Source organism: Streptomyces sp. NPDC026246 (genome assembly GCF_055567995.1).
Window position 1 is genome coordinate 57,672 of sequence record NZ_JBVHPJ010000006.1, and the last position, 376,680, is coordinate 434,351.

The 376,680-nt window shown below is 72.8% G+C and carries 305 protein-coding genes, 4 pseudogenes and 2 riboswitches (1 of these 311 cut by a window edge); of the genes and pseudogenes, 146 read left to right on the top strand and 163 right to left on the bottom strand.

The genetic code is table 11. The features are described from left to right. The 5 genes from argC to ACZ4M5_RS16845 form a co-directional block, all read left to right on the top strand. Nucleotides 1-196, top strand: the end of a protein-coding gene (gene argC / locus ACZ4M5_RS16825; protein WP_467737426.1) for an N-acetyl-gamma-glutamyl-phosphate reductase. Its footprint begins 833 nt before the window's first position; only the last 196 of its 1,029 coding nucleotides appear in the window; its start codon lies off the left edge, out of view; the stop codon is at nucleotides 194-196. After that, nucleotides 193-1,344: a bifunctional glutamate N-acetyltransferase/amino-acid acetyltransferase ArgJ gene (gene argJ, locus ACZ4M5_RS16830; protein WP_467737428.1), complete on the top strand. Its 1,152-nt coding sequence runs from the start codon at nucleotides 193-195 to the stop codon at nucleotides 1,342-1,344. The genes argC and argJ overlap by 4 nt, the downstream gene beginning before the upstream one ends. After that, nucleotides 1,341-2,258 carry an acetylglutamate kinase gene (gene argB, locus ACZ4M5_RS16835; RefSeq protein WP_467737430.1) on the top strand — a complete coding sequence of 306 codons (918 nt, stop codon included), beginning with the start codon at nucleotides 1,341-1,343 and terminating at the stop codon, nucleotides 2,256-2,258. Before argJ ends, argB begins: the two co-directional genes overlap by 4 nt. Then, nucleotides 2,255-3,472: an acetylornithine transaminase gene (locus ACZ4M5_RS16840; protein ID WP_467737432.1), complete on the top strand. Its 1,218-nt coding sequence runs from the start codon at nucleotides 2,255-2,257 to the stop codon at nucleotides 3,470-3,472. Before argB ends, ACZ4M5_RS16840 begins: the two co-directional genes overlap by 4 nt. A gap of 351 nt (nucleotides 3,473-3,823) precedes the next feature. After that, nucleotides 3,824-4,489 (top strand): LmbU family transcriptional regulator, encoded by a 666-nt coding sequence (locus ACZ4M5_RS16845; RefSeq protein WP_467738019.1) that lies wholly within the window; start codon nucleotides 3,824-3,826, stop codon nucleotides 4,487-4,489. A 27-nt stretch (nucleotides 4,490-4,516) separates the two neighbouring features. Here the strand turns inward: ACZ4M5_RS16845 and ACZ4M5_RS16850 are convergent, their stop codons facing one another. Next, entirely contained in the window at nucleotides 4,517-5,161 is a 645-nt protein-coding gene (locus ACZ4M5_RS16850; RefSeq protein ID WP_467737434.1) for an FMN-binding negative transcriptional regulator, read from the bottom strand. A 222-nt stretch (nucleotides 5,162-5,383) separates the two neighbouring features. Here ACZ4M5_RS16850 and ACZ4M5_RS16855 point away from each other — a divergent pair, with 222 nt between their 5' ends. Next, nucleotides 5,384-6,733, top strand: coding sequence for a lysine N(6)-hydroxylase/L-ornithine N(5)-oxygenase family protein (locus ACZ4M5_RS16855; protein WP_467737436.1), 1,350 nt, complete (start codon nucleotides 5,384-5,386; stop codon nucleotides 6,731-6,733). A gap of 139 nt (nucleotides 6,734-6,872) precedes the next feature. Here the strand turns inward: ACZ4M5_RS16855 and ACZ4M5_RS16860 are convergent, their stop codons facing one another. The 14 genes from ACZ4M5_RS16860 to ACZ4M5_RS16925 all read right to left on the bottom strand — a co-directional run bounded on the left by ACZ4M5_RS16860 (nucleotide 6,873) and on the right by ACZ4M5_RS16925 (nucleotide 21,166). Beyond that, nucleotides 6,873-7,169: a hypothetical protein gene (locus ACZ4M5_RS16860; protein WP_467737438.1), complete on the bottom strand. Its 297-nt coding sequence runs from the start codon at nucleotides 7,167-7,169 to the stop codon at nucleotides 6,873-6,875. An 86-nt stretch (nucleotides 7,170-7,255) separates the two neighbouring features. After that, on the bottom strand, nucleotides 7,256-7,711 hold the full coding sequence (locus ACZ4M5_RS16865; protein ID WP_467737440.1) for a nuclear transport factor 2 family protein: 456 nt from the start codon (nucleotides 7,709-7,711) through the stop codon (nucleotides 7,256-7,258). A 39-nt stretch (nucleotides 7,712-7,750) separates the two neighbouring features. After that, entirely contained in the window at nucleotides 7,751-8,701 is a 951-nt protein-coding gene (locus ACZ4M5_RS16870; protein WP_467737442.1) for an aromatase/cyclase, read from the bottom strand. 54 nt (nucleotides 8,702-8,755) lie between these two features. After that, nucleotides 8,756-10,465: an FAD-dependent monooxygenase gene (locus tag ACZ4M5_RS16875; RefSeq protein ID WP_467737444.1), complete on the bottom strand. Its 1,710-nt coding sequence runs from the start codon at nucleotides 10,463-10,465 to the stop codon at nucleotides 8,756-8,758. Continuing rightward, nucleotides 10,465-10,752 (bottom strand): antibiotic biosynthesis monooxygenase family protein, encoded by a 288-nt coding sequence (locus ACZ4M5_RS16880; protein ID WP_467737446.1) that lies wholly within the window; start codon nucleotides 10,750-10,752, stop codon nucleotides 10,465-10,467. The genes ACZ4M5_RS16875 and ACZ4M5_RS16880 overlap by 1 nt, the downstream gene beginning before the upstream one ends. A 39-nt stretch (nucleotides 10,753-10,791) precedes the next feature. Continuing rightward, complete coding sequence (locus ACZ4M5_RS16885) at nucleotides 10,792-12,378, bottom strand: class I adenylate-forming enzyme family protein (protein ID WP_467737448.1); 1,587 nt, start codon at nucleotides 12,376-12,378, stop codon at nucleotides 10,792-10,794. Nucleotides 12,379-12,642: 264 nt separating this feature from the next. Then, nucleotides 12,643-13,464, bottom strand: coding sequence for an AfsR/SARP family transcriptional regulator (locus ACZ4M5_RS16890; protein WP_467737450.1), 822 nt, complete (start codon nucleotides 13,462-13,464; stop codon nucleotides 12,643-12,645). Nucleotides 13,465-13,654: 190 nt separating this feature from the next. After that, the gene (locus ACZ4M5_RS16895; RefSeq protein WP_467737452.1) at nucleotides 13,655-14,488 is read right to left on the bottom strand and encodes a 4'-phosphopantetheinyl transferase family protein; all 834 of its coding nucleotides are present in this window, start codon (nucleotides 14,486-14,488) and stop codon (nucleotides 13,655-13,657) included. Then, the gene (locus ACZ4M5_RS16900) at nucleotides 14,485-16,218 is read right to left on the bottom strand and encodes a beta-ketoacyl [acyl carrier protein] synthase domain-containing protein (protein WP_467737454.1); all 1,734 of its coding nucleotides are present in this window, start codon (nucleotides 16,216-16,218) and stop codon (nucleotides 14,485-14,487) included. Before ACZ4M5_RS16900 ends, ACZ4M5_RS16895 begins: the two co-directional genes overlap by 4 nt. A gap of 15 nt (nucleotides 16,219-16,233) precedes the next feature. Continuing rightward, nucleotides 16,234-16,995 carry an acyl carrier protein gene (locus ACZ4M5_RS16905; RefSeq protein WP_467737456.1) on the bottom strand — a complete coding sequence of 254 codons (762 nt, stop codon included), beginning with the start codon at nucleotides 16,993-16,995 and terminating at the stop codon, nucleotides 16,234-16,236. 141 nt (nucleotides 16,996-17,136) lie between these two features. After that, nucleotides 17,137-17,799, bottom strand: coding sequence for a ScbR family autoregulator-binding transcription factor (locus ACZ4M5_RS16910; protein WP_467737458.1), 663 nt, complete (start codon nucleotides 17,797-17,799; stop codon nucleotides 17,137-17,139). 49 nt (nucleotides 17,800-17,848) lie between these two features. After that, complete coding sequence (locus ACZ4M5_RS16915; RefSeq protein WP_369193150.1) at nucleotides 17,849-18,676, bottom strand: AfsR/SARP family transcriptional regulator; 828 nt, start codon at nucleotides 18,674-18,676, stop codon at nucleotides 17,849-17,851. Nucleotides 18,677-18,903: 227 nt separating this feature from the next. Beyond that, nucleotides 18,904-19,497, bottom strand: a complete 594-nt coding sequence (locus ACZ4M5_RS16920; RefSeq protein WP_467737461.1) for a ScbR family autoregulator-binding transcription factor — start codon at nucleotides 19,495-19,497, stop codon at nucleotides 18,904-18,906. A gap of 76 nt (nucleotides 19,498-19,573) precedes the next feature. Continuing rightward, the gene (locus tag ACZ4M5_RS16925) at nucleotides 19,574-21,166 is read right to left on the bottom strand and encodes an acyl-CoA carboxylase subunit beta (protein ID WP_467737463.1); all 1,593 of its coding nucleotides are present in this window, start codon (nucleotides 21,164-21,166) and stop codon (nucleotides 19,574-19,576) included. Nucleotides 21,167-21,829: 663 nt separating this feature from the next. Here ACZ4M5_RS16925 and ACZ4M5_RS16930 point away from each other — a divergent pair. Next, nucleotides 21,830-22,819 carry a ScbA/BarX family gamma-butyrolactone biosynthesis protein gene (locus tag ACZ4M5_RS16930; RefSeq protein WP_467737465.1) on the top strand — a complete coding sequence of 330 codons (990 nt, stop codon included), beginning with the start codon at nucleotides 21,830-21,832 and terminating at the stop codon, nucleotides 22,817-22,819. Nucleotides 22,820-22,918: 99 nt separating this feature from the next. Here the strand turns inward: ACZ4M5_RS16930 and ACZ4M5_RS16935 are convergent, their stop codons facing one another. Continuing rightward, nucleotides 22,919-23,773: an NAD(P)H-binding protein gene (locus tag ACZ4M5_RS16935; RefSeq protein WP_467738021.1), complete on the bottom strand. Its 855-nt coding sequence runs from the start codon at nucleotides 23,771-23,773 to the stop codon at nucleotides 22,919-22,921. Nucleotides 23,774-23,943: 170 nt separating this feature from the next. Between ACZ4M5_RS16935 and ACZ4M5_RS16940 the strand changes: the two genes are divergently transcribed. Further along, nucleotides 23,944-24,612, top strand: coding sequence for a ScbR family autoregulator-binding transcription factor (locus ACZ4M5_RS16940; RefSeq protein WP_467737467.1), 669 nt, complete (start codon nucleotides 23,944-23,946; stop codon nucleotides 24,610-24,612). Between the two features lie 157 nt (nucleotides 24,613-24,769). Here the strand turns inward: ACZ4M5_RS16940 and ACZ4M5_RS16945 are convergent, their stop codons facing one another. Then, the gene (locus ACZ4M5_RS16945) at nucleotides 24,770-26,305 is read right to left on the bottom strand and encodes an FAD-dependent monooxygenase (RefSeq protein WP_467737469.1); all 1,536 of its coding nucleotides are present in this window, start codon (nucleotides 26,303-26,305) and stop codon (nucleotides 24,770-24,772) included. A gap of 426 nt (nucleotides 26,306-26,731) precedes the next feature. Here ACZ4M5_RS16945 and ACZ4M5_RS16950 point away from each other — a divergent pair, with 426 nt between their 5' ends. The 4 genes from ACZ4M5_RS16950 (at nucleotide 26,732) to ACZ4M5_RS16965 (ending at nucleotide 30,392) form a co-directional block, all read left to right on the top strand. After that, a complete protein-coding gene (locus tag ACZ4M5_RS16950) occupies nucleotides 26,732-27,436 on the top strand; it encodes a S1 family peptidase (protein ID WP_467737471.1) in 705 nt (234 codons plus the stop codon). Between the two features lie 225 nt (nucleotides 27,437-27,661). Further along, nucleotides 27,662-28,591: a permease gene (locus tag ACZ4M5_RS16955; RefSeq protein ID WP_467738023.1), complete on the top strand. Its 930-nt coding sequence runs from the start codon at nucleotides 27,662-27,664 to the stop codon at nucleotides 28,589-28,591. Next, nucleotides 28,588-29,337: a TIGR03943 family putative permease subunit gene (locus ACZ4M5_RS16960; protein WP_467737473.1), complete on the top strand. Its 750-nt coding sequence runs from the start codon at nucleotides 28,588-28,590 to the stop codon at nucleotides 29,335-29,337. The genes ACZ4M5_RS16955 and ACZ4M5_RS16960 overlap by 4 nt, the downstream gene beginning before the upstream one ends. 113 nt (nucleotides 29,338-29,450) lie before the next feature. Continuing rightward, nucleotides 29,451-30,392, top strand: a complete 942-nt coding sequence (locus ACZ4M5_RS16965; RefSeq protein WP_467737475.1) for an SDR family oxidoreductase — start codon at nucleotides 29,451-29,453, stop codon at nucleotides 30,390-30,392. A gap of 37 nt (nucleotides 30,393-30,429) precedes the next feature. Here ACZ4M5_RS16965 and ACZ4M5_RS16970 read toward each other — a convergent pair whose 3' ends face one another. The 3 genes from ACZ4M5_RS16970 to ACZ4M5_RS16980 form a co-directional block, all read right to left on the bottom strand. Next, nucleotides 30,430-30,555, bottom strand: coding sequence for a hypothetical protein (locus ACZ4M5_RS16970; protein ID WP_467737477.1), 126 nt, complete (start codon nucleotides 30,553-30,555; stop codon nucleotides 30,430-30,432). Between the two features lie 161 nt (nucleotides 30,556-30,716). Then, nucleotides 30,717-31,922, bottom strand: a complete 1,206-nt coding sequence (locus tag ACZ4M5_RS16975) for a S8 family peptidase (RefSeq protein WP_467737479.1) — start codon at nucleotides 31,920-31,922, stop codon at nucleotides 30,717-30,719. 450 nt (nucleotides 31,923-32,372) lie between these two features. Further along, entirely contained in the window at nucleotides 32,373-33,992 is a 1,620-nt protein-coding gene (locus tag ACZ4M5_RS16980; RefSeq protein WP_467737481.1) for a ricin-type beta-trefoil lectin domain protein, read from the bottom strand. A 334-nt stretch (nucleotides 33,993-34,326) separates the two neighbouring features. Here ACZ4M5_RS16980 and ACZ4M5_RS16985 point away from each other — a divergent pair, with 334 nt between their 5' ends. The 3 genes from ACZ4M5_RS16985 to ACZ4M5_RS16995 are packed head-to-tail and all read left to right on the top strand — an operon-like array spanning nucleotide 34,327 to nucleotide 39,589. Further along, nucleotides 34,327-37,269 (top strand): PQQ-dependent sugar dehydrogenase, encoded by a 2,943-nt coding sequence (locus ACZ4M5_RS16985; RefSeq protein WP_467737483.1) that lies wholly within the window; start codon nucleotides 34,327-34,329, stop codon nucleotides 37,267-37,269. A 16-nt stretch (nucleotides 37,270-37,285) separates the two neighbouring features. Further along, nucleotides 37,286-39,064 carry a ThuA domain-containing protein gene (locus ACZ4M5_RS16990; RefSeq protein WP_467737485.1) on the top strand — a complete coding sequence of 593 codons (1,779 nt, stop codon included), beginning with the start codon at nucleotides 37,286-37,288 and terminating at the stop codon, nucleotides 39,062-39,064. Nucleotides 39,065-39,106: 42 nt separating this feature from the next. Then, nucleotides 39,107-39,589: a GNAT family N-acetyltransferase gene (locus ACZ4M5_RS16995; RefSeq protein ID WP_467737487.1), complete on the top strand. Its 483-nt coding sequence runs from the start codon at nucleotides 39,107-39,109 to the stop codon at nucleotides 39,587-39,589. Between the two features lies 1 nt (nucleotide 39,590). Here the strand turns inward: ACZ4M5_RS16995 and ACZ4M5_RS17000 are convergent, their stop codons facing one another. The 9 genes from ACZ4M5_RS17000 to ACZ4M5_RS17040 form a co-directional block, all read right to left on the bottom strand. Continuing rightward, on the bottom strand, nucleotides 39,591-41,003 hold the full coding sequence (locus ACZ4M5_RS17000) for a DEAD/DEAH box helicase (protein ID WP_467737489.1): 1,413 nt from the start codon (nucleotides 41,001-41,003) through the stop codon (nucleotides 39,591-39,593). Between the two features lie 162 nt (nucleotides 41,004-41,165). Next, entirely contained in the window at nucleotides 41,166-41,978 is an 813-nt protein-coding gene (locus ACZ4M5_RS17005; protein ID WP_467737491.1) for an SDR family NAD(P)-dependent oxidoreductase, read from the bottom strand. 75 nt (nucleotides 41,979-42,053) lie between these two features. Next, complete coding sequence (locus tag ACZ4M5_RS17010) at nucleotides 42,054-42,317, bottom strand: hypothetical protein (protein WP_467737493.1); 264 nt, start codon at nucleotides 42,315-42,317, stop codon at nucleotides 42,054-42,056. A 126-nt stretch (nucleotides 42,318-42,443) separates the two neighbouring features. After that, a complete protein-coding gene (locus tag ACZ4M5_RS17015; RefSeq protein WP_467737495.1) occupies nucleotides 42,444-43,691 on the bottom strand; it encodes a DUF2254 family protein in 1,248 nt (415 codons plus the stop codon). A 144-nt stretch (nucleotides 43,692-43,835) separates the two neighbouring features. Next, nucleotides 43,836-44,909: an NlpC/P60 family protein gene (locus tag ACZ4M5_RS17020; RefSeq protein WP_467737497.1), complete on the bottom strand. Its 1,074-nt coding sequence runs from the start codon at nucleotides 44,907-44,909 to the stop codon at nucleotides 43,836-43,838. A gap of 17 nt (nucleotides 44,910-44,926) precedes the next feature. Next, a complete protein-coding gene (locus tag ACZ4M5_RS17025) occupies nucleotides 44,927-45,409 on the bottom strand; it encodes a poly-gamma-glutamate biosynthesis protein PgsC/CapC (protein ID WP_369193132.1) in 483 nt (160 codons plus the stop codon). 72 nt (nucleotides 45,410-45,481) lie between these two features. After that, nucleotides 45,482-47,212, bottom strand: coding sequence for a poly-gamma-glutamate synthase PgsB (gene pgsB, locus ACZ4M5_RS17030; RefSeq protein ID WP_467737500.1), 1,731 nt, complete (start codon nucleotides 47,210-47,212; stop codon nucleotides 45,482-45,484). Between the two features lie 6 nt (nucleotides 47,213-47,218). Further along, a complete protein-coding gene (locus ACZ4M5_RS17035) occupies nucleotides 47,219-49,486 on the bottom strand; it encodes a HAMP domain-containing protein (RefSeq protein ID WP_467738025.1) in 2,268 nt (755 codons plus the stop codon). A gap of 209 nt (nucleotides 49,487-49,695) precedes the next feature. Next, nucleotides 49,696-50,862 (bottom strand): CapA family protein, encoded by a 1,167-nt coding sequence (locus tag ACZ4M5_RS17040; protein WP_467737502.1) that lies wholly within the window; start codon nucleotides 50,860-50,862, stop codon nucleotides 49,696-49,698. A 137-nt stretch (nucleotides 50,863-50,999) separates the two neighbouring features. Here ACZ4M5_RS17040 and ACZ4M5_RS17045 point away from each other — a divergent pair, with 137 nt between their 5' ends. The 3 genes from ACZ4M5_RS17045 to ACZ4M5_RS17055 all read left to right on the top strand — a co-directional run bounded on the left by ACZ4M5_RS17045 (nucleotide 51,000) and on the right by ACZ4M5_RS17055 (nucleotide 55,178). Continuing rightward, nucleotides 51,000-51,878 (top strand): hypothetical protein, encoded by an 879-nt coding sequence (locus ACZ4M5_RS17045; protein ID WP_467737504.1) that lies wholly within the window; start codon nucleotides 51,000-51,002, stop codon nucleotides 51,876-51,878. A gap of 328 nt (nucleotides 51,879-52,206) precedes the next feature. Next, nucleotides 52,207-52,827 carry an SRPBCC family protein gene (locus ACZ4M5_RS17050; RefSeq protein ID WP_467737506.1) on the top strand — a complete coding sequence of 207 codons (621 nt, stop codon included), beginning with the start codon at nucleotides 52,207-52,209 and terminating at the stop codon, nucleotides 52,825-52,827. 38 nt (nucleotides 52,828-52,865) lie between these two features. Then, nucleotides 52,866-55,178: an FdhF/YdeP family oxidoreductase gene (locus ACZ4M5_RS17055; protein WP_467737508.1), complete on the top strand. Its 2,313-nt coding sequence runs from the start codon at nucleotides 52,866-52,868 to the stop codon at nucleotides 55,176-55,178. A gap of 28 nt (nucleotides 55,179-55,206) precedes the next feature. Here ACZ4M5_RS17055 and ACZ4M5_RS17060 read toward each other — a convergent pair whose 3' ends face one another. The 3 genes from ACZ4M5_RS17060 to ACZ4M5_RS17070 all read right to left on the bottom strand — a co-directional run bounded on the left by ACZ4M5_RS17060 (nucleotide 55,207) and on the right by ACZ4M5_RS17070 (nucleotide 57,331). Then, nucleotides 55,207-55,911, bottom strand: coding sequence for a class I SAM-dependent methyltransferase (locus ACZ4M5_RS17060; protein WP_467737510.1), 705 nt, complete (start codon nucleotides 55,909-55,911; stop codon nucleotides 55,207-55,209). Nucleotides 55,912-55,982: 71 nt separating this feature from the next. Next, entirely contained in the window at nucleotides 55,983-56,618 is a 636-nt protein-coding gene (locus ACZ4M5_RS17065) for a TIGR04282 family arsenosugar biosynthesis glycosyltransferase (protein WP_467737512.1), read from the bottom strand. After that, the gene (locus ACZ4M5_RS17070; protein WP_467738027.1) at nucleotides 56,615-57,331 is read right to left on the bottom strand and encodes a glycosyltransferase family 2 protein; all 717 of its coding nucleotides are present in this window, start codon (nucleotides 57,329-57,331) and stop codon (nucleotides 56,615-56,617) included. Before ACZ4M5_RS17070 ends, ACZ4M5_RS17065 begins: the two co-directional genes overlap by 4 nt. Before the next feature lie 145 nt (nucleotides 57,332-57,476). On the opposite strand from ACZ4M5_RS17070, the gene ACZ4M5_RS17075 reads away from it, so the two are divergent. Beyond that, complete coding sequence (locus ACZ4M5_RS17075; RefSeq protein WP_467737514.1) at nucleotides 57,477-58,199, top strand: response regulator transcription factor; 723 nt, start codon at nucleotides 57,477-57,479, stop codon at nucleotides 58,197-58,199. Continuing rightward, on the top strand, nucleotides 58,189-59,301 hold the full coding sequence (locus ACZ4M5_RS17080; protein WP_467737516.1) for a sensor histidine kinase: 1,113 nt from the start codon (nucleotides 58,189-58,191) through the stop codon (nucleotides 59,299-59,301). The genes ACZ4M5_RS17075 and ACZ4M5_RS17080 overlap by 11 nt, the downstream gene beginning before the upstream one ends. 59 nt (nucleotides 59,302-59,360) lie before the next feature. On the opposite strand, the gene ACZ4M5_RS17085 is transcribed toward ACZ4M5_RS17080, so the two are convergent. The 3 genes from ACZ4M5_RS17085 to ACZ4M5_RS17095 are packed head-to-tail and all read right to left on the bottom strand — an operon-like array spanning nucleotide 59,361 to nucleotide 62,042. Beyond that, nucleotides 59,361-60,413, bottom strand: coding sequence for an NAD-dependent epimerase/dehydratase family protein (locus tag ACZ4M5_RS17085; protein WP_467737518.1), 1,053 nt, complete (start codon nucleotides 60,411-60,413; stop codon nucleotides 59,361-59,363). Between the two features lie 52 nt (nucleotides 60,414-60,465). Beyond that, on the bottom strand, nucleotides 60,466-60,909 hold the full coding sequence (locus ACZ4M5_RS17090; protein WP_467737520.1) for a hypothetical protein: 444 nt from the start codon (nucleotides 60,907-60,909) through the stop codon (nucleotides 60,466-60,468). Further along, nucleotides 60,906-62,042, bottom strand: a complete 1,137-nt coding sequence (locus ACZ4M5_RS17095; RefSeq protein WP_467737522.1) for a molybdopterin-dependent oxidoreductase — start codon at nucleotides 62,040-62,042, stop codon at nucleotides 60,906-60,908. Before ACZ4M5_RS17095 ends, ACZ4M5_RS17090 begins: the two co-directional genes overlap by 4 nt. Nucleotides 62,043-62,218: 176 nt before the next feature. On the opposite strand from ACZ4M5_RS17095, the gene ACZ4M5_RS17100 reads away from it, so the two are divergent. The 3 genes from ACZ4M5_RS17100 (at nucleotide 62,219) to ACZ4M5_RS17110 (ending at nucleotide 66,197) form a co-directional block, all read left to right on the top strand. Then, entirely contained in the window at nucleotides 62,219-63,565 is a 1,347-nt protein-coding gene (locus ACZ4M5_RS17100; protein WP_467737524.1) for a hypothetical protein, read from the top strand. Nucleotides 63,566-63,791: 226 nt separating this feature from the next. Continuing rightward, nucleotides 63,792-64,970 carry a Cmx/CmrA family chloramphenicol efflux MFS transporter gene (locus tag ACZ4M5_RS17105; RefSeq protein ID WP_467737526.1) on the top strand — a complete coding sequence of 393 codons (1,179 nt, stop codon included), beginning with the start codon at nucleotides 63,792-63,794 and terminating at the stop codon, nucleotides 64,968-64,970. Nucleotides 64,971-65,645: 675 nt separating this feature from the next. Beyond that, entirely contained in the window at nucleotides 65,646-66,197 is a 552-nt protein-coding gene (locus ACZ4M5_RS17110; RefSeq protein ID WP_467737528.1) for a YceI family protein, read from the top strand. Nucleotides 66,198-66,306: 109 nt separating this feature from the next. Here ACZ4M5_RS17110 and ACZ4M5_RS17115 read toward each other — a convergent pair whose 3' ends face one another. Both ACZ4M5_RS17115 and ACZ4M5_RS17120 read right to left on the bottom strand, forming a co-directional pair. Beyond that, the gene (locus ACZ4M5_RS17115) at nucleotides 66,307-66,639 is read right to left on the bottom strand and encodes a glyoxalase superfamily protein (protein ID WP_467737530.1); all 333 of its coding nucleotides are present in this window, start codon (nucleotides 66,637-66,639) and stop codon (nucleotides 66,307-66,309) included. Nucleotides 66,640-66,700: 61 nt separating this feature from the next. After that, complete coding sequence (locus ACZ4M5_RS17120; protein ID WP_467737532.1) at nucleotides 66,701-67,534, bottom strand: hypothetical protein; 834 nt, start codon at nucleotides 67,532-67,534, stop codon at nucleotides 66,701-66,703. A 388-nt stretch (nucleotides 67,535-67,922) separates the two neighbouring features. Between ACZ4M5_RS17120 and ACZ4M5_RS17125 the strand changes: the two genes are divergently transcribed. After that, entirely contained in the window at nucleotides 67,923-68,258 is a 336-nt protein-coding gene (locus tag ACZ4M5_RS17125) for a hypothetical protein (RefSeq protein ID WP_467737534.1), read from the top strand. A 65-nt stretch (nucleotides 68,259-68,323) separates the two neighbouring features. Here the strand turns inward: ACZ4M5_RS17125 and ACZ4M5_RS17130 are convergent, their stop codons facing one another. Then, entirely contained in the window at nucleotides 68,324-69,238 is a 915-nt protein-coding gene (locus ACZ4M5_RS17130) for a transglutaminase domain-containing protein (protein ID WP_467737536.1), read from the bottom strand. Nucleotides 69,239-69,392: 154 nt separating this feature from the next. On the opposite strand from ACZ4M5_RS17130, the pseudogene ACZ4M5_RS17135 reads away from it, so the two are divergent. Both ACZ4M5_RS17135 and ACZ4M5_RS17140 read left to right on the top strand, forming a co-directional pair. Beyond that, nucleotides 69,393-70,910, top strand: a pseudogene (locus ACZ4M5_RS17135) (DUF4246 domain-containing protein); the annotation flags it as partial. Nucleotides 70,911-70,966: 56 nt separating this feature from the next. Further along, nucleotides 70,967-71,353 carry a hypothetical protein gene (locus ACZ4M5_RS17140; protein WP_467737538.1) on the top strand — a complete coding sequence of 129 codons (387 nt, stop codon included), beginning with the start codon at nucleotides 70,967-70,969 and terminating at the stop codon, nucleotides 71,351-71,353. A gap of 45 nt (nucleotides 71,354-71,398) precedes the next feature. Here the strand turns inward: ACZ4M5_RS17140 and ACZ4M5_RS17145 are convergent, their stop codons facing one another. After that, the gene (locus ACZ4M5_RS17145; protein ID WP_467737540.1) at nucleotides 71,399-72,088 is read right to left on the bottom strand and encodes a hemerythrin domain-containing protein; all 690 of its coding nucleotides are present in this window, start codon (nucleotides 72,086-72,088) and stop codon (nucleotides 71,399-71,401) included. A gap of 173 nt (nucleotides 72,089-72,261) precedes the next feature. On the opposite strand from ACZ4M5_RS17145, the gene ACZ4M5_RS17150 reads away from it, so the two are divergent. Beyond that, nucleotides 72,262-73,671 (top strand): FAD-binding oxidoreductase, encoded by a 1,410-nt coding sequence (locus tag ACZ4M5_RS17150; RefSeq protein ID WP_467737542.1) that lies wholly within the window; start codon nucleotides 72,262-72,264, stop codon nucleotides 73,669-73,671. Between the two features lie 79 nt (nucleotides 73,672-73,750). Here the strand turns inward: ACZ4M5_RS17150 and ACZ4M5_RS17155 are convergent, their stop codons facing one another. Beyond that, a complete protein-coding gene (locus ACZ4M5_RS17155; RefSeq protein ID WP_467737544.1) occupies nucleotides 73,751-74,191 on the bottom strand; it encodes a MarR family winged helix-turn-helix transcriptional regulator in 441 nt (146 codons plus the stop codon). 103 nt (nucleotides 74,192-74,294) lie between these two features. After that, nucleotides 74,295-74,732 (bottom strand): hypothetical protein, encoded by a 438-nt coding sequence (locus tag ACZ4M5_RS17160; protein ID WP_467737546.1) that lies wholly within the window; start codon nucleotides 74,730-74,732, stop codon nucleotides 74,295-74,297. 375 nt (nucleotides 74,733-75,107) lie between these two features. Between ACZ4M5_RS17160 and ACZ4M5_RS17165 the strand changes: the two genes are divergently transcribed. The 4 genes from ACZ4M5_RS17165 (at nucleotide 75,108) to ACZ4M5_RS17180 (ending at nucleotide 80,448) form a co-directional block, all read left to right on the top strand. After that, a complete protein-coding gene (locus ACZ4M5_RS17165) occupies nucleotides 75,108-76,022 on the top strand; it encodes an AurF N-oxygenase family protein (RefSeq protein WP_467737548.1) in 915 nt (304 codons plus the stop codon). 35 nt (nucleotides 76,023-76,057) lie between these two features. After that, the gene (locus tag ACZ4M5_RS17170; RefSeq protein WP_467737550.1) at nucleotides 76,058-77,707 is read left to right on the top strand and encodes an FAD-dependent oxidoreductase; all 1,650 of its coding nucleotides are present in this window, start codon (nucleotides 76,058-76,060) and stop codon (nucleotides 77,705-77,707) included. Between the two features lie 183 nt (nucleotides 77,708-77,890). Further along, complete coding sequence (locus ACZ4M5_RS17175; protein WP_467737551.1) at nucleotides 77,891-79,648, top strand: aminotransferase class I/II-fold pyridoxal phosphate-dependent enzyme; 1,758 nt, start codon at nucleotides 77,891-77,893, stop codon at nucleotides 79,646-79,648. After that, nucleotides 79,645-80,448, top strand: coding sequence for a phosphatidate cytidylyltransferase (locus ACZ4M5_RS17180; RefSeq protein ID WP_467737553.1), 804 nt, complete (start codon nucleotides 79,645-79,647; stop codon nucleotides 80,446-80,448). Before ACZ4M5_RS17175 ends, ACZ4M5_RS17180 begins: the two co-directional genes overlap by 4 nt. 88 nt (nucleotides 80,449-80,536) lie before the next feature. Here the strand turns inward: ACZ4M5_RS17180 and ACZ4M5_RS17185 are convergent, their stop codons facing one another. Together ACZ4M5_RS17185 and ACZ4M5_RS17190 are read right to left on the bottom strand one after the other, a co-directional pair. After that, complete coding sequence (locus ACZ4M5_RS17185; RefSeq protein ID WP_467737555.1) at nucleotides 80,537-81,172, bottom strand: HAD-IA family hydrolase; 636 nt, start codon at nucleotides 81,170-81,172, stop codon at nucleotides 80,537-80,539. A 28-nt stretch (nucleotides 81,173-81,200) separates the two neighbouring features. Continuing rightward, nucleotides 81,201-81,734: a 2'-5' RNA ligase family protein gene (locus tag ACZ4M5_RS17190; protein ID WP_467737557.1), complete on the bottom strand. Its 534-nt coding sequence runs from the start codon at nucleotides 81,732-81,734 to the stop codon at nucleotides 81,201-81,203. Between the two features lie 215 nt (nucleotides 81,735-81,949). Here ACZ4M5_RS17190 and ACZ4M5_RS17195 point away from each other — a divergent pair, with 215 nt between their 5' ends. Both ACZ4M5_RS17195 and ACZ4M5_RS17200 read left to right on the top strand, forming a co-directional pair. Further along, nucleotides 81,950-83,011 (top strand): fatty acid desaturase family protein, encoded by a 1,062-nt coding sequence (locus ACZ4M5_RS17195; RefSeq protein ID WP_467737559.1) that lies wholly within the window; start codon nucleotides 81,950-81,952, stop codon nucleotides 83,009-83,011. A gap of 125 nt (nucleotides 83,012-83,136) precedes the next feature. Continuing rightward, nucleotides 83,137-84,006 (top strand): AraC family transcriptional regulator, encoded by an 870-nt coding sequence (locus ACZ4M5_RS17200; protein ID WP_467737561.1) that lies wholly within the window; start codon nucleotides 83,137-83,139, stop codon nucleotides 84,004-84,006. A gap of 78 nt (nucleotides 84,007-84,084) precedes the next feature. Here ACZ4M5_RS17200 and ACZ4M5_RS17205 read toward each other — a convergent pair whose 3' ends face one another. Then, entirely contained in the window at nucleotides 84,085-84,213 is a 129-nt protein-coding gene (locus tag ACZ4M5_RS17205) for a hypothetical protein (protein ID WP_467737563.1), read from the bottom strand. Nucleotides 84,214-84,310: 97 nt separating this feature from the next. Here ACZ4M5_RS17205 and ACZ4M5_RS17210 point away from each other — a divergent pair, with 97 nt between their 5' ends. After that, entirely contained in the window at nucleotides 84,311-84,964 is a 654-nt protein-coding gene (locus tag ACZ4M5_RS17210) for a CatB-related O-acetyltransferase (RefSeq protein WP_467737565.1), read from the top strand. Nucleotides 84,965-85,072: 108 nt separating this feature from the next. Here ACZ4M5_RS17210 and ACZ4M5_RS17215 read toward each other — a convergent pair whose 3' ends face one another. Then, nucleotides 85,073-85,291 carry a hypothetical protein gene (locus ACZ4M5_RS17215; protein WP_467737567.1) on the bottom strand — a complete coding sequence of 73 codons (219 nt, stop codon included), beginning with the start codon at nucleotides 85,289-85,291 and terminating at the stop codon, nucleotides 85,073-85,075. A 306-nt stretch (nucleotides 85,292-85,597) separates the two neighbouring features. On the opposite strand from ACZ4M5_RS17215, the gene ACZ4M5_RS17220 reads away from it, so the two are divergent. Then, nucleotides 85,598-88,639: a 3-keto-alpha-glucoside-1,2-lyase-like domain-containing protein gene (locus ACZ4M5_RS17220; RefSeq protein WP_467737569.1), complete on the top strand. Its 3,042-nt coding sequence runs from the start codon at nucleotides 85,598-85,600 to the stop codon at nucleotides 88,637-88,639. Nucleotides 88,640-88,760: 121 nt separating this feature from the next. Continuing rightward, nucleotides 88,761-89,165, top strand: a complete 405-nt coding sequence (locus ACZ4M5_RS17225; RefSeq protein WP_467737571.1) for a thiol-disulfide oxidoreductase DCC family protein — start codon at nucleotides 88,761-88,763, stop codon at nucleotides 89,163-89,165. A 90-nt stretch (nucleotides 89,166-89,255) separates the two neighbouring features. On the opposite strand, the gene ACZ4M5_RS17230 is transcribed toward ACZ4M5_RS17225, so the two are convergent. Beyond that, nucleotides 89,256-90,416 carry a mannose-binding protein gene (locus tag ACZ4M5_RS17230; protein ID WP_467737573.1) on the bottom strand — a complete coding sequence of 387 codons (1,161 nt, stop codon included), beginning with the start codon at nucleotides 90,414-90,416 and terminating at the stop codon, nucleotides 89,256-89,258. A gap of 543 nt (nucleotides 90,417-90,959) precedes the next feature. Here ACZ4M5_RS17230 and ACZ4M5_RS17235 point away from each other — a divergent pair. The 4 genes from ACZ4M5_RS17235 (at nucleotide 90,960) to ACZ4M5_RS17250 (ending at nucleotide 97,643) form a co-directional block, all read left to right on the top strand. Then, nucleotides 90,960-91,721: a type VII secretion system-associated protein gene (locus ACZ4M5_RS17235; protein WP_467738029.1), complete on the top strand. Its 762-nt coding sequence runs from the start codon at nucleotides 90,960-90,962 to the stop codon at nucleotides 91,719-91,721. A 374-nt stretch (nucleotides 91,722-92,095) separates the two neighbouring features. Next, nucleotides 92,096-92,941 (top strand): ricin-type beta-trefoil lectin domain protein, encoded by an 846-nt coding sequence (locus ACZ4M5_RS17240; RefSeq protein ID WP_467737575.1) that lies wholly within the window; start codon nucleotides 92,096-92,098, stop codon nucleotides 92,939-92,941. Nucleotides 92,942-93,084: 143 nt separating this feature from the next. Next, nucleotides 93,085-96,402 carry a right-handed parallel beta-helix repeat-containing protein gene (locus ACZ4M5_RS17245; RefSeq protein ID WP_467737577.1) on the top strand — a complete coding sequence of 1,106 codons (3,318 nt, stop codon included), beginning with the start codon at nucleotides 93,085-93,087 and terminating at the stop codon, nucleotides 96,400-96,402. Next, complete coding sequence (locus ACZ4M5_RS17250) at nucleotides 96,399-97,643, top strand: S8 family serine peptidase (protein WP_467737579.1); 1,245 nt, start codon at nucleotides 96,399-96,401, stop codon at nucleotides 97,641-97,643. The genes ACZ4M5_RS17245 and ACZ4M5_RS17250 overlap by 4 nt, the downstream gene beginning before the upstream one ends. A 100-nt stretch (nucleotides 97,644-97,743) precedes the next feature. Here the strand turns inward: ACZ4M5_RS17250 and eccCa are convergent, their stop codons facing one another. Then, nucleotides 97,744-101,745, bottom strand: a complete 4,002-nt coding sequence (eccCa, locus tag ACZ4M5_RS17255; RefSeq protein ID WP_467737580.1) for a type VII secretion protein EccCa — start codon at nucleotides 101,743-101,745, stop codon at nucleotides 97,744-97,746. A 453-nt stretch (nucleotides 101,746-102,198) separates the two neighbouring features. Here eccCa and eccD point away from each other — a divergent pair, with 453 nt between their 5' ends. The 11 genes from eccD (at nucleotide 102,199) to ACZ4M5_RS17310 (ending at nucleotide 131,866) form a co-directional block, all read left to right on the top strand. Next, a complete protein-coding gene (gene eccD, locus ACZ4M5_RS17260) occupies nucleotides 102,199-103,599 on the top strand; it encodes a type VII secretion integral membrane protein EccD (protein WP_467737581.1) in 1,401 nt (466 codons plus the stop codon). A 44-nt stretch (nucleotides 103,600-103,643) separates the two neighbouring features. After that, on the top strand, nucleotides 103,644-105,218 hold the full coding sequence (gene eccB / locus ACZ4M5_RS17265; protein ID WP_467737583.1) for a type VII secretion protein EccB: 1,575 nt from the start codon (nucleotides 103,644-103,646) through the stop codon (nucleotides 105,216-105,218). Between the two features lie 545 nt (nucleotides 105,219-105,763). Further along, a complete protein-coding gene (locus tag ACZ4M5_RS17270; protein WP_333935841.1) occupies nucleotides 105,764-106,099 on the top strand; it encodes a hypothetical protein in 336 nt (111 codons plus the stop codon). An 88-nt stretch (nucleotides 106,100-106,187) separates the two neighbouring features. Next, nucleotides 106,188-106,496 (top strand): WXG100 family type VII secretion target, encoded by a 309-nt coding sequence (locus ACZ4M5_RS17275; protein WP_467737586.1) that lies wholly within the window; start codon nucleotides 106,188-106,190, stop codon nucleotides 106,494-106,496. 105 nt (nucleotides 106,497-106,601) lie between these two features. After that, a complete protein-coding gene (locus ACZ4M5_RS17280) occupies nucleotides 106,602-107,072 on the top strand; it encodes a type VII secretion system-associated protein (RefSeq protein WP_467737588.1) in 471 nt (156 codons plus the stop codon). Between the two features lie 133 nt (nucleotides 107,073-107,205). Continuing rightward, nucleotides 107,206-110,910: an AAWKG family protein gene (locus ACZ4M5_RS17285; RefSeq protein WP_467737590.1), complete on the top strand. Its 3,705-nt coding sequence runs from the start codon at nucleotides 107,206-107,208 to the stop codon at nucleotides 110,908-110,910. 146 nt (nucleotides 110,911-111,056) lie between these two features. Then, the gene (locus ACZ4M5_RS17290; protein ID WP_467737592.1) at nucleotides 111,057-111,509 is read left to right on the top strand and encodes a YbaB/EbfC family nucleoid-associated protein; all 453 of its coding nucleotides are present in this window, start codon (nucleotides 111,057-111,059) and stop codon (nucleotides 111,507-111,509) included. Between the two features lies 1 nt (nucleotide 111,510). Beyond that, nucleotides 111,511-111,888 carry a hypothetical protein gene (locus ACZ4M5_RS17295; RefSeq protein WP_467737594.1) on the top strand — a complete coding sequence of 126 codons (378 nt, stop codon included), beginning with the start codon at nucleotides 111,511-111,513 and terminating at the stop codon, nucleotides 111,886-111,888. A gap of 81 nt (nucleotides 111,889-111,969) precedes the next feature. Next, nucleotides 111,970-129,366, top strand: coding sequence for a WXG100-like domain-containing protein (locus ACZ4M5_RS17300; RefSeq protein ID WP_467737596.1), 17,397 nt, complete (start codon nucleotides 111,970-111,972; stop codon nucleotides 129,364-129,366). Between the two features lie 160 nt (nucleotides 129,367-129,526). Continuing rightward, nucleotides 129,527-129,820, top strand: coding sequence for a helix-turn-helix transcriptional regulator (locus tag ACZ4M5_RS17305; RefSeq protein WP_467737598.1), 294 nt, complete (start codon nucleotides 129,527-129,529; stop codon nucleotides 129,818-129,820). 267 nt (nucleotides 129,821-130,087) lie between these two features. Then, nucleotides 130,088-131,866 (top strand): S8 family peptidase, encoded by a 1,779-nt coding sequence (locus ACZ4M5_RS17310; protein WP_467738031.1) that lies wholly within the window; start codon nucleotides 130,088-130,090, stop codon nucleotides 131,864-131,866. Between the two features lie 133 nt (nucleotides 131,867-131,999). Here ACZ4M5_RS17310 and ACZ4M5_RS17315 read toward each other — a convergent pair whose 3' ends face one another. From ACZ4M5_RS17315 to ACZ4M5_RS17330, 4 genes are all read right to left on the bottom strand, one after another. Then, nucleotides 132,000-133,439: a GH1 family beta-glucosidase gene (locus ACZ4M5_RS17315; protein WP_467737600.1), complete on the bottom strand. Its 1,440-nt coding sequence runs from the start codon at nucleotides 133,437-133,439 to the stop codon at nucleotides 132,000-132,002. 61 nt (nucleotides 133,440-133,500) lie between these two features. Next, nucleotides 133,501-134,424: a carbohydrate ABC transporter permease gene (locus ACZ4M5_RS17320; RefSeq protein ID WP_451880338.1), complete on the bottom strand. Its 924-nt coding sequence runs from the start codon at nucleotides 134,422-134,424 to the stop codon at nucleotides 133,501-133,503. Between the two features lie 12 nt (nucleotides 134,425-134,436). Continuing rightward, nucleotides 134,437-135,423: a carbohydrate ABC transporter permease gene (locus tag ACZ4M5_RS17325; protein WP_467737602.1), complete on the bottom strand. Its 987-nt coding sequence runs from the start codon at nucleotides 135,421-135,423 to the stop codon at nucleotides 134,437-134,439. Nucleotides 135,424-135,511: 88 nt separating this feature from the next. Continuing rightward, nucleotides 135,512-136,822 carry an ABC transporter substrate-binding protein gene (locus ACZ4M5_RS17330; RefSeq protein WP_467737604.1) on the bottom strand — a complete coding sequence of 437 codons (1,311 nt, stop codon included), beginning with the start codon at nucleotides 136,820-136,822 and terminating at the stop codon, nucleotides 135,512-135,514. A 325-nt stretch (nucleotides 136,823-137,147) separates the two neighbouring features. Here ACZ4M5_RS17330 and ACZ4M5_RS17335 point away from each other — a divergent pair, with 325 nt between their 5' ends. Further along, the gene (locus tag ACZ4M5_RS17335) at nucleotides 137,148-138,161 is read left to right on the top strand and encodes a LacI family DNA-binding transcriptional regulator (protein ID WP_467737606.1); all 1,014 of its coding nucleotides are present in this window, start codon (nucleotides 137,148-137,150) and stop codon (nucleotides 138,159-138,161) included. 62 nt (nucleotides 138,162-138,223) lie between these two features. On the opposite strand, the gene ACZ4M5_RS17340 is transcribed toward ACZ4M5_RS17335, so the two are convergent. Beyond that, on the bottom strand, nucleotides 138,224-139,183 hold the full coding sequence (locus ACZ4M5_RS17340) for an SDR family NAD(P)-dependent oxidoreductase (RefSeq protein WP_467737608.1): 960 nt from the start codon (nucleotides 139,181-139,183) through the stop codon (nucleotides 138,224-138,226). Between the two features lie 137 nt (nucleotides 139,184-139,320). On the opposite strand from ACZ4M5_RS17340, the gene ACZ4M5_RS17345 reads away from it, so the two are divergent. Continuing rightward, nucleotides 139,321-139,914, top strand: a complete 594-nt coding sequence (locus ACZ4M5_RS17345; RefSeq protein WP_467737610.1) for a TetR/AcrR family transcriptional regulator — start codon at nucleotides 139,321-139,323, stop codon at nucleotides 139,912-139,914. 10 nt (nucleotides 139,915-139,924) lie between these two features. Here the strand turns inward: ACZ4M5_RS17345 and ACZ4M5_RS17350 are convergent, their stop codons facing one another. The 9 genes from ACZ4M5_RS17350 to paaA all read right to left on the bottom strand — a co-directional run bounded on the left by ACZ4M5_RS17350 (nucleotide 139,925) and on the right by paaA (nucleotide 147,722). Then, entirely contained in the window at nucleotides 139,925-141,184 is a 1,260-nt protein-coding gene (locus tag ACZ4M5_RS17350; protein ID WP_467737612.1) for a kynureninase, read from the bottom strand. Continuing rightward, nucleotides 141,181-142,029: an alpha/beta hydrolase family protein gene (locus ACZ4M5_RS17355; protein ID WP_467737614.1), complete on the bottom strand. Its 849-nt coding sequence runs from the start codon at nucleotides 142,027-142,029 to the stop codon at nucleotides 141,181-141,183. Before ACZ4M5_RS17355 ends, ACZ4M5_RS17350 begins: the two co-directional genes overlap by 4 nt. Beyond that, nucleotides 142,019-142,864, bottom strand: coding sequence for a tryptophan 2,3-dioxygenase (locus tag ACZ4M5_RS17360; protein WP_467737616.1), 846 nt, complete (start codon nucleotides 142,862-142,864; stop codon nucleotides 142,019-142,021). The genes ACZ4M5_RS17355 and ACZ4M5_RS17360 overlap by 11 nt, the downstream gene beginning before the upstream one ends. 46 nt (nucleotides 142,865-142,910) lie before the next feature. Continuing rightward, complete coding sequence (locus ACZ4M5_RS17365) at nucleotides 142,911-143,687, bottom strand: SDR family oxidoreductase (RefSeq protein ID WP_467737618.1); 777 nt, start codon at nucleotides 143,685-143,687, stop codon at nucleotides 142,911-142,913. Between the two features lie 44 nt (nucleotides 143,688-143,731). Beyond that, complete coding sequence (locus ACZ4M5_RS17370; protein ID WP_467737620.1) at nucleotides 143,732-144,763, bottom strand: 2Fe-2S iron-sulfur cluster-binding protein; 1,032 nt, start codon at nucleotides 144,761-144,763, stop codon at nucleotides 143,732-143,734. Between the two features lie 191 nt (nucleotides 144,764-144,954). After that, entirely contained in the window at nucleotides 144,955-145,467 is a 513-nt protein-coding gene (paaD, locus tag ACZ4M5_RS17375; RefSeq protein ID WP_467737622.1) for a 1,2-phenylacetyl-CoA epoxidase subunit PaaD, read from the bottom strand. Continuing rightward, nucleotides 145,464-146,258 carry a 1,2-phenylacetyl-CoA epoxidase subunit PaaC gene (paaC, locus tag ACZ4M5_RS17380; RefSeq protein WP_467738033.1) on the bottom strand — a complete coding sequence of 265 codons (795 nt, stop codon included), beginning with the start codon at nucleotides 146,256-146,258 and terminating at the stop codon, nucleotides 145,464-145,466. The genes paaD and paaC overlap by 4 nt, the downstream gene beginning before the upstream one ends. 16 nt (nucleotides 146,259-146,274) lie before the next feature. Next, nucleotides 146,275-146,586 carry a 1,2-phenylacetyl-CoA epoxidase subunit B gene (locus ACZ4M5_RS17385; RefSeq protein ID WP_467737624.1) on the bottom strand — a complete coding sequence of 104 codons (312 nt, stop codon included), beginning with the start codon at nucleotides 146,584-146,586 and terminating at the stop codon, nucleotides 146,275-146,277. Further along, entirely contained in the window at nucleotides 146,583-147,722 is a 1,140-nt protein-coding gene (gene paaA / locus ACZ4M5_RS17390; RefSeq protein ID WP_467737626.1) for a 1,2-phenylacetyl-CoA epoxidase subunit PaaA, read from the bottom strand. Before paaA ends, ACZ4M5_RS17385 begins: the two co-directional genes overlap by 4 nt. A 346-nt stretch (nucleotides 147,723-148,068) precedes the next feature. On the opposite strand from paaA, the gene ACZ4M5_RS17395 reads away from it, so the two are divergent. The 3 genes from ACZ4M5_RS17395 (at nucleotide 148,069) to ACZ4M5_RS17405 (ending at nucleotide 151,113) form a co-directional block, all read left to right on the top strand. Beyond that, nucleotides 148,069-148,317: an acyl carrier protein gene (locus tag ACZ4M5_RS17395; protein WP_369193069.1), complete on the top strand. Its 249-nt coding sequence runs from the start codon at nucleotides 148,069-148,071 to the stop codon at nucleotides 148,315-148,317. Then, nucleotides 148,317-149,801: a class I adenylate-forming enzyme family protein gene (locus ACZ4M5_RS17400; RefSeq protein ID WP_467737629.1), complete on the top strand. Its 1,485-nt coding sequence runs from the start codon at nucleotides 148,317-148,319 to the stop codon at nucleotides 149,799-149,801. Before ACZ4M5_RS17395 ends, ACZ4M5_RS17400 begins: the two co-directional genes overlap by 1 nt. 601 nt (nucleotides 149,802-150,402) lie before the next feature. Continuing rightward, the gene (locus tag ACZ4M5_RS17405) at nucleotides 150,403-151,113 is read left to right on the top strand and encodes a 4'-phosphopantetheinyl transferase (protein WP_467737631.1); all 711 of its coding nucleotides are present in this window, start codon (nucleotides 150,403-150,405) and stop codon (nucleotides 151,111-151,113) included. A gap of 79 nt (nucleotides 151,114-151,192) precedes the next feature. Here the strand turns inward: ACZ4M5_RS17405 and ACZ4M5_RS17410 are convergent, their stop codons facing one another. The 4 genes from ACZ4M5_RS17410 to ACZ4M5_RS17425 all read right to left on the bottom strand — a co-directional run bounded on the left by ACZ4M5_RS17410 (nucleotide 151,193) and on the right by ACZ4M5_RS17425 (nucleotide 165,236). Then, a complete protein-coding gene (locus ACZ4M5_RS17410) occupies nucleotides 151,193-151,387 on the bottom strand; it encodes an antitoxin (protein WP_398107259.1) in 195 nt (64 codons plus the stop codon). 95 nt (nucleotides 151,388-151,482) lie between these two features. Beyond that, a complete protein-coding gene (ccrA, locus tag ACZ4M5_RS17415) occupies nucleotides 151,483-152,712 on the bottom strand; it encodes a crotonyl-CoA carboxylase/reductase (RefSeq protein WP_467737634.1) in 1,230 nt (409 codons plus the stop codon). Nucleotides 152,713-152,734: 22 nt separating this feature from the next. Further along, on the bottom strand, nucleotides 152,735-156,619 hold the full coding sequence (locus ACZ4M5_RS17420) for a type I polyketide synthase (protein ID WP_467737636.1): 3,885 nt from the start codon (nucleotides 156,617-156,619) through the stop codon (nucleotides 152,735-152,737). Then, nucleotides 156,612-165,236 (bottom strand): amino acid adenylation domain-containing protein, encoded by an 8,625-nt coding sequence (locus ACZ4M5_RS17425; RefSeq protein ID WP_467737638.1) that lies wholly within the window; start codon nucleotides 165,234-165,236, stop codon nucleotides 156,612-156,614. Before ACZ4M5_RS17425 ends, ACZ4M5_RS17420 begins: the two co-directional genes overlap by 8 nt. Before the next feature lie 469 nt (nucleotides 165,237-165,705). On the opposite strand from ACZ4M5_RS17425, the gene ACZ4M5_RS17430 reads away from it, so the two are divergent. Together ACZ4M5_RS17430 and ACZ4M5_RS17435 are read left to right on the top strand one after the other, a co-directional pair. After that, on the top strand, nucleotides 165,706-167,001 hold the full coding sequence (locus tag ACZ4M5_RS17430; protein WP_467737640.1) for a phthiocerol/phthiodiolone dimycocerosyl transferase family protein: 1,296 nt from the start codon (nucleotides 165,706-165,708) through the stop codon (nucleotides 166,999-167,001). Between the two features lie 64 nt (nucleotides 167,002-167,065). Beyond that, on the top strand, nucleotides 167,066-167,584 hold the full coding sequence (locus tag ACZ4M5_RS17435) for an RNA polymerase sigma factor (RefSeq protein ID WP_467738035.1): 519 nt from the start codon (nucleotides 167,066-167,068) through the stop codon (nucleotides 167,582-167,584). Nucleotides 167,585-167,768: 184 nt separating this feature from the next. On the opposite strand, the gene ACZ4M5_RS17440 is transcribed toward ACZ4M5_RS17435, so the two are convergent. Next, on the bottom strand, nucleotides 167,769-168,662 hold the full coding sequence (locus ACZ4M5_RS17440) for a PAS domain-containing protein (RefSeq protein ID WP_467737642.1): 894 nt from the start codon (nucleotides 168,660-168,662) through the stop codon (nucleotides 167,769-167,771). A gap of 470 nt (nucleotides 168,663-169,132) precedes the next feature. Between ACZ4M5_RS17440 and ACZ4M5_RS17445 the strand changes: the two genes are divergently transcribed. Further along, nucleotides 169,133-170,419 carry a helix-turn-helix domain-containing protein gene (locus ACZ4M5_RS17445; RefSeq protein WP_467737644.1) on the top strand — a complete coding sequence of 429 codons (1,287 nt, stop codon included), beginning with the start codon at nucleotides 169,133-169,135 and terminating at the stop codon, nucleotides 170,417-170,419. Between the two features lie 83 nt (nucleotides 170,420-170,502). Here the strand turns inward: ACZ4M5_RS17445 and ACZ4M5_RS17450 are convergent, their stop codons facing one another. Beyond that, nucleotides 170,503-171,699, bottom strand: a complete 1,197-nt coding sequence (locus tag ACZ4M5_RS17450; RefSeq protein WP_467737646.1) for a cytochrome P450 — start codon at nucleotides 171,697-171,699, stop codon at nucleotides 170,503-170,505. Between the two features lie 154 nt (nucleotides 171,700-171,853). On the opposite strand from ACZ4M5_RS17450, the gene ACZ4M5_RS17455 reads away from it, so the two are divergent. From ACZ4M5_RS17455 to ACZ4M5_RS17475, 5 genes are all read left to right on the top strand, one after another. After that, entirely contained in the window at nucleotides 171,854-173,359 is a 1,506-nt protein-coding gene (locus ACZ4M5_RS17455; RefSeq protein WP_467737648.1) for an FAD-dependent oxidoreductase, read from the top strand. Nucleotides 173,360-173,459: 100 nt separating this feature from the next. Beyond that, nucleotides 173,460-174,146 (top strand): adenosylcobinamide amidohydrolase, encoded by a 687-nt coding sequence (locus tag ACZ4M5_RS17460; protein WP_467737650.1) that lies wholly within the window; start codon nucleotides 173,460-173,462, stop codon nucleotides 174,144-174,146. A 77-nt stretch (nucleotides 174,147-174,223) separates the two neighbouring features. Further along, on the top strand, nucleotides 174,224-174,730 hold the full coding sequence (locus ACZ4M5_RS17465) for a GNAT family N-acetyltransferase (protein ID WP_467737652.1): 507 nt from the start codon (nucleotides 174,224-174,226) through the stop codon (nucleotides 174,728-174,730). Nucleotides 174,731-175,088: 358 nt separating this feature from the next. Next, entirely contained in the window at nucleotides 175,089-176,174 is a 1,086-nt protein-coding gene (locus ACZ4M5_RS17470; RefSeq protein WP_467737654.1) for a right-handed parallel beta-helix repeat-containing protein, read from the top strand. 91 nt (nucleotides 176,175-176,265) lie between these two features. After that, entirely contained in the window at nucleotides 176,266-177,294 is a 1,029-nt protein-coding gene (locus ACZ4M5_RS17475; protein WP_467737656.1) for a methyltransferase, read from the top strand. A gap of 123 nt (nucleotides 177,295-177,417) precedes the next feature. Here ACZ4M5_RS17475 and ACZ4M5_RS17480 read toward each other — a convergent pair whose 3' ends face one another. The 8 genes from ACZ4M5_RS17480 to ACZ4M5_RS17515 all read right to left on the bottom strand — a co-directional run bounded on the left by ACZ4M5_RS17480 (nucleotide 177,418) and on the right by ACZ4M5_RS17515 (nucleotide 184,705). Then, nucleotides 177,418-177,750 (bottom strand): TcmI family type II polyketide cyclase, encoded by a 333-nt coding sequence (locus tag ACZ4M5_RS17480; RefSeq protein WP_467737658.1) that lies wholly within the window; start codon nucleotides 177,748-177,750, stop codon nucleotides 177,418-177,420. A gap of 27 nt (nucleotides 177,751-177,777) precedes the next feature. Then, nucleotides 177,778-178,248, bottom strand: a complete 471-nt coding sequence (locus ACZ4M5_RS17485; protein WP_467737660.1) for an SRPBCC family protein — start codon at nucleotides 178,246-178,248, stop codon at nucleotides 177,778-177,780. A 1-nt stretch (nucleotide 178,249) separates the two neighbouring features. Next, a complete protein-coding gene (locus ACZ4M5_RS17490) occupies nucleotides 178,250-178,504 on the bottom strand; it encodes an acyl carrier protein (RefSeq protein ID WP_467737662.1) in 255 nt (84 codons plus the stop codon). 33 nt (nucleotides 178,505-178,537) lie between these two features. After that, nucleotides 178,538-179,791 (bottom strand): ketosynthase chain-length factor, encoded by a 1,254-nt coding sequence (locus tag ACZ4M5_RS17495; protein WP_467737664.1) that lies wholly within the window; start codon nucleotides 179,789-179,791, stop codon nucleotides 178,538-178,540. Continuing rightward, entirely contained in the window at nucleotides 179,788-181,056 is a 1,269-nt protein-coding gene (locus ACZ4M5_RS17500) for a beta-ketoacyl-[acyl-carrier-protein] synthase family protein (protein WP_467737666.1), read from the bottom strand. The genes ACZ4M5_RS17495 and ACZ4M5_RS17500 overlap by 4 nt, the downstream gene beginning before the upstream one ends. Beyond that, nucleotides 181,053-181,496 carry a cupin domain-containing protein gene (locus ACZ4M5_RS17505; RefSeq protein WP_467737668.1) on the bottom strand — a complete coding sequence of 148 codons (444 nt, stop codon included), beginning with the start codon at nucleotides 181,494-181,496 and terminating at the stop codon, nucleotides 181,053-181,055. Before ACZ4M5_RS17505 ends, ACZ4M5_RS17500 begins: the two co-directional genes overlap by 4 nt. Nucleotides 181,497-181,564: 68 nt before the next feature. Continuing rightward, the gene (locus ACZ4M5_RS17510; RefSeq protein WP_467737670.1) at nucleotides 181,565-182,710 is read right to left on the bottom strand and encodes a SchA/CurD-like domain-containing protein; all 1,146 of its coding nucleotides are present in this window, start codon (nucleotides 182,708-182,710) and stop codon (nucleotides 181,565-181,567) included. A 336-nt stretch (nucleotides 182,711-183,046) separates the two neighbouring features. Beyond that, nucleotides 183,047-184,705 (bottom strand): FAD-dependent oxidoreductase, encoded by a 1,659-nt coding sequence (locus ACZ4M5_RS17515; RefSeq protein WP_467738037.1) that lies wholly within the window; start codon nucleotides 184,703-184,705, stop codon nucleotides 183,047-183,049. A 196-nt stretch (nucleotides 184,706-184,901) separates the two neighbouring features. Between ACZ4M5_RS17515 and ACZ4M5_RS17520 the strand changes: the two genes are divergently transcribed. From ACZ4M5_RS17520 to ACZ4M5_RS17535, 4 genes are all read left to right on the top strand, one after another. Next, complete coding sequence (locus ACZ4M5_RS17520) at nucleotides 184,902-185,846, top strand: RNA polymerase sigma-70 factor (RefSeq protein WP_467737672.1); 945 nt, start codon at nucleotides 184,902-184,904, stop codon at nucleotides 185,844-185,846. Between the two features lie 101 nt (nucleotides 185,847-185,947). Further along, complete coding sequence (locus ACZ4M5_RS17525) at nucleotides 185,948-187,156, top strand: NAD(P)/FAD-dependent oxidoreductase (protein ID WP_467737674.1); 1,209 nt, start codon at nucleotides 185,948-185,950, stop codon at nucleotides 187,154-187,156. A 332-nt stretch (nucleotides 187,157-187,488) separates the two neighbouring features. Further along, nucleotides 187,489-188,178 (top strand): polyprenyl diphosphate synthase, encoded by a 690-nt coding sequence (gene uppS / locus ACZ4M5_RS17530; RefSeq protein ID WP_467738039.1) that lies wholly within the window; start codon nucleotides 187,489-187,491, stop codon nucleotides 188,176-188,178. An 86-nt stretch (nucleotides 188,179-188,264) separates the two neighbouring features. Next, complete coding sequence (locus ACZ4M5_RS17535) at nucleotides 188,265-189,674, top strand: oxygenase MpaB family protein (protein WP_467738040.1); 1,410 nt, start codon at nucleotides 188,265-188,267, stop codon at nucleotides 189,672-189,674. Nucleotides 189,675-189,682: 8 nt separating this feature from the next. Here ACZ4M5_RS17535 and ACZ4M5_RS17540 read toward each other — a convergent pair whose 3' ends face one another. Beyond that, nucleotides 189,683-189,835, bottom strand: a complete 153-nt coding sequence (locus tag ACZ4M5_RS17540) for a hypothetical protein (RefSeq protein WP_467737676.1) — start codon at nucleotides 189,833-189,835, stop codon at nucleotides 189,683-189,685. A gap of 378 nt (nucleotides 189,836-190,213) precedes the next feature. On the opposite strand from ACZ4M5_RS17540, the gene ACZ4M5_RS17545 reads away from it, so the two are divergent. After that, nucleotides 190,214-190,588 carry a response regulator transcription factor gene (locus tag ACZ4M5_RS17545; RefSeq protein ID WP_467737678.1) on the top strand — a complete coding sequence of 125 codons (375 nt, stop codon included), beginning with the start codon at nucleotides 190,214-190,216 and terminating at the stop codon, nucleotides 190,586-190,588. 18 nt (nucleotides 190,589-190,606) lie between these two features. Here ACZ4M5_RS17545 and ACZ4M5_RS17550 read toward each other — a convergent pair whose 3' ends face one another. Then, nucleotides 190,607-191,839 carry a sensor histidine kinase gene (locus ACZ4M5_RS17550; RefSeq protein ID WP_467737680.1) on the bottom strand — a complete coding sequence of 411 codons (1,233 nt, stop codon included), beginning with the start codon at nucleotides 191,837-191,839 and terminating at the stop codon, nucleotides 190,607-190,609. 262 nt (nucleotides 191,840-192,101) lie between these two features. Here ACZ4M5_RS17550 and ACZ4M5_RS17555 point away from each other — a divergent pair, with 262 nt between their 5' ends. From ACZ4M5_RS17555 to ACZ4M5_RS17565, 3 genes are all read left to right on the top strand, one after another. Then, nucleotides 192,102-193,178, top strand: a complete 1,077-nt coding sequence (locus ACZ4M5_RS17555; protein ID WP_467737682.1) for a HEAT repeat domain-containing protein — start codon at nucleotides 192,102-192,104, stop codon at nucleotides 193,176-193,178. Further along, on the top strand, nucleotides 193,175-194,704 hold the full coding sequence (locus ACZ4M5_RS17560; protein ID WP_467737684.1) for a glycosyltransferase family 2 protein: 1,530 nt from the start codon (nucleotides 193,175-193,177) through the stop codon (nucleotides 194,702-194,704). The genes ACZ4M5_RS17555 and ACZ4M5_RS17560 overlap by 4 nt, the downstream gene beginning before the upstream one ends. A gap of 68 nt (nucleotides 194,705-194,772) precedes the next feature. Next, complete coding sequence (locus ACZ4M5_RS17565; protein ID WP_467737686.1) at nucleotides 194,773-195,207, top strand: VOC family protein; 435 nt, start codon at nucleotides 194,773-194,775, stop codon at nucleotides 195,205-195,207. Nucleotides 195,208-195,282: 75 nt separating this feature from the next. On the opposite strand, the gene ACZ4M5_RS17570 is transcribed toward ACZ4M5_RS17565, so the two are convergent. The 5 genes from ACZ4M5_RS17570 to ACZ4M5_RS17590 all read right to left on the bottom strand — a co-directional run bounded on the left by ACZ4M5_RS17570 (nucleotide 195,283) and on the right by ACZ4M5_RS17590 (nucleotide 201,644). After that, entirely contained in the window at nucleotides 195,283-196,707 is a 1,425-nt protein-coding gene (locus ACZ4M5_RS17570; RefSeq protein WP_467737688.1) for a cellulose binding domain-containing protein, read from the bottom strand. Nucleotides 196,708-196,837: 130 nt separating this feature from the next. Continuing rightward, complete coding sequence (locus tag ACZ4M5_RS17575) at nucleotides 196,838-198,382, bottom strand: beta-N-acetylhexosaminidase (protein WP_467737690.1); 1,545 nt, start codon at nucleotides 198,380-198,382, stop codon at nucleotides 196,838-196,840. A gap of 39 nt (nucleotides 198,383-198,421) precedes the next feature. Then, entirely contained in the window at nucleotides 198,422-199,309 is an 888-nt protein-coding gene (locus ACZ4M5_RS17580) for a carbohydrate ABC transporter permease (protein WP_467737692.1), read from the bottom strand. Further along, nucleotides 199,306-200,292 carry a carbohydrate ABC transporter permease gene (locus ACZ4M5_RS17585; RefSeq protein WP_467737694.1) on the bottom strand — a complete coding sequence of 329 codons (987 nt, stop codon included), beginning with the start codon at nucleotides 200,290-200,292 and terminating at the stop codon, nucleotides 199,306-199,308. The genes ACZ4M5_RS17580 and ACZ4M5_RS17585 overlap by 4 nt, the downstream gene beginning before the upstream one ends. An 86-nt stretch (nucleotides 200,293-200,378) precedes the next feature. Then, nucleotides 200,379-201,644 (bottom strand): extracellular solute-binding protein, encoded by a 1,266-nt coding sequence (locus ACZ4M5_RS17590; RefSeq protein WP_467737696.1) that lies wholly within the window; start codon nucleotides 201,642-201,644, stop codon nucleotides 200,379-200,381. 257 nt (nucleotides 201,645-201,901) lie between these two features. On the opposite strand from ACZ4M5_RS17590, the gene ACZ4M5_RS17595 reads away from it, so the two are divergent. Together ACZ4M5_RS17595 and ACZ4M5_RS17600 are read left to right on the top strand one after the other, a co-directional pair. After that, nucleotides 201,902-202,744, top strand: a complete 843-nt coding sequence (locus ACZ4M5_RS17595; RefSeq protein WP_467737698.1) for a GntR family transcriptional regulator — start codon at nucleotides 201,902-201,904, stop codon at nucleotides 202,742-202,744. 208 nt (nucleotides 202,745-202,952) lie between these two features. Next, nucleotides 202,953-203,726, top strand: coding sequence for a polysaccharide deacetylase family protein (locus ACZ4M5_RS17600; RefSeq protein ID WP_467737700.1), 774 nt, complete (start codon nucleotides 202,953-202,955; stop codon nucleotides 203,724-203,726). 13 nt (nucleotides 203,727-203,739) lie between these two features. Here the strand turns inward: ACZ4M5_RS17600 and ACZ4M5_RS17605 are convergent, their stop codons facing one another. The 5 genes and pseudogenes from ACZ4M5_RS17605 to ACZ4M5_RS17625 form a co-directional block, all read right to left on the bottom strand. Beyond that, the gene (locus ACZ4M5_RS17605) at nucleotides 203,740-204,336 is read right to left on the bottom strand and encodes a hypothetical protein (RefSeq protein WP_467737702.1); all 597 of its coding nucleotides are present in this window, start codon (nucleotides 204,334-204,336) and stop codon (nucleotides 203,740-203,742) included. Between the two features lie 271 nt (nucleotides 204,337-204,607). Then, nucleotides 204,608-204,961, bottom strand: a complete 354-nt coding sequence (locus ACZ4M5_RS17610) for a hypothetical protein (RefSeq protein ID WP_467737704.1) — start codon at nucleotides 204,959-204,961, stop codon at nucleotides 204,608-204,610. A gap of 97 nt (nucleotides 204,962-205,058) precedes the next feature. Further along, nucleotides 205,059-205,577: a GNAT family N-acetyltransferase gene (locus ACZ4M5_RS17615; protein ID WP_467737706.1), complete on the bottom strand. Its 519-nt coding sequence runs from the start codon at nucleotides 205,575-205,577 to the stop codon at nucleotides 205,059-205,061. Then, nucleotides 205,574-206,059, bottom strand: a pseudogene (locus ACZ4M5_RS17620) (dimethylarginine dimethylaminohydrolase family protein); the annotation flags it as partial. The gene ACZ4M5_RS17615 and the pseudogene ACZ4M5_RS17620, both read right to left, overlap by 4 nt. Before the next feature lie 463 nt (nucleotides 206,060-206,522). Beyond that, complete coding sequence (locus ACZ4M5_RS17625) at nucleotides 206,523-207,176, bottom strand: winged helix-turn-helix transcriptional regulator (protein ID WP_467737708.1); 654 nt, start codon at nucleotides 207,174-207,176, stop codon at nucleotides 206,523-206,525. A 70-nt stretch (nucleotides 207,177-207,246) separates the two neighbouring features. On the opposite strand from ACZ4M5_RS17625, the gene ACZ4M5_RS17630 reads away from it, so the two are divergent. After that, nucleotides 207,247-207,729 carry a PaaI family thioesterase gene (locus tag ACZ4M5_RS17630; protein ID WP_467737710.1) on the top strand — a complete coding sequence of 161 codons (483 nt, stop codon included), beginning with the start codon at nucleotides 207,247-207,249 and terminating at the stop codon, nucleotides 207,727-207,729. Between the two features lie 72 nt (nucleotides 207,730-207,801). On the opposite strand, the gene ACZ4M5_RS17635 is transcribed toward ACZ4M5_RS17630, so the two are convergent. Next, on the bottom strand, nucleotides 207,802-208,572 hold the full coding sequence (locus ACZ4M5_RS17635) for an FAD binding domain-containing protein (protein WP_467737711.1): 771 nt from the start codon (nucleotides 208,570-208,572) through the stop codon (nucleotides 207,802-207,804). 373 nt (nucleotides 208,573-208,945) lie between these two features. On the opposite strand from ACZ4M5_RS17635, the gene ACZ4M5_RS17640 reads away from it, so the two are divergent. The 13 genes from ACZ4M5_RS17640 to ACZ4M5_RS17700 all read left to right on the top strand — a co-directional run bounded on the left by ACZ4M5_RS17640 (nucleotide 208,946) and on the right by ACZ4M5_RS17700 (nucleotide 222,754). After that, the gene (locus ACZ4M5_RS17640) at nucleotides 208,946-209,656 is read left to right on the top strand and encodes a FadR/GntR family transcriptional regulator (protein ID WP_467737713.1); all 711 of its coding nucleotides are present in this window, start codon (nucleotides 208,946-208,948) and stop codon (nucleotides 209,654-209,656) included. A 139-nt stretch (nucleotides 209,657-209,795) separates the two neighbouring features. Continuing rightward, complete coding sequence (locus ACZ4M5_RS17645) at nucleotides 209,796-211,298, top strand: hypothetical protein (protein ID WP_467737715.1); 1,503 nt, start codon at nucleotides 209,796-209,798, stop codon at nucleotides 211,296-211,298. Continuing rightward, a complete protein-coding gene (locus ACZ4M5_RS17650) occupies nucleotides 211,295-213,160 on the top strand; it encodes a GMC family oxidoreductase N-terminal domain-containing protein (RefSeq protein ID WP_467737717.1) in 1,866 nt (621 codons plus the stop codon). Before ACZ4M5_RS17645 ends, ACZ4M5_RS17650 begins: the two co-directional genes overlap by 4 nt. A 158-nt stretch (nucleotides 213,161-213,318) precedes the next feature. After that, nucleotides 213,319-213,594, top strand: a complete 276-nt coding sequence (locus ACZ4M5_RS17655; protein WP_467738043.1) for an SHOCT domain-containing protein — start codon at nucleotides 213,319-213,321, stop codon at nucleotides 213,592-213,594. A 76-nt stretch (nucleotides 213,595-213,670) separates the two neighbouring features. Then, nucleotides 213,671-214,501 carry an ATP-grasp domain-containing protein gene (locus ACZ4M5_RS17660; RefSeq protein WP_467737719.1) on the top strand — a complete coding sequence of 277 codons (831 nt, stop codon included), beginning with the start codon at nucleotides 213,671-213,673 and terminating at the stop codon, nucleotides 214,499-214,501. Nucleotides 214,502-214,869: 368 nt separating this feature from the next. After that, nucleotides 214,870-215,970, top strand: a complete 1,101-nt coding sequence (locus tag ACZ4M5_RS17665) for an ATP-binding protein (RefSeq protein ID WP_467737721.1) — start codon at nucleotides 214,870-214,872, stop codon at nucleotides 215,968-215,970. Between the two features lie 20 nt (nucleotides 215,971-215,990). Next, nucleotides 215,991-216,818: a roadblock/LC7 domain-containing protein gene (locus tag ACZ4M5_RS17670; RefSeq protein ID WP_467738045.1), complete on the top strand. Its 828-nt coding sequence runs from the start codon at nucleotides 215,991-215,993 to the stop codon at nucleotides 216,816-216,818. Next, nucleotides 216,811-217,197, top strand: coding sequence for a DUF742 domain-containing protein (locus ACZ4M5_RS17675; protein WP_333933033.1), 387 nt, complete (start codon nucleotides 216,811-216,813; stop codon nucleotides 217,195-217,197). The genes ACZ4M5_RS17670 and ACZ4M5_RS17675 overlap by 8 nt, the downstream gene beginning before the upstream one ends. Before the next feature lie 5 nt (nucleotides 217,198-217,202). Then, nucleotides 217,203-217,763, top strand: a complete 561-nt coding sequence (locus ACZ4M5_RS17680; protein WP_398107313.1) for a GTP-binding protein — start codon at nucleotides 217,203-217,205, stop codon at nucleotides 217,761-217,763. A gap of 10 nt (nucleotides 217,764-217,773) precedes the next feature. Beyond that, nucleotides 217,774-219,147: a cytochrome P450 family protein gene (locus ACZ4M5_RS17685; RefSeq protein WP_467737723.1), complete on the top strand. Its 1,374-nt coding sequence runs from the start codon at nucleotides 217,774-217,776 to the stop codon at nucleotides 219,145-219,147. A gap of 89 nt (nucleotides 219,148-219,236) precedes the next feature. Continuing rightward, the gene (locus ACZ4M5_RS17690) at nucleotides 219,237-220,484 is read left to right on the top strand and encodes a cytochrome P450 (protein ID WP_467737725.1); all 1,248 of its coding nucleotides are present in this window, start codon (nucleotides 219,237-219,239) and stop codon (nucleotides 220,482-220,484) included. Then, the gene (locus tag ACZ4M5_RS17695; protein WP_467737727.1) at nucleotides 220,481-221,296 is read left to right on the top strand and encodes an enoyl-CoA hydratase/isomerase family protein; all 816 of its coding nucleotides are present in this window, start codon (nucleotides 220,481-220,483) and stop codon (nucleotides 221,294-221,296) included. The genes ACZ4M5_RS17690 and ACZ4M5_RS17695 overlap by 4 nt, the downstream gene beginning before the upstream one ends. Nucleotides 221,297-221,515: 219 nt before the next feature. Then, entirely contained in the window at nucleotides 221,516-222,754 is a 1,239-nt protein-coding gene (locus ACZ4M5_RS17700; protein WP_467737729.1) for a serine hydrolase domain-containing protein, read from the top strand. A 24-nt stretch (nucleotides 222,755-222,778) separates the two neighbouring features. Here ACZ4M5_RS17700 and ACZ4M5_RS17705 read toward each other — a convergent pair whose 3' ends face one another. The 3 genes from ACZ4M5_RS17705 to ACZ4M5_RS17715 all read right to left on the bottom strand — a co-directional run bounded on the left by ACZ4M5_RS17705 (nucleotide 222,779) and on the right by ACZ4M5_RS17715 (nucleotide 226,185). Then, the gene (locus ACZ4M5_RS17705; protein WP_467737731.1) at nucleotides 222,779-222,991 is read right to left on the bottom strand and encodes a hypothetical protein; all 213 of its coding nucleotides are present in this window, start codon (nucleotides 222,989-222,991) and stop codon (nucleotides 222,779-222,781) included. A 635-nt stretch (nucleotides 222,992-223,626) separates the two neighbouring features. Then, a complete protein-coding gene (locus ACZ4M5_RS17710; protein ID WP_467737733.1) occupies nucleotides 223,627-225,543 on the bottom strand; it encodes an RICIN domain-containing protein in 1,917 nt (638 codons plus the stop codon). 237 nt (nucleotides 225,544-225,780) lie between these two features. Next, on the bottom strand, nucleotides 225,781-226,185 hold the full coding sequence (locus ACZ4M5_RS17715; RefSeq protein WP_467737735.1) for a (2Fe-2S) ferredoxin domain-containing protein: 405 nt from the start codon (nucleotides 226,183-226,185) through the stop codon (nucleotides 225,781-225,783). Nucleotides 226,186-226,224: 39 nt separating this feature from the next. Continuing rightward, a riboswitch (cobalamin riboswitch) is annotated at nucleotides 226,225-226,416 on the bottom strand. A gap of 79 nt (nucleotides 226,417-226,495) precedes the next feature. Then, nucleotides 226,496-226,673: riboswitch (cobalamin riboswitch) on the top strand. A 206-nt stretch (nucleotides 226,674-226,879) separates the two neighbouring features. Between ACZ4M5_RS17715 and ACZ4M5_RS17720 the strand changes: the two genes are divergently transcribed. Beyond that, nucleotides 226,880-227,701 carry a class I SAM-dependent methyltransferase gene (locus ACZ4M5_RS17720; RefSeq protein WP_467737737.1) on the top strand — a complete coding sequence of 274 codons (822 nt, stop codon included), beginning with the start codon at nucleotides 226,880-226,882 and terminating at the stop codon, nucleotides 227,699-227,701. Between the two features lie 69 nt (nucleotides 227,702-227,770). Here ACZ4M5_RS17720 and ACZ4M5_RS17725 read toward each other — a convergent pair whose 3' ends face one another. From ACZ4M5_RS17725 to kdpF, 3 genes are read right to left on the bottom strand one after another with little or no spacing between them, the layout of a single operon-like run. Further along, on the bottom strand, nucleotides 227,771-228,403 hold the full coding sequence (locus ACZ4M5_RS17725; RefSeq protein ID WP_467737739.1) for a potassium-transporting ATPase subunit C: 633 nt from the start codon (nucleotides 228,401-228,403) through the stop codon (nucleotides 227,771-227,773). Nucleotides 228,404-228,408: 5 nt separating this feature from the next. Beyond that, nucleotides 228,409-232,029, bottom strand: coding sequence for a potassium-transporting ATPase subunit KdpB (gene kdpB / locus ACZ4M5_RS17730; RefSeq protein WP_467737741.1), 3,621 nt, complete (start codon nucleotides 232,027-232,029; stop codon nucleotides 228,409-228,411). Beyond that, nucleotides 232,030-232,119: a K(+)-transporting ATPase subunit F gene (kdpF, locus tag ACZ4M5_RS17735; protein ID WP_016434100.1), complete on the bottom strand. Its 90-nt coding sequence runs from the start codon at nucleotides 232,117-232,119 to the stop codon at nucleotides 232,030-232,032. A 407-nt stretch (nucleotides 232,120-232,526) separates the two neighbouring features. Between kdpF and ACZ4M5_RS17740 the strand changes: the two genes are divergently transcribed. From ACZ4M5_RS17740 to ACZ4M5_RS17765, 6 genes are all read left to right on the top strand, one after another. Further along, nucleotides 232,527-232,766, top strand: a complete 240-nt coding sequence (locus ACZ4M5_RS17740) for a hypothetical protein (RefSeq protein ID WP_467737743.1) — start codon at nucleotides 232,527-232,529, stop codon at nucleotides 232,764-232,766. 232 nt (nucleotides 232,767-232,998) lie between these two features. Further along, the gene (locus ACZ4M5_RS17745; protein ID WP_467738047.1) at nucleotides 232,999-234,336 is read left to right on the top strand and encodes a chloride channel protein; all 1,338 of its coding nucleotides are present in this window, start codon (nucleotides 232,999-233,001) and stop codon (nucleotides 234,334-234,336) included. A gap of 176 nt (nucleotides 234,337-234,512) precedes the next feature. Further along, complete coding sequence (locus ACZ4M5_RS17750) at nucleotides 234,513-235,352, top strand: SDR family oxidoreductase (protein ID WP_467737745.1); 840 nt, start codon at nucleotides 234,513-234,515, stop codon at nucleotides 235,350-235,352. Between the two features lie 28 nt (nucleotides 235,353-235,380). Continuing rightward, nucleotides 235,381-236,877 carry a cytochrome ubiquinol oxidase subunit I gene (locus ACZ4M5_RS17755; protein ID WP_467737747.1) on the top strand — a complete coding sequence of 499 codons (1,497 nt, stop codon included), beginning with the start codon at nucleotides 235,381-235,383 and terminating at the stop codon, nucleotides 236,875-236,877. After that, a complete protein-coding gene (locus ACZ4M5_RS17760) occupies nucleotides 236,874-237,002 on the top strand; it encodes a hypothetical protein (RefSeq protein ID WP_467737749.1) in 129 nt (42 codons plus the stop codon). The genes ACZ4M5_RS17755 and ACZ4M5_RS17760 overlap by 4 nt, the downstream gene beginning before the upstream one ends. Next, nucleotides 236,957-237,487 (top strand): hypothetical protein, encoded by a 531-nt coding sequence (locus ACZ4M5_RS17765; RefSeq protein ID WP_467737751.1) that lies wholly within the window; start codon nucleotides 236,957-236,959, stop codon nucleotides 237,485-237,487. Before ACZ4M5_RS17760 ends, ACZ4M5_RS17765 begins: the two co-directional genes overlap by 46 nt. Nucleotides 237,488-237,499: 12 nt before the next feature. Here ACZ4M5_RS17765 and ACZ4M5_RS17770 read toward each other — a convergent pair whose 3' ends face one another. After that, a complete protein-coding gene (locus tag ACZ4M5_RS17770; protein WP_467737753.1) occupies nucleotides 237,500-239,338 on the bottom strand; it encodes a glycoside hydrolase family 15 protein in 1,839 nt (612 codons plus the stop codon). Between the two features lie 528 nt (nucleotides 239,339-239,866). Here ACZ4M5_RS17770 and ACZ4M5_RS17775 point away from each other — a divergent pair. Then, a complete protein-coding gene (locus ACZ4M5_RS17775) occupies nucleotides 239,867-240,625 on the top strand; it encodes a YhjD/YihY/BrkB family envelope integrity protein (RefSeq protein ID WP_467737755.1) in 759 nt (252 codons plus the stop codon). Between the two features lie 246 nt (nucleotides 240,626-240,871). Here the strand turns inward: ACZ4M5_RS17775 and ACZ4M5_RS17780 are convergent, their stop codons facing one another. Both ACZ4M5_RS17780 and ACZ4M5_RS17785 read right to left on the bottom strand, forming a co-directional pair. Then, on the bottom strand, nucleotides 240,872-241,252 hold the full coding sequence (locus ACZ4M5_RS17780) for an amphi-Trp domain-containing protein (protein WP_467737757.1): 381 nt from the start codon (nucleotides 241,250-241,252) through the stop codon (nucleotides 240,872-240,874). Nucleotides 241,253-241,413: 161 nt separating this feature from the next. Next, on the bottom strand, nucleotides 241,414-242,388 hold the full coding sequence (locus ACZ4M5_RS17785; RefSeq protein ID WP_467737759.1) for a helix-turn-helix transcriptional regulator: 975 nt from the start codon (nucleotides 242,386-242,388) through the stop codon (nucleotides 241,414-241,416). A gap of 57 nt (nucleotides 242,389-242,445) precedes the next feature. Between ACZ4M5_RS17785 and ACZ4M5_RS17790 the strand changes: the two genes are divergently transcribed. Beyond that, nucleotides 242,446-242,886 carry a RidA family protein gene (locus ACZ4M5_RS17790; protein ID WP_467737761.1) on the top strand — a complete coding sequence of 147 codons (441 nt, stop codon included), beginning with the start codon at nucleotides 242,446-242,448 and terminating at the stop codon, nucleotides 242,884-242,886. Between the two features lie 64 nt (nucleotides 242,887-242,950). Here the strand turns inward: ACZ4M5_RS17790 and ACZ4M5_RS17795 are convergent, their stop codons facing one another. Next, complete coding sequence (locus tag ACZ4M5_RS17795; RefSeq protein ID WP_467737763.1) at nucleotides 242,951-244,390, bottom strand: Gfo/Idh/MocA family protein; 1,440 nt, start codon at nucleotides 244,388-244,390, stop codon at nucleotides 242,951-242,953. A 245-nt stretch (nucleotides 244,391-244,635) separates the two neighbouring features. Between ACZ4M5_RS17795 and ACZ4M5_RS17800 the strand changes: the two genes are divergently transcribed. Continuing rightward, nucleotides 244,636-245,676: a vWA domain-containing protein gene (locus tag ACZ4M5_RS17800; protein WP_467737765.1), complete on the top strand. Its 1,041-nt coding sequence runs from the start codon at nucleotides 244,636-244,638 to the stop codon at nucleotides 245,674-245,676. Nucleotides 245,677-245,757: 81 nt separating this feature from the next. Here ACZ4M5_RS17800 and ACZ4M5_RS17805 read toward each other — a convergent pair whose 3' ends face one another. Further along, nucleotides 245,758-246,810: an enoyl-CoA hydratase/isomerase family protein gene (locus tag ACZ4M5_RS17805; RefSeq protein ID WP_467737767.1), complete on the bottom strand. Its 1,053-nt coding sequence runs from the start codon at nucleotides 246,808-246,810 to the stop codon at nucleotides 245,758-245,760. A gap of 260 nt (nucleotides 246,811-247,070) precedes the next feature. On the opposite strand from ACZ4M5_RS17805, the gene ACZ4M5_RS17810 reads away from it, so the two are divergent. Next, on the top strand, nucleotides 247,071-247,235 hold the full coding sequence (locus ACZ4M5_RS17810) for a hypothetical protein (protein WP_467737769.1): 165 nt from the start codon (nucleotides 247,071-247,073) through the stop codon (nucleotides 247,233-247,235). Nucleotides 247,236-247,306: 71 nt separating this feature from the next. On the opposite strand, the gene ACZ4M5_RS17815 is transcribed toward ACZ4M5_RS17810, so the two are convergent. Continuing rightward, complete coding sequence (locus ACZ4M5_RS17815; RefSeq protein ID WP_467738049.1) at nucleotides 247,307-248,002, bottom strand: GAF and ANTAR domain-containing protein; 696 nt, start codon at nucleotides 248,000-248,002, stop codon at nucleotides 247,307-247,309. Between the two features lie 159 nt (nucleotides 248,003-248,161). Then, complete coding sequence (locus tag ACZ4M5_RS17820; protein WP_467737771.1) at nucleotides 248,162-249,190, bottom strand: LacI family DNA-binding transcriptional regulator; 1,029 nt, start codon at nucleotides 249,188-249,190, stop codon at nucleotides 248,162-248,164. 116 nt (nucleotides 249,191-249,306) lie between these two features. Here ACZ4M5_RS17820 and ACZ4M5_RS17825 point away from each other — a divergent pair, with 116 nt between their 5' ends. From ACZ4M5_RS17825 to ACZ4M5_RS17835, 3 genes are all read left to right on the top strand, one after another. Next, nucleotides 249,307-250,158 carry a phytanoyl-CoA dioxygenase family protein gene (locus tag ACZ4M5_RS17825; RefSeq protein ID WP_467737773.1) on the top strand — a complete coding sequence of 284 codons (852 nt, stop codon included), beginning with the start codon at nucleotides 249,307-249,309 and terminating at the stop codon, nucleotides 250,156-250,158. Beyond that, nucleotides 250,151-251,566, top strand: a complete 1,416-nt coding sequence (locus ACZ4M5_RS17830) for a sugar porter family MFS transporter (protein ID WP_467737775.1) — start codon at nucleotides 250,151-250,153, stop codon at nucleotides 251,564-251,566. Before ACZ4M5_RS17825 ends, ACZ4M5_RS17830 begins: the two co-directional genes overlap by 8 nt. 523 nt (nucleotides 251,567-252,089) lie before the next feature. Further along, nucleotides 252,090-252,989 (top strand): NAD-dependent protein deacetylase, encoded by a 900-nt coding sequence (locus ACZ4M5_RS17835; RefSeq protein WP_467737777.1) that lies wholly within the window; start codon nucleotides 252,090-252,092, stop codon nucleotides 252,987-252,989. Between the two features lie 1,198 nt (nucleotides 252,990-254,187). Here ACZ4M5_RS17835 and ACZ4M5_RS17840 read toward each other — a convergent pair. Then, nucleotides 254,188-255,144 (bottom strand): annotated as a pseudogene (locus tag ACZ4M5_RS17840) (glycosyltransferase family 2 protein); the annotation flags it as partial. Nucleotides 255,145-255,396: 252 nt separating this feature from the next. Beyond that, the gene (locus ACZ4M5_RS17845; RefSeq protein WP_467737779.1) at nucleotides 255,397-255,909 is read right to left on the bottom strand and encodes an ATP-binding protein; all 513 of its coding nucleotides are present in this window, start codon (nucleotides 255,907-255,909) and stop codon (nucleotides 255,397-255,399) included. 169 nt (nucleotides 255,910-256,078) lie between these two features. Between ACZ4M5_RS17845 and ACZ4M5_RS17850 the strand changes: the two genes are divergently transcribed. After that, nucleotides 256,079-256,444, top strand: a complete 366-nt coding sequence (locus tag ACZ4M5_RS17850) for an STAS domain-containing protein (protein ID WP_467737781.1) — start codon at nucleotides 256,079-256,081, stop codon at nucleotides 256,442-256,444. Between the two features lie 658 nt (nucleotides 256,445-257,102). Further along, nucleotides 257,103-258,290, top strand: coding sequence for a beta-ketoacyl-[acyl-carrier-protein] synthase family protein (locus ACZ4M5_RS17855; RefSeq protein ID WP_467737783.1), 1,188 nt, complete (start codon nucleotides 257,103-257,105; stop codon nucleotides 258,288-258,290). A gap of 594 nt (nucleotides 258,291-258,884) precedes the next feature. Here the strand turns inward: ACZ4M5_RS17855 and ACZ4M5_RS17860 are convergent. Next, entirely contained in the window at nucleotides 258,885-261,065 is a 2,181-nt protein-coding gene (locus ACZ4M5_RS17860) for a SpoIIE family protein phosphatase (RefSeq protein ID WP_467737785.1), read from the bottom strand. A 328-nt stretch (nucleotides 261,066-261,393) separates the two neighbouring features. Between ACZ4M5_RS17860 and ACZ4M5_RS17865 the strand changes: the two genes are divergently transcribed. Continuing rightward, nucleotides 261,394-261,969, top strand: coding sequence for a DUF6328 family protein (locus tag ACZ4M5_RS17865; RefSeq protein ID WP_467737787.1), 576 nt, complete (start codon nucleotides 261,394-261,396; stop codon nucleotides 261,967-261,969). Nucleotides 261,970-262,095: 126 nt separating this feature from the next. Further along, nucleotides 262,096-263,281: pseudogene (locus ACZ4M5_RS17870) on the top strand (serine hydrolase domain-containing protein). A gap of 139 nt (nucleotides 263,282-263,420) precedes the next feature. Here the strand turns inward: ACZ4M5_RS17870 and ACZ4M5_RS17875 are convergent. From ACZ4M5_RS17875 to ACZ4M5_RS17885, 3 genes are all read right to left on the bottom strand, one after another. Beyond that, nucleotides 263,421-263,591: a hypothetical protein gene (locus tag ACZ4M5_RS17875; protein WP_333933081.1), complete on the bottom strand. Its 171-nt coding sequence runs from the start codon at nucleotides 263,589-263,591 to the stop codon at nucleotides 263,421-263,423. Between the two features lie 140 nt (nucleotides 263,592-263,731). After that, nucleotides 263,732-264,826 carry a barstar family protein gene (locus tag ACZ4M5_RS17880; RefSeq protein ID WP_467737789.1) on the bottom strand — a complete coding sequence of 365 codons (1,095 nt, stop codon included), beginning with the start codon at nucleotides 264,824-264,826 and terminating at the stop codon, nucleotides 263,732-263,734. 77 nt (nucleotides 264,827-264,903) lie between these two features. Beyond that, complete coding sequence (locus ACZ4M5_RS17885) at nucleotides 264,904-266,382, bottom strand: tannase/feruloyl esterase family alpha/beta hydrolase (RefSeq protein ID WP_467737791.1); 1,479 nt, start codon at nucleotides 266,380-266,382, stop codon at nucleotides 264,904-264,906. A gap of 404 nt (nucleotides 266,383-266,786) precedes the next feature. Between ACZ4M5_RS17885 and ACZ4M5_RS17890 the strand changes: the two genes are divergently transcribed. From ACZ4M5_RS17890 to metX, 3 genes are all read left to right on the top strand, one after another. Then, entirely contained in the window at nucleotides 266,787-268,280 is a 1,494-nt protein-coding gene (locus ACZ4M5_RS17890; protein WP_467737793.1) for an extracellular catalytic domain type 1 short-chain-length polyhydroxyalkanoate depolymerase, read from the top strand. Nucleotides 268,281-268,650: 370 nt separating this feature from the next. Next, a complete protein-coding gene (locus ACZ4M5_RS17895) occupies nucleotides 268,651-270,012 on the top strand; it encodes a bifunctional o-acetylhomoserine/o-acetylserine sulfhydrylase (protein ID WP_467737795.1) in 1,362 nt (453 codons plus the stop codon). Between the two features lie 5 nt (nucleotides 270,013-270,017). Then, nucleotides 270,018-271,160: a homoserine O-acetyltransferase MetX gene (metX, locus tag ACZ4M5_RS17900; RefSeq protein ID WP_467737797.1), complete on the top strand. Its 1,143-nt coding sequence runs from the start codon at nucleotides 270,018-270,020 to the stop codon at nucleotides 271,158-271,160. A 64-nt stretch (nucleotides 271,161-271,224) separates the two neighbouring features. On the opposite strand, the gene ACZ4M5_RS17905 is transcribed toward metX, so the two are convergent. From ACZ4M5_RS17905 to ACZ4M5_RS17950, 10 genes are all read right to left on the bottom strand, one after another. Beyond that, nucleotides 271,225-272,091, bottom strand: a complete 867-nt coding sequence (locus ACZ4M5_RS17905) for a glutathione S-transferase C-terminal domain-containing protein (RefSeq protein WP_467737799.1) — start codon at nucleotides 272,089-272,091, stop codon at nucleotides 271,225-271,227. Nucleotides 272,092-272,268: 177 nt separating this feature from the next. Continuing rightward, nucleotides 272,269-272,418 carry a hypothetical protein gene (locus tag ACZ4M5_RS17910; RefSeq protein WP_467737801.1) on the bottom strand — a complete coding sequence of 50 codons (150 nt, stop codon included), beginning with the start codon at nucleotides 272,416-272,418 and terminating at the stop codon, nucleotides 272,269-272,271. 135 nt (nucleotides 272,419-272,553) lie between these two features. Beyond that, nucleotides 272,554-273,711: an LLM class flavin-dependent oxidoreductase gene (locus tag ACZ4M5_RS17915; RefSeq protein ID WP_467737803.1), complete on the bottom strand. Its 1,158-nt coding sequence runs from the start codon at nucleotides 273,709-273,711 to the stop codon at nucleotides 272,554-272,556. A 148-nt stretch (nucleotides 273,712-273,859) separates the two neighbouring features. Then, complete coding sequence (gene ssuE / locus ACZ4M5_RS17920; RefSeq protein ID WP_467737805.1) at nucleotides 273,860-274,417, bottom strand: NADPH-dependent FMN reductase; 558 nt, start codon at nucleotides 274,415-274,417, stop codon at nucleotides 273,860-273,862. 81 nt (nucleotides 274,418-274,498) lie between these two features. Beyond that, complete coding sequence (locus tag ACZ4M5_RS17925; protein WP_467737807.1) at nucleotides 274,499-275,488, bottom strand: ABC transporter substrate-binding protein; 990 nt, start codon at nucleotides 275,486-275,488, stop codon at nucleotides 274,499-274,501. Nucleotides 275,489-275,546: 58 nt separating this feature from the next. After that, nucleotides 275,547-276,311, bottom strand: a complete 765-nt coding sequence (locus tag ACZ4M5_RS17930; protein WP_467737809.1) for an amino acid ABC transporter ATP-binding protein — start codon at nucleotides 276,309-276,311, stop codon at nucleotides 275,547-275,549. Next, nucleotides 276,308-277,339 (bottom strand): amino acid ABC transporter permease, encoded by a 1,032-nt coding sequence (locus tag ACZ4M5_RS17935; protein WP_467737811.1) that lies wholly within the window; start codon nucleotides 277,337-277,339, stop codon nucleotides 276,308-276,310. The genes ACZ4M5_RS17930 and ACZ4M5_RS17935 overlap by 4 nt, the downstream gene beginning before the upstream one ends. An 18-nt stretch (nucleotides 277,340-277,357) precedes the next feature. Next, complete coding sequence (locus ACZ4M5_RS17940; RefSeq protein ID WP_467737813.1) at nucleotides 277,358-278,302, bottom strand: ABC transporter substrate-binding protein; 945 nt, start codon at nucleotides 278,300-278,302, stop codon at nucleotides 277,358-277,360. Continuing rightward, nucleotides 278,299-278,835, bottom strand: a complete 537-nt coding sequence (locus ACZ4M5_RS17945; protein ID WP_467737815.1) for a GNAT family N-acetyltransferase — start codon at nucleotides 278,833-278,835, stop codon at nucleotides 278,299-278,301. The genes ACZ4M5_RS17940 and ACZ4M5_RS17945 overlap by 4 nt, the downstream gene beginning before the upstream one ends. Continuing rightward, nucleotides 278,832-279,959 (bottom strand): LLM class flavin-dependent oxidoreductase, encoded by a 1,128-nt coding sequence (locus ACZ4M5_RS17950; protein ID WP_467737817.1) that lies wholly within the window; start codon nucleotides 279,957-279,959, stop codon nucleotides 278,832-278,834. The genes ACZ4M5_RS17945 and ACZ4M5_RS17950 overlap by 4 nt, the downstream gene beginning before the upstream one ends. 611 nt (nucleotides 279,960-280,570) lie before the next feature. Between ACZ4M5_RS17950 and ACZ4M5_RS17955 the strand changes: the two genes are divergently transcribed. The 9 genes from ACZ4M5_RS17955 (at nucleotide 280,571) to ykgO (ending at nucleotide 288,045) form a co-directional block, all read left to right on the top strand. After that, complete coding sequence (locus ACZ4M5_RS17955; RefSeq protein ID WP_467737819.1) at nucleotides 280,571-281,578, top strand: amino acid ABC transporter permease; 1,008 nt, start codon at nucleotides 280,571-280,573, stop codon at nucleotides 281,576-281,578. Next, nucleotides 281,575-283,548, top strand: coding sequence for an FAD/NAD(P)-binding protein (locus ACZ4M5_RS17960; protein WP_467737821.1), 1,974 nt, complete (start codon nucleotides 281,575-281,577; stop codon nucleotides 283,546-283,548). The genes ACZ4M5_RS17955 and ACZ4M5_RS17960 overlap by 4 nt, the downstream gene beginning before the upstream one ends. Nucleotides 283,549-283,791: 243 nt before the next feature. Continuing rightward, nucleotides 283,792-284,358 carry a winged helix-turn-helix domain-containing protein gene (locus ACZ4M5_RS17965; protein ID WP_467737823.1) on the top strand — a complete coding sequence of 189 codons (567 nt, stop codon included), beginning with the start codon at nucleotides 283,792-283,794 and terminating at the stop codon, nucleotides 284,356-284,358. A gap of 12 nt (nucleotides 284,359-284,370) precedes the next feature. After that, entirely contained in the window at nucleotides 284,371-285,600 is a 1,230-nt protein-coding gene (locus tag ACZ4M5_RS17970; RefSeq protein ID WP_467737825.1) for an acyl-CoA dehydrogenase family protein, read from the top strand. Nucleotides 285,601-285,777: 177 nt separating this feature from the next. Further along, nucleotides 285,778-285,879, top strand: a complete 102-nt coding sequence (locus ACZ4M5_RS17975) for a putative leader peptide (protein WP_467737827.1) — start codon at nucleotides 285,778-285,780, stop codon at nucleotides 285,877-285,879. Nucleotides 285,880-286,118: 239 nt separating this feature from the next. Continuing rightward, on the top strand, nucleotides 286,119-287,225 hold the full coding sequence (locus ACZ4M5_RS17980) for an aliphatic sulfonate ABC transporter substrate-binding protein (RefSeq protein ID WP_467737829.1): 1,107 nt from the start codon (nucleotides 286,119-286,121) through the stop codon (nucleotides 287,223-287,225). Nucleotides 287,226-287,418: 193 nt separating this feature from the next. Then, a complete protein-coding gene (rpmG, locus tag ACZ4M5_RS17985) occupies nucleotides 287,419-287,583 on the top strand; it encodes a 50S ribosomal protein L33 (protein ID WP_383499512.1) in 165 nt (54 codons plus the stop codon). A gap of 53 nt (nucleotides 287,584-287,636) precedes the next feature. Next, nucleotides 287,637-287,894: a type B 50S ribosomal protein L31 gene (locus ACZ4M5_RS17990; RefSeq protein ID WP_398107362.1), complete on the top strand. Its 258-nt coding sequence runs from the start codon at nucleotides 287,637-287,639 to the stop codon at nucleotides 287,892-287,894. Nucleotides 287,895-287,922: 28 nt separating this feature from the next. Continuing rightward, the gene (gene ykgO / locus ACZ4M5_RS17995) at nucleotides 287,923-288,045 is read left to right on the top strand and encodes a type B 50S ribosomal protein L36 (RefSeq protein WP_398107363.1); all 123 of its coding nucleotides are present in this window, start codon (nucleotides 287,923-287,925) and stop codon (nucleotides 288,043-288,045) included. An 81-nt stretch (nucleotides 288,046-288,126) separates the two neighbouring features. On the opposite strand, the gene ACZ4M5_RS18000 is transcribed toward ykgO, so the two are convergent. Next, nucleotides 288,127-290,220, bottom strand: coding sequence for a SpoIIE family protein phosphatase (locus ACZ4M5_RS18000; protein WP_467737833.1), 2,094 nt, complete (start codon nucleotides 290,218-290,220; stop codon nucleotides 288,127-288,129). 327 nt (nucleotides 290,221-290,547) lie between these two features. Here ACZ4M5_RS18000 and ACZ4M5_RS18005 point away from each other — a divergent pair, with 327 nt between their 5' ends. Then, complete coding sequence (locus ACZ4M5_RS18005) at nucleotides 290,548-292,671, top strand: SpoIIE family protein phosphatase (RefSeq protein WP_467737835.1); 2,124 nt, start codon at nucleotides 290,548-290,550, stop codon at nucleotides 292,669-292,671. A 22-nt stretch (nucleotides 292,672-292,693) separates the two neighbouring features. On the opposite strand, the gene ACZ4M5_RS18010 is transcribed toward ACZ4M5_RS18005, so the two are convergent. The 3 genes from ACZ4M5_RS18010 to tap all read right to left on the bottom strand — a co-directional run bounded on the left by ACZ4M5_RS18010 (nucleotide 292,694) and on the right by tap (nucleotide 296,010). Further along, nucleotides 292,694-293,104 (bottom strand): MmpS family transport accessory protein, encoded by a 411-nt coding sequence (locus tag ACZ4M5_RS18010; RefSeq protein ID WP_467737837.1) that lies wholly within the window; start codon nucleotides 293,102-293,104, stop codon nucleotides 292,694-292,696. A 77-nt stretch (nucleotides 293,105-293,181) separates the two neighbouring features. Continuing rightward, nucleotides 293,182-293,739, bottom strand: a complete 558-nt coding sequence (tpg, locus tag ACZ4M5_RS18015; protein WP_467737839.1) for a telomere-protecting terminal protein Tpg — start codon at nucleotides 293,737-293,739, stop codon at nucleotides 293,182-293,184. Nucleotides 293,740-293,745: 6 nt separating this feature from the next. Next, nucleotides 293,746-296,010 (bottom strand): telomere-associated protein Tap, encoded by a 2,265-nt coding sequence (gene tap / locus ACZ4M5_RS18020; protein ID WP_467737841.1) that lies wholly within the window; start codon nucleotides 296,008-296,010, stop codon nucleotides 293,746-293,748. Between the two features lie 213 nt (nucleotides 296,011-296,223). On the opposite strand from tap, the gene ACZ4M5_RS18025 reads away from it, so the two are divergent. Beyond that, nucleotides 296,224-296,667: an ATP-binding protein gene (locus tag ACZ4M5_RS18025; RefSeq protein WP_467737843.1), complete on the top strand. Its 444-nt coding sequence runs from the start codon at nucleotides 296,224-296,226 to the stop codon at nucleotides 296,665-296,667. Between the two features lie 42 nt (nucleotides 296,668-296,709). Next, the gene (locus ACZ4M5_RS18030; protein ID WP_467737845.1) at nucleotides 296,710-297,075 is read left to right on the top strand and encodes a hypothetical protein; all 366 of its coding nucleotides are present in this window, start codon (nucleotides 296,710-296,712) and stop codon (nucleotides 297,073-297,075) included. An 85-nt stretch (nucleotides 297,076-297,160) separates the two neighbouring features. Here the strand turns inward: ACZ4M5_RS18030 and ppk2 are convergent, their stop codons facing one another. From ppk2 to ACZ4M5_RS18110, 16 genes are all read right to left on the bottom strand, one after another. Further along, nucleotides 297,161-298,129, bottom strand: a complete 969-nt coding sequence (ppk2, locus tag ACZ4M5_RS18035) for a polyphosphate kinase 2 (RefSeq protein WP_467737847.1) — start codon at nucleotides 298,127-298,129, stop codon at nucleotides 297,161-297,163. A 36-nt stretch (nucleotides 298,130-298,165) separates the two neighbouring features. Then, nucleotides 298,166-298,408 (bottom strand): DUF6411 family protein, encoded by a 243-nt coding sequence (locus ACZ4M5_RS18040; protein ID WP_467737849.1) that lies wholly within the window; start codon nucleotides 298,406-298,408, stop codon nucleotides 298,166-298,168. Nucleotides 298,409-298,583: 175 nt separating this feature from the next. Then, nucleotides 298,584-299,870 (bottom strand): ABC transporter substrate-binding protein, encoded by a 1,287-nt coding sequence (locus ACZ4M5_RS18045; RefSeq protein WP_467737851.1) that lies wholly within the window; start codon nucleotides 299,868-299,870, stop codon nucleotides 298,584-298,586. Further along, nucleotides 299,867-301,006: a branched-chain amino acid ABC transporter permease gene (locus ACZ4M5_RS18050; protein ID WP_467737854.1), complete on the bottom strand. Its 1,140-nt coding sequence runs from the start codon at nucleotides 301,004-301,006 to the stop codon at nucleotides 299,867-299,869. The genes ACZ4M5_RS18045 and ACZ4M5_RS18050 overlap by 4 nt, the downstream gene beginning before the upstream one ends. Further along, entirely contained in the window at nucleotides 300,999-301,898 is a 900-nt protein-coding gene (locus ACZ4M5_RS18055) for a branched-chain amino acid ABC transporter permease (RefSeq protein ID WP_467737856.1), read from the bottom strand. Before ACZ4M5_RS18055 ends, ACZ4M5_RS18050 begins: the two co-directional genes overlap by 8 nt. After that, nucleotides 301,895-302,695, bottom strand: coding sequence for an ABC transporter ATP-binding protein (locus ACZ4M5_RS18060; protein ID WP_467737858.1), 801 nt, complete (start codon nucleotides 302,693-302,695; stop codon nucleotides 301,895-301,897). Before ACZ4M5_RS18060 ends, ACZ4M5_RS18055 begins: the two co-directional genes overlap by 4 nt. Beyond that, the gene (locus ACZ4M5_RS18065; protein ID WP_467737860.1) at nucleotides 302,692-303,528 is read right to left on the bottom strand and encodes an ABC transporter ATP-binding protein; all 837 of its coding nucleotides are present in this window, start codon (nucleotides 303,526-303,528) and stop codon (nucleotides 302,692-302,694) included. Before ACZ4M5_RS18065 ends, ACZ4M5_RS18060 begins: the two co-directional genes overlap by 4 nt. A gap of 187 nt (nucleotides 303,529-303,715) precedes the next feature. Continuing rightward, on the bottom strand, nucleotides 303,716-305,044 hold the full coding sequence (locus tag ACZ4M5_RS18070; protein WP_467737862.1) for a PucR family transcriptional regulator: 1,329 nt from the start codon (nucleotides 305,042-305,044) through the stop codon (nucleotides 303,716-303,718). Nucleotides 305,045-305,310: 266 nt separating this feature from the next. Next, nucleotides 305,311-306,963: a LuxR C-terminal-related transcriptional regulator gene (locus ACZ4M5_RS18075; RefSeq protein WP_467737864.1), complete on the bottom strand. Its 1,653-nt coding sequence runs from the start codon at nucleotides 306,961-306,963 to the stop codon at nucleotides 305,311-305,313. Nucleotides 306,964-307,205: 242 nt separating this feature from the next. Beyond that, the gene (gene bdeA, locus ACZ4M5_RS18080) at nucleotides 307,206-308,135 is read right to left on the bottom strand and encodes a bis(hydroxyethyl) terephthalate hydrolase (RefSeq protein ID WP_467737866.1); all 930 of its coding nucleotides are present in this window, start codon (nucleotides 308,133-308,135) and stop codon (nucleotides 307,206-307,208) included. A 334-nt stretch (nucleotides 308,136-308,469) separates the two neighbouring features. Beyond that, nucleotides 308,470-310,656 (bottom strand): SpoIIE family protein phosphatase, encoded by a 2,187-nt coding sequence (locus tag ACZ4M5_RS18085; RefSeq protein WP_467737868.1) that lies wholly within the window; start codon nucleotides 310,654-310,656, stop codon nucleotides 308,470-308,472. Between the two features lie 215 nt (nucleotides 310,657-310,871). Continuing rightward, nucleotides 310,872-311,819 carry an anti-sigma factor RsbA family regulatory protein gene (locus ACZ4M5_RS18090; RefSeq protein ID WP_467737870.1) on the bottom strand — a complete coding sequence of 316 codons (948 nt, stop codon included), beginning with the start codon at nucleotides 311,817-311,819 and terminating at the stop codon, nucleotides 310,872-310,874. After that, nucleotides 311,816-312,694, bottom strand: a complete 879-nt coding sequence (locus tag ACZ4M5_RS18095) for an MEDS domain-containing protein (protein WP_467737872.1) — start codon at nucleotides 312,692-312,694, stop codon at nucleotides 311,816-311,818. Before ACZ4M5_RS18095 ends, ACZ4M5_RS18090 begins: the two co-directional genes overlap by 4 nt. 146 nt (nucleotides 312,695-312,840) lie before the next feature. Continuing rightward, the gene (locus ACZ4M5_RS18100; protein WP_467737874.1) at nucleotides 312,841-313,260 is read right to left on the bottom strand and encodes an STAS domain-containing protein; all 420 of its coding nucleotides are present in this window, start codon (nucleotides 313,258-313,260) and stop codon (nucleotides 312,841-312,843) included. Nucleotides 313,261-313,366: 106 nt separating this feature from the next. Next, complete coding sequence (locus tag ACZ4M5_RS18105) at nucleotides 313,367-313,675, bottom strand: STAS domain-containing protein (RefSeq protein ID WP_467737876.1); 309 nt, start codon at nucleotides 313,673-313,675, stop codon at nucleotides 313,367-313,369. Beyond that, a complete protein-coding gene (locus tag ACZ4M5_RS18110; protein WP_467737878.1) occupies nucleotides 313,675-317,841 on the bottom strand; it encodes a SpoIIE family protein phosphatase in 4,167 nt (1,388 codons plus the stop codon). Before ACZ4M5_RS18110 ends, ACZ4M5_RS18105 begins: the two co-directional genes overlap by 1 nt. 416 nt (nucleotides 317,842-318,257) lie before the next feature. Here ACZ4M5_RS18110 and ACZ4M5_RS18115 point away from each other — a divergent pair, with 416 nt between their 5' ends. Both ACZ4M5_RS18115 and ACZ4M5_RS18120 read left to right on the top strand, forming a co-directional pair. Beyond that, nucleotides 318,258-318,764, top strand: coding sequence for an ATP-binding protein (locus ACZ4M5_RS18115; RefSeq protein WP_467737880.1), 507 nt, complete (start codon nucleotides 318,258-318,260; stop codon nucleotides 318,762-318,764). A gap of 92 nt (nucleotides 318,765-318,856) precedes the next feature. After that, the gene (locus ACZ4M5_RS18120; protein ID WP_467737882.1) at nucleotides 318,857-319,255 is read left to right on the top strand and encodes an STAS domain-containing protein; all 399 of its coding nucleotides are present in this window, start codon (nucleotides 318,857-318,859) and stop codon (nucleotides 319,253-319,255) included. Nucleotides 319,256-319,285: 30 nt separating this feature from the next. Here ACZ4M5_RS18120 and ACZ4M5_RS18125 read toward each other — a convergent pair whose 3' ends face one another. After that, entirely contained in the window at nucleotides 319,286-320,314 is a 1,029-nt protein-coding gene (locus ACZ4M5_RS18125) for a saccharopine dehydrogenase family protein (RefSeq protein ID WP_467737884.1), read from the bottom strand. A 109-nt stretch (nucleotides 320,315-320,423) separates the two neighbouring features. Here ACZ4M5_RS18125 and ACZ4M5_RS18130 point away from each other — a divergent pair, with 109 nt between their 5' ends. Next, entirely contained in the window at nucleotides 320,424-321,440 is a 1,017-nt protein-coding gene (locus ACZ4M5_RS18130; RefSeq protein WP_467737886.1) for a helix-turn-helix domain-containing protein, read from the top strand. 120 nt (nucleotides 321,441-321,560) lie between these two features. Here ACZ4M5_RS18130 and ACZ4M5_RS18135 read toward each other — a convergent pair whose 3' ends face one another. After that, on the bottom strand, nucleotides 321,561-322,766 hold the full coding sequence (locus ACZ4M5_RS18135) for a glycoside hydrolase family 64 protein (RefSeq protein WP_467737888.1): 1,206 nt from the start codon (nucleotides 322,764-322,766) through the stop codon (nucleotides 321,561-321,563). A 156-nt stretch (nucleotides 322,767-322,922) separates the two neighbouring features. Beyond that, nucleotides 322,923-323,558, bottom strand: a complete 636-nt coding sequence (locus tag ACZ4M5_RS18140; RefSeq protein ID WP_467737890.1) for a DUF998 domain-containing protein — start codon at nucleotides 323,556-323,558, stop codon at nucleotides 322,923-322,925. 141 nt (nucleotides 323,559-323,699) lie between these two features. On the opposite strand from ACZ4M5_RS18140, the gene ACZ4M5_RS18145 reads away from it, so the two are divergent. The 5 genes from ACZ4M5_RS18145 (at nucleotide 323,700) to ACZ4M5_RS18165 (ending at nucleotide 328,104) form a co-directional block, all read left to right on the top strand. Next, nucleotides 323,700-324,698 carry an inorganic phosphate transporter gene (locus tag ACZ4M5_RS18145; RefSeq protein ID WP_467737892.1) on the top strand — a complete coding sequence of 333 codons (999 nt, stop codon included), beginning with the start codon at nucleotides 323,700-323,702 and terminating at the stop codon, nucleotides 324,696-324,698. 45 nt (nucleotides 324,699-324,743) lie between these two features. Further along, nucleotides 324,744-325,586 carry a DUF817 domain-containing protein gene (locus tag ACZ4M5_RS18150; protein WP_467737894.1) on the top strand — a complete coding sequence of 281 codons (843 nt, stop codon included), beginning with the start codon at nucleotides 324,744-324,746 and terminating at the stop codon, nucleotides 325,584-325,586. Between the two features lie 78 nt (nucleotides 325,587-325,664). Beyond that, nucleotides 325,665-326,495 carry a PP2C family protein-serine/threonine phosphatase gene (locus ACZ4M5_RS18155; RefSeq protein ID WP_467737896.1) on the top strand — a complete coding sequence of 277 codons (831 nt, stop codon included), beginning with the start codon at nucleotides 325,665-325,667 and terminating at the stop codon, nucleotides 326,493-326,495. A 51-nt stretch (nucleotides 326,496-326,546) separates the two neighbouring features. Further along, complete coding sequence (locus tag ACZ4M5_RS18160; protein WP_467737898.1) at nucleotides 326,547-327,560, top strand: MASE1 domain-containing protein; 1,014 nt, start codon at nucleotides 326,547-326,549, stop codon at nucleotides 327,558-327,560. A 46-nt stretch (nucleotides 327,561-327,606) separates the two neighbouring features. After that, the gene (locus ACZ4M5_RS18165) at nucleotides 327,607-328,104 is read left to right on the top strand and encodes a molybdenum cofactor biosysynthesis protein (protein WP_467737900.1); all 498 of its coding nucleotides are present in this window, start codon (nucleotides 327,607-327,609) and stop codon (nucleotides 328,102-328,104) included. A 44-nt stretch (nucleotides 328,105-328,148) separates the two neighbouring features. Here the strand turns inward: ACZ4M5_RS18165 and ACZ4M5_RS18170 are convergent, their stop codons facing one another. The 3 genes from ACZ4M5_RS18170 to ACZ4M5_RS18180 all read right to left on the bottom strand — a co-directional run bounded on the left by ACZ4M5_RS18170 (nucleotide 328,149) and on the right by ACZ4M5_RS18180 (nucleotide 331,345). Next, entirely contained in the window at nucleotides 328,149-328,808 is a 660-nt protein-coding gene (locus ACZ4M5_RS18170) for a YceI family protein (protein WP_467737902.1), read from the bottom strand. Between the two features lie 177 nt (nucleotides 328,809-328,985). After that, nucleotides 328,986-329,831 (bottom strand): transferase, encoded by an 846-nt coding sequence (locus tag ACZ4M5_RS18175; protein ID WP_467737904.1) that lies wholly within the window; start codon nucleotides 329,829-329,831, stop codon nucleotides 328,986-328,988. A 248-nt stretch (nucleotides 329,832-330,079) separates the two neighbouring features. Then, nucleotides 330,080-331,345 (bottom strand): glycosyltransferase family 4 protein, encoded by a 1,266-nt coding sequence (locus ACZ4M5_RS18180; RefSeq protein WP_467737906.1) that lies wholly within the window; start codon nucleotides 331,343-331,345, stop codon nucleotides 330,080-330,082. A 218-nt stretch (nucleotides 331,346-331,563) separates the two neighbouring features. On the opposite strand from ACZ4M5_RS18180, the gene ACZ4M5_RS18185 reads away from it, so the two are divergent. Beyond that, nucleotides 331,564-333,264 (top strand): VanW family protein, encoded by a 1,701-nt coding sequence (locus ACZ4M5_RS18185; protein ID WP_467737908.1) that lies wholly within the window; start codon nucleotides 331,564-331,566, stop codon nucleotides 333,262-333,264. Nucleotides 333,265-333,388: 124 nt separating this feature from the next. Beyond that, nucleotides 333,389-334,786, top strand: a complete 1,398-nt coding sequence (locus tag ACZ4M5_RS18190) for a Tat pathway signal sequence domain protein (RefSeq protein ID WP_467737910.1) — start codon at nucleotides 333,389-333,391, stop codon at nucleotides 334,784-334,786. Nucleotides 334,787-334,864: 78 nt separating this feature from the next. On the opposite strand, the gene katG is transcribed toward ACZ4M5_RS18190, so the two are convergent. From katG to ACZ4M5_RS18205, 3 genes are all read right to left on the bottom strand, one after another. Further along, complete coding sequence (katG, locus tag ACZ4M5_RS18195; protein ID WP_467737912.1) at nucleotides 334,865-337,090, bottom strand: catalase/peroxidase HPI; 2,226 nt, start codon at nucleotides 337,088-337,090, stop codon at nucleotides 334,865-334,867. 68 nt (nucleotides 337,091-337,158) lie between these two features. Beyond that, nucleotides 337,159-337,596, bottom strand: a complete 438-nt coding sequence (locus tag ACZ4M5_RS18200) for a Fur family transcriptional regulator (RefSeq protein ID WP_369192931.1) — start codon at nucleotides 337,594-337,596, stop codon at nucleotides 337,159-337,161. A 181-nt stretch (nucleotides 337,597-337,777) separates the two neighbouring features. Further along, a complete protein-coding gene (locus ACZ4M5_RS18205) occupies nucleotides 337,778-338,656 on the bottom strand; it encodes a hypothetical protein (protein ID WP_467737914.1) in 879 nt (292 codons plus the stop codon). A 168-nt stretch (nucleotides 338,657-338,824) separates the two neighbouring features. Between ACZ4M5_RS18205 and ACZ4M5_RS18210 the strand changes: the two genes are divergently transcribed. Further along, nucleotides 338,825-340,270 carry a glyceraldehyde-3-phosphate dehydrogenase gene (locus ACZ4M5_RS18210; protein WP_398107404.1) on the top strand — a complete coding sequence of 482 codons (1,446 nt, stop codon included), beginning with the start codon at nucleotides 338,825-338,827 and terminating at the stop codon, nucleotides 340,268-340,270. 80 nt (nucleotides 340,271-340,350) lie between these two features. Here the strand turns inward: ACZ4M5_RS18210 and ACZ4M5_RS18215 are convergent, their stop codons facing one another. The 4 genes from ACZ4M5_RS18215 to ACZ4M5_RS18230 form a co-directional block, all read right to left on the bottom strand. Continuing rightward, complete coding sequence (locus tag ACZ4M5_RS18215; RefSeq protein ID WP_467737916.1) at nucleotides 340,351-340,524, bottom strand: CsbD family protein; 174 nt, start codon at nucleotides 340,522-340,524, stop codon at nucleotides 340,351-340,353. A gap of 105 nt (nucleotides 340,525-340,629) precedes the next feature. After that, a complete protein-coding gene (locus ACZ4M5_RS18220; protein WP_467738051.1) occupies nucleotides 340,630-342,303 on the bottom strand; it encodes a hypothetical protein in 1,674 nt (557 codons plus the stop codon). 169 nt (nucleotides 342,304-342,472) lie between these two features. Continuing rightward, the gene (locus ACZ4M5_RS18225) at nucleotides 342,473-342,964 is read right to left on the bottom strand and encodes a hypothetical protein (RefSeq protein ID WP_467737918.1); all 492 of its coding nucleotides are present in this window, start codon (nucleotides 342,962-342,964) and stop codon (nucleotides 342,473-342,475) included. Beyond that, complete coding sequence (locus ACZ4M5_RS18230; protein ID WP_467737920.1) at nucleotides 342,961-345,372, bottom strand: molybdopterin oxidoreductase family protein; 2,412 nt, start codon at nucleotides 345,370-345,372, stop codon at nucleotides 342,961-342,963. The genes ACZ4M5_RS18225 and ACZ4M5_RS18230 overlap by 4 nt, the downstream gene beginning before the upstream one ends. A 233-nt stretch (nucleotides 345,373-345,605) precedes the next feature. On the opposite strand from ACZ4M5_RS18230, the gene ACZ4M5_RS18235 reads away from it, so the two are divergent. Beyond that, a complete protein-coding gene (locus tag ACZ4M5_RS18235) occupies nucleotides 345,606-346,433 on the top strand; it encodes an SAM-dependent methyltransferase (protein ID WP_467737922.1) in 828 nt (275 codons plus the stop codon). Nucleotides 346,434-346,509: 76 nt separating this feature from the next. On the opposite strand, the gene ACZ4M5_RS18240 is transcribed toward ACZ4M5_RS18235, so the two are convergent. Then, on the bottom strand, nucleotides 346,510-347,424 hold the full coding sequence (locus tag ACZ4M5_RS18240; RefSeq protein WP_467737924.1) for a helix-turn-helix domain-containing protein: 915 nt from the start codon (nucleotides 347,422-347,424) through the stop codon (nucleotides 346,510-346,512). A 141-nt stretch (nucleotides 347,425-347,565) separates the two neighbouring features. Next, on the bottom strand, nucleotides 347,566-347,796 hold the full coding sequence (locus tag ACZ4M5_RS18245) for a DUF397 domain-containing protein (RefSeq protein ID WP_467737926.1): 231 nt from the start codon (nucleotides 347,794-347,796) through the stop codon (nucleotides 347,566-347,568). Nucleotides 347,797-348,168: 372 nt separating this feature from the next. On the opposite strand from ACZ4M5_RS18245, the gene ACZ4M5_RS18250 reads away from it, so the two are divergent. The 5 genes from ACZ4M5_RS18250 (at nucleotide 348,169) to ACZ4M5_RS18270 (ending at nucleotide 354,220) form a co-directional block, all read left to right on the top strand. After that, nucleotides 348,169-348,663: an ATP-binding protein gene (locus ACZ4M5_RS18250; protein WP_467737928.1), complete on the top strand. Its 495-nt coding sequence runs from the start codon at nucleotides 348,169-348,171 to the stop codon at nucleotides 348,661-348,663. 28 nt (nucleotides 348,664-348,691) lie between these two features. Continuing rightward, on the top strand, nucleotides 348,692-349,237 hold the full coding sequence (locus ACZ4M5_RS18255; RefSeq protein WP_467737930.1) for a hypothetical protein: 546 nt from the start codon (nucleotides 348,692-348,694) through the stop codon (nucleotides 349,235-349,237). Nucleotides 349,238-349,356: 119 nt separating this feature from the next. Then, a complete protein-coding gene (locus ACZ4M5_RS18260; RefSeq protein ID WP_467737932.1) occupies nucleotides 349,357-352,089 on the top strand; it encodes a SpoIIE family protein phosphatase in 2,733 nt (910 codons plus the stop codon). Between the two features lie 128 nt (nucleotides 352,090-352,217). Then, nucleotides 352,218-353,582 carry an FAD-dependent oxidoreductase gene (locus ACZ4M5_RS18265; RefSeq protein WP_467737934.1) on the top strand — a complete coding sequence of 455 codons (1,365 nt, stop codon included), beginning with the start codon at nucleotides 352,218-352,220 and terminating at the stop codon, nucleotides 353,580-353,582. Between the two features lie 143 nt (nucleotides 353,583-353,725). Further along, a complete protein-coding gene (locus tag ACZ4M5_RS18270) occupies nucleotides 353,726-354,220 on the top strand; it encodes a lamin tail domain-containing protein (protein WP_467737936.1) in 495 nt (164 codons plus the stop codon). A gap of 264 nt (nucleotides 354,221-354,484) precedes the next feature. Here the strand turns inward: ACZ4M5_RS18270 and ACZ4M5_RS18275 are convergent, their stop codons facing one another. Genes ACZ4M5_RS18275 through ACZ4M5_RS18290 form a run of 4 tightly spaced genes read right to left on the bottom strand, consistent with a single transcriptional unit; the run spans nucleotide 354,485 to nucleotide 356,822 of the window. After that, nucleotides 354,485-354,859 (bottom strand): roadblock/LC7 domain-containing protein, encoded by a 375-nt coding sequence (locus tag ACZ4M5_RS18275; RefSeq protein ID WP_467737938.1) that lies wholly within the window; start codon nucleotides 354,857-354,859, stop codon nucleotides 354,485-354,487. Nucleotides 354,860-354,916: 57 nt separating this feature from the next. Further along, nucleotides 354,917-355,468 (bottom strand): roadblock/LC7 domain-containing protein, encoded by a 552-nt coding sequence (locus ACZ4M5_RS18280; protein ID WP_467737940.1) that lies wholly within the window; start codon nucleotides 355,466-355,468, stop codon nucleotides 354,917-354,919. Between the two features lie 38 nt (nucleotides 355,469-355,506). Further along, complete coding sequence (locus ACZ4M5_RS18285; RefSeq protein WP_467737942.1) at nucleotides 355,507-356,427, bottom strand: hypothetical protein; 921 nt, start codon at nucleotides 356,425-356,427, stop codon at nucleotides 355,507-355,509. Further along, nucleotides 356,424-356,822 (bottom strand): hypothetical protein, encoded by a 399-nt coding sequence (locus tag ACZ4M5_RS18290; protein WP_467737944.1) that lies wholly within the window; start codon nucleotides 356,820-356,822, stop codon nucleotides 356,424-356,426. Before ACZ4M5_RS18290 ends, ACZ4M5_RS18285 begins: the two co-directional genes overlap by 4 nt. A gap of 249 nt (nucleotides 356,823-357,071) precedes the next feature. Between ACZ4M5_RS18290 and ACZ4M5_RS18295 the strand changes: the two genes are divergently transcribed. Then, nucleotides 357,072-357,731: a CBS domain-containing protein gene (locus ACZ4M5_RS18295; RefSeq protein ID WP_467737946.1), complete on the top strand. Its 660-nt coding sequence runs from the start codon at nucleotides 357,072-357,074 to the stop codon at nucleotides 357,729-357,731. A 72-nt stretch (nucleotides 357,732-357,803) separates the two neighbouring features. On the opposite strand, the gene ACZ4M5_RS18300 is transcribed toward ACZ4M5_RS18295, so the two are convergent. Continuing rightward, on the bottom strand, nucleotides 357,804-359,396 hold the full coding sequence (locus ACZ4M5_RS18300) for an MDR family MFS transporter (protein ID WP_467738053.1): 1,593 nt from the start codon (nucleotides 359,394-359,396) through the stop codon (nucleotides 357,804-357,806). 75 nt (nucleotides 359,397-359,471) lie between these two features. After that, nucleotides 359,472-360,170, bottom strand: coding sequence for a TetR/AcrR family transcriptional regulator (locus ACZ4M5_RS18305; RefSeq protein ID WP_467737948.1), 699 nt, complete (start codon nucleotides 360,168-360,170; stop codon nucleotides 359,472-359,474). A 257-nt stretch (nucleotides 360,171-360,427) separates the two neighbouring features. Between ACZ4M5_RS18305 and ACZ4M5_RS18310 the strand changes: the two genes are divergently transcribed. Beyond that, nucleotides 360,428-362,062 (top strand): ABC-F family ATP-binding cassette domain-containing protein, encoded by a 1,635-nt coding sequence (locus ACZ4M5_RS18310; protein WP_467737950.1) that lies wholly within the window; start codon nucleotides 360,428-360,430, stop codon nucleotides 362,060-362,062. 178 nt (nucleotides 362,063-362,240) lie between these two features. Next, nucleotides 362,241-362,885 (top strand): BlaI/MecI/CopY family transcriptional regulator, encoded by a 645-nt coding sequence (locus ACZ4M5_RS18315; protein ID WP_467738055.1) that lies wholly within the window; start codon nucleotides 362,241-362,243, stop codon nucleotides 362,883-362,885. A gap of 213 nt (nucleotides 362,886-363,098) precedes the next feature. Here ACZ4M5_RS18315 and ACZ4M5_RS18320 read toward each other — a convergent pair whose 3' ends face one another. Then, nucleotides 363,099-363,539: a GNAT family N-acetyltransferase gene (locus ACZ4M5_RS18320; RefSeq protein ID WP_467737952.1), complete on the bottom strand. Its 441-nt coding sequence runs from the start codon at nucleotides 363,537-363,539 to the stop codon at nucleotides 363,099-363,101. 189 nt (nucleotides 363,540-363,728) lie between these two features. Between ACZ4M5_RS18320 and ACZ4M5_RS18325 the strand changes: the two genes are divergently transcribed. The 3 genes from ACZ4M5_RS18325 (at nucleotide 363,729) to ACZ4M5_RS18335 (ending at nucleotide 366,047) form a co-directional block, all read left to right on the top strand. Beyond that, the gene (locus ACZ4M5_RS18325) at nucleotides 363,729-364,598 is read left to right on the top strand and encodes a restriction endonuclease (RefSeq protein ID WP_467737954.1); all 870 of its coding nucleotides are present in this window, start codon (nucleotides 363,729-363,731) and stop codon (nucleotides 364,596-364,598) included. 97 nt (nucleotides 364,599-364,695) lie between these two features. Then, a complete protein-coding gene (locus tag ACZ4M5_RS18330) occupies nucleotides 364,696-365,391 on the top strand; it encodes a GAF and ANTAR domain-containing protein (RefSeq protein WP_467737956.1) in 696 nt (231 codons plus the stop codon). Nucleotides 365,392-365,522: 131 nt separating this feature from the next. Continuing rightward, the gene (locus tag ACZ4M5_RS18335; RefSeq protein ID WP_467737958.1) at nucleotides 365,523-366,047 is read left to right on the top strand and encodes an ATP-binding protein; all 525 of its coding nucleotides are present in this window, start codon (nucleotides 365,523-365,525) and stop codon (nucleotides 366,045-366,047) included. A gap of 24 nt (nucleotides 366,048-366,071) precedes the next feature. Here ACZ4M5_RS18335 and ACZ4M5_RS18340 read toward each other — a convergent pair whose 3' ends face one another. Next, a complete protein-coding gene (locus tag ACZ4M5_RS18340; protein WP_467737960.1) occupies nucleotides 366,072-366,686 on the bottom strand; it encodes a dihydrofolate reductase family protein in 615 nt (204 codons plus the stop codon). A gap of 206 nt (nucleotides 366,687-366,892) precedes the next feature. Here ACZ4M5_RS18340 and ACZ4M5_RS18345 point away from each other — a divergent pair, with 206 nt between their 5' ends. Both ACZ4M5_RS18345 and ACZ4M5_RS18350 read left to right on the top strand, forming a co-directional pair. Continuing rightward, nucleotides 366,893-367,702: a ribonuclease BN gene (locus ACZ4M5_RS18345; RefSeq protein WP_467737962.1), complete on the top strand. Its 810-nt coding sequence runs from the start codon at nucleotides 366,893-366,895 to the stop codon at nucleotides 367,700-367,702. A gap of 46 nt (nucleotides 367,703-367,748) precedes the next feature. Beyond that, entirely contained in the window at nucleotides 367,749-368,408 is a 660-nt protein-coding gene (locus ACZ4M5_RS18350; protein ID WP_467737964.1) for a LysE family translocator, read from the top strand. Between the two features lie 35 nt (nucleotides 368,409-368,443). Here ACZ4M5_RS18350 and ACZ4M5_RS18355 read toward each other — a convergent pair whose 3' ends face one another. The 3 genes from ACZ4M5_RS18355 to ACZ4M5_RS18365 all read right to left on the bottom strand — a co-directional run. Continuing rightward, nucleotides 368,444-370,162, bottom strand: a complete 1,719-nt coding sequence (locus ACZ4M5_RS18355; RefSeq protein WP_467737966.1) for a PP2C family protein-serine/threonine phosphatase — start codon at nucleotides 370,160-370,162, stop codon at nucleotides 368,444-368,446. A 212-nt stretch (nucleotides 370,163-370,374) separates the two neighbouring features. Then, on the bottom strand, nucleotides 370,375-372,993 hold the full coding sequence (locus ACZ4M5_RS18360) for a SpoIIE family protein phosphatase (protein WP_467738057.1): 2,619 nt from the start codon (nucleotides 372,991-372,993) through the stop codon (nucleotides 370,375-370,377). 103 nt (nucleotides 372,994-373,096) lie between these two features. Beyond that, nucleotides 373,097-376,680, bottom strand: a 3,584-nt coding sequence (locus tag ACZ4M5_RS18365) for a HAMP domain-containing protein (protein ID WP_467737968.1), incomplete at its 5' end; no start/stop codon positions are given.

Genomic DNA, 376,680 nt, shown 5'->3' on the forward strand with positions numbered 1-376,680 from the left:
GAGCACCGCGGCCGTGTACGGGTCGAACACCGCGCAGGTCCAGGTGACCCTCGACCCGGCGCTCGGCCGGATCATCGCCATCAGCGCCCTCGACAACCTGACCAAGGGCACCGCGGGCGGGGCCGTGCAGAGCATGAACATCGCCCTGGGCCTGCCCGAGCATCTGGGACTGTCCACGATCGGAGTCGCACCGTGAGCGTCACCGCAGCACGAGGTTTCACCGCGGCGGGCGTCGCCGCCGGCATCAAACCCGACGGAGCCCTGGACACGGCTCTCGTCGTCGGCACCGGGCCGCGTTGCGCGGCGGCGGGCGTGTTCACCGTCAACCGCGTGCAGGCGGCGCCGGTCCGGTGGTCCCGGCAGGTCCTCGCCGACGGCTCGCTGCGCGCGGTCGTGCTCAACTCCGGCGGTGCCAACGCCTGCACCGGGCCACAGGGCTTCCAGGACACGTGTGCCACCGCCGAGCGGGCCGCCGGGCGGCTCGGCCTGGACGCCTCCGAGGTGGCGGTCTGCTCCACGGGCCTGATCGGCGTGCCGCTGCCCATGGACCGGCTGTTGCCCGGCGTCGACGAGGCGGCTCTCCGGTTGTCGGTGTCCGGCGGTGAGGACGCGGCCCGGGCCGTCATGACCACCGACACCGTGCCCAAGACGGCCGCCCTGACCCGGGACGGCTGGACCGTGGGCGGCATGGCCAAGGGTGCCGGGATGCTCGCGCCGGGGCTGGCCACCATGCTGGCCGTGATCACCACGGACGCCGACGTCGAGGCCGGTGTGCTGGACCGGGCGCTGCGGGAGGCCACCCGGGTCACCTTCGACCGGGTCGACTCCGACGGCTGCATGTCCACCAACGACACCGTGCTCCTGCTGGCTTCCGGCGCCTCGGCCGTCACTCCCGCGTACGAGGTGTTCGCGGCGGCCCTGCGCGACGTGTGCGCCGATCTGGCCGCCCAGCTCGTCGGCGACGCCGAGGGCGCGAGCAAGGAGATCCACATCGAGGTCGTGGGTGCCGCCGGCGAGGACGACGCGGTCGAGGCGGGCCGCTCCGTGGCGCGCAACAACCTCCTCAAGTGCGCCGTGCACGGGGAGGACCCCAACTGGGGCCGCGTCCTGTCCGCCGTCGGCACCACCTCGGCCGCCTTCGACCCCGATCGGCTGAGCGTCGCCATCAACGACGTGTGGGTCTGCAAGAACGGCGGGGTCGGCGAGGACCGCGCACGGGTCGACATGAGCGGCCGCACCGTCCGCATCACCGTGGACCTCGCCGCCGGTCCGCACAGCGCCGTGATCCGGACCAACGACCTCACCGCCGACTACGTCCACGAGAACAGCGAGTACTCCTCATGAGCGCTTCACCGCCCGTGCAGCCGGTCCCCTCCTTCGTCGAGGCGCTGCCGTTCATGGCGCGTCATCGCGGCAAGACGGTCGTCATCAAGTTCGGTGGCAACGCCATGGTCGACGACGACCTGAAGTCGGCCTTCGCCATGGACGTGCTGTACCTGCTGCACGCGGGGCTGCGCCCGGTCGTGGTGCACGGCGGCGGCCCGCAGATCAGCGCGCAACTCGGCCGCCTGGGGCTGGAGTCGCGGTTCGAGAACGGGCTGCGGGTCACCACCGAGGAGACCATGGACGTGGTGCGCATGGTGCTCGCCGGGCAGGTGCAGCGCGAACTGGTCGGCCTGCTCAACGTGCACGGTCCGCACGCGGTGGGCCTCACGGGTGAGGACGCCCGTCTGATGACCGCCGTCAAGCGCTATGCCGACAAGGACGGCACGCCCGTCGACATCGGCCGGGTGGGCGAGGTCGCCCGGGTGGACGCCGGGATCGTGCGGGACCTGATCGAGCACGGCCGCATCCCGGTCATCTCCTCCATCGCCCGGCCCGAGGACCCCAAGGACGCCGCCGAGGGCGGGGTGTTCAACGTCAACGCCGACACCGCCGCCGCGGCCGTCGCGGCCGCCCTCGGCGCCGAGATGCTGCTGATCCTCACCGACGTCGGGGGTCTGTACCGGGACTGGCCGCACAGCGACGAGGTGATCGGCCGGCTGACCGCCGGTGAACTGGCCGCGCTGCTGCCGGGGCTGGCGTCCGGGATGATCCCCAAGATGGAGGGCTGCCTGCACGCGGTGAACAACGGGGTGGGCAGCGCCCGCGTCGTCGACGGCCGGGTCGAACACGCCCTGCTCCTGGAGCTGTTCACCGGCGGCACCGGCACCGTCGTCGTCCCCGACGACGCCGGCGCCGAGGGGGCGACGGCATGAGCGGCGGCGCGGCTCCGGGCGGAGCCAACGCGGCGCTGACCCGCCGCTGGCGGGGCGCCCTCATGGACAACTTCGGCACCCCCCGGCTCCCGCTGGTCCGGGGCCGGGGCACCCGGGTGTGGGACGCGGAGGGCAGGGAGTACCTCGACTTCGTCGGCGGCATCGCGGTCAACGCGCTCGGCCACGCGCACCCCGCGGTCGTCCGGGCCGTGGGCGAGCAGATCGCCTCACTCGGGCACGTGTCGAACCTGTTCATCGCCGAGCCGACCGTGCGCCTGGCCGAACGCCTGCTGCGGCTCGCCGGGCGCGAAGGGCGGGTGTACTTCTCCAACTCGGGCGCCGAGGCCACCGAGGCCGCCTTCAAGATCGGCCGGCTGACGGGCCGCCCGCACATGGTCGCCGCCACCGGCGGCTTCCACGGCCGCACGATGGGCGCGCTGGCCCTGACCGGCCAGGAGGCCAAGCAGCGGCCGTTCCGGCCCCTGCCCGGCGACGTCACCCACGTGCCGTACGGGGACGCCGACGCGCTGCGCGCCGCCGTCGGACCACACACCGCGCTGGTGGTGCTGGAGCCCGTCCAGGGCGAGACCGGTGTGATCGTGCCGCCACCGGGTTATCTGCGGGCCGCGCGCGAGATCACCGCGGCGACCGGCACCCTGCTCGTACTGGACGAGATCCAGACCGGCGTCGGCCGTACCGGGCGCTGGTTCGCGGCCGAGGCCGAGGGCGTCGAGGCGGACGTCGTCACCCTGGCCAAGGGCCTGGGCGGCGGGCTGCCGATCGGCGCGACACTCGCCTTCGGCGCCGCCGCGGCCTTGCTGACGCCCGGCACGCACGGCTCCACCTTCAGCGGGAACCCCGTGGTGTGCGCGGCGGCCCTGGCGGTCCTCGACACGATCGAGGAGGCAGGCCTCCTCGGGGCCGTGACCCGTGCCGGCGAGCGGTTGCGGCGGGGCCTGCGGGCGCCGGTCCATCCGCTGGTGCGGGAGGTCCGTGGTGCGGGTCTGCTGCTGGGTGTCGTGCTCGGTGACGGCGTCGCGGCGCGGGTGCAGCGCGCGGCGCAGGACCGGGGCCTGCTGGTGAACGCGGTGGCACCGGACGTCATCCGGCTCGCGCCGCCGCTGACCGTGACCGACGGTGAGGTGGACGCCTGCGCCGACGGCCTCCGGGCAGCGCTGTCCGACGTTCTCGAGGAGACCCCGACCGCGGCTTGAGGACGGCCCGAACGGCATCCGAGCCGGGCACGGTCCCGCACGCCGGGACCGTGCCCGGCACGTCGCCGTCCGGCCCCCGGACCGGCCCTGTGCAGGGCTGATGAGAGGAACGGCACGGGCGCGGCGCCCCTGCCACAGAGACATCCGGGTGTGCAACCGTTCGAGTGCCGCTCCAGCCAAGGAGGCGAGAATTCTGGCCAGTCGAGTGCACCTTCCCCTGGAGGCATGATGACGCGTCAGGCCGGTCGGACCGCCCCGCAGCCGCACAGCGGCCAGGCAACCGCCCTCCCGCCCCGGCAGCCGCGAACAGCGGCGGCCGGGCCGCGCGGGGGCCAGGTGCTGACGACCAAGGTGGGCCTGCAGATGCCTTCCCGCATGGCCTACGAGGAGTGGGAGCGGGCCGGACGCCAGCTCGCCGACGTCCTCGATTCGTCCTCCTGGTGGCTGGGCGACTGGCTGGTCTACGGCAAGGACCACTACACCGACCGCTACCAGCGCGGCATCCGCACCGCCGGGCTGTCGTACCAGACCCTGCGCAACTACGCCTGGGTGTCCCGGCGTTTCGAGCTCGGCCGGCGCCGGGCCGCCCTGAGCTTCCAGCACCACGCGGAGCTGGCCTCCCTGACGGTCGAGGAGCAGGACCGGTGGCTGGACCGTGCCGAGCGGGAACAGTGGACCACGCGGCAGTTGCGCACCGCCGTCCGCGCCGAGCGCCACGGCGGTCGGCGGCCGGACGGGTCCGCCGAGCCGATCCGGCGCCTGGAGGTGCGCGGCAGCCGGCTCCAGCGCTGGCACGCCGCCGCCGAGCAGCTCGGTGTCGACTTCGAGCAGTGGGTGACGACCGCGCTGGACAGCGCCGCCGCGAGCACCCTCGAGGACCTCGGCGTCCTCGAGGAGCGCGTGGAGCGCGTGGAGCGTGTCGGGCCCTCGGGCGTGCAGGTCCTGCGCGCGCCGGCCGCCGGCGGCTCCGCCGACGGGTGTGCGGGGCGGACCCGGCCGGTGGCCGTCGGCGCCTGAGCCCCGGGCATCCGGGACCGCGGCGCGTCAGGGCAGCCGGCTCATGAGCTCGGCGGTCTGCCGCTTGTGGGTGCACCCGCTCTGCCCGAAGGACTCCCGTACCCGCTCGCGCACGTCGCCCGGCTGCTCCTGACTGAGTTTGAACATGCCGTCGGCGCCGGTCACCGTGAAGCGGAAGGCCCCCACGGCGGGCACGATCTTGCGGAAGTAGCCGAGCGAGCCGGTCATGTCCCAGCCGTCGCCGAACGCCCCCTCGAAGGCGCGCACGGTGGACTGCACCACGCCCAGCGTCTCCTCGGTCGTCGTGATCTTCTCCACCGCGCCGCGGACGTGCACCGCGGTGAAGTTCCAGGTGGGGGCGGCCAGCGTCTTCCGGTACACCGTCGGTGAGACGTAGGAGTGCGGGCCGGTGAACGTCAGCAGCAGCACGCCGCCGTCGTCCAGCGCCGCCCAGTGCGGGTTGGCCCGGTTCATGTGGCCGAGCAGCGTGGCGCCCCGCAGGTCGCCGGACCAGTCGGCCGACGTCTCGGGGTCGAAGATGACGGGCAGGTGCGTGGCGAACGGGCCGTCGCCGGGACCGCCGTTGGACACGGCGAGTGCCAGGGGGTTGTTGCGGACCAGGTCCACCATCCATGAACTGCCCGGTTCGCGGTAGAAGTCGGGAACGAACATCCGGAGCCACCCTTTCCTGAAAGGCTTCTTCCGTCGGATTTCGAGAATCCGGGCCGACCGTAACGATGTCCCGCCGGCAGGACAACGCTTCCGAAAGCGCCGCCGCTCCAGCGAGACTCGAGCCGTCCTCCAGTTGCCTTCGAGATGTCGCCCGAGCCACACTGCACAGCGATGCCTCGGGCCGCCGGCCGAGTTTTCCAGACGCAATCGGGAGAATTTTCTATGGGCATAACGGGTAGCCGTGACCAAGAGATCTACGACCTGGTCGGAATCGGGTTCGGCCCGTCCAACCTGTCGCTCGCGATCGCCCTGGAGGAGCACGGGGCGAGCGCTCCGCAACAGCCCGTCCGCTTCCATTTCTTCGAACGCCAGCCGTCATTCGGCTGGCACCGGAACATGCTGCTGCCGTCGACGACGATGCAGATTTCGTTCCTCAAGGATCTGGCCACCTTCCGGAACCCGCTGTCCCGGTTCAGTTTCGTCTCCTATCTGCACGCCCAGAACCGGCTCGTGCAGTTCGTGAACAACCAGGACTTCTATCCGACCCGCCAGGAATTCCACCAGTACCTGGAGTGGGCGGCCGACGCGTTCTGCGACCGGGTCGACTACGGCACCGAGGTCACCTCGATCCGTCCGGTCGCCGACGGGTCGGCAGCGCCCGAACTGCTGCGCGTCGAGGTGCGCACCGGCGACGGCGCGACCCGCACGGTCACCGCGCGCAACGTGGTCGTCTCCACGGGCCTGGTGCCGCGCCTGCCGCAGGGCGTGACGGCCGACGACCGGGTCTGGCACAGCTCGGAGTTCCTCGGCAGGTTCCGCGCGCACGACCCCCGGGACCTCAACAGCGTGGCGGTGGTCGGGGCCGGCCAGAGCGCGGCCGAGATCGCCCGGTTCCTCCACGACGAGCTGCCGCACGCCGAGGTCAGCGCGATCATCCCCTCGTACGGCTACTCCGTCGCCGACGACACCCCCTTCGCCAACCAGGTGTTCGACCCCGGCGCGGTGGACGCGTACTACTTCGGCACCGAGCAGGGTCGCGAGGCGTTCTGGCGCTACCACCGCAACACCAACTACTCGGTGGTCGACGCCGACGTCATCCGGGCCCTGTACCAGCGGGTGTACGACGAGGAGGTGCGCGGTGTGCGGCGGCTGCACGTCCGCAACCTGACCCGGGTGTCGGAGGTGAAGCGGCGCGAGAACGAGACCAGGGTGACGCTGTGCTCGGTGCTGGACGAGCACACCGAGGAACTCGCCGTGGACGCGCTCGTGTTCGCCAGCGGTTACGACGGTCTGGACCCGGCCCGTCTGCTCGGTGACTTCGACCGGCACTTCCTGCGTGACGCGTCCGGCCGGCACCGGGTGGAGCGTGACTACCGCCTCGTCTCCTCCTCGGCTCTGGCGTGCGGCGTCTATCTGCAGGGCGGGACCGAGCACACCCACGGCCTGTCGTCGGCGCTGCTGTCGAACATCGCGGTGCGCAGCGGGGAGATCGCCGATTCGGTCGTCCTGCGGCGCGCGGAGCGGGAACTGGGGCACAGCCAGCCACTGGAGGAAGCGTCCCCGGTCGCGTGAGACGGACGACAGTGTCGTACGCGGCGGCTCCGGTGCTGATCACAGCGCCGGGGCCGCGCTCGTCCCCGGCGGCGGCCGGTCCGCGTGCCCGGGGCGTCGCGCGGGGACCGGTGTCAACTCATCGACGTGTCGGCCGAGTTCACCGCTCCGTCGCGACGTCGTCGCCGCCGGGCGGGGGCTCGGTGCCGTACACCGCGAGGAACGCGGTCAGGGCGCACACGCCCGCGTCCGCGCCGAGGGCGGCCAGCGGCACGTCCCGTCCGAGCCGACGCACCAGCATGCGGTGCGCCCGCAGCGCGGCGGCCGCCAGTTCGCCCGCCGGGCGCGGGCCGCGGCCGGTGCCCTGACCGGTCATCGCCAGCGCCTCCGCCCTCGCCCCGGAGGCGATCGGGTCCGTGCCCGGGTGCGCTGCCCGGTGTGTTCCGACGTCCGGCATGGCTGCCTCCTCGCTGTCCGCTGTCGCTGTACACAGTTCCGGTACGTGCCCGCTCCCGTGACCGGGGTGCGGTGGGTGCGTGCGGTTCAGTCCAGGTCGTCACGGGTCACCCGGCGGTGCGCGATGCGCCAGCGGCTGCCGGCGCGCACCAGGACGTCCTCCACGACGCACACCGCCAGCACGCGGGACGCGCCGCCGGGCGCGGTGACGTACGCCAGGGCCGAGCAGCGGGTGTGCAGCGACCCGTCGGCCCGGGGCCGTACGTCGAGCCTGCCGACGAAGTGGTCCAGGCGTCCGCCGGCCCGTCGCTGCCGTTGCGCCCCGGCGCGCGCCCAGCGGCACAGCTCGGCGCGCGCGGGCGCCGGGCCGGGGCGGCCGGGCAGTTCGAGGACGGCGTCCTCGGTGAAGGTGTCCGCCCAGCGCTCGGTGTCGTGCGTGTCGAGGATCCGCATCTCGCGGTGGTAGAAGTGCTGCGCCTGCGCGTACAGGGCGGCGAAGCGGCGCTCGGGGAAGGTGGCGGTGTCTGTCAGCTCGACGGTCATGGCGTGCTGCCTCCGCGTGGGTCTCGGCTCCGGCCGCTCTCACCCCTGCCGGGTCAGCCGTTCGGCGTGCTGCCTGGCCAGGTGGAGGGTCGCGGTGGAGTTGCGCCCGAGGGCCTCGCGCACGTGGCGGCGGGCCTGTGCGAGGTCCGCGCCCTGGCCCAGGACCCGTTCCACGGCCTCCTCGCGCAGCACGACGCTGTGCTGTGCGACGGCCGTCACCCCGTCCGCGTCGGGGACGATGTTCCACTCCCCCGTGTGCGCTGCCATCAGTGCGGGCGTGGCGGTCTGCTTGTAGACGATGCGCCCGGCGTGCGGGAAACAGATGCGCACCGACTCGGTGGTGTGCGCGGCCCCGTCCGCCGTCAGGGTGTCCATCGACATGAGCTGCACCCCGGGGACGTCCTCGGTCACCTCCAGCCGTCGCACGTGCGGCACCAGCGCCGGCCACTGGTCGACCCGGTGGAGGAAGTCGTAGACGTGCTCGGCCGGCGCCTCGATGCGCACGGCGTCCTCGAAGGACAGCAGCAGGTCGTCCAGGAGCCGCCACCGCTCGGCGAGCGAGCCGATGCTCGCCATCTGCGCCTCGGCGTTGGCGGCGAGGCGCTGTTCCACCCAGGCCGCGTCGCCGGGGGCGTGCACGGTGTAGTCGTGGCGCAGCGTCAGCAGGCTGGACTGGTCCGGCCGTTCCTCGACGATCCACAGCCCGTTCATCGCCGTCACCGGGAGCTGGGGGTGGGTCTGCCGGAACTCCACGCTCCGCGTCCCGGGGTCCAGGGCGCGCTCGGAGATCCACGACCTGACCCGGCCGTCGGCCGTCGCCCACATCCGCAGCCGTTCGGCGGCGCCGTCGAACTCCAGCCGCTCGACGTGCACGTTCTCGGGGAAGAACAACGGCCACTGCCGCGCGTCCGCGATCAGCCCGTAGACGACCCCGGCCGGGGCGTCCACCTGGGCCGAGTGCGAGGTGCGGTGCATCTGCTCAGCCGACACCTTCGGTACCTCTTCTCTTCGTGTCCTTCGAGTACTTCGGCGCGAGGGCGGGGGTCAGGACGCGGCCGGTCCGCCGCGCACGCCGAGGGTCCGGACCGTGGCGGGGACGGGGTGCCGGGCGTCGGGACCGAGCGGGGCCAGCGCCCGGTCCAGCGCGGCCCGGGTGAGGTGCTCGCCGCGTGCCGCGACGTAGCCGTCGGGGCGTACCAGCAGCCAGGAGCCCGGCGCGAGGCCGAGCGCGGACCGCAGCCGGGCGTCGGGATCGGCCAGCGGGGCGGGTCCGTCGGTGCGGCTCCCGGTCACCGTCCGCACCGACAGCCACGCGCCGTACCGGACGGCCGCGTCGAGGCTCACGGCGGCGCTCCCGTCGTCCGCTCCGGGGCCGCCCGCGACGTGCAGCAGCGTCCAGCGCGGGTCGCGCAGTTCCTCGCGCAGGGCACGGCAGCCCGGCGAGGAGGGGTGGTGCACCTCGGCGTCGGTGACGCGCCGGCCGGGCGCGGGCCCGGGGGCCGGGACGGTCGCGGACGGCGCCGCGTTGCCGGTGCCCGTCAGGTGCCGGCGCTGCGCGGCGGTGGTCAGACGGGAGCCGGGGTACGCGATGCGCAGGCCGGACATGCCGCCCAGGACCTTGCGCTGGACGGCGCGGCGCAGCGCGGGCACGGAGCGCACGACACCGAGGACGACGGGCAGCGCGGCCGACGCGCACAGGTTCTTCAGCTGGACGAGGAAGGTCGCGGTCCGGGTGGAGCCCAGCAGGGCCTCACCGATCGGCACCCGTTCCTCGCTGTAGGTGTCCAGCAGGCCGCGGCCGGCGTGGCCGTGGTCGACCTGGGCGAGTTTCCAGGCGAGGTTGTACGCCTCCTGCACCCCCGTGTTCATCCCCTGCCCGGAAGCGGGGCTGTGCACGTGGGCGGCGTCGCCCGCGACGAACACGCGGCCGTCCTGCATCCGCCGGACCATGCGCTGCTGGAAGGTGAACACGGACGTCCACTCGGGCTCGCCGACCCGGACCGCGCGCCCCAGGCCCTTGGACAGCTTCGCCGCGAGGTGTGCGGTGCCGCCCTCGGGCACGGGTGCGGTGTCCAGCAGCCGCCAGTGCCCGTCGCGGGCGTAGGGCACCATCATCAGGGCGTGCCCGCCGGTGTGGGTCCAGTAGATCGTGTCGGGCGGCAGGTCGCTCGCCACGGGTGCGTCGGCGAGCATCCACGTCTCGCTGGACTCGCCGACCAGTTCCAGGCCGAGTTGTTTGCGCACGGTGCTGTGGCCGCCGTCGCAACCGACCAGCCACGAGGTCCGCACGCTCTCGTGCGCGCCGTCGGCCCGGCGCAGGCGGACGCTCACCCCGTCCTCGTCCTGCTCGAAGCCGGTCAGCCGCACACCCCACTCGATGGTGACGCCGAGGCGGGCGACGGCCCGGCGCAGGACGGCCTCGGTGTCGGTCTGCGGGACGATCAGGGTGTACGGGTAGGACGTCGGCATCGTCGCGTAGTCGGCCTCCAGCCGCACCAGGCGCCGTCCGCCGGAGTACATCGTGAAGGCGCGGTTGCGCCGCCCCCGCGCCAGCAGGTCGTCGACCAGGCCCATCTGCGCGAACGTCTCCAGGGTCCGGGGATGCACGGCCACGGCCCGGCTGGTCGGCGCGGGCCCGGGTGCGGCGTCGACCAGCCGTACCGGCACGCCCCTGCGGGCGAGTTCGTGCGCGGCGGTCAGGCCGACGGGACCCGCGCCGGCGACGAGGGCCCGCGGCCGGTCACGGCCGGGCATCAGGCACTCTCCTCGACGATCTCGTACAGGGCCGGGTCGGGGGTGGCCAGCGGGCCGAGGCCCTTGACCAGGGACTGGAACTCCTCGCTGCGCACGGCCCTGCGGTGGGCCCCGGCGTCCTTCCACACGGCGAGTTCGAGGAAGACGTTGGGCTCACCGGCGTGACGCAGCGTCAGGTGGCTGACGTAGCCGGGCTGGGCGGACATGTAGGAGGTGAGCCGGCCCTTGACGGCGAGGAAGGCGTCGATGTCGCCGTGCACGGTCAGCTTGTTGACGAAGGTCACCATGGTCTGCTCCTCGGGGAGGGGGTGGGGCGATGGCCGGGATCAGCAGCTGGCCTGCTGCGCGAGCCTGCGGCGCACCAGGCGCCGGGCGGGCTTTCCGTTGGGGGTGCGGGGCACGGCGTCGAGCGCCTCGGTCAGGCGGATCCGCTCGTAGTGGGCGAGGTGCTCGTTGGCACGGGCGGTGACCGAGTCGAGGACGTCGAGGACCTCGTGGGTGTCGCCGGATCCGGGGGTGTCGCGGAGCACGACGCCCGCCCAGACGAGCCCGCCGTGGATGTCGTCGGGCCAGTCGGCGACCAGGCAGTCGGCGACCCGTGGATCGGTGGCGAGGATCTCCTCGATCCGGCTGGGCGAGACGATCTCGTTGTCGTACTTGAAGATGTCGTCGGCCCGGTCGACCAGCCGCAGCGCTCCGTCACCGTCGACGTAGCCGATGTCGCCGGTGGAGAACCAGCCGTCCGCGTCGGTGCGGACGGGGGTGTCCTCACCGAGGTAGCCGGCCATCAACTGCGGCCCCTGGACCTGGACCTCCCCGGTGGACCAGACGTCGACCGGGCGGCGGGTGGCCGGGTCGACCAGGCGGCACCGGGTTCCGGGCACCGGGACGCCGACCGCTCCGGGCCGGTCCAGGCCGGGCCGCTGGCAGTGGGTGAGCGGGGACAGCTCGGCCATGCCGTAGCCCTGGATCACCGGTACCCGCAGCAGGTCGCGCAGGGTGGCGGCGGCGTCGGGGCGCAGCCGCGAGCCGCCCGAGAGGACGGCGGTGAGCCGGGAGCCGCCCCGGGCCTGCGGCGGCGTGCCGGGCAGGCGGTCGTCGGCGGCCAGGGCGTGCAGTCGGGCGGGCATCCCGTAGTAGTGGGTGGCGCCGGTGCCCGCGGCCACGGCCAGCGAGACCAGCGGGTCGGGGTCGGCGCACAGCACCTGGCAGGCGCCCGCGGACAGGGCCGAGTTGAGGTGCATCACGTGGTACAGCGGCAGGTGGTTCACGGTGACCGAGTCGCTGCCCAGCAGGTGGGCGAGCGCGGTCTGCCGCGCGTTGGCGACCACGTTGCGGTGGGTGAGCCGCACTCCCTTGGGGCGACCGGTGGTTCCCGTGGTGAACTGCACGCAGGCGACGTCGTCCAGGTCGGCGGGCGCCCGGCCGCTGAGGGCGGGCGCCTCCTCCGCGGCGGTGTGCAGTCCCACACAGCCGGGCGGCACCAGTGCCGCCGGGGAGTCCGTCACGGCGATGGTGCCGAGCGAGGGCAGCAGGCGCCGCATCTTGGCCAGCGAGCCCGCGGTCGCCGCCGGGACCAGCGCCAGCTCGGCGCCGGAGGCGGCGCACACGTGCCGCAGTCCGTCCTCCCCCATCAGGGGATTGACGAGGACCACCGTCGCGCCGGCGCCGATCACGCCGTAGTAGGCGGCGGCGAAGACGGGGTCGAGGACGTTGGCCACGGCGACCCGGGCGCCGGGCCGGCCGCCGGTGGCCCGCGCCACGAACCCGGCGATCCGCCCGGCCCGGGCGGCCAGTTCGCCGAAGGTCACGGCCTCGTGGGCGGTGCGCAGGGCGAGGTGGTGCGGATGACGCTCGGCTGCCGTGCGCAGCAGCCCGTCCACCGGAAGCTCGGGGTAGGTGAAGTCGGGCACGGCTCGTTCTCCTCCGGGGCTCGGCGGGGGCGGCGCGTGCACCGCTCGGCACCACACACGTTCTGCCGAAGCACTTGAGGAATGTTCGAAGAGCGCTCGATCCGTGCCGGGGACCGCTGGTCCGAAAGACCGATCGGGACCACGGGCCCCCGGCCATCGGCCGGCCCCATCCGACGCCGGACCCGCGCCCGTCCTGCGGATCCGGCGTCCCCGGGGCCCGCACCGCGGTGCCGGGCCGCGCCCGGGGTCAGGCCGCGCCCGGGGTCAGGCGGCGAACAGGTTGAAGGTGGAGGTGCGGCGCTCTCCGCAGACCTGGTCGAGCGCCGGGTCGACGGTGAGCATCGCCTGGTGCAGCCGCTGCAGCTGCGGCGAGGGCTCGACGCCCAGTTCCTCGATCAGGCGGCCGCGCAGCCGGCGGTAGACGTCCAGCGCGGTGGCCTGCCGGCCCGAGCGGTACAGCGCCACCATGGCCTGCGAGTGCAGACCCTCGTGCTGCGGATGACGGGCCACCAGGTCCGTCAGCTCCGCGATGAGTTCGGCGTGCCGGCCGAGCCGGAGGTCGGCGTCGATACGGCGTTCCACGGTGCCCAGGCGGCTCTCCTCGAGCCGCAGCACCTCGATCTCCAGGATCGGCCCCACCCGGACGTCCACCAGCGCCGGTCCCTGCCACATGGCCAGCGCGTCCCGGAACAGCCCGGCGGCCCGCGCGTCGTCGCCGTCCTCGAACGCGCTCTGACCGGCCGTCGCCAGTTGCTCGTAGCGGTGCACGTCGACGCTCTCGGGCGGGATCTGGAGCAGGTACCCGCCGTGCCGGGTGGCCAGCACCTCCTTGGCGGTGCCCGGGGCGTCCGGCCCCATGGCGGTACCGAGGCGGCGGCGCAGTTGCAGGATGTACGTCTGCATGGTCGTCATGGCGCTCTGGGGCATGTCGGTGCCCCAGATCTCCTCCATGAGCGTGGGCACGGTCATGACTCTGCCCGGGTAGAAGGCGAGCAGGGCGAGGAGCTGCCTCGGCTTGCCCGCGGTCGGGACGATCGACATCCCGTTGACGTCGGCGCTCAATGGACCCAGAACCTGTATCTCCACAGTTTCCTCCCCGTACCGGTTGAGTGGGTGGTTCCACTCGTGGCTGGAAGCCGTCGGCCGTGTAGCACGCTAGCCGTGTTCGGGGGGCACCCCCCGTAATCTCCACCCGCGTTCGAGCGACCTTCCACAGGTGGCCTTCCGACCTGGGGCCGGCCCGTTCGAACAGCCGGGCGCGACCCTCGGCCGTCTCTCACACCGGTACGGCCACGGGCCCGGGCAGGGGCACCAGCCGCGGCGCGGCGCGGCCCCAGGGGAAGCCGTGGTGGAGCTGGAGGGCGGGCGGCGCCCCGGGGCCGGCCAGCACGGCCACGGCGGCCACCACGTCGGGCACCGGCTCCAGTTCCACGAATCGCCACCAGCGTTCGTGGTCGTTGCCGGGCGGCCGGAATCCGGTCACCCCGCGGTCCTCGGCGAGCGTGAAGGAGAACGAGTCGAAGGGCAGCCCGAGGCCCAGTCCGCGCGCCTTGGAGTACGCCTCCTTCAGGGTCCACAACCGCAGTGCCCTCCGGTCGCGCGGCCGGCCCGGCGCGGCCCGGGCCACCCAGTGGCGCTCCTCCGCGGCGAAGGTCTCCACGATGGTGTCCAGGCCCTTGTCGCCCCGGTCGAGCCGCTCCACGTCGACGCCGATGCGGTGGCGCCGCACCACGCCGACCAGGTTGTGGCCCCGGGAGTGGGAGAGGTTGAAGTCCAGTTCACGTCCGCCCCGGGGCAGTCCCTCCGGCGGCTTCTGCAGGAACGGCCGGCCGCGCGAGGAGCGCCAGATCACCGCCTCGGGCTCCGGCACCCCGCTCTCCAGTGCCAGCACCCGCCGGACGAGGGTGTGGGCGACGAGGTACTGCCGCCGGTCCCGCTCGAAGAGAAACCTTCCTGCAATCTCCTGTTCGTGCTCGTCCAGCCAGTGCGTGGCCAGGGTGGCAGCGATGCCGGGGGCCAGTTCCTCGTTGGGGCAGAACCACAGCTTCACCGTCTCGTCCGGCCCCGGCAGGTCAGGGGGGTGCTGCGACGCCATGGGGGCGGGGGTCATCCGGTGCGCTCCCCCGCCGCGTCCAGCCACAGGGCCCGCCGCAGGAACACCGACGGCGGGGGCACCGCCGGCCCGCCCGCGGCCGTGCCCTCAAGCGCGGCCCAGTCGGGGTCGACGCCGCTCAGCCACAGCCGGGTGAGCTGCTCGATCCGCCCGCTGCGCCACAGCGCCGCCAGGTAGTCACGGGTCTCGGGGGCCCGACCCAGGTGCAGTGGATCGGCGCCGTCGCGCAGATCGGCATGGCGCAGGTTCCCGCCGGCCTCGCCGGTGTCGGCGAACGGGCGGAGCGCGGCGAGCAGTTCGGGCACGTCGGCGGCCAGGACCGCGATCCGGCAGGGCAGGGCGGCCCGCCCGGCCCGCAGGTGCCGCGCGACCTGGGCGAGCAGCGGGGCGCCGGCGTCCTGCCCGTGTGACTCCAGCCAGTCGGCCAGCCGGGCGGCGCCGGCCACGAGGTGTGCCGGGGTGGGCGCGGACAGCAGGACGAGCTGCTCCGTGCCGTCCGCCTCGGCCGTCGCCGCGGCGGGCGTGGGCAGGAACTCCTCGACGACCGCCCCGGCGGCGAGCCCGTGTCCGTCCTCCACGTCGACCGCGGCGGCGCGCGGCAGGTCGCGCCCGTACTCGTCCCGGGCCCGCTGCCACGGCACCGGCTCCTCCCCCGGCCGGGCCGGGGCGATCACCCCGTGCCGCGCCTGGAGCGCGGCGGCGGTCAGGCCCGCGATGCCCAGGGCCGCGCCGGCGTCACCGACCTGCCGCGCGAGCGTGTCGCGGGTGACGCGCAGCCGGAAGCCACCGGCCCCGCGGGGGATGTCGGCACCCGTGGGGTGGCGGGGGGCGGCGGGCCGGTAGCCGCTGAAGGTGTCGCGGACGACGGCGTGCACCCGGTCCCCGTCGCGCAGCGCCCGGTCGAGCCGCTTGAGCACCACGGCGCCCACTCCCTCCCCGGCGCCGTCACCGGCCCGCGAGGGATGCAGCAGCAGTTCGGCGCCCCCGGCCACGGCCGCGGCGCACTCGCCGCGCTCCAGCGACGCGACCGCCAGGTGGACGGCGGTGAGGGCCGAGCAGGCGCCGGTGTCGACGGCTTGCCCGGGCCCGCTCAGGCCCAGCAACGCCGCGAGTCTGCCGGGCAGGCTCCCGTGGGAGCCGGGCATCTCGCGCAGACCGCGCCCCCAGCCCTCGGCGGCGAGCAGCGCGTAGTCGGCGGAGCCGACGCCGGCGAAGAAGCCGACCGCCCGCGGCACGCCGCCGGGGCCGGTCAGGGCGTCCAGCCGGGCCCCGGTGCAGCCCGCGTCCTCCAGGGCCAGCCAGGCGCTCTCCAGCAGCAGCCGGGCCTGGGGGTCGAGCAGGGCGCCCTCGCGGGAGGTCAGGCCGAAGAACCCGGCGTCGAACTGCGTGACGCCGTCCAGGAAGTGGCCGCGCTGCCCCGGCGCGAGCACGGGCGGGCCGGGCCGGTCGGCGGGTACGCCGCCGGCGGTGTCGCGGCCGGCGCTCAGGTTCTCGAACAAGGCCTGCGGGTCGTCGGCCAGGGGATAGCGCCCGGCGAGGCCGACGACGGCGTACCGGCCGTCCGTGACGGGCGGGCCGTGGGACGCCGGCACGTCGGTGCGCGGCCGCTCGGGCGGCTTCCCGGCCGCCGCGGGCGTCGGTACCGCCGCGCCGCCGAGCAGCCGGGTGGCCTGCGCACGGTCCAGCGTGCCGGCCTTGAAGCGGGTGAGTATCTCGCGTTCGTCCATGGGTGTTCTGTCCGTTCAGGGCGCGGGGCGCAGCAGGCCGAGCGCGTCGTCGACGGAGATCCGGTCCTCGCGCACCGCGTCGAGGAGCGCTTCGAGACCCATGACGCCGCCGGGCGGGGCAGCTTCGGGCGGCGCCGTCGGGGCGGGCAGGGCCACCGGGGCGGGCCGGCGGGTCGCGGTGCCCGCGGAGGTGGCGGAGACGACGTGAGCGGCCAGGGCGGCCAGGTCGGGGTGGTCGTAGAGGGTGACGGCGCGCTCGTGCAGGGCGTAGATGTCGTTGATCGTCGACACGAACTGCGCGCCCACGATGGAGTCCACGCCCAGCACGTTGAAGGGAGCACCGGGTTCGATGTCCCAGGGGTCGCAGCACAGGATGCGGGCGAGTTCCTCGCGCAGCACGTCCAGCACCGCTCCGGCGGCCGGCAAGGGTGCCATGGCCGGGGCGGGCGCGGCCGGGGCGGGCGCGGCCGGGTGGGTGACGGGCTGCTCGAAGGGCGCGTCGCCGGGCAGGCCCCGCTCCCGGGCGACGTGCCGGGCCAGTTCGAGCAGCGTGGGGTGGTCGAAGAGCGCGTCCGGTTTGACCGCCGTGCCGTAGCGGGCGTTGACGGTGGCGACGAACTCGACGGTGAGCAGCGAGTCCAGGCCGAGTGACCTGAAGGTCTGCGTGACGTCGATCCGTTCGCTCTTCAGACGCAGCACGGTGGCGAGCATGACCACGAGGTCCTGCATCAGATCGGTGGACACCTCGTCGGGGGGTGTCGCGCTGTGGTCGGGCATGGCTTGACTCCAAGGGTCCGTCCGTCCCGGCCGGCCGACGACGGAAGCAGGGAAGAGGGCAGTGGGGCCGCGGACCCGGCGCCGCGCGAGGTGCGCCGCGCGTGCCTGTCCGGTCCGCGAGGAAGGGATGCCGCCCGCCGCTCAGGCGACCGGAGTGAGCTGGGCGGCCAACGCCGAGGCGCGGACGTCGTAGCGGCCGGTGTGTCCGGCGGGGACCAGGGCCGCCAGCAGCGGATCCCACAACGCCGCGACCCTGCGCCGCAGTTCGGGACGCGAGATCCCGGTGCCGGACAGCACGCCGATGCCGGACAGCACGCCGATGCCGCACACCGCCGCCGACGTCAACGTCTCGGGGCCGTCCGGACGGAGGTGCTCGTGCAGATGGCCCGCCTCGCGGGCGAGGTCGACGAGCTGCAGCACCTCGGTGATCCACACCTGGTGGAAGTCGGTGACGGGCGGTTGCCGCCCGCTGCGTTCGCTGGTGATGCGGAAGCTGGCACGGATCACCGGGTCCTCGTGGAGCACCCAGGCCAGCCAGTGCGTCAGGTCGATCAGTGTCTGTACCGGCGCCGCCCCGGCCTCCCGCCGCCCCTGGACGAAGTCGCGCAGCAGGACCCGTCCCTGCTCCTGCACGGCGTCGGCCAGTCCTTCCTTGGAGGCGAAGTGGAAGTACAGCGCCCCCTTGGTCAGTCCGGCCTCGTGCGCGATCTGTCCCAGTGTGGCGCTGGCGTAGCCGTTGCGGTCGAACGCGTGCGCACCTGCCCGGACGAGCCGGTGCCGCGTCCGTAGTGACCTGGCCTGCATCGCGGGCCCCTCTCCTGGACTGCGGAGCTGATGGCGGCCGGCTGCGGGTTCAGCCGACCCGGCTGAGCCGCTCGCCGCCGGCCGGCGCGAGCAGCGCCGACTCGGGCCCGGCCATGAGGATCGAGCGCTGCATCCGGCGTAGGCCAGCGGAAGGTTCCAGACCCAACTCCCGTACCAGGGCGGTGCGCAGCCGTGCGTAGACGTCGAGAGCCTCGCTGCGGCGGCCGGAGCGGTGCAGCGCCAGCATGAGCTGCCCGTGCAGGGTCTCGTGGGTGCGGTAGCGGCTGACCAGGACGGTCAGCTCGCCGAGCAGTTCGCGGTGGCGGCCCAGCCGCAGGTCGGCCTCGATGCGCTGGTCGAGGGCGCACAGCCGGGTCTCCTCCAGCCGCCGCGTCTCCATCTCCAGCTGCGCGCCGGTGTGCACGTCGGCGAGCGCGGAGCCTGTCCACAAGGACAGGGCGTCGCGCAACTGCCGGGCCGCGCCGGTGAAGTCGCCCGCGTCCATGGCCCGGTACCCGGTCCCGGCCAGCCGCTCGAACTCGCGGACGTCGCTGGCGCCGCCCCGGGTGTGGAGCAGATAGCCCCCCGGCGAGGTGACGAGCACGTCCTTGGCGGTGCGCGCCGGGGCGCCCTCTGCGTCACGGGCGACGGCGGCCGAGATCATTTCCCGCAGCTGCAGTACGTAGGTCTGCAGCGTGGTGCGCGCGCTGCGCGGCGGCTGCCCGCCCCACAGTTCTTCGATCAGCGTGGCGACGGGCACCACCTGGTCGGCGTGCAGGGCGAGCAGCGCCAGAACCTGACGCGGTTTGGGTGCCGTCGGGGTGACCGAGACCCCGTTCTCCCTGACGTCGAGTGCGCCCAGTACTGCGATGTCCATGTCGTCTCCCCTGTCCCGCTACCGGGCTCCCAGTAAAAAACGGGGCGGATGGTTTGTCAATACCAAACCATCCGCGCTGTTTTTTTCTTCGAACGCACTCCAGCGACACTCGACAGCCGCTTGAGCTGGCCTTTCCTTGGCGAGATGAACGGACAGCCCATGGACAGCCACCGCTTCGGACCTGCACTTCCGCACGAAGATCCGAATAGCAGACCGCGTGGACTGTTTCAGGAGAGGCCTCGGCCCTGCCCCGTCAGCCGAGGCAGGAGGAGGTCCCACAGCCGGGTGACCGTCTCCTGTGACAGCCACGCCCGGTCGGTGCCGCCCAGCACCTCGAGGCCGACGGTGGCGGCCACGACGGCGACGACGGCGTCGTCGGCCGACACCCCCTCGCCGAGGTGGCCGTCCTCCTCGGCCTGCCGCAGCACCTGCTCCACCCAGCGCTGCCATTCGAGCCGCAGCACCGGCCCCCGGCCTCCGAGCGGATCGTCGGAGAGCCCGAACCCGGCCCGCACGACGACGTCGTGCCCGATCCGGCTCATCAACTGGTGGGTGCCCTCGACCAGCGCCTGCAGCGGGCCGGCGCCCCGGGCTCCGGCGTCCTGCACGATCTGGCGCACGGCCTCGAGCGCCTGCGCCATGACGGCCTGCGTGAGCGCCTGCTTGTTCGGGAAGTGGAAGTGCAGGGCGCCATTGCTCACCCCTGCTTGCCGGCTGATCGTCGTCAGCGAGGCACGGGCGACGCCCTCCTGCGCGAACACTTCGGCTCCGGCACGGATCAGAGCCTGGCGGGTACGGGCCGCTCGCTCCTGCTTGACCATCAATCGTCTCCTGCCTCCGGGGCACGGGCGGCACTCCGGGGCGGAGGGCCTGCCGTGCACCGCGTCGTTCGTCGGTTCACTGGGGCGGGTTGCCGTGCTTGCGGGAGGGCAGGTCGGCGTGCTTGGCCCGCAGCATCGCGAGGGCGCCGACGAGGACCCCGCGGGTCTCCGCGGGGTCGATGACGTCGTCGACCAGGCCGCGTTCGGCCGCGTAATAGGGGTGCATCAGCTCGGACTTGTACTCCTTGACCACCTTCTGGCGCATGGCCTCGGGATCGTCCGCCTCGGCGATCCGGCGCCGGAACACCACGTCGGCCGCGCCTTCGGCACCCATCACGGCGACCTCGTTGGCCGGCCAGGCGTAGGTGAGGTCGGCGCCGACGGACTGGCTGTCCATGACGATGTAGGCGCCGCCGTAGGCCTTGCGCAGGATCAGCGAGACGCGGGGCACGGTGGCGTTGCAGTAGGCGTACAGCAGCTTCGCGCCGTGCCGGATGATCCCACCGTGCTCCTGGCCGACGCCGGGCAGGAAGCCGGGCACGTCCACCAGCGTCACGAGCGGAACGTTGAAGGAGTCGCACCACTGCACGAAGCGGGCCGCCTTCTCGGAGGCCTCGATGTCCAGCACCCCGGCGAGCACCTGCGGCTGGTTGGCGACGATGCCCACCACCTGCCCGTCGAGCCGCGCCAGCGCGCAGACGACGTTGCGCGCCCAGCGCTCGTGGATCTCCAGGTACTCGCCCTCGTCGACGATCTCCTCGATCACCTTGCACATGTCGTAGGGCTGGTGACCGTCGGCAGGCACCAGCTCCGTCAGCGCCTCGCACCGGCGGTCCGCGGGGTCCGCGCAGGGCACCGGCGGCGGGGCGGTCCGGTTGTTCTGCGGGAGCAGGGACAGCAGGTAGCGGACCTCGGCGATGCAGGTCTCTTCGTCGTCGTAGGCGAAGTGGCAGACGCCGGAGGTCTCGGCGTGGACGTCGGCGCCGCCCAGGCCGTTCTGGGTGATCTCCTCGCCGGTGACCGCCTTGACCACGTCGGGGCCGGTGATGAACATCTGCGAGGTGTCGCGGACCATGAACACGAAGTCGGTCAGGGCGGGGCTGTAGGCCGCACCGCCCGCACACGGACCGAGCATGACGCTGATCTGCGGGATGACGCCCGAGGCCCTGGTGTTGCGCTGGAAGATGCCGCCGTAGCCGGCCAGCGCCGAGACGCCCTCCTGGATACGGGCGCCCGCGCCGTCGTTCAGCGAGACCAGCGGCGCACCGGCCGCGATGGCCATGTCCATGATCTTGTGGATCTTCGTGGCGTGGGCCTCGCCCAGCGCGCCGCCGAAGATGCGGAAGTCGTGGGCGTAGACGAAGACCGTGCGGCCCTCCACCGTGCCCCAGCCCGTGATCACACCGTCGGTGTAGGGCTTCTTCGTCTCCAGCCCGAAGCCCGTCGCCCGGTGCCGGCGCAGCTGCTCGACCTCGCGGAAGGACTCCGGGTCCAGGAGAAGTTCGATGCGCTCACGCGCGGTCAGCTTGCCCTTGGCGTGCTGCGCCTCGGTCGCCTTCTCGCTCGGTCCGGCCACCGCCTGCGCACGGATCTCGTGCAGTTCGGCCACGCGTCCGCGCGCGTCGGCCGGCCCCGGCCTGCTCGGTACGGGGGCAGTCCTCGTCACCATGTTCGGTCCCTCCCCGGGACAGGCCGAAGCGGCCCCCGCCCGGCTCTCGGAAATCTTAACAAACCGAATGCGCGGTTTCTCTTCGACGGTCGTTTCGCCGAGCAGGTCCCCCCGTGAGTGCCGACCATTGGTCGTCACCCGGCCCGCCGGCCGGGCCCACCGGGCGCCCGGACCGCCTGCGAGCTCCCTCTCCACGGCCGCGAAAACCCCCGCGACGTGGAGAAACGCCGCAGTCGCAGCAGTCGGCCGCACCTCTCCCGCCCATTCGCGACCCACGCGAAGCGGCACCTCGACCCACTCCCTCGACGGACCCATCCCAAGGGCTGAAGGACAGGCTGAACCAGGCCGCTCAAGAACAGCTCCGAACACGCTCGAGAGGCGCCCTCCCCTTCCGCCCGCATCGGACCGACTGGCCGAAAACATGCGGCGGGCGCGTCGGCCGTGACTCCTCCTCCTCAACGCGGTTCTGTGACACCCCTGTTCACGGAGTTGCGAGCTCCGCACGACCCAAGGAAGGAAGCGCATCGAGAACAAGCCGTTCACCAGGCTCCGTAGCCGGAATGGTTCGTACCGCTAGAAACTAAACCGGGTGGTATGTATCTTCGCAGACCTGAGCGGCCCTCCACAGCAACGTCACATCCATGCGGCCCACGGGGAGAACACATGTCCGCGAGCACGTTCCACGTCGCACACCCGGCACCCGGCACCCGATCCGGCGAGGGCGACGGCACGACGCCGGTGTGCGTCTTCGTCCCGCGCTTCCCGTCCCTGACCACCACCGTGCCGAAGGAACTGGTGCACCGCGCCAGCGTCTGCGAGGTCATGCTCACCGACTGGGCGCGCGTCGACGACGAGCACTTCACCCTCGCCGCCCAGTGGCCGCGCGGACACAGCTTCTTCATGAAGGTGGACGGCTGCCACGACCCGCTGATCGCCGCCGAAACCATCCGCCAGGCCGGTATTCTTCTGGCACACGCCGAGTTCGGCGTCCCGCTCGGCCACCATTTCCTGGTGAGCGACCTGAGCGTCCACGTCGAGCCCGAGCACCTGCGCGTCGAGCGGACCCCCGCCACGCTGGAACTCCAGGCGACCTGCTCGGACGTGAAGCGGCGCGGCGGCAACCTGCTGGGCTTCCGCATCGCGGTGCAGATCCGCCGCGACGGCCGGCTCGCCGCCACCGGCGGCGGTTCGCTCACCTGCATAACGCCCCGGGTCTACCAGCGGCTGCGCGCCGGCCGCCTGGGCGCGGACGGCATGCCGCAGGTCATCCAGCTCACCGCACCGGAGGCCCCGCAGGTCGTGGGGCGCACCTCACCCACGGACGTCGTGCTCTCCCCGATCGGGGAGGCCAACCGCTGGCAGCTCCGCGTGGACACCCGCCACCCCGTGCTGTTCGACCACATGGTCGACCACGTGCCCGGCATGGTGCTGATGGAGGCGGCCCGCCAGGCGGCCACCGCGACCCTGGGCCGCACCGCCCTTCCCCTGGACGTCATCAGCGAGTTCACCCGCTACGTCGAACTGGACGCTCCCTGCACCGTCGAGGCGCAGCACCTGCGCACCGCGCAGGACGGGGAGTCCGTGCTGGTGACCGCCCATCAGGGCGGTGAGCAGGTGTTCCGCTGCACGGTCCGCCTGCCGGCCACCGACTGAGGCGACCCGGCCGCGCAGCCCGCCCCGGTCGCCCCGGGGACGGAGCCGGCGAGCCCGGCCGCCGCGTCCCCCCAGGCCTTCGCCCTCCTTCACCCTCCCTCACCCGGGAGTCGGGGCGAAGGCCTCCAGGTGGTCCCGGGCCCATGCGCGAAACGTCGTCGCCGGGCGTCCGAGCAGCGCGGCGAGCGCTCCGTCCACCCGGGCCTTGGCGCCCGCGCGCTGGCGTTCCGCGCTGGCCAGCAACGCCTCGACGACCGGCTGCGGATAGCGCAGCCCCAGCCCGGCCCGGGCCTGCTGCAGGCTGAGTTCCTCGAACCTGAGCGGCACGCCGAGCAGCCGGCCGAGCTGGCGCGCCTGCTCCACCGGCGCGATGGCCTCGGGGCCGGTCAGCGTGTAGGCGCGTCCCTCGTGCCCCTTCTCGGTGAGGACGCGCACCGCGGCCCCTGCGACGTCCCGGGGGTCCACACACGGGCTGACGGATGTCCCGTTCAGCGCGCGCACGACACCCTCGCCGCGCACCGACGCAGCCCAGGACAGGCAGTTGGACATGAACGCCCGGGGCCGCAGCAGCGTCCACTCCAGACCGCAGCCGCGCAGCGCCTCCTCACTGGCCCGCTGCCAGCGAGTGATCAGGTCCTGGGCGCGGTCGTCGAGCACGGCCGCGGCCGACAGCTTCACCACCCGCTGCACGCCGGCCCCGCGCGCCGCCCGGAGGAAGCGCTCGTCGTGCCGCCCCTCGACGGCGGCGGTGACCAGGAAGGCCGTCCGGACCCCGGCCAGCGCCCGCTCCAGCGAGCGGGTGTCCGAGTAGTCCCCGGCGACCGTCTCGATCCGCGGGTCCACGGCGGCGACGCGCCCGGGGTCCCTCGCCATGGCCCGCACCCGTACCTCGGCCGGCAGGCGGCGCAGCAGCTCCCGCCCCACCGTGCCGGTGGCCCCCGTCACCAGGATCATCGCGAGTTCCCCCTCGTCGCGTACGTCCTCGTCGCATAGGTGGACGGCTTTGCGGAGTCTTTCCACCCGGTGTCGTCCAGGGGGCTGCGCGAAGCCGGTTCAGCTGTAATATACATACTGGACGGTTTTTTCTCAGGGGTCTCCGGGCTCATCGAATGGAGGAGGCCGAAGTGGCGAAGCAGGACCGGGCGATCCGGACGCGGCAGACGATCCTGTCGGCGGCGGCGAAGGTCTTCGAGGAACGCGGGTACCAGGCGGCGACGATCAGCGAGATCATCACCATGGCGGGGGTCACGAAGGGGGCGCTGTACTTCCACTTCCCCTCCAAGGAGCACCTGGCCGAAGGAGTGCTGACCGAGCAGGACCAGACCCTGCCCATCCCCGACCGCCCCTTCAAGGTCCAGCAGCTCGTGGACACAGTGGTGCTGCACGCGCACCGTCTGCAGACCGACCCCATGGTGCGCGCCGGGGTCCGTCTCACCCTCGACCAGCAGGCGCAGGGGCTGGACCGCAGCGGCCCCTTCGTGCGCTGGAGCGAGGTCGGCAACGAACTGCTGGAGAAGGCCCAGGCGCAGGGCGAGTTGCTCGACCACGTCAACCCGGGCGAGACCGCCGACGTGCTGGTGGGGTCCTTCGCCGGCATACAGGCCATGTCCCAGGCGGTGTGCGAGTACCAGGACCTGCCCGGCCGGGTCAGCTCCCTGCTGCGGCACGTCCTGCCCAGCGCGGTGATCCCCTCCGTGCTGGCCTCCGTGGACATCACCGAGGACCGCGGCGCCCGGGTGCACGCGGAGCTGCTGGCCCGCGCCGCCCGGCACGAGGCCGCACCCGTCGGCTGACGGCCGGGGGCGGCCCCTCTGCCCCCGGCCCGCAGCGCACGGCTCGCCCGCCCGGAACGGCAGCCGCAGCCCGGAGGTGGTGCGGCGCAGCACCGCCCGCCTCCGGCCCCGACGACCCGGCGCCGAGACCGTCCCGCCGGGCACCGGGCGGCGGCCTTCAGCCGAAGGCCGGGGCGAGCGCACCGGTCCCCGTCCCGCGTCCTGCCGTCCCCGCGGCCAGACCGAAGTAGTCGGTCAGGGCGGCCCGCAGGGCGCCGCCGCCCGCCGCCCAGGCGATGTAGCCGTCGGGCCGCACCAGCAGCGCCTCACAGGGCAGTCCCGGAGCCGGCTCCGCGTGCACCACACGCAGCATCCCGGCCCATCCGCGCGCCTGCCCGGCGTACGTGTCACCGGCCGCGCCCAGGAGCAGCAGCAGCGGCCGGCCCGCGATCAGCAGGTCGATCACATCCGTCCGCCCCTGCCGGGTGGTCAGGCCCACGTTGTGCAGAAACCTTCCCTCCCAGGGTGAGGCGTCCCGGGCCCGCGCGGGCAGCACCGTGTCCTGGGCACTGACCATCGACGCCAGTGCGCCGCCCGCTCCCTGGCCGCCCAGGAGTTCGCCGAACAGGGCCCGCAGCGGGTCGAGTTCGGCAGCGGGACGCATCAGGGCCAGCTGCGCGCGCGTGTGGTCGATGACCCGCTGGGCGGCGGGCCGCCGCTCCCGGTCGTAGCTGTCCAGCAGCCCCTCGCCGGCCGTGCCGCGCACCGTCAGCGCCAGCTTCCAGCCCAGGTCGATCGCGTCCAGCAGGCCCGTGCTCAGCCCCTGCCCGCCGATCGGGAAATGCACGTGCGCCGCGTCACCCGCCAGCAGGATCCTGCCCTTGCGGTAGGAGCGGGACAGCCGCGCGAAGTCGCTGAACCTGCTCAGCCACTTCGGCGCCCGCATCGGCACGTCCCGCGCGACGATCCGGGACACCTCACTGCGCAACTCCTGCAGGGTCGGCGGCCGGTGCCGCTCGTCGTGGGCACCGGCACAGTCGAGGGTCCGCAGCCGGGTACCGCCGCCCGGGAGGTGCTTGGCGACGATCCAGCCGCGCCGGGTGCGCCGCCACCCCTCCTCCAGTTGTCCGGGCTCCTCCAGCAGGACGTCACCCGCCAGCGCGGACACCGTCGCCGGATACGTCCTGCAGGCGAACCCGGCCTGCTCGCGCACGACGCTGCGCGCCCCGTCCGCTCCCACCAGGTACTCCGCCGTGCACGTCACCGTGCCGTCGGGGCCGTCGGCCGTCACGCGCACCCCGTCCGGGCCCTGCCGCAGCCCGGTCACCTTGTGCCCACGCAGGACGAGGGCCCCGGCGGCCCGCGCACGTTCCTCGAAGTGGTGCTCCAGTTCCTGCTGCGTCCGCTTCAGCACGGGTTCCGGCTCGGCCGCCGGGGCCGAGATCCCCAGCCCCGCCATGCCCGCGAAGTGGAACGCGCTGCTCGCCCGCTCCGCCCCGTCGGCGGAGTGCGAGAGCCCCTCCAGATACCCGCGCCGGACGAGGCACTGGACCGTCCGGGCGTGCAAGGTCGTCGCCCTGGGCCGCCCGGACACCGCGGTGCCGGCCTCCACGACCACGGTGGACACCCCGTAGCCCGCCAGTTCGCACGCCAGCACCATCCCCACCGGCCCGCCGCCGGCGATCACCACCTGCGCCTGTATGCAGTCCGCCATTTCCAGATCTCCCCCTGTCGTCGACGGAACCCGAACACGCGAAGCGACCACCCGGGGGCCCCGGCCCAGGGGTGAACGTCGATCCCGCTCAGTCGCACGAGCATCGCGAAATATACCGGTCGGCCGGTTCTATGTAACGCCTACGGACCACGGAACTACGCAGAGATGCGACGTGCCGGACGTCCGACGGACCCGGCGTCCGGCCCTGGTCCGCAGGCAGGGGCGGTCATAACACCGCGTTATCACCAAGTGCTGCTACCGCCGTTCAACGATCCTCCGTGATTCTGGGCCACGTCCATGACGAACCGGTGCCTCACGAGGGCGAGTTCGTCATGACGGCCCCCCGAGTGGGGCCGACGACCCCCACACCCACACGCGCACCCGGCGTGTCCACTGAATCGAGGAACCTTGCGCATATCAAGGCTCATGCCCGCCTTCGCCGCCGCAGCGGTCAGCGTCCTCGCACTCCTCTCCCCGAACGCCGCCGCGGCACAGGCTCCGGTGCCTCCTGTCACCAAGGCTCCGCAGCCCATCATCGGTGGCTCCTACGCCAGCAGCGGCCCCTGGGCCGCGCGGCTGTTCTCGAACGGCAGGGAGACCTGTTCGGCGACGATCATCGCCCCGACGTGGATCCTCACGGCCAAGCACTGTGTCACCGGAGGCGGGCTGTCGTTCCGCATCGGCAGCCTGGACCAGCACAGCGGCGGCACCCTCGCCAACGGCGTCCAGACCTACACCCACAGTGCGGACCTGGCGCTCGTCCGCCTCGACCGTTCCGTGTCGGCGACCTACGCGCGACTGGGTCAGCCCGGCACCGTGCGGGTGGGCCAGAGCGTGCAGGTGTACGGCTGGGGCGCCACGTCCCAGTGCGGCTCCGAGGCCACCTGCCAGTCGCGCTACCTCAAGGTCGCCAACGTCACGGTCACCGGGGGCTGCTCGGACGCCTACGGCGGCTCCGCCATCTGCGCCCGCCGGGGCGACGGCATCACCGCCGGCGGCGACTCGGGCGGTCCGATGATGGCCAACGGGGTCCAGGTCGGGGTGGCCTCCACCAGTGACCGCCAGACGACCACGGCCTACACCAACGTGACGGCGTACCGCTCCTGGATCCAGTCGGTCGCGGGCGTCTGAGCCGTACCGCCAGCCCGTCTGCCCTTCGGGTCCCGCATCACGTCGTGGTGCGGGACCCGTCCGCGTTCCCGAGCGGCGGGCCGCTATATTCGAGCCCGCATTCGACATCCGACGTACAGGGCTGGCGTGCACAGAGCAGAGGAACGTACCGAGGAGACCGAAGCGGGCGCCGTGACCGCTGAGGTCAAGGCCTTGGAGGAGCAGCTCTGGTCGGGCTTGCTCACGCTGCTGGGAGCGGTCGTCCTGCTCAACGTGGTGCTCCTCGTGGGCCGTGGCCGGCTGGACGCACCGGCCGTGCAGGCCTGGCGGACGGTGGCCCTCGCCGTCACCGTGCAGGCGATGCCCTTCCTGCTGCTGGGGACGGCCCTGTCGGGCGCCATCAACGCCTTCGTGCCGGCGCGGGTGTTCAGCCGTCTGCTGCCGAAGCGGCCCGCGCTCGCCGTACCGGTCGCCGCGAGTGCCGGGGTCGTGCTGCCCGGGTGCGAGTGCGCCTCGGTGCCGGTCGCGAACAGTCTGATCGGGCGGGGTGTCACCCCGGCCGCCGCGTTCGCGTTCCTGCTCTCGGCCCCGGCCGTCAATCCGGTGGTGCTGACCGCCACGGCGATCGCCTTCCCCGGCGACCCCGCCATGGTGCTGGCCCGGCTGCTCGCCTCGCTCGCGACCGCCGCCGCGATGGGCTGGCTGTGGCTCCGGTTCGGCCGGGACTCGTGGCTGCGGCCCCGTGTGCGGCACACCGGGCACCGGCCGGGGCACAGCCGCTGGACGGAGTTCCGCCGCGGCTTCCAGCATGACTTCCTGCACGCCGGCGGCTTCCTGGTGCTGGGTGCGATGGCGGCGGCCACCTTCAACGTGACGGTCCCGCGCTCGGTACTCGAGGCGTTCTCCGGCTCCCCCTGGCTGTCCGTGCTCTTCCTGGCCGGGCTCGCGGTCGTGCTGTCGGTGTGCTCCGAAGCCGACGCGTTCGTCGCGGCCTCACTCACCGGCTTCTCCCCCGTCGCCCGCTTGGCGTTCATGGTGGTCGGGCCCATGGTCGACCTGAAGCTCTTCGCCCTGCAGGCGGGGACGTTCGGGCGGGCTTTCGCGGTCCGCTTCTGCGCCGTCACCACGGTGGTGGCGATGGTGAGCAGCGTTCTGATCGGAGCGGTACTGCTGTGAAACGGCTCTTCCAGGTGCTGCTGCTCGTCCTGAGCGGCCTCGGCCTGCTGCACGCCTCGCTCCTCACCGACCTCTACCTCAGATACGTCAAGGAGGGGATGCGGCCGTTCCTGATCGCATCCGGTTGCCTGCTCGTCCTGCTGGGAGCGGCGGAAGCGGTGTCGTACGCGAGGCGGGGCAGGGACGCCGGGGCGGACGAGGAACATACGGAGGCAGACGGTCACGACCACTCCGGCATGCCCCGTGTCGCCTGGCTGCTGCTCCTCCCGGCACTGAGCCTGCTCCTCCACGCCCCTCCGGCCCTCGGCGCGTACACCGCCGCCCGGGAATCCCCGCGGGCGGTGCAGGAACGGGACGACTTCGAACCGCTGCCCGCGGTCTCGCCGGTTCCCCTGACCCTCACGGAGTTCACCAGCCGCGTGCAGCAGGACCGCGATCAGGGCATCAAGGGGCGCACCGTCCGGATGACCGGGTTCGTCACCCCCGCCGGCGGAGGTGGCGACTGGTACCTGACCCGGCTCGTCCTCAACTGCTGTGCCGCGGACGCCCAGACCGTGAAGGTGCGGATCCACGGGGCACCGGACCTGCCCGCGGACACGTGGGTGAACGTCACGGGGACCTGGCACCCCGGCGGAACCCTGGGCACGAAGTCCGCCCCGGTCGCGCTGGACGCCCACGCCGTCCGGAGGGTCCCCCGCCCGGCCAACGCCTACACCGACGCACTGCCGCTGCCGACCACCAGGTGACCCCCCTCCGGCGAACGGGCTAGAGATCGCGAACGCATCCGCATCGGCGGGTATGACGGAAGGGGTTCGAGGGCGCCGTCGGCGGGGCGGCGCGGTGACGGGAACGAGGACGTATGAGTGAGGTCCCCGGATCGGGACGGTTCGAAGGGCGGGCCGGCCCGCCCCTGGCAGGACGGGTCGCCGTCGTGACCGGAGCCGCAAGGGGTGTCGGCGCGGCCCTCGCGCGGCGTCTGTCGGACGCGGGGATGCAGGTCGCGCTGATAGGGCGCGAGGAGGCCACCCTCCGCCGGGCGGCCGACGAGCTGCCCGGCCGGAGCCTGTGCGTCGAGACCGACGTCACCGACCGGGACGCCCTCGACCACGCCGCTCGCGAGATCAGCGACCGGCTGGGGCCGGCGAGCGTCGTGGTGGCCAACGCGGGCATCGCCACGGGCGGGCCCTTCCTGCACACACCGGCCGACCTGTGGCAGCGGGTCATCGACGTCAATCTCACCGGGTCGGCGAACACCGCGCGTGCCTTCCTCCCCCAACTCATGGAGACGCGCGGCTACTTCCTGCAGATCGCCTCCACCGCCGCCTTCGGCTCGTCCCCGTTGATGAGCGCCTACTGCGCCTCCAAAGCCGGGGTCGAGTCGTTCGCCCTGGCGCTGCGCGGCGAGGTGGAGCCGGACGGGGTCGGTGTCGGCATCGCCTACCTGCACTGGACCGGCACCGACATGATCAACGGCATCGACGATCACCCGGTGCTGCAGGCGTTGCGCCGCAACCAGCCCCGCTTCGCGCGCAAGGTGCACAGCACCGCCGAGGTCTCCCGCTGGCTGACCTCCGGCATCACACGGCGCGCCCGCCACGTCTACGCACCCCCGTGGCTGCGCTGGTGCCAGCCCTTGCGGCCGGCCTTCCCGGCCCTTGTCTCCCTCCTGGCCCGCCAGGAACTGCGCCGGCAGCCACCGAGCCGGCTCGCCGGACAGACCGGAGTCCTCGGCGCGGGCGGCCAGGCCGACGTGGACGCCTACCGGTCGACCACACACCCCTCCCCACCCGACCGACCCTGACCGACCGGGACCCCGGACCTGTCCCGGCCCGGGGGCATCACTTCGCCAGGGCGGCCAGCGCATTTGGACCCGCCCGGATGAGGCGGTCCGACCCGACCTGCAGGCCGAATTCCCTCTCCCTGGCGATGTGGTCGAGTTGCTGGAGAGCGTCGTCGCGGGTCATGGGTGTCTTCTCGGCCGGCGTCCGGAAGGGGACGGTTCGCACACCCGCCGCCCCGGCCGCACTGCGTTTCGGCGGCGGCGTGCGGTGGAGGTTCGCTCCGGTCACAGCGGTGCCCGCCGCGCCCCGGTGGAGGCAGCGCGGCGGGCGTCGGTCGCCTGCGACTACTGGACGATCTTGAGCAGCTTGTTCGGGGTGCCCTGCGAGGGGTTGGAGATCTTGTCGGGGACCGCGCCGTCGGTGAGCGCCTTGGCGACCTGGTCCGGCGTGGCGTCCTGGTGGCCGGCCAGGTAGACGGCCGCGGCGCCGACCACGTGCGGTGTGGCCATGGACGTACCCGAGATGGTCTTGGTGCCCTCGTCGCTGTCGTTCCACGCGGAGGTGATGTCCGAGCCGGGGGCGTAGACGTCCACCGCCGAGCCGAAGTTGGAGAAGTCGGACTGCTTGTCGTCCTTGGTGGAGGAGGCCACCGTGATGGCTTCCGCGACCCGGGCCGGGGAGCCCTGCCCGGCGTCGGCGGACTCGTTGCCGGCGGCGACGCCGAACGTGACACCGGCCGCGATGGCCTTCTTGACCGCTTCGTCGAGGGCCGGGTCGGCGCCACCGCCCAGGCTCATGTTCGCCACGGACGGGCCCTGGTGATTCTTGGCGACCCAGTCGATACCGGCGATGACCTGCTCGGTCGTCCCCGAGCCGTTGTCGTCGAGCACCCGGACGGCGACGATCTTGGCCTTCTTGGCGACGCCGTGGGCCGTGCCGGCGATGGTGCCGGCGACGTGGGTGCCGTGCCCGTTGCCGTCATCGGCGTCGTTGTCGTTGTCGTTGTCGACGGCGTCGAAGCCCGAAGTGGCACGCCCCGCGAGGTCCTTGTGCGTGATCCGCACGCCGGTGTCGATGACGTACGCGGTCACGCCCTCACCCGCGCCGTCGGGGTAGGTGTACTTGCTGTCGCCGGCCGTGTCCGCCTGGTCCAGGCGGTCGAGGCCCCAGGAGGGCGGGTTGTCCTGGGTGGCGTCGATGCTGAACTTCTTGACCTGGACGACCTTGGCGACCGCGGGGTCGGCGGCGAGACGCCCGGCCTCGGCCGAGGAGAGGCCGCCGGCGGAGAAGCCGTTGATGGCGGTCGTGTACGTGCGCCGCAGTGTGCCGCCGTATTCCTCGGCGAGCGCGGACTTGTCCGCCTTTTCGTCCAGCGTGACGATGAAGCTGCCGGGTACGGCACCCTTGGCGCCGAGGCCGTACACGGTGCCCTCGGCAGGAGTGGGCTCGGGCGCCGACTGGGCGTGTGCCGTGCCGAGGGTCGTCAGGGTGGTGACGACGGCCGTGGCGGTGAGGAGCTGCATTCTGCGTGTGAATGCGCGAGATGCCATGTGAGGGTTCTCCTCGTCAGGTGGTGTGGGGGGTGTGGGAGTTCGGACCGAACCTGCGCCGGGTCCGCCTCGAACCTGACTGATTGATGTGCGCAGATCAAGGCCTTCCGACGGATCAGTGCCGTAACAGCAGGTCAGCGGGGCGTGAATCAGCCACCCACCGCGCACACCTGTTCCTCACACACCCGCCCCGCATGCGGGCGTCGTGTCGAGGATGTGTGCCCATGTGTCCGGCGCCGATGTGACCGCACGAAATCCGGGTAGACACCGCCGAATTCACAGCAAGCGATTGCCGGGCGAAAGCTTCGGCGGACCTGGAATTGGTGCAGACCGCACGGCGGGACGGGAACCCGGCCGATTCAAAACCCCTAGAAACAAGGGCCTTTTGATGAGTCGGGATTCATCTGTTGTGCGAGGCAACAAGTGAAGGACGCTGTACGGGGACCGCGGTCAGGAAGAGCCCGCGCGCCACCGCTGTCCGGTGTCCCAGCCCGCCCTGTGCAACGACAACCGGTCCCCAGGCCCGCCGTTGGAGGTGACGGCCGTGTCGAAGGCGATGGCAGGGCGGATCAGGCCGTTGCCGTCCACGACGAACACGAGGTTGCGGCCGTTGGGGCCCTCCACCGAGTCGCAGGTCCAGATGCCGACGCCGCGATGGGTGTCTCCACGGCTGTCCAGGCAGTAGCCGGGGTCGGCGGCCGACTGCAGCACCCCGCGGGCCGCGTCGACGCGCCAGCGCTGCGTGCGTGCGCCGGAGCAGGGAGCCGTGACCACGTCCGTGCCGTTGGAGAAGCCACCGCCGACGTCCAGGCACAACCCCGACGCCACATTCACGACCTGGGCGAAGGTGCCCGAGGGTGGATGCGTGGAAGGGGCCTTCGGCCGCGGACTCGCACTCTTCGTCGGCGACTTGCCGGGCGCCGGGGACGTCGGCCTTCGGGGAACGGACGGAGAGGGCGAACGCGAAGGGGAAGGAGACGGGGAAGGCGACGACGTGGACGGCGACGCCGACACGGTGGCCGTCACCGTCACCGCAACCGGGGGCACATCCGCCCGGGCCCGCGCCGAACTCACCGGATCCTGTGCCGGCGATCCGTCCTGCACCATCAGGAACGCCACCACGGACAAGGTGGCCACCCCGATCGTCGCGGAGACCAGCGCTGTCCGCCGACGATCCGGAGCCACGGCCCTTCTGTGCTGCCCCTCACCGACGCCCGCTCCCCCGGCCTGGTTTCCTCCCGTGACGGCGTCCGGCACCGCCCGTCCGCCGCTCGTGTACGCCGCGCCGCCCCAGGGCAGCAGCCCTTCCGCCAGGGCGGCGCGCGGTGCGTCACGCAGGGCGGACAGCTCTTCGCAGGCCGTCGTGCAGTGCGGACAGCGCGTCATGTGCGCCTGCAGGTCCGCGCTGTCGCGAGGGCTGTCCGGGCGTACGGACTCCTCGATGAGGCGGCCGAAGTCCGGGCAGTCCGGGTCGTCGGAGGCGGCGAGACGCGCACGCAGGCAGACTCGGGCCAGCCGGCGCAGTGCGCGGTCCGTGCCGTGGGTGACGTCCTCACGGGTCAGGCCGAGCAACACGGCGGTGTCGCCGGGCTGTTCCCGCTCCACGATTCCGTACCAGATCAGGCCCTGGTCGCGGGCCGGCAGTGACTGGAAGGCGGCGAGCATCGGGGGCAGCGGGCCCGAGGGGCCGACCGTGTTCAGGACGAGCAGCAGGCCCGCGTCGAGACCGGCCGCCCGCGCGTCCTCCGCCCAGGCCCCGGCCGTCCTGGTGACCAGGAGGAGGAGTTGGTGGCGCCACGGCAGCCCGGGTTCGATGCCGCGAGCGACCTGACGGGCCGCGAGTGTGAAGGCCTGGGCCGCCAGTTGCCGGGCCGTGGACTCGTTGGGGGTGCACAGCCGGGCGTAGGCGAGCACGTGGTGATGATGGCGGGCGCGCAGTTCGCGCAGCGCCGGATACGCCGTCGCCGTGTCGGCGCGCAGCAGCTCGGTCAGCCGCGCGTCGGGCACACCCGCGAGCGTCCCGTAACCGGGTTCGGCACCGCCACCCATTCCGTCGTCGGCCCCAGCCATCGCGCAGCCTCCCGGCACCCTTGCGAACCGCGCGGAGAGCGTACCTACCGGCGGGTATGACGGCTCATAGTGGAGGAAGAGCGGCCGCGAGGAAAGAGTTTCTGCGGGTAACTCAGAGGCCGCCGGCGTGGAGGGGCGGCCCGCACATCGATCTTCCGTCACATCCCGGGCACCGCTGCCGCTGACCCGGCTCACGGAAGACGGCCGCAGCGCCCTCGGGCATGCCCGCTCGATCCACTTTGTCCTGATCATGGAAAAAGTGTCGAGAGTGGACGCGAAAGGGGTTACGCCTTCGATGCCGGGCCGCTAACTTCCCTTGCGACCGGTCATGCGCATGCAATGGCTCGACGGCGCGACGGCGCGCGCCTGTGCTCCCACGGCAGTCCCGACCTCGGCCTGCCGTCACCCCACCCCACGGGAGACGTCTGTGCGCTCAAAAGTGGTCAGACCCGGACTCGTCCGTTCGCTCGTGACGGCCTTGGCGTGTGCCGTCAGCTGCCTCGTCCCCGGGGCGGCGGTCGCCTCCCCCGGACAACACGAGGCGGCACCCCGCGCTGCGGCCGCGGCCGCGGAGTTCCAACAGGTCACGCTCGCCAAGGGTGTGGCCGAGATGGGCGAGCCGATGACGCTCGCCGTGCTGCCGGACCGCTCGGTCCTGCACACCTCCAGGGACGGCACCGTCCGGCTCACGGACGCGGCCGGCACCACGAAGGTGGCCGGCAAGCTGGAGGTGTACAGCCATGACGAGGAGGGCCTGCAAGGCGTCGCGGTCGACCCGGGTTTCGCGTCCAACCGGTTCGTCTACCTCTACTACGCACCGAAGCTGAGCACCCCGGGCGGCGACGCCCCCTCCGACGGGTCGGCGGCGGACTTCGCACCCTTCGACGGCGTCAACCGGCTGTCGCGGTTCGTCCTCGGCAGCACCGGCACGCTCGACCTGGCGAGAGAGAAGAGGATCCTCGACGTTCCCGCGTCCCGGGGCATCTGCTGCCATGTCGGCGGGGACATCGACTTCGACGCACAGGGCAACCTCTACCTTTCCACCGGCGACGACACCAACCCCTTCGCCTCGGACGGCTTCACCCCCATCGACGAGCGCGCCTCGCGCAACCCCGCCTACGACGCCCAGCGTTCGGCGGGCAACACCAACGACCTGCGCGGCAAGGTACTGCGCATCAAGGTCGCCGCCGACGGGTCCTACACCGTGCCGCCGGGCAACCTCTTCCCCGCGGGCACGGCCAGAACCCGGCCCGAGATCTACGCGATGGGCTTTCGCAACCCCTTCCGGATGAGCGTCGACAAGGCCACCGGAGTCGTCCACCTCGGTGACTACGGACCCGATTCGGGCACCGCCAGCGCCTCCCGCGGCCCGGCCGGCCAGGTCGAGTTCAACCGCATCACCAAGGCGGGCAACTACGGCTGGCCGTACTGCACCGGCAGGAACGACGCCTACGTCGACCACGACTTCGCGAACGGCACCGCGGGCGCCAGGTTCGACTGCGCCGCGCCGAAGAACACCTCGCCGCGCAACACCGGGCTCACCGACCTGCCGCCCGCGCAGCCCGCCTGGATCCCCTACGACGGCGGCTCCGTACCGGAGTTCGGCACCGGCTCCGAATCGCCCATGGGCGGCCCCGTCTACCGCTACGACGCCGCCTCCACCTCCCAGGTCAAGTTCCCCCAGGAGTACGACGGCGACTTCTTCGCCGGTGAGTTCGGCCGCCGCTGGATCAAGCGCATCGAGACCGGCGCCGAGGGCAGCGTGCAGTCCATCAGCGGCTTCCCCTGGACCGGCACCCAGGTGATGGACATGGCCTTCGGACCGGACGGCGCCCTGTACGTCCTCGACTACGGCACCGGCTACTTCAACGGCGACGCGAACTCCGCGCTCTACCGCATCGAGCACGTCACGGACGGCCACGCCCCGGTGGCCCAGGCCACGTCCGACGTCACCTCCGGCAAGGCCCCGCTGACGGTCTCGTTCTCCTCCGCCGGGAGCTCCGACGCCGACGGTGACGCCCTGAGCCACGCGTGGACCTTCGGCGACGGCGCCACCTCCACGGCGGCCAACCCCTCACACACGTACACCGCGAACGGCCGGTACACGGCCACCCTGAAGGTGACGGACACGACCGGCAAGTCCGCGACCGCGTCGGTGCAGATCACCGTGGGCAACACCGCCCCGACGGTACGGCTCGACCTCCCCGCCGACGGAAGCATCCACGACTTCGGCGACGCCATCCCGTTCAAGGTGACGGTCACCGATCCCGAGGACGGCACGATCGACTGCACCAAGGTCGAGGTGACGTTCATCGTCGGTCACGACAGCCACGGCCACCCCCAGACCTCGGCGACCGGATGCTCGGGCACCCTGCGCACCCTCGCGGACGGGGAACACGACCCCAACGCCAACATCTTCGGCGTCGTCGACGCCGAGTACACGGACAAGGGCGCGAACGGCCAGCCCGCGCTGACCACCCACGACCAGCACGTCACCCAGCCCAGCCACCGGCAGGCCGAACACTACGGCGACTCCTCGGGCGTGCAGGTGGTCAGTCACACCCCCGCGCACGGCGGCAGGACGGTCGGCCACATCGACAACGGCGACTGGATCTCCTTCAAGCCCTACGCCCTCACCGGCGCCACGCGGTTCACCGCCCGTGTCTCCTCGGCAGGCTCCGGCGGCACCATCGAGGTCCGCGCGGGGTCCCCGACAGGCACCCTGCTCGGCACGGCGAGCGTGCCGGTGACCGGCGGGTGGGAGACGTTCCAGGACGTGACCGCCGCACTGGGCAACCAGCCCGCCGGGACCACCACGCTCCACCTCGTCTTCAAGGGCGGCGCCGGTTCGCTGTTCGACGTGGACGAGTTCGCCTTCACCACCGCCGGCTCCGACCGCACGGGCGAGGTGCGGGGTGTGGGCGGCAAGTGCCTGGACGTCGACAACGCCCAGAGCGCCGACGGCACCAAGGTGCAGCTGTGGACCTGCAACGCAAGCACCGCCCAGCGATGGACCCTGCCCGGCGACGGCACCCTGCGCGCCCTCGGCAGATGCCTGGACATCTCCGGAGCGGCCACAGCCGACGGCACCAAGATCCAGCTCTGGACCTGCAACGGCACCGGCGCACAGCAATGGACCCCCCACACCGACGGCACCCTGCGCAACCCCTCCTCCGGCAAATGCCTCGACGCGTCCGGCGGCACCTGGAACGACGGCACACCCGTCCACCTGTGGACCTGCCACACCGGCCCCAACCAGAAGTGGACCCTTCCGTAGAAAGGAGGCGATCCCCATGCGCTCCCCCCTCACACCGCTGCTCGGTCTCCTCACCGGCGCCGCCCTGTGCCTGACGTCCCCGTCCGTCGCCCTGCCCGGGCCCGCCGACGATCCCCGCGCCACCGCGAAGCCCGTGTCGGCCACCCACCCGGCGGCCGGCACGGCGGCCGCCGACCCCGCCTACAGGATCCTGGTGTTCTCCAAAACCGCGGGCTTCCGGCACTCCTCCATCGACGAGGGCGTCGCGGCGCTGCGGGACCTCGGTGCGGCCAACAACTTCACCGTCGACGCCACCGAGGACGCCGGGGCCTTCACCACCGGCAACCTCGCCCAGTACAAGGCGGTCGCCTTCCTGTCGACCACGGGCGACGTGCTCAACGGCACCCAGCAGAGCGCGTTCGAGAGCTACGTCAAGGGCGGTGGCGGGTACGTCGGCATCCACGCCGCGGCCGACACCGAGTACGACTGGCCCTTCTACGCGGGGCTGGCCGGCGCGCTCTTCCACTCCCACCCCGCCGTCCAGTCCGCCACCGTCGAGGTCGAGGACCGGGCCCACGACGCCACCGCCCACCTCGGCGGCACCTGGCAACGCACCGACGAGTGGTACAACTACCGCACCAATCCGCGGACTTCGGCCCACGTGCTCGCCTCGCTCGACGAGTCGAGCTACTCCGGCGGCACCATGCAGGGCGACCACCCGATCGCCTGGTGCAAGGACTACCAGGGAGGCCGCGCCTTCTACACCGGCGGCGGCCACACCGACGAGTCGTACGCCGAGCCGGCGTTCCGCCGCCATCTGCTCGGCGGCGTCCGCTGGGCCGCCGGGATGACCGAGGCCGACTGCCGTCCCGAGACCGGCTACACCTCCCTGTTCGACGGTTCGGGCACCGCGGGCTGGAAGCAGGCCGGCCCCGGTGGCTTCACGCTCGCCGACGGCACCCTCACCTCGCACGGCGGGCTCGGCATGCTGTGGCACACCGAAGAGATCAGTGGGGACTACTCCCTGAAGCTCGACTGGCGCGCCGACGGCGACGACAACTCCGGCGTCCTCATCGGCTTCCCCGCGTCGGACGACCCGTGGTCGGCGGTGGACAACGGCTACGAGATCCAGATCGACGCCACCGACGAGGCGGCACGCACCACCGGAGCGGTCTACGGTTTCAAGTCCGCGGACCTGCCGGCTCGCGACGCGGCACTGAACCCCCCGGGCGAGTGGAACACCTACGAGCTGCGGGTCACCGGGGAGCGGCTGGAGATCTTCCTCAACGGCCGCAAGATCAACGACTTCACCAACACCGAACCGGCGCGCAGTCTCCGGCAGGGGCACATCGGCCTGCAGAACCACGGGGACGGGGACTCGGTGTCCTTCCGCAACGTCCGCCTCAAGCAGGGCGGCGGAACCCAGCCCGGGCCGCGCACGGGTGAGGTGCGGGGTGTGGGCGGCAAGTGCCTGGACGTCGACAACGCCCAGAGCGCCGACGGCACCAAGGTGCAGCTGTGGACCTGCAACGCAAGCACCGCCCAGCGATGGACCCTGCCCGGCGACGGCACCCTGCGCGCCCTCGGCAGATGCCTGGACATCTCCGGAGCGGCCACAGCCGACGGCACCAAGATCCAGCTCTGGACCTGCAACGGCACCGGCGCACAGCAATGGACCCCCCACACCGACGGCACCCTGCGCAACCCCTCCTCCGGCAAATGCCTCGACGCGTCCGGCGGCACCTGGAACGACGGCACACCCGTCCACCTGTGGACCTGCCACACCGGCCCCAACCAGAAGTGGACCCTTCCCTGACACCCCCGGAAGGGCATTGCGGGAACTCGTAGGATGCCCTTCATGAATCCGGCCCGCGCTCCCCGGCATGGCACGCCCGTCGTACGCCGGGCCGTCGCCCGCGACGCCAAGCGGCTCACCCGGCTCGTGCGGGGCTCGCACGCCTACGAGGGCCACTACGCGGCGATGGTCGCGGGCTACCGCGTGGGAGCCGACTACATCGAGACCCATCAGGTGTTCGTGGCCGTCGACGCCGACGACCCGGCCGGCCGGGTGCTGGGGTTCTACTCGCTGCTCCTGCTGCCGCCCGAGCTGGACCTGCTCTTCGTCGACAACGGGGCGCAGGGCCGGGGCATCGGGCGGCTGCTCGTCGCGCACATGAAGTCACGGGCGCGTGCGGCGGGGCTGGACCGCGTACGGGTCGTGTCGCATCCTCCGGCGGAGGGCTTCTACCTCAGCAGCGGGGCGCGGCTCACCGGAACCGTCCCGGCGAACCCGCCCGCGGTGCCCTGGGACCGGCCGGAGCTGCAGTTCCTGATCCGCTGAGTCAGCCGCCGCGGCGCACCCGGGCGGCCTTGCGGGCCTCCGCGAGCTTGCGGGCCTCGCTGCTCTTGCGGGACGGTCTGCCGCCGGAGCCGCCGTTCGGGTCCTTGGCGCTGCCCAGGCCCCGGAACGGAAGGTTGTGGTTCTTGGGGCGCGGTGCGGCCGGTCCACCGTCGAGGGGCAGGCCGGAGGGGGTCCTGGCGCCGGTGATCCGGCTCAGCTCCGCCTCGCCGGACCGTACCTTCGTGACCACAGGGGTGACGTCCGCGTCCGTGATGACCTGGCTCGTCTCCCGGCGCTGTCCCGGCAGGACGAGGGTCACGACGGTGCCGGAGCGGCCCGCTCGCGCCGTGCGGCCGGCGCGGTGCAGGTAGTCCTTCGGGTCGGTGGCCGGGTCGACGTTGACGACGAGATCGAGGTCGTCGACGTGCAGGCCCCGGGCGGCGACGTTCGTCGCCACCAGCGCGGTGACCTGGCCTTCCTTGAACTGCGCCAGGGTCCGGGTGCGCTGCGGCTGGGACTTCCCGCTGTGCAGGGCGGCCGCGGCCACGCCACTGGCCCGCAAGTGGCGCGTGAGCAGGTCGACGCCGTGCTTGGTGTCCAGGAACAGCAGGACACGGCCGTCCCGGGCGGCGATCTCCGTGGCCACGGCGTACCTGTCGGGCCCGTGCACGACGAAGAGGTGGTGCTCGACGGCCGGCACGGAACCGGACGAAGGGTCCACCGCGTGCACGGCGGGGTCGCGCAGGCGGCGGCGCACCAGGTCGTCGACGTCCCGGTCCAGCGTGGCGGAGAACAGCATGGTCTGCCCCGCGGAGACCACCTGGTCCAGGATCTCGTCCACCTGCGGCAGGAACCCCAGGTCACACATCTGGTCGGCCTCGTCCAGGACCACGATGCGCACGCGTCCCAGCCGGCAGCCCTTGCGTTCGACGAGGTCGTGCAGCCGGCCCGGCGTGGCGACGACGATCTCGGCACCCTCCCGCAGCGCGGCGGCCTGGCGCCCGATGGAGACTCCCCCGACCACGGTGGCGAGCCGCAACCGCAGCGCCTCGGCGTGGGGCGTGAGCGCCTCGGCGACCTGTTGCGCCAGTTCCCTGGTGGGGACCAGCACGAGCGCCAGCGGCTCCTTGGGCTGTGCGCGCCGCCCGGCCGTGCGGGTCAGCAGGGCCAGACCGAAGGCGAGCGTCTTGCCGGATCCCGTGCGTCCCCTGCCCAGGACGTCCCGGCCCGCGAGCGCGTCCGGCAGCGCGGCGGCCTGGATGGGGTAGGGCACGGTCACGCCCTGCTCGTCGAGCGTGCGCAGGATCGGGGCGGGGAGGCCGAAGCGGGCGAAGGACGTCACCTCGGCAGCCGCGCCGGGCCCGGCGGAATCGTCGTCGTGGGACCGGACCGCACTGCGTGCTGAATCGCTCAAGGAGAGCCTTCCTCGGGGAGGGACCGTACCCGGGAAGGCGCGGCAGGGGATGTGATCACCGGCCGGGACACCGATCGGAGCGGTGGACGGCGACGCGGCAAACAGCCGACGGTAGCACGGCGGGCGGTCCGGCCCGTGGCCGACCGGTGGGGGCGGGCGGGGTCAGCCCCGGGGCCCTGTGCCCTCCTCGGTCCCGCTCTCCGGCTCGGCCATCCGCCGGTGCGCCGCGGCCTTGACCCCGTCGGGCAGCACCTTCCCGGCCAGCCCCTGCACCTTGGTCTTCAGGGACCCGGTCACGACCTTCTTGTCACCCCGCACGATCGCCTCGAAGGCCTGCTCGGCGACCTGGGCGGGGTCGTCCTTCTTCATGGTGCCGATCTCGGTGTCGTCCGCCATGCCCGCCCGGTCGAAGAAGTCGGTGTCGGTCGGCCCGGGCATGAACGAGGTGATCGTGACGCCCGTGTCCTTCACCTCCTCCGCCAGCGCCTGGGCGAAGGACTGCACGAACGACTTGGAGGCGTTGTAGACGGGCTGGAAGGCGCCGGGCATCGTCGAGGCGACGGACGAGGTGAACGCGATGCGGCCCGCGTCGCGCGTCACCATGGCCCGCAGCAGCGGCTTGGCCAGTCGCACGGTCGCGGTGACGTTGAGATCGATGACTTCCTGATCGTCGGCGAGGTCGGTGTCGACGAAGGCGCCGCCGCGGCCCACACCCGCGTTGAGGACGGCGACGTCGACGGTCAGCCCGTCGAGTGCGTCCAGCAGCGCGTACCGCCCTTCGGGCGTCCGGAGGTCGGCGCGCACCGCCCGTACCTCCGCGCCCGACTCGCGGAGGGTCTTCGCGGCGGGTTCCAGTCGTTCGTCCTCGGCGTTCACCACCAGGTCATAGCCGTGAGCCGCGAACTGCCGGGCCAGTTCGCGGCCGATCCCGCTGGACGCCCCGGTGATCAGGGCGAGTGGCCGTGTGTCAGTCATGGCGGACGAGTAGCCCGCACGGCGCGGTTGAAAGCGCGCCGTGCCCGTTCTTCCCCTGGCGTGCGCGGCGAGCCACTACCGCGCCCGCCGGGAGGGGCGGTTCGACCGTCGGCGGACGGTGACGAAGCAGGCGAGGACGCCGAGCGCCCAGGCGATGAGGAGGGCACCCCACAGGGGCATGGTCACCAGCGGGATCAGCAGACGGATCTGCACGTGCGAGCGGTTCTCGAAGATGAAGACCAGGGCGATCGCGGTGATCACGGCGAAGGGAATGAGGCGACGGGCTCCGGAGCTGGACGAGTGGGCCTGGTGTTCCGTGTCCTTGGTGGTCCGGGTCATGAGGTGCCTCTCGATCGGGTGGGCCCCCTCCCAGCATCCCCATCGGGCGCGCGGCACGCCACCGAGGTCATGCCGCAGACGGGCGGGCCGGCCTGCGCGATGCCGGGACGCTCCGGACGGCGGGCCTCAGGTCCAGATGAACGAGTACGTCGTTCTGCCGGTCCGGTCCACCCATCGCAGCCGGTCGTCCACGGGCTCGCGCCTGTCGTCGGGCGTCAGCTCCAGCAGCCTGCGCAGGAGGTCGCGGGTTCTGCGCAGGACCATCGGGGCTCCGGTGGCGGCGAGGACGACGTCGTCGACGGCGAGCCGGACGTAGTCGTCCCAGCCGGGGACCGGGACATCCACCCGGGTCCGCCCGGTGGAGTCGTCGAACCGCCCCACGTCGAGGTCGCTGCCCGCGAGACGGACCAGCAGGCCCTCGATCCGGTCCAGGGCCTCGACCGCCGTCGCCGGGTCGTTGATCGCCGGCGACAGGGCGCGGAGGGCGATGTCGACGAGCAGTCTGAACGGCAGTCCGGGATCCTGGGTGAAGATCCGCTCGACTCCGGTCAGGAGGGCTCCGCGCACTGCGCTCTCCCCCGCGCCGCCCCCGGTGACCTCCGCGATCACCGTCCCCTCCGACAGGGTCGCGCCCGGGGCGACCTGGAACGCCACCGAGAAGTCGTGCCTGCGAGCCGATGCCACGAGTGCCGGCATGTCGATCGTCTGCAGCACGGCGGGCGGCCCCGCCCAGCGGACCGGCGTCCCCGAGCCGGCCATGAGGGGCGGCGGTGCCGCGCCGGCGGCCCTCGTGAACGGACGGGCATAGAGGGTCTCGTACAGCCGGTGCGCCCGGACGGCGATCGCCGAGAGGGAATGCCCCAGCTGGATGGAGTCGAAGGCTCTCATCTGGAGGGTGCGCATCAGGGCGAGAGCCACCAGCGTGAGGATCATGGCCGCGCCCGGGACGAAAGCGGAGACCCTCCGCTGTGATCCGACGGCCAGGCCCGCGGTGATGCAGAAGACGAACACGCCGATCGTGAAGGCGAAGGTCCGCCACACCACCGGTTCGTGGCGGAACAGGCTGAGCCGGGGCGTGAACGTGCTCGCGGAGAACTGCACGACCAGGAACAGCACCGAGTAGATGATGCTGACCAGGCTGATGACCCCGAAACCCAGGGTGAACAGCACGCTGACCACACGGCCCACGTCCGCCCGGGGCCCGGCGGTGACCAGCGGGGCGAGCAGCCCCAGACCCGCGCCGAGCACGGCACAGAGCAGTTGCGACAGGTTTCTGCGGACCGGGGGCGTCAGCCTGCGGGGCGACATGAGCCGCTGCTCGCGCGGTCGCGGCCGGGAACCTCCGAGGGAGATGCCTCCCGTACGTTCGGGCATTCAGCCGTCCTCTGAGACGTCCAAGCATCGGAACATGCCCGGGCTGCTCAGGTGAGACCCGCCCGGCCGCGCGACATGCCCATTGCAGCACCGGGAGCGCACGAGCGCATGCGGGCCGGTCCGGGGCGGGGACCCCGGACCGGTTCAGAGCCGCTTGGCGCTGCGCAGGGTCTTGGCGTAGTAGCCGTTGCCGTCGAGCCGGGACACGCCGCCGACGTCGCCGATGGTCGGCCCGTTGACCTCCTCGCGGCTCGACACGAAGATCAGGTGACCTTCGGTGTCGTGGCCGAGTACCATGCCGACGTGGTCCAGTCGCTGGCCGGTGCGGGTGTCCAGCTTGAAGAAGGCGAGGTCGCCCGGCTGGAGCTGGTCGATGGCGGCGGGCCGGTCCTTGGCGGAGACGCCGGTGAGCGGCAGGATGTCGACGCCCTGCTTGGAACGGGCCATGCCGTTGGCGGTGCGGGGCAGGCCGTTGCCGGAGGTGTCGGAGGACATCAGGGGGTAGCGGGCCCGGTAGCCCAGCACCATGCGGATGAAGCCGGAGCAGTCGATGGACTTGGCCCGCATGGACTCCGGCTGTCCGACGACGCCGTCGCGGAAGGGGTAGGGCACCTGGAGGTAGTCGTAGAAGTCGGACTGCTCCAGTCTCAGGTCGCCGCCCTCGGCCCCGCTGGTGTTGAGCGGGCCGAAGTTGGCGTCACCGGCGTAGACGGTGCCCCTCTCGTCCTTCTTCTCCTGTGCGCCCGCCACGTACTGGAAGGCGAACGCGAAGATGTCGTCCTCCTTGCTGTCCTCGTACTCGGCGTACCAGTCCTTGAACCACTTCTTCTCCTGGGCGCCCTTGGCCCAGGGCTCCGGCATCAGCCGCACCCAGTCCGTCGTGCTGACCTTGGACGCGGTGGAGGCCGGTTCCTGGAAGGTGCGGGCCGGGCCGGTCAGCGTCGCGGTGCGCGCGCCGTCCGTGAACACGGCCTTGATCTGGCCGTCGGACCCGCGCAGCACGGACCGCGCCGGGTTCTCCAGTCGGGACCAGGTCGCCTTGCCGGTCTCCTTGGTGCCGGTGCTGCGGCCGCCCTCCAGGACACCGACGTTGCGCACCTCGGTGACGCCCTGGTCGTCCTGCTTGCGCAGCTCCAGCGTGAGGTAGCCGGAAGTGCCGACGAGCGCCAGCAGCACCGCGCCGGTGACGACGGGCCTCGACTTCTTCTTCCCTGCCATCGTTTGCTCCTCGGTTCTCAGACGGTCGGCATGACGCCGAGCAGCAGGCCGGCGGCGACGACGATGTAGGCCATGAGGGACACGGTGCCGGTGGCCAGCAGCGTGGCCCCCTTGGGCTGGCGCACCATCTGGTAGGCGATCAGGCCCGGCACGATGAAGCCGAGCGTCTGGTTGCCGTACATCAGCGGGAACTCGAGCGAGAGCACGATCATCACCGTGGCCTGCAGCAGCACACCCAGCAGCACCACCGCGGCGAACAGCCGCTTGCCGTAGAGGATCACCAGCCGCTGCATGATCTTGGTGCCGCCGTAGGTCAGCGCGGTGACGCCCACGACCATGGCCGCGCGCTGGAGGTCTTCGATGAGGGTGAGCGCCAGCCAGCCGGGCGTGATCATGCCGCCGGGCGACAGGTTGGTCGTGAGATAGCACAGCAGCGAGAAGAACAGGCCTATGGCGATGCCCAGGGCGGCCATCTCGGGGGTCAGGGCGGCGGTGGTCAACGGGGTCTCCGGACGAAGGGGTGCGGTGGTCGTGGGCGGGTGGGCGGCGTACGGGGCCACCTCTCCGCGGGGTCAGGCGCGCGGCTGGTGTCCCTCGCCGTCGTCCGGGTGCGGGCGCGGCCGGCGGCGGTGTGCGTCGGGGTGCGGGTGCGCTCCCCCCGGCCGGGCCGGGGCGCTGAACCAGCCGGAGCCCTGCGCGTCCTGCGCCCGGCCGCCGTCGGCGGCGGCGTGCGCGCCGGGGCCGTTGGTGTGCTCCTGGGCGGGGGGCGCGACCTGACCGTGGTGCTGTGCCGGTGGGTACGACGAGGCCGCCGGGCCGTGGTCCTGCGCGGTGCCGTACGCGCCGCCGCCTGCGGCGCGGCCGTCGCCGTACTGCCATGACGCGCCGTCGTGGGCGGACGAGGCCGAGTGGCCGTGCTGCCCCGCCGTGCCGGCATACGTGTGCGCGGTGCCGCCGTACGACGCCGTCGGCTGTGCGGGGATGCGGATCACCGGGATCTCCTGGGTCTGCGACGCCTGGTACCGCTCCTCGTACGCGGTGGGGTACGAGGCGAACGGGTCCAGGCGCTGGGCCTGCTGCGGGGCGCTGGCGACCGCGTCCGGGGCCTCCTCCACCGCGCTCTCGTCGGCCGGGAGTTCGGCCAGGTGCTCCAGTAGTTCCTCGCCCTGCCCGTGGATGTTGCCGATGGCGACCAGGGAGGAGCCGTCGGACATGCGGCCGAGCAGGGTCGGCATGAACTCCTCGGCCGAGCGCCGCTCGCCGCCGAGGTCGACCGCGCGGTCGCGCCAGTCGGCGGGGATGGCGTCGATGGCGCTCTTGGCCGGGTGGCCGATGACGAAGACGTTGTCCGGCTGGAGGTCGGGGATGATCTCGCCCATCTGCCCGTTGCGCTCCACCCGGTCGGGACGGCAGTTGATGACGACGTTCAGCGGGCGGCGGATCGCTCCGAGGTCGAGCAGCTGGTTGATGTTCATCAGCGTCGACTCCGGGTCGTTGGCCGCGAAGACGTTGGCGAAGGCGAGCCGCTTGCCGTCGGGCGCGACATAGCGTTCGACCGAGAGCACACCCGGGTCCGGCGGGGCGTCGTACATGCCCTGGAGCGCGACCTTGCGCTCGACGCCGAGCAGGTCGGCCACGACCAGGGCGATCGCCACGTTCTCCTTGAAGGTGAACCAGCTGAAGCCGCGCAGCTCCTCGTCGGTGACCGTCTCCGGGTCGGCGTAGATCAGCCGGCAGTTCCGGGCGTCCGCCTCCTCCTGGAGGATGTGGAAGCGCTCCTTCTCGGCCGTGACGCAGATGCCGTTCTCCGGCATCGAGCGGCACAGCGAGCGCGCGACGTCGTCCAGGGTCGGTCCCATCTCGGCGAGGTGGTCCTCACGGACGTTGCACAGCACGCCGATCGTGGACCGGATCAGCTTGCTCTGGTTGACCTCCTGGAGCGCGGGCATGACGGCCATGCACTCGATGACGAGCGCGTCGGGGCGATAGGTGGCGGCCCGGCGGACGATGCCGATCTGCTCGACGACGTTGGCGATGCCGAACTTGCGGTAGACCGGCTCCTCCGTGGCGTCGGGGTGGATGAAGCGCGCCGCGGTACCGGTCGTCTTGGCCACGGTGACCAGGTCACCGCCGCGCAGGGCGCCGGCGCACAGCCGGGTGATGGACGACTTGCCGCGGATGCCGTTGACCAGCACGCGCGAGGGGATGGTGTGCAGGGCGGCGTAGTGCCTGCGCTGTTCGACGACGCCCGCGACGAACAGGCAGATCCCGCCGATGAGCAGGACGAAGTAGAGGTAGAGCACAGCCGGTCACCTTCCTCGGGCGCCGAGCGGGGGCTCGGCACTGCGGCGGGCCTGGTTCTGCCTGCGGGCCTGCAACTGCTGGCGGACCAGTTCGAGGCTGCGGACGACGGCCCCCACCTCGTCGTGATAGCGGGGGTAGAGCACGGTCTTGAGGTCACCGTCGGCCAGCTTCTCGGCGCTGTCGGCGAGGGCGCGCAGGGGGCGGACGACGACCAGGTGGATCCAGCCCAGGCAGACCACGATCAGGGCGAGCCCGAGCATCCCGGCGAGCACGCTGCGGTCCTCGCGCTCGTAGGGGGTGATCTCGAAGTGCTTGGCGTTCTGCCAGCTGACGACGGTCCAGCCGATGTCCGCGGCGACACCGCCGCCGGAGAAGGGCGCCGCGGCGGCGACGGTGACGGAGCGTCCCTCGCGGATGAGCAGCCCGTTCTCCACGGGGCCCGCGCCGGCCCTGACCCCGCCGGCCCGTACGAGGTCGGTGAGGGAGTCGCGCGGCAGGTCCTCGAAGGCGAGGAAGCCGTCGCTGGCGGCGATGGTCCTGGCCTCGGCGTCGACCACCCGGACCTCGCCGAGTCCGGGCCGGGCGAGCAGCGAGTTCAGGAACTCCACCCGGATCTCGCCGACGAGCGTCAGGTCCTTGTGCTCCGGCAGGGGTGCCCCGGCCTGGACGACGGGCTTCTTGCCGCCCTCGCCGGTGACGCGGACGAGCGGGGCCTCCCGGCCCTTCGTCCCGGCGTCCTCGTCCCAGCCGCCGTGCGGCTCGGCTCCGGCGCGCGCGACGACGTCACCACCGCGGCCGACGACGTACAGGGAGCCGTAGCGCGTGTGCTTGCGCACGGCGTCGTCGAGCACGTCGGTGGTGGCGTCGGGGTCGTCCGGGTCGATGAGGCGGGTCATGGAGGTGAGGTCGGCCTGGGCCTCGTTCAGGGCGCGGCGGACCCGGTCGGCGACGAGGTCGGAGCGGTCGCGCTGGTCGTTCACCATGGTGCTGGGCACGCTCACCGAGGCGTCCGTGCGGTTGAGCAGCAGGCCCACCGGCACACACCACAGGAGCAGCAGGACGGCCGTGACGGCCAGCGACACCCGCAGTCCGAACCGGCCCCGGCGGCCCTTGCCGCCGGCGGCGGCGGGGCCGGTGCCCATGTCGGACAGCTGTCCGCGCAGTCGTTCCAGGGCGGCGCCGACGCGGGCGGCCTCGCCCCAGCGGGGCACGGCGACGGGCCGGGTCAGGTCGCCGCGGGCCAGGCGGCGGGACTCCAGGAACAGCGCCAGCAGGGGCCGCTGCACGGCTCGCCACAGCAGGGCCGCGGCCAGCAGACCGACGACCACGAGGACGCCGGCCGCGACCAGCCCGTACAGTTCCCGTTCCTGTCCGACGGCCTGTTCCTGCACGACGGGCAGCATGGCCACCACGGTCAGTCCGAGTCCCGCGCCGACGCTGCGGCGCTGCTCGGGGTCGGCGGAGGCGAGGGAGGCGTAACCGGCGGTGGCGACACGGCCGTTGTAGGAGTCGCCGAGCAGGGTGCCGCTGACACCCGGGTACCCGTGGGAGCCGGGCTCGCGGGCACTGACCGGGTTCTGCTCGGTTCTCGCGGCGGCCTGCTCCGACAGCCTGGTCATCTGCTTCTGCAGGAAGGTCAGTTCGTCGCGTTCGGCGTCCGAGTTGAGCGCCTCGGCCTGCTCGAAGCCTTCCGTGGCGAGGACTTCGCCGCCACGGGCCACGACGGCCATCGACCGGAACGGGCCCAGGTTGATCGCGGGCACGGACAGGCTGTTGGAGGCGACGAGCAGCTGTTGCGGTCCGTCCTTGCGGTCCAGCAGCGCCATGGTCATCAGCCGTACGTCGCCGGTCTCCAGGCGCACCATGCGCGGGGTCAGGGCGTGCCGGCCGGTGAGGACCTCCTTGTCCAGCCAGCCCAGAGGAATCGTTTCACCCCTGGCTGCCAGGACCTTGCCGCTCTCGAGGTCCAGCACGGTGGTGCCGGTCCACTTCTGGTAGGTCCGGCTCAGGTCGGACAGCACGCGCTCCGGGTCGGTGGGCTTGCCCTCGTTCAGCACGGCCGCGGTGCGGTTCAGGTCGGTGACCCGCTCGTCGATGGACGCGCGCAGGGCGATCGCGCCGTCCTCCGCGAAGTGCTGCTGCGAGCCCAGCACCGCCTTGGGTACGGCGGGCTCACCGGCCGGGCCGAGCACCTTCGCGGTCAGCCCGGCCAGGGCGATGATCAGCAGGCACAGCAACGCGATCGGCGGTCGTACGCCGCCCAGCAGCGGCATGTCCGCGCGTCTGCGCAAGCGCCGCCGGCCGCCCCGTCCGGGACGCGGGGCGCCTTGGGTTGAAGTCACCGGTGGTTTCCTTCGCCTCTTCACTACTCGGGCGCTCGCGGGAGCCACCGCTGACGCGGGGGTGAGACGCCGTCGCCTTAATGGACCTTCGACACGCGCGAGGGTTGGGTTCCTCGCGCGAAATCCGCCTGTGTCGCTGGTCACGTCCCCAGGGAGAGCTGCCGGAGGCCGTCGCCGCCGGGGGCGCCCCGGTTGTGGAGGAAGCCGCGGGTGCGGTCGGCCGCCAGCCGGTAGCGGGCGAGCCGCTCCTCGGACAGGTCACCCGGGTCGTCCAAGGCGCCCTGCACGTCCACCACCCGGTGATCGGCGACCGCGCCCTCGGGTGCCTTCTCCCCCGCCTCCAGCTCCGGCGGGATGTCGACCAGCGTGGTCCGGTAGCGGGCGCTGACGTTCCAGCCGTCGGCCGTCTCCTTGAACTCGAACCAGCCGATCGCGCCCTCTTCGGTGAGGCCGGTCGGCGAGGAGTGCCGGGCCACCTGGTTGCCGAGGCTGTAGGCGATCCAGGTGCCGTTGACCTTCTGGATGGGCTGCACCACGTGGGAGTGGTGGCCGATCACCAGGTCGACCCCGGTCTCCTTGGTGATCCGCTCGGCGAGCTCCAACTGCGGCACGCTCGGTTCGTTGTAGTGCTCCAGGCCCCAGTGGACCGTGAGGATGACGACCTCGGCGCCCTTCTGCCGGGCGCGGGTCTCGGCCTTCTTGATGGCGTCGGTGCTCAGCCGGTTGAAGGCCCAGCGCTCCTTCTCGGGTGTGGGGTTGAGGAAGGACTCCCAGGAGAAGGCGAGGTGGGCGACCTTGACGCCGTTGACGTCGCGGATGTTGATCTGCTTCGCTTCCTCGGGTGTGCGCGCGGACCCGGTGTGACCGAGACCCACCTTGTCCATCGCGTCCAGGGTGCGCTTCACGGCCTTGAGGCCGTGGTCGTAGGTGTGATTGGAGGCCGTCGAGCAGGTGTCGTACCCCACGTCCTTCAGGGACGTGAGGATCTGCGGCGGAACGAGGAACTCGGGGTACCCCTCGAAGGGGCCCTTGGGAGTGCCGACCGGCGTCTCCATGTGACAGATGGCCAGATCGGCCTTGCTGACGACCGGCTTCACCCCGGCCATCAGCGGTCCGAAGTCCAGCCCCGCCCGACCCTTGCCGGTCTTCTCGGCGTCCTTGGCCGCCTGTTCGACCAGCTCGGGGTGGATGAGCACGTCACCGGCGGCGGCGACGGTGAAGGAGCGGCCGCCCGGCTTCACCTGGGCCCCGGACGGCTCGGAGGTGCAGGAGGCGACGAGGCCGGCCAAAGCACCCAGAACCGCCACCGAGCGACCTATACGGAGAGACTTACGGAATGTCACCGCGACATACTCACACGTCACGCACACCTCAATCGATCTCTGCCATCACAAGAACATCACGTTTCGCTCGCATTTTCGCCCCAGCGGTTTTGATCCTCGCGATGGCGGCATGTGACTCGACCTCGTCCGACGACACGGAACCCTCGGCTCCGCGAGCTCGGGAACTCGTCGACCTCAGCAGCCGGATCCTGGACTACACCGCCGGCTTCGAACCCGGCGCCGCCTACACGCCGCCCGCGGACGACGAGCGTGCGCGGCTGGCGAAGGGGGTGGGGCGCCTGCTCGACGGCGACGCCGCGGCGGCGCAGCGCCTGCTCGCCCCGCTCGGCCTCGGCGTCACCCGCCTCACCGACACCGACACCGGGCGCCGCTACGACGAGATCGCCGCCACCCGGTCCTCGGGGGACGCCGCGGGCTGGGGCCGCCTGTACGTGACCGCGGACTCGGCGCTGCGCTGGAACGTGCAGGTGCCGCACCCCGTGTCCGACCGCGCCACCGAGGAGCTGGGCGTCCGGCTGCTGGAGGAGACGCCGTCCGGTGCGCTGGTCCTGGCCGGTGCGCACCGCCGGGCGGGCCGCGCGGGCGAGGCGGACGTCGCGCACAGCGAGGACAGCGCCTTCCACACGGTCGTCGACGAGTTGCAGAAGCGCGGGGTGCCGGGTCTCCAGCTGCACGGCTTCGCGCAGACCTCCGATCGCCCGTACGAGGCCATCGTCTCCGGGGGCGTGGCCCAGAAGGCGTCCGACGAGGCCTCGGCACTGGCGGACCGGCTGGAGGCGGACGGTCTGCGGGTGTGCCGCGGCTGGTCGGCACGATGCCCGCTGGAGGGCACCCGGAACGTCCAGGGCCGCTCGGCCGAACGCCACCACGCCCCCTTCCTGCACGTGGAGCTGTCACCCGACGCCCGCGACGACGGCCCGGACTCCGCCGAGACGGCCCGGGCACTCGCCGACCTGCTGAGCACGTGGTCCCGCGACTGAGGCGGGCGGTGCCGGCTGCCCGGGCACGGCCGACAGCGGTCCCCGGCGCGGCCCGGCCGGCCACGGTCCTGGTGACCGGCTGAGCAGGGCCGCTACGACGGGCTCCGGCCCCGGCGGGTCTCCCGGCCAGGTCGGGTCACAGTGAGTGGCGGCCGGCCGCGCAGGGGGTGAAGCTGGAGGTGACGCTCTCGTCACCGGGACCGTACGGGGCGCCGGCGCACCGGGGTGACTCGATGCGCGCGATGGGGGAACCGGAACAGAAGCCCCGACCCACGAGCGGAGGCCGGGTGCCCGGACGCCCGGTTCCCGCACCGGAAGAGAGACCACGATGGCGCACGAAGACGACGGCGGGCAGGCCGTGCCGAACACGCCGGGGACGCGCACCGACGACGGAAGCGTCAAGCGCCGCCGTCCGCTGCGCGAGCGGCACGTCGAAGAGACGGTCGAGCTCGCGGTACCGGTCCGCACGGCCTACAACCAGTGGACGCAGTTCAAGACCTTCCCGCGCTTCTCGGCCGTGGTGCGCGACGTCGAGCAGCTCAGGCCCACCGTCACCGCGTGGACCCTCGGCTACGGCCCCCTGCGCCACCGCTTCATGGTCGAGACCGTGGAACAGGACCCCGACTCCTACCTGGCCTGGCGCGGCCTGGAGCAGCATCCCACCCATCAGGGCGAGGTCGAGTTCAGGCCGACGGAGTCCGGCGGCACCGCGCTCACGGTCCGGATGCTCCTCGAACCGCGGGGGGCCGCGCGGGTGCTCACTCGCTCCTCCCGGGTCGTCGGCCTGACCGCCCGGCTGGTGCGCGGGGAACTGTTGCACTTCAAGGACTTCCTCGAGGGACTGGGCCAGGAGGGCGGCGCCTGGCGCGGCACCATCCGCAACGGCCGCGTCCAGCACGACACCCCGGAACCGCCCAGGAGCCGTGTCGCCCAGTGGCCCGTCGGCTGACCCGCGTACCGGACACGGCGAGAGAAAGGCGCACAGCGATGCAGAACCCGCCCGGCGAGGAGCAGGAGACCTCCCTCTCCGTGACACCGCCGAAGAAGTGGGCGGCCGGAGTTCCCGCGGTCGTGCACGCACTGGAGTACTCCCTGGAGCAGACCTCGCCGCGCAAGACCGGGGTGGATCTGCTGACCATGAACCAGGTGGGAGGGATCGACTGCCCCGGCTGCGCGTGGGCGGACCCCGCCCCGGGCCGGCGCCATCGCAACGAGTACTGCGAGAACGGCGCCAAGCACATCAACGACGAGGCCACGACGCGCCGGATCACCGCCGACTTCTTCCGCGAGCACAGCGTGAGCGATCTGGCCGCCCGGTCCGACATGTGGCTCAACCAGCAGGGCCGGCTCACCGAGCCGATGATCAAGCGGCCCGGATCGGACCACTACGAGCCCATCGGCTGGAGCGACGCCCTGGGGATCCTCGCGCGGGAGCTGCGGGGACTGGACTCTCCCGACGAGGCCGTCTTCTACACCTCCGGCCGCGCCAGCAACGAGGCGGCTTTCGTCCTCCAGCTCTTCGCCCGGGCCTTCGGCACCAACAACCTGCCCGACTGCAGCAACATGTGCCACGAGTCCAGCGGCTTCGCCCTGAGCGAGACCCTGGGCGTCGGCAAGGGCACCGTGAGCCTGGAGGACCTCCATCACGCGGACCTGATCTTCCTGGTCGGCCAGAACCCGGGCAGCAACCACCCGCGGCAGCTCAGCGCCCTGGAGGAGGCCAAGCGCAACGGCGGCCGCATCGTGGCGGTGAACCCGCTGCCGGAGGCGGGGCTGCGGCGCTTCAAGAACCCGCAGAAGCCGAGCGGGATCGTCGGACGCGGCACGCAGATCGCCGACGCCTTCCTGCACATCAAGCCGGGTGGCGACCTCGCCCTGTTCCAGGCCCTGAACCTGCTGCTGCTGGAGGCGGAGGACGCCCGTCCCGGCACGGTCCTCGACCACGACTTCATCGAGGCCCACACCTCGGGCTTCGAGGAGTTCGCCCGGCACGCCCGCGGCGTCGACTGGGACGACGTGCGCACGGCGACGGGACTGACCCGCGAGGAGATCGAGAAGGTCCGCGACGAGGTCCTGAGGAGTGAACGGGTCATCGTCTGCTGGGCGATGGGCATCACCCAGCACAAGCACGGTGTGCCCACGATCCGGGAGATCGTCAACTTCCTCATGCTGCGCGGCAATCTGGGACGTGCCGGGACGGGCGCGTGCCCGGTGCGCGGCCACAGCAACGTCCAGGGCGACCGCACGATGGGCATCTGGGAGCAGATGCCGGACACTTTCCTGGACGCCCTGCAGAAGGAGTTCGGCTTCGACCCGCCGCGCCCGCACGGCCTGGACTCGGTGGACTCGATCAAGGCGATGCTGGAGGGCCGCGTCAAGGTCTTCCTCGCGCTGGCCGGGAACTTCGTGCGCGCCGCGCCCGACAGCGAGGTCACCGAGAAGGCGATGCGCTCGTGCCGGCTGACCGCCCACATCTCCACCAAGCTGAACCGCTCGCACACCGTCTGCGGTGACACCGCGCTGATCCTGCCGACCCTGGGACGGACCGAGCGCGACGTCCAGGCCGACGGCGAGCAGTTCGTCACCGTGGAGAACTCCATGAGCGAGGTGCACACGTCGCAGGGGCGCCTCGAACCGGCCTCGCGCATGCTGCTGAGCGAGGTCGCCATCCTGTGCCGGCTCGCCCGGCTGACCCTCGACGGCAAGGGGGACATCCCCTGGACCAAGTTCGAGGGCGACTACCACACCATCCGCGACAGCATCTCCCGGGTCGTGCCGGGCTTCCACGACTTCAACGCCCGGGTGACCCGCCCGGGCGGCTTCCAGCTGCCCAACCCGGTCAACGAGGGCGTGTTCAAGACCAAGGTGGGCAAGGCTCTGTTCACGTGCAACGAGCCGGTGGTCCCCCGGGCTCCCGAGGGGCACCTGCTGCTGCAGACCCTGCGCTCGCACGACCAGTGGAACACCGTCCCGTACACGAACAACGACCGCTACCGCGGCATCCACGGCAGCCGTCACGTCGTCCTGGTCAACCCGGCCGACCTGCGTGAGCTGGGTCTCGCCCAGGGCGACCGGGTGGACCTGGTGAGCGTCTGGGAGGACGGCTCCGAGCGCCGGGCCGAGAACTTCGAGGTCGTGCCCTACCCGGCCGCCAAGGGCTCGGCCGCCGCCTACTACCCGGAGACGAACGTCCTGGTGCCGCTCGACAGCGTCGCCGACATCAGCAACCAGCCGGCGTCGAAGGGCATCGTGGTCCGTCTCGAACCGACGAGCGACCGGAGCAGGCCCGCACCGGTCTGACCGCAGTGAGGCACCCTGGCGTCCGGAATCACGGGGCCGTCCCCTGCGCGGCAGCGGGGGTGTTGCGCAGGGCCAGGAAGCAACGCCCCCCAAAAGTCCACCGGTCGACGGCGGTCCAGCCGGCGGCACGGGCCGCGTCGTGCAGGGCGACGACCCCCAGGCGCGCCCACGCGAAGGGCCGCCCGTAGCGGCCCCGGCCGTCCTCGATCCGCACCAGCAGACGTTCGTCGACGTCCTGGCCGAGCGCTTCGGCGAGGAGGAGCCCGCCGGGAGCCGTGACCCGGCCGATCCGGGCCAGCAACGTGACGGGGTCGCCGGCGATCCCCGCGTTGCCGTCCAGGAGCAGGGCCGTCGACCACCGCCCCTCACCGGGCACGCGCTCGAAGACGGAACGCCGTACGGCAGCGCCGCCCAGCCGGCGTGTGCGGGCGACGGCGGCGGGGCTGACGTCGATGCCGAGTGCCGGTACGCCCCGGCCGGTGAGAGCAGCCACGAGCCGCCCGGGTCCGCAGCCGATGTCCAGGACGGGACCTCGGCAGCGGCGCAGGACACTCAGGTCCGCCGCGTCCGGTGGTGCACACCAGCGCTCGACGTCCAGCGGCAGCAGGCGCTCCCCGCCGGCGGCGGCGTCGGTGAGGGAGCGCAGGAAGAGCGGACCGCGGCCGGCGTGGAGGGCGGCGTCGTAGGGGTCGTCGACCCACGGCCGGCGCTGTGCCGGTGGGACGGTCGTCACGGTCCTCGGGTGTCCCCGCCCGGCGAGGGGCGCCGGCTGCCCGGGACGCAGGGTCGGGGCGTCCGGGCCGGTCACCGGACGGCCCGGGGCAGCGCGCGCAGTGCGGCGGTGAAGTGCGAGTCCGGGGGACAGAGGGTGCCGACGTGATGCGCGTCCTCGGCGGTGTCGACGTCCCGGAGCACGGGCAGGTCCCGTACGACGAGGCCCGCGTCGAGGAGGCGTCGCCGCTGAAGGGCTCCGGTGTGGGGCGTGGACATGGGCACTCCCCGGACCAGGTGACCGGCCCGCGCCGGCGTTCTGAGTCCCAGGGCCCAGAAGCCGCCGTCGGCCGCCGGTCCGAACCAGGCGTCGGTGCCGTCCCAGGTGATGCCGGTGAGCAGGTCGGACGTCAGCTGGGGTGTGTCCATGCCCACCAGGACCGCCGGACCGGACCGGCATCCGGTCAACGCGGCGGCGATCCGCTCGTCCAGGGGCCCGCGGGCCTGCGGGACGACGTCGAAACCGGCCGGCAGCCACGGCCCCGGCGCGCCGTCGAGGACGAGCACCCGGCGCGCCGCGGGGACGCGGGTGATCGTGTGCAGGGTGTCGGCCAGCGCCGCTTCGGCCAGAGCGGCGGCCTGACCGGGGGTGAAGGCCGGGGTGAGCCGGGTCTTGACGCGGCCCGGCAGGGGCTCCTTGGCGATCACCAGCAGGGTCGGCGGGTTCACCGTGCTCCTCCCCCGTCGCGCGACGTGGGAGCCGTGGGGCGTTCGTCGAGGACGCGGCGCATGTCCCGGACGGCGTGCCAGGTGCCGCGCCAGGTTCCGGTGACCTTGGAGCGCCCGGTGCGCGGGTGGTACGGGACGTCCGTCTCGCGCACGCGCCAGCCGGCGTCGGCCGCGCGGACGACCATCTGCAGGGGGTATCCGGAGCGCCGGTCGGTCAGGTCCAGCGCCAGCAGCTCGGTGCGACGGGCCGCGCGCATGGGACCCAGGTCGTGCAGGGGCAGGCCGGTGCGGCGGCGGATCAGGCGGGCGAGTTCGGCGTTGGCCAGGCGGGCGTGCGGTGGCCAGGCGCGGAAGGTGGTCGGGCGCCGTCGGCCGAGGACCAGGTCGGCGCCGCCCGTGGTGAGCGGGGCGACCAGCGCGGGCAGCAGCGCCGGGTCGAGGGAGGCGTCGCAGTCGCAGAAGCAGACGACGTCGGCGGTGGCCGCGGCCAGCCCGGCGTGGCAGGCGGCGCCGAACCCGCGGCGTGGTTCGCCGACCACGTGGGCTCCGTGGGCCCGGGCGGTCTCCGCGGAGCGGTCGGTGCTGCCGTTGTCGACCACGATCGCGCGCCAGTGGCGGGGGATCCGGCTCAGCACCCAGGGCAGGGCCGCCGCCTCGTTCAGACAGGGCAGCACCACGTCGACAGGGTCGGTGGAGGTCGGGGATTCGTCGATCACGTGACTCACCCTACGAACGCAAAAGGGGCATAAAGGATCTCGCGGCCTTACGGATCGCTGACGTCCGGTCCTGCTTACCGTTTGCTGACGTCTGTGCCCGGCCCGCGACACGTGTGGCCGCTCCGGTGCCAGACTCGTAGCCGTGAAACGTGTACTGGTCGTCGACGACGACCCGACCATCGTGGAAGTCGTCGCCTCGTACCTGACCCGGGCGGGCCTGGCCGTCACCGTGGCCACGGACGGGCCCGCGGCGGTCGCGGCCGTCGCCGCCGAACTGCCGGACCTGGTGGTGCTCGACCTGATGCTTCCCGGCATGGACGGCTTCGAGGTGTGCCGCCGTATCCGCGGGCGCGGCCCGGTGCCCGTCATCATGCTGACCGCACGCGGTGACGAGGAGGACCGCATCCTCGGCCTGGAGATCGGGGCGGACGACTACGTCACCAAGCCTTTCAGCCCCCGCGAACTCGTTCTGCGCGTGCAGTCCGTGCTGCGCAGGGCCGCGACCGCGCACACCACGGACCGGGACGGCGGCGCCGCCCACGAGATGCGGGCCGGTTCGCTCGTCCTGGATCCGTCGGCCCGCCGCGCCCGTCTGCGAGGGCGTGAACTCGCCCTGACGTTGCGCGAGTTCGACCTGCTGGAGTACTTCCTGCGCCATCCCGGGCAGGCCACGAGCCGCGAGGACCTCATGCACCGCGTGTGGGGGTGGGAGTTCGGGGATCTGTCCACGGTCACCGTCCACGTGCGGCGGCTGCGGGCGAAGATCGAGGACGATCCGGCACGGCCGCGGCTGATCAGCACGGTGTGGGGCGTCGGCTACCGCTTCGACGCGGATCCGGCGGGAGGGGCTCACGATGTGGCATGACACGATGCTGATCGTCCTGTACGCGACGATCGGCGCGGTGGGCGCCGGTGTGCTGGGCACGCTGGTGCTGAGGCTGCTGCGCAACCGGTCCCTGACGGTGTCGCTCGCCGTCGTCGCCGGTGTCACGGTCGTGGCGATGCTCTCCGGAACGATGCTCGTGGCCTGGGCGATGCTGCTGTCCGACCACGACCTGTGGGTCGTGACGACGGTCTGCTCGATCGCCGCCGTCGTCTCGCTGGTCGTCGCCCTCGTCCTGGGCCGGAGTGTCGTGCGCGGCAGCCGGGCGCTGGCCCGGGCCACCCGCGCGCTCGGTGAGGAGGGCGTCTTCACCCCGCCGGCTGCCGCGCCCACCGCGGAACTCGCCGAACTGGGCCGGGAACTGGCCGAGACCAGCGCGAAGCTCAGCGCCTCGCGTGAACGGGAACGCGCCCTGGAGGAGTCCCGCCGTGAGTTGGTCGCCTGGATCTCGCACGATCTGCGCACGCCGCTGGCGGGCCTCCAGGCGATGACCGAGGCGCTGGAGGACGGCATGGTCGCCGACCCGCACGTGTACCACGCCCGGATGCGCGCGGAGGTGGGGCGCCTCAGCGAGATGGTCGGCGACCTCTTCGAGCTCTCCCGCATCCAGGCCGGGGTGCTGACGCTGAGCACGACCCGGATGTCGGTGTACGACCTCGTCGACGACGCGCTGGCCGGAGCGGGCGCCTTGGCCGAGGAGCACGGCGTGCGGCTGGTGGGCGACGGCGTCGAGCCCGTTCCCGTCGAGGTGGACGGCCGTGAGATGACCCGGGTGCTGACCAATCTCCTGGTCAACGCGATCCACCGCACCCCCGCCGACGGTACGGTCGCCGTCTCGGCCCGGCGGGAGTCCGGTGACGTCGTCCTGGCGGTGACCGATGCCTGCGGCGGGATCCCGCCCGAGGATCTGCCCCGGGTCTTCGACACCGGCTGGCGCGGAACCGACGCCCGTACGCCACCGGCCGGGGCGGGTCTCGGTCTGGCCATCGTGCGCGGCATCGTCGAAGCCCACCGGGGCCGCGCGGCGGTGCACAACATCCCCGGCGGCTGCCGCTTCGAGGTGCGTCTGCCCGCCACCGCCTGAGGTCGCCCCTCCACCGGCCGCAAGGCCGGGGGCGGGGCTCCCCCGGTCCGGACGACCGGTCAGTCGCCGCGCAGCGGTGCCGTGGCGAACTCGGTCATCCCCTGGGCGAACGGCACGTTCGGCTTCCACCGCAGTTCCTCGCGCAGCCGGCGGGAGGAGGCGGTGATGTGCCGGACATCGCCCAGCCGGTACTCGCCCGTCACCATGGGGGTGCTTCCGCCCCGGGCGGCGGCCAGAGCGGCGGCGGCCTCACCCACCGTGTGCGGCTCTCCGCTGCCGACGTTGTAGGCCCGCGCCGTTCCCTCCGGCAGGGAGCGCAGTCCCGCGAGGGCCGCCAGGTTCGCCTCGGCGACGTCCCGGACGTGGACGAAGTCCCGCAGTTGTCCGCCGTCCTCGAACACGCGCGGCGGCTGTCCCCTCTCCAGCGCGGACCGGAACAGCGACGCGACCCCGGCGTAGGGGGTGTCCCGGGGCATCCCCGGCCCGTACACGTTGTGGTAGCGCAGGGCGGCCACGCGTCCGCCGGTCGCCCGGGCCCAGGAGGCGGCGAGGTGCTCCTGGGCCAGTTTGGTCGCCGCGTAGACGTTGCGGGGGTCGGTGGGCGCGTCCTCGGTGACCGGGCCGGGGGCGAGCCGGGCGCCGCACCGCGGGCAGGGCGGTTCGAACCGGCCCGCCTCCAGGTCGCTCACCACCCGGGGGCCCGGCCGGACCTGGCCGTGGCGCGGGCAGGTGTAGCGGCCCTCGCCGTACACGACCATGGAACCGGCCAGGACCAGGTGCGCAACGCCGGCCGCGGTCATCTCGGCCAGGAGCACGGCCGTCCCGAGATCGTTGCAGGCGACGTAGTCCGGGGCGTCGGAGACGTCCTTGCCCAGCCCGACCATCGCGGCCTGATGCAGGACGGCGTCGACTCCGGCGAGCGCGTCCGCGACGGCCTCCGCGTCGCGGACGTCGGCGCGGCGGAAGTCGACCCCGTCGGGAACCGCCGGTGGGGCGTGGTGGGCGGCGGGGAGCAGGGCGTCGAGCACGCGCACGTCGTGGCCGTTGCGCAGCAGAGCGTCGACGATGTGCGAGCCGATGAAACCCGCACCGCCGGTGACCAGGATGTTCATGCCGCGACCGTACGGCTGCGGGGCGCCGTACGGGGCAAGCGGGCGCGGTGCGTCAGGAGTTCGTAAGGCTTGTGCCGCCGGCGTCTCCGCGTCGTGTCCCCTGCCGGCCGCGACGCACCTTGCGGACCGGCACGAGTACCGCGGTCACCACGGCCACGCTCAGCAGGGTGAGCAGCCAGTTGCGTGCGTAGTCCAGCGGGAGCACCGAGGGGTTGCCGCGGGGCCCGGGACGGAGCAGCGGCGGCAGGGCGACCGCGGTCAGCGCGCCGGCCACCAGCAGGCCGCCGCGGACGGCCCCACGGGCCGGGCCGCGCACCGCTATCACGCCGATCAGCAGCACCGCGGGCGCGATCAGCGCGTCGTGCAGCAGCACCGCACCCGCCAGCCACACCACCACGCCGCTCAGGTCGCGCACTTCCAGCAACAGGGACACACCCGTGCACAGCAGGGCCAGGCCGAGCAGGCCGGTGACCACTCGCACCAGTCGCGTCGTCATGCCCCCAGCACCTCCAGCCGGCCGACCCACTTGGTCTGCAGGACGCCCGGCCGGTTCGGTGCGATCAGCCGCGCCGGGAAGCCGTGGTCGGGGGCGAGTTCCTCGCCGTCGAGGCGCAGGGCGAGCAGGGTCAGCGGATCGCGCGCGTGCGCGACGTCCAGCTCGGACACCCGGTATCCCCCACGGGTCTGCAGGGAGATCACGCGGACGCGAGCGTGGGCGGGCGCACCCGCCCGCTCCAGCAGGTCGGCGATCCGCACACCGCCCCAGTGCGCCGACTTGCTCCAGCCTTCCACGCACGCGATGGGCAACTCGGCCTCGTACTGCGGCAGTCCGCGCAGGCCGGACAGCGTGAGGACGTAGGGGCGGGGACCGTCGACCGTGAGCCGGTAGCCGTCCGCGGCGATCGTCCCCACGCCGGCCGCCGCGGCGGTCCGGTTGACCGGAAGTCCCTGCGGGCCCTTGTCCGGGTGACGTGGAGCGAGGAGGTCGAGGCCCTTGAGGGGTGTGAAGGACTGGCCGACGGTCGTCACCGTCACCGCGCCGGCCGCCAGACCCACCGCGGTCAGCAACGAGCGCCGGTCCCACACGTCCTCCGCGGGAAGAGCGAGCGTGCCGGCCGACCGCCGGCTCCAATGGTCCCTGATCTCCGGCGCCTTGACCGCGATGTGCAGGACCAGGGATCCGGTGACCACCCAGGCCAGGGCGTAGTGCACGGGGACGAACGAGAACGGCCACGGGTACCACTGGGCCGTGTTGAGCAGGCCGGTCGCCACCTCCAGGACGGCGGCCCCCACCAGCAGTGCGACCGACAGGCGTTCCAGCGCGTGGCGCGGCGAACGGACGGGCGGCCAGGCGAACAACTTCGGGTACACGGTCCACAGCTTGGCGAGCAGCAGCGGGACGGCGGCGATGCCGGAAGCGACGTGCAGGCCCTGGGTGACCCGGTACCCCCAGATGGGACGGCTGGGGAATCCGGACGGCCACGTCGGAGGGTGCTGCATGAAGTGGCTGATCAGCCCGGTGACGAAGCACAGCGCGAAGGCGGCCGCGAGCCACCGGCCGATCACGGTGGCCGTACGGGGGTCGTGGAGCCTGCCGTGGAACCGGGGTGGGAGCAAGCGTGGTGTCATGTCTCCCATCCCACTGCCTGCTCGCGGGCGCCGGAACCATCAAACCCTTACGGGGCGGGGACGTCTACGCGCGGCGCGGTGACGGGCGAACCGGGCCCGGACGGGTGTCTTACGGACCTCTGACGTCCGCCGGTGAGACGGCCCCGCGCGACACACGTCGATCTAGCGTGGCACCGGTGAACCGCGCCTCTCTTCGTGATCTGTGCTCCGCCGCGCTCGCTGCCGGTCTGGTGACCGCGGCGATCCTCGTCGGACGTCACATCGACGACTTCCGTGACTCGCTGAGAGTCGGCTGGCCGCCGCTGCTGGCCGACTTCGACCCGCACGTCGGCCCGGGCACCCCCGCGGCCGTCCTCCTGGCGGTCGCCGGCGTCGCGTACGGGCCGCGGGTGTCGGCGGGCCTGCCGTGGCGGGCCCTGACCCTGGGCGCCTGGCTGACGTCCATGGCCTGGATCTGGTCCCTGGCACTGATCGACGGCCCGCACACGGGGGTCGCCGTGCGCCTCACGACCCGCCACGAGTACCTGCGGGTCATCGACCGCTTCCACGACATCCCGGCGGCGCTGGGCGGCTTCACCCAGCACATCCTGCTGGACTCCCCGGACAACTGGCCCGCCCACGTCGCGGGCCATCCGCCCGCCGCCACCGTGACCTTCGTCCTGCTGGACCGGGTGGGTCTGCACGGCGGCGGCTGGGCCGGGGCGTGGTGCATCACCGTGGGCGCCAGTGCCTGTGCGGCGGTCCTGATCGCCGTGCGCGCACTCGCCTCGGAGACACTGGCCCGTCGAGCGGCACCCTTCGTGGTCCTCGCCCCGGCCGCCGTATGGATGGGCACGTCGGCCGACGCCTACTTCGCGGGGGTGGCGGCGTGGGCCGTCGCCCTGCTCGCCGTGGCCGTCACCAGGCGCTCGTGCGGGGTGGCCGCCGTCTCCGGGCTGCTGTTCGGCCTCACCTGCTACCTCTCCTACGGCTTGACCCTGTTCGCCCCGATCGCCGCGAGCGTGCTGTTCCTGGGGCGTCGGGGTCTGCGGGCCCGGCCCGTGCTGGGGCTGGCCCTCGCGGCGGGCGCGGCGGTCGTCCCCACGCTGTTCACCCTGGCCGGCTTCGACTGGTGGGAGGCGTACCGGCTGCTCGTCACGCGGTACTACCAGGGGGCGGGAGGGGTCCGCCCGTACGGCTACTGGGTGTGGGCCAACCTCGCCTGCACGGTCGTCATCACCGGTCTCGCCACCTCCGCGGGTCTGGCCCGCGCCGCCGGGATGCCCGCGCGGCTCCGGCGGGGCGCGCCTGCACCCCACGACGAGGCCCGGGCACGACTGGCGCTCCTCGTCGGCGCCGCGTGCCTCGCCATCCTCGTCGCCGACCTGTCCGGCATGAGCAAGGCGGAGACCGAACGCATCTGGCTGCCGTTCGCGATGTGGCTGTTGCCGGCATGTGCCTACCTGCCGAGGGCGCGGGGCTGGCTGTGCGCACAGGTGCTCGTCGCTCTGACCGTCAACCACCTGCTGTCCACCGGCTGGTGACGCCCGACCGGGATGCCACGAGCGGCATCGGTCCGGTAGCGTGCGGGTCATGTCGAGTCCTGAGTCGGACGAGGTGGGGGCTCACGGTCACGCCGTCAGCCCCCTGAACCACTGATTCCGTAACGCTGCCGTCGCGCCGCTCCGTGTGGCGGGACGCGTGCGCGGTGGGGGCTGGCCGCGGTGACGAGATGACCTCTCGCGCTTCTCCTCACCTCGGAGCCACTCGATGCCTCTCCCCCTGTACCTCCTTGCCGTGGCCGTCTTCGCCATGGGCACCTCGGAGTTCATGCTCGCCGGCCTCCTGCCGGACATCGCCTCGGATCTCGGCGTCTCGGTCGGGACAGCGGGCTCCCTCACCTCGGCCTTCGCGATCGGCATGATCGTCGGCGCCCCGCTCGTGGCCGTGCTCGCCCGCGGATGGCCCCCGCGGGCCGGCCTTCTCGGGTTCGTCCTCGTCTTCACGGCAGCCCACGCCGTGGGTGCCGTCACCACCGGCTTCCCCGTCCTGTTCGCCACCCGGGTCGTCGCGGCCGTCGCGAATGCCGGGTTCCTCGCCGTGGCCCTGACGGCGGCCGTCGCGCTCGTCCCACCTGCCCGGAAGGGACGCGCGCTGGCGGTGCTGCTGTCCGGCACGACGCTGGCCACGGTCGCCGGTGTCCCGGGCGGGTCCGCGCTCGGCGCTCTGCTCGGCTGGCGTGCGACGTTCTGGGCCGTGGCCGTTCTCTGCCTCCCCGCCGCCCTCGGCATCCTCCGGGGCGTCCCGGCCGGACGTGATGAGGCGGGGGCTGCGGGACGGCCCGCGCTGCGCGCGGAACTCGCCCAGCTCACGAGGCCGCCGCTGGTCCTGGTGATGCTGCTCGGCGCGCTGGTGAACGCGGCCACCTTCGCAAGCCTCACCTTCCTCGCCCCCGTCGTCACCGATAGCGCCGGACTGGACGAGTGGTGGATCTCCGTGGCCCTGGTGGTCTTCGGCGCCGGCTCGTTCGCCGGCGTCACCGTCGCCGGCCGGCTGTCCGACCGGCGTCCGGGCCGGGTCGTCGCTCTCGGCGGCCCGTTGCTGTTCGTCGGCTGGCCGTCCCTGGCGCTGCTCGCCGACGTGCCGATCGCCCTGTTCCTCCTGCTGTTCGTGCAGGGCGCCCTGTCGTTCGCCCTGGGCGGCACGCTCATCGCGCGGGTCCTCCACGAGGCGGCAGGAGCCCCCACCATGGCCGGCTCCTACGCGACGGCGGCGCTCAACGTGGGTGCCGCGGCCGGTCCCGTCGCGGCTGCGGCCGCCCTCGGTTCCCCGGCCGGGGAGTCGGGGCCCCTGTGGATGAGCGGACTGCTGGTAGCGGTCGCGCTGCTCGTCGCGTTCCCCGCCCTCCCCATCATCACGGCCGGCCGGAGCGGCGAGGTCCCCGGGTGACGGCCTTCGCGGTGAACGGACGGTGCGGGCACCGTCCTCGCCGAAGTCGGCCCGCGCGGTGCCGGCGACGTGGGGCGTCATGCCGGTCGTCCGGTCCAGGAAGAGCAGACGTCCCGCTGCCGCGGCCCTTCCGCGGGCGACATGCGTCACCCGCGCCCCCTGGGAACTCAGACGTCGGAATCCACAGTCGCCAGTTGAAGGCGGCCCAGCCAGGCGGCACGGGAGGCGGTGCCCCGCACGGCACGGACAAGGGTGCAAAAGGTGGCGGAGAGGGCGGCGGAGTGCCCCCGGCGCAGCAGCCCGACCACCCCTGAGCCCGCCGCACGACCCGGCCGAACGGCCCCGCCCGGGGCCGTTCGGCGCGTCACGACCCGCCGGGCCGCTCGCGGACCTGCTCACCAGCCCCGGCCGAGGACGCAGAACTCGTCCCCCTCGGGTCGACCTCACCGCCTCCGGATCCATACGCGGGCCGTCCCACGGAGCCCGATCCGGTCGCGCGACGCTCGGCCGGACCGACCCGGCTGCCCCCCGCGGAGTCGGCGATCGCCGGTCAGGGTGCAATCGCCCGCGGCCGTGCGCGTTGGGCGGGACGGGAATCGCATGGCGGCCTAGCGTGGGCCGGTAACGATTTCGGCGGTCCGCCGCCGGATCCGGACCCCAGGGAGGTTCCCCACCATGACTGTCCCGATCCCCGACCTCACCGGCGACTACGTCCTCGACCCGGCCCACACCCGGATCGGCTTCGTCGCCCGCCACGCCATGGTCACCAAGGTGCGCGGCGCCTTCCACGAGTTCGAGGGCACCGCCCACCTGGACGGCGCCGACCCGGCCCGGTCCAGCGGCCAGGTGGTCATCAAGGCGCAGAGCATCGACACCGGCGTGGAGCAGCGCGACCAGCACCTGCGTACCAACGACTTCCTGGACGCCCCCAACTTCCCCGACATCACCTTCCGCACCACCGAGGTCGAGCAGCGGTCCGACACCGAGTACCGGGTCACCGGCGAGCTCACCATCAAGGACCTGACCAAGCCGGTCACCATCGACTTCGAGTACACCGGCAACGCCGTCGACCCGTTCGGCAATCTGCGCGTCGGCCTGGAGGGCTCGCTGACCATCTCGCGCAAGGAGTTCGGCGTGACCTGGAACGCGGCCCTGGAGGGCGGCGGCGTACTCGTCGGCGACAAGATCGTCCTGGAGTTCGACATCTCCGCGATCAGGCAGGGTTAGCGACAGCGCGGGCCCCGCCGGCACACCTGCCCCGGCGTGCGGAGCGACCACGCGGCGCGGTCCCGGGAACCGGGCCGCGTCCCCACGTCCGTGCGCCGCCCGCGGTCCGTCATCCGGTGGGCGTGCCGATCCGCAGCCGGTTGCCGTCGGGGTCCCGCAGCTCGATCTCACGCGCCCACGCCGCGTCGCTCACCGTCACACCGAACTCTCGGGCGAGGGTGTCGACATCCCGCACGCGGAGGTAGACCAGCGTGCCGGGCCGGGCGTCGCCGCGGTGCTCCGACAGGAACAGCCGCATCCCGCCCCGGGCCACCTCGACGAACGCGGGGAGTCCCGGCTCGAAGCGGTGCTCCCACTGGTGGGAGAAGCCGAGCCGCGCGTACCGGGCGACCGCCGCCGCGGCGTCCTCGACGCGCAGAATGGGGATGACTTCCTCGTCCATGGCGCCATCGTCGCAGACCCGTCGGGACGCCCCCGCCTCGCAGGGCGCCTGCCGCTGCCCGTCACGTACCCGCTGTCCTCGCCGAGCGCTCTTGAGCACGAATACCAGGCAGTCGGGCACACTCCTCGGCTCCGGCCAGGCTCCCGTCCAGGGCCAGGAGCGAGAGGAGTTGCACGGGCCGGCCGGCCCTGGCCGCGGCCTCCGCTTTGTGATGGCCGTCGAGGAGGAAGTGCGTCAGCCCCCAGTGCCGGTGATGGTCGTCCGGCATGCCGACGGCGGGTTCGCACACGTCCAGTGTCGACACCGCGACAGCAGTCGGTACGTGCCCCCGCATCATGAGCGTGACGTACTCCTCAACGCGCTCCCTCTCGTTCCAGGTCGGCGGAACCATGGGCACGACGAACTCGTAGAGGTGCGCGGAGGGGTCGACCGCGGTTTCGAAAGTCCGGTAGTACGGCGTGTGCGGATACTCGGGCAAGCCCCAGAACCGGTCCAGCCCCCACGTGGTCACCTGTTCCCCGCTGAAGTAGTCCCCGTCCTGCCCGGGGACCACAAGACGGGGGTTCACGCGGAGCAGCATCGGAAGGTACTTCCCCTGCGGCAACAAGGCCGCGAACACATCGATCACGCCGCTGTCGACCGGGTCGGACAGTGTCCCGGCGAGCCGCTGCCTCACGCGCTCCGACGACAACGTCTGCCGTGCGGTGTCCAGTCGGCGGAACAGCAGAGGGCACGTTCCGCACCAGGCGCTGAGTTCGAAGGCCGGCGCGCCGTCGACCACCAGCAAGCGGCGTCCCGGGCCGGCACCGCTCCCCCGCCGCTCCTCCTCGAAGCGCAATCGCGCCTCCGCGGCGGGAACACCGAGGGCGAGCTGCCGGCCGAAATTGATCACCATGGGTCGACAGTAGTGGGCTCTACGCGGTGGCTCCCGTCGTTGGAGGTCCCTGTGACAAGCGTTTTCCCGCACGGCGCAGTACTGTGTGCGCGGTTACTCACGATCGTTCCTGTCGCTCTGCCTTCGTACGACCGTCGCGAAATGACCGGTTGGAGCGCAGAGGTCGAGCATCGCAGCGTCGGCCGGCGCGATCGGGAGGCTTCGGCGGGCAGCGGTGGCGTGGTGTGCCACTCCGTCTGCCGGTCGGTGGGCACCGCCTTGGTTGATCGAATGGGGGCCAGCTATGCCTTGGGGGCGGCGACGGAAAGAGTCTGCACCCGCACCACGAGCAGAGACGGACGACCTGGCGTTCGAACTCGCCCGGGCCGACTTCCAGATCCTCACCCGGGTGATCGAGCACGCCGGACAACGTCTGGAGACGGACGGCGGCGCGGACGCGCAGACGATCCGCAACGCCAGCGGGGCGGAGCTGCTCCCCGTCCTCCACGCCCGGGCCGAGGCCGCGTCGGCATCCGGCGCCGAGGGCGTCCCGATGCTGGTCGGCGAGATCCGTCATGTGGAAGCCGCGGTGATCAACCTGCAGTCCTACGGCGGCCACGAGACCGTACTGTGCGAAGGGCACAGCCTGTTGGAGCGGCTGGCCGCGCTCGCCCGGGAGGCGCGCACCGGGCGGACCGTGGACGGCGTGCTGAGACTTTCCCATCCGCAAGCCCCGTGCGGGTGACGCTGACGCGGGGAGGTGAAGGGCCCGGACCGTCCGCTGCGCTGCCACCGTCGGCAGCCGCGGTCTCAGCTCCGAGCCCTTGCGGCCCAGCGTCCGAGGACCGGCTCGGCCAGCAGCCTGGCCGGGGAACAGAGGGTCTGGCCGTGCTGGGCGAAGAGCGCGTCGCGTGAGTCGAAACGACCAAGGTCTGCCAGGACATGGGCGGACAGGTCGCAGCCCTTCACGGTGACGTCATCGCCGGTCCTGCTCCCGGGGGCCCCGGGTGCGGTACCGCCGGTGGCCGCCCCGGTCGGGCAGACGGTGACCCCGTCCCAGTCGACGGCCGTCCGGGACAGCGCCTCGAACAGCGTCTCCGGTCCACTGTTGGTGAAACCGCCGTCGGCCCGCCTGCTCGAACGGCTCAGGTCACCGAAGATCTCGGACGCCGTCAGCCACCCCTGGCGCATCCCTCCGTCCTCACCTGTACCGTCCGGAGCCGCCCCGTCCTCCGCCTCGTCCTCCGCCTCGTCCTCCGCCCCGACGAGGAACTCCGGCCAGGCCAGCACGACACGATCGGGCACGATCCGCCGCATGCGCGGGAAACGCGGGTACCAGAACGCCCCGTCCACCAGCAGGCCCCGCACCCGGGTCGCGGTCCCGCTGGCCCTGGCGACCGCCTCCAGGACCGCGAGCCGCTGGCTGCACGAGCCTCGGCCCCGGCCGAGCACCTCGGACACCGGTCGCTCGTCCTGCACGGAGTAGACGGGACGCACCGCGCCGGTGATCACACCGTGCGCTCGCCGGAGCATGTCGATCCGGGCACCGGCCCCGGAGCCGACTTCTCGCTCCGGGCGCGGTGTCGCCGTGTCGATGCAGCGGAGCAGTGTGGCGACACGGTCATCCGTCCAGTCGAGAATGGCCGTCGGCGCCGTGCTCCCGGTCACGTCCCGTGGGGCGTCGATGGGCGCGCGTCTTCTCGGTGTCAGCAGCGAACTGGTCATGGCAGTGGTTCCTCCCCCGCCGGGTGAGCAGCACGCCGGCCCGACTCATACCGGCAGAGCTTTTGAACGCGTTCAACTCGTTGGGCGGGCTGCGAGTCCGGCGATGTCAGTGCGCTGACGTAGTCTTCCCGCCACCTCACACCGACCCGGAGGACCGAAGAACGTGTCCAGCTCGTCCCCGTTCCCGCTGCCCTTCCACGCATCCCGTTCCCTGGCGTTCGCACGGCCCCGGACGGTACGGGAGCTGCAGATGATGGAGTGCAGCGCTCACATCCGGGCGAAACCGGGGTGGGTCGGCAAGACGAACGATCCGGGCATCGTCGCGCAGTGGACGCGGGAAGCGGTCGCCCAGGGGCTGACCGAAGCGCAGGTCGGTTTCGTCATCGCGGAACTCGCGCACTACGCCGCGCTGCGCGACGAGCGAACGGGCATCGAAGTGGCCGCCGTGGACGGGGTGTGGCAGTCGGACACACTGATAGACGACGCCCTCCGAGCGCGTCTGCGCGACGCCGTCAGGGTGGTGGAGGACGTTCCCGAGGCAGAGCTGGACTGGCATCCGGGATCGGACGAGCAGGTGCTGGACCTCGTGCATCCTTCGCTGTTCTGCCTGGTGAAGGGTGTGAGCCCCGCACCGGAGCGGGCTTGGCGGAACCCGACGGACCGCTACTCTAAGCACGAGTTCTCCGAACGCTTCCAATGGCTGCCCACGGACGTCGACGTCAGTGACGAGGGTGACGTCACCTTCCGCTCCTACGTCAACAACGTGCACCCCGAGAAGCACCGGGAACTGGCCGCCGTCCTGCCGGAGTTGTTCGCCCGGATGCGACCGCTGTGGGAGAACGTGCTCACCGACCTGCGGCATCCGCGCCCCCTGCGGATCGAAGCCGATCCGTACGGTTGGTACGACTCGGAGCCCGTGTATCCGGACAAGGCTTCCTACCGTGACGAAGCGGCCTACACGGAGGCCTACCGTGCGTGGCAGCTCGCCCTTGACGCATGGTGGGAGAACCGCCGTCCGGTCGTTCCGGACGCCCCCTCCTTCACACCGCCCGCGGTGCCCGACGAGTCCGCACGAGTGGACCTGCGCGGTCGTCGCCTCCAGGTCATCGTCAAGCTCGCCACGCTGCATCTCACCCCGGAGAAGCCCGAGTATCCCGGCGGCTCCTGGCATGTGGAGGGGATGCTGAACGAACGGATCGTCTCGACCGGCATCTACTACTGGGACAGCGAGAACATCACCGAGAGCCGGCTGAGTTTCCGCACGGCACTCGACGACCCGGACTACGAGCAGAACGACGACAACGGCCTGCGCGAGGTCTACGGCCTGGAGGACGAGGACGCGCTGAACCAGGTGCTCGGATCGGCGCCGACCCCGGCCGGCCGCTGCCTGGCGTTTCCGAACATCCTGCAGCACCGCGTCGGCTCGTTCCGCCTGAAGGACCCCGCACGGCCGGGTCACCGCAAAATTCTCGCGTTCTTCCTGGTCGATCCGTCGGAGAGGATCGCCTCTACGTCCGACGTGCCCCCGCAGCAGCCGTGGTCCGGCACCTCCACCATGACGCTCGACCAGGCCAAGGCCTTTCGCGAAGAACTCATGCGGGAACGCAAGTTCTTCGTCGACGAACACAACGAGCAGCTCTACGAGCGGGAGTTCTCCCTCTGCGAGCACTGAGCTCTCCCGCGAGACCGCGTACGCCCTACGAGCTGGTCGCATGCGACGATCAGGCCGTGAAGACACCCGACCTGGCAGCCGTGACAGGGCTCTTGACCGACGCCCTGTCCGTGGTGGCGGCCGATGCTCCGACCCAGACCGCCTGGCTCGACCGGCACCGTGTGGACGCGGACGAGATCGCCCTCGACTTCGAGCACGCCTTCAGGGTGTCCGGCCGGCTGGCGGAGCACCGGCAGATCAGCGAGTCCGTCGTCGACGCACTCCGGGAGATCGACGCGGTGTTCGCCGGCATGAGCGGCCAACAACACGCCGAGCGGTGGACGCGGAGCGCGCTGGGAGATGACGTTGGGTGGAGCCTGGTACGGCAATTGGCCCGTCACGCCCTCACCGGGATGACCGGCGGGTGGGAAAGGCCGCTGCCGTCCCTCCAGGTGATCCGGTGAGCTCACAGGGCGGCTCGTTCGCAGCACACCGCCCGGCTGCCCCGTTCACGGTCCGTGGGGCAGGGCCCCTGCCTCGGGGACATCGAGGTCGCTGTAGAGCCTCTGGCGCTGGGCGGATGTGAGGGTGCTGCTGAGGTGCGCCAGCGTGCTGCCGGCCGGGCCGGGAGCGGCCTTCAGGACACCGCGCATGATCGCGGCGCGCGTGGCCGGCGGCAGGGCGGGCAGCATCTTGCGCAGGTCGGCCGCGGACTGCTCGGGCGTACGGGAGGCCTGGAACGCCGCGAAGACGGCTCCGAGCTCGTCGTCGTCGACGGCCTGCCACAGCGCGGGCATGGCGACGGTCTCTTCCAGGTGGAGATGCGCGAGGTAGGCGCTGATCATTTCGTTGAGCGCCAGATAGAGCTGGTGCTGCGCTTCCGGCAGCGCCTCGGACGGTGTCGCGGGGAGCGCGCGGGCGCGCTCGTCCAGGCCCGTGAAAGTGGCGTCGAGACGGATGTGCTCGGCGTCCAGGGCGTCGGCCGCCTCCGGCGCGCAGGCACGCAGGAGCTCGTGGATGTAGGCGTCCTCGTGATCGGCGTGCTCCCGGAGTTCCCCGGTCATCGCCAGGCACTGCTCCGCCAGGTCGGCCGCGACGCCGACCTGGGTGATGTCGGCCGCCCCCAGCTCGGTCGCGAGGGCGAACAGCCGGGCGCGCTGTCCCAGGTGCACGTTTCGGTAGAGGTCGATCTTCGGCATGGCCGGTCCTTGCTTGACTGTTCCACTGACGACATCATGTTGCGATAGCGACAACTTGTTGTCAATAGAAGGCGAGCCGGCCGGGAGCTCCCACGCCGCGATGCGCCGGCCACCGCCCCGGCTTAGGTTGGGACACGGAGCAGCTCGCACCCACGCCGGGAGAGGTGAGACCCATGGCGAGCGAGCACACACAGGAACACGCGCATGAGCACGCACTGACCGAACGGCTCCGCTCCTCGCTCCGCGGCGAGGTGATCGACCGCAGCCATCCCGGTTACGACGAGGCGCGCACCGTGTGGAACGGGTTGATCGACCGCCGGCCCGCTGTGGTGGCCAGGTGCAGTGGGACAGCCGACGTGGTCGCGGCGGTGGCGGCCGCACGCGAGCACCGGCCGGTCGTGAGCATCCGCGGCGGCGGGCACCAGGTCGCCGGCAGCGCCGTGTGCGACGACGGCCTGGTGATCGACCTGTCACACATGAAGGGCGTGCACGTCGACCCGTCGGCCCGCACGGCGCGCGCCCAGGCCGGTGTGACGTGGGGCGAACTGGACCGTGAGACGCAGCTGCACGAATTGTTCACGCCTGGTGGGGAGATCTCGGCGACGGGGGTCGCGGGCCTCACGCTCGGCGGCGGTTTCGGCTTCGTGATGCGGACGTTCGGATTGAGCTGCGACAGCGTCCGTTCGATGGAGATCGTCACCGCGGACGGCACGGTGCGCACCGTGGACCGGGAGGAAGAACCCGACCTCTACTGGGCGTTGCGCGGCGGAGGACGCGGCCTCGGGGTCGTGACGTCCTTCGAGTTCGGGCTCCACGCCCTCGGCCCGGAGGTGGCAGGGGTGCTGGTCCTCCACCCGTACGAGCATGCCGAGGACGTGCTGCGGGCCTGGCGGGACGCCACGTACACCGCGCCCGGGACGGTCACGCCGGAGCTGCTGCTCTGGAGTGTCCCCGCCGACCCCGCGATCCCCCAGGAGCTGCACCGGACGAACTGCGTGATGGTGGGCGCCGTGTACGGCGGGCCTCCGGGTGACGGGGCCACCGCCGCGCTGGCGCCGCAGCGGCAACTGGGGCCACCGCTGATGGACTTGAGCGGGACTCTGCCGTACGTCATGCTCCAGGGCGCGAACACCTGGCGGTTCCCCGACGGCGAACGCTACTTCATGAAGTCCCACTTCATGGAGGAGCTGACGGACGAGGCCATCCGGACGCTGCTCGACTGGGACTCCCGCCGGCCCACTCCGGAGAGCCTGATCGTCGTTCGGACCCTCGGCGGTGCTGTGGCCGACGTGGATCCGGACGACAGCGCGTTCGCGCACCGGTCGGCACGCTTCAACGTCAGCATCGACGCGGGCTGGCAGGACCCGGCGATGGACGAGGCGGCGATCGGGTGGGCGCGCTCGGCCTGGGACGCGATGAAGCCGTTCTCCAGCGGGGGCGCGTACGTCAACTTCGCCGGGCTCGGCGAGGACGCCGGCGACCTGCGCGGCGCGGTCTTCGGCTCGCACGAGGGGCGCCTCGAGGGCATCCGTGCGGCGTACGACCCGGAGGGCCTGTTCGCACCGGCGGCGCGCATGCCGTGATCGGCACCGGCCGCACGCCTGCCGTGGACGCCAACTCCGGGCCCCCGGCGGTCACTTCCGCGGCGCGCCGGAGTCTCGGTCAGCGGGCAGGGTCGGCATCGTCGCGCAGGTACTGGTTGACGGTGCGCAGGACGGCCCGAGCGGTCGCGAGGTCCTCGGGCTCGATCAGCGCGGTCAGCGGCTCGTGCGCCTCCGCCTCCCTCCGCGTGATGCGTTCGAGCACCTGCCGTCCCGTCGCGGTCACCGTCAGCAGGGGCGACGTCTTGTGGTCGGGGTTCGTCCCGCCCGCCACCAAGGCGTCGTCCAGCAGCTCGTTGACGACCCGCTGGACGGCCTGCCGGGAGATGCCGAGCCGGCGGGCGGCCTGCGGGGCGGTCATCGGCCCGCCGGACAGCACGCTGAGCAGCTGCCACCGCGCCTGGGTCTGGCCTTCGGCCGCCGCGATGGCCTCCCCGTTCCTGCGCAGCCGCCCCGCGGCCTCGAACACGTCCGCGACCAGCAGCGGGAACTCGCGCACCATGGACTCTCCAGCTCGACAACGAACTGCCGCTTCGCAACGGCATTGTCACTTCGGTCCATGTCTACCACGCCGGAACGCCGCCGCGGCGTGCGAGCGCGTGCGCTCAGCAGGAACTGCTGCAGGACGACGAACTGCTGCTGCACGAGGACGAGCTGCTGCCGCACGACGAGGAACTGCTGCCGCACGACGAGGAACCGGAGCCACAGGACGAGGAACTGCCGCACGAGGAGCCGCCACCCGAGCAACCACCGGACGAGCCGTCGCCGGACGAGCCGTCGCCGCCACCCGGCGCCCACCAGGACCAGTCGTCGACCGGGCTCCCGGCGCCGTGCGCCGTCGACGCGCCGTACGTACCGCCTGCGGCACCGGCACCACTGCCGGTCGGCCACGCTCCACGCCGCGCCGCGGCGCCGGAGCCGTGCGCCGCCGCCCGTGCACCCAGGTCGTCCCAGGCGCGGTGCCACGCCCGGCGCACCAGCCAGGTCACCAGCGTGACGAGCACCAGGACGAACCCACCCACCCACATGAATGCGATCAACACAGCGTCCCCCTTACGCCGGGCCGCGCCCGGATTGCCCGCAGTATGCCCGGCACGGGGGTGACCGGTACCGCTTCTTGAGCAAGTCCAGAGCTTCGGCGCAGCCCGCCTCCGCGCCACGGGCCGGCGCCTGAGGCGTTCCGGAGGAACCACTTCTTACCGAGGGGTAGGCCGAGCGCCGCCCCTTGTTATACATTCCGTCTAACAAGAGGGCCCGGCGGTGGAACCCGCCGCGCGTCACCTCGTGGCCGCGTCACGCCCGGCGGCACCTCCGCGGACCCGGCGGAGCGGCCCTGGCGCACCGGACGGCCCTCACATCCCGATCGCATGCGCCACAGACGGAGACGGACCGTCACTCGAGACTGAGGAGTTGAGAGCATGGCAAGCAGCACGGCCCGGCCCCGAGTCGAGGGCGACACCCGGACCGGCGGAGTCGCCGGCCGGCTGCTCGACTCGGCCGCGACCCTGTCCTACGACCCCGCGACCGAGGTGGACTGGGAGACACCGCTCGACAAGGACTTCCACGGCGCCAGCCCGGAGTGGAGCACCCTGTACGGCACGTCGTACTGGAACGAGCTCTCCGAGGCGCAGCGCAAGGAGCTGACCCGGCAGGAAGCCGCCTCCGTGGCCAGCACCGGCATCTGGTTCGAGATGATCCTCCAGCAGCTGATCCTCCGGGACGTCTACGCCAAGGACCCGACCGACGAGACGGTCCAGTGGGCGCTCACCGAGATCGCGGACGAGTGCCGGCACTCGATCATGTTCGCCCGTGGCGCCCGGAAGCTCGGGGCGCCGGCCTACCGGCCCCGCCGCCTGGCGCTCGAACTGGGCCGCGCCTTCAAGACGTTGGCGTTCGGCGAGGCCGCCTACGCGGCCATCCTCGTCGCCGAGGAAGTCCTCGACGTCATGCAGCGCGACTGGATGCGGGACGAGCGGGTCGTGCCGTTCGTGAGGACCATCAACAACATCCATGTGGTCGAGGAGTCCCGCCACATGAAGTTCGCCCGCGAGGAGACCCGGCGGCATCTGGCGAAGGCCGGGCCGGTCCGCCGGCACGTCCACGCGTTCGTGATCGCCGTGGCGGCGTACGTCATCGTCACGAGCATGGTGAACGAGTCCGTCTACGCCAACGCCGGACTCGACCCCGAGCGCGCACGCGCCGAGGCACGCGCCAACGAGCACCACAAGGCGATGATGCGCTCCAGCTGCGCCGGCCTGATGGAGTTCCTCGCCTCGGCGGGGCTGCTGACCAAGCCGGCGCTGGCCTTCTACCGGCGTGCGCACCTGATCTGACCGACCCACCGGCAGCGTTCGAGCAGAGCGGACCCATGACCTACGCCATCACCCAGACCTGCTGCGCCGATGCCACCTGCGTCGCCGTCTGCCCGGTCAACTGCATCCACCCCACCCCCCAGGAGCGGGCGTTCGGCAGCACCGAGATGCTGTACGTGGACCCCAGGGCCTGCATCGACTGCGGCGCGTGCGCCGACGCGTGCCCGGTGGACGCCGTCTTCCCCGTGGACCGGCTGACCGGCCCCCAGAAGGCGTACGCAGACATCAACGCCGCCTACTTCGCCGAGGCACCGGCACCCGAACTCCCCGCGGGGAGCCCCAACTTCCACGTCTGGGACAGGCCCGTCTTCGACCGGGTCCTGCCGGCGGACTTCCGGCCGTTGCGTGTCGCCGTCGTCGGCACGGGGCCGGCCGGCATGTACACCGCCCAGGACCTACTGCTGCACACCGACGCCGAGGTCACCCTCGTCGACCGGCTGCCGGTCGCGGGCGGGCTCGTACGGTTCGGCGTCGCCCCCGACCATCCGACGACCCGGCAGATCGGCGACACCTTCGCCCGCTTCCACGCCCACCCGCGGGTGCGGATGCTGCTGGGGCTGGAGGTCGGCGCACACGTGTCGGCGCAGGAACTCGCCGCCCACCACGACGCGGTGGTGTACGCGGTGGGGGCGTCGGCCGATCGTCGGCTCGGTCTCCCCGGGGAGGATCTGGCGGGCAGCCTGTCCGCCACGACGTTCGTCGCCTGGTACAACGCTCACCCGGACGTCGCCCCCGACGCGGTCGACCTGTCCGCCGAGCGCGTGGTCGTGGTGGGCAACGGCAACGTCGCCCTGGACGTGGCCCGCATCCTGGTCGGCGACCCCGAACAGCTCGCCGGTACCGACATCGCCGACCACGCGCTGCGCGCTCTGCGCGACTCCTCCGTGCGCGAGGTCGTCGTCCTGGGCCGCCGGGGCCCGGAGAACGCCGCCTGCACGCGGCCGGAACTGCTCGCCCTGACACACCTGCCCGGTGTGGACCTGATCGTCGACGACCACGACCCACGGATCGGCCGTGCCATCGACGCCGCCGGCCCGCACGAGATCGCCGCGGTGCTGCGGGAGGTGCGGCGCGAAGAGGTCGACTGGTCGCGGGCGCCCGGTGCGGGCCGACGTATCGTGCTGCGCTTCCATTCCGCGCCCACGGAGATCGTGGGAAGCGACGAGGCGGCGGTGCGGGCCGTGCGCGTCACCGGCGCACGCGGGCAGGCCCTGGTGCCGGCCACGTCCGTGCTGCGGGCCATCGGCTACCGGGGCACGCCGGTACCCGGTCTGCCGTTCGACGAGGCGACGGGCACCGTTCCGCACGACGAGGGCCGGGTCGCCGGTGTGCCGGGCGCCTACGTCGTCGGATGGATCAAGCGCGGTTCGTCCGGGGGCATCGGCGCCAACCGGGCGTGCGCCGCCGAGACGGTCGGCAGCCTGCTCGCCGACGCCGTCGCCGGCGTCCTCGTGCCGCCCGCCCACTCGGCGAGATCCTTCCAGCGGCTGGCCCGCCGCCGGGCCCCGCGTCTCGTCGACGCGCGGGGCATGGCGGCCATCGACCGGGCCGAGCGCCAGCGCGGCGGAGCGGACGGCAGACCCCGCAGGAAGCTGGCCACGGTGACCGAACTGGTCACGGCGTCACGACGTGGACGGGTCTTCTGACGACCGGGAGGGCTCACTCCCGCGCAGCACGCCCAGGACCTGAACACGCAGACGGCTTCCGGCCATGCGAGCGGCTCACCGCCTGAGTACGCGTACTCAGGCGGTCCGAGCTGTCCTACCCTGCTCCACGAAGATCGGCCGACGTCACACTGAACCGCCTTGGTCCCGACCGAAGAGGTTCCGATGAGCCGTCCCCTCACCCTGCGCTCCGCAGACGCCGACGACATGGTGTGGATCCATGAACTCCGGCACCGCGTCTACGCGGAGGAGCTCGGACAGCATCCGCGCAACAGCGAGGGGCGGCTGGTCGACGGGTTGGACGGTGACAACGTCTACCTGGTCGCGGCGCGCGGCGCGGACCGTGCCGGGTTCGTGAGCGTGACGCCGCCGTGGGTGGGACGGTACGGGCTGGACAAGTACCTGACCCGGGCCGAACTCCCGCTCCTGGACGGGCCCGGCGTCTTCGAGGTGCGGCTGCTCACCGTCGAACCGCAGGCCCGCCTCGGCGCGTCGGGCGTCCTGCTGATGTACGCGGCGCTGCGCTGGATCGCCTCCCGGGGCGGACGGCACGTGGTGGCCATGGGCCGCTCCGACCTGATCGGCATGTACCGGGCGGCGGGCCTGCGGCCGGCCGGCCGCACCGTCCGCAGCGGCGCGGTCGACTTCGAGGTGCTCACGGCGGAGGTGCCGGAGCTGTCCCGCCGGGCGACAGGACGGCACGCGGCGGCCCTCGCGCGCCTGGCGGCCGACGTGGACTGGCGGCTGGACACGCCGTTCGCGCCCGGCCCCGACGGCTGTGAGCACGGCGGGGCCTCGTTCGCCGCGATCGGGGCGGACTTCCGCACGCTCGAGCGGCGTCGCGAGGTGGTCACGGCCGATGTGCTCGACGCCTGGTTCCCACCGGCCCCCGCGGCACACGCCGTGCTCACCGAGGACGCCGGCTGGATCGCCCGCACCTCTCCCCCGACCGGTGCGGAGGGCTTGCTCGCGGAGCTCGCCTCGGTCCGCGACCTGCCCGCGCAGACGCTCGCCGTCGGCTCCGGCTCCTCCGACCTGATCTTCCGCGCCTTCGGCCGGTGGCTGACGCCGGCGAGCCGGGTCCTGCTGATGGACCCGGGCTACGGCGAGTACGCCCACGTCACGGAGCGGGTGATCGGCTGCCGCGTGGACCGGTTCCGGCTGCGGCGCGAGGACGACTGGCGTATCGATCCGCGGAGGTTGTCGGCGGTCGTCGCGGACGGCTCGTACGACCTGGTGGTCGTGGTCAACCCGAACAACCCGACCGGCCGCCACGCACCGGCCGGCGAGCTGGCCGCGGTGATCGCGGCGGCACCCGCCGCCACCCGGTGGTGGATCGACGAGGCGTATCTCGGGTACGTCGACCCCACCGAGTCCCTCGCCCCGCTCGCCGCGCGGGACCCGCGTGTGGTGGTCTGCACCTCGATGTCGAAGACGTACGCCCTGTCCGGCGTGCGGGCCGCGTACCTGGTGGCCGAACCGGGCACGGCGGCGGAGCTGCGCCGGTGGACGCCACCGTGGGCGGTGAGCCTGCCGGCCCAGCTCGCTGCGGTGGCGGCGCTGCGCGATCCGGGCTACTACGCCGGTCGGTTGCGGCGCACGCACGCGTTACGTGCGCGTCTCGCGGCGGACCTGGCCGCTGTGGACGACTCGGTCACGGTCGAGGAGTCGGTGGCCAACTTCCTCACACTCACCCTGCCTCGGTGCGGGCCGAGCGCCGCGTCCCTGGTCGCGGAGTGCCGACGGCACGGTGTGTACCTGCGGGACCTGTCACCGCTCTCGCCGGCGTACGAGGGCCGCACGGTGCGTGTCGCGGTCCGCGACACCGGCGAGAACGCCCGCATCGTGGGCGCCTACCGGGCCGCCCTCGGCGAACTGCCCCCGCTTGAACGCACGTTGTCGGCTGTCGGGGCCGGGCGGTGACCTCGGTGGCCGCGCTGGCGCCGTGGCTGGGCGGTGCTCTGCTGGTCAGTGGCGTGGCGGTGGGGGCGTCGCGGCGACGGGAGCTGGTCACCCGGTGGTGTGCATGGGCGGTGGGTGTGCCGGTGGTGACGGCCGCGTTCTGGTGGGGGCGGCCCGGGATCGCGCTGCTCGCCGGAGTCGTCGCGGTGGTCGTGGTGCTGGAGTTCGGGGCGCTGGCCCGGCTCCCCCGCCCCGACCGGGCGGTGCTGGCGACGGCGGTGCCGGCTCTGATCGTCACCGCCGCGTGGGCGCCCGGCCAGGTCGGCCGGGTGGCGGGTGCCGGGGCGCTCGCCCTGGTCGCCGTGCTCCTGGTGAGTGGCGACGCGGACGACGGGCTGCGACGGCTCGGCACGGGTCTGCTCGGCCTGCTCTGGCTGGGGGTGCTGGCCGGCCTGGCGCCGCTGGGCGCGCTCGGTCTGGCGCTCTTCGCCGCGGTGTCGATCGCCGACGTGGTCGCGTACTTCGCCGGGCAGCGGTTGGGCGGGCCGCTGCTGTCGCGGTTGTCCCCGGCCAAGCGGTGGAGCGGCACGCTGTGCGGCGCGGCCGCGGGGCTTGCCGTACTCGCCCTGCTGTCGGCGTGGAGCTGGCAGGCGGCGGTGGCGGTGGCCGTGGGCGGCCCGGCGGGCGACCTGGTGGAGTCCCTCGTCAAGCGCGGCGCCGGGGTCAAGGACTCCGGTCGATGGCTGGCGGGAGCCGGAGGACTCCTGGACCGCATCGACTCCCTGATGGGCGCGCTGGCGGTGGCGATCGTCCTGGGGTGAGGGCGCCCGCGGCCGGGGAGGGGGCAGGACGTCGGTACGCGAGTCCGTCACGGGCGGGCAGCACGGCCGCACCCGCCCGGCTGCCGCTTCACCGGCCTATCAGCCCGGCGAGGGCCGTCTCCAGGTCCTCGACCGTGCGGTACAGCACGGTTGTCATCCCCAGCGCGCGTGCCGCGGCCACGTTCTCCTCCCGGTCGTCGACGAACAGGCAGCGGTCGGGGCGAACCCCGGCCCTCTCCGCCGCCATCTCGTAGATGCGCCGGTCCGGCTTCACGACTCCGACGAGCGAACTGTTGATCACGCCGTCCGCGAGGTCGGCAAGCCCGAGCAGCGCCAAGTCCTCGTCGAGCCACACCGTCGCGTTGGTGACGAGTACGAGCGGGCACAGCCTCCGCGCCCGGCGGAGGAGGCGTACGACCGCCTCGTCAGCCCAGAAGCCGGCTTCCGTGAACGCCTTGGCCAAGGCACGTGCCTCGCCCGCCGGCACCCGGGACGCGAGGGCCTGATCGATCGACCGCGCCCACTGCTCCCTGGTGATCTGCCCGAGCAACAGGGGCGTGTCGTTCTCCGGAGCGAAACCGATGGCCTCCGTAGTGCCCTCCGGCAACCCGGCAGCCACCTCCAGGCGCGTCACCTCGGTGGTGTCGTAGAAGCGCAGGACTCCGTCGAGGTCGCACAGGACGGCTTCGAAGGGCGGATCGAGGACTTCCTCAGCGGTCTTCACGCCCTCTGCCTTCCTCCCGGGCGGCGGATCAGCCATGGGGATCGAGAACCTCCAGGGCACCGGTCAGGGTGTCATAGCTGCGCAGGGTCGTGAGTTGCAGCGGCGAGGGTGGGGCCGGCAGCAGTGCGGGGATCCGCCGGTCGGCGAAGGCGCCGGCGCGCCTCGTCCGGCCGAGGGTGATGTGCGGGGCCCATCGCCCCGGCTGGTGAAAGGGGTTGAGCGTGTCGGCGGGGCTGTCCGCGGCCACCGCCTCCCACACCCGGCGGTGCAGTGCGACCAGGGCTGCGTCGAGCTCCAGCTCCCAGGCGAGCACCGAGGTGGGCCGTTCGAAGCGGACGACACCGGCGCACCGCGCGAGCAGCGGCAACGTGGCGGCGACCTCGGTCAGCTCCCAGCGGATGGGGGCGGTCAGCTCCGGGCAGGTGGCCAGGCTGATGTGCGGGCTGTTGGTCGGTGAGCGGTGGCGCGCCTGGCTGGGCAGCCCCGCGTCCGCGAGCCGGCGCCAGGCCTCCCGGACCGCTCGCTCCGCACCCTCGTCCAGCAGCAACTCGACCGTGCGCACGGTCGCAGCCTATCGATCGTGGGGGCCGGGTCCCGACGGCGGTCCCGCGGACCGAGCCCGTAGGAATCCTCGACCGCGCCGGAAGGCCGACCGCGTCCCGCCGCGGTGCACACCTGCGCTGCGGCTCTCCCCCAGGGGGAGGGTGGTGCTACCTACACCTTGATCAGGGGGAGCACTCCATTCTGCGGGCGGGAAATCGCCCGGACACTGAGGGCATGAAGAATTCCCTTGTCCTTCCGGTCGATCCGTCGGCGTCAGCCGGCCGAAGCGCGCAGCGGGGTGGGAGCGACTTCTCGGAACTGTCACGGCAGATAACCGAGGCCGGACTTCTCCGGCGGCGTCCGCTGTACTATTCGGTGCGCTTCGGGCTGGTCGCTGCCGCTCTCGCGGGCAGCGTCGGCGCGTTCGTGGCCCTGGGGGACAGCTGGGTCCAGCTGGTCGTCGCCGTCGCCCTGGCCGCCGTTTTCGGGCAGCTGGGGCTGGCCGCGCACGACCTGGCCCACCGGCAGGTCTTCTCACGTCGCCGGCCCAGCGAAGCGGGCGGACTGTTCGTGGCCAACCTGCTGCTGGGCATGAGCTACGGGTGGTGGATGAACAAGCACACCCGGCACCACGCCAACCCCAACCACGAGGGCAAGGATCCGGACGTCTCGCCGGACATCCTCGTGTGGTCGCACCGGCAGGCGCGCGAGGCGAAGGGATTGGCGGGCTTCGTCGGGAAGTACCAGGCCGCGCTCTTCTTCCCGTTGCTGACCCTGGAAGGGCTCAATCTCAGTTTCAACAGCTTCCGGTCCCTGGCGAGCCCGTCGATGAAGAAGCCGGTGCTGGAGGGAACTCTGCTCGTGGCTCATTTCGCGGCGTATTTCGGCGGCCTCTTCGTGGTCCTCTCCCCGGTCAAGGCGCTCGTTTTCATCGCGGTCCACCAAGGCCTGTTCGGGGTGTATCTCGGCTCGGTGTTCGCTCCCAATCACAAGGGCATGCCGATGATCGCGGAGGGAACCCGGCTGGACTTCCTGCGCCGCCAGGTGCTGACCTCCCGCAACGTGCGGGGCGGTGCGCTGATCGACGTCTTCATGGGCGGGCTCAACTACCAGATCGAGCACCACCTCTTCCCCAGCATGCCGACGCCTGCCCTGGCCCGGGCACAGCTCATCACCGAGCGGTACTGCGCCGAACTGGGCGTCCCCTACCACCAGACCGGGCTGATCGAGTCGTACGGCATCGCGCTGCGGCATCTCAGGAGTGTCGGCGAGCCGCTGCGCGCCCGGGAGGGCTGACGCGTCCGCGATGCGGTTCGGCAGGACACCGAGCGTCTCGGGCCGGGCATCCGATCGAACCCGTCCTCGGCGATCAGGCGCGGGCCCCCTGCCCGCTGCCAAGGTGGGAGGCGAAAGGAGGCCTCATGATCTCGGCACTCAACCAGCTCGTCGACCTCGTCGAGGAGCACCTCTCCGAGGAACTCGACGTCGGCCGGCTGGCCGGGTCGCTCGGCACCACCGAGTACCACCTGCGCCGGATGTTCTCGTCCCTGGCCGGAATGCCGCTGTCGGAGTACGTGCGGCGGCGGCGCATGACACTGGCCGCCGCCGAGGTGGTCCGGGGCGAGGGGGACCTGCTGGGCATCGCCGTCCGGTACGGCTACGGCTCGAGCGAGGCGTTCGGCCGCGCGTTCCGGGCGGTCCACGGCGTGGGCCCGGGCGAGGTGCGCCGAGACGGAGGCCCCCTGCGCACGCAACCGCAGCTCAGGTTCCGCCTGACCGTCGAAGGGAGTACTCCCATGGAGACCCGCCTCGTCGACCGCCCCGCATTCCGGCTGGTCGGACACGCCGTCCGTGTGCCGCTCATCCACCGGGGTGTCAACCCGCACATCCAGGAGCACATCGCCTCACTGCCCATGTCGGAGCACCAGCGGCTGAAGGACCTCGGCAACACCGCGCCCGAAGGCTTGTTGCAGGTCAGCGACGACGTCGATCCCGACGGCCGGGAGGGCACCGAACTGACCTACCTGCACGGAGTCGCCGTCAGCCGGGACACCCCGGTGCCGGAAGGGCTCGACGTCATCGAGGTGCCGGCCGGCAGATGGGCGGTCTTCCGCACCAGCGGGCCACATCCGCAGGCCCTGCAGTCGACCTGGGCGGCCACCGCCACCGAGTGGTTCCCCTCCAACCCGTGGCGCCTGCGGCCGGGACCGTCGGTCGTCTCCGTGCTCGACCGCGCGGACGACTTCACCACCGCCACCTGCGAGTTGTGGCTTCCCGTCGAGCCGGGGTGACGCGCGTCCGGGTGCCGCGGGCGGTGGGGCGTCGCGACCGCCGCGGGCCCGGACACCCTGTCCCCGGCGCGCCTCCGCTCAGCCGGTGAGTGCGGAGGGTCCGCCTGCGGCGCGTTCGGCGCGCACCGCGTCCAGGACCTGGGCGCGGACGCGAGCGATGCGGACGCCCGGGCGGCGGCCCACCGGCGTGCCCGGTGGGTCGGTCATCGGCGGCCCGTATCCGGTTTGTTCGGCGTGAAGGGGTGTGCCAGCATCCCAAGGCGACACCTGTCGCTCTTGGCTGCCGAGAGGAACCACCTTCCCGATGCCGCTGGTCCCCGCCGATCCCACCGTGCTCCACCCCATGCCCGAGCATCCGCGGGTGGTGCTGCTCAAGCCGCTGGTGACGTCGCCGCTGATCGAGGTCGGCGACTTCTCCTACTACGACGATCCGGACGACGCCACGGCGTTCGAGCGGCGCAACGTGCTCTACCACTACGGTCCCGAGCGCCTCGTCATCGGCAAGTACTGCGCGCTGGGCACCGGCACGCGGTTCATCATGAACGGCGCCAACCACCGCATGGACGGCCCGTCGACCTTCCCGTTCCCCACGATGGGGGGTTCCTGGGCGGAGCACTTCGACCTGATCACCGGTCTGCCCGGGCGGGGCGACACGGTGGTGGGCAACGACGTGTGGTTCGGTCACGGCAGCACGGTCATGCCCGGCGTGCGCATCGGTCACGGCGCGATCATCGCCGCGGGCGCCGTGGTCACGGCCGACGTCCCCGACTACGGCATCGTCGGCGGCAATCCGGCCCGACTCATCCGCACCCGCTACGACGCCGCCGACGTCGCCCGCCTCCTCGCCGTGGCCTGGTGGGACTGGCCCGTGCAGGACGTCACCGCGCAGGTACGGGCGATCATGTCGGGCACCATCGCCGACCTGGAGGACGCCGCGGCACGGATCGGCCGGGCCTGAGTCCGGGTCTCCTCTCCGCAACACCGGCTCCCGGCCCCTTCAGGGATCCGGAGACACACGGCTCGCGCCGCGGATCGGCGCCCACCCGCGGTGCACCTCACCCGCAGCTCAGAACAGCCTTCCCTGCATGACCTGTCGAGGAGGGCGCGCGTCGGGCCGGCCGGTCCCCGCGCGAGCCGGCGCGGGGTCCTCGCCGAACAGGGGCGCCGTACCGCACTCGTCCAGCTCGGCCGGGATCCGCGTGTCCACCTCCGGGCGCGGTGGCGCCTCACGGTCGAAGTCGTCCGGGGTCATGCACACCCAGTCGCGGCCGCCTTCTTCGGTCACGTGTCGTCACCGCCTCTCCCCCGGGCCCACTCCCGGAACGCTTCCCGGGTCCCAGTGCACCCTCTCATGATCAGTTCCACCGTCGCGGGCTTCTGAACACCCCGGTCCCGCGCGGCGGCGGACAGCCGTGGTGGTGACGGGTCGTCAAGTGCGTTATGTGGTCCGCCCGGCCTACTTTGAACACATCGATGACAAAGTCTGGACATGACAAGCGAAAGTCTCTTACCTTTGCGGCGCAACCGCGCTCCACCCCCGTGAACGACCGGAACGATCCGGCACGGTCCGGTCCCCAGCACAGGAGGACCAATGCGCCAACGACCCTTCCCACGCGCCCGAAGACACTTCCTCGCGCTGCTCACGTCCACCCTCCTCGCCGGTGGCGCCCTCGCCACCCCGGCGGCCGCGGCGGATCCCGCCCCGACGGTCACCGAGGACTCGCCGGCGGCCGCCGCCGACATCCCACCGCAGGAGCCGGGCGTCACGCTGCGCGTCTACGACGTCCAGACCTCGCTCGGCAAGCTGTGCACTCTCAAGCCGGGACAGACCCCCAACCACGACAAACTGATGCCCACGGTCGACTGGTCCACGGCAGCCGACTTCGGTGGGTTCGAGGACCGGTTCGTCTCCGAGGCGACCGGCTACCTGGTCGCCCCGCGCGACGGATCGTACGTGTTCCGGCTCACCAGCGACGACGGCTCTCGCCTGTCGCTCGACGGGTCGACGGTGATCGACCACGACGGTCTGCACGGCGCCGAACCGAAGGACGGCACCGTCCACCTCACCGCCGGACCCCACCCCCTGCGCGTCGATCACTTCGAACGCGACGGCGGGCAGCAGGTGCAGCTGTCCTGGAAACCGCCGGGCGAGAGCGAGTTCACCGTCGTGCCGCGCGAGGCCCTGAGCACCGACGCCGGTGTGGTCCGGGTGACGGCGCCGGGGCGCAAGGAGTGCGAGGCGAACGGCGACTCCCCGGGCGACGGGCTGCCCCTCACCTCCGTGCGCCCCGACCTCGACCTCACCGATCTGCGGCCCGAGGGTTTCGAGCCGCAGGTCAGTGGCATGGACTGGCTGCCCGACGGACGGCTGGCCCTCAGCACCTGGGGTGGCAGTGACAACGTTGCCGGTGAGGTGTACCTGCTCGACAACGTCACGGGCCGGACCAGCCGCGACAAGGTCACCGTCAAGAAGGTCGCCGAGGGACTGCGCGAGCCCATGGGCATCAAGTACGTCGACGGGTCCCTGTACGTCTCGCAGAAGCACGAGCTGACGCGGCTGGTGGACGACGACGGCGACGACGTCACGGACACCTACCGCACGGTCGCCACCTGGCCCTACGGGGGCAACTTCCACGAGTTCGCGTTCGGCCTGCTGTACCGCGAGGGCTATTTCTACGTGAACCTGTCCGTCGCCATCGACTACGGCGGCGCGACCACCACCCCGCAGCCGGCCCCCGACCGCGGAACCACGTACAAGATCAGCAAGAAGACGGGCCGGATCAGCCCGGTCGCGGGTGGGCTGCGCACGCCGAACGGGATCGGATGGGGCCCGGAGGGCGGCCTGTTCACCACCGACAACCAGGGCGGCTGGCTCCCGTCCTCGAAGCTGGTCCAGATCAAACAGGGCCGCTTCTTCAATCACTACACCGAGCCCGCCGGACCCTTCGAGTCCTCCCCCGTCACCGCGCCGGTGCTCTGGCTGCCGCAGAACGAGATCGCCAACTCGCCCTCGACGCCGCTGTTGTTGAAGAAGGGGCGGTTCGCGGGCCAGATGCTGATCGGCGACGTCACCTACGGCGGCCTCCAGCGTGCCTACCTGGAGAAGGTCAAGGGCCAGTACCAGGGCGCGGTGTTCCGCTACACCCAGGGTCTGGAGGCCGGCGTCAACCGCCTCACCCTCGGACCCGACGGCGCGATCTACGCCGGCGGGCTCGGCGCCGACGGCAACTGGGGCCAGGAGGGCAAACTCCGCTTCGGACTGCAGAAGCTGACACCCAACGGCGGCAACACCTTCGACATCAAGTCCATGCGCGCCGTCCCGGGCGGCTTCGACCTGACGTACACCCAGCCGGTGTCCGAGCAGACCGCCGCACAACTCGCCGCGCGCTACCGCATCGAGCAGTGGCGCTACACCCCGACCAAGGACTACGGCGGCCCGAAGATCGCCGAGGAACAGCTCGCCGTACGCTCCGCGACACTCTCCGACGACGGCCGGACCGTCCGGCTGCGCACCGACGGGCTCAAGCCCGGCTACGTGGTGCACGTGCGTTCCCCGCGCCCCTTCACCTCGGCCTCCGGTGAGGCCCTGTGGAGCACCGAGGCCTGGTACACGCTCAACGCCCTGCCCGGAAAGCAGCCGCCGCCCGCCACCCTGTACGAGGCGGAGGAGGCCCGGCTGACCGGTGCGGCCGGGATCAACACCGACCACTCCGGCTACTCGGGCAGCGGTTTCGTCGACCGGTACGCCACCGAGGGCAAGGCCGCCACGACGTTCGACGTGACCGTCCCGAAGAGCGGCACGTACGACGTGAACCTCCGCTACTCCAACGGCCCTGACCCATTCGCGGGCACCAAGTCCCTGTCCCTCCACGCCGACGGCAGGAAGGTCCGGCAGACCCTGCTCCCGTCCACCGGGGACTGGGACTCCTGGTCCACCCGGACCGAGCAGGTGAAGCTGCGCGCCGGCCGCACCTCCCTCTCCTACCGGTTCGACGCCGGCGACACCGGCCATGTGAACCTCGACCTGATCACCGTGCGACCGCACGGCGCCGAGGTGACGCTCTTCGACGGGACGGCCGGGTCGCAGGCCCAGTGGCAGCACACGGACGGGCGCAGGACTGCCTGGCCGCTGAGCGAGGAGAAGTCGATGGAGGTGTGCTGCGGCGACATCCGCAGCAAGGACGCCTACCAGGACTTCGCCCTGCACGCGGAGTTCCGCGTCCCCCAGCTGCCACCGGACGTCACCGGCCAGGACCGGGGAAACAGCGGAATCTTCCTGCAGGACCGCTACGAGCTGCAGATCCTCGACTCCTACGGCGACACCTCGCCCGCCGACAACGAGGCCGGAGCCATCTATCTGAAGAAGGCACCCGACGCCAACATGGCGAAGGCGCCGGAGACGTGGCAGACGTACGACGTGGTCTTCCGTGCGGCCCGTTTCGACGAGGAGGGAAAGAAGACCGCCGACGCACGGGTGACGGTGGTGTGGAACGGCAGGAAGATCCACGACGACCTCGTGCTCGACGGGCCGACCGCCTCCGGCCGGGCCGAGACGCCCGCGGCGGGAGCGATACGCCTGCAGGACCACGGCAACAAGGTACGTTTCCGCAACATCCAGGTGCGTCCCCTGTAGTGCGTCCTGTGTGACCCCCTGCGGTGTGCCGTCATCGGCGGGCATCCGCGGGGTGGACGGCCGGGGGCCGGTGGCGGCGGCCACCGGCCCCCGGCTTGTCCGGGTGAGGGACGATGGAGGGGTGCGAAGGCAACCAGTACTGATCTTCGACGGGGACTGCGGTTTCTGCACCTCGTCCGTGGGCGTCGTCCAGCGCCTGGTGCGGCCCCGGTGCGGGATCGTGGCATGGCAGCAGGCGGATCTCGACTCGCTCGGCGTCACCGCGGAGCAGGCCCGCCACGAGGCTCTGTGGGTGACGCCCACCGGGCGGGTGTACGGCGGCGCCCAGGCGGTGGCGAAGATCTTGCTCAGCGCCGGTGGAGCGTGGTCCGTCGCAGGAGCCGTCCTCACCCTGCCGCCCGTGCGGTGGATCGCCCACGGCGTCTACCGTCTCGTGGCAGGGAACCGCATGCGGCTGCCGGGCGGGACCGCGGCGTGCGCGGTGCCCGGAGCGAGGGTGCCCGGAGCGAAGGCGCCCCGGACGTAGTACCGCGTCGTCGCCACCGACTCCGGCGGCAGGTGTCGAGGTCAGGTGTCAGGCGTCAGGCGTCAGGCGTCAGGTGTCAGGTGTCAGGTGTCAGGTCGACCAGATGACTCCGCCGTTGTGCACGATGACCACCTTGCCGTCCGCTCGCAGCACCAGCTGCGCGCCCTCGTGGCCGTGGGTGCGGGCGGCCCAGATGGGACGGTCGTCAGCGTTGTGGATGACGAGGTTGCCGTCCTGCTGGAAGATCGCCCGGTGGTTCTCGCCGAAAGTCATGGACGCCCAGATGGGCTTGCCCTTCTCGTTGTAGACGACGAGGTTGCCGTCGGGCTGCATGATCATGCGGATGCGGTTGGTGGTCCAGGCCTGGTTGACCTCCAGGACGCTGACCGCCGAGACGGTCGCGGTTCCCCAGTCGGGCTTGGGCGCGGCCTTCGGCTTCGGTTTCGGCTTGGGCTCGGGCTTCTTCGTGGGCGAGTTGCTCGGGCTCGGCTTCGGCGGGACCGCCACCGGCTGGGGCGCGGCGGCGACCGGAGCGGCGCTCTTCTCCGGCTTCTTCCTGGGCGACGCGCTGGGCTTCTCGGCCACGTAGTCGTCCAGGGCGGCGGGGGCCGACTCCGGCTTCAGGACCGTGTCCGCGTCACCCGCCGTCACCGTCCTGGACGCGTTGCGGCCGTCCTCGTCTCTCCCGCCGCCGGTCAGCAGCAGCGGTACGGCCACCAGCACGGCACCGAGGACCGCTGCTCCGGCCAGGACCGGTTTGCGGGGCCGGCCCGTCCGGACGCCGGTGCCGGTCGTGGGGGCGGGATGCACCGCGGCGGCGGCAGCCGCGACGCCGATGCGTGTGACGGGGGCCTCCGGCGCCGTCGATGCCGCCGATGCCTGGGACGACGTGGCTGATGCCGGTGCGGAAGCAGCGGTCTCCGGCGCAGGGGTGCCCGTCCGGGGTTCCGCGGTCGGGTCGGGCGCGCCAGGGACCGCGGTGCCCTCAGGACCGGCCTCGGGCTCGGCCTCGGGAGCGGCCTCGGGAGCGGCCTCGGGAGCGGCCGTGCTCGGTTCGGTGGTGGCCGGCCTCTCCTCAAGGGCGGCGGGGCGTTCTGCCGAAGCGGCACCCGGCCGCCCCTCGGACGCGGTGGTCCGGCCCGGGCCCTCGGCCGTCGGTGCGGAGGTGCCGGACGGGGAGCCGGTCTCCTCTCCGCCGGGGCCGGCGGCCTTCTCCGCTTTCGCGCCAGGGGTGTGGTGCTGGGGGGACATGCGGTTACTCCTCCTCGGTGGCGGAGCTCTCGGTGGTGGGCGGGGGCCCGCGCGGCGGCCGGACGCGGTGAACGCCGCGACGCCGGGCGCGGGTTCGGCAGTGCCACGCCATGGTGTGCCTTCGGCTCGTCCGCGTCGCCGGGTGTTCCGGCACCCCGGCGCCCCGCGCCCCGGCACCGGGAGCCGGCACAACGCCGTTCTGAGCCAACCGGGTTGGCCGCACGCCTGCGGACGGACGTCCCGGCGGGACCGAACCGTACGCCGACGAGTCCGACGACAAGGCCAACGTAACGCGTCTGTGGGACGACGGCCGCGCCACCGTCGCAACACCCCGAGTCGCTTTGTCCGTCGGCGTCTCGCTGCTCCCGGAACGTTCTCCACCCGGGCAGCAAACGGGCACGCCACAGGCTTATACGGAGCTTGCTCGGGCACCTACGGACCAGGCCGGTGTGGCATCCTGAGGACCCCGGCCGACCGGCGTCGGCGTGTGTCCATGCCGTTCGGCATCCAAGTATGCGTAGGGACCCAAGAGTTCAGGTGGAGATACGGCCCCGAGAACGGCAAGCGGCCCTGCCGGGCGCCCTGCCCGAGACACCTGACACACCCGAGACGATCGAGACACCCGAGATACCCGACGCCGTGCGCGCCGCCGCCCGTCGGGCTCCGGGGCACTGGATCGGCGTGGTGGACCCGGACTGGGCACCCGAGCGGACGCCGCCGGAGTGGGCGGTGCTCGGGGAATGGCGGTCGGACGACAGCGGGGACGTCACCGAGTTCCGCGCCAACCCCGCCTACCGCCCCTCCGCGAGGATGCTCGGCTGGCCGGAGCCCACGGATCCGGTGGACGCGGCGGCGCAGCGGGCCGCCACCGGCTACGGGCCGGTGGAGGACGCCTTGGCGGCACTCGCCGCAGCGGAGGTCTCCGTGCTGCGCGGGCCGGACGGCGGGCCGCTCGTCGCCGCCGGGCAGGACGGGGCGCCCGTGGTGCTGTTGTTCACCTCACCGGCGCACGCGTTCATGTCCCCGGCACTTCACCACGACACACTGACGGTGGAGGAACTGGCGCCTTCCCTGCCCGACCCCGGCACCGTGCTGCTGGTCAACGCAGGGGCGGCGGCACCGCTGTTGGTCCCGGCTGACAGCGTCCCCGGCTCCGCAGCCGGTACGGGAGACGAGCCCGGCGCCGACGTCACGGGCTCGCCTCTCCCGGCCGGCACCCCCGCCGCCGGCCCTGCCGTCCCCGCAGGCTTCCCGGGTGACGGCTTACCCGCACCCTGGCCCCACACCACAGGGAGGACCCCGTGACGCGACCGGCCCAGCAACCCCCCACCACCCCGGGCACCCCTGCGCAGGCCCGTTCCCAGGACGAGACCGCCCCCGCCGAGGCTGCCCCCGCCGCCACCGGGTCGGGCCCGTCGCGGGCCGGGGGGACCGCACGGCCCGAGCCCTCCCCAGCCGGGAATGCGACCGGTCCCGAGGGCGGAACCCCCGCCGGCGCCACGGCCGCGGCGGCCCCCACTGCCCGGACCGACAGCGAGGCCCCGACCGCAACGGATCCCGCCGCCCGGGCCGACAGCGAAGCCCCGACCGCAACGGATCCCGCCGCCCGGACCGAGAGCGAGGCCGGACCCGGGGCCGCCGCAGCGGCCGAGAGCCGCCGCCCCGCCCTCGTAAGGACCATGACCCGAACCGCGATCGACCGGCCGCAGCAGCAGGCCGTTCCGGTCGGACGGCCCGGCAAGGCGGTGCTGGCCGGAGCGGCGATCGTCGGCGCACTGCTGGTGTCGGTGCCGTTCCTGGTGCTCGGCGGGAACGACGACGGTGGTGAGCGCAAGCAGGCGGCCGGAGCGGGAACCGTGCTCGGCGACGACGGCCAGGAGGCGCCCGGCGAGTTCGTGGCGGCCTCCCCCCGCGACAGCCCTTCCGGTGAACCGGAGAAGTCGACCGCCAAGGCGGGGAAGCCGGCAACCCGGACCACCCCGGCTACGCGCACCGGCGAGCACGACGGCGGCAAGACGCCGAAGAAAGACTCCACGGCGACGGCCGAGCCCGAGGCGCCGGCCGAAGGCCGGCGGAAGGGCACAGACCGGTCCGGCGACGACAAGGACCGGCCGGCCAAGGCCGGTTCGGGCATCAGCCTCGGCTCCCCCGTCTCGCTGCACAGTCACCTCTCCGGCCGCTGCGTCGACGTACCCGACGGCGACTTCAGCGACGGCAAGCAGCTGTGGGTGTGGGACTGCAACGGCAGCCCCGCGCAGGCATGGCGGTTCGCCTCGGACGGCACCGTACGCATCGGCGGCAAGTGCCTGGACGTGGCCGGGGCCGACTACGGCGACGGCACCCCCATCCAGATCGCCTGGTGCAACGGCAACGCCGCGCAGCAGTTCACGCTGAACGGCAGCCACGACCTGGTCAACACGGTGGTCGGCAAGTGCGTCGACATCAAGGACAACAACCGGGGCAACGGGGCCGGGCTGCAGCTGTGGACCTGCGCCGGGACCGACAACCAGAAGTGGAGCGTCTGACCGGACAGGCAACGGAGTGGGCGTACCGCTCCGCGAACTCGCCCGCGCGGGGCGAGGCATCATGACCCCGTCGGCCCGCCGACACGCGCCCCCGTCGAGCGGGGCGCACGCTGAAGACCACGCCACGGCAAGGAGGTTGGTGCGTGTCGCGCCAGGTACTGACGGTCGGTCCGGGAGACGGGGACCGCTACCGGACGATCGGTGAGGCGCTCTCGGCTGCCCGGACCGGCGCGATCATCAGCGTCCGGCCCGGGACCTACGCGGAGAACCTGGTGATCCACACCCGGGTCACCCTCACCGCGGCCGAAGGCCGGGGCACCGTGGAGATCAGGCCGCGCTCGGGCAGCGTGCTCGCGTTGCGCGCCGACGCGGTGATGCTCTCCGAACTGACGTTGCGCGGCGGTGACGCCGAGGAACCGGCCGTGGACGTACGGCGCGGGCAGGCCGCGCTGGACGGCTGTGAGATCGTCGGCGCCGCATGGACCGCACTGCTGGCCGGAGGCACCGGCTCGCTCGCGTTGCGGGACTGCCGGGTGAGCAACGGGCAAGGGGCGGGCATCGTGGTCACCTCGACCACGCCGACCACGGTGGAGTCCTGCACCTTCGAGCACCTGGGGACCAGCGGCCTCGTCCTCGCCGAGCAGGGCGAGGCACGCGTGCGAGGTTGCACCGTGCGCGACGCCCGCGGCAACGGCCTGCTCGCCAACGGCGAGTCACGCGGCACCGTCGAGGACTGCGACATCTCCTCCACCGACAAGCCCTCCCTGGCCCTGGAGCAGAACTGCTCCCTCTCGGTCGTCCGCACCGTCCTGCACGACACCAGCACCGGCGTGCACCTGAGCAGCGCGGGCCGCACGACGCTGGAGGACGTACGGGTCACGGGCGCCTCCGGGAACGGGATCACGCTGGCCGCCGGGACCGACCCGGTGCTGCGGCGCTGCCGGGTCTCCCGTGCCCGGGGCCACGGTGTGCTGGTCACCGACCGGGCCCGGGGCACCTTCGAGGACTGCTGGGTGGACGGCGCCGGAGGTGCGGCCCTGCGGGTCGCCGGGGCGGCCTCGCCGGCCCTCACCGGCTTCACCGTCCGCGACTGCGAGGAGACGGGTCTGCTGCTGGAGGAGGACTCGGCACCGGAACTGGACCGCCTCGAAGTGATCGGCGGAGCGCCGGCGGTCCTGGTGCGCGGCGGCGCCAACCCGCTGCTGCGCCGGGCCCGGCTGGTGGAGCCGACCGGTGACGGCGTGGCGGCCGTCAAGGACGCCCGTGGGCGGGCCGAGGACTGCGAGATACTCCGGCCGAGGGGCGCGGGGGTGCGCGTCGCCTCGGGCAGCACCCTGTATCTGGCCGGAGGCGGAGTGTCCGACGCCGCCGCCGGCGGCCTGGCCGTCGAGGACGGCGGGAACGTCACCGCCCGCGACTTCCGCATCGAGGTGACCGGCGAGGACGGCGTGGTGGTGGCCGCCGGCGGCGAACTGACCGCCAACCGCACCGCGGTGCACGCCGCTCAGGGGCACGGCTTCCTGCTCCGGGAGGGGGCGCTCGCCTCCCTCAGCGGCTGCGAGGCGACCGGCGGGGCGCAGGACGGCTTCCGGGTGGAGTCCACGGCGCCCGTCTCGCTGGTGAACTGCCTGGCCCGGGAGAACGGGGGCGGCGGGCTGGTGCAGACGGCCCCCGGTGAACGCCTCGCCGTGGAGGGGCTGAACAGCACCGGCAACGGCAAGCGGGACGCCTGGGGCACCGGAAACGCCGAGAACACCGATCCGGCCGGCTCCGGCGCGGCGGACGCGCCCCCACCGGACCGCGCCGACGGGCCGCTCGGCGCCCTCAACGCGCTGATCGGTCTGGAGAACGTCAAGCAGCAGGTGCGCACCCTGGTCAACCTGACGCAGCTCGCCCAGCGCCGGGAGAAGCTGGGCATGCCCGCCCCGCCGATGAGCCGCCACCTGGTCTTCGCCGGGCCGCCCGGCACCGGCAAGACGACCGTCGCCCGGCTCTACGGGTCCATCCTGGCCGAGCTGGGGTCGCTGCGCAGCGGGCACCTGGTGGAGGTGTCCCGTGCCGACCTGGTCGCGCAGGTCGTCGGCGGGACAGCGATCAAGACCACCGAGACCTTCCAACGGGCTCTCGGCGGTGTGCTGTTCATCGACGAGGCGTACACGCTCACCTCGGACAGCGGCAACGGCGGCGCCGACTTCGGCCGTGAGGCGGTGGACACGCTGCTGAAGCTGATGGAGGACCACCGCGACGACGTGGTGGTGGTGGCCGCCGGCTACTCGCGTGAGATGGAGTCCTTCCTCACCTTCAACCCCGGCCTGGCCTCCCGCTTCTCGCGCACGGTCGAGTTCGAGAACTACTCGGTGCCCGAACTGGTCGCGATCATGGAGAACATGTGCGCGCAGCACCAGTACGAGCTGGGCGAGGGCACCGCGCAGGCACTGGCCGCGCACTTCGAGGCGATGCCGCGGGACGCCGGTTTCGGCAACGGCCGTGCGGCGCGCGGCGTGTTCGAGGAGATGGTGGACCGGCAGGCGGTCCGGCTCGCCTCCCAGCAGCAGGTCAGTGAGCACGATCTGCGGCTGCTGCTGCCGGAGGACGTCTCCGCCACGGCCGCCGCCGAGGCGGGCGGCACGTCCCCGGCCGGGGACGACCCGCTGACCCGCCTCGGCGACATGATCGGACTGGCCGAGGTCAAGCGGGACGTGGCGGACCTCGTCAATCTCATCACCACCGCCCGGCACCGGGCGGCCGCCGGACTGCCCGTGCCGTCCCTCAGCCACCACCTGGTGTTCACCGGCCCGCCCGGCACCGGCAAGACGACGGTGGCCCGCCTCTACGGCGAGATCCTCTCCCAGCTCGGCATCCTGCAGCGGGGTCAGCTGGTCGAGGCGGCCCGCGCCGACCTGGTCGGGCGGTACATCGGCCACACCGCGCAGCTCACCCGTGAGGCCTTCGAACGGGCCCGTGGAGGCGTGCTGTTCATCGACGAGGCCTACACCCTCACGCCGCGCGGTGAGGGCAACGACTTCGGACAGGAGGCGGTGGACACCCTGCTGAAGCTGATGGAGGACCACCGTGACGAGGTGGTCGTCATCGTCGCCGGCTACACCGACGAGATGGAACGCTTCCTGGCCTCCAACCCGGGTCTGTCCTCCCGGTTCCCGCGCCGGGTCGCCTTCGCCGACTACTCCTCCGAGGAACTGGTCACCATCGTGCGCACACAGGCCGCGCACATGGGCTACGAGTGCGGTCCCGGCACCGGGCCGCTGCTCAAGGAGTACTTCGACGCGCTGCCCCGGGACCGCTCCTTCGGCAACGCGCGGCTGGCCCGCCAGATGGTCGAGTCGATGGTCACCCGGCAGGCCGGACGGCTCAGTTCGCTGGCCGCGCCCACCCTCGACGACCTGCGCATCCTCCTGCCGGAGGACGTCACCGCCGCGACCGCGAAGGCGGCTCCCCGATGAAGCCCTCCGTCCGTGCCGCCGTCCGCCTGCTGTCCGGTGCCGGCCTCGCCGCCGCCCTGCTGCTGCCCCCGGCCGGTACCGCGCTCGCCGCGCAGCCGCCCCTGCGGCCCGCGGCCGACGGGAAGGGGCAGCAGCTGCCCGGCATGCCCTCCGCGCTCGATCCGGACGCCGGGCAGGAGGCCTGCACCCCCGCCTCCGACACGACGGCGAAGAAGCAGGACTGGTCCCGTCAGCGGCTGGATCTCGAACGGGTGCACCGCCACAGCACCGGCGCCGGCGTGACCGTCGCCCTGATCGACACGGGGGTCGACACCGAGGCCGCCGGGCTGGGCGGACGGGTCACCGCCCAGGGCGCGGCCGGCGACGACTGCGTGGGACACGGCACCTTCCTGGCCGGGCTCATCGCGGGCACCGGCGGGACGACGCCGAGTCTCGCGGGAGTCGCACCCGGCGCGAGGATCCTCGCGCTGCGGGGCACCGACGCGCGCGGCCGGGCGGAGCCCGCGCTGGTGGTGGACGCGCTGCGCCGGGCTGTCGCGGCGCGGGCCGACGTGATCGCGGTGACGGTCGCCCTGCCCCGCCGCGACCCCGGGCTGACCCGCGCGGTGGCCGACGCCCGCGACGCCGGTGCGGTGGTGGTCGCGGCCGCCACCCCGGACCCGCCGTCCCGCGGCGGCGACGAGATCCCGGCACGCACCTACTATCCGGCCGGTGAGCCGGGTGTCCTGTCCGTCGCGGACATGCTGCCCAGCGGGGCCCGCCCGGACGGGTCCCCGCGCACCGGCGGCATCGACCTGGCCGCCCCCGGCGCGGGCGTGGTGTCCGGCGGTCCGCGCGGCGACGGCCACTACCTCGGCGGCGGCGCCGCGGTGGCGACCGCCTACGCCGCCGGGGCCGCCGCGGTGGTCCGCGCCACCCACCCCGACGCCTCCCCCGAGGCCGTCACCCGCCGTCTGACCGCCACCGCCTACCCGGCCGACCTCCCCCAGCTGGATCCGTACGCCGCCGTCACCACCGTCCTGGAGGGCTCCCCCGGGGAGACGCGTGCCGAGGGCGGGTCCGCACCCGTGGCGGTGCGGGACACGTCAGCGGCGGACGGTGTCACCCACCGCGCCACCCTGTTCGTCCTTCTCGGCTCAGCCGGCGTCCTCTGCGTCCTGTGGGCCGCCTTCGCCTACCCGCGCGCCCGCGCCCGGGGCTGGCGCCCGGCGGAGGCGGGTACCGGGACGGAGCAGCACTGAGCTGACGTCGGGGCACGCGCGAGCGGCCACCGGCGGAACGGGAGCGGGGGCCACCTGAGTGGCCCCCGCTCCCGTTCCGCCGGGCGTTCCTCCGGTCCCGTCAGGCGTCCGGCCCCCGGCCGTCCTCCACCAGCGCCGTCTGCATCAGGCGCTCGCGGCGGCGGGCGATGTGCAGGGCACGGCCCGGGGGGAGGTTGCGCGGTTTGGCGTTGCCGAACAGGCGGCCCTCGGTGGGCGGGCAGGAAAGGAGGACGGCGGGGTTGTTGGCCTCGTCGAGGCGGCGCAGCAGGCCGTCGCCCAGGCCGCGGCCGGCCCCCATGGCACTGCGCGCGACCACGAGGTGCAGTCCCATCTCGAAGCCGAGTGTCAGGTGTTCGAAGAGCGGCTCGAAGGGGCTCTGGAAGGAGTTGGTGGACACCATGTCGTAGTCGTCGACCAGGATGAACAGGCGCGGGCCGGTCCACCAGTCGCACCGGCGCATGCGGGCCGGTGCGATGTCGGCGCCCGGGATGCGGGTCTTCATGGCGCGGGCGGCGCCCTCCACGGTCTCCTTGAGGTTGTCCAGGGAGATCACGTGCCCGATGCGGTACTCCTCGGGGACGGTGTCCACCAGCGTGCGGCGGTAGTCGACCACGATGATCTTCGCCTCGTTGGGGGCGTAGCGGGCGGTGATGCCCGCGGAGACCCGGCGCAGCAGGTTGGTCTTGCCGCTCTCGGTGTCACCGACCACGATCAGGTGCGGGGTGCGGCTGAAGTCGTGCCAGACCGGCTCCAGAGCGTCCTGGTCGATGCCGAGCGGGAGGCGCATGCCGCCGCCCTCGGTGGCCTCGGGGGCGGGCAGATCGGAGAGCGGGAGCCGGTGCGGCAGCATCCGGACCTGGGGCGCGGACGGGCCCGGCCAGTGGCGTGACACCTCGGACACCAGGTGGGCGACCCCGTCGCCGAGGTCGTCGAGGGAGCCGCTGCCGTCAAGGCGGGGCAGACCGGCGAGGAAGTGCATCTTGGTGTCGGCCGTGATGCCGCGGCCCCCGCTGCGCGGCACCGAACGGGCCTTGCGGGTGTCGACCTCGGAGTCCATGGGGTCGCCCATGCGCAGTTCGAGGCGGGTGGCGGCCTGGTCGCGGACCTGGGCGGACAGCTCCACCCAGCGGGTGGTGGTGATCAGCAGGTGGATGCCGTAGTTGAGGCCGCGCGCGGCGAGTTCGTTGAACTTCGGGATGAGGTCGTCGTAGTCCTGGCGGACGGTGGACCAGCCGTCGACCACCATGAAGACGTCGCCGAAGGGCTCGTCGGGGAACTCCCCGGCGGCCCGGCGGCGCCGGTAGGACTGCATCGAGTCGAGGGTGTGGTCGACGAAGAACTGCTCGCGGCGGGCCAGCAGCGTCATCACCTCGGCGACCGCCCGGTGCACGCGCTCGGGGTTGAGCCGCGCCGCCACGCCGCCGACGTGCGGCAGGCGGGCCAGCTGGGAGAGGCCGCCGCCGCCGAAGTCGAGGCAGTAGAACTGGACTTCGGCCGGGGTGTGGGTGAGGGCGAGGGCCCCGATCAGGGTGCGGACGAGAGTGGACTTGCCGCTCTGCGAACCACCGGCGACGGCGACGTGCCCGCCGGCCCCGGACAGGTCCACGATCAGCGGGTCGCGGCGCTGCTCGAACGGCTTGTCCACCAGGCCGACCGGGACGCGCAGCCGGCCGGTGCCCGGCCAGCCGCCGGCGGTGAGGCCACGCTCGGGGTCCGGGGCGATGCCGGGCAGCAGGGCGTCGAGCGGGGACGGCTCGTCCAGCGGGGGCAGCCACACCTGGTGGGCGGCGGGGCCGGAGTCGCGCAGCCGGTCCAGGGCCACGTCGAGGAGGGTCTCCTCCTCGCCGGTCTCCTTGGTCTCGGGTTCCGGTTCGGGTGCCGCCTCCAGGGTGCGCGGCACGACCCAGCCACTGGTCCAGGGCACGACCTGACTGGCCACCCGGGCCTGCACCACCGCGCCGGTGCGGCGGTGGTAGGTGCCGGAGGAGTAGGCCGCGCGGAAGCGGGTCAGTGCCTCCACGCCGGACTTCAGGTAACCGCTGCCGGGCTGGGCGGGCAGCTGGTAGGCGTCCGGCACGCCGAGCACGCCGCGGCTCTCCATGGCGGAGAAGGTGCGCAGGCCGATGCGGTACGACAGGTGGCTCTCCAGCTGGTGCATGCGGCCCTCGTCCAGACGCTGCGAGGCCAGCAGCAGGTGCACCCCGAGGGAGCGGCCGAGGCGGCCGATCATGACGAAGAGGTCCATGAACTCGCGGTGCGCGGAGAGCAGTTCGCTGAACTCGTCGACCACGACGAACAGGCTGGGCAGGGGGGTGAGGTCGGCGCCTGCGGCGCGGGCCCGCTCGTACTCCAGGGCGGAGGTGTGGTTCCCGGCGGCCCGCAGCAGCTCCTGGCGGCGCATGAGTTCGCCGTGCAGGGCGTCCTGCATGCGTTCGACGAGGGCCACTTCGTCGGCGAGGTTGGTGATGACGGCGGAGGTGTGCGGGAGTTCCTCCAGGCCGAGGAAGGTGGCGCCGCCCTTGAAGTCGACGAGGACGAAGTTGAGCGTCTCCGAGGAGTTGGTCAGGGCCAGGCCGAGGACGAGGGTGCGCAGCAGTTCGCTCTTGCCGGAGCCGGTGGCGCCGATGAGCATGCCGTGCGGGCCCATGCCGCCCTGCGCGGACTCCTTGATGTCGAGTTCCACGGGGCGGCCGTCCACGCCGACCGCGACGGGCACCCGGAGCCGGGCGGAACCGGTGTGCCGGGCGAAGAGGGTCTGCGGGTCGTGGCGGTGCAGGTCGGGGATGCCGAGCAGGGTGGTCAGTTCGACGTCGGTGTCCAGGGGCTGCGCGATGTCGGTGCCGAGGCTGATGCGACGGGCGGTGAGGAGCCGGGCGAGGGACTCCGCGCCGAGCGGGCCGAGCCGGTCGGGGCGGCCGAGTGGCACGGAGCGTTCCTTGCGGCTGCGGTCGGTGCGCACCAGGTTCACCCGGTCCGGCCCGACGGTCAGCCGCAGGGTGTTGCGGCCGGGACGCCAGCGCAGGGCACCGGAGACGTCGAGGACCACCGCGTTGCGGTAGCCGTGCCCTTCCCAGCGGTGGCCTTCGGGGACGGTGACGCCGTCCAGGACGACGACCGTGTAGGGCTCGTCGCGTCCGGGGCGGGCGTCGGGATCGAAGCCGGGGCGCTCGGCGAACTCGGCCCCGAGCAGGTCGTCCAGTTCCGTGAGGTCGGCGGTGATCCGGCGGACCTGGCCGGCGCCGTCCTCCTCGTGCGGGTGCAGGGCGTGCGGCAGCCACTTGGCCCATTCCCAGTCGGCCCGGCGCTCGTCGCTGACGCAGACCGCGAGCCACAGCTCCTCGGGGGCGTGGAACACCGCGAGGTGGCCCAGTGCGGCGCGCACCAGGGAGCGGACGGCGTCGTGTGCGGTGTCCCCGGCCGGGGAAGCGGTCGCCTCCGGCCGGGCGGGCGGGTCGTCGGGGCTCTCCTCGGGGCGCAGCAGGATCCGGGCGGAGGAACGCAGGTAGAGGCCGAGGGGCTGGTCGGGGATGGTGGAGTAGGCCCGGATGAAGCGGCGCAGGGCGTGCGCGCAGAGGGGTTCGAGGTCTTCCACGGGCCGGGTGGAGACCGGCTGCAGGGTGAGTGCGAGCTGCTGTTCGCCGACCGCGAGCCGGACCTCGCCGAAGTCCTCGTCGGCGGGCCTGCGTTCCCACAGGCGGGAGGTGCGGGCCAGGGAGCGCAGCGAGGCCGGCTCCGGGTGGCGCCAGGCGAGGGCCCGCTGCTGTTCGACGATGGTGGCACGCACGCGCTTGCGGATCTGCGCCAGGTAGCGGAGGTAGTCGCGGCGTTCGCCCCTGAGGCGTTGCTTGCGCTCGCTGGAGCGGCGCATCAGCTGGCCCAGGAGCATGGCTCCGGCCGAGAGCGCCATGACGCCCATCGCCAGGTAGATGAAGACCCCGTTGCCGCCGCCGGGGCGCAGGAACATCAGCATCATCGACACCGACATCAGCGCCATCGGCAGATAGGTCCATATCGCCGAGGTGTCCGGAACCGTCTCGGCGAGGACCGGGGGTTCCTGGAGGGTCAATTGCCCTTCGGGCATCTCCGGTCCGCGTCTGCGGGCAGGCCGGCGAAACAGCACCACGCTCAAGGGACGAAACCTCCGGGTTCGCTGGGCTTTCCGGCCCGCACCGAATACCCGCCACGCGTGGTGGCGGGAAGTGTCCCACCGGGTGGACGCGTGCGGTCCCGGGCAACGGCGAAATCCGGGGCGGTCGTGTTCCGGGGGGTGGGGGCGGGCAACTCCTGGGCCGATCTGCTCCGTACCGGGCGTGTCCGATCCGCAGCACAATCCGGCGGGCGTCGGCAGTAGTCTGCATTCACCGCACGCCACCTGTCCACGCGAGAGGGGTAGTTACCGGACGCATGGACACAATTCCAGTGCTCTGGCCTGTCGTTGGTGGCCGCATATACCTTACGTACTCTTCATCCGTTCCCCCTTTCCCGGGGGCACGTCTCCCTGCCACACATCCCACGGAAGACGAGAGTTCAGCTGATGACCGACAGTGCGGTGGCCGAACTGTGCCGCCTGACCGTACGCGCGCCGAGCGTCTCCGTCGATCTGGCCGTGCCCGCCGATGTGCCGGTCGCCGATCTGCTGCCCACCCTGCTGCGCTACGTCGGCGAGGAGGCCGAGGAGGCCGGTCTCGACCACGCCGGCTGGGTGCTCCAGCAGCTCGGTGGCGCCCCGCTCGACGAGGAGACCACCCTCGCCCGCTCCGGGCTCACCGACGGGGATGTGCTCTACCTGCGTCCCCACACCGAGGCGCTGCCGGAGGCCAGGCTCGACGACCTGGTCGACGGGATAGCCGACACGGCGGGCCGCCGGCTGCACGACTGGCACCCGGGCGCGGCACGCGGTCTGCTCGTGGGCACCGCGGTGGCGACCGTCCTGACCGCGCTGCTGCTGGTGTTCTGGCCCGGGGTGAGCTCCTCCTCGAGGCCCGCGTACGCGGGTGTGACCGGGTTGCTGCTGCTCGCCGGGGCGGGTACGGCCAGCCGCGCGGTCGGGGACCGGCTCTCGGCCGGTGCGCTGGGCCTGCTGGTGGCGCCCTGCCTGGCGCTGGCCGGCTGGGTGCTGCCCGGCGGTGACCTGACGGGGCCGGACGCCGCACGGGTCGTCGGGGCACGGCTGCTCGCGGCGGGCGCCGCGAGCGCGGGCGGGGCCGTGCTCGCGCTGGCCGCCACCGCGGTCGGTGCCCCTGCGCTGGTGGCCACGGCGGTGGTGTCGGTGGCCGCCGCGGTCGCCGGGGCGCTGATCGGCTACACCGGTCTGGACGTACCGGCCACGGCGGCGCTGGTGGCGACGGTGGTCGCGCTGGGTGCCGGGGCGGTGGCGCCCTTCGCCTTCAAGCTGGCGGGGATGCGGATGCCGGCGCTGCCGTCGTCCGCCAGCCAGCTCCAGGAGGGCATCGAGCCCTACGCGGGCGCCGAGGTCGCCGAGCGCACGGAACTGGCCGGGCGCTGGGTCACCGCGCTGTTCGCCGCCACCGGCGTCGTCTGCGCGGCCGCCCTGGCCGTGCTGGCCGAACGTCCGGACCTGCCCGAGGTGCTGACCTGCCTGGCGCTGAGCATGCTGCTCCTCCTGCACTGCCGGGGCCTGGTGCACATCGCACAGCGGCTGACCCTGGCGGTCCCCGGGGTGTGGGGCCTGCTGCTGCTGGCCCGCGCCTGGGCGGTCGACAGCGGCGGCGGCGGGCGCACGGTGGTCTGCGCTGTTCTGCTCGCCGCCGCGGCGGGCCTGGTGGTGGCGGCCTGGGTCGTGCCCGGCCGGCGCGTCCTGCCGTACTGGGGCCGGGCGGCGGAGCTGGCGCACACCGGGTTCGCGGTGGCGTTGCTGCCGCTCGCCCTGTGGGTGGCGGGCCTGTTCGGCTGGCTGCGCGGCCTGTTCGGCTGAGAGTCCGCGAAGCCGGTCCATCGAGTACGAGGTGAGGAGAGGCTGTGCAGTCCAAACGCGACCAGGTGCAGGCCCACGGATTCATGATGGGCAGGCTCAGCTCGGGCCTGCTGACGGCCGACCCGGACGCCCCGGAGAGCCCGCTGGGACGCACCACGCGGGGTGTGGTCTTCGGCGTGCTGGTCACCGTCCTGGTCGGTGCGGGCGCCACCGTCTACGGTCTGCTGCGGCCCGGCGGCAACGACGGCTGGCGCGACGGCGAGCACCTGGTGGTCAACCGCGACACCGGCGCCCGCTACCTGTGGACCGGCACCGACGGGGTGCTGCATCCGGTGCGCAACTACGCGTCGGCGCGGCTGATCGGCGGGGCGGACCTGGAGACGGACGACGTGGGCACCGCTTCGCTGCGCGACACCCCGGTGGGAGCGCCCGTCGGCATCCCCGGCGCCCCGGACACCGTGCCGGACCCGGGCCGACTGGACGACGGTGCCTGGCACATGTGCGTCACCGGCCCGCAGGGGGCGCTGCCCAGCACGGAGGGCGCCACGGCCGACACCGGCGTGGACAAGCCGGGGGCCACCACGGTGGTCGCCGGGGCGCCCGTGAACTCCCAGGGGATGGGCGGGGACCGCGGGGTGCTGGTGCGCGGCCCGGACGGCACGGAGTACCTGGTGTGGCGGGGCAGCAGACTGCCGCTGGACCACGCCTCCGACGCGCGCAACGCCCTCGGGTACGGCTCGGAGCGGCCCATGCGGGTCTCCGCGGCCTTCCTGGACGCGCTGGCCCCCGGGCCCGCCCTGAAGCCGCCCGAGGTGCCCGGACGCGGCGAGGAGGGCCCCGAGCTCGGCGGTGAGCCCGGCCGGGTCGGCCAGGTGTTCAAGGTGAGCGTGCCCGGGGGCGGCAGCACCTACCACCTGCTCCGCAGGGACGGCCTGGTGCCGCTGACGCGGCTGGGAGCCGCTCTGGTGCTGGGCGACCCGGCCACCCAGAAGGAGGCCTACCGGGGGAAGTCGCCCGACGTGCGCACGGTGGGCGCCGACATCCTGCGCGAACACCGGGCCCGGGACGCCGGCCCGGCCGGGTCGGCCCAGCTGCCGGACGCGCCGCCGACCGTGCAGTCCACGCCGCGGGGATCGGCGCTGTGCGCCAAGGTGGACGGCGGCGACGGCGGAGCCCGGATCAGCTCCGTGCTGGCGCCGCTGGCCTCGCTCGCCCCGGTGGCGGTGCCGCAGGGCGCCGGCGAGCCGCTGGAACCGGCCTGCGCCCCGCCGGACGCCGCGGTCGTCCGCCCCGGGCACGGCGCCCTGGTCAGGGCGCTGCACGCCAGCGGCGCGGCCCACGCGGGCACCACCTACCTCGTGGCGGACAACGGCGTGAAGTACCGGGTCACCTCCAAGGAGGCGCTGTCCGCGCTCGGTTACGGGGCCGGGGACATCGACTCGGTGCCGGCGCCGCTGCTCGCCTCCTTCCCCACCGGCGCGGACCTGGACCCGGCCGCCGCCTCGGGCGCCGCCGAGGTGAGGGTCACGGCCCCCGAGTGCGGCACCGCCGCGGCGGAGCGCGAGGACGCCGGGGACGGGCCGGCGGACAAGTCCGGCACAGTCGGCACCGCGCAGTGATCCGGACAAGGAACCCGTACGGACCGAACAAAGGGAAATGGGGCGGCAGCGGGGGCGAATTCCAGCCGAATTGAATCCGGACGGCGTACGGCCGGCACCGTCGGCGGCCGCAGCGGAACGCGGGAAAGCACCGGTGTCCGGCCCCGCGACCGCCGTAAGCCGGCGCGATGAATTGCAACCGGCCGGCGCGGTACCTCAAATGAAGCTCAAGAATTCCCCGGAGGTGATGCCTGGAATGACCGCGCCCCACGCGGACATTCCAGGAATCACACCGCCGCGGTGACCGTTTGCCGTTCTCTCGTGCCCGCTTCGTGCCCGCTTCGCGAGCCGCTTGCGCGAATGTGCCGTCGGGCACTCGCCCCCCGGTGAGGCGGATACCTTCACCCTGCCGAAACCCTCCGGCAACTCCACTGGTATGTAGGGTCCTTGACGAACGGGACCGAAGCTCAAAACCATTCCTGCACGCGTTGCGCGGAACGCGGGGTTCTCTCTAGCCTCAGCGAGCAACCAGACGACAGGACTTGCTGAGACGAAGGGAGCGCGACATGGCGGACAGTGCCGCGAGGAAAGCGGATTACGCCAAGGGCTTGGGGGGCGTCTCGTCCCTGGAGTCGGCCCGGAGCCAGGTCGAGAAGATCCAGAACAACGTGGCCGAGCTGGCCGCGCGTTCGGGCGTCGGCGGTGACGAGGGGCAGGCCCTCCTCAAGCTCTTCCGGAGCTGGAACGCCGAGGCGCAGAAGGTCGTCGTGCAGATCAGCAAGATGATCGACGCGCTGCAGGAGAACGTGACCTCCGCCAACCGTCTGGCGCAGGAGAACCAGGACCTGACCGAGGTCCTCAACAGCAAGACCACCCAGGGCGTCTTCGAAGCGCTGCGCTGACTTCCCCCCTTCCGGCATCGGCCCTCGTGGCGCGGCCGGACCCCGTGAGCCTTCCGGGCCTGGCGCCCGGCCCCCGAGAGGAGACGTCATGGCCGACGGCATCATCGACGTGCAGTACCCCGTGGTCCAGCGGGCCATCGAGGATCTGAAGGACCAGACCCAGCAGATCATCAACACCCTCAACACCCTCGAGGACGAGCTGAAGCCGCTCGTCAGCTCCTGGGAGGGTTCCGACCGGCAGATGTACGTCCAGGTCCAGGCGGAGTGGGACCAGGCGACCAAGAACATGGCCATGCTGCTCGGCGACAGCGGTCAGCTGATCCAGAGCATCCACGACAACCACTCCCGCGACGAGCGGCGCAGCGCCGACAACTGGGGCAACGTCCGGGCCAGGTAGCACCCCCGGCCACTCACCGGTACGGCCGTCCGCCCGCCGGCGCCGGCGGGCCGTACCGGTGCCGCTCGTCACCCCGTCCGGTACCAAGCCGCAGGAGGACGTCCCATGGCCGGTGAGAAGGCCGACGTCAAGCACTTCGACCTCAAGCAGATGGAGAACTTCCGCGACAACGAGGTGCAGCCGGTGTACACCGCCGCCAAGAAGCACCGCGAGGAGGGCGACGGGTCACACATCCGCCCGCTCGGCGAGCTCATCGACGGGCACACCACGCCGGACAACCTCGCCCAGGACAAGCAGCTCCTGCGCATCGGCAAGATGGTCACCGAACCGCTGGTGTCGGGCCCCAAGCTCATCGAGGACGTGCGCGCCGCGGCCGAGTCGATCGACAAACTGCTCGGCGACCAGATGGAGCTGTTCAAGGAGCTGAAGGAGGCCCTCGGCGACACCATCGACGAGGCCAACAAGACCAAGGACAAGAACCTCAGCGCCATCGACGCGCAGACGCTGCTCATGACCTTCGAAGAGGTCGACTCCCTCACCGCCGGCAGCTCCGGCGGGAACAACGACGACACCTGACATCGCGCCGCACGTGCCCGCCCCGCCCCGGAGCGGCCGGCACACCCGCACCGCGGCCGCACCCGGCTGCTCACCGGCATGAGAACGCCGTGCACCGGCACGCAGGACAGGCACCGACCAGAAAGGGCGCCCGGTGGCCGATCGGTACGATCCCAACTCCGTTGCGAACCTCGACAAGTTCGACAGCGCCGGTGACCCGTCGTCCGACACCTGGGCCACCCTGGTCACCCACATCACCGGGTATCCCGTGCCGGACCGGGGCACGGTCTTCGACACCCTGCGCTCCGACCACGGCGGCAAGCTCTTCCGGATGGACATCAAGGACCGCAGCCTCGGCCTGCTCGTCAAGGACTCCGGTTTCCTGACCAACACCGGCGAGGACTACGACATCTGGTTCTTCGACCGCGGGAAGAAGACCCGGATCAAGCAGGCCCGTATCGTCTTCGAGGGCCGGGTCAAGGCCGGGGACGAGGTGATCTTCGCCTCCCCCGGATCCGACAACGTGCACGACGCCCAGGTCCGTGAGGGCAACGAGTTCACGGACTACAACAAGGACAAGATGAGCACGATCCCGCTGGCCCGGTACATGAACGGGCCACGGGCGGCGCTGCTCGCCCTGCTGAGCGGCAGCACCCAGGACGCCCGGTTCAGCAACCTGGGCGTCGGCGGCGGCGACGTGGTGGACCTCGACTCGTTCGACACCACCGGTGAGTCCTTCGACTACGCCGCCAAGTTCTTCAAGGACCACGCCGTGGTGCTCAAGGACTGGGAGGACCGGTTCGGCCGCGACGACGCGAGCTGGAAGGGCGAGGCCGCCGAGGTCTTCCGGAGCCTGCTGAAGAAGATCCGCGAGAACTACGACAACTACGTCGAGACCTTCAACGCCAGCCCCGGCTCGGGCAGCGAGACAGGCACCGGCAACACGGTCTACTCCCGCGCGCTGTCCCTGGGCCGCAAGTACCTGGAGGACGCGGCCGACACCCTGCTCAAGGCGTGGCTGGACTGGGCCAAGTCGCCCTACTACGACCCGCACCAGGTGCTGCGCTACGTGCTGGACGACCTCGCCCAATGGGTGGACGCCAACAACGTCGCCAAGACCGACATCAAGGTCTCCACCTCCCGCTACGGCAGCTCCACCTACCACACCCCGCAGGCCGGCTTCCTCCAGGAGCACCCGGAGTACGGCGACCTCAACGACATCGCCAACTGGGCGAAGGTCGGCGACAAGGCCGTCAGGATCTGGAGCCAGGGCGTCGACGAGTACCTGGGCAAACCCGCGGCCCAGGTGCAGTCCTCCCTCAACAACCACTTCCTCGACCTGGGCAAGGACTTCTCCGAGAACCTGCCCGAGCCGAAGTCGACCACCACCGCCGCCGACGACTACGAGAAGCGGAAGCTGCAGGAGGAGAAGGAGGAGATCGACAAGCAGAACGAGGAGAACCGCAGGTACCAGGACGAACTGCGGGCGGAGCAGGAGAAGCAGCGCGAGGAGGACCGGCGGTACCAGGAGGAGCTGCGCAAGGAGCAGAACCAGCAGCGCGAGGAGGACAAGAAGTACCAGGACGAGCTGCGCGCCGAGCAGAAGCGCGAGCAGGACGAGGCCAAGAAGTACCAGGACGAACTCCGCGCCGAGCAGGAGCGGGAGCAGGACGAAGCCAGGAAGTACCAGGACGAACTCCGCGCCGAGCAGAACCAGCAGCGTGACGAGGACAGGAAGTACGCGGACGAGCTCCGCGAAGAACAGAAGCGCGAGCAGGACGAGGCCAGGCGCGAGGCCGAGGAGCAGCGCACGGCCCTGGAGGAGAACCTGGGCGGCCTCAACGACCCGCGGGGCGCGCTGAACGAGCAGAACCTCGGCAGTCTCGACGACCTGCTCGGCCAGAACGTCCCGGTCACCGAGAGTCCCGGCGACCTGAACAGCACCGGCGGCGGCGATCAGAGCTCGACCGGCGACATTCCCCCCGTCACCGCGTCCCTGGGCAACCTGGGCGCGCTGAACAACGGCCCGTCCGGCAGGACCGACGGCGCGGCCGACGACGAGGTCACCCGGAGCCTCGGCAGCCTCGGCGGACTGAACAACGGTCCGGGCACGTCCCTGCGGACCCCGACCGGGGGCAGCACCCAGCTCGACGACGGCAAGCTCACCACCGGCTTCCCCGACGGCAGCGGCACCTCGTTCGACCCGGACACCGGGGTGCTCACCACCACCCACCCGGACGGCAGCGTCACCACGGCCGACCTGGGCGACGGCACGAGAGTCACCAACCCCGACGGCTCGGTCACGTCCCTGGGTGACGACGGCAGGCTGACCACGACCTTCCCCGACGGCACCACCCAGACCGTCGACCCCGCCACCGGCCGCACGACCACGACCGCACCGGACGGCACCACCACGACGACGGACCTGGGCAGCCTCGACGGCCTGAACAGCCGCGACGGGGTGCTCGACACCCCGACCGGAGGCAGCACGCAGCTCACCGGCGGCGGCGACCTGACCACCGACTTCCGCGACGGTGGACGCACGTCCTTCGACCCGGACACCGGGGTGCTCACCACCACCCACCCGGACGGCAGCGTCACCACGGCCGACCTGGGCGACGGCACGAGAGTCACCAACTCCGACGGCTCGGTCACGTCCCTGGGTGACGACGGCAGGCTGACCACGACCTTCCCCGACGGCACCACCCAGACCGTCGACCCCGCCACCGGCCGCACGACCACGACCGCACCGGACGGCACCACCACCACCGAGAACCTCGGACCATGGGGGAGCCTCAACGGCCAGAATCAGCAAGGGAATCCTGGCGACCTGGGCAACCTCGGCGACCTCAACGGGAACCTCACGACCGAGTCGATCGGCGACCTGGGCGACCTGGGCGACCTCGGCAATATCCACGCAGACCCGTCCGGCCTGGAGACCCCGACCGGCGGTCACACCTCGCTCGAGGACGACGGCGACTTCGCCACCACGTTCCGCGACGGCAGTGAAAGCGTCTTCGACCCCGACAACGGCATGCTCACCACCACTCGGCCGGACGGCTCCAGCACGACCGCCGACCTCACCCACGGGGCGAGGGTCACCAACCCGGACGGCTCCGTCACCGCCCTGGACAACGGCCAGTTGACCACGACCTTCCCGGACGGCAGCACCCAGGTCATCGACCCGGACACCGGCATCGCCACGGTCACCGACCCGCAGGGACGCACCGAGACGGTGAACCTGCACGACCTCGACACGCCGCCGTTGCCGGACCGTTCCGACATCCTCGACGGTCTGGACGAACTGAACGGAGCAGGCGGCGGCTCCACGGTCTCCCGGGACGTTCCGTTGTCCGAACCGGGAGGGGGAGTTGGCAGCGGGCCGACCGCGAGCATTGCCGCTCCGGGCGGCTTCTCCGTCCCGGGCTCCTTCTCTCCCGGCGGGTCCGGGGTGGCTCAGCTGTCGGACGGAACTGCCGCCCCGCCCGCACCGGCCCCCATGGCCGGCACCCCGGGCAGCCCCGGCATGCCCGGCAGTCCCGGCATGCCCATGGGCGGCACGGGCGGCATGGGCGCGGGGGGTGAGCGGGGCAACGGCGAACGGGTGCGGGCCGTCCTCGTCGACGCGGCGGAGGAGAGCGAACGGCGCAATCGCCGGCGGCGGAGCCCGTGGAACCGCCAGGAGGACGGCGACACCTTCCTCGCCCCCGCTTCCCGGGTGGCGACCACCGGCGGCGGGTCCCCGGAGGAGGACGCGGAGCCCGGCCGCAGGCCGACCACGTCCGCCGACTACCTGGAGGAGGACGCGGACGTGTGGGGCACCGACGAGGGCGGCACACCGGCCGTCATCGGCCGGTGACCGGCGCGACGTGACGGACACGGGGTGACGGGCGCGGAGCGGGATCCGGCTTGGCGCCGGGACCGCCACCGGGCAAGATCAACACAGTCGAGGGACCGGACAGCCGGCCGGATGAACGGACCCCGCGGAAGAAGGGAGGGGCGAGCGTGACGGAACCGCTGGAGAAGCGCCTGGAACAGGCGATGGCAGAACTCCAGGCCGCCCAGGAGGCGTTGGCCCGCACCGAACGCGAGTTGCGCGAGACGTCGTTCGCGGTGCTCTCCTCCGACCGTGCGGTGCGGGCGACGGTCGGACCGCAGGGTGAGCTGACCGGGCTCGAGTTCCTGGAGAACAAGTACCGCGACATGTCGTCGCAGGAGCTGGCCGCCAGTGTCCTGGAGGCGGCGGGCGCGGCGCGCCTGCGGATGAACCGGCATGTGATGAAGGCGATGGCTCCCTTCACGGAGCCCAGCAGCAACGTGCCGGAGCTGAAGGGTTTCGAGGTCGACTGGGAGCGGATCTTCGGCCCCGAGGTGCTGCGCGACGACGAGGAGCCGGCGCGCGGCGGCGAGCAGGGGCCCGCTTGGCGGGACGCGCTCGACGAGGACGGGGAGGACTGACGTGGGACAGCGGTACTACGTGGATCCGCACCGCATCGAGGCCCTGGCCGGGCAGTTGGAGGAGATCGGCTCCCTGGCCCGGAGCATGACCGAGGAGTTCCTCGACGAGCTGGCGCCCACGGTCGGCTGGCCCGGCACGGACGGGGAGTTCGCCGAGAAGGCCAGGCCGCAGGAGCAGAAGGAACGGCAGACGACCAAGGACACGATGATGTCCATCCGTGACGCCCTGGTGGGCATCACCGACGCCACGGTCAGCCAGGTCCGGATGATGAAGGACACCCGCGACCGCAACATCGAGGACATCGAGCAGCGCAACAGCCGGATCGAGACCGACGGACTGGACGGCGGCGGAGGCCCGGGCGGGCATGGGCGCCGCTGACCCCGGCGCCACCGGCCGCTCCCTCGTGCCCGAGGGAGCGGCCACCGCGTGCTGCCCGCGTAACGCCCGGGACGGCCGCCGATGAGCCTCCAGGCGTCACCCGAGGTCAACGCGATGATCTTCATCCTCACCGGGGAGAAGCTCATCGACGCCGACGAGGACCTCGCCTACGACAGCCGCACGCCCTACTCCGGCCTGGGCCGCAAGATCGACCGGCTTTCGTCCCTGATCGACAAGTCGATCCACGACATCGCCGAATCCATGCCGGACGACCTGTCCACGTCGTACGCCAAGGCGATGGGCATGCTCGTCGACGACGGCGGCAAGAACTACCTGCGCGAGTTCGCCGAGCAGCTCGACAAGATCGCCGAGGGTCGGCGCAAGACGTCCATGGACATCATGGAGTCCAAGTGGCAGGTCATCGCCGAGGTCATCCGGCTGCTCATCGAGATCGCCCTCTACCTCGCGATGTCCTTCTTCACCGGGGGCGCCTCGGCCAGTCAGATCATGATGGCCAAGCTGCGCAGCCGGTTCATGATCCTCACCACGCTCAGTCATCTGCTGCAGCGGCTGCACCTCGCGCCGTCGCTGACGGAGGCGTTCGCCGAGGCGTTCACCACCTTCGCGGTGCGGCTGGCGATGATGAACTTCGCGCCCAACGGCCGCCGCCCCGACGGCTTCGACTGGAACGACATCCTCAAGTCGGCCGCGTTCGGCGCCGCTGCGGGCTTCCTCACCAGCGTCTTCGACGACTTCGCGAAGAACATCGTCAGGAGCTACGACAACAACTTCCTCAAGGACGGCCCCGACCTCGGCTTCAAGAAGGACCCCGGCCGGCGCGACGTCCCGGACCTCGACACCGGGCCCGCCCCGGGGCCTCACCGCGACCACACCCCCGGCGGCCGGCCCGGCCCGGGTCCGTCCCCGAACGGGCCGACCCCGCACCGCGACACCCCGACGACCTTCCGGAACGATCCGCTCTCCTTCCGGAACAACCCCGGTCTGTGGCGCAACAACCGGCTGCTGCGCCACAACGCCGACCGGCCGAGGGCGCTGGCCGGTCACTACGGCCTCAAGGGAGCAGCCGACTTCCTCGCCGCGGGCGCCGGTGAGGCCCTCGCGGAGATCCTGATCAAGGGGGCGTTCGACGGCGACTGGTCCACGAGCTGGTCCACCTTCGTCGGGGCGGGCCTCAGCAGCCAGGTCGAGGCGACCCTCACGGACACGGCGATCAACAGCGGCGCCGAACTGCGCCACGCCATCGACAAGTTGCGCCTGGATCCGTCCACGGTGTCCGGCGGCGACGGTGACTCCGGCGACCGGAACTCCAGGGACTCCTCCGGCTCCCCGCGCTCCCGCGCCGGCGACGCGACCGGTGACGGTGACGGGACCGGCCGCACGGGTGACCGACCGGGCGGCAGCACGGGCGGCGGTTCCCCGCTCGCCTCTCCCCCACCCGCCACCCGGCAGGCCGTCGGTTCCGGCGGCGTCGCCGACCTTGCCTCCCCGTCCCCCGACTTCACCAGCAGTCCGCCTCCGCCGCCCTACACGACCGTGGACCCGCCGCCCTACACCCCGGGCCCCCTGCCGGTGACGGCCGCGGAGAACGCGCTGTGGCAGCAGGTGCACACCGGTCCGCCCGAGATACGCGAACAGGCACTGCGCGACCTCGCCGCCGCACGCGGTGCGCAGCCCCCGGGCGGCACGGAGATCGGGGTCCGCGACGCGCTGCACGGCGACCTGGCGCAGCGCCCCGAGGTGCGGGTGGTGCCCGCGGGGAACAGCCCCGCCGCCCGGATCGACACCGACGGCGTCCGCCGCGCTCTCGACTCCTTCGGCGTGCCGGTCACGGTAGAAGCGCCGTTGGCCGACGACACCGCGGGCCCGACGGACGTGTCCGGCGGCACGTCGACCGGAGCCCGGGCGGAGACGGCGCACTCCCAGCAAGCCCCAAATCGCCATGTCGACAACGGCTCTCCCCACACTAGGTCCCCCGACATCGGCTCCCCCGGCCCCGCCACGCCCGGGACCGGCTCGGGCAGCACCTCAGCCTCCGGGACCTCCGGTGCCAGGCCCGGTGACGTGCCGACGGGAGGCACCTCCGCGACGCCCTCCTCCTCCACCACGTCCCAGGGCAGCCCTCGCACGCCGGACGCCCCGCGGACGGACGGAGACACCGTCGACGGCCGGGACGTCCGCGACGAGGCGGACGGCGCTGCCGAGGGGAAGCCCGGCGCTCCCACCGGCCCGGCCACCGGCCCGACGGGAGCGGCGCCCCTCACCGTCGTCGTGTCGCAGTCGCCGCCCCCGGCCCAGGGCTCGCCCGAGGCCGCAGCCCTCCTGGACGGAGCCGGCGCCGACCGTGCCGTCGTCCTCGGGCCGCCTTCCTCGGTGGACGGCACGGGGCGTCCCGTACGCGCCGCCGTCGAGCTGACCCGCGAAGGGCCCGGCCACCCCGTCGGCGTACGGCCACTCACCGGCCCGGCCCCGGGGGCGCCGAACGACACCGGCGGCACGATGGGCACCGCGTTCCCCGGGTCCGACGTACTGCTCCCCCTCGCCGACGCCGTCGGCTCAGCCGCCCTCGCCGACGCCCTCGGCTCGCCCGCCCCCGCCGGCCACGCGTCCCGACCCGCCACCGAGAGCGCCGCCGCCGTCGACACCCCGGTCGCCACGAGGGAGACCGGCTCGCCCTTCGACGCGAAGCCGTTCAGGACCGAGTCGGCTCCTTCCAGCGCGGACCAGTCGCCCACCGAGACGCTGTCCGAGGTGACGCCCCCGGCGCGCAGCGGCGCGACGGAGCCGGAGGTGTCCCCCACCGTGCCGCCCGCGGCGAAATTCGCCACCCTGTCCCGGCCGTGGGCCGAGCCGGCCACCGAGCTGCACCTGGAGTCGGGAGACTCGCCGGCACCGCTCGCCGTGCCCCCACCGCAGGCCGGGATCGTCGTACGACCGGTGGGTGTCACGGGTGACGTCAGGTCTGATCCGGCGCGCCCCGCGGCGCAGCCGGCCGTGACGACGCTGACCGGTCACACCGTGCCCGTCACGCACCTGCGGCGCTGGGTGCCCGAAGCCTCCGCTCAGCCCCGACCCGGCACGGCTGTACGGACGTTGACCGTGTCGCAGAGCCCGGCCGAGGACGGCACCGCCCACAGTGAGGGTCGTCGGACGCTGCTCGGGCAGGACACGTACCGCGGGGTGCGCACGGTGTCCGCTCCCGGCACCGGCGACGGGGCGTCCGGGCCGCCCAGGACCGTTTTCACCGGGCCACCCGCCGCCCTGCCCGGTTCCGGTACCGAGGCGGGCGCCGACTACTTCGCCGCGCACGGCACCCCCCGTACCGTCACGCTCGGCACCGACGACACCGCGCACCCCAGCGTGAAGGTGAGCGGGGTGCAGTTCGGCGAGGTGCTGCGGTCGTGGTCCGAGGACGGTGCTCCGGACCGGCCGATCGTGCTGTTCTCCTGCGAGACCGGACGGCAGCCCGCGGTGGCGGGCCTGCCGGTCGCCCAGCACGTGGCGAACCGAACGGGACGTCCGGTGTTCGCGCCGACCACCGAGGTGGGAACGGCCCGGGACCGCGACGGCAACGTCCGGGCGGTGCTCACCGAAGGGCCGGACGGCCCCGGCCGCTGGCGGCTGTTCACCCCGGAGCCCGGTGGCGCCGACCTCGACGACCTGGCGCGCATCGCCGGTCTGCACGCCGGTCCGGAACCGGCCGACGCCTTCACCCGCGCCCGCACCCTCCAGCAGATCCGCACCCTGCGCGACACCCTCGGCCCCGACGCCGAACAGCAGCCGGAGAACCACGAGTTGCTCGCGGGCCTCGCCCTGGTCGACAACCTGCGCTGGCTGGGTCCGAGCGCCGCGGCCCGCTACGGCGACGGCCGGATGACCCCGGACCTGCTGCGCCGGATGGTCACCGACTGGGGCAACTCGGCGGGTGGCGACGCCGGTTCGGCGAGCGACCCCGGCCCGGAGCAGTACACGCGCTTCCTGCGCGCCGCCGCAGGTCTGCGCTCCGCCGGGGGCGTCGACGCCGCGCTCGAGACGCTGCTCCCCCCACCGCCGCCCGTGCTTCCCCCGACCGCCATGGTCTCGCCGGCGGACGTGCGCGGACTGACGTACGCGCCCTCCGCGCAGATCACCTGGTCGCTCTCCGACACCCCGTTGCCGCTGGCCGAGTTGGCCCTCAGCCCCGAGGACAGCGCGGAGCTGGCCCGCCGCAGGCCCGATCTGGTCCCGGCGCCGAGTCGGCCGGGGAGTCCGGCCGAGGACCTGACCCTGCTCAGCAGGAGCGGCACCACTCCCGCCGGCGCGGAGACGGTGCACGCGGACGGACGCGCCTTCACGCGCTTGGACACCCCCGGCGGGGGCGACTGCCTATTCCGGGCGCTCCTCGACAGCGCCCGCAGCCGGCCGGTGCCCCCGGCGTGGGCCGCGCGCAACGTCGCCGGTCTGCGCGGGCTGCTGCGCGACCGGATCCGGGGCACCGAACTGGGTACCGCGGCGGCGACCGCCTTCCCCGATCCGGTCTACACCGTCGTGGACGACCTGCGGGTACGCGCCCTCGCCGGAGCTCGCGACGCCGGGGAGAGCGCCCGCATCACCGACGAGTGGAACCGGATCGCGCAGGCCGTCGTCACCGACGGCGACCCCGGCCGGTGGCGGGAGCTCCTGCGCGACAGCGACTACCCGCACCTGGCCGACGTGGCCCCCACGCCCGCCGAGGCGCGCCGGATCGGCTCGGGTGCCCTGGTCGCCGCGGCCGCCGAGCGGCGCGGCCTGTGGGCGTCCCCCTTCGCCGACCTGCTCCCGGAGGCCCTGGCGCACACCCTGGACCTGGACCTGCGACTCGTACGGCCGCATCCGCAGGCCGCCGGTTCGCTCGTCACCTCGCTGCACCCCGGAGGCCGGAGCGGCACCTTGTACCTCGCCTACAACGGCACCGACCACTACGACGCCCTGGTCCCGGAGGCGGCCCCGCTCACCCCCGTTCCCGACCCGGTCGGCACGCGGGACGCCCTGGCCGAGGACCCCGTCACCTCCGCTCCTCCCGCGCGGGACGCCGTCGCCCCCGACACCACCGGACAGGCCATCGCCGGCCGGGACGCCACCGGACAGGACGCGGACGGCGGCCCGGAGTCCGGCACCCCCGACCGGGGTGATGGGGTGCCGCTGGAGACGCAGCTCGACAGGTACCGGCCGACGCGCCTGCTGACCGGCCAGGACGCGTCCCTGCCCGAACCGGCGCCGCACACCGTCACCTTCGCGGACGGCAGCCGACTGCCCACGGTCCTGATCCACCCCGACGGCGGCACCGGGGACACGAGCCCGGGCGACCGGGCGCTGCACGACCGGGCGTCGCGCGACCTCTCGACCGGCCTCCTCACCGGTCCCGGCGTCGTCACCCTGCGCTCGCCCGAGTCGGTGGCCCGGCAGATCCTGGACGGGCTGCCGAGGCGCTTGCGGTCCCAGTTCGACGGGGCGGAGCTGCTGAGGATGCTGACCGATCACCCGGGCGCCTTCACCGCTCCACGCGGTGCGCGGTTCGTGGGCCGGGAGAAGTCCGGCGTCGGGCACGAGATGACGGTCGAGGCCGTCCCGTACCACCGCTGGGAGCGTTTCGCCGACGTCGACGGGGGCACCACGCGCGTCGACACCATGCGGCGCGGCCAGGCGGGTACGGGCGGTGGGCGCAGCGTCGGTTTCGGGCGCCGGATCGCCGGTGGGGTGAGCATGGGTCCCCCGCTCGACTGGCTGCTGAAGATCGGTGTCTCCCTGGGCTGGACCCGCAGAACCGACTACGCCCAGGGCACGCAGGCGTACCACCAGACCGAGTGGCGCGCGCACGAGGGCTCGCACCTGCACCTGGACGACGTGTACTACCGGGTGCGGGTGGACCGGGTCACCGAGGCGCCGAAGGCCGACGGGCCGGTGGGCGGGGGCAGCCGGTCTTCGGAGTCCGCCCCGGCCGCCGGCCCGGCCCCCGTGCGGCCCGCCTGGCGGCGCACCGAGGTGCACGCGGCGCACTTCGCCGTGCGGGACGGTCTCAGCTGGCGGCTGCCGGACGACCTCACCGTGCCCTTCACGGGCCCGCGGCGGGCGCCCCGGACCCTCACCCTCCCCGACGGGACGGAGCCGCGGGTCACCGACATCACCGGTCTGCACCTGGTCGACCCGCCGGAGGACGTGGCGCTGGCCGTCTCCGGTGCCAGGCCCGGGAGTTCGGCTCACCGCACGATGGTGTCGTACGTCCGGCCGACGCGGCTGCTCGGCCTGTTCGGACGGATGACGGGTGCGGTCACCGGGCCCGAACTGACCCGGGGCAGTGGCCGGCACCCGCTGGGGCACCTGATCGTGGAACGGTCGGTGCCGCACCGGGCCACTCTGGTCACCGAGTCGGTCAAGGCGGAGGTGCGCGACCTCACCCAGACCACCTACCAGAACGAACGCGGTCACGTCCGGGACACCCGCTTCGGCATCCAGGTCACCGCCGGGCCGAACCACACCCTTGTCGGTCCCGAGACGGACGTACGCCTCCAGGGCGGTCCGCTGGTCCGCGCCGACCTCACCAGCGGGCGCGGTCACCACCTCGGTACCGACGCGGCACGCAAGACCACCGGCCGGATCCGCAACCACCCGATGGCCCTGTACCGGGTCGAACGCACGCTGATGGTGCGCAAGCCCGGGGAACCGGCGTCCGCGGCGCGTCCGGTGCGGGTGGTCAGCCTCGACTGGATGTCGACGCAGGACGCGCGCCGGCTGGCGGGCTGGGACAGCCGGACACCCGGCCGGACGGGCCCGGACCCGGACGTCGAACCACCGGTGCCCTGGTACCTCACCCGGGAGGACCCGGTCCACCTGGGGGGTCAGGTCCGGGCCGAGGGCTTCCGCCCCGAACGCCCGCAGAACGACCGCCTCCAGGACGACCCGGCCCACCGGCAGGACCCGTCGCCGGACGCCGCCCGGCAGCCCGCACCGCAGGACCCCCTGTGGGTCTTCACGGACGCCGTGCTCGACACCCTGCACCGCTCCTACCCGTCACTGTTCGTCCCGCCGCTGATGCTGCGCCACCCGCGGCTGGCCAGATTCTGGTACGGCGACGGGCGCCTGCGGACCGCTTCGCACAACGACCGTCAGGTACGGGAGGCCCTCAACCGGCCGAGCCTCGCGCAGAGTCTGGACGAGCTGACCACCACCGGGGTGCCGGTCACCCTCACCGAGGACGGGAAGGTCGCGCGCGGACATCACACGCTCGTCCTCAGGGCGCGGCTGAGCGACCGGCGGTTCGAGACCACCATGAGCGAGCGGTCGCTGCGCAACGCGGTGATCGGCACCGAGATCTCCGGGCAGGGGCAGCAGGCCTCCGTCACGCTCTCCGGTGGTGTCGAGCTGGGCATCTCGCCGCGCGACCACGACAAGGTGCCCGAGGCCGGGCTGCCACGCCGGATCGGGAACGTGACCCTCGGGGCCCGCTACGCCACGACCGGTCAGAAGGCCACCCGCAACACGGCCGCGGTCACCCACGATCACCTCACGTTCCACAACGGCGCCGACCTCTACAGCTACCGGGTCGAGTTGGGCGCCACCTTCGAAGGGCACCGCCGTCCGCGGGGCTGGGCGCGGCTCGCCTCGGTCGGCCTGCTGGGCGCGGGCGTCTTCGTCAGCAGGGTCGCCGAACGGCCGCTGTTCGACCGGGGGTCCGAGCCGGTGGGCCGGGTGGAGCTGGCCGTGCCCGCCGCACACGGCTCCGACCGCCACGGTCCCGCGGACCCACCGCCCGGCCGTCCGGCAGCCCCCGTCGCCGTCGCGCCCGCGCAGCGGCTCCCCTCCATCGAGGCCGACCGACTCCTCGACGGCACCCGTCCGCTGCACCGGGCCGACCCGGCCGACCGGCGGCTCACCGACAGACTGCTGAGCGCGCCGCACGTGGTGCTCGGCACCGAGGGTGGTCCCCGGCGCCGGCAGCTCGTGCAGGACGTCGCGGATCGGGCCACCGGCTCGTCCTGGCACGTCGGCGCACCCGGAGCCCCGGTCCGCACCGCTCTGCTCCGGACCATGGCGAATCTCTCGGTGGCGGGTCAACTCGGCCAGTACCTGGGGCCGTTCGGCTCCCGCATCACCGGCCTCACCGGTGCGGGCCCGCTCCAGACCCACTACCTCAAGGCCGCGATCCGCGGCGAGTTGTCCAACCTGCGCGTCAGGAGCGACCCCAAGCCGGCCAGTCTGGAAGCCACCATCGGCAACGAGCACCGGGTCGCCGGTGCCGCGAGCAGCGTCTCGCACGCCACGCTCGGCGTGCAGGGCGCCCACATGCCGCTCCAGCAGGCCCCCGGGAGTGCGGCGGTGACGGGCACCTACTCGACCGCCCTGCAGTACGCCTGGGGCCGGGGGCGCAGCATCTCGCAGACCCTCACGCGAGGCCGCAACACCACCCTCACCTTCGCCGGGCGCATGTACCTGGTGGTCGCCGACACCGCCGAGACCATCGCGGTCCGGGACCGCTGGACGGCCGCGATGGGCCTGGCGGGCACCCGCGCCGGGATGCGGATCAGCACGGCGGCCGGGCGCCTGTCGGAACACCTGGGCCGCCGCCTCGCACCCCGGCGGGCCGCCGCCGCGCTGCACCGCATCCGCGACGCGGTGATGTTCCACCTGCCCATGCAGGACGCCATCGAGACCGGACTCGCCCCGGACGGCCTGGGCACCGCCACGCCGCGCAACCTCGGCGGCGGCTACCGGGTGCCCGGCTTCCTGCGCGGCCGGAGGTTCCCCACCCACCCCAGCGGCCGGCTCGACGCGAGCCGTGCCGCGCGGCACCTGCTGGGGCAACTGGAGACGATCGGGGTGCCCTCGCACGACCGAGAGCAGGTCCTGCAGCGCCTCTCGCCCGACTTCCTGCGCGCCCACCTGCACGAGCTGACCACCGAGGGGATGACCCTGCCGGTCCGTCACCGCGTCTGGACGCGCCCCCACCACCTGGCCGTCGGCGGCAGCCCGGGCGTCCTGCACTTCCGGCTGACCCCGGTCAGCACCACGGTGGAGAGGCTGCGCACCGGGTTCGAGCTGGAGGACTACCGCACCATCACCCGCGACGACTCCGTCGCCTCGTCGCAGGACCGAGGAGCCGACCTGACCCTCGGGGTCAGCGAGCGTGCGGCGGCCGGCAGCGGCGGCGTCCTCACCGCGAGCCCTTCGCTCCAGGGCACCGCCGCCAAGCAGCGGTCGAGCACCCGGACCGAGACGCACGGCAGCACCGCGATGCCGAACATCGCCACCACCCAGGCGCACGCCGAGATCGTCACCAGTTATGTGCTGACCGTCTCCATGACCGACGCGACCGGCGCACCCCTCCCGCCCCGGACCGGGGCCTCGGTCGGCACCCTCCACGAGATGCTCCCGGCCGGTCTGCTCACCCCCGACGGTGACGGCTCGGACGGTGCGGTGACCGAGCAGGAGGTGCCCGAGCCGGAGCGGGCGGTGCGGGTGCTGACGGCCGAGCAGGCCCGTCCCGAGGGCATCGCCGCGTGGCGGACGTCCGGTGACGGCACCGCAGAGTCCGACGTCCTGCCCTTCGACGACCGGATCGGCTCCGGAATCCTCGCCGTGGACGTGGTCGGCGCTGCCAACGTCCAGGACGGCCTGACCCTCGCCACCGCCCGGGCGGACGGGCTCGGCGACGGCGACCTGGGCCGGCGGCACAGCGGCAGCGGCCTCGCCGAGCGTGTGCGCATGGCCCGCCTCACGCCCCTCACCGGCCTCGGTACGGCCCCCGCGCAGGCGCAGCAGGAGGCCACGTCCCAGGGCGGCCTGACCGCCGGGTTCCGCGAGGCACTCGGCCCGGACGGCTCGGCACTGCCCACCCAGTCCTCGGCCCGCCTCTTCGGGCAGTCCCACACCGCCGACTCGCGCCTCTACGCGAAGATGCACCGCACCGGGGCACGACTGCTCGCGGTCGAGAACAAGCCGCGCATGGAGGCGATGCAGCGCCGCAGGACCTCCGACGCGCTGGAGTCCGGCATCACCGACAACGTCGAGGGCACGGTGGGCACTTCGCCCCTGGCGGGCAACAGCAACGCCGGCGTGACCAACCCCGGAGCCACGGTCCCGATCGGCGGCGCCAACGACAGCACGGCACTCAAAGGCACCACGGACACGACGCTCGGCACCCACCTCAAGGTCGTCACCGACCGCAGCATGCTCTTCGCGCTGCCGGTGAGCTGGCTGTCGGTCAGCGAAGCGCACCACCACTTCAGCGACATCCGGGCCCTGCACGCCCTCGGCAAGGCCAGGCGCGGGCCGCGCGCCGCGGAAGCCCGGACGACCGTCCTGGTCTGGCTGCGCGAGGACATCGCCCGGGACTACGGCCTCCTCGACGACACCAGCTTCCCCGACGAGGTGGGCGCCGCCTGGGACGACCTGGCGAAGGCCGCGGCCGACCTCGCCACCGCCGAGCAGCGCTACTACGACGCCCGGGCACGGGCCCGCGACACCTGGCTCGACCTGACGCCCCAGGAGCAGCGGGATCCGGGGGACCTCGCCGGGGAGTCGGGGACACTGCCCTCGTCGCCGGCCGTCGCCGCGTGGCAGGCTGCGCGCGCGGAGGTCCGGCTGTGGGAGCGGCGCACCGACGCCGCCGCCGCGGAGCACCACCGTCTGCACCTGGCCGCCTCCCGCCTCACCGCCCACCACCGCGACCCGTCCGCCGTCCCCGCCCCGGACCGCCGGCAGCCGTACGCCCCGCCCGCCTGGCGCTCCGAGGCGGCCGAGCCGTACACCGTCACCGACGCCACCGGCTCCGGCCCCCGCACGCTCACCTCACCCGACGGCGCCACGGTGCGCGAGATCCACGACGTGCCGCACGACGGCGCCTCGTTCTTCCACGCGCTGCTCGCCGTCGCCCAGGACCGGGGGCGGCTTCCCCATCTGCTCGGCACCGACCTGGCCGGCCGCTTCACGGCCGCCCCCGGCGATCCCGGAGTCACCGCCGAGGCCGTCGGCGCCGCCCGCGACCGCCTGGCCCGGGCACTGGCCGAGGACGGCAACGCCGACCTGCTCGACTCGCTCGCACCGGACACGGCCGACACGTTCACGCAGGAGGAAGTCGACGCCGCGGGAGTGCGGTTCACCCCGGCCCAGCAAGCGGAGTTCGATGCCTTCGGGCGGCTGCCGCAGACCTTCTGGCCGAGCCCCGGCCAGCGGGTGGCACTGGCCGTGACCGCCCTGGCCCGGCCGTTCGCGAGCGAACCGCGTCCCGAGGCAGGGGCGCACCCGGACGACGATCAGGCGGCCCCCGCGCGTCGCGCCGGTGACCACGGCGGCGCCGACCTGCTGCCCGCCCTCGCCGCGCGGACCCTGGGCGTCCCGCTGACCGTGGTCACCGGGGAGGGCCGCAGCCAGCTCTTCCTCCCGCACGGCGGTGACCCGGCCGCCGTGCGGCCGGCCACCGACCCCGTCCTCTTCGCCGCCGGTGGCTTCTTCCACGCCGCGCTCCCTCCGGGCACCCCGCCCCCACCGGCCGCCCCCCTTCCGCGGCCCACCGACCCCACGACGGCCGGGAACGCCGGGACCCTCGGCACGGCCGGGAACGCCGGGACCCTCGGCACGACGTCCGCGGACCGCACCCGCACGCCCGGCCGGCAGCAGCCCCCGCGCCCGAGCCACACCACACCGCCCTGGTCGCCGCCGAGCGGTGGCGCGGGCCCGCGTTACCGCCTCGACCGGAACGGCGTCCTCACCGCGCCCGACGGCGCCGCCTACACGCAGGGCACTCCGACCGGTCGCGGCAACGGCTTCTTCGGCGCGTTGTCCACGGCCCTGCGCCAAGCGGCCGCACAGCCCGGACCGCATCACCGTGAGGCGGCACGCCTGCGCACCCGCGCAGGGCTCACACCGGCGCAGCTGATGCGGCTGAACGGCCTTCCGGGGAGGGCGGCCGAGCGCGACGCCCTCTTCTCGCCCCCTCCCCTCCCCAGGCGACCGGGGGCGCCCGAGCCGAGCCAGGAGGCGCTCGACGGGCACCTGCGCCGACACCTCGCGCAGGCTCCGTGGGGCCCGGAGGCCGATCGCGCGGTGGCCGAGTGGGCCGCCGCCGCGACGGGAACCACGGTCACCCTGATCGAGGAGAACGGCACCGCGTACACCTACGCGGGACCCGCCGCCGACGGCCCCCATCTGCGGCTGCGCCGCCGAGGCGGCGACGTCGTCCCGCTCCTGCCCCATCACGACGAGGCCTACGAGCTGAGCACGCTGTCGGGCGACGACACCGGCTCGGGCACGCAGTCCGCCGCCCCGCAGCCGGTCCTGCGCCCCTTCAAGCTGGGCACCTACGAGTTCACCAACCTCAACCAGAGGGACGACTACCTCGACAAGGCCGTCCGGATCATCGAACTGCTCGACGAACACCCCACCATCAAGGACTACGTCGGCGGTCGCGCCGTCCGCATCACCCTGCACCTGCGCACCACCGAGACACCCGCCGACGTCATCGACCGCGACGACGACGGCGTCGACATCAACCTCGCCAGCTACTACTTCGAGAAGTACGACACCGGCTACCTCATGGGCATGCTCGCCCACGAGATCGGCCTCCACCCCCTCGCCTCCCGCGCCACGGGCATCCCCGACGAGGAAGCCATGTTCCAGGGCGTCCCCCTGACCGTCCCGGGACTGAGCGACCTGAAGAACCCGCGCACCATGAACACCGAAGGCGCCGGCCAGGCCGACCACATCATGGCCGCCTTCCCCAGCAGCACCCGCCACCCCATCTACCGCGACATCGTCCTCGACATGGCCCGGATACTCGCGCACCGGGCGCGGGTGGGCGTTCCGGGTGCGAAGGCCCAGGACGTCACCGACCTGTTCGACACCTACCTGATGGACGTCGCCTCCATCGCCGTCACCGGAGACCACCGGCTGAACGCGGTCAAGGAACCCAACTACACGGCCAGGGTGTACAACGCCTACAAGGAGCTGCTCGCCGCGCAGTTGGGCGACAACACCGCGCTGCGGAACCTGCTGCCGTCGAACAAGACCCTGTTCGGCGTCGCAAGATCGTTCACCCAACTGGCCACGAGTATCGCGACCAGCAACCGCGGCGACAGCATCCAGCGGCCCGCCGCACCGGCACAGACCGCTGCCGCCCCCGGCAACACCGGCGGCCCCGGCCCCGATTCCGGCCCCGGCCCCGATTCCGGCCCCGGCCCCGATTCCGGCTCCGGCTCGGAGGAGGCGCGCCCACGGCTGCCCGAGAGCCGTCCCGAGGCGGCGTCGCGATCCCACGCACCGGGCGCTCCGGGGTCACGGCGCACCTCCGACCGCCGCCCCCGGTTCGTCGTCCGCTCGGGCTTCGACGCGCGCCGGTTCACCTTCGACGGTGAGCCCGTCACCGACCTGACCGTCCGCGTCGCCCTGCGCGGCACGGACGAGCAGAGGGCCCACGTGTTCGCCCAACTCCGTGACGGAGTGCGCGAGTTCTTGAACGCACCCGCCTACCGTCTGCCCAACGGCGACCGGCTGCACGTCACCGTGGAGCTCGTCGGCGCCGCCGGCACGGACGCGGGCGCACCGCACCTGACCGTGGACCTGACGGGCCGTGACCGGGCCATGGACCAGGTCACCTGGTGGGCCGACGCCGCCCCGGTGCAACTGGTGCACGAACTCACCCACCAACTCGGCCTGCGGGACGAGTACCGCGACGCCGGCACCCCGCACCGCCCCCACGTGCTCGGCAGTCTGCTCGGCGGTCTCGACGAGGCTCCCGAGGACTCCTCACTCGCCCCCGCGGGCCTGCGCGACCGGCACCTGGCCCTCCTCGGTGCCCTCGTCGGCGAGCCGACCCCGGCACCGCTTCCGCACGACGGTGAACAGGCCGCCCGAGACTGGACGGCGGCTCGGAGCGCCGCCGCTCCCGAACTCCGCGAGTCCGTATGGGTCGACCCCGTCTCGCTGCCCCAGCCGGCCGACGGCACCACAGCAGCCGATGTCGCCGCCCCCATGCCGCAGGACCCGACCGCGACGCCGGCTGCGCCCGCGCCGATGCCCTTCAAGCTGGGCACCTACGAGTTCACCAACCTCAACCAGACGGACGACTACCTCGACAAGGCCGTCCGGATCATCGAACTGCTCGACGAACACCCCACCATCAAGAACTACACAGGCGATCGCACCGTCCGCATCACCCTCCAGCTGCGCACCACCGAGACACCCGCCGACGTCATCGACCGCGGCGACGACGGCGTCGACATCAACCTCGCCAGCTACTACTTCGAGAAGTACGACACCGGCTACCTCATGGGCATGCTCGCCCACGAGATCGGCCTCCACCCCCTCGCCTCCCGCGACACCCGGATCCCCGAGGAGGAGGATCTCTACCGCGGCATGCCCCTGCCGGTCCCGGGGCTGGAGTCGCTGACGACCCCCCGCTTCATGAACACCGAGGGCGCCGGTCAGGAGGACCATGTGATGGCCGCCTTCCCGCACACCGTCCGCCACGGCGTCTACCGCGACATCGTCGTCGAGATGGCCCAGGTCCTGGCCCACCGCGCCCAGGTGGGTGTGCCGGGAGCGAAGGCAAAGGACGTCACCGACCTGATCGACACGTATCTCATGGACCTGGCCTCCATCGCGGTCACGAACGACCACCGGGCGAAGGCGATCCTCGACCCCGGCTACACGGCCCGCGCCTACAACGCGTACAAGGAGCAGCTGCTCCAGCGCCTCCCGCAGGACAGCCCCGTCCGGGCCCTGCTGCCCGCCGACAAGGGGAGGTTCGGCGTCCTCGGTGACTTCGCCCGACTGGCCACCGCCGTCGGCACCAACAACCGCGGTGACAGCATCCAGCGACCCACGCAGCAGAGTCACACCCCGGCTCCTCCGGGCGAGGCCCGCCCCCGACTGCCCCAGGCGAGCGGCGAGGCGGCCGCGGCCGTCCCGCCGCGCATGCCGCAGACCTCGAACTCCGCACCCCCGGCCCCGGATCCGGTGCTCGCGCCCTTCAGGTCGGGCAACTTCGAGTTCACCAACCTCAAGCACACGGACGAGAAGTACCGCGACAAGGCGATCCGCGTCATCGAGCTGCTCCGCAGGCACGCCACGATCCGCGACTACGTCGGCGGTCGCGCCGTCCGCATCACCCTGCACCTGCGCACCACCGAGACACCCGCCGACGTCATCGACCGCGGCGACGACGGCGTCGACATCAACCTCGCCAGCTACTACTTCGAGAAGTACGACACCGGCTACCTCATGGGCATGCTCGCCCACGAGATCGGCCTGCACCCCCTCGCCTCCCGCGACACGGGCATCCCCGACGAGGAAGCCATGTTCGAGGGCGTCCCCCTGACCGTCCCGGGACTGAGCGACCTGAAGAACCCGCGCACCATGAACACCGAAGGCGCGGGCCAGGCCGACCACATCATGGCCGCCTTCCCCAGCAGCACCCGCCACCGCATCTACCGCGACATCGTCCTCGACATGGCCCGGATACTCGCCGAGGACGCACAGGCCGGCGAGGAAGGCGCCAGGAGCAAGGACGTCACGGACCTCGTCGACACCTACCTGATGGACCTCGCCACGATCGCCGTCACCAACGACCGCCGCAAGGACGCGGCGTGGGAACCCCGTTACACGGCGAAGGTCTACAACGCCTACAAGGAGCAGTTCGCCGCGCGGCTGGCGCCCGACAGTCCCGTGCGGCGACTGCTGCCCCCGGACAAGAGCTGGTACAACGTCACCAACAACTTCCTCGGGCTCGGGGCCAGCTTCGCCTTCAACAACCAGGGCGACAGCATCCAGGCCCGGACACCGGAACCGAGCGGCGACACCACGGGCGAGGCCCGGCCCGGGCTCCCCGGCACGGACGGCACCGCGCCGCGCACGCCCCGGGCGCCCGCGACCCAGCCGGTCCGGACACCTCTCGACCACCGCCCCCGGTTCGTCGTCCGCTCGGGTTTCGACGCACGGCGCTTCACCTACGCCGGCGAGCCGGTCACCGACCTGACCGTCCGCGTCGCCCTGCGCGGCACCGGCGAGCAGAGGTCACGCGTCCTCGACCGCCTCCAGTGGGGCGTGCACCACCTCCTCAACTCGCCCGGGCATCTGCTCCCCAACGGCGACCGGCTGCACGTCACCGTGGAACACGTCGATCCGGCCGGCACAGGCGCCGAAGCCCCCCACCTGACCGTCGACCTGACCGGCCGCGACCGGGCCATGGACCAGAACACCTGGTGGACGGATGCCGAACCCGTGCACCTCGTGCACGAACTCACCCACCAGCTCGGCCTGCGCGACGAGTACCGCGACGCCGGGACCCCGCACCGCCCCCATGTGCCCGGCAGCCTCCTCGGCGCACTGGACGAGGCCCCCGAGGACTCCTCACTCCCCGCAGCGGGTCTCCGGGGCCGGCATCTGGCCCTGTTGCAGGCCCAGATCGGTGACGTGACGCCGCGGTCCCCGCACGGCCCGGAAGACGCCGATACGACCTGGGCAACGGCGCGCACCGGCACTCCGCCGGTCGCGCGCACCTCCGTCTGGGTCGACCCGGTCTCCCTGCCCGCGGCGCAGACCGCCACCGACGGCACGCCCCTCACCGAGCTCCCGGCCCACATGCCGCAGAGCGCGGACCAGGTACCGGCCGCCGCGCAGACGCCCACCCCGTTCAGGTCGGGGAACTTCGAGTTCACCAACCTCAAGCACACGAACGAGAAGTACCGCGACAAGGCGGTCCGGATCATCGAGCTGCTCGGTGACCACCCGGCGATCCGGTCCTACGTCGCCGGCCGCCCCGTGCGGATCGCACTGCACGTGCGCACGACCGAGACCCCGGCCGACGTCCGCGACCTGGGCGCCGACGGCGTGCAGATCAACCTCGCCAGCTACTACTTCGAGAAGTACGACATCGGCTACATCATGGGCATGCTGGCCCACGAGATCGGCCTGCACCCCCTCGCCTCCCGCGACACGGGCATCCCCGACGAGGAGTCGATGTTCGAGGACATTCCGCTGCCGGTGCCGGGCCTGGCGGATCTGGCCGAGCCGCGCACGATGAGCACCCGGGGAGCCGGGCAGGCCGACCACATCATGGCGGCCTTCCCCAGCAGTACGAGGCACCGGATCTACCGCGAGATCGTCGTCGGGATGGCCGGGATCCTCGCGCGGCAGGCGCAGGCGGGGGAAGAGGGGGCGAGGGCCTCGGACGTCACGGATCTGTTCGACTGCTACCTGATGGACCTCGCTTCGATCGCGATCACGAACGACTACCGCATGAACGCGGCGAAGGAGCCCAACTACACGGCGAAGGTCTACAACGCCTACAAGGACCTGCTGCGTACACGGCTGTCGGACCAGCCGGCTCTGCGGGCCCTCCTGCCGACGGACAAGAGCTTCTTCGGGGTGATCAACGACTTCCGCCGGATCGGCACGTACCTGGCGATCAACAACCGCGGCGACAGCATCCAGCCGGCCCCGGGCACCTGAGCGGCCGGACGGGACGGGTGACGGACGCGCCCGGTGTCCATGCGCCCTCGGCGACCTCGTCCGCTCTGGCCGTGCGGTGCATCCGCGCCGCGGGTGTCACCGGAAGAGGGAGGCAGCGGCGCCGAGGGGCGCCGGGGGTTCCTGGTCGGTGGGAGGCGTGGTGGGCAGGCGGGCCGGCTGGTCCTTCGTGACCTCGCATGCCCGGGTACTCGCCGCCGTCGCCGAGACGCCCGGCGCGCGCATCCGCGACATCGCGCACACGAGCGGGATCACCGAACGTGCCGCACATCGCGTCCTCGCCGACCTGGAGCGCGCCGGGTTCCTCACCCGGCGGCGCGTGGGTCGGCGCAACCAGTACACGGTCCACCCGGAGCGGGGCCGGTGCCACCCGTGCGAGACGGCTCTGCCGGTGCCGGCGCTCCTGGCTTTCGTCCGGCGGACCGAGCTGCCGTAGGGGCGCGGCCACGGGGACGGCTCAGCGTTCGGCCTGCGAGTCGTCGTGCGCGGTCCCGGCCGTGCCGTCGATGCGGAGTCCGGTCCCCTACTTGTCCGCTCGCGACGATCAATGCCCGTCAGGCCCTTCCCTTGTCATGCCCTCATCTGAAATGTTGCGTCGACCCATTCGACCCACGGCCCGGCCGGCGCCATCCCTTGCCCCGGGCTCTCGGAGGATGCTGTGACAACCCCCCGCACATCACCGCGCCGTCTCAGACGGTCGCTGCTGTCCGTCGCCGCCGTCGGAGCGGCCCTCGCGCTCGCCACGCCCGCCGGCGCCGCCGGCACCGGCACCGGGCTCCCGCCGGGCCCGGCCGCGGCCCGCGCCGAGTCCCGCACGGCCACCACCGCCCAGACCGCCGCCGGCTGGGTCGCCGGGACCAGGTCCTACCTGGTCATCACCACACCCGGGGACACCGCGGCCGCCCGCAGCGCCGTCTCCGCCAACGGCGGCTCGGTCTTCGCGTCCTACGACGCGATCGGTGTCGTGGTCGCCCACTCCGCCTCCGCCGGCTTCGCGACCGCCCTGCGCTCCGTCGCGGGCGTGCAGAAGGTCGGCGCGACCCGCACCTCGGACGTCCCCGCGGACGCCTACTCCCCCACCCTGCCGAGCGCTCCCCCGCAGTCGGCCACCACCCTCACCGAGACCGCACGGTGGGACATGACCCGGATCAACGCCGACAAGGCCTGGGCTGTCAGCACCGGCTCGCCGTCGGTCAAGGTCGGTGTCCTGGACACCGGAGTGGACGACCGGCACCAGGACCTCGCACCCAACTTCGACGCCGCCGACTCCGCCTCCTGCGCCTACGGCAAGGCCGACACCCGCTCCGGGGCGTGGCGTGACGTCGGCACCCACGGCACACATGTGGCGGGCACCATCGCCGCCGCGAAGAACGGCAAGGGCGTGGTCGGCGTCGCGCCGGGCGTCACCATCGCGTCGGTGCGCATAGCGGAACCCGGCACCAGCATGTTCTTCGCCGAGAACACCGTCTGCGGCTTCATGTGGGCCGGTGACCACGGCTTCGACGTCACCAACAACAGCTATTACACCGACCCGTGGATGTTCAACTGCCCCGACGACCCCGACCAGGCGGCCATCATCGAGGGTGTGCGCCGGGCCCAGGAGTACGCGGAGAGCAAGGGCTCCCTGCAGGTCGCCGCGGCCGGCAACTCCGACTACAACCTGGCCGACAAGCGGTCGGACAGCTCCAGCCCGAACGACTCGACCCCCGTCAACCGCACCATCACCAACGCCTGCGTCGACATCCCGACGGAACTGCCGGGCGTCGTGACTGTCGCGGCGATGGGCAACGGGAACATCAAGGCGTCCTACTCCAACTACGGGCGGGACGTCATCGACGTCGCGGCGCCGGGCGGCGACGGAGCGTACGGCGTCTACTCCACTCTGCCGGGCGGCAAGTACGGCAACATGAACGGCACGTCGATGGCCTCGCCGCACGTGACCGGCGTCGCCGCGCTGCTCAAGAGCGCGGACCCGGCGGCCACCCCGGCTCAGCTCCGTGAGCGGCTGGGCACCCAGGCCACGGACACGGCCTGCCCGTCCGACAGCCGCTGCACCGGCACCACGGCGAAGAACGCCTTCTTCGGCGAGGGCCAGGTCGACGCGCTGAAGGCCGTCGGCGCGACGACGCCGCCGCCCGGCCGGTACTTCGAGAACACCGCCGACGTCGCCGTCGCCGACAACGCCACCGTGGAGTCGCCGATCACGGTGACCGGCGTGACGGGCAACGCCCCGGCCGCGCTGAAGGTGGGTGTGGACGTCAAGCACACCTACCGCGGTGACCTGGTGCTGTCGCTCGTCGCCCCGGACGGGTCCGTCTACCCCCTGGAGGACTTCGCCGACGGCGACAGCGGCGACGACGTGGTGAAGACGTACACGGTCGACGCCTCCTCGGAGACCGCCTCCGGCACATGGAAGCTGCGGGTCCGCGACATCGCCACCCGGGACACCGGCCGCATCGACACCTGGAACCTGACCTTCTAGCCGAGCGCCTCGGGCAGTGCGCGGATTGCTGCTGCCCGTGGCACGACCCTGCCCCTGCTCCCCGCGGTCGCGGGGAGCAGGGGCAGGGTGCGGGGTGCGGCGTCACGCGGGGTCAGGGCGCCGCACCGGTCCGTCAGGCGCCCGGGAGGACGCCGGTGCGGGCCACCTCGGCGTACCAGCGGGCGCTGGCCTTCGGGATGCGGGTGCCGGTCGGGTAGTCGACGTACACCGCGCCGAAGCGCTTGCTGTAGCCGTGGGCCCATTCGAAGTTGTCCAGCAGGGACCACAGGAAGTAGCCGCGCACGTCCGAACCGTCCAGGATCGCCTGGTGGACGGCGGCCAGGTGGCCGCGCACATAGGCGATCCGGGCGGGGTCGTTGACCCGCCCCTCGGGGTCGGCGTAGTCGTCGAAGGCTGCGCCGTTCTCCGTGATGACCAGCGGCAGCCGCGGGAAGTCGGCGCTGAGCCGGCGCAGCAGGTCGTACAGACCGCTGGGGTCGACGGCCCAGCCCATCGCGGTGGTCTCGCCGGGCGGCTGGTGGAAGGCGACCCGGTCGGCTCCCGGCCAGGGGCTGTGGGCGCTGTTGCCGTGCCCGTCGGAGGTGTGGGTGCCGCTGCCGTCGGCCTCGGAGACCACGGTGGGGGTGTAGTAGTTGACGCCGAGGAAGTCCAGCGGCTGGTGGATCCGTGTCAGGTCGCCGTCCTGGACGAAGGACCAGTCGGTCAGTGCGGCGGTGTCCTTGAACAGGTCCTCCGGATAAGCGCCGTTCAGCATCGGGCCGGTGAACACCCGGTTGGCGAGCGCGTCGATCCGGCGGACCGCGTCCGCGTCGCCGTCCGCGGCGGTGAGCGGGCGCACGTGGTGGATGTTGAGGGTGACCGAGACCTGGGCGTCGGCGCGCAGACGGTCGCGCAGCGCCTGTACGGCGAGGCCGTGGGCCAGGTTGAGGTGGTGCGCGGCGCGCAGGGCGGCGACCGGGTCGGTGCGGCCGGGGGCGTGCACACCGGAGCCGTAGCCGAGGAAGGCGCTGCACCAGGGCTCGTTGAGCGTGGTCCAGGTCTTCACCCGGTCACCGAGGGCGTCCGCCGCGAGGGCCGCGTACTCGGCGAACCGCTCGGCCGTGGCCCGCTCGGGCCAGCCGCCCGCGTCCTCGAGTTCCTGGGGAAGGTCCCAGTGGTAGAGGGTGGCGACGGGCTGGATGCCCTTGTCGAGCAGGTCGTCCACGAGGCGCCGGTAGAAGTCCAGGCCCTTCTGCACGGCGGGGCCGCGGCCGGTGGGCTGGATGCGGGGCCAGGCCAGGGAGAAACGGTAGGCGCCCAGGCCGAGTTCGGCCATGAGGGCGACGTCCTCGCGTCGGCGGTGGTAGTGGTCGGTGGCCGTGTCGCCGGTGTCGCCGTTGCGGACCCGGCCGGGTGTGCGGGCGTAGGTGTCCCAGATGGACGGTGTCCTGCCGTCCTCGGCGGCTGCTCCTTCGATCTGGTAGGAGGCGGTGGCGGAGCCCCAGAGGAAGCCCTTGGGGAAGGTGCGGGCGGCGTCCGGGGCGGACGCGGTCTGCTGTGCTGCGGTGACCACGTAAGTCCTTTCGGGATGAGGGGAGTTCGCAAGCGTGTGGCCTGGTGGGGACGGGGCGGACTCAGCCCTTGACCGCGCCCGCCATGATGCCGCTGACGATCTGGCGGCCGAAGACGATGAACATCGCCAGGAGCGGCAGCGTGCCGAGCAGCGCGCCGGCCATGATCAGCGACTGGTCGCGGACGTAGCCCGCGCTGAGCTGGGTCAGGGCGACGGGCACGGTGGGGTTGGTCATGTCGAGGACCACGAACGGCCAGAAGAAGTCGTTCCAGGCGTGCACGAACGTGATCATGAACAGGACGGCCATCGCGGGGCGGGCGACGGGCAGCACGATGCTCCAGAAGATCCGCAGCGAGTGCGCCCCGTCCACGCGCCCGGCCTCGACGAGTTCGTCCGGCAGGGCCTCCGACAGGTACTGCCGCATGAAGAACACACCCACCGCGCTCACCAGCGTCGGGAAGATGACGGCGGGCAGCTGCTGCGACCAGCCGAGCTCGGCCATCATCATGAACAGCGGTACGACACCGAGCTGCGGCGGCACGAGCATGGTGCCGATGACCAGCATGAGCAGGGCATTGCGCCCCTTGAACCGCAGTTTGGCGAAGGCGAATCCGGCGAGCGTCGCGAACAGCACCGTGGACAGGGCGATCACCCCGGCCACGATGAGGCTGTTGATCATCGCCTTGCCCATCGCCGCCTCGTCCCAGGCACGGGCGAGGTTGCTGAACAGGTTCGGTCCGGGCAGGAACGGCGGCGGGGTCTGGCTGACCCGGGTGTTGTCCGTGGAGGCGGCGACCATCGTCCAGTACAGCGGGAAGATCGACAGCACGGCCATGACGGCGAGCAGGACGTAGGTGAGGGGACCGGCGTGGTGCTGGCGGCCGGCCCGCTGGCGCAGCAGCCGGCGGCCCCCGCGGCCGACGGTCTTCTCGGGTGAGGCCGGGCCCGCGGTGTCCGTCCGGGCCGGGAGACTGTGAGTGGTCATGGTGACTCCGGGTCAGGACGCACGGGAACGGACGCGCTTGACGACGCGCTGGACGAGGAAGACGAGGACAAGCAGCAGGAACATGGCCCAGGCGACGGTCGCGGACCGGCCCATCTGGTAGTTCTTCCAGCCCTCCTCGTACAGCAGCAGGCCCAGGGTCTGGTACTGGTTGTCCGCGCCGCCGCTGACGCCGTTGGGTCCCTGGCCGAAGATCAGCGGCTCCCCGAACAGCTGCGTGGCGCCGATCGTGGAGAGCACGATCGTGAAGACGATCGTGGAACGGATCCCGGGGACCGTGACATGGGTGAACTGCTGCCACCGGGAGGCGCCGTCGAGCGAGGCGGCCTCGTAGCGGTCGGCGGGGATGGCCTGCATGGCGGCCAGGTAGAGCAGCGCGTTGTAGCCGGTCCAGCGCCAGATCACGATGGTGGAGATGGCCACCTGGGCGGGCCACTTGTCGGCCTCCCAGTCCACGGGGTCGATCCCGACCGAGCCGAGCGCCCAGTTGATCATGCCGAAGTCGCGCTCGAAGATCATGGTGAAGACGAGGGCGGCCGCGGCGACCGACGTGGCGTAGGGCACCAGTGAGGCCACGCGGAAGAACAGCGAGCCGCGCATCCGGTAGTTGAGCAGGTGCGCCAGGCCGAGGGCCATCAGCAGCTGCGGCACGGTGGAGATCACGCCGATGGTGATCGTGTTCTGCAGCGCGTTCCAGAACCGGGAATCGCCCCACAGCTCGACGTAGTTGTCGAAGGCCACCCACTCCATGACGTCGAGGGTGGCCAGTTCGACGTCGTGCAGGGAGATCCATGACGTGTAGACGAGCGGGTAGAAGCTGAACGCGGCGAAGACCACGAAGAACGGCGCGACGAAGACGTACGGGGCACCCTTGATGTCGAGCCGGTGCAGGAGCGCGCCGCGCCGCCGGGCGGTGCCTTCCCGCGGAGGCGGCCCCGCGGGCTCGTCCCCGGTCAGGGCCTTGGTGGTGGAGATGGCCACCGGACTTCCTTCCTGAGAGCGGTTGGGTGAGCCGGCCGTCCGGGCCCGGCCGCGGCGGGCGGGCCCGGACGGCCGCGGGGGCCGGGGGTCAGCCGACCGCCTTCTCGATGCGCTCCGCGGTGGTCTCCCACGCCTTGTCCCGGGCCGTGCCCTGCTGCTCGATCAGCGTCAGACCCTGGGAGAAGGTGTCCTTGATCGTGCCGTCCTTGCGGCCGAGGACCTGCTTGTCGGGGATCTCCTGAGCCGCGGCCCCGAAGATCCGGCCGATCGGCGCGCCGCTGAAGTACCCCGACTTGGCGTCCTTCACCTCGGGGCTGTCCAGCGCCTGGCGCGAGGAGGGGATGTTGCCGATCTCCTGGAAGATGTGGGCCTGCTGCTCGGGGGCGGTCAGCCAGGCGACGAGCTTCTTGGCCTCCTCCTTGACCGGGCTCTGCTCGACGACGCCGAGGAAGGACCCGCCCCAGTTGGCGCCCTGGGGAGCCTTGGCCACGTCCCACTTGCCCTTGTTCGCCGGTCCGGCCTTCTCGCTGATGTGGCTCAGCATCCAGGCCGGGCACACGGCCGTGGCGAACGTGCCGTTGGCCAGACCCGGGTCCCAACCGGGCTGGAACTGGCGGAGCTTGGCCGTCAGGCCGTCCTCCGCAGCGTCTGCGGCCAGAGCCCACGCCTGCTTGACGGCCGGGTTGCTGTCGTAGATCAGCTCACCCTTCTCGTCGTAGAACTGCTCGGAGTTGCCGTAGATCATGGCGTTGAACAGGCCGCTGGCCGCGTCCATGTACGCGACGCCGTCGCCCTTGAAGTCCTTCTTGAAGGTGCGGCCGACCTCGACGTACTTCTTCCAGTCGCCTTCCCAGAGTTTCGCGACCTCGTCGCGGTCGGTGGGCAGGCCGGCCTTCCCGAAGTAGTCCTTGCGGTAGCAGACGGCCATCGGCCCGATGTCGGTGCCGAGGCCGAGCACCTTGCCGTCACCGGTGCTGATCTGCGATTCCTTCCACGGAAGGAAGTGGTCGGTGCCCTCCGCCCCGGAGAAGTCGGCGAACTTGTCCGCCTGCGTCTCGGTGATCTCCTTGGCCCGGCCGATCTCGATGCCCTGGATGTCCTTCAGGCCCTTGCCGGCGGCGAGCCTGGTCTGCAGGGCGGTGTAGTACGTCTGCTCGTCGCCGGCGATCTCGGCCTTGATGTCGACGTCGGGGTTCTCCTTCTCGTACTGCTCGAGAAGACCGGTCTCCTTCAGGCCCATCACCCCGTACAAGCCCATGGTGATGGTGACCTTGCCGTTCTTCTTGCCGCCGCCGGTGGCGGAGTCGTCGCTGCCGCCGCAGCCGACCACGAGCGCCAGCGCGCCGGCGGTCGCGGCCGCCGCCACCGCCCTTCTGCGCAACGAACCGGAAGTGCTCATGGATGTCCTCCTAGCGACGGCGCCGCCCCGTCGACGGCGACGAGTGCTGCGCTGGCCGCGGTCATGACCGCAGCGCTGAGTTCGGGATGGTTTGTCAGGGTGGGAACGTGCCCACTCGCGGGTGGGTACGTTCCCACCGGGGCGCCTCGAAGACTCGTATGAGTGGACGGATCTGTCAATGACTTGAACACAAGTCGTTGCTGCGCGGCCGGAGGTGCGGTGCGGGCCGCCCGTCCGGGCAGTGCCCCCCGCGGCGCCCGGATCTGCAAGAATTGCGCAGGTCACCTCCGCGGCATCCGCCGCCGCGGCGCCGAGGGGGGAGCACATGACCGGCAACCGCCGTCCAACGATCAAAACGGTCGCCGCCCGCGCCGGCGTGGGCCGCACGACGGTCTCCCGTGTCGTCAACGGTTCGGACCTGGTCAGCGCCGATGCCCGCGCCCGGGTGCTCGCGGCGATCAAGGAGCTCAACTACGTCCCGAACTCCGTCGCCCGCGGCCTGGTGACCAACCGCACCGACGCCGTGGCCCTGGTGATCCCCGAGTCGGAGAGCCGGCTCGGCTCGGAGCCGTTCTTCGCCGCGATCATCCGCGGCGTCAGCGGCGCGTGCGCGGAGAGCCGCATCCAGTTGCAGCTGATGCTCGTGCGCGACGAGGCCGAACGCGACCAGCTGGCCGAGTCGGTGGCGACCCGCCGGGTGGACGGTGTGCTGCTGGTCTCCGTGCACTCCGGCGACCGGCTGCCGGGCATGCTGGAGGAGATGGGACTGCCCACCGTCCTGGCCGGCCGCCGCGACGCGGGCGAGCAGCTGAGCTACGTCAACGCGGACAACGCCGGCGGCGCCGCCGAGGCGGTGCGGCATCTGCTGGGGCGCGGACGGCGGCGGGTGGCCACGATCACCGGCCCGCTGGACATGGACGTGGGCCGCAGCCGGCTCTCCGGCTGGCGTGCCGCGCACCGGGAGGCGGGCGTCGCCGCGCCGGATCTCCTCGTCGAGACGGGCGACTTCACCGAGGAGGGGGGTGCTCACGCCATGCGTTTGCTTCTTGAACGCGTCCCCGACCTGGACGCCGTCTTCGCCGCCTCCGACCTCATGGCGGTCGGCGCCCTGGCCGAACTGCGCCGGTGGAGGAGGCGGGTGCCGGAGGACGTCGCCGTCGTCGGGTTCGAGGACTCCGTCCTCGCCCGCCACACCAACCCCCCGCTGACGACCGTGCGTCAGCCGGTGGAGGAACTGGGCCGGACGATGGCCCGCATCCTCACCGACATCACGCGGCAGGGCGCGGACCGCCGGCAGATCACTCTGCCGACGGAGCTGGTGGTGCGCGAGTCCTCCTGACCCCGCGACCGCCCTCCGCGCAGCGGCGGTTCACCGGCCCGCGGGGCTGTCACCTCCCGGGGTCAGTCGCGCATGCCCAGGGTCTGCAGGGAAACCTGCCACAGCCGGGCCGCCGCCTCCGGGTCCAGGGCGTGGTCGGCGACGCCGGTGCGGGCGCCGAGCTGCCCGCGGACCGCCTCGTTGCAGTCCTCGAAGTAGCGCCCGCTGACACCCTCCAGCAGCGGCGAGGCGGCCAGCAGCACGGAGGTCGCCGCACCCTGCTCCGTCGTCTTCCAGCGCAGCTCCGTACCTCCCGCGGCCTGGGCGCGCAGCCGGGCGAGTTCCTCCTCGGAGACGTGACGCTGGAGGTTGGTGCGGATCCCGCCGGGCATGAGCGCGTTGACGGTGATGCCGTCCGCCGCCCAGCGCTCGGCGCCCTCGACCGCGAACAGGACGTTGGCCGTCTTCGACTGACCGTAGGCGGACCAGGGTTCGTAGGGGCGCTCGCGGAAGTGGATGTCGTCGAAGACGACGCCGGAGCGGTGGTGGGCGCTGGAGCTGACGGCCACGACACGGGCCCCGTCCCGGGCCAGGGCCGGGTGCAGGCCGGTGGCCAGGGCGAAGTGCCCGAGGTGGTTGGTGGCGAACTGGAGCTCCCAGCCCTCCGGAGTGCGCAGCTCCGGGGAGGCCATCACTCCGGCGTTGTTGACCAGGATGTGCAGGGGTCCGTCCCAGGCGGCGACGAACGCGGCGACGGAGGCCTGGTCGGCCAGGTCGAGGGCTGCGACGTGGACGTCGGTGTTGCCGGTGGTGGCGATGACGTCCTGCGCGGTGCGCCGCCCGGCGGCGGTGTCGCGGACGGCGAGGGTGACCTGCGCGCCCGCGGAGGCCAGGGCGCGCACGGTCTCCACGCCGATGCCGGAGGCGCCGCCGGTGACGACGGCGCGGCGGCCGGCCAGGTCGACGCCCTCGACGACTTCTGCTGCGGTGGTCTGCGCGCCGAAGGGGGTGGTGAGACGCGTGGGGGAAGTGCTGGGGTTCATGGTGGGTCCCGTCTGGCTGCGTGCCTGAAGCTGGGCGCGGAGGACGGCGGGGCCGGTACAGTGAGAACCGGAGGGTCCTCCGCATACCTCGAGAGTAAGCGGAGGATGCTCCGTTTGCAACCAGAGGAGGAGGAGTCGTGACCGCCGACCCCCGGCCGCTGCGCGCCGACGCGCGCCGCAACCGCGACCGACTGATCGAGGTGGCCGCCCGGGCGTTCGCCCAGGACGGGACGAACGTGACGCTCGGCTCGGTGGCCAAGGAGGCGGGGGTGGGCATCGGCACGCTCTACCGCCACTTCGCCACCCGCGAGGAGCTCGTCGAGGCGGTCTACCGCAGTGAGCTGGAGAAGCTGTGCGCGTCCGCCTCGGAGCTGCTGCGCACCGAGGAACCCGACGCCGCGCTGCGCGCCTGGATGGACGGCTTCGTCCGCTACATGACCACCAAGCGCGGGATGTCGGAGGCCTTGCGTGCCGTCATCGCGGGCGGAAGCGATCCCTTCTCCCGGAGCAGGGCGATGCTGACCGCCGCGATCACCGAGCTGCTCGACTCCGGCCGGGAGGCGGGACTGGTGCGCGACGACATCGAACCGGACGACGTGCTCTTCAGCCTCAGCGGACTGTCCCTCGCCGCCACGACGCCCGAGCACCACACGCGGATGGCCCGGCTGCTGGACCTCCTGATGGACGGGTTGCGCCGCCACGGCCCCCCGGAGCGGACGAGCAGCCGGTGAGCCGTTTCCCTCAGGTCACCGGTCCCGCGGCCGGTGGTGCCGGGTCGTAGGCGGCGTCCCGGGCGAGGTCGCGCAGGCGGAGAGCGGCGGTGAGCATGTCCCGGTGGCTGGTGTAGAGCGCGTTGACCCCGAAGCGCAGCAGGTCGGGTGCGCGCATGTCGGCGACGACGCCGTGCTCCGCGAGGGCGGCCACCAGTCCGCGGGCGTGGGGGTGGCGGAGGCTGACCTGGCTGCCGCGGCGTCCCGGGTCGGCCGGGGTGACGGAGGTGAAGCCCGAGGGGACCAGCAGCTCGTCCGCACAGCGCAGGAAGAAGCCCGTCAGGGACAGGCTCTTGTCACGGACCTGCTGCATGTCGACGCCGTCGAAGGCGGTCAGCGCCGCCTCCAGGGCGAGCAGGGACAGGATCGGCGGGGTTCCGATCCGGGCGCGGGCGATGCCGGGGGCGGGCGTGTAGGCGTCGCCGAGCGCGAACGGGTCGGCGTGGCCGGTCCACCCGGGCAACGGCGTCTCCAGCGCGGCGTGATGGCGCCGCGCCACGTACAGGAAGGCGGGTGCGCCGGGCCCGCCGGAGAGGAACTTGTAGCCGCAGCCGACGGCCAGGTCGACGCCGGCCCCGTCGACGTCCAGGGGAAGGGCGCCGGCCGCGTGGCACAGGTCCCAGAGCGCCAGCGCCCCGGCGTCGTGGACGGCCCGGGTCAGCGCCCGCAGGTCGTACAGCTCGCCGGTGCGGAAGTCGACGGGCGTGTAGCTGACGACGGCGACCCGGTGGCCCTCGGCGGCGAGGAACGACGGCAGGGCGGCCGGTGGCACCCGCCGCACGGTCAGGTTCCTGCGCCGGGCGACCGCGTCCGCCAGATAGCGGTCCGTCGGGAAGTGCCCGGGGTCGGTGACCAGGAGCGGGCGGTCGGGGCGGAGCGCGGCCGCGGCGTCGAGCGCGGTGAACAACTGCACGCTGGTGGAGTCGCCCGCGACGGTCTGCCCGGGGGCGGCCCCGATGAGGGCGCCGACGGTGTCCCCGACCCGCAGGGGCGCCTGCCACCAGCCGGCCGCGTTCCACGAGCCGATGAGCCCCGTGGCCCACTGGCGGCGCACGGCGTCGTCGAGGGCCGCGGGCACGGCCGCGGGCAGCGGGCCCAGGGAGTTGCCGTCGAGGTACACGATGTCGGGCGGCAGCAGGAAACGCGCGCGGAGGGCGGCCAGGGGGTCGTCGGCGTCGAGTTGTTCGGCTTGCTCGTGCAGGCCGGCCGGTGCGGACAGTGCGGTGGTCATCGGTGTGCGGCCTCCTCGCCCGCACGGCCGGAGTCCTTCGGGGGGAAGGCGGCCGCCATGTCCCGGAGGGTGTCGGCGACCGCGCGGGCGCCGGGTGCCCCGGGTTCGATGAGGGTGTAGTGGCCGGTACCGGGCAGGACGACGGTCCTGAGGTCGCGGTGCACGGCCGCGTAGTCGCTGAACTGGGTGAGCGGGACCTCCTCGTCGGCCGCCCCGTGCAGCAGCACGGTGGGGACACCCGTGGAGCCGGCGTCGCGCAGCAGGGTGAGCGGGTCGACTTCGCGCAGCCGCTCCGCGAAAGCGGCCTCTCCGCCGAGGAGTTGCAGGGCTGCGCCGTTGCTGAGGTCGTCGCGGCGGGTGGCGGTCAGGTCGGTGATCGGTGCGAGGGCGAGCACGCTCGTCGGGAGGGTGCGGGTGTGCCAGCGCGAGCGCTCGGGCAGCAGGCCGCGGGCGGCACACCACAGCGCCAGGTGCCCGCCGGAGCAGTGGCCCGCGAGGACGTACGGGCGCCCCTCGGGCAGGGTGTCGACGATGCGGGCGACGTCGTCGAAGGTCTCGGGGTAGCCGCCCGCGCCGCCGGAACGGCGGAAGCCGGGCAGCAGGACGTCGAAGCCCTGCCGGGAGAGGTAGGCCGCGAACGGCGTCAGGTGCATGCGGTCGTAGCGCCAGTAGCCGCCGTGCAGCAGCACGACCAGCGGGGCGTCGGGGTCGTCGGACGGCCAGGCGTCGTAGGACTGGTGGGGGTGGTCGCCGTAGCGGCCGTGCACCGGCGCCAGCACCGGTTTCAGGCTCAGGACCCGCTGTTCCTCCTCGGCGGCGAAGGCGGAGATCGCCCTAGACGTCACCGCGCACCTCCCACAGTTCGGGGAAGACCGGGCGTGCCGCACGGCGTTCCAGCCAGGCGAGTCCGGCCGACCCGGCACTGCCCGCTTTCGCGCCCATGGCGCGGCGCACCACCAGGATGTGCTCGAACCGCCAGCGCGTGACCAGTTCGGCGATGTCGGTGAGGAGTTCGCCCAGTGCGAGGTGGGGGTGGTGCTGCGGTCCGGCGTAGACGTGCCGCCAGGTGGCCACGACCCCGGGGTCGCGGGTGTAGGGGCGGGTGACGTCCCGCTCGAGGACGTGCCGGGGAACGGGCAGTCCCTGGCGGTGGAGGTGGGCCAGCACCTCGTCGTACAGGGACGGTTCACGGTAGGTCTCGCCCAGCGCCTCGTGCACGGCCGGGTCGCCGCGGTGGGCGCGCAGCAGTCCGGCGGACTTGTCACCGAGGAGGAACTCCAGATGCCGGTACATGGCCGACTGGAACCCGGACGCCCGACCGAACGCGGCCCTGAAGCCGTTGAACTGGGCGGGGGTCAGTGCGGCGATGGGCGCCCAGGCGCCGTTGAGCGCGGTCAGCGCGCGGCGGCTGCGGGTGAGGGCGTCCATGGCCGCGGCCGGGTCGTCCTTGGCGAACGCCACCTTGGCCGTGCGCCACTCGTGCACGATCAGGGTGAACCACAGTTCCATCACCTGGGTGGTGACCAGGAAACCCATCTCGTCCGGGGCTTCGGTGAGCGGGTGCTGCAGGGTGTTGAGGACGGACGCGTGCACATACGTGTCGTAGGGGCTCGCGCCGGAGAAGGGGCGGGTCAGTTCGTCGTCCACCGGATCGTCGAGGGCGGGCGTGCCGTGGTTCATCGCATCTCCTTGGGAAGCCGGCCGGTCGGGGCCGGGTGGCTCGGGGTCACACACCGAGGTGGGCGCCGCCGGAGGCGTCGATCCACTGGCCGGTCACCCAGCGGGCGTCGTCGCTCGCGACGAAGGAGACGACGTCGGCGATGTCCACCGGGTCGCCGAGCCGCTTGAAGACGGAGGCCTCGGAGTACCTGCGGCGGATCTCCGGGATGCTCAGCGTGGGATTGATCTCCGTCTCGGTGTAGCCGGGCGCGACGGCGTTGACGGTGATGCCCCGGGAACCCAGCTCCTGGGCTAGGGAGAGGGTGAGGTAGTCGAGGGCGGCCTTGGTCATGGTGTACGAGACGATCGGAGGGAAGGCGACGCGGGTCGCGACGGAGGAGATGTTGATGATCCGCCCGCCGTCGCGCAGCCGTTCCAGTCCTCGCTGGATGACGAAGAACGGCGCCTTGGTGTTGATGGCGAAGACCCGGTCGTAGTCGGCCTCGGTGACCTGCGCGAACGGCCGCGGGAGGGTGATGCCGGCGTTGTTGACGAGGATGTCCAGTCCCTCGGGGCCGCCGTGAGCGGCCGTGGCGCGGTCGAAGGCGGCCCACAGGGTGTCGGCGTCGCCGGGCACGCCCAGTTCCGCGTGCACCGGGAAGGCACGCCCGCCGTCGGCCTCGATCTCCTTGACGGTGCGCTCGGCGGCCGCCTCGTCGTGGCCGTAGTGGACCGCCACCAGGGCGCCCTCCTGGGCGAGTCGGCGGCTGACGGCTCTGCCGATGCCCCGGCTGCCGCCGGTGACCAGGGCGGTCTTCCCTTCGTGGCGTGCGGTGGTGGTCAAGGTGGTTCTCCTTCGTGGTGGTGAGGCGCGACCGGGGGCGGTCCTCAGGCGTCGAAGTCGAGGGTGACCTCGGGGGTGTGGGGGCGGGCCCGGCAGACGAGCGTGTAACCGGCGGCGAGGTCCCGGTCGTCCAGGGCGTGCTGGGCGTCGGCCGTCACCTGCCCGGACAGGACCTTGGCCCGGCAACTGCCGCACACGCCCTCGCGGCAGGCGTAGGGCACGTCGGGATGGGCACGCACCAGGGCGTCGAGGAGGGACAGGTCCCCGGGCCGGACGGCGGCGACGCGGCGGCGCCCGTCGAGCACGGCGCTGACCCGGGCCTCCTCCACCGCGGGCACCGGTCCGGGCGCCGGCGTGCGGGGTTCGCCCGGTGAGTGGGGTGCCGACGTCGTGAAGAGTTCCCAGCGGACGAGCGCGGGGTCCGCGCCCCAGTCCGCCAGGGCCCGGCGCGCGGTGTGCAGGAGCCCGGGCGGGCCGCACAGGGCGAACGCCGTGTCCGGGCCGGGCCGGGCACCGAGCACCGCCAGCAGGTGGCGCAGCCCGGCCGCGTCGAGCCGTCGCGCGAGCGGTCCGTCCGCGCTCCCCCGGTCCTCTCGGGTCAGCACGTGCAGGACGGTGAGCCGGTCGACGAACTCGTCCTTCAGTCGGGCCAGTTCGTCGGCCAGCACGGCGTCGGCGGAGGTGGGGACGGAGTGGATCAGGCTGACCCGGCAGGCCGGGTCCCGGCGCAGGGCGTGGGCGGCCATCGGCGCCAGCGGGGTGACACCGGAGCCGCCTGCGAGGAGCACGTGGTGGCCGCCGCGCGGTAGCTCCGGCAAGGCGAACGAGCCGGCAGGCGTGGAGAGTTCGAGCCGGTCGCCGGTCCCGAGACGGCTGGTGGCATACGCGCCGAAGCCGTCGGGGCTGCCGCGTTTGATCACGAGGCGCAGCGCGTCGGGGTCGTCGGGGGGCGGGCACAGCGAGTAGCTGCGGCGCAGTTCGCCGCCGGCGCGACGGTGCCGGACGACGACGTGCTGACCCGGGTGGTGGGCGAAGGCAGCGCGCAGGGCTGCCGGCACCTCGAGCGTGACGGCCACCGTGTCGGCCGTCGGGCGGTGGAGTCCGGCGACACGCAGCGAGTGGAAGCCGCGGCGGGACGAGACGGGTTGTGTGGGTGGGGTGGCGGCCGTTGCCGTGGTGGGGGTGGGTGGGTGTGCAGCCGACGCCTCGGTTGTGGTGGTGGCCTGCGTGGTCGTGGGTGGGGCTGTGGTCGTGTGCACGGGGGGCCTCACAGCGCGGTCAGGTGGGGGAAGGGCTCTCGGCAGGCCGTGCACCACAGCACGGACTGACAGCGCGACGGCCCGAAGGTGCTGTGCGGACGGGTCGCCCGGGAACCGCAGTGGGGGCAGGGCACGCCGCCCAGCTCGACGGGGACCGGGCCGTCCGGGACCGGCGTAACGGGCGGGGCGATGCCGTGTGCGGCGAGCCTGCGCCGGCCCTCGGGGGTGATGCGGTCCGTGGTCCAGGGCGGCGACAGCACCTGCCGCACGCGGCCGTCGGGGTGACCGCAGGCGGCCAGGACGTCCCGTACGGCGGCGGTGATCTCGGGCAGCGCCGGGCAGCCGAGGTAGGTGGGCATGATCTCCACCTCCAGCTCCCCGTCCGCCCCCGGCGCGACCGACCCCACCACGCCGAGATCGCCGAGGCCGATCACCGGCAACTCCGGGTCGGGCAGCGCCTCGACGCGCGCGCGCACCTCCTGAACGGAGCAGCGGACCGGGGACGGCGTCGAGGGGCTCACCAGCGGCCTCCCGGGAACTGCCGGTGCACGGACTGGAGTTCGGCGATCAGCGGGCCGAACTCCTCCGTGTGCAGCCCGGACCGCCCGCCCCTGCCGGACCAGGACGGGCCGGGCAGGGTGAGTCCCGCACCTGTGACGACCTCCGAGACGGTCCGCTGCCAGGCCGTCCGCACGAGCGCCGGGGAGGGGGCCGTGCCGGCCGTGGACAGGCGGCGGGCCACATCGTCCTCGTCGAAGAGTTCAGCGGTGTAGGGCCATACCCGTTCCAGGCCCTGCTGCATCCGGCGGGCACTCTCCCGCGTACCGCCCGCCAGCGTCCGGGTCCACCGGTCGGCGTGCAGCCGGTGGAAGGCGACCTCCTTGGCGGCGCGGGCGCCGAACGCGGCGAGTTCGGTGTCGGAGCAGTCCGCCAGCGCCTGGTAGTACGGGACCGCGTAGTGGGTGTAGGCCAGTTGACGGGCCACGGTCGTCGCGAAGTCCCCGTTGGGGAGTTCGGTCAGCAGGACGTTGGTGAACTCGCGCTCCGAACGGGTGAAGGCGAGGTCGTCCTCGGTGCGGCCGCTGCCGTCGAGCCGGCCGGCGTGGGTGAGCAGCACACGGGCGTGCCCGATGAGGTCGAGGGCGATGTTGGACAGGGCCAGATCCTCGTCCACGGTGGGCGCGCGGGTGATCCACTGGCACAGACGCTGCCCCAGGACGAGGGCGTCGTCGCCCAGGCGCAGGAGGTGTACGGCCAGGTCGGCGGCGGTGCCGGTCGCGGCGGCCGGTGTGCCGCCCGCTTCGGGCGTCACGGGAACTGCCGGGTCGTCACGCGTGGTGGTCACCTCGGGGGCCTTTCTCGGTCAACGGCGCGAAGTGCTCGGGGTGGCGGTAGGGCTTGTCGGTGCCCGCGAAGTACGGATCGCGTTCGTCCGGGGAGGCCGTGTGCACGGCGTCGGAGCGGACCACCCACAGCGACAGTGGCTCGCCGCGGCGCGTGAACAGGTCCCGCGCCGTGGCCAGCGCCGCGTCCGGTCCGGCGGCGCGCACCGATCCCACGTGCTGGTGGGCCAGGCCCCGGCGAGCCCGGAGGAACACCTCCCAGGACGCCGGCACGCCCTCCCCCGCTGTGCCGTTCATCCCTCCTCCTTCCCCACGGGACCCGTAGCGTCCGTGCTCTGCATCGCCTCCGCTGTCTCCCCTGCCTCCGCTGCATCCCCTGCCTCTGCCGCGTCCGCCGCCTCCGGGCGGGCGGCGTAGGCGACGGCGGCCTCCCGCACCCAGGCGCCCTCCTCGTGCGCGGTCCGGCGGTGTGCGATGCGCTGCCGGGCCCAGTGGGTGTCGTCGCCCAGGGCGTCGCGGTAGGTGTCCCAGTCGACGGGCGTGAAGTCGTAGTGGCCCCGTTCCTCGTTCCAGCGGATCGCCGGGTCGGGCAGCGTCAGTCCGAGGCGTTCGGCCTGAGGGACGCAACTGTCGACGAAGCGCTGGCGGAGTTCGTCGTTGGTGTGCCGCTTGATCCCCCAGGCCATCGCCCGGCGCGACACCGCGGCGCCCAGTGCGGCGGTCCGCGCGTCCGCCCCGCCCGCCTCGGTGTCGGGCGGCCCGAACATCAACGCCACGGCCGGCAGCCACCACCGGTTCACCGCGTCCTGCGCCATCTCCTTCTGCTGCGGCGTCCCCTCGCACAGCGCGCGCATCAGGTCGTAGCCCTGCCGGACGTGGAAGGCCTCCTCCTGGCAGACACGGCGCATCGCGCGGGCGTACGGCCCGTACGAAGTGCGGCACAGCGGCGCCTGGTTGATGACGGCGGCGCCGTCGGTCAGCCAGGCGATGGCCCCCGTGTCCGCCCAGGTCAGCGCGGGGTGGTTGAACGTGGCGGAGGCGCGCTGCTGTCCGCGGTGCAGCGCGTCCAGCAGATCGGCGCGGTCCACGCCCAGGGTCTCGGCGGCGGAGTAGAGGTACAGCCCGTGACCGGCCTCGTCCTGCACCTTGGCGAGGAGGACCGACTTGCGGTGCAGGGACGGGGCCCGGGTGAGCCACGCGCCCTCCGGCTGCATGCCGATGATCTCGGAGTGGGCGTGCTGGGCGATCTGGCGGATCAGCATGCGGCGGTAGGCGTCGGGCATCCAGTCGCGCGGTTCGATGGTCTCGCCGTCGGCGATGAGGGCGTCGAAGTGGGCGAGCAGTGCGTCCTGTTCCGCGGTGGCGGTGGCGGGGCCGGGAGCGGCGACGGCGGCGGCGGCGACCGTTTCGGCCGTCGCGGTGGATCCGGTCACGCAGCACCACCCACCGGGACGGCGACCGCCGTGCCGCCGGTGACCGCCGGCGTGGGACACCCTCCCGGTGCCGGGACCCGTACCGGCTGCCTGGGCACTCGCATCACTCCTTCGGTTCGGGGCCGTTCGCCCGGCCGGGGCCCGGCCGGGGCCCGACCGGGCGGGCCGGGACGCTTCGTTGCGAAAAGAGGCCCGGCACGGCCCCCGCTATCCCCGCCGCACGAGGATCGGGCGCGTGACGAAGCTCACGGCCCGGCCCCGGGAGTGGAACCGGTCGTGCCGCCCTCTTGAGGAGGTGACAGTCGAGTCCCGTACGGCGGCCGGCACGCCGAGGAAAGGGGAAACCATGAGCACCATCAGGGAGTTGCTGGTCGAACTCACCGGTACGGCCGAGTACGCCGACCGGATCGGCGACGACGTCGACCTGGCGGCCAGCGGCATCGACTCCGGGGACCTGGTGCGCCTGGTCCTCCTGGTCGAGCAGCGGCTCGGCGTGGAGATCACCGCCGAGGACATGGAGAAGCTGCACACCATCGGCGACTACGAGCGCTTCGTGGCCGAGCACTCGGTCGCCGGGGCGAGCGGCGGTGCGTGATGTGGCTGACGCAGCTGCTGGAGCGCAACCGCCAGTGCCGGCCCGGCCGGACCGCGCTGGTGGACGAGGAACGCAGCGTCACCTGGGCCGAGTTGCACGACCGGACCATCGAACTGGCGCGGGGTCTCGCCGAGTCCGGCATTCGTCCGGGTGACCGGGTGGCCGTCCTGTCCAAGGACCGCGTCGAGGTGCTGGAGACCTACTTCGCGCTGGCCCGGCTGGGCGCGCTGTTCGTGCCGCTGAACCACAGCCTGGCCGAGCCCGAGGTGGCCGGCATCGTCGAGCGCGTCGGCGCGGTGGCCGTCATAGGCGAGTCGGAACTGCTCGACCGGCACCTCGACCTCGCCGACTCGGTGCGGATCCGGCTGGCCCTCGACAAACCCGCCTTCGCGACGCTGGGCAGCCTGGCGGCCGAGCAGGACCTGCCCGGCGTCGCCGACACCGACCCCATCGCCGTGCTGCACACCTCGGCCACCACCGGTCAGGCCAAGGGCGTCACCGTCGACAGCGCCTCGTTCCGGGCCATCGCCCTGGGCTGGCTGGTGATGGCCCGCCCCACGGACGACATCGTCATGGTCAACTGCTGCCCGCTGTACCACGGCAGCATGGTCGTGTCCCTCACGTACATGGCGGCCGGCGCGACGATCGTGCTGATGCCGGGCTTCACCCCGCAGCGGGCCCTCGCCGCGGTGGAACGGCACCGGGCCACGCACATGTGGATGGTGCCGCAGATGCTGCGGTTCATGCTCCAGGCCAAGGCGTCCGCGCGCACCGACCTGTCCTCCCTGCGGGAAGTCCTGTACGGCGCCGCGCCCATGCCCCTCGACGTCTACGCCGAGGCGGTGGAGCGGCTCGGCTGCGGGTTCCGGCAGGTCTACGGCATGACGGAGGTGGGTGGCCCGTTCGTCACGCTGGGCCCCGACGAACACCCCGCGCCCGGGGACGTCACCGCCCGCATCCCCTGCGGCAGGGTCGTGCCCGGCATGTCCGCACGCGCCGTCGACGAGGGCGGGCGGGAGCTGCCGCCGGGGGACATCGGCGAGATCGTGGTGCGTGGTCCCGGCGTCATGCAGGGCTACTGGAACGACCCGGAAGCCACCCGCGAGATCACCCTCGACGGCTGGATCAGGACGGGCGACCTGGGCTTCCTGGACGACGAGGGCCGGATCAGCCTGGTGGACCGCACGAAGGACGTGATCATCCGGGCGGGCCAGAACGTCTACCCCTCGGAGATAGAGCGTGCCCTGATGACCCACCCGGCGGTCCGCGACGCGGCGGTCGTGGGGATGCCCGACGAGGACTACGGCGAGGTGCCGCTGGCGTACGTCGTGACGGAGCCGGGCACGGAGCCGGGCGCGGCGGCGCTGCTGGCGCACGTTGCGGGGCTGCTCGCGCCGTACAAGCGGCCGCGCCGGGTGGAGTTCATCGAGCAGGTGCCGCGCAATCCCGCGGGGAAGATCATCAAGAAGCTGCTGCGGGTGTGAGGTGCGGTGAGCGGCGACGACCGTGCGCCCCACGAAGGCCGGGCCGGCCACGGCGACGACGCCGGGGCCGGCCCGAGGCGACCGGTGGATCGGGCCGGCGGCGGCCCACGGCCCGAGATCCACGGTCGTGAAAGCGGGGCCTTCCCGAGCCGATCAATCGGCCGCGTCGACAACCAGCGGCATCAAACCCCCGGTAGACACGCCGGAACCCGTCACCACGCCTGGAGCCGCCCCGGCCGACCGATCCGCAGCGCCGGCAGCGCCGGCAGCCCACTGCACCCGGCCCATGTCAGACCCACCGGGGCCCCTCCGAGCCGATCATTACGCCGGGTCGGCGACGCACGGAGGTGGACCGGCGACGCTCGAGCCGTCCGTGCCACCTGTGACCTCCACCGCCTCCGTGTCACCTGAGACCCGCACAGCGTCCACGCCCCGCGCGCCGTCCACGCCCCGCGCGCCCTCCGCGTTGCCCGCGCCCGCGCCCGCGCTCCTCAGGATGCCCAGGGCGGTTGCTGCCCAGCCCGCGGCCCATGCCCGCGCGTGTCCCGGCTCCACCCTCACCACACGACCCCATCAGCCGTCGCAACCCGCGACGCCTCCCTTGACCGGCCCTGCGGATCCCTCTCAGCCCTCCGGCCCGCCCGACCTGTCGGCGCTCGCCGCGCTGCCGGTCGCCCCCGGGCTGGGGCTGGGTGTCGCCACCGTGTCGGAGCCGTGTCTGGCGCCGGCCGGGCCCGCCGAGGCGGCTGCGGCCGCGTCGATGCCGGCCCGGCGGCGGCTGGAGTTCCTGGCGGGCCGGTGGGCCGCCCGGCGGGCCCTGCGCGCGGTGGGGCTGGACTGTGGGGAGATCCCCCGAGCGGGGCGGATGCCGGTGTTCCCGCCGGGCCTGGCCGCGTCGATCTCACACAGCGCCGGGATCGCGGTCGCCGTGGCCCGCGGCCCGGGCCGGGACGTCCCCCTCGGCTGCGACCTGGAGCTGCGGCCCCTCCCCCGCCGTGCGGCCCGGCTGGTGCTGCGCGAGGACGAGGAGGAGTTGCTGTCCTGCGGCTGCCGGCCCGAGGGTACGGCCTGGTCGGTGACCGAGCTGTTCTCCGCGAAAGAGGCGGCCTGGAAGGCACTGGATGTGCGCGACAGCGCCCCTCGGGCGGGTACCGCACCGGGGAGCCTGCGGGATCTGCGGGCCGAACCGGTGGGTGACGAGGTGCGCGTGGCCCTGCGGGGCGTCCCCGCACGGGCCGTTCGGGTGCGGGTGACACAGGTGGGGACGGGCGTGTTCAGTCAGGTCACGGGGTGGGCCGAAGGCCCCGGCTGACCGCGCTGCGGCGTCCCGCCGCCCCCGGTGCGGTGCACCGGGGGCGGCGGGACGGTCGAGCCGGTCGGTGTCGAACCGGTCAGTGTTCCGACGTCCCGCCGTCCCGGTAGGAGCGCCGTACCGTGTCGCCGGCCTTGTCGGTCTGGGCGTCGTACTTGTTGCCCGTCCGATCGTCGACCATGCGCTCGGCGCTGCCGACGCCCTTGTCGGCCTGGTCGGGGTGACCCTTGGCCATCTGCTTGGCCTTGTTCATCATGTCGCCCAGCTTGCCCATGGAAGGTACCTCCGGGGAGTGCGCGTACGTCGTACTCCGCGCAGGTACCCCTCTCGGCACGGACGAATCACCACAGCCGACGCATTTCGTTCGCCTCACCCACGGTCGCCCACCCGGGCGGCCATGTTCCCCGCGGGGTGCTGGTTGTCGTGGATGAGCTGGTGGGCAAGACCGATCTCGTCGAAATCGAAGGTCCTGGACAAGCAGGGGTCGATGATTCCCTGGTCGATCAGCCGGGTCACCTCGCGCGCCTCACGGGCCGTGGCCACGTGCGAGCCCTGCAGGCGCTTCTGCCGCATCCACAGGAACCGCAGGTCGACGTCGCCGTTGTAGCCGGTGGTCCCGCCGCACAGGACGACCATGCCGCCGTTGCCGCACAGGTACAGGGACGTCGGGATCGTGTCGGCCCCGGAGTGCTCCAGGACGATGCGCGGGCTGCGACGCTCCCCGAGCACCTCCCAGAAGCGCCGCCCGAAGGCGCGGGCACCCGACAGCCAGCGGGCCGTCGCCGCCTCGTCGGAGGTGTCCGGCAACCGCCCCCAGTGATCGAAGTCCCGCCGGTCGATCCATCCCTCGGCGCCCAGCTTGAGGCAGAACTCACCGCGCTCCTCGCTGGAGACGACCGCGACGGGAACGCCTCCGACGTGCCGCACGAGCTGGATGGCGATGCAGCCCAGCCCGCCGGCACCGCCCCACACCAGGACCGGGTCGCCGGGGCGCACGGTGTGGGGCGGCCAGCCGAACAGCTGGCGGTAGGCGGTGGCCGCGGTCGCCATGTAGCAGGCGGCCTCCGCCCAGGACAGCCGGGCGGGCTTGGGGTGGCACATGTAGTCGTCGACGACCGCGAACTGGGCGAAGGAACCGTAGTTCTCCTCGTAGCCCCACACGCGCTGGCTGGTCGACCAGGTGGGATCGCCGCCGAGGCGGATGTCCTCGGCCCTCTCGTCCCAGCGGTTGGCGAGGACGACGACCTCGTCGCCGAGCCGTAGCCCGCGCACGTCCTCGCCGACCGCCCACACGATCCCGGACAGGTCGGAGCCGCCGATGTGGAAGTCCTCGGTGGCGCCCGCCTTCTGCCGGGCGGCGATCACGTCGAGCGGCGAACCCAGCGCGGCCCAGACGTTGTTGTAGTTGATGCCGGCCGCCATCACCTTCACCAGGACCTGTCCCCGCCCGACGGGAGGGACGTCGACCACCTCGGTCCTGAAGGCGTCGACGGGCTGTCCGTAGCGCTCACGCCGGATGAGCGAGGCGTACATCTTCTTCGGGGCGGTGCCCAACTCGGGTGCGTCACCGAGTTCGTACAGGTCCTGGGTCGCACTCACGCTGTCTCTCCTCGACGCGGGTTCACGGGGAAGGGGATGCGGCGGCCCGGTCGCCCGGACCACGCAGGGCCTTGGCGACCGCCTCGCCGATGCGGGCGATCGGTTCGGGTTCGGTCATCTCGTAGTGGCCGCAGGGCACGCGGTGGTCGTGCAGGGTTCCGTCGACGTACGGCCGCCAGCTGTCGGCCTTTCCGGGCAGCACCGCGAGATCGGCCGGGGCGTCGGTGTGCTGCTCCTCGGCGGCACTGAAGAACAGCACGTCACCGCGGAAGACGCCCGGCGTGAACTGCGGTGCGATACGCAGGTTGTTGCGCATGACGGCGGCGATGGCGGCGGCCTCGGCGCGGGTGACGGGGACGCTCGACGGGTCGGCCGCGACACGGGCGTCGATCCGGTCCAGGACGGTGTCCACGGGCACCGGGTCGACGGGCAGGCCGGCCACCCGGGACAGCAGGGCCGCCACCTGGCGTTCGGCCGCTTCGGGGTCGTGGGCGGTGCCGTGCGGCTGGGGCGCGTCGAGCATGGCGAGGAGTTCGACGCGCTCGCCGTCGCGCTGGAGCGCGCACGCCATGGCGTGGGCGACGAAGCCGCCGTAGGACCAGCCCAGCAGGCGGTACGGGCCCTGGGGTTGCACCTGGCGGACCAGGTCGAGGTAGTGGGCGACCATGGCGGTGGCGTCCGGCGCGGGCGGGGTCGTGCCGTCGAGACCGGCGGCCTGGATGCCGTGGACGGGCTGGTCCCCGCCGAGGTGCGGCAGCAGACCCGTGTAGCGCCAGGACACGCCCGCGCCGGGGTGGACGCAGAACAGGGGCCGGGCGGCACCCTCGGGGCGCAGGGGCAGCAGCGGGGCGAGCGCGGTGGGCGCCGGCCCCGGGGCCTGCTGGTCGGGTTCCCCGGTCGCGGCGAGGATCCCGGCCACGGTGGGCGCGGCCAGCAGGGCGGCCGCCGGCACGTCGAGCACGCCCGACTGGCGCAGCCGGCCCGCCAGCAGCACGGCGCGCATCGAATCGCCGCCGAGGTCGAAGAAGTTGTCGTGCAGGCCGATGCCCTCGATGCCGAGGATCTCCTCCCACAGGCGGGTCACCTCCCGTTCGCGGTCGGTGCGCGGTGGGACGAGCTCCGTGGTGAGCCGGGGCCGGGGGGCGAGGCCGGTGGCGGCCGGAGCCGGGGTGTCGTCGGTGGTGGGGCCGGTGCGTGCGCCGGGGGCGTCGATCCAGTGGCGCCGGCGTTCGAAGGCGTACGGCGGCAGCGGCACCCGCCGGGGTGTGCCGGGGACCGGCGGCAGGGCGCTGTCCACGCCCGCGCTCCACAGCCGTCCCAGTGCCTCGGCGAGGACGAACCCGTCGGAGGCCTCGGCCTTGGCGTGGCGCATGGTGGTGACCGTCACCGGTGCCTGGCCGGTGAGCCGGCCGGTGGCCAGCTTGGTCAGGGTGTCGCCCGGACCGATCTCCACGAGGACGGGGTGCAGCCGGTCCCACAGCGCGCCGAGGCCGTCGGCGAACCGCACGGTGCGGCGGGTGTGGTCGAGCCAGTGCCCTACGGAGGTGGCCTGGGCGTCGGTGACCCAGGTGCCGGTGACGTTGGTGACGTAGGGGATGCGCGGCGGGCGCAGGGTGACCTGGCGCAGGTGGGTCTCGTAGGCGGGGAGGACCGGGTCCAGGACGTGGGAGTGGGCCGCGACGGGGATGCGCAGACGGCGGAACGGCACGCCCCGGCGGGTCAGTTCGGCTTCGAATCGGGTCACTGCGTCGAGGTGCCCGGCGACGGTGCAGGCGCCGGGCCCGTTGACGGCGGCCAGGGACAGGTCGTCGCCGAGCAGCGGCTCGATCTCCTCGGCCGGGGCGGCGACGCCGAGCGTGGCACCGCCGGCGGAGGCGATGAGCCGGATGCGTTCGGTGACCAGGGGGAGCATGTCCGCGAGGTCGACGACGCCGGCCAGGCAGGCGGCCGTGTACTCGCCGAGCGAGTGACCGATCAGCGCGTCGGGGCGCACGCCCGACTCGATGAGGGTGCGGGCCAGGGCGTACTCGGTGACGACCAGGCCGAGGAACGCGGAGGTGTCGTCGGGCCGCCGTTCCTCGAACAGGGCGGTGCGCAGGTCGGCGCCGAGGACGGGCCGCAGGATGCGGGCGCACTCGTCGACGGTGTCGCGGTAGACGGTCTGATCGCGGTACAGCTCCGCTCCCATGCCGGGGTACTGGGTGCCGCCGCCGGGCAGCAGGAACGCCACGCGGGGCGCTTCGCCGGTGAGGGGCGAAGAGGCGGGGGCGGCGGAGCGCAGTGCGTCTACGGCCTCCGCGCGGGAGGCGGCCGTGACGGTGAACCGGTGGGGCAGCGCGGGCCGGGCGGTGCGCAGGGAGTGGGCGAGGTCGTCCAGCCGGAGCTCGGGGCGGTGTTCGAGGTGCCGTGCGAGTGCCTCGGCCTGCCCGCGCAGGGCGCCGGCGGTCCGGGCGGACAGCGGCAGCACCAGGCGGTGGTCGTTCTCGGGCGGGCGGGGTGCGCCGGGAGCGGTGGGCGGGGCCTCCTCCAGGATGACGTGGGCGTTGGTGCCGCCGATGCCGAAGGCGCTGACGGCCGCCCGCCGGGGGTGGTCGCCCGCGGGCCAGTCCTCCAGGGCGGTGGGCACGCGGAAGGGGCTCGCGTCGAAGTCGATGAGCGGGTTGGGGCGGTCGAAGTGCAGGCTGGGCGGGATCTGCCGGTGCTCCAGGGCGAGGACGGCCTTGATGAGGCCGGCGATGCCGGCGGCGGCTCCGAGGTGGCCGATGTTGGTCTTGACCGAGCCGAGCGCGCAGAACCCGGTCCGCGGGGTGCTGTGCCGGAACGCCTCCGTCAGGGCGGACACCTCGATCGGGTCGCCGAGCTTGGTGGCGGTGCCGTGCGCCTCGACCAGCCCGATCGTGCCGGCGTCGACCTCCGCCTGGGCCTGCGCGGCGAGGATGACCTCGGTCTGCCCGGCGGCGCTGGGCGCGCTGAAGCCGACCTTGCGGCGGCCGTCGTTGTTGACGGCGCTGCCGCGGATGACGGCGCGGATGCGGTCCCCGTCGGCGAGGGCGTCCTCCAGCCGTTTCAGCACCACGGCCCCGACACCGTCGCCGGAGGAGGTGCCGGCGGCGTCCGCGGCGAAGGCACGGCAGTGGCCGTCGGGCGAGAAGGGCCCGTCGGGCACGTGGCGGTAGCCGAGGACGGCCGAGGGGTTGAGGGAGACGGCGGCGGCGAGCGCGGTGTCGCAACGGTGGTCGAGCAGGTCCTGGCAGGCGGTGTGCACGGCGACCAGCGCGGTGGAGCAGGCCGTCTGCAGGGACACGCTGGGTCCGGTGAGGCCGAGTTCGTAGGAGACGCGGGTGGCGAGCGTGCCGAGGGAGTTGGCGGTGGCCGCGTGGACGAGCGCCACGGAGCCGGGCTGCCCGGCGAAGCGGGGGTGGACGTGGGCCGGGTAGTAGCGGCTGTCGCCGGCTCCCGCGTACACGCCGAACGCCTCGCCCGTCCGGTCCCCGCCCAGGCAGCCGGCGTCCTCCAGGGCGTGGTACGCCACCTCCAGCAGCAGCCGCTGCTGCGGGTCGACGACGGCGGCCTCGGCGGGGCTGTAGCCGAAGAATCCGGAGTCGAAGCGGTCGATGCCCTCGACGACGGACACCTTCCGGATCAGTGCCGGATCGTCCAGATCGCCCGGGTCGCCGCCCGCGGCGAGGAACTCCTCGTCGGTGACGGGCCGGACGGATTCGCGGCCGGCGGCGAGGTTGTCCCAGAAGGCGTCGAGGTCGTCGGCGCCGGGGAAGCGGCCCGCCATGCCGATGACGGCGACGGCGGGGAGGTCCTCGGCGTGGGGTGTGCTGGTGTCGTGCACGGCGTGTGCCTCGTCCTTTCCCGGTTCGGTGGTGTGCGGGCCCGAGTCGTCCCGGTCAGGCACGGCCGCGGTCCCCGCCGTGCCGGGCGGAGCGGCGTGCGCGCGCGGCCCGCTGCCGCCGGGCTTGTTCCTTGGCTCGGTCCAGGCCGGCCGCCTCGGGCCGGGGCGCCGCCCCGACGGCCGGTGCGGCGGTCCCCGTGGAGCCGGTACCGGTGGCCGCCAGGTGGCGCGCCAGGTCGCGCACGGTGGGGTGCGCGAACAGGTCGACCACCGGCAGTTCGGTGCCGAAGGCGCGGTTGACGGCTGTCTGCGCGGTGACGAGCAGCAGGGAATTGCCGCCCAGGTCGAAGAAGTTGTCGTCGCGGCCCACCCGGTCGCGGCCCAGGACGCGGCACCAGACCTCGGCGAGCCGGCGCTCCAGCTCGCGCAGGTGCTCGCCCGTCTCCGTGCGGTCCGGTCCGGTCGCGGTGCCGGTATAACGCAGGACCCACGCGTCGGGCAGTCCGGCCGCACGGGCGCCTTCGCCCGCCGCCCGGTACAGGGCGGTCAGGTCCGTGCCGTCCTCCAGACCGACGCGCCCGGCCAGCCGCCGCGTCGGGCGTACGGGGGCCACGACGTGGCTGCCGACCCAGGGGGCGGTGCGGTCGGCGCCGATCAGCAGGTGCGGCTCGTCCAGGGAGCGGGCCAGATCGAACGAGCGCAGCGCGGCGGGGGTGTCGAGCAGCCGGTAGCCGCGGGCCTCGGTGAGCGCGGTGAGCCCGTACCCGCGGCTCATGCCGCGCTCGCGCCACATGCTCCACGCCAGGGACTGCGCGGGCAGCCCGAGACCGCGGCGGTGGTGGGCGAGGGCGTCCAGGCAGGCGTTGGCGGCGGCGTAGGCGGCATTCATGGCGCCGCCGAAGAAGCCGTTCACCGAGGAGAACGTGACGAAGGAGGTCACCGGATGGTCCGCGGTGAGCCGGTGCAGCGTCCATGCCCCGCGCACCTTCGCCTCCAGCGCCCGGCGCCAGGTGGCCGCGTCCAGCTCCCCGACGGGGCGTTCCACGAGGGTGCCGGCCAGGTGCAGCACCGACCCCAGGGGCACGCCCCACGTCTCGGCGGCGGCCTCGACCGCGTCGCGCAGCTGCTGTTCGTCGGTGACGTCGGCCGGGGTGTAGCGGACCTCGCCCAGCTCGCGCAGGCGGGTCAGGATCTGGCCGTCGGGGCGTGGTGTGCGGCCGACGACGAGCAGCCGGGTGCCGGGGGTGCGCAGGAGGTGGGCGGCGAGTTCGGCGCCGACGCCGCCCAGTCCGCCGGTGAGCAGGGTGAAGCCGTCGGGTGAGGGCTGTCCGGCGCGGGGCGGGGTGTCGGGCAGGGGCGCGAGGCGGCGTACGTACCGCTGCCCGTCGCGGTACGCCACGTCCGTGTCACCGGTCGCGGCCGCCGCCTCGGTGAGGATGTGGGTCAGCGCGTCCGGGTCGCCGTCGAGGGGCAGGTCGAGGTGCGTGGCGCGCAACCGGCCGTACTCCTCGCTCAGCGACTTCAGCAGCGCGCCGCACATGGCGTGGGCGGGGTGGGCGGGTTCACCGGGGTGCACGGCCTGGGCACCCGCCGTCACGTACACCAGGTCGACGGGCCCGGACGGTTCCGGTCGTGCGGTCAGGGCCCGGGCGAAGGCGAGCAGTTCCTCCGCGCCGGTCGTGTCGTACGGCTGCACGGCGTCGGCACCGGGCAGTGCGCCGAGGTACAGCACGGCGTCGACCGGGCGCTGGTCGCGGTCCAGCCGGTCCAGCAGCGCGGTGTGGTCGCTCTCCTCCCCGGGCCGGACGCGGTAGTGGGCCGCGTCGAGGCGCGCGTAGGCCGTGCCCGTCTCGGCCAGGGTGCACCGTCCGCCGCTCTCGCGGAGCGCGTCCGCGAGCCGCCGGGCCAGCGCGTCCTGTGCCCGGGCCACGACGAGGGTGTGCCGTCCGGGCGCCGCCGGGCGGGCACCGGGGTGCTCCACCCGCTGCCACACGGGCCGGAGGAACCAGTCGGGGACGGTGGCCGCGGTGCCCAGCAGCAGTTGCGTGCGACGCACCTCGGCGTCGAAGTCGCCCGCTTCGAAGCGTGTGCGCAGTCGGGTGCGCTGGATCTTGCCGATCTCCGTCTTGGGGACCGTCTCGCGCGCCACCGGGATCAGGAAGGCCGGGCTGACGCCGATCTCCCGGGTGACCTTTCCGGCGATCTCGCGCAGGGCCGCGGCGGAGACCTCGGGCACGAGGTGGAAGAACAGGGCCAGTTCGTCGGTGGGCGAGGAGGGGTCGGAGCGCACCGCGACCGCCGCGGTGAAACTCCGTTCCACGAAGGGCAGTTCCTCGACGCAGGCTTCGATCTCGTGGCTGTAGTGGTTGACGCCGTTGACGATGATGACGTCCTTGGCGCGCCCGGTGATGTACAGCTCCCCGGCACGCAGGTACGCCAGGTCGCCCGTGTCGAACCAGCCGTCGTCGGTGAACGCCTCCGCGTTGGCGGCCGGGTTGTCGTGGTAGCCGCCGGTGACGGAGGTGCCGCGGACCTGGAACCGGCCTGCCTCGCCCTCGTGGAGGACCGTGCCCTGCTCGTCGACGACCCGCATGGCGAACCCGGGGTAGGGCCGGCCGCAGCTGACGAACATCCCTTCGTCCGGGGCGGGCTGGGCGGGCAGGACGGCGTCGGTGACCACGGAGCAGGTCTCGGACATGCCCCAGCCGGGGTGCATCACGTCCTGCGGGAGGCCGAACGGCTCCAGCGCGTGCAGGAACCGGCGGGCGGCGGAGGCGACGACGACCTCGCCGGCGTTCATCACCAGCCGCATGGGCGAGAGGTCCCAGGTGCGGCCCGTGAAGCGGTCGGACTGCCCGGCGAGGAGCCCGAAGGCGAAGTTGGGCGCCCAGGTGACGGTGACCCGGTGCCGGTCGGCGAGGTCCATCCAGCGCAGCGGGTCCTGCAGGATCCAGGAGGTGGGGGCGTGGATCTGGCGGCAGCCGAGGTACACGTCGCGCAGGTGGAACATCACCACGCCGGTGACGTGGTCGAGCGGGATCCAGTTCAGGGACACGTCGTCCGCGCCGAGCCCGTTCATCTGCTCGGTGGCGGCGGAGCGGGTCAGCACGTTGCGGTGGGTCAGGCGCACCGCCTTGGGCAGTCCGGTGCTGCCGGACGTCATGAGCATCAGCATCAGGTCGTCCGGCCCGGCCGGGTGCCAGTCGTGGTCCTCGGGGGCCTCGCGCAGGGCGTCGGCCGTGGTGAGCCGCAGTCCGGGCCAGCCCTGCCCGGCCGCGACCCCGCGCAGTCCGGCCTCGCGGGCGGCGGAGCAGACGATCCAGGGCCGGCCGAGCATCCGCCAGATGCCCTCCAGCTTGGTGAGCGCCGCGGAGGGGGTGTCGTAGCCGGTGGGCACGGTGAGCGGGACGGCGACGAAGCCGCCGAGGACGCAGCCCCACAGCACGGCGAGGAAGTCCTCGGTCGCGTCGCACTGGAGGATCACCTGGTCGCCGGGGCGCAGGCCCGCCCGGCGCAGTCCGGCGAGCACGCGGGACGCCTCGGGGATCAGGGAGGCGTAGCTGCGCCGGTGTTCGGTGCCGTCCGGGTGGACGTGGACGATGTCGCCCCTGCCCCGTTCGGCGGCGCGGCGCAGGGCCTCTGCCCAGCCGGTCACCGAGGGTTCGGCCAGGGCGGGGCCCTCGCTGACGGCCGGGACGGTGGAGCGGGGTGCCGTGCGGGCCGGGGCGGACGCGGGCTGCGTGGTGCGGCCGTGCGGGCCGGCGTGGCGGCGGCCGAGTTCCTCGGGAGCGGTCTCGACCGACACCTCGGCGGCCATGACGCCCGGGATCCGGGCCAGCCGTTCGCGCCAGGCGCCGGCGGCGGTGCGGTCCGCGGCGGGCAGGGCACGCAGGGCCGTGGTGTCCACGGTGCCGTCCTGTGCGCGGGGCAGCAGGTTGACGGCCGTGACGCGGACGGCGCCGTGGCCCGTGCGGTCCAGGGCGCTCTCCAGGTGCTCGGCGGCGTCCGGCCGTCCCGGCACCACGTACAGGTGCGCGGGGGCGCCGTCGGCGCCGTGCAGCGCGTGGGCCTCGCGGATGCCGGGCACCGCGAGGGCGGCCTGCTCCAGTTCCGCGAGGCCGGGCTCGGCCGCTGAGGGGGTGCGCTCGGGAAGGGCGGGCAGTTCCCCGAGCCGGACGCCGGGGTCGGTGACCACCGTGCGCAGGGTGTCGTGCAGGGCGTGGGCGAACGCCTCGGCGGTGCCGGCGTCGTAGAGGTCGGTGGCGTACTCGACGTGCAGCGTCAGTCCGCCGGGCGTGCCGTCGGGGGTACGGCGTTCCAGGACGTCCACGAAGAGGTCGAACTTGGCGGTGCCGGTGGCCGTGGGCCGCAACTCGGTCCGCTCGCCGCCCAGTTCGAGGACGGCCCGGGTGTTGTTCTGCAGGGCCAGCATCACCTGGAACAGCGGATGGCGGCCGGGTGTGCGGACGGGGTTGAGTTCCTCCACCAGCCGGTCGAAGGGCAGGTCCTGGTGGTCCAGGGCGGCCAGGTCGGCGGCGCGCAGCCGGGCGAGGAGGTCGCGGAAGGCGGGGTCGCCGGAGGTGTCGGCCCGCAGCACCAGCGTGTTGGTGATCAGTCCGATCAGGTGGTCGAGGGCGGGTTCGGTGCGGCCCGCGACGGGCGTGCCGAGGACGATGTCCTCCCCGGCGCCGCAGCGCGTGAGCAGGGCGCTGACGGCGGCGTGGAGCACCATGAACAGACTGGTGCCCTCGCGGTCGGCCAGGCGCAGCAGGGCGCCGTGCAGGTCGGCGCCGACGGTGGTCTCGACGTGTGCGCCGCCGCCGTGTGGCGCGGTGGGGCGCGGCCGGTCACCGGGCAGGGTGCACTCCTCGGGCAGGCCGTCCAGCGCGGTGCGCCAGTGCTCGGTGAGCTGCTCCAGCCGTCCCGGGCCGTCCGGCGCGGGGGCCAGCAGGGCGCGCTGCCACAGGGCGTAGTCGGCGTACTGGACGGGCAGCGGCGTCCACGCGGGCGCCCTGCCCTCCCGGCGAGCCGCGTACGCGCTGCTCAGGTCGTCGGCGAAGGGACCGAGCGACCAGCCGTCGGCGGCGCTGTGGTGCAGGACGAACAGCAGCACGCGGTCGCTGCCGGTGCCCAGCAGCCAGGCGGCGAGGGGACTTTCGGCGGTGAGGTCGAAGCGATGCCGCAGCGCGGCGTGGACGTGGGCGGCGGTCTCGGTGGCGGGGCAGTCGACGTGGCGCAGTACCGGACGCAGTCCGCCCGGCGGCAGGATGCGCTGGTACGCCGTGCCGTCGTACTCGGCGATCACCGTCCGCAGGCTCTCGTGCCGGTCGGCCAGGTCGCCGAGGGCCGACCGGAGCGCCTCGGTGTCGAGGCCGGCGCCGACCGGGACGATGAGCGGGATGTTGTAGGTGGCCGCTCCCTCGTCGAACCGGTTCAGGAACCACATGCGCTCCTGCGCGAAGGACAGCGGCACCCGCTGCGGGCGTTCGGCCTCGCCGAGGGCCGGGCGGGTCGGGGCGTCGTCCGTCACGGTGAGCCGCTGGGCGAGGGCGGCCGGCGTCGGCGTCCCGAACAGTGCGGTGATGGGGATCTCGGCGCCCGTCGCCTGCCGGATCCGGGCCAGCAGCCGGGTGGCGAGCAGGGAGTCGCCGCCCAGGTCGAAGAAGTTGACGTCGGTGCCCACCGTGCCGCGGGGCAGCTTCAGCACGTCCTCGAAGTGCGCGCACACCAGGGCCTGCTGCGGCGTCTCGGGACGGGTGCCGGAGGCGGCGGCGGTGAAGTCGGGGACGGGCAGCGCCTCGGTGTCGAGCTTGCCGTTCGCGGTGAGCGGCAGTGTGTCCACCGGGACGCACACGGCGGGAACCATGTGCTCGGGCAGGTGGGCCGCGGCGTGCGCGCGCAGGGCGGCGGCGCTCGCGGGCGTCTCGCCCGTGAGGACGGTGTAGGCGACGAGCTGCAGGGCGCCGTTGCGGGCCCGGCGGGGCACGACGGCGGCGCGGGCGACGTCGGGGTGGGCGGCGAGGACGGCCTCGATCTCGCCGGGTTCGACGCGGAAACCGCGCAGCTGCACCTGGGCGTCGGCGCGGCCGAGGTAGTCGAGGGTGCCGTCGGGGCGGCGCCGGGCCAGGTCGCCCGAACGGTACATGCGGGTGCCGGGCGGGCCGTAGGGGTCGTCGAGGAACCGTTCGGCGGTCAGCTCCGGCCGGTTCAGGTAGCCGGCGGCGACGCCGGCGCCGGACACGTACATCTCGCCGGTCGCGCCGGGCGGCACCGGGCGTCCCTGCGCGTCCAGCAGGTGCACGCGCAGGTCGGCGAGCGGGGCGCCGATGACGCTGCCCCGGCGAGGGTCGTCCAGGTCGGCCCGGGTGAGACGGTGGTGGGTGACGTGCACGGTGGTCTCGGTGATGCCGTACATGTTCACCAGCGCCGGGCGGTCCAGGCCGTGCCGGCGCACCCAGGGGCGCAGCCGTGCCGGGCGCAGCGCCTCGCCGCCGAAGACGACGTACCGCAACCGCGCGGTGTCACCGCCCCGTTCGGCGTCGGCCTCGACGAGCTGCTCGAACGCGGAGGGCGTCTGGCTGAGGACGGTGACGCCCTCGCGGTGCAGCAGTTCCAGGACGTCGCGGGGGGAGCGGCTGACGGCGTACGGCACGACGGCGACCCGGCCGCCGTGCAGCAGGGCGCCCCAGATCTCCCAGACGGAGAAGTCGAAGGCGTAGGAGTGGAACAGCGTCCAGACGTCGTCGGCACCGAAGTCGAAGTGCTCGGCCGCCGCGGCGAAGAGCCGCACGACGTTCGCGTGCGGGACGGGCACGCCCTTGGGGCGTCCGGTGGACCCCGAGGTGTGGATGATGTAGGCGGTGTCGGACGGGCCCACCGGCCCGTGGCGTTCGGTGTCGCCCAGGTCGGCGCCGGAGCGGCGGGCGAGGTCCGCCGTGACGTCGGGGTCGTCGAGGAGGACGGCGGGCAGCGCGTCGGTGGCGAGGTGGGCATGGGCGTGCTCGGTGACGAGGACGACGGGGGCCGCGTCCTCGACGACCAGCCGCAGCCGTCCGGCCGGGTGTCCGGGGTCCAGGGGAAGGTAGGCGGCACCGGTCTTGAGCACGGCCAGCAGGGCGGGCAGCAGCCGCACGCCGCGTTCCAGGGCCAGCGCCACGACCCGGCCGGGGCCCGCGCCGTGCTCGGTGAGCAGCCGGGCGAGCCGGTTGGCCTCGGCGTTGAGCGCGCCGTAGGTGAGCCGCTCGTCCCCGCAGCTGACGGCGGTCCGCTCCGGTCCGGCCGCCGCCCGTTCCTCGAACAGCTCCGTGAGGGTCCGCTCGACGGGATACGTGTGCACGGGCGTGTCGCGGGGGTGTTCTCCGGGCAGCAGCAGGTCCAGGTCGCCCAGCGGTACCGCCGGGGCGGCCTCGGCGACCCGGCGCAGCACCGCGAGGAACCGGTCGCGGTGCAGGGCCAGTTCGTCCTCCTCGTACAGGGCCGGATTGGCGTCGAAGGCCAGCCACAGCCCTCCGCCCCGGCCTCCCGGGCGCACCGAGATCTGCAGGTCGTCGACGGCTCCGCCGGACAGGTGGTGCCAGGTGGTGGGATGGCCGCCGAAGACCGGCGACTCGTCGAACGGGACGATGTTGAGCACCGGCCCGTACAGCCGGCGTCCGGTGCCCAGCAGCCCCAGGTCCCGTCGGAGGAACTCGCCCCGGTAGCGCTGATGTTGACGCAGGGCCTTCAGCTCCTGCGCGACGGCCCGCACCAGCTCCTCCAGGGGCGTGCCCGAACTGGCCGTCACGCGCAGCGGCAGCACGTCGGAGGCGGTGCCGGGGGTGCGCAGGGTGGCGCTGCCCAGGCGGCTCATGGTGGCCATGCCCAGCACCAGGTCGTCGGCGCCGGTCATCCGGTGCAGATAGGCGGCCGTGGCGGCGGTCAGCAGGTCGGTGCGCTGCACGCCGAGCCGGGCGGCCGCCGCGTCGAGGGTGTCGGTCTCGGCGGCTGTCAGTCCGGCGGTGCGGCGCAGGAAGGGCGCGGTGGCGGCGGCCGTGCGGGAGGTGAGCCGGGCGGGCTCCGGCAGGGCGGACAGGCGCCGCGCCCAGTGGTCGCGGTCGCGGACGTAGCCCTCGGAGGCACGGTAGGCGGCCTCCTCCGCCTGCAGCCGGCTCACCGGCGCGAAGCCGCAGGGCTCCGGTTCACGCCCGTCGGCCAGGGCGTTGTACGTCTCGGCCAGCCGCCGTCCGAGCAGTTTGTAGCTGTAGCCGTCGAGCAGGATGTGGTGGGCCCGCAGCAACCACAGGAAGCGGTCGGGGGCCAGCGTCAGCAGGGTGTGGGCGAACAGCGGGCCCTTCTCCAGGTCCACGGGCGTCGCCAGATCGGCGCGCACGTGGGCCCAGGCGGCCGCCTCGGGATCCTCGGTGCCGCTGACGTCGACCCGGTGCAGGACCCAGTCGTCCGCGTCCGCGGCGGTGTGGCAGCGGGGGCCGTCGTCGGTCTCGGCGAAGCGCAGCGCGAACGTGTCGGCCTCGCCCACGGTGCGCCGCAGCGCGGCCTCGAACAGGCCGGTGTCGAGGGGACCGTGGATCTCCACCGCCTCCGCGGTGTTGTACGCGGCGCTGTCCGGTGCGAGCCGCCCGGCGTACCAGAGGCCCTCCTGGGCTCCGGACAGCGGTCGACGTTCGTCCTCGCGGAGTGACATGGCACAACCCTCACGTGACTAGCCGTAATGTCCCGGACGGCGATGGCCCGGCCGGATCGGACGGGTGCGGCCACCGCTCCGCGCGGTCCTCGCGCGGGTGTACGCGCCGGACCGGCTGCCGACAGGGGCGGGACGGGGGTCGCACGCCGGGGCGGGGGAGGCACCTCACCCGGCCCCGGTTTCACGGCACATCACGGTGCGCCACCCGAACCGGCCGGGTCAAGCGCCACCGGGCCGTGGCGGTCCCCCTTAGGGGTTTCCCTGGAATGTGCGGGGCCGGGGAGTGCTCGAACCACGCCAACTTCTAGGGAAATCACGCGACTTGCCTCGCCATAGCCTTCTCCGCTGGATCAGGACGTGTTCCGCCGTGCACTCTCGAAGAGCCCCCTGCGCCCCGCGGAAAGCCGCGGCGGCCGACCGATCCGGGGCCGTGGAACCCCCCGATGGACGACGGAAGAAGGCTGACGGCATGCACCGTGCGCTGTGTCCGGTCGAGACGCTCTACGTGGGCCAGAGAAGCAGGGCCGTGCTGTCCTGCACGCTGCGCGGACGCGTGGACGTGGCGGCGCTGTCGGCCGCGTTCGACGCCATGACGGAGACGAACCCGCCGCTGCGCTCCCGCATCGAACAGGACGGCACGACCCACCTGTTGCGCCTGCTCGACGAGGACGAGCGCCCCCGGCTGATCACCCGGACCGGCACGGAGACGGAGGCCTACGCGGCGGAACTGAACCAGCCCCTGCCGGTCGGGGGACCGCTGAGCCGTGCCGTCCTGGTCAGCGCCCCGGACGGCGAGAGCCACCTGTTCGTCCTGGTGGTGGACCACACCGTCGTCGACGGGCACAGCAGCATCGCGCTGCACAACGCACTGTGGGACCGCTACCGGGCACTGGTCGAGGGGGAACCCACCCCCGCCGGCTCCGGCCTGCCCAGCTGGCCCGAGCCCGTCAGCCGGCTGGTGCCCGAGGCCGACACCGACGACACGGCGAAGTACCTGGACCACCGTCTGCAGGAAGTGCGGCGCCACCCGGTCGAGTTGGTGCCGTACGACGTCACGGCCGGTGAACACGCTGACGGGACAGGGCAGATCGAAGTGCGCCGGCTGACGCTGGACGCCGAGCACACCTCGCGACTGCGGCGCAGGGCACGCGACGCGGGCGTCTCCGTCCACGCCCTGATCGCCGCGACGCTGCTGGGCACGGCCCGGCGGCGGCTGGACGGCGACGGCCCCCGCACCCTCGGGTGCCTCTCCCCCGTGGATGTGCGTTCCCGGCTGTCCCCGCCGCTGCCCGCCTCCGCCCTGGTGCCCGCGGTCACCACCCACCTGCAGACGCTCGACGTGTCCGGGACGGCCGAACCTCTGGACCTCGCGCGTACCGTGCACGGCCGCCTGGGCGACTTCCTCTCCCGCGGCGACCACTTCCACGAACTGCGCATCACGCCGGAGATCCCCCGCAACCCCGCGCTGCAACTGGCCACCGTGATCGTCACCAACATGGGCGTCGTCCCGGGCCCGCGGCTGCCGGCGGGACTGCGGGCGGCCGACGTGCGGCTGGTGCCGGCCCGCGAGCACTACTTCCCGCAGGCGGGACGCAGCCCCGTCATGGCGTGCGTCGTCTCCTTCGAGGGGCGGCTTTCCATCGAGTTCCCGCACTCCACCGCCTGTTACAGCCCGGCCTTCATGAGCGCCTTCCGCGACGACGTCCGCGCCGGACTCCTCGGGCTCGCGAGCACGGCTGCGCCCGACGCCGCCGTCACGGGCTGACAAGGACCCGGACCGACAAGGGCCTCTCCCCCGCTCCCCCGCCGCCGAGGAACTCGTGACCGACATGACCACCGTCAGCGAACTCCCCTCCCCTCTCACGCTGCTGCCCCGCGCGCAAGCGGGCGACGAGCACGCGATGAACCACCTGCTGACCGGCATCACGCCGTACGTCGCGCGCATCTGCCGGTCCATCACCCACGACGACGGCGCCGACGCCACGCAGGAGGCGCTGCTCGCCATCTACCGCGGTCTCAGCTCGCTGCGCGAACCGGCGGCGTTCTACGGCTGGGTGCGCTCGGTGACGGTCCGCGAGGCCGTCCGCACCGCCAAGCGCTACGGCGAGGAGCGCTGCTGCTCCGAGGTGGACTCCCAGCAGGAGGCCAACCCCTTGGACGCGGTGCACATCAGCGACGTGCTGGAGCGCCTGTCCCGGGCGCACCGGCAGGTCCTCACCCTGCGCGCCTACGGGCTCAACGAGGAGGAGATGGCCGAGGTGCTCGCCCTGCCCGTCGGCACCGTCCGCTCGCGCCTGTTCCGGGCCCGACGCCGCTTCCAGGAGGCGTGGCAGCCTTCGGCGGCCTGACGCCGGGTCGGTTGCGGGACGCGCACGCGGCCGTGGCGGTGCCCCTCCCACCGCCACGGCCGCCCGGGATCCGGCGCCCGCGGACCGCACCGGCGCACGGTCCGGTCACCTGCGCATGTACTGAGCGCCGAGGCATGGGCCGAACACCGGGGCATGCGTCGGGCACCGAAGTACGTGTGGCGCCCTAGCGCACGTGTTCCGGGAGGACGCGCGGGGGCCACTGCCCCGTCGCGAACATCCCGAGTGCGTGGGCCCGCGCCACGAGGGCGGGCCGGTTGGGCGCGTCGAAGCGCCGCAGCATCTGCCCGACGCGGTATTCGATTCCCTGACGGCTCAGATAGAGACGGGAGGCCAGCTGCACCGTGGACTCACCGCTCGCCACACCTTCCAGGACCTGTGCGTCGAGGGCGCTGAGCACCGGCCCGCCGGGCCTGGCGTGCCCGGCCCGGCGCAGCAGAACGACGACGCCGACGATCGCGCCCGCGGGTTCCCGGACGGCGACCGCGGTGATTTCCGCCGGGAATTCACGGCCGTCGCCGTCCCGGCCGGTCACCTTTTCCGTGAACCTCCGAAGACGCCCTGCGGAAAGAGCCGTGAATTTCTCCCGGAGCCGTACAGGAAAGGGTGAGCGGAGAAGGTCGAGAAGGCTGTGCCCGCATATCTCGTCGGCGGCCAGCCCGAATTGGCCGGCGAATTCGGGTTCTGCGGCCGTGACGACCGGGTCGCCGGGCGAGACATGGGCCGTACAGGCGCCCGCCGAAGCGGCGCCTCCCGGCGAGTCGCCGGTCGGGCCACGGCGGGCGGGGGCGGCCGCAGCGGCCGTCCGGTTCTTGCGGGGCGAGGCGTCGGGGAAACTCGTGGTCGCCACGGACGTACCGTCCTTCTTCCTGCGTGCGGGCGGGGAAGGGTGAGCGGACGCGGAGCGGACCGGTGCGCTGTGCCTGGGTGTGGACGAGCGTCCGGTGACGGCATGCACCACCTCGCCGGTGGCCGGGGCCGGTGTCCGCGTCCTCCCGGGCAGCCCGGCACGAAGGCGCCGGACTTCCGGGTCGGTCAGGGTGAGCAGAGGAGGCGGCACCGGGGCGAACGGCCCCCGGCTGCCGGGGATAACGTTGTCACGGCCATGCGACCCCGGCGTCCGATCCGAACCCGGGACCAGGGACCGGGGCCGCGGGCCGTACCTCCGGCCTTCGCGAGGGGTCCGGTCGGAACCTGTTCAGCACGAGAACCTCCGCATGACGAAGTCGGGATCACATCAAGGGGGCGCTTTCGAGATTAAGCGTCGGCAACTCCTCTGGCAAGGGTTTGCCAAGTGACCTGGGCAACCCGTCAACCGGCCCGCGAAACGGGCTTGATCCGGGCAGAGTTCGCGGCTTTTCAAACAGCGCCCACTCAATCCGAAACCGCCCGGGCGGCGGCTGGTTGACCTGCGTTTAACAGCTTGTCGCCCCTTGCCGAGCTTCATACAGTGTGGGCGATCGATACGCCCGACCGGGCAGGCGGGACCGGCAGAGCTCGCCGACGGCGCCGAGGAACCGGAGGAGGGAGATGCTCGAACAGCCGCATTTCGGCCGCCGGCTGAGAAGGCTGCGGCTGGCACGGGGGCTGAGCCAGGCCGGACTGGTGGGCCGGGGCATGTCGACGGGGTACCTGTCACGGCTGGAATCCGGTGAGCGGCCTCCCACCGAACGCGCCGTGACCTACCTCGCCCAGCGGCTCGGCGTCGACCCGTCCGCCCTGACCGGCCCGTCGGACGGCCGGACCCTGACCGGCGTCCTGGCCGCCGTGGCCTCGGCACCACCCGGCGCGGACGACACACCGGCGCTGTGCCGCGCGGTCGAGGAGGACGCGGGCGAGGACCCCGCCGCCCGCTGGCAGGCGCTGTGGCTGCTGAGCCAGGCCACGGGCCGCGACGGCGACCGCGAGCTGGAGCGCACGAGACTGGCCGAACTCGTGGACCTGAGCGACCGGTTGGACGCCGCGGAGCTGCGGGTCCGGGCGCGCGTCCGGTTCGCCCGCTGCTCGCAGGCACTGGGGGACGTGCGCGCCGCCGAGCAGGCGGCGGCCGTGGCGCTGTCCGTGGCGCGCACCGCGCGACTCGGCGTGTCCGACACGCTGTCCGCCCTGATCGTCCTGATCGGCGTCGAGACGGCACTCGGCGAGCTGGAGGCGGCCGGCCGCCATGTCGCCGAACTGGAGCGGGACCTGCTCCCCCGGGCCACGCCGGCCCAGGCGGCCGAGGCGCTGTGGACGGCCTCGGTGGTCAGCGACCGCCAGGGTGACGCCGCGGCCGCCAGGGCGCGCCTGGAGAGGGCTCTGAACCTGCTGGAGGGCGGGGACGACCTGACCCTGTGGGCCCGGCTGCGGCTCGCGGCGGCCGGCGCCGCGCTGCACACGTCACCGCCCCGTGTGGCGGACGCCGCACACCGGCTGGGTGAGGCCGCCGCCGTCCTGCACCTCGTCGGTACCCCCGCGCAACTCCAGGAGGTGCGGGCACTCCAAGCCCATCTCGCCTTCCACCAGGGACGGTTGGAGGACGCCAGGGCGCTCAGCCGGGCCCTGCTCGCCGAGGAGGACCTGCGTCTGTCCTACCGCGACCGCGTACGCCTGGCGGTCCTCGACGGCCGCCTGAAGATCCTCGCGGACCGTGCCGACGAGGGCATCGCGGCGCTGCGCCGGCTGGGTCGGCAGGCGGCGGAGTCCGCGCACGTGGACCTGGCGGCCCATGTCTGGCAGTCCTTGGCCACGACCCTGGCCGACGTCCGCCCCCGCGACCCGGCTGCAGGAGCACCGGAGCGACCCGGGTCGGAGCGCCATCGGGACTCCTGCCTCTGAGCACAGGCAGGGCCCTGGGTTCCCGGCGAGGGGACCGAGCATCCGCCGACGCCCCGCCCGCACCCGGTCACCACGTCACCACGTCACCACGTCACCGGAAGCTCCACCGGGAAACGGCGGATCGTGCGGGTGTCCCAGACCAGCTCCTCGGCCGGGACCGCCAGGCGCAGGCCGGGCAGCCGGGTGAACAACACCTCGACCGCGGCTCTCAGTTCGGCAACGGCGAGGGTGCTGGCGACGCAGTGATGACCGCCCCAGCCGAACGTCATGTGCGGGTGGGAGGCCCGCTCCACGTCGATGACGTCGGGGTCCCGGAACACCTCCGGGTCCCGGTTGGCCGCCAGGTAGGAGACATGGACGAATTCACCCGCGCGGATCAGCACACCCTCCAGCTTCACGTCCTCCAGGGCGACGCGCGGGATCCCCACACCCTTGCGGAAGGGGATGTGGCGCAGGAGTTCGTCGAGCAGCCGGGGCAGCCGCTCCGGACCGCGCTCCATCAGGGCGCGCAGGTCGGGGCGGGTCAGCAGGGTGTAGACGATGTTGCTGATCTGGCAGGTGGCCGTGTCGTTGCCGCTGAGGATGAGGGTCAGGGCCAGGACGGCCAGTTCGTCGTCGCTCAGGGGCTTCTCCCCCCGCTCGGACGCCGCCATGGTGGTGATGAGGCCGCTGCCGCCGTCCCGGCGGCGTTCGGCGACCAGGGCGGTGAAGTAGGCGCGCAGCTGCTGCTTGGCCGCGACCGCCGCCTGTCTGGCCTCGGGCGCGGTGGTGAGCATCTGCTGGGTGAGGCGCAGCATCAGGGGCCGGTCCGCGGCGGGGACGTCCAGCAGTGCGCAGATGGTGTGGTTGGGCAGCGGCTCGGACAGGCAGCGGGCCAGGTCGGCCGGCGGGCCGCTCTCGGCCATCACGTCCACGAGTCGGTGCGCCACCTGCTCGATGGCCGGTGTCATGCCCTTCACGCTGCTCTGCGTGAAGGCCCGGGCGGCGGCATGGCGCAGCCGGGTGCTGCGCGGTGGGTCCATGACGTTGAGCGACTCCGGGGAGACGATCGGCTCGGGGGTCATCCGGGGGTAGTCCCGGCCCACGACGGCTGCCCGGCTGAAGCGCGGGTCGGTGGTCACCTGGCGCACCCCCTCGAAGCTGGTGACCAGCCATGCCTCGGCCTCGCCGTAGGGCAGCCGGATGCGGGTGACCGGGCCCTCGGCCATGAGGTGCGTGAGGGAGGGGTCGAAGGCGAGTTGCTCGCTGAAGTCGAAGGGGCAGGCGGCGGCGTGGGCCATGGGTACTCCTGAGGGCGTGCGGGGGTGCGGCCAAGTGGGCGGTACCGGTGGGCTCGGGCCACGGCCGCCCTGCCCGAGGGGGACATTCCGCATAGTGCGGCAGAGCGCCGCTCCATGCATCCAGTGCCGGTCAAACGGCAGAAAGCAGGGAGACGTGCCCGATCCCACCCCTCAGTCAGCCCGGCAGCCGGCCGTGGACGTGCTGGTCGTCGGCGCCGGACCGACCGGTCTCACCCTCGCCTGCGACCTGGCCCGGCGCGGTGTGCGCACCCATGTCGTCGAGGCGGCGGAGCACCTGCCCTCGGGTTCCCGCGGCAAGAGCCTGCAGTCACGCACGCTGGAGGTGTTCGACGAGCTCGGCGTGGGCGACGCGGTGCAGGCCGCCGGTTCCCTCTTCCCGCCCATGCAGACGTGGCGGGACGGCGAGCGCCGGGGCGAGTGGCAGCTGATCGAACCGGACCCGGACGCCCCGGTGTCGCGTCATCCGCGGCCGTGGCTGGTCCCGCAGTGGCGCACGCTGGAGATCCTGCGCGACCGCTTCCTCGACCTCGGCGGGACGCTGGAGTGCGGTACGCGGTTGACCTCCCTGACGCAGTCGGACACGCAGGTGAGGGCCGAGGTGACGTCCTCGGACGGTGGCCGGCGGCTGATCCCGGCGCTCTACCTGGTGGGGGCCGACGGCGGCCACAGCACGGTCCGCGAGTCGTCGGGCATCGCCATGAAGGGCGAGGACGGCGGGCTCCGCTCGGCGGTGGTGGCGGACGTACGCGTGCGGGGGCTGGACCGCGAGCACTGGCACATCTGGCCCGACCCGGCCGGTGAGCTGCTGATGTGCCCGCTGCCGGGAACGGCGGACTTCCAGCTCAACGCCAAGATCACCGGGGAGGAGTTCACCGCGTCGCCCGAGACCGTGCGCGAACTGGTCGCCGCCCGGACCCATCTTCCCCCGGACGCCGTCACGGACGTGGGGTGGTTCTCGTTCTACCGGCCCCGTACCGCGCTGGCCGAGCGCTTCCGGAAGGGACGTGTCCTCCTGGCCGGGGACGCCGCTCACCTGCACCCGCCGGGCGGCGGCCAGGGACTGAACATCGGCGTGCAGGACGCCTGCAACCTCGGGTGGAAGCTCGCCCTGGTCGCGGGTTCCCGCGCTCCGGAGGCGTTGCTGGACAGCTACGAGGCCGAGCGCCGGGCGGCGGCAGCGGACGTGCTGGACCTGAGCACACGGCTGTACCGGGCCGGGCGCAGGACCGAGGACGCCGGTGAGCAGGCCCGCCACCGGGGCAAGGTCTGTCACCTGCTGTCGGTGCACTACCGCGACAGCGGCCTCTCGACCGACACCCGCGCGAACCGTCCTGCGAGCGGTGTCCGGGCCGGTGACCGTGCTCCCGACCTGCCGTGCGTCACCACCGACGGCCCCTGCGAGCGTCTCTTCGACCTCCTGAGGGGGCCGGACTTCACCCTGCTCGCCGTGGACTGCGCGCCGCCGCGGCCGATGCCCGGCCTGCGCACCCACCGGGTGACCGGCGGCCCGCTCGCCGAGGCACTGGGCACCGGGCTGTTCCTGATCCGCCCGGACCACCACATCGGCCTGGCCACCGACGCTCCCGAGCACGTCGAGCGCTATCTGTCCGGGATCGGTTGGCGGGCCGAGCGGTCGTGACGAGGCGCCCTGCTCGGGCGCACACCGGGGCCGCCCGTCCGGGGCGGGGCGGACCCGGCATACGATCGGCCGGTAGCCGTCCTGCAAGGAGTGCCCGTCCGTGACCGCCGCGATCCCGCTGTCCCGCCCCGCCCCCACCGAACTGCTGACGGTGGAGCGGCTCAGCCGCGTCGAGGACGGCGAGCGGCTCCACGGGCTGCTGTGGCGGGCGGGCGACGGGTGGCGGATGGTCAGCAGCGCCGTCCTCGGGGGAGGCATCGGGACGCGGACGTTCGTCCTCAACGCCCAGGTCGCGCACGGCTACCGGCGTACCGACCCCGACCGGCACCTGGCGGAACTCGCCCGGGCCGCCGGGGCGAGCGGGCCGGGTGTCGGGCTGATGACGGCGGCCGACGTCCGCGCCCACGGCCGCGCCCGTGACGGCGGCGTGGAAGCGTTCGCCACCGCGGGTCTGGGGGTGCGCGGCTGGGCGGCCTCCCCGGTGGCGGGCCGTGACGCGGACGTGACGCCGGGCACGGTCAACATCGTCGTCGCGCTCCCCGTGGCCCTGTCCGACGCCGCCCTGGTCAACGCCGTCGCGACGGCCACCGAGGCCAAGGTGCAGGCACTGCTCGAGGCGGGCCACGACTGCTCCGGGACCCCGACGGACGCCGTGTGCGTCGCCGCCCGCTCCCCGGTGCCCGGGGACGAGGTGCACGCCTTCGCCGGTCCCCGCTCGCTGTGGGGCGCGCGGCTGGCCCGCGCCGTCCACCGGGCCGTGCGCGACGCCGCCCCCGCCGGGGTGTGAGGCACTAATCCGGTGGCTCGCCGGGAGCCGTCCGGCGTACTGTCGCCGCCCCGGAAGCACTCAGACGGCAGGTGATCATGGAACTTCGCCCTTTCGCCCCCCGGTATGCGTCGGCGGTCGCCGGCTGGCCGACGTCCGCGGCGGAGGTCCTCCTGTGGTGCGGGCGGCGCGAGTTCCCCCTGCCCGAGCGGACGGTCGCCGGGTGGCAGGAGGACGACGGCGTACGGGCCCACGTCCTGGTCGACGGTGAGCGGCCCCTCGCGTACGGGGAGCTGTGGCTCGACGCCGAGGAGGACGAGGTCGAGCTGGCGCGGCTCATCGTGGCTCCCGGGGCCCGGGGCCAGGGACTGGGCCGTCAGCTCGTGGCGGCCCTCACCGCCCGGGCCGTCGAGGCCGGCTTCGCCGACGTCTTCCTTCGGGTGCACCCGGACAACGACCGGGCGCTCGGGTGTTATCTGGGCGCCGGGTTCGTGCCGGTCGATCCCGCGCTGGCGGAGGGCTGGAACGCCGTCCAGCCGGTCGCCTACACGTGGCTGCGCCATGCGCCCGCGGCGACGGAGGCTCGGGGCGGCCGGAGGGCCTAGGGGGTGCCCGCGAAGTCGCGTCGTCCGCCCGGAGGGCGGGCTCTGCGGCGTCCGGTGCGTGCTCCCGGCCTGCCGGGCGGGCGTCCGCGTGGTGGCCGGACCCGGGTGTTCGCCCCGTGCGGCGGTGGGGGTTCCTTCCGCGCGGGCGAAGCCGAGTGTGAGGGAACGTGCCGGGTGTCGCGGGGCTGATCCCCCTCAGAGAGACGGGCGTTGCGGACGACCCCGGGGGTCCACGCGAGGCGCTTCGGCGAAGGTCCGCGTGCCTCCGGCCGCGGGCGGTGACGCGAGACGCTTGTGCCACGCCGCCGGATGGCCCATCGCACCGGTTCCCGGCCTTTGTGAACATAACCTGCGCGATATGAACAAATGCCATATCGCGTATCTGGCGTGCACGGCCGCGCTGCTCGGGACGAGCCTGGGCGCCGCTCCGTCCACCGCCGCCGCCCACCCGGTCCGTCTGGTGAAGCCGGGCGAATCGATCCAGCGGGCGGTCGACGCCGCCGGACCCGGCGACACCGTGCTGCTGGCGCACGGCGTCCACCACGGCAGCGTCGACGTGACCACGCCCGGGATCACCCTGCGCGGCATGGGCCGCGGCACCGTGCTCCGGCCCGCGGCGGCCACCGGCGCCTCCCCCACCGCCAAAGCCGCCTCGGGCGCGTGTGCCGCGGCCGGCAACGGCATCTGCGTCACGGGCACCAGGACCGACAGCGTCAAGGGCGTCACCATCGCCTCCCTGACGGTCACCGGCTTCCGCAAGACCGGCGTGTACGCCCACTCGGCCGAGGCGCTCACGGTGCGCAGCGTCAGCGCGGTCGGGAACGGGGTCTGGGGCATCGCCACCGAGCGCTCGCCTCGCGGGGTGTTCCGCGGCAACACCGCACGGGACAACGGTGACGCGGGCCTGTTCCTCGCCAACACGGTGACGGAGGAGGAGGGGGCCTCGGACGCCGGGGGCACGGTGGTGGAGCGCAACCGGCTGGAGGGCAACCGGATCGGCGTCACCGTCCGCCGGCTGCGCAACCTGACCGTCGTCGGCAACCGCCTCACGGGCAACTGCGCGGCGGTGTTCCTCGTCGGGGACGAGAACAAGCCCAAGGCCGGGCGGGTGACCGTGCGCGAGAACCGCATCGAGCGCAACAACAAGTCCTGCCCGAAGACCGCGCGCCTGGACGCCCTGCAGGGCTCCGGCATCGTCCTGACGGGCACCGACGACAACGTGATCACCCACAACGTGATCAGGGACAACGCCGGCACCTCCCCGCTGTCGGGCGGCATCGTCGTGTTCAAGAGCTTCGTGGGCACGCCCAGTGAGCGGAACCGGATCAGCGACAACCTGCTGAGCGGCAACTCCCCGGCGGACCTGGTCAACACGGACCCCGGCGTGGGCAACACGTTCCAGGGCAACACCTGCGCCTCCTCGCAGCCCGCCGGTCTGTGCTGACGGCGCGCCGTCGCCCCCCGCGCGGAAGCGCACCACCCCCACACGTCCGACGTCCCTCGTGCTTCACGTGAATCGATCAGGAAGGCGGCACATGACGACCACTCAGCCCGCTCCTCCGCCGTCCATGCGGCTGCGGGAACTCGTATTCGGGGCGGCCTGCGCCGCCGCCCTGCGCGCGGCCGCCCGGCTGGGCGTGGCCGACGCCCTCGGTGACACGCCGATGGCCGTGGAGGACATCGCGGCGTCCGTGAAGACGGAACCCGCCCCCCTGCGACGGCTCATGCGCGCCCTGTCCTGCTACGGCGTCTTCAGCGAGCGCCCCGACGGCACGTTCGCGCACACCGACGTCTCGCGGCTGCTGCGCGAGGACGACCCGGACAGCCTGCGGGCCATCGCCCTGTGGTGCACCGAGCCGTGGACCTGGGACGTGTGGCCGAAGCTGGACGAGGCGGTGCGCACCGGCCGCAGCGTGGTGCAGGAGCTGTACGGCAAGGAGTTCTTCCCCTACCTCAACGAGGACGCCCCGGAGTCCGCCGACGTCTTCAACCGCGCCATGACGACCTCCAGCGTGCAGTCCGCGCAGGACGTCGCCCGCTTCCTCGACCTCACGGGCTGCGCGTCGGTCGCCGACATCGGCGGGGGCCAGGGGCACGTGGTGGCGAGCCTGCTGGACAAGTACCCCGCCCTGGAGGGCACGCTGCTGGACCTTCCGCGGGTGGTGGAGAACGCGGTGCCGCGGCTGCTGCCGGGCGGGGACCTGGCGGACCGGGCGCGCGTGGTGCCGGGTGACGTCCGCTCGGCCGTGCCGGTGCGGGCCGACGTCTACGTCATCAAGAACGTCCTGGAGTGGGACGACGAGAGCACCACCCGGACCCTGCGCAACGTGCGTGAGGCCGGTGGCGCGGGAACGCGTGTCGTGGTCATCGAGAACCTCGTCGACGACACGCCGTCCATGCGGTTCAGCACCGCGATGGACCTGCTGCTGCTCCTCAACGTGGGAGGGGCGAAGCACACCACGCAGAGCATGGTGGACCGGCTGACCGGGGCGGGACTGGTCATCGACGACATCAGTCCGGTCAACCCCTATCTGCACGCGTTCGACTGCCACATCCCCGGCTGATCCGACCGCACCCCGGACGCCCGGGAGCCCCGGTGACCCCGGGTCTCCCCCGGCGGCCGCAGACGCCGGTTCGCCGGGTCCACGGCGTCGTGGACCCGGCGAACCGGTGGGAGCAGGCGACGGTCAGCCGGCCGGCTCGCGCTCCCACAGGTAGAAGCGCTGCGCCATGGCGTCCTGCGGGGAACGCCAGGTGGCGGGGTCGTACGCGCTGACGTACGCCTCCAGCCGCTCGCTGATGGCCCGGAACTCGGGGTGCCCGGCCACCTGCGCGACGGCCTGCCCGGGCTCGCGCTCGGCCTCGATCAGATGCATGTACACATCGCCGAACTGGAAGAGGCTGCGCCGGGTCACGCCGACCAGGTGGGGCAGCTCCCCGCGGTCGGACTCCGCGAACACCTTGGCGATGTCGGGCGCCGATCCCGGGGCCATCCGGGCGACGATCAGGGCTTGGTGCATGAGGGTGGCTCCGTCCGGTTCGGCGGGTCAGACCGGGCTCTCGCCGCGCTCGGCGGCGATCTTCTCGATGCGGTCGCGGATCAGGCCCATCTGCACCTTGGAGTTGCGGTTGATGTTGTCCGTCATCCAGGCGTCGTCGACCGGTGCGTCCGGCTTCATCGCGAAGTCCTGCGTCCACACCATCCGCGTGCCGCCCGGGACCTCCTCGTACTGCCAGTGGATGTCCATGTGGGCGAAGGGGCCGGTCTCGACCCGGCGGGCGTCGACCGTGAGGGTGTCGCGGTCCGGCTCGCGTTCGGAGACCCAGCTCCACACGGTGCCGTTCTCGTCCGGGTGCATCGTGAGGCGGAAGGTCGTCTTGCGGCCCTCCCGGGACAGGATCTCGACGGAGGCGTACTCGCTGAACAACTGCGGCCAGTTCTCCAGGTCGTTGGTCACCTCCCACACCAGGTCCACGGGCGCTGCGATGGTGATCTCGTTCTGCGTGTGTCCGGCCATGTCACGCTCCTGCCAGAAGGGCGCCGTTGACGAGGTCGAGGAACTGCCGGGGCGACTTGGAGCGCTCGGCGTCCGTGGGCATCGGCGTGCCGTACCGGTTCTCCAGCTCGCCCACGATGCCCAGCAGACCCAGCGAGTCGACACCCATGGACTCGAACAGCGCCCCGTCCTCGCGCAGTTCGGCCGGGCTGACGGTGGCACCGGCGCACTTCTTCATGAGTTCGGACAGTTCTTCCACAGTGATGCGCTCACTCATGGCGTTTTCCTTCCTCTCCTGTTCCGCGGCGCCTCACGACGAGGCGCCGGTGGCGCCGTGCCGCAGCACCAGCGCCGAGTTGGACCCCATGAGCCCCCGGCTGAGGACCAGGGCCGTGCGCACCTCGGCGGTGCGGGCCTGCCCCGTCACGAGGTCGAGGTCGTGGCAGACGTCGAAGACGTTCGGCGTCGGCGGGATCACGCCGTGCTCCATGGCGAGGACCGCCGCCGCGACGTCCATCAGCGGTCCCGCGCAGTAGCCGCGGCCGATGCCGGTCTTCGGCGCCGTGACGGGGACCCGGGTGCCGTGGGCTCCCAGGGCGTCGGCGAGGGCGAGGGCCTCGGCGCGGTCGGCCAGCGGCACGCCGAGGGCGTCGGCGAAGACCACGTCGATCTCCTCGGGGGCGCACTCGGCCTCGGCCAGGGCGCCGCGCACGGCCTGCGCGAGCCCTTCCGCGGACTCCTCCCACCGGGAGGCGCCGGTGAAGGTCGCCGCGTGCCCGGCCAGGTGCGCCCGCACCCGCGCGTCCCGCGCCCGGGCCGTCTCCTCCGCCTCGACGACGAGCATGGCGCCGCCCTCAGCGGGCACGAACCCGCAGGCCGAGGACGTGAACGGGCGGTAGGCCCGGGTCGGGTCGTCGACCGTGCTGAGCTCTTCGTAGCCGAGCTGGCAGACCATGGAGTAGGGCGCGATCGGGGCCTCGGTCGACCCGGCCACGATCACGTCGGTGCCGCGGCGCACGGCCCGGGCGGCGTGGGCGAGGGCGTCCAGGCCACCCGCCTCGTCGGCGGCGACCACCGAGCAGGGCCCCTTGAAGCCGCGCCGGATGGAGATCTGGCCGGTGCTGGCGGCGTAGAACCAGGCGATGGACTGGTACGGGCCGACGTAGCGGCTGCCCTTGCCCCACAGTTGCTGCAGTTCACGCTGGCCGAACTCGCCGCCGCCGGAGCCGGCCGCGGTGACCACGCCGACGGAGAACGGCGCGTTGTCGGTCTCCGACCGGGGCAACCGGGCGTCGTCCAGGGCGAGATCGGCGGCGCCCATCGCGAAGTGGGTGAACCGGTCGGTCTGGACGAGGAAGCGCTCCTCGATCGCCGCGGACGGGTCGAAGTCGCGCACCTGGCCCGCCACGCGCAGCGGCAGGTGCTCGCAGCCCTCGCGGGTGACCCGGTCCAGGACGCTGATGCCCTCGCGGGTGGACTTCCAGAAGGTCTCGGTGCTGGATCCGTTGGGCGCGATCACACCGACTCCCGTGACGGCCGCGCGCCGTGGGCGGGATGCGTTCATCGTGTCGTCTCCCTCGGCCGGCTCATGACCACCGCGGACTGGAAGCCGCCGAAGCCGCTGCCCACCGAGAGCACGCTGTCGAGCCTGCGCTCACGGGCCACACGCGGCACGTAGTCCAGGTCGCACTCGGGGTCGGGCGTCTCGTAGTTGGCGGTCGGCGGCACCACCTGGTGGGCCAGGGCCAGTACGCACGCGACGAGTTCGATCGCCCCGATGGCGCCCAGGGAGTGGCCCACCATCGACTTGATGGAGCTCATGGGGGTCTCGTAGGCGTGCGCGCCCAGCACCCGCTTCACCGCGGCGGTCTCGTGGCGGTCGTTCTGCTTGGTGCCCGAGCCGTGCGCGTTGACGTAGTCGACGGCGGTGGGGTCGAGCCGGGCGTGGTCGAGAGCCTCCTCGATGGCACGGGCCATCTCCACGCCCTCACTGGTCAGACCGGTCATGTGGTAGGCGTTGCCGAAGGTGGCGTAGCCGCCGAGCTCGCAGTACACGTGGGCGCCGCGGGCCCGGGCGTGCTCCAGCTCCTCCAGGACGAGGACGGCGCCGCCCTCGCCCATGACGAACCCGTCCCGGTCGGCGTCGAAGGGACGCGAGGCGTGGGCCGGGTCGTCGTTGTTGGGCGAGGTGGCCTTGATGGCGTCGAAGCAGGCCATGGTGATCGGGGAGATCGGCGAGTCCGAGGCGCCGGCGATGCAGACGTCGGCCCGGCCCTCCTCGACGGTGTGGAAGGCGTAGCCCACCGCGTCCAGTCCGGAGGTGCAGCCCGTGGAGACGGTCTGCACCGGGCCGCGCGCCCCGAACCGCTCCGCGACCGTCGAGGCCAGGGTGCTGGGCGAGAACGCGCGGTGCAGGTCCGCGCCCGCCCTGCGGTGGTCCACGTCCCAGCGCTCACCGCCGTGGCTGACCAGGACGTAGTCGTTCTCCAGCCGCGTGGTGCCGCCGACCGCCGTGCCCAGCGAGACGCCGACCCGCCACGGGTTCTCGGCGCCCACGTCGAGACCGGCGTCCCGTACCGCTTCGTCCGCCGCCACCATGGCGAACTGGATGTAGCGGTCGGAGCGTTCCGTCTCGCTCGCCCGAAGTCCGTGCGCGGCGGGGTCGAAGTCGCATTCGGCGGCGATCCGCGAACGCAGGCCCGCCGGGTCGAAGAACGTGATGCCGCGGGTCGCCGTGCGCCCGGCCGACAGCAGATCCCAGAAGGCGGGTACGCCGATGCCGCCGGGCGCGACGATGCCTATGCCGGTGACCGCCACACGTCGGGTCATGACGGGACCTGGTCTCGTCCGGCCGCCTCCGCCCCCACCACCGCGGACTCGGCGTCGGTCTCCTCGGTGTCCACGTGGCCCAGCGGCGGGCTCGGGGCGAGGGGGCCGAGGTGGAACACCAGGCGCGCCTCCACGTTGCCGACGTTGCGGAAGCGGTGGCGCACGTTGATCGGGATGAGCAGGCCCTGCTCGGGCAGGAGCGGGTGCGGCTCTCCGTCGAGGTCGACCTCCAGCTGCCCGCACACCACGTAGACGAACTCCTCCGAGTAGGGGTGGTAGTGCTCGCCGATGCGGTCGCCGGGCTCGATGAGGGCCACGCCCATGAAGCCGCTGGTGGCGCCCACCGCCGTCGGAGTGAGCATGGCGCGCAGGTCACCGCCTCGCCGGCGGTTGGGCTCGACGTCGTTCAGGCTCACGATCTTGGGACGGGATGTGATCACGCGTTCCTCCGTTGATGTGCTGCACCGGCGTGGGAGAGGCGGGCACCGCCTCTCCCCGGGGTGGGCGGTCAGGCGTCGGGCGCCCGGCGGTCGGTGACGAAGTCCATGCGCGCGAGTTCCAGCAAGCGCGCCGGGTCGGCGTCCCCGGACGTGTCCGCCGCGTCGTCGAGGAGCGTCGTCAGTTCGGCCGTCCGCGCCGGGTCGGACAGTCCGAGGATGTGGGCCGGGTCGCCGTCCTCCAGCGCGCCGCGCACGTCGACCAGCCGTACGACGACGTCGTCGCGCTGGAAGATCGTGCTGCGCAGGACCGGGCTGCGCGGGTCGTCCGCGGCCGCCTCGTCCTGGTGGGCCAGGAGCTCGGCCAGCCGCATCCCGCACTCCGGCCGGGCCGGGTAGTACAGGGCGTGCCGTTCGGCCCGCTCGTCCTGGTCCCGGGCCGTCACGTGGTGGACGGCCGGCAGCGCGGCACGGGTGAAGAAGACCCGGGCGGACTCGGGGTCGTTGAGGTCCCGGTCCTGCTCCAGGTAGGGGTTGATGGCCTCCTCGACGGCCCGTACCTCGGGCTGGCGGGCTACGTGGCGCAGGGCCGCCAGCAGGTCGCCGCGCACCTCGACGGCCCGCACGACACGGTTGCCGTGCATGAACAGCGAGGTGCGGCACAGCCGGGTGGAGTCGTCGACCTTCGGCTCGGGCGAGGCGTACTCGGCGAGGATCTTGGCGACGACGTCCTCGCTGCCCGGCTTGACCGTGAAGGTCAGCGCGTGCCGGATGACGCCGTCACCGATCCGGGGGGCGGCCTGCAGGCGGCGCTGCGCCGCGTCGGGACCGTCCGCCGGGCCGCCGGTCTCGCGCACGACGTGGAAGCGCAGCGACCGGGTGTCGCGCACGCAGTTGTGCAGCGGCCGCACCATCTGCACGTGTTCCTCGCTGTTGACCCATGCGAGGAACGGCGGCGCGCTCTCCCACTCGCTCGTGATGAGCCACTGGGAGGGGTTCTCGATCGACTGGCACAGCTGGTCGCTGACGTGCCCGGGGACGGACGCGACCTGGTTGCACAACTGCTCGTAGGCTTCGAGGAACTCCTGCTGCGCGCCGTCGTTGACGTCGACCAGGAGGACGACGCGCAGCCGGGAGCCGTCGAAGACGGACTGGGAGACATGGTGCGACGCCTGCCGCACCCGCGAACCTGCGGCCCGTTCGGACGTGGTGGTCATCCTGCGCACAGCTCCTTCGCGGAGGGGAAAGTGGGTGCCGGTCGCAGAGGGGCGACGTCAGCGTTCCTCGATCCTGTGGCCGGTTCCACGCATCGCGCGACTCGGATGTAGTGCAGGAGTGATGTGACGGGCGCGGCCGGGGGGCATATGCCGGGGCGGACCTGCCGAACCGTGGTTTTCGCTGTTCCGCCGCCCGTGCTCCTCCGCACAGGTGACGGTGCGGGCCGGGCGCGGGTGGTTTCCGCCTACACACGTCCGCAGGGCTGGGGGACGGCTGCCCCGCCGCACGGCCGCGGCCCGGCAGTCGACGTGCCGGGCCGCGACGGGGTGCGCGGGTCAGCCCACGGCCAGCGCGGTCCGCAGGACGTCGCGCAGCGTCGCCTCGGGGTCCGCCTCCGGGCCCCGGGCGCGCCAGGCCACGAACCCGTCCGGCCGGACCAGCACGGCGCCGCCGGGGCCGGTGCCGTGGCGCTCCGCCCAGTCGGCGGAGTCCTCCGGGACCAGATCCGCCCGGTCCCCGCTGCCCACCCGGTACGACTCCAGTGGGGCGGACAGCTCGCCGGCGAGGCGGAGGGCCGCCTCGTGCCACCCGTTCGGCTCGGCGGCGTCGCTGAGCAGCACCAGGGAGCGCTCGTAGAGGTCGAGGGTGGACAGCCGGTCGTCCCCGCGGCGCACCCACAGGTGGGGAGCCCTGGTGCCGGGCGCGCCGGTGAGGTCGAGGCCCTCGGGCACCACGGGGGCCTCGGGGTCGGCGCCGACGACGGCGCCCTGTGCGTAGCGGTAGCCGAGGGCGACGTTCAGGATGCCCCGCTGCGGGCCGCCGCCGCCCGCGGCCGGCGGCGGCGCGAAGCCGGGGTGGCTGTGCTCGGCCGATCGGGCGGCGGCCCGGGCGCTGGTGGCCTCGGCGACGGGCCGGCGCTCCGCGTCGTAGGTGTCCAGCAGTTCCTCGCGGGCCCAGCCGCCGAGGACCGCGGCCAGCTTCCAGGCCAGGTTGTGCGCGTCCTGGATGCCGGTGTTGGAGCCGAAGGCGCCGGTGGGGGACATCTCGTGGGCGGAGTCGCCCGCCAGGAACACCCGGCCCGACCGGTAGCTGCGGGCGACCCGCTGGGCGGCGTGCCAGGGTGCCTTGCCGGTGATCTCCACGTCGAGGTCGGCGACCCCGACGGCGCGGCGGATGTGGTCGGTGCACATCTCGTCCGTGAACTCGTCCAGGCTCTGCCCCTGCTCCGGGTGCCAGGGGGCGTGGAAGACCCAGTTCTCGCGGTTGTCCACCGGCAGCAGGGCGCCGTCGGCCTCCGGGTCGGTCAGGTAGCAGACGATGAAGTGCCGGTCGCCCACGACGTCGGCGAGCCGGCGGGAGCGGAAGGTGAGGCTGACGTTGTGGAACAGGTCGCCCGGTCCGCTGTGGGTGATCCCGAGCTGTTCGCGCACGGGGCTGCGCGGGCCGTCCGCGGCGACGAGGTAGTCCGCCCGGATGGTGGTGTGCTCGCCCGTCTCGCGGTTCTTGACCAGGGCGGTCACCCCGTCGGTGTCGCTCTCGAACGACATCAGCTCGGTGGAGAAGCGCAGGTCGCCGCCGTGCGCGCGGGCGTGGTCGAGCAGGACCGGCTCCAGGTCGTTCTGGCTGCACAGGCACCAGCCGCTGGGGCTGAAGCGGGCCAGACCGCCGCCCGGGTCGATGTCCCGGAACAGCCACTCGCCCGCGTCGCCGACCAGCGTGGGCGTCTGGAGGATGCCGTGGTTGACGGCCAGGGTGGCGGCCGCGTCCTGGATCGCCCTCTCCACGCCGGCCACCCGGAACAGTTCCATCGTGCGGACGTTGTTGCCGCGGCCCCGCGGATGGATCGAGGTGCCCGCGTGACGCTCCACCAGCACGTGCGGCACGCCCAGCCGCCCCAGGAACAAGGACGTCGACAGGCCGACCAGGGAGCCGCCCACGATGAGGACCGGGACGCTGATGGTGTCGGGGCCCGTCCGTCCGGCTCGTTCGTTCATCACTCTCGCCTCCAGCGCGTCGATGCCGCCGACCAGGCCGGATACGGCGGCGATCCTCATGCATGCCCCGGGGAGCTGACGGTGGCTCAGGCTTCACCCACCTGCTTCGCGCTCCCGGGGGGCGGACCTACCGTGCGGCCCTCGGGGGCCGCACCGGCCGCGGCGTCCGGCGGGCGGGCCGGTTAGGATCCGGGCCATGGTGCTGACCGTGCACGACGTGGACCGCTTCGAGGCGGCCAGGCCCCGCCTGGAGGCCATCGCGTACCGTCTCCTCGGCTCGGCGAGCGAGGCCGAGGACGCGGTGCAGGAGACGTTCCTGCGCTGGCAGGCGGCCGATGTCGACCGCATCGAGGTTCCCGAGGCCTGGCTGACCAAGGTGCTCACGAACCTGTGCCTGAACCAGCTCACCTCGGCCCGCGCCCGCCGCGAGACCTACGTCGGCCGGTGGCTGCCCGAGCCGCTGCTCGCCGGGGACCCGATGCTGGGCCCGGCGGACACGGCCGAGCAGCGCGAGTCGGTGTCCTACGCCGTCCTGGTCCTGCTGGAACGGCTGTCCCCCAACGAGCGCGCGGTGTACGTGCTGCGCGAGGCCTTCGCCTACTCGCACCGGGAGATCGCCGAGATCCTGGACGTCAGCGAGGCCGCCAGCCAGCAGATCCACCACCGGGCGAAGAAGCACGTCGCGGCCGGCAAGGCCCGGGCCGAGGTCGACGAGGCGGCCGCCCGGAAGATCATCGACGAGTTCCTGGCGGCCGCCACCAGCGGTCGCACCGAGCCGCTCGTCCGGCTGCTCACGCAGGACGCCGTGGCGGTCGGCGACGGCGGCGGCAAGGTCCCGGCCCGCGCCCGCGCGTTCGAGGGCGCCGCCGCGGTCGCGACGTTCATGCGGGGGCTGTTCAGACCGAGCAAGGCCAAGCGCGCCCTGGTGGGCGGCTCCCCCGACATCTACGCCTCGACCGCGAACGGGGGCCCGGCCCTGGTGGTGGTGGTCGACGGCCGGGTCGTCGGCGTCATGTGCCTGGAGATCGGCGCCGACGGCATCGCCGCGTTCCGCAGCCAGGTCAACCCCGACAAGCTGGAGCGCGCGACGGAACGGTGGGCCGCCACCGAGCACGGGGAGCCCTTGCTGCGGGCCTTCTGACCCCCTCCACTTTGATGTGACGCAGGTCACACGCTCTGTTTGTCAGGAAGCGGGACGCCGCCCGGTTCAAGAGGCGAACCCGCTGACGACAGGAGCAGGCCATGCAGCACCGCATCATCGTTCTCGGAGCCGGATACACCGGAGCGTCCGCTGCCGGGCGCATCGCCAGGCGGCTGCACCGCGACGACGTCGCCGTCACGCTGGTCAACGCCGAGCCGGACTTCGTCGAACGCGTCCGGATGCACCAGCTCGCCGTCGGCCAGGAGCTCACGCCCCGGCCCCTCGGCGAGATGTTCGCGGACACCGGAGTGACCGTGAAGCTCGCGCAGGTGACCGGCATCGACGTCGACGCCAGGACGGTCACGGTGACGACCGGCGGCGGCACCGAGGATCTGGAGTACGACACCCTCGTCTACGCCCTGGGCAGCGGCTGGAACGACCAGGGTGTTCCCGGCACCGCCGAGCACGCCCACCAGATCGCGAGCCGCCCCGGTGCGCTGCGGCTGCGCGAACGCCTGGCCCGGCTGGACGCCGGCCGGTCCGTGATGGTGGTCGGCGGCGGTCTCACCGGCGTGGAGGCCGCCACCGAGATCGCCGAGGCCCGCCCGGACCTCGACGTCTCCCTCGCCGCCCGCGGCGGCCTCGGCGACTGGCTGTCCGCCAAGGGCAGCCGGCACCTGCGCAAGGTGTTCGACGGGCTCGGCATCACCGTCCACGAGAACGCCGAGGTCACCGCGGTCGAGGCCGACCGCGTCCGCACCTCCGACGGCACGGCCGTCCCCGCCGACGTCACCGTCTGGACCGCCGGATTCGCCGTCCACCCGATCGCCCGGGCCTCCGCCCTGCAGGTCGACGGCACCGGCCGGATCGTCGTCGACGGCACCATGCGCTCGGTCTCCCACCCGGACGTCTACGCCGTCGGTGACGCCGCCCTGGTGGCCGGCCCGGGCGGGAAGCCGCTGCGGATGTCCTGCGCCTCGGGCGTCCCCACCGCCTGGCAGGCCGCCGACGCCATCGCGGCCCGCCTGACGGGCGGGAAGCTCCCCGACATCTCCCTGCGCTACTTCAACCAGTGCATCTCGCTGGGCCGCAAGGAGGGCCTGATCCAGTACGTCACCGCCGACGACCGCGCGGTCCGCCACGCCCTCACCGGCCGGCTCGCGGCGACCTACAAGGAGCTCATCTGCAAGGGCGCGGCCTGGGGTGTCGCCCACCCGACCATGGGCCTTCCCACGCGCCGCCGCCGGACGGTCGCCGAGCCGTCCCGCACCGCCCCGGTGACGGAGGCCGGGGCGGAGGCCGCCGCCTGACCGACGGCGGCCGGCCGGGCGGGCACCCCGCGGGGCGTCCGCCCGGCCGTCGCCGTTCCCGGACTCGGACACGCGTACGAAGGGTGATTCCCGCGCATATGCCGTCCCCGCCCCGCTGATCGCTGTCAACCTGCCGTTGGTGATCGAGAGACGGCGGGGGCCCGTCGGGCGTCGCCCCTCCCTGAGGGGTCGCGCCGGCCGGGGCGCTGAGGGGGGCGTGTGTGACAGCGGAGCGGTCGACGAGTGATGTGCTCACCCCTCCTCCCGCCGCTGCACACGGCAGCGGGAGCGTGTCCGGGCCCCGTCCGGTGCCCCGCCACGTCGCGTGCGTGATGGACGGGAACGGCCGCTGGGCGGCGCAGCGTTCGCTTCCCCGGACCTCGGGGCACCGTGCCGCCGAGACGACGGTGATCGACGTCATCGAAGCCGCACGGGCGGCCGGCGTCGGCTGGCTGAGCCTGTACGCCTTCTCCACGGAGAACTGGCGCCGGCCCGACGCCGAGGTGGACTTCCTCATGCATCTGGTGCGCCGCGTGGTGCGCAAACATGCCCCGCTGCTGCACGCGCGCGGCATCCGCTGCCGCTTCCTGGGCATGACCGATCCCCGCATCCCCCCTGAACTGGCCCGGGACATCCGCGATCTGACGACGCTGACCGCGGAGAACCGGCAGATGACCCTGACCGTGGCCTTCGACCACGGCGGCCGCAGGGACATCGTCGAGGCGGCACGGTCGCTGATCCGCGGTGGTGTGCCGGCCGAGGCCGTGACCGAGCAGAGCTTCGCCGACCACCTGCCCTTCCCCGACACCCCGGACGTCGACCTGGTCATCCGCACCTCCGGCGAACAGCGCATCTCCAACTTCATGCTCTGGCAGGTCGCCTACGCCGAGTGGGTCTTCCCACCGGTGCTGTGGCCCGACTTCCGCGCCCCCGACTTCCTCGACTGCCTGCACGCCTACCGGCAGCGCGACCGCCGCTTCGGCGGCGTCCTGCCGAACCAGAACGGAGAGACCCGATCGTGACGACCGCAGACAGCGCCCGCTCCGCGACCGCCGGTGCCGGTACGCAACAGCACGGAACCGAGGACCACGACGCCGCGGACGGGCCCCTGTTCGGTCCCGGCTCGCAGTTCCACACGCTCTTCAACGACCCGCGCTGGGCGCTGGCCATGATCCGCGCCACCGTGCTCGAGGCGGCACACCCGCAGATCGGCGCCGCCCTGATCGAGAACTCCACGTTCGTCGTCCACCCCTGGCGGCGGCTGAGCAACACGTTCACGAGCCTGCGGCGGATGTTCGGGGCCGACGAAGAGGTGCGGCAGCGGGAGGCGACCCGGCTCAACCGCATGCACGCACGGCTGCGCGGGACCGACGCACGGGAGCGGCCCTACGACGCGATGGACCCGGCCGTGCGGGCCTGGGTGGTGGCGACCATGTTCGAGAGCGCCGTCACCATGTGCCGTCTCAGCGGACAGCCTCTGGAACAGCGGACGATGGAGCAGCTGTACGCCGAGTTCCAGGCGTTCCTGGCCGCGATGGAGGGTGACGCCTCCCAACTGCCGCCCACCCTGGACGCGTTCTGGCCCTACTACGACCGGGTGGTCGCCGAGGAGCTGGAGAACACCGAGGCGATGCGGATCATCCTGTACAAGCTGTTCGACCACCTGCCCGCCCCTCCGGTGCTGACCGGGTTCCCCGCGCTGTGGGCGACCGGCCGGGCCGTCGCCGGTCCCGTCATCGGGGCGATCACGGTGGCGTCCCTCCCGGAGCCGTTCCGGCGGCGGGCCGGTCTGCCGGAGATCGCGGGCGTCCAGACCCTGATGCAGGGCGCGTACCTGGCCGCCGGTCTGGCCCGGTTCCTGCCCGAGGGCTGGATCCACGCCGACACCATCGCCGAGATGGTCACGCTCTCCCCCGACAGCGACGATCCGCGCGCGCGGACGATCAGCGCCCTGCGGGACCGGATGAAGCGGGCCGGCGCCCTCATCCGCCTCATCACCCCGCTTCCGGCGGAGCCGGAGCCGGCCACCGGCGGCGCGGCGCAGCGCAGCGCGGAGGAGTTCTTCGCGGATGTCCTCGACCAGACCGGCGACGGGTACCTGGACTGGCCCGACCTGGCCGCCATGGCCCGGGAACTGTCCGGCCGCCTCGACCTCGACGAGCCCGAGGAGACCCGGCTCTACGACGCGTACGCCGACTGGTGGCGCGAACTGCAGACGGCCCTCGACGCCGACGGGGACGGGCGCGTCAGCGTCCGCGAGTACGCCGCCGCCGTCCCGTCCCTGGCCGGACCGGCCCTGATCCGGGTCGCCGAGGTCCTCTTCGACGTCACGGACAAGGACGGCAACCAGCGCATCGACGCGGACGAGTACCGGGCGCTGTTCCGCACCGGGTTCCACCGGGACGCCCCCGGCGCCGACGGGACGTACAGCCGCAGCGCCTTCGTCGGCGACTTCCTGTCCTTCATGGCGGGGCGGCGGCGCACGACCGCCTACGACCCCCTGCTGGCCCAGGCGTGACCGCCCGGTCACTCATCCCCGAACAGGTGAGCGACCGTCCCTTCCTCCGGCGCATCGGGAGGGGCAGCGGGCGGCGGCGGGAACAGGTACCCCTCGAAGGCGTCCAGTGCGAACACCACGCCCAGCAGCACCAGGGGCGTGAGCAGTGCCAAGGCCATCATGACGCCTCCTGACAGCGGTGCCGTGCGCGGCGTGACGCAGAAGGTCCAGGACCACCATGGGCCGAGCGGATGAAGATCGCACCCGGGGCCAGGGGCACGGCGGCTCGTGGGCCCGGGCGGGTTTCACCGGCGAGGGTGGTTTGACGACTGGGGCCACGCCCGGTGGGCACGTACACCCCAGGCCGGCTGTGGCGGCACCACGTTCCGCTCCCCCGCGGCGCCGCCGCAGCCGTCCCCCGGTGGCACCGGCGTGACCGGGCGACCGCGACGTCTCTGCGCGATACTCGAAAGCCCCGGCGGGCGGCCGGGCGACGGGCGGCGCCGTGGTCGCCTGCCGCCCTATCCGCGCGCGAGTTGTGCGCTGACAGGGAGTGTGCCGTGGCGACCATTCTGGTGGCGGACGACGACGAGGACGTCCGGGACGTCGTGTCCTTCAAACTGGGCAGCGCCCATCACACCGTGCTGGCCGCGCAGGACGGCCCGGAAGCCTTGCGGATCGCCAGCAGCCGGAACCTGGACTTGGCCGTGCTGGACGTCCGTATGCCGGGCCTGACCGGTGTCGAGGTGTGCCGGCGGTTGCGGCAGAACCCCGCGACGGCGGCGCTGCCGGTCATCCTGCTGACCGCGCAGTCCGAAGAGGGCGATGTGGAGGCCGGGTTCGCGGCCGGCGCGGACGACTACATCGCCAAGCCCTTCAGTCCGCGCGAGGTGGGCAGCCGTGTCCAGGCCGTGCTCGCCCGCGCACGGTCCTGACCGGCGCCGCCGGAGCGTTCAGTCCCGCGTCCCCGGCGGGTACGGCAGATGGCAGGTCACCGTCGTTCCCCCGCCGGCGGCCGCGTCGACCGTGAGGGTGCCGCGGTGCGCCACCGCGATGCGCTGGCAGGTGGCCAGACCGATCCCGGAACCGGGTGCGGCGCCGGTGTCCAGCCGCACGAAGGGCTCCAGCACGTGACGGCGCTGTTCGGCGGGGATCCCCACTCCGTTGTCGGTGACACGAAGGTTCCAGCCGTCCGCGTCGTTGTCGCAGCGTACCTCGATGCGCGCGGGCCGGTCGGGACGGCGGTACTTGACCGCGTTGGCCACGAGATTCTGCAGGAGCCTGCGGATCTGGGTGCCGTCGCAGGGGACCACCGGCAGCATGCCGAGACACACGTGTGCCCGCGCCCGCGTCAGTTCCGCCCGCAGGTCCTCGACGGCCTCCTGGGCCAGTACCTGCAGGTCGGTCTCCGCGAGGTGCAGCCCTCCACCGGTGCGAGCCAGGGCCATGGCGGCCTCGATGGTGCGGTTCATGCGAGAGGTGGCCGCCTCGATACGGCCGACGAAGGCCGCCGCCTGCGCGTCCCCGGTCACCCCCGGCAGCTCCGCCAGCAGGCCCGCGTGGCCGGTGATGCCGGTGAGCGGGTTCTTCAGGTCATGGCTGACCTGACCGGCGAACTGCTCCAGCGCCGTGTTGGAGCGTTCCAGCTCGGCCCGCACCTGGTCGGCGGCCAGCAGGGCGTGATGCAGCAACTGCCGGTGCCGGTGCAGGTCCAGGACATCCACGACGAGGGACGCCAGATCGTCCAGCGCTTGCCGCTGCCGATCGGTCAGCGACCGCACCTCCTGGGCGAACACGCACAGGGTGCCCAGCGTCTCGCCCTCCGGTGAGTGCAGTTGGGAGGCGGCGTAGAACCGTACGGCGCCCGCGGCGGCGGTCACCCAGGGATTGGCGGCGAACCGCGAGTCCTGCCGTGCGTCCGGCACCAGGACCTGGCTGGTGGCGCGGATGCTCACCGCACACATGGAGTCCGAACGCGAACACACCGAGGGGGCGATGCCCACCGCGGCGATCTGGTGCTGGTGGTCGGCGGAGATGATGTTCACGGCGGCCTGCGGAGCGTCGCACACCCGCGCGGTCAGCCGGACGATGACGTCCAGGTCCGGCGGTGCGGGCGCCCCGACGATGCCGTAGCGCTCCAGCACCGCGAGACGGCGGTGCTCGGCGGGGTCGTCGCCGGCGTCCACGAGTTGGGCCTCCCTGCCCCGGAGTCACACATGTGCGGTTCTCGGCAGCTTCACCCGGCCCACCGATGGCCGCAACACCGGCTGTCGCGTCCGCTTCCCGCCGCAGGAGTGCATCCCCCGTCACCGCCGCCCTCCGCGCGGTGGCCGGTCATCCCTGCGGGGGACGCGCCGTGGCAAACGCACGAGGTTCCTTGGCCCGCGCCCGTGCACCGCCGCAGGCTGGCCGCGTGGGCGACGAAGGGGGCCGACAGCGGTGCGTACGGTGGCGCAGACGGTTCTGTCGGTGTCCGCGGCCTGGGCGGCGCTCTGCCTGCTCGCGCTCTGCGTCATCCGGACGGTGCGCAACCGCCGGGAACGGGCCGTCCGGGGTGCTGCGACGGCCGCCAGACACCTCGTCGTGGAGACAGCGGGCGGTGAGAGCCCGTCGGCCGGTGCGGCGCTGGTCGCGCTGGACCGGCAGTCCTGGCAGGCGGTGGAGCCGGCTGTCACCCGCCTGCTCAGCCGCGTCAAAGGAGGCGCGCACCGGGCGCTCACCGATGTCCTGGTGCAGCGCGGCGTCGTCGACACGGCCCTGGCACACGCCGCCAGGCCCCGATCGCTGCGGCGGGCCCGGGCCGCGACCGTGCTCGCCCTGACCGGGCCCAGCCTGCGGACGGACCCCGTGCGCGGTCCCGAGGCGCTGCGCGTCCTGCACGGCCTGCTGGGCCACCGCAGCGTCACGGTGCGCGAGACGGCGGTCCGCGCCCTGGGGCGGCTCGGTGACCCGGTCAGCGCGGGTCTGCTGCTGGCCGCCCTGGACGCGCCCCGGACCGTCGCCCCCGGCCTGGTCGGTGACGCCCTCGTCCGCATCGGGCCGGCCTCCGTCCGGGCGCTGACAGCAGCGGCCTCAGGCGGCGACGAGCAGCACCGGGCCCTGGCCGTGGAACTGCTCGGCCTGATCCGGGACCGCCGGGCGCTTCCGGCCCTGTCGGCGGCACTGGACGACCCCGCCGCGATGGTGCGGGCGGCGGCCGCGGCGGCTCTGGGCCGGGTCGGCGAACCCGCGGCCGTCGCCGCGCTGACCACGATCGTCCGCACCGACTCCTCCGGCCGGGTCGTGGCGGCCGCCGCCGAAGCGCTCGGTCTGATCGGTGACGCGAGCGCGGTGCCCGCACTGGAGCAGACGCTCCGGCACGGCAGCTACCGCCCGGCCCACACCGCGGCCCGCGCCCTGCTGCGTCTGGACCGGCCGGGACGCAGGGCGCTGACCGACGCGGCGCGTGGCGCCGATCCCGCCGGGGCGCACGCCCGTGAAGCCCTCTCCTGCGCCATCGACCACCGAGGAGGCACCGGCCGGTGAAGGACATCGCCGTCACCCTCGTCCACCTCAGCCAGTACCTGGTGATCGGCTACTTCCTCGCGCTGAACACCGTGTACCTGGTGCTGCTGGTGGTGGCCGGACGCACCATCCCCCGTCTGGCGCGGCGCCGCCGGTTCACCGGCCTCGACGACCTCGCCACCAGCCCGCTCAGCCCACCGGTGTCGATCGTCACCGCCGCCTACAACGAAGAGCCGACCATCGTCGAGAGCGTGCGCGCCATGCTCGCCCTGCGCTACCCGCGCCACGAGGTCGTCCTGGTCGACGACGGTTCACGCGACGGCACCTTCGACCGGCTCCGCGAGGCCTTCGGGCTCGTACCGGTGGAACGCGTGCGCCCCCAGGAGGTCACGTCCCGGGAACCGGCCCGGGCCGTGTACGTCAGTACCCACTCCGTGCCCCTCACCGTCGTGCGCACCCACAACTCAGGGAAGGCCGACTCCCTCAACGTCGGCATCGACCTGGCCTCCCACCCGCTGGTGTGCATGGTGGACGCCGACTCCCTGCTGGACGAGGACGCCCTGCTGACGCTCGCCCAGCCGTTCGTCGCCGATCCGCTGCACGTCGTCGCCGCCGGGGGCGTCATCCGTCCCGTCAACGACAGCGTCGTACGCCACGGGCAGGTCGCCGAACCCCGCATCCCGAAGAGCTGGCTCCCGCGCATCCAGGTCGTCGAGTACCTGCGGGCGTTCCTCATGGGCCGCACCGGCTGGGCCCGTCTGCACGGTCTGCTCATCATCTCCGGGGCCTTCGGGCTGTACCGCCGTGACGTCCTCGTGGAGGTCGGCGGGATGAACGCCGACTCCCTCGGGGAGGACTTCGAACTCGTTGTGCGCCTGCACCGGCACCTGCGCGACCGGCGCCGCCCCTACCGCATCGAGTTCATCCCCGAACCGGTCTGCTGGACGGAAGTCCCCGACAGCGGGCGCGTGCTGGCCCGGCAGCGCAGACGCTGGCACCGGGGCCTGTACGAGACGCTGCTGCGGCACCGGCGGATGCTGCTGCGTTCCCGCTACGGCGTCATCGGCATGGTCGCCTATCCCTACTTCGTGCTGTTCGAGCTGCTGGCCCCGCTGCTCGAGGTGTGGGGTCTCATCACGGTCTGCGTCGGCTTCGGGTTCGGTGTGGTCTCCGCGTCGCTGGCCGTGCTGTTCCTGCTGGCGGCCTTCGGCTACGCCGTGCTGCTGTCGCTGCTCGCCCTGCTGCTGGACGAGCTGGGTCTGCACCGCTACCGCCGTCTCGGTGACCTGGCCGCGGCGGCCGCGGCCACCGTCGTCGAGAACCTCGGCTACCGGCAGCTCACGGCCCTGTGGCGACTGCAGGGGTGGTGGGCGTCGCTGCGCAACGGGACGCCTGTGTGGGGCGAGATGACCCGCAGCGGTTTCGCCGGGACCACCCCCCTCGACCACGGCAGTCACGCCACGGTTCCGGAGACGACGGCCGGGCAGGCCCCGGCCGGTGCGCGACTGCCCGCGGCGGCACCCCGGGACCGGGGTACGTCCCACTGAGCCCGACCCCGTGGCAGGCCGGCGAAAAGGAGCGGAGGAGCGGCGAAGTCCCCTGCTATGGTGCGCCGATGCCGACGATCAGGAAGTTCCAGGTCACCTTCGACTGCGCGGATCCGGAGCGGGTCGCCCGCTTCTGGTGCGAGGTGCTGGGGTACGTGGCACCGCCACCGCCGGAGGGTTTCACGAGCTGGGCCGACTACGAGGACTCGCTGCCCGCGCAGAAGCGGGGTGCGTGGTTCGCGTGCAGTGACCCCTCGGGCGAGGGGCCGCGGCTGTACTTCCAGCGGGTGCCCGAGGGCAAGGTGGTCAAGAACCGCGTGCACCTCGACGTGCGCGTCGGCACGGGCCTGGTGGGCGAGGAGCGGCTGGCCACGCTGCGGGCGGAGTCCGAGCGGCTTCTCGCGCTCGGGGCGACGCAGGTGCAGGTGCTGCTCGCCGACGAGGAGAACGAGTCGTGCATCGTGATGCAGGACGTCGAGGGCAACGAGTTCTGCCTCGACTGAGTCACGGCCCTGGGTGAGCAGGGCTGCCCGTCGGTGCGGCGGGCAGCCCTGGCGTGTGCGGGGCCGCTTCCGTGGCTAGGCGTTGGGGACCGTGTCCTCGAAGGTCGTGCCGGACGTGCGGTAGGCGTTGATCTTCGCCGTGACCTGCGCCGGTGTGAGGACCTGGTCCTTGACGTGCAGGACGTAGTCGATCTGCTGGTCGTAGGCGCGCGGAGTGGTGCTCGTCTGGCCCGCGAGGTCGATCAGCCACTGGTTGAAGTTGATCGACATGGGACGCTCGGGCAGGTAGGCGGCGTCATGGGTGCCGAACCGCTGCCCGTCCACGTAGTACGTGATGTTGTTGTTGTCGATCGTGAGCACCAGGTCGTGCCAGCCGGCGTAGCTCTGCCGCGACTCGGTGTGCTGGTTGACGGCCTGCCACGGATCCGGGTTGTACGTCTCCCAGGACGTGGTGTACAGGATGTTGGCGGGCTCGCCCCAGCCGCCGTTGGGCAGGTACTCGAAGTCGTACTCGGCGTAGTCGTCGGCCATCGGCGCCTTGAGGTCGTTGATGGTGAAGAACGTCTGGACCAGGTGGTCGCCGTCGGGGCCGGAGACGGGCGCGTCGGAGAACTTGACGCGGGCGGCGTACGTGCCGTTCCTGAACTTCGTCGCCTTGGTGAGGACTTCGGTCTGCTTGGTGCTCGCGGCCGTTCCCGCCGTCGACGTGCGCAGGTTCATCACGGAATTGCCGCCGGACGCCGCGAAGGTCACGTTCTCGGGCGCCCAGGTGGCACCCGGCACGCCGGGCCCGCCCGAGTTGGCCCGGACGTTCCAGCCGTTCGCGGAGATTCTCGGGTCGCTGTGGCCGCTGTAGTTGAAGTCGTCGAACAGCGTCTGTCCGCCCGCCGGCGGGTCGGTGGGCGGATCGGTCGGCGGATCGGTCGGGTCGTTGCCCTCGGGGGCCGTGCCCCACACCGTGCTGCCGGAGACCTGTGCGGTGACCTTGGGCCAGTCGGCGTACGTGGTGCGGCCGGCGCCGAAGGAGTAGTCGTCGCTCTGCTTGAGGGGCTGCCAGTCCGTGCGGTGGAAGCGCAGTTGCATGTCCCCGGTGTCGGCACCCGGCGCGAGGCTGCCGGCTCCGGCGGTGAAGCCGATGTCGAGGTAGCGGTCGGCGGTGGCGGTGGGGTGCGCGAGGGTGCCGAACGTGCCGGTGATGTTGGCGCAGCCCTTGACGGCCCAGGAGCAGGCGAAGCGGTAGGCGGCCCCGGCCGAGTCGGCCTTGAAGTAGTAGCGCACCGTGACGGTGGAGAGCTGGACGGGGACGGCCCCGGTGTTCCTGACCTTGAGCCAGGGTTCGGACTGGTCGGCCGTGGCGGAGCCGGCACCGGTGCGGTACTGGACGGTGACGGTCTCGCCGGCGGCGCCGGCCGTACCGGTGAGGGCGGCGAGCGAGGTGGCTGCGGTGGCCACGGCCACGGCGGCGATGCGCCACCGCTGGGGAGTGGTGCGCCGTTGCATGCTGTTTCCTTCCGGGTGGGGGCGGGTCGTCCCGCCGCTCGGGGCGGCCGGACGAACACGGACGGTGCTGTGCTGGTGCCGGGTGGTGTGCTGTTGTGTTGTGCCGTGGTGCGTCGTGCCGTGGTGCGGCTCAGGGGTGGCGGCCGACCCGCAGGGCGTCGAGGCGGGCCGTGTGGCCGGCCAGACGGGAGCTGAAGTCGGACCAGGGGGTGGGCCCCGTCCAGCCGGCGTCGGCCAGGGCGCACAGCCGGGGGTAGGTCAGGTACTCGATGCGGGCCGGTGTCGCGGCGTACTCGGTCCACAGGTGGGCCTGGGTGCCCAGGATGCGGGCGGCCGCCTGCGGCGATGCCGCTTCGGGTACGGGATCGTGACCGTGGACGTCCCGCAGGCCGACGACGCCGCCGGGCTGGCCGGGCGGCTCGTCGGGGCCGGGGCTCTGCGGATAGTCCAGATAGGTGGCGCGGTGATAGGAGTTGATCACGTCGTGGCCGCGCCGGGCGGCGTGCAGGGCGTGTGCGGGGTCGCGCCAGGCCATCGCGGTGAAGCCGGGGGGCAGTTCGGTGCCGGTCTCCGCCCAGGCCACCGGGCGCCGTCCCCGTCGGGTGAGGAAGGCACCGACGCGGTCGAGGAACCAGCCGTGCAGGGCGGCCGGCCCGGCCAGCCCCTCACTCCGGGCGCGGCTTCTGGCCGCCGGGCTCCGCTCCCATTCGGTCGTGGGGCATTCGTCGCCGCCGATGTGCAGATGGTGCGAGGGGAAGACGTCCATGACCTCCTCCAGCACGGTCCGGCAGAATTCGAGGACCTCCTCGTGGACCCCGAGGATCGTGTCGCACACGCCCCACCGCGTCCACACGTCCAGGGCGCGTCCGGGCTGGTTGCCCAGGTGCGGGTAGGCGGCCAGGGCGGCCCTGGAGTGGCCCGGCATCTCGATCTCGGGCATCACCGTGACGCCGCGTGCCGCCGCGTGGGCGACGAGGTGGCCGAGCTCGGCCCGGGTGTAGGCACCGCCGTGGGGTCTGCCGTCGTGAGGTGTGCCGTCGTGGTGGTCGCCGCTCGGCCCGCTCATGGACCCGCGCCGGTGGCCGCCGATCTCGGTGAGCTTGGGGTAGGCGGAGACCGGCATGCGCCAGCCCTGGTCGTCCGTCAGGTGCAGATGGAAGACGTTGATCTTGTGCAGGGCGAGGAGGTCGACGTAGCGCAGCAGGTACGGCAGGGGCTGGAAGTGGCGGGCCACGTCGAGCATGGCTCCCCGCCAGGGCAGCCGGGGGACGTCCGTGATGTCGGCGCAGGGCAGGGTCCAGCGCACGCCCGGTCGGGGGGTCGCGGCCAGGGCCTGCGCGGGCAGCAGCTGACGGAGGGTCTGTACGCCGCGCAGCAGGCCGGTGAGGGTGCGGGCGCGCAGGAGCACGGAGCGGGGTCCGATGGTCAGTCCGTAGCCCTCGCCGCCCAGTCCGGTCAGGGCGGTGTCGAGTGCGAGGACGACGGGGCCGTCGGCGGCCGGGGGCAGCGCCAGCCCGGTGGCGGGTGCGAGGAGGGTGCGCAGGAGTTCGGCGGCGGGCTCGGCGCCCGCGGTGACGCGTACGCGGGTGTCGGTGCCGAAGGTGAACTCCCCTGCTTTGTAGCGGGCTTTGGTGGGTCGGGGCACGAGCGCGGTCCGCGGCGGGGACGGGGTCACGGCTGTCTCCGGAAGGGTCACGGCTGAGCGGGGGCGGGCTCAGCCCTTGACGGCGCCGGCGGCGAAACCGGCGGTCACATGGCGTTGGAGGAGGAGGAAGACGACGAGGGCGGGGAGTGCGAAGAGGGTGGAGGCGGCCATCGTGGCGCCCCAGTCGGTGCCGAAGACGTTCTGGAACGAGGAGAGCCAGACCGGAAGGGTGCGGCTGTCCTGCTGCTTGATGATGAGGAAGTTGGCGTAGGCGAACTCGTTCCAGGCAGTGATGTAGCCGAACAGGGAGGTGGCCATCAGCCCGGGTGCGAGCAGAGGGAAGGTGATGTGGCGGAAGGCGTGGCGGCGTGTGCAGCCGTCGACCTGGGCCGCCTCCTCCAGTTCCGGTGGGATGGCGGCGATGAAGCCGCGCAGCACCACGATGGTGAACGGCAGCGTCATCATGAAGTACACGAGCGTGAGGGTGGGCAGCCGGTCGAGCATGCCGGTGTCCCGGGAGATGATGTACACGGGGATGATCAGCGCCTCCCAGGGTGCCATCTGGGCGATGAACACCAGCAGCGTGAACTGCCGCCGGCCGCGCCATCGCATACGGGCCACCGCGAACGACGCGCCGAGCGCGACGACGAGGGCGAGCAGGACGGCACCGGCGGTCACCAGCAGGCTGTTGCGCCAGAACAGGGCGAAGCCGTCCGCCGCCACCGCGGCACGGAAGTGCTCCGTGGTCCAGGTGTGCGGCAGGAGTCGGGGTGTGTCCGACTGGATGTCCCGGCTGGGTGTGAACGCGGTGGTGATCATCCAGTAGACAGGGAAGAGGCACACGGCGATCGTCAGGCAGGCCGCGCAGCCGAGCAGCAGGCGCCGGCGGGCAGAGGGGCGGATGCCGGTGCCGGCACCACGACGGGGGGACCTGGCTGTCAGGGGACCGGCGCTCATACGGCTTCGCCCTCCTGGCGGAACATCTGGCGGAAGTAGAGGACGAGTACGCCTGCCATCAGCAGGACGGTGACCAGGGAGGCGGCCGAGCCGAGGTCGTAGCGCTGGCTCGACAGAGCGGTCTGCACGGCGTAGACGGGCAGGATGGTGGTGGCGTCGCCCGGTCCGCCGTTGGTCATGACCCAGATCTGCACGAACGCCTTGAAGGTCCAGATGACCTCCAGGGAGAGGACCAGCATGAAGATCGGCCGGATCAGCGGGAGCGTGACCGCGCGGAAGACGCGCCCGGCCGAGGCGCCGTCGATGCGGGCCGCTTCGTACAGTTCCGCGGGGACGGTCGTCAGGGCGGAGTAGAGGGTGATGGCGGCGAAGGGCACCGACTGCCAGACGATCAGCAGCACGAGGATGATGAAGGCCGCCGGACCGTGGGCGAACCAGGGGTAGCGGTCGAACGAGGAGAAGCCGAGCTGCTGCAGCGCCCAGTTGACGACGCCGAACTCGGAGTGGAACAGCCACTGGAAGACGGTGGTGGCGGCGATGACCGGCATCGCCCAGGCCAGGACGAGCGCGCTGAGCACGGCCGTTCGCCCCAGCCGGCCCAGCCGCTCGACGAGCAGGGCGACCAGCATGGCCAGCAGCATGATCAGGACGACGTTCACGGCCATGAAGACGAAGGTGCGGCGCACGACCTGCCAGAAGCGCTCGTCCGTCAGCAGCGTCCGGTAGTTGCGCAGGCCGACGAACCGGGCGTCTCCCCGGATCAACTGCCGGAGCTGGAAGTCCTGCAGCGAGATCAGCACCGCGCGGGCGAGCGGGTACAGCAGGAGGTACAGCATGCCCAGGACCGTGGGGGCCACGAGCAGGTAGGGCCACGGGCCCGCCCGGCCGGCCCGTGGTGCGCTCCCGCGTCGCGGCTTCGCGGGTGGCCGCGCGGGAGGGCGGGGTCGGACGGGTGGCGCACTGGAGTCGCGGACGACCGACACGGTGTCGCCTCCTCGGGTGTCGTCAGGGGCCTGTACGGCGGGGCCGCGCCGGAAGGCCCCGGGGCGGGCGGTGCGGCGGTGGCGGATCAGGAGCCGTTCATGGCGGCGGTGATCGCTGCGGAGGCCCGGGCCGCCTCCGCCCTGGCGTCGGCACCGGTGAGCACCGCGGTCATGTAGTCCTTGATGGGGTTCTTGGCCTCGACGGCGGCCCAGCCGGGGGTGTTGGGTGTCGCCCTGCCGACGGCGGCACCGGCCGCCATGGCCGAGGCGCCGGGGTCGGAGGCGACCGCGTCGGCCAGTGTGGTCTTGTTCGGGACGTAGCTCATGGCGGCGGCGAGCTTGCGCTGCCAGGCGTCACCGGTGAGTTCCTTGACGAAGGTGAACGCGGCCTCCGGTTTGGCGGACGCCGCCGGGATGACGAGGTCGGAGCCGCCGATGAACACCGAGCCGGGGCGTTCGGCCGTCTTGCCCGGGACGGGGAAGAAGCCGAGCTTGCCCTTGAGGTCGGGGTTGTTCTCGGTGACCACGTTGGCTCCGCCGGGCGTGGAGATGATCTGGGCCACCTGCCCCTTGGCCATCACCTCGGCCTGGGGCGGCTCGGCCTCGTCGGAGTCCTTGGGGCCTTTGCCGAGGGCCTGCAGCTTCTTGTAGAAGGCCATGCCGCGCAGCGCCTGCGGCGTGTCGAGTGCGCCCCGCCAGTCCTCGCCCGACCGTGTGGCGAGGTCGCCGCCCTCGTCCCAGATGAAGCCGGCCAGTGCATACCACATCCGGCCCGGCAGGTAGATGCCCTGGGTGCCGCCCGAGTCGAGTTTCTCGGTGGCGGCGATCCACTGGTCCCGGGTCTTGAGGGAGGCCGCGTCGACACCGGCCTTCTCGAACAGGTCGGTGCGGTAGATCACGACCCGGTTGGCGGCGTAGTACGGGATGCCGTACTGCTTGCCCTCGAACGCACCGGGTTCGGCCAGACCTTCGAGCCAGTCGCCTCCCCCGAGTTCCTCGGCCCTGTCGCTGAGGTCGAGCAGGCCGCCGCTCTGCGCGTACTGCGCGACCTGGGTGTTGCCCGTCTCGATGACGTCCGGGGCGTCGTTGCTGGCGAGGGCGGCCGTGACCTTCTCCCCGATGCCGTCCCACTCCTGGATCTGGACCTCGACGTCGATGTCGGGGTGGGCTTCCTCGAACCCGGCGACGAACTCCTTCTGGAACTGCGCCGAGACGCTGTCGCGCATGAGCCAGACGTCGATCGTCGTGGCGCCGCCGGCGGAGTCACCGGACGATCCGGAGCCGTCACCGCAGGCGCTGACGCCCGAGACGATCACCAGTGCGGTCAGTCCTGCAAGCGTGCGGAGCTTCACGGTTCACCTCTGGAGGTAAGACGCCAAGGAATCTGACCAGTTGAGCCACTGGACAGGTGACCTCTCGTTGGTCGATGAAAATGGCATAGACCAATAGAGGCGTCAATCCCCCGCGTTCCTACGGGTTTTGGGGCGCGTCAGCTCGTGAGTGCGACCCTCGCGACTACCCCGCGCTTGACCAGCAGGCGTTGAGTGGTAAAGAGTCCCCAGGACGGGTCGGAGAACATTCGCGTACGGCGGGGCGGGAGCGGTCGGGCATGGGCGCTGACGGGTCGGGGGCGGTACTCAAACGGGAGCGGGTCCGGGACCACATCCTCCAGCTCATCGAGTCGCTGCACCCGGGGGACGCCATCCCCTCGGAACGGTCCCTGTGCGCCACGCTCAAGGTCTCCCGCCCCACGCTCCGGGCGGCGGTGGACGAACTCGTCGCCGCGGGGCTCCTCGTGCGCGAGCACGGGCGGGGCATGTTCGTGGCACCGGAGAAGATCACGCAGGAACTCGTCTCGGACTCCCACGGCATGGTCCTGCCGCAGGCGTCCGGCGCCTGGTCGAGCCGTCTGCTGGAGTTCGCCACCATCACCGCGGGCGCCCGGGTGGGCCGCAAACTGCACCTGTCCCCCGCCGCCGAGATCGTCTACGCGGCGCGCCTGCGGCTGGTCGACGGCGCCCCGATGGCCATCGAGCACCTGCACATCCCGGCGGACCTCGTCCCCGCGCTCACCGCACGGGAGTTGGAGACGGGCGACCTCTACCAGCACCTGCGCGAGCGGCACCGGGTGGAGGTCAGCGACGCGACCCAGACGATCGAGCCCACCGTGGTCAGCCAGGCGGAGGCGCGGCTGCTGGGTGTGCCCGAACTGTCGCCCGCGCTGCTCTTCGAGCGCCACACCAGCGACACGCGGGGGCGGCCGGTGGAGTACGTCCACTCGATCTACCGCGGCGACCGCTACCGCATCGTCTCCCGGTTGAGCCTGAACGCGTCGGACCGGCGGCCGGCCCCACCCGGCACGGGGGTGACACCGGGGGTCGCGCCTCAGGGGGCGGGCCAGTGGGAACCCAGCGTCCCCGGGGCGCCGGGGGAGACAGCCGGGGGCGCTTGACGGAACAGGACGGCGAGGACCGGCTCTCCACGGCGCTCCTCGCGCTTGCGCCGACAGCCAGGCGACGGGTGCGCCGGTTGTCCGCGAACCCCCGCGGAATCGTCCGGAATCCGTAACGGGCGGATCCCGCAGCCGTCGGCCCTCGTCCTGTCGGGTGGTCGTGAGACGACCGGGGGCCGGACGGGAACTGCGGGAGAGCGGGGCGGACATGGCGCGACACGGTGGCGGGCGGGGCTGGTACGGCAAGGTCGTGGGAGCGGCGCTGGGGGTGACGGTACTCGCCACCGGCGCATCGGTGTGGACCGCGCAGGCCGGCGCCACCGACGCCCCGGCGCCGAAGGCGACCGCATCGGCCTCGCCCGTCGGTGACGTCCAGCCGGTCGCGGTCACCATCGCGCATGCGTCGGAGAAGGGGGCCCGGGGCGTGAACATCACCATCGACGACGGCCCCGACCCCGTGTGGACCCCTCGCGTCCTCGACGTGCTGCGGCAGTACGGGGTCAAGGCCACGTTCTGCATGGTGGGCACCCAGGCGCAGGCGCACCCCGACCTCGTCAGGAAGGTGGTCGCGGCCGGGCACCGGCTGTGCGACCACTCCGTCTCGCACGACACCGCCATGGACAAGAACTCCACGACCTACCAGTCCCAGCAGATCCTCGACGCCGAACGCATGATCACGAAGGCGTCGGGAGGCGTCCGGCCGATGTACTACCGGGCGCCCGGCGGGGCGTTCACCCCGTACAGCCGGGAACTCGCCGCGTCGCGGGGGATGCGGCCGCTGGGCTGGAACGTCGACACCAAGGACTTCGAACGTCCCGGCGCCGACGCCATCGTGGCCACGGTCCAGCGGGAGCTGGCCAACGGGCCGACCCTCCTCTTCCACGACGCGGGCGGCGACCGCTCCCAGACCGTCGAGGCCCTGCGCCGCATCCTCCCCTGGCTCGAGCAGCAGGGCTACGCGTGCGGGTTCCCGGTGCGTTGAGGACCCGGCCCGGTCAGCCGTTCACCGGCCACTCCAGGGGTTCCTTGTAGAAGCCCTGGAACAGCTCGACCGCGCTCGCCTTCTGGCCTGCGGGGATGAGGAACGCCTTGCAGATCTTCTGCGACTGTCCGGGGCTCAGGGTCTTGTCCTGAGGCGCCGGGCAGTCGGGCCACTTCGCCTCGCCCAGCAGCACGATGAGCGCGCGGGTGCGCTTGTCCTTGTCCGTCCGGACGATCAGGTCGTCGTCCATGTCGCCGGACGCCATGGGCTTGCCGCTGACGTGCTTCAGGGTGGCCCACACGTAGACCGGCACCTGAGGCTTGTCGTCCTTGTCCTTCTTGAGACCGGAGTTGGCCATGTCGGCCTCCGTACCGGTCTGCACCTTCGTCGGGGTCAGCGTGTACTTCGTCCCCTTGTACTTCTCGGCCGCGCTCTCCTGGAGCGGGCTCGGCTCGCCGAGACGGAACGTCGTCCCGGCCTTCGCCGACTCGGACTTCCCCTCGCTCGGGCGAGACTTGCCGTCGGCGGACTCGCCGCCGCTGCCGCAGGCGGTGAGCGTCAGCGCCAGCGCGGCAACGGATGCGGCCAGAGCGGTTCGGGTGGTGCGCATGTGCATGGAGTGGGGTGGCGCCTTTCAGTGCGTCAGGACGGGCGCGGCGGTCCGCCGGCCCGAGCCGGGGGCTCGAGGGGCGACGTGAGTCGCGTCCGCGTTCCGTGATCGGCACGAGGCTAGCAGCGGCGCCCTCGCGGCCTTGAGGCACTGCCGGACGGCGACCGGGTCGACCTCGAGTCGAGAGGGCCAGGGGACGTGGCCGGACTGCTCGCGTCCTCGTCGCCGGGCCCCGGTGGCGCCGGTCGCCCCGGGCTCCCCGTGGCCCGGGTCAGTGGAACTCGTGGACCACCTGGATGTCACCGACGACATGGGCGTTGAAATCGTCCAGTTCCTCGGCCGGTACCCACAGTTCGAGAATCGTCCGTCCGCCAGCCTGACGGACGGGGTAGCGACTCAGGAACTTCGTGTCCACCTCGAAGCGGGTGACGTATCCCGCGCCGTCGTGCTTCACGTTCCAGTCCCGCGCGATCCGGATCGCGTAGTCCTCGTCGAGAACCGGGTAGAAGATCGGCTGCTCGGGCAGGCGCGGAGGCCAGGCACGCCACTTGGACCGCCGGACCAGCTCCAGCTCCTCGGGACCCGTGGGGCGCCACAGGGTCGTCGTCGGTCTCCGGCTGGTCATCGGGCAGTCCCCTCGAATGGACGGTGGTGGGCTTCGGAAGCCGGACGTTACCGGTGCCGATGCGGGAACTGCCAAGCGGTTTCGGCCCCGTGGGCGGTCAGCTGCCGAACGTCCGCTGCCAGCGCCGCTCGCCGTCGTGCCAGGTGCCCGTCGGCGCGAGACCGGCGGCGGTGGCCACGGCTGCGGACGCCCGGTGGTCCGGATGGACGTGGGCGACGACCGTGCGCACGGACTGTCCGCGGAGCCACCGGAGCAGTCCGCCGGCCGCCTCGCGGGCGATGCCCCGTGCCTGCCACGGCGTTCCCACCACCCAGGCGATCTCGGCGACGAGCCCGTCGTCCGACGGACCCACCGTGGCCTGGACCGTGCCCGTCAGGCAGGACTCGGCCCGCAGGTGCAGCACCCAGTTCAGCCAGGAGACCGCCGGATCCGGGGAGCCCGCGGTCATCCGCTCGTAGCGCGAACGCAGAGTCAGCGGGGTGTCCGGGGTGCCGCCCGTGAAGGTGTGCAGGTCTGGGTCGGACAGCACGAGGGCCATCTCCTCGGCGTGCTCCACCCGCAGCGGCAGCAGATCGAGTCGCTCGGTGCCGATCGGCCGGGCGATGAGTGTGCTCACGGCGTCCTGCCCTCGTTCTGCCGCTGTGCCCTGACCTCCAGCGTGCAGCACTTCACGCTGCCGCCGCCCCTGAGGAGTTCGGACAGATCGATGCCCACCGGTTCGAACCCGCGCTCGCGCAAGCGCTCCGCGAGAGCGGTGGCCGCCTCGGGCAGGAAGACGCGCCGGCCGTCGCTCACCGCGTCGAGTCCGAAGACCGCCGCGTCGGCCGGCTCCGCCTCGATGGCGTCCGGGTACAGGCGACGCAGCACCTCGCGGCTGCCGGGGCTGAACGCCTGGGGGTAGTACATGACCTCGTCATGGTCGAGGACCGCCGACGCGGTGTCCAGGTGGTAGTAGGCCGGGTCGATCAGTTCCAGACCGATCACGGGGCGGCCGAAGAACTCCTGGACCTCCAGAAGGCTGTCCCGGTCACTGCGCGGGCCGTGGCCGCCGAGGATAGCCGTCCCGGCGCACAGGAAGTCGCCCTCGCCCTCGTTGACGCTGCGGCCGGCGACCGCGCGGAAGCGGCACGGCGTCGTGCGCGACGGCGCATGGGGCACTCGGCGGAGCCGATGTGGAGGGCCGGGCAACGGGTGAACGGGACGCGGTCGCCACGCCTGACGGGTCCGCCGGCTGCGGCCCGTGCTGCGGGGGCCGAGCTCTCGGGGCCGGAACTCCGGGTGTCCCCGATCGGGACGGTCGGGGCGTCGTGGGCCCGGTGGTCTCAGGGTGTGCGGCCGACCGGATCGGGAACCGGTTCCCGCCGGCTGCGGGGCCGTTCCCGCATGGCCGCCGGGCCACCGTGCCTTCGGTCGTGCGCCCCCGTAGATGTCTGCATACGACCCTCCCCCGTGTTCGGCCGCCGTGATCGTGATCGATCATTCGGTTCCGACAGTCTCCGAGGCGGACCGGGATCCGACCAGGGAGGGGCACTACTCAATGCGAACACCGGCGATGGTCCCGTCACCCCCGGGGCCGGAGCAGGTGGCCGGAGAACCACGCCGGGAAGTCCCGCCTCAGCTCGGCCGGGCCGGTGAGCGTCACCGCCCCGGCACGCAACAGCCCGTCCCAGGAGGTCTTGCCGAGCCAGAACCTGGTGAGCGCCTCCAGGTCGGCGTCCACGCGCAGGGCGATGTCGAAGCCGCCGTCCTCCGCGCAGAGTTGCACCTGGGGGCGCCGGGCCAGGAGGAAGTAGGGGCCGGCCCGCCCCGCCCCCCGGAAGCGCAGCTCGACCAGGGTCGGATGGACGGGGAGGCGCTCGGGAACGACGCGGCGGCTCATGTCGTGGGTCAGCACGTCCGGGCTGAGGTCTTCCTTCCGCAGGCCGCGAGGGTCGGATTCCAAGGCCCACTGGCCGAGTTCCCGCAGAACGGGGGCGAGGTTCTCCCCGGCTTTCGTCAACCGGTATTCCCCCTCCGCTCGTTCCACGAGCCCCGCGGATTCGAGCCTTTTCAGCCGCGCCGACAACATCGTCCGGGACATACGGGGAATGCCGCGCTGAATTCCGTTGAAGTGCCGCTCGCCCATCATCAGCTCCCGCACGACGAGCAGCGTCCACCGCTCCCCGAGGACGTCGAGAGCGCGGGCGATCGGGCAGAACTGCTGGTAGCCGGCCATGGGGCGAGGGTACCGGGAGAGGTACGGAATCTGTACTGGCCCTTTCGCGTGGCCGTCCTAGGGTGAGGGCATGAGCGACGACACGAGCACCAGCACCCCGAAGACCGGCCCTGACGACAAGGGCGCGACCGGACTCGACCACCTTCTGTCGATCATCGACGGACGCAGCCCGAGGGCCCCCATTTCTGCGACTCTCGGATTCGATCTGGTCGCGGTGGAATCCGGAAAGGCCGTCTTCGAGGGAAAGACCGGCGAGCATCTGTGCAATCCGATGGGCACGGTGCACGGCGGGTTCGCCGCCACACTCCTGGACTCGGCGCTCGGCTCCGCCGTCCTGACCCGCCTCCCGGCCGGCCTCGCCTACAGCACGGCGCAGCTCAACGTGAACATGGTCAGGCCGATCACACCGGTCACCGGCACGCTGCGCGCCACTGCCCAGGTGATCCACCTCGGCCGCACCCTGGCGACCGCGGAGGCCCGGCTGAGCGGCATCGAGGACGGCAGGACGTACGCGCACGCCACGGCCACCTGCGCGGTGTTCGCAATGAGGTGACGCCACCGGCCTGCCCTCGACCGGCACGCCGGGCAAGGGCTGGCCGCCGGGGCGCCGCGCCCCCGTCTCCGCTCAGTCGCGCGGACGCGGCTCGCCGGACGCTCGCCCCTCGGCCGACGCGGCCGCCACCAGCGTGGCGACCTGCTCCGCGACCAGGTCCATGGCGCCGGGAACGTCCGCGAGCGGGGTCCCGCGCAGCTGGTCCACGGGGTGGGCGGTGTCCGGGCCGCAGGTCACGGTCGCGGTCACGACGTCGTAGCCGTCGCGCACGGCCGCGCGGAGGCGATGCCCTGCGCGGCGGCCGGCGCCGGTGGCGGTCTCCGCGTGCAGGGCTGTGGCGACCACGAGGGGCGGAGCGCCGGTCGCCCCGGCGGGCACCTTGCGATAGGCGCTGGCGACCGGCGTGCGCCAGCGAAGGCCGAGCAGCACCGGGCGCTTGGCCGTCACTTCGGCGAGATCGGTCTCGTAGACGCCGTGCGGGGCCAGTACGGTCGCGCGGGCCTCCAGGACCAGGGCCGCCGGCAGCAGGCAACGCAACGTGCTGCCGGCTATGTTGCCGCCGACCGTCGCCGTGCGCCGTACCGCGCCCGTGCCCACCGCCGCGGCGGCGGCACGCAGGACGTGGGGGACGCGCCCGTCCACGCGGCTCAGGACCACCGCACCGCCCAGTTCCTGTTCGCCCATGACGTTGGCCTCGGGCAACCGGCTGAGCGACATCGCCTGTTCGGGGAATCCGTCACGTTGCCATGTGGCCCAGACCAGGGTCGCGCCGCCGATCGGCACCGCGCCCTCGCCCACGTGCTTCCGTGCCTCGGCCACCGTCGTCGGCAGATGTACCCACATCGTCAGTCACGTTTCCCTTCGGGAACCCGGGCGGACGCCCCCAGGGGCGGTCTTCGGCCACCCGTCCGTCGTCACGGCGCATAGTGGCCGCAGCGGAGGGGGCGCATCCAGGGCTCACACGGGCGCGCCACCCGTGACGGGAGGATCGCTCCACCCGCGGCCCGCCTCGCGGCGGGCGTCGCGGCACCGCGGCCCGGGGGACTCCCCGTGACGGCGGCTACGCCGAGCCCCTCCGGTTCCGCGACCGCGCGGCGGCCAGGACGGTCCCCGCTTGACGGTCGGAAGTCCGCGCTGGTCCACTGCCTGCGAAGATCCGACATCCGGTCCTCGGCCCCACCGACGGGAGCGCGGACCGAACCGAGGGAGTGCGGCCATGCCAGGCGAAGCGATCGTGCGCCAGTCCGTCGTCGACGTGCTGGAGGAGCGCCTGCGCACGAGCATCCTGGACGGCACGCTCACCCCCGGCTCCCTGCTCCCGCCGGAGCGTGAACTCGCCGCCTCCTACGGCGTCACCCGGACCACCCTGAAGCACGCGCTGTCGCGGCTGGAGCAGGCGGGCCTGCTCCGCACCCGCCACGGCGTGGGCACCCGCGTACTGGACTTCCTGAGGTCCGGGGGCGTCGACCTCCTGCCCCTGCTCGTGGGGCAGGACGGGCGGTGGCTGTCGGACGTCTTCGAGGCACGGCGGGCCATCGGCGGGATCATCGCGCGCAAGGCCGCCTCCCGGTGCAGGACCTCGCAGGGGGTCCGGCTGCGTGCCGCGGTCGACGCGGTGGTCCACGCGCCGGACCCGGCCGGGGCACAGCTCGCCGAGGCGGAGGTGCACCGCGAACTGGCCCGCGCCACCGGCAACCGCGTCTACCTGCTGCTGACGAACACGCTGCTCAACGCCTACCTGCCGGTACGCCATGTGATGAGCACCCCCTTCGCCGACCCGGCGGCGGCGGCGGACCGCATCGGGCAGGTGGTGGAAGCGGTCGCCCACCGCGAGGTGGAGGACGCCGGACGCGCCGCCGAGGAGTACTTCCGGCTGACCGAGCAGGAGATGACCGCCGACTTGAGGAAGCACGCCCGACGGCGGTGAGGCGGCGCCGGCGCAGCCGCCACGCGGAAGGGGCCGACGGGGCTCGGGGGTTGACCTCGACGCGGGGGCCTGGTTCTCTGCCCTCAGTGGATGAGCCACTCAGCCACTGACGTCGATTCGGAGAGGAAGGGTGCCGTAGATGGCAGCACGCCGGGGAGCGCGCTTTGCGGAGACCATGGAGGGCACCCTGCGGCTGGACGCGGCCGACGCAGCCGCCGGCGGGTCACGGCCGGTGCGACTCGACCTGCGGGTCGCCACGCGCGGCGCGATCCGCCCGCGCGGCTCCACGACGGCCCTCGTCGAGGGGCGCGTCCGCATCGACGGCTGGGCCGACGACCGCAGCGCTTCGGGCAGTATGGTCATCGCCCCGCTGTCGGAGGGCCGGATCGCCTACGAGGTGCGCTTCACGGCCCGCGACGGCCGCCGGTACGTCCTGGAGGGGCACAAGTCCCCGGTGTGGCGCAGTCCTTTGCACTCGATGACCACCCTGCCGGTGCGGCTGCGGCCGGCCGAAGCGACCGGCGCCGGCGGCGAGGGCCTGCTGCGCTTCCGGTTGCGCACCCTGCCCTCGTTCACCGCCAGTTGGCGTTTCCCCGCGCCCGCAACCACCGGCGGCACGGCCACCGACACCACTGCCCCTGTCCCTGCCGCTGCCACCACCACGACCACTGCCAGCGCCGAGGCGCTCGCCGTGCCGCGCCGGGACCGCCTCAACACCTGGTACAGCACCTTCACCGACCCGGACACCGGCACCGGCTTCTGGCTCCACCACGAACTGGTCCGACCCGTCGGGGGTGCTCCCTACACGCACGGCTGGGCCGCGGTGTACCCGCCGGACGCGCCTCCCGTCGTCGACCGCTTCGGCCCGCACCCCCTTCCGGAGGAGCCCCCCGTGCCGGCCGGCGACGCCACCCGCGCGCGACCCCCCGGTTTCCGCTCCCCGTCCGCCGTCGCCACCGCGCGTGAACTGCGCGGCAGGACCGACCGGTTGGCCTGGGACATCGAGGTGACGGCGGGCTCCGCGCCCCTGCACACCTTCCCCCGCCTGGCGTGGAAGCGCCGCTTGCTGCCCGCCGTGCACGCCGTCCATCAGGCGCAGGCCCGCTACACCGGATCCGTCCGCCTCGACGGGGAGTTGCTCAGCCTGGCGGCCGCACCCGGCGCCGACGCCCGCATCGCCGGTCGCGGCAACGCCCACCGCTGGGCCTGGCTGCACGCCGACCTGGACGGCGACACCGTTCTGGAAGTGGTGACGGCCGTCTCCGGACTGCCCCTCCTGCGGCACCTGCCGCCCCTGGTGTTCCTCCGGCTGCGCAGAGGGGGACGCGACTGGCCGCGGGGCGACTGGCGCAGTTCGCTGGGCGTGCTGGGCGTCGGGCGGTTCCGGGGCCGGCCGCAGTTGCCGACCTGGACCGTCCGCGGGCGCGCGGGAGGACGCCGTATCGCGGTGCGGGTGGACCTGCCGGAGGAGCGACGCACCGCGGTGGGCTACACCGACCCGGACGGCGGCGAGGCCACCTGCCACAACAGCGAGCGGGCCGACGTACACGTCCGTCTGGAGCGGTGGAGCGACGGCCGGTGGCGCACCGAGCAGATCTGGGACCTGCGGGGCACGGCGCACGCGGAAGTGGGGCTGCGATGAGGGCGGTGGGTGGCCGGGCCCTGTCGGCCGTACTGCTGGACGCCGGCGGTGACGCCCACAGCCCGGAGTGGGAACGGCAGGTGCCGGAACGGCTGCTGCGCTTCATGTCTTCCCTGCCACCGTCCGTCCGTACGGGCCTGCACGCGGCCGACGCCGCGCTCGACGGCTTCTCCGTGCTGACCACGGGGCGGCGGGCCCACCGGCTGCCGGCCGACGCCAGGGCCCGGCTCCTGCAGCGGCTGGTCCGCCTGCCCGGCTTCGAGGCGCTGCTCGACACCGTGAAGATCCCGTTGCTGCTGGCCGCGGGGGCGAGCCGGCACGGCACCCGCGCCGTCCGGCCTCTCGTCCGGGCCGATCCCCCGCTGGACCTGTGCCCGTCGTCCGAGTGGCCGGACGCGTTCCGCGCCGACGCGGTGGTGATCGGGTCCGGAGCGGGCGGAGCCGTGGCGGCGCTGACCCTGGCCGCCTCCGGGCGTTCGGTCGTGGTCCTGGAGGAGGGGCGGCACTTCCCGACCCGCGAACTCGCCTCGCGCCCGCCGCTGGACCGGTTCGCCGACGCCTACCGCGACGGCGGCGCGACCCTGGCCTGGGGGCTGCCACCCGTGCTGCTCCCCCTCGGGCGGGCCGTGGGCGGCACCACCCTGGTCAACTCGGGCACCTGTTTCCGCACACCCGGCGACGTGCTGCGTCGCTGGCACCGTACCCACGGTGTCGAGCTGGCGGACCCCGCCGCCTTCGCGCGTCATCTGGACCCGGTGGAGAGCCTCCTCGGCGTGGGCGTCCCCGATCCGTCGGTCCTCGGCCGCAACGGCGGGCTCGCGCTCTCCGGCTCCGGACGGCTGGGCTGGTCCGCGGCTCCACTGCGCCGCAACGCCACCGGGTGCGGGGGATGTTGCGAGTGCGTCGCCGGCTGTCCGAGCGGCGCCAAGCAGGCCGTGCACCTGTCCGTGCTGCCCGCGGCCTGCGCGGCGGGGGCACGGATCGTCACGCGCGCCCGGGCCACTCGCATCCTCACCGCGCACCGGGCCGGGTCCCGCCGCGCCGTCGGGGTGGAAGCACAGCGTCCGGACGGCACGACGTTCACCCTCGGCACGGATCTCGTCGTGGCGGCGGCGGGGGCCCTGCACACCCCTGCCCTCCTGCGCCGCTCGGGGCTCGGCGGGCATCCCCGGCTGGGCCGCAACCTCGCGATCCACCCGGCCGTCAGCGTCGCCGGACGTTTCGCGGAGCCGGTCACCGGTCCGGGCGCCGGCCCCAACGTCCTGCAGAGCGTCGGGGTCGACGAGTGGCATCACGACGGGATCCTCATCGAGGCGACCGCGGCACCGCCCGGCATGACCTCGTTCGTCCTCCCGCATCTCGGCGCGGACCTGAAGCGCGAGTTGGCGGACGCGGGAAAGCTCGGCCTGCTCGGCGCGATGATCTCGGACCGGCCCTCCGGGCGGGTCCGCGGAGCGCACCGTCCCGTGGCCTCCTACGCCCTGCACCCCGAGGACGGTGACCGTCTGCTCCGGTCCATGGTCCACATGGGCCGCATCCTGTTCGCCGCGGGTGCCCGCGAGGTCCTCACCGGTATCGCGTCGGACCCGTCGGTCACCTCTCCCGGTGCCCTGGAGGAGGTGGTGCAGCGCACCGGCCGGCGTCGTCTGCACCTGTCGGCGTTCCACCCCACGGGGACGGCTGCCCTGGGGGCGGACGGCGAGCGCTCCCCCGTCCGTCCCGACGGGAGGCTGCGCGGAGCGGAGGGGGTGCTGGTCTCCGACGCCTGCCTGCTGCCGTCGTCGCCCGGTGTGAACCCCCAGGTCACCATCATGGCCCTGGCCCACGCGGTGGCGGAGCGGGCCGTCGCGCGCGACGGGTAGCCCCGCCCCGGGGAGCACTGCGCACTCTCATGTACTCCCCGCGCGGTAGCCGGGGTGCCGCCGGCCGGACGACGACCCGGCACCCCGTCCGGGAGCACTCTCGGAAGCGAGGCACCGACAGCGTGCCGAGCGAACGAGGAGTGATCGACATGATCGACATGCAGACCCTGGCGGACGTCGCGGACGGCGGCCCCGGACCGTGGATCCTGCTCTTCCCGCTGATCTGGGCCCTGGTGATCGGCGGTGGCGTCGCGCTGCTGCGCCGAACCGCCTGGCGCGGTGGCCCCCGGCGGCGGCAGGACACCGTAAGCGGTGACTCGCCCATCGCCGTGCTCGGCCACCGCTTCGCCTCCGGCGAGATCGACGAGGACGAGTACTGGCGCCGCCTGTCCGTGCTGGACGAGGAGTTCGGCCGCAAGGGCCGCGGGGCGTGAGCCGACCCCCCGGGCCGCGGGCGTGGGCGAGATATGTGCGGCATAGGGTGCACGGCATCAGCGAAGGAGTAGCCCGATGCCCGACGGCCACCGCATCCTGTACGTCACCGACCTCGCCTACCGGGCCCAGGGGCGCGGACGCTACTGCGACGAGGACATCTTCCTGACCTCGCGGCTGCGTGACGCGTTCTGCCTCGCCCTGTGCCATCCGCTGGACGCGGCCACGTTGATGGACGCCTTCGACGCCGTCGTCGTGCGCAACAGCGGTCCCGTGCTGGCGTACCGGGAGCAGTACGCCGCCTTCCGGGAACGGGCCTCGGCGCGCGGCGTGCGTGTGTACAACCCGCTGTCGGGCCGGGGGGACATGGCCGGCAAGCAGTACCTGCTCGACCTGACCCGCTCGGGGCACCCCGTCATCCCCACCGTCGACGACATCCGGGACCTGCACCTGCTGCCCGAGTCGGAGCTGTACGCGGTCAAGCCGAAAGTGGGCGCGGACTCCATCGGGCTCGCCTTCGTCCCGCGAGCGGAGCTGGACGCTCTCACCGGCGGCGACGTCCTCATCCAGCCGCGGGTCGACTTCCGGTACGAGGTGTCGTTCTACTACGTGGACGACACCTTCCAGTACGCCCTGCACGCCCCCGACCCCGGCCGGCGCTGGGCCCTGGAACCCTACGAGCCCACGGCCGCGGACCTGGCCTTCGCCCAGCGCTTCGTCGACTGGAACACCCTCGACCACGGCATCCAGCGCGTGGACGCCTGCCGCGCTCCGGACGGCGGGCTGCTGCTCGTGGAGCTGGAGGACCTCAACCCGTACCTCTCCCTGGACCTGGTGCCCGACGACACCCGCGAGAGGTTCGTGACTTGCCTGACCGAGTCACTGCACCAGTTCCTGGGCGGCGCCTGATGGCGCCTCAGATCAACTGCGCCGGTCACAGCCCCGGCTCGTCACTCGTGAGCCGCTCGGTGTTCAACGCCCCTTGTTACATACTGGCGTTGATCGTGTGAAGGCCGGAGGAGCGGCTTCCAGACGCCCCGGTCGACGGTGATAGCATTCCGCCGTCTGCGACCTTGATCCACTTATGCTCAGGGCCCCGAACCCGAACGCGCTGAGCTCCCCTGGTGCACTGCCCCGGACGGGTTGCGGATCCTTGCGAGGCGTACCTGTCGACGCCTGCATGCCACGCGCCGTGAAAGGTTTCCATGACTCGAGACGTGCTTCTTTGGTGCCTGGTTGCGATAGCGGTGATATCCCTGGCCGCGGTCGTAGCGCTCGTGCTCCGCAGCAGAGGCGTACTGAGGAGGAAGAAGGAGTCCGAGGACGAACTGCAGGCGCAGCTGCAGTACAGCCAGATCGAACTGGCACGGGTGCGCGGCGAATTGTCCCAGCTCAAGAACGAGCAGGACGGCGTCATCCGCGAGGCGGAGACGACCGCCGAGGAGAACACCAAGGCGGTCCTCAAGGGCGCCGCGCGCTTCCTGCAGAGCCTGGCGGCCGAGCAGACGACGCTGCTGGACCGGGTCCAGCGCGAGTACGGCGGTCACCCGGTCCTCAGCGACCTGATGGACATCACCCACGCCAACGCCCAGATGGCCCGCAAGGCGCAGGGCATCGCGGTCATGTGCGGCGCGCCCCTGGGCCGCCGCAACCAGCCGGCCAGTGTCTACGACGTCGTCCGCAGCGCCCAGAGCCAGATCCGCAACTTCCAGCGGGTCGAGATCATGCAGCCCAGCGGCATCGCGCTGAAGGCCTCGGCCGTCGCACCGGTCGCCCTCGCGGTGGCCGAACTGCTTGACAACGCTGCCAGCTTCTCGCAGGCGGACGCCCCCATCGAGGTCACGTTCCGCCAGGTCCAGCAGAACCTCTGCATCATCATCGACGACGCCGGCGTCGGCATGGGGGACGAGGAGCGGCAGCGGGCGACCGCGCTGCTCTCCGGTGACGACGTGCCCCGGCTGTCGCAGCTGGGCACGCAGCCGAAGTTCGGTTTCCCGGTGATCGGCCTGATCGCCCGCCAGTACGGCTTCAAGGTCGACGTCACCGGAGTGTCCCGATACGGCGGCGTACGGGCCGTCGTCCTGCTGCCCGAGGAGCTGTGGACCATGGAGGAGACCCCGTCGGCCCCCGACACAGCGCCCGTGAGCAGCATCCGGCCGATGGAGTCCCGCAGCCCTTCGCGCACGGCCAACGGCCTGCCCAAGCGCGGACCGCGCGTGGCGTCCATCGGTGACTCGCCGTCGGCGGACCAGCCGGCCCGGCGAAGTGTCCGGCGCCGCGGCGCCGGAAGCCTGGGCGCGCTGCAGCGCGGCGCGCAGACCGGACGCGATGCGGCTTCCCTCGACACCCCCATGCCGGAAGGGTCCGACAACGCATGAGTACGACCGACCTGTCGTGGATGGTCCAGGACATCGTGTCCAACGTGCCCAAGGCCCGGCACGCCGTGGTGCTCTCCGCGGACGGCATTCCGCGCGGCTCCACGGACGGTCTGACGGCCAGGGACGTGGGCACGGTCTCGGCGGCCATGGCCGGGATGCAGTCGCTCAGCCGGGCGACGGCGCACTTCGCCGGCCTGTCGCAGACCCGCGAGTGGATCCAGACCGTCATCGAGTTCCAGCACGGCTGGGTGTTCCTGATCGGTGCCGGCCAGGGGGCCTATCTGGCCGCCGCCGCCGAGCCCGACGTCGACATGGAGCAGCTGTCGTTCCGGATGAACCGGCTGGTGGCCCGGCTCGGCAACAACCTCACCGCCCCGCCGCGGGTGTCCGCCGCCGACCCGGCCGCGGCCGGCGACGGCCTTCAGGCCGCGCAGCGGCGGCCGGACCGGTCCGTGGCGGTGCTCGACCAGCTGGACAGGGTGGTGGCCTCGGTGCCGGGCGCCCTGCACGCGCTGCTGCTCGGCGCGGACGGTCTGCCCCGCGGTGCGAGCGGGGGGATCGACAGGGACCTCGCGGACACGATCTCGGCGGCCATGACGGGCATCCACGCCTACAGCCGGGCGACGGCGCCCTTCGCGGGCGGGGCACGGGACGACGAGTGGAGCCAGACGGTCATCGAGTTCCAGCACGGCTGGGTCTTCCTGATCGCGGCGGGCGAGGGCGCCTTCCTCGCGGCCGCCGCCGAACACGACTGTGACATCGAGGAGTTCACCGCCCGGCTGAGTGACGCGATGCCCCCGCAGGCCGCGTCCCGCGCCGGGTGGGGAGAAGGGGTCGGCGATGCATGAGGACCCGTCCGAGGAACTGGAGCTGACGGCCCCGTTAGTCCCCTTCTTCGTCATGGCGAAGGGGCGGGTGCTGCCCCGGGAGAGCGAGTACGAGCACACCACGATGATCTCCGTGCGGGACGCGGCCGCCGCCACGGTGCGCACCCTCGCCCCGGAGGCGCGCGTGGTGATGGACCTGCTCGCCAACGGGTACCTGTCGGTCGCCGAGGTCGCCGCCCACACGCAACTGCCCCTGGGCATCGTGCGCATCCTGCTGGCCCAGATGGCCGAGGACGGGCTGATCCATGTGCGCAATCCGGTGCCACATGCCGAGCGCCATGACCCCGCCCTGCTCACCGCCGTGCTCCATGGCCTGGAGCGAATACGAACCGGAGCGTAAGTCGCGTGTATCTGGATCCCAAGGTCTCCCGCTCCGTGAAGGTCCTGGTCGTGGGCCACTTCGCGGTGGGGAAGACCACCTACATCGGCAGCGTCTCCGAGATCGAGCCGCTGCAGACCGAGGAGGAGATCACCGAGGCCAGCGAGGGCTTCGACGATCTCTCCGAGACGCCGGACAAGACGACCACGACCGTCGCGATGGACTTCGGCCGTCTGACGCTCAGTGACGACCTGGTGCTGTACATCTTCGGCACGCCGGGGCAGGAGCGGTTCAAGCAGATGTGGGAGGGCCTGTCCCGGGGAGCGCTGGGAGCGCTCGTCCTGGTCGACCCGGAGCGGCTGGAGGAGACCTTCCCCATCCTCGACCTGGTCGAGGACTTCGGCCTGCCCTACGTCGTCGGGGTCAACACCTTCGACGGCCGGTCCCGCTTCCCGCTGTCCGAGGTGTGCGAGGCACTCGACCTCTCCGCGGACACACCGGTCATCGACTGCGACGTCCGCGACCAGGACTCCTCGATGGAGGCCCTCATCACCCTCGTGAAGCACCTGTTGTCCTCACTCGGCTAGGAGCCACACCATGCAACAGCCCCTCGAGACGACCGGGCCGCACGCCGGCCACCCGGCACCCGGCAACGTGCCGCTGTACGGCCCGGACTTCGGCTCCGACCCCGAGCACACCTACGACCGGCTGCGCGCGTCGGGGCACAGCGCCCCGGTCGACATCGCCCCCGGTGTCCAGGTCGAGCTGGTGACGAGCTACGACGCGAGCCTGTACATCCTGCAGAACCCGAACCTCTTCGTCCGCGACTCCCGCCGCTGGAACGCCCTGAACGAGGGGCGGGTCCCGGAGGACAGCCCGGCCCTGCCCATGATGGGCTACCGCCCCAACGCCCTGTTCAGCGACGGCGCCGCGCACGCGCGGCTGCGCCAGGCGGTCACGGACAGCCTCGCCACCGTCGACCAGGGCCGGCTGATCCGGCTGACCCAGCAGTCGGCCGACTACCTGATCAGCCGGTTCAGCTCGGAACCGCTCGGGCAGGCCGAGTTGATGGCCGCTTACGCCCAGCCGCTGCCGCTGCTGATCTTCGGCGACCTGTTCGGCTGCCCGCCGGAGCTCGGTGACCGCGTCATCGCCGGGATCACCGGCATCTTCCAGGGCACGCCCGGCGCCGACGAGATCCTGGGCGGAGCACTCGCGGAACTCATCGCGTTGAAGCGCCGGCAGCCCGGCGAGGACCTCACCACCAAGCTGATGGTGCACTCCGCCCGGCTCAGCGACGAGGAGGTGCTGCACCAGCTCGTGACCCTGCTGTCGGGCGGCACCGCGCCCCTGGCTGCGGCGATCGGCACGAGCGTCGCGCTGTACCTGAGCGACGACTGGCCGACGGGCCTCCCGGCGGAGGACGCGGTCGTGAAGACCCTGTGGAACTACGCCCCGATCGCCAACTACGCCGGCCACTACCCCACGCAGGACGTCGAGTTGGGCGAGCGCACCCTGCGGGCGGGCGACCCGGTGCTGATCTCGTTCGCGGCGGCCAACAACGACCCGAAGCTGACCGCGCACCGCGAGCAGCTCAGCCCCAAGGCACATCTGGCCTTCGGCGCCGGCCCGCACGCCTGCCCGGCCAAGGACCCGGCGTTCATGATCACCGCTACGGCGGTGGAGTCCCTGCTCAACCGGCTGCCCGACGTCGAGATGCGCGTCCCCTTCGACGAACTCGCCTGGGTTCCGGCCCCGTGGAGCCGCACCCTGGTCACCGTTCCCATCCGGTACAGCCCCCGCACCGTGCCCCAGGCCGTCAACTCCCGTTACGCACAGCCCTCCACGGCTCAAAACACCCCCTCGTCCGTGGGCGTCCCCCAGCCGCACGCGACGCATCGGCCGACCCATGCCGCCCGCCCCAAGGGCGGGCTGTTCAGCCGTTTCCGGGCCTGGATGAATGGCGAGTGACGCAAGTAACCCTATGAGAATACGGTGTTACTGTATGGCTCAAGTGACGGTCGGGTACGGATAGCGGCTGGCAGAAAGGAGCCGCTCTCGTGGGAACCGTCACGACCCCGTCCACGGACCGTCGGGCCACCATCTCCCTGTTCTCCCGTCTCAGGACGGCCGACGGACAGGCCGACCCCTTCCCCTTCTACGAAGAGCTCAGGGCGCGCGGTGCGGTCAGCCCCGCGCCCTGGGGCGGTTTACTCGTCACCGGGTACGCCACCTGTGAGCGCATCCTGCGCGGTGGCAACTGGCTCGAACCGGACACCCGGTGGCGGGAGCAGCAAGGTGCGCGCACCCGCTGGAGTGCTCCCTCGGCGCGGGAGATCAGCCGGACCCTCCCCGCGCTCAACCCGCCGGAACACAGCCGCGTACGCCGGTCGGCGGGCACCTTCGACCGCGGCACGATCGACCGCATCGGCAGCCGGGTGACGGGCATCGTCGACCGGCTCCTGGACGACCTGCACGAGCGAATACGGTCCGGAGAGGCGGATTTCGCGGCGCTGGTCAGCGAGGAGCTGCCCGTCGCCACGATCGGCGACTGGCTCGGCCTGCCCAGCGCGGACTGGCCGCGCCTGCGGGAACTGACCCACGAGCAGGTCTTCACCCAGGAACTGCTGCCCAACGCCAGCCAGTTGGCCCGCTCCGACGCCGCCATGGCCGAACTGCGTACGTACTTCCTCGACTTGGTGCGCGAGCGGCGCAGACGTCCCGGCGACGACCCGGTCTCGCGCTGGACGGACACCTGGGACCGGCTCGAGCCCGACCAGGACAAGGCCGACGAAGCGGTGTACTTCCTCGCCCTGTTCGTGCTGCTGGCGGCGCTGGAGACCACCTCGACGCTGCTGTCGACGATGACGCTGCGGCTGGCCGAGGACCCCGACCGCTGGACGCGGCTCGCCCACCGGCCGGACCTCGTGCCCTCCTTCGTCGAGGAGTCCCTGCGCCACGACCCTCCGACCCACGTCATCAGCCGCGTCGCCGCCGAGGACACCTTCCTGGAGGGGACGGAGGTGGCGGCCGGGGAGATGGTCCATCTCATGGTCGGTGCGGCCCACCGCGACCCGGAGCGGTTCGCCGGCCCCGACACGTTCGACGTGCAGCGCAACCCCTCGCACCTGGCCTTCAGCTGGGGCATCCACTACTGCCTCGGAGCGCCTCTGGCCCGCCTGGAGGCACAGACACTGCTCCGCCACACCATCGCCCGCCTGCCGAGACTCACCCTGGTGCGCCGCCCCGCGTACGCACCTCGGGTGGCGTTCAGGCGCCTGCTGAATCTGGATGTAGCCCTGGCATGAACGCGCCACAGACCCCCACCGCCGTCTCCGCCGCCGCCCCCGAGCCGGCGTCGCCGCTCGCCGCCCCCCTCGCCCCCGCTCCCCTGGCTGTCACCCGGTCCGGTGCCGTCCTCCACGTCCGGCTCAACCCCGACGCACAGGACGACGTCCTGAGCACATCGGTCCTGGACGCCCTCCTCGCCGTCCTCGACGGCCTGCACGACCAGCCCGACGTCCGCGTCCTCGTACTGTCCTCCCAGGGCGGCGACTTCTGCCTCGGGGCCGACCGCCGGGAGTACCAGGACAGCCTGGCCGCCGACCCCGGTGGGACGGCGCTGCGGCGCATCGCGGACAAGGCCCAGCGCCTGTGCCAGGCCCTGGAGAACACCCATGCCGTCACCATCGCCCGGCTCCACGGCAAGGTCGTCGGCGCCGGCCTCGCCCTCGCCGCCTACTGCGACCTCCGCGCCGGCGCTGACACCTGTCAGTTCCGGATGCCCGAGCTCGGCCTCGGGCTCGCCCCCGCCTGGGGCGGCGCCATGGGCCGCCTGATCACGGAGGCGGGCGCGGCCCGCATCCGCGAACTCATGCTCACCTGCGAGACCTTCGACGCCCCCACGGCTCACCGTCTGGGCCTCCTGCACAAGGTCGCTCCCCTCGACTCCCTGGACGACACGATCACCGCCTGGACCAGGCCCCTGACCCGGCGGTCACCGCAGGCCCTCGTCCTGACCAAGCGCATGCTGGCCGGCTACTCGAAGGCCGCCCGCACCGCCGACCCCGCCCTGCTGGACTCCCACCTCCTGGCGGCCCAGCTGACCCAGCCGCGCTGACCCGCACCCGGCGCAACGGCCCTTCTCGTACACCGCGGCGCAGGCCCGCCGTACGAGGGGGCCCTCTCCCCGGTACACACCGTCGCCCCCCCGCTGGACCGACCGCACCCGCCCCCGGGGCGTGCCGTGCGCCCGGATGGAGCACGTCCGCCGAGCACGGCGACACGGTCGCGGCCGATGCTGAGGATGCCCCTGACCACCGAGTCACCCAGGACCCTCATGCCACTCACGCCCGTCCCCCGACCGGGGACACCCGCCCGCTCCCGTGCCGGACTCCCCTCCCGCCGCCACCGCCTCTTCCTCGTCACCCTGCTCAGTGCCTCCTTCCTCGGCGGTCTGCTGCTCGCCCCCACGGCGGGCGCCGCCGCCGGCTCCGGCGGCTCCGGCGGCGCGGGCGAGGGCGCCCTGCAACGACAGCTCGAGGAACTGGTGACCACACCCGGAGGACCGCCTGGTGTGATCGTCGTCCTGAAGCGGGACGGCGCCCCGCGCATCCTGCGCGCCGGTGTCGCCGACCTGGAGACCGGCCGGCCGATCGAGCCCACCGACCACATGCGGATCGCCAGCACCGCGAAGGCGTTCAGCGGTGCGGTGGCGCTGCGTCTCGTGGCGGACGGCGCGCTCCGGCTCGACAGCACCATCGGCCGCGTCCTCCCCCAGTTGCCGCGGGTCTGGCGGTCGGTCACCCTGCGCCAACTGCTCAACCACACCAGCGGACTGCCCGACTACACCGAGGACCCCGAGTTCGCGGAACTGCTGGTGTCGGACCCCCGTCGCACCTTCGACTCCCGCCGCCTCCTGGACTTCGTGGCCGACGAGCCGCTGCGCTTCCGCCCCGGGACCCGGTACCGGTACTCCAACTCCGACAACATCGCCGTCGCCCTGATGGCGGAGGCCGTGACCCGCACGCCGTACGAGGAGCTGCTGAGGGAGATCGTCTACCGGCCGCTCAACCTGCGGGACACCAGCCTCCCCCAGGGCTACGAGCTGCCCGAGCCGTACATGCACGGGTACGTCGTCGAACCGCCCGAGCCGCCCGAGGACGTCAGCGAGGTCATCAGCGCGTCCGGTGTGTGGGCCTCGGGCGGGATCGTCTCCACCCCGCGGGACATGACGCGTTTCATCCGCGCCTACGCGCCCGGACGCCTGACGTCACCGGCCGTCCTGCGCGAGCAGCGCCGCTGGGTCGAGGGCGCCTCGGAACCGGCGGGCCCCGGTCACAACAAGGCGGGACTCGCCATCTTCCGCTACGAGACCCGCTGCGGCGTGGTCCTCGGGCACACCGGGAACTTCCCCGGCTACACCCAGCTGATCGCCGCGACCCCGGACGGCAGCAGGTCCCTGACGTTCTCGCTCACGACCCAGGTCAACAAGACGCTCAACCCGGACCTTCTGGAGCGGCTGCGCACGGTCCAGGAGAACGCGGTCTGCGCGCTGCTGGGCGGACGCCGCGGCTGAGGAAGCCCCGCCCGCATCCTTCGGCTACTTCACAAGCGCCGGGATGATCACGGCGACGATCAGGGCCCAGGCGGCCAGGGCCACTGCGGTGTGCACGCCACCGGTCCGCGAGGTGGGCCCGGGACTCCGGTGTCCCACCTCGTGGCAGACGCAGTGGTCGCGAGGGAGCCGGGACAGGTCCAGCCAGTAGGCGCCGAGCAGCCGGGTGTCGGGGCGGGCGTACGAGTCGTCCTCCATGCAGGGGCAACGACGGGCCGCCCCCGGAGGGCACGGCGCCGTCAACGAGGCGCCGGGAAGCCGGGGCCGGTTGCGCGAAATCGTTTCTCCAAGCAGCCCCGTCCGGGCCGCCGGAAAGCGAAAAGCTGATAGGCACGGCAAAGGGCTATTGAACCGAACGATAGAAATTCACCGGCAGACCGTGACACGGCCCCGGCCGTTCAGTTGTGCCCATGCATCAACCACTCTCGACGATGCGCCTGGTCACGAGTCACGGAGAAGCTATGTTGAACGCCACAGTGTGGACGTTTGTCGTGAGTGCATCTCTCTGCACTATCGGTTCCGTATTCCTATCCGACCCCCACCGGCGACTGCACCACACCGACGCCGCGGAACTGCGCCGCCGCCGGCTCCTCGTGGAGGTCCTGCGGAACAACATGCGTGCTCAGCGGTGTACGCCGCCGTCGCCACGCACCGCGGACGAGGTCGGGGACCCGGCAGCGGGCGTTCCCCGCGCGCAACGCCGTGCCGCCACCCCCTGAAGACAGAGGCCGTACACGATTTACCCGGCACACGGGGAATTGGCTGGGCCGCCGCCGCGAATTCCCGGCACGCGCCCCTTTTGCGCCCTGTTCCGACGCTATTGATGCAATTTTTTACACGGGCGTGAGCCGGAATGCCTGCGCGGGGCCGTGGGTGCACGTCCACTGCTGCAGGCGGGCGCCGTCGGCCGTGGAGACGTCCGCGACGTCGAGGCACTTTCCACTGTGCCGGGCGGTGAACTCCCAGGCGCCGTCACTCCTGCCGACCGGGCGCCACTGCTGGTTCGCCGCGCCTCCGTACGCCCAGAGCTGGATCTTGACGCCGTCCCCGGTCGCGCCGCTGCCTCCGGTGACGTCCCACGCCATGGTCCCGGCATTGCGGCTCACCACGCGGACGTGACCGTCCGTCGTGGGCTGAAACTGCCACTGCTGGTTGGTGTTGCCGCTCGCACACGTCCACTGCTGTACGGCCGTGCCGTTGCCGGTCCCCCCGCCGGCGGCGTCCAGACACTTGCCGCTGTTGGCGTTGACGACCTGGTACCAGCGGGAGGGGTCGATGCCGCCGGCCGGCGGAGGAGTGGTGCCGTCCGGCTCCCAGACGAACGTGGCGACGGCCCCGGCGGGGAGCGTGTACGAGAGCGACTTCCCACCGTCCGTGAGGGAGAACGCCTGGGCGGAGGAAGCCGTGTTGACGACGTAGGCGGCGCGTGAGCCGTCCGGGTTCTCGAACACCACGTTCCGCACTCCGCCGGCGCCCTGGCTGGTGGAGCCGATGCGCACGGCGCCCGGTTCGACGAACTTGGACAGGTGCCCCAGGACGTAGTACTCCGCCATGCGCGTGACGGTGCTGCCGTTGATCTCCACGACGCCGTTGCACCGGTTCGTGCAGTGACCCTGGTGCGGCCCGCCGTTCTGGTCGAGCGCGAGGTTCCAGTTGATCACCGTCTCGCCACCGTTGCGCATGTTGGTCACGACGAGGTTCTCCGAGTGCCAGCGCAGGGTGTCGGCGAACGTCTGGGACGGGTTCGTGGAGTCCGTACCGGAGCACTCGGTGAAGAAGACCCGCTTGCCCGCCTGACGGACCTGGGACTGGTTGGCCGGGTCGCCGCCGTAGCAGTGGAAGGCGGCTCCGATGACCCTGCTGATCCCGGCGGTGTTGGCGAACACCGTGAGCGGGTACTGCGGGTGGTCCCAGTTGTGGTCGTAGGCGAGCAGGTTGGTCGGCAGCCCGGCCGCGGTCAGCGTCCGGTCCAGCACACGGACGAAGTCGGCCTGTTGCGTGGCGGTCATCGACGTGGAGGGGTAACTGGTCGCGAACTCCGGCTCGTTCTGCACCGTGAGGTCGGTGAGGGTGACACCCTGCTGCGCGTACGCCCGTATGGCGCGGACCAGGTAGTCCGCGTAGTCCTGGTACCGCTCGGGGAGCAGACTGCCGCCGTTGAGGGAGCCGCCGCTCTTCATCCAGGCCGGCGGCGACCAGGGGCTGCCCATGAAGCGGATGCCGGGGTTCACGGCGAGGGCCTGGCGCAGAACGGGGATGATCTCCTGCTGGTCACGGCCGATGCCGAACTGACCGCGGGTGTCCTCGTAGGTGTAGAACGGGCCGGCGTTGAAGTCGGTGCTTCCCAGGGGCTGGCGCAGGTAGTTCAGGCCGATGCCGTCCCCCTGGGGGGAGAAGAGGGACGTCATCAGCGCGGTGCGCTGGGAGGCGGGCAGCTGCTGGATGAGGTGGGCCGACGCCTCGGTGACCGACGCCCCGGCACCCGTGAAACGCTGCTCGCGCTGGGCCGCGTCGACGCGGATGTCGATGGCCTGGGGGGCGGCGTCGAACGCGACGTCGCCGCCGGGGGACAGTTTGCGGGTGCCGTCCGGAGTGGTCACCCACACCCGGGCGACGGACGGGGCGGACTGAGCGGGCGGGGCCAGCCCCAGCCCGAGACCGCCGACCGTCAGGGACAGCGCGCCGAGGAGAACGGCGGCCTTGCGTACGGCAGGGCGTGGTGCCCGGCCCGACGTCTCAGGATTCCTCATCCACTCCACTCCTCAAGTCCGAGTCCCGTCATGCGAGTTCATGCCGTGCCGCGCACTCCACGTCTTAGTTCAAGGTGTGATGGAACTGCCTCCACACCGCTCAGTCAAGGTCCGTACCAGAAAAAGTGGAAGGGAGCGCTCCCACTCTGCTGCCGACGTGACACTTCCCGGACACGGGGAGGACCGGGGCCACCGCCGATCACGTCGTCGACCGAATGCCTGCGGCGGCCCTCCCGATCAGAGAGCCTTGCGGCGACTTTGCGGGGTGAAGGTGTACAGGTCCAGGATCTCCGGCCGGGGAGCGACGCCGGGGCCGCCCGCCCGCACCCAGTCCGCGATGTCCTCGGTGGCGGCCGGGTCGTTGACCAGCCCGAGCCACACGGGGCGGGCCCCTGCCGCCCGGCCCGCCGACGAGGGCTGCACCACGATGACGTTGGCCTGATCGCACACGTCCAGGCAGTCGGACACCCGCACGGGCGCCTCGGCACGCAGCCGCGCGGTCTGTTCCGCGTGGTCGACGCCGGTCACCTTCGGGCTTCCGCAGCAGCAGTCCCGGCACACGACGATCCGGCACGGTACGGCCCTGCCCCGTCCCGTGGCGACCCCACGGCCGAGGGCCTCGGCGTCCGTCGATTCGCGCATGGCGAACCACCTCTCTCCGGGGAGATCCGCCCCGGTGCTCTTCGAGGAGGCGACGACGTGAGTCTCCTGGCTCCCGGGTCGCAGCTCGTCCCGGCCTTCCCGCCCCCTCACGGAGGCAGTGGCCTGCACGGGATCCGCTCGCCGGTCACAGTGGCGGGACCGCGCCGGATTCACACCGGCTTCCTCGGACCGCCGTCGCCCTGTCGTCGCACATCATCGCATCAGCCGAACACCCGCACGGCGGGGCAATCGGACTCCTTGCCTGCAGGGCGCGCACGGGAACGAGGGCGCTCGTTCGGTCACGGCTCGGCGGATCGTTGGATCACGGGGTCATCGCCGCGACAGGAAACAGGAAACCGGCGCGAATCCGGCACGGTCCCGCCACTGTGACCAGGGAGCGCACCCTTCGACACGCCACTGCGCGCAGGGGGCGTGGCAAGCGAGATCACGGCCCAGCCCCAAGTCGGCGCCCCCTGCGTGATGTTCCTCCCGGACCCGGGCGGGGCACAGGACTCGGACGCGTCCGGACAGGCAGAAAACGCTGGAGGCGCGCGGCCGGTAGGCCGGTGCTCGACCCCGGTTCGCGAGCCGGTGTCGCGGAATGTCGTCGGGGGTGGTTGCCGACGTCGGGCGCCGATATGGCTCCGCCCGGACGCACAGGTCAAAGGCCAGGCTTTGGCCGTAGGTTGGGCCCATGACCACTGCCGCAGCACAAGAGGCGTTCCTTCGGGCCTTTCACGCCGATCATCCGGCGGTCACCGCGGAGGCGTTCGGCCGGGGCCGCGCCCCCGACGGGCGGTCCAGCTACCAGTTGCTGTGCGACCAGGTGGCGGACCGCAGACGCGTGCTGGACCTCGGCTGCGGTGACGGACTGCTGCTGGAGTTGCTCGCCGCCGAGGACGGCAGACAACTTGCGGGAGTGGACCTTTCTGCCGACTCCCTGGCTCTGGCTCGACGCCGGCCGGCGCTCTCGGGCGCTCAGTTGGCGCAGGCACGGGCTCAGGCCCTGCCCTTCGCCGACGGCGTGTTCGACGCCTGTGTCTCTCATCTCGCCCTGATGCTGATGGGGGACGTCGAGGAGGTCGCGGCGGAGGTGGCCCGTGTGTTGTCTCCCGCCGGCGTCCTGGCGTGTGTGGTGGGAGGCGGTGCCGTGGGCGGCGACGCCTTCGAGGTCTTTCTCGGCCTGCTGCGGAGGGTGATCGAGGAGGTGCCCGGCAACCGGCGGATACCGGCGCTGGGTGATCGGAGGACCCGTACGCGAGAGGGACTCGACGCGGTTCTCCGGCCGGTCGGCTTCTCCCCGGTGGACTGGGAGTCCGTGCCCATCGATCTGAGCGGTCCGGTGGAGCAGGTATGGGGTGCCGTCTCCGGTCTCTACGATCTCGGTCCGCTCCGGGCGGACGACGTCGCGCGTCTGCGGGCGGCCTTCTTCACCGAGGTGGCCGGACTGGCGACGCCCACCGGGATCGTGCCCTGCGCCTTCGAGGTGCATGTTGCGGCAGCGCGGTGGGGGTGACCGGCGGACCGGGGGCGGTTCCCGGGGCCGCCGGCGTTCGTCAGGTCCCGCCTGCGGTGCGGGCGGCGTTCACTTCCTCTCCGCCAAGGCCCTGAGCGCGATGTTGAGTTCGAGGACGTTCACGCGGGGCTCTCCCATGAAGCCCAGGGTGCGGTGCCGGGTGTGGGCGTGCACCAGTTTCTCCACCTGTGTGACCGGAAGGCCGTTGCGCCGGGCGACCCGGTGGACCTGGAGTTGGGCGTAGCCCGGGGAGATGTCCGGGTCGAGGCCGGAGCCGGAGGAGGTGACGGCGTCGGCGGGGACCTGGGAGGGCCGGACGGTGTGGCCCGGCACGGAGTTGTGCGCGACCACCTCGGCCTTGGCCTGCTGCACCTGTGCCAGGAGCTCCTTGTTGTCGGCTGCCAGGTTCGTGGCGCCGGAGAGGATCAGGTCGTACTGCGTGTTGAGCGAGTTCTCTCCCAGGCCCTTCGCCGGGCGTGGCTGGAAGTAGTCGAGGCTGTAGCCCTGCTGGCCGATGAGGGAGGAGCCCACGACCGAGCCGTCCGCCCTGATCTCGGAGCCGTTCGCCTGGTGGGTGAAGAGCCCCTGGGCGATGCCGGTGACGACCAGCGGGTAGACGACGCCGGTGACCAGGGTGAGTACGAGCAGGGCGCGCAGCCCCGCGCCGAGCAACCGGGCGGTGTTCACGACGGAGTTGTTCATGGCTCTCAGCCGATTCCTGGGACGAGGGAGATGAGCAGGTCGATGAGCTTGATGCCGACGAAGGGCGCGACCAGCCCGCCGACGCCGTAGACGGTGAGGTTGCGGCGGAGCATCCGGTGGGCGCTCATCGGCCGGTACCGCACTCCCTTGAGGGACAGCGGCACCAGCGCGACGATGATCAGCGCGTTGAAGACGACGGCCGACAGGATCGCGGAGTCGGGCGAGGACAGCTGCATGATGTTCAGCCGGTCGAGGCCCGGATGGACCGGGGCGAACAGCGCCGGGATGATCGCGAAGTACTTGGCGACGTCGTTGGCTAGGGAAAACGTCGTCAAGGCGCCTCGTGTGATGAGGAGTTGTTTGCCGATCTCGACGATCTCGATGAGTTTGGTCGGATCGGAGTCGAGGTCGACCATGTTGCCGGCCTCCTTCGCGGCCGACGTGCCCGTGTTCATCGCGACACCGACGTCCGCCTGGGCCAGAGCGGGGGCGTCGTTGGTGCCGTCGCCGGTCATCGCGACCAGTTTGCCGCCCGCCTGCTCCCGTTTGATGAGCGCCATCTTGTCCTCGGGGGTGGCCTCCGCGAGGAAGTCGTCGACCCCCGCCTCCCGCGCGATCGCCTGGGCGGTCAGGGGGTTGTCGCCCGTGATCATGACGGTTCTGATGCCCATGCGGCGCAGTGCGCCGAACCGTTCGCGCATCCCGTCCTTGACGACGTCCTTGAGGTGGACGACGCCGAGCACCCGGGCGCCGTCGGCGTCCTCGACCGCGACCAGCAGCGGGGTGCCGCCGGCCTGCGCGATCCGGTCGGCGATCGTGGCTGCGTCCTCCGCGATGGTTCCGCCCTGCTGCTCGACCCAGGCCATGACCGAGGCCGTGGCGCCCTTGCGGATCTTGCGGCCGCCGGTGTCGACGCCCGACATCCGCGTCTGGGCCGTGAAGGGGATCCATGCGGCGCCGGTGAGGTCGCGTTCGCGCAGTCCGTGCCGTTCCTTGGCCAGGACGACCACCGAGCGGCCTTCCGGGGTCTCGTCCGCCAGCGACGACAGCTGCGCCGCGCCGGCCAGTTCGGCCTCGCTGACACCGTCGACCGGCTCGAACGCTGCGGCGCGGCGGTTGCCGAGGGTGATGGTGCCGGTCTTGTCGAGCAGCAGCGTGGAGACGTCACCGGCAGCCTCCACCGCGCGGCCGGACATGGCCAGCACGTTGCGCTGGACCAGGCGGTCCATGCCCGCGATGCCGATGGCGGAGAGCAGCGCGCCGATCGTGGTCGGGATCAGGCAGACCAGCAGGGCCACCAGCACGACCGGTGTCAGGCGGGCGCCGGCGTGGTCCGCGAAGAACGGCAGGGTGGCGCAGGCCAGCAGGAAGACGAGCGTCAGCGAGGCGAGCAGGATGTTGAGGGCGATCTCGTTGGGCGTCCGCTGCCGTGCCGCGCCCTCGACGAGGCCGATCATCCGGTCGATGAAGGTCTCCCCCGGCCTGGTCGTGATGCGGACGACGATCCGGTCGGACAGCACCTTCGTGCCGCCGGTGACGGCCGAACGGTCGCCGCCCGACTCGCGGATGACCGGCGCTGACTCGCCGGTGATGGCCGACTCGTCGACGGAGGCCACGCCCTCGACGATGTCTCCGTCGCCGGGAATCACGTCGCCGGCCTCGCAGACGACCAGGTCGCCGATGCGCAGGTCGGTGCCGGGGACGGCCGTACCGTCCAGCTTGCGGGCGACGCTGCCGGTCCTGGCCTTGCGCAGGGTGTCGGCCTGGGCCTTGCCGCGGCCCTCCGCGACGGCCTCGGCCAGGTTGGCGAAGACCACCGTCAGCCACAGCCACGCGCTGATCGTCCAGCCGAACCGGTCACCGGGGTGCGCGAGACAGGAGAGCGTGGTCAGCACGGACCCGACCCACACGACGAACATGACGGGCGACTTGACCATCACGCGCGGGTCGAGCTTGCGGACGGCGTCCGGCAGGGACGCGATCAGCTGCCCGGGGGCGAAGAGGCCGGCGCCGACGCGGCCTCGCGGGGCCGGGTGCCCCGTCGGTGTGTCCGGACGGGGAGCGAGAGCGGGAGTGGACATAGCCAGCGAGCCGGCCAGGGCGAGCACGAGGACCATGGGCAGGAAGCGGCCCAGCAGCATGGCCAGTCCGGTCGCGGTGTTGAACCAGTCGGTGTTCGCGTCGAGGCCCGCGAAGGCCGAGCCGTTGTTGTTCGCGGCGGAGGTGAAGGCGTAGAGCACTTCGGAGAAGCCGTGCGCGCCCGGGTTCAGCATCGAGTGGGCCGGAGTCGGCAGGGCCAGGGAGGCGGCCGTGAAGACGAGCACCAGGGCCGGGGTGACAAGGATGGAGCAGGCGGCGAGCTTCATCTCCCGCGCGCCGATCTTCTTGCCCAGGTACTCGGGTGTGCGTCCGACCATGAGGCCGGCGATGAACACCGCGACGACCGCCAGCACGAGCATGCCGTAGAGGCCGGACCCCGTGCCGCCGGGTGCGATCTCGCCCAGCATCATGCCGAGCATCGTGAGACCGCCGCCGAGCCCGGTGAAGGACGAGTGGAAGGAGTCCACCGCGCCGGTCGAGGTCAGGGTGGTCGACACCGCGAAGATCGACGAGGAGCCGACGCCGAAGCGGACCTCCTTGCCCTCCAGGGCGCCGCCCGCGCCCCGGAGCGCGGGGCCGTGAGCCGTGAACTCGCTCCACATCATCAGGGCGACGAAACCCAGCCAGATGGTGAACATCGTGGCGAGGACGGCGTGGCCCTGCCGCACCGAGCCGACCAGGACACCGAACGTGCGGGTCATCGAGAAGGGGATCACCAGGATGAGGAAGATCCCGAAGAGGTTGGTGAACGGCGTCGGGTTCTCGTACGGGTGCGCGGAGTTGGCGTTGAAGTAGCCGCCGCCGTTGGTGCCCAGCTCCTTGATCGCCTCCTGTGAGGCGACGGCCCCGCCGTTCCACTGCCGGGAGCCGCCCATGAACTGACCGACCTCGTGGACGCCGGAGAAGTTCTGCAGCACGCCGCACGCCACCAGCACCACGGCCGCGACCGCCGCGGCCGGCACCAGGATCCGTACGGTGCCGCGCACCAGGTCGGCCCAGAAGTTGCCGAGTTCGGCGGTGCGGACGGGGGTTCCTGCGCCGAAGGGGAGTCGGCGCTGAGAGGCGAAGCCTCGCACGAGGGCCACCGCGACGGCCATGCCGACGGCGGCGGACAGGAAGTTCTGCACGGCGAGACCGGCGGTCTGCACCACGTGGCCCATGGTCTGCTCGCCGTAATAGGACTGCCAGTTGGTGTTCGTCACGAACGACACGGCCGTGTTGAACGACTGCGCGGGGCTCACGGAGGCGAACCCGAGCGAGCCGGGCAGCACACCCTGGAGACGCTGGAGCAGGTAGAGGAACAGGACCCCGACGACCGAGAGGGCGAGGACGGCACGCAGATACGCCGGCCACCTCATCCCGGTGTCCGGGTCGGCGCCGATGCCCCGGTAGATCCACTTCTCCACCCGCAGGTGCTTCGGCGAGGAGTAGACGCGGGCCATGTAGGTGCCGGCGGGGACGTACACGAGCGCCAGGGCGGCCACGAGGGCCAGCAACTGGAGGACGCCCGCGAGGACGGGACTCATCTAGAACCTCTCCGGGAAGATCAGGGCGAGGACGAGATAGCCCAGCAGGGCGACGGCCACGACCAGGCCGACGATGTTCTCGGCGGTCACAGCCGGTCACCCCCTTGGCGACGAGGGCCACCAGCGCGAACCCCGCGAGCACGGTGAGGACGAAGGCCGCATCGGCCATCGCGAACTCCTGAGTGAAGGTCGACGGAAACGGACCAGAACAGGAGAACGCCCCGGTGGCCGGATCGGACCGGTCGTTGACGGCTCCCATACAGCACCGGGCCCGGCCTTGACGCGGCCTTGACGCCCCGTCGTCGGCGGCGAGGACGTCTTCACCCCGCGTGGTGGCCGCGTCCCGGAACAGCCGCGAACGGAGCAGTGGCAGCGAGCCCGTTACGGTCCTCTGTGCGGCTTTTGTCGGAACGTTGCTCGTTCTCCACCCCGTGACGCCCATCCTTCGGCGCCTGCCGGGCACCCGGAGGGCACGCCGCGTCCGGGAGGAAGAGCCCATGCTGATACTCGCCGTCCTGTTGCTGCCCGGGATCGCTCTGCTCCTGACGGGCATGAGCGCGATCGAGGACCGGCTCCTGCGCGAGGCGGAACCGGGCGGTGCCCGGCACGCCCGATCCCGTCGCCTGCGCCTCGTCCACGGGGGCAGGTCGTCCGGGGACCGCGACGAGGACGGAGCCGGCGACACCCGCACGCCCGTGTCCGCCCGCCGCGCCGCCCCGCGCGACAAGGCTGCCTGACCGGCACGCGTGCGTGCGCGACCACGGACGTGCGCAGGCCCGGGCCGAGTGCTGCAATGGCTGAGGAGGGCGTCCCCGACGGGAAGGCGACGGCGTGGTCCACGAGCCGGAACACCCGACTGACCCAGGCGCCGGGAAGCAGCCGGGACAGCGGCCGGCCCCCGACGACGGCACACAGCCGGAGCACCCGGACGGCCCAGGGGGTGGCGCGCAGCCGGAGGAGGCCGAACGGCTGCGGGAGCTGCTGCGCAGCCCGGACTACCGCAAAGCCCTCGTCTTCTCCGCGCTCATCGGCGTCCCCGTGTCCCTGGCCGCCTTCTGGTTCCTGGCCGGCCTGCACGAACTCGAGCACCAGCTGTGGGACGAGCTGCCGCATCAGTTCGGCTGGGACACCCCTCCCTGGTGGTGGCCGCTGCCGCTGCTCACGGTCGCCGGACTCGTGGTCGGCCTGGTCGTACGGCACCTGAAAGGGGCGGGCGGTCACCTGCCGGCCGGTGGTCTGCATGCCGGCGGGATGACCTCGGCGGCCCTGCCGGGCGTTCTGCTCGCGGCGCTGGCCGGCCTGCCCTTCGGCGCGGTCCTGGGCCCCGAGGCGCCGCTCATCGCACTCGGCGGCGGCCTGGCCCTGCTCCTCGCGCACCTGGCCCGTGCCCCCGCGTCGCCGCAGAGCGCCGCCCTCCTGGGGGCGGCCGGTGCCGCGGCGGCCCTGCCGGCGATCTTCGGGAACCCCGTGATCGGCGCGGTCATCCTCATCGAGGTGGCAGGCGTCGGCGGGCCGCAGCTGTTCGCCGTGATGCTCCCGGCGCTGCTGGCCAGTGGGATCGGCTCGCTCGTGTTCACCGGGTTCGGCCGCTGGACCGGCCTGTCCACCGGGAACCTGTCCCTGGACCTCGGGGTGCCCTCGCCGCGCCTGGACGCCGGGGACGTGGTGTGGTCCGTGCTCATGGCGGTGGCAATCGCCGTCGTCCTGCATCTCGTCCTGGACGGCGGCCGGCTGACGGCCGCGTTCATCGCGCGCGGCCCCGTCGCCCGTACGACGGTGTGCGCCCTGGCGGCCGGGGTGTGCGCCTCGGTGTACGCGCTGACCGTCGACCGCTCCCCCGCGGACGTGGCCTCCTCCGGCGAGGCGATCCTGGCGCGGATGGCTCAGGATCCGCATGCCTGGGGTGTGGGCGCCCTGGTCGCGGTGCTGGTGTGCAAGGCGGCGGCGTACGCGCTCTGCCTCGGCAGCCTGCGCGGCGGCCCCGTCTTCCCCGCGCTGTTCCTCGGGGCCGCCGCGGGCGTCCTGCTGGCGCCCCTGCCGGGACTGGGGATCGTGCCCGGCATGGCCGCCGGCATGGCCGCGGCGGCCGCGGCCACCCTGCGTCTGCCGGTGAGCAGCGTGGTGCTCGTGGTCCTGATCCTCGGCGGCGCCGGGATGACGCCCGTGGTGATCCTCGCGGCCGTGACCGCCTTCGTCACGGCCCAGTTGCTTCCGGCCGGTCACCCCGTGCCGGCCCTCGGCGAACCCGCCGGGCCGCCGTCCGGCACGCCGGCGCGATCGCCGCAGGACCGTCCCGCGCCCATCTGACCGCGTCCCGGCGCGCAAGCGGCCGGGGACCGCCTGCCGGTGGGCGAACCTGCTCCCTCGGTCGGCCCAACCCGGCCCCGTGCGGCGTGCCGGCGCCGGGCCACGGTGATTGTGTGACCCTGCCCCGGCGCCTCGGCCCGGGTCATCCCGGCCACGCAGTGGAGGAGACAGTCATCGTGCAGTCGACCGCGAGCGCGCCCCGCGACGTGATCCCCGCCCACCTGCTGAAAGGCCAGAAGGCGTTGGTCACCGGCGCCAACTCGGGCATCGGCAGGGCGACGGCGATCGCCCTGGGCCGGGCCGGTGCGGACGTGGTCGTGAACTACGTGACCGGCCCCGAACAGGCCGACGAGGTGGTCGCGCAGATCGAGTCCTTCGGGGTGCACGCGGCGGCCCACCAGGCGGACGTCTCCGCCGAGGACCAGGTGGTGGCCATGATGGGGCGAATGGTCGAGGAGTTCGGCACGATCGACATCCTCGTCGCCAACGCCGGGATGCAGCGTGACGCGCCGCTGACCGAGATGACGCTGGGCCAGTGGCAGAAGGTCCTGGACGTGAACCTCACCGGGCAGTTCCTCTGCGCCCGGGAGGCGAGCAAGGAGTTCGTCCGGCGCGGCGTCGTCCCCGAGGTGTCGCGCTCCGCCGGCAAGATCATCTGCATGAGTTCCGTGCACCAGGTCATTCCGTGGTCCGGGCACGTCAACTACGCGGCCTCCAAAGGGGGTGTGCAGATGATGATGGCGACCCTCGCGCAGGAGCTGGCACCGAAGAAGATCCGCGTCAACGCCATCGCCCCGGGCGCCATCAGGACGCCCATCAACCGCGACGCCTGGGACACTCCCGAGGCCGAGGACGACCTGCTGAGACTGATCCCCTACGACCGCGTCGGCGATCCGGAGGACATCGCGTACGCGGCGGTGAGTCTCGCCTCGGACCTGATGGACTACGTCGTCGGCACCACGCTGTACGTGGACGGCGGGATGACCCTCTTCCCCGGCTTCGCCACCGGCGGCTGACCCGCGACGGCTCACCGGACGGACTCGGATGCACACCACCGTGCAGGTGCTGGCGGACGCCCCCGCCCAACTGCTTCCCGCCAGGTCCCTGATGGCCTTCACCCTGGCGTCCCACATCATCCTGGTGCCGCTGGGCGTGGCCTTGCCCCTGATCACGCTCATCCTGCACGGCTACGGCCTGCGGCGCGGCGACCGGACGGCGCTGCTGCTGGCGCGGCGCTGGTCGGCGGTCATGGCGGTCCAGTTCGCGATCGGGGTGGTCACCGGCACGGTGCTGTCCTTCGAGTTCGGGCTGCTGTGGCCGGGGCTGATGGGCCGCTGGGGTGACGTCTTCGGCATCGGTTTCGGCGTCGAGGCCTGGGCGTTCTTCCTGGAGGCGGTGCTCATCGCCATCTACCTGTACGGCTGGCGGCGGCTGCCCGCGCGCACCCACTTCCTGCTCGCTCTCCCGCTGCCCGCGGCGGCCCTGCTCGGCGCCTTCGGCATCCTCGCCGCCAACTCCTGGATGAACACCCCCCGCGGCTTCACCCTGGACGCCGCGGGCGACCCCGTCGACGTGGAGATCCGAAAGGCGATCTTCACGCCCATGTTCGGCCCGCAGTACTGGCACTTCGTCGTCGCGATGCTCGTGACCGCCGGGTACGTCGTGGCGGGCGTCTACGCCGTCGGACGGCTGCGCGGCCGCCACGACCGCTACCACCGCCTCGGCTTCACGATCCCCTTCACCGTCGCCGCGGTGTTCACGCCGGTGCAGTTCTTCCTGGGCGACTCCATCGCCCGGCAGGTGTTCCACAAGCAGCCGGTGAAGTTCGCCGCGATGGAGATCGTCTGGAAGACCGACACCCATGTGCCGGAGTACCTGTTCGGCCGGCTCCATCCCGACGGCAGCGTCTCCGGGGGCATCAAGATCCCCCAACTCGACTCCATCCTGGCCGGGTTCCGTCCGGACACCCGCGTCACCGGCCTGACGTCCGTTCCCGCCGACGCGCGGCCGACGGCCACTCAGGCCACCATCGCCCACTGGGCGTTCGACATCATGGTAGGCATCGGCACCGCCCTGCTGCTGCTCGCCCTGTGGTACGCCCTGGTGTGGCTGCGCCACCGGCGGCTGCCGGCCTCCGCCTGGTTCTACCGGTGCGCCGCGGTGGCCGGGGTCGCCTCCGTGGTGGCCGTGGAGTGCGGCTGGATCACCACCGAGGTGGGCCGCCAGCCCTGGATCGTCTACGAGAACATGCGGGTGGCCGACGCCGTGACCTCGACGCGCTCGACCACCTTGTGGACCATGTTCGCGCTCGTCGTCGTGGTGTACGTCTTCGTCTTCGGGTCGTTCCTCGCGGTCCTGCTGAGGATGCGCACCCGCTGGCGCACGGCCGACGCCGGGCCGGGCACGTCGGCCGGCGTCGGGGAGACCGCCCGCGCACCGGAGACGGACGCGCCGTACGGTCCGCGTCCCGCAGTACCGTCGCGTGCCGGGCCGGGACCCGGCAGCGAGCCGTCCGCGCCGCCGCCCGGGGACCGGCCGTGATCGCCGACGTCATCGCCGTCGTCCTGCTGCTGGCGATCGCCGCGTACGTCCGCTGCTGCTCGGCGGTGACCCCTGGGTGGTGGACCTCGCCCACGCCCTGCGCACCGCGGGTGCCGACGTGCTGATGTGGGCGGCGTCGGAGCGGCAACGGGCCCGGATCCAGGCCGCCGGCGTCGAACCGGCCGCCGAGGAACTCCTGGCCGCGGCCACCGACCCGGAGGCGCGGCTGGAGGGCGTCACCTCGGTGTTCCTGCTGACGGACGACGACGACTTCAACGCGCTCGTCTCGGTCGTCCTGCGGGACAGCGTCGACGGCCCGGTCTACCGGATCGGTCCGCCTCCCGACACCCCGGGCGTGGTCGCGCCCTACGCCCCCGGGGAGACCCTCTTCAGCCGTGAGCTGGTCCGGCACACCGTCGCGGCCCGGCACGGCGGTGGTGCCCGCTTCCGTGTGCAGCCCGCGTCCGCGCCGCTCCCGCCGGGGCACGAGACGCTGTTCGTCGTGCGGCGGGACGGCCGCCTGGACCCCGCCACCGAGGGCGGGACACTCGCCGCCGGCCCGGGCGACACCCTCGTGGTCCTGGAACCTGCCCCGACCGAGGCCGACTGAACTCCCTTCCGCTCAGGCCCGGTTGAGGGCGGCATCCAGGGTGATGGCCGCGTCGATCAGCGCGAGGTGCGTGAACGCCTGCGGGAAGTTGCCCAGTTGGCGGCCCTGCGGGTCGATCTCCTCGGCGTACAGGCCGAGGTGGTTGGCGTACCCCATCATTTTCTCGAACACCAGCCGCGCCTTGTCGGTCCGGCCCGCGCGGGCCAGGGCGTCCACGTACATGAAGGTGCACAGCGAGAAGGTCCCCTCCGCGCCGCGCAGACCGTCGGGGGACGCCTCGGGGTTGTAGCGGTAGACCAGGCTGTCGCTGACCAGTTCCTCCTCCATGGCCTGCAGGGTGGAGGTCCAGAGCGGGTCGTCGGGCGTGATGAACCCGACGGTCGCCATGCGCAGCAGCGAGGAGTCGAGGACCTCGCTGCCGAAGTGCTGGACGAACGCCCCGCGTTGCTCGTTCCAGCCCTTCGCCATGACCTGCTCGTAGCAGGCGTCGCGTGCCGCGCGCCAGCGCTGGACGTCGGCCGGTCTGCCGTTGGACTCCGCGAGCCGCAGCGCACGGTCGAAGGCCACCCACGACATCACGCGCCCGTACGTGAAGTTCTCGCGGCCGCCGCGGGTCTCCCAGATGCCTTCCTCCGCCTGGTCCCAGTGGTCGACCAGCCAGTCCAGGTCCGTGAGCAGCGCGTTCCAGCCGTGGTGTCCCACCCGCAGGCCGTGCCGGTGTGCGAAGGAGATGCTGTCGAGCGCCTCTCCGTAGATGTCCAGTTGCAGCTGGGTGGCGGCGCCGTTGCCGATCCGCACGGGCGCGGAGCCGGCGTACCCCTCCCAGTGGTCCAGCGTGAGCTCGTCGAGGTCCTGGGAGCCGTCCACCGCGTACATGATGTTCAGCGGCCCGGTGTCGCTGTCCCGTCCGGCGCGTTCCGCGACCCGGTCGCCGAGCCACTGGATGAACGCCCGGGCCTCCTCGGTGAACCCCAGACCGAGCAGGGCGTACACCGAGAAGGAGGCGTCGCGGATCCAGGTGAACCGGTAGTCCCAGTTGCGCTCGCCGCCGAGTTGCTCGGGGAGCGCGGCCGTCGGGGCGGCCACCACGGCACCGGAGGGTGCGTACGTCATGAGTTTCAGCGTGATCGCCGAGCGCTCCACGGTCTCGCGCCAGCGTCCGGTGTAACGCGACTGCCGCAGCCAGCCGCGCCAGAACGCGACCGTGTCGTCGAACAGCCGCCCGTACTCGGCCAGTCGGATCTCCCGGGGCGGCCCGTCGGCGGCCCACTCCAGGACCATCCCGCGCTCCAGGCCCGCCTCCAGGGTGAGGGTGAAGTGCAGGGCGTCCTCCCGGTCGGTGAGGACGTCGAGCAGTTCCTCGTCGTCCGGTTCCCGCACGGGGTGCACGGTGAGGCGCGCCCCGCGTTCCCCGGCGAACACCGCGCCGTGCTGGCCGATGTGCAACCGGTGGGGCTCGCGCCCGTAGTCGAAGCGGGGATCGACCTCGATCTCGAACGTCATCCGGCCGCGCACGCAGCGGATCATCCGCACCAGCCGGTGACTTTCGGTGACGGAAGTGCCGGTGACGGGCATGAAGTCGATCACTTCACCGGCTCCGGCCTCGGTCATGAACCGGGTGACCAGGATGGCCGTGTCGGGCAGATACAGCTGTTTGGTGGCGTAGGACCGGTGGCGGGGACGGATGGTGCAGTGCCCGCCCTTGTTCCGGTCCAGGAGCGCGCCGAAGACGCTGGGCGAGTCGAACCTCGGGACGCAGAACCAGTCGACGCTGCCGTCCGTGGTGACCAGTGCCGCGCTCTGCAGGTCGCCGACGAGTCCGTGGTTCTCGATCAGCGGGTAGTCGTCCATCGGGCCGCCCTTCCGGTGCGCGATTCACCCGAACGCCCCCGGCAACAGGGTAAGCCGGAGCCGCGGGCCGGCGCGCGGGCTGCACCCGGCGGCGGGGTGGGAGGCGAGCGGTGTGACGGCGTCCAGCCGCCCCGTCCCGGGGGCGTGGTGCACGCGCGGGCGGTATGGCGGGGTGCCGTGAGCCGCGACGTCGCGCACTCTGGGTGAGGAAGGGAGCAGCGTGATGGGGACTTCTCCAGGTGGGCCGTCGGCGACGTGGACACGGCCGGCGTGTGCGGGTCCCGTGTGCCCGCCGTGCGGTCGGGCCGCCTGCCGTCCCGGTGCCGTGTGTCTGCGCGCGCCGGTCGGCGTGGGCCACGCGCCCCACCCGGCGGAGTGAGCGGCGGGGCCCGCGTGTCACGCCGGACGTCCCGGGTGCCCGGCCCGTCGTGGTGGCGGGCCCGGACCGGTGGGTGGGCGAGCAGGCTGCGTACGCTCGCCGCTCGGCTGAAGGCACGTTTTCCCCTGCTCACGGCTCTGATCGAGCGCATGGTCGCGGTCAACATCTTCGACTCGGCGACCCGCATCGCGGCGCAGTCCTTCCTCACCGTCATCCCGTTGCTCTTCGTGCTCGGCGCCTACGCTCCGTCGGCCCTGAAGGACCAGGTCGCGGTCTCGGTGAGTGCCGTGTTCGGGTTGTCCGGGCAGGAGAAGGCCCAGATGCATCAGGTGTTCCAGCCGCCCACGACCGAGCTGCGGCAGGCGACCGGCCTGATCGGCGGTCTGATGGTGCTGCTGTCGGCCACCGCGGTGAGCCGGGCCGTGCAGCGGCTGTGCAGACGGGCCTGGCAACTGCCGCGCTCGGGCCCGTCGGTCGCCGCTTGGCGATGGCTGGCGTGGATCGCCCTGTGGCTGGGCGCCCTGTTCGTGCAGGGACTGTTGCGCAGCGAGCTGGGGACGGTCCTGGGCTTCACGATCAGCCTGCTGATGCAGACGGGCATGTGGTGGTGGACCCAGCATCTGCTGCTGGGCCGGCTGATCGGCTGGGGCCCGCTCCTGCCGGGGGCCGTGGTCACCGCGCTCGCGGTCAGCGGTCTGTCGGTCGCCGCCCACTTCTACATGCCGCGCGCCCTCGAACGGGCCCTGGACGCCTACGGGGCCGCCGGTTCGGTCTTCGTGCTGCTGTCGTGGCTGATCGTGCTGTGCGTGGCCATCGCGGTCGGACTGAGCGTGGGCGCCGTACTGTCCCAGGCCCCGTCGCTGCGTCGCAGGCTCGGCACCGTCGTGCCACCGCCGACGGGCGGCTGACGGACCCCGCGCTGCCGGCGTGCACGGGTCGTCCGCGCGTCTGCCGCACACTCGAGGCAGCTCCCTCAGCTTCTGTGCCGAACTGAGGGAGCCTCGCGCTGATGGGCTCCCGGGAACCGACCTCCGCGTACGACCGAGGCTACTCTTCCGCGACGACCGCCGCTCCGGCCTGCGCGGGAACTCGCTGAGCGGAGGTGGGAGGCGTCCGGCGTGCCCACCGGCTGTCGGCCGTGCCGCCGGACGTGCTCAGGACGACTTGGCGGCGGGCCGCTTCGCGGTCCTGCTCCGCCCGGCGCCGCGCCCGGCGCTCGCGGCAGTGTCCTTGGGCCGCTTCGCGGAGGTCGCCTTGGCCGTCTCGGAGGCCGCCGTCTCCTTCTCGGATCCGGAGGGGCGCGAGCCCGTCCCGGTGGACCACTTGAGCTCGATCTCCAGCTCGACCTCGCCACCGCCGATCTCGACCTCGATCTCGCTGCGCAGACCGTCGGGGATCCGCAGGGTCAGTGTGCCGGAGCCGAGTTTCAGCTCGGCGTCCTCGCCCTCCCGCAGTGCGTCCGCGAGCGCGGTGAGCTGGTCGGCGGCCTCGCGACGGGACAGTGTGCGCTTCTGCTCGAACTTGAGATCCTTCATGGTCGCCCTCCGATCGGGCACGAATGACGCGACAAGCATCATTCTCGCGCGGTCCTTCGGATCGAACCTCTTCGCGCGCGCCTGGTCGGCGGTACGCAGCCGGGCGGCGACCGGGGCACCGGCACACCGTCGCGGGCATGCCCGATGACGGACCGCACCTCTCAGGAGGGTCCCGAGTAGCGGGTGGCGAGGGCGGTGGCGCGGGTGCGCAGGGCGTCACGGAGCCACTGCGGGGTCAGGGCCTCCGCGTCCGGGGCGAGGTGCCACAGCGCCCACTCGGCGTGCCTCGGGTCCTGGAAGGCGACCTCCATCCGCAACCGCCCGTCGGTCTCGGTCTCCTCGGCGAGGACGGCCACCGCCGTCCCCACCAGCTCCTTGCGCCGGGCCGCGGCCACGCGCAGCAGCACGGTGACCCGGTCCCCGCCGTCGCGGAACCGCGCGCTGCGTTCCCGCCAGACGCGGTCCAGGTCGACGCCGTCGGCGCGGCGGGCCGGTTCGGGTTGCTCGCGGGCGGCGAGGATGCGGGACAGGCGGTAGGTACGGTCCGCTCCGGACCGGGTGGCCAGGAGGTAACCGTGGCCCCGCACGGTGACCAGGCCGACCGGGTCGACGGTGCGCCAGGCGGGGTCCCGGTCCACCGCCGCGTAGTGGATGCGCAGCCTGCGCCCGGCGAAGACCGCCCGCCGCACCTCGCCGAGCACGGCGTCGGGTACCTCCTCGGCGTCCGAGCGGCGTGCGAGCAGGTCGATGTCCGGCTCGACGAGCAGGCGCCGGGCGGCGCCCGCGGCGGCGGCCCGGGAGTCCTCGGGGAGCGCGTCGACCACTTTGCGCATCGCCGAGGCGAGCGCCGAGCCGAGGCCGAACGCCTGGGCGCCGCGGCGGGATCCGGCGACCAGCAGGGCGAGTGCCTCGTCGTGGGTCAGCCCGGTGAGTTCGGTCCGGAACCCGGGCAGCAGCGCGAAGCCACCGTGCCGGCCGCGTTCGGCGTAGACCGGTACCCCGGCCGCGGACAGCGCCTCGATGTCGCGCAGCACCGTGCGGGTGGACACCTCCAGTTCACGGGCCAGCGCGGTCGCGGAGAGCCGTCCGTGCTGCCGCAGCAGCAGCACCATCGATACCAGCCGGTCGGCGCGCATCCGCGAAGCCTAGCGAGATACGTGACACAGGGTGTCACGTATGGCTTGCGAGGCTGCTTGCGTCACTGTCCCTTCCGCACGCAGGAGGTGGTCCTCGTCGCGCACACGTTGGTCAATCCGCGGGAACTGCACGATCCGGTCCCGTTCGGCTACAGTCACACCGCCCTCGTCCCGGCGGGCACGGAACTGCTGTTCGTGGCGGGCCAGTTCGGGTCGGGTCCCGACGGCACGGTCGTCTCGGGCGACTTCGCCGAGCAGGTCGAGCAGGCGTTCTGCAACCTCGGTCACGCCCTCGCCGCCCACGGGCTCGGGCTCGGCCACGTCGTCCAGCTCAGGACGTACGTGGTGAACCACGACGTCGGCAAGCTCGGGCCGATCGCCGCGGCCGTGCTCGAGAGGTGGGGTGAGCGGCCCCCGGCGCAGACGCTGATCGGCGTCGCCGGTCTGGCCACGCCCGAGGTGCTGTTCGAGGTCGAGGCCGTCGCAGCCCGGCACTGACACACCGCCCGCCCGCGTCGAGCCCCGGATCGGTCGGCGCGGGCGGGCGGTCCGAGGGGCGGCGTCAGGGCACGGGCGGCATCTCGGAGGGGCGGGTGTCGAGTCCCGGGCGGCGGTTCACCCATGCTCCCCGGGTGAAGTCCGGGATCCGCACGGGGCGCCCGCCCGCCGCCAGGGACTGTGCGCTGAGCGGCACGGGCGAGCACCACACGGCCGCGTCGTAGACGTCGATGTCGGGGACGAGCCCGGACCGCATGAGCTGGACGGTGCGCCACTGCAGCACGTAGTCCATCCCGCCGTGGCCGCCGTTGTTCCCGGCGTCGTCGCCGATCTTCGTCCAGAGCCAGTGGTCGAACTCCTTGCGGTAGGCGTCGAAGTCGCGCCAGGTGTGCCCGCCGTGGTCGGGCTCGACGTAGATCCGGCCGCCGGTCGCCGAGGTGCCCGCGTAGTCCTCGAAGATGCCGCGGGTGCCGGCGAGGCTGTTGATCCGGCTGTACGGGCGGGGCGAGCTGACGTCGTGCTCGGCCCGGACGGTGCGGCCCTTCGCGGTGTCGATCAGGCAGGTGACGAGGTCACCGTTGACGTAGGTCTCCTTCCAGGAGGGGTGCGACCGCGGAACGAACCGCTCGCGGTAGTCGGCGAGGCCCCTGGGCTCGGTCGCGGTGGCGCGCAGCGTCGTCAGCCGGTCTCCGCGGTTGACGTCCATGGCGGCCGCGATCGGCGCGAGACCGTGCATCGGGTAGAGCGAGGCGGTGCTGCGCGTGTGCCACCTCCGCCGCCAGGCATCGGTGTAGTACGTGTCCGAGAAGAGCAGTTCCCGCAGGTCGTGCAGGTAGCCGCCGTGTCCGTTGGTGAGGTCGCCGAACAGCCCGTCGTGGGCCATCCTGAGCATCGCCAGTTCGTTGCGGCCGTACGAGCAGTTCTCCGCGAGCATCAGGTGCCGCCGGGTGCGCTCGGAGGTGTCGACGAGGTCCCACAGTTCCTCGAGCCCGGTGGCGACGGGCAGTTCGACCAGGGCGTGCTTGCCCGCCCGCAGGGCGTCCCTGCCCTGTCGGTGGTGGAACTCCCACGGTGTGGCGATGTAGACGAGGTCGACGTCGTCACGCCGGAGCATGTGGGTGTAGGCGTCGTCCGAGCCGCCGTACTCGCCGGGGCGCGGCCGGCCCTGGGAGGCCAGCCGGTCGGCGACGCGGCGGGCGCGGTCGGCCCGTATGTCGCACACCGCGGTCACCGTGCAGCCGGGGACGGCGGACCAGCCCTCGGCCATGCCCGAGCCCCGGTTGCCGAGTCCGATGAGGCCGACGCGGACGGTCCGGTGCTCGTCGAACGGCACGTTGATCATGGACTTCTGGCCCGGCGCGCGACGCGGTGAGAGGTTCGCCGGCACGTCGGGCCGGTCCCGTGCCGCAGCAGCCTGCGCCGTGCCCAGACCGGCCGCGGCAGCGCCGCCGGCCAGTGCTCCTCCGAGGAGCAAACGCCTGGTGACTTCGGGGATTTCGGGCATGGGGGTGCACGCTCCTCGGGTCCGCGGATCGGCATCACTCGGTGGGGACGACTGTGGAGGGAGTGTCATCGCCATGTCAATAGATGCTCGATGGGGAGGTGTTGCGAGCAGGAATGAGCATGCCGACGGTCACGGAGGGGCGACCGCCGAGCCGTTCGGGCCCTCCGGAGGCCCGGAACCAAGATCGATTGTCAGTGGTGGATGAGAGGGTGGAAACACCAAGCCCGGAACGAGGGGGAGTTGTGATGTCCGGAACTCAGAATTACATCAACCACGTTGCTCTCGTGCTGGATGCCAGCTCGTCCATGTCGCATCTCAGCCGCAAAGTCGTGGAAGTCGCCGACCAGCAGATCGCCTATCTCGCCCGCCGTTCGAGGGAGCTGGACCAGGAAACCCGTGTCACGGTGTACGTATTCGCCGACAAGGTGGAGTGCGTCATCTACGACAAGGACGTCCTGCGCATGCCGTCGCTGAAGCAGTTGTACCGGACCGGCGGAATGACCGCCCTGCTCGCGGCCACGCTCACGTCACAGCGGGAGCTGGCACAGACGGCGCAGCTGTACGGGGACCACAGCTTCCTGACGTTCGTGCTGACGGACGGGCAGGAGAACGCCAGCCACCGCTGCCCGGACGCCCCGAGCAGGAACGCGCGTGACCTGGTCCGGGCGGTGGCCCGGATGATCGAGACCCAGCAGGACAACTGGACGCTGGCCGTCCTGGTGCCCGACCAGATGGGCAAGCGCGAGGCCATGCAGTGCGGTTTCCCGAAGGACAACATCGCCGTGTGGGACGCCACGAGCACCCAGGGACTGGAAGAGGCCGGTCAGGTCATCCAACAGGCCACCGAGAATTTCATGGTGGGCCGTGCGCGGGGAATTCGCGGCTCCCGGGCGGTTTTCTCCACGGGCGCCGACGCGGTGAATGAGAACACCATCAAGGCGGCCGGTCTTACACCGGTCGATCCGTCGACGTACCAGCTCATTCCGGTGGCCCGGGACGCGGCGATCCGTGACTGGGTCATCGAATGCGGGCACGCCTATCGCACCGGAGGGGCCTTCTACCAGTTGAGCAAGTCGGAGAAGATTCAGGCGCAGAAGCAGATAGCGGTGCTGGAGAAGAAGACCGACCGGGTGTACACGGGGCCGGAGGCCCGGGCCCTGCTCGGCCTGCCGGACACCGAGGTCCGGGTGAAGCCCGACCACAACGACCACTTCACGATCTTCGTACAGAGCACCAGCGTCAACCGCAAGCTGGTGCCCCACACCCGCCTGCTGCTCATGCTCTGACGTCTCACCCCAGACCGTCAGCAGCCAAAGACGGCTCAGGACGACGGGCCTGCTGACCCGTCGCCCCTCCGGGTGACGCCCTCACTCCAGGGCCAGCCCCAGTTCGCGCTCGCCCAGCGGGCCGAAGAAGCGCTCCACGTCGGCGTCGCCGACCTCGGCAAGGGTCCTCGGCGACCAGCTGGGCCTGCGGTCCTTGTCGACCACCTGGGCACGGACGCCCTCCACCAGATCCGGCATGGTCAGCGCGGCGCACGACACGCGGTACTCCTGATCCAGGACCCGTTCCAGCGTGCCCAGCCTGCGGGCCCGGCGCAGGGAGGCCAGGGTGACCTTGAGGGCGGTCGGCGACTTCGACAACAGGGTCTCGGCGGTCTCCTTCGCCGCGGGATCGCCGTGCGCGAGCAACCGGCGCACGATCTCCTCGACACGGTCGGCGGCGTAACAGGCGTCGATCCAGTCGCGCGAGGCCGCCAGCACGCCCTGCGGAGGCGTCCGGGCCACACCTGCGACGGCCTCGGCCGCCGGCAGGCCGGCCAGGGAGTCGAGGAGGCCCGGCAGCGAGTCCGACGGCACGTAGTGGTCGGCGAGTCCGCACAACAGGGCGTCGGCGGCTCCGATCTGAGCACCCGTCAGGGCGAGGTGGGTGCCCAGTTCGCCCGGCGCCAGGGCGAGCAGATGAGTGCCGCCGACGTCCGGCACGAAGCCGATGCCGGTCTCCGGCATGGCCACCCGGGACCGGTCGGTGACGACGCGGACGTTCCCGTGCGCCGAGACACCGACGCCGCCGCCCATGACGATGCCGTCCATCACCGCGACGTACGGCTTGGGGTAGCGCGAGATCCGGGCGTTGAGGCGGTACTCGTCGCGCCAGAACGCCGCCGACGCGGAGCCGTCCCCGTCACGGGCGTCGTCGTGGATGGCACGGATGTCACCGCCCGCACACAGGCCGCGCTCCCCCGCGCCGGTGATCACGACGGTCTTCACCGCCGGGTCCCGCTCCCACGCGGCGAGGGCCTCGTCGATGCGGCGGACCATGGTGTGGGTGAGCGCGTTCAGCGCCCTCGGCCGGTTCAGTGTGATGTGTCCGGCGTGCCCGGTGGTGTGGAAGAGGACCGGTTCCTCGGCCGTGCTCATCGGACCGTCTCCCTCAAGCCGTGGACCACGTTGCCGCCCCTGTCTCCTCGTTCCTTCGGGTCGCGGTGGCAGAGTTGCTCGCCCCCCGCCGTGCAGGTGGCGAGGGGCTTCCGCCCACCGGGACCCTACGTTGCCCGACGCCTGACCGGGAGGATCGGGCGGGGTGGGCGAAACGTGGCCGTGCGCTGCCGGAGTACCCGATCGCGGTCGTCGGTCCCCCGCACAAGGGGCACCCGGCCGGTCAGAGGGAAGGAGCCGACATGAGCAGTCCCGACCACGAGCTGTCCCATCCGCTGGAGGAAGTCACCGGAGAGAAGGACGTGCCTCCCGAGGAGGAAGGGGCGACACCGCCCGACACCGGCGACGGGAGCCGGCCGGAAGACGGCGACGCGCCCGAGGCCTCCGACGAGACGGAAGCACCATGAGGGCGCTGTGAGCGGGGCGGGAAGCCGTGCGTTCGGCGTCCCGCCCCGTCGTGCCGCTTCCCGCGGGCCGCTCAGGGGCGGGGCCGCAGGGGCGGCGGAGGTGTGGGCGGGCGGCCGGCGATCTCGGTCAGCACGTGTGTACGGACGTCGTGGAGCTTGCGGTTGGTCTGCTGGGACAGACTGCGCAGCAGGCCCAGCGCCTCTTCCTCGGCGCACTGCCGTTGCTGCATGACGACGCCGATGGCCTGGTCGATCACCCGGCGGGAGGCGAGTGCGCTCTGCAGGTCCCGGGTGAACTCCTCCGCGTCGGCCAGCCGCTGGGCCAGGGCGATGGCACCGCCCGCCTGGGCCGCGGAGAACGCCAGCGCGTGCCGGTCGTCGGCCGTGAAGGCGTCGGGCTCCTCGGCGTAGAAGTTGAGCGCGCCCGCGGTGTGGCTGCGTACGGGGATCGGCACCGACAGGGCGGAGCGGACGCCCAGGGACGCGGCGAAGCGCGGGTAGGCCGCCCAGCGGCCCTCTTCCAGCATGTCGGGCACGTGGACGATCTCTCCGGTGCGCAGGGCCTGCAGGCAGGGCCCGTCGTCCTGGCCGTACTGCTTCTCGTCGAGCTTGTCCGCCACTCCCCCGGTGCTGACCACGGTCAGCGGGCGGCCGCTGCGCTGCACCGTCACCCCGCAACCGTCCGCCGCCGAGGCAGCGACCGCTTCGGCGACCAGGTGCTGCAGGAAGTCTCGCAGCGTGTCGGTCTCCAGCAGCCAGTCGATCATGTCCAGGGCGCGCCGCTCCTGATCCGGCCGGTTCACCGCCCGTCACCTCCTCCAGCATGAACCCGTGGCCACTTCTCCATTGTGCTGATACCCGGGCCGTACGCGATACGCCTGCCTCATCGCCCCTCGGCGAGCAGGGAGGCGCCGGTGGCCACCGGGTCAGGGGGCCGCTGTCGCCGCAGGGTCCGTGGTGCCCCGCACGATCAGCCGGTGCGCGATGGTGAGGTCGGAGGCCGGCAGATCGTTCCGCGGGCTGTAGATGCGGTCGGCGAGACACTGCAGGGCCCGCTGAGCGATCTGGCGCTTGTCGGGCGAGACGGTGGTGAGGGACGGGTTGCTGAAGCGGCCGTCCTCGATGTCGTCGAAGCCGACGATCGCCAGGTCGCGCGGTACGGACACGCCGCGGGCGTGCGCGGTGTGCAGGGCTCCGAGGGCCAGTTCGTCACTGAAGGCGAACACCGCGTCGGGGACGGTGTCGCCGTCGAGGAGGTGTGCCATGGCCCGGGCGCCGTCGGAGCGGTGCAGCGACGTCACGGCCAGCTCCCAGTCGGGGCGGGGTGTGAGGCCGGCGCGCCGCAGGGCCCGGCGCCAGCCTTCGGCGCGCTGCTCGGCGGTGCCGTTCTCCAGGTGCGGCTGGAGGCCGATGGCGGCGATGCGGCGGTGCCCCCGCGCCAGCAGATGGGTGGTGGCCTCGTCCGCCGCGGCCACGTTGTCCACGGCGACCCGGTCGGCCAGGCCCTGCGGGCTGCGCTCGCCAAGCAGGACGACCGGCAGTGCGCGGGCGGTGTCGGTGAGGTCGCGCGCGCCGAGGGCCCAGGGGCTGATGATGAGCCCGTCCATCACGCGGCCGCCGTCACCGGTGAGCAGCCGCCGCTCCGCTTCGGCGTCGCCCTGCGTCTGGTCGATGATCACGGTCCAGGAGCGGCGGCGCGCCTCGTCCACCAGCAGTCCGGCCAACTCGGCGAAGTACGGCGAGTGCAGCTCCGGGATGGCGAGTCCGATGATGCCGGTGCGGCCGGCGCGCAGGCTGCGGGCGGCGAGGTTGGGCCGGTAGCCCAGTTCGTCGATCGCCTCCTGCACTCGCTGCCGGGTCTCGGCCGACACCCGGGCGGATCCGTTGACCACGTTCGACACCGTGCGCGCGGACACTCCCGCGCGGGCGGCGACGTCTTTCAGGCTGCTCCTCACCCGCACATCGTGGCATGCGCCGATCGCGCCGGGACAAGATCCCCGCAAGAAGGTATTGCCACGTTGAAATCAACGATGCAACATGGCTCGGACAGTTCTGCTGCAAGGAGGCACGCATGAGCCCGTACGCCTACCCCGGTATCGCGCCGGCCGGCCTCGACGTCGACGTGACGGCCGACGTTGACGCCCTGTACTCGGACGGCATCACGGCCCGGAAGGGCGCGTTCACCAGGGAGTGGACCGACCGGCTCCGCGAGGACGTCGAGGTCGCCTTCGAGGAAGCGCGACAGCGGCCCGGCGGTGCGGTGGGACGCGGCCCGAACCGCTACTACGTGGAGATCCACCCCGAGCAGCTGCGCGGCTTCGTGGACCTCGTCGACCACCCCTGGGTGCGCTCGGTCTGCACTGCCGTGCTCGGACCCGACTACCGCATCGTCGAGCTGGGCTTCGACGTACCGCTGGAGGGCGCGGTGAACCAGCCCTGGCACCGGGACTTCCCTCTGCCCGAGGAGACCCGGGCCGAGCGGCGGCTGACGTCGCTCGCCTTCAACGTGACGGCCGTCGACACGGAGGAGGACATGGGCCCCTTCGAGATCGCGCCGGGTACCCAGTGGGACGACAGCCCGGAGTTCGAGCACGGCATGTTCCCGCCCCGCTCGCACTACCCGCGCTACGAGGAGCGGGCCGTGCGCAAGTACCCGCAGCGCGGCGACATCTCGGCGCGCACCGCGCTGACGATCCACCGCGGCACCCGCAACCACTCCGCCAGGTCCCGTCCCGTCCTGGTGCTGGGTGTCGACGGACCCGAGGCCACCAACGGCGACCGGCACGACACCGCGGTCACGCGGGGCTACTGGGAGAAACTGCCCGAGCGGGTCCGGCGCCACCTGGACTGCCCCGTCGTCGACGTCCTGGAGCCGGTGACGCAGAAGCACACCATCGAGGGTCTGGTCATGGGCGATGCCTGAGCTGACCGCCGAGCCCCGGCGCACCGACCCCGGCACCCCGGCCCGGATCCCGGCGGCGGTCTACGCGGTGTCGGCCGTGTCCGCCCTGGGCGGTCTGCTGTTCGGCTACGACACCGGCATCATCTCCGGGGCGCTGCTGCACCTGCGCGAGGACCTGCACCTCACCTCACGCGAGCAGGAGATCGTCGTCAGCGTGATCCTGCTCGGCGCGATGGTCGGCGCGCTGCTGTCCGGTCGCCTCGCCGTCCGCCACGGGCGGCGCAGGATCGTCGTCGCCGTCGCCGTGGTCTTCGCGGTGGGTGCGGCCGCGGCGGCGGTCGCACCCGGGGTGGGCACGCTGATCGCCGCGCGCTTCGTGCTCGGGCTCGCGGTGGGCGGCGCGTCCAACATGGTGCCGGTCTACATCGCCGAGGTCGCGCCCGCGCGGATCCGCGGCCGCCTCATGGTGCTGTTCCAGCTCATGGTCGCCACCGGGCAGCTGGTCGCCTACCTGTGCGGCTGGGCGCTGTCCGGCGAAGGCGGCTGGCGCGTGATGTTCGCCCTGGCCGTGCTGCCGGCCGTGGCCCTGGGCGTCGGCATGCTGTTCCTGCCGGAGAGCCCGCGCTGGCTCATCGAGCGGGGCATGACCGGCCGGGCCCGCGAGGTCCTCACCCGGCTGCGGCCGGCCGGGACCGACGTCGACCGGGAGATCCGGGAGATCGCCGACGTGGCCGCGCGCCTCCCCGCCGGCGGCTGGCGCGACCTGCGGCAGCGGTGGGTGCGGCCCGCGCTGCTGATCGCCGTGGGCATCGCCGCGTTCAGCCAGCTGACCGGCATCAACGCCGTCGTCTACTACGCGCCGACCATCCTCGTCGACGCGGGCTTCGGTGACTCGGTGGCGCTGCTCACGGGGGTCGGGATCGGCGTCATGCTGGTCGTCGCCGGCGTGGTGGGGGCCGTCGCCGTGGACCGGGTGGGACGGCGGAGCACGATGCTGTGGTTCCTGCCCGGCTCGGGCCTGGCGATGGCCGTGATGGCCCTTGCGTTCCTCGGGACGGGTGGTTCGGCGGCCCAGCGGTGGACGGTGATCGTCGCCCTGTTCGCCTACATCCTCTTCAACGGGGTGGGCATGCAGGCGGTGGTCTGGCTCATCGGCCCGGAGATCCTCCCGCTGAGCGTGCGCGGCCCGGCGACCAGCCTCGCCACGGTCACCGTGTGGGGCGTCGACCTGCTGATCGCCCTCACGGCGCTGACCGCCATCGAGACGATCGGCCGGTCGGGGACCTTCTTCGTCTACGCGCTGATGAACGTCGTCTGCATCGCGTTCGTCCTCGCGAAGGTGCCGGAGACCCGGGGCAGATCGCTGGAGAGCATCGAACGGGCCCTGCAGCGCGGCGGCAACTTCCGCAAGGCGCTCGACGGCTCGTGAGGTGACGCCGGTGGCGTGGCACGCCCGCCGCCCCGGAGACGGAGGGGTCCGCGGGCGAGCGCAGAGGCGGAGGGGTTCGCGGGCGAGCGCGGAAGCGGAGGGGTTCGCGGGCGGGCGCGGAAGCCGAGCGGCCGCACCTGGGCGCCAGGGACTTGGGACCCGCAGCCGGACGCGGAGGCCGAAGGCCCGCAGCCGGACGCCGGGGCCCTGGGGCCCGCCAGCCGGACGCGGAAGCCGAAGGCCCCCAGCCGGACGCGGAAGCCGAAGGCCCCCAGCCGGACGCGGAAGCCGAGGGGCCCGCGGGCGGGCGCCGAGGCGGAAGGACCCGCAACCGCACGCCGAGGCCGAAGGGCCCGGGGGCGGGCGTGGAGAGCGGGGCGGCGGCCTGCTGGGTGTGAGTGGCGCGCACCGCGGCCGTACGGCGGCCGTGCCCCGCCCGGGGGCCGCCAAGCCCTTGAGGCCCCGCACGCCCGGCCTCTCGCGGGCCGGCGCATCGTGGGCCGCCGTTCCGTACCCTGACGGCATGCGCATGCGCCCCACCCTGAGCTGGACCCCTGTCGGAGACGTGCCGCCGGGCACCTCGGACCTGGGGCCGGTCGCCGACGCGCTCGGTGCCGGCGGGGTGCTGGTCCTCAGCGGAGCGGGCATCTCCACGGAGTCGGGCATCCCCGACTACCGGGGCGAGGGCGGGAGCCTGAGCCGGCACACGCCGATGACCTACCAGGACTTCACCGGCGACGCCCAAGCCCGGCGGCGGTACTGGGCGCGCAGCCATCTCGGCTGGCGCACCTTCGGCCGGGCCCGACCCAACGCCGGGCACCGGGCCGTGGCCGCCTTCGAGCGGCACGGACTGCTGTCGGGTGTCATCACGCAGAACGTGGACGGTCTGCACCAGGCCGCCGGCAGCGAGGACGTCGTGGAACTCCACGGGGCGCTGGACCGGGTCGTGTGTCTCTCCTGCGGCGCGTTCAGTCCGCGCCGCGACCTCGCCCGGCGTCTGGAGGCGGCCAATCCGGGTTTCGCGCCCGTGGCGGCCGGGATCAACCCGGACGGTGACGCCGACCTGACGGACGAACAGGTCGGCGACTTCCGCGTGGTGCCCTGCGCGGTCTGCGGCGGTGTCCTCAAGCCCGACGTGGTGTTCTTCGGCGAGGCCGTTCCGCCGCAGCGGGTCGCTCACTGCCGTGAACTGGTCCGCGCGGCCGGTTCGCTGCTGGTCCTCGGCTCCTCGCTGACGGTGATGTCCGGGCTCCGCTTCGTCCGTCAGGCGGCCCAGGACGGGAAGCCGGTGCTGATCGTCAACCGCGACCGGACGCGGGGGGACCAGCATGCCGTCGCCAGGGTCGCCCTGCCGCTGGGCTCCGCCCTGACGACGGTCGCGGACCGGCTGGGCATCGCACTGGAGGACGAGCCGGCCGCCTGAGCGGCGCACGACCACCGGCTGCCCGGGCGGGCTGCACGGGGCCGGGGAGAGCACCCCTCGCCGATGAGCCCGGCAGGCATCCCGCCGGGAGTAACAGGCGGCTGCCGTGCCTGTTGCCGCTTCGCGCCAGGCGGCGGCGCAGCGCCGTCGTGAGCCTGATCGGTGCGATGCGGAGCGTCAGGACGCCTCTCGCAGGGCGCGGAAGCGGCTTGGCGTAGGCGGGACGGCCCAGGCGGGAGGCGCGGAACCAGCGTGTGCCGCCCAGTCGGTCCGTGTGCGGGACGGGGATCGGCGCGCCGCCCTCGTTCGTGCGCAGGGCCAGCGCCCACCGGCCCGGTCGCAGTCGCGCGAGCGGCATGCAGGCGGTGAAGCCGCGCCCGTCCGGCCCGTAGGACAGGGGCGCCTCCCGTACCCGGCCCGAGTCCTCCTCGGCGCGCAGGGCGACGGGACGGCGGGCGGCTTCGCCGGTCAGCCGTCCGCTGACGACGAGGGTGCCGGGGGCGGAGGCGTCCCAGGCGATCCCGGTCACGCGGCACGCCGGCGCGGCCGCCGTCCCGGCCCGCCGGATCTCCAGCGCGAGGTGCCCCTCCGGAGTGGAGTGGAGCCGTGCGGTGGCGGGCTCCGGGCGGGAGCCGGTGGTCAGTTCGCGGACCGGCGAGGTGGGTGCCGGGCCGTCCGGGTCCGTCCGGGCCTGCCGGATTCCGACGGTCCGGCTGACTCCCTGGGCGCGCAGGTCGAGTCGGAGGTTCCACGTCCCGACGCCGAGCGGGGCGCCCGAGGCGGCGGTGCCCAGGTCGACGTCGACGGTGTAGCGGTTCGTCCCGCTCCCGGCACCGTCCGTGCGGGCCTGCTCGCGGGTGTCCGTGCCGGGGTGCGGCGGGGTGGCGTCGAGGGTCACCGGTATGTGGACGTCCGGGTGCCGGAAGCCGCTCGGGCGCAGGATCAGCCGGCTGCCGGGCTGCAGCGGGCCGAGGCCGTCGATGCGGGCGTGGCCCGACAGCCGGAGCACGTCGCCCTGTGCGGTCCAGACGGCCTCGGTCAGCTCGTGGTGGACCGGGATCCGGTCCGTGGCGTCGAAGCAGGCGTCCGGCACCGCCTTGGCCGGATCGCGGAAGAAGGGGTGGGCCCAGTAGACACGGCCCTTGTCGACGACGTGTCCGCGCGTCGCGTCCCGCCGGGCGCGCCGGGCCACCGTCATGAGGTCGTCGTAGCGGTCGGCGCGCAGGAGGTGGACGATCAACCGGTCCTGCGGCGCGAGCAGTTGGAAGACACCGTCGGTCACGTGGTCGAGCGCCCACCGCCGGCACTGCGGGTAGTAGTGCTCCCGCGCCTGCTGTTCGCTCTCCCGCGGCAGCAAGGCCCGTAGCGGGCCGCACAGTTCCCACTCCACATGGCGGCGCATGATCCGGTCCCGCCGCGGTCCGGGCTCCAGGTAGCGGGCGACCGTCTCGAAGCACAGCCGGGTGCCGTCCATGCGGTGGACCAGGTCGGCGGCCGTGAGGGTGAGGTTGTTGCCGTTCTGCCGGTTCCGCGAGTAGTAGCAGTCGTAGTCGGCGACGACGGAGATGCCGTCGGCGTTGAGGTAGGCCGCGGCGGTGAAGGGCTTGTCCTCGCAGTTGCGGTACGGCGGGAACCGCAGACCCAGCCGCTCGATCAGCGACCGCCGGAACAGCTTCCAGCAGCCCAGGGTGCGGTACGCGTGGGAGGAGAAGACGTCGGTGCGGGGCTGGTTGTGGGAGAAGACCGCCGTGGGCACGGCGCGTCCGCCGACCGACACCATCTTCCCGAGGACCACGTCGGTGCCGTTGACGTCGGCCATGGCGACCATGCGGCGCAGGGCGTCCGGGCCGAGGTAGTCGTCGGAGTCGAGGAAGAAGACGTAGTCGCCGACGGCGAGGTCGAGACCGGTGTTGCGCGGGCCGCCGGCTCCGCCGCTGTTGGGCTGGTGGACCACGCGCAGCCGGGAGCAGGTGCGGGCCAGGCGGTCCAGTTCCCGACCGGTGCCGTCGGTCGAGCCGTCGTCGACCGCGATGATCTCGAGGTCGTCCGGGTCGAGGGTCTGCTCCATGGCGGACCTGACGCACTGGGTGACCTCCGGCATCGCGTTGTACGCCGGGATGATCACGCTGACGCGCGGAGGGGTCGTGCGGGACATGCGGGCTCCCGGGCCGTGGGCTGCTGCGGAGGGCGGGCCGTCCCGTCCCTGTGCCGGGGCCGACGACAGCCGGCTCCTCCCGCGAGCTTCCGGCGCGATCCGCTCCCGCCGCCCTGCCTGCGGCGTGCTCCTAGGCTGTCGGGGTGCGCGAACCACCCGTTCGGGCGCGTGTCGGAGCCGCACCCGTGCGGAGGGCGGGTCGTGGACCGGGGCGGCGGATCGGCGGGGGCGTGCTTCGGCGGGCCGGGCCGGTCACGGCCGGCAGGCGCCGGACCCCGTCGACACGTCCCGGGTCGCGGAGGCGCCGGCGGACCCGCCCGGCAGGTGGTGCAGGGGGATGCGCGCCGTGATGCGCTTGCCGACCGCTTCGCGTTCGACCGACAGGCTCTCGGTGACCGCCTTGACGATCTCGAGACCGTGCTGGCCGATCCTGCCCGGGTCGGCGGCGCGGGCCGCCGGGAGCGCGGAGTCGCTGTCCCACACGACGACGTCCACGGTGCGCGCGGTCAGGCGCAGTTCCATGAAGACGGGGCCGGGGGCGTACTTGCGGGCGTTGGTGACCAGTTCGCTCACCACGAGCTGGGTGAGGTCCCGGACCCGGTCGGAGACGGGCACGTGATGGTCGTCGACGGCCCGGTCGAGGAAGCCGACAGCGTGGTGACGGGCATCGGCGATGCAGCCGTCGTCCCCGCCCAAGGCGAAGCCGGCCTGCGCCAGATGTTCGTCCGGCGCCGGACCACCGTCACCTTCGTCACGACATTCCACTGGCCTCGCCCTCACTCCCCGTTTACGTGCCCGCCAGTACCCCCACTGACGCCATACATACCTCACAGGTGATGTTCGATACAGCCGCGGGGTGCATCCGGAAGGACCGGTGGGGCAGAATCATCCCCGTCCTGACCCGAGGACGAGCCCTGAACGCATCGAGGAGATCGTGGCCCACTTCCAACCCGCGGACCGGCCGGACCGGCTGCGCGCCGAACAGCACCTGGTCGAGGGCGTCCGTGTCGTGACCCTGCGCGGCGAGATCGACCACGACGTCCAGGACGTGCTCAGCCAGGCGCTGCTGGGTGGACAGGCCGCCGAGCCGCCCCGGATAGTCGCCGACCTCAGCGGTGTGACGTTCATGGACTCCAGCGGCATCAACGTCTTCGTCGCCGCCCACCAGCAGGTGAGCGTGGCGGACGGGTGGGTTCGCATCGCGGGGGCCCAGGAGTCCGTGTTGCGCGTGCTGCAACTGGTCGGCGTCGACACGGTCATCCCCTGCCATCCCACGACCGAGCAGGCTCTGACCGCCTGACCGCCTGACCGCCTGACTATCGGCTGGAGTCCCAGGTGGCCGAGCAGTGGCGGTCCGCCGCTGACGCCTCCCACTGACTGCGCACCCCGCCGACGGCCTCACGGACGCTCATCGACGTCCACACCCTGCCCTCCGGCGGCACCGTGACCGTCCGCACCTTGGACAGGACGGCGCGACGGGGCGTGCCGCACGTCGAGAACACGGGCCGGGCGCCGCCACCGGGACTCGCGCCGCCTCGCACTCGCCACCGCCCGGGCGGTGGTCCGCTCGTCACGGTCCGCCTCCCCCGGAACGGCACGCCGTAGGGCCGCAGGACCGTCCCGCGTCCCGGCCCGCCGCGGATCGTAGGCCGGGCGCGCGTCGAAGTCCCTTGATCCGGTTACCCGTTGCGGCGTCCGGCCGGTCGGGAGCGCCGGACATTCCGGTTGATCTGTGTGCGGTATCACGCATCCCGAGCTGGCCTAAGTTGTCTGCATCACAGCGGAAATGTCCATTTGGCCGCCATGCTCGAAGCAGGTACCGACTCTCCCGAAGTGGAGCCCCCCGGCGCCTCCTTGGGCGCCGGGTCGCGGAAGTGACCCCCGACACAGCCCTCGTGACGGTCGTCCGCCGGCCGGTGCCCGACCCCACCACCCGCTCCCCCGGAAGGCTCCCCGACATGGCCGCATACCTCTGCCCCCCGACCGTCATACACGGCGAGCACACCGTGAAGACCAGCGAGATCGTGGCCGAGGTGCGTGACCGGCACCCTGACGCCGCCTGGGCGCCCCGGATTGACTCCATCGCAGCCAGTACGGGCATCGAGTCCCGTGGCTGGATGCTGCCGCTGGAGACCGCCGTCGCGCCCGGCAAGGGCGGCGCGCTGGACGCCGTCGGCCTCGAGTCGGCCCAAAAGGCCCTCGCCGCCGAGGGGTTCGCGCAGCAGGACGTCGAGCGCGCCATCGCCGCGCTGGAGGCCGTGCCCGTCTCCCAGACGATCGAGGAGCGCACCGCACCGGCCTGGGAGGCCGTGCAGTCCTACGGGGAGCGTGCGGCTCGCGGGGCCCTGCAGTCGGCCGGGCTGGACGTCTCCGACGTCGACTGCCTGATCACCAGCCACTCCACCACCCCGGCACTGCCCGGTCTGGACATGTCCCTGGCCAACAGCCTGCAGCTGCGCCCGGACGCGATGCTGCTGCCCGCCACGCAGTGGGCGTGCATCGCCGGCACCCGCTCCCTGGCGCTGGCGGCGGACCTCGTGGCGGCCGATCCCGACCGGGTCGTCCTGGTCGTCATCTCCGAGGCGCTCAGCACGACCTACCAGCCCGCGGACGACACGCTGGAGTCCCTGATCGTCCGGCTGCTGTTCGCCGACACCGCGGTCGCCGCGGTCGTCACGGGACGGCAGCGGTCCCAGTCGGTGCTGCGCCTGGACGCCTCGTGGCACCACACGCTGCCCGGCACCCAGGACCTGCACCGGCTGCGGACGCGGGCCGACGGCACCCACTTCGTCATGGACCGGCGCGGGCCGCGCGCGGTGCAGGAGACCGTCACCGCCATGTGGGACTGGCTGCGCACCCGCTACGAGGACGACCCCGAGGCCTGGCACCCCGACGTCCTGCTCGCGCACCCCGGCGGGACCCGCGTGCTGGAGTACATGGAGCAGACGATGCCCGACTCGTGGCCGTCCGGGCTGCTCGATTACAGCCGCGAGAGCTACACCACCGGCAACCGCGGCGGCGCCGCCGTGTTCGACATCCTGCGGCGGGCGCACGACGCCGGGCAGCAGAAGCCCGGTAACCGCGCCGTGCTGTACGCGGCGGCGCCGGGGCTGACCGCCACCGCCCTGGAAGGCGAGTGGCTGTAGGACGCCGCAGCGCTGCCGCTACCGGCCGGTAGCGGCGGCCCGCCGCTTGCTTAGCCCGGCAGCGGGCCCGCAGCACGCGCAGCGGGCCCGGAGCACGCGCAGCGGGCCCTCGGGCTCCGCGGGCCCCGCACGTCCGGGTTCTCGGCATCCGCGGCTTTGCAGGTCCGGCCTTCCGGCCCCCGCGAGCCCCGCGCAGCGAGGCAAGGGCTCCGCGGCCTGCGCACCGCCAGGCTTGGGCTCCGCAAGCCCCGCAGCCCAGGCTCCCAGGCGCTGCGGGCTTCAGGCGCACAGGGTCTCGGGCCTCGCGGGCGCCGCACCCGCCAGGCTTGGGCCTCCGCGCGTACAGACCCCCGGGCTCCGCAGGCCCCGCGCCGCCAGGCTCAGGTCTCCGCGGGCCCCGCACGCCCAGGTCATCAGGCTCCGCAGTCCCCGCGCACAACCAGGTCCTCCGCTCCGCAGTCCCGGCACGCATAGGCCCTCGGGCCCCGCACATCAAAGCCCTCGGCCTCCGCGGCATCCGCGCCACCAGGCCGTGCCGCGCCCGCGCATGCCGCTCCCGCCGCCCTGCGGGCAGCCGGCGCGCCGCCGCGGGGCTCAGCCGCGAGACCTCGCGACCTCCGCCCACACCACCTTGCCGTCGTCGGTCCACCGCACTCCCCAGCGGGTCGTGAGCCGGTGCACGATGCCCAGACCGCGGCCGCCGTCGTCGAGGACGTCGCTGCGCCGCAGGCGCGGCCGGCCGTTCCCGGTGTCGCCCACCTCGCACAGCAGGCCGCGACCCGTCCTGATCAGCCGTACGGTGATGGGTCCCGTCGCGAACCGCACCGCGTTCGTGACCAGCTCGCTCACCAGCAGCAGCACGGCCCAGCGGGTCCGGTCCCCGGTGCGCCAGCGCCTCAGCAGCGCGTCGGCCTGCGCCCGGGCGCGGGCCGGGGCGTCGTCGCGGGCGGGCAGCCGCCAGGTCGCCGTGTCCCCCTTGCGGTAGCCGATCATCCGCGCGAGCAGCAGGGTCACGTCGTCGCGCTGGTGTGCGGGGGCGAGCGAGGAGGCGACGTGCCGTGCGGCCTGCTCCAGGGTGTCCCACGGGTGCACCGCGGCCACGGCGTCCGCCAGCCGGCCGATGCCGTCGTCGATCGACAGCGCGGGGTCCTCCACCAGGCCGTCGGTGTACAGGGCCAGCAGGGAGCCGGAGGGCGCGGGGAAGGTGTGGACGTCGAACGGCTCGCGCAGCGCGAACTCGGCGCCGAGCCCGGGGTGGGGCCGGATCGCGAGCAGCTCGGCCCGGCCGCCCGGGGAGACCAGGATCGGCGGCAGGTGACCCGCGCTGGACATGGTCACCCGATGGCTGACCGGATCGTAGAGGGCGATGCAGCAGGTCGACCCGAGGGCGCTGTAGCCGGCCGTCAGTCCGGATTCCGCGTCGTCCAGCAGGGACACGGTCTCGTCCAGGTGCTCAAGCACCTGGTCGGGCGCGAGGCCGGCGGAGAGCAGCGCCCGGGCCTCCATGCTCAGCTGGCCCATGGTCGCCGCCGCCCCCAGGCCGTGCCCCACGACGTCCCCGACCACCAGCGCGGTACGGCCGTCCGGCAGCGGAAAGCTGTTCACCCAGTCGCCGCCGACGCCCGCGCTGTCGGGGGTCGCGGGCTGGTAGACGCTGGCGATCTCGATCGTGTCGCCGCCGGTCCGGGGCAGCAGCCGGCGCTGCAGCGCCAGGACCTGTGTGTGCTCGCGCTGGTGCTGACGGGCCAGATCGACGTGGTGGGCCGTCCGGGCCACCAGTTCCTGCAGGTCGAACAGCTCGCTGTCGCGGAAGGGGTGGTCGGCCCGCCGCCAGACCTCCGCCACGCCCAGGACGACGGGCGGCGTGCCGTCCAGGACCAGCGGGATGCACGCCGCCCCCGCCGACCGGTCGCTGGGCACCAGGGCGCGGATGACGCGCGGGCTGCCGAAGACCCGTTCGACGGCCTCCCGGTCGGGTATGACGATCGTCTGCGGGTCGTCGTCCCGCATCACCGCCTGCGCCAGCAGCCGGCCGGCGTCCGCGGGCAGGTCGTTGCCGGGGGTGACGTAGCCCGCGGGCCATGCGCGGTCCGGCACCAGGGCCGCGCGACGCAGCCGGATGCGCCCCCGCGGCGTGCCGGTGACCCCCTCGCCCGTCCACACGGCGAAGTCGAGGTCGACGGCGGCCACGTCCCCCCAGGCCAGCAGGGACTGCGCGAGCGACTGCGCGGTCTCCCCGATGTCCAGCGAGGTGCCGATGGCGGTCTCGGCCGCGTAGAGGTGCAGCCTCCTGGCCATGGCGATCACCGAGACCGTGAGCCCCTCCTCGGGCGGGGCGGCGGGCAGGATGCTCATCGAGACCACCACCTCCGACCCGTCGGTGCGGCGCAGGCGCTGGATCCGGGCCACGTGCGCCTCGCCGGTCTCCACCACCTGCCGCAGCCGGCGTGTGACCGTCGGTACGTCACCGGGGGGCAGGAGGTCGACGAACGGCTTGCCCCGAGCGGCGTCCAGACCCGCGAACACGGGGGCGTCCAGCTTGCAGCGGGTGATGATCAGGTCCGTGTCCAGGTTGAGCGCGCCGAGGATCTGTTCCTGACGGCTGTTCGCCGGGGCGTCGGCCGTCCGCTGCGCCGTGTCGGCACGGGAGTCCCGCGCCTCGGCCGAACCGGCGGCCGCTTCCTCTTCGCCGTGCGGGATGTAACGCCCCAGCGCGCGGCTGACCAGGTCGAATGCCGAGGAGGACGGGGACGAGGGCGAGGGTGTGGAGTCCATGCGGCTCTTTCGGTATGCGGACCCGTGCGCGCGGGGCCCCGAGCTCCCTGTCGCACACCTCATTCAATAACACCGACGGCCGCTACGCCCACACCAGCGCAGCGTCCCGCGACCACGGACAGTGAGGACGAGACCGGCCCGCCGGGGACGGGGACCCACGCAAGGAGGGCGTGACGGGAAAGACGCCCGACCGGTCGGCTGCCGGTGAACGCGGGACGGCTGAGGCGCCGGGTGAGCGGTGGGGGCGGCTCTGCGCGTGGGCTGTCGCGTCCCGGGCATGGAGAACGCCCAGGCGGGCAAGCGGTCCCTCTGACATGGGGAGGATGCCGTGACCATGACGGAACAGCACGTGGAACCGGAAGACAGGAACGAGGCCGACCGTGCGCGCGACGACGACGCACCGGAGAAGAGACGGGGCAGCAAGGGGCCCGAGACACCGCACGAGCGGGTCAACCGGCGCTGGAACGAGATCCTGCAGGAGACGCGCGTGTCCCAGACGGGCGTGCAGATCCTCTTCGGATTCCTGCTCAGCGTGGCCTTCACCCCGCTCTTCAGGGAATTGGAGACACTCGACCGCGCCATCTACGTCACGACCGTGGTGCTCGGCGCCGCCGCCACCGGGACGCTCATCGCCCCCGTCTCCATCCACCGCTTCCTGTCCGGCCAGCGCATGAAGGACGAGCTGGTGGAGACCGCCGGCCGCCTGATGATGTGCGGCATGGTCCTGCTCGCGCTGACCATCGGCTGCACTCTCCTGTTGATCCTCCGCTTCGTGGTGTCCGGTGTGCTGGCCGAGATCCTGGTCGCCGGTGTCATGGTGTGGTTCGGCATCTGCTGGTACGCGCTGCCGTTGCACCTGCGGCGCCGTGCCGACCGGCGCGCCCGCGAGGCCGAACGCTCCTGAGGCGCCTGCCCGGGATGCCCCCCGGGTGGTGACAAGTACACCTCCCTTTCGGCGCCCAGCCCCACTGATCTTCTCGTCCGGTCCTGAAACCGTCGTGGTGGACGAACCGGACGAGGAGGAACGCGGATGCAGAGGAAGAACGCCTCGAGGCTGCGCAAGGCACTGGTGGTCTTGGCGGCGGCCGGATGGGCCGGCACCGCGGTGGCGGGCACGGCGGTGGCGGGTAGCGCGGCGGCGGGCACGGCGGTGGCGGGCGCGCCCTCGGTCTCACCGCTCCAGAGGAGCATCGACTCACTGGTGAGCGAGGAGAGGTACCCCGCCGTGACGGCCTGGGTGCACCAGGACGGCCGCACCACATCGCTGGTGTCCGGATCCGCCCGGCTGGGCCGCCAGGTGCCCGTCCCTCACGACGGCTACGTCCGGGCGGGCAGCAACACGAAGACGTTCACCGCGGTCGTGGTCCTCCAACTCGTCGCCGAGGGCAAGGTCCGGCTGGACGAGCCCGTCGAGACGTACCTGCCGGGGGTGGTGCGCGGCGAGGGCATGGACGGCAGGAAGATCACCGTCCGCCAACTCCTGCAGCACACCAGCGGTCTGCCCAGCTACACCGACCACATGGACCTGGAGAACTTCAGCGAGGTCCAGCACAGGGTCTTCCACCCCCACGACCTGCTGGCGACGGCGCTGGCCCACCCGGCGGAGTTCTCTCCCGGGACCGGGTGGAAGTACAGCAACACCAACTACCTGCTGGCCGGGCTGCTGATCGAGCGGGTCACCGAACGTCCCGTGCAGGAGCAGATATCCGAGCGCGTGATCAGGAAGGCGGGGCTGCGTCACACCTATTGGCCGGGGCCGGGCGACCAGACCCTCCAGGGAACCGCACGCGCACGGATACGCCCTGGACGATCCCCGCTCGCGCAAGGTGATCGACGTGACGGAGATGGACCCGTCCTGGGGCGGAGCCGCCGGCCAGCTGATCTCGACCCCGAGCGACCTCGCGACATTCGCCCGGGTCCTGATCGACGGCAGGCTCCTCCCGGCCGCGCAGCTGGCGGAGATGCGCAAGACGGTCGACGCCCCGCTGATGCCGGGCTGGCGTTACGGGCTGGGCCTGTTCAGCGTGCCGCTGAGCTGCGGGGGCGTCTACTGGGGGCACGGCGGTGACATCGACGGGTACGAGACCCGCGGTGGCGCCACGGACGACGGGCGTTCCGTCGGGCTCGCGGTGACCGCGCTGCCGGGCACGTTCGGTGACGCGGAAGCGGGGGCCCGGGCCGTCATGGAGTCCGTGGACACGGCGTTCTGCGGGTGACCGGGGCGTGCGCTCGCTGCGCCACCGGCGCCCCGAGGAGGCACGAAGGACGCCTGCCGGCCGCCGTGTCGACCGTTCCACATGCCGTGGAAACGGGTCGGGCGGGCCGGCAGGCGTCCGTGGCCTGCCGTGCGTGAGGTCAGCGTCTGCGGGCCGTCCAGCCGCCGCCCACGCCGGCCACGTGAAGAGCCAGACACATCAGACCCAGCAGCATCACGTTCGTCGAAGAGAACACATCGTTGGTGCCGATCTCCGCCGCGTTGATCAGGAACGAGATGAAGAACAGCACTGCCGCGACTATGCCAAGCATGGAACGAGCTCCTCTCGAAGGGGTGAAGCCCGTATGCCCGGTCAACGTCCGGCCATACACGCTTGGTTCACCGAGCAACCGCTGCGCGGGCAGAGAGCCCGGTCAGCGCTCCCGGACCGGCTCCGCACCCCCTCGCGCCTTCACAGGAGGACGGTTCGCACCCCGTGCTTGCCGAGGATCTCCAGCACGGTGGCGAACACGTCGCGGGGTTCGCCCTGGGGCGTCAGCCGGCGGGACAGACAGCCGCGGGCCACCTCGGCGTCCGCCCAGTGCAGGGTGGCGGGTGAGGTGTGGCCGAAGCCACCGCGCAGACAGTCCTCCAGGGCGTCGAGACACGCACCGAAGTAGCCGCCGGGTCCGTTGACCGCCTCGCCCAGCGCCAGATACAGGCCCGGTTGATCGGTGATGTGCCGGCCGTCCAGCCGGTACACCTGCCCCGCGGGCCGATCCACGTGTCCGTGCCTGCTGCCCCGGTCGCCGACGAGTTCGAGCCACGCGTCGCGCTGCCGGGTGCCGAGGCCGGTCCACGCGCCGGGCGCGTCCGGTGGCCCGGCCAGCCAGCGCTCCCACAGTGGACGGGCGTGGGGCGGCACCGGCTCGAACGCGCCGTCGAGTTCCAGGTCGACGAGTCGGTGCCCGTGGGACGAGACGGTCCAGCTGCGGATGCGGGGATGCAGCAACCGCCCGCCCAGCGGGGCCCCTCGGTCGTCCCGTATCTCCAACCAGGCTTCCTCCAGGTCGAGGGCGCGCCGGGTGCCGGCCTCCAGCGCACGCGTCAGCCGGTCGCTCGGCGCAAGCCCGCGCAGGACGAGCCGGGGCGCCGGGGCGTCCGTCGGCAGGATCCGGGCGAACTCCCGGCAGGAGCCCAGCCATCGCTGCTCGTCGTGCATCCTGACGCCACCTCGGTACCCCTCAGGGGGACCGGCGTACTCGTCGAGACCGGTCAGCACGAGACCGTCCGTCCCCGGATGCCGACCACAACTGTCGACGTCCTCCAGCAGCCAGGGTTCGCATGTCGCGTCGTCCGGCACGAGCCACACCCGGGTGCCGACCCAGCCCACCAGCGAGGCCCCCTCCGGCGCCCAGCCGAACAGTTCGTAGGTACCGCGGGACGGTTCGGCGAACAGCCCTTCCACCTCGGCGCAGACGCCCCACACATGACCGTTCGCCGAATCCGTCAACGCGTAACGCACATGCCCGCGTTGCTGCTCGATGTCCGCCCCCACGGCACACATCCTGCCCCGTCGCCGCCCTGCCCGCGCGGGACTTTCGCGGCCACGACCGGCAGTACCTGCCTGACGAGCGGCCCGGTTCAGTGCCGGGTTCCTCCGCCGGAGGTCTCTTCGAGCGAGCATGTGTTCGCAAGGCGCGCCGCGGTGCGGTCCGCCGGCTGGGGGACCGTGTGGGACGCGGGGGGTTGCTTCGCCGAGGTCAGCCAGTCCTCCAGGATCCTCGTCGCCGTGTGGTGGCAGGGGGCGAGCGGGCGGAGGCGGTCCGGGTGCGTGTCCGCCAGGGCGTCGGCGTGGGTGCCGCCCTCGATGCGGTAGTAGCGGTGGAGGTGACCGCGGCCCGACTCGCGCACCATGCGGGCGTAGACGTCGGAGTCCCTGCTGATCGGCAGCAGCACGTCCAGTGTGCCGTGCAGGGTGACGAGCGGCTTGCCGATGCGTCCCGTCAGCCCGATCCTGCGAACGGCCTTCTTGACCTCGGCGGGCCGCGCCGCGTAGTCGTAGTCGGCGTCACAGGCCGGCGTCCCGGTGGTGCAGAACGGCGTTCCCGCCTCGGTCGGGCCGTCGTAGCCGGGATCCAGTTCCTCGCGGTAGAGGCGCTGCGTCAGGTCCCAGTAGACGGTGTGGTGGTACTGCCACAGGAACTCCGAACCGGCCGGGAACCCGGCGGTGTGCAGGGCCGCGCGCGCCGCGTCCGCTCCCTCACCGCCGGTCGCGTACACCGGGTAGTTGCGGAGCGTCCCGGGCAGGAAGTCCAGCAGCGTGGGCCCGTCCGGGTGCCACAGCGTGCCCTCCCAGTCCACTCCCCCGTCGTACAGCTCGGGGTGGTTCTCCAGCTGCCAGCGGACGAGGTATCCGCCGTTGGAGATGCCGGTGACCAGCGTCCGCGCCGGTGGCCGGCCATAGCGCCGGGCGACGGTCGCCCGGGCGGCCCGGGTGAGCTGGGTGAGCCGGTGGTTCCATTCGACGATGGCGTCCCCCGGCTTCCTGCCGTCCCGGTGGAAGGCGAGGCCGGTGTTGCCCTTGTCGGTGGCGGCGTAGGCATAGCCGCGAGAGAGGACATGGTCCGCGATGGCGCGGTCGTTGGCGTACTGCTCGCGGTTCCCGGGGGTTCCCGCCACCACCAGCCCGCCGTTCCAGCGGTCGGGCAGGCGCACGACGAACTGGGCGTCATGGTTCCAGCCGTGGTTGGTGTTGGTGGTGGAGGTGTCCGGGAAGTAGCCGTCGATCTGGATGCCGGGCACGCCCTTGGGCACGGCCAGATCCTTGGGCGTCAGGCCCGCCCAGTCGGCCGGGTCGGTGTGTCCGGAGGCGACCGTGCCGGCGGTGGTCAACTCGCTCAGGCAAGCGGCCCGTTGACGCTCCGCGCCGGGCACGCGCACCTTCTGCGGGTGCGCGCAGTGGCGGCTCCCCGGGTCCTTCGGGCTCACGGCGGTCGCAGGGCCCGTGGGGAGGACGAGGGCCGCCACTGCGAGGGCCGCCGGCACGCCTCGCCGCCAGGAGCCCGAACGGGGCCGGGCCGGAGGGCGGGGGTGGGGACGTGGGCGGACGGAGAGATGCATGGGTGACGCCTCCACGATCACGTACAGCGCCTGCGGGGCACGTACATCGCTTACCGGGACCTGCGGGAGGCTAGGGCGTCCGTGTGCCCGCTACATATGGGGTGGCGGACCATCTTCCGGCGCCTGGTCATGGTTTCGAGCCCCACCTCGCCCCGGGTACAGGGCCGGGACGGCCCTCCCGAATCGCTCTGCCTACACGACGCGTCACTCGACAGGCCATATAGCGCCGTCACACATGTTCGCGCCGACCATGGCCCCCGGGCCCATGTCCGCACCGACCGGCGCACCCCCACCATGCAGCCAGATCGGTGGCCGATTCCACTCGGCACCGGCCACGCGAGCGCTCCCCACCAGCTCCCTGCCTGCCACGCGTTCCCCCACTCCCCCACCAGGAGGCCACCGCCATGGGACAGCCGCCCTCTCGCTCCGCGACCCCCCTCGCCCCGCGCCGCCGCACTCTCGGCGCCCGCGTCCGCCGCTGTGTCGCCGCCGCCGCCGGTGCCCTCGCCCTGACCGCCGGACTGATCACCGTCAGCCCAACGGCCTCCGCAGCGAGCCTCACCCAGGTCACCGGCTTCGGCACCAACCCCGGCAACCTCTCCATGTATGCCTACGCCCCGGACGCGCTGCCCGCCGGCGCGCCTCTGGTGCTCGCCCTGCACGGCTGCACACAGAGTGCCAACGACTACTACACGCACTCCGGCTGGCCGAAGTTCGCCGACGCGTACGGCTTCGCCCTGGTCCTCCCCCAGACCGACAGCGCCAACAACGCGAACTCCTGCTTCAACTGGTTCGAGCCGGGCGACTCGGCGCGGGGCCAGGGCGAGGCGCTGTCCCTCAGGCAGATGGTGGACAAGGCCGTCGCGCTGTACGGCAGCGATCGGCGGCGGGTGTACATCACCGGCCTGTCGGCGGGCGGCGGTATGACGGCGAACATGCTCGCCGCCTACCCGGACGTCTTCGCGGGCGGCGCCGTCGACTCCGGGCTCCCCGCACGCTGCGCGACCAGTGTGTCGGCCGCGTACACCTGCATGTACAGCCCGCCGGACAGGACCCCCGCCCAGTGGGGTGACCTGGTGCGCTCCGCCGCCCCCGCCGGCACGGCCTCCTGGCCGCGCGTGGCGATCTGGCAGGGCACCGCCGACACCACCGTCCGGCCGGCCAACGCCACCGAGCTGCGCGACCAGTGGACGAACGTCTGGGGCATCGGGCAGACACCCTCCCGTACGGAGAGCCTGGGCGCAGGCACCACGCTGAGTGTCTACGACGACCCCTCGGGCCGGCCTGCCGTCCAGGTCTACTCCGTCTCCGGCATGGCGCACGGCCTGGCGGTCGACCCGGGCAGCGGCCCGCAGCAGTGCGGCAGCACGGGCGCGTACTACCTCGACACGATCTGCTCCAGCTACCACACCGCCCGCTTCTGGGGACTCGATCAGGACCAGGGCACCGGGTCCCTGCCCGCTCCGACGGGGCTGTCCGTCACCGGAACCACCGACAACACCGTCTCCTTGAAGTGGGACGCGGTCGCCGGTGCGGCCTCGTACGTCGTCCACCGGGACGGCACGCGGATCGGCACGGCCGCGTCGACCACGTACACCGACACCGGTCTGGCCACGGGCACGGGCTACGGCTACACCGTGGCGGCCGTGGACGGTTCGGGTGCCGTCGGCCGCGTCTCCCCCGGCGTCACGGCCACGACCTCGGGGTTCACGCCGACGTGTCACACCGCCAGCAACTACGACCACACGGCCGCCGGACGCGCCTACCAGAGCGGCGGCTACACCTACGCCAAGGGCTCGGGCCAGGCGATGGGCCTGTGGAACGCGTTCGTCACCCACACCCTCAAGCAGACGGCACCCGCCCACTACGTCCTGGCCGACTCGGGCTGCTCCTCCTGACCCTCGAACCGAGCGCGTCCGCCCGGCCGACGGTGCAGGCCGGGCGCGACTGTGTCCCCCACATGTCCGCTGTGTGAAATGGGCAGGTTCCGCTGGTACGGCGGCGTTCGTCGTGGTTCTCTGAGCTCATGACCATGCTCGTGACCCGCCGCCACGTGGACTTCGTGCGTGTCACCGCCATGTGTTGTCCCCCCATGGACTGACCGCCTCGTCCCCTCTCCTGGACCGGGTCCGGTCACGTCCCGTCCCCGTGTCCGGCCGCGCCGTCGTGCCGAGCCGCCGCCGAGCCTCCGCCGCGGGGCCTTCGCGCGTCCCCCGCCGTCCGTCTCGTGCCTTGCCCTGCCCTGCCCTCGTACCTGGGAGCACCACCATGAGCCAGCCCATCGACTCCGTCACCGCCGGACACACACCCGCCGACGACACCGCCGGGTCCGACACGTCCGCGTGGTCCTTCGAGACCCGGCAGATCCACGCCGGTGCCGTGCCCGACCCGGTCACCGGGGCCCGGGCCACGCCGATCTACCAGACGACGTCGTTCGTCTTCCGGGACACCCGGCACGCCGCTGACCTGTTCTCGCTCGCCGAGCCGGGCAACATCTACACCCGGATCCACAACCCCACCCAGGACGTGTTCGAGCAGCGCATCGCCGCCCTGGAGGGCGGGGTCGCGGCCGTGGCGCTGTCCTCGGGGCAGGCGGCGGAGACGCTGGCGATCCTCACCCTGGCCGGAGCCGGCGACCACATCGTCTCCAGCACGTCCCTGTACGGCGGCACCTACAACCTGTTCCGGCACACACTGCCCCGGCTCGGCATCGAGGTGTCCTTCGTGGACGACCCCGACGACATCGACGCCTGGCGCCGTGCCGTGCGACCGGGCACCAAGGCGCTCTTCGCCGAGACGCTCGGCAACCCGCGCGGCAACGTGCTGGACGTACGGGCGGTCGCCGACGTGGCGCACGAGGCGGGCGTGCCGCTGATCGTGGACAACACCGTGCCCACCCCCTACCTGCTGCGGCCCATCGAGCACGGGGCGGACATCGTCGTGCACTCGGCGACCAAGTTCCTCGGCGGGCACGGCACCACCATCGCGGGTGTGGTGGTCGACGGCGGCACCTTCGACTTCGGTGCACACCCCGAGCGGTTCCCTGACTTCACCGAGCCCGACCCGAGTTACCACGGCCTGCGGTACTGGCCCGCGCTCGGCCCGGGCGCCTTCGCCGTCAAGCTGCGCGTGCAGCTGCTGCGCGACCTCGGCCCCGCGCTCTCGCCCCACTCCGCCTTCCTGCTGCTGCAGGGCGTGGAGACGCTCAGCCTGCGGATCGAGCGCCACTCGGCCAACGCCCAGGCGCTGGCCGAGTGGCTGGAGCAGCGGGACGAAGTCGCCGCCGTGCACTACCCGGGGCTGCCGTCCAACCGCTGGTACGAGGCGGGGCAGCGCTACCTGCCGCGCGGAGCCGGGGCGGTGCTGTCCTTCGAGCTGCGTGACGGTGTGGAGGCGGGCAAGCGGTTCGTGGACGCCGTGGAGCTCTTCAGTCACCTCGCCAACATCGGTGACGTGCGCAGCCTGATCATCCACCCTGCGTCGACCACGCACAGCCAGCTCGACGAGGGGCAGTTGGCGGCCACGGGTGCCTCGCCCGGCCTGGTGCGCCTGTCGGTCGGCATCGAGAGCCTGGCCGATCTCAAGGCGGATCTGGAGGCGGGCTTCCGCGCGGCGAAGGCCGCGTCCTGAGCACCGTGCTCACGCCGTCCGAGGTCCCCCTCCCTCCGGCCTCCGGGGCCTGGCGGGAGGGGGATCCGCCCGGGCGCCGGCAGTGGTACCGGCGCACCGCACCGCTGCCGTTGGAGGCGGGCGGTGAACTGCCGGACGTGCGGCTCGCGTTCGAGAGCTGGGGACGGCTCGCGCCGGACCGGTCCAACGCGGTGCTCGTCCTGCACGCCCTGACCGGTGACAGCCACGTCGCCGGCCCGGCCGGACCCGGCCATCCCACGGCCGGCTGGTGGGAGGGGCTGGTGGGACCCGGGCGGGCGCTGGACACCGACCGCTGGTTCGTCGTGGCGCCGAACGTGCTCGGGGGCTGTCAGGGCAGCACCGGACCGTCGTCCGTGGCGCCCGGCGGGCGCCGCTGGGGCGGCGCCTTCCCGTTCCTGACCCAGCGGGACCAGGTGGCGGCCGAGGCCGGTCTGGCGGACCTGCTGGGCGTCGACCGCTGGGCGCTCGTGATCGGCGGTTCGATGGGCGGGATGCGCGCGCTGGAGTGGGCGGTGTCCCACCCGGAGCGGACCGGGGCGCTGCTGCTGCTCGCCACCGCGGCCGCCGCGAGCGCGGAGCAGATCGCCTGGGCGAACATCCAGCTGCACGCCATCCGCAGCGACCCGTACTGGCGCGGCGGCGACTACCACGACGCCGCCGCCGGGCTCGGCCCGCACGCCGGACTCGGTCTCGCCCGGCGTCTCGCACACGTCACCTACCGCAGTGAACCGGAGCTCCAGGCCCGGTTCGGCCGCGCGCCCCAGGGCGTCGAGGATCCCTGGCGCGGTGGCCGGTACCGGGTGGAGTCCTATCTCGACCACCACGCCGACAAGCTCGTGCGCCGCTTCGACGCGGGCAGTTACGTCACCCTGGCGCAGGCCATGAACAGCCACGACGTGGGACGCGGCCGGGGCGGTGTGCGGGCCGCCCTGAGCCGGGTGACCGCACCCGCCCTGGTCGCCGGGGTCGACTCCGACCGGCTCTACCCGCTGTCCCAGCAGGCGGAGCTGGCCGCCGGGCTGCGTGGGGCCGACCGCGTGCGGGTGGTCGAATCACCGTACGGACACGACGGGTTCCTCATCGAGGTGGAGCAGATCGCCGCGCTCGTGACCGAGTTGGTGGGCTGACCCGTTCGGTGCCCGCGGGCCTACGGGGCACCGGAAGGGTGCCCGGCCCGGGGGCGCGGCCACCTCACCCCGCCTGCGGAGGAGTCCGCCCCCGCGTGAACGCGGCCCAGTCGACGATCTGCACCGCCGACCCCGCGGCCTCCTGGCCCCGGCAGTGGGCGTGGTGCCGGCGCGCGATGCCGTCCAGGTCGAGGTGCGGGCCGAAGGCCGGACGGGCCGCGAGGCGTCGCGCGTAGGCCCACAGGGCCGGGTGGCCGGTGATCCGGTGCACCGCGGAGGCGTCCAGGTGGTGCCGGTGCACGGTGTCGAGCTGCACCAGCGTCACCCACGTGTGGACGTCCGCGAGGGTGAGTCCGGCTCCGAGCAGGTGGTCCCGGGCGGCCAGCCGCGACTCCAGCAGGTCCAGGGTGTCCAGCAGCGTGGTCAGGGCCGCGTCCCGTTCCGCCGCGACGGCCCCGGCGCGGCCGGCGCGTTGGGCGGCCGCCGTGATGCCCTGCTCGCAGAGCCGGGCCACGGCCTCGATCTCCTCCTCCGCCCCGCTCGGCACGAGGTCGGGTCCGTCGCCGCCGAAGCGCCGGGCCATGTCACGCAGGATGCCGGGGGTGTGTGTGCTGACGATCGTGCCGGTCCAGCTGTCGCTGAGCACCGGAGCCACGGCCGGCCCGGGGTGCTGGTGGGAACTGGCCTCGTACAGGGGGCGCAGGGCCGTGTGCCCGCCGTCGGGCGTGTCGGGTACCGCGGGGAGCAGCGTCACCGGCAGGGCGTCCTCGAGGCCGAGGAGGCTGTGGGTGACGGCGATCCGCAGACAGTGCGGACAGGACGGCGACAGGTGGAGCCGGTAGCGGTTCGGTGCGGCGTAGTAGCCGCTGCGCGCGTCGCAGCCGATCCGGCCGCGGAAGGACGGCACGGCGGTCGGGGATGGAGCGGACATGCGTCTCCCTGGGGTGCTCGTTCACTGGCGTACAGGCACGAAAGGCGTGACGTACAGGCACGAGGGGCGTGCCGTACGGGCGTGACGTACAGGCACGAGGGGCCTGGCGGACAGGCACGAAGGCGGCGGCACGCGGCGGCATCGGCACGGCCGGACGGGGTCCTCGGGGCGGAGGGGTCAGGCGGGGACGGAACCGCCGTCGCCCGGGGAACCGGCCGCGCTGCACACCCGCAGGAGATCGATGTGGCGGCGGGACGTCAGCAGGGGGGACTGCCGGAGGGCGAGGAGGGCGGCGTCGGAGCCGCGTGCCCGGCCGGCACGATCCATGATTGCCCTACCTTTTCACTAGGGTTCCCGTCATGGAGTCTCGGACCGTGTGCCCTTCCCGTCAAGAGGGCCGTCCGGCCGGGGTCTTGCCGCCGAGGTCTTGCCGTTTCGCCCCGCGGCACGGCCGCCCGGTCGTCACGCACTCCGGGCCCCGGCGAACGGCACCTGGGCGGCGGGCGTGGCACGCGCCGCGGAAGGGTGCTGCCACAGCCCGAGCGCCTCGAGCCTGGGCAGCACCCCTTCGCCGAACCAGTAGGCCTCCTCCAGGTGGGGATACCCGGACAGGACGAACTCCTCGATTCCCAGGGCCGCGTACTCCCTGATGCGGTCGGCGACCTCTTCGTGGCTGCCGACCAGAGCGGTGCCGGCGCCACCGCGCACCAGACCGATGCCCGCCCACAGGTTGGGGTGGATCTCCAGCCGCTCGCGGCTGCCGCCGCCGTGCAGGGCGAGCATCCGCCGCTGCCCCTCCGACTCGCTGCGGGCCAGCCCCGCCTGGACCGAGGCGACGGTCTGCGGGTCGAAGCCGGCCAGCAGCCGGTCCGCCTCCGCCCAGGCCTGCTCGGCGGTGTCGCGTGTGATGACGTGCAGCCGGATGCCGAAACGGATGCTGCGGCCGTGCGCTGCGGCCAGCGCCCGGATCCAGGCGATCTTCCCGGCGACCTGGGCGGGCGGTTCACCCCAGGTGAGGTACACGTCGACGTGCCGGGCGGCGATCTCGCCGGCGATCGGTGACGAGCCGCCGAAGTACACCCGGGGCACGGGATCGGGCACCCGGGCCAGGCGCGCGTCCTCGACCTGGAGGTGCTCACCGCGCAGGTCGACGGTCCCGCCTGCCCACAACGCGCGTACCACCTCCAGGAATTCGCCGGTACGGCGGTAACGGGCGTCCTTGTCGAGGAAGTCGCCGTAGGCACGCTGTTCGTGACTCTCGCCGCCGGTGACGACGTTGAGCAGCAGCCGGCCGCCGGTGTGCCGCTGAAAGGTGGAGGCCATCTGCGCGGCGAGTGTCGGGGAGACGAAGCCGGGCCGGAAGGCCACGAGGAACTTCAGCCGCTCGGTCTGCCGGCTGACCATGGCGGTGGTCAGCCACGCGTCCTCGCACCAGGCGCCGGTCGGCGTGAGGGCCCCGACGAAGCCGAGGTCCTCGGCGGCGCGGGCGATCTGGCTCAGGTAGGCGACCGTGGGTGGCCGGTCGCGGCCGGTCGCGGTGGCCGGGGTGCCGTGGCCACCGCCCACGACATGGCGGCTGTCGCCGTTGGTGGGCAGGAACCAGTGGAAGGTGAGGGACACGCGGGTCTCCGATCGGGATGTGTGGGGAGCGGCCTGGTGCGTCGGGTCGTCCGTTCGGGCGTGCCACGGCGGCCGGGTGCCGTCCGGCACAGGGCGGCCCATGGGCCTGGACCCGCCGGCGGCTCGGGTCGAGCAGGCCGGGCGGAAGTCACCCGGTGGCCGCCAGCACGGTCGTTCGGCCGCCGAGCGCGGCGGAGAACTGGTCGGTGACCTGGGCCAGGGCCTCGGCCGAGCCGGGCGCGACGGTCAGGGTGCCGTCCTCGGTGGTGGTGATGTCCTTGTCGAGGGTGAACCAGCCCGGGACGATGTGCGTCGCGCCCATGGAGCTGAGGACGGGGCGCAACGCGTAGTCGATGGCCAGGACATGGGCGGTGGAGCCGCCGGTGGCCAGGGGGAGGATGGTCTTGCCGGCCAGGGCGAACTGCGGGAGCAGGTCGAGCAGTGACTTCAGCAGCCCGGAGTAGGCGGCCTTGTAGACGGGGGTGCCGACGACGAGCCCGTCCGCCTGCTCGACCAGGGCCGTGGCCCGGACGATGGCGGGGTGCCGGAAGTCCGCGCCGAGCAGGGCCTCGGCCGGGACGGTGCGGACGTCGAAGGGGATCACCCGGTGTCCCTGCGCGATGAGCCGCTGGTCGAGGTGGCGCAGCAGGCGGGCGGTGCGGGACGTGGCGGAGGGGCTGCCGGAGACGGAGAGGATGGTGGCCATGGTCGGGGGGTCCTTTCGGAAGTACCTGGTGGGCTGCGGCAGTTCGCCGGTGAGGACATGGCGGCCGCCTGGGACGGTCGCCTACGTGCCGGTCCTGGGCAGGCCGGGCGGGTTGATCCGCGAGGTGGTGACGGCCTCGTCGGACAGGCCCCAGCGCTTGAGCACCTTGGCGTAGGTGCCGTTGTCGATGAGATGGTCGATGGCGTCGGCGAGCGGCTCGACGAGGCCGCTGTCCTTCTTGGTGGTGGCGGCGATGAGCCCCTGGAGGCCGGCGCCGGCGCCCGACTGGGTGCCGACGACCTCGGTTTCGCCGGTGGTGGCCGCGTGGTGGGCGGCGGTCGGGTTGGGGCCGAGATAGAGGTCGATGCGGCCGGACCGCAGGGCGAGTCGGGTGTCGCTGTCGTTCTGGTAGTACTTGATGTCCACCGGTTCGCGGCCGGCCTTCTCGTTCTCCCTGCTCCACTCGATCAGGAGTTTCTCCTGGTTCGTGCCGCTGCTGACGGCGACGGTCCGGCCCGCCACATCCGCGGGGCCGGTCACCTTCAGGCCGCTGCCCTTCTTCGCCTCGAAGCCCAGGTTGTCCTCACGGTAGGTGGCGAAGTCGTACTTGTCCTTGCGTTCCTCGGTGACGGTGATGTTGCTGAGTGCGGCGTCGTACTTGGCGCTGTCGAGGCCGACGAAGATGTTCTCCCAGGACACGATGGTGAGGTGCGGCTTCAGGCCGAGGACGTCGGCGACGAGGTGGGCGAGGTCGGGTTCCACGCCGATGACGGTCTTGTTGTCGGTGGCGTAGAAGGTCAGCGGGGCCGCGGAGCCCGAGGACGCCACGAGCTCCAGGGTTCCTCTCTTGCGGATGCGCTCCGGGACCCGGGCGGCGATGGCGTCGACCTCGGCGGTCGTCACGCGCTTCCGGTCCGGACTGGTGTCGATCTTCGTCGTGCCGCCGGAGGTGGCCGCGACCTCGGTCGTTGCGCCCTCGTCGGGATCGGCGCAGCCGGTGAGGACGAGGGCGGCGGCGAGACCGAGTGCGGCGACGGCGGTCGTGCGGCGTGCGGTGCGGACGGTGGCCATGGCGGTGCTCCTTGCGGGCGTGGACGAGGGTCTGTGACGGGACTCGGAGCGGCGCGGCTCACAGGACCTTGGAGAGGAAGGCGCGGGTGCGCGCGTGCTGCGGGGCGTCGAGGACGGCCGAGGGCGGGCCCTGCTCCACGACGACACCGCCGTCCATGAAGACGACGGTGTCGGCGACCTCGCGGGCGAAGCCGATCTCGTGGGTGACGACGATCATGGTGGTGCCGGTGCGGGCCAGGTCCTTGATGACGTCGAGGACCTCGCCGACGAGTTCGGGGTCGAGGGCCGAGGTGGGCTCGTCGAAGAGCAGCACCTTGGGTTCGAGGGCGAGCGCACGGGCGATGGCGACGCGCTGCTGCTGGCCGCCGGAGAGCTGCCTCGGGTAGGCGTCGGCCTTGTCGGCGAGCCCGACCCGGTCGAGCAGCCGCCGGGCCGTCTCCTCCGCCTGGCGGCGGGGCCGGCGCAGCGCGGAGACCGGGGCCTCGACCAGGTTCTCCAGCACGTTCAGGTGGGGGAAGAGGTTGAAGCTCTGGAAGACGAACCCGATGTGGGTGCGCTGCTTCAGGACGTCCTTCTCCTTCAGTTCGTGCAGTCGGTTCCCCGAGCGGCGGTAGCCGATGAGTTCGCCGTCGATGGTGATCCAGCCGCGGCTGACCTTCTCCAGGTGGTTGATGGTGCGCAGCAGGGTGGACTTGCCGGAGCCGGACGGGCCGAGGACGACGGTGACCTCGCCGGCGTGGACCTGCAGGTCGACGCCGCGCAGCACTTCCAGCGGGCCGAAGCTCTTGTGGACGCCGTGCACGTCCACCATGACCTCGCTCATCGGCGTGCTCCCAGGGGTCCGAGGATGGTCGGCGGTACGGCGGGCTGCTCGCGCCGGGCGGCTGCCGCGCGCAGGGTGCGCAACGGGCGCCGGAGCCGCTGGAGCGGGGTGGGGGGCGGGGTGCGGTCGCTGCCGCGGGCGTAGTGGCGTTCGACGTAGTACTGGGCGACCGACAGCAGCGTGGTCAGCAGCACGTACCAGGCGGTGGCGACGAGCAACAGCGGGATGACGCGGCCGTTGCGGCCGTAGACGACCTGGACCTGGTAGAAGAGTTCGCCGATGGACATCACGTAGACCACCGAGGTGCCCTTCAGCAGGCCGATGATCTCGTTGCCGGCGGTGGGCAGGATGGCGCGCATGGCCTGGGGCAGGACGATGCGGCGGATCTGCCGGAGCCGGGGGACGCCGAGTGCGGCGGCGGCCTCCAGCTGGCCGGGGTCGACGGAGATGACGCCGCCGCGGACGACCTCGGCGGCGTAGGCGGCCTGATGGAGTGTCAGCCCGATGACGGCGGCGCCGATGGTGCCGATGAGGCTGTTGCTGTCGACCGACCAGAACACCGGGCCGAAGGGGATCCCGACGCCCAACTCGCGGTACAGGGCGCTCAGGTTGAACCAGAACACCAGCTGCACGATCATCGGGATCGACCGGAAGACCCAGATGTACGTCCAGGCGACGGTCTGCAGCACCGGGTTGCGCGACAGCCGCATGAAGGCCAGGACGGTGCCCAGGAGGAAGCCCAGGACGGTGGCGTAGGCGGTCAGTTGAAGGGTGACCCAGACCGCCTCGACGATCGTCTCGGACAGGACGTAGGCGCGGAAGACGTCCCACTCCCACACGGGGTTGGTGGCCAGCCCGTGCACGCACTGGACGACCAGCACGATCACGGCTGCGGCCGCCACCCAGCGGCCGTAGTGGCGGGCCGGGACGACCTTGAGCGAGGCCGGGCCGTCCGGGACGGCCGGCGGGTCGGGGCGGGTGTCCGCTGTGGCCGTGCCGGGGGGCGCGGCGCCGGTGGTGGATGCCATCGTGGTGTTCCTGCTCGGCTAGGGGTGCTCGGGCGGGTTGATGCGCGAGGTCTCGATCGCGGAGGCGGACGTGCCCCACTTCTTGAGGATCCGTGCGTAGGTGCCGTCCTCGATCAGCTCGTCGACGGCGGCCCGGAAGGCCTTGGTGAGGGGCGAGCCCTTCTTGAAGGCGAAGCCGACGTCGAGGCGGCGGTACTCGCCGAGGAACGTCGTCTGCGAGGCGGCCCGGGACGCCTGGTGGCGCAGGCCGTTGATGGTCGACATGACGACGTCGATGCGGCCCTGCTGGAGCGCGGTGAGCGTCGCGGCGTTCTCCGAGTAGACCTTCACGTCGTACGGCTTCCTGCCCGCTTCGGCGCACACGCCCTTCCGGGCGGTGAGTGTCGTCTCGAAGGTGGTGCCGGCGCCGGTGCCGATGGTCAGCCCGCACAGCTGGGTCAGGTCGGTCACCTTGCGGATCGCGGTGTTGCCCTTCTTCACCGCGAAGCCCTGGCCGTCGTTGATGTACGTCACGAAGTCGATGGTCTTCAGACGCTCGGTGGTGACACCGAAGTTGCCCGTACCGACGTCGTACTTGCCGCTGCCGAGGGCGGGCAGGATCGTCTCGAAGGAGGCGTCCTGGCGGTGCAGCCGCAGTCCGAGGACCTTGGCGACCGCGTCGGCGATGTCGATGTCCTGCCCGGCGGGTGCCTCGTCCGGGCCGTTCGGGTAGTAGGCGCCCGGCGGGAAGCCGACCGAGCTGCCGATCCGCAGGGTGCCCGACCGGCGGACGTCGGGCGGCAGCAGCGCGGCGACGGAGGCCACCTCGCGCACGGCGGCGACCGGATCGCCGGCGGGCGCGGGAGGGGCCTGGGCGCCGGCCGCGGCGGTGTCGCCGGAGCCGCAGGCGGTCAGTCCCAGCAGTGGCAGGAGCGCGAGGGCGGTGGCGCTGCGCAGGCGGCCTCGGGTGCCGGGAAGCTTCACAGGTCCGTGGCCTTTCCGGTGGGCGGGAGGGGTGGCAGGTGTTTCTCGAAGGGCAGCGGGCCGATGGTCTCCGGGTCGGCCGCGGTGTCGAACAGGGCTGTGTAGCCCGTGGCGAGGTACAGGGCGCGGGCCTCGGGCTGGCGGGGCCCGGTGGTCAGGTGGATCCGGCGGTAGCCGCGTGCGGCCGCCTCGTGTTCCAGTTCGCCGAGCACCCGGCGGGCGAGTCCGCGCCGGCGGTGGGCGGAGTGCGTCCAGATCCGTTTCAGCTCGGCCGTGGTGGCGTCGTGACGGCGGAAGGCGCCGCCCGCCACGGGGGCGCCGTGCTCCAGCAGCAGCAGGAGCAGGCCGCCGTGCGGCGGGGTGAACTCCTCGTCGGGGTAGCGGGCGATCTCGGCGTGCGCGTCCTTGCCGTACCGCGTCGTGTACTCGTGACCGAGTTCGCGCAGCAGGGGTCTCACCCGCGGGTCGGAGACGGGGACGTGCACGACGGCCTGCTGCGCCGCCCGGGGCGGCACGGGGGCTGCCGACGTCACGCGCCCACCACCGCCCCGGCCCGGTCCTCGTGCACGGCCCGCTCGGCGTCGCGCCTGGCGACCTCCTCACGGACGAGGGGAATCACGTACCGGCCGAAGTCGATGGCGTCGTCCAGCAGGTCGTAGCCGCGCGCGGAGAGGATGTCGACCCCGAGGTCGTAGTAGTCGAGGAGCGCCCGGGCCACGGTCTCGGGGGTGCCGACCAGGGCGTTGGAGTTGCCGGCGCCGCCGGTCGCCGCGGCGGTCGGGGTCCACAGGGCGCGGTCGTAGCGCTCGCCCTGCTCCGCGATGGCGATCAGCCGCTGGGAGCCGGTGTTCTGGGGGGCGTCGACGCGCCGGCGCCGGGTGAGCCCGGCCGCGCCCCGCTCCCGGATGGCGCCGAGTGTGCGGTGGGCCTTCTCCCAGGCCAGTTCCTCGGTCGGGGCGATGATGGGACGGAACGCCACCTGGATGCGCGGGACGTCGGTGCGTCCCGCCGCTTTCGCTGCGGCCTTCACGTGCTCGATCTGCTCGGCGGTCCTCGCCAGCGGCTCGCCCCACAGGCAGTAGATGTCGGCCTCGGCCCCGCCTGCGGCGAGGGCGGCGGGCGAGGAGCCGCCGAAGGACACGCCCGGGCGCGGCTGTTGGGCGGGGAAGACGTCACTGACGAAGTCGTGGAAGCGGTAGTGCTCGCCCTCGTGGTCGAAGGGCTCGTGCGTGGTCCAGATCTTCTTGACGATGCGGATGTACTCGCGGGTGCGGGCGTAGCGCTCGTCCTTGGTGAGGGTGTCGCCCTCGCGGCCCTGTTCGTGGTCGTTGCCGCCGGTGATGAAGTGCACGGTCAGCCGGCCCTCGCTGATCTGGTCGAGGGTGGCGAAGGTCTTCGCGGCGAACGTCGGGTACGACACGTTGGGCCGGTGTGCGAGCAGGATCTGCAACCGGTCCAGGCGGCTCGCGATGTACGCGGCGGCGGGCGCCGGATCGGGCGAACCGGACCCGTAGGCGAACAGCACGCGGTCCCAACCGTGCTCCTCGTGGGCCCGGGCGAGGCGGAGGGTGTAGTCCTTGTCGAAGGCTGCGCCGGAGCGCGCGGTGGTTTCGGAGCCGTCGTTGGTGGCGGCGATGCCGAGGAACTCCACGGGCATGGGAAGAGGCCTTTCGGGAGTGACCGCACGCGGGCAGCACGAACTGCCGTGCGTGCGGGGGAAGATGACCGGCCGGCCGAGGGGCCGGAGCGTACGCGAGTGACGACGCCGCGCGTCAGGAGGAACGGGTGCGGCAGCGCGTGCGAAGGGGAAGACCGGCTCGCGACGGGATCACCGAAGAGACGGGGTCACCGAAGGAGGGAAGGGCCGGTCGGACGGCCCGCTGCCGAGTCAGGCGCAACACGCCGCGGACCACACTCGACCGAAGTCGATGTGGTCGCGCGAGACCAAGCGCTGCTGGGCGTTCATGCGCCTAATTGAGCAGGACATCGAGCGTCCCGTCAAGGAGCGACCGGATGCCGGACCCCTCGTCCGTGCCTGCCGTCGGGCCTTGTTGACACATCCGTGCCGTGGACCCATACGATCGAGGACGGACGGCTCCGCCTCGCGTGAGCCCGCTTCCGCAGCCGCGTTGAGGGACGCGGCGACCGTGACGACGCACGCTTCCCGGCCCCACTCGGTCTTCGCGCCCGGCGCCCGTGCGCCGCGCGCGGCCACGAGTGCCCCGGGCGGTCGCCCTCGCCTGATTCCCTCTCCCGGAGAGCCTCCCCATGGTCACGTCGTCCGACGTCACGTCCGTCCCCGTCACGAAACGTCCGGTCCGCGCGGAGGAGGCCGGTTCCGGCCCGCCGCGGATCGTGCCGCGCCGGCGCCCCGGCCGCTGGGCGGCGGCTGTCGCCGCGCTGGCCGTGTGCGCGATGGTGCTCGACTCCGTCGTCCGCAACCCGGCTTTCCAATGGGGCGTCGTGGGGCGGTACTTCAACACGCCCGCCGTGCTCGACGGGCTGCTGCTGACCCTGTGGCTGACCGCGGCCGTGATGGTGCTGGGGTTCGCGCTCGGCACCGTCCTGGCGGTGATGCGGCTGTCCGGCAATCCGGTGCTGCGCACCCTGAGCTGGAGCTACGTGTGGATCTTCCGCTCCACTCCCCTGCTGGTCCAGCTGCTGTTCTGGTTCAACATCGGCGCCCTGTACCCGACGCTCGGCCTCGGCGTCCCCTACGGCCCGGAGTTCGTCACCGTCAGGACCGTCGACCTGCTCGGCCCGACCCTCACCGCGGTCGTCGGCCTGACCCTCCACGAGAGCGCCTACGCCGCCGAGGTGGTGCGCGGCGGCATCCTCTCCGTCGACCCCGGCCAGACCGAGGCCGCGCAGGCCCTCGGTCTCGGCAGGCGCCGCACACTGGGGCGCGTCGTCGTCCCCCAGGCCATGCGCTCCATCGTCCCGACGGCCGGGAACATGCTGATCGGCACGCTGAAAGGCACCAGCATCGTCAGCGTGCTGGCGGTGCACGACCTGCTGTACTCGACGCAGCTGATCTACCACCAGACGTACCAGGTCATCCCGCTGCTGCTGGTCGCCACCCTCTGGTACGTCGCGGTCACCAGCGTGCTCGGGGCCGGCCAGTACTACGTCGAACGGCACTACGCGCGCGGCGACTCCCGCGCCCTGCCGCCGACTCCGCTGCAACGGCTGCGGGCGCGCGTGGCGTCCGCCCGCGTCCGGCTGGGAACGGCGACGGCCTCCGACGCCCGACCGGCGATCGGCGGTCACCGGTGAGCGGCGCCGGCGGCACCGACTCGCCGGCCGTCCTGGTCGTCGTGGGCGCGGGCCCGCGCGCCACCGGGCTGCTCGAGCGCATCGCGGCGAACGCCGACGAACTGTGGTCAGGGGAACGCGAGTTGCACATCCACCTGGTGGACCCGTATCCGCCCGGGCCGGGGCGGGTCTGGCGGCACGACCAGTCCCCGCTGCTGCGGATGAACTCCATGGCGGAGGACGTCACCATGTTCACCGACGAGTCCTCCACGATCGAGGGCCCGGTGCGGCCCGGACCCTCACTGGCCGAGTGGGCCGCCGGGTTCTCGGGCCGGGGCCCCCGTCACGCACCGCACTCCGCCCCCGCCGACCCCGGGGTCCTGGCCGAGCTGCGTTCCCTGAGCGGCACCGACTTCCCGACGCGCCGTGCTCAAAGCGCCTACCTGGACTGGGTGTTCCGCCGGGCGGTGGCCGAACTGCCCACCTCGGTCACCGTCGAGGTGCACCGCACCACCGCGACCTCCGTCACCGGCCCCCCGGACGGCCTGCAGTGCGTGCACCTCGCCGGGCGGCCCACCCCGCTCACGGCCGACCTGGTGGTCCTCACCCAGGGGCACCTCGGGGCCGCCCCGCCGGCCGAACACCGCACGCTCGCCGCGTTCGCCCGCCGCCACGGGCGCTTCCACCTGCCTCCGGAGTTCTCCGCCGACGCGGACCTCTCCGGACTGCGCCCCGGCGAACACGTCGTGGTGCGGGGCCTCGGACTGGCCTTCATCGATCTGCTGGTGCTGCTCACCGAGGGGCGCGGCGGTACGTACCGCACCGGCGGCGACGGCACGCTCACCTACGTTCCGTCGGGCCGTGAGCCCGTCCTGCACGTCGGGTCGCGGCGCGGCGTGCCGTACCACTCCAAGACCCGCTACCGGCTCCGCGGCCCGCGCCCCGCCCTGCCCCGGTACTTCGGCCCCGAGGCGGTGGACCTGCTGCTCGCCCGGCCCGGACCGCTGGACCTGCGCCGTGACGTGTGGCCGCTGATGGCCAAGGAGATCGGGTTCGGCCACTACCACGAGCTGTTCCACGCCCACCCCGGCCGCACCGCCCTCCCCTGGCGCGAGTTCGCCGCCGCCTACGACGGCCTCGACTGGTACGCCGAGGGGATGACCGCCCTCGTCGCCGCGGCCGTGCCCGACCCGGCGGACCGACTGGACTTCGAGGCTCTAGACCGCCCCCTGGACGGCCGTACGTTCCCCACGCCCGAGGCCTTCCAGGACTTCCTGCGCGACCACATCGCCCAGGACGTGGCACGGCGGGAGGACGGGGAGTTCAGCGCCGACCTCGGGGCGTTCCTCGCCCTGCTGTCGGTGTACGGCGGGCTTCCGCGTCTGGTCGCCTCGGGGCGGCTCACGGCCCGTTCGGTCGCGGACCACCTCGACGGCTGGTGGCACGGGTTCTTCAGCTTCCTCGCCTCCGGTCCGCCCGGGGACCGGCTGCGGCAACTGCACGCGCTGTCCCGGGCGGGTGTCGTCCGGTTCGTGGGGGCCGGCATGCGCGTCGGCACCGACGAGGTCACGGGCACGTTCACCGCCACCAGCCCCACCGTCCCCGGCCGGGCCGTCCGCGCGACGGCGCTGATCGAGGCGTACCTGCCCGCCCCTTCGCTGGCCCGCACCGAGGACCCCCTGCTGCGCGACCTGTACCGCCGGGGTTCCCTCAGCGAAGAGGTCGTCGCGGACGCCACCCGCACCCACCGTTCCGGCCTGCTGAGCGTCTCCCCCGGCGACGCCCATGTCCTCGACCCGGCCCTGGGCGGACCGCACCCGCGCCGGCTCGCGCTCGGCGCCCCCACGAACAGCCGGGCCGTCGCCGCCTTCGCCCGGCCCCGTACCGACGCTCCCGCCTTCCGCCAGAACGACTCGGTGGCCCGTCGGCTGCTGCGCACCCTGAGCGGTTCACCTCTGAGGCATTCCCCACGTTTCCTATCGAGTTACTAGGAAACCCTTGACGGTGTCCGTGGAGGATGCACAGGATGTTGCCCATGTCCCGTACACAGCAGCGACTCGTTCGCCGTCGGCATGTCGACTTCGGTCACGTCGTCAGCGCCGCCTGCTGTTGCGCCTGAAGGCACCCGGCTCACCCGCCGTACGTGCCACTCGGCTCAGTTCACCTCCATCTCCCGCGGCCGGACGCGCCCGTACACGGAGCCCGGCGGCCCGCGCACACCGAGGGACATCCCCATGACCACGGCACTCCCCACCCGGACCACCCCTCCGGCAGCCCAGCCCGTCGAGACCCGCCGCCTCCACCTGGTCGGTGACGCAGGGCTCGACGGCGCCACCGCACCCACCGCCCCGCGCCTCGTCAGCTACCTCCTCCTGGTCCCGGAGGGCACGGACCTCGGCGACCTGTTCGCCGAGGACGGCCCGCGGCCCGAGATCCGGCCCGTGGAGGCGACGGCCCCGGCCGCCGCCCCGCGCATCGGCGACGGCGCCGTCCAGGTCGACCCGGCCCGCCGGGTCGCCGAGGTGGACGGCCGTCAACTCGACCTCACCTACCTGGAGTTCGCACTGCTGGCACACCTCGTCCGGCACCCGCACCAGGTGCACACACGCGAGCGCCTGGTCGCCGCCGTCTGGGGCTACGCCCACGTCGGCGACGGACGGACCGTGGACGTCCACATCGCGCGGCTGCGCCGCAAGCTCGGCGCGGCCCACCGGCACACCATCGCCACGGTGCGGCGCGTGGGCTACAAGTACGTGCCCGACCAGCACAGCCCCGGCGCCACACCCCGCCACCGACCTTGAGGAGAGCCCGCCATGGGCCTTGCCATCGCACCGGCCGACCCCGCCCCGACAGCCGAGCGGACCGGGCCCGGCCGTGCACACTGGCTGCGCGTGGCCCGCGAGGTGGCGGACGACCTGGCCACGGACGCCGTGGCCAGGGAGCAGGCGGGCAAAGTCCCGTTCGCAGAGGTGGCCGGGCTCCGCGAGGCCGGGCTGCTGACCCTCCTCGCGCCGGTGGAGTCCGGGGGCGGCGGCGCGGACTGGGCGACCGCCTGCGCCGTCCTGCGGGAGATCGCCGCCGCCGACGGAGCGATCGGCCGACTGCTCGGCTGTCACTACTTCCTGTCCTGGAGCACCCGCTTCTTCTCCCCGCCCGATCTCGCCGCACGCGTCCAGCTGCGGGCGGCCGCCGAGCAGTGGTGCTGGGGCGGCGGCCTGGCCCGCCAGGAGGCCCCGGCGCTCCTCACCGGCAAGCCCGGCCGCCACGTACTCGACGGCCGGCAGAGCTACGCCACCGGCGTCCTGGTCGCCGACCGCCTCGCGGTCCGGGCCGTCCGCGCCGGCTCGGACGAGCCCGTGGCCGTCCTGGTCGACCCCGCGGCCCCCGGTGTGCAGGTGGACGGCGACACCGGCGGCTTCGGCCAGCGGCTCGCGGCCGGCGGGAGCGTGGAGTTCGACGCCGTGACGGTCACCGGCGATGACGTGCTCGGCCCGCTGTCCCCGGACGAGGAGTCCCTGTCCCCCTCGGCCGCCCTCGCCTCGCCGGTCGGGCGCCTCGTCTCGGTCGAGCTCCTGCTCGGGATGACGGAGGGCGTCCTGGCGGAGGTGCGCGAGTACAGCAGGACGGGCCGCGCGCCGTGGCCCGCCACCTCCCAGGTCCCCGCACCCACCGATCCCCATGCGCTCAGCGCGTACGGGGAACTGACCGTCCTCACCCGCTCCGCGGCCGCACTAGCCGGCCAGGCGCTGGACGCCGTGCGGGAGGGGCTCGCGGCCGGGGACGACCTCGGTTTCGAGCAGTGTGCGGAGATCTCCGTCCTCGTCGCCATGGCCGAAGCCGCCGCCTCCCGGGCGGCGCACGAGTCCACCGCTCGCGCCCTCGACGTGCTCGGCCCCAGGGCCGCCTCCGCGCGACTGGGGCTGGACCGCTTCTGGCGCAACGTCCGCACGCACACCCTGCACGAGCCGGTCGCCCACCGCTTCCGCGAGGTCGGGGACTACTGCCTCAACGGCGCCCACCCTGCCTTCGTCCTGCCGGTGTGACCCGCCCGCAGGGCGAAGACCGGCAGCAGACCAGGGCAATTGACGCACTTCGCCTCCACATCTCGCGATTCGAGAGGTAACTGCCCGCCATACGGACACCCCCTTGGGGCGGACGCCGTCTTCTGCCACGATCCCTAGCAGCCAGGTAGGAAAACTAGGGAATTGCGAGGTGCGGCCGTGCGCGTGCTCCACTCCACCGCCCTCGCGCTGCTCTTCCTGACCTCGCGCCGCCACATCGACCTGGCGCGCACGTCGAGCGCCATGTGTCGTCCGGCCTGACACTTCGCCGTCCCCGGCACGTCCCGGCCGCCGGCTTCCGCGCACCCCGCCGACCGTCCAGGGCGGCCGGGGCCACCTGCACCGGAGCGACCACCCCCTCCCCCACGCCGTGTTCAGCGGCTCACGTACGGCTGTCCCGTGCCGTTGAGCCGGCGAGCGCTTCTCGACGCACACGGCCCCGGTCACCCCACGCCGTCGCCCACCCTTCCCGATCCCTCATTCTCCGAGAGGACACCTCCGTGTCTGCCGCAAGACCGTTCACCAGCCTGCGCACCCTCGCCGCCCTGGCGGCGCTTCCCCTTCTGCTGACCGCCTGCGGCTACGGCTCCGAGTCCACGGACGACGGCGGGAAGAGCGAGGTCGCGGCCGGCGCCGAGAAGCTCTCCGTCGACCAGGTGAAGATCGGCTACTTCCCCAACCTCACGCACGCCACGGCGCTCGTGGGCGTCCAGGAGGGACTGATCCAGAAGGAGCTCGGCGGCACCACCATCAAGGCGTCCACCTTCAACGCCGGGCCGTCCGAGATCGAGGCGCTGAACGCCGGTGCCATAGACATCGGCTGGATCGGCCCCTCCCCCGCGATCAACGGCTACACCAAGTCGGGCGGCAAGAACCTGCGCATCATCGGCGGTTCGGCCTCCGGGGGCGTGAAGCTGGTCGTCAACCCCAAGAAGATCAAGTCCCTGAAGGACGTCAAGGGCAAGAAGATCGCCACACCGCAGCTGGGCAACACCCAGGACGTCGCGTTCCTCAACTGGATCGCGGAGCAGGGGTGGAAGGTCGACGCCGAGAGCGGAGCGGGTGACGTCTCCGTCGTCCGCACCGACAACAAGATCACGCCGGACGCCTACAAGTCCGGTTCCATCGACGGCGCGTGGGTGCCGGAGCCGACCGCGTCCAAGCTGGTCGCCGACGGCGGCAAGGTCCTCCTCGACGAGTCGACGCTGTGGCCGGACAAGAAGTTCGTGATCACGAACATCATCGTGTCGCAGAAGTTCCTGCGGGATCACCCGGACGTCGTCGAAGCGGTGCTGCGCGGCTCGGTGCGGACCAACGAGTGGATCAACGCCAACCCCGGCAAGGCGAAGGAGTCCGCCAACGAGGCCCTGAAGGAGCTGTCGGGCAAGGCGCTGCCCGCCGACGTCCTCGACCCGGCGTGGAAGTCGGTCACCTTCCTCGACGACCCGCTGGCCTCCACGCTCAACACGGAGGCGCAGCACGCGGTCACGGCGGGCCTGCTGGAGAAGCCGGACCTGAAGGGCATCTACGACCTGAGGCTCCTCAACAAGGTGCTCAAGGCGGACGGCAAGCCCGCGGTCGACGACGCCGGCCTCGGCGCGAAGTAGCCCCGTCCGGCACGAGCGGCCGGAGTTCCCCGCCCCTAGGCGCCGGGGACTCCGGCCGCGTCCTGTGCCCGGCGGGCCCTTCGCCGGTCTCGTCCCGCTGCCGGGAATGCGGAGCCGGTGCCTGCGGTTGACTCCCATGTCTGACATGGCTGAGTCAATCCCAGGCTCGTGTGTCGGGCGGAAAGGAGTCCTCATGGCACGCAGCAGCGCGCGGCCCGTCGTGAAGCTGAAGTCGACGGCCGGCACCGGCGTCACCTACGTGACCCGTAAGAACCGCCTCAACGACCCCGACCGGCTGGTCCTGCGCAAGTACGACCCGGTCGCCGGGGCCCACGTCCCGTTCCGCGAGGAGCGCTGACCGCCTGCCTCCCGCCGCCCGGCGGCGGGAGGCCCCCCGACGAAAGGACCGCCATGAGGACCGCCATCCACCCCGTCTCCCGTCCCGTCGTCTTCCGTGACCGGGCAGCCGGCTTCGCCCTGCTGACCCGCTCCACCCTCGACTCCCAGCGCACGGTCGAGTGGGAGGACGGCATCACTTATCCGGTGGTCGACGTCGAGATCTCCTCGGCGAGCCACCCCTTCTACACCGGCACCTCGCGCGTCGTGGACACCGCGGGACGTGTGGAGCGCTTCGAGCGGCGCTACGGCCGCGACGGCGCCCGCCGCTGACCGGACGCCCGACCCGGAAGGAGACGACATGAAGGTACGCAAGTCGCTGCGCGCGCTCAAGGCCAGGCCCGGCGCCCAGGTGGTGCGTCGCAAGGGCGTGACGTACGTGATCAACAAGAAGGATCCGCGCTTCAAGGCCCGCCAGGGCTGACGGACCCTCCACCGCACACAGTGGCCGGCCCGGCCCCCGCACAGGGGGCCGGGCCGTTTCGCACGGCGGACGCCGGCCCGTTCAGGCGCCGCCGGCGGAAGCGTCCAGCGGCTGCGCCCGGGCGATGAGCAGGGCCACGTCGTCGTGGTCGGCGGGCTTGCGCAGCCGCTCGAGGAGCCGGTCGGAGGTCTCCTCCGCGGAGCCGTACGGCGGGGACAGCAGGCGGAGGAGGTCGCCCAGCCGCCGGTCGATGGGGTCGTCGCGTGTCTCCACCAGCCCGTCGGTGTACAGGACGAGCTGGTCGCCGGGCCCCATGGCGAAGGTGGTGGTCTCGAACGGGACACCGCCCACCCCCAGCGGGGTGCCCGTGGGCAGGTCGAGCAGTTCGGGCGGCGCGCCGTCCCGTACCAGGACCGGCGGCAGATGGCCTGCGCCGGCCACCTGCAGCCGGCGCAGGTGCGGGTCGTACACCGCGTACACGCAGGTCGCGATGAAGGGGTCGAGGCCCTGGGTGATCCGGTCGAGATGGCCGAGGATGCGGGAGGGGTCGAGGTCGAGAGCGGCGAGGGTGGAGGTGGCGGTCCGCAGCCGGCCCATGGTCGTGGCGGCCGGGATGCCGCTGCCCATGACGTCGCCCACCGCGAGGGCGGTCCGGTCCCCGCTGAGCGGGATGACGTCGTACCAGTCGCCGCCGACCTCGCTGAAGGCCTGGGCGGGGCGGTAGCGGGCGGCGATCTCCAGGCCGGGGCGGCGGGGCGAGGGCTGCGGCAGCAGGCTGCGCTGGAGGGTCTCGGCGGCGCTGCGGATGTGCTGGTGCAGCACGGCGTTGTCGATGCTCAGTGCGGCGGACGAGGCGAGTTCGCAGGCGAGGGTGAGGTCGTTCTCGTCGAAGGGCACCGGGTTGCGCGCGCGGGCCAGGCCCATCACGCCGATGATCTGGCCGCGGGCGATGAGCGGGACTGCCATGTCGGTGTGGACCCCGGCCTGCGCGAGCAGGTCGGCCGCGGCGTCGTCGGCGGCGACCCGGCCGAGCTCGCCGCTGTCCAGGTGCTTGATCAGCAACGGCTGGCGGGTGCGCAGGCAGTGGGCCGCCGGGTGGTCGGCGTGGTAGGTGGTGAGCTGGCCCGGCGCGATGATCGCCTCGGAGGCGTCGGTCGGGTAGGCGGTCTTCACGGCGAGGGCGCGGAACAGCGGCGGCTTCTCACCGACGTCCGGGCGGCCGGTCCGCAGCACGGAGTCCAGCACGTCCACCGCGATCATGTCGGCGAGGTCGGGCACCAGCACGTCCGCCAGCTCCTGCGCGGTGCGCTCCACCTCCAAGGTGGTACCGATGCGCGACGAGGCGTCGGCCATCATCCGCAGGCGCTGCTGGGCCCGCTCGGCCTCCCTGGCCGTCTCGTACCGGTCGGTCACGTCGATGACGACGTTGGCGATGCCCAGGACGTTGCCGCCGTTGTCCTGGAGGCGGTAGATCGACACGGCCCAGGCGTGGTCCTGGTCGGGGTCGGCCCGGGTACGGCCCACCACCTGCCGGTCCACCACGGGCCGACCGGTCTCCAGCACCTCCAGCATCTGGTTCTCGGCGACCTCGAAGGGCGCGCCCGGAAGGATCTCCCGGAAGCTGCGCCCGACGTGCCCCGCCTCGGAGACGCCGTGCATCGACGCCAGGGCCGGGTTGACGGCCAGGTACCGCAGTTCGGTGTCCAGGACGGACAGCCCGACCGGCGCCTGGGTGACCAGCAGGCTGGAGAGGGCCACCTTGCGCTCCACCTGCCGCAGCAGGGCGCGGTCGGTGGCCAGCCCCAGGGCGTAGTGGTCGCCGACGTTGTCCGTCAGCCGCATGTTGCGGAACTCCACCACGAGGCTGCTGCCGTCCTTGTGCCGGGCGGGGAAGGATCCCGCCCAGCCCCGGCCGGTCACCATCACCTCGGCGAACAGCCGGACGGCCGCCTCCCGGTGCTCGGGGCTCAGCAGCAGCTGGGCCGCGTACTGTCCGACCGCTTCCTCACGGGTGTAGCCGAACAGTTCCTCGGCCTGCGGGCTCCACATGTCGATCCGGCCGTCGGCCTCGGCGAGCACCGCGGCGACGCCCAGCAGGTCCAGCAGCCCGCTCGGGCCGGACGCGGCCCCGTCGGGATGCTCCGAAGGCTCCGCGTGCTGATCCGCTCGGCTCATCGCATTCGCCCCTTCCGCCTGTCGGCCTCGCCGCGTCTCAGTGGACGGATCCACCGCTTCCCCGCTGTTCGGCGACCCGTTCACCTTGCGGCACGCGGCTGAGGACGGCCAGAGGACGCGCCGGGGCGACGCCGCACGGCGATCGTTCCGGCGGCCCGGTCGCCCGGCAGTGGAACGGCATGGTGCTCACCTCGCCGGATCGGCCTGCTTCCACCCTTCCACACACCGACCGTCCGCGGCGGACAGCGGCGTCCGAGGAGCGAGCCCCGGGATCTCTGTCCTCTCCCCCGACCTCCTCGTGCCCCTTTTGTCACATATGGTCGATAGGTGACCGCTCAGGACGGCGAGTTCCCCGACGGCTCGTCCTTGGAGGAAGCGCTCAGCGCCACGGTCCGGCGCACCGGCGCTTCCGCCGGAGGCGTGTACCTGCTGTCGCCGTCCGAGCCGGTCCTGAGGCTGACACTGGTGTGCGGGGTTCCGGTGATGACCGTCGCGCCCTGGTGGCGGGTGGCCCTGTCGGCCGCGGGGCCGTTGTCCGAGGCGGTACGGGACGACCACCTGGTGTGGGTGGGACGGCAGGAGGACCTGGCCAGGCTGTACCCGAACGCCGCGGCGGGGCTGCCGTACCGGTTCGCCCTGGCCTTCGCCCCGCTCAACGGCGTCCGGCACTGGGGAGCACTCGCCCTGGTCTGGTCCACGAGCCACCCGCCGTCCCTGACCCGCCGCGAGCGCGGGCACATCCTGTCCAGCGCGCAGCGCCTCACCCAGGCGCTGGAGGAGTCGCCCACTCCGTCGATCGTCCCCGACCAGCCCCGCGCGGTGCCGCTGCATCCGCCGGAACCGGACACGGCCCAAGCCGGTCTGGCGGCCGCCGACCTGGTGCAGCGGCTGCCCCTCGGGGCCCTGGGTCTCGATCTCGAAGGACGCGTCACCTACGTCAACGAGGCCGCCGCCCGGCTGCTCGGCATGCGGCCCGAACGCCTCCTGGGCACCCTGCCCTGGCAGGCGGTGCCCTGGCTGGACACTCCCGTGCACGAGGACAACTACCGCACGGCGGTCTTCAGCCGTGAGCCCGTCGCCTACACCGCCCTGCGCCCGCCCGACACGTGGCTCGACATCCAGCTCTACCCGAGCAGCAGCGGGATCAGCGCACTGCTGCAACCGCACCGCGAGAACCGCCCCGTGGGCAGCGCGCCGCCTCGCGTGGCGCGAGGGCCCGCCGCACCCGAGGGCGCCGGCACGGGCCGGGTGCACCAGCTGATCCATCTGGCGGCGGCCCTCAGCCAGACCGTCACCGTGGCCGACGTGATCCACGTCGTGGGCGACCAGATCGTGCCGGCCTTCGACGCGCAGAGCATGGTCGTCTCCGTGGCGGACGCCGGCCGGCTGAGGATCATCGGGCACCGGGGGTACGACCCCCGCACGATCGCCCGTCTCGACGGCCTGCCCCTGGACACCGACCTCACGCCCGCCGGCCACATCCTGCAGAGCGGCGTCCCCGCCTTCTTCTCCGACCGCGGCGAGATGGCCCGGGCCCACCCGCGGGCGACCGTGGTCAGCGGGAAGCAGGCCTGGGCGTTCCTGCCCCTGGTCGTCTCCGACCGCCGCGTCGGCTGCTGCGTGCTGTCCTACGACCGGCCGCGGACGTTCAGCGCCGGTGAACGCGCCGTGCTGGTCTCCCTGGGCGGGCTGATCGCCCAGGCCATGGACCGGGCCCGCCTGTACGACGCCAAGCACGACCTCGCCCACGGGCTGCAGAAGACGCTTCTGCCGGTCACCCTGCCGGCCGTCCCGCAGCTCGGCGTGGCCGCCCGCTACCTCCCCGCCGCGCACGGCATGGACATCGGCGGCGACTTCTACGACCTCATCCGCCTCGACGACACGTCGGCCGCGGCCGTCATCGGCGATGTGCAGGGGCACAGCATCAACGCCGCCGCCCTGATGGGCCAGGTCCGCACCGCCGTGCACGCCACTGCCGGTGCGCGGCCCGACGAGGTCCTCATGCGCACCGACCGGGTTCTGCTCGACCTGGAGACCGACCTGTTCGTGTCCTGTCTGTACCTCCACGTCGACCTCGCCGAACGGCGTCTGCACCTGGCCAGCGCGGGGCATCCCCCGCCACTGCTGCGGACGTCCGAGCCGGAGCCCCGCACCAGGGTGCTCGACGTGGAGCCCGGGCCGCTGCTGGGGATCGGCACGGGCGCCGAGGCCACCTACCCGGTCACGACCATGACCCTGCCGGCGGGCTCCGCTCTCCTGGCCCTGTACACCGACGGCCTCGTGGAGGCACCGGGCTCCGACATCACCCAGTCCATCGCGACGGTCGCCGAGTACCTCACCACGGCCGGTGAACGGCCCCTGGAAGAACTGGCCGACGACCTGATCCGGCACGCCCTCCCCGCACACGCCCACCTGGACGACATCGCCCTGCTCCTGCTGCGCCTGCGGTGAGCCGCGGGTCGAGGGCCGTCCGTCAGCCCCCGATCGGGGCCTCGGCGGTGCAACCGCCCGAGGCCACCAGGCCCTCGGCGCTCTGCTCCTCGATCACCTCGCCCTTGTAGGTGATCTTGCAGGTCACCTCGGCGCCCTCGGGGTCCAGGGCGACGGGCATCACGGCGGCGGGCATGATGCCGCGCAGGGTGACGGTCTTCTTCCAGGGCAGTTCCGGCTTCGACACCGACTCGATCCTCGGGTCCATGGCCTTGCCGCCGCCCCCGTGGAACTCGATCGAGTCGACGTTCTTCCCGGTCACCTCGTAGGTGACCTGGTACGTCTCGTTCACCGCCTTGTCGACCTGGTCGACCGCCTCGGAGCAGGCGGTCAGGCCGTGCGCGAGGCCCGCGACGGCGACGGAACACACGGCGGCACGGAAGAAGCGGTTCATGAGGATCCCCCCGGATCTTGGAACAGTGCTGCGCAGCCAATCGCAAAGGGGAGGTAAAGTCAAACGAGTTGGGGCCGCTACAAGTCGAATTCCACGTGTTCGATGTCGGTGAAGCGGACCTCTTCCAGCTGACCCGCGCGGCGGCCGCCGTCCTGGAAGTAGATCTCCTTGAGGCCCTCGGCGGTGATCTCGCGCAGGCGCTGGTCGGGAGCGCCCTGCTCCTGGGCCTCGAAGAGCCGGGCCGCGTACTGCGGCGGCAGCGCCACGGTCAGGTGCCGCAGCCGGTCCTCGTCGGTGGTGCCGATGGGCGCGGTGTAGCCGATCCGGGCCCGGGTGTCGATGACGATGCCGTCGGTCGTCGCCGCTCTCCGCCGGGCCCTGGCGCGGACCTGTGGCTGCCACCGCCTGTTGACCTCGCGCTCCAGCCGCGCCGCGAGGTCCGGCCGAGGCTTCTTGATCTGGTTCTTCACGTACCGTTCGACCGTGCGCTGGGAGACGCGCAGCAACCGGGCCACCTGCCGGGTGCCCTTGAGCTGCCGGACGAGGTAACGCATCTGCGCGGGCGCGGTCTTGGGCGCCGGACGGGTGAACGCGCGGCGCACCGCGGCGTCCAGCCCGTCCCCGAACGTACTCATCGGCTGCTACTCCCCGCTGTCGACGTCGGTGACGGTGCCGTCCTTGATGTACCGGGCGAGGTTGAGCTCCGGCGCGCCGAACCGCTCGCGGACCTCCTCGCCCCACAGCACGGTCTGCGTGCCCTCGTGTTTCACCAGCCCGGGATTCACGCCGAGCCTGAACCCACCGGGCAGGGGCTTGCCGTCACGGTAGGGCAGGAAGTCCAGCGGCCCGGTCCCCTCCGCGGCGTACACGACGCAGTCGGACAGGACGGCGACCGGGTACTGCCCGGTGAACGCCGCGTGCTTCACGATCTTGCGGTGGAGGTTGATCCGCGTACGGGAGATGACCGCCGCGCGGATGTCCGGTCGCCAGGTGGGGCGGGACAGCGCGCGCCACGGACTGCCCGGCCGCCAGCCCTCGCCCCGGGGCCGCTCGCGGAGTTTGCCGAGGCCGCCCTTGACCGTCGCCTTGACGGCGTCGACGACGATCGCCGCCTGCGGGTCCCGGCCCCGGTGTCCGTCCATCGCCGCGAGGAATGCGGCCGGCTCCATGTCGGTGTGCACCCCGAGGTCGGCCATGGTGGCCAGGTAGGCGTCCCGCAGCCGGTCGTACCAGGCGTCCAGGTAACGGCCGTTGTCGAAGCGGACGTACGCCTCGAGCGGGCGCACCTCGTAGCCGAGTTCCACGGCGTAGGCGACGGTGGGTGTGGCGTACCAGGCCGGGCCCTCGGGGCGTTCGCCCTTCGGGGTGAACGGACTGGGCAGCAGCTCGGCGTCGAGGTCGGCCCACCGGTCCTTGCCGATCCGCACCCGGGACAGGTCGACGTGCGACAGGTCGACCAGCCACGAGCCCGGCAGCTTCGCGTCGAACTGCGGCGCCTCCAGATGTGTCGGCCCACCGAGCCCCACGACGAGGCCGTTGGCTCCGGCGGCGAAGGCCATGTTCACGTCGATGCCGACCAGATGCCGCAGGGCGCACTCGTCGTCGGTCATCGGTCGCGCCCAGTCGTACGCCTCCTCGAACAGCTTCTCGTGGGGCCCTCGGATGTGGAAGCGGGGCAGGTCGGCCAGGAGCGGGTGCCCGTCGGGCGCCTCGCACGGGGCGCAGTCGACCGGTTCCCTGCCCAGGCTGCCGGGGTTGTGCTCGGAGTGCCGCCGGCCGTCGGCGTCCGGCTCGGAGGCGCGGGTCGGCGGGTGCAGCGCGGTCATCAGCTCCAGCCCGGTGACGGCCGTGGAGCCGCGCGGCGTCATCACCCGCGACGCGTACAGGCCGAGGACGCGGGCCAGTTCGGCCGGGGGGAGCTGGGCGGCGTCCCCCCAGTGGCGCGGGTCGAGCGCCCGCCACGACGGGATGCAGAGCTGGACGCAGGCACGTTCCGCACCGGTGGCGGGGCGGTGGATCCGCGCCCACGGTCCGAACCCGCGCTTGGTGAGCTTCCAGTCGGCGCGGGCGAGTTGCCCGACGACCTTGTGGTCCTCGGGGAGCCGGCCGGTCCGCCGCTCCTCGTCGGTCAGGGCGACCGGCAGGCCGTAGCGCTCCAGCGCGGCCTCCGTCAGCACCAGCAGCGGATCCCCGTCCTTACCCGCGCCGACGAGCCTCGGCTGGCCGAGACGCGCCTCCTCCAGGGTCCAGGCGACCAGGGCGGGAATGCTCCTGGCGGGTACGTCGAGGACCAGGCCTCCGGGGCAGTACGCCAGGGTCCGCCCGTCGGCGTCCACGTCGACCACGGCGAGGGGGCCGTTCTCGAAACGCGGGTCGCCGGAGCGCGCGGCGGCCTGGGCCGGCTTCCGCGGGCCCCGAGCGGCAGGCGCCGGCGTTTTCCCGGCGGTACGCCCCGCAGGCGCGGGCGCCCTGCCCGGGGCGGCGGGCTCTGCACCGGTAGTCAGGGCAGCGGCAGGGGGAGCGGGCGGGGCCGGGGCAGCGGCGGTGGGAGCGTGCGGGGCCGGGGCAGGAGTCGCCATCGTGGCGGGTGCAGGCGCCGGGGCAGGAGTCGCCGCCGTGGCGGGTGCAGGGGCCGGGGGTTGGGCGGCGGGCGCCTGTGAGGCCGGGTAGAGATCGGCCAGCTGCTTCAGCAGCCGCGCGTACGCCTCGCGCTCCGGGCCACGGGGCTCGGTCGGCTTCTTCACCGACTCCCAGCCGGAGACGGTCGCCCGGCGCACCTTGAGCGCGGCGGCCACCTGGTCCAGCGTCAGCCCGTGCGCCTGGCGCAGCCGCTTTCGCTCCTGCGCGGGCGGCAGCGGCGAGCGGGACGCGACCAGCGCGTCGACGGCGTCGAACAGCTCCGACATGCAGCACCTCCACCTGCGATGTTAGACCCGTGCCCGTACCGGCCGCGTACGCCCCGCGTACGGGCGCCGCACGAGTCGGGCGGGACTCCGGACCGTCGCAGCCGGACCGCTCGATGGGGTGGGCCGCCCCGGCGCCCATGTCTGCCGGGGCGGGTGCCGGGTAGTCGGTTGGGGCGACAAGCCCGTGTGGTCGGAAGAGAGGTGGTCGGGGCCGTGGCGGTGAAGGCGATGGGGTGGGCGCACTCGTTTCCCATGTCGGAGGGAGTGCGCGCCGGGCGGGAATGGACACGCGGGCGCCTCGCGGCCCTGCCCTGGGCCGCAGAGGAACCGGACACGGTGGACTCGGTCGTGCTGGCCGTGTCGGAACTGATCACCAACGCGCACATCCACGCGCACAGCGACGCGCACCTGGTGCTCACCTGGGACGGCGACTGCCTGCACGTGAGCGTCCACGACGAGGACCCGACGCTGCCGCGCCAGCGTGACGCCCAGCCGGGCGAGGTCTCCGGGCGCGGAGTGGCCATCGTGCAGACGCTCGCCGACGAGTGGGGCATGAGGTGTCAGCGGCACGGCAAGACGGTGATGGCGTGCTTCCGTCCCGCGGACCCGGAGGGTGGCGACGGCGATGCCCGGGGACACGGCGGCGGCAGCGTCTGATCCCCGCCCACCGGCGGGCTCGCCCCAGAAGGAGAGAATGTCGTGTACCTGGCACGAGGATCGAGTGACGACCCGTACGTCTGGCTCTGGGTCCTGGGCGCGCTCGCGCTCTACGCCGTGATCAGCTACGGGCTGGCGTACCGGGCCCGGGCCCGGCGCGGTTCCTCGCACCCGGCCAAGGACGCCGTGCACGACCTGAAGGACCGGGAGGATCCCCAGCCGCCCGAGTACCGTCTCGCCAGCCGCGCGATCATGTTCTGCGGTGCCGGGCTGACCGGTGCGGTGGCCTACCTGACCAGCGGCGCGCTGCGGGTCCTGACGGTCGGTCTCACCGCTCTGGTCGCGGTGACCGTGTGGGCGTACTTTGACCACCGCACCCGGTCCCGGGCCGCCGCCCGGCAGGGCTGAGGGCCGGACGCCGTTCACGACGAGGCCGGGCCCCCTCCGTGGAGGAGGGGGCCCGGCCTCGTCACTGCGTGAGGGCGCGGGAACCTCAGGGCGCGGTCCGCGGATGGTTGCCCGGGCCGTCCATGCCCGGGGACAACGGGGTGGGCGACAGCTTCGTGTCCTCCTCCCCCGGTTCCAGCAGGGTGTCGGCGGCTCCGACGATGAGCGGATCGGGGGTGCCGACGGTCTCCTGGTCCTTGTTGGCGTAGTCGATGCGCGAGAGCAGGCTGCGCATGGTCTCCAGCCGCGCACGCCGCTTGTCGTTGCTCTTGACGACCGTCCAGGGCGCGTGGGCGCTGTCCGTGGCGCGGAACATGTCGACCTTCGCCTCGGTGTAGTCGTCCCACAGGTCCAGCGAGGCCACGTCGGTGGGTGAGAGCTTCCACTGGCGCACCGGATCGACCTGGCGGATCGCGAAGCGCGTGCGCTGCTCGGAGCGGGACACCGAGAACCAGAACTTCACCAGCAGGACGCCGTCCTCGACGAGCATCCGCTCGAAGGCCGGGCACTGGGCGAGGAAGAGCTCGTACTCGTCCTTGGAGCAGAAGTTCATCACGCGCTCCACGCCCGCCCGGTTGTACCAGGAACGGTCGAAGAAGACGATCTCGCCGGCCGTCGGCAACTGCGCGATGTAGCGCTGGAAGTACCACTGGCCCATCTCGCGTTCGGTGGGCTTGTCCAGGGCGACCACGCGGGCGCCCCGCGGGTTCAGCCGCTCGGTGAACCGCTGTATCGTGCCGCCCTTCCCGGCCGCGTCGCGTCCTTCGCACACCACGACCAGGCGTGCTCCGGTGTCCTTCACCCACCGCTGGAGCTTGAGCAGTTCGATCTGCAGGACACGCTTGGTCCGCTCGTACTCCTTCCGGCCGATCTTGCGGTCGTAGGGGTAGTTCTCGCGCCACGTCCGGATCGGACGCCCGTCGGAGTCCAGCACGATCGGCTGTTCCTGCCGGCTGTCGTCGACGGTCAGCCCTTCCAGCAACTTGTCCGCGTCTCGGGCGTGTTCGGCGTTCATCGTCCGGCTCCCCGTTCGGTCCGTTCCGTCATGCGGTCAGAACGGCATGCGGCCGCGGGAACGGCGGCCCGCCGCTCCGCTGCGGCTCACCGCTCGCGAGCTGGAGTGGAAGGGCTTGCTGAAGATCCGGCCCAGCACGCCGGGCGCCTTGCCGCCCGCCCGGGCGCCGGCGCCCAGCGTCCGTTGCGTGCCGCGCTCCGGGTGACGGGACAGACGGGGGACGAGAAAGGCCAGAACGGCCAGGACCACACATACGCCGATGACGGCGGCGATCACCATGATCGAGCTCCCTTCACTGAGTGACGCACACACGAGTGCCCCCGCCCGCCTCACCCATGTGGAGCAACCGGAAAGAGCCGCACGAGCCCTTCGCGGAAGGCCGCAGCGGCACGACCGTGGCCGGCGGCCGCCGACAGACGCGGCGGCCGCCGGCCACGGCCCTTTCCGTCCGGGGTCAGGAGGCGCGGGAGGCGAGGTACTCCTTCACGCCCGGTGCGGTGTGCGCGTCCTCGACGTTCACCGCGGCCCCGACGGCCTTGGCGTCCGGCTTGTGGATGTACGCCTCGGTGCTCGCGGGCCGCGCCTTGTCGGAGAAGTTCTGCGCGGTGCCGAGGCCGACGTCGACGCTGGACTGCGAACGGTGTGCCTCGACCACGGCCTCACGGGTGAGGCTGCCGCCCTCGCAGGCCTTCTTCAGGTCGTTGCCCATCAGGCGGGCGGCGTTGTAGCCGGAGAGCACGCCCGAGTCGAGGAGGGCACCGGGGTACTTCTTCTGGTAGGCCGCGACCATCTTGCGCACCCCGGGCAGCTCGGAGCTGACGGCCGGGGCGGCGCTCACCACGTTGAGCAGGGCGGCGAGGGCGGGGGCGGCCGGGGTCTTCATCAGCTGCGGGGCGTAGCCGGGCGCACTGGTGACGACCGGCACCTTCAGGCCGCGGGAGGCCGCCACTCCGACCAGGGAGGCGGTCTGGGCCGGCCCGGCACTGATCAGGACGGCCTTCACGCCTTCCTTGCGCAGGGCGGACACCTGGGCGGACAGATCGGTGTCCGTCGCCTTGATCTTCTGGCCGGCGACCTTCAGACCCGCCTTCTTCGCGGCCCACCGCGAGCCCTCCAGGGCGTTCGCCCCGTAATCGCCCTCGAAGTAGACGTGGCCGATGGTGTCGCCCTTCGCCAGGCCCTTGCTGCGGGTGAGGAAGTCGACCGCCGCGATCATGTCGATGTCGTAGGTGGTGCCCAGGACCTGCACGGCGTCGCGGTCGAGCAGGGAGGCGGCCCAGGCCTGCGGGAAGGTCAGCACCTTGTCCCGTTCGACGTCGTCGAGCAGCGCCGCCATCACGGGCGACCCGATGACCTGCGGCAGCGCCACGACGTCCGAGGAGAGGTCGGCGTACGCGGTGACGGCCTTCTGGACGTCGTAGCCGTGGTCCTTGACGACGATCTCGACGCGCCGGCCGCAGATGCCGCCGTCGGCGTTGACCTCGTCCGCCCACATCTGCTGGGCCTGGACGATGCTCTTGCCGAGGGTCGCGTAGGGACCGGTGAGGTCGGTCAGGGCCCCGAGTCTGATGACCTTGTCGGTCACCCCGGGCCCGGCCTTGACGCCGTCGGCGCCGGCGCCCGGGTTCTTGGCGGAGTCGGCCTTCGAGCTGCATCCGGTGGCGGTGAGCAGCAGGACCGCCAGGGCGCCGGCCAGGAGCGCGGTCGGACGTGCGCGGTGCGTGTGGTGCGTGGACTTCACGGGGTGGGCTCCTTGGCTCGTGCGGACGACGCGGGTGAGGGTCGGGGCGAGGGGGCGGACGAGGGCGGTGGGGCGGCCCCCCGGCGGGGCAGGCGGGCGCGCAGGCGGCGGACCAGGCCGTGCAGGCCGTCGGGGGCGAAGAGCAGGATCAGCACGATCGCCGCTCCGTAGAGGTAGCGGGCGGCCTCGGTGGGGCCGACCGTGCCGTCGGTGCTGCCCGGGGCGGCCACCAGGGGCAGTTGGTCGGCGTAGCGGGTCATGAGCAGCGGCAGCGCGGTGACGAAGACGGCACCGGCGGTGGCGCCGGCGACCGACCCCAGCCCGCCGATGACGATCATGGCCAGGTAGTCGACCGACAGCACCAGCCCGAAGTAGTCCGGGACGACGCGGCGGAAGGCGAGGGCGAGCATCACCCCGGCCAGGCCCGCGTACATCGAGGAGACGACGAAGGCGGCCGAACGGTAGCGGGAGACGTCCACGCCCATCACCGCGGCCGCCGTCTCACTGTCCCGCAGCGCCACCAGGGCCCGCCCGGGGCGGCCGTGGAGCAGCCCGCGGGCGGTGACCCAGGTGAGGGCGAACAGGGCGAGACCGAGGTACCACAGCCGCTCCTCCGCCCCGAACGGCACGCCCAGCACCGTGAGTTCGGAGTCAGCGGAGAAGGAGAAGCCGCCCAGTTCCAGCGGCTCCACCGAACGGCCGTTGAACCCGCCGGTGACCGAGTCCGCGGTGAGCAGGACGTGGTGGCCGAGGAAGACCAGCGCGAGGGTGGCCACGCCGAGGTAGACGCCCCGGACGCGGCCGGCGACGGGGCTGAAGAGGCCGCCGGCCGCCCCGGCGAGCAGGACCGCGAGCACGGCCGCGAGGGCGGTCGGCAGGCCGGGGCCGGGTTCGCCGGCCAGCCACACGTAGCCGTAGGCGCCGACGGCGAGGAAGAAGGCATGGCCGAGGGAGAGCTGGCCCGCCGTGCCGGACAGCAGGCCCAGGCCCACCGCGCCGACGGCGGCCGCCATCGAGAACAGTCCGATGCGCAGCCAGAACGCGCCGAGGTAGAAGGGCAGGGCGCACAGCACGACGACGGCCGCGAGGGTCAGGCCGAGGTGTACGCCACGGGAGCCGGGGAGCCGGTCAGACACGGACCGCCGCCTTTCCGCCGAACAGACCGGTGGGCCGCACCAGCAGGACGAGGACCATCACGGCGTAGGGGGCGACGTCGCCGAAGCCCTCGCCCAGGACGTGCAGATCGGACTGGTAGCCGGCGACGAGCGCCTCGGTCATCCCGATCAGCAGGCTGCCCGCGAGGGCGCCGGGCGGCGAGGCCATCCCGCCGAGGATCGCCGCCGGGAACGCCTTGAGGGCGATCTGCCCGGTCGTGCGCTCCAGGCCGGGTGCCGGGAACGCGGCGAGGAAGACCGCCGCGAGGGCGGCCAGCGCCCCGGCCAGGCACCACGCCAGCATGCGGATGCGCACCAGCCGGACGCCCATCAGGGCGGCCGCCTCCACGTCCTCCGCCGAGGCCCGCAGCGACAACCCCCAGGAGGTGTGACGGAAGAGGGCGAAGACACCGGCGATGACGACGGCCGAGACCACGATCGCGGCGATGCGGCTGTCGGCGACGGTCACCGGGCCCAGTCCGCTCACCGCGTCGCCCCAGGGGTCGCCGAGCGAGAGCAGGTCGCCCCCGATGCGCCGCGACAGGTCGGTGAGGATGAGGATGTCGACGCCGATGGTGACGATGGTCTGCACGTGGGCGGCGTGCGGGTCGGCACCGCCGCCCGCCTGGAGCAGGAAGCGGTCCATGGCGCCGGCGACGGCTGCCGTGACCAGGACGGACACGGCCAGTGCCCCGGCGAAACCGAGGTCGTCGTGGAGCACGGCGGTGAGGTAGCCGCCGAGCAGGAGCAGGGAGCCGTGGGCGAAGTTCATGACGCCGGAGGCCTTGAAGATGATCACGAAGCCGAGGGCGACGAGGGCGTAGACGGAGCCCAGCGCGAGGCCGTTGAAGACGTTGTCCAGCAGGGTGGTCATGCCGCGTCCTCCTGTTCGGTGCCCGTGCCGAGGTAGGCGCGCAGCACCTCGGGGTCACGGCGGACCTCGTCCGGGGTGCCGTGGGCGATGACGCGCCCGAAGTCGAGGACGGTGACCTCGTCGGCGAGCCGCATCACCAGCCCCATGTCGTGTTCCACCAGCACGACGGACAGGCCGAGTTCGGCCCGTACGGCGTGCACGACCTCCACCGTGCGGGCGCGTTCGGCGGCGTTCATGCCGGCGACCGGCTCGTCCAGCAGCAGGACGCTGGGCTCCAGGCACAGGGCGCGGGCGAACTCGACGCGCTTGCGGTCGCCGTAGGACAGGAGGGCGACGGGGCTGTGGAAGTGGGCGGCCAGACCGGTGAGTTCGGCGATCTCGCGGGCCCGGTCGAGATGGGTGCGCTGCTCGCGCCGGGCATGCGGCAGGCGCAGGGCGCTGGCCGCGAATCCGGCCCGGGACAGGGCGTGGCGGCCGAGCATCAGGTTGTCGGCGACGGTGCCCTGGGTGGTGACGATGTTCTGGAAGGTGCGGGCGACTTTGAGGGCGGCGATGCGGTGCGGGGCGAGCCGGGTCAGGTCCGCGTCGCCCAGGCGCACGGTTCCGGTCACGGGGCGGCACAGGCCCGACAGCACGTTGAAGCAGGTGGACTTGCCGGCCCCGTTGGGTCCGATGAGGGCGTGGACGGTGCCCGGGGCGACGGTGAAGGACACCGTGTCCAGGGCGGTGAGTCCGGCGAACCGTACGGTCACGTCCGTGACGGCCAGTTCGGGCGGTGCGGTGGTGCGGACGGTCACGCGGCTCCCTGCCCCTCGGTGGTTCCGGCGGTCCGCGCGGTCCCGCCGCTCCCGGCGCCGTCGGCGGTGCCGGTGGTCTCGCCGAGGTAGAGCCGGCGCACCGCGTCCGTACGGGCCAGCTCGTCCGCGAGCCCGGAGAGCCGGACCTCGCCCACCTCCAGCACGTGCGCGGTGTCGGCCAGGGACAGTGCCATGCCCGCGTTCTGCTCGACGAGCAGCACGGCGGTGCCCTGGGCGTTGATCTCGCGGATGACGTCGGCGATGCGGTGGACCATCTGCGGGGCGAGGCCCAGGGACGGTTCGTCGAGGAGCAGCAGGCGTGGCGCGGCCATGAGGGCGCGGCCGATGGCGAGCATCTGCTGCTCGCCGCCGGACAGCAGCCCGGCGGCCTGGCGGGTGCGTTCGGCCAGGCGCGGGAAGAGCGTGAAGACCCGTTCCCGGGCCTCGGCGACCTGGTCCGGGCGGCGGCGGCCGAGGCCCAGACCGCCGCTGCGCAGGTTCTCGTCGACAGTGAGGCCGGCGAAGACCCGCCGCCCCTCGGGCACTTGGACGACTCCGGCACGCACGGCGGCGACCGGGTCACGCCCGTCGAGTGCGGTGCTGCCGTAGCGGATGCGTCCGGCGGTGATCGCGCCGCGGTGCAGGCGCAGGGTGCCCGACACCGCCCGCAGGAGGGTCGTCTTGCCCGCGCCGTTGGCGCCGAGCAGGGTGACGACCGTGCCGTGCGGGACGGTCAGGGAGACGGAACGAAGGGCGGACAGGGCGCGGCCGTAGGTCACGTCGACGCCCTCGATGTGCAGGGCGGGCTCTTCGTCCGGTGGTGCTTCGGGCATCACGGCTCCTCGGGTCCGTGCCGTCGGGCACGGGTGCTTCGGGGGAAGGGCAGCCCACGACAGCACGGGCGCGGAGGCGCGGTACAGGCGTGCGGGCCGTGATGCTGCGCGGTCCCAACCCCGCCGGACGGAGACTGTGCGGCTGCCCAGGGGGGCGCCGCCGGCCGCGCGCGGGGAGCGGCCCCGGTCAGCCGTGCCGCAGGCGGCGGGCGGTGAGGGCGAGGCTGATCTCCACCACGTCGTGCGGGCGGGCCAGGGAGCGGCCGATCAGTTGTTCGCAGCGGCGCAGCCGGTTCAGGACGGTGTTGCGGTGGCAGTAGAGGCGTTCACCGGCACGCTGGGCCGAGCCCTCGCAGGCGAACCAGGCGACGAGGGTTTCCAGCAGGACGTCCCGGTCGGCCGGTTCGAGCCGCAGCAGCGGGCCGAGCACCTGCTCGGTGAGGGTCGCGCCGAGTTCGGGACAGGAGCCGACCAGGGCCTCGGGCAGATGCTCGGCGAGGCGGACGGTGCCTCCCTCGGGCCGGCAGATGCTCAGGGCCAGATCGGCCGTGCGCCGGGCGTCGCCGACGGCGGCGAGCCCGGTCACAGCGTCGCCGATGCCGACCCGGCGCCCGGGTGCCCCCTCGGCGGGCAGGCCGAGTGCGGCCAGCGGGTCCCGGTCGGGGGCGCCGCCCCCGCCGGCCGGTGCGCCGCCGTCCACCCCGTCCGGAGAGCCGTCCCCGAGCAGGACGATGCCGTAGTCGGCCTCGACACCCGTGTGCCAGTAGGTGCGGTCGCCGTGTGCGGGGGCCGCGGCCCGGACGCCGGTGAGGTCCTGCGGCCGGCCGCACGCGACGGCGACGACGACGTAGCGGCCGTGCTCGGGCAGGCCCAGCCCTTCGGCCGTCTCCGGCAGGTCGGCGATCCGGCTGGCGCCCTCCAGCAGGGCCGCCGCCAGCAGGCGCACCCGGTTCTCACGCCGCCAGGCCAGCTGCCGTTCGGCCTGCCGGTAGGCGTCGGCGACGAGCGTGCAGTGCTCGTCGACGAAGTTCCAGACGTCGGTGGCGACATGGACCAGCAGCCGGATGTCCTCCGGTTCCGCCCGGGCGGTCTCCTCGACCAGCCGCTGCCACACCAGGGACCCGCCGAGCCGGAAGGCGTGCAGCAGCGCGTCCAGCGGCAGCCCCTGCTCGGCCCGCGCGACCCCGATCCGCCAGGTGCAGCGGTGGGCCGCCTCCCGGCTGCCGCGCGGGTCGAGCAGTGAGGTCACGCTGTGCCGCAGCGAGCGGTAGGCCTCCTGCCAGGTGCCGGTGTGATCGTTCTCCAGGGCGGTCCGGTACGCCGGTTCCTGCTCGCGCAGGACCGCCAGCAGCCGGTCGGTCAGCTCCGGCAGGTCGTCGAGCAGGACACGGGCCGCGCGGTGCAGGACGCGCAGCGCGTCGGCGTCGATCAGCGACCGGACCCTCCGGGTCCGCGGCTGCGGCACGGGCAGCGGCCCGGTCCGCAAGGTCGTGCGTGTGCGTGCGGCAGGATGCATCGCGGTCCTCCCCCAACTCCGGCCCCCGGCGACCCCGTGTGCCGCCGGATCGACGACTTCGGCGGGCGCGGCGCCGGGACGGCCGTCGTCACCCAGTACTCCTGCTCCGAAGAATGGCATACCGTCCGGTCGGTCCCCAGGGTCGTGCGGTCATCTTCTGCGAGTGGAGGTCCTGGTTCCGGATGGCGGGGGCCGTGGATCCGGCTCCGCGGGGCGGCAGGTCAGCGGGTCCGGCCGTGGGGGCGGCGGGCCGGTCGCGGTGGGAGTCAGCGCTCCTCCCGGCCGACCATGCGGGCGAGTTCCATGCGGGAGCGCACGCCGAGCGCGGCGAAGACGTTGCGCAGGTGGTAGTCGACCGTACGGGTGCTGACGGCCAGGCGCCGGGCCACCTCCCTGTTGGTGGCGCCCTCGGCGACGTGGCGGGCGATGCGCAGTTGCTGGGGTGTCAGCCGCGACAGCCCTCCGGCCGGTTCCTTCCCGGAGGCGACGCCGTTGGCGCGCAGTTCACCGCGCGTCTGCTCCGCCCACGCGCCCGCCCCGCAGCGCTCGAAGCCGACCAGGGCGCCGCCCAGCCGGGCCCGGGCCTCCCGCAGGCGGCGACGGCGCCGCAGCCACCGGCCGTACAGCAGCTCCGTGCGGGCGCGCTCGAAGTCGCCGCCCGACTCGTCGTGCAGGGCCAGCGCCTCCAGGTAGAGCTGGTCGGCCGTCCCCTCGTCCGCTGCCAGCAGGGCGCGGCAGCGCGCGAGTTGGGCCGGCGCGTGCGGGTCGGCACCGAAGGCCGCCCACTGGGCGAGGTCGTCGATGACGCCGTGGGCGTCCTCCGGCTGCCCGGCGAGCACGGCGGCCTCGACGAAACAGGGCACCGCCAGCATCCACACGGCGAAGTGCCCGCGCCTGGGGCCCGGGCCGACGAGCGGGCCGAGCCGGTCGGCGGCCTCCAGCGGCCGGCCTCGGGCCAGGTCGGCGCGGGCCAGGGCCCACTCGGCGAGCGTCGCCGCCTGGGCCAGGCCGTGGCGGCGGGCGACGCCGAGGGCGGCCGAGGCGTAGCCGGCGACCGCGGCCGTGTCCCCCTCGATCGAGGCGGCCAGGGCGAGCATCGCGTGGTGACTGGCCGCTGTGTTGTGGTGCCCGGCCGCCCGGGCCGCCCGTACGCCCTCCTCGGCGTGGGCGCGGGCCTGGGCGTGCCGGCCGGCGCGGAGTTCGGCATAGGCCAGGTACTCCAGCGCCCGCGCCTCGTGAGCGGTGCACTCCGTGCCGCGGGCGGCCGCGAGGGCGCGGGCCCCGGCGGCGCGGGCCGCGTGGACGTCACCGAGCAGCAGGGCCGCAGCGGCGGCACGCAGCAGCCGGTCGGGCCGGTCGTCGCCGCGCGCCCGGTCCAGCACGCGCCGCAGCGGTGCCGCGGCGTCCGCCGGGTGCCGGGCCAGCAGGGCCCGCATGCCGTCGCGGTAGTCGCGGAAGAAGGGATCGGCCGTCGCCTCCGGTCCATCGCGCCCCGCACCGGGCCGATCCGGCGGGCCGTCCGCGGAGGCGGGACGGATGGCGGCCACCGTCACGGGCACCCCGGGCCGTTCGGCGCCCGCCCCCGCCCGGCCGGCCCCGTCCTCGCCGGGCGGGGCCGGGGCGGCCCGGACGGCGGACCGCCCGTCCAGGGTGGCCAGGCAGACGTGCACGTCCCCGGTCGCCCAGGCCGCATCCGCCGCGCACAGGCGCGCCGCCTCGGCGCCGTCCGGGTCGGCAGACGCCAGCAGGGACGCGGCCAGCATCAGGGACTCGCGCGCGTCGCCCACCGGCCCGCCGGCCAACTGGCGCCTGCCGCGGGCGAACTCGGCGTGGCCGCGGTGCGCGGCGGACGGCCGTACGGCCTCGGGTCCGGCCCCCGTGCGGGAAGCCGGCCACACGCTGCTTCCTTCTCCGGTCATCCCATGGAGGTTACTTGCGCGTAAGGAGGACCGGAAGGCTCCCGTCCGTGCCGCCCGACGGGGTGATCGACGTGCTCACCTGCGAGTTGGCCGGGTGCGGTCACCGGCCGGATTGTGCGGCTGCCCAACGGAACGCCCTCGCGGGCGTGCTCGCGCACGGCAACGGCGGCGGACGCCCCGGAGCGTCCGCCGCCGCTTGGCTGCGCCGCCTCCGGCCGCACGGGCCGGAGGCGGCGAGGCGGTCAGGAGGTGTGCGGGCAGTTGCCCCGGTACTCCTCGATGGTCAGGCTCGGCCTCGGCAGCGGGCACAGGAACTGCTCGTAGCGGGTGTCGTTGTCGACGAACCGCTTCAGCCAGCTGATGCTGTACTTGGCGATCGTCGTGTCGTTGCTGTTCGGGGTGAAGTGGGTGGCTCCGTTCAGTTCGAGGTACGCCTTGTCCAGCGACGACGGCAGGTTCTGGTAGAACGGCTCGGCGTGGCTGGAGACCGGGGCGATCGTGTCGCCGTCGGCGCCGAAGATCAGGGTGGGTGTGCGGACCTCGGGCCAGGTCTTGTCCGTGTTCCAGGGAGTGAGCGGGATCGCGGCCTGGAGGGAGGGCCGGTCCTTGGCCGCTTCCAGGCTGCCGCCGCCGCCCATCGAGTGGCCCATCACGCCGAGCCGGGTGGCGTCGACCCGTGCGCGCACGGAGCTGCGCTGGGTGAGGTAGTCGAGGGCGGCGAGGAGTTGCTCACCGCGCGAGTCCGGCTGGTCCACCGTGGTGTTGGTGTCGATGGTGAACACCACGAAGCCCTGCGAGGCCAGGCGCGGGCCGAGCCAGGCGATCGACGACTCGTAGGCGGTGAAGCCCGGCGAGATCGCCACGGCGCCGAAGGTGCCGTCCGCGGTACTGGTCGGGTAGTAGATGGTGCCGCCGCCGAAGCCGGTCACGGCCAGCGAGGACACGGAGGTCTGCGAGACGGCGTACGGACCGCGCAGGGCCTCGATGCTGGACTGGGTGGGCGCCGGGCCCCGCTCGTAGGGGTTGTCGGCGGCGTGGGCCCCGGGGGCGGTCAGGGGACCGATGCCGATGACGGCGGCGAGCGCCGCGGCGGCGCCGGCCAGTCGCCCGGCGCGGCGTCCGAGGGTGCCGCGGGCGCGGGTGGGTGAGTCGGTGTGGGGGTCGAGGTGCACGACGAGTCGTCCTCTCGGTCGTGGCGGACGGCCCACCGCGCGGGCATGCGGGACCTGGGGTGTCTTCCGCATGCCCGCGGTGGGGCACCGCCGTCGGGCTGGCCGTGCCACTGTCGGGGACCGGCCGGCCCGGCGGGACCGGCAATGTCACCGGTCTCGTGCACCGGGCAGGGACGACGTACCGAACACGGAGGACCGCCCCGTACGGCGCGTGGGACGGCGGGAGAGAGGACAGCAGGAAGGAGGACACGGCAGGCGCGAACCGCGGGATCGGTCAGGAGCGGGCCGTGATCCCGCCGGGAGCGGGCCGGGATCCGGTCGGGATCCGGCCGGCTCAGCCGCGGTCGGGCGCGGGCTCCCCGGCGGTGATGACCAGGGCCGCCTGGTCGTCCTCCACGGTCCGGCCGCCCATGAACGTGCGGATGTCCTCGGCGACCGTGGCGACGACGTCGTCCGCCGTCGGCCGGAGCGGAGCCGAACCGAGGGCCTTGACCAGCCGGGCCTCGCCGTACTGTTCGGCGCCGGCGGCCCGGCACTCGGTGATGCCGTCGGTGTAGAGCAGCAGGCTCTCCGCCGGGCGCAGGGTGAAGCGGCTCGCCGTGAGCGTCGGCGGGATGCCGATGCCGATGAGCCCGCCCGACGCCTCGACCGTCTCGACCCGGTGGTCGCCGTCCAGCACCAGCGGCAGGGTGTGACCGGCGCGGACCAGGTGGACGCCGATCCCGTCGGGGGACGGGGTGAGATGGCCGTAGACGAGGGTCACGAAGCCGTTGTTCTGGTGGGCGTGCCGGTCGTTGAGGGCCTTGTCGACGGCCTTGACGACGTCGACGGGGTCGTCGAGCAGCGAGGTGACGGCGCGTGCGGTGTGGCGGACCAGGGCGGTCGTGGTCGCCGCGGTGGCTCCGCGTCCGCAGACGTCCCCGAGGATGAAGGCCCAACTGCCGTCCTCCCGGGGGAAGACGTCGTAGAAGTCGCCGCCGATCTCCAGTCCCTCACCGGCCGGGTGGTAGAAGGCCGCGAGGCGCGCGCCGGGGATGTCGGGCAGGTCGGGCAGCAGCAGGCCGGTCTGCAGGTCGCGGGCGAGCGTGGCACGTTGGGCGTACTGGCGTGCGTTGCGGGCGGCCGAGGCGGCGCGGCGGGCCAGTTCCTCGGCGAGGGCCACCCGGTGGCCGTCGAAGGACTGTTTGCCGGTGGACAGCAGGGTCAGCGCGCCGAACGGCCGCCCGCGGTCCACCAGGGGCACGCAGACGTAGCCGGTGACGCCCAGTTCCCGCCAGGGGCCGCTGCCCGTCGGGCTGCGGCGGGCCACTTCGGTCAGGCCGGAGGCCAGGACCCGGGCGACGGCGTCGTCCTCGGCGTCGCGGGAGGGGGTGTGGGAGGCCAGGAGCGCGCGCTGCTTCTCGCCGGGTGCGGCGGCGGCCACCCGCTGGACGCGTCCGCCGTCCACGATGTCGACCGCGGCCAGCGGGGCGAGCGTGGGGCTGGACAGGGCGGCCAGGCGCTGAAGGGTCTGTCTCTCGTCCAGCCGCCCGGACAGGGCGCTGCTGGCGGTGAGCAGGAACGCCAGGTCCTCGCGGGCGGCCTTCTCCCGCGCGTCGGCGGCCTGCCGGGCCTGTTCGGCCTGGTGCCGCTCGACGGCGAGGGCCGCGGTGTCGGCGAACACCCGCGCCAGCGCGAGGTCGCTGTCCTGGGGGTGGCGGGGGGTGCGGTGGTACATCGCGAAGGTGCCGAGGACCCGGCCGTCGCGCGCCAGGATCGGCGTGGACCAGCAGGCGGCGAGCCCCGCCTGCCCGGCGAGGGCGCGGAAGTCGGCCCACAGGGGGTCGGTGGCGATGTCGCTGACGACGACGGTGCGGCGGCGGTGGGCGGCGGTGCCGCAGGAGCCGACGCCCTCTCCGGTGGCGATGCCGTCGATGGCCTGGTTGTAAAAGACGGGCAGGCTGGGCGCCGCGCCGTGGCGCAGGTGCCGGCCGTCCTCGTCGGCCAGCAGGACCGAGACGATCACCTCGGGCGACAGTTCCTCGATCGTCCGGCACATGCCCTCGAGCACCTCGGGCAGGGGGGCCTGGCGGGCGATCTGCTCCAGCAGTGCGCGCTGTTCGGCGGCCAGGCGCCGGGCCTGCTTGGCCTGCGTGGTCTCCACGCCGATCATGCGGACGCCGATGACGTTGCCGCCGGAGTCCCGGCGGGCCTCGTAGGTGAAGTCGAAGTACGCCTCGCGGGTCTGCTCACCGGTGCCGAGCACGACCCGGGCGTCCCGGCCGACGTGCCGCTCCCCCGTGCGGTACACCTGGTCCAGCAGCTCGATGAACCCCTGGGGGGCCAGCTCGGGCATGAGCTCGGCCAGCGGCAGCCCGGTGCGTTCCCGCCGGCCGCCGCCGATCGCCGTGAAGAAGGCCGGGTTGGCCGCCTCCAGGACGTGGGCGGGTCCCGCCATGGACGCGAACAGCGCGGTCGACGTCCCGAACAGCACGGAGAGGTCCTCGTCACGCACGGTCCCGGACCGGCGGGTGCCGCTCATGGACCTCCGTTCACGCTCGGCCGTCATCTCGTCCCCCCAGCCGGCCACCTGCCCCACACACGGGGAGAGCCGACATCACGTTCGTCCGGCATGAGTCATGCCGCATCCATGGTCGTATGCACCGGAACGGCCCGGGCATTCCCGCCCGAGCAAGATCGAGAGGTACGGAGAAGCCGGTGACCGCCGGTAACACGCAGTGCGCCATCTCGGGGCGCTCAGTCCAGGGTCAGGTGCAGCCGCACGACGAGGCCCGAGGCGGGCGTGCGGATCTCCACCAGGTCGCACAGCTGGTGCATCATCCAGACTCCCCGCCCGCCGGCCGGGGACAAGGGGTCGGGACGGCGCCGGCCGACCAGCGGATCGGTGAGCCGGCCGCGGTCCTTCGTCTCGGCGATCAAGGTGCCGCCGGCCCGCCACAGCCGCAGGGTGCCGCGTCCGCCGCCATGCCGCACCGAGTTGCCGGTGGCCTCGTTCACGGCGAGCAGCCAGTCGGTGCGGCGGCGCGCGGTCATGCCGGCGTTCTGCGCCCACTCGGCGGCGGCGTCGCGGACCTGACCGAGGTCCTGCTCCTCGAAGTGCAGGACGACCGGGTCCGCGGGCTCGGGCAGGGGTGCGTCGCAGTCCCGGTCCACCGCGCGCGGGTCCGTGTAGCGAGCGCTGGGCCGGCAGTCCTCGGCGACCCCGAGGACGGGGTGCGTCCGGTGGGCCTCGGAGAGGACCCAGCCGGGCAGGCGCGTGTCGTACGGGCACAGGATCGTGGCCTGCCGGCCGGCGAAGGCCAGGTTGATCAGCGCCTCGTGACGGGTGGCCTCCCGGGCCTCCTCCGGGGTGCGGCCGACCCAGATCGGCTCGCCCACGACGGACGGGTGCCGCTCGGCGTGCCGGTCGGCGAACTCCTGCAGCATCGACAGGATGCGCCCCGGGTTGCGTCCGGCCTGGCCCATGTCGACCCAGGTGACGTCCAGGTCCCCGAGCACGTCGCGCAGCAGGCTGAGCCGGGGACTCGGCACGGCGACGAGCACGGGCCTGCCCAGGGCCTCCTCCGCGCGGGCGAACTCGCCGACGCTCTTCAGGTACTCCTGGTCGGTGCCGTAGAAGACGGCGGGGTGGTGGAACGCGGAGTCCTGGCTGCGGACGGCCGACGGTCGCGGGTACGTCGTCACGACCCCACCTCTTCGAGGCCGGCACCCAGTTCCGGGAAGAGTTCCAGCACGCGGTGGAAGGCGGGCGGGGCGTTCAGGAGCCGCACCGGCGACGTCGAGGGTCGCCCCTGTGCGGCGCGGGCGATGTCGGCCACGGCGGCCACGTCCAGGTGGTCCAGGTCCGACAGGTCGAGCACGAGGTCGGGGGCCGGTGAGGCGGCGAGGGAAGCAGCGGCCGCGGCGATGACGCGGCGGCTCTCGTACCCGCCGGTGCCGGAGAGACTGAAGCCGGGCCGGTCCGCCAGCGGGGTCGCCGACAGGGCCGGTACACCGGCACTCGGGGCGGTGGTGCCCGCGCAGTTGAGATGCGCCGCGGCCAGTGCCGCCAGCGCGTCGCTCGGGAAGAGGCGCCGGTCGTAGAAGCACCACGCGGTGAGGGGCAACCGCTCGAAGACCTCGTGGTGGATGCGCATCTCGTACTCGAGCAGGCGTTCCGCCCCGGGTATGGGACGGGTGCCCCACGACATCTCGCCGATGACCCGCAGGTTGTGGTAGCCCTCGGCGGCCGCGCCGTCCACCGCCTGCCGCCACAGGCCGATCATGGCGTCCGGGTCGAAGCCGGATCCGGCCAGGTACGTCTCGCCCGCGGTGGTCACCAGCAGTTGTCCGCGGCGCAGGGCGCCCGCGGCGTCGACACCGTGCTCGGTGAGGACGTGCGTCACGCGGTCGGGGTCGGTGGCGTCGGCGAAGTACTGCACCTGTTCGCCCCGGCCGAGCCCGTCCCGCACGAAGGCCACGAGGTGGCCCGCCCACTCGTCGTCGCTGGAGTAGCTCACGGCGACGTGGCGGGCGGCCGCGGTGTCACCACCGGGAGAGGTCGGACGTGTGTCCCCCATGGGTTCACCGGCTCCTTCCAGATGGGGAAGACCGTGCTTCTCGGGCCGACAGCACACGGCAGCCTACCTCAGACGGGTCCCCGACCGAGAGGCCCCGGCACTCACGGGCACCGCTGCGAAAATCCGCAGCACCGCAGGTCAGGGTGTCAGTTGGGGGTGGCCGCGTCAGGAGCGGCGGCGGCCGCGACGTCGGTCACAGTCCCGGCGCCGGGGTCGGCGGCCACGGCTTCGTCCACCGTCGCGTGGACGGGCAGCACCTGGGAGATGCCGGTCATGGTCACCATGCGCATCAGACGGTCCGGCACGGCGGCGAGGTGGAGCGATCCGTCCCGTCGCTGCGTCGCGTGCAGGAGCGTGATGAAGGTGCTCAGACCGGTCGAGTCGACGAAGTCCACCCGGGCCAGGTCCAGCACGAGATGCCGTACACCCTCCCCGACCAGGGTCAGGGCGTGGGCGCGCAGGGTGGGCGAGGTGTGCAGGTCCACGTCCCCGGCGACCGCGAGGACGGCACTGCGGTCGCTGAGGTGCTGGACGGTCATGTCGAGCATGTCGGACACGTCGGTCATCACTCCTGGCCAGGGCTCGGATGCTTCGATGGGGCGTCGTGACGGGGTTGGGGCCGGGGGGCGGTGCCTGCTCGCCGGGGACGGGCGAGGGCGGGCACGCCCGGGGTCATGACTGCGGTGGGCCGCCGTCCCGAGCGTGGACGGTGACCAGTTCCGCCAGACCGGAGACCGTGAGGACGGACGTCAGCAGCGGGGGGACGACGAGCTCCAGCCGGTCGGCGTGGGCGAAGAGCACGTTGAGTCCGGCGCTGTCGAGGTACTCCACCGCGGTCAGGTCCACCTCGACGGGGCCCGAGCCGGCGTCGAGGGCCTCGGCCAGGGAGACGGCGTTGCTCATGTCGATCTCGCCGCTGACCATGAGCCGCGGAGTGCCGTCGGCGCGCCGGCCCGGGGTGAGGGTGAGCGGGGTGGTCATCAGGCGATCCTCATCTGCATGTCGACGGTGGTGCCGGACGGGCCGGGTGTGATGGTGACGCGCTGCATCATGGCCCGCATGAGGGCGACACCCCGGCCGCGGTGGGCGTTGAGCTCCGGCTGGGGCACCTTCCACCGGCCGCTGTCGGCGACCGTGAGCCGCAGGCTGTCCACCAGGGCCTCGGCGCGCAGCCGCACGGCCTCCCCCGGCGCGTTGCGGTGGCCGTGCTCGATCGCGTTGGCGCAGGCCTCCCCCGCGGCGACGAGGACGTTCTGCACGGCGTGCGGGGGCAGGTCGCACTGGTCGAGCCAGCCGCGCAACGCCTGGCGGACCGGGGCGAGCTGGGCGGACTCGGCCGGGAAGGACAGGTCCAGCGGGCCCGGGTGGCGGTAGAGCAGCAGCGCCACGTCGTCGTCGTAGCCGCCGGCCGGTGACAGCCGGGACATCAGGGCGGTGGCGAGGTCGTCGACGGGCACCTCGCGTCCCTCCTGCACCGCCTCTCCGGCCTCCTCGATGCCGGCGTCGAGGGAACGGCGGCGGCGTTCGACCAGCCCGTCGGTGTAGAGCAGCAGCGTGGAGCGCGCGGGCAGGACGCAGTGCGCCTCCGGCCGCTCCCGGCCCGGGCGGACGCCCAGCGGCAGGGACCGTCCGTCGTCCAGAAGCCGCATCCCGCCGTCGGAGTGCGCGAGGATCCCCGGCGGGTGCCCGGCGCTGGAGTAGGTCAGCTCCCCGGTGGCGGGGCTGAGGACACCGCAGAACAGCGTCGTGCACTGCGCGCCCGGGACGCTCGCGGCGAACTGGTCGAGCGCCATCAGCGTGCTGGCGGGGCCGGACTCGCGCAGCAGCAGGGCGCGGCAGGCGCTGCGCAGCTGTCCCATGACGCTGGCCGCCTGCAGGCCGCGGCCCACGCAGTCCCCGACGACGATGCCGATCCGGCCGTCGGGCAGGGTGATGGTGTCGTACCAGTCGCCGCCCACCTCCAGCGGGCGGGTGGCGGGTTCGTAGCGCACGGCGAATCCGTCGGGGAGCCGCGCGGGGCCCAGGATGGCGCGCTGGAGGGCGATGGCCGTCTCGCGCTGCTGGTCGATCTGGTGCGCCCGGACCAGGCCCTGGGCGAGGTGCCCGGCGAGCAGGGAGAGCAGCAGCTGGTCCTCGCCGGTGAAGGGCCGGTGTTCGCCGAGGTCGATCCACAGGGCCAGGGGGCCGAGGGGGTGCTCCAGCAGGACGACGGCGCCGCTGTCCTCCGGGACCGGGGTGAGCGGTGACAGGTGCCGCAGGCCGGTGAGCAGGTCCTGGCGCTCGGCGGGCAGGTCGTCCCAGCCGAGGTCGGGGTCGGTGGTGGTCAGGGTCGGCACGTCGCCGTGCTCGAACACGGCGGCCACGACGCTCCGGGCCCGCCAGAGGGTCCTGAGCTCCGCGAGGGCGCCGGACAGTGCTTCGGGCAGGCTGGTGGCCTGCGACAGGGCCGTGCTCAGTGCGGCGAGCGCGGTCTGGCGCTGGACGGCGTAGTGCTCGGCGGTGACGTCGCGGAAGGTGCCGACCGTGACCTGCCGTCCGGTGTCGGGGTCCTGCGCCTTGTTCCAGGTGACCGCTATCCACAGGCGGTGGCCGTCGCGGTGGGCGACCGGAACGGTCGAGGAACCCTGCTCCCCCTTCAGCAGGCCGGCGAAGGCGGCACCGACCCGGCGGTGCGCCTCGGGGTCGGTGCCCGGGTCGGGCCACCACGGGTGGATGGGCGCGTACGGGAGGTCCTCGGCGCCGAAGCCGAGGATGTCGGTGAAGGCGGAGTTGATCTCCACGACCGCGCCGGACTCGTCGCAGACGAAGAACGCCTCCTGCAGCGAGTCGATGACGGCCGTCCGCCACCGCAGGTGGTGGCCGCGCAGCCGCGCCAGTTCGACGTTGGCGCGCACCCGGGCGAGGAGTTCGGCGGCGGCGAAGGGCTTGACGAGGTAGTCGTCCGCACCGGCGTGCAGGCCCTCGATGGACGCCTCCTGCCCGGCCCGCGCCGACAGCAGCAGGACGGGCACCGCGGCCGTGCGGGCCTCCGCGCGCAGCCGGGCCACCAGCCCCAGGCCGTCCAGCCGGGGCATCATCACGTCGCTGACGACGAGGTCGGGGATGTCGCGGCGGACGGCGTGGAGGGCCTCGATCCCGTCGGTGACGGTGATGACCTCGTACCCGGCTCCGGCGAGGATGCGGGAGAGGTACTCGCGCATGTCGGCGTTGTCGTCGGCGACCAGCACCCGGGCGCTGCCGGCCGGGCCGGGCCCCCGCGTCTCGGCCGTGTTCGCGGCGGTCGGCACGCCGATGCCCTCGGCGGTGCCGCCGGCCGGCAGCCAGCGCAGTGCCTCCTGCACGAAGGGGTCGGCGGTCGCGGCGGCCGCGGTGCTGCTCGCCTCGGACACCACGGAGTCCGGGGGCAGATGGGCGGTGCCGAAGGGCAGCCGGATGGTGAACGTGGTGCCTTCGCCCTCGCTGCTCCGTGCGGTGATGGAACCGCCGTGCAGGCCCACCAGCTCCCGCACCAGGGCGAGTCCGATGCCGCTGCCCTCGTTGGAGCGGGAGCGGGCGTTCTCGATGCGGTGGAAGCGCTCGAACAGCCGGGGCATCTCGGTGGCGGGCACGCCGATGCCGGTGTCGGACACGCTCACCACGGCTTCGGCGCCCGACCGGTGCACCCGGACGCCCACCGAACCCTCGAAGGTGAACTTCAGGGCGTTGCTCAGCAGGTTGAGCACCACCTTCTCCCACATGCTGCGGTCGATGTAGACCGGCTCGTCGAGGGGAGGGCAGTCCACGTCGAAGGTCAGCCCGGCCTTGTCCATCGCGGAGCGGAAGACGCTGGCCAGCTCCGCCGTCACGGCGGCGAGGTCGACGGGTTCGTGGCGGGCCTGCATCCGGCCGGCCTCGATGCGGGAGAAGTCCAGGAGCGTGTTGACGAGCTTGCCGAGCCGCAGTCCGTTGCGGTGGATGACGTCCAGTTCCCGGCGTACGGGCTCGTCGGCGTCGGCGAGCCGGGTGCGCAGTTCCTCGGTCGGTCCCATGATCAGCGTCAGCGGGGTGCGGAGCTCGTGGCTGATGTTGGAGAAGAAGGTGGTCTTGGCGCGGTCCAGCTCGGCGAGTTCCTCGGCCCGCCGCTGCTGGGCCTGGTAGCTGCGGGCGCTGCCGATGCCGGAGGCGATGTGTCCCGCCGTCAGCTCGACGAAGCCCCGGTAGGCGTCGTCGAGCTCGCGGTAGCGGTTCAGTGCGGCGACGCAGAAGCCGTAGGGCGCGCTGCCCTGCTGGAGCAGCGGGACGACCAGCGCCTGCACGGGTGGCTCGGGCCAGTCGCCGGCGGGCAGGTCGGCGAAGCGGTCGCCGGTCAGCGGCACGAGGACGGTCTCGCCCCGGGTCAGTGCGTCCGCGGGCCACACCCCGTCGGGGTCGCCGGCCGGCAGGAGTGCCGGGGCCGCCGGGTGCCCCGGGCCGATGCCGGTCGAGCCGCTCAGCCGGGCGTCGTCGCCGTCGAAGAGGTAGGTGAGCGTGAAGGGCAAGTCCCTGCGGTTGCGGCCCAGCTGCCGGTCGGCGAAGGCCAGGACCTCCCGCTCGGTGCGGATCACGCTGGGGTCGGACCCCAGGTCCCGCAGGGTGGCCATGCGCCGTTCGCCGATCACCCGCTCGGTGTCCTCGCTGACCACGCAGAGCATGCCGACGACGGCGCCGGCGTCGTCCCGCAGGGGGCTGTAGGAGAAGGTGTGGTAGGTCTCCTCGCTGTAGCCGGAGCGCTCCAGGAACAGCAGCAGCCCTTCGTCCCAGGTGGCCTCCCCGGTGCGCAGCACGGTCTCGATGCGGGGACCGATGTCGCCCCAGATCTCCGCCCACACCTCGTTGGCGGGCCGGCCGAGCGCCCAGGGGTACTTGCGGCCGAGGGTGTCGCGCCGGTAGGCCGCGTTGCAGAAGAAGGTGAGCTGCTCGCCCCACGCCATCCACATGGGGAAGCGGGAGGACAGCAGGATGCTGACGGCGGTCTGGAGGCTCTGCGGCCACTGGTGCGGCGGGCCGAGGGGCGTGTCCGCCCAGTCCACCCGGGCGAGATCGCCGCCCACCTCGCGGTCGGCGGCGAACACGTCACCCGTACCCGTCACCGGCGCCGGTCCGTGGCCGGTCTCGTCGGAGCGCTCCACGCGACACCCCCTCCATGCCCGCCCGCTGCCGGGACCATTTCCATGCCCATTCCATACCGAACACGCACGGACACCCCTGGTCCGCGCACATATGCCTCTGTCTGCCCCGGAACCGCCGCCTGACGCCGACGAAATGCCACGTCGGCCTGCGTGCGGTGACGGCGTCCGCCCGCTCCGGCCGGCCCTTCCCCCCGGGGCGACCACGGCACGGGCGCGGTGCGGACGTGACGTCGGTGTCGAGCAGTTGCCGATCAGCCTACTGCCGACGGGCGGGTACCTCGTGCTGACCGCCCGGTGACCGGTGCGCCCGGGCGGCCGGACCGCTCTCCTCCCGTCCGTCGGTGACGTCGTGCGGCGGTCCCCCTCATGAATGCGGCCACAGTGGGTAAGCGGAAACCGTCCGACAGAAACGATCAGTGATCGAAGGCAGCCTCACCGCACAGGAACCCCCCATGGTCATCCCGCTGAGGAATCAAACGACGGATGTTCGCACCCCGGTGACGCCCCCGCGCTTCGGCGCCGTCTGGGGCTCCGAGGGAACATCCATCGCCGACGCACGCAACGCGGTGCGCGGTCTGCTGGCGCGGGCCGGTCACCACCGCGACCCCCGGCTCAGCCAGGACGCCGAGATCGTCGTCAGTGAGCTCGTCACCAACGCCCTGCGCCACGCGCCGGGACCCGGCGGTCTCCTCCTCGAAGTGCTCGCGCCCGGCCGGCTGCGGATCACCGTCCGCGACAGCTCGCCCGAGGCGCCCACACCACGCGTTCCCGATCCGAAGCGCGTGGGCGGTCACGGCCTCCACCTCATCACCCGCCTGTGCGAGCAGGTCCGTACGATCACCGTCGAGGGCGGCAAACAGGTGATGGCCGAGCTGGGCCTTCCCCCGGTGGCGGGGGGCCACGGGCCGCAGCCGGCATTCTGACCGGCGTTCTCGCGTAATCTCGACCGACGTACGACCGACACGAGCGACCCTGGGCGGGGAGCCACGGACCGAGCACGAGAAGGAGGACGATCGTGCTGACGCTGATCAGCCGCGAGGAGGATCTGGCCGTCGCGGCGCTGCCCGGCGACGTCGACTTCTTCACCAGTGCCGACGTCCGCGCCGCGGGCGAGGAACTGCTCGACGGCGGCTGCCGCTACCTGGTCCTGGACACCACGCCCGTGGACTACATCGACTCCACCGGCATCACCGTCCTCCTGGCGTTCTGGCAGCGACTGGAGGCGGCCGGGGGCGCGTTGCTCGTGGCCGTGCCCGACGAGCACCTGCGCTGGCGTCTGCAGACGCTCGGGCTGGCCGGTGTCATGCCGGTCGCCACGACGCTTCCGGAAGCCCTCTCCCGCGCCCGCCGCTTCCGCAGCATGACGCGCCGCCCCCGCCGGCAGGAAGCGGACCTCGGCATCGAGACGGCCTGAGCCGGCCGGCCGCCCGGGGGCAGCCCCGCGTCACGGACGCGACTCCACGGTGACGTGCGGGGACAGCGCGCGCAGGAAGTCCGGCGCGTCGAACACCTGACCGGCGGACACCACGCCCACGGCGCGGGTCCGGCCGGTGAGCACCCTCTCGAGCGCTTCCACGACCAGCGGCGCGGTGACGGCGTAGATGTCCCGTCCGCGGGCCACGGCCCGCCGCTCGGCGCCGCCCGAGCGGACGACGACGTCGACGAGGAACGTCTGGTCGGACCGGCCGCTCCCGTCGACGGCCGCCGGTGCCGGGGTGTCCGGGGCGGCGATGTCACGGGCCGCCTCCACCGTCATGTACGTGCACACGTCCGGGACCGCCAGGTGGCCGGGGATCGTGACGACGTCGGCCATGGTGAACTCCCCGATCACCGGGCGGCGGCCCAGGGGGTGCGGGAAGTCCCACTCAAGGGTCGGCGGGGTGTCATCGCGGTACTCCAGGCGCCCCCGCGCGAAGCGGACCCGCCGTCCGTCCCGCCGCTCCCGCGAGACCGCGCCCGAGGTGCGGGTCCCGGCGGTCGGGTGCCAGCTGCTGAGCCCGTACGCGATGTGCGCCTCGTCGGCCGCGGTCCACTCCCCCATCGCCGCGGTGACCAGCAGGTCGCCGAGTCCGCCGAAGAAGGCCATCGCCGGGACGACCACCGCCTCGGCCTCCCGCGCCCGCCCGGCGAACCGGGTGAAGGTGTCGGCGTTGGCCTCGATCTCGGCGGCGACGTCCAGGTACGGGATGCCGGCGCGCAGTGCCGCCTCCACCACGGGGCCGGCGGTCGCGGCGAACGGGCCCGCGCAGTTGATCACCGCCGCCGTGCCGGCCAGGGCGCGGTCGAGCGACGCCCGGTCCGCCACCGTCGCCGGGCGGGCCTCCCACCCCGTCTCCCGCGCCATCGCCGCGAGCTCGTCCGCGTCGCGGCCGGACAGGACGGGGACGATCCCGCGCCGCGCCAGCTCCGCGACCACGAACCGTCCGGTGTGCCCGTAGGCCCCGAACACCGCTGCCGTCCGACCCGCTCCCATGGGTTCCCCCCGCGTTCCTGTGCTCCGTGTGATCCGTCCCGGACATCCTGGCGTCGGCCTCCACTCGCGCACGACTGTCCGGAACGCCACTCCCCATACACTTTCAGACATGACCACCGTCGCGCTGGCCGTCACCGACGGCATGCTGCACTTCGAACTTGCCCTGGCCTGCGAGGTCTTCGGCGGGGCCGGTACCGGCGCCGACGGCTCCTGGTACCGGCTGCGGATCTGCGGTCCGCGTCCCGTGCGGGCCGGGCGCTTCCGCCTGGAGCCCGACGACGGACTCGACCGGCTGGCGCACGCCGACACGGTGATCGTGCCGGGCTGGGCGGACATCGACCGGGAACCGCCGGCCGAGCTGGTCGACGCGGTCCGCACGGCCCACGAAGCGGGGGCGCGGGTCGCCTCGTTGTGCACGGGTGCCTTCGTGCTGGCCGCGGCGGGGCTGCTGGACGGCCGGCGTGCGACCACGCACTGGGCGCACACACGGGAACTCGCCGCGCGGCACCCGCTGGTGAGGGTGGACCCGGACGTGCTGTACGTGGACGAGGGAAGGGTGCTGACCTCCGCGGGCAAGGCTGCCGCGATGGACCTGTGCCTGCATCTGGTGAGGCGGGACCACGGTGCGTCGGTGGCCAACACGCTCGCCCGCCGCCTGGTCGTGCCGCCGCACCGGGACGGCGGACAGGCCCAGTTCGTGACCACTCCGGTGCCCGAGCCGGGCGGCCACCCGCTCTCCGAGGTCCTTCCCTGGGCGGTCCAGCGGCTGGACCGGCCGATCACGGTGGAGGACATGGCGCGCCGGGCCGGTATGAGCGCGCGCAACCTCGGCCGCCACTTCCGGTCGGTGACGGGCACCACGCCGTTGCGCTGGCTGCTCACCCAGCGCATCCGCCGTGCGCAGGAGTTGCTGGAGACCACGGACCACACCGTCGACGCGGTCGCCACGGCCACCGGCATGGGCACGGCCACGACACTGCGCCGGCACTTCCACCGCACGGTGGGGGTACCGCCCGACGCCTACCGCCGCACGTTCCGGGCCCGCGCCGGCTCCCTCGCCGAAACCGGCGGAGTCAGCGGAGTCAGCGGTGCCGGTGGTGCCGGTGGTGCCGGCCGCTCTGGCTGACCGGTCCGGGGGAGATCACCGGCACCGCGCGAACGGGTCGCACGGTGCCGGTGACGCCGGGGTGGGAGGTGGATGCGGTGCGGGGCGCGGCGGGAGTGGGGCACACGCCGCACCCGCGCCTCAGTTGAGGGGGTCGAGGGTGAGGTAGGCCTGGCGCGGACTGCCGTCGTGGACCAGGGACTCGTGATGACCCACGTCGTCGAAGGCGAACGCGTACGCCTTGCCGTCGGCCGTCTGGGCGTGGATCTTGCGGGCGTAGTGGTTGGTGACGTTGTCCTTGTAGAAGTTCGCGGCGTCGGCGTCGGGCTGGTTGGGGTTGACCAGCAGGGTGGAGCGGTTGAAGCCGGCGCAGAGGGTGCGTGAGATCGGTCCGCGGACCTGGTCGTTGGGGGCGTCGAGCCGCCGGTGACAGCCGAAGACCGAGGAGGCGTCGGGCTTCTGGAAGCTGGTGACCACCGTCCCCGCGCCGTTGGTGAAGTTCATGACGCCGCCGGAGACCCGGCCGTAGTACTTGGTGCCCGGCTGGTCGGCGAAGGGGGTGACCGTGAGGGTCGAGGTGGAGTACTTCTGCCAGACGCGGTTGATGTAGTCGTCCATGACGGTGGCGGGCAGCGCTCCGGTCTCCAGGCCGTACAGCGGGGAGAGGGCGCGCAGCACGGTGCCGTCGGAGCGGGTCTGGATCAGGTTGGCCCAGCCTCCGGGCTGGCCCCGCAGGGCGTTGAAGAACCCGGTGTAGCCACCGGGCTTGAGCCGGCCCGTGGTGGCGGTGCTGCCGTCGGCCCGCTGCACCCCCACCGCGTACGGTGCCGAGAACATGTCGACCTGGGTGCTGTTGATCCACAGGCCCGCGTCGTTGAGCGTGTACTCCGACCAGTTGAACAGGATGTTGCGGTTGGGGTCGGTCGGGTTCTGGACGGCGGGCTGGACCAGTCCGCCGGTGGTGAGCTTGAAGACGAGTTTCTGGCCGTAGGAGAAGTAGACACGGCCGGAGAACTTCGGCATGCGGATCGTGGTCGACTGGCCTGCCGCGGGGCCGGGGATCGAGGCGTCGGGGGCCGGGGTCGGGGGGTTGCCGCCCGCGGGCCAGGGATGGAAGGTGCCGTTCGCGTCGGCCCAGCCCTGCCGGCCGGTCGCCAGTTCGGTGCCCAGGTTGTAGATGTACACCTGCTCACCGCGGGCCGAGTTGTTGGTGATCTTCAGGGGGATGGTGGCCGGGACGGCCGCATGGGCCGGGGTGCTCGCACCGGTCGCGAGCACCGAGCCGGCGAGCACCGTGCCGAGTGTCAGCGCGAGGGCGGCGACCCGGCGTCCGAGTGTCCATGGCATGCTCTGCCTCCGTTCGACGGATGGCTGATCCGGAAGGGTCTGAGAGCGCTCTCACAGCTGAGGGTCGCGGCTTGGTACGTACCTGTCAATCACTCGGACGCAGCGATTCCGCCGGCGCCGCGATTCCGCCGACGCCGCGTCTCCGCCGACCGCCGGTCAGCGGGAACCGAGCCGACGGCCCGCGTCCCCGCCGGCGCGTTGATCGCGCGGCCGGACCGCCGGGCGGACGCACGACAGGACGACGACGAAGGGCCAGACCGACTGCAGCGTGGTGACGGCCCGTTCGGCCACCCCCATGGCGCCCTGGATATGGAGCTCCAGCAGGAACCAGCCCGCCCCCAGCGCCATCACCACCGTCGCGCCGAGGGACGGGACCGGCCGCAGGGCCCAGGGGGCGCCCCGGCCGGACCGGGCGGCCAGGACGGGCCACGCCGCCAGGAGGACGAAACCGGCCACGGCCACCGAACCGTGCTGCAGGGACCCTCCGCTGCTCGGCGCCGGGAAAAGGGCCACCGCGAGGGCCGCGACACCACCGCCCGCCAGGGCGATCCGCCCGGCGGCGGCAGCGGGCCGCAGCCCCCACGCCGTGAGCAGGTGGCAGACGCCCAGGGCGACGAACGCGGCCGTCATGACCCAGGAGCCCGATGTCCCGGGCGCTGCCAGGACGCTGATGGTCTGGGCGACCGGGTCGTACGTGGAGCCCTGCAGGGATGCCGTCACCAGCCAGCCCAGGATCAGGACGACGGGCGCGCACGCCGAGGAGAGCAGGGCCCACAGAGGAACAGATCGCACCAGGCCACCGTAGAGCGGCCGATCCGGGACGTCGGGTTCCCGCTGCGCGGGCCGCCCCGCCTGGCGTAGTCGCGCGGCCCGCTCCCCCGCGCGGGCGCACGATGGATGCGTGCGGGCCTCCCGGCGGAAGGTGATCGACGCATGGAGCTCACCCTGGTCGTGCTGATCATCGTCGTGGGGCTGACGTTCGACTTCACCAACGGCTTCCACGACGCCGCGAACGCCATCGCCACCTCGATCTCCACCAGAGCGCTGAGTCCGCGCGTGGCGCTGGCCATGGCCGCGGTCATGAACTTCTGCGGCGCCTTCCTGGGCACCGAGGTGGCCCAGACCGTGGGCAGCGGCATCATCGGCGCGCCCGAGGGGACCTCGGGGCTGCTGCTGGTGCTGAGCGCGCTGCTCGGAGCCATCGGCTGGAACGTGTTCACCTGGTGGCGGGGGCTGCCGACCTCCTCCTCGCACGCTCTCATCGGCGGTCTGGTCGGGGCGGCGCTCGCCGCGTCCGCCACGGTGCACTGGTCGGGCATCCTGGACAAGGTCGTCCTGCCCATGCTGCTGTCCCCGCTCGTCGGCGTCGCCCTGGGGTACACGCTGCACGCGGTCGTCCTGTGGGTGTTCCGCCGCGCCAACCCGCGGCGCACGATGCGGCGGTTCCGTGCGGCGCAGACCGTCTCGGCCGCGGCGATGGGTCTGGGGCACGGCCTGCAGGACGCGCAGAAGACCATGGGCGTCATCGTGCTGGCGCTGGTGACGGCCGGCTGGCAGGACGGCTTCTCGGTGCCCGTGTGGGTGATCGCCGCCGTCGCGGCCGCGATGGCCGCCGGTACGTACACCGGCGGGCGGCGCATCATCACCACGCTCGGGCGGCGCATCGTGCATCTCGATCCGCCGCGCGGCTTCGCGGCGGAGACCGCCGCCGCGTCCGTGCTCTACGCCACCGCCTTCCTGGTGAAGGCGCCCATCTCCACGACGCAGACCATCACGGCGGCCATCCTGGGCGCCGGGGCCACCCGGCGTGCCTCGGCCGTACGGTGGCAGGTCGCCCGCTCCATCGGCACCGCCTGGCTGCTCACGTTCCCCGGCGCGGGGATCCCGGCCGCCGTGCTCTACCTCGTCCTGCACGCCCTGACGGGCCTGTGAGGGGCCTGCAACCGGCGGGCGCGGAGCACCGTCCTACTGGGCACCATGATCCCTGCAAGCATCACCGGCCTGCTGGCCGCACCGGTCCGCCAGTTGCTCGACTTCGCCTGGACGCAGACGCGTGCCTGCGCGTTCGCCATCGCCCTGCTGTCGGGCGTGGCGGTCTCCACGCTGCTGCCCGACCTGCCCGTGGCGCGCTACGACCTGCTCGTGGTCTACGGGGTGCTGCTCACGCTGGTGTTCTGGGCGCGCGGGTGGGAGTCCGGCCGGGACATCGCCGTGATCGCGGCCTGCCACGTCATCGGGCTGGCCTTCGAACTGGTGAAGGTGTCCCTCGGGTCCTGGAGCTATCCCGAGCCGGCGGTGCTGAAGTTCGCCGGGGTGCCGCTGTACGGCGGGTTCCTGTACGCGGCCGTCGGCAGCTACCTCTGCCGGGCCTGGCACCTGTTCGACCTGGAGCTGGTGCGGTACCGCCCGCGGGCGACGGCCGTCGTGGCGCTGGGCGTCTACGTCAACTTCTTCAGCCACCACTGGCTGCCGGACGTGCGCTGGGCGCTGGCCGCGCTGCTCCTCGTCGTCACCCTGGGCACGTCGGTGCGCTTCACGGTCCGGGGCGTGCGGTGGCGGATGCCGCTCGCGCTGTCGTTCGTGCTGATCGGCTTCTTCCTGTGGGTGGCGGAGAACCTGGCCACCCTGGTGGGGGCGTGGCGCTACCCGTACCAGCAGCACGGCTGGGAGCCGGTGGGCGTGGAGAAGTTCGGCGCCTGGGCGCTGCTGATCAGCGTGACGTTCGTCCTGGCGGCGGTGGGGCGGTGGGCCCGGGAGGGCGGAGGGGAGGCGAGCCGACGTCCGGCGGAGGCGCGGAGTCGTCCGGTCACCCCGGACTGAGTATCATCCTATGGACGCCCATAGGGTGATTCGACCTCGGGGCCGCCCCGAGCGTGGCCATCTCCGCCGGAGTGATCCATGTTCCGCACCGGCACGACCGACGACGGCGACGAGCTGCTGGCCCGGCTCGGCGCTCTGACGGCCCAGGCCCGCGCCCAGGCCGAGGTGCAGAGGTCGCAGGTGGAGCTGGCGATCGCGCTGCAGCGTGGCATGCTCCCTCGAGACCTGCCCACCGTCCGGCGGCTGCGCCTGGCGGTGCGCTACACGCCCGCCTGCCACGGGCTGAACGTGGGCGGCGACTGGTACGACGCGTTCACCCTGGCCGACGGCCGGATCGGCGTGACCATCGGAGACGTGCAGGGCCACAACATCGAGGCGGCCGCGTTCATGGGCCAGGTGCGGGCGGGGTTGCGGGCCCTGGCCTCGGTCACCGGCGAGCCGGGGGAACTGCTCGCCCGGACCAACGAGCTGCTGCTGTCGCTGGGCTCCGATCTCTTCGCCACCTGCACGTTCATGCGTCTCGATCCGTGCGCCGGCGTCGTGGAGAGCGCACGGGCGGGGCACCTGCCGTGCGTCTGGGCCAGGGCCGGCGGTGCGTGCGGCGTCGCCGAGGACGCGGGCGGGCCTCCCCTCGGGGTGCAGGCGGGCGTGTCCTACCCGGTGACCCGGTACGAGCTGACGAGCGGCGGGGTGTTCGTGCTGCTGACGGACGGAGTGGTGGAAGGACCCTCGATGCCCCTGGAGGAGGGCCTCGACCGGGTGACCCGGCTCGCCGGTGACGCGGCCGTGGCGGGCCTGGACGTGGACGCCCTCGCGGCGGCGGTGATCAAGGGCGCCGAGCGCGTGGGACACGACGACGACGCCGCCGTCCTGGTGGTGGGCCTCGACGGGCCGGACGCTCAGCCATAGGGCCGCAGGACGCCCGCTCCCGTCTCGCCGGGGCGGCGGCCCCGGTGTCTCATGGCTGCTGTGGTGGTGGGTGGCCAGGATCTGCGCAAGCCGGCCGGCGTCGTTCTGCGGACGCTGGCCGTCGCCGCCTGCTACTACGCGTCGGGCCGGCTGGGCCTGCTGCGGGAACTGGTCGTCGAGGGCGCGGTGGTCACCCCGATCTGGCCCCCCACCGGCGTGGCGGTCGCCTGTCTGCTGCTGCTCGGGCTGCGCTGCTGGCCGGGGATCACCCTGGGCGCCTTCTTCGTCATCCTGTCCCTCACCTCCCTGACGCCGTCGGTGCTCGGCATCCTGGCGGGCAACACGGCCGCGCCCGTCGTGGGGTACCTGCTGCTGCGCCGGGTCGGCTTCCGCACCGACCTCGCACGGCTGCGGGACGGGGTCGCCCTGGTGTTCCTGGGCGCGTTCACCGCCATGCTGATCAGTTCGACCACCGGCGCGGGCATTCTGGTGGCCCGGGGGCAACTCGAGTGGGCGGACTTCTGGCCGGTGTGGCTGGCCTGGTGGGTCGGGGACGCGATGGGCGTCCTGCTCGTCACGCCGGTCCTGCTCCTGCTGGCCCGGGTGCGGCGCCCGCTGCCCCTGTCGCGCTGGAAGGAGGCCCTGGGCCTGGCCGTCATCGCCTGCTGCCTGCTGCCGGTGGCCGCGCGCAGTTCGGTCAGCCTGCTGTACCTCGTCTACCCCCTGCTGATCTGGACGGCGCTGCGTTTCCAGCTGGCGGGCAGCATGCTGTGCGCGCTGTTCGCCTCCGTCCTGGCCACGGTGGCGGCGACCGACCACGTCGGGCCCTTCGAACGGCTGAACCGGGTGGAGGTGATGCTCAAGCTCCAGACCTTCAACGGCGCGATGGCGCTCACGGCCCTGATCCTGTCCGCGGTGATCACCGAGCAGATCCACACCCGCCGCTCGGTGGAGCGCGCCTGCCAGGAGCTGGTGGAGGTACTGGGCCATCTCACCGCGGGCGATGCGGCGGACGCCCGCGGCCGGGCGGAGGAGGCCGCTCCGGGGCGGCAGCCGGAGGACTGACGACCGGCCCGGTCCGCGCCGGCCGGCGGGACGTACGCTGGGCCGCATGAGCCCGGTGGAGGTGGTGCAGTTGCTGGTGTCGCCCGCGCACCGGCTGGCCGGACGGCCGTCGGACGGCCCCTCGCCCGGTCCCGCCGACGAACGCGTCACCGGCGTCGAGGTGCGCCGCGGGCTGGGACTGGTGGGCGACCGCTACTACGCCCGGCCCGCCCACCGCAACGCGGCGGTGACCCTCATGGCCGCCGAGAACCTCCCGGAGGGCGCCGATCTGCGCCACACACGGCGCAACGTCCTGCTGCGGGGTGTGGACATCGACGCGTACGTCGGCGCGACGATCTCCCTCGACTGCGGCACCGGGCCGGTGCTGTTCGCGGTCAGGCGGCCCGCCCGGCCCTGCGCGTGGATGGACGTGACCGTCGGCCCCGGGGCGCAGCGGGCCCTGCGCAGCCGGGGCGGTGTGCGGTGCACCCCGCTGAGCGACGGGACGCTCGCGGTCGGCCCGGCCACGTTCCACGTCGTGGCCGGGGGCGACGGGCCGCGGTGACGCCCGCGCAGCCGCCGGCCTCGGCACCGCTCCCGGCTTGAGCCTCAGCCGGCGGTCGGCGTCGTACGGATGGCCGCGATGTCGAACTGCAGGCGCACCTTCTCGCTCACCATGGCGCCGCCCTCGGCGAGCCTGCTGTTGTACGTCAGGCCCCAGTCGGACCGGTTGATGGTCGTGGTGCCGTCGAAGCCGGCCCGGTCGTAGCCGAACGGGTCGGTGACCTTCCCGATGTAGGTCATGTCGAGCACGACCGGCCGGGAAATGCCGCGGATGGTGAGTTCTCCCGCCATGTGAAAGAGATCGGCCCCGGCCTGTTCCACGGACGTGCTGGCGAAACGCATACGCGGATACGTCGCGGCATCGAGAAAGTCCCGGCCCACGAGGTGGGCGTCGCGCTGCTCGACACCCGTGTCCACGCTGGCGGTGAACAGGGTGACGTCGGCACGTGACCGGGTGGGGTCGTTCGCGTCGAAGTAGAGCCGGCTTTCGTACTCCAGGAAACAGCCGCGCACGGTCGTCACCATGGCGTGCCGGACCGAGAAGCCGATCCTGCTGTGGGCGGGGTCGACGACCCACTCACCGGTGAGATCCGCCAGGTGGGGGTTCGGAAGCACGGCGGTGGGGGACGCCGCGCCACCGGGGCGCTGTGGGGGGACGGCCGGCGCCTGACGGCGGGCCGGCACGACGCGGTTGAACAGGTTCATGATTCATCTAGGTACGTGAGTTTGGTTATGACCGCAAGCCCCCCTTTCCTTCAGGGGCGTTGTCGACCCGCCTGTGCCTGCATTTCGCCGAAGCCTGTGCACAAAACCCACACATCACTGTTACCGCAGGGAACCACATGACCATGGAAAGCGCCCGGGGTTTTCATTTCGGGCATGTCATGATTCCCGGGACACCGAGATCGAGAAGTCGTTGTCGACCGTGTAGTAGGGGCGCAGGGTGGAACCCTCGGCACGGATCTCCGGATAGACGTGCACGTGCTTGCGGTCGGCCACGTCGTCGAGCAGCCGGGCGACCCTGACCGCGGCGGCGTCGGCCGTGGGCCGCACGAAGGCGTCCCACACCTGGTCCGCTCCCCCGCCCGCGTCGGCCGTCGCGTCGTGGCCGGCGGTGAACGACAGGCCTCTGCCGTCCTCGGCGACGCGGGGGCGGAGGGTGCGCACCGTGCCGGTGCCGCGCAGGCGCAGCTCCACGAGGGCGTCCCCGGCGAGCCGGGCGCCGTGCAGCCGGACCGCGACCGTGATGTCCCGGTCGGAGACGTCCACCGCCCCGGCCTCCGCGTGGACGGTGCGCAGCCACGTCCTGAGGGCCAGGAAGCCGTCCTTGGTCGCGTAGGGGATGCGGACGGCGACCGGTGAGGTGCGGTCGCGGAGGTGGCCGTCCACCAGGGCGCGCAGATCGCGCAGGCCGGGGCGCAGCCGCACCGGTTCGGCGTCGGGCCCGGGGACCAGATACGTGTCCCAGCGTCCCTCGGCGAGGCTCGGGTGGGGCGGAAGTACCGCGCTCAGGATTCCGCCTGGCCGGCCGGCTTCCAGATCGAGGAGGCGGCTGCCGGTGTCGGGCCGTCCCTTCTTGGGGCGCGGCCGGAGGAGGAGCCGGGGGTGGGCGACCGGGACCGGCGGGAGACGGAAGGTGATCCGTCCGTCCGCGTCGACGGTGCAGTCGGCCCGCGCCCCGTCCTCCTGCTGTCCGCTCGCCCCCGCCGTCGCGACCGCCCTGTCCACTGCCCCGGTCCTGCTCGTCATTCCTGCCATGCCCGTCCCGCCCGTCGTCCCTGCCGTGTCCGCCGCGCCCGCCCCGTCGGCCGTGCTGCTCGCGCCTGCCCTGTGCGTTCCGCTCGTCTCGCCCGCCCCGCTCGTCTCGCCCGCCCCGCCCGTCTTGCCCGCCGTACGGGTCGTGCCCGCCGGGGCTGTCGTCCCCGTCGTTCGTGCGCGCGCCTCGTGTCCGGTACGTCCTGCGGATGCCGGCGTGCTCATCGGCGGCCCTTCCGGAGCGCGCGCAGAACGCCCGACGCGGCGGTGTGGGCCGCGTCGCGGGCCGCGTGCGCTCGTCCCGTCAGGGCGCTGCCCGCCGGGCGATGAGGCCGTGCGGACCGCCCCGCCGCCCGCCTCGCCGCGGCGGCGTTCTCCAGCAGGCGCTCGGCCTGGGCGACGACGGGACCGGGGGCGAAGCGGCGGGAGTTCTCCAGGGCGGTGCGGCTCATGCGGCGGCGCCGCTCGTCGTCGCCGACGAGCTCCAACAGCGCCGCGGCCAGGGCGTCGCGGTCGCCCACGGGGACCAGGCGGCCGTCGGCGCCGTCCGCGATGATCTCGCCGGGCCCGTACGGACAGTCGGTGCTGACGACGGGCAGTCCGCAGCGCATGGCCTCGACGATGGTCATACCGAACGGCTCGAAGTTCGAGGCGGCCGCCCCGATGGACGCCTTGGCCCACTCGGCCTCCATGGGCGTGGCGGCCCCCATCAGGAACACGTTGTTCCACAGCCCGAGCCGCTCGATGAGCGCGCGCAGCCGGGGTTGTTCCTCGCCCTTGCCGTAGATGCGCAGCTGCCAGTCCGGGTGCGCGGCGGCCACCTGGGCGAACGCCTCGATGAGCAGGTCGTAGCGCTTGACCGGGACCAGCCGGCCGGCGGCCACCACGATGCGGGCCGTGCCGTCGGCCGGCGGCAGGACGGGGTCGGGGACGCTGTTCGGCAGCGCCTCCACATGGACGCCGGGCAGCCACATCTTGCGCCGGTAGGCGTCGGCGTCCGCTTCCGTGACGGTGGTGATCACGTCGAGCCCGCGGTAGGCGCGCCGCAGGGCGGTGCGCAGCCGCGGCGAGTGGTTGTCCAGGGTGAGGTGCTCCTGGCCGACGCGCAGGACGTGCCGCGGCGCCTGCCGGGCGATGTGCACGTTGAGCCCCGGGCGGGTGCCGATGACGACGTCGGCGTCGAGCGCCCGGAGGTGCTCGCCGATGCGCTGGTCGGTGAGCTCGCTGTACTGGCCGTGGCGGTACTCGGCGGCCGGGTACACCCGCGCCGGCTTCCGGTGCTGCGGGTGATCCGCCTCGGTGCGCAGGTCGACCAGGGCCCGCAGCCGGACGGCCGGGTGGGGGGTCAGCAGGGGGCGTTCCCGGTGGCGCAGCGCGGAGACCACCTCCACCTCGTGCCGCTCGGCCAGCGCCGCGGCCAGGTTGAACGTGGTGGTGATCGTCCCTCCGATCCCATAGGCGTTGTGGATCAGGAATGAGATCTTCATGCCGAGCTAGACGGCGCCAACTACCGGACCGTTGTTCGCCGTTACCAGTCTGTGGCCGGACGGCCCGCCTGACGGGCATGGGCCATTTCGGAATGATCTCGGGCATAAGTGGTCTACGCCATACCGTTCCGCCGTAGGTGTGTGGGTAGGTTTGAGTCGTTTGCCCGCAGCAGCGTCGCGTCACCGGGTGCGCCCTCGTACCGATCGTCTGGAGACCCATGCGCCGTCGAACAGCCTCCGTCCCGTCCGTCGCCCTGGCCGGTGGCACGCTGGCCCTGGGCATCGGCGGGCTGTACCTGGCCGGGCTGGCGGTCACCGGCGGGGAGATCGACTCGGGCACGACCGTGCGCGGCGTGGAGATCGGCGGTCTGAGCCGTGCGGAGGCGGTGCGCACGCTCGAACGACACCTGGGCGCGTCCGGCGGACGGGATCTGCCCGTGAAGGTCGGCGAGCGCACGGGGGCGGTCGATCCGGAGCGCGCGGGACTCTCCTGGGACGTTCGGGCGACCGTCGACCGGGCCTCACGCAGCGGCACCGATCCGGTCAGCGTGTTCCAGGGGCTCTTCCGCTCGGGCGGCACCGTCGAACCCGTGGTGCGCGTGGACGAGGGCAAGGCCCGGGCCGCGCTCGGCCGGCTCGCGAAGGGCCTCGACCAGAAGGTCCGCGACGGGGCCGTCGGATTCGACGGCGGGCGGGTCGTGCAGACCGCACCACGCACCGGGTACGCCCTCGACGTCGACGCGGCGGTCGGCGCCCTGCGCGCCGCCTTCGTGCGGCAGGACTCCCGCTCCCCCACCGCCCTGCCGGTCCGGGAGACCCGGCCCGCGGTCACGGCCGACGAGGTGCGCCGGGCGGTACGCACCTTCGCGGAGCCCGCCGTGTCGGCGCCCGTCACGCTCACCGCGGCCGGCGAGCGCTTCACCGTGCCCCGGGAGGTTCTGGGCGGACACCTGACCATGCGGCCGGACGACAGGGGCCGGCTGCAGCCCCGGCTCGACGAGAAGGGCCTGCGCGAGGATCCCGCCGTGGACCGGCCCCTGGACCGGATCACCACGACCGCCGCCGACGCCGAGCTGCGCTCCGACGGCGACAAGGCCGTGATCGCCAAGGACGCCACACTCGGTCACGAGGTCACCGGCAAGGCACTGGGCAAGGCGGTGCTGCCGCTGCTCACCGCGGAGGGCGACGGCCGCGCGGGCACCGTGGAGGTCCGCACGACCCGGCCGGAGGTGACCCGCGAGAACGCCGCGCGGCTGGGACTGACGCAGACGATGTCCTCCTTCACCGTCGACTTCGAACCGGCGGAGTACCGCACCAGGAACATCGGCCGGGCCGTGGAACTGATCAACGGCTCGCTCGTCAGGCCCGGCGAGACCTGGAGCTTCAACCGGACGGTCGGGGAACGCACCGAGGCCAACGGATTCGTCGACGGGATCATCATCCTGAACGACAAGTACACCAAGGCGTCCGGCGGCGGCGTGTCGTCCGTGGCGACGACGCTCTACAACGCGCTGTTCTTCGCCGGGGTCAAGCCGGTGGAGCACGGCGCGCACTCGTTCTACATCGAGCGCTACCCGGAGGGCCGCGAGGCGACCGTCGCCTGGGGCAGCCTGGACCTGCGGTTCGCCAACGACTCCGGCAAGGCCCTGTACATCCAGGCCGAGTCGACGGACACGTCCGTGACCGTCAACTTCCTCGGCACCCGCAAGTACGACGAGATCACGTCGGTCACCGGCCCGCGCACCGCGGTGAAGAAGCCGGGCAGGCACGTCAGCCACGACAAGGAGTGCGTGCCGCAGACCCCGCTCGAGGGCTTCGACGTCGCGGTGGAGCGCGTCTTCCACGACGGCGGCCGGGAAGTGCGCCGGGAGCCCTACCGCACCCACTACACACCGCGCGACGAGATCGTGTGCGAGTGACCCCCTCGGCCCGCCCTCCGGCCGCCCGCCGGTGAACCTGCCTTTGGGCGCCGGGCGTTGACCCGTCTCCCCGCCGCCAGCACAATGGCGGCCACTGTCTGAGAGCGCTCTCAAGGGGAGATCCATGACTGGCAGACAAGGCCCGGCCGTCGGTCGGCGTTCGCTCATCGGGGCCGGACTCGGCATCGGCGCCGCTGCCCTCACCACCGCCGGCTCGGGGCGGGCCCTGGCGGCCGGTCCGGCCGGCCGGCGCCACGCCCCGGCCCCGGCCCGGGGGCACGCCTTCCTCGCCGCCGCCATGGACGCCCACCCGGACCACGGCGCCGTCCGCCTCACCCAGAGCTACACCGACCAGGCCGGTCTGTTCAGCACCGCGTTCACCTACGACAACGCCCTGGCGATCCTCGCCCACCTCGCCACCCGCACCCGGGACGGCCTGACCCGCGCCCGCACCCTAGGCGACGCCCTGCTGTACGCCCAGCTCCACGACCCGGCGTACGACGACGGACGGCTCCGGCAGGCCTACAACACCGGGCCGTACACCTTCTACGACGGGACGCCCCAGCCCGACGGGTTCGTCCGGGCCGACGGAACGGCCAACGTCGGCACGCAGTTCGGCTTCACCGGCACCGCCGTGGGCGACATGGCCTGGGCGGGCATCGCACTGAGCGCCCTCACCCGGCGTACCGGGGCGCGCCGCTACCTCACGGGGGCCGTGCGCATCGGCGAGTGGATCGAGCGGAACGGCCGCACCGGCGGGCCGCTGGGCGGTTACACGTTCGGGGTGGACGGGGCGAACCAGAGGCTGCCCTTCACCTCCACCGAGCACAACACCGACTTGATCTGCCTGTTCGGCCGGCTCGCCCGGCTCACCGGCGACCGGGTGTGGCGGGAGCGCCGCGGCCGTGCCGAGGCGTTCGTCCGGCGGATGTGGGAGCCGGCCGGGGGCTTCTTCTACACGGGCACCAACGACGGGGAGACGGTGAACCGGTCCCCGGTCCCGGAGGACACCCAGACCTGGACCCACCTGGCGCTGGGTTCCTCCCGCCTCTCCCGCTCCCTGGACTGGGCGGCGGCCGAGCTGGCCGTCTCGGACCACTCCGGGCGCACCAACAGCACGGTGCCCGCGGGGCAGTCGTACGAGGGGGTCACCTTCAGTTCGGCGAGCCTGCTGGCGAACGAGGGTGCGCCGATCGCGTCCGGGCAGCCCAGGCCCGACCGCCATGGCGTGTGGTTCGAGGGGACCGCCCACCTGGCCCTCGCCCTGCGGGACCGCGGGGCACGCGGTGACGAGACCCGCGCCCGGCGGCTGATCGCGTCGACCGAGAAGGCCCAGGACCTGCTGGGCGGCGGTCAGACCGTCGGCGGCAGGACGCTGCCCGAGCGGTGCGGGGTGGTGTCCGCGAGCAGTCCGCTCGACACCGGGTTCGGCTTCGGCTACTACCCGTACCGGCACACGGGTGCGACCGCCTGGTACTTGATGGCGGTCACGCGGTACAACCCGCTCCGGGCCTGGAATTGACGTTGCGTCAGACCGGGGTGCGGGGACGCGGAACGCCCCGGGCCGTGCGGCCCGGGGCGTTCCGTCCGGCGGGTGGGATCAGACCAGGTCGAACCGGTCCAGGTTCATGACCTTGACCCAGGCCGCGACGAAGTCCTTGACGAACTTCTCCTTGGCGTCGTCGCTCGCGTAGACCTCGGCGAGCGCGCGCAGTTCGGAGTTGGAGCCGAAGACCAGGTCGGCGCGGGAGCCGGCCCACCTGACCTCGCCCGTGGCGGCGTCGCGCCCCTCGAACGTGGCCTGGTCCTCGGTCGTGGCCTTCCAGGTGATGCCCAGGTCCAGCAGGTTGACGAAGAAGTCGTTCGTCAGCGAGCCGGGCGTCCTGGTGAGGGCACCGAGCTGGGACTGCTGATAGTTGGCACCCAGCACGCGCAGGCCGCCGACCAGCACGGTCATCTCGGGCGCGCTCAGCGTGAGCAGGTTGGCGCGGTCCAGCAGCAGGTACTCGGCCGGCAGGCGGTTGCCCTTGCCGAGGTAGTTGCGGAACCCGTCGGCGGTCGGCTCCAGCGCCTCGAACGACTCGGCGTCGGTGTGCTCCTCGGTCGCGTCCACACGGCCCGCGGCGAAGGGCACCTCCACCTGGAAGCCGGCTTCCTTGGCGGCCTTCTCGACGGCGGCGGAGCCACCGAGGACGATCAGGTCGGCCAGGGAGACCTTCTTCGCGCCGGCGCCGGCGTTGAACTCCTGCTGGACGCCTTCCAGGACGCGCAGCACCTGCGCCAGCTCGTCGGGCTCGTTGACCTCCCAGCCGCGCTGCGGCTCCAGGCGGATGCGGGCGCCGTTGGCGCCACCGCGCTTGTCGCTGCCGCGGAAGGTCGACGCCGACGCCCAGGCGGTGGACACCAGCTGCGCGACGGACAGACCCGACTCCAGCAGCTTGGTCTTGAGGACGGCGATGTCCTCGGCGCCGATGGTCTCGCCCTCGGCCTCGGGCAGCGGGTCCTGCCACAGCAGGGTCTCCTGCGGCACCTCCGGGCCGAGGTAGAGGGACTTGGGGCCCATGTCGCGGTGGGTCAGCTTGAACCAGGCGCGGGCGAAGGCGTCCGCGAACTCCTGCGGGTTCTCGTGGAACCGGCGCGAGATGGGCTCGTAGATCGGGTCGAAGCGCAGCGCGAGGTCGGTGGTGAGCATCTTCGGGCGGTGCTTCTTCGCCGGGTCGTGCGCGTCCGGCACGATCTCCGGCGCGTCCTTGGCGACCCACTGGTGGGCGCCGGCCGGGCTCCGCTCCAGCTCGTACTCGAACTCGAAGAGGTTCTTGAAGAACCCGTCGCTCCACCGGGTCGGCGTGCTGGTCCAGGTGACCTCGAGACCGGAGGTGATGGCGTCGCCGCCCTTGCCCGTGCCGTAGGTGCTCCGCCAGCCCAGGCCCTGCTCCTCCATGGAAGCGGCCTCGGGGTCGGCACCGACGTGGTCGGCCGGGCCGGCGCCGTGGGTCTTGCCGAAGGTGTGGCCGCCGGCGATCAGGGCGACGGTCTCCTCGTCGTTCATCGCCATGCGGCGGAACGTCTCACGGATGTCGCGGGCCGCGGCGAGCGGGTCCGGGTTGCCGTTCGGGCCTTCGGGGTTGACGTAGATGAGGCCCATCTGGACCGCGCCGAGCGGGTTCTCCAGATCGCGCTCGCCCGAGTAGCGCTTGTCGTCGAGCCAGGTGGTCTCGGGACCCCAGTAGACGTCCTCCTCCGGCTCCCAGACGTCCTCGCGGCCGCCGGCGAAGCCGAAGGTCTCGAAGCCCATCTGCTCCAGGGCGACGTTGCCGGTGAGGATCATGAGGTCGGCCCAGGAGATGCTCTGGCCGTACTTCTTCTTCACGGGCCACAGCAGACGGCGGGCCTTGTCGAGGTTGCCGTTGTCCGGCCAGCTGTTGAGCGGGGCGAAGCGCTGCTGTCCGGCGCCGGCGCCGCCGCGGCCGTCACTGATGCGGTAGGTGCCGGCGCTGTGCCAGGCCATGCGGACCATCAGCGGGCCGTAGTCGCCGAAGTCGGCCGGCCACCAGTCCTGCGAGGTCGTGAGCACCTCGGCGATGTCGCGTTTGACGGCCGCGAGGTCGAGCGCCTGGAAGGCCTTGGCGTAGTCGAAGTCCTCACCGAGCGGGTTGGCCACCTCGGGGTTCTTGGCGAGGATCTTCAGGTTGAGCCGCTCGGGCCACCACTGGCGGTTGCCGCCGCCCTGGGTCGGGTGCAGGGCGCGGTCGTGCGCCACGGGGCAGCCGCCCCCCGCCTCTGCCGACTTCGGGTCGGTGACGATCGCGTCGTGGTTCTCGGTCATGGAAATCCTTCCGGACGGGGTGGATCGCGGTGCTCGGGGTGGATCACGGTGTTCGGTGGATCACGTGCTCAGGAACTGCGGGCGGTGGAGCAGGCGGGGCACAGGCCCCAGTAGATGACCTCGGCCTCGTCGACGGCGAAGCCGCGGTCGTCGGACGCGGTCAGGCAGGGGGCGTGACCGACCGCGCAGTCGACGTCGGCCACGGCTCCGCACGACCGGCACACGAGGTGGTGGTGGTTGTCGCCGACCCGCCCCTCGTAGAGGGCCGGGCTGTTGGGCGGATCCAGGCGGCGCACGAGCCCGGCCGCGGTGAGGGCGTGGAGCCCCTCGTAGACGGCCTGGACCGAGATGTGGCCGACGCGGCCGCGCACCTCGGTGGCGATGGCTTCGGCGCCGAGGTGGTCGCCCTCCCGCACGGCCTCGAGCAGCGCGACGCGGGCGGCCGTCACCCGCAGGCCGGCGCCGCGCAGCTCCTCGGCGGTGGTCGGGGTCCCGGATGCGGTCATGCGGCACAACCTAGCGACACAAACACGAACGATTCAAGGAAACGAACGGTTCAATTTTGATGGCGGGCGGGTGGGGCGGTGCGGGGACTGGGCCACGGCTACATGTGAGCTGAGTCACAGAGGCATCTTCCTGTCCGGGGTCCGCACGGGACGCGCGCAGCGCCGCGGATGCCCGTGTGGTTCACGCGTCCGGCGAGGTCAGGCGCTCGAGCCGGGTCGCCGCCGTCGCCGCCCTGCGGTCGGCTTCGCGAAGGCGGCGTCCGGCCGTGCGGGCCTGTTCACGGGCCGTCCGCTCGGCGAAGCGCGCCTGCTGGTGCTCGTTCCTGGCGCGTTCCAGTTCCTCGGTGAGCTCGCCGACGCGCCGCTGGAGCCGGTCCAGCCGTTCCTCGGCCTCCTGCGCGGCCCGGTCGGCGGCTTCGGCCTCCTCGCGCAGCGTGCGCCGTTCCCGCTCGGCGGTCTCGACGGCCTCCCGGGCCTGCGCCAGTTGCCGCCGCCGCCGCTCCGCGGCCTTGCCGTCCGGGCGGGAGGGCGCGGGGGCGGGCGCGGGCCGGTTCGGCGGGCGCTGCGGCGCGGCGCCTTCGGCGACCGCGGGAAAGCCGACCGTGGCGCTCAGCGGCTTGTCCAGCCGTCCGGCGGCCCACGTCCGGGCGGCCTCCGGATCGGCCAGGACGGCGTGCAGGGTGTTCTCGACCTCGCGCAGCACGCTCTCGCCGACGGGATGCCCGGCCTGTTCGGCGAGCTGCCTGGCCTGGGCGGACAGGGCCCGCACGAGGGCGTGCTGCCTGCGGCTCAGCTCGCGCAGCTGCTCGCCGTCCAGGTCCTGGTGGGCGCGGCGCAGGCCCTCGCCGAGCCTGAGCAGGGGCTCGACCTCGCCGGGATTGCTGCGGACCAGGAGGTTGCTGACCCAGGCGGCGAGGCTGGGCTTGCGCAGGGCGCCGATCCGCCGGGCGAGCTCCCGGTCGCCGGAGGTGCGCGCGGAGGCCACGGCGGAGGCGCGGGCGGCGACGAAGTCCTCAGGCCGGCGGGCGTAGAGATCCTCGGCCACCGTGTCGAAGTCCATGCGCGTCTCCTTCGCGTGCCGGCCCGGGTCCGATGGTCTCAGGACGGGCCACCGAGGGCTCGCGGAAGTCTCCGGAAGGGGGTCCGGGCCGCTCCCGGGGCACCCCCTGCGTGATCGCCGGATCGACGGTTTAACATATGAGCGCCGCCTAGCTCGAAAGATGGACTCGTGACTGTCAACGACGACTCGTTCACCAATTGGAAGAACCGCGAGGAGATCGCGGAGTCGATGATCCCGATCATCGGGAAGCTGCACCGGGAGCGGGACGTGACGGTCCTGCTGCACAGCCGCTCCCTGGTGAACAAGTCGGTGGTCAGCATCCTCAAGACCCACCGGTTCGCCCGGCAGATCGCGGGCGCGGAGCTCTCGGTCACCGAGACGCTGCCCTTCCTGAAGGCTCTCGCCGAGCTCGACCTCGGGCCGTCCCAGATCGACATCGGCATGCTGGCCGCGACCTACCGCGAGGACGACCGCGGACTGTCGGTCGCCGAGTTCACCGCCGAGGCCGTGGCCGGGGCCACGGGCGACAACAAGATCGAGCGCCGCGAGGGACGCGACGTCGTCCTCTACGGCTTCGGCCGCATCGGCCGGCTCGTGGCCCGGCTGCTCATCGAGAAGGCCGGCTCGGGCAACGGCCTGCGCCTGCGCGCCATCGTGGTGCGCGGCGGCGGGGAGCAGGACATCGTCAAGCGCGCCTCGCTGCTGCGCCGCGACTCGATCCACGGCCAGTTCCAGGGCACGATCACCGTCGACGAGGCGACCAGCACCATCGTCGCCAACGGCAACGCCATCAAGGTGATCTACGCCAACGACCCCTCCGAGGTCGACTACACGGCGTACGGCATCAAGAACGCCATCCTGATCGACAACACCGGCAAGTGGCGCGACCGCGCGGGCCTGTCGCAGCACCTGCGCCCGGGGATCGACAAGGTCGTGCTGACCGCTCCCGGCAAGGGCGACGTCCCGAACATCGTCCACGGCGTCAACCACGACACCATCAAGCCGGACGAGCAGATCCTGTCCTGCGCGTCCTGCACCACCAACGCGATCGTGCCGCCGCTGAAGGCGATGGACGACGAGTTCGGTGTCACGCGCGGCCATGTGGAGACCGTCCACTCGTTCACCAACGACCAGAACCTGCTGGACAATTACCACAAGGCCGACCGCCGCGGCCGGTCCGCGCCGCTCAACATGGTCATCACCGAGACCGGTGCCGCCTCCGCCGTCGCCAAGGCGCTGCCGGACCTGAAGGCGCCGATCACCGGCAGCTCGATCCGCGTCCCGGTCCCGGACGTCTCGATCGCGATCCTCAGCCTGCGGCTCGGCCGTGAGACCACCCGCGAGGAGGTCCTCGACCACCTGCGCGACGTCTCCCTGACCTCGCCGCTCAAGCGCCAGATCGACTTCACCACGGCCCCCGACGCGGTCTCCAGCGACTTCATCGGCTCGCGCCACGCCTCGATCGTCGACGCCGGCGCCACGAAGGTCGACGGGGACAACGCGATCCTCTACCTGTGGTACGACAACGAGTTCGGCTACTCGTGCCAGGTCATCCGGGTCGTGCAGCACGTCTCCGGCGTGGAGTACCCGACCTACCCGGCTCCGGCGGCCTGACCGCCGCAGTCCGGATCCGGCCCCGCACACGGCCGGGTGCCGTGCCCCCCGAGAGGGGCACGGCACCCGGCCGTCGGTACTCAGTGCTTGAAGACGTCCTTCGTCTTCTCCTTGGCCTGCCGCGCGTCGCCCTTGGACTGCTCGGCACGGCCCTCGGCCGTCAGCCGCTCGTTGCCCACCGCACGGCCGACCGTCTCCTTGGCCTTGCCCTTGGCCTGCTCGGTCTTCGCCTGGGCCTTCTGCTCTTCAGCCACGGTTCGCTCACTCCAAGTCGTGTCCGACAGCGGGGTCGGTAGTACGGGTGACCGCGAACGGGCAGCTCAAACGTGCCGTCCCGCGGGCGCCGCCGGTCGCGGGCGTCAGTGGCAGCACCCGTCGCCGGCTCCCGCCGGCTCCAGACGGCAGAAGCAGGACGCCCGGATCGGCACGTCGGCCAGCGCCGCCGCCATCCTGAGCTGAGGGGCGACCAGGGCCGCCTCGGCGGTCTTCCCGCCCCGCAGCAGGCACTCGTGGAAGCCGTGCAACGCCCAGACGTTGCCGGGGTGTTGCAGGGGCCGCGGCAGGGTGTCGTCCAGGCCCAGATCGGCGCGGTAGACGGCCTCGGCCTCCTCCACACGCCCCTGTTCCAGCAGCAGCGCCCCGTAGGCGTGGCGGGTGGGCTGCATCCAGCCCCACGGCTCGTCGTAGGGCAGGTTGTCGTCCAGTGCGATGGAGCGTTCGAGGGCGGCGAAGGCGGAGTCGTGGTCGCCCCGGCGGTACTCCAGCTCCCCGTCCAGCATCGCGGAGGCGATCGCGAGGATGTCGTGGCAGGTGTTGTTGAACAGCATGCGCGTCTCGGGCACCCGGCCCACCGCCGCCCGGAACAGCTCCCGTTCCGCCTCGGCCCCGTCCACCTTCCCCGTGGCGGACAGGGCGACGCCGCGCGCGTAGTGACGCATCGCGGTGGTCACCGCGTACAGCTCCGGGTCGGTGGGGGCCGGCAGGTCCAGGATCTCCTTCCAGCGGCCGAAGCGGATCAGCACGTGCACCCGCATGGCCAGAAAGCCCTCCAGCCAGTCGGCCATAGGAGGGCTCTGCACGCGGAGCAGCTCCTCCGGCACGGCGGCCTCCAGCTCGGCGGCCGAGTCGAGGGCCACGCGGGCCTGGCCGAGGAACATGGCACCGTAGATCCGGAAGTGGTGGTTGTGCACCCGGTAGAGGGTGTAGAAGTTCATCGCCCCGGCGCGCCGGCGGTACTTCTCGTCGGCGGCGATCGCGTCGCTGTTCGCGGCGACGACCCGGCGGTAGTCCCCGCACAGGACGTCGAGGTGCGAGGGCATGTGCCGCAGGTGCCCGGCGTCGGGTACGAGGTCGCGCAGCCGGTCGGCGACGGTGAGGGCCTGCTCCGGCGTCGGGGACATCTCCATCAGGTGGATGTACAGGTGCAGGATCCCGGGGTGATCGGCGCCGGCATCCGTGGCGAGGGCGGCGTCCAGCACCGCCTTGGCCTCCGTGGTCCGGGCGCCCTCGGCCGGCAGGCCGGTCGTGATGTCCCACAGCTGCCAGGGGGTGAGGTTCATCAGCGCGTCCGCGTACAGGGTGGCGACGTCGAGGTCGCCGGGCGCGAGTTCGTACACCCCGCGCATGGCGTTCGCGTAGGGCTCGTTCCACACCGAGCAGTCCTCGGCGGCCTCCGCCTGCGGATAGCGGGCCCGCAGCGCCTCGACGAGGGCCCGTTCGACCGGGGTGGCGCGCGCCGCCGCCTCGTGGGCCCGTTCGACGGCCGAGTGCGTGCGGTCCACGGTGCGCACGAGTTCGTCGCCGTCGAAGGCTTCCCAGGGCTTGTTGTAGTTGGGCCCGAGTGCGTAGGCGATGCCCCAGTACGCCATGGCGCACTCGGGGTCGGCCTCGGCCGCCTTCTCGAAGCAGGCGACGGCCTCCTCGTGGTGGAAGCCGTACGTCCAGAGCAGCCCCCGGTCGAACCAGAGCTGGGCCTCGGGGGACGTGGTGGTGACGGGACGGCTGTGGGTACCGAGGTCGTAGTAGTCACCCATGGTCATCTCCTGGGCCGGCGGCCGGGCCGTGGGAGCGGCGGTGATCACACGCCCGCGGCTCCCGGTCGATCCTCGCCCCTCCAGGTTAGCGGCCCGGGTACCGGCAGGCCGTGGTGTCGCGCAGGCCGGGGTTCCTCCGGCCTGCGCGCGGCGGTGGGGACGGCGCGGGTCAGCTGCTCGTCAGGATCTGCGGGGCCTGGATCTTGATCATGGTGTTGGTCCAGCGGATCTGCCGGAGCGTCTGCGGGTGGCAGTCGGTCGCCAGTGCCAGGAGCCGCTGGTCCCGGGCGGCCTGTGCCGCCTGCGCGAGCATCTCCCAGTGCAGGGAGTTCCGTGTGGCCGCCAGATGCAGGTCGCGCAGGTCGTGCAGGAGCAGCAGGCCGGTGTCGGTGCGCCGGCCGAGGGCCTCCGAGGCCTTCTCCCGGAGGGCGGCGAGCGTCCCGGGCGAGGGCGCGGCGCGCGGACCGGGAAGGTCGAGGCCGTGGTCGCGGCCGGCGTCGGCGAGGCGGCTGGTGTGCTCGTGCGACCAGCGGGCGACGTCGAGGGCTACGTGGTGGAACTCGTGGTCGCCGCGGTGGCGGGCGGCCGCGGTCAGCAGATCGTGCTCCAGGTCGCGTTCGCCGTCGTGCAGCAGGCGCAGGGTGGTGCCGATGCCGCTCATGAACCGCTCCCCGACGTCGTCCGGTGGGTGCTGGGCGTCGCGTGTGCCGGGTCCGTCCCCGACCCGCGGCGGGCGACTAGGGTGACGCGCGCGGCGCCGGTCTTGAACAAGGGCTGCTTGGAGACCGGGTCCCAGTCGGTGACGGTGGTCTCGTTGGCGGCACGGCCGGGGCCGTCGTCGGGCGGCCGGTGGCCGGCCGGGGTGTCCCAGTAGCCGTAGTGGAAGGGCAGGAACACCATGCCGTCGCGGATGGCGGTGGTGCGCAGCCGGGCCCGTACGGCGCCGCGCGGGGTGGTGACCTGTACCAGGTCGCCGTCGGCGAGGCCCTGGGTGGCGGCCTCCGTGGGTGAGATCTCCGCCCAGACGTCCGGTGCGGCGGCGTTCAGCTCGGGGGCGCGGGCGGTCTTGGTCCGGGTGTGGAAGTGGTAGACCGTGCGGCCGGTGATGAGCTGCAACGGGTAGTCGGCCGAGGTGTCCTCGTGCGGTGGCAGGTACTCCGCCGCCTTGAGCACCGCCTTGCCGTCCGGGTTGAGGGCCCGGTACTCCTCGGCCTCCACGGCCGCCCCGGTCACCAGGTCCTTGCCGTAGCTCTCGCACACGTCGGGCCGGGCGTGATCGAAGCCGTCGGTGTAGAGGCGGGCGGTGCCGTCGGGCGCCTCCTCGGTGCAGGGCCACTGGATGCCGCTGCCGCCGCGCAGCCGGTCGTAGCTCATGCCGCTGTAGTCGCAGGGGCGTCCGGCGCTGCAGCGCTGCCAGGCCCCGAACGCGGACTCCGGGTCGTGCCAGCCGATCAGGGGTCCGCCGTCCTTGTCGCGGAAGTCCATGCGGGCGGCGAAGTCCAGCAGGATGTCCAGGTCGGAGCGGGCCTCGCCGGGTGGTTCGACGGCCTTGTCGGACAGGTGCACGGTGCGGTCGGCGTTGGTGAAGGTGCCGGTCTTCTCGCCCCAGCCGGCCGCGGGCAGGACCACGTCGGCGAGCTGCGCGGTCTCGGTGAGGAACATGTCCTGCAGCACCACGAACAGGCGTTCCTGGGCGAGGATCGAGCGGATGCGGGACAGCTCGGGCAGGGACACGGCCGGGTTGGTGCCGCTGATCCACAGCATGCGGATCGAGCCCTGCTCGGCGTACCGGAAGATCTGCATGGCGTGGGTGGGAGGCCCGTAGTGCGGGATGGTCTGCGGCGTCACGTTCCACACCTCGGCCAGTTCCGCGACGTGCGCGTCGTTCTGCCAGTTGCGGAAGCCCGGCAGGTCGCCGTCGGCCCCGCACTCACGGGTGTTCTCCGCGCTGGGCTGCCCGTTCATCTGCAGCAGCCCGCAGCCGGGCCGGCCCAGCATGCCGCGCAGGAGATGCAGGTTGTTGACCTGGACGGCGGCGGCGGTGGCCTGGTGGGACTGATAGACGCCCTGCAGGACGGTGGACAGCAGCCGTTCGGCGCTGCCGAGGATCTCCGCGGCCCGCTCGATCTGCGCGGCCGGCACGTCGCAGATGCCCGCCGCCCACGCGGGCGTGCAGCGGTGGACCATGGCGGCCAGCTCGTCGAAGCCGACGGTGTGCGCCTCCAGGTAGTCCCGGTCGATCCGGTCCGTGCGGATGATCTCGTGCAGCAGCGCGTTGAGGAGTGCCACGTTGGTGCCCGCGCGGGGGGCCAGGTGGACGTCGGCGCGCCGGGCGACGGGGGTGTGGCGCGGGTCGACGCACACCAGCCGCGGCGGGTCGCCGCCCTCCAAGCGGTCCAGAAGCCGCATCCACAGCACCGTCTGCGTCTCGGCCATGTTGTGCCCGAACAGGGCGACGGTGTCGGCGTGGTCGAGGTCCTCGTAGCTGCCGGGCTGCCCGTCGCAGCCGAACGTCTCCTTGAGCGCCTCCGCCGCCGTCGCCGTGCACAGGCGGGTGTTCCCGTCGAGGTGGTTGGTGCCCAGGCCCGGCCGGGCGAGGACCGCGAGGGTGTAGTACTCCTCCAGGAACAGCTGCCCGCTGGTGTAGAAGCCGATCGAGCCGGGCCCCTGGTCGTCCAGCAGCTGCCGGGTGCGGCCGGCGACCCGGTTCATGGCGGTGTCCCAGTCGCACTCCACCAGTCGGCCGCCCTCGCGGACGAGCGGCCGGGTGAGCCGGTCCGGGGAGGCGTTGGCCTGCCAGCCGTACAGATCCTTGGGGCCCAGGCGTCCGCGGTTCACCCGGTCGACGGCCCGTCCCCGCACCCCCACCATGCGCCCGTCGCGCACCGTGATGTCCATGGCGTCACCGTTGGAGTGCAGCACGGAGGCGGTCTGTACCCAGCGCTGGACGTCCTGCTCGGCGACGCCGTCGCGCAGGTGCATGTCGATGCGTGCCGGCCAGGGGGCGCCGGCGTCGTAGGGGGTGCGCTCGCCCCAGGGGTCCGCGATGCGATCGACCGGGTGGTCCACGATCCCACCTTCCACAGAGGAACACTGCCGACGGCGGGTACCCGCCGGTGCACGCGCGACACAGAGTACGTGAAGCGTGACAAACCAGACGAACGACCCTGCCCGTCCTCATCATCTCGTCGTTCGATCGTGGGAGCTTCCCCGACGGGCTGGCACGCCCCAACTCCCCGTCCCTAGGATGTACTTCCTGTCCAGCCAGTCCGTTGGCACGGCACCCTGCAGGGGGAAAGACGATGCATTCCGAGAAGCAGTTGTCCACCGAGATCGACGCGAACGTGCCGACGGCAGCACGCATGTACGACTACTACCTGGGCGGCAAGGACAACTACGCGGCCGACCGCACCGCCTGTGAAGAGCTCGACAAGGTCGTACCGAGCACCCGCCGCCTCGCGCTGAACAACCGCCGCTTCCTCCAGCGGGTCGTGAAGACCCTCTCCGAGGAGTACGGCATCCGGCAGTTCCTGGACCACGGATCAGGCCTGCCGACCCAGGAGAACGTGCACCAGGTCGCCCAGCGCATCGACCCCACCACCCACGTGGTCTACGTCGACAACGACCCGATGGTGCTGGTGCACGGCCGGGCCCTGCTGGAGCAGGACGAGCGCACGGCCGTGATCCACGCGGACCTGCGCGAGACCGACCAGATCTTCGGACATGCCGACACCAAGCGGCTGATCGACTTCGACGAGCCGGTGTGCGTGCTGTTCAACTCGGTGTTCCACTGCATCCCGGACAGCGACACCGACGGTCCGATCGCGGTCGCCCGCCGCGTGAAGGAGCGTCTGGCACCCGGCAGCTTCATGGTGATGTGCCAGCTGGTCAGCGAGGACCCCGAGGTCCGGAAGTTCGTCACGGACTTCATGGACCAGGCCACCCACGGGAACTGGGGCCGGGTGCGCGAGCCGAAGGACGTCGAGGCCTACTTCGAAGGGCTGGAGATCCTGGAGCCGGGCCTGGTGGAGGTGTCCGACTGGCGCCCCGACACCGAGGTGGCGCCCCGTCAGCTCACCCACGAGTGGATCGAGTTCGGCGGCGTGGGCCGCCTGCCTCTGGGGGACTGAGCCGGCCGCACCGCCTCCGCCTGCCGACCGCCTCTCGGCGAGGACCACCTGGTCCTCGCCGAGAGGCGGTTTCGCGTCACGTGTAGCGCTGCTCCATCGTCCGGTGCAGCAGTTCCAGCGTGTCCCGGGGCTTGAGCGCCTCGTCCGCGAGACGGTCCAGCGCGATCCGGTACTCCTCCGTCTCGTCGCGGTCCTCGAGGAAGTTCGCGCTCTTGATGTGCTCCAGGTAGACCACGTCGGGCAGGTCGAGACCACCGAAGCGCAGGTACGTGACGGGGATGGCGGGTGCCGAGGCGTTGGTGACGCTCAGCGGCACGACCTGCAGCGTCACGTTGGGGCGCTCGGCCATCTCGACGAGGTGGGCGAGCTGATCGCGCATCACCTCGGTGGAGCCGAGGACGCGCAGCAGCACCGACTCGTCGATGATCGCCCAGAGTTGGGGCGCCTCGGGCCGCAGCAGCAGCCGCGTCCGGTGCCGGCGCAGCTCGACGCGCCTCTCCACCTCGCTCGCCGGGGCGTTCGGCAGACCGCGCTCGACCACGGCTTTGGTGTAGTCGGGCGTCTGCAGCAGGCCGGGCACGTACTGGATCTCGAAGGTACGGATGGTGGCGGCGGCCTCCTGCAGCCCGACCAGGCGGTCGAACCACTCGGGCATCAGCCGCTTGTCGTAGCGCTGCCACCAGCCGGGCTCGCCTGCGCGCTGCAGCAGTTTGAGCAGCACGGAGGCCTCGTAGTCCTCGGTGCCGTACAACCGCAGCAGCGCACGGACGTCGTTCTCCGTCGGAGGGCGGCGGCCCTTGCCCGACTCGATACGGGACAGCTTCGCGGCACTGAAGCCGACTTCTCGCGCCGCCTGGTCCTGGGCCAACCCGGCATCCTCACGGAAGCCTGCGAGCTGCACACCGACCAGCATCTTGAGCAGAGTCGGCGCCGGCTCGGGCCTGTCCAGGTAGGGTTCCAGACGGGAGATGCGATGCGACGCGGCGGACATCCTGACTCCCAGCGAGACCGGCACAAGGGCGATTTACACTATCGCACTTCACCCGGCCTTCACGCATCCGCCCGCAACAGCCGTTCGGAAATGATGTGTTGAGCTCCGCTTCAGCGCAGGGGCCCGCGCCGGAAGAGAGCCTCACACGAGGTGGTCGAACTCGCCGTCCTTCGCCCCGGCCAGGAAGGCCGCCACCTCCGCCGCCGTGTAGACGAGCGCGGGCCCGTCGGGGTCACGGGAGTTGCGGACCGCGATGCCCCCACCCAGGAGGGGGGCCACTTCGACGCAGTTGCCCTCGGCGTTGCTGTGCCGGCTCTTGATCCAGCAGGCCTCCAACGAGCTCGCCTGCACTCCGTTCTTGACTGGTGGCACCGCAGTCTCCTTGCTGTTCTCGTTCCCCGCCGCACACGGTGTGCCCGGCCGTCGCACCGAGCCGGGCCTCGTCCCGTCGGCCGGGCCCGTCTCGACTTCACGCCTCGGCTTGCGTACCCATCTCGGCTTGTTTTTCACGCAATTTCTCGTGCAATTGCACGCGGGCGCCTTCAGCGTGGATAATAGCTGCGGCGTCAACCCCCGTGCTGACGCCCCGTCCTGACGTCGCATCGGGGAGATGCCGTGCCATCACCTGCGCAGCACGTACTCCGGCAGCCCGGCGAGGCTGCGGCGCGTACCGGGGCACCCGGACCGCGCCACTGCTCGCCGCCGGGCCAGGGGACGACGACGCCGTACGGGGCACCGCCCTCGGTGCCGGGGACTCCCCCGCAGTACGCGGGCCCCCTGGCCGCCTCGGCCTCGCTCCCCGTGGAGTGCAGCCGCGAGGGTTTCGCCCGGGCCCGGACCTTCACCAGGGACACGTTGCACACCTGGTCGCTGGACCACTGCTGCGACGACACCACGCTGATCGTCACCGAACTCGCCGCCAACGCCGCGACGCACGCGGCGCCGGCGCCCTCGCGTCAGGGGGCCGCCGCAGAGATCCGGCTCGGCTTCGTCCTGGAACCGGCGCACCTCCTGGTCACCGTCTCCGACGGCGACGACCGCCCGCCGCTGTGTGCGCCGGCCGGCGTCGCGCTGGAGGAGAGCGGCCGGGGGCTGTGCATCGTCGAGGCCCTGTCGGAGGCGTGGGGCTGGGTCCCCACTCCCCCCGCGGGCAAGACGGTCTGGGCCAAGCTGCCGACGCGTTCCGCCGCGGCCCTGCCTCCCCCCTCCTGTCCGCCCACGATCCGACCGCCCATCTGACCCGACTGCCGCGGAAAGGCCCCTCGCCATGCGCAGCGCTTCGACGGAACACCCGAGCAGCGAGCGCCCCCAGCGCCCCGACGCCCCGACCGGGGTGGCCCGCACCACGCCTCTCACGGCACTGGACCGTGTGCCGTGGGGCGACATCCAGGACTCCACCGGCTCGGCCGCGGCCATTCCCGTGCTGCTCAAAGGCATCGCCTGGGGTGATGCCGAGACGGCCCGGTCCGCCTTCGAGGACCTGAGGAAACGCATCTGCCAGTTCGGCTTCGTCGTGGAGCAGGCGACGGCGGCGACGGTCCCCTTCCTGTGGGAGCTCGCGAAGTCACCCCAGGTGACCGTCCGCGCCCAGATCATCCAGCTCCTCAAGGCCATCGCCGACGCCCGGCAGTGGGAGAGCACCGCCGCCGTGTACCCGAAGCTGCTGAACCACCGCGAGAATCCCGTGGTGTGGGAGCGCGCGGCACGCCAGGCGGTGCGGGCCCGGCGCGAGGAGCTCGGGCGGCTGATGTCCGACGAGGACGGCGAGATCGCCCGGGCGACGACGGAACTGGCCCGGTCGCTGGGCGCCTGAGACCGTCGTACGGTGCGCGGGGACGGCCCCGCGCAAGAGAAGTGATGAAACGGTGAGGCCCCCGGCCGCCACGGGTGGTGCCCCTCGCCTCGCGGAGCCGCGCAGTGTAGACATGGCACATGGTCCGACTCTTGGGTCGATCCGGGACCCGGTCGCCCCTGCCGCCCGGCGCTGCGCCGTCCGCGGGGCAGCGGCCTAAGGCGGCGCGACGGCAGCCGGTGACGGGGCTGCGATCGGTGCTGGGCGGGCGCAGCGTGGCCGGCCAGGTGTTCCTCCTCGTCGTGGTGATCGTGCTGCTGCTGGTCGTGGCGGCCGTCGTGGCGCTCGTGCTGCAGGTCCGGCACGACACGACACAGGAGGCCCGCAACCGGTCGCTCGCCGTCGCCGAGACGTTCGCCAACGCGCCGGGCACCGCCGAGGCGCTGAAGGGCCCCGACCCCACCGTCGTCCTCCAGCCGCGCGCCGAAGCGGCCCGGGAACGGTCGAAGGTCGACTTCGTCGTCGTGATGAACACCGAGGGCATCCGCTACACCCACCCCAAACCGGACCGCATCGGCAGGAAGTTCGTCGGGACCCTGGCACCGGCGCTGGCGGGCAGGACGGTGACCGAGGAGATCGACGGCACCCTCGGACCGCTGGTGCAGGCGGTCGTGCCGGTCACGGACCCCTCCGACGGCAAGGTCATCGGCCTGGTCTCGGCGGGCATCACGACCAAGAACGTCGGAGGCACGGCCGATCGCCAGCTGCCGCTGGTGCTGGCCGCCGCCGCGATCGCGCTCGCGCTGGCGACGGCCGGGGCCGCCCTGGTGAGCCGCCGGCTGCTGCGCCAGACCCACGGGCTCGGGCCGCACGAGATGACCCGGATGTACGAACACCACGACGCCGTCCTGCACGCCGTCCGCGAGGGCGTGCTCATCGTCGACGACGAGGGCACCCTGGTGCTGGCCAACGACGAGGCGCACCGCCTGCTGGGGCTGCCCGCCGACGCCGAGGGCCGGCACGTGCTCGGCCTGGGACTCGATCCCGGCACCGCCGACCTGCTGGCGTCGGGGCGCGTCGCCACCGACGAGGTGCATCTGGTCGGGGACCGGCTGCTGGCCGTCAACCAGCGGACCACCGACCGCGCGGGCGTCCCGCCCGGCAGCGTCGCCACCCTGCGCGACTCCACGGAACTGCGCGCCCTGTCCGGGCGGGCCGAGACCGCGCGGGAACGCCTGAACATGCTGTACGACGCCGGGGTCGCCATCGGGACCAGCCTGGACGTGACCCGCACGGCCGAGGAGCTGGCGGAGCTGGCCGTGCCGAGGTTCGCCGACTTCGTCACCGTCGACCTGTTCGACGCCGTCCTGGGCGGCGGGCAGCCGAACGCGGTGGCCGCCCTCAGCCGCACGGCGCTCAGCGGCGTCCGCAAGGACGCACCTCTCTACCCCGTGGGTGAGCGGATCCGGTTCGTCGGCACCGCCCCGCAGGGCCGCAGCCTCGCGACCGGCAGGCCCGTCCTGGAGCCCCGGCTGGGTGAGGCCCCCGGGTGGCAGGCGCAGGACCTGGAGCGTTCGGCGCAGATCGTGCGGTACGGCATCCACTCCCTGATCACGGTGCCGCTGCGCGCGGGCGCGCTGGTGCTGGGCGTGGTGAGTTTCTGGCGGTACGAGAAGCCGGAGCCCTTCGACGAGGACGAGCTGGCGCTGGCGGAGGAACTGGTCGCGCGGGCCGCCGTGTCCATCGACAACGCCCGCCGCTACACGCGCGAGCACAGCATGGCGGTGACGCTGCAGCGCAGTCTGCTGCCGAGGAACCTGCCCGAGCAGGGCGCCCTGGAGGTCGCCTACCGCTACCTCCCGGCCCAGGCCGGGGTGGGCGGTGACTGGTTCGACGTCCTGCCGCTGTCGGGGGCCCGGGTCGCGCTCGTGGTGGGGGACGTCGTCGGGCACGGGCTGCACGCGGCGGCCACCATGGGCCGGCTGCGCACCGCCGTGCACAACTTCTCCGCCCTCGATCTGCCGCCCGAGGAACTCGTCGCCCTGCTGGACGAGTTGGTGGGCCGGATCGACCAGGACGAGACGGAGGAGGAGGGCAGCGCCCCGGTCACGGGCGCCACCTGCCTGTACGCGGTGTACGACCCCGTGTCGCGGCGCTGCACCGTGGCCCGGGCCGGGCATCCGCCGCCCGCCCTGATCCACCCGGACGGCCGGGTCGAGTTCCCCGAGGTGCCGGCCGGTCCCCCGCTCGGGCTGGGCGGGCTGCCGTTCGAGACGGCGGAGCTGGAGCTCGCCGAGGGCAGCCGGCTCGTCCTGTACACGGACGGGCTGGTCGAGGACCGGGAGCGGGACATCGACGTCGGTCTGGAGATGCTGCGCGAGGCGCTGGGCCGGGCCGGGCAGTCCCCCGAGGACACCTGCCGGACCGTACTGGACTCGAAGCTCACGGCCCGTTCCAGCGACGACATCGCTCTGATCGTGGCCCGCACCCGTGCGCTGGCGGGCGACCAGGTCGCCGAGTGGCCGGTGCCCGCCGACCCGGCGGCCGTGGGCGAGGTGCGCGCGGCGGTCACCCGGCAGTTGACCGCCTGGGGTCTGGACGAGCTGGCGTTCAGCACCGAGCTGATCCTCAGCGAACTGGTCACCAACGCCATCCGCTACGGGGGCGGGCCGATCCGCGTGCGGATGCTGCGCGACCGCAATCTCATCTGCGAGGTGTTCGACAACAGCAGCACGTCACCGCACCTGCGGTACGCGACCATGACCGACGAGGGCGGCCGGGGCCTGTTCCTGGTGGCCCAGCTCGCCGAGCGCTGGGGGACGCGGTATCTGCCCGCCGGGAAGGTCATCTGGGCCGAGCAGCCTCTCCCATAAGCGACAGCGTGGGGATGGCATAAGATCGGCTTATGAGCTCATAGACCGGACCCGCATACCGACTTAGGCATGCCTTAGTTTAGGCTTCCCGGTGAGATCGCTTGTCGCCGCTCGAAGGGAACCTGACCATGCCCCGCCCCCTGCGGGTCGCCATCGTCGGATCCGGCCCCGCCGGGATCTACGCCGCCGACGCCCTGCTCAAGTCCGAGGTGGCCACCGAACCCGGCGTGTCCATCGACATCTTCGAGCGCATGCCGGCGCCGTTCGGTCTGATCCGGTACGGCGTCGCCCCCGACCACCCGCGGATCAAGGGCATCATCACCGCCCTCCACCAAGTGCTCGACAAGCCCCAGATCCGGCTGTTCGGCAACGTCGACTACGGCACCGACATCGGCCTGGACGACCTGCGGGCGTTCTACGACGGCGTGATCTTCGCCACCGGCGCCATGGCCGACCGGGCGATGTCCGTCCCCGGCATCGACCTCGACGGCTCCTACGGGGCAGCCGACTTCGTGTCCTGGTACGACGGCCACCCGGACGTGCCGCGCACCTGGCCGCTGGAGGCGGAGAAGGTCGCCGTGCTCGGCGTCGGCAACGTCGCGCTCGACGTCGCCCGCGTCCTCGCGAAGACGGCGGACGAGCTGCTGCCGACGGAGATCCCGCAGAACGTGTACGAGGGCCTGAAGGCCAACCGGGCCAAGGAGATCCACGTGTTCGGCCGCCGGGGCCCGGCGCAGGCCAAGTTCAGCCCGATGGAGCTGCGCGAGCTGGACCACTCGCCGAACATCGAGGTCATCGTCGACCCCGAGGACATCGACTACGACGAGGGCTCGATCGCCACCCGGCGCGGCAACAAGCAGGCCGACATGGTCGCCAAGACCCTGGAGAACTGGGCGATCCGCGACGCGGGCGACCGCCCGCACAAGCTCTTCCTGCACTTCTTCGAGTCCCCGGTGGAGATCCTCGGCGAGGACGGCCGGGTCGTCGGCCTGCGCACCGAGCGCACCGAGCTGGACGGCACCGGCAACGTCAGGGGCACGGGCACGTTCAAGACCTGGGACGTCGGCGCGGTCTACCGCGCGGTCGGCTACCTCTCGGACAAGCTCCCGAAGCTGCCCTGGGACCTCGACTCGGGCACCGTCCCGGACCGGGGCGGCCGGGTCGTGCAGGAGTCCGGCGAGCACCTGCAGTCGACGTACGTGACCGGCTGGATCCGGCGCGGCCCGGTGGGCCTGATCGGGCACACCAAGGGCGACGCGAACGAGACGGTCGCGAATCTGCTGGACGACTTCGCGAACGACCGGCTGCACACGCCCGCTTCCCCCGGCCCGGAGGCCGTGGACGCCTTCCTCGCCGAGCGGAACATCCGCTTCACCACCTGGGAGGGCTGGTACCGGCTCGACGCCGCGGAGAAGGCGCTGGGCGAGCCCGAGGGGCGCGAGCGCGTGAAGATCGTCGAGCGTGAGGACATGCTCCGCGCCAGCGGCGCCTGATCTCTCCCACACCCGCGGGGCGGGTCCGGTGGCAATGTCACCGGACCCGCCCTTTCGCGTACTTGAACCGTGTACGATCCGGTTGCTTCACCGAAACGACACATCGCCTTCACTCGAAGGCCATGCAGGGGGGACGAACGTCCATGCGCATACGCCTTGTCGCCACCACGGCCGTCGCGGCCGGAACCCTCGCCGCCCTGGCGGCGGCCCCGGCCCAGGCCGCCGAGTACTCCTCGGCGCTGAAGATCCGCGGGATCCAGTACGACGCCCCCGGGAGCGACTCCAACCGCTGCTCCGGAGGGAACACCGAGGACGAGTACCTGACCATCAAGAACTACTCCCGGTCCGCGACGGTCAACCTCAAGGGCTACGTCGTGAAGGACGCCACGGGGAACCGGTTCACCTTCACCGCGAGCCACACCCTCCAGCCGGGCGACTACGTGAAGCTGCGCGGCGGCCACGGCACCGACTCGGACAGCAACAACGTCGTGTACCGCGACAACTGCAACTTCATGTGGAACAACGACAAGGACACGATCTACGTGTACAAGCCGTCCGGCAGCCGTGCCGACGTGCACTCGTACACCAAGCGCGGCTCGGACGCGGACGGCAACGGGTACATCGCGTACCACAACTGAGCCCCTCGGCTCCCCGGTGAACGGTCGCTGCTCCGGCGCCCGTTGGCACGCGGCCGGTCGGCTGACGGAGGCCCTGCCGCTCGGGTGGCGCGACCGCACGTCCCTGCTGACGCCACGTCTGGCGGTGCCCGACCTGGCCTCGCGGGGACTGCCGCGGCCCCGTACGGGCCTCCACAGCCGCACGGCGAAAGCGCACGCTGCGGCGCGTGCCGGGGCCCTCCGCGACGTGTCCGTGGCGGAGGGCTCCCGTACGGTGGTGCCGGTTCAGATCTCCAGATCGGCCTCGATGCGGCGCAGTTGGTGACGGGCCATCGCGAGGTTGGCGCGGCTGCCGTCCAGCACGAGGTACAGGAACAGGCCGCTGCCGCCGCGCCCCTTGAGCAGGCGGATCAGGTGGTACTGGGTGTTCAGTGTGATGAGGATGTCCTCGATCTCCTCCTTGAGGCCGAGGTGCTCCATGGTCCGCAGCTTGGCCCGTACGACGTCGGTGTTGCCCGCGGCCGCGATCTCCAGGTCGAAGTCCTTGGTGCCGCCGAGGGTGCCCAGGGCCATGCCGCTGGTGTAGTCGACGAGGGCCGCCGCCTTCGCACCGTCGATGGAGCTCAGGCATTCCTTCAGCGCGGTCTCCGTGTTGGCCATGCGCTCGTTCCTTTCCTTCGGTCTTGTCTTGCGGATCGGTCGGGAGGTTCGGAGGGCTCAGGTGCCGGTGTGGGGGCGCGGCTGGTGGGGCGGCCGCTGCGGGGTGCGCACCGGGAGGGTGCCGATCGGCCGGGCCACGGGCGGGAGCGGGGGTGCCAGGTGTTCCCCGAGCACCGAGCCGGACGGGGCGCCGGGTGTCTGCGCGGGACGGTCGGCGTGCCGGCCGGTGCCGGGGCCGACGCGGGTGGTCACCAGGTCGGCGATCCGGGCCCCGCTGCGGCGGCCTTCCAGATGGAGGCGGCCGACGTTGACGCGGTCCTCGGCGAGCAGGGTGAGGACCGCCGTGGTCCCGGCCGCGTAGGTGGCGACGTAACCGCGGGAGCCGCGCACCAGCAGCTCCCGGAAGTCGCCGCGGGCCGCCGCGTCGGTCATGCGGTGGGCCACGCCGAGGGCGGCTGCGGTGAGCGCGGCGAGGCCCTCCGGCTCGGTGTCCGGCACGTCGTGGGCGAGGACGAGTCCGTCGACGGTTGCGGCGAGGGAGCCGGTCAGCCGGGGGATGCGGGTGCGGAGCCGACGCAGTTCGTCCAGGACGTCGGTCTCGACGGCCATGAGCTGTCTCCTTTCGGCACGCTGTCGTCGCGCGCGGATCACAGGGCCTCCAGGGCGTGCAGGAGCCGTCGCAGCAGCGCGGTGTCGGGCTCGTCCGGCACCACGGTGAGGGGGGCGCTGACCGGCGCGGTGGACGCGGGGGCGGGAGCGGGGGCTGTGGGGGGCGGCACGCGGGGGACGGGGTCCGCGGGCGGCGGGAATGCGGGGGCCGCGGTGGGGTCCGCGTGCGCCGGAGGTGCGGGCGCCGGAGCCGCGGGGGGCGCGGCGGCGGGCACGGGGGCCGCGGCCGCCGGGACGACCAGGCCGGCGGCGGCGAGCCGGCGCAGTTCGACGAGGGTGTGGAAGGTGCGGCAGGCGAGGGCGGTGGCGATCTGCGCGGCGGTGCGCACGCCGTCGACCTGCGCGAGTATGCGGCCGCGCCGGGCCGGCAGGTCCGCCGCGTCCCCCGGCACCCGGGTGAGCGGGTCACGGTCGATGGCGGGCTCCGGCCAGATGCGCTGCAGCAGCTCGCGGCGGCGCGCGGACTCGCGCAGCACGGTGTCGACCGGGACGGGCCGCACGGAGCCGAGCCAGTGGGCGACGCCGGGCCGGAAGCGCAGGGCCGGACCGTCATGGGTGAGGACGAAGTACGCGGCGTCGAAGAGGGCGCCGAGGTGGCACAACTCCAGTGCTCCGGCGGCGAGTCGGCCGCTGTCGACGAGTTGCCGGCCGACCCGGCAGCCGCGGCCGGCCCGGTCGATCGCCTCCCACCAGCCGTCCGCGTCGAGGGCGCCGCTGTGGGTGAGCAGGTCGCCGAGGTCGGGTGTGACGGCGGACTCCACGTGGACGACGTGTCCGTCCGCCAGGTAGAAGATCCCGGACTCGGTGGACAGGGCCCCGCTCGCGCCCTGCTCGGCGAGGCCCGCGAGCCGTGCCGAGGCCGGTTCGTCGGTGCGCGAGGTCAGCAGCGGCATGATCATGCGAGCACCAGTCTGTCCGCCAGCTCGGCCAGCCGGATCCGGGCCAGGGCCAGGTTGCCGTCGGCCCGGTCGAGCCACAGGTGCACGAAGACAGTGCTCTCGAAGGGCGTGGTGACGAACCGGATGAGGTGGTACGCGTGGGTGTTCGTCACGATGAGGTCCTGTACGGGTGGCTCCTTGTCCGTGCCGGCGTCCGGGTCGCCCCCGGCCAGGGCGCCGCTCTCGGTGGCGAGCCGGGCCAGTTCGGCGGTCTCCGCCGCCGTCGCCTCCGCGTCGCCGCCGGGTGCGTCCCCCACGGCGCCCAGCGCCAGACCACTGATCCAGTCGACCACCGACGCCCCCCGGGCACCGGGCAGACGCATGGCTTCCAGCAGACTCTCGTCGATTCCGGGCACGCCGGATCCCCTCCCCCTGCACGGCCGTTCCCGCGAACGTGAGCACGACACTACGCACGGTGCTCGGGGACGCGGGAACGCTTTGGCATTTTCCAAGGGAATGTGCAGCGAACCGGACCGGGGTGGGCTGGCTCGATCCTGAGCGGGCAGGAACGAACGCTTTCGATCAGGAAGATTGCGCGCGGCACCCGACTCGCCCCGGGCCTCCGGAGGCATAGGTTCGGGAGGAGAGGCCAGAAAGGACACCCGATGAACCACCATGAGGTGCGCGACCTGATGAGCGACGCGGTCGTCCGGGTGCGGGGCGGCACGCCGTTCAAGGAGATCGCCCATCTGCTGCAGGAGTACGACATCACGGCGGTCCCCGTGGTGGACGAGCAGAACCGCCCGGTGGGCGTCGTGTCGGAGGCGGACCTGCTGTACAAGATGTGGGGCGGGCAGCAGGACGACGACACGGACGGGGAGGGCGGTTTCCCCCGGACGGCCAAGGCGCGCGCCACCGATGCGGCGGGGCTGATGACGGCACCGGCGCTGTCCGCCCGGGAGGACTGCAGCGTCGTGGACGCGGCCCGCCTGATGGCCCGGCACCGCGTCAAGCGGCTCCTCGTCGTCGACGACGACGGACGGCTGATCGGCGTGGTGAGCCGAAGCGACCTGCTGCGGGTGTTCCTCCGGGCCGACCAGGCCATCCGCACGGAGATCGTGGAGGAGGTCCTGGTCAAGGCGCTGGGCGAAGCACCGTCCGCCGTGCAGGTCGACGTGACGCACGGCCACGTCGTGCTCAGCGGCCGCCTCTCTTCCCGGGACGCGGTCCCCCGTCTGGAGGAACTGTGCCGGGAGGTCGACGGTGTCGTGGCCGTCGAGTTCCGTCCGGGCCGGGAGCCGGACCGTGAAGGGCCGCCCGGCTGACGTCGAGGACCGGGAAGAGAAGCAGCGCACGGCGGAGTTCCGTGCGCTGCTCCCTCGGATGGGCGTGCCGGGTCAGACCTCGGTGTCGACGCGCGGGCGGCTGCCGCTCCCGGCCGTCGGTGTCTGCGGCTGTGCGGACTCCTCGGAGAGCCGTTCCATGCCGCTGGTGGTCTTCAGCGGCTTCTCCTTGATGAACAGCACGGCCACCAGGGCGAGCGCCGCGAAGGGAGTGGCCACGAGGAACAGTTCGGCGGTGGCGACCCCGTAGGCGTGCTCCACGACGTCCCGGATCGGTGCGGGCAGGGTGGTCATGTCGGGGACGCCGCCGTGCCCGGCCTGTCCTCCCTCCTCGGTTCCGCCCGCGGCGGCACCGGCCCGCGCCAGCCCCTCGGTGATCTCGGAGGCGACCCGGCCGGCGAGGATCGCGCCGAGCACGCTGGTCCCGATCGTGCCGCCCATGCTGCGGAAGAAGGACAGCACGGAGGTCGCGGCGCCGAGTTCGGCCGCGGGCACGTCGTTCTGCGCGGCCAGGACGAGGTTCTGCATCAGCATGCCGACGCCGATGCCCATGATCGCCATGTAGAGGCTGAGCAGGCCGAAGTGGGTGTCGGCGCCGATCGTGGACAGCAGCGCGAGTCCGGCGGTCATGGTGACGCCGCCCGCGACGAGGTACACCTTCCAGCGGCCGGTCGCGCTGATGATCTGCCCGGCGACGGTGGACGAGAGCAGCAGGCCCAGGATCATCGGCAGGCTCATCAGGCCGGCGATCGTCGGGGACTTGCCGAGGGAGACCTGGAAGTACTGCGACAGGAAGACCGTCCCGCCGAACATCGCCAGACCGACGAACAGGCTGGCCACGGTGGTCAGCGCCACCGTGCGATTGCGGAAGATGCCCAGCGGGATGATCGGCTCGGCGACCCTGGCCTCGACGAACACGGCGGCGACGAGCAGCGCCACTCCCCCGCCGGTGAGCGCGGCGGTCTGCCACGACGCCCAGTCGAACTCGTTGCCCGCGAGCGTGACCCAGATCAGCAGCGCGCACACGCCGGCGACGATCAGGAAGGCGCCCAGGAAGTCGATCCTCGCCTCCCGGCGGACCGTGGGCAGCTTCAGCGTGCGCTGCAGCAGGGCGATGGCGAGCAGGGCGAAGGGCACGCCGATGAAGAAGCACCAGCGCCAGCCGAGCCAGGAGGTGTCCACCAGGACGCCGCCGATGAGGGGGCCGGCGACGGTGCCCACGGCGAAGACGGCACCGAAGATGCCCGCGTACTTGCCGAGGCGCCGCGGCGGGATGATCGCCGCCATGACGACCTGCGCCAGCGCGGTCAGGCCGCCGGCGCCGATGCCCTGGGCCACGCGGCTGAAGATGAGCAGCTCCACGTCGTGGGAGAAGCCTGCCAGCAGCGAGCCGACGACGAACAGGCCCAGGGAGAGCTGGAGCAGCAGCTTCTGGTTGTACAGGTCGGACAGCTTGCCCCACAGGGGCACGGTCGCCGTCATGGCCAGCAGTTCGGCGGTGACGACCCAGGTGTACGAGGACTGGCTGGCGCCGAGGTCGGCGATGATCCTGGGCAGGGCGTTGGAGACCACCGTGCCTGCCAGGATGGCGACGAACATGCCCGCCATGAGTCCCGACATGGCCTGGAGTATCTGCCGGTTCGACATGGCGGACGGAGGCGCCTCGGCGGGCGCCGCTGGAGAAGTCACATCATCTCTTTCGGGGTGCGGTGGGCGGGCGCTTCAGTCGCGGTCCGCCGGCGGCGGGCCGGGCAGGCCTGCCGCGAGGTGCTCGAAGGTCTCGCGGAAGACGTCCGCGAAGGCGAGTTCGTCCTGCCGTACGCACCAGTGCTCGACGGCGACCCGGACGGCCGTGACGCCGACGGCGGCCAGCAGGCGCGGATGGAGGCCGAGGGCACGCCTGCGGCGCTCGCCGTCCGGCGAGGCCGGGTCGGTGCGCTCCGCGGAGAAGAGCGGTGAGCCGGCGCCGGTGCGTTCGGCGAGTGTTTCGGCCAGGGCGAGTTCGTCCGCCATGTGGGCGCCGATGCTGCGGGCCAGCAGATGCGGGGAGCGGCGCAGCACCTCCGAGTGCAGGCGCCACAGCTCCTGGTGCTGCTCGATCTCCGCCAGCTCGGCGGCGATGGCGTCGCGCAGGGCGTCCAGCGGGGCGGTGCCGGGGGGTGCCGCGAGGACGGCTCGCCTGACCCGTGCGCCGGCTTCGGCGCCGATCATCACGAAGACGTCGTCGCGCGAGTCGAAGTAGTTGAAGAACGTGCGGGTGGACACGCCGGCGGCCTCGCTGATGGCGTCCACGGTGACGTTCTCGGCGCCCTGCTCCGCCGCGAGCCGTACGGCCGCCGTCACCAGGGCGGCCCGCGTGGCCTGCTTCTTGCGCTCGCGCAGCCCGGTGGGCGCCGGCTTCCCGTCCGTCATGTTTTGCATGCTACGCAAAGATGCAGAGTCTGCAAAAATCAGCGCGAGCGCACGGAGGGGCTGTTAAGCTGGGGAGACGTTGATCGTGTGTATCGAGGAGTCACAGACGTGGTGGGTGAAGACGACATCTCCGGGTGAGATCCGGACCTGACGGCCACCGGACGCGCTGCTGAGCGCCGCCGAGGTGGCCTGTTCGTCGTACCCCCCTCCCCGCATCTGCCCAGGGCAGAGCTCTGCCTGCCCGCAGCCTTCTCGAGGTCATCTCCATGTCCGACGCCGCCGTCGTCTGCTCCAGCGTGTCCTTCTCCTGGCCCGACGACACGCCCGTCTTCCACGACCTGTCCTTCACCGTCACCACGGGCCGAACCGGCCTCGTCGCACCCAACGGCACCGGCAAGAGCACGCTGCTCAAGCTGATCGCCGGTGAACTCACGCCCCGTACCGGCTCGTTGACCGTCAGCGGCACAGTCGGTCACCTCCCGCAGAACCTCCCCTTCACCGGTGATCTCACCGTCGCCGAGGTGCTCGGCGTCGCCGCGGTGATCCACGCCCTGGACGCCGTGGAGTCCGGGGACGTCGCCGAGGAGCACTTCGCCACCATCGGCGACGACTGGGACATCGAGGAGCGCACCCGCGCCCAGCTCGACCGTCTCGGCCTGGCCGGCCTCGCACTCGACCGCCGGCTGCACACCCTCAGCGGTGGGCAGATCGTCTCCCTCGGCCTCGCCGCCCAGCTGCTCAAGCGCCCCGACGTCCTGTTGCTCGACGAGCCGACGAACAACCTCGACCTGGACGCCCGGCACCAGCTCTACGACGTGCTGTCCGACTTCGGCGGCTGTCTCCTCCTGGTCAGCCACGACCGGGCGCTGCTCGACCGCATGGAGCGCATCGCCGAACTCGGCAGCGGCCAACTGCGCTTCCACGGGGGCAACTTCACCGCCTACGAGGAGGCCGTGCGGGCCGAGCAGGAGGTCGCCGAGAAGAACGTCCGCAACGCCGAGCAGGAGCTCAAGCGGGAGAAGCGCGAGATGCAGCAGGCGCGCGAGCGCGCCGAGCGACGGGCGAGCAACGCCGCCCGGAACCTGAAGAACGCGGGGCTGCCCCGGATCTTCGCCGGGAACATGAAGCGGGGCGCGCAGGAGGCCGCGGGCCGGTCCGGGCAGACACATGCGGCCCGCGTCGGCGAGGCCAGGGCCCGGCTGGACGAGGCGGGGCGCGCGCTGCGCGACGACCAGCAGATCGCGCTCGACCTGCCCGACACCCGGGTGCCCGCCGGACGCACCCTCTTCACCGGCGCGGGTCTGCAGGTCACGCTCGGCGGCCGGCCGGTCTTCGCGGACGGCGGCATCGACCTGAGCGTCCGCGGCCCCGAGCGCATCGCACTGACCGGGCCCAACGGTGCCGGGAAGACCACCCTGATGCGCCTGATCACCGGTGAACTGGTCCCGGACAGCGGGGAGATCAGGCGCAACGAGGGCCGGGTCGCCTATCTCTCCCAGCGTCTCGACCTGCTGGATCCGGAGAGCACGGTGGCGGAGAACTTCGCCGCGTTCGCTCCCGAGCGGCCCGAGGCGGAGCGGATGAACCTGCTCGCCCGCTTCCTCTTCCGGGGAGCCCGGGCACACCTGCCGGCGGGTGTGCTCTCCGGCGGCGAGCTGCTGCGCGCCACCCTGGCCTGCGTGCTGTGCGCCGAACCGGCACCGCAGCTGCTGCTCCTCGACGAGCCGACCAACAACCTCGACCTGCTCAGCGTGGGCCGGCTGGAGAGCGCACTCGACTCCTACCGGGGTGCCTTCCTGGTGGTGAGCCACGACGAGCGGTTCCTCGACGGGGTCGGGGTGAACCGGCGCTTGCGGCTGGCCGACGGCACCCTCACCGAGGGCGGGGACCGCGCGGTGTGAGCCGCCGGTGTGTGCGGTGGCCCCGCAGCGGCACCTGCGGGGCCCCACGACGGCCGAGAGGAGTGGAGTCCGGGACACATGTCAACTTCGCGTGCGGCCGAAGCCCTCGTGTGTCAGCCCGTCGGGCGAGGGTGTGGGTACCATGCGCAGCACCATTTTCGTCGAGGAGGGCAGCGATGTGACCAGCCAACCAGCCTCCACGCTCCGGGCACGCTACGGGGAGCAGGCCGCGTCGGACCTTGAGGAGAACCGGCGGCTCCAGCGGGAGTTGACCGAGCGGATCGCCGTCCTCAAGCAGGAGGAGGAACTCCTGGCGGACATCCTGCGGCTCGCCGAGGGCTCCGCGGACGCCCCGGTGATTCCCGGGCAGCCCAAGGACGAGCCGGGTGCGCCGAAGACCGGGGACGAGCCGCGCGCGGCGAAGACCAAGAGCGAGCCCCGCGGGTCCAAGGGTGAGGGCGCACGCCGCGTGCCGAAGGCCAGGGACCGGCGCCGCGCCGCCGGGACCAAGGAAGGGGCCGGGGCACGGAAGGCCAAGTCGGCGCGTCCCGCGCCCGGTTCGCAGCCGCTGCTCGGTGATCTGCTGACGGATCTCCTCGGCGGCCACGACGAACCGCGTCTGGCCAAGGAGCTGCGCGAAGAGCTGATGGAGAAGCACTCCGGCCGCACACCCACGCCGCAGGTCGTGCGGAACACGCTGGAGAACCTGGTCGCCAAGGGTCAGGTGCAGCGCCACAAGCAGGGCCGCTCCGTCATGTACACCCTCACCACGGCGGAGAAGGCGCCGGAGGAGCAGCCGGAGCCGCAGCCTCGGAAGGGCTGACGGCCGGCCCGCGCGGACGACCGAGGGGAGGACGGACGTCCTCCTTCCCGGTCCCGCCGCGTCCTCGGGCCTCGGCGCGCCTGGGCAGCCGCCGGTTGGGGCGCGAGAAGTGGCGGGTGTAGCCGTCCGGATAGCGCTGCGGGTAGTCCTGGCGCTCCGGCTCGGCCTCCCGGAACTCACCGGCCACGTGAAGGCAATCGCGTCCCGGCCTGGTCAGGCCAGGCGCAGGTCGATCCAGGGAATCGTGTCCCCGGGCAGCAGGTAGCGCTCCGTCTCGACGAACCCGTGCCGGGACGCGAAGCGCAGGCCGTCCTCGTTCGACGACAGGACCACCGTCTCGATGACCTGGGAACCCAGCTCCCGCGCTCCGCCGAGTCCCCGCAGGTACAGCTCCTCGCCGAATCCCCGGCCGCGGTAAGCGGGAAGTACCCGGGAGATCACCGTGGCCGTCGTCCCGCCGTCGGCCGGCGGACGCACCGTGCTGCAGCCCACCAGGTCGTCGCCGAGGTACGCGACCTCCAGGTGGTGGCGCTGCGCGCGGTCGCGTACCTGGTCCATCGACAGCGGATGCGTGGGGATGATCGTGTTGTGGACGTGCCTCCAGTCGCTGAGCATGCCGTCGCCGAGGGGCCGTTCGATACGAAGATCGGTCATCGCAGCAGCAGACCCGACCGGTGTCCGGCCGTCAACCCGGTTCCCTCCCGTCCCGAACCGCCCTTCGGCGAGGCACCGTTGTCAGGTGAGGGGGCGTCACCTCTCGTGCAGGGGAAGGACGGTGAAGATCCCGATCTTGGGAAGACGGTGGAAGTGATCTTCCATCGGTCCCATGAGAGGGGGCAGTCCGTGACCGCACCCGTGCGTCCCGCACCGCCAGCGCACCGCCGGTACCGGTTCGACCTTCGGTCGACCGCCCTGTTCTTCGTCTTCCTCGCCGTGGCCCTGGTCGTCGCGGGGCTGGCCGTGCGCACGCTGGCCGACGCGGCCGAGCGGCGTCCGGCGTGGATGTTCGTCCTGATAGCCCTGGGCCTCGCGGCCCTGCTGAGCCTGCGGCGCCGGCTGCGCCTGGCGAAGGTCGCGCGCCGGGCCGCCGCAGCGCTCGACGAAGCGGCGCGTGAGGCGGCCGACGCGCTGGACGCGCCGCCGCCGGTTCCCCGGCAGCGCCCGGCCGACGACACCCTCCCCGGCCCCGACGAGGTCGTGGCCGTGGTCGGGCGACCCGAGACGGTCCTCGACTACGACGCACTGACCCCCGACGGGTTCGAGGAGGCCATCGCCGCCCTCTGCGAGCGCGACGGCTGCTCCGCCGTGGAAGTCGTCGGGGGCGCCGGGGACCTGGGCGCCGACGTCCTCGCCGTCACGCCGGACGGCCGCCGGGCCGTGGTGCAGTGCAAGCAGTACGGCGAGACCAACCGGGTCGGCTCCCAGGACCTGCAGCGCTTCGGCGGCACCTGCTTCACGGTGCACGAGGCCGATGTGGCCGTGCTGGTCACGACCAGCGACTTCACCGCACCCGCCCTGGAGTACGCCGAGCAGTGCGGCATCGTGTGCGTCGACCGGGAGGCGCTCCTGGCGTGGACGGACGGCACCGGCCCGTGCCCCTGGGAGATCGGCCCGGGCCTGCCGGTGACGGACGTGGACCTGTCGGCGACGATCCCGCTGGACGGGCCGCAGCGCACCGCGCGCCACCTCACCGCCGACGGCAGCGGCTGCTGAACTGCGGGTTCCACCGTCCCGGTGTGGTGGCACCAGCCATTCACCCCGGGACGTGGGTAGGGTGGCCGCACAGGTGGTCGAGCGTGGGCGGTGGCACATGGAGTGGCGAGAATTCGCCGAGGAGATGGCCCTGCTCGCCCGGACCCTGCTGAAGCAGGAATCCGTGCAGGGGACCCTCGACGAGATCGCGGCAGCGGCGGTCCGTCTGGTCGACGGCTGCGACGCGGCCGGGATCCTCGCGGTGCGCAAGGGCCGGGCCATCACGCTGTCCTCGTGCGGGGACATGGTCGAGGAGTCCGACCGGCTCCAGGGCGAGCTGGCGGAGGGGCCCTGCTTCGATCTGGCCCGGCGCGCCGACGACGAGCGGGTCTTCCGGGTGCCGGACATGACCGAACCCCAGGACGACTGGCCCCGCTACGCCGCGGCCGCGCGTGACCTGGGGATCGGCAGCATGACCGGCGTCCTGCTGTACACCCATGAGGAGGATTTCGGCGCCCTCAACCTCTACGCCCGCACACCCGGGACCTTCACCAAGGACGTGGAGACCGCGGGCTGGCTGCTGGCCTCGCACGCCGCCGTCGCCCTGGCCGACGCCCGGACCATCGACCAGCTCCAGCACGCTCTGGACACCCGGCACGCGATCGGCGAGGCCATGGGCATCCTCATGGAACGCCACGGCATGGCCGAGAACGACGCCTTCGACGTGCTGCGCCGCATCTCCCAGCACCACAACGTCAAGCTGCGCGACGTCGCCCAGCGCATCAGGGACGAACGGACCGACGAGCGGAACTGACCGTTCTGCTCCTCAGCGTTCACCGCTGTGTGACAGTGGGCACGAGCGGGCGCCGTATGCGCTGGCGGCGTCCGGGTAGGCGTACGGCGCAGGCATCACCCCGAGCACTGAACGACAACGAAAGAACCCACATGGTCATCCCGCTTATGAAGCAGGCGGATGAGCAGGGACGCAACGACCGCGCCGCGCCGCACTTCGGTGCGGCGTGGGCCGAGGGCACGGCCTGCGCGGTCGATGCCCGCCGGGCCCTGCGCGCCTTCCTCGCTCACGCCCCGCACACCGGCCGCTCCCCCGCGCCGGACATGCTCGTCCTGGACGCCGAGCTGGTCGTCAGCGAACTCGTCACCAACGCCATCCGGCACGCACCCGGCCCGTGCGGACTGCTCCTGTGGTGTTCCGACGACGAGCTGGTCGTCACCGTGTGGGACAGCTCCCGGGAGGAACCGGTGGTGCGCGAGCGGGACGGTCGCCGGTTCGGGGGTCACGGCATGCACGTGGTCCACACCGTCAGCAGCGCGGTCGCCGTCACCGTCGAGGAGGCAGGCAAACGGATCGTCGCCCGCATCCCGTTCACGTCCGGCGGCGACGCTCCCGGCCCGGGCGGGAGGACCGTCCTGCCCACGTCGCTCTCCGGTCGCCCCCCGCAGCAGCCATGACGCCCCCGGCGGCCGCCGGGCCGTTCACACGACGTCGTAGGTCAGGTGGGTCGACGTCGGGGTCGCCGTCACCGTCCGCCGGGTGAAGACGCGGCGGGTGCCCCCGGTGAACAGGGGCGTCCCCGCGCCCAGCACGACGGGGGCGAGATGCAGGGACAGTTCGTCCACCAATCCGGCGTCCACGGCGGAGCCCACGGTCGCTCCCCCGCCCATCACGACCACGTCGAGAGCGCGCCCGGCGGCCGACGACGCCGCCTCGGCCCGTTCGCGGGCGGCGGCGACGGCGTCGGCCAGGCCGGTGGTGACGAAGGTCCAGTCGAGGGCGCGGAGCCGTACCGACACGGGCGGCGCACCGGTCACCACGACGAAGGCGGGTCTGCCCACCTCCCCGGCGCCGTAGCCGACGGTGTCGTCCCAGCCCTGCGGCCCGTCCACCACGTCGAAGAGGCGACGCCCGAGCACGACGGCCCCCGACCGGGCGGTCGCCTCGCGCAGGACGCGGCGATCGTCCGGATCGTCGGAGAACGCCCAGGTGTGCAGGGCCTCGCCGCCCGTGCCCAGGCCGTTGTCCGGGCCGGGATCGGGCCCGGTGACGAAGCCGTCGAGGGAGACCGAGATGTCGGCGACGATGCGTGTCATGACGGGACAGACCCGATCCGCCGCCGGAACTCATCGCCGCGGCCGCCGGGCCGCGCGCCGCCCGTTCGTCGCGTTTGCGCCGCCGCCGAAACGGTCAACGATCTCGCGAGCGCACGGCGATCGACCGCATCGGGAGGCGGACCGAGGATGACCGTCACCACACCGCCGACGGCAGACGTCCTGCCGGCCACCCCCGTCCTGCCGGTGTGAGCCGGCACGCCCTGGACCGGGCCGGGCACGCACTGCGGGACGGGTGGCACCGGCTCGGTGCGCACACCCTCGTCCGGCAGGGCCACGACCTGGAGCTGCTGCACCGGGCCATGGGCTTCGCCACGCTGGCCCTGGTCACGCTGGCGCCCCTGCTGATCGTGGTCGCCGCCGCCGACCCGCTGGCCCGCGGCGGGTTCGCCTCGTGGCTCGCCGACGGCATGGGACTGTCGGGGCGGTCCGCACGCGTCCTGACCGACATCATCAGCCCGCCCCGGAAGGTCATCGGCACCACCAGCGTGCTCGGCGGCGTCACCCTCGCCGTCTTCGGCATCGCGCTCGGCGGCAGCGTCCAGAACGGCTACGAGCGGATCTGGGAGCTGGCACCCGGCCGCTGGCACCGCGTGTGGCGTCAGGCGGTGTGGATGATCGCCATGACCGCCTACCTGTACCAGGAGGCGCAGAGCCGCAGCATCGCCTCCGGAGGCGGGCGGATCGCGCTGAGCGCGGCGACCGGGGTGCTGTTCTTCTGGTGGGGCCAGCGGTTCCTGCTGGGCGGGGTGGTCCGCTGGAGCGACCTGCTGCCCGGGGCGATCGCCACCATGGCCGGCCTGGTCGGCCTGCGCATGTTCTCCTACTTCGTCTTCACGCCGCTCATCGTCACCAACGCGATCAGCTACGGCGCGGTCGGAGTGGTCCTGGTCGTCGAGTCCTGGCTCATCGGCGTCGGGTACGTCGTGTACGGAGGGGCCCTGCTGGGGCACTGGCTGGTCCAGCACCACGGACTGCGGCGCGACGGCGGGGAGTGACACGCCGGTCGGGGTACCCGGCCCGGCCCCGTGGAGTGGAGGACGGATGACGGTCGATCTGGTGGGTTTCCTCGGCGTGGTGCTGGTGGCGTACGTGGTGCCCGGGCCGGACTTCCTGGTGGTGGTCCGGTCGGCGGCCGAGGATCCGTCGAAGGGGAGGGCCGCGGCGCTGGGCGCGCAGACCGGGCTGTGCGTCCACATGGTCGCGGCCGCCGCCGGCCTCTCGGTGGTCGCCACGCGCTCGCCCCTGGTCTACGACGGGGTCAAACTGCTGGGCGCGGCCTACCTCGTGTACCTCGGGGTGCGGGCGGTCCTCGCGGCCCGCCGGGCGGTCCGGGAGCGGCGGCGGGGGCGGCCCGGGTACGCCGAGGCCTTCGGCGTCGAACGAGCGGGCGCCGACGCCCGCGGGCGGTGGCGGTCCGGGTTCACGCAGGGGTTCCTCACCAATGTGCTGAACCCCAAGGCGGCGCTGTTCTTCCTCAGCATCCTCCCGCAGTTCGTCGACGGGGGCGGCTCCATGGCGCGGCAGATCTTCTTCCTGGGCTTCCTGGACGTGCTCGTCGGCGTCGGGTACTGGTTCGTCCTCGTCGTCGTCGCCTCCCGGCTGCGGGCCCTGCTCGCCCGGCCGACGGTGCGCCACCGCTGGGAGCTGACCACCGGCTGGCTGTTCATCGCCATCGGCGTCTCGGTCGCGGCCACGGCCTGACGGGCATCCGTCCGCCGGACCGGACCCGCGCGCCTTCAGGTCTTCGGCACGCGCAGGGCGAGGAGCGCCACGTCGTCGTCGTTGCCGGAGGGGCGGACCCGCCGCAGCAGATGGTCGGTGAACGAGGCGAGGGGACGGTGGGCGAGGGCGGCGGCGTGCTGGCGCAGCCGGTTCAGGCCCTCGTCGAGGTTCCGGCGCGGTTCCTCGATCAGGCCGTCGGTGTAGAGCACCAGCGTGGAACCGGGGGGCAGCAGGGTGGTGGCGTCCGGGCGCGAGACGTTGCCCTGGGTGCCCAGGAGGATGCCGTGGCCGTCGGTGAGGTAGCTCGTCAGGCCGTCCTTGCTGACCAGCAGCGGCGGGGGGTGACCCGCGTTCGTCCAGGACAGCTGCCAGCGGCCGTCGCCGGCCGCTTCGAGCCTGGCGAAGATCATGGTGGCCATGGCGACGTCGGTGATGTGCTGGATCGCCCCGTCGAGGCGTTCCACGATCCGGCTCGGGGGTTCCGTCTGGGACCAGGCGTAGGCCCGCAGCATGTTGCGGACCTGCGCCATGCCCGCCGCCGCGTCCAGATCGTGGCCGACGACGTCGCCGATGGCCAGGGCCGTGGACTCGTCGGAGAGCGGGAAGGCGTCGTACCAGTCGCCGCCCACCTGTGACGATTCGGGCGCCGGGAGGTAGCGGACGGTCATCTCCAGGCCGGGGACGCCGGGCATCTGGGGCAGGAGGTGGTTCTGCATGGTCTCGGCGACCTTGCGCTGCCGCTGGTACAGGCGGGCGTTGTCCAGGGCGAGCCCGGCGCGGCGCGCGATGTCCTCGATCAGCGGGAGGTCCTCCGGCGTGAAGTCAGCCGGGTTGTCGCCGCGTCCCACCGTCAGGGCGCCCAGGACGGCGCGGGTGCTGCGGATGGGCGCGATGGCCGCCGAGTGCATGCCGGTGGCGTCGAACAGGCGTCGCTGCTCGACGGCGATCCCCGAGTCGGGAGCGCCCTGGTAGGTCTGCGGGCCGGCCAGCGTGGAGGACACGCCCCGCAGTGCTCTCGACAGAGGCATCGGGGACTCCTCGGGGACCGGCGGCATGGGTCCCTGGAGCTCCTCGCGCTGCACGAGCTTGTCGTTCTCGGCGTGCACCACGAGCGTGCGCCACACCTCGTCGCGCTCGGTGATCAGGTCGACGACCGCCCAGTCGGCCAGCCGCGGCACGACCAGCGCCACCAGCCGGTGCAGGGCCTCGTCGACGTCGAGGGTGGAGGTCAGACGCGTGGTGGTCTCGGCGAGCAGGGCCAGCCGCTGCAGCTCCGTCAGCTGCGGGGACACCGGCTGCGGGTGCGGGGCGGGGTCCTCGGGGTGATCGGCGGCGTAGAAGACGACCAGTGTGCCGCCGGGCGCGTCACCGACGGCGAACGGGGTGATCAGCCAGGAGATCCGCAGGACCGAGCCGTCGGAGTGGGAGAACCAGTCCTCCTGGATCTGGGCCGCGCGGCCGGCGTGGAAGGCCTGGCGCATGGCGCACTGCGTCCTGGGCAGGGGCTGGCCCTGGGGGCCGCGGTGCAGCAGGTCGTGGGCGTCGTGGCCGACGAGTTCCGCCGCGCTGCGGCCCAGCAGGTGCTCGGCCCGGGTGTTGACGGCGACGATGAGGCCCTCGTCGTCCACGAGGTAGGCGCCGGCGCCGATGGCCTCCAGCAGGTCGGCCGACGCCGCGGAGGCGGCGGGCGTGAGTGGTCCGCCGGCGGTCGCCGTCTCCTCGGGCCCCACCATCGCGGCCTCCTCGCTCCACGCGCCGGCCACCCTCGCGGGCCGGCGCTCCTCCGGTTCGCTTGCCTACCCCGTATTCCCCTGCGCACGTCGTTTCCACGTCGTCCGGGGCCGGACTCCCATGATCTCAGGCATGCGCCGCGGTGTCTGCGGGAGTGCCGTGCGCGTCACCCGGGGCGGCCACCGGGTCGGGCGGACGGTGCGGGCGACGCCCCTCAGCCGACCCGGATGCCCACGATGCAGGTGTCGTCGTCGGTGTCCGACCTGCTGTAGGTCAGCAGGCGGTCCAGTTGCTGGTCCAGCGTGGTGGGAGCCGACCGGACCGTGGCCAGCAGGTGGGTCAGGGACTCCTCCACCGGCCGGTCCCGGCGCTCGACGAGGCCGTCCGTGTACATCAGCAGGGTGTCCTCGGGCGCCAGCTGGATCTCCGTCTCCTCGTACGTCGCCTCCGCGACGGCACCGAGCAGCAGGCCCTTGACCAGGGGCAGGGGCTGTGCGTCGGTGTCGCGCACGAGGACGGGCGGCAGGTGTCCGGCCCTGGCCCAGCGCAGCGTCCGGTGGGCCGGGTCGTACAGCCCGCACACCGCTGTCGCGGTGACGGCGCCGGTGAGGTGGTGGGCGACGATGTTGAGCCAGGACAGCAGCTGGGCCGGTCCGGCGCCGGTGACCGCCAGACCGCGCAGCGCGTTGCGCAGGACGACCATGCTGGTGGCCGCCTCGATGCCGTGCCCGGCCACGTCCCCGACACACAGCAGCACCTGCCGGGACGGCAGGACGACGGTGTCGTACCAGTCGCCGCCGACCAGTTGCTCGGTCTCCGCGGGCCGGTAGCGGACGGCGACCTGGAGGCCGGACACCTGGAGCGGGGCCTGGGTCGGGGGCATGATGGCGTGCTGGAGCTGCAGGGCCAGCCGGTTGCGTTCGGTGGCCTGCTGCTCGGTGTGAGCGAGCTGGTCCCGGGTGGCGGCGAGCGCGACCTCGGTCCAGTGCTGCGAGGAGATGTCCTGGCAGGCGCCGCGGACCAGCAGCAGCCGGTCGTCGGTGTCGAGCACGGGCTCGGCGACGATCCGGATGTGCCGGGTCACCCCGTCCGGCCGCTGCAGCCGGAAGGCGGCGGCCGCGGGCCGCCGGTGGTGCAGCAGGGTGCGCAGGAAGCGGCGGATGGAGACGCCGTCGTCGGGGTGCGCGTGGGCCGGCAGTTCCTCCAGCGGCACGGGCGTACTGGTCGCGGGGCGCCCGTAGAGGTCGAACAGCTGTCCGTTCCAGGTGATCTCACCGGTCAGCACGTTCTCCTCGAAGCCGCCGATGCGGCCCAGGCGCTGGGCGTTCTGCAGCAGGCTCGCCAGCCGCGCGGTCTCGTCCTCGATGCGCCAGATGAGCAGCACGGACGAGCCGTGCCGGCTGATGCTGATGTCGGCGACGGCCGACAGGGGCACCTGGTCGACGAGGGCGGTGAGGTTCATCCGCCGGGCCCGGAAGGGCTCACCGGTGGCGTAGACGCGCTCCACGCGCTGGAACAGCTCGCTCTCACCGACGGCCATGGGGTACGCCTCGAGCAGCAGGGCGCCGCTGACGACGGCCCGGGGCCGGCCGGCCGGGTCGAGGAAGCGGTTGTTCACGTGCTGGATGCGGAAGTCCACGAGGTGACCGTCGGCGTCCAGGTGCGGCACCAGGACGAGGGCGGGGTCGTGCAGGCCGTCGGCCAGGTCCATCAGCTCGGCGGCGTCCGGCAGGACGCGCGGTTCCGTCGCTCCGGCGGGCGACGGCGTGTACATCTCCAGGGTGTGGGCGCACAGTTCGGCCAGCGCCTCGACCTGGCGGACGATCTGCGGGGGCTGCGGCTGGAGCGGTTCGGGCCAGGCGATCTCCAGCACGCCGTGGATGCGCCCGCCGGTGCCGGCGGGCAGGGCGGCCCGGCCGCCGTCCGGGTGGTGGTGCAGCCCGATGCTGGGCAGGCCGGTCCGGCCGAGGCTGGTGATCCACTGCCCCTCGCGCTCCATCAGGCCGCGTCGCGCCACGGTGACCACGTCCGGCGGTACGTAGCGCCAGCGGGTGGCCTCGGCCGGCGAGAAGCCGGCGCTGCCCGCCAGGGTCAGCGACCCGTCGGCGCCCGCGGCCCATATGGCCACGGCCGCCGCGCCGAGGGGGCGCAGCGCCTGCTCCAGCAGCGCGTCGGCGACGGCCTGGGCGTCGTCCGCGGCCAGCACACCGCTCTCGGCCGCGCGCAGCCGCACGGCGGCCGACTCGGCCTCGGCCTCGTCGGCGGCCCTGGTGGCGGCGAGGAACGCGTCATTCACCTCCGACATGCGGTCCCGGGCGGCCTGGTTGATGACGTCGACGGCCAGCTCCAGCGGGCTGAGCTGGGCCTGCTCGGCCAGCTCGGCGAGCTGCCGGGCGGCCTGGGCCGGGCCGCACCGCAGCCGTTCGATCAGGACGCCCTTGGCGAGTTCGATCAGGGCGCGGCCCTCGGCCTCGGCCTGCGCGGCCCGGACCTCCCGGCTGAGCCGTTCCACGGTGGCGGCCAGCCTGCCCACCGGCGAGGCCGGTGGGACGCCCGGGGCGTCGGCGGGCGGCCCGTCGGGCAGGAGGAGCTCCCCCTCCGCAAGGGATCCGGAGCTGCCGGAGTCCGCCGGGCTTCCGGCCCGGCGGCCCCCGGCCGGGGCGGCAGGCCGTCCCCCGGGTGTCCTCGGCTCGCCGTCGGCGCTTCCGACGGGCCCGGCGGTGGGCGCCGACGGCCCGTCGGGCGTCGCGGGCGGGAGCGAGGGCGTCGGGCTCCCGGCGGCGTCGCGCTGCGCCCCGGCTTCCCCGTTGGGTTCACGCGGCTGCTCGGACATGCTCACGGTCTGGATGCTCCTCGGCTTCAGCGCCCGGCGGCGCGGAACGGCTGGTCCTGCGGGCGCCCGGCCCGCCGGTGTGCGGGGTCGGGCGCCGGCCGGCTCACACGGGCAGCCAGCGGCGGACGCAGGCGATGAGGTCGCGTGTGTCGACGGGCTTGGTGACGTAGTCGCTGGCGCCCGAGGCGATGCTCTTGTCCCGGTCGCCGGGCATCGCCTTCGCCGTCACGGCGATGATCGGCAGGTCGGCGTACTGCGGCATCCTGCGGATCTCCGCGGTCGCCGTGTATCCGTCCATCTCCGGCATCATCACGTCCATCAGGACGATGGCGACGTCCGGGTTGTTCACCAGCGTCTCGATGCCCCGGCGCCCGTTCTCGGCGTGCAGCACCCGGAAGCCGTGCAGCTCCAGGATGCCGCTGAGGGCGAAGAGGTTGCGCGCGTCGTCGTCGACCACCAGGACCGTGCGGCCCGCAGCGGCGTCGTCGACCACCGGCGGCGTCAGCGGCTGCGCCTCCTCCGGCCGGACCAGGGACAGCACGTCCCCTGGTTCCTCGGCCGACAGGTGCAGGGCGATCCGCTCGCGCAGCTCGTCGAGGCTGGACAGCAGCTCCAGCGCGCCGCCGGCCGAGCGGGCGCGCAGCCTCTCGTCCAGCGCCACGTCCGCGGGGTGGTTGCTGTGCACGAGCACCGGCACGCTCGTCAGGGCCGAGTCGCCCTGGAGGGCCTGGAGGAAGCGGGACGCCTCGCCGTCGCCCATGCCGAGTTCCAGGACCACGCAGTGGCACGGGTCGGCAGCGAGCGCCCCGGCCGCCTCCTGCGCCCCGACGGCGGTGATGACGTCGACCGCGGGCCGCTGCCCGCCGTCGGCGCGGCCCTGGGTCAGGTCGGCGACCACGCTCTCGGCGACGAGGGTGAGCAGGCCGCGCGGCCGCTCCTCCACGACGAGCAGTCGCCGGGGCCGCGGTCCGGGCCCGATCGGGGGCACGGGCACGGGTGGGGCGGAGCCCTGCGGCAGCGAATCGGCGGAGGACCGCTCCAGGGCCCGGCCGTGGTGGAGCAGTTCCTCGAAGTCGGGCCGGGCGACCGGCAGGTACAGCGTGAAGGTGCTGCCCTGGCCGGGCGTGCTGTCCACGGTCACGGCGCCCCCGAGGAGCTGGGCGATCTCCCGCGTGATGGACAGGCCGAGGCCGGTGCCGCCGTACTTGCGGCTCGTCGTGCCGTCCGCCTGCTGGAACGCGCCGAAGATCGTCTCCAGGTTCTGCTCCGGGATGCCGATGCCGGTGTCCTTCACCCGGAAGGCCACCACGGCGCCGCCCCGGACCACGCCCTCGGGCACCTCGCCGTCCGCCGCCGGTTCGATGCGCAGCTCCACGGAGCCCTGTTCGGTGAACTTGACGGCGTTGGACAGGAGGTTGCGCAGGACCTGCCGCAGCCGCGAGTCGTCGGTGAGCAGGTCCGCGGGCGCTCCCGCGGCCGTCGACACCGTGAACTCCAGGCTCTTCTGCGTGGTCATCGGCCGGAAGGTGACCTCGACGTACTCGATGAGCTGGCGCAGCGCCACCCGCTCGGGGGTGACGTCCATCTTGCCGGCCTCGACCTTCGACAGGTCGAGGATGTCGTTGATCAGCTGGAGCAGGTCGGATCCGGCGGAGTGGATGATCTGCGCGTACTCGACCTGCTTGGGCGTGAGGTTGCGCGAGGGGTTCTGCGCGAGCAACTGGGCCAGGATCAGCAGGCTGTTAAGCGGGGTGCGCAGTTCGTGGCTCATGTTGGCCAGGAACTCCGACTTGTACTTGGAGGCCAGCGACAGCTGCTGCGCGCGGGTCTCCAGTTCCTGCCGGGCCTGCTCGATCTGGAGGTTCTTCGCCTCGATGTCCCGGTTCTGCGCCACGAGCAGCGAGGCCTTCTCCTCCAGTTCGGCGTTGGAGCGCTGGAGTTCCTCCTGCTGCACCTGCAACTCGGTGGAACGGGCCTGGAGTTCGACGGTCAGGCGCTGCGACTCGACGAGCAGCTCGTCCGTGCGGGCGTTGGCCACGATCGTGTTGAGGTTGACGCCGAGGGTCTCCATCAGCTGGGTGAGGAAGTCCCGGTGGATCTGGGTGAAGGCGGTCACGGACGCCAGCTCGATGACGCCGAGGACCTGGCCCTCGACCACGATCGGCAGCAGCACCAGCGCGGTCGGCACGACCTGGCCGAGCCCGGAGGAGATGGTGACGTAGTCCGGCGGCAGATCGTCCACGGCGATGGTGCGCCGGCTGCGCGCGGCCTGGCCGACGAGCGTGCGGCCGAAGGCGATCCGGGTGGGCCGGGTGCTGTCCTCCGGGTAGCCGTAGGAGCCGACGAGCCGCAGTTCGGGCCCGTCGTCGCCGTCCTCGGCGAGGTAGAAGGCCCCGTACTGGGCCGACACCAGCGGCACCAGCTCGTCCATGATCAGTTCGGCGACCACGGGCAGGTCGCGGTGGCCCTGCATCAGTCCGGAGATCCGGGCGAGGTTGGTCTTGAGCCAGTCCTGCTCCTGGTTGGCCCGGGTGGTCTCGCGCAGGGACTCCACCATCGAGTTGATGTTGTCCTTGAGTTCGGCGACCTCGCCGGAGGCCTCCACGTTGATCGACCGGGTCAGGTCGCCCTCGGCGACGGCGCTGGTGACCTCGGCGATGGCGCGCACCTGGCGGGTCAGGTTGCCCGCCAGTTCGTTGACGTTCTCCGTGAGGCGCTTCCAGGTACCGGAGACGCCCTCGACCTCGGCCTGGCCGCCGAGGCGGCCCTCGGTGCCCACCTCGCGGGCCACACGCGTGACCTCGTCCGCGAACGCGGAGAGCTGGTCGACCATCGTGTTGATCGTCGTCTTGAGTTCGAGGATCTCGCCGCGCGCGTCGACGTCGATCTTCTTCGACAGGTCGCCCTTGGCCACGGCGGTCGTCACCAGCGCGATGTTGCGCACCTGGCCGGTGAGGTTGTTGGCCATGGAGTTGACGTTGTCGGTGAGGTCCTTCCACGTGCCGGCGACGTTCGGCACGTGCGCCTGGCCGCCGAGGCGGCCCTCGGTGCCCACCTCGCGGGCCACACGCGTGACCTCGTCCGCGAACGCCGACAGGGTGTCGACCATCGTGTTGATGACCTCGGCGAGCGCGGCGACCTCGCCCTTGGCCTCGACGGTGATCCGCTGCGACAGGTCGCCGCGCGCCACGGCGGTGGCGACCTGGGCGATGGAGCGGACCTGACCGGTGAGGTTGGAGGCCATCACGTTGACGTTGTCGGTGAGGTCCTTCCAGGTGCCGGACACACCGCGCACCTGGGCCTGACCGCCGAGACGGCCCTCGGTGCCCACCTCGCGGGCCACGCGCGTGACCTCGTCCGCGAACGCCGACAACTGGTCGACCATCGTGTTGATCGTGCTCTTCAGCTCCAGGATCTCCCCGCGCGCGTCCACGGTGATCTTCTGCGAGAGGTCACCCTTGGCGACGGCGGTGGCGACGAGCGCGATGTTGCGGACCTGGCCGGTGAGGTTCCCGGCCATGAAGTTCACGGAGTCGGTGAGGTCGCGCCAGGTTCCCTTGACGCCCTTGACGTCCGCCTGGCCGCCGAGGCGGCCCTCGGTGCCCACCTCGCGGGCCACGCGCGTGACCTCGTCCGCGAACGCCGACAACTGGTCGACCATCGTGTTGATCGTGCTCTTCAGCTCCA

Coding starts and splice junctions, on each gene's coding strand:
- argB (WP_467737430.1), top strand. CDS start 1,341: ATGAGCGCTTCACCGCCCGTGCAGCCGGTCCCCTCCTTCGTCGAGGCG.
- ACZ4M5_RS16840 (WP_467737432.1), top strand. CDS start 2,255: ATGAGCGGCGGCGCGGCTCCGGGCGGAGCCAACGCGGCGCTGACCCGC.
- ACZ4M5_RS16850 (WP_467737434.1), bottom strand. CDS start 5,161: ATGTTCGTTCCCGACTTCTACCGCGAACCGGGCAGTTCATGGATGGTG.
- ACZ4M5_RS16855 (WP_467737436.1), top strand. CDS start 5,384: ATGGGCATAACGGGTAGCCGTGACCAAGAGATCTACGACCTGGTCGGA.
- ACZ4M5_RS16860 (WP_467737438.1), bottom strand. CDS start 7,169: ATGCCGGACGTCGGAACACACCGGGCAGCGCACCCGGGCACGGACCCG.
- ACZ4M5_RS16865 (WP_467737440.1), bottom strand. CDS start 7,711: ATGACCGTCGAGCTGACAGACACCGCCACCTTCCCCGAGCGCCGCTTC.
- ACZ4M5_RS16875 (WP_467737444.1), bottom strand. CDS start 10,465: ATGCCCGGCCGTGACCGGCCGCGGGCCCTCGTCGCCGGCGCGGGTCCC.
- ACZ4M5_RS16880 (WP_467737446.1), bottom strand. CDS start 10,752: ATGGTGACCTTCGTCAACAAGCTGACCGTGCACGGCGACATCGACGCC.
- ACZ4M5_RS16895 (WP_467737452.1), bottom strand. CDS start 14,488: ATGACCCCCGCCCCCATGGCGTCGCAGCACCCCCCTGACCTGCCGGGG.
- ACZ4M5_RS16900 (WP_467737454.1), bottom strand. CDS start 16,218: ATGGACGAACGCGAGATACTCACCCGCTTCAAGGCCGGCACGCTGGAC.
- ACZ4M5_RS16905 (WP_467737456.1), bottom strand. CDS start 16,995: ATGCCCGACCACAGCGCGACACCCCCCGACGAGGTGTCCACCGATCTG.
- ACZ4M5_RS16910 (WP_467737458.1), bottom strand. CDS start 17,799: ATGCAGGCCAGGTCACTACGGACGCGGCACCGGCTCGTCCGGGCAGGT.
- ACZ4M5_RS16915 (WP_369193150.1), bottom strand. CDS start 18,676: ATGGACATCGCAGTACTGGGCGCACTCGACGTCAGGGAGAACGGGGTC.
- ACZ4M5_RS16920 (WP_467737461.1), bottom strand. CDS start 19,497: ATGGTCAAGCAGGAGCGAGCGGCCCGTACCCGCCAGGCTCTGATCCGT.
- ACZ4M5_RS16925 (WP_467737463.1), bottom strand. CDS start 21,166: ATGGTGACGAGGACTGCCCCCGTACCGAGCAGGCCGGGGCCGGCCGAC.
- ACZ4M5_RS16930 (WP_467737465.1), top strand. CDS start 21,830: ATGTCCGCGAGCACGTTCCACGTCGCACACCCGGCACCCGGCACCCGA.
- ACZ4M5_RS16935 (WP_467738021.1), bottom strand. CDS start 23,773: ATGATCCTGGTGACGGGGGCCACCGGCACGGTGGGGCGGGAGCTGCTG.
- ACZ4M5_RS16945 (WP_467737469.1), bottom strand. CDS start 26,305: ATGGCGGACTGCATACAGGCGCAGGTGGTGATCGCCGGCGGCGGGCCG.
- ACZ4M5_RS16950 (WP_467737471.1), top strand. CDS start 26,732: ATGCCCGCCTTCGCCGCCGCAGCGGTCAGCGTCCTCGCACTCCTCTCC.
- ACZ4M5_RS16965 (WP_467737475.1), top strand. CDS start 29,451: ATGAGTGAGGTCCCCGGATCGGGACGGTTCGAAGGGCGGGCCGGCCCG.
- ACZ4M5_RS16970 (WP_467737477.1), bottom strand. CDS start 30,555: ATGACCCGCGACGACGCTCTCCAGCAACTCGACCACATCGCCAGGGAG.
- ACZ4M5_RS16975 (WP_467737479.1), bottom strand. CDS start 31,922: ATGGCATCTCGCGCATTCACACGCAGAATGCAGCTCCTCACCGCCACG.
- ACZ4M5_RS16980 (WP_467737481.1), bottom strand. CDS start 33,992: ATGGCTGGGGCCGACGACGGAATGGGTGGCGGTGCCGAACCCGGTTAC.
- ACZ4M5_RS16985 (WP_467737483.1), top strand. CDS start 34,327: ATGCAATGGCTCGACGGCGCGACGGCGCGCGCCTGTGCTCCCACGGCA.
- ACZ4M5_RS16990 (WP_467737485.1), top strand. CDS start 37,286: ATGCGCTCCCCCCTCACACCGCTGCTCGGTCTCCTCACCGGCGCCGCC.
- ACZ4M5_RS16995 (WP_467737487.1), top strand. CDS start 39,107: ATGAATCCGGCCCGCGCTCCCCGGCATGGCACGCCCGTCGTACGCCGG.
- ACZ4M5_RS17005 (WP_467737491.1), bottom strand. CDS start 41,978: ATGACTGACACACGGCCACTCGCCCTGATCACCGGGGCGTCCAGCGGG.
- ACZ4M5_RS17010 (WP_467737493.1), bottom strand. CDS start 42,317: ATGACCCGGACCACCAAGGACACGGAACACCAGGCCCACTCGTCCAGC.
- ACZ4M5_RS17015 (WP_467737495.1), bottom strand. CDS start 43,691: ATGCCCGAACGTACGGGAGGCATCTCCCTCGGAGGTTCCCGGCCGCGA.
- ACZ4M5_RS17020 (WP_467737497.1), bottom strand. CDS start 44,909: ATGGCAGGGAAGAAGAAGTCGAGGCCCGTCGTCACCGGCGCGGTGCTG.
- ACZ4M5_RS17035 (WP_467738025.1), bottom strand. CDS start 49,486: ATGCCGCTGCTGGGCGGCGTACGACCGCCGATCGCGTTGCTGTGCCTG.
- ACZ4M5_RS17045 (WP_467737504.1), top strand. CDS start 51,000: ATGGCGGCATGTGACTCGACCTCGTCCGACGACACGGAACCCTCGGCT.
- ACZ4M5_RS17050 (WP_467737506.1), top strand. CDS start 52,207: ATGGCGCACGAAGACGACGGCGGGCAGGCCGTGCCGAACACGCCGGGG.
- ACZ4M5_RS17055 (WP_467737508.1), top strand. CDS start 52,866: ATGCAGAACCCGCCCGGCGAGGAGCAGGAGACCTCCCTCTCCGTGACA.
- ACZ4M5_RS17080 (WP_467737516.1), top strand. CDS start 58,189: ATGTGGCATGACACGATGCTGATCGTCCTGTACGCGACGATCGGCGCG.
- ACZ4M5_RS17085 (WP_467737518.1), bottom strand. CDS start 60,413: ATGAACATCCTGGTCACCGGCGGTGCGGGTTTCATCGGCTCGCACATC.
- ACZ4M5_RS17090 (WP_467737520.1), bottom strand. CDS start 60,909: ATGACGACGCGACTGGTGCGAGTGGTCACCGGCCTGCTCGGCCTGGCC.
- ACZ4M5_RS17095 (WP_467737522.1), bottom strand. CDS start 62,042: ATGACACCACGCTTGCTCCCACCCCGGTTCCACGGCAGGCTCCACGAC.
- ACZ4M5_RS17105 (WP_467737526.1), top strand. CDS start 63,792: ATGCCTCTCCCCCTGTACCTCCTTGCCGTGGCCGTCTTCGCCATGGGC.
- ACZ4M5_RS17110 (WP_467737528.1), top strand. CDS start 65,646: ATGACTGTCCCGATCCCCGACCTCACCGGCGACTACGTCCTCGACCCG.
- ACZ4M5_RS17115 (WP_467737530.1), bottom strand. CDS start 66,639: ATGGACGAGGAAGTCATCCCCATTCTGCGCGTCGAGGACGCCGCGGCG.
- ACZ4M5_RS17120 (WP_467737532.1), bottom strand. CDS start 67,534: ATGGTGATCAATTTCGGCCGGCAGCTCGCCCTCGGTGTTCCCGCCGCG.
- ACZ4M5_RS17130 (WP_467737536.1), bottom strand. CDS start 69,238: ATGACCAGTTCGCTGCTGACACCGAGAAGACGCGCGCCCATCGACGCC.
- ACZ4M5_RS17145 (WP_467737540.1), bottom strand. CDS start 72,088: ATGCCGAAGATCGACCTCTACCGAAACGTGCACCTGGGACAGCGCGCC.
- ACZ4M5_RS17150 (WP_467737542.1), top strand. CDS start 72,262: ATGGCGAGCGAGCACACACAGGAACACGCGCATGAGCACGCACTGACC.
- ACZ4M5_RS17155 (WP_467737544.1), bottom strand. CDS start 74,191: ATGGTGCGCGAGTTCCCGCTGCTGGTCGCGGACGTGTTCGAGGCCGCG.
- ACZ4M5_RS17165 (WP_467737548.1), top strand. CDS start 75,108: ATGGCAAGCAGCACGGCCCGGCCCCGAGTCGAGGGCGACACCCGGACC.
- ACZ4M5_RS17170 (WP_467737550.1), top strand. CDS start 76,058: ATGACCTACGCCATCACCCAGACCTGCTGCGCCGATGCCACCTGCGTC.
- ACZ4M5_RS17175 (WP_467737551.1), top strand. CDS start 77,891: ATGAGCCGTCCCCTCACCCTGCGCTCCGCAGACGCCGACGACATGGTG.
- ACZ4M5_RS17195 (WP_467737559.1), top strand. CDS start 81,950: ATGAAGAATTCCCTTGTCCTTCCGGTCGATCCGTCGGCGTCAGCCGGC.
- ACZ4M5_RS17200 (WP_467737561.1), top strand. CDS start 83,137: ATGATCTCGGCACTCAACCAGCTCGTCGACCTCGTCGAGGAGCACCTC.
- ACZ4M5_RS17205 (WP_467737563.1), bottom strand. CDS start 84,213: ATGACCGACCCACCGGGCACGCCGGTGGGCCGCCGCCCGGGCGTCCGC.
- ACZ4M5_RS17210 (WP_467737565.1), top strand. CDS start 84,311: ATGCCGCTGGTCCCCGCCGATCCCACCGTGCTCCACCCCATGCCCGAG.
- ACZ4M5_RS17220 (WP_467737569.1), top strand. CDS start 85,598: ATGCGCCAACGACCCTTCCCACGCGCCCGAAGACACTTCCTCGCGCTG.
- ACZ4M5_RS17230 (WP_467737573.1), bottom strand. CDS start 90,416: ATGTCCCCCCAGCACCACACCCCTGGCGCGAAAGCGGAGAAGGCCGCC.
- ACZ4M5_RS17240 (WP_467737575.1), top strand. CDS start 92,096: ATGACCCGAACCGCGATCGACCGGCCGCAGCAGCAGGCCGTTCCGGTC.
- ACZ4M5_RS17250 (WP_467737579.1), top strand. CDS start 96,399: ATGAAGCCCTCCGTCCGTGCCGCCGTCCGCCTGCTGTCCGGTGCCGGC.
- eccCa (WP_467737580.1), bottom strand. CDS start 101,745: ATGCCCGAAGGGCAATTGACCCTCCAGGAACCCCCGGTCCTCGCCGAG.
- eccD (WP_467737581.1), top strand. CDS start 102,199: ATGACCGACAGTGCGGTGGCCGAACTGTGCCGCCTGACCGTACGCGCG.
- ACZ4M5_RS17270 (WP_333935841.1), top strand. CDS start 105,764: ATGGCGGACAGTGCCGCGAGGAAAGCGGATTACGCCAAGGGCTTGGGG.
- ACZ4M5_RS17275 (WP_467737586.1), top strand. CDS start 106,188: ATGGCCGACGGCATCATCGACGTGCAGTACCCCGTGGTCCAGCGGGCC.
- ACZ4M5_RS17280 (WP_467737588.1), top strand. CDS start 106,602: ATGGCCGGTGAGAAGGCCGACGTCAAGCACTTCGACCTCAAGCAGATG.
- ACZ4M5_RS17300 (WP_467737596.1), top strand. CDS start 111,970: ATGAGCCTCCAGGCGTCACCCGAGGTCAACGCGATGATCTTCATCCTC.
- ACZ4M5_RS17320 (WP_451880338.1), bottom strand. CDS start 134,424: ATGACCACTCACAGTCTCCCGGCCCGGACGGACACCGCGGGCCCGGCC.
- ACZ4M5_RS17330 (WP_467737604.1), bottom strand. CDS start 136,822: ATGAGCACTTCCGGTTCGTTGCGCAGAAGGGCGGTGGCGGCGGCCGCG.
- ACZ4M5_RS17335 (WP_467737606.1), top strand. CDS start 137,148: ATGACCGGCAACCGCCGTCCAACGATCAAAACGGTCGCCGCCCGCGCC.
- ACZ4M5_RS17340 (WP_467737608.1), bottom strand. CDS start 139,183: ATGAACCCCAGCACTTCCCCCACGCGTCTCACCACCCCCTTCGGCGCG.
- ACZ4M5_RS17350 (WP_467737612.1), bottom strand. CDS start 141,184: ATGACCACCGCACTGTCCGCACCGGCCGGCCTGCACGAGCAAGCCGAA.
- ACZ4M5_RS17360 (WP_467737616.1), bottom strand. CDS start 142,864: ATGAACCACGGCACGCCCGCCCTCGACGATCCGGTGGACGACGAACTG.
- ACZ4M5_RS17385 (WP_467737624.1), bottom strand. CDS start 146,586: ATGAACGGCACAGCGGGGGAGGGCGTGCCGGCGTCCTGGGAGGTGTTC.
- ACZ4M5_RS17395 (WP_369193069.1), top strand. CDS start 148,069: ATGAGCACCATCAGGGAGTTGCTGGTCGAACTCACCGGTACGGCCGAG.
- ACZ4M5_RS17400 (WP_467737629.1), top strand. CDS start 148,317: ATGTGGCTGACGCAGCTGCTGGAGCGCAACCGCCAGTGCCGGCCCGGC.
- ACZ4M5_RS17410 (WP_398107259.1), bottom strand. CDS start 151,387: ATGGGCAAGCTGGGCGACATGATGAACAAGGCCAAGCAGATGGCCAAG.
- ACZ4M5_RS17425 (WP_467737638.1), bottom strand. CDS start 165,236: ATGTCACTCCGCGAGGACGAACGTCGACCGCTGTCCGGAGCCCAGGAG.
- ACZ4M5_RS17430 (WP_467737640.1), top strand. CDS start 165,706: ATGCACCGTGCGCTGTGTCCGGTCGAGACGCTCTACGTGGGCCAGAGA.
- ACZ4M5_RS17435 (WP_467738035.1), top strand. CDS start 167,066: ATGACCACCGTCAGCGAACTCCCCTCCCCTCTCACGCTGCTGCCCCGC.
- ACZ4M5_RS17445 (WP_467737644.1), top strand. CDS start 169,133: ATGCTCGAACAGCCGCATTTCGGCCGCCGGCTGAGAAGGCTGCGGCTG.
- ACZ4M5_RS17450 (WP_467737646.1), bottom strand. CDS start 171,699: ATGGCCCACGCCGCCGCCTGCCCCTTCGACTTCAGCGAGCAACTCGCC.
- ACZ4M5_RS17465 (WP_467737652.1), top strand. CDS start 174,224: ATGGAACTTCGCCCTTTCGCCCCCCGGTATGCGTCGGCGGTCGCCGGC.
- ACZ4M5_RS17470 (WP_467737654.1), top strand. CDS start 175,089: ATGAACAAATGCCATATCGCGTATCTGGCGTGCACGGCCGCGCTGCTC.
- ACZ4M5_RS17475 (WP_467737656.1), top strand. CDS start 176,266: ATGACGACCACTCAGCCCGCTCCTCCGCCGTCCATGCGGCTGCGGGAA.
- ACZ4M5_RS17480 (WP_467737658.1), bottom strand. CDS start 177,750: ATGCACCAAGCCCTGATCGTCGCCCGGATGGCCCCGGGATCGGCGCCC.
- ACZ4M5_RS17485 (WP_467737660.1), bottom strand. CDS start 178,248: ATGGCCGGACACACGCAGAACGAGATCACCATCGCAGCGCCCGTGGAC.
- ACZ4M5_RS17490 (WP_467737662.1), bottom strand. CDS start 178,504: ATGAGTGAGCGCATCACTGTGGAAGAACTGTCCGAACTCATGAAGAAG.
- ACZ4M5_RS17495 (WP_467737664.1), bottom strand. CDS start 179,791: ATGAACGCATCCCGCCCACGGCGCGCGGCCGTCACGGGAGTCGGTGTG.
- ACZ4M5_RS17500 (WP_467737666.1), bottom strand. CDS start 181,056: ATGACCCGACGTGTGGCGGTCACCGGCATAGGCATCGTCGCGCCCGGC.
- ACZ4M5_RS17510 (WP_467737670.1), bottom strand. CDS start 182,710: ATGACCACCACGTCCGAACGGGCCGCAGGTTCGCGGGTGCGGCAGGCG.
- ACZ4M5_RS17515 (WP_467738037.1), bottom strand. CDS start 184,705: ATGAACGAACGAGCCGGACGGACGGGCCCCGACACCATCAGCGTCCCG.
- ACZ4M5_RS17520 (WP_467737672.1), top strand. CDS start 184,902: ATGGTGCTGACCGTGCACGACGTGGACCGCTTCGAGGCGGCCAGGCCC.
- ACZ4M5_RS17525 (WP_467737674.1), top strand. CDS start 185,948: ATGCAGCACCGCATCATCGTTCTCGGAGCCGGATACACCGGAGCGTCC.
- uppS (WP_467738039.1), top strand. CDS start 187,489: ATGGACGGGAACGGCCGCTGGGCGGCGCAGCGTTCGCTTCCCCGGACC.
- ACZ4M5_RS17540 (WP_467737676.1), bottom strand. CDS start 189,835: ATGATGGCCTTGGCACTGCTCACGCCCCTGGTGCTGCTGGGCGTGGTG.
- ACZ4M5_RS17565 (WP_467737686.1), top strand. CDS start 194,773: ATGCCGACGATCAGGAAGTTCCAGGTCACCTTCGACTGCGCGGATCCG.
- ACZ4M5_RS17570 (WP_467737688.1), bottom strand. CDS start 196,707: ATGCAACGGCGCACCACTCCCCAGCGGTGGCGCATCGCCGCCGTGGCC.
- ACZ4M5_RS17580 (WP_467737692.1), bottom strand. CDS start 199,309: ATGAGCGCCGGTCCCCTGACAGCCAGGTCCCCCCGTCGTGGTGCCGGC.
- ACZ4M5_RS17595 (WP_467737698.1), top strand. CDS start 201,902: ATGGGCGCTGACGGGTCGGGGGCGGTACTCAAACGGGAGCGGGTCCGG.
- ACZ4M5_RS17600 (WP_467737700.1), top strand. CDS start 202,953: ATGGCGCGACACGGTGGCGGGCGGGGCTGGTACGGCAAGGTCGTGGGA.
- ACZ4M5_RS17605 (WP_467737702.1), bottom strand. CDS start 204,336: ATGCGCACCACCCGAACCGCTCTGGCCGCATCCGTTGCCGCGCTGGCG.
- ACZ4M5_RS17610 (WP_467737704.1), bottom strand. CDS start 204,961: ATGACCAGCCGGAGACCGACGACGACCCTGTGGCGCCCCACGGGTCCC.
- ACZ4M5_RS17625 (WP_467737708.1), bottom strand. CDS start 207,176: ATGGCCGGCTACCAGCAGTTCTGCCCGATCGCCCGCGCTCTCGACGTC.
- ACZ4M5_RS17630 (WP_467737710.1), top strand. CDS start 207,247: ATGAGCGACGACACGAGCACCAGCACCCCGAAGACCGGCCCTGACGAC.
- ACZ4M5_RS17635 (WP_467737711.1), bottom strand. CDS start 208,572: ATGTGGGTACATCTGCCGACGACGGTGGCCGAGGCACGGAAGCACGTG.
- ACZ4M5_RS17640 (WP_467737713.1), top strand. CDS start 208,946: ATGCCAGGCGAAGCGATCGTGCGCCAGTCCGTCGTCGACGTGCTGGAG.
- ACZ4M5_RS17645 (WP_467737715.1), top strand. CDS start 209,796: ATGGCAGCACGCCGGGGAGCGCGCTTTGCGGAGACCATGGAGGGCACC.
- ACZ4M5_RS17650 (WP_467737717.1), top strand. CDS start 211,295: ATGAGGGCGGTGGGTGGCCGGGCCCTGTCGGCCGTACTGCTGGACGCC.
- ACZ4M5_RS17655 (WP_467738043.1), top strand. CDS start 213,319: ATGCAGACCCTGGCGGACGTCGCGGACGGCGGCCCCGGACCGTGGATC.
- ACZ4M5_RS17660 (WP_467737719.1), top strand. CDS start 213,671: ATGCCCGACGGCCACCGCATCCTGTACGTCACCGACCTCGCCTACCGG.
- ACZ4M5_RS17670 (WP_467738045.1), top strand. CDS start 215,991: ATGGTCCAGGACATCGTGTCCAACGTGCCCAAGGCCCGGCACGCCGTG.
- ACZ4M5_RS17675 (WP_333933033.1), top strand. CDS start 216,811: ATGCATGAGGACCCGTCCGAGGAACTGGAGCTGACGGCCCCGTTAGTC.
- ACZ4M5_RS17685 (WP_467737723.1), top strand. CDS start 217,774: ATGCAACAGCCCCTCGAGACGACCGGGCCGCACGCCGGCCACCCGGCA.
- ACZ4M5_RS17695 (WP_467737727.1), top strand. CDS start 220,481: ATGAACGCGCCACAGACCCCCACCGCCGTCTCCGCCGCCGCCCCCGAG.
- ACZ4M5_RS17700 (WP_467737729.1), top strand. CDS start 221,516: ATGCCACTCACGCCCGTCCCCCGACCGGGGACACCCGCCCGCTCCCGT.
- ACZ4M5_RS17705 (WP_467737731.1), bottom strand. CDS start 222,991: ATGGAGGACGACTCGTACGCCCGCCCCGACACCCGGCTGCTCGGCGCC.
- ACZ4M5_RS17710 (WP_467737733.1), bottom strand. CDS start 225,543: ATGAGGAATCCTGAGACGTCGGGCCGGGCACCACGCCCTGCCGTACGC.
- ACZ4M5_RS17715 (WP_467737735.1), bottom strand. CDS start 226,185: ATGCGCGAATCGACGGACGCCGAGGCCCTCGGCCGTGGGGTCGCCACG.
- ACZ4M5_RS17720 (WP_467737737.1), top strand. CDS start 226,880: ATGACCACTGCCGCAGCACAAGAGGCGTTCCTTCGGGCCTTTCACGCC.
- ACZ4M5_RS17725 (WP_467737739.1), bottom strand. CDS start 228,403: ATGAACAACTCCGTCGTGAACACCGCCCGGTTGCTCGGCGCGGGGCTG.
- kdpB (WP_467737741.1), bottom strand. CDS start 232,029: ATGAGTCCCGTCCTCGCGGGCGTCCTCCAGTTGCTGGCCCTCGTGGCC.
- ACZ4M5_RS17740 (WP_467737743.1), top strand. CDS start 232,527: ATGCTGATACTCGCCGTCCTGTTGCTGCCCGGGATCGCTCTGCTCCTG.
- ACZ4M5_RS17755 (WP_467737747.1), top strand. CDS start 235,381: ATGCACACCACCGTGCAGGTGCTGGCGGACGCCCCCGCCCAACTGCTT.
- ACZ4M5_RS17770 (WP_467737753.1), bottom strand. CDS start 239,338: ATGGACGACTACCCGCTGATCGAGAACCACGGACTCGTCGGCGACCTG.
- ACZ4M5_RS17775 (WP_467737755.1), top strand. CDS start 239,867: ATGGTCGCGGTCAACATCTTCGACTCGGCGACCCGCATCGCGGCGCAG.
- ACZ4M5_RS17780 (WP_467737757.1), bottom strand. CDS start 241,252: ATGAAGGATCTCAAGTTCGAGCAGAAGCGCACACTGTCCCGTCGCGAG.
- ACZ4M5_RS17785 (WP_467737759.1), bottom strand. CDS start 242,388: ATGCGCGCCGACCGGCTGGTATCGATGGTGCTGCTGCTGCGGCAGCAC.
- ACZ4M5_RS17795 (WP_467737763.1), bottom strand. CDS start 244,390: ATGCCCGAAATCCCCGAAGTCACCAGGCGTTTGCTCCTCGGAGGAGCA.
- ACZ4M5_RS17800 (WP_467737765.1), top strand. CDS start 244,636: ATGTCCGGAACTCAGAATTACATCAACCACGTTGCTCTCGTGCTGGAT.
- ACZ4M5_RS17805 (WP_467737767.1), bottom strand. CDS start 246,810: ATGAGCACGGCCGAGGAACCGGTCCTCTTCCACACCACCGGGCACGCC.
- ACZ4M5_RS17810 (WP_467737769.1), top strand. CDS start 247,071: ATGAGCAGTCCCGACCACGAGCTGTCCCATCCGCTGGAGGAAGTCACC.
- ACZ4M5_RS17815 (WP_467738049.1), bottom strand. CDS start 248,002: ATGATCGACTGGCTGCTGGAGACCGACACGCTGCGAGACTTCCTGCAG.
- ACZ4M5_RS17825 (WP_467737773.1), top strand. CDS start 249,307: ATGAGCCCGTACGCCTACCCCGGTATCGCGCCGGCCGGCCTCGACGTC.
- ACZ4M5_RS17830 (WP_467737775.1), top strand. CDS start 250,151: ATGCCTGAGCTGACCGCCGAGCCCCGGCGCACCGACCCCGGCACCCCG.
- ACZ4M5_RS17835 (WP_467737777.1), top strand. CDS start 252,090: ATGCGCATGCGCCCCACCCTGAGCTGGACCCCTGTCGGAGACGTGCCG.
- ACZ4M5_RS17855 (WP_467737783.1), top strand. CDS start 257,103: ATGGCCGCATACCTCTGCCCCCCGACCGTCATACACGGCGAGCACACC.
- ACZ4M5_RS17860 (WP_467737785.1), bottom strand. CDS start 261,065: ATGGACTCCACACCCTCGCCCTCGTCCCCGTCCTCCTCGGCATTCGAC.
- ACZ4M5_RS17875 (WP_333933081.1), bottom strand. CDS start 263,591: ATGCTTGGCATAGTCGCGGCAGTGCTGTTCTTCATCTCGTTCCTGATC.
- ACZ4M5_RS17880 (WP_467737789.1), bottom strand. CDS start 264,826: ATGTGTGCCGTGGGGGCGGACATCGAGCAGCAACGCGGGCATGTGCGT.
- ACZ4M5_RS17885 (WP_467737791.1), bottom strand. CDS start 266,382: ATGCATCTCTCCGTCCGCCCACGTCCCCACCCCCGCCCTCCGGCCCGG.
- ACZ4M5_RS17890 (WP_467737793.1), top strand. CDS start 266,787: ATGGGACAGCCGCCCTCTCGCTCCGCGACCCCCCTCGCCCCGCGCCGC.
- ACZ4M5_RS17895 (WP_467737795.1), top strand. CDS start 268,651: ATGAGCCAGCCCATCGACTCCGTCACCGCCGGACACACACCCGCCGAC.
- ACZ4M5_RS17905 (WP_467737799.1), bottom strand. CDS start 272,091: ATGTCCGCTCCATCCCCGACCGCCGTGCCGTCCTTCCGCGGCCGGATC.
- ACZ4M5_RS17910 (WP_467737801.1), bottom strand. CDS start 272,418: ATGGATCGTGCCGGCCGGGCACGCGGCTCCGACGCCGCCCTCCTCGCC.
- ssuE (WP_467737805.1), bottom strand. CDS start 274,417: ATGGCCACCATCCTCTCCGTCTCCGGCAGCCCCTCCGCCACGTCCCGC.
- ACZ4M5_RS17925 (WP_467737807.1), bottom strand. CDS start 275,488: ATGGCCACCGTCCGCACCGCACGCCGCACGACCGCCGTCGCCGCACTC.
- ACZ4M5_RS17930 (WP_467737809.1), bottom strand. CDS start 276,311: ATGAGCGAGGTCATGGTGGACGTGCACGGCGTCCACAAGAGCTTCGGC.
- ACZ4M5_RS17935 (WP_467737811.1), bottom strand. CDS start 277,339: ATGGCATCCACCACCGGCGCCGCGCCCCCCGGCACGGCCACAGCGGAC.
- ACZ4M5_RS17950 (WP_467737817.1), bottom strand. CDS start 279,959: ATGCCCGTGGAGTTCCTCGGCATCGCCGCCACCAACGACGGCTCCGAA.
- ACZ4M5_RS17955 (WP_467737819.1), top strand. CDS start 280,571: ATGGTCACGTCGTCCGACGTCACGTCCGTCCCCGTCACGAAACGTCCG.
- ACZ4M5_RS17965 (WP_467737823.1), top strand. CDS start 283,792: ATGACCACGGCACTCCCCACCCGGACCACCCCTCCGGCAGCCCAGCCC.
- ACZ4M5_RS17970 (WP_467737825.1), top strand. CDS start 284,371: ATGGGCCTTGCCATCGCACCGGCCGACCCCGCCCCGACAGCCGAGCGG.
- rpmG (WP_383499512.1), top strand. CDS start 287,419: ATGGCACGCAGCAGCGCGCGGCCCGTCGTGAAGCTGAAGTCGACGGCC.
- ACZ4M5_RS17990 (WP_398107362.1), top strand. CDS start 287,637: ATGAGGACCGCCATCCACCCCGTCTCCCGTCCCGTCGTCTTCCGTGAC.
- ykgO (WP_398107363.1), top strand. CDS start 287,923: ATGAAGGTACGCAAGTCGCTGCGCGCGCTCAAGGCCAGGCCCGGCGCC.
- ACZ4M5_RS18000 (WP_467737833.1), bottom strand. CDS start 290,220: ATGAGCCGAGCGGATCAGCACGCGGAGCCTTCGGAGCATCCCGACGGG.
- ACZ4M5_RS18010 (WP_467737837.1), bottom strand. CDS start 293,104: ATGAACCGCTTCTTCCGTGCCGCCGTGTGTTCCGTCGCCGTCGCGGGC.
- tpg (WP_467737839.1), bottom strand. CDS start 293,739: ATGAGTACGTTCGGGGACGGGCTGGACGCCGCGGTGCGCCGCGCGTTC.
- tap (WP_467737841.1), bottom strand. CDS start 296,010: ATGTCGGAGCTGTTCGACGCCGTCGACGCGCTGGTCGCGTCCCGCTCG.
- ppk2 (WP_467737847.1), bottom strand. CDS start 298,129: ATGAACGCCGAACACGCCCGAGACGCGGACAAGTTGCTGGAAGGGCTG.
- ACZ4M5_RS18040 (WP_467737849.1), bottom strand. CDS start 298,408: ATGGTGATCGCCGCCGTCATCGGCGTATGTGTGGTCCTGGCCGTTCTG.
- ACZ4M5_RS18055 (WP_467737856.1), bottom strand. CDS start 301,898: ATGACCACCCTGCTGGACAACGTCTTCAACGGCCTCGCGCTGGGCTCC.
- ACZ4M5_RS18065 (WP_467737860.1), bottom strand. CDS start 303,528: ATGCCCGAAGCACCACCGGACGAAGAGCCCGCCCTGCACATCGAGGGC.
- ACZ4M5_RS18070 (WP_467737862.1), bottom strand. CDS start 305,044: ATGCATCCTGCCGCACGCACACGCACGACCTTGCGGACCGGGCCGCTG.
- ACZ4M5_RS18075 (WP_467737864.1), bottom strand. CDS start 306,963: ATGACCGGAGAAGGAAGCAGCGTGTGGCCGGCTTCCCGCACGGGGGCC.
- ACZ4M5_RS18085 (WP_467737868.1), bottom strand. CDS start 310,656: ATGAGCGGCACCCGCCGGTCCGGGACCGTGCGTGACGAGGACCTCTCC.
- ACZ4M5_RS18095 (WP_467737872.1), bottom strand. CDS start 312,694: ATGGGGGACACACGTCCGACCTCTCCCGGTGGTGACACCGCGGCCGCC.
- ACZ4M5_RS18100 (WP_467737874.1), bottom strand. CDS start 313,260: ATGACCGACGTGTCCGACATGCTCGACATGACCGTCCAGCACCTCAGC.
- ACZ4M5_RS18105 (WP_467737876.1), bottom strand. CDS start 313,675: ATGACCACCCCGCTCACCCTCACCCCGGGCCGGCGCGCCGACGGCACT.
- ACZ4M5_RS18125 (WP_467737884.1), bottom strand. CDS start 320,314: ATGGGAGCGGGTCGGACGGCAGCGGTGTTCGGGGCCTACGGGCACACC.
- ACZ4M5_RS18130 (WP_467737886.1), top strand. CDS start 320,424: ATGACCACCGTCGCGCTGGCCGTCACCGACGGCATGCTGCACTTCGAA.
- ACZ4M5_RS18135 (WP_467737888.1), bottom strand. CDS start 322,766: ATGCCATGGACACTCGGACGCCGGGTCGCCGCCCTCGCGCTGACACTC.
- ACZ4M5_RS18145 (WP_467737892.1), top strand. CDS start 323,700: ATGGAGCTCACCCTGGTCGTGCTGATCATCGTCGTGGGGCTGACGTTC.
- ACZ4M5_RS18150 (WP_467737894.1), top strand. CDS start 324,744: ATGATCCCTGCAAGCATCACCGGCCTGCTGGCCGCACCGGTCCGCCAG.
- ACZ4M5_RS18155 (WP_467737896.1), top strand. CDS start 325,665: ATGTTCCGCACCGGCACGACCGACGACGGCGACGAGCTGCTGGCCCGG.
- ACZ4M5_RS18160 (WP_467737898.1), top strand. CDS start 326,547: ATGGCTGCTGTGGTGGTGGGTGGCCAGGATCTGCGCAAGCCGGCCGGC.
- ACZ4M5_RS18165 (WP_467737900.1), top strand. CDS start 327,607: ATGAGCCCGGTGGAGGTGGTGCAGTTGCTGGTGTCGCCCGCGCACCGG.
- ACZ4M5_RS18170 (WP_467737902.1), bottom strand. CDS start 328,808: ATGAACCTGTTCAACCGCGTCGTGCCGGCCCGCCGTCAGGCGCCGGCC.
- ACZ4M5_RS18180 (WP_467737906.1), bottom strand. CDS start 331,345: ATGAAGATCTCATTCCTGATCCACAACGCCTATGGGATCGGAGGGACG.
- ACZ4M5_RS18185 (WP_467737908.1), top strand. CDS start 331,564: ATGCGCCGTCGAACAGCCTCCGTCCCGTCCGTCGCCCTGGCCGGTGGC.
- ACZ4M5_RS18190 (WP_467737910.1), top strand. CDS start 333,389: ATGACTGGCAGACAAGGCCCGGCCGTCGGTCGGCGTTCGCTCATCGGG.
- katG (WP_467737912.1), bottom strand. CDS start 337,090: ATGACCGAGAACCACGACGCGATCGTCACCGACCCGAAGTCGGCAGAG.
- ACZ4M5_RS18200 (WP_369192931.1), bottom strand. CDS start 337,596: ATGACCGCATCCGGGACCCCGACCACCGCCGAGGAGCTGCGCGGCGCC.
- ACZ4M5_RS18205 (WP_467737914.1), bottom strand. CDS start 338,656: ATGGACTTCGACACGGTGGCCGAGGATCTCTACGCCCGCCGGCCTGAG.
- ACZ4M5_RS18220 (WP_467738051.1), bottom strand. CDS start 342,303: ATGGGTGACTACTACGACCTCGGTACCCACAGCCGTCCCGTCACCACC.
- ACZ4M5_RS18225 (WP_467737918.1), bottom strand. CDS start 342,964: ATGAGCGGCATCGGCACCACCCTGCGCCTGCTGCACGACGGCGAACGC.
- ACZ4M5_RS18235 (WP_467737922.1), top strand. CDS start 345,606: ATGCATTCCGAGAAGCAGTTGTCCACCGAGATCGACGCGAACGTGCCG.
- ACZ4M5_RS18240 (WP_467737924.1), bottom strand. CDS start 347,424: ATGTCCGCCGCGTCGCATCGCATCTCCCGTCTGGAACCCTACCTGGAC.
- ACZ4M5_RS18255 (WP_467737930.1), top strand. CDS start 348,692: ATGCGCAGCGCTTCGACGGAACACCCGAGCAGCGAGCGCCCCCAGCGC.
- ACZ4M5_RS18260 (WP_467737932.1), top strand. CDS start 349,357: ATGGTCCGACTCTTGGGTCGATCCGGGACCCGGTCGCCCCTGCCGCCC.
- ACZ4M5_RS18265 (WP_467737934.1), top strand. CDS start 352,218: ATGCCCCGCCCCCTGCGGGTCGCCATCGTCGGATCCGGCCCCGCCGGG.
- ACZ4M5_RS18270 (WP_467737936.1), top strand. CDS start 353,726: ATGCGCATACGCCTTGTCGCCACCACGGCCGTCGCGGCCGGAACCCTC.
- ACZ4M5_RS18275 (WP_467737938.1), bottom strand. CDS start 354,859: ATGGCCAACACGGAGACCGCGCTGAAGGAATGCCTGAGCTCCATCGAC.
- ACZ4M5_RS18280 (WP_467737940.1), bottom strand. CDS start 355,468: ATGGCCGTCGAGACCGACGTCCTGGACGAACTGCGTCGGCTCCGCACC.
- ACZ4M5_RS18285 (WP_467737942.1), bottom strand. CDS start 356,427: ATGATCATGCCGCTGCTGACCTCGCGCACCGACGAACCGGCCTCGGCA.
- ACZ4M5_RS18295 (WP_467737946.1), top strand. CDS start 357,072: ATGAACCACCATGAGGTGCGCGACCTGATGAGCGACGCGGTCGTCCGG.
- ACZ4M5_RS18300 (WP_467738053.1), bottom strand. CDS start 359,396: ATGTCGAACCGGCAGATACTCCAGGCCATGTCGGGACTCATGGCGGGC.
- ACZ4M5_RS18305 (WP_467737948.1), bottom strand. CDS start 360,170: ATGCAAAACATGACGGACGGGAAGCCGGCGCCCACCGGGCTGCGCGAG.
- ACZ4M5_RS18310 (WP_467737950.1), top strand. CDS start 360,428: ATGTCCGACGCCGCCGTCGTCTGCTCCAGCGTGTCCTTCTCCTGGCCC.
- ACZ4M5_RS18320 (WP_467737952.1), bottom strand. CDS start 363,539: ATGACCGATCTTCGTATCGAACGGCCCCTCGGCGACGGCATGCTCAGC.
- ACZ4M5_RS18330 (WP_467737956.1), top strand. CDS start 364,696: ATGGAGTGGCGAGAATTCGCCGAGGAGATGGCCCTGCTCGCCCGGACC.
- ACZ4M5_RS18335 (WP_467737958.1), top strand. CDS start 365,523: ATGGTCATCCCGCTTATGAAGCAGGCGGATGAGCAGGGACGCAACGAC.
- ACZ4M5_RS18340 (WP_467737960.1), bottom strand. CDS start 366,686: ATGACACGCATCGTCGCCGACATCTCGGTCTCCCTCGACGGCTTCGTC.
- ACZ4M5_RS18350 (WP_467737964.1), top strand. CDS start 367,749: ATGACGGTCGATCTGGTGGGTTTCCTCGGCGTGGTGCTGGTGGCGTAC.
- ACZ4M5_RS18355 (WP_467737966.1), bottom strand. CDS start 370,162: ATGGTGGGGCCCGAGGAGACGGCGACCGCCGGCGGACCACTCACGCCC.
- ACZ4M5_RS18360 (WP_467738057.1), bottom strand. CDS start 372,993: ATGTCCGAGCAGCCGCGTGAACCCAACGGGGAAGCCGGGGCGCAGCGC.